At 45.6% G+C, this 373,400-nt stretch carries 377 protein-coding genes, 15 tRNA genes and 1 riboswitch (1 of these 393 only partly in view); of the genes, 188 read left to right on the top strand and 204 right to left on the bottom strand.

The annotated features are described in order from the left end of the window. Positions 1-2,415 (top strand): TonB family protein (locus tag VC182_RS04525; protein WP_323484628.1); only part of this gene is annotated, 2,415 nt, incomplete at its 5' end. A gap of 92 nt (positions 2,416-2,507) precedes the next feature. Here VC182_RS04525 and VC182_RS04520 read toward each other — a convergent pair. Next, positions 2,508-3,329, bottom strand: coding sequence for a M48 family metalloprotease (locus VC182_RS04520; RefSeq protein WP_323484627.1), 822 nt, complete (start codon positions 3,327-3,329; stop codon positions 2,508-2,510). Positions 3,330-3,664: 335 nt separating this feature from the next. Here VC182_RS04520 and VC182_RS04515 point away from each other — a divergent pair, with 335 nt between their 5' ends. The 4 genes from VC182_RS04515 (at position 3,665) to VC182_RS04500 (ending at position 5,813) form a co-directional block, all read left to right on the top strand. Beyond that, positions 3,665-3,970, top strand: a complete 306-nt coding sequence (locus VC182_RS04515) for a hypothetical protein (protein ID WP_323484626.1) — start codon at positions 3,665-3,667, stop codon at positions 3,968-3,970. A gap of 9 nt (positions 3,971-3,979) precedes the next feature. Beyond that, the gene (locus tag VC182_RS04510; protein WP_323484625.1) at positions 3,980-4,240 is read left to right on the top strand and encodes a hypothetical protein; all 261 of its coding nucleotides are present in this window, start codon (positions 3,980-3,982) and stop codon (positions 4,238-4,240) included. A 144-nt stretch (positions 4,241-4,384) separates the two neighbouring features. Then, positions 4,385-4,936, top strand: a complete 552-nt coding sequence (locus VC182_RS04505) for a hypothetical protein (protein ID WP_323484624.1) — start codon at positions 4,385-4,387, stop codon at positions 4,934-4,936. Positions 4,937-4,976: 40 nt separating this feature from the next. Beyond that, positions 4,977-5,813, top strand: a complete 837-nt coding sequence (locus VC182_RS04500; RefSeq protein ID WP_323484623.1) for a peptidylprolyl isomerase — start codon at positions 4,977-4,979, stop codon at positions 5,811-5,813. Positions 5,814-5,920: 107 nt separating this feature from the next. Here the strand turns inward: VC182_RS04500 and VC182_RS11560 are convergent, their stop codons facing one another. The 3 genes from VC182_RS11560 to pgi form a co-directional block, all read right to left on the bottom strand. Beyond that, positions 5,921-6,166 carry a type II toxin-antitoxin system CcdA family antitoxin gene (locus VC182_RS11560; protein ID WP_416350573.1) on the bottom strand — a complete coding sequence of 82 codons (246 nt, stop codon included), beginning with the start codon at positions 6,164-6,166 and terminating at the stop codon, positions 5,921-5,923. Between the two features lie 88 nt (positions 6,167-6,254). Continuing rightward, the gene (locus tag VC182_RS04495; protein ID WP_323484622.1) at positions 6,255-7,640 is read right to left on the bottom strand and encodes a phosphomannomutase/phosphoglucomutase; all 1,386 of its coding nucleotides are present in this window, start codon (positions 7,638-7,640) and stop codon (positions 6,255-6,257) included. Between the two features lie 64 nt (positions 7,641-7,704). After that, positions 7,705-9,195, bottom strand: a complete 1,491-nt coding sequence (gene pgi, locus VC182_RS04490; protein WP_323484621.1) for a glucose-6-phosphate isomerase — start codon at positions 9,193-9,195, stop codon at positions 7,705-7,707. A 100-nt stretch (positions 9,196-9,295) separates the two neighbouring features. On the opposite strand from pgi, the gene VC182_RS04485 reads away from it, so the two are divergent. Next, positions 9,296-10,429, top strand: a complete 1,134-nt coding sequence (locus VC182_RS04485) for an NAD(P)/FAD-dependent oxidoreductase (protein ID WP_323484620.1) — start codon at positions 9,296-9,298, stop codon at positions 10,427-10,429. Here VC182_RS04485 and VC182_RS04480 read toward each other — a convergent pair. After that, entirely contained in the window at positions 10,426-10,845 is a 420-nt protein-coding gene (locus VC182_RS04480; RefSeq protein WP_323484619.1) for a type II toxin-antitoxin system VapC family toxin, read from the bottom strand. The two genes, VC182_RS04485 and VC182_RS04480, sit on opposite strands and share 4 nt — an antisense overlap. Before the next feature lie 8 nt (positions 10,846-10,853). Then, a complete protein-coding gene (locus VC182_RS04475) occupies positions 10,854-11,111 on the bottom strand; it encodes a type II toxin-antitoxin system Phd/YefM family antitoxin (protein ID WP_072582527.1) in 258 nt (85 codons plus the stop codon). A 168-nt stretch (positions 11,112-11,279) separates the two neighbouring features. Between VC182_RS04475 and VC182_RS04470 the strand changes: the two genes are divergently transcribed. Further along, positions 11,280-11,369: transfer RNA gene (locus tag VC182_RS04470), tRNA-Ser, on the top strand. Between the two features lie 80 nt (positions 11,370-11,449). Here VC182_RS04470 and VC182_RS04465 read toward each other — a convergent pair. Continuing rightward, positions 11,450-12,028 carry a hypothetical protein gene (locus VC182_RS04465; RefSeq protein WP_323484618.1) on the bottom strand — a complete coding sequence of 193 codons (579 nt, stop codon included), beginning with the start codon at positions 12,026-12,028 and terminating at the stop codon, positions 11,450-11,452. Positions 12,029-12,134: 106 nt separating this feature from the next. Then, a complete protein-coding gene (locus VC182_RS04460; protein WP_323484617.1) occupies positions 12,135-13,088 on the bottom strand; it encodes a hypothetical protein in 954 nt (317 codons plus the stop codon). 46 nt (positions 13,089-13,134) lie between these two features. Here VC182_RS04460 and VC182_RS04455 point away from each other — a divergent pair, with 46 nt between their 5' ends. Together VC182_RS04455 and VC182_RS04450 are read left to right on the top strand one after the other, a co-directional pair. Continuing rightward, positions 13,135-14,583 carry a HAMP domain-containing sensor histidine kinase gene (locus VC182_RS04455; RefSeq protein ID WP_323484616.1) on the top strand — a complete coding sequence of 483 codons (1,449 nt, stop codon included), beginning with the start codon at positions 13,135-13,137 and terminating at the stop codon, positions 14,581-14,583. Between the two features lie 86 nt (positions 14,584-14,669). Continuing rightward, on the top strand, positions 14,670-16,775 hold the full coding sequence (locus VC182_RS04450; RefSeq protein WP_323484615.1) for an alkyl/aryl-sulfatase: 2,106 nt from the start codon (positions 14,670-14,672) through the stop codon (positions 16,773-16,775). Positions 16,776-16,879: 104 nt separating this feature from the next. Here VC182_RS04450 and VC182_RS04445 read toward each other — a convergent pair whose 3' ends face one another. Then, positions 16,880-18,127: a CoA transferase gene (locus tag VC182_RS04445; protein ID WP_323484614.1), complete on the bottom strand. Its 1,248-nt coding sequence runs from the start codon at positions 18,125-18,127 to the stop codon at positions 16,880-16,882. 76 nt (positions 18,128-18,203) lie between these two features. On the opposite strand from VC182_RS04445, the gene VC182_RS04440 reads away from it, so the two are divergent. After that, the gene (locus VC182_RS04440; RefSeq protein ID WP_323484613.1) at positions 18,204-19,193 is read left to right on the top strand and encodes a tripartite tricarboxylate transporter substrate binding protein; all 990 of its coding nucleotides are present in this window, start codon (positions 18,204-18,206) and stop codon (positions 19,191-19,193) included. Between the two features lie 7 nt (positions 19,194-19,200). Next, positions 19,201-19,998 carry an enoyl-CoA hydratase/isomerase family protein gene (locus VC182_RS04435; protein WP_323484612.1) on the top strand — a complete coding sequence of 266 codons (798 nt, stop codon included), beginning with the start codon at positions 19,201-19,203 and terminating at the stop codon, positions 19,996-19,998. Positions 19,999-20,025: 27 nt separating this feature from the next. Here VC182_RS04435 and hemW read toward each other — a convergent pair whose 3' ends face one another. From hemW to rph, 3 genes are read right to left on the bottom strand one after another with little or no spacing between them, the layout of a single operon-like run. Then, positions 20,026-21,207, bottom strand: coding sequence for a radical SAM family heme chaperone HemW (gene hemW / locus VC182_RS04430; protein ID WP_323484611.1), 1,182 nt, complete (start codon positions 21,205-21,207; stop codon positions 20,026-20,028). Beyond that, positions 21,200-21,790, bottom strand: coding sequence for an RdgB/HAM1 family non-canonical purine NTP pyrophosphatase (gene rdgB / locus VC182_RS04425; protein ID WP_323484610.1), 591 nt, complete (start codon positions 21,788-21,790; stop codon positions 21,200-21,202). Before rdgB ends, hemW begins: the two co-directional genes overlap by 8 nt. A gap of 8 nt (positions 21,791-21,798) precedes the next feature. After that, positions 21,799-22,539, bottom strand: coding sequence for a ribonuclease PH (gene rph / locus VC182_RS04420; RefSeq protein ID WP_323484609.1), 741 nt, complete (start codon positions 22,537-22,539; stop codon positions 21,799-21,801). Positions 22,540-22,607: 68 nt separating this feature from the next. On the opposite strand from rph, the gene VC182_RS04415 reads away from it, so the two are divergent. The 4 genes from VC182_RS04415 to VC182_RS04400 are packed head-to-tail and all read left to right on the top strand — an operon-like array spanning position 22,608 to position 26,849. Next, a complete protein-coding gene (locus VC182_RS04415; protein WP_323484608.1) occupies positions 22,608-23,537 on the top strand; it encodes a YicC/YloC family endoribonuclease in 930 nt (309 codons plus the stop codon). Positions 23,538-23,553: 16 nt separating this feature from the next. Then, positions 23,554-24,192, top strand: coding sequence for a guanylate kinase (gene gmk / locus VC182_RS04410; RefSeq protein ID WP_216121169.1), 639 nt, complete (start codon positions 23,554-23,556; stop codon positions 24,190-24,192). 44 nt (positions 24,193-24,236) lie between these two features. Next, on the top strand, positions 24,237-24,440 hold the full coding sequence (gene rpoZ, locus VC182_RS04405) for a DNA-directed RNA polymerase subunit omega (protein ID WP_011902918.1): 204 nt from the start codon (positions 24,237-24,239) through the stop codon (positions 24,438-24,440). 15 nt (positions 24,441-24,455) lie between these two features. Next, positions 24,456-26,849, top strand: a complete 2,394-nt coding sequence (locus VC182_RS04400) for a RelA/SpoT family protein (RefSeq protein ID WP_416350568.1) — start codon at positions 24,456-24,458, stop codon at positions 26,847-26,849. A 3-nt stretch (positions 26,850-26,852) separates the two neighbouring features. On the opposite strand, the gene greB is transcribed toward VC182_RS04400, so the two are convergent. Next, entirely contained in the window at positions 26,853-27,353 is a 501-nt protein-coding gene (gene greB / locus VC182_RS04395) for a transcription elongation factor GreB (RefSeq protein WP_072582514.1), read from the bottom strand. An 18-nt stretch (positions 27,354-27,371) separates the two neighbouring features. On the opposite strand from greB, the gene VC182_RS04390 reads away from it, so the two are divergent. The 8 genes from VC182_RS04390 to VC182_RS04355 all read left to right on the top strand — a co-directional run bounded on the left by VC182_RS04390 (position 27,372) and on the right by VC182_RS04355 (position 35,321). After that, positions 27,372-27,448 (top strand) — tRNA-Arg (locus tag VC182_RS04390). 89 nt (positions 27,449-27,537) lie between these two features. Further along, positions 27,538-28,710, top strand: coding sequence for an ABC transporter permease (locus tag VC182_RS04385; protein ID WP_323484607.1), 1,173 nt, complete (start codon positions 27,538-27,540; stop codon positions 28,708-28,710). Then, positions 28,710-29,486, top strand: a complete 777-nt coding sequence (locus VC182_RS04380; protein WP_216241864.1) for an ABC transporter ATP-binding protein — start codon at positions 28,710-28,712, stop codon at positions 29,484-29,486. The genes VC182_RS04385 and VC182_RS04380 overlap by 1 nt, the downstream gene beginning before the upstream one ends. Beyond that, the gene (locus tag VC182_RS04375) at positions 29,483-30,409 is read left to right on the top strand and encodes an MlaD family protein (RefSeq protein WP_323484606.1); all 927 of its coding nucleotides are present in this window, start codon (positions 29,483-29,485) and stop codon (positions 30,407-30,409) included. The genes VC182_RS04380 and VC182_RS04375 overlap by 4 nt, the downstream gene beginning before the upstream one ends. Positions 30,410-30,495: 86 nt before the next feature. Further along, complete coding sequence (locus VC182_RS04370) at positions 30,496-31,032, top strand: PqiC family protein (RefSeq protein ID WP_323484605.1); 537 nt, start codon at positions 30,496-30,498, stop codon at positions 31,030-31,032. 4 nt (positions 31,033-31,036) lie between these two features. Continuing rightward, entirely contained in the window at positions 31,037-32,023 is a 987-nt protein-coding gene (locus VC182_RS04365; protein ID WP_216121146.1) for a tripartite tricarboxylate transporter substrate binding protein BugE, read from the top strand. A 29-nt stretch (positions 32,024-32,052) separates the two neighbouring features. Further along, positions 32,053-32,838 (top strand): SDR family oxidoreductase, encoded by a 786-nt coding sequence (locus VC182_RS04360; RefSeq protein ID WP_323484604.1) that lies wholly within the window; start codon positions 32,053-32,055, stop codon positions 32,836-32,838. Beyond that, positions 32,835-35,321 (top strand): ABC transporter permease, encoded by a 2,487-nt coding sequence (locus VC182_RS04355; RefSeq protein ID WP_323484603.1) that lies wholly within the window; start codon positions 32,835-32,837, stop codon positions 35,319-35,321. The genes VC182_RS04360 and VC182_RS04355 overlap by 4 nt, the downstream gene beginning before the upstream one ends. 23 nt (positions 35,322-35,344) lie before the next feature. Here the strand turns inward: VC182_RS04355 and VC182_RS04350 are convergent, their stop codons facing one another. From VC182_RS04350 to VC182_RS04335, 4 genes are read right to left on the bottom strand one after another with little or no spacing between them, the layout of a single operon-like run. Further along, positions 35,345-35,881, bottom strand: a complete 537-nt coding sequence (locus tag VC182_RS04350; protein ID WP_216121141.1) for an RDD family protein — start codon at positions 35,879-35,881, stop codon at positions 35,345-35,347. Positions 35,882-35,889: 8 nt separating this feature from the next. Next, a complete protein-coding gene (locus VC182_RS04345; protein ID WP_072582503.1) occupies positions 35,890-36,504 on the bottom strand; it encodes a DUF3106 domain-containing protein in 615 nt (204 codons plus the stop codon). A 14-nt stretch (positions 36,505-36,518) separates the two neighbouring features. Further along, complete coding sequence (locus VC182_RS04340) at positions 36,519-36,977, bottom strand: DUF3619 family protein (RefSeq protein WP_072582502.1); 459 nt, start codon at positions 36,975-36,977, stop codon at positions 36,519-36,521. Then, a complete protein-coding gene (locus VC182_RS04335; protein ID WP_072582501.1) occupies positions 36,974-37,543 on the bottom strand; it encodes an RNA polymerase sigma factor in 570 nt (189 codons plus the stop codon). Before VC182_RS04335 ends, VC182_RS04340 begins: the two co-directional genes overlap by 4 nt. A 193-nt stretch (positions 37,544-37,736) precedes the next feature. Here VC182_RS04335 and VC182_RS04330 point away from each other — a divergent pair, with 193 nt between their 5' ends. The 6 genes from VC182_RS04330 to VC182_RS04305 all read left to right on the top strand — a co-directional run bounded on the left by VC182_RS04330 (position 37,737) and on the right by VC182_RS04305 (position 44,455). Next, positions 37,737-39,524 (top strand): acetolactate synthase 3 catalytic subunit, encoded by a 1,788-nt coding sequence (locus tag VC182_RS04330; RefSeq protein ID WP_072582500.1) that lies wholly within the window; start codon positions 37,737-37,739, stop codon positions 39,522-39,524. Continuing rightward, the gene (ilvN, locus tag VC182_RS04325) at positions 39,524-40,015 is read left to right on the top strand and encodes an acetolactate synthase small subunit (RefSeq protein WP_011902903.1); all 492 of its coding nucleotides are present in this window, start codon (positions 39,524-39,526) and stop codon (positions 40,013-40,015) included. Before VC182_RS04330 ends, ilvN begins: the two co-directional genes overlap by 1 nt. Positions 40,016-40,067: 52 nt before the next feature. Further along, positions 40,068-41,084, top strand: a complete 1,017-nt coding sequence (gene ilvC / locus VC182_RS04320) for a ketol-acid reductoisomerase (RefSeq protein ID WP_046329933.1) — start codon at positions 40,068-40,070, stop codon at positions 41,082-41,084. Between the two features lie 53 nt (positions 41,085-41,137). Continuing rightward, complete coding sequence (locus tag VC182_RS04315) at positions 41,138-41,785, top strand: phosphatidylserine decarboxylase (protein WP_215356902.1); 648 nt, start codon at positions 41,138-41,140, stop codon at positions 41,783-41,785. Positions 41,786-41,813: 28 nt separating this feature from the next. Further along, positions 41,814-42,677, top strand: coding sequence for a CDP-diacylglycerol--serine O-phosphatidyltransferase (gene pssA / locus VC182_RS04310; protein ID WP_216121133.1), 864 nt, complete (start codon positions 41,814-41,816; stop codon positions 42,675-42,677). A gap of 230 nt (positions 42,678-42,907) precedes the next feature. Beyond that, on the top strand, positions 42,908-44,455 hold the full coding sequence (locus VC182_RS04305; RefSeq protein ID WP_323484602.1) for a 2-isopropylmalate synthase: 1,548 nt from the start codon (positions 42,908-42,910) through the stop codon (positions 44,453-44,455). A 24-nt stretch (positions 44,456-44,479) separates the two neighbouring features. On the opposite strand, the gene VC182_RS04300 is transcribed toward VC182_RS04305, so the two are convergent. Continuing rightward, positions 44,480-45,076, bottom strand: coding sequence for a YSC84-related protein (locus VC182_RS04300; RefSeq protein WP_323484601.1), 597 nt, complete (start codon positions 45,074-45,076; stop codon positions 44,480-44,482). Positions 45,077-45,294: 218 nt separating this feature from the next. On the opposite strand from VC182_RS04300, the gene rpsO reads away from it, so the two are divergent. From rpsO to VC182_RS04190, 22 genes are all read left to right on the top strand, one after another. After that, complete coding sequence (rpsO, locus tag VC182_RS04295) at positions 45,295-45,564, top strand: 30S ribosomal protein S15 (RefSeq protein WP_011902897.1); 270 nt, start codon at positions 45,295-45,297, stop codon at positions 45,562-45,564. A 269-nt stretch (positions 45,565-45,833) separates the two neighbouring features. After that, positions 45,834-48,002: a polyribonucleotide nucleotidyltransferase gene (gene pnp, locus VC182_RS04290; protein WP_072582494.1), complete on the top strand. Its 2,169-nt coding sequence runs from the start codon at positions 45,834-45,836 to the stop codon at positions 48,000-48,002. 22 nt (positions 48,003-48,024) lie between these two features. Continuing rightward, positions 48,025-49,023 (top strand): NAD(P)H-quinone oxidoreductase, encoded by a 999-nt coding sequence (locus tag VC182_RS04285; protein ID WP_323484600.1) that lies wholly within the window; start codon positions 48,025-48,027, stop codon positions 49,021-49,023. Positions 49,024-49,040: 17 nt separating this feature from the next. Next, positions 49,041-49,799 carry a triose-phosphate isomerase gene (gene tpiA, locus VC182_RS04280; RefSeq protein ID WP_216121126.1) on the top strand — a complete coding sequence of 253 codons (759 nt, stop codon included), beginning with the start codon at positions 49,041-49,043 and terminating at the stop codon, positions 49,797-49,799. A gap of 22 nt (positions 49,800-49,821) precedes the next feature. Next, positions 49,822-50,166 (top strand): preprotein translocase subunit SecG, encoded by a 345-nt coding sequence (secG, locus tag VC182_RS04275; protein ID WP_072582491.1) that lies wholly within the window; start codon positions 49,822-49,824, stop codon positions 50,164-50,166. 86 nt (positions 50,167-50,252) lie between these two features. Beyond that, a tRNA-Leu gene (locus VC182_RS04270) sits at positions 50,253-50,337 on the top strand. Positions 50,338-50,445: 108 nt separating this feature from the next. Further along, the gene (locus VC182_RS04265; protein ID WP_012357790.1) at positions 50,446-50,805 is read left to right on the top strand and encodes an NADH-quinone oxidoreductase subunit A; all 360 of its coding nucleotides are present in this window, start codon (positions 50,446-50,448) and stop codon (positions 50,803-50,805) included. Between the two features lie 5 nt (positions 50,806-50,810). After that, positions 50,811-51,293 (top strand): NuoB/complex I 20 kDa subunit family protein, encoded by a 483-nt coding sequence (locus VC182_RS04260; protein WP_011902891.1) that lies wholly within the window; start codon positions 50,811-50,813, stop codon positions 51,291-51,293. 3 nt (positions 51,294-51,296) lie between these two features. After that, positions 51,297-51,896: an NADH-quinone oxidoreductase subunit C gene (locus VC182_RS04255; RefSeq protein WP_323484599.1), complete on the top strand. Its 600-nt coding sequence runs from the start codon at positions 51,297-51,299 to the stop codon at positions 51,894-51,896. Between the two features lie 3 nt (positions 51,897-51,899). Further along, positions 51,900-53,153, top strand: coding sequence for an NADH-quinone oxidoreductase subunit D (locus VC182_RS04250; protein ID WP_072582489.1), 1,254 nt, complete (start codon positions 51,900-51,902; stop codon positions 53,151-53,153). A gap of 22 nt (positions 53,154-53,175) precedes the next feature. Next, a complete protein-coding gene (gene nuoE / locus VC182_RS04245; protein WP_323484598.1) occupies positions 53,176-53,682 on the top strand; it encodes an NADH-quinone oxidoreductase subunit NuoE in 507 nt (168 codons plus the stop codon). Then, a complete protein-coding gene (nuoF, locus tag VC182_RS04240; protein WP_072582487.1) occupies positions 53,679-54,977 on the top strand; it encodes an NADH-quinone oxidoreductase subunit NuoF in 1,299 nt (432 codons plus the stop codon). Before nuoE ends, nuoF begins: the two co-directional genes overlap by 4 nt. A gap of 32 nt (positions 54,978-55,009) precedes the next feature. Continuing rightward, positions 55,010-57,325 (top strand): NADH-quinone oxidoreductase subunit NuoG, encoded by a 2,316-nt coding sequence (nuoG, locus tag VC182_RS04235; protein WP_323484597.1) that lies wholly within the window; start codon positions 55,010-55,012, stop codon positions 57,323-57,325. A gap of 8 nt (positions 57,326-57,333) precedes the next feature. Beyond that, the gene (gene nuoH, locus VC182_RS04230) at positions 57,334-58,407 is read left to right on the top strand and encodes an NADH-quinone oxidoreductase subunit NuoH (RefSeq protein WP_323484596.1); all 1,074 of its coding nucleotides are present in this window, start codon (positions 57,334-57,336) and stop codon (positions 58,405-58,407) included. A gap of 11 nt (positions 58,408-58,418) precedes the next feature. Next, positions 58,419-58,910: an NADH-quinone oxidoreductase subunit NuoI gene (gene nuoI, locus VC182_RS04225; RefSeq protein ID WP_072582484.1), complete on the top strand. Its 492-nt coding sequence runs from the start codon at positions 58,419-58,421 to the stop codon at positions 58,908-58,910. A 20-nt stretch (positions 58,911-58,930) separates the two neighbouring features. Then, positions 58,931-59,578, top strand: coding sequence for an NADH-quinone oxidoreductase subunit J (locus tag VC182_RS04220; protein ID WP_323484595.1), 648 nt, complete (start codon positions 58,931-58,933; stop codon positions 59,576-59,578). Then, entirely contained in the window at positions 59,575-59,883 is a 309-nt protein-coding gene (gene nuoK, locus VC182_RS04215) for an NADH-quinone oxidoreductase subunit NuoK (RefSeq protein ID WP_072582482.1), read from the top strand. The genes VC182_RS04220 and nuoK overlap by 4 nt, the downstream gene beginning before the upstream one ends. A gap of 2 nt (positions 59,884-59,885) precedes the next feature. Beyond that, the gene (gene nuoL, locus VC182_RS04210; protein WP_323483484.1) at positions 59,886-61,946 is read left to right on the top strand and encodes an NADH-quinone oxidoreductase subunit L; all 2,061 of its coding nucleotides are present in this window, start codon (positions 59,886-59,888) and stop codon (positions 61,944-61,946) included. Between the two features lie 24 nt (positions 61,947-61,970). After that, positions 61,971-63,437 carry an NADH-quinone oxidoreductase subunit M gene (locus VC182_RS04205; protein WP_323484594.1) on the top strand — a complete coding sequence of 489 codons (1,467 nt, stop codon included), beginning with the start codon at positions 61,971-61,973 and terminating at the stop codon, positions 63,435-63,437. Positions 63,438-63,447: 10 nt separating this feature from the next. Next, on the top strand, positions 63,448-64,947 hold the full coding sequence (gene nuoN, locus VC182_RS04200; RefSeq protein ID WP_216156001.1) for an NADH-quinone oxidoreductase subunit NuoN: 1,500 nt from the start codon (positions 63,448-63,450) through the stop codon (positions 64,945-64,947). A 123-nt stretch (positions 64,948-65,070) separates the two neighbouring features. After that, complete coding sequence (locus tag VC182_RS04195; RefSeq protein WP_323484593.1) at positions 65,071-65,670, top strand: NUDIX hydrolase; 600 nt, start codon at positions 65,071-65,073, stop codon at positions 65,668-65,670. 64 nt (positions 65,671-65,734) lie between these two features. Continuing rightward, the gene (locus VC182_RS04190) at positions 65,735-66,220 is read left to right on the top strand and encodes a DUF1178 family protein (RefSeq protein WP_072582477.1); all 486 of its coding nucleotides are present in this window, start codon (positions 65,735-65,737) and stop codon (positions 66,218-66,220) included. A 69-nt stretch (positions 66,221-66,289) separates the two neighbouring features. Here VC182_RS04190 and VC182_RS04185 read toward each other — a convergent pair whose 3' ends face one another. Beyond that, the gene (locus tag VC182_RS04185) at positions 66,290-67,810 is read right to left on the bottom strand and encodes a CoA-acylating methylmalonate-semialdehyde dehydrogenase (RefSeq protein ID WP_323484592.1); all 1,521 of its coding nucleotides are present in this window, start codon (positions 67,808-67,810) and stop codon (positions 66,290-66,292) included. Between the two features lie 162 nt (positions 67,811-67,972). Here VC182_RS04185 and VC182_RS04180 point away from each other — a divergent pair, with 162 nt between their 5' ends. Both VC182_RS04180 and VC182_RS04175 read left to right on the top strand, forming a co-directional pair. Further along, positions 67,973-69,094 (top strand): NADH:flavin oxidoreductase/NADH oxidase, encoded by a 1,122-nt coding sequence (locus VC182_RS04180; RefSeq protein WP_323484591.1) that lies wholly within the window; start codon positions 67,973-67,975, stop codon positions 69,092-69,094. 32 nt (positions 69,095-69,126) lie between these two features. Then, positions 69,127-70,101, top strand: coding sequence for a Bug family tripartite tricarboxylate transporter substrate binding protein (locus VC182_RS04175; RefSeq protein ID WP_072582475.1), 975 nt, complete (start codon positions 69,127-69,129; stop codon positions 70,099-70,101). An 8-nt stretch (positions 70,102-70,109) separates the two neighbouring features. Here VC182_RS04175 and VC182_RS04170 read toward each other — a convergent pair whose 3' ends face one another. Further along, positions 70,110-71,420 carry an amidase gene (locus tag VC182_RS04170; protein WP_323484590.1) on the bottom strand — a complete coding sequence of 437 codons (1,311 nt, stop codon included), beginning with the start codon at positions 71,418-71,420 and terminating at the stop codon, positions 70,110-70,112. A 76-nt stretch (positions 71,421-71,496) separates the two neighbouring features. Between VC182_RS04170 and VC182_RS04165 the strand changes: the two genes are divergently transcribed. Together VC182_RS04165 and VC182_RS04160 are read left to right on the top strand one after the other, a co-directional pair. After that, on the top strand, positions 71,497-72,159 hold the full coding sequence (locus tag VC182_RS04165) for a SprT family zinc-dependent metalloprotease (RefSeq protein ID WP_072582473.1): 663 nt from the start codon (positions 71,497-71,499) through the stop codon (positions 72,157-72,159). Between the two features lie 48 nt (positions 72,160-72,207). Beyond that, positions 72,208-73,299, top strand: a complete 1,092-nt coding sequence (locus tag VC182_RS04160) for a tartrate dehydrogenase (protein ID WP_216862533.1) — start codon at positions 72,208-72,210, stop codon at positions 73,297-73,299. A 15-nt stretch (positions 73,300-73,314) separates the two neighbouring features. On the opposite strand, the gene dnaQ is transcribed toward VC182_RS04160, so the two are convergent. The 5 genes from dnaQ to VC182_RS04135 all read right to left on the bottom strand — a co-directional run bounded on the left by dnaQ (position 73,315) and on the right by VC182_RS04135 (position 79,827). Then, positions 73,315-74,025: a DNA polymerase III subunit epsilon gene (gene dnaQ / locus VC182_RS04155; protein WP_072582471.1), complete on the bottom strand. Its 711-nt coding sequence runs from the start codon at positions 74,023-74,025 to the stop codon at positions 73,315-73,317. Then, complete coding sequence (locus tag VC182_RS04150; protein WP_323484589.1) at positions 74,025-77,123, bottom strand: efflux RND transporter permease subunit; 3,099 nt, start codon at positions 77,121-77,123, stop codon at positions 74,025-74,027. Before VC182_RS04150 ends, dnaQ begins: the two co-directional genes overlap by 1 nt. Continuing rightward, a complete protein-coding gene (locus VC182_RS04145; protein ID WP_323484588.1) occupies positions 77,120-78,421 on the bottom strand; it encodes an efflux RND transporter periplasmic adaptor subunit in 1,302 nt (433 codons plus the stop codon). Before VC182_RS04145 ends, VC182_RS04150 begins: the two co-directional genes overlap by 4 nt. Positions 78,422-78,534: 113 nt before the next feature. After that, the gene (gene rnhA, locus VC182_RS04140; protein WP_323484587.1) at positions 78,535-78,999 is read right to left on the bottom strand and encodes a ribonuclease HI; all 465 of its coding nucleotides are present in this window, start codon (positions 78,997-78,999) and stop codon (positions 78,535-78,537) included. A gap of 9 nt (positions 79,000-79,008) precedes the next feature. Continuing rightward, the gene (locus VC182_RS04135; RefSeq protein ID WP_323484586.1) at positions 79,009-79,827 is read right to left on the bottom strand and encodes a class I SAM-dependent methyltransferase; all 819 of its coding nucleotides are present in this window, start codon (positions 79,825-79,827) and stop codon (positions 79,009-79,011) included. Between the two features lie 6 nt (positions 79,828-79,833). On the opposite strand from VC182_RS04135, the gene gloB reads away from it, so the two are divergent. From gloB to VC182_RS04100, 7 genes are all read left to right on the top strand, one after another. Further along, positions 79,834-80,643: a hydroxyacylglutathione hydrolase gene (gene gloB, locus VC182_RS04130; RefSeq protein ID WP_323484585.1), complete on the top strand. Its 810-nt coding sequence runs from the start codon at positions 79,834-79,836 to the stop codon at positions 80,641-80,643. Positions 80,644-80,648: 5 nt separating this feature from the next. After that, positions 80,649-82,079 carry a transglycosylase SLT domain-containing protein gene (locus tag VC182_RS04125; RefSeq protein WP_323484584.1) on the top strand — a complete coding sequence of 477 codons (1,431 nt, stop codon included), beginning with the start codon at positions 80,649-80,651 and terminating at the stop codon, positions 82,077-82,079. A gap of 32 nt (positions 82,080-82,111) precedes the next feature. Further along, on the top strand, positions 82,112-83,995 hold the full coding sequence (locus VC182_RS04120) for a propionate--CoA ligase (protein WP_323484583.1): 1,884 nt from the start codon (positions 82,112-82,114) through the stop codon (positions 83,993-83,995). A gap of 244 nt (positions 83,996-84,239) precedes the next feature. Further along, complete coding sequence (carA, locus tag VC182_RS04115; protein ID WP_323484582.1) at positions 84,240-85,424, top strand: glutamine-hydrolyzing carbamoyl-phosphate synthase small subunit; 1,185 nt, start codon at positions 84,240-84,242, stop codon at positions 85,422-85,424. After that, entirely contained in the window at positions 85,424-88,687 is a 3,264-nt protein-coding gene (gene carB / locus VC182_RS04110; protein WP_323484581.1) for a carbamoyl-phosphate synthase large subunit, read from the top strand. Before carA ends, carB begins: the two co-directional genes overlap by 1 nt. Positions 88,688-88,745: 58 nt before the next feature. Next, complete coding sequence (gene greA / locus VC182_RS04105; protein WP_072582463.1) at positions 88,746-89,222, top strand: transcription elongation factor GreA; 477 nt, start codon at positions 88,746-88,748, stop codon at positions 89,220-89,222. Next, complete coding sequence (locus VC182_RS04100; protein WP_323484580.1) at positions 89,222-89,695, top strand: DUF4149 domain-containing protein; 474 nt, start codon at positions 89,222-89,224, stop codon at positions 89,693-89,695. Before greA ends, VC182_RS04100 begins: the two co-directional genes overlap by 1 nt. Positions 89,696-89,723: 28 nt before the next feature. Here VC182_RS04100 and VC182_RS04095 read toward each other — a convergent pair whose 3' ends face one another. Next, positions 89,724-90,350 (bottom strand): YhbY family RNA-binding protein, encoded by a 627-nt coding sequence (locus tag VC182_RS04095; protein WP_323484579.1) that lies wholly within the window; start codon positions 90,348-90,350, stop codon positions 89,724-89,726. A gap of 126 nt (positions 90,351-90,476) precedes the next feature. Between VC182_RS04095 and VC182_RS04090 the strand changes: the two genes are divergently transcribed. The 8 genes from VC182_RS04090 to VC182_RS04055 all read left to right on the top strand — a co-directional run bounded on the left by VC182_RS04090 (position 90,477) and on the right by VC182_RS04055 (position 97,373). Beyond that, the gene (locus VC182_RS04090) at positions 90,477-91,151 is read left to right on the top strand and encodes an RlmE family RNA methyltransferase (RefSeq protein ID WP_072582460.1); all 675 of its coding nucleotides are present in this window, start codon (positions 90,477-90,479) and stop codon (positions 91,149-91,151) included. A gap of 146 nt (positions 91,152-91,297) precedes the next feature. Further along, a complete protein-coding gene (gene ftsH, locus VC182_RS04085) occupies positions 91,298-93,175 on the top strand; it encodes an ATP-dependent zinc metalloprotease FtsH (RefSeq protein ID WP_323484578.1) in 1,878 nt (625 codons plus the stop codon). Between the two features lie 49 nt (positions 93,176-93,224). Further along, positions 93,225-94,064, top strand: coding sequence for a dihydropteroate synthase (gene folP, locus VC182_RS04080; RefSeq protein WP_072582565.1), 840 nt, complete (start codon positions 93,225-93,227; stop codon positions 94,062-94,064). A gap of 29 nt (positions 94,065-94,093) precedes the next feature. Continuing rightward, complete coding sequence (gene glmM / locus VC182_RS04075; protein WP_323484577.1) at positions 94,094-95,437, top strand: phosphoglucosamine mutase; 1,344 nt, start codon at positions 94,094-94,096, stop codon at positions 95,435-95,437. Positions 95,438-95,537: 100 nt separating this feature from the next. After that, entirely contained in the window at positions 95,538-95,882 is a 345-nt protein-coding gene (locus VC182_RS04070) for a hypothetical protein (protein ID WP_323484576.1), read from the top strand. 83 nt (positions 95,883-95,965) lie between these two features. Beyond that, positions 95,966-96,364 carry a hypothetical protein gene (locus VC182_RS04065; RefSeq protein ID WP_323484575.1) on the top strand — a complete coding sequence of 133 codons (399 nt, stop codon included), beginning with the start codon at positions 95,966-95,968 and terminating at the stop codon, positions 96,362-96,364. Beyond that, positions 96,361-96,927 carry a chromate transporter gene (locus VC182_RS04060; RefSeq protein WP_323484574.1) on the top strand — a complete coding sequence of 189 codons (567 nt, stop codon included), beginning with the start codon at positions 96,361-96,363 and terminating at the stop codon, positions 96,925-96,927. The genes VC182_RS04065 and VC182_RS04060 overlap by 4 nt, the downstream gene beginning before the upstream one ends. Continuing rightward, entirely contained in the window at positions 96,924-97,373 is a 450-nt protein-coding gene (locus VC182_RS04055) for a chromate transporter (RefSeq protein ID WP_323484573.1), read from the top strand. Before VC182_RS04060 ends, VC182_RS04055 begins: the two co-directional genes overlap by 4 nt. 70 nt (positions 97,374-97,443) lie before the next feature. On the opposite strand, the gene VC182_RS04050 is transcribed toward VC182_RS04055, so the two are convergent. Both VC182_RS04050 and VC182_RS04045 read right to left on the bottom strand, forming a co-directional pair. Further along, on the bottom strand, positions 97,444-99,507 hold the full coding sequence (locus VC182_RS04050; RefSeq protein ID WP_323484572.1) for a TonB-dependent receptor: 2,064 nt from the start codon (positions 99,505-99,507) through the stop codon (positions 97,444-97,446). 77 nt (positions 99,508-99,584) lie between these two features. Then, the gene (locus VC182_RS04045) at positions 99,585-99,953 is read right to left on the bottom strand and encodes a hypothetical protein (RefSeq protein WP_215271596.1); all 369 of its coding nucleotides are present in this window, start codon (positions 99,951-99,953) and stop codon (positions 99,585-99,587) included. Between the two features lie 61 nt (positions 99,954-100,014). Between VC182_RS04045 and VC182_RS04040 the strand changes: the two genes are divergently transcribed. The 6 genes from VC182_RS04040 (at position 100,015) to VC182_RS04015 (ending at position 102,664) form a co-directional block, all read left to right on the top strand. Further along, positions 100,015-100,091: transfer RNA gene (locus VC182_RS04040), tRNA-Pro, on the top strand. A 39-nt stretch (positions 100,092-100,130) separates the two neighbouring features. Beyond that, positions 100,131-100,207 (top strand) — tRNA-Arg (locus VC182_RS04035). Positions 100,208-100,289: 82 nt separating this feature from the next. Then, positions 100,290-100,691, top strand: coding sequence for a hypothetical protein (locus VC182_RS04030; RefSeq protein WP_323484571.1), 402 nt, complete (start codon positions 100,290-100,292; stop codon positions 100,689-100,691). 72 nt (positions 100,692-100,763) lie between these two features. Beyond that, entirely contained in the window at positions 100,764-101,447 is a 684-nt protein-coding gene (locus tag VC182_RS04025) for a DUF3313 domain-containing protein (protein WP_323484570.1), read from the top strand. 9 nt (positions 101,448-101,456) lie between these two features. Then, complete coding sequence (locus tag VC182_RS04020; RefSeq protein ID WP_255538501.1) at positions 101,457-101,720, top strand: EF-hand domain-containing protein; 264 nt, start codon at positions 101,457-101,459, stop codon at positions 101,718-101,720. A 50-nt stretch (positions 101,721-101,770) separates the two neighbouring features. Beyond that, positions 101,771-102,664 (top strand): alpha/beta hydrolase, encoded by an 894-nt coding sequence (locus tag VC182_RS04015; protein WP_323484638.1) that lies wholly within the window; start codon positions 101,771-101,773, stop codon positions 102,662-102,664. Positions 102,665-102,732: 68 nt separating this feature from the next. Here VC182_RS04015 and VC182_RS04010 read toward each other — a convergent pair whose 3' ends face one another. The 4 genes from VC182_RS04010 to wrbA form a co-directional block, all read right to left on the bottom strand. After that, on the bottom strand, positions 102,733-102,918 hold the full coding sequence (locus tag VC182_RS04010) for a hypothetical protein (protein WP_323483093.1): 186 nt from the start codon (positions 102,916-102,918) through the stop codon (positions 102,733-102,735). A 90-nt stretch (positions 102,919-103,008) separates the two neighbouring features. Next, the gene (locus tag VC182_RS04005) at positions 103,009-104,424 is read right to left on the bottom strand and encodes an FAD-binding oxidoreductase (RefSeq protein ID WP_323484569.1); all 1,416 of its coding nucleotides are present in this window, start codon (positions 104,422-104,424) and stop codon (positions 103,009-103,011) included. A 2-nt stretch (positions 104,425-104,426) separates the two neighbouring features. Beyond that, a complete protein-coding gene (locus VC182_RS04000) occupies positions 104,427-104,810 on the bottom strand; it encodes a DUF2069 domain-containing protein (RefSeq protein ID WP_323484568.1) in 384 nt (127 codons plus the stop codon). A 17-nt stretch (positions 104,811-104,827) separates the two neighbouring features. Next, positions 104,828-105,436 (bottom strand): NAD(P)H:quinone oxidoreductase, encoded by a 609-nt coding sequence (gene wrbA, locus VC182_RS03995; RefSeq protein ID WP_215322216.1) that lies wholly within the window; start codon positions 105,434-105,436, stop codon positions 104,828-104,830. 22 nt (positions 105,437-105,458) lie between these two features. Between wrbA and VC182_RS03990 the strand changes: the two genes are divergently transcribed. The 4 genes from VC182_RS03990 (at position 105,459) to VC182_RS03975 (ending at position 109,166) form a co-directional block, all read left to right on the top strand. After that, the gene (locus VC182_RS03990) at positions 105,459-106,307 is read left to right on the top strand and encodes a YihY family inner membrane protein (protein ID WP_323484567.1); all 849 of its coding nucleotides are present in this window, start codon (positions 105,459-105,461) and stop codon (positions 106,305-106,307) included. Positions 106,308-106,385: 78 nt separating this feature from the next. Next, complete coding sequence (locus VC182_RS03985; protein ID WP_323484566.1) at positions 106,386-106,841, top strand: CBS domain-containing protein; 456 nt, start codon at positions 106,386-106,388, stop codon at positions 106,839-106,841. A gap of 43 nt (positions 106,842-106,884) precedes the next feature. Then, positions 106,885-107,997: a chorismate synthase gene (gene aroC / locus VC182_RS03980; protein ID WP_323484565.1), complete on the top strand. Its 1,113-nt coding sequence runs from the start codon at positions 106,885-106,887 to the stop codon at positions 107,995-107,997. Positions 107,998-108,008: 11 nt separating this feature from the next. Further along, positions 108,009-109,166, top strand: a complete 1,158-nt coding sequence (locus VC182_RS03975; protein WP_323484564.1) for an MFS transporter — start codon at positions 108,009-108,011, stop codon at positions 109,164-109,166. A 14-nt stretch (positions 109,167-109,180) separates the two neighbouring features. On the opposite strand, the gene VC182_RS03970 is transcribed toward VC182_RS03975, so the two are convergent. The 5 genes from VC182_RS03970 to VC182_RS03950 are packed head-to-tail and all read right to left on the bottom strand — an operon-like array spanning position 109,181 to position 112,792. Then, a complete protein-coding gene (locus VC182_RS03970) occupies positions 109,181-109,975 on the bottom strand; it encodes a peptidylprolyl isomerase (protein WP_072582439.1) in 795 nt (264 codons plus the stop codon). 47 nt (positions 109,976-110,022) lie between these two features. Further along, on the bottom strand, positions 110,023-110,307 hold the full coding sequence (locus tag VC182_RS03965) for a BolA family protein (protein ID WP_323484563.1): 285 nt from the start codon (positions 110,305-110,307) through the stop codon (positions 110,023-110,025). Continuing rightward, a complete protein-coding gene (locus VC182_RS03960; protein WP_323484562.1) occupies positions 110,304-110,852 on the bottom strand; it encodes a septation protein A in 549 nt (182 codons plus the stop codon). The genes VC182_RS03965 and VC182_RS03960 overlap by 4 nt, the downstream gene beginning before the upstream one ends. 24 nt (positions 110,853-110,876) lie before the next feature. Next, positions 110,877-111,290 carry a peptide-methionine (R)-S-oxide reductase MsrB gene (gene msrB / locus VC182_RS03955; protein WP_215322204.1) on the bottom strand — a complete coding sequence of 138 codons (414 nt, stop codon included), beginning with the start codon at positions 111,288-111,290 and terminating at the stop codon, positions 110,877-110,879. A gap of 35 nt (positions 111,291-111,325) precedes the next feature. Then, positions 111,326-112,792 (bottom strand): protein adenylyltransferase SelO, encoded by a 1,467-nt coding sequence (locus VC182_RS03950; protein WP_323484561.1) that lies wholly within the window; start codon positions 112,790-112,792, stop codon positions 111,326-111,328. A 54-nt stretch (positions 112,793-112,846) separates the two neighbouring features. Between VC182_RS03950 and VC182_RS03945 the strand changes: the two genes are divergently transcribed. Next, the gene (locus VC182_RS03945; protein ID WP_216241738.1) at positions 112,847-113,329 is read left to right on the top strand and encodes a PaaI family thioesterase; all 483 of its coding nucleotides are present in this window, start codon (positions 112,847-112,849) and stop codon (positions 113,327-113,329) included. Between the two features lie 2 nt (positions 113,330-113,331). Here VC182_RS03945 and VC182_RS03940 read toward each other — a convergent pair whose 3' ends face one another. Beyond that, complete coding sequence (locus VC182_RS03940) at positions 113,332-114,189, bottom strand: NRDE family protein (RefSeq protein WP_323484560.1); 858 nt, start codon at positions 114,187-114,189, stop codon at positions 113,332-113,334. 8 nt (positions 114,190-114,197) lie between these two features. After that, on the bottom strand, positions 114,198-115,205 hold the full coding sequence (locus VC182_RS03935; protein WP_323484559.1) for a folate-binding protein: 1,008 nt from the start codon (positions 115,203-115,205) through the stop codon (positions 114,198-114,200). A gap of 20 nt (positions 115,206-115,225) precedes the next feature. Here VC182_RS03935 and mltG point away from each other — a divergent pair, with 20 nt between their 5' ends. From mltG to VC182_RS03905, 6 genes are all read left to right on the top strand, one after another. After that, on the top strand, positions 115,226-116,299 hold the full coding sequence (gene mltG, locus VC182_RS03930) for an endolytic transglycosylase MltG (protein WP_323484558.1): 1,074 nt from the start codon (positions 115,226-115,228) through the stop codon (positions 116,297-116,299). Between the two features lie 12 nt (positions 116,300-116,311). Beyond that, the gene (gene tmk, locus VC182_RS03925; RefSeq protein WP_072582432.1) at positions 116,312-116,950 is read left to right on the top strand and encodes a dTMP kinase; all 639 of its coding nucleotides are present in this window, start codon (positions 116,312-116,314) and stop codon (positions 116,948-116,950) included. Beyond that, complete coding sequence (locus VC182_RS03920; RefSeq protein WP_323484557.1) at positions 116,951-118,072, top strand: DNA polymerase III subunit delta'; 1,122 nt, start codon at positions 116,951-116,953, stop codon at positions 118,070-118,072. 31 nt (positions 118,073-118,103) lie between these two features. After that, positions 118,104-118,895 carry a TatD family hydrolase gene (locus tag VC182_RS03915; RefSeq protein ID WP_323484556.1) on the top strand — a complete coding sequence of 264 codons (792 nt, stop codon included), beginning with the start codon at positions 118,104-118,106 and terminating at the stop codon, positions 118,893-118,895. Further along, on the top strand, positions 118,892-119,599 hold the full coding sequence (locus VC182_RS03910) for an ankyrin repeat domain-containing protein (protein ID WP_323484555.1): 708 nt from the start codon (positions 118,892-118,894) through the stop codon (positions 119,597-119,599). The genes VC182_RS03915 and VC182_RS03910 overlap by 4 nt, the downstream gene beginning before the upstream one ends. 74 nt (positions 119,600-119,673) lie before the next feature. Then, a complete protein-coding gene (locus VC182_RS03905; protein WP_216121027.1) occupies positions 119,674-120,201 on the top strand; it encodes an ion channel in 528 nt (175 codons plus the stop codon). A 2-nt stretch (positions 120,202-120,203) separates the two neighbouring features. Here the strand turns inward: VC182_RS03905 and VC182_RS03900 are convergent, their stop codons facing one another. The 5 genes from VC182_RS03900 to hyi all read right to left on the bottom strand — a co-directional run bounded on the left by VC182_RS03900 (position 120,204) and on the right by hyi (position 124,145). Beyond that, positions 120,204-121,133, bottom strand: a complete 930-nt coding sequence (locus VC182_RS03900; RefSeq protein ID WP_255538572.1) for a DUF3108 domain-containing protein — start codon at positions 121,131-121,133, stop codon at positions 120,204-120,206. A gap of 71 nt (positions 121,134-121,204) precedes the next feature. After that, positions 121,205-121,774, bottom strand: a complete 570-nt coding sequence (locus tag VC182_RS03895; RefSeq protein WP_370623966.1) for an HNH endonuclease — start codon at positions 121,772-121,774, stop codon at positions 121,205-121,207. An 83-nt stretch (positions 121,775-121,857) separates the two neighbouring features. Further along, entirely contained in the window at positions 121,858-122,442 is a 585-nt protein-coding gene (locus tag VC182_RS03890; protein WP_323484554.1) for a YqiA/YcfP family alpha/beta fold hydrolase, read from the bottom strand. 8 nt (positions 122,443-122,450) lie between these two features. After that, complete coding sequence (gene glxR, locus VC182_RS03885; protein ID WP_416350567.1) at positions 122,451-123,350, bottom strand: 2-hydroxy-3-oxopropionate reductase; 900 nt, start codon at positions 123,348-123,350, stop codon at positions 122,451-122,453. Positions 123,351-123,365: 15 nt separating this feature from the next. Beyond that, a complete protein-coding gene (gene hyi, locus VC182_RS03880; protein ID WP_323484553.1) occupies positions 123,366-124,145 on the bottom strand; it encodes a hydroxypyruvate isomerase in 780 nt (259 codons plus the stop codon). A gap of 140 nt (positions 124,146-124,285) precedes the next feature. On the opposite strand from hyi, the gene VC182_RS03875 reads away from it, so the two are divergent. Both VC182_RS03875 and VC182_RS03870 read left to right on the top strand, forming a co-directional pair. Next, on the top strand, positions 124,286-124,894 hold the full coding sequence (locus VC182_RS03875; protein WP_072582424.1) for a hypothetical protein: 609 nt from the start codon (positions 124,286-124,288) through the stop codon (positions 124,892-124,894). 8 nt (positions 124,895-124,902) lie between these two features. Further along, positions 124,903-125,262 carry a hypothetical protein gene (locus tag VC182_RS03870; RefSeq protein ID WP_216121021.1) on the top strand — a complete coding sequence of 120 codons (360 nt, stop codon included), beginning with the start codon at positions 124,903-124,905 and terminating at the stop codon, positions 125,260-125,262. On the opposite strand, the gene VC182_RS03865 is transcribed toward VC182_RS03870, so the two are convergent. From VC182_RS03865 to VC182_RS03855, 3 genes are read right to left on the bottom strand one after another with little or no spacing between them, the layout of a single operon-like run. Then, positions 125,259-126,515: a beta-ketoacyl-[acyl-carrier-protein] synthase family protein gene (locus VC182_RS03865; protein ID WP_323484552.1), complete on the bottom strand. Its 1,257-nt coding sequence runs from the start codon at positions 126,513-126,515 to the stop codon at positions 125,259-125,261. The two genes, VC182_RS03870 and VC182_RS03865, sit on opposite strands and share 4 nt — an antisense overlap. Then, entirely contained in the window at positions 126,512-126,748 is a 237-nt protein-coding gene (locus tag VC182_RS03860; RefSeq protein ID WP_072582422.1) for an acyl carrier protein, read from the bottom strand. Before VC182_RS03860 ends, VC182_RS03865 begins: the two co-directional genes overlap by 4 nt. Next, on the bottom strand, positions 126,748-127,197 hold the full coding sequence (locus VC182_RS03855) for a hypothetical protein (protein ID WP_323484551.1): 450 nt from the start codon (positions 127,195-127,197) through the stop codon (positions 126,748-126,750). Before VC182_RS03855 ends, VC182_RS03860 begins: the two co-directional genes overlap by 1 nt. 38 nt (positions 127,198-127,235) lie before the next feature. Between VC182_RS03855 and VC182_RS03850 the strand changes: the two genes are divergently transcribed. Together VC182_RS03850 and VC182_RS03845 are read left to right on the top strand one after the other, a co-directional pair. Next, the gene (locus tag VC182_RS03850) at positions 127,236-128,105 is read left to right on the top strand and encodes an alpha/beta hydrolase (protein ID WP_323484550.1); all 870 of its coding nucleotides are present in this window, start codon (positions 127,236-127,238) and stop codon (positions 128,103-128,105) included. Between the two features lie 54 nt (positions 128,106-128,159). Further along, positions 128,160-128,894 carry a sterol desaturase family protein gene (locus tag VC182_RS03845; RefSeq protein ID WP_323484549.1) on the top strand — a complete coding sequence of 245 codons (735 nt, stop codon included), beginning with the start codon at positions 128,160-128,162 and terminating at the stop codon, positions 128,892-128,894. Positions 128,895-128,931: 37 nt separating this feature from the next. Here VC182_RS03845 and VC182_RS03840 read toward each other — a convergent pair. From VC182_RS03840 to gltX, 4 genes are all read right to left on the bottom strand, one after another. Continuing rightward, a tRNA-Asp gene (locus tag VC182_RS03840) sits at positions 128,932-129,008 on the bottom strand. Between the two features lie 53 nt (positions 129,009-129,061). Continuing rightward, positions 129,062-129,137: transfer RNA gene (locus VC182_RS03835), tRNA-Glu, on the bottom strand. A gap of 32 nt (positions 129,138-129,169) precedes the next feature. Continuing rightward, a tRNA-Ala gene (locus VC182_RS03830) sits at positions 129,170-129,245 on the bottom strand. 78 nt (positions 129,246-129,323) lie between these two features. Continuing rightward, positions 129,324-130,721, bottom strand: a complete 1,398-nt coding sequence (gene gltX / locus VC182_RS03825; RefSeq protein WP_323484548.1) for a glutamate--tRNA ligase — start codon at positions 130,719-130,721, stop codon at positions 129,324-129,326. Positions 130,722-130,786: 65 nt separating this feature from the next. Here gltX and VC182_RS03820 point away from each other — a divergent pair, with 65 nt between their 5' ends. Further along, positions 130,787-131,752, top strand: coding sequence for an Hsp33 family molecular chaperone HslO (locus VC182_RS03820; protein ID WP_323484547.1), 966 nt, complete (start codon positions 130,787-130,789; stop codon positions 131,750-131,752). Between the two features lie 4 nt (positions 131,753-131,756). On the opposite strand, the gene ftsB is transcribed toward VC182_RS03820, so the two are convergent. From ftsB to VC182_RS03800, 4 genes are read right to left on the bottom strand one after another with little or no spacing between them, the layout of a single operon-like run. Continuing rightward, a complete protein-coding gene (gene ftsB / locus VC182_RS03815) occupies positions 131,757-132,062 on the bottom strand; it encodes a cell division protein FtsB (protein WP_216241690.1) in 306 nt (101 codons plus the stop codon). Positions 132,063-132,082: 20 nt separating this feature from the next. After that, a complete protein-coding gene (gene eno / locus VC182_RS03810) occupies positions 132,083-133,369 on the bottom strand; it encodes a phosphopyruvate hydratase (RefSeq protein ID WP_072582415.1) in 1,287 nt (428 codons plus the stop codon). Between the two features lie 41 nt (positions 133,370-133,410). Then, positions 133,411-134,274, bottom strand: a complete 864-nt coding sequence (gene kdsA / locus VC182_RS03805; protein WP_323484546.1) for a 3-deoxy-8-phosphooctulonate synthase — start codon at positions 134,272-134,274, stop codon at positions 133,411-133,413. A gap of 9 nt (positions 134,275-134,283) precedes the next feature. Beyond that, a complete protein-coding gene (locus VC182_RS03800) occupies positions 134,284-135,945 on the bottom strand; it encodes a CTP synthase (RefSeq protein ID WP_323484545.1) in 1,662 nt (553 codons plus the stop codon). Between the two features lie 111 nt (positions 135,946-136,056). Here VC182_RS03800 and VC182_RS03795 point away from each other — a divergent pair, with 111 nt between their 5' ends. Next, positions 136,057-136,245 carry a superinfection immunity protein gene (locus VC182_RS03795; protein ID WP_072582412.1) on the top strand — a complete coding sequence of 63 codons (189 nt, stop codon included), beginning with the start codon at positions 136,057-136,059 and terminating at the stop codon, positions 136,243-136,245. A gap of 175 nt (positions 136,246-136,420) precedes the next feature. Beyond that, positions 136,421-139,006: a bifunctional aconitate hydratase 2/2-methylisocitrate dehydratase gene (locus VC182_RS03790; RefSeq protein ID WP_072582411.1), complete on the top strand. Its 2,586-nt coding sequence runs from the start codon at positions 136,421-136,423 to the stop codon at positions 139,004-139,006. An 82-nt stretch (positions 139,007-139,088) separates the two neighbouring features. Here the strand turns inward: VC182_RS03790 and VC182_RS03785 are convergent, their stop codons facing one another. The 3 genes from VC182_RS03785 to VC182_RS03775 are packed head-to-tail and all read right to left on the bottom strand — an operon-like array spanning position 139,089 to position 144,597. Then, positions 139,089-139,919, bottom strand: coding sequence for a spermidine synthase (locus VC182_RS03785; protein ID WP_323484544.1), 831 nt, complete (start codon positions 139,917-139,919; stop codon positions 139,089-139,091). Beyond that, entirely contained in the window at positions 139,864-143,901 is a 4,038-nt protein-coding gene (purL, locus tag VC182_RS03780) for a phosphoribosylformylglycinamidine synthase (RefSeq protein ID WP_323484543.1), read from the bottom strand. Before purL ends, VC182_RS03785 begins: the two co-directional genes overlap by 56 nt. 21 nt (positions 143,902-143,922) lie before the next feature. After that, positions 143,923-144,597, bottom strand: coding sequence for an ABC transporter ATP-binding protein (locus VC182_RS03775; protein ID WP_083564203.1), 675 nt, complete (start codon positions 144,595-144,597; stop codon positions 143,923-143,925). A gap of 2 nt (positions 144,598-144,599) precedes the next feature. On the opposite strand from VC182_RS03775, the gene VC182_RS03770 reads away from it, so the two are divergent. Then, the gene (locus VC182_RS03770) at positions 144,600-145,271 is read left to right on the top strand and encodes an arylesterase (RefSeq protein ID WP_323484542.1); all 672 of its coding nucleotides are present in this window, start codon (positions 144,600-144,602) and stop codon (positions 145,269-145,271) included. An 18-nt stretch (positions 145,272-145,289) separates the two neighbouring features. Here the strand turns inward: VC182_RS03770 and VC182_RS03765 are convergent, their stop codons facing one another. The 9 genes from VC182_RS03765 to ispD form a co-directional block, all read right to left on the bottom strand. Next, positions 145,290-146,753: a peptidylprolyl isomerase gene (locus VC182_RS03765; RefSeq protein WP_323484541.1), complete on the bottom strand. Its 1,464-nt coding sequence runs from the start codon at positions 146,751-146,753 to the stop codon at positions 145,290-145,292. 108 nt (positions 146,754-146,861) lie between these two features. Continuing rightward, positions 146,862-146,937, bottom strand: a tRNA-Val gene (locus VC182_RS03760). Positions 146,938-147,043: 106 nt separating this feature from the next. Continuing rightward, positions 147,044-149,476 carry an endopeptidase La gene (lon, locus tag VC182_RS03755; RefSeq protein ID WP_072582407.1) on the bottom strand — a complete coding sequence of 811 codons (2,433 nt, stop codon included), beginning with the start codon at positions 149,474-149,476 and terminating at the stop codon, positions 147,044-147,046. A 189-nt stretch (positions 149,477-149,665) separates the two neighbouring features. Beyond that, a complete protein-coding gene (clpX, locus tag VC182_RS03750) occupies positions 149,666-151,027 on the bottom strand; it encodes an ATP-dependent Clp protease ATP-binding subunit ClpX (protein ID WP_216120994.1) in 1,362 nt (453 codons plus the stop codon). Between the two features lie 28 nt (positions 151,028-151,055). After that, positions 151,056-151,685, bottom strand: coding sequence for an ATP-dependent Clp endopeptidase proteolytic subunit ClpP (gene clpP, locus VC182_RS03745; protein ID WP_216120992.1), 630 nt, complete (start codon positions 151,683-151,685; stop codon positions 151,056-151,058). A gap of 42 nt (positions 151,686-151,727) precedes the next feature. After that, positions 151,728-153,065: a trigger factor gene (tig, locus tag VC182_RS03740; RefSeq protein ID WP_323484540.1), complete on the bottom strand. Its 1,338-nt coding sequence runs from the start codon at positions 153,063-153,065 to the stop codon at positions 151,728-151,730. Positions 153,066-153,121: 56 nt separating this feature from the next. Continuing rightward, positions 153,122-153,208 (bottom strand) — tRNA-Leu (locus VC182_RS03735). 77 nt (positions 153,209-153,285) lie between these two features. After that, the gene (ispF, locus tag VC182_RS03730) at positions 153,286-153,789 is read right to left on the bottom strand and encodes a 2-C-methyl-D-erythritol 2,4-cyclodiphosphate synthase (RefSeq protein WP_323484539.1); all 504 of its coding nucleotides are present in this window, start codon (positions 153,787-153,789) and stop codon (positions 153,286-153,288) included. Positions 153,790-153,799: 10 nt separating this feature from the next. Further along, positions 153,800-154,552, bottom strand: a complete 753-nt coding sequence (gene ispD / locus VC182_RS03725; RefSeq protein ID WP_216156429.1) for a 2-C-methyl-D-erythritol 4-phosphate cytidylyltransferase — start codon at positions 154,550-154,552, stop codon at positions 153,800-153,802. A 23-nt stretch (positions 154,553-154,575) separates the two neighbouring features. Between ispD and mfd the strand changes: the two genes are divergently transcribed. Further along, a complete protein-coding gene (gene mfd, locus VC182_RS03720; protein ID WP_323484538.1) occupies positions 154,576-158,118 on the top strand; it encodes a transcription-repair coupling factor in 3,543 nt (1,180 codons plus the stop codon). Between the two features lie 20 nt (positions 158,119-158,138). Beyond that, positions 158,139-159,029, top strand: coding sequence for a phosphoserine phosphatase SerB (gene serB / locus VC182_RS03715; RefSeq protein WP_323484537.1), 891 nt, complete (start codon positions 158,139-158,141; stop codon positions 159,027-159,029). Between the two features lie 43 nt (positions 159,030-159,072). Here the strand turns inward: serB and VC182_RS03710 are convergent, their stop codons facing one another. From VC182_RS03710 to VC182_RS03680, 7 genes are all read right to left on the bottom strand, one after another. Further along, positions 159,073-160,257: an acetyl-CoA C-acyltransferase family protein gene (locus VC182_RS03710; RefSeq protein WP_215322138.1), complete on the bottom strand. Its 1,185-nt coding sequence runs from the start codon at positions 160,255-160,257 to the stop codon at positions 159,073-159,075. Between the two features lie 81 nt (positions 160,258-160,338). Then, complete coding sequence (gene rimO, locus VC182_RS03705; protein ID WP_323484536.1) at positions 160,339-161,697, bottom strand: 30S ribosomal protein S12 methylthiotransferase RimO; 1,359 nt, start codon at positions 161,695-161,697, stop codon at positions 160,339-160,341. Positions 161,698-161,699: 2 nt separating this feature from the next. Next, the gene (gene phaR, locus VC182_RS03700; protein WP_072582398.1) at positions 161,700-162,260 is read right to left on the bottom strand and encodes a polyhydroxyalkanoate synthesis repressor PhaR; all 561 of its coding nucleotides are present in this window, start codon (positions 162,258-162,260) and stop codon (positions 161,700-161,702) included. Positions 162,261-162,388: 128 nt separating this feature from the next. After that, on the bottom strand, positions 162,389-163,129 hold the full coding sequence (locus tag VC182_RS03695) for a 3-ketoacyl-ACP reductase (protein ID WP_072582397.1): 741 nt from the start codon (positions 163,127-163,129) through the stop codon (positions 162,389-162,391). Positions 163,130-163,161: 32 nt separating this feature from the next. After that, positions 163,162-164,796, bottom strand: a complete 1,635-nt coding sequence (phaC, locus tag VC182_RS03690; RefSeq protein ID WP_323484535.1) for a class I poly(R)-hydroxyalkanoic acid synthase — start codon at positions 164,794-164,796, stop codon at positions 163,162-163,164. Positions 164,797-164,912: 116 nt separating this feature from the next. Then, positions 164,913-165,674, bottom strand: coding sequence for a peptidoglycan editing factor PgeF (gene pgeF / locus VC182_RS03685; RefSeq protein ID WP_072582395.1), 762 nt, complete (start codon positions 165,672-165,674; stop codon positions 164,913-164,915). Continuing rightward, positions 165,674-166,711, bottom strand: coding sequence for an RluA family pseudouridine synthase (locus VC182_RS03680; protein ID WP_216120976.1), 1,038 nt, complete (start codon positions 166,709-166,711; stop codon positions 165,674-165,676). The genes pgeF and VC182_RS03680 overlap by 1 nt, the downstream gene beginning before the upstream one ends. A 20-nt stretch (positions 166,712-166,731) precedes the next feature. On the opposite strand from VC182_RS03680, the gene VC182_RS03675 reads away from it, so the two are divergent. Continuing rightward, positions 166,732-167,619 carry an outer membrane protein assembly factor BamD gene (locus VC182_RS03675; RefSeq protein WP_072582393.1) on the top strand — a complete coding sequence of 296 codons (888 nt, stop codon included), beginning with the start codon at positions 166,732-166,734 and terminating at the stop codon, positions 167,617-167,619. A 72-nt stretch (positions 167,620-167,691) separates the two neighbouring features. Here VC182_RS03675 and alr read toward each other — a convergent pair whose 3' ends face one another. Then, positions 167,692-168,807, bottom strand: a complete 1,116-nt coding sequence (alr, locus tag VC182_RS03670) for an alanine racemase (RefSeq protein ID WP_416350566.1) — start codon at positions 168,805-168,807, stop codon at positions 167,692-167,694. Between the two features lie 50 nt (positions 168,808-168,857). On the opposite strand from alr, the gene lplT reads away from it, so the two are divergent. Beyond that, positions 168,858-170,177 carry a lysophospholipid transporter LplT gene (lplT, locus tag VC182_RS03665; protein WP_323484534.1) on the top strand — a complete coding sequence of 440 codons (1,320 nt, stop codon included), beginning with the start codon at positions 168,858-168,860 and terminating at the stop codon, positions 170,175-170,177. 17 nt (positions 170,178-170,194) lie between these two features. On the opposite strand, the gene VC182_RS03660 is transcribed toward lplT, so the two are convergent. From VC182_RS03660 to scpA, 8 genes are read right to left on the bottom strand one after another with little or no spacing between them, the layout of a single operon-like run. Beyond that, on the bottom strand, positions 170,195-170,719 hold the full coding sequence (locus tag VC182_RS03660) for a hypothetical protein (RefSeq protein WP_323484533.1): 525 nt from the start codon (positions 170,717-170,719) through the stop codon (positions 170,195-170,197). Continuing rightward, on the bottom strand, positions 170,716-171,246 hold the full coding sequence (gene rimI / locus VC182_RS03655; protein ID WP_323484532.1) for a ribosomal protein S18-alanine N-acetyltransferase: 531 nt from the start codon (positions 171,244-171,246) through the stop codon (positions 170,716-170,718). The genes VC182_RS03660 and rimI overlap by 4 nt, the downstream gene beginning before the upstream one ends. Continuing rightward, the gene (tsaB, locus tag VC182_RS03650) at positions 171,246-171,950 is read right to left on the bottom strand and encodes a tRNA (adenosine(37)-N6)-threonylcarbamoyltransferase complex dimerization subunit type 1 TsaB (protein WP_323484531.1); all 705 of its coding nucleotides are present in this window, start codon (positions 171,948-171,950) and stop codon (positions 171,246-171,248) included. The genes rimI and tsaB overlap by 1 nt, the downstream gene beginning before the upstream one ends. A 32-nt stretch (positions 171,951-171,982) precedes the next feature. Then, entirely contained in the window at positions 171,983-172,450 is a 468-nt protein-coding gene (locus VC182_RS03645; RefSeq protein ID WP_323484530.1) for a VOC family protein, read from the bottom strand. A gap of 14 nt (positions 172,451-172,464) precedes the next feature. Next, the gene (accC, locus tag VC182_RS03640; protein WP_416350572.1) at positions 172,465-174,489 is read right to left on the bottom strand and encodes an acetyl-CoA carboxylase biotin carboxylase subunit; all 2,025 of its coding nucleotides are present in this window, start codon (positions 174,487-174,489) and stop codon (positions 172,465-172,467) included. Positions 174,490-174,516: 27 nt separating this feature from the next. Beyond that, positions 174,517-176,049, bottom strand: a complete 1,533-nt coding sequence (locus VC182_RS03635; protein ID WP_072582555.1) for an acyl-CoA carboxylase subunit beta — start codon at positions 176,047-176,049, stop codon at positions 174,517-174,519. Positions 176,050-176,059: 10 nt separating this feature from the next. Further along, positions 176,060-177,085 carry a methylmalonyl Co-A mutase-associated GTPase MeaB gene (gene meaB / locus VC182_RS03630; RefSeq protein WP_072582386.1) on the bottom strand — a complete coding sequence of 342 codons (1,026 nt, stop codon included), beginning with the start codon at positions 177,083-177,085 and terminating at the stop codon, positions 176,060-176,062. Positions 177,086-177,099: 14 nt separating this feature from the next. After that, a complete protein-coding gene (gene scpA, locus VC182_RS03625) occupies positions 177,100-179,274 on the bottom strand; it encodes a methylmalonyl-CoA mutase (RefSeq protein WP_215360213.1) in 2,175 nt (724 codons plus the stop codon). A 96-nt stretch (positions 179,275-179,370) separates the two neighbouring features. Between scpA and VC182_RS03620 the strand changes: the two genes are divergently transcribed. After that, positions 179,371-180,009, top strand: coding sequence for a GntR family transcriptional regulator (locus tag VC182_RS03620; protein ID WP_216191549.1), 639 nt, complete (start codon positions 179,371-179,373; stop codon positions 180,007-180,009). Positions 180,010-180,079: 70 nt separating this feature from the next. Here the strand turns inward: VC182_RS03620 and VC182_RS03615 are convergent, their stop codons facing one another. Then, positions 180,080-180,433: a c-type cytochrome gene (locus VC182_RS03615; protein WP_072582384.1), complete on the bottom strand. Its 354-nt coding sequence runs from the start codon at positions 180,431-180,433 to the stop codon at positions 180,080-180,082. A 31-nt stretch (positions 180,434-180,464) separates the two neighbouring features. Continuing rightward, positions 180,465-180,830, bottom strand: coding sequence for a c-type cytochrome (locus tag VC182_RS03610; RefSeq protein WP_072582553.1), 366 nt, complete (start codon positions 180,828-180,830; stop codon positions 180,465-180,467). A 163-nt stretch (positions 180,831-180,993) separates the two neighbouring features. On the opposite strand from VC182_RS03610, the gene VC182_RS03605 reads away from it, so the two are divergent. The 3 genes from VC182_RS03605 to VC182_RS03595 are packed head-to-tail and all read left to right on the top strand — an operon-like array spanning position 180,994 to position 183,556. Beyond that, positions 180,994-181,863 carry an AAA family ATPase gene (locus tag VC182_RS03605; protein ID WP_370623965.1) on the top strand — a complete coding sequence of 290 codons (870 nt, stop codon included), beginning with the start codon at positions 180,994-180,996 and terminating at the stop codon, positions 181,861-181,863. A 23-nt stretch (positions 181,864-181,886) separates the two neighbouring features. Then, on the top strand, positions 181,887-183,062 hold the full coding sequence (locus VC182_RS03600) for a vWA domain-containing protein (RefSeq protein WP_323484528.1): 1,176 nt from the start codon (positions 181,887-181,889) through the stop codon (positions 183,060-183,062). A gap of 35 nt (positions 183,063-183,097) precedes the next feature. Then, the gene (locus VC182_RS03595) at positions 183,098-183,556 is read left to right on the top strand and encodes a RidA family protein (RefSeq protein ID WP_323484527.1); all 459 of its coding nucleotides are present in this window, start codon (positions 183,098-183,100) and stop codon (positions 183,554-183,556) included. 11 nt (positions 183,557-183,567) lie between these two features. On the opposite strand, the gene VC182_RS03590 is transcribed toward VC182_RS03595, so the two are convergent. Further along, positions 183,568-184,227 carry a nucleotidyltransferase family protein gene (locus VC182_RS03590; protein WP_323484526.1) on the bottom strand — a complete coding sequence of 220 codons (660 nt, stop codon included), beginning with the start codon at positions 184,225-184,227 and terminating at the stop codon, positions 183,568-183,570. Between the two features lie 63 nt (positions 184,228-184,290). On the opposite strand from VC182_RS03590, the gene VC182_RS03585 reads away from it, so the two are divergent. Next, positions 184,291-185,250, top strand: coding sequence for an XdhC family protein (locus VC182_RS03585; protein WP_323484525.1), 960 nt, complete (start codon positions 184,291-184,293; stop codon positions 185,248-185,250). Between the two features lie 32 nt (positions 185,251-185,282). On the opposite strand, the gene parC is transcribed toward VC182_RS03585, so the two are convergent. Further along, entirely contained in the window at positions 185,283-187,658 is a 2,376-nt protein-coding gene (gene parC / locus VC182_RS03580) for a DNA topoisomerase IV subunit A (protein WP_323484635.1), read from the bottom strand. A 71-nt stretch (positions 187,659-187,729) separates the two neighbouring features. Beyond that, on the bottom strand, positions 187,730-189,718 hold the full coding sequence (locus VC182_RS03575; RefSeq protein WP_323484524.1) for a DNA topoisomerase IV subunit B: 1,989 nt from the start codon (positions 189,716-189,718) through the stop codon (positions 187,730-187,732). Between the two features lie 79 nt (positions 189,719-189,797). On the opposite strand from VC182_RS03575, the gene VC182_RS03570 reads away from it, so the two are divergent. The 9 genes from VC182_RS03570 (at position 189,798) to thiE (ending at position 198,907) form a co-directional block, all read left to right on the top strand. After that, a complete protein-coding gene (locus VC182_RS03570) occupies positions 189,798-191,018 on the top strand; it encodes a CaiB/BaiF CoA-transferase family protein (protein ID WP_323484523.1) in 1,221 nt (406 codons plus the stop codon). A gap of 5 nt (positions 191,019-191,023) precedes the next feature. Beyond that, entirely contained in the window at positions 191,024-192,256 is a 1,233-nt protein-coding gene (locus tag VC182_RS03565) for an MFS transporter (protein WP_323484522.1), read from the top strand. 192 nt (positions 192,257-192,448) lie between these two features. Continuing rightward, positions 192,449-192,523: transfer RNA gene (locus tag VC182_RS03560), tRNA-Arg, on the top strand. Positions 192,524-192,747: 224 nt separating this feature from the next. Next, positions 192,748-193,581 carry an NUDIX hydrolase gene (locus VC182_RS03555; RefSeq protein WP_323484521.1) on the top strand — a complete coding sequence of 278 codons (834 nt, stop codon included), beginning with the start codon at positions 192,748-192,750 and terminating at the stop codon, positions 193,579-193,581. 86 nt (positions 193,582-193,667) lie between these two features. Next, positions 193,668-193,775: riboswitch (TPP riboswitch) on the top strand. A gap of 37 nt (positions 193,776-193,812) precedes the next feature. After that, entirely contained in the window at positions 193,813-195,753 is a 1,941-nt protein-coding gene (thiC, locus tag VC182_RS03550; protein ID WP_216862529.1) for a phosphomethylpyrimidine synthase ThiC, read from the top strand. Between the two features lie 23 nt (positions 195,754-195,776). Then, positions 195,777-196,925, top strand: coding sequence for an FAD-dependent oxidoreductase (locus VC182_RS03545; RefSeq protein ID WP_216120956.1), 1,149 nt, complete (start codon positions 195,777-195,779; stop codon positions 196,923-196,925). After that, positions 196,916-197,113: a sulfur carrier protein ThiS gene (thiS, locus tag VC182_RS03540; protein ID WP_072582372.1), complete on the top strand. Its 198-nt coding sequence runs from the start codon at positions 196,916-196,918 to the stop codon at positions 197,111-197,113. Before VC182_RS03545 ends, thiS begins: the two co-directional genes overlap by 10 nt. Positions 197,114-197,134: 21 nt before the next feature. Further along, on the top strand, positions 197,135-197,953 hold the full coding sequence (locus tag VC182_RS03535) for a thiazole synthase (protein WP_323484520.1): 819 nt from the start codon (positions 197,135-197,137) through the stop codon (positions 197,951-197,953). Between the two features lie 27 nt (positions 197,954-197,980). Next, on the top strand, positions 197,981-198,907 hold the full coding sequence (thiE, locus tag VC182_RS03530; protein WP_323484519.1) for a thiamine phosphate synthase: 927 nt from the start codon (positions 197,981-197,983) through the stop codon (positions 198,905-198,907). Positions 198,908-198,913: 6 nt separating this feature from the next. Here the strand turns inward: thiE and VC182_RS03525 are convergent, their stop codons facing one another. From VC182_RS03525 to thiD, 3 genes are all read right to left on the bottom strand, one after another. Then, entirely contained in the window at positions 198,914-199,300 is a 387-nt protein-coding gene (locus VC182_RS03525; RefSeq protein ID WP_323484518.1) for a HEPN domain-containing protein, read from the bottom strand. Further along, positions 199,297-199,641 carry a nucleotidyltransferase domain-containing protein gene (locus VC182_RS03520; RefSeq protein WP_216120948.1) on the bottom strand — a complete coding sequence of 115 codons (345 nt, stop codon included), beginning with the start codon at positions 199,639-199,641 and terminating at the stop codon, positions 199,297-199,299. Before VC182_RS03520 ends, VC182_RS03525 begins: the two co-directional genes overlap by 4 nt. A 77-nt stretch (positions 199,642-199,718) precedes the next feature. Then, positions 199,719-200,603, bottom strand: a complete 885-nt coding sequence (gene thiD / locus VC182_RS03515; protein ID WP_072582367.1) for a bifunctional hydroxymethylpyrimidine kinase/phosphomethylpyrimidine kinase — start codon at positions 200,601-200,603, stop codon at positions 199,719-199,721. 21 nt (positions 200,604-200,624) lie between these two features. Here thiD and VC182_RS03510 point away from each other — a divergent pair. Further along, positions 200,625-200,700, top strand: a tRNA-Asn gene (locus tag VC182_RS03510). A gap of 65 nt (positions 200,701-200,765) precedes the next feature. Here the strand turns inward: VC182_RS03510 and VC182_RS03505 are convergent. Further along, entirely contained in the window at positions 200,766-201,350 is a 585-nt protein-coding gene (locus VC182_RS03505) for a hypothetical protein (RefSeq protein ID WP_216120944.1), read from the bottom strand. 234 nt (positions 201,351-201,584) lie between these two features. On the opposite strand from VC182_RS03505, the gene VC182_RS03500 reads away from it, so the two are divergent. From VC182_RS03500 to VC182_RS03480, 5 genes are all read left to right on the top strand, one after another. Next, positions 201,585-202,898, top strand: a complete 1,314-nt coding sequence (locus VC182_RS03500) for a U32 family peptidase (RefSeq protein WP_323484517.1) — start codon at positions 201,585-201,587, stop codon at positions 202,896-202,898. A 29-nt stretch (positions 202,899-202,927) separates the two neighbouring features. Further along, positions 202,928-203,455, top strand: coding sequence for a hypothetical protein (locus VC182_RS03495; RefSeq protein ID WP_323484516.1), 528 nt, complete (start codon positions 202,928-202,930; stop codon positions 203,453-203,455). A 39-nt stretch (positions 203,456-203,494) separates the two neighbouring features. Continuing rightward, positions 203,495-204,337 (top strand): transporter, encoded by an 843-nt coding sequence (locus VC182_RS03490; protein WP_255538502.1) that lies wholly within the window; start codon positions 203,495-203,497, stop codon positions 204,335-204,337. Between the two features lie 64 nt (positions 204,338-204,401). Then, positions 204,402-206,144 (top strand): IlvD/Edd family dehydratase, encoded by a 1,743-nt coding sequence (locus tag VC182_RS03485; RefSeq protein WP_323484515.1) that lies wholly within the window; start codon positions 204,402-204,404, stop codon positions 206,142-206,144. Between the two features lie 8 nt (positions 206,145-206,152). Then, complete coding sequence (locus VC182_RS03480; RefSeq protein ID WP_323484514.1) at positions 206,153-206,605, top strand: DUF4442 domain-containing protein; 453 nt, start codon at positions 206,153-206,155, stop codon at positions 206,603-206,605. 33 nt (positions 206,606-206,638) lie between these two features. On the opposite strand, the gene VC182_RS03475 is transcribed toward VC182_RS03480, so the two are convergent. The 3 genes from VC182_RS03475 to VC182_RS03465 form a co-directional block, all read right to left on the bottom strand. Further along, a complete protein-coding gene (locus tag VC182_RS03475) occupies positions 206,639-207,379 on the bottom strand; it encodes a lysophospholipid acyltransferase family protein (RefSeq protein WP_416350571.1) in 741 nt (246 codons plus the stop codon). A gap of 66 nt (positions 207,380-207,445) precedes the next feature. Continuing rightward, the gene (locus VC182_RS03470) at positions 207,446-209,122 is read right to left on the bottom strand and encodes a long-chain-fatty-acid--CoA ligase (RefSeq protein ID WP_323484512.1); all 1,677 of its coding nucleotides are present in this window, start codon (positions 209,120-209,122) and stop codon (positions 207,446-207,448) included. Between the two features lie 138 nt (positions 209,123-209,260). Next, positions 209,261-210,073, bottom strand: coding sequence for an outer membrane beta-barrel protein (locus VC182_RS03465; RefSeq protein WP_323484511.1), 813 nt, complete (start codon positions 210,071-210,073; stop codon positions 209,261-209,263). Positions 210,074-210,310: 237 nt separating this feature from the next. Between VC182_RS03465 and VC182_RS03460 the strand changes: the two genes are divergently transcribed. The 9 genes from VC182_RS03460 to VC182_RS03420 are packed head-to-tail and all read left to right on the top strand — an operon-like array spanning position 210,311 to position 221,485. Next, positions 210,311-210,946 carry a TetR/AcrR family transcriptional regulator gene (locus tag VC182_RS03460; RefSeq protein ID WP_076023263.1) on the top strand — a complete coding sequence of 212 codons (636 nt, stop codon included), beginning with the start codon at positions 210,311-210,313 and terminating at the stop codon, positions 210,944-210,946. A gap of 50 nt (positions 210,947-210,996) precedes the next feature. Further along, a complete protein-coding gene (locus VC182_RS03455; protein ID WP_323484510.1) occupies positions 210,997-212,784 on the top strand; it encodes an acyl-CoA dehydrogenase C-terminal domain-containing protein in 1,788 nt (595 codons plus the stop codon). A gap of 10 nt (positions 212,785-212,794) precedes the next feature. Then, positions 212,795-215,236, top strand: a complete 2,442-nt coding sequence (locus VC182_RS03450) for a 3-hydroxyacyl-CoA dehydrogenase/enoyl-CoA hydratase family protein (RefSeq protein WP_323484509.1) — start codon at positions 212,795-212,797, stop codon at positions 215,234-215,236. A gap of 17 nt (positions 215,237-215,253) precedes the next feature. Then, positions 215,254-216,450, top strand: coding sequence for an acetyl-CoA C-acyltransferase (locus VC182_RS03445; RefSeq protein ID WP_216241555.1), 1,197 nt, complete (start codon positions 215,254-215,256; stop codon positions 216,448-216,450). A gap of 41 nt (positions 216,451-216,491) precedes the next feature. After that, a complete protein-coding gene (locus VC182_RS03440) occupies positions 216,492-216,947 on the top strand; it encodes a DUF2147 domain-containing protein (protein ID WP_323484508.1) in 456 nt (151 codons plus the stop codon). Positions 216,948-216,967: 20 nt separating this feature from the next. Next, a complete protein-coding gene (locus tag VC182_RS03435; protein WP_216120918.1) occupies positions 216,968-217,948 on the top strand; it encodes an NAD(P)H-dependent flavin oxidoreductase in 981 nt (326 codons plus the stop codon). A gap of 5 nt (positions 217,949-217,953) precedes the next feature. Next, positions 217,954-218,718 (top strand): enoyl-CoA hydratase, encoded by a 765-nt coding sequence (locus tag VC182_RS03430; RefSeq protein WP_072582351.1) that lies wholly within the window; start codon positions 217,954-217,956, stop codon positions 218,716-218,718. Positions 218,719-218,777: 59 nt separating this feature from the next. Then, positions 218,778-219,230: a (2Fe-2S)-binding protein gene (locus tag VC182_RS03425; protein WP_072582350.1), complete on the top strand. Its 453-nt coding sequence runs from the start codon at positions 218,778-218,780 to the stop codon at positions 219,228-219,230. After that, entirely contained in the window at positions 219,227-221,485 is a 2,259-nt protein-coding gene (locus tag VC182_RS03420) for a xanthine dehydrogenase family protein molybdopterin-binding subunit (RefSeq protein WP_323484507.1), read from the top strand. Before VC182_RS03425 ends, VC182_RS03420 begins: the two co-directional genes overlap by 4 nt. A gap of 19 nt (positions 221,486-221,504) precedes the next feature. Here the strand turns inward: VC182_RS03420 and VC182_RS03415 are convergent, their stop codons facing one another. The 7 genes from VC182_RS03415 to VC182_RS03385 form a co-directional block, all read right to left on the bottom strand. Continuing rightward, positions 221,505-223,103 (bottom strand): choline dehydrogenase, encoded by a 1,599-nt coding sequence (locus VC182_RS03415; RefSeq protein ID WP_323484506.1) that lies wholly within the window; start codon positions 223,101-223,103, stop codon positions 221,505-221,507. A gap of 9 nt (positions 223,104-223,112) precedes the next feature. After that, positions 223,113-224,267, bottom strand: coding sequence for an alkane 1-monooxygenase (locus tag VC182_RS03410; RefSeq protein WP_323484505.1), 1,155 nt, complete (start codon positions 224,265-224,267; stop codon positions 223,113-223,115). Positions 224,268-224,381: 114 nt separating this feature from the next. Next, entirely contained in the window at positions 224,382-225,914 is a 1,533-nt protein-coding gene (locus tag VC182_RS03405; protein ID WP_323484504.1) for a DHA2 family efflux MFS transporter permease subunit, read from the bottom strand. 9 nt (positions 225,915-225,923) lie between these two features. After that, entirely contained in the window at positions 225,924-226,892 is a 969-nt protein-coding gene (locus VC182_RS03400) for an efflux RND transporter periplasmic adaptor subunit (protein ID WP_072582345.1), read from the bottom strand. 20 nt (positions 226,893-226,912) lie between these two features. Continuing rightward, complete coding sequence (locus tag VC182_RS03395) at positions 226,913-228,385, bottom strand: efflux transporter outer membrane subunit (protein WP_323484503.1); 1,473 nt, start codon at positions 228,383-228,385, stop codon at positions 226,913-226,915. Further along, the gene (locus VC182_RS03390) at positions 228,382-228,870 is read right to left on the bottom strand and encodes a MarR family winged helix-turn-helix transcriptional regulator (RefSeq protein WP_323484502.1); all 489 of its coding nucleotides are present in this window, start codon (positions 228,868-228,870) and stop codon (positions 228,382-228,384) included. The genes VC182_RS03395 and VC182_RS03390 overlap by 4 nt, the downstream gene beginning before the upstream one ends. A 148-nt stretch (positions 228,871-229,018) precedes the next feature. Next, the gene (locus VC182_RS03385) at positions 229,019-229,585 is read right to left on the bottom strand and encodes a 5'-methylthioadenosine/S-adenosylhomocysteine nucleosidase (RefSeq protein ID WP_323484501.1); all 567 of its coding nucleotides are present in this window, start codon (positions 229,583-229,585) and stop codon (positions 229,019-229,021) included. 11 nt (positions 229,586-229,596) lie between these two features. On the opposite strand from VC182_RS03385, the gene VC182_RS03380 reads away from it, so the two are divergent. After that, complete coding sequence (locus VC182_RS03380) at positions 229,597-230,115, top strand: adenine phosphoribosyltransferase (RefSeq protein WP_323484500.1); 519 nt, start codon at positions 229,597-229,599, stop codon at positions 230,113-230,115. Here VC182_RS03380 and VC182_RS03375 read toward each other — a convergent pair. The 5 genes from VC182_RS03375 to VC182_RS03355 are packed head-to-tail and all read right to left on the bottom strand — an operon-like array spanning position 230,112 to position 231,938. Continuing rightward, complete coding sequence (locus VC182_RS03375; RefSeq protein ID WP_323484499.1) at positions 230,112-230,393, bottom strand: YqjK-like family protein; 282 nt, start codon at positions 230,391-230,393, stop codon at positions 230,112-230,114. The two genes, VC182_RS03380 and VC182_RS03375, sit on opposite strands and share 4 nt — an antisense overlap. Beyond that, positions 230,390-230,758, bottom strand: a complete 369-nt coding sequence (locus VC182_RS03370) for a phage holin family protein (RefSeq protein ID WP_216120900.1) — start codon at positions 230,756-230,758, stop codon at positions 230,390-230,392. The genes VC182_RS03375 and VC182_RS03370 overlap by 4 nt, the downstream gene beginning before the upstream one ends. A gap of 6 nt (positions 230,759-230,764) precedes the next feature. Continuing rightward, the gene (locus VC182_RS03365) at positions 230,765-231,106 is read right to left on the bottom strand and encodes a DUF883 family protein (RefSeq protein ID WP_323484498.1); all 342 of its coding nucleotides are present in this window, start codon (positions 231,104-231,106) and stop codon (positions 230,765-230,767) included. Between the two features lie 47 nt (positions 231,107-231,153). Continuing rightward, the gene (locus tag VC182_RS03360; protein WP_323484497.1) at positions 231,154-231,579 is read right to left on the bottom strand and encodes a Smr/MutS family protein; all 426 of its coding nucleotides are present in this window, start codon (positions 231,577-231,579) and stop codon (positions 231,154-231,156) included. Between the two features lie 59 nt (positions 231,580-231,638). Continuing rightward, positions 231,639-231,938, bottom strand: a complete 300-nt coding sequence (locus tag VC182_RS03355) for a hypothetical protein (protein ID WP_323484496.1) — start codon at positions 231,936-231,938, stop codon at positions 231,639-231,641. 404 nt (positions 231,939-232,342) lie between these two features. On the opposite strand from VC182_RS03355, the gene VC182_RS03350 reads away from it, so the two are divergent. The 8 genes from VC182_RS03350 to VC182_RS03315 all read left to right on the top strand — a co-directional run bounded on the left by VC182_RS03350 (position 232,343) and on the right by VC182_RS03315 (position 239,726). Next, the gene (locus VC182_RS03350; RefSeq protein WP_323484495.1) at positions 232,343-233,335 is read left to right on the top strand and encodes a tripartite tricarboxylate transporter substrate binding protein; all 993 of its coding nucleotides are present in this window, start codon (positions 232,343-232,345) and stop codon (positions 233,333-233,335) included. Between the two features lie 6 nt (positions 233,336-233,341). Then, positions 233,342-234,850: a class I adenylate-forming enzyme family protein gene (locus VC182_RS03345; protein ID WP_323484494.1), complete on the top strand. Its 1,509-nt coding sequence runs from the start codon at positions 233,342-233,344 to the stop codon at positions 234,848-234,850. 23 nt (positions 234,851-234,873) lie between these two features. After that, a complete protein-coding gene (locus tag VC182_RS03340) occupies positions 234,874-235,653 on the top strand; it encodes a citryl-CoA lyase (RefSeq protein ID WP_323484493.1) in 780 nt (259 codons plus the stop codon). Continuing rightward, positions 235,653-236,381: an SDR family oxidoreductase gene (locus tag VC182_RS03335; protein ID WP_323484492.1), complete on the top strand. Its 729-nt coding sequence runs from the start codon at positions 235,653-235,655 to the stop codon at positions 236,379-236,381. Before VC182_RS03340 ends, VC182_RS03335 begins: the two co-directional genes overlap by 1 nt. Further along, a complete protein-coding gene (locus tag VC182_RS03330; protein WP_323484491.1) occupies positions 236,382-237,206 on the top strand; it encodes an SDR family NAD(P)-dependent oxidoreductase in 825 nt (274 codons plus the stop codon). 64 nt (positions 237,207-237,270) lie between these two features. Beyond that, positions 237,271-237,819 (top strand): hypothetical protein, encoded by a 549-nt coding sequence (locus VC182_RS03325; protein WP_215322021.1) that lies wholly within the window; start codon positions 237,271-237,273, stop codon positions 237,817-237,819. A 243-nt stretch (positions 237,820-238,062) separates the two neighbouring features. Further along, a complete protein-coding gene (locus VC182_RS03320) occupies positions 238,063-238,419 on the top strand; it encodes a helix-turn-helix domain-containing protein (protein ID WP_234397328.1) in 357 nt (118 codons plus the stop codon). Continuing rightward, a complete protein-coding gene (locus tag VC182_RS03315; protein ID WP_323484490.1) occupies positions 238,419-239,726 on the top strand; it encodes a type II toxin-antitoxin system HipA family toxin in 1,308 nt (435 codons plus the stop codon). The genes VC182_RS03320 and VC182_RS03315 overlap by 1 nt, the downstream gene beginning before the upstream one ends. 29 nt (positions 239,727-239,755) lie before the next feature. On the opposite strand, the gene VC182_RS03310 is transcribed toward VC182_RS03315, so the two are convergent. Further along, on the bottom strand, positions 239,756-240,523 hold the full coding sequence (locus tag VC182_RS03310; RefSeq protein ID WP_323484489.1) for a metallophosphoesterase: 768 nt from the start codon (positions 240,521-240,523) through the stop codon (positions 239,756-239,758). A 529-nt stretch (positions 240,524-241,052) separates the two neighbouring features. Beyond that, the gene (locus VC182_RS03305; RefSeq protein WP_216122720.1) at positions 241,053-242,522 is read right to left on the bottom strand and encodes a Fic family protein; all 1,470 of its coding nucleotides are present in this window, start codon (positions 242,520-242,522) and stop codon (positions 241,053-241,055) included. 435 nt (positions 242,523-242,957) lie between these two features. Between VC182_RS03305 and VC182_RS03300 the strand changes: the two genes are divergently transcribed. After that, complete coding sequence (locus tag VC182_RS03300; protein ID WP_323484488.1) at positions 242,958-243,101, top strand: hypothetical protein; 144 nt, start codon at positions 242,958-242,960, stop codon at positions 243,099-243,101. 134 nt (positions 243,102-243,235) lie between these two features. On the opposite strand, the gene VC182_RS03295 is transcribed toward VC182_RS03300, so the two are convergent. The 6 genes from VC182_RS03295 to cobA form a co-directional block, all read right to left on the bottom strand. Further along, complete coding sequence (locus VC182_RS03295; RefSeq protein WP_323484487.1) at positions 243,236-243,661, bottom strand: PAS domain S-box protein; 426 nt, start codon at positions 243,659-243,661, stop codon at positions 243,236-243,238. Positions 243,662-243,748: 87 nt separating this feature from the next. Continuing rightward, entirely contained in the window at positions 243,749-244,192 is a 444-nt protein-coding gene (gene cynS, locus VC182_RS03290; RefSeq protein ID WP_071467220.1) for a cyanase, read from the bottom strand. Positions 244,193-244,222: 30 nt separating this feature from the next. Next, a complete protein-coding gene (locus VC182_RS03285) occupies positions 244,223-245,086 on the bottom strand; it encodes an ABC transporter ATP-binding protein (RefSeq protein WP_071467219.1) in 864 nt (287 codons plus the stop codon). Beyond that, complete coding sequence (ntrB, locus tag VC182_RS03280) at positions 245,076-245,936, bottom strand: nitrate ABC transporter permease (RefSeq protein WP_323484486.1); 861 nt, start codon at positions 245,934-245,936, stop codon at positions 245,076-245,078. The genes VC182_RS03285 and ntrB overlap by 11 nt, the downstream gene beginning before the upstream one ends. 15 nt (positions 245,937-245,951) lie before the next feature. Continuing rightward, on the bottom strand, positions 245,952-247,325 hold the full coding sequence (locus tag VC182_RS03275; RefSeq protein ID WP_323484485.1) for a CmpA/NrtA family ABC transporter substrate-binding protein: 1,374 nt from the start codon (positions 247,323-247,325) through the stop codon (positions 245,952-245,954). Positions 247,326-247,345: 20 nt separating this feature from the next. Then, positions 247,346-248,149 (bottom strand): uroporphyrinogen-III C-methyltransferase, encoded by an 804-nt coding sequence (gene cobA, locus VC182_RS03270; protein ID WP_323484484.1) that lies wholly within the window; start codon positions 248,147-248,149, stop codon positions 247,346-247,348. Between the two features lie 151 nt (positions 248,150-248,300). Here cobA and VC182_RS03265 point away from each other — a divergent pair, with 151 nt between their 5' ends. The 6 genes from VC182_RS03265 to VC182_RS03240 are packed head-to-tail and all read left to right on the top strand — an operon-like array spanning position 248,301 to position 256,648. Then, complete coding sequence (locus VC182_RS03265) at positions 248,301-249,596, top strand: CmpA/NrtA family ABC transporter substrate-binding protein (RefSeq protein WP_323484483.1); 1,296 nt, start codon at positions 248,301-248,303, stop codon at positions 249,594-249,596. Then, on the top strand, positions 249,593-252,043 hold the full coding sequence (gene nirB / locus VC182_RS03260) for a nitrite reductase large subunit NirB (RefSeq protein WP_011902841.1): 2,451 nt from the start codon (positions 249,593-249,595) through the stop codon (positions 252,041-252,043). The genes VC182_RS03265 and nirB overlap by 4 nt, the downstream gene beginning before the upstream one ends. Continuing rightward, entirely contained in the window at positions 252,036-252,386 is a 351-nt protein-coding gene (gene nirD / locus VC182_RS03255) for a nitrite reductase small subunit NirD (RefSeq protein WP_011902842.1), read from the top strand. The genes nirB and nirD overlap by 8 nt, the downstream gene beginning before the upstream one ends. Continuing rightward, positions 252,379-255,219: a molybdopterin-dependent oxidoreductase gene (locus VC182_RS03250; protein ID WP_323484482.1), complete on the top strand. Its 2,841-nt coding sequence runs from the start codon at positions 252,379-252,381 to the stop codon at positions 255,217-255,219. Before nirD ends, VC182_RS03250 begins: the two co-directional genes overlap by 8 nt. A 7-nt stretch (positions 255,220-255,226) precedes the next feature. Further along, a complete protein-coding gene (gene ybiB, locus VC182_RS03245) occupies positions 255,227-256,135 on the top strand; it encodes a DNA-binding protein YbiB (RefSeq protein WP_323484481.1) in 909 nt (302 codons plus the stop codon). A 3-nt stretch (positions 256,136-256,138) separates the two neighbouring features. Further along, the gene (locus tag VC182_RS03240) at positions 256,139-256,648 is read left to right on the top strand and encodes an HPP family protein (protein WP_323484480.1); all 510 of its coding nucleotides are present in this window, start codon (positions 256,139-256,141) and stop codon (positions 256,646-256,648) included. 6 nt (positions 256,649-256,654) lie between these two features. Here the strand turns inward: VC182_RS03240 and VC182_RS03235 are convergent, their stop codons facing one another. From VC182_RS03235 to VC182_RS11555, 3 genes are read right to left on the bottom strand one after another with little or no spacing between them, the layout of a single operon-like run. Then, positions 256,655-257,179 (bottom strand): HPP family protein, encoded by a 525-nt coding sequence (locus tag VC182_RS03235; RefSeq protein ID WP_323484479.1) that lies wholly within the window; start codon positions 257,177-257,179, stop codon positions 256,655-256,657. Then, positions 257,176-257,784 (bottom strand): CBS domain-containing protein, encoded by a 609-nt coding sequence (locus VC182_RS03230; RefSeq protein WP_323484478.1) that lies wholly within the window; start codon positions 257,782-257,784, stop codon positions 257,176-257,178. Before VC182_RS03230 ends, VC182_RS03235 begins: the two co-directional genes overlap by 4 nt. 57 nt (positions 257,785-257,841) lie before the next feature. Next, positions 257,842-258,075, bottom strand: a complete 234-nt coding sequence (locus VC182_RS11555) for an HPP family protein (RefSeq protein ID WP_416350570.1) — start codon at positions 258,073-258,075, stop codon at positions 257,842-257,844. A 353-nt stretch (positions 258,076-258,428) separates the two neighbouring features. On the opposite strand from VC182_RS11555, the gene VC182_RS03225 reads away from it, so the two are divergent. The 8 genes from VC182_RS03225 (at position 258,429) to VC182_RS03195 (ending at position 265,234) form a co-directional block, all read left to right on the top strand. Continuing rightward, positions 258,429-258,896 carry a DUF1348 family protein gene (locus VC182_RS03225; RefSeq protein WP_011902848.1) on the top strand — a complete coding sequence of 156 codons (468 nt, stop codon included), beginning with the start codon at positions 258,429-258,431 and terminating at the stop codon, positions 258,894-258,896. Continuing rightward, a complete protein-coding gene (locus tag VC182_RS03220; protein ID WP_323484477.1) occupies positions 258,886-259,479 on the top strand; it encodes a nitroreductase in 594 nt (197 codons plus the stop codon). The genes VC182_RS03225 and VC182_RS03220 overlap by 11 nt, the downstream gene beginning before the upstream one ends. Before the next feature lie 384 nt (positions 259,480-259,863). Further along, the gene (locus tag VC182_RS03215) at positions 259,864-261,174 is read left to right on the top strand and encodes a tyrosine-type recombinase/integrase (RefSeq protein WP_323484476.1); all 1,311 of its coding nucleotides are present in this window, start codon (positions 259,864-259,866) and stop codon (positions 261,172-261,174) included. Beyond that, positions 261,174-261,551, top strand: coding sequence for a hypothetical protein (locus VC182_RS03210; RefSeq protein ID WP_323484475.1), 378 nt, complete (start codon positions 261,174-261,176; stop codon positions 261,549-261,551). The genes VC182_RS03215 and VC182_RS03210 overlap by 1 nt, the downstream gene beginning before the upstream one ends. Positions 261,552-261,652: 101 nt before the next feature. Next, entirely contained in the window at positions 261,653-261,892 is a 240-nt protein-coding gene (locus tag VC182_RS11550) for a helix-turn-helix transcriptional regulator (RefSeq protein ID WP_416350565.1), read from the top strand. Continuing rightward, positions 261,889-262,137: a hypothetical protein gene (locus VC182_RS03205; protein ID WP_323484474.1), complete on the top strand. Its 249-nt coding sequence runs from the start codon at positions 261,889-261,891 to the stop codon at positions 262,135-262,137. Before VC182_RS11550 ends, VC182_RS03205 begins: the two co-directional genes overlap by 4 nt. A 227-nt stretch (positions 262,138-262,364) precedes the next feature. Next, entirely contained in the window at positions 262,365-264,455 is a 2,091-nt protein-coding gene (locus VC182_RS03200; protein ID WP_323484473.1) for an AAA family ATPase, read from the top strand. Between the two features lie 350 nt (positions 264,456-264,805). After that, positions 264,806-265,234, top strand: coding sequence for an HGGxSTG domain-containing protein (locus VC182_RS03195; RefSeq protein WP_323484472.1), 429 nt, complete (start codon positions 264,806-264,808; stop codon positions 265,232-265,234). Positions 265,235-265,370: 136 nt separating this feature from the next. On the opposite strand, the gene VC182_RS03190 is transcribed toward VC182_RS03195, so the two are convergent. After that, on the bottom strand, positions 265,371-266,060 hold the full coding sequence (locus VC182_RS03190; RefSeq protein WP_323484471.1) for a hypothetical protein: 690 nt from the start codon (positions 266,058-266,060) through the stop codon (positions 265,371-265,373). Between the two features lie 37 nt (positions 266,061-266,097). Further along, positions 266,098-266,499 (bottom strand): hypothetical protein, encoded by a 402-nt coding sequence (locus VC182_RS03185; protein WP_323484470.1) that lies wholly within the window; start codon positions 266,497-266,499, stop codon positions 266,098-266,100. An 89-nt stretch (positions 266,500-266,588) separates the two neighbouring features. Here VC182_RS03185 and VC182_RS03180 point away from each other — a divergent pair, with 89 nt between their 5' ends. Then, complete coding sequence (locus VC182_RS03180) at positions 266,589-266,834, top strand: helix-turn-helix transcriptional regulator (RefSeq protein WP_323484469.1); 246 nt, start codon at positions 266,589-266,591, stop codon at positions 266,832-266,834. A 235-nt stretch (positions 266,835-267,069) separates the two neighbouring features. Then, positions 267,070-267,342 (top strand): hypothetical protein, encoded by a 273-nt coding sequence (locus tag VC182_RS03175; protein WP_323484468.1) that lies wholly within the window; start codon positions 267,070-267,072, stop codon positions 267,340-267,342. A gap of 78 nt (positions 267,343-267,420) precedes the next feature. On the opposite strand, the gene VC182_RS03170 is transcribed toward VC182_RS03175, so the two are convergent. Both VC182_RS03170 and VC182_RS03165 read right to left on the bottom strand, forming a co-directional pair. Further along, positions 267,421-267,515, bottom strand: a tRNA-Ser gene (locus tag VC182_RS03170). Positions 267,516-267,587: 72 nt separating this feature from the next. Further along, a complete protein-coding gene (locus VC182_RS03165) occupies positions 267,588-268,838 on the bottom strand; it encodes an aspartate kinase (RefSeq protein ID WP_072582309.1) in 1,251 nt (416 codons plus the stop codon). Positions 268,839-269,009: 171 nt separating this feature from the next. Between VC182_RS03165 and VC182_RS03160 the strand changes: the two genes are divergently transcribed. After that, a complete protein-coding gene (locus tag VC182_RS03160; RefSeq protein WP_072582308.1) occupies positions 269,010-269,294 on the top strand; it encodes a hypothetical protein in 285 nt (94 codons plus the stop codon). Further along, positions 269,288-269,581: a type II toxin-antitoxin system RelE/ParE family toxin gene (locus VC182_RS03155; RefSeq protein ID WP_323484467.1), complete on the top strand. Its 294-nt coding sequence runs from the start codon at positions 269,288-269,290 to the stop codon at positions 269,579-269,581. Before VC182_RS03160 ends, VC182_RS03155 begins: the two co-directional genes overlap by 7 nt. Here the strand turns inward: VC182_RS03155 and tilS are convergent. From tilS to cysS, 4 genes are read right to left on the bottom strand one after another with little or no spacing between them, the layout of a single operon-like run. Next, the gene (gene tilS, locus VC182_RS03150; RefSeq protein ID WP_323484466.1) at positions 269,571-270,872 is read right to left on the bottom strand and encodes a tRNA lysidine(34) synthetase TilS; all 1,302 of its coding nucleotides are present in this window, start codon (positions 270,870-270,872) and stop codon (positions 269,571-269,573) included. The genes VC182_RS03155 and tilS overlap by 11 nt on opposite strands. Beyond that, complete coding sequence (locus VC182_RS03145) at positions 270,838-271,809, bottom strand: acetyl-CoA carboxylase carboxyltransferase subunit alpha (RefSeq protein WP_323484465.1); 972 nt, start codon at positions 271,807-271,809, stop codon at positions 270,838-270,840. The genes tilS and VC182_RS03145 overlap by 35 nt, the downstream gene beginning before the upstream one ends. Positions 271,810-271,818: 9 nt before the next feature. After that, the gene (locus tag VC182_RS03140) at positions 271,819-272,493 is read right to left on the bottom strand and encodes a DNA-3-methyladenine glycosylase (RefSeq protein ID WP_323484464.1); all 675 of its coding nucleotides are present in this window, start codon (positions 272,491-272,493) and stop codon (positions 271,819-271,821) included. Further along, positions 272,493-273,914, bottom strand: a complete 1,422-nt coding sequence (gene cysS / locus VC182_RS03135; protein ID WP_323484463.1) for a cysteine--tRNA ligase — start codon at positions 273,912-273,914, stop codon at positions 272,493-272,495. The genes VC182_RS03140 and cysS overlap by 1 nt, the downstream gene beginning before the upstream one ends. Positions 273,915-273,974: 60 nt before the next feature. Between cysS and VC182_RS03130 the strand changes: the two genes are divergently transcribed. From VC182_RS03130 to VC182_RS03120, 3 genes are read left to right on the top strand one after another with little or no spacing between them, the layout of a single operon-like run. Continuing rightward, positions 273,975-274,889 (top strand): tetratricopeptide repeat protein, encoded by a 915-nt coding sequence (locus VC182_RS03130; protein ID WP_323484462.1) that lies wholly within the window; start codon positions 273,975-273,977, stop codon positions 274,887-274,889. Continuing rightward, the gene (locus tag VC182_RS03125) at positions 274,861-275,364 is read left to right on the top strand and encodes a peptidylprolyl isomerase (RefSeq protein WP_215360092.1); all 504 of its coding nucleotides are present in this window, start codon (positions 274,861-274,863) and stop codon (positions 275,362-275,364) included. The genes VC182_RS03130 and VC182_RS03125 overlap by 29 nt, the downstream gene beginning before the upstream one ends. Beyond that, positions 275,361-276,143, top strand: coding sequence for a UDP-2,3-diacylglucosamine diphosphatase (locus tag VC182_RS03120; RefSeq protein ID WP_323484461.1), 783 nt, complete (start codon positions 275,361-275,363; stop codon positions 276,141-276,143). Before VC182_RS03125 ends, VC182_RS03120 begins: the two co-directional genes overlap by 4 nt. Before the next feature lie 32 nt (positions 276,144-276,175). Here VC182_RS03120 and VC182_RS03115 read toward each other — a convergent pair whose 3' ends face one another. Beyond that, positions 276,176-276,964, bottom strand: a complete 789-nt coding sequence (locus VC182_RS03115) for an inositol monophosphatase family protein (protein WP_216241496.1) — start codon at positions 276,962-276,964, stop codon at positions 276,176-276,178. Between the two features lie 130 nt (positions 276,965-277,094). Between VC182_RS03115 and VC182_RS03110 the strand changes: the two genes are divergently transcribed. Both VC182_RS03110 and cysE read left to right on the top strand, forming a co-directional pair. Next, complete coding sequence (locus VC182_RS03110; protein ID WP_323484460.1) at positions 277,095-277,856, top strand: RNA methyltransferase; 762 nt, start codon at positions 277,095-277,097, stop codon at positions 277,854-277,856. A 23-nt stretch (positions 277,857-277,879) separates the two neighbouring features. Then, the gene (cysE, locus tag VC182_RS03105) at positions 277,880-278,644 is read left to right on the top strand and encodes a serine O-acetyltransferase (RefSeq protein WP_323484459.1); all 765 of its coding nucleotides are present in this window, start codon (positions 277,880-277,882) and stop codon (positions 278,642-278,644) included. Positions 278,645-278,740: 96 nt separating this feature from the next. On the opposite strand, the gene VC182_RS03100 is transcribed toward cysE, so the two are convergent. Then, positions 278,741-279,340 carry a peptidylprolyl isomerase gene (locus tag VC182_RS03100; RefSeq protein ID WP_323484634.1) on the bottom strand — a complete coding sequence of 200 codons (600 nt, stop codon included), beginning with the start codon at positions 279,338-279,340 and terminating at the stop codon, positions 278,741-278,743. A gap of 54 nt (positions 279,341-279,394) precedes the next feature. Between VC182_RS03100 and VC182_RS03095 the strand changes: the two genes are divergently transcribed. After that, positions 279,395-280,627, top strand: coding sequence for a cupin domain-containing protein (locus VC182_RS03095; RefSeq protein WP_323484458.1), 1,233 nt, complete (start codon positions 279,395-279,397; stop codon positions 280,625-280,627). Positions 280,628-280,738: 111 nt separating this feature from the next. After that, on the top strand, positions 280,739-280,906 hold the full coding sequence (locus VC182_RS03090; protein WP_215321994.1) for a hypothetical protein: 168 nt from the start codon (positions 280,739-280,741) through the stop codon (positions 280,904-280,906). A gap of 61 nt (positions 280,907-280,967) precedes the next feature. Here the strand turns inward: VC182_RS03090 and bamC are convergent, their stop codons facing one another. The 9 genes from bamC to VC182_RS03045 form a co-directional block, all read right to left on the bottom strand. Further along, positions 280,968-282,116 (bottom strand): outer membrane protein assembly factor BamC, encoded by a 1,149-nt coding sequence (bamC, locus tag VC182_RS03085; protein WP_323484457.1) that lies wholly within the window; start codon positions 282,114-282,116, stop codon positions 280,968-280,970. Further along, positions 282,113-282,985: a 4-hydroxy-tetrahydrodipicolinate synthase gene (dapA, locus tag VC182_RS03080; RefSeq protein WP_323484633.1), complete on the bottom strand. Its 873-nt coding sequence runs from the start codon at positions 282,983-282,985 to the stop codon at positions 282,113-282,115. Before dapA ends, bamC begins: the two co-directional genes overlap by 4 nt. Positions 282,986-283,062: 77 nt before the next feature. Continuing rightward, on the bottom strand, positions 283,063-283,626 hold the full coding sequence (locus tag VC182_RS03075; protein WP_323484456.1) for an SAM-dependent methyltransferase: 564 nt from the start codon (positions 283,624-283,626) through the stop codon (positions 283,063-283,065). A gap of 9 nt (positions 283,627-283,635) precedes the next feature. Beyond that, on the bottom strand, positions 283,636-284,838 hold the full coding sequence (locus tag VC182_RS03070) for a tryptophan--tRNA ligase (RefSeq protein WP_072582293.1): 1,203 nt from the start codon (positions 284,836-284,838) through the stop codon (positions 283,636-283,638). A 53-nt stretch (positions 284,839-284,891) separates the two neighbouring features. Further along, positions 284,892-285,743 carry a 3',5'-nucleoside bisphosphate phosphatase gene (locus tag VC182_RS03065; RefSeq protein WP_323484455.1) on the bottom strand — a complete coding sequence of 284 codons (852 nt, stop codon included), beginning with the start codon at positions 285,741-285,743 and terminating at the stop codon, positions 284,892-284,894. A gap of 9 nt (positions 285,744-285,752) precedes the next feature. Continuing rightward, a complete protein-coding gene (gene zapE / locus VC182_RS03060) occupies positions 285,753-286,856 on the bottom strand; it encodes a cell division protein ZapE (RefSeq protein WP_323484454.1) in 1,104 nt (367 codons plus the stop codon). Continuing rightward, entirely contained in the window at positions 286,857-288,293 is a 1,437-nt protein-coding gene (lpdA, locus tag VC182_RS03055) for a dihydrolipoyl dehydrogenase (protein ID WP_323484453.1), read from the bottom strand. A 12-nt stretch (positions 288,294-288,305) separates the two neighbouring features. Beyond that, the gene (gene odhB, locus VC182_RS03050) at positions 288,306-289,502 is read right to left on the bottom strand and encodes a 2-oxoglutarate dehydrogenase complex dihydrolipoyllysine-residue succinyltransferase (RefSeq protein WP_216122255.1); all 1,197 of its coding nucleotides are present in this window, start codon (positions 289,500-289,502) and stop codon (positions 288,306-288,308) included. Positions 289,503-289,550: 48 nt separating this feature from the next. Continuing rightward, positions 289,551-292,406: a 2-oxoglutarate dehydrogenase E1 component gene (locus VC182_RS03045; protein ID WP_323484452.1), complete on the bottom strand. Its 2,856-nt coding sequence runs from the start codon at positions 292,404-292,406 to the stop codon at positions 289,551-289,553. 299 nt (positions 292,407-292,705) lie between these two features. On the opposite strand from VC182_RS03045, the gene VC182_RS03040 reads away from it, so the two are divergent. Then, on the top strand, positions 292,706-293,404 hold the full coding sequence (locus VC182_RS03040; protein WP_072582287.1) for an excisionase family DNA-binding protein: 699 nt from the start codon (positions 292,706-292,708) through the stop codon (positions 293,402-293,404). An 83-nt stretch (positions 293,405-293,487) separates the two neighbouring features. Here the strand turns inward: VC182_RS03040 and VC182_RS03035 are convergent, their stop codons facing one another. The 16 genes from VC182_RS03035 to VC182_RS02960 all read right to left on the bottom strand — a co-directional run bounded on the left by VC182_RS03035 (position 293,488) and on the right by VC182_RS02960 (position 307,577). Next, positions 293,488-293,772: an H-NS family nucleoid-associated regulatory protein gene (locus tag VC182_RS03035; RefSeq protein ID WP_072582286.1), complete on the bottom strand. Its 285-nt coding sequence runs from the start codon at positions 293,770-293,772 to the stop codon at positions 293,488-293,490. A gap of 183 nt (positions 293,773-293,955) precedes the next feature. Then, positions 293,956-294,369, bottom strand: coding sequence for a PaaI family thioesterase (locus tag VC182_RS03030; RefSeq protein ID WP_215360061.1), 414 nt, complete (start codon positions 294,367-294,369; stop codon positions 293,956-293,958). Between the two features lie 36 nt (positions 294,370-294,405). Further along, a tRNA-Pro gene (locus VC182_RS03025) sits at positions 294,406-294,482 on the bottom strand. A 24-nt stretch (positions 294,483-294,506) separates the two neighbouring features. Continuing rightward, positions 294,507-294,857, bottom strand: a complete 351-nt coding sequence (locus VC182_RS03020) for a MerR family transcriptional regulator (protein WP_072582284.1) — start codon at positions 294,855-294,857, stop codon at positions 294,507-294,509. Next, the gene (locus VC182_RS03015; protein ID WP_072582283.1) at positions 294,835-295,158 is read right to left on the bottom strand and encodes an integration host factor subunit alpha; all 324 of its coding nucleotides are present in this window, start codon (positions 295,156-295,158) and stop codon (positions 294,835-294,837) included. The genes VC182_RS03020 and VC182_RS03015 overlap by 23 nt, the downstream gene beginning before the upstream one ends. A 53-nt stretch (positions 295,159-295,211) precedes the next feature. Beyond that, a complete protein-coding gene (gene pheT / locus VC182_RS03010) occupies positions 295,212-297,668 on the bottom strand; it encodes a phenylalanine--tRNA ligase subunit beta (RefSeq protein WP_323484451.1) in 2,457 nt (818 codons plus the stop codon). 33 nt (positions 297,669-297,701) lie between these two features. Further along, entirely contained in the window at positions 297,702-298,748 is a 1,047-nt protein-coding gene (pheS, locus tag VC182_RS03005) for a phenylalanine--tRNA ligase subunit alpha (RefSeq protein ID WP_323484450.1), read from the bottom strand. A gap of 25 nt (positions 298,749-298,773) precedes the next feature. Next, positions 298,774-299,139, bottom strand: a complete 366-nt coding sequence (gene rplT / locus VC182_RS03000) for a 50S ribosomal protein L20 (RefSeq protein ID WP_011902675.1) — start codon at positions 299,137-299,139, stop codon at positions 298,774-298,776. A gap of 25 nt (positions 299,140-299,164) precedes the next feature. Next, positions 299,165-299,362 carry a 50S ribosomal protein L35 gene (gene rpmI, locus VC182_RS02995; protein WP_046330084.1) on the bottom strand — a complete coding sequence of 66 codons (198 nt, stop codon included), beginning with the start codon at positions 299,360-299,362 and terminating at the stop codon, positions 299,165-299,167. 140 nt (positions 299,363-299,502) lie between these two features. Continuing rightward, positions 299,503-300,036, bottom strand: a complete 534-nt coding sequence (gene infC / locus VC182_RS02990) for a translation initiation factor IF-3 (protein ID WP_374222774.1) — start codon at positions 300,034-300,036, stop codon at positions 299,503-299,505. Between the two features lie 33 nt (positions 300,037-300,069). Further along, positions 300,070-301,992 carry a threonine--tRNA ligase gene (thrS, locus tag VC182_RS02985; protein WP_323484449.1) on the bottom strand — a complete coding sequence of 641 codons (1,923 nt, stop codon included), beginning with the start codon at positions 301,990-301,992 and terminating at the stop codon, positions 300,070-300,072. Between the two features lie 124 nt (positions 301,993-302,116). Continuing rightward, positions 302,117-302,193, bottom strand: a tRNA-Val gene (locus VC182_RS02980). Positions 302,194-302,211: 18 nt separating this feature from the next. Further along, positions 302,212-304,245: a RelA/SpoT family protein gene (locus tag VC182_RS02975; protein ID WP_323484448.1), complete on the bottom strand. Its 2,034-nt coding sequence runs from the start codon at positions 304,243-304,245 to the stop codon at positions 302,212-302,214. Between the two features lie 27 nt (positions 304,246-304,272). Continuing rightward, entirely contained in the window at positions 304,273-306,147 is a 1,875-nt protein-coding gene (locus tag VC182_RS02970; protein ID WP_323484447.1) for an alpha/beta fold hydrolase, read from the bottom strand. 35 nt (positions 306,148-306,182) lie between these two features. Further along, positions 306,183-306,833, bottom strand: a complete 651-nt coding sequence (locus VC182_RS02965) for a CoA transferase subunit B (protein WP_068321494.1) — start codon at positions 306,831-306,833, stop codon at positions 306,183-306,185. A 42-nt stretch (positions 306,834-306,875) separates the two neighbouring features. Further along, entirely contained in the window at positions 306,876-307,577 is a 702-nt protein-coding gene (locus VC182_RS02960; protein ID WP_216122271.1) for a CoA transferase subunit A, read from the bottom strand. A gap of 157 nt (positions 307,578-307,734) precedes the next feature. On the opposite strand from VC182_RS02960, the gene VC182_RS02955 reads away from it, so the two are divergent. The 4 genes from VC182_RS02955 to VC182_RS02940 all read left to right on the top strand — a co-directional run bounded on the left by VC182_RS02955 (position 307,735) and on the right by VC182_RS02940 (position 311,310). Further along, positions 307,735-309,405 (top strand): electron transfer flavoprotein-ubiquinone oxidoreductase, encoded by a 1,671-nt coding sequence (locus tag VC182_RS02955; RefSeq protein WP_323484446.1) that lies wholly within the window; start codon positions 307,735-307,737, stop codon positions 309,403-309,405. Between the two features lie 83 nt (positions 309,406-309,488). Beyond that, entirely contained in the window at positions 309,489-309,875 is a 387-nt protein-coding gene (gene gloA / locus VC182_RS02950; protein ID WP_323484445.1) for a lactoylglutathione lyase, read from the top strand. A gap of 2 nt (positions 309,876-309,877) precedes the next feature. Then, a complete protein-coding gene (locus tag VC182_RS02945) occupies positions 309,878-311,050 on the top strand; it encodes a GNAT family N-acetyltransferase (protein WP_323484444.1) in 1,173 nt (390 codons plus the stop codon). Continuing rightward, on the top strand, positions 311,047-311,310 hold the full coding sequence (locus VC182_RS02940; protein ID WP_323484443.1) for a DUF1289 domain-containing protein: 264 nt from the start codon (positions 311,047-311,049) through the stop codon (positions 311,308-311,310). The genes VC182_RS02945 and VC182_RS02940 overlap by 4 nt, the downstream gene beginning before the upstream one ends. Before the next feature lie 40 nt (positions 311,311-311,350). Here VC182_RS02940 and VC182_RS02935 read toward each other — a convergent pair whose 3' ends face one another. After that, a complete protein-coding gene (locus VC182_RS02935) occupies positions 311,351-312,958 on the bottom strand; it encodes an ABC-F family ATPase (RefSeq protein ID WP_216122281.1) in 1,608 nt (535 codons plus the stop codon). 114 nt (positions 312,959-313,072) lie between these two features. Further along, positions 313,073-313,783: a queuosine precursor transporter gene (locus VC182_RS02930; protein WP_323484442.1), complete on the bottom strand. Its 711-nt coding sequence runs from the start codon at positions 313,781-313,783 to the stop codon at positions 313,073-313,075. 104 nt (positions 313,784-313,887) lie between these two features. Here VC182_RS02930 and VC182_RS02925 point away from each other — a divergent pair, with 104 nt between their 5' ends. After that, a complete protein-coding gene (locus tag VC182_RS02925) occupies positions 313,888-315,072 on the top strand; it encodes an acyl-CoA dehydrogenase (protein WP_215363379.1) in 1,185 nt (394 codons plus the stop codon). On the opposite strand, the gene mnmH is transcribed toward VC182_RS02925, so the two are convergent. From mnmH to VC182_RS02840, 17 genes are all read right to left on the bottom strand, one after another. Then, positions 315,069-316,142, bottom strand: a complete 1,074-nt coding sequence (gene mnmH, locus VC182_RS02920) for a tRNA 2-selenouridine(34) synthase MnmH (RefSeq protein ID WP_323484441.1) — start codon at positions 316,140-316,142, stop codon at positions 315,069-315,071. The two genes, VC182_RS02925 and mnmH, sit on opposite strands and share 4 nt — an antisense overlap. Before the next feature lie 6 nt (positions 316,143-316,148). Further along, positions 316,149-316,568 carry a thioesterase family protein gene (locus VC182_RS02915; protein WP_323484440.1) on the bottom strand — a complete coding sequence of 140 codons (420 nt, stop codon included), beginning with the start codon at positions 316,566-316,568 and terminating at the stop codon, positions 316,149-316,151. 16 nt (positions 316,569-316,584) lie between these two features. Beyond that, positions 316,585-316,929 carry a TIGR01244 family sulfur transferase gene (locus VC182_RS02910; RefSeq protein ID WP_323484439.1) on the bottom strand — a complete coding sequence of 115 codons (345 nt, stop codon included), beginning with the start codon at positions 316,927-316,929 and terminating at the stop codon, positions 316,585-316,587. Positions 316,930-316,989: 60 nt separating this feature from the next. Continuing rightward, positions 316,990-317,430 (bottom strand): YeeE/YedE family protein, encoded by a 441-nt coding sequence (locus VC182_RS02905; protein ID WP_323484438.1) that lies wholly within the window; start codon positions 317,428-317,430, stop codon positions 316,990-316,992. Position 317,431: 1 nt separating this feature from the next. Then, entirely contained in the window at positions 317,432-317,869 is a 438-nt protein-coding gene (locus VC182_RS02900; protein ID WP_323484437.1) for a YeeE/YedE family protein, read from the bottom strand. Positions 317,870-317,893: 24 nt separating this feature from the next. Then, positions 317,894-319,015 carry a YeeE/YedE family protein gene (locus VC182_RS02895; RefSeq protein ID WP_323484436.1) on the bottom strand — a complete coding sequence of 374 codons (1,122 nt, stop codon included), beginning with the start codon at positions 319,013-319,015 and terminating at the stop codon, positions 317,894-317,896. 20 nt (positions 319,016-319,035) lie between these two features. Next, positions 319,036-319,353 (bottom strand): hypothetical protein, encoded by a 318-nt coding sequence (locus VC182_RS02890; RefSeq protein WP_215321951.1) that lies wholly within the window; start codon positions 319,351-319,353, stop codon positions 319,036-319,038. 58 nt (positions 319,354-319,411) lie between these two features. After that, on the bottom strand, positions 319,412-320,314 hold the full coding sequence (locus VC182_RS02885) for an MBL fold metallo-hydrolase (RefSeq protein WP_251368540.1): 903 nt from the start codon (positions 320,312-320,314) through the stop codon (positions 319,412-319,414). A gap of 61 nt (positions 320,315-320,375) precedes the next feature. Continuing rightward, positions 320,376-320,813 carry a DsrE family protein gene (locus tag VC182_RS02880; protein ID WP_215321950.1) on the bottom strand — a complete coding sequence of 146 codons (438 nt, stop codon included), beginning with the start codon at positions 320,811-320,813 and terminating at the stop codon, positions 320,376-320,378. 29 nt (positions 320,814-320,842) lie between these two features. Continuing rightward, positions 320,843-322,573, bottom strand: a complete 1,731-nt coding sequence (gene soxB / locus VC182_RS02875; protein WP_323484435.1) for a thiosulfohydrolase SoxB — start codon at positions 322,571-322,573, stop codon at positions 320,843-320,845. A gap of 45 nt (positions 322,574-322,618) precedes the next feature. Then, positions 322,619-323,224, bottom strand: coding sequence for a sulfur oxidation c-type cytochrome SoxX (gene soxX / locus VC182_RS02870; RefSeq protein ID WP_323484434.1), 606 nt, complete (start codon positions 323,222-323,224; stop codon positions 322,619-322,621). 18 nt (positions 323,225-323,242) lie between these two features. After that, positions 323,243-324,082, bottom strand: a complete 840-nt coding sequence (gene soxA, locus VC182_RS02865; RefSeq protein ID WP_215271986.1) for a sulfur oxidation c-type cytochrome SoxA — start codon at positions 324,080-324,082, stop codon at positions 323,243-323,245. 34 nt (positions 324,083-324,116) lie between these two features. Then, a complete protein-coding gene (gene soxZ / locus VC182_RS02860) occupies positions 324,117-324,425 on the bottom strand; it encodes a thiosulfate oxidation carrier complex protein SoxZ (RefSeq protein ID WP_215271985.1) in 309 nt (102 codons plus the stop codon). A 56-nt stretch (positions 324,426-324,481) separates the two neighbouring features. Continuing rightward, positions 324,482-324,934, bottom strand: a complete 453-nt coding sequence (gene soxY / locus VC182_RS02855) for a thiosulfate oxidation carrier protein SoxY (RefSeq protein ID WP_215271984.1) — start codon at positions 324,932-324,934, stop codon at positions 324,482-324,484. An 83-nt stretch (positions 324,935-325,017) separates the two neighbouring features. After that, positions 325,018-326,109, bottom strand: coding sequence for a c-type cytochrome (locus tag VC182_RS02850; RefSeq protein WP_215321944.1), 1,092 nt, complete (start codon positions 326,107-326,109; stop codon positions 325,018-325,020). After that, complete coding sequence (soxC, locus tag VC182_RS02845) at positions 326,093-327,493, bottom strand: sulfite dehydrogenase (protein WP_323484433.1); 1,401 nt, start codon at positions 327,491-327,493, stop codon at positions 326,093-326,095. The genes VC182_RS02850 and soxC overlap by 17 nt, the downstream gene beginning before the upstream one ends. Before the next feature lie 35 nt (positions 327,494-327,528). Further along, positions 327,529-327,864: a metalloregulator ArsR/SmtB family transcription factor gene (locus tag VC182_RS02840; protein ID WP_323484432.1), complete on the bottom strand. Its 336-nt coding sequence runs from the start codon at positions 327,862-327,864 to the stop codon at positions 327,529-327,531. A 107-nt stretch (positions 327,865-327,971) separates the two neighbouring features. Between VC182_RS02840 and modB the strand changes: the two genes are divergently transcribed. After that, positions 327,972-328,625 carry a molybdate ABC transporter permease subunit gene (gene modB, locus VC182_RS02835; protein ID WP_323484431.1) on the top strand — a complete coding sequence of 218 codons (654 nt, stop codon included), beginning with the start codon at positions 327,972-327,974 and terminating at the stop codon, positions 328,623-328,625. Then, positions 328,625-329,731, top strand: coding sequence for an ABC transporter ATP-binding protein (locus VC182_RS02830; protein WP_323484430.1), 1,107 nt, complete (start codon positions 328,625-328,627; stop codon positions 329,729-329,731). Before modB ends, VC182_RS02830 begins: the two co-directional genes overlap by 1 nt. Positions 329,732-329,739: 8 nt before the next feature. Here VC182_RS02830 and VC182_RS02825 read toward each other — a convergent pair whose 3' ends face one another. From VC182_RS02825 to VC182_RS02710, 24 genes are all read right to left on the bottom strand, one after another. Then, positions 329,740-330,357: a class I SAM-dependent methyltransferase gene (locus VC182_RS02825; protein ID WP_323484429.1), complete on the bottom strand. Its 618-nt coding sequence runs from the start codon at positions 330,355-330,357 to the stop codon at positions 329,740-329,742. A 22-nt stretch (positions 330,358-330,379) separates the two neighbouring features. Next, a complete protein-coding gene (locus tag VC182_RS02820) occupies positions 330,380-331,588 on the bottom strand; it encodes an O-succinylhomoserine sulfhydrylase (protein ID WP_323484428.1) in 1,209 nt (402 codons plus the stop codon). 60 nt (positions 331,589-331,648) lie between these two features. After that, positions 331,649-333,187 carry an amidophosphoribosyltransferase gene (purF, locus tag VC182_RS02815; RefSeq protein WP_216122321.1) on the bottom strand — a complete coding sequence of 513 codons (1,539 nt, stop codon included), beginning with the start codon at positions 333,185-333,187 and terminating at the stop codon, positions 331,649-331,651. 4 nt (positions 333,188-333,191) lie between these two features. Next, positions 333,192-333,758: a CvpA family protein gene (locus tag VC182_RS02810; RefSeq protein ID WP_216122322.1), complete on the bottom strand. Its 567-nt coding sequence runs from the start codon at positions 333,756-333,758 to the stop codon at positions 333,192-333,194. Next, positions 333,758-334,567 carry an SPOR domain-containing protein gene (locus VC182_RS02805; RefSeq protein WP_323484427.1) on the bottom strand — a complete coding sequence of 270 codons (810 nt, stop codon included), beginning with the start codon at positions 334,565-334,567 and terminating at the stop codon, positions 333,758-333,760. Before VC182_RS02805 ends, VC182_RS02810 begins: the two co-directional genes overlap by 1 nt. Positions 334,568-334,570: 3 nt before the next feature. Further along, on the bottom strand, positions 334,571-335,896 hold the full coding sequence (folC, locus tag VC182_RS02800) for a bifunctional tetrahydrofolate synthase/dihydrofolate synthase (protein WP_216122326.1): 1,326 nt from the start codon (positions 335,894-335,896) through the stop codon (positions 334,571-334,573). Between the two features lie 4 nt (positions 335,897-335,900). Next, positions 335,901-336,788 (bottom strand): acetyl-CoA carboxylase, carboxyltransferase subunit beta, encoded by an 888-nt coding sequence (accD, locus tag VC182_RS02795; protein ID WP_215359963.1) that lies wholly within the window; start codon positions 336,786-336,788, stop codon positions 335,901-335,903. 6 nt (positions 336,789-336,794) lie between these two features. After that, entirely contained in the window at positions 336,795-337,592 is a 798-nt protein-coding gene (gene trpA, locus VC182_RS02790) for a tryptophan synthase subunit alpha (RefSeq protein ID WP_216122328.1), read from the bottom strand. A 9-nt stretch (positions 337,593-337,601) separates the two neighbouring features. After that, on the bottom strand, positions 337,602-338,795 hold the full coding sequence (gene trpB, locus VC182_RS02785) for a tryptophan synthase subunit beta (RefSeq protein WP_323484426.1): 1,194 nt from the start codon (positions 338,793-338,795) through the stop codon (positions 337,602-337,604). Positions 338,796-338,825: 30 nt separating this feature from the next. Then, a complete protein-coding gene (locus tag VC182_RS02780; protein WP_323484425.1) occupies positions 338,826-339,503 on the bottom strand; it encodes a phosphoribosylanthranilate isomerase in 678 nt (225 codons plus the stop codon). 25 nt (positions 339,504-339,528) lie between these two features. Further along, positions 339,529-340,380: a tRNA pseudouridine(38-40) synthase TruA gene (gene truA / locus VC182_RS02775; protein ID WP_323484424.1), complete on the bottom strand. Its 852-nt coding sequence runs from the start codon at positions 340,378-340,380 to the stop codon at positions 339,529-339,531. A 3-nt stretch (positions 340,381-340,383) separates the two neighbouring features. Beyond that, positions 340,384-341,775 carry a FimV/HubP family polar landmark protein gene (locus tag VC182_RS02770; RefSeq protein WP_323484423.1) on the bottom strand — a complete coding sequence of 464 codons (1,392 nt, stop codon included), beginning with the start codon at positions 341,773-341,775 and terminating at the stop codon, positions 340,384-340,386. A 10-nt stretch (positions 341,776-341,785) separates the two neighbouring features. Then, complete coding sequence (gene asd / locus VC182_RS02765; protein ID WP_323484422.1) at positions 341,786-342,943, bottom strand: aspartate-semialdehyde dehydrogenase; 1,158 nt, start codon at positions 342,941-342,943, stop codon at positions 341,786-341,788. 46 nt (positions 342,944-342,989) lie between these two features. Then, the gene (gene leuB / locus VC182_RS02760) at positions 342,990-344,060 is read right to left on the bottom strand and encodes a 3-isopropylmalate dehydrogenase (RefSeq protein ID WP_323484421.1); all 1,071 of its coding nucleotides are present in this window, start codon (positions 344,058-344,060) and stop codon (positions 342,990-342,992) included. 23 nt (positions 344,061-344,083) lie between these two features. Beyond that, positions 344,084-344,731: a 3-isopropylmalate dehydratase small subunit gene (gene leuD / locus VC182_RS02755; RefSeq protein ID WP_215363275.1), complete on the bottom strand. Its 648-nt coding sequence runs from the start codon at positions 344,729-344,731 to the stop codon at positions 344,084-344,086. 23 nt (positions 344,732-344,754) lie between these two features. Further along, positions 344,755-344,961: a hypothetical protein gene (locus tag VC182_RS02750; protein ID WP_323484420.1), complete on the bottom strand. Its 207-nt coding sequence runs from the start codon at positions 344,959-344,961 to the stop codon at positions 344,755-344,757. A 12-nt stretch (positions 344,962-344,973) separates the two neighbouring features. After that, positions 344,974-346,383: a 3-isopropylmalate dehydratase large subunit gene (gene leuC / locus VC182_RS02745; protein WP_323484419.1), complete on the bottom strand. Its 1,410-nt coding sequence runs from the start codon at positions 346,381-346,383 to the stop codon at positions 344,974-344,976. A 17-nt stretch (positions 346,384-346,400) separates the two neighbouring features. Further along, positions 346,401-347,714 (bottom strand): citrate synthase, encoded by a 1,314-nt coding sequence (gltA, locus tag VC182_RS02740; protein WP_216122349.1) that lies wholly within the window; start codon positions 347,712-347,714, stop codon positions 346,401-346,403. 82 nt (positions 347,715-347,796) lie between these two features. Further along, entirely contained in the window at positions 347,797-348,066 is a 270-nt protein-coding gene (locus VC182_RS02735; protein ID WP_072582240.1) for a succinate dehydrogenase assembly factor 2, read from the bottom strand. Beyond that, the gene (locus tag VC182_RS02730; RefSeq protein ID WP_072582239.1) at positions 348,063-348,767 is read right to left on the bottom strand and encodes a succinate dehydrogenase iron-sulfur subunit; all 705 of its coding nucleotides are present in this window, start codon (positions 348,765-348,767) and stop codon (positions 348,063-348,065) included. Before VC182_RS02730 ends, VC182_RS02735 begins: the two co-directional genes overlap by 4 nt. A gap of 16 nt (positions 348,768-348,783) precedes the next feature. Further along, entirely contained in the window at positions 348,784-350,562 is a 1,779-nt protein-coding gene (gene sdhA, locus VC182_RS02725; RefSeq protein ID WP_323484418.1) for a succinate dehydrogenase flavoprotein subunit, read from the bottom strand. Positions 350,563-350,566: 4 nt separating this feature from the next. Continuing rightward, the gene (gene sdhD / locus VC182_RS02720) at positions 350,567-350,932 is read right to left on the bottom strand and encodes a succinate dehydrogenase, hydrophobic membrane anchor protein (protein ID WP_072582237.1); all 366 of its coding nucleotides are present in this window, start codon (positions 350,930-350,932) and stop codon (positions 350,567-350,569) included. Between the two features lie 24 nt (positions 350,933-350,956). Further along, entirely contained in the window at positions 350,957-351,376 is a 420-nt protein-coding gene (gene sdhC, locus VC182_RS02715) for a succinate dehydrogenase, cytochrome b556 subunit (protein ID WP_072582236.1), read from the bottom strand. A gap of 144 nt (positions 351,377-351,520) precedes the next feature. Next, positions 351,521-352,258 (bottom strand): GntR family transcriptional regulator, encoded by a 738-nt coding sequence (locus VC182_RS02710; protein ID WP_215321899.1) that lies wholly within the window; start codon positions 352,256-352,258, stop codon positions 351,521-351,523. Between the two features lie 158 nt (positions 352,259-352,416). Here VC182_RS02710 and VC182_RS02705 point away from each other — a divergent pair, with 158 nt between their 5' ends. Both VC182_RS02705 and VC182_RS02700 read left to right on the top strand, forming a co-directional pair. Next, positions 352,417-353,406, top strand: a complete 990-nt coding sequence (locus VC182_RS02705; protein WP_072582234.1) for a malate dehydrogenase — start codon at positions 352,417-352,419, stop codon at positions 353,404-353,406. Between the two features lie 10 nt (positions 353,407-353,416). After that, the gene (locus VC182_RS02700; RefSeq protein WP_323484417.1) at positions 353,417-353,791 is read left to right on the top strand and encodes a hypothetical protein; all 375 of its coding nucleotides are present in this window, start codon (positions 353,417-353,419) and stop codon (positions 353,789-353,791) included. A gap of 119 nt (positions 353,792-353,910) precedes the next feature. Here VC182_RS02700 and VC182_RS02695 read toward each other — a convergent pair whose 3' ends face one another. Continuing rightward, positions 353,911-355,122, bottom strand: a complete 1,212-nt coding sequence (locus tag VC182_RS02695) for a DUF2863 family protein (RefSeq protein ID WP_323484416.1) — start codon at positions 355,120-355,122, stop codon at positions 353,911-353,913. Next, on the bottom strand, positions 355,122-355,898 hold the full coding sequence (yaaA, locus tag VC182_RS02690; RefSeq protein WP_323484415.1) for a peroxide stress protein YaaA: 777 nt from the start codon (positions 355,896-355,898) through the stop codon (positions 355,122-355,124). Before yaaA ends, VC182_RS02695 begins: the two co-directional genes overlap by 1 nt. Before the next feature lie 84 nt (positions 355,899-355,982). Here yaaA and VC182_RS02685 point away from each other — a divergent pair, with 84 nt between their 5' ends. From VC182_RS02685 to VC182_RS02660, 6 genes are read left to right on the top strand one after another with little or no spacing between them, the layout of a single operon-like run. Next, positions 355,983-357,179, top strand: coding sequence for a pyridoxal phosphate-dependent aminotransferase (locus VC182_RS02685; protein WP_323484414.1), 1,197 nt, complete (start codon positions 355,983-355,985; stop codon positions 357,177-357,179). 32 nt (positions 357,180-357,211) lie between these two features. Continuing rightward, positions 357,212-357,919 (top strand): glutathione binding-like protein, encoded by a 708-nt coding sequence (locus VC182_RS02680; protein ID WP_323484632.1) that lies wholly within the window; start codon positions 357,212-357,214, stop codon positions 357,917-357,919. Between the two features lies 1 nt (position 357,920). Continuing rightward, the gene (locus VC182_RS02675) at positions 357,921-358,775 is read left to right on the top strand and encodes a 3-hydroxybutyryl-CoA dehydrogenase (protein ID WP_215321892.1); all 855 of its coding nucleotides are present in this window, start codon (positions 357,921-357,923) and stop codon (positions 358,773-358,775) included. Between the two features lie 36 nt (positions 358,776-358,811). After that, positions 358,812-359,291: a DUF3429 domain-containing protein gene (locus VC182_RS02670; RefSeq protein ID WP_323484413.1), complete on the top strand. Its 480-nt coding sequence runs from the start codon at positions 358,812-358,814 to the stop codon at positions 359,289-359,291. Positions 359,292-359,294: 3 nt separating this feature from the next. Next, positions 359,295-360,608: a replication-associated recombination protein A gene (locus VC182_RS02665; protein ID WP_323484412.1), complete on the top strand. Its 1,314-nt coding sequence runs from the start codon at positions 359,295-359,297 to the stop codon at positions 360,606-360,608. Positions 360,609-360,614: 6 nt separating this feature from the next. Further along, a complete protein-coding gene (locus VC182_RS02660; RefSeq protein ID WP_323484411.1) occupies positions 360,615-361,241 on the top strand; it encodes a 2-hydroxychromene-2-carboxylate isomerase in 627 nt (208 codons plus the stop codon). A gap of 386 nt (positions 361,242-361,627) precedes the next feature. Here the strand turns inward: VC182_RS02660 and VC182_RS02655 are convergent, their stop codons facing one another. Beyond that, positions 361,628-361,891, bottom strand: coding sequence for a hypothetical protein (locus VC182_RS02655; protein ID WP_323484410.1), 264 nt, complete (start codon positions 361,889-361,891; stop codon positions 361,628-361,630). Positions 361,892-361,952: 61 nt separating this feature from the next. On the opposite strand from VC182_RS02655, the gene VC182_RS02650 reads away from it, so the two are divergent. The 8 genes from VC182_RS02650 (at position 361,953) to VC182_RS02615 (ending at position 369,046) form a co-directional block, all read left to right on the top strand. Next, positions 361,953-362,549: a hypothetical protein gene (locus tag VC182_RS02650; RefSeq protein ID WP_323484409.1), complete on the top strand. Its 597-nt coding sequence runs from the start codon at positions 361,953-361,955 to the stop codon at positions 362,547-362,549. Between the two features lie 30 nt (positions 362,550-362,579). Then, on the top strand, positions 362,580-363,155 hold the full coding sequence (locus VC182_RS02645) for a peptidylprolyl isomerase (protein ID WP_216122368.1): 576 nt from the start codon (positions 362,580-362,582) through the stop codon (positions 363,153-363,155). A gap of 24 nt (positions 363,156-363,179) precedes the next feature. Then, a complete protein-coding gene (locus VC182_RS02640; protein ID WP_323484408.1) occupies positions 363,180-365,006 on the top strand; it encodes a bifunctional anthranilate synthase component I family protein/class IV aminotransferase in 1,827 nt (608 codons plus the stop codon). 9 nt (positions 365,007-365,015) lie between these two features. Further along, entirely contained in the window at positions 365,016-365,576 is a 561-nt protein-coding gene (locus VC182_RS02635) for an NUDIX hydrolase (RefSeq protein WP_323484407.1), read from the top strand. Positions 365,577-365,585: 9 nt separating this feature from the next. Then, complete coding sequence (gene aat / locus VC182_RS02630) at positions 365,586-366,323, top strand: leucyl/phenylalanyl-tRNA--protein transferase (protein ID WP_323484406.1); 738 nt, start codon at positions 365,586-365,588, stop codon at positions 366,321-366,323. Next, positions 366,320-367,066: an arginyltransferase gene (locus tag VC182_RS02625; RefSeq protein ID WP_323484405.1), complete on the top strand. Its 747-nt coding sequence runs from the start codon at positions 366,320-366,322 to the stop codon at positions 367,064-367,066. Before aat ends, VC182_RS02625 begins: the two co-directional genes overlap by 4 nt. A 9-nt stretch (positions 367,067-367,075) precedes the next feature. Further along, on the top strand, positions 367,076-368,110 hold the full coding sequence (locus tag VC182_RS02620) for a quinone-dependent dihydroorotate dehydrogenase (RefSeq protein WP_323484404.1): 1,035 nt from the start codon (positions 367,076-367,078) through the stop codon (positions 368,108-368,110). Between the two features lie 102 nt (positions 368,111-368,212). Next, positions 368,213-369,046, top strand: a complete 834-nt coding sequence (locus VC182_RS02615) for an IclR family transcriptional regulator (protein ID WP_323484403.1) — start codon at positions 368,213-368,215, stop codon at positions 369,044-369,046. 8 nt (positions 369,047-369,054) lie between these two features. Here VC182_RS02615 and VC182_RS02610 read toward each other — a convergent pair whose 3' ends face one another. Together VC182_RS02610 and VC182_RS02605 are read right to left on the bottom strand one after the other, a co-directional pair. Then, complete coding sequence (locus VC182_RS02610; RefSeq protein WP_323484402.1) at positions 369,055-370,059, bottom strand: serine hydrolase; 1,005 nt, start codon at positions 370,057-370,059, stop codon at positions 369,055-369,057. A 109-nt stretch (positions 370,060-370,168) separates the two neighbouring features. Then, a complete protein-coding gene (locus VC182_RS02605; protein WP_323484401.1) occupies positions 370,169-371,056 on the bottom strand; it encodes a DMT family transporter in 888 nt (295 codons plus the stop codon). A gap of 199 nt (positions 371,057-371,255) precedes the next feature. On the opposite strand from VC182_RS02605, the gene VC182_RS02600 reads away from it, so the two are divergent. Beyond that, complete coding sequence (locus tag VC182_RS02600; protein ID WP_216156881.1) at positions 371,256-371,819, top strand: phasin family protein; 564 nt, start codon at positions 371,256-371,258, stop codon at positions 371,817-371,819. An 82-nt stretch (positions 371,820-371,901) separates the two neighbouring features. Here VC182_RS02600 and VC182_RS02595 read toward each other — a convergent pair whose 3' ends face one another. The 3 genes in view from VC182_RS02595 to VC182_RS02585 are tightly spaced (at most 12 nt apart) and all read right to left on the bottom strand, a layout consistent with a single transcriptional unit that may run on beyond the window. Further along, positions 371,902-372,183, bottom strand: coding sequence for a DUF4936 family protein (locus tag VC182_RS02595; RefSeq protein ID WP_216263009.1), 282 nt, complete (start codon positions 372,181-372,183; stop codon positions 371,902-371,904). Next, a complete protein-coding gene (locus VC182_RS02590) occupies positions 372,180-372,758 on the bottom strand; it encodes a UbiX family flavin prenyltransferase (protein ID WP_216157678.1) in 579 nt (192 codons plus the stop codon). Before VC182_RS02590 ends, VC182_RS02595 begins: the two co-directional genes overlap by 4 nt. 12 nt (positions 372,759-372,770) lie before the next feature. Beyond that, on the bottom strand, positions 372,771-373,400 hold the end of the coding sequence (locus tag VC182_RS02585) for a UbiD family decarboxylase (RefSeq protein WP_323484400.1). The gene runs 795 nt beyond the window's last position; only the last 630 of its 1,425 coding nucleotides appear in the window; the start codon falls outside the window, past its right edge; the stop codon is at positions 372,771-372,773.

The raw sequence follows: 373,400 nt of genomic DNA, 5'->3' as shown, positions 1-373,400 counted from the left end.
CCAGGTAATACTTTAAATACCGTGACCTTAAGCAAGGCTGCTTTAGGTATTGCCGTAGCAGGTACCTATAACGGCACGAATAGCTACACCAATGGCACTGGTAATGAAACCATCACCTTAACGGGCTTAGTAGCTAGTGATGCCACTAAAGTGACCAACAATAGCAATAACAATGGTGTGACCGCTACCATCAATAGCCAAGACGTGAGCGCTAATGCGACTAACTTCACTTCAAGCATTGCTACAAGCATCTTTACTGTTGGTAACTACGCGCTCTATAACACTGCTAGTGCAAGCGCAACATACAACACCACACCAGGTAATACTTTAAATACCGTGACCTTAAGCAAGGCTGCTTTAGGTATTGCCGTAGCAGGTACCTATAACGGCACGAATAGCTACACCAATGGCACTGGTAATGAAACCATCACCTTAACGGGCTTAGTTGGTAGTGATATTGGTAAGAACGGGGTAGTTGCAACGATTAATAGCGCGAACGTAGCCGATAACAGCACGAACTATGTCAGCTCTTACACTGCTAGCGGCTTTACGATCGGTAACTACCTGATTAATACTGGTGTGAACACGAGCGGTAACGCTGGCTCAGTAGTCGGTAGCGCTAATAGCACTGGTAACAATAGCGTGAACTTAAGTAAAGCGGCTTTAGGTCTTGCTATCACCAGCACCTATAATAGCAGTAATACCTTTACAAACACCATTACATCTACTGGACTAGTGGGTGGCGATGTTATTACTAGTGCTACTACTACTGCGCTCAACGTTGCCGACAATGCCACGAACTACGTGACTGGTATTAGTGGTACAGCGGCCAACGGCGGGGCAGTGAACCTATCGAACTACACAATTTCTGGTGGTCGCGTCACGACCCCTGGATATACCCAAAACTTGGTTACTTTAAGTGGTGCACCGCTTGCGATTACCGTCAGTGGCACCTATAACGGTACTACTAGCTTTACCAATAGCAATGCCACGATTAATGTCGCTGGTTTAGTAGGCGGTGAAACCCTGGTCGTTACAGGCGTCAATGTCAACAGTAAAGATGTTGCAGCTAATGGTAGCAACTATGTGACAGGCATTACCTCAAGCACCGGTAGTGCAACGTTAAATAACTATGCAATTAATTCAGGCTATACGGCTGCTAATTCACCATTGGCTGCTAGAGCTACTGCAAGCACTACACCGAATGCCGTAACGATCTCTTCATTAGGATTAAATAGCATCAATATCAATGCTGACAAAACCTATGATGGTACCAATAGCTTCTATGTCACATCAGGTAGCTTAGCTAGCAACTTTACTTATACCTTGACTGGTATGGTTAATGGTGATGCAGCGCCAACGATTACCGGTGGTAATGCTACGGTAAGCTCAGCCAATGCTGCTACCTATAACAGTTTTGTCACCAATACGTTTACCTTGTCTAACACCAACTACACGTTTGGTGGCGGGGCAGTCAATGCTACGATTAACAAAGCACCGATTACCATTAGTACATCTAATGTAGTGAAAACCTACGATGCTAGCTTGAGCGCTCTTGGAACAGCGATTGTCACTAGCGGCACTTTATATACCAACGCAAGCAATAGCAGTACGACAGACTCGTTGAGCGGTGGCGCCTTTGCTTATACCAATGCTAATGTAGGATCTGGTAATAAAACGGTTACGGTTGCTGGTGTCACAGTCAATGATGGCAATAATGGAAATAACTACACTGTTACCTATGCGAATAACACCACCAGTACGATCAATAAAGCAAACTTAAGTATTACTGGTGCGGTTGCTAGCAAAGCCTACACTGGTAGCGTTCAAACCAATACCTATAGCACTTCTGGATTATTGGGTAGCGATAACGTGACGGGCGTCGCGGGCTTAGCTTCACGTACTCAACCAGGCACAACTGGTGATAATTTAAGTAGTGCAACTGGAACAGGAATTTCTAACTATCAAATTAACTTTGTGAATGGCAGCTTAACTATTCTTGCTGCAAGTGAACCACCACTCCCCCTACCTATATTGTTGCCACCACCTCCATCTCCGCCAGCTCCGCCGCCAGCAGTCACTACTATTCAGGTGAGTGGTGGCGCCCTTGGGCTTGCCCCAGTCGTGAGTTCTCCATCAGTGAACGTTAGCGCATCACCAGTCCCTGTTTCTGGGTCTGCCCCAGCCTATCCAGCAGCTGCTCAAGCCTCTGGTACCAGTGGAAAGGTAATCTTAGATATTGTGGTTGATGCATCCGGTAAGGTTACTAAAGTCACGGTAGTTAGTTCTAGTGGCTCAGGTGATCTAGATGCCGCGGCGGTTACCGCAGCGCAATCTTGGGTTTATGAACCAGCTGCTGGTAGCGCACCCCGCATAGCGACCTCAGAGATAAATTTCGCTGTGGCTAGAAATTAATTTTGGTAGCGGTAGTTAATAAATCAGTTATGGGCTTTCATCTGTCTGCTTACTTCAATCTTATAAGCAACATTGGATTCAATAATCGTCATTCAATAGCTCTCAACAAACCCCTCAAACTCTTCAGAATCTGATTGAGCAAGCTCTACTATAGGAGTAGGAGTAGCTTGGATTATGGGCGCTGTTTCAAACTTAAAAGAAGCTGTGCATTCAGTGCTATTGCTAGAGTACTGTTCAAAAGTTTGAGCAACTTGCATGCGCTCTGCATTACTAGGGTGGGTAGGCAAATAAACATCATTTCCTTGTAATTCTTTTAAACCTTGTGCCAATTTATACACACCATTGGCAGAGTAGCCTGCCTGGGTAGCCCAATACATACCCAATAGATCGGCAGCCCGTTCTTGATTGCGACTGTCATCATAAGAAGACAATTTGGCGCTATCTACAGGAATAGAGCGATCGGCAATGTTGTTATTTGCCAACCCATAAAGGGGTTTAGTAGTTGGTATAAGGGAATTTCCAGCAAAAATGTTGTGATTTTCCTCATGCTCTGTATGCCCTAAATAATGGTGCGCCAATTCATGGCCAAGGGTAGTGGCTAGAACATCGGGATTGTTGCCAAAGCGCAACAAAAAGCCACTTGTCAGAATAATGAGGTCATAGCCTTGTTGTTTTTTGGCAAAAGCGTTGACCTCATTAGAGGCTGTCAGACCAATAGTGAAGTTCTTATTAGTCTGCGCCTGAATGCGTTTATGGACGATGGCCAATTGCATCAAAACCTCTGCAGAAAGCCCTAAATTGAGCTGTCTAGGTAGATTTTGATCGCCTTTTTCAATAGCTTTCCACCACTGTGCATTCGGAATCTGCACAGCAAATGAGTTATTTTGGGCTGCCTGAGCAGTAGTGTGAAGCATACAAATTGCCCAGAACACAGCGATTATTTTGTTGATCTTCATTGCCTACATCCTCTTAAGTTATTGATTTTTTTGAAAAATTCCTAACTAAGCCCTAGGGCGTAATAAGCAACTTTAAAGAAAAGTACTATCAAAAGTGCTATTAATAGTACTTTTATAAGAATCTTCTAAAGCATTGAAAAGACTTGATAAATAGCTTTATAGAAGCTTCTATTAAATGTACTGTTAATAGAGAAATGAATAATACTACTTAGAGAGTAAAAAGCAAATATTTATTTATACGCTAAAGTGTGTAATAATTAGTACTGTTAATCAGGCCCTGAATAAGGTGACGTATGAACGCAATCTCTGCCAATGATTTAAAGGTCAAAGGAATTAAAGCTTTGGAGGAAGAGCTGACTTCACAGTCAGAAGTGGCAGTGCGTGTGCGTGGCCAGCTGAAATATGTCGTGATGACCCATGAACATTACCAATACATGCGTGAATGCGAACTAGAGGCGGCGTTATCAGAGTCCCGTGCAGACATAGAAGCAGGGCGTTATGAGGCGGTATCGCCTGGCGAACACTTGAAAAAAATTAAAAGTGGGCCCCAGAAAAACGACCACTCGAGTTCACGAACTACATCCCATACGTCCAAGTGAGGGATTGAGGTGAAAGAGCTTGTTTTTACGGACCGTTATGCAAAGCGCGCTACCCAATTTCTGAAAGCGCATCCAGAAGTCGAGACTCAGTATGCAAAAGCGCTTCAATTGCTTCAAATGAACCCGATTCACCCGTCGTTACGTCCTCACTCCTTTGAGGGCAGGTTAGCTGGGGTGCAGACTGTTACCTTAAGCTCCATTACATTAGAAATGTTATTAAGCGGTGAGCAGGTAGTACTTCTCAATATTGCCTCAAATCAATTAGATTAAATTTCTTTGATTGTATAAATTGATGGCCCTGTGACTTCATGATTCATTGGAAGTTTGCCCTTAAGCGAGCTATTGTCAGGTAATATGATGTAGTGAGCTAAGGCTATATCTGGTGTCTTGTAGTCATTTAGATAAAGAGGCGATATGGGCATTAAACAATTAAATGCAACGTATCTTATCCATGAAGATCGAATTCTATTTCGCTTTAATACGGATGAGGCTGCAGAGTTTCGTTTCTGGTTTACGCGGCGCGTTAGCCTATTCATCCTGGGAGCCACCGCTCATTTATATGAAAAACAACTCGAAAAAAACCATGCCCCCGAGACTGCAAAAGCAATTGCTCAATTTGAGCAAGCAAGCCTGGAAGATCAGATAAGTCATTCCGATGGATCTGGAAAGGCTGAGGAGTATCAGGGCGGCACTCAATACCCTTTAGGTGCTGATGCACTATTAGTGATGGATGTTAAATGTCAACTCACTAACGAGAGTGGGGCTGATGTCCTTTCTCTTGATTTTATTTTGCCAGGTAATGCTAATTTAAATTTAAAACTGGATGGGCGGATGCTCCAAGCTTTGTGTGTTTTACTCAATCACCTGGTAGTCAATGCTCAGTGGCAAACTCCTTCCCAACTGCCAGCTGGCGAACCTGAACAAGTCTCCTTAGAAAAATCTGCTACCAAAATTCCGTTGCATTAAGTCACCAATTGAATAGTTATCAGTCAAAAAATTTATTTCGATGAAAAAAATCTTATCCATCACCTGCCTTTTGGCTCTAGTTAGCCTCGGAACATTTGCAAGCGCTGCTGAGCCCGCTTCGAAAAAAGAAACTCATGAGGACCTTAGTTTTTTTGCCTTAGTCAATGGAGTACATCTACCAGAGGACCTTCTTGAAATAAATGTGAAGAATGCAGTTGCTGCCGGGCAAGCGGATACTCCAACATTGAGAAATAACCTTAAGCAAGAATTAATCAACCGTGAGCTCTTGGCTCAAGAGGCTATAAGAATAGGCTTAGATCAAAAAATAGATCTTAATGCTCAATATTTGCAGTTAAAACAAACTTTATTAATTCAGGCAATGGTGCAAGAGTATCTGAGCAGCCATCCAATGACCGATGCCGTTTTGCAGGCAGAATATGATCGTCAAACCAAAGAGTTAGGCGGCTCAGGTCCCGCTAGTACGCAATATCGACTGAGCCAAATAGTGGTGGGAAGCCAATCTAGTGCCATAGGATTAATTGCCAGAATTAGCCAAGGCGACTCTTTTGAAAAATTGGCTAAGGAATATTCTATTGATGCAGCTTCTAAGAAAGAGGGTGGTCAGATAGGCTGGGTTTCTTTAGGGCAGTTACCTAAAGAGATCAGTAGTGTTGTTAGCACTCTTGCAAAAGGCGCTTCTAGTAGCACGCCAATTTCTTTTCGTGGGTCATGGTTTATTGTCAAGTTGGACGATACGCGGGAAGTCAAAACCAAAAGTTTTAGCCAATCGAAGCCACAATTAGAGCAGGCAATCATCCAAAACTATCTAGTTGAAAATGTCAAAATGCTTCGCCAGCGTGCTCGAATTTCTCAATAATCGAGCAGGGATTCACTACCCATCAAGTAGGTCAGTTTGAACATCAAGAATATAAGGCCTTTTTTTGGTGGGGTGATCGACATTCTGTTAAACGCTAAATCTGACGATTAGAAAGTTCTCCACTTGTCGAGCGGAAGTCCGTCTTGATCAGTAATTTGATTGTATTCGCTGATAAATTTTGCATACTCCAGTTTCCAGAGCCGCCCCTTTTCTTGCCTTACAAGTGACTCTAAAAAGGCATCACATACTTTCGATATATTGATTCCTAACTTTTTTGCCTCAGCCAATACTTGAGTATTGAGCGTGAGATTAGTAGCCTTTTTTAAGCCTCTTACTTTGTTATAGGTGCGGATGGAGCCATGGATGATGATGTCTTAATCATAGGCAGAATTTGTACGCAGTCAATATGCGTATAAATTATGTGGGTATAGATCAATATTGTTAGAAGGGCAGCCTAGCATCTGGCTTAGCTGCCAACAATACTGCCTTAAACTCCGCCTGAATACGCTTAATCGCCGCTTCACTGTCTGCTTCAAAGCGCATCACTACTACAGGCGTAGTATTCGATGGTCTGGCTAGACCAAAGCCATCAGCGTATTCCACGCGTACACCATCAATCGTATTAATCGATTGCGAAGTAGGGAACTTGGCATTTGCTTTAATGGTCTCCAGTAATGCAAAAGGCTCGCCTTCAGCGCAAGCCAGTTGCAGTTCTGGCGTGCAAATCGCATTCGGTAAATCATTGAGTGTTTTATTTGGATATTGTTCTTTAGAGAGAATCTCCAGTAAGCGCGCGCCAGTATATAAACCATCATCAAAACCAAACCAACGGTCTTTAAAGAAAATATGACCGCTCATTTCTCCGGCAAGAGGGGCGCCAGTTTCTTTCAGTTTGGCTTTGACTAGAGAGTGGCCTGTTTTCCACATCAAGGGCTCGCCACCATGCTGCTTTACCCAAGTTGCAAGATTGCGAGTGCACTTTACGTCGTAAATAATCTGTCCGCCAGGATTGCGTGAGAGTACATCTTTAGCAAACAGCATCATTTGACGGTCTGGGAAAATTACTTGACCATCTTTAGTAACTACGCCCAAACGATCGGCGTCACCATCAAAAGCGAGGCCTAATTCATTATCGGTAGTTTGCAGGTTTTTGATGAGATCTTGTAGATTTTCAATATGCGCAGGATCTGGATGGTGATTCGGAAAATGACCATCAACCTCACAGAAGAGCTCTTGTACTTCGCAGCCTAAGGCCCTGAAAAGTTTTCCAGCAAAAGCACCACCAACACCATTGCCGCAATCCACCACAATCTTCATAGGACGAGCTAACTTAACGTCGCTCACAATACGCTCTAAGTACATTGGAAATATGTCAAAGGTAGATCTAGTTCCTTGGCCCGTAGCGAATTTCTTATCTTCAATACGCTTACGCAATGCCTGAATTTGATCGCCATAGATTGCAGCGCCACCCAGAACCATCTTGAAGCCGTTGTAATTCGGTGGGTTATGGCTGCCAGTAATCATGATCCCGGATTTTGGTTTCTTGCCATTGAGTAACTGGTTGGCGCCAAAGTACACCATGGGTGTAGCAACCATTCCCAAATCAATCACATTAATGCCGGTAGATAACAAGCCTTCAGTCAGGGCTTCAATCAGGCTAGGACCCGATAAACGACCGTCACGACCGATCACAATTTCAGTTTCACCAAGTTCACGCATCTCCGTGCCAAAAGCTTGACCAATCAGTTTAGCTATCGATGGATCTACAGTCTCGTCAATAATGCCGCGAATGTCATAAGCTTTAAAAATGGATGGAGAGAGTTGCATGAGTCTTCTTTCGATGTCTAGGCTAATGCTAGATCTATATAGCTAGTAATAAGCTATTGATCAGCTATTGATTAAATAAGTTAATACGAGCGGCTGTCACTTCATCAATACCAGCTTCAGCTTGTACCGTGCCACCATTCTTTAAGGCAGCTTCAATTGGTTTAGCAAGCACTTTGCCAAGCTCTACACCGGGTTGGTCAAAGCTATTGATATTCCACAGGGCGCCTAATGCAGCTGTACGATTCTCATACAGAGCCAACAAGGCGCCTAGATAGAAGGCATTGAGCTTAGGCAGAATCAGAAGGTTGCTAGGGCGCTTACCTGGATAGGTGTTGTTCGGGTTTTCAGTCTTTTTGCCGTTAGCCAAAGCTTGCGCTTGAGCCAGGCAGTTAGACAGCAGAATGCGGTGATGCGCCTTTGCCTCAGGCAAATTGCTCATCGGTTCACGTACTGCGATGAAATCAATCGGAATGATTTCAGTGCCTTGGTGTAATAACTGGAAGTAGGAGTGTTGTGCATTGCTACCAGAGCTTCCAAAGACTACTGGGCAAGAGAACTTGACTGGCTTGCCATCGCGGTCGACGCTCTTGCCATTACTTTCCATATCAAGCTGTTGCAACCACTTCGGAAACCAATCCAATGCGTCTGCATATGGAATAACAGCGTATGACTTGATGTTGTGCTTCTCTTGCTGGTAGAGCAGGCTTAGTGCCATGATGACTGGCAGGTTTTCTTCAAGAGGAGCAGACTTAAAGTGCTGATCCATTGCTTGAGCGCCAGCTAAGAACTGCTTGAAGGTATCAAAGCCATACTGCAGGGCAATTGGTAAACCTACGGCAGACCATACAGAGTAACGGCCGCCGACCCAATCCCAAAACGGATAGATATGGTCTTGATTAATGCCAAATTCTTCAGCTGCAGGCACGTTTGCTGTAACCGCAAAGAGTGATTTGCTTACTTGACTATCGGTAAGGCCATTATTTTTAAGCCATTTCACTACCGCTTTGGCGTTCATGCCGGTCTCAAGCGTCGTAAATGACTTCGAAACAATAATGACTTTAGTGCTATGCGGTAAAGCGCGTTGCAATATGCGAGCCAAATCAGCGGTATCGATATTCGCCAAGAAATGCATCCGCATGCCACGACTTTCAATATCGGGAACATGAGCCAAGGCTTCGATGGCGAGGCGCGGACCAAAGTCGGATCCACCAATACCAATGTGAATGACATCGGTGACGCCGACCCACTTATTGCATAGAGCTTCAATGCGGTGCCAAACTTGAGCAACGTCTGGCATGACATCTTTGCCATTTACCAATACGGGAGATTGGTCAAGGTTGCGCAGAGCAGAGTGCAGGGCAGGACGATTTTCGGAGTTATTCACTGACTTGCCAGCGAAAAGATCGGCAATAAATTGTTCTAAATGAGCAGCTTTTGCCTGCTTAAAGAGGGATTTCCAGCTGGTAGCATCAATGCCTTGATAAGCGTTATCTAAAACGATATCTTGGGCGCTAAATAGGGTTTTCAGGTTATCTGCAGCTGGTTTTGAAGACATGTATAGATTTTATCAAGAAGTACCCAAAAACCCACTAAAACACTGAAAATGTTACGATTTCGAGATGCAAATAACAATAATTCAGGACTCGGGCGGATAAATGGATCAAGTCGACTGTGTCGTCATCGGTGCCGGGGTCGTTGGCCTGGCCGTTGCGAGGGAAATGGCCCTGCAGGGTCGCGAGACGATTTTGCTAGAGCGGGAAAGTGCTTTTGGCACGATTAGCAGTGCGCGTAATAGCGAAGTAATCCACGCTGGTATCTACTATCCAAAAGATTCACTCAAAGCCAAACTTTGCGTTGAAGGCAATCGCATGCTCTACGAGTATTGCCGCACTCACCATGTTGCCACTCAACCTTATGGAAAACTGATCGTAGCCAGTGATGACGCTCAATTAGATGATCTCCAGGCAATTCTGTATAAAGCACAGCAAAACCAAGTGCCAGAAATCAAAATGATTACTGGCGATCAGGCAAAAGCAATGGAACCTGAGCTTAATTGTTCAGCGGCGGTTCTTTCCGCCTCAACTGGCATTGTGGATAGCCATGGATTCATGTTGTCCTTACTCGGTGGGTTTGAAGATGCTGGCGGCATGATTGCCTATCAATCGCCGCTCACTAGCGCAAAGCCTCTGGGTGAAAATGCTAAAGATGGATTTGAATTAGAAATCGGCGGCGCTGACGGGATGAAGATTCAGACAAAGCTTCTGATTAACTGTGCTGGTATGAGTGCACCAGCGATTGCGAGAAAAATTCAATCCTTAAGCGAAGCGCAAATTCCGAAAGCGTATTTTGCTAAAGGCAATTACTTTTCACTCTCCGGAAAATCACCATTCAAGCATTTAATTTATCCCATTCCAGAGCCTGGTGGCTTAGGTGTCCACCTAACCTTGGATATGGGTGGGCAAGCCAAGTTTGGCCCTGACGTTGAATGGCTAGAAATCGATGAAGAAAGCCAAATCGATTACACGGTAAATCCAAAGCGGGGCGAAGGCTTTTATGAGGCCGTGAGACGTTATTGGCCAGGCCTTAAGGACAACGCACTGCAGCCTGATTACTCTGGAGTAAGGGCAAAGATAGTCCCGCCTAATAGCCCTGCAGGTGACTTTTGCTTCAATACTCCTAAGGATCACGGCCTAGAAGGACTCTTTAATCTATATGGCTTCGAGTCCCCAGGATTAACCTCCAGCCTAGCTATTGCCAAGCATTTAGAAGATTTAATTAAGAGGTCTTAATCTGCTTGGGCTCGATATTCGAATGGGTTCAGTAAATTAATTTTAAATCGTTTGAAGTCTTTTATATTTCTACTGACCACGATGAGTTTCTGATCAATAGCTGTCGCTGCGATCATGGCATCTTCCCAAACGGTATTACTTTCTTTATGCATGAGCTTTGCCCACAATCTAAAGGTTGATCCCGCCATCGGCAAGACATGATGTGCATTTGAAACTTGTTGCAACCAACTCTCTAAAGACTCTGCTTTATTTTTATCTTGCTCACGAGTCAACTCAATCCCTGCTTGAATTTCACCGATCGAGACCGCGGAAATATAAAGATCATTATCTGAAATGTTGTCATACCACTCTAATACTGCTCCATGCGGTTTTGGTTTACGTAGTTCTGAAATAATATTGGTGTCTAGTAAGTACATGAGCAGTCTTACAGTTTGATGGATTTTCGAAATGCACCTTGGCCACGCTTTGGCAGCACTAGGTCACCCTTGGCTTGCTCTGAAAGCAAAAGCGATTTAAGAGAAGGTTTGGCTAACTTTTTCAATGTATTCCACTCCTGGATGGTGATTAATACGGCTGCTTCATGCCCCCGCTTAGTAACCACTTGAGGGCCTTCTTCAAGGCAGGCGTTTAGTAACTCGCTAAATTTTGCTTTGGCATCTTGAACTGCCCAGTGCTTATTCATCACCCTTGCTCCTGACTAGTTATCTGACTAGTTTATCAGAGAAAAGGCCATATCGGTTGGTGCACATAGAGTATTTAAGCCAATGGAAGCAATCTTTAGAAGGGTGCTTATTGCATTTTTACGTAGGGGTTCACCGAATTCCTTATAATCTAGGACTCAATTCGCAAAGGAAGAGTGGCAGAGCGGTTGAATGCACCAGTCTTGAAAACTGGCGAGGATGAAAGTCCTCCGTGAGTTCGAATCTCACCTCTTCCGCCAAGTTAAATGTAAAAAGCCCAGCAATTACTTGCTGGGCTTTTGTCTTTTCAGCAGCTGAAAAGAATGGCTACATATCTTAATTACTTCTTAGCTGGTGCGCTTACTACTGCAGCAATAGCTTCTGTGTAAACCACTTTTACTTGATCGTTTACAGCAATATCTTTCAACAAGTCAGGATTCTGAACCTTAACCTTGAAAATATTTCCTTGTGGGCCCTTTAAAGATACGATATTTTTAGCTGCATCAATCGCTTCGACATTAGCAGTTGCAGTAATAGTTTTGGTGGTAATCATGCCCGGCTTATCGCCTTGTGGGGCTGTTGTAGTGCTAGTGCTAACTTGTTCGCTAGTTGTACCTGGATTTTTTACCTTAACCAACTCAATAGCTACAGCAAGTTCATAGACAACGTCAAAATGGTCGCCCACTTTAATTTCTGCAAAGTTCTTTACTTCAGGACCAGCAACGATAGAGGTTTCACCATCTTTGTTCTTGAGGGTAACTGTGCGTGTTGCAGCATCAATTTTAGTCACTTCGCCATCATAGATAAGCGCGGATTCTTGAGCAGCTACGCCAGCAATCGGAGCTTTTGGTTTTGTGAGGTAAAAGTAGCCGCCAACTGCGATTGCAGCAATGACGATAGCAATGATAATTTTTTTCATAATAATTTGATCCTTAAGGATGTTGAAAGAGCATCACCATTAAGTGGCGATGCGGAAATGAATAAATACCAGTAAGTTAGCATTTGTAACTATTGTATTACCCATATTAGAAGCTGGCAGCCAAGCCAATGGAGGTTCCGTGCACATTTTGACCAAATTGGTAGCGAAACACCACTCTGATGCGAGTAAAAATAGGATCAGATGCGCTACGATCTAGTTCAATGCCAGTACCTACAGAAGATAGGGAGTTAAATCCCAGAGCCCCTCGTAAGTCGCCCAGGAATTCGGTATGCGCCACTTCAAATACCGCTCGTAATGGTCTATCTAACAATGTAATTGGGGTTGGGATACGACTGCGAGCCCAAAGCGCCAGACTTTGCGAATCAGCTGAACCTTGAACTGCAGTAGAGGTGTCAAATGTTTGCACCGGAATATTGGTGTAACGCAGCTCTACATCAATTTCTTGATCGGGTTGGTAGTTCTCATAGTCCAGCATGACCGACCCGCCCAGACCATACGAGTTCATACGGCCGCCATTGAGGAACTGTAAGTCAACGCCTTTCTGATTTTGAATGACTCTAGATGCAATCGAAAGGTCGCTTTCTAAATGACCAAGCATGACATTGGCAATAGGGCGGAAGCGCAATTCATTGGTAATTGGAAAATCCCAACCAATACCGCCGGTGCCTGTGATGCTGTTCCAATGAAGTGGTACCGTAACGGATGTATTGGCGATGCCATCGCTAAAAGTTGGGTTGTAACGATTAACCGCTAAGGTCCCCTCTAAGTAAAGGGGAAAGTTTGCGCTAATTCGATCACCACCTCCTAGAGAAATCATTTGCAAGTCAGAATTATCGCCACCATTGTTACGGATCGACAACGATCCTGTTGTCACATCCGGTGTGAGTGAATAACCCGTAATCGTCATAAAAGCATCAGCGCGCTTTTTGAGGTAGTTGTTAGCGGCGCTATAAAAAGCCGATTGGGCATGAGCAAAGCCAATCCCAGCGACTAATAGGGTGACAAAGAAAAGAAGCTGGGATCTACTAAAAAGCTGCATGACACGCATTTTAGCGAATCAATTCAGTAGATGTACCATAGCAATTATGAAGCTGCTCATTTCTATTTACTTCTTTATTCTGGCCGTTATTCAGATGGGCCTATTTTTTGGAATCTATCACTATTACCGCTCTCAGAACCTCCTGAGACCCAGTTTATATTGGATGTCCTCCCTGCTAGTGAATGTGGTGGGGTTGTTTATTTTTGGGACGGGAATTATTACCATCCAAAATATTGCTAATCCAGAATTTAATTTCACTGTAGCAAATACCTTTTTCTATATAGCAACGATGCTGCAAGCATTATTTTGTCAGTCACTCAATCATGAGGTTTCTAAACGAGTAAAGATAGCTGCCTCAGTTTCAGTCCTCATTTTTATTGCCGTATTTGATTCCATGCGTCTATATGGATCTTTTGAAAGTCGCACTGCGGTAATGGCGGGGCTTGCTAGTATTTTTTATTGCTGGCAAATATATGAGCTAGGCAAGAAGAGAAAATCTTCTCCATCCAAGCAATTGGTTTATATGCAATATGCCAATTTTGCTGAAATGTTTTTTGCTATGGGGCGATTCTTCATTATGGTTGCCTCCGCCTTCACGATCCGTCAAGTTGATCAAATTCCTCAGCTTCTGATTCTGTTTACCATTGCTCAGCTGGTGATGAATACCCTATCCTACATTGCAATTGGGGGTTATTGGGCCGAACAAATCACCATTGCCAATATCAATGCAACCAATGAGAGTCAATCTACGAAAGCGCTATTACAGGAGCGAGAAATCTTAATTGCTTCACTGCTAAAGGCTAATAAAACCGCTAGTACTGGTGCTTTGTCGGCCTCTATTGCACATGAGCTCAATCAGCCATTAGGTGCCTCCGGTCTGAATATTCAGTTTTTACAAAAGAAGCTATCGGAAGGAGAATTGAATCCTAACTTACAGGGAGAAGTTTTGGATTCTTTGTTGGCAGACAATCAGCGTGCAGCAAGTATTATTCGCTCCCTTAGATCGGTATTCGCCGATGAAAAGATGGCATCTACCAAAATTAACCTTGCTGAATTAATTGATTTAGTGCTCACCATTGCTCGCCCAGAAATTGTTAAGCAGAATATTCAGATGGTTCTCAAGTTAGAGGAAAACTTGTTTATCACCGCTAATAAGGGAGAGCTTCAACAAGTGCTATTGAATTTAGTGATCAACGCAATTGATGCATTGAACTTGACAGAGAATTCAAATAAATTAATCACGATTCGAGGTCAGCACAGCGGCGCTGGTGTTCAAATTTCGATCTCAGACACAGGTTCAGGTATTGATGAAAATGTTCAGGCCCACATGTTTGAGCTGCTTTCAACTACCAAGGGTTCCGGTATGGGAATTGGTCTTTGGTTGTGTAAGCATATTGTGATGAGGCATGGTGGATCTATCTGGTTTGAGTCATTCCCTGACAAAGGAACTACGTTTTTTGTAAACCTACCTCTCGTGGCGGCTTACTCAATCTAGCTATCTATTAGCTATAGGGCTAATTGCCATGGTTTACCTCAAACATATTATTGATGTAATCAAAAAAACTTTTACTTAAGGCTTTTATGAAAATCAAACTCACACAATTTTCTATTGCAGCTGTATTAATAAGCTCAGGTTTTGCTATGGCGGCGGGGGGTGGTGGTGTGGTTGCTGATCCTGGCGCTATGCAGGGGAAGCATTTTGATCCAAAGGGTAAGGCGCCAACAAGCTATACAGTTGAGCTGCAAAGTGAATTGCGCAAGACGCTGCCTTTCGAAGATCAGCGTGATTTTGAGGAATCTAAAAAAGGATTCATAGCAGCACCTGCTTATAAAACCATCATGGCAGATGCAGGCAATGTGGCATGGGACATGGGTAGTTATGAGTTCCTTCTACAAGGCAAAGACTTTGATAGTGTGCATCCTTCACTGCAACGTCAAGCCATCCTCAATATGGGCTATGGCTTATATGAAGTTGTGCCTGGAAAAATTTATCAGGTTCGTGGCTTTGACTTAGCCAATATTAGCTTTATCAAAACAGATACTGGTTGGATAGTTTTTGATCCACTAACCGCTAAAGAAACTGCACGCGCAGCCCTAGAGCTCGTCAATGAGAAGTTGGGCAAACGTCCAGTGGTAGCTGTCGTGTATTCGCATTCGCATGCTGATCACTTTGGTGGTGTGCGTGGCGTAGTTGATGAGGCAGACGTGAAGAGCGGCAAAGTCAAGGTCATTGCGCCAGCTGGTTTTATGGATCATGCGATTGCTGAAAACGTCTACGCAGGCAATGCTATGACCCGCAGAATGTATTTCCAGTACGGTGTGTTATTGCCTCGCAGCCCATTTGGTCATGTCGACCAATCCATTGGTAAAAATACTGCTGCTGGTAATTTAGGGTTGATCGAGCCTAACGTCTATATCAACCAACCGTATGAAAAAATGACGGTTGATGGCGTGGAAATGGAGTTCCAAAATACTCCAGGCACTGAAGCTCCTGCGGAGATGAATACCTACTTCCCACAATTTAAAGCCTTCTGGGCAGCAGAAAATATCACTGGCACCATTCATAACATATACACCTTACGCGGCGCCTTAGTTCGCGACTCACTGGCATGGTCCAAGAACATTAACAACGCTTTATATCGTTATGGCACTGAGAGTGAGGTCATGTTTGCATCGCATACCTGGCCACGCTGGGGTAATGAGCGTATTCAAGAGGTGATGCGTACCCAACGAGATAGTTATGCTCACCTGCATAACGAAGTGCTCCATTTAGCAAATAATGGCGTCACTATTAATGAAATCCAAAATGTATATAAACAGCCTGATAGTCTAAAGAGGCAGTGGGCAGCCCATAGCTATCATGGTTCCGAAGAGCACAATAGTCGTGCCGTGATAAATCGTTATCTAGGTTATTGGGACGCAAATCCAGCAACATTAGCGCCACTATCGCCAAAAGATTCGGCACCACTTTATGTAGAGATGATGGGTGGCTCAGCCAAGATCATGGCCAAGGGTAAAGAGCTTTATAAGCAGGGTAAATACCGTGAAGCGATGGAAATCGTTAACAAGTTAGTTTATGCGCAACCGAACAATACGGCCGCCAAGGACTTACTGGCAGATATTTTTGAGCAGATTGGCTACCAAAAAGAAAGCCCAAGTATGCGCAATAGCTTCTTGGGGGCTGCTTACGAGCTACGTCATGGTATGCCTACAGGAGCCTCGCCAAAGTCTAATGGCCCAGACATGATTAAGGGTATGACAACCGAACTCTGGCTCAATGCTTTGGCTATCAGTATGGACAGCAAGAAAGCAGCAGACATGAACTTTGTAATTAATCTTTCTACACCAGACAATGGTGAAAAATTTGTAATTGAGATGAGTAATTCTGCTTTGACCAACATTAAAGGTCAGCAGGCCAAGAACCCAAATCTCACTATCACCTTAAATCGCAGTGATCTCGAGCAGGTGATGGGTGGACAAACAACTTTTGAAAAGTTGCTGGCTGAAGGTAAGGTGAGGTTTGATGGTGATCGCAAATCATTCGATCAACTCAGAAGCACCTTGACGGTCTTTGTCCCTGATTTTGAACTCATGCCAGGCACTAAAGGTAAGGCCGCTCCTAAGCCAGCTGCTCCAGCCAAAGATCCATTTGCGGCACAGGAGATGGCTATTACTGGTGGCGAGTAACCAGAGCAACCATGGTGATTAGGCTTCTCTAAAATTAAATAGGACTCTGCGGAGTCCTATTTAATTATCTTTTTACTTAATCATTATTTTTATTAAGCTGCAAACTAGGGCGCAAAAGCGCCACCCGCTTCAAGAGACTTCAGTTCATCACCCGCAATACCAAGCTCGGCAAGAAGCTCGCTCGTATGTTCACCCAATAGAGGAGGGTGGCGATACACCTGTTGTGGCGTGCCATTCATTTTGACGGCAAAACCAATATTGGGTACCTTGCCTTCAATAGGATGATCAATTTCCATCCGCATCTTACGATGACGGCCATGCTCACTATCGAATGCTTCTGGATAGGTATTGATGGGGCCTGCAGGGATGCCTGCGGTCAATAAGGTGTCCACCCATTCATCCGCAGTTTTGGAGACAAACGTTTTCTCAAGCTCAGAAGCCAGCTCCAAGCGATTGGCTAAGCGCAGTGGATTTGTTTTGAAGCGGGCATCTTCAAATAATTCAGGACGCTCAATCTTGTCGCATAGCAACTTCCACAGTTTTTGATTGGTTGCACCCATCACAAAATACCCATCAGCAGCTTTCATGGCTTGGTAGGGGGCGCTCATATGATTGGCCGTGCCAAGCTTATAAGGTTCAACTCCGGTACCCCAGTATTGAGCGGTATCCCAAATGGAGAATGCCAAGGCAGAATCAAAGAGTGACGCATCAATAAACTGACCTTCACCCGTTTTAGTTTTGCCGATGTATGCCGACAATATTCCGTATACCGCAAAAAGTGCGCAGCCAATATCAGCTACCGGAACGCCAGCTTTAACTGGAGGACCATCTGGATAGCCTGTAACGCTCATGACGCCAGACATTGCCTGAGCCATGAGATCAAAACCAGGGCGATCTGCCCACGGACCAGTTTGGCCAAACCCAGAAATACTGGCATAGACCAAACTAGGATTGATATCTTTTAAAGAGGCGTAATCGATTCCTAGTTTTTTCATAACGCCAGGTCGGTAGTTCTCCACCAAAATATCTGCAGTCTTGACCAGCTCGAAAAACACTTTCTTACCAGCCTCAGTTTTGAGATTTAGGGTGAGACTGCGTTTATTGCGGTTCATGTTCAGAAAGCCCATGCTGTCTGAGCCCTTCATCTTGAATCCCATTGCGCCGCGCGTCTGATCCCCTATTCCAGGAGGCTCGATTTTGATGACATCCGCACCTAAGTCCGCCAACAGCATGCAGCAGTAAGGACCAGCCATAACCTGGCTGACGTCAAGCACACGGACTCCTGAGAGCGGTAATGGCCTTGATCCATCTCGCACGCTATTTAAAGCATCATTTCTAGGTGTTTTCGTCATTGTCTCGTTGCTTCTTATATGTTTAGAATTAGCCTCTAATAGTATCAAACACAATAAAAACAATTTTGGAGACTTTATGTTGCTTAAATCGCCTCAGTGGGCTGTTCGTAGTTTGCTCGCAATTACGCTAGCCACGAGTTCTTTCTTTGCTTTAGGTCAGCAGTCTTACCCAACAAAACCAATCCGACTGATTGTGGGTTTTGCACCTGGTGGCGGCACCGATATTGTTGCTCGAGCCCTTGCTCCAAAAATGGGTGAAATTCTCGGTCAAAGCGTGATTGTGGAAAATAAATCAGGTGCAGCGGGCACTATTGCGGCCGATCAAGTTTCCAAGTCGAATCCAGATGGCTACACCTTGCTGGTAGGGCACTCCAATTCCAATGCGATTGCACCATTTGTTCTTACTAACGTTCAATACAATCCCGCAACGGATTTCACGCCCATTACTTATTTAGGGTATGTTCCTAACGTTTTAGTGGTGAAGGCCTCATTGCCTGTGAACTCAGTTTCACAATTAATCGCTCTTGCAAAAGCTAATCCCGGTCAAATGACTTATGGTTCGTCTGGTATTGGCAGTACTCAACACTTAGCAGGCGCATTGTTTGCCAAGATTGCCGGCATTCAGTTAAACCATGTGCCCTATAAGGGTAGCGGTCAGGCCATCATTGATTTGCTAGGCGGTCAAATTACGATGAACTTTGATACCTTGCCACCGAACTTGCAGCAAATTAAAGACGGCAGCCTAAAGGCCTTGGCGATCTCTACTCCAAAGCGTTTATCCATACTTCCAAACGTACCCACGTTTAACGAAGTAGGTATTACAGGATTTGACGTCACCAACTGGTACTCCATCATGGGTCCAAAGGGCATGGATCCAGCAGTAGTGAACAAGATTGACCAGGCTGTTAAAGCCGCCATGGTCGATCCACAAATTAAAAAGACTCTAGATTCTCAGGGCTTACAGCCTGAGGGGCCAGCAACACCTGCTGCATTTAGTTTGTTCTTGGCTGGCGAACTGGCTAAATACCAGCGTTTAGTAAAGAGTCTGAATATTAAGGCTGAATAAACTCCCTATGAGTGATTCCGGAAAAGGAGGTAATGTTGCTCAAGTCGTTTTAGAGACGCAGGGTAACATTGCCTACATAAATTTTGATCATGTAGCAGCTCGCAATGCAATGACAGTAGGGATGTATCAAAGCCTGAAGTCAATCTGTGAAGATATTGCCAAGAATCCCAAGATACGTGTAGCCATCTTGCGCGGTGCTGGCGGCAAGTCTTTTATATCCGGTAGCGATATAGCGCAATTTGCTAGCTTTAAAGATGGTCAAGATGGGATTCGCTATGAAGAGGGTATTGATGATTATCTAGGTCCGCTTGCCACCTTGCCCATCCCAACAATTGCCGTGATCGATGCTATGGCTGTTGGGGGCGGATTAGCAATAGCCAGTTGCTGTGATTTCCGAATCTCAACTCCTGATGCAAAGTTTGGCGTACCTATAGCCAAAACACTTGGTAACTGTTTATCTGCTGCAAATGTTGCTTGGTTAGTTGCTCATTTAGGAATCAACATTGTTAAACGTATGCTGCTTCTTGCGGAAATGATTACTGCAAAAGAGTTGCTCCAACAAGGATATCTTTTAGCAACATACGAACAAGAGCAGCTAGGTCAAGAGGCCGTCAATCTCGCAGAGCGACTGAGTAAGTTAGCTCCCATTACGCAAAAATCTAGCAAGCTAGTATTGGCAAGATTAATTAAAAATAATCTGCCCGACTGTAGTGACCTCATTAGTGAAACCTATGGCAGCAATGATTTCCAAAACGGAGTTGCTTCATTCCTAAAGGGTGAGCCACCTATTTGGACAGGTAGCTAGCGCTCAACGCACAGCAGCCAAAACGGTTTAATCCAAAAACAGCTCTTGAAGATTGTTGAGGTAGCGCATGCCTAGTGGTGTAGCTTTAAGCTGACTGGGATTCTCATCCAGCAATTGCTTATTACTTGCCTCAGCTAAGCCTTTGCTAATCACGTTTAAAGGCAGACCAGTTCTCTCGCTGAAAGTATTGGTAGCAACCCCATCTGTCAGTCTTAGGGTATTGAGCATGAATTCGAAAGGCAGATCCTTGGCTTCAAGAACCCTGGATTCAATTAACGCATTACCTTTAGCTTCTATTGCTTGCATATAACTTTCTGGATGACGTTCCCTTACTTGGCGAGTAATTTTGTCTGGAAAAGAGATCTTTCCATGAGCGCCTGCGCCAATGCCAATGTAATCACCAAAGCGCCAGTAGTTCAGATTGTGTTTGCACTCTTGGTTTTTCTGCGCGTAGGCAGAGACTTCATAACGTACGTAGCCTGCCTTGGTGAGTAAATCTAAATTCTGTTCAAAAATGGCATCCACTTCATCATCGCTAGGCAATTGAGGGGGAAAGTTTGCAAAGTAGGTATTAGGTTCTAAGGTGAGATTGTAAAAAGACAGATGAGGCGTTTTAAAAGAAAGGGCGGTCTCAATATCCGCCTTGGCCAACTCCAGAGTTTGTTTAGGGAGGCCATACATTAAATCTAGGTTGACAGATTTGAAGTGTTTCAGGGCAATTGCTATTGCACGCTTGGCTTCCTCGCCATTGTGTATGCGACCCAAGGCTTTGAGCTGCTCATCCTGAAAGCTCTGAATTCCGATCGACACTCGATTAATGCCTGCCTTTGCAAATCCTGCAAATTTATCGGCCTCAATGGATCCTGGATTTGCCTCCATCGTAATTTCAGCATCGGGCTCAAGGTTCACTCGAGCGCGAACGGCGCAAAGCAGTTGATCCATGCCTTGGGCAGAAAGTAGGCTTGGAGTTCCGCCGCCGATAAAAATACTGTGAACCTGGCGACCCCAAATATTGGGCAATTCAGTTTCCAGATCAGCAATCAGCGCATTGATATAGCGTTGCTCGTCAAAACCTGTTTTACCTTCTTTAATTTGATGTGAATTGAAATCGCAATAGGGGCATTTCTTTTCACACCAAGGAAAGTGAATATACAAAGCCAATGGAGGCAATGCAGTCAGCATTACTTTGTTGGGGCTCGAATTAAGCATGGCTTTTAAGTTGTGCAATCAATTCACGTAGCGCTTGACCTCGATGACTGATTGAATTCTTTTTATCTGGCCCTAACTCAGCAGCGGTGCAATTTTGATCCGGCAAAAAGAAATGGGGGTCATACCCAAAACCATTGCTACCGGCAGCTTCATCAACAATCTGCCCATACCAACGTGTTTGCACAATGATGGGTTCAGGATCATTTGCACTATTCACGAAAACCAATGCGCACACATAATGCGCACCTCGATCTGCCTGAGCTTTTAATTCTTGAATGAGTTTTCGATTGTTTGCAGCATCATCACCTTGCTCACCAGCAAAGCGCGCCGACAAAACGCCGGGCTTGCCGTTTAAAGCATGTGCACATATACCGGAGTCATCGGCTAATGCAGGTAGGCCAGATGCTGCGCTAGCGTGTCGTGCCTTAGCAAGAGCATTCTCCACAAAGGTGAAGTGAGGCTCTTCTGCAGAAGGAATGCCTAATTCACCCTGGGGGATTACCTTAAAGTTCAGGGGTGCTAATAGCGCCTGAAACTCTTTTACCTTGCCGGCATTGTTAGATGCGAGAACGAGCTTTTGCATGTCGATCTTTATTTCAATGCATCGCTTTGCATTTGGGTGAGCTCTTCAATACCTTGCTCGGCCAGATCTAGGAGTGCATTGAGCTCCGCCCTTGAGAAAGCGGCACCTTCTGCTGTGCCTTGAACTTCAATCATTCCGCCTTTGCCGGTCATGACCACATTCATATCGGTATCGCAAGAAGAGTCTTCTGGGTAATCCAAGTCCAACACTGGAACACCTTGATAAATGCCAACTGAAATTGCAGCAACGCTATCGATAATGGGGTCCTTGCTCAGGACGCCACTTTTAAGCAGTTGGTTTACTGCATCACGAGCCGCAACATAGGCGCCAGTAATAGATGCAGTACGTGTTCCGCCATCAGCCTGCAGCACGTCGCAATCGAGGTGAATAGTTCTCTCACCCAAGACTTTTAAATCAAAGACGCTACGCATGGCACGGCCAATGAGGCGCTGAATTTCTTGAGTGCGACCAGATTGTTTGCCGCGGGCAGCTTCACGATCGCTGCGGGTATGGGTGGAGCGGGGTAGCATGCCGTATTCAGCAGTAACCCAACCTTCGCCAGAGCCTTTCTTATGTGGAGGCACTTTTTCGAGGATGCTGGCCGTACACAGAACCTTGGTATCCCCAAAGGCGATCAATACTGATCCTTCAGCATGCTTAGTAAAGGCTCTAGAGATGGTTACTGGGCGCAAATCGGTGGGCTTACGGCCGCTAGGGCGGGCAATATTGGCTGGGTTTGCTGTGCTCATGGAAAGGGGGTCCTGTGGGGTTAGGGTCTGGATCGGGTCTAGTTCAATAATGAATCTACAATGTCCATATGATATCGAGCATGACTGGTTATGGCAGCGCTTCTCGCCAAGTCTCCCTAGGAGCGGGTGTAGTTGCTGATCTGCAGGTGGAATGTCGGGCTGTTAACAGCCGCTTTCTAGATCTAGGATTTCGTCTTCCGGACGAGTGTCGTGGGGCAGAGCCTGCCTTGCGAGAACTGGCTACCCAAAGCCTATCGCGCGGAAAAGTCGAGTTTAGAGCGGCATGGCGGGTCAATAGCGCCGCAGCAGGTGCTGCCAAAAGTAATCCCCACGCTCTAGGTGCAATTAGTCGCGATCGTCTTGATGCCCTATACACCCTTCAAGAGAAAGCCCAAGAAGCTTTTCCAAAAGCACAAGAATTGAGTATTGCTGAAGTGTTGCGTTGGCCAGGCATTGTTTCCGAGCCTCGCGGCGAAGAGGATAGTTGGATTACTGCCACTGTCGAGGCTGGGCGTGCAGCCCTAGCGGCCCTCATGGAGAGTCGTCACGCCGAAGGTAAGGCCTTGGTTGGTGTACTTACCAGTATCACTGGCAAGATGCGCGACATCGTTAAAGTAATTGAGCCCAAAGTTCCTGAATATGTAGCTCAGTACCAAGAAAAGCTTACAGAGCGTCTCGCTGAAGCGCTAGCTGCTCAAGAGCAAGCCAAGGCAGGTGCTGAACTGATGGAGCGCATTCGTCAAGAGGTTGTGCTCTATGCAGTGCGCATCGATATAGCCGAAGAGTTTGCGCGCTTAAAGACCCATCTTCAGGCAGTAGATAACGCACTTGCAGGCAAAGGTCCTGTTGGTAAGCGCTTGGATTTTTTGATGCAAGAGTTGAATCGCGAAGCTAATACCTTGAGTTCTAAATCGGTATCAGAAGAGTGCACACAAGCGGCTTTGGAGCTCAAGCTGTTCATCGAGCAAATGCGTGAGCAAGTTCAAAACCTCGAGTAATCCATACTATTGATTTATGACTACCTCTACACCGACACCATCTTATCAAGGCAGCATGTTGATGATTGTTGCGCCCTCAGGCGCCGGAAAATCCTCCTTAGTTAATGCCTTACTTAAGGACGAGGCCGGATTGAAGTTATCTTTATCAACCACTACGCGCACTCCACGACCTGGTGAAGTAGATGGCAAGGATTACCGCTTTCTGGCAAAAGAAGATTTTCTGCAAGAACGTGATCAGGGACATTTTTTAGAGTGGGCAGAAGTCCATGGTCATTTTTATGGGACTTCAAAGCCTTGGATTGAATCTCAAATGCAAGCGGGTAGTGACGTCATGCTGGAGATTGATTGGCAGGGCGCTCAACAAATTCGAAAGTTAATTCCCTCAGTGCAGTGGATCTTTATCTTCCCGCCATCCATAGAGGCTTTAGAAGAGCGCCTACGTAAGCGTGGTCAGGACGATGAAACAACGATTCAACGTCGCTTGGCAGCTGCCCATGTAGAGCTTTTGCATGCTCATGAGGCAGATTACATCGTGGTGAACGATTCTTTCGACCAGGCTTTGGTTGATTTAAAGCACATATTGGCTTCCAGCCGTCTGCGCTCTGGCCCCAGTATGGCCAGAAATCCAGCACTTTTGAAGCGCCTCGGGGTCTAATCAGTTATCCTATAGGTATTGAAGCTAAATTAAGTGAGTCCAGCATGGCACGTATTACTGTAGAAGATTGCCTTAAAACTATTCCAAACCGTTTTGAACTGGTTTTGGCTGCGACATATCGTGCTCGCCAATTAGTACAAGGTCACTCCCCACGCGTTGAGTCCAGAGATAAAGCTACCGTAGTTGCATTACGTGAAGTAGCTGCTGGTGTGACTGACCGTGACATGTTGACCAAAGTACCCCTCTAAGTAAGGAGTTCCGGTGTGGAGCTCCCTTTAGGACTAGCCAATACATCGGAAAAAGTAGGAAGCATCTCGCCTAAGGATGCTTCGCTTGATCTTAATCAAGCACAGTTGTTGGATAAGATTTCCGACACACCAATTCAAAGTGGTAAAAAATCCATCATTGCGAGTTTATTGGCGCAATCGAGTCGTCATTTGTTCGGCCCGACATCTGCGCCGATACTTCCGCTCAAACATCAAGTAGTTTCTATTGAGGGATTGCTGTCTAAGCTTTCCTATCTCAAGCCTGAAGAAATTGCACAGGTTAAAAAGGCATTTCAGTTTTCTGATGCTGCTCATCTAGGTCAATACCGTCATAGCGGCGAACCTTACATTACCCATCCAGTTGCTGTGGCTGAACTATGTGCAACGTGGCGCTTGGATGCGCCATCCATCATGGCCGCATTGATGCATGATGTGATTGAAGATACCGGCTGTACTAAAGCAGATTTGGTTGAAAAGTTTGGCAATAAGGTGGCAGAGTTAGTTGAGGGCTTAACCAAACTCGATAAATTAGAATTTCAAAGTCATGCAGAGGCGCAAGCAGAGAGCTTTCGCAAGATGTTCATGGCCATGGCGCGTGATGTGCGTGTCATTTTGGTCAAGCTTGCTGACCGCACCCACAATATGCGCACTCTGGACGCCGTACCCATGGAGAAGCGCCGTCGCGTAGCCGCTGAAACAATCGAAATTTACGCGCCCATTGCTCATCGTCTTGGGTTGAACATCATTTACCGTGATCTACAAGATCTCAGCTTCCGATACTCCATGCCCATGCGTTTCCGAGTCATTGAGGGGGCTGTTAAGCGTGCGCGCGGCAACCGCAAGGAAATGGTTGAGAAGATTTTGCAGGCATCACGCATGGCCTTTGCTAAAGCCAATTTAGAGGTTGACCTGCGCGGTCGTGAGAAGACGCTCTTTAGCATCTATACCAAGATGCGCTCAAAGCATTTAAGCTTTTCGCAGGTATTAGATGTGTATGCATTCCGGGTTACCGTACATTCCATTGATGAATGCTATCGCGCACTCGGTATCTTGCATTCTCTATACAAGCCTATGCCAGGGAAATTTAAGGATTACATTGCGATCCCTAAATTAAATGGCTATCAATCTTTACACACCACTTTATTGGGTCCTTCAGGCGTGCCGGTGGAGTTTCAGATTCGTACAACGGAAATGCATGCGGTAGCTGAAGCTGGAGTAGCTGCGCATTGGGCTTATAAAGACGGCTCCCCTGATATGAGTGAGGTGCAAAACAGGGCCCACCAATGGCTGCAGTCCTTGATTGATATTCAGGATAGCAGCGGTGACTCTCAAGAATTTTTAGAACATGTCAAAATTGACTTGTTCCCAGATGCGGTTTATGTGTTTACCCCCACTGGGCAGATTAGGGCCTTACCAAGAGGCGCAACTGCTCTAGATTTTGCTTACTCTATTCATAGTGATCTGGGTAATACCTGCGTAGCCGTCAAAATCAACGGCCTGCAATTGCCTTTGCGTAGTGAGCTTAAGAATAGTGACATTGTTGAAGTCATTACTTCAGCAAGCTCACAACCTAATCCAGGTTGGTTGGCATTTGTGCGTACCGGAAAAGCACGTGCCTCCATACGACATTCCCTTAAAACAAAACATTATTCTGAATCACTTCAACTAGGCGAGCGTCTTTTAGCAAATGCTTTACGTCAGCAGGGCGTTGACGCTGCCTTATTAAGCCCAGAAATTTGGGAAAAGCTAACGCATTGGACGGGCGATAAAACCCGTGAAGAGGCATGCGTCAATATTGCCTTAGGTAGACGCTCCCCTCAGGAGCTAGCTATTCGTCTTAAGATTTTGATTGATGATGAGGGCGGGGCTGAGCAAATGCGTTTAGGTGTTGCTGATTGGGTTGCGCCTAATCAAGAGGCAAGCCATCATCATCAACGCCAAGCTATCCTAGTTGATGGGCGTGAGGGTAATTCGATTCATTTCCAAACTTGCTGCCATCCTATTCCAGGTGACAACATCATTGGCTACCTTGGCAAGGGGGAAGGATTACAAGTTCATACCAATGACTGTACAGTGGCATTGCGCATGCTCTCTAAGGATAGTGATAAGTGGGTTGAGGTTGAATGGGGCAAAGAACTGAATCGTGAGTTTGAAGTGGACCTAGCGATCGACACGCGCCAAGGTAAGGGAGTTTTGGCTAGGGTGGCAAGCAGTGTTACTTCGGCAGACTCCAACATCATGAATGTATCAATGGAAGATCGTTTCAAAGAAGATTCGGTCACTATCCGCTTTACCATTCAGGTCTATGATCGACTGCACCTTTCTAAGGTGATGCGCAGTTTGCGCGCCAATCCTGATGTCATGCGCGTGACCCGAACTCGTGCTGTTTAAGTTTTACAAGTATTGAACGTCTAAGATTTCAATTTCAGCGGGGCCGGTGGGTGTTTGTATAAAAACACAGTCTCCGATCCGAGACTTGATTAAGGCCTTGGCTATAGGTGAGACCCAACTGACATGCCCTTTATCGAGGTCAACCTCATCAACGCCCACAATTGTGATGAAGGTCTTCTTGTTGGCTTCGGGTCCTTCCAGGGTTGCGTAGGTCACAGTAGCCCCAAAGAACACCTGCTCAGAGTCATTTTCTCCTGATTTTCGAGCAGAATTATCGACAACCACGGCAAATTCTAGGCGTTTATTAAGGAAGCGGATGCGTCTATCTATCTCCCTTAAACGCTTTTTCCCGTAGATATAGTCCCCATTTTCAGATCGATCGCCATTGCTGGCAGCCCAGTGCACAACCTTGACAACCTCCGGTCTATCAAGGTTTAAGAGCTGAAGGAGCTCGGTCTTAATGCGTTCGTGACCAGCGGGGGTGATGTAGTTCTTCTCTTCCATGGCATAATTATGGCTGTTGCGGCTGTAGCTCAGCTGGATAGAGTACTTGGCTACGAACCAAGGGGTCGTGGGTTCAATTCCTGCCAGCCGCACCAACCTACATAAGGGCCTAGTTGAAAAACTAGGCCCTTTCTCTTTTTAGGCTTTTCTCAGCCCTTTCACAGAGATACCTTATAGTCTGCTTATGAGCACTTCTGACACCATTTCTGCCGTTTCTGACACCCCAGTGGCTGTTTGGTCGCAGGTAGATGCTAATAATGCCAAAGTACTAATGAGTGGCAATGTGAACGTCTATTCCTTGGGCGGTGTTTGGACTCAAATCCGTGATTCTCAAGATGTGTGGCTCAAGCAGGGTGATGGCAAAAGTAAGTCCTTAACTTTTGATGCAAGCAAAGTCACTTTTCTGGATGGGGCTGGTATCGCATTTCTGATTGGGATTGAAGAGGCGCAAACAACAGCGGGTGCAAAGTTTGATGTCGTGGGCTTAAATCCTCGCTATGAACCTTTACTAACTGAATTCAATCCGATCGGTAATTTATTTCCAGTTCCAGTTGTAAAGCCCAAAAGAAGTTTTGTGGTCAGCACAGGAATGGCAACCCAAAATTTAATTGATGATGCTGTTGGATTAATTTCATTTACTGGACATCTTGCGGCTGATTTAGCTTGGTCTATTCGTTACCCCAAGCAAGTGCGCTGGGGTGATTTTGTAAATGCTGCAGTGCAGGCGGGTATTGCAGCATTGCCCATCGTTGGGTTGGTGGCGTTTTTGATTGGCGTCATTCTTTCTTTCCAGGCTGCTATTGGCATGCAGCAGTTTGGCGCAGTATCTTTTGTTGGTCCGCTGGCGGCCTTGGGTATTGTGCGAGAAATGGGCCCATTAATTACCGCCATTTTGTTAGCAGGGCGTTCCTCAGCAGCCTTTGCTGCCGAGATTGGCACGATGACTGTCAATAGCGAGGTAGATGCGCTGGTATCTGGCGGCTTAAGTCCAATTCGTTTTTTAGTTGTGCCACGTGTTCTGGCCGGTATTTTGGTTGCGCCTATTTTGACTTTGTTTGCTGACATCGTCAGTATTTTTTCCTCAATGTTGACGATGTTGATCTACGGCATTCCATTTATTAACTTCTACAACGGCATGCTCTCGGCTGTAGATATCGAAGATATTGGTTCAGGTTTAATTAAAGCAACTCTTTTTGGCGTAGTTGTCTCAGCGGTTGGTTGCCTGCGTGGCATGCAAACCGGAAATGGTGCGGCTGCAGTTGGTATTTCAGCAACGCGTGCAGTAGTTAGCAGCATTGTTTTGATTGTGTTGGTCGATGGTATTTTTGCCTTCATTTCCTATAAGACAGGTTTCTGATGGATACGCCAAGCAAATCTCAATGCGCGATTGATGTTCAAAACCTCACCGTAGGTTATGGCTCTAACATCCTGATGCAAAATCTGAATTTCACGGTGAATTACGGTGAAATTTTTGTGATTCTGGGTGGCTCGGGTTGTGGCAAATCCAGTTTATTAAAAAACTTGTTCGGCCTCTATCAGCCCCTGTCTGGCGATGTTCTGATTGAAGGACAAAACATCACTACCGCAGTTGGAGCAGAGCGCCAGAAGATCATGACAAGCTTTGGCGTCATGTATCAACAAGGCGCCTTATTTGGTTCCATGAATTTGCTCGATAACGTGACTTTGTTTATGCAGGAATACACACAGCTAACACAAGCGCAAATGGATTTACTGGCGCGCTGTAAGCTAGATTTAGTCGGTCTGTTGCCTTATGAGTCTTATATGCCCAGTGAAATTAGTGGTGGTATGCAAAAAAGGGCGGCGATCGCTCGTGCCATGGCGCTGGATCCCAAAATATTATTCTTAGATGAGCCATCTGCCGGCTTGGATCCTATTACGTCTGCCGATCTCGATAGCACGATTCAGGATTTATCAAAAAACCTAGGAATTACCTTTGTCATCGTATCCCATGAGCTTGCTAGCATTTATGCCATTGCTGACAAAGTGATCATGCTAGACAAAGGTGCTAAGGGAATCATCGCTGAGGGAGATCCAAAAGTATTGCGCGATACCAGTAAAGATCCACGGGTGCATCAATTCTTCAATCGTATTATGAGTAAGGACGCAGCATGAGTAATAACTCAAATCCCAATTATTTTCGCTTAGGCGCTTTTGTGCTCGCCGCAATTGGTGTACTGATTGCTGTGATCCTCATTTTCGGCGGAGGCAAATTCTTCCAAAAATCATTTATGGTCGAAACCTATATCAAGCAGTCTGTAACAGGCTTGGATGCAGGGGCGGCTGTACGGTTTCGTGGGGTTAAGATTGGTCAGGTCACATCGATTGGCCTATCTGGTGATATTTACGAAAGAGATTTGCCTTTTCATGATCGCCGTCAGTATGTTGTCGTCAGAATGCAAATTTTTGGTGACAAAGTAAATCAAGATCAAATTAGCGAGTTTGTAAAAAATAATTTGCGAGCTCGCATCAAATCTATGGGTATTACGGGGGTAAATTACGTTGAGTTTGATTTTATTGCTCATGCATCCGATACTCCCGCCCTCCCTTTTTCTTGGAAGCCCGAGTATCCAGTAATCCCATCTATGCCAAACCAAGCGGATGAAATTATTTCGGGCATTCAAAGGCTGATTGGCGCTCTCAACGATATGAATATTGATGGCACACAGAAAAAATTGGATGCCTTGCTAGGTAATCTTAATGTGCTGATGGCAGGAGATGGCAAAGGTAATGAAGGCGTTATTGAATCCGTTAAGCAGTTAAACGTCATCATGGCTCGCATTACTAAAGCAACCGATAAAGAAGAGCTTGGTGTTCTGATGCGTGAATTAGTGGCGGCCACCTCTTCTTTGCGCCAAACTATTACGAGTGTGCAGGGTGACACTGTTTTGACGATAGAAAATATTAAGCAGGCAAGCGAGAACTTGAACGAATTTAGCCGTATTGCCAGCCAATCGCCATCAAGCCTCATCTGGAGTGATCCGCCAAAGAAAATTACACCCACTAGTAGCGCAGGTCAGTCTGGAGCTCAGAAATGATGAAGCGTATTTTATTTACCTTTGCCATCTTAGGGTTGGCCTCATGTACCTTTCCCACGAGGCCACCAGTAGGGCCGACTACCTGGATGGTGTCCCCAGATAGAACTGCGGCACCGCGTCAAGCTCGCACAGATATTTGGTTGAAGATGGGTTCTGTATCGGTTACGCCACCCTTTGATGGCAGATCTTTGGTCTACCGTACTGGCGATCAACGTTATGAAAAGGATTTTTATAACGTCTACACAACTATTCCTGCTGAAATGATTGGCAATGCTGAGCGCCAGTGGATGAATAAGGCGAATATTTTCTCCTCAACAGTAGGTCAAAGTAATAGCCTCTTTCCTTACTATTATTTACAGGCAACTGTAGAGGAGTTTTATGGTGATTATCGTAAGCAACCAGAGGCGGTAGTGAGCGTGGAGTTTTTCTTGAGCGCTACTAGTGCTGGCAAAGTTAATCCCTTGATTGGTGCAAACCGCTACACTAAGCGAGTAGCCCTTAAGGACAATACTCCTGAAGCGCTGGTATTGGGCCTGCAAGAAGCACTGGCTCAGATTTTCCAGGAGTACGAGGCGCAACTTTATAAATACGCCGGCAATTTACCAAAACCTTTAGGTCAGTAACTTTATGAAATCCACTTCAGTAAGTATTATTAAATTCGTTGGCGCAACATTACTGATTGCCGTAAGTTCACTTACTGCGGTCCAAGCAGAAACTTTCCCTAATAAGCCTATTCGCTTAATCGTTCCATTTGCACCCGGTGGAAGTACAGACATCATTGCACGAGCCGTTGGTGATGCTTTGGGTCGTCAGTTAGGTCAACCGGTGATTGTCGAGAATAAAGCGGGCGGTGGTGGTTCTATTGGCGCGTTGGAAGTGATGCGCTCACCAAAAGATGGTTACACCATTGGTATGGCTACCGTTTCCACCACAGCAGCCAATCCAGCGATTAATCCAAAGATTGGCTACGATCCTGTTACGGACTTCACGGCCATCAGCAATATTGCTGCGACACCAAATATCGTTGCAGTAAATCCATCATTCCCGGCAAAGGATTTCAAAACTTTTATGCAGGTTTTGAAGGCTAACCCTGGAAAATATTCTTATTCTAGCTCTGGCACTGGTGGTATTGGCCACCTTCAAACTGAACTTTTTAAGAGTTTGACTGGGGTATTTATTGTGCACATTCCTTATCGTGGAGCTGGTCCCGCATTGGCCGATACAGTGGGCGGTCAGGTTTCGATGATCTTTGACAACTTGCCATCGTCCTTACCTTTCATTAAAGACGGTAAGCTAGTGCCGATTGTGGTGGCTGCACCTAAGCGCTTGGCTCAATTACCGAATGTACCTACTTTTGCTGAAGTGGGTTTAGCGCCAGTTAATCGGATGGCTTATTACGGTCTATTGGGACCCGCAGGAATGCCAAAAGATATCGTAGATAAATATACGGCTGCTTTACAAAAAGTAGTGACCGATCCTGCGGTTAAGAAGCGTATTGAAGATACTGGCTCAATCATCAATGTGAATGGTTCTGAGGCGTTTACAAAAGAAATTAAAGCCGAGTACACCGTTTACAAAGAGGTAGTTGCCAAGCAGAAATTGCAGTTAGATTAAAAATATAAAAATCAGTTTTTGGAGACGAGATGGACTTAGGATTAAAAGGTAAGGTTGCATTGGTCATGGCGTCTAGCCGTGGCTTGGGTCAGGCAATGGCTGTGTCATTGGCTAAAGAGGGCGTAAAGGTAGCCGTTACCGGTAGAAATGCTGAGGGTTTGAGTGAATCCGTAAGATTGATAGAGGCGGAAGGCGGACAGGCTTTGGCACTGAATTGGGATCTATCCGATTCTTCTGTGATTGATAGCTTGGTATCAAAAGTGGAGCAGGAGCTTGGCCCCATCGATATTCTGATTAATAACACTGGTGGACCACCGCCAACACCAGCAGCCGGTCAAGATCCCGCGCTCTGGCAAAAGAGTTTTAACGATATGGTTTTATCGCTCATTGCCATTACAGATCGTGTATTGCCCGGCATGCGCGAGCGCAAGTGGGGCCGCATTATTACCAGCACCACTTCAGGCGCAATTGCGCCGATTAAAAATCTAGCCATTTCCAATACCTTACGCGCGGCATTGCTGGCGTGGTCTAAAACATTGGCTGCAGAAGTAGCTGCTGAAGGTATTACTGTTAACGTCATCATGCCTGGAAGAATTGCAACAGCTCGTCTGCGTCAGTTAGATGAAGCGCGCGCAAAGCGGGAAGGCACCAGCTATGAAGATGTTGTTAAAGCTAGCTTAAGACAAATTCCAATGGGTAGATATGGCGATCCCAAGGAGTATGGCGATGCCGCTGCATTTTTAGCCAGCCAAAATGCATCATTCATTACTGGTACCGTCATGCGTATTGATGGCGGGCAAATACAGGCAATTTGATTAAATCATTACTTCGTTTCTTGGGTGGTTTGAGACGTGATTTACGTTCAAGCGAGTTAGCTTGGCTATTCGTTGCCTTAACTCTTTCGGTAACAGCGTTATCTAGTGTCACTTTTTTAGCAGATCGAATGCAAAGGGCTTTTGCATTCGATGCCCGCCAACTCTTAGCTTCGGACTTGCTGATCGTTTCTGACCAGCCTTTACCCAATCTCTTTTTAGATGAGGCAAAGAGCAGGGGCCTACAGCTAGCTCAGACGATCGTGTTTCCGAGCATGGCAACTGTGGGCTCACATAGCAAACTCGCTTCACTTAAGGCGGTAAGCCCTCAATATCCTTTGCGTGGCGCTTTGCAGGTTCAATCCAAGGCCCAAGACAAGGCATTCAGTACTGGGCCCGCCCAAGGATCTGTTTGGGTTGATCCTGCAATGTTGGCGAGCTTGCATGCAAAGGAAGGTGATTCGATTCAGCTTGGTCAAAAAGTCTTTGTGATCGGTGGAATTTTAGAGCGCGAACTCGATCGTGGGGCAGGGTTCATGAACTTTGCCCCTCGAGTCATGATGTCAATCGCTGATCTCAGTGAGACCGGTCTCATCGGCCTTGGTAGCAGGGTGACCTATCGATTGTTATTGGCAGGTTCTGATAAGCAAATCCATTCTTATAGTGAATGGGCAAGTCAATATATTGAATCCGAGAGCATTAAGGGTGTTCGCATTGAAACTTTAGAGAATGCACAACCCTTGATGCGCAAAACACTTGAACGCGCAGATCGTTTTCTCTCCTTGATTGCTTTATTAACTGCGATGGTATCTGCGGTTGCCATTGCTTTATCGGCTCATCGCTATACCCGCAAACAGGCAAATACCTGTGCTGTTCTGAAATGCCTTGGAGCCAGCTCCACCATGATCCTTAGGCAACAAGGGCAGACTCTTTTAGCGCTTGGCTTCATAGCCGCATTGATGGGCTCTATTTTGGGTTACCTTGGCCAATATGTATTAACTCTTCTTTTGGGTAATCTAGTCTTAACAGAATTGCCCCCCGTCTCTTTTGGGCCAGTTCTTTGGAGTGTGCTGGTGGCCTGGTTTTTATTGTTTGGTTTTGCTGGCCCGGCAATGTTCAGTTTGGTAAAGGTATCCCCAATCAGATTGATTAGAAAAGAATTTGATGGCCTCGGCATCCCTACTATTTGGACTGCTCTATGTGGATTAACTGCGGCGGTGATATTGATCATGCTTGCGGCACGCGATTGGAAGCTAGCGTTATGGACATGCCTAAGTTTTGGGCTTGCTATTCTGATTTTTGCCTCTGTATCTTGGGGTATCTTAAAGTTTCTTTGCAGGATACGCACCCAAGGTTTTTCTCTAGGATTTGTTATTCTTGCTCAAGGCAGAAGAACAGGTCTTGCAGTGGTGCAAATTACAGCGCTCGGTATTGCTTTGATGGCGCTCTTATTGGTACTGCTCTTGCGAGCTGATTTCTTAAGCGCCTGGCAAGGCAATATACCGAGTGATGCGCCTAATCGCTTCATGATTAATGTTCAAGGCGATCAGAAGCGGGGGCTTACAGAGTCTCTTCAGAATGCAGGCGTTTCGGCTCCGCAGTTTTATCCAATGGTACGTGGCCGCTTGATTGAGGTGAATGGCAAAGACATCACGCCTAACGACTACGTAGAAGAAAATGCAAAGCGTTTAATCGATCGAGAGTTCAATTTATCCTATACAGATCAATTGCCATCAGGTAATCAAATCCTAACGGGTAAGTGGATTGAGGGCGATGCGCCCCAGATTTCCATGGAAGCTGGCATCGCCAAAACCTTGAAATTGAAATTGGGCGATCAGTTAACCTTTGAGGTTGCCGGAGAAAAAATTGTTGCCCCAATTACTTCTTTGCGAAAGCTTGACTGGGGATCGATGCGCGTGAACTTTTTCGTGATCATGCCGCCTGCTCAGTTGCAATCATTTCCGCAATCTTGGATTACCTCTTACTACCAATCGCCCAAACAAGAATCTTTGGATTTTGATCTAAGCCAGGCCTATCCTAATTTAACTATTGTGGATGTTTCAGCCTCGCTGCAACAAATACAGGAAATATTGAATAAGCTTTCCTCAGTATTGGCTTTGCTATTGGCATTTACGATTGCAGCAGCGTTCTTGGTTTTAATGTCAGCGATCGCAGCTACTCAAGATGAGCGTTACAAAAATGCAGCCCTATTAAAGGCTTTGGGAGCCTCTCGAAATACCTTAGCTCAGATTGCGAATATTGAATTAGTCATGATTGGCTTGATAGCAGGGTTGCTAGCAGGCGTAGCCTCTGGTGCTGCAGCTTGGGCTTTAGGCTATTTCGTGATGGAGGTTCCATTTAATGCCTTTGGAGGGGCCTTATTCATGGGTGTCGCATTTGGAATTAGCGCTTGCCTTGCTTCTGGATATCGCTTTCAGAGAAGAATTCAGAAGGCAACTGCAGTGGAATGTTTACGAGAAGCTTGAGTTAGAAAATCAAGACGCAGCTCTTAATTCAAGGTAACGAGGTTTTTGGGGAGCTCAACCAATCGTGTGCCAGCGAAGCGGTCTGGAAGGCTTTGTCGATATAGAAAACTCTGACGATCTAAATAGATGCTGAGTGGCCAAATTAACAAGGCTACAGTGAATAGCATTTCAATAATTTGCCATCTCTCCAAATGAAATGCCCATTGCAATAGCATGCAAGGAATAAGCCAGAGCGAACCATAGACATAACGCCAAAAGGCTTGTTGTTTAGTGAGATTGAAACCGCCGCGCCCAACAAGGCGAACCCGCCATGTTTGCATGGCGAGAGTTTGACCAGATTTAGTCCAGTACCAAACAAAATAAATCCCCAGTACAGCATAGAGATATAAAAATGTTAGCCAGCTGGGTAATGAGATGCCAAATAGCATACCTAAGCCCAGATTAGGGACTAGAAAAGTAAAGGCAATGACGCCAAGCAATACAAGCTGTTCATAGAGGCAGCAAGACACTCGTCGCCAAAATTGAGGTGAGGGTAAGGCGTCTAATTCAGCAGGTGTCATGCGACCGCTTAATAAGGGGAGCCGGCTTCTGCATTAGAACCGGCACCATCTGCTGGCGCAGGTGCGCTCGGAGCAATGACGGCGGCGGGAAGAGCAGCCTTAGGTGAAATAGGATGTTGCTGAAGTGTTGGGGCATTGGCGGCAGTAGGCTTTTTCTTGAGCTCAGATTCAGCCAACTTTTTCTTTTGCTCATCACTCAGTTTTTGGTAGGCATACCATGCCTCCGCTTTTTTCTCTGCAGGGAATTTGAGGCTGGTGAGGTAGTTTTCCCGAGCAATGCGACGATCCTTCTGCGAAAGATTGGACCAGCTTGTCATGCGAGACTGAAGGCGCTCTTGATCTTGTGCGCTCATCTTAGGGTAAATGTTAGCTACCTGAATCCATTTTTTGCGACTATCAGGCAGCATGTAATCCCAGTCGCTTTCTAGGGGTGCAAGAATTTTCTGTTGCGCTGGCTTTAAACCATCCCAAGTGCCATCAGGTTTCTTTTCAGGAATGGCCGTAGCCTTTCCATGTGGAGCGCTAGGCGCTCCTTGTGCTAGTGCTGGACTCACCTGGGCGGCGCAGAAAAATGCCAACAGGGCAGCGCAAAAAACTTGACCTGTTCTAGTTCTCATAGACATCAAACGAGGCAAGATTATTTGCTGCGTAATAAGTCGGATTGGCTATCAGATTCGGAGAGAGGGCCGTTTTTGAGGAAGGCCATAAATCCACTGTCTGCATATGCATCAGGAGGCACATCATCAGACAAAAGAGCGGCATCCACTTCGGCGATGTCATTAATACGAGAATCATCTTGCCATTGGGCAATGCCAATCAGGCCAAATACAAGGACTACTAGCGGAGCAATCCAGCCAACGCTATCCCAAAGGCCATTAGATCCAGAGGTCAAATTACGCGACGAACCAGCTAATACTTGCTTCTGAATGCGGATTTTTTCAGGTTTTCTAACAGAAAGGGCCTTCATACGTGCTGCATATAGGCGATCTTTCAGATGCTTGGGAATGCTCTGAGTACCTTGACGAAGCAGGGCAGCGCTAGCCTGGCCAAATTGGTCGACTTGGGTCTGGGTAAATTGGTCATCAAAGTGTTTCACAGCGTAATTCCTTTTAATTTCAATGCTTTAGCTAATGTCTGGGTGGCTCTAGAACAGTGCGTTTTGACGCTTCCTTCGCTACAACTCATTGCTTTGGCCGTCTCAGTAATGCTTAGCTCATCCCAATAACGCATCAGGAAGGCTTCTCGTTGACGTACAGGCAATTTAGATATTTCTGACTCAAGGGCCTGTAAAAGCTGACTTTTTTCAAGCTTTTGAGCCCCATCTTGGTGAATTTCACTGTCATCAGGGGCTGAAAGGGACTCCAAAGGGTCAAAATCATCGCTTTCATCGGTCTTTTTGCCCATGTTGGAAAACAAGGTGACCCAGGTATTTCTAACCTTTTGCCTTCTAAACCAATCATGAATGCGATTTTGCAGAATTCTGGTGAATACCAGGGGAAGTTCTCCTGCTGGTCTATCACCGTATTTCTCGGCTAATTTGATCATGGCATCTTGCACGATATCCATCGCAGCATCGTCATCACGCACGGCGTAGACCGCCTGCTTAAAAGCACGCTGCTCAACACTACTGAGAAAGTCGGATAGTTCTTGGGCTGATGCCATGCAATGGATTAGACCTGAATCTGTAAGAATTGAGTCATTTTAGGGGATTGCTATAGAATATAGGGCTTACTACCTAGAATCTCATTCAAGAAGTGGTTTTTTCCGGTAGCAGCGCCGTTCGAACTCAGGCCAAAAGCAAGAGATAGAACAGACCAAACAATTTTTTGCCGAAAATTGCAAAGGACGAAAGAAAATGAATACAAGCAGCGCCGAATTTTTAGCTACTAAAGCTAACAAAGACACAACAAATACAAATCTCGTAGAAGCGCCTCCAGAAATGATTGGTGCTGAAATGCTCGTGCATGCCCTGCACAAAGAGGGTGTTGAATTTGTCTGGGGTTACCCAGGCGGGTCCGTTCTCTTTATCTATGATGAAATTTTTAAACAAGATAAGTTCGAACATATTTTGGTTCGCCATGAGCAAGCAGCAGTTCATGCTGCCGATGGTTATGCGCGTGCAACTGGTAAGGTTGGCGTTGCACTAGTTACCTCTGGTCCTGGTGTTACCAATGCGGTGACCGGAATAGCAACCGCCTATACGGATTCGATCCCAATGGTGATCATCAGCGGTAACGTGCCAACGTACGCGATTGGTGAAGATGCTTTCCAAGAGGCTGATACCGTTGGTATTACTCGCCCAGTAGTGAAGCACAACTTCCTTGTGAAAGATGTTAAAGATCTTCCATTGGTTCTGAAGAAGGCTTTCCACATTGCACAGACAGGTCGCCCTGGTCCTGTATTGATTGATATTCCGAAGGACGTATCTGCAGCTAAAGGACCATTTGTCTATCCAGAGACTCTGGAAATGCGCTCCTACAACCCTGTTGTAAAGGGTCACAGCGGTCAGATTCGTAAAGCGGTGGCGTTACTGCAAGAGGCAGAGCGTCCATACATCTATACCGGTGGTGGCGTAATCCTTTCTGATGCTGCTCCAGAGCTCAAAGAGTTTGCCGACTTACTCGGTTATCCAGTTACCAATACCTTGATGGGCTTGGGTGGTTTCCCTGGCACAAGTCCTCAGTTCTTGGGTATGCTCGGCATGCACGGCACTTATGAAGCCAATATGGCGATGCAACACAGTGATGTGTTGATTGCCATTGGCGCTCGTTTTGATGACCGCGTGATCGGTAATACACAACACTTTGCAAGTCATCCGCGCAAGATTATTCATATTGATATTGATCCTTCCGTTATCTCGAAGCGTGTCAAAGTGGATGTTCCTATTGTTGGCAATCTCAAAGAAGTATTGGTAGAGATGACTGCGCAATTGAAAGCTGCTGGCCCACGCAAGAATGGTGACAAAGTTGCTGCTTGGTGGGATCAGATTAATGAGTGGCGTAAAAAAGATTGTTTAAAGTACGACGAAGCCTCACAAATTGTGAAGCCGCAGTATGTGGTTCAAAAGCTGTGGGAGCTCACTGGTGGTGATGCATTTATTACCTCAGACGTAGGTCAACATCAAATGTGGGCAGCACAGTTCTATAAGTTTGATCAGCCGCGTCGTTGGATTAACTCAGGTGGTCTGGGTACCATGGGCGTAGGATTGCCTTATGCCATGGGTATCAAGAAAGCATTTCCGGATAAGGATGTATTCGCCATTACTGGTGAAGGCTCTATTCAGATGTGTATTCAAGAGCTCTCTACCTGCAAGCAATACAACACTCCTGTCAAGATCGTATCCTTGAACAACCGTTACTTAGGTATGGTTCGCCAGTGGCAAGAGCTCACCTATAACAAACGTTATTCCAGCTCATACATGGATTCTTTGCCTGACTTTGTGAAGTTGGCAGAGGCCTATGGTCACGTTGGTATGCGTATCGAGAAAAAATCCGATGTTGAGGGTGCGCTTAAAGAGGCAATTCGCTTAAAAGATCGTACGGTGTTTATGGATTTCCAGACTGACCCAGAAGAAAACGTTTGGCCTATGGTTCAAGCAGGCAAGGGTATTACTGAAATGCTTTTGGGTAGCGAGGATCTCTAATGCGACATATTATTTCTGTACTCATTGAGAACGAGCCGGGTGCCTTATCGCGTGTAGTGGGTTTATTTTCTGCGCGCGGTTACAACATTGACACTTTGAGTGTTGCGCCTACTGAAGACCCATCTTTATCTCGCATGACGATCGTCACATTTGGTTCTGATGACGTCATTGAGCAAATTACTAAGCACTTAAACCGTTTGGTTGAAGTGGTGAAGGTATTTGATTTAAGTGAAGGTCCACATATTGAGCGTGAGCTCATGATGATTAAAGTGCGCGCTGTTGGTAAAGAGCGCGAGGAGCTCAAACGTACTACCGATATCTTCCGCGGTCGCATCATTGATGTGACTGACAAGAGTTACACCATTGAGTTAACGGGTGATGGTGCCAAGTTGGATGCCTTTATTGATTCGATTGATCGCGCTTCGATTCTCGAAACTGTCCGTTCGGGCGGTTCTGGAATTGGTCGCGGTGAACGCATCCTCAAGGTTTAATTTTTTTTAACTGATTACTGCATTAATTACATTTTCAATACAAGGAAAGAGCATGAAAGTTTTTTACGATAAAGACGCTGATTTGTCCCTCATTAAGGGCAAGAAAGTCACCATCATTGGTTATGGTTCACAGGGTCACGCACACGCATTGAATCTGAAGGATTCCGGCTGTAACGTTACTGTTGGTTTGCGTAAAGATGGCGCTTCCTGGAGTAAGGCTGCGAATGCTGGCTTGACAGTAAAAGAAGTTGGTGAAGCAGTTAAAGACGCAGACGTAGTCATGATGCTCTTGCCCGATGAGCAAATTGCTGATGTTTACAGCAAAGAAGTTCACGGCAACATCAAGCAGGGAGCTGCATTGGCGTTTGCTCATGGATTTAACGTTCACTACGGTCAAGTGCAGCCACGTGCTGACTTAGATGTGATCATGATTGCCCCTAAGGCTCCTGGTCATACAGTTCGCGGCACATACGCTCAAGGTGGCGGTGTTCCTCATTTGATCGCTGTTTATCAAGATAAGTCTGGCTCCGCTCGTGATGTTGCTTTGTCATACGCAACTGCAAACGGCGGCGGTCGTGCTGGCATCATTGAGACTAACTTCCGCGAAGAAACTGAAACTGACTTGTTCGGTGAGCAGGCTGTTCTTTGTGGCGGTGCGGTTGAATTGATCAAAGCCGGTTTTGAAACTTTGGTTGAGGCTGGTTATGCTCCTGAAATGGCTTACTTCGAGTGCTTGCATGAGCTCAAGTTGATTGTTGACTTGATCTACGAAGGTGGTATTGCCAATATGAACTATTCCATCTCTAACAATGCTGAGTACGGTGAGTACGTTACTGGCCCACGTGTTGTGACTGAAGACACTAAGAATGCAATGCGTCAGTGCTTGAAAGATATTCAGACCGGTGAGTACGCTAAGAGCTTTATCTTGGAAAACAAAGCAGGTGCGCCTACTTTGATTTCACGTCGTCGTTTGAACGCAGAACATGACATCGAAGTTGTTGGTGCTAAATTGCGCGCCATGATGCCTTGGATTGCTAAGAATAAGTTGGTTGACCAGACTAAGAACTAAGCTAAAAGCTAAGCATCTACTAATAGCAGTTCAATAAAAGGCTCAGAACAAAGATGATGTATCCGCACCCCATTATTGCGAAAGAAGGTTGGCCGTATTTAGCGTTAGTGGGGGCATTAACTTTGCTAGTTCACTATTTAGGTGGGATAGCTTGGTCATGGCCTCTTTGGATCATTTTTTTCTTTGTTCTGCAGTTCTTTCGTGACCCACAGCGTATTCCTGCTTTAGGTCGCGATCTTGTTTTATCTCCGGCGGATGGACGGATTGTTGTCGTTGAAAAAACTAATGATCCGTATGCTGGTCGTGAAGCGCTCAAAATCAGCGTATTCATGAACGTATTTAACGTGCACTCTAATCGTAGCGCGGTAAATGGCTTGGTGAAAGAGATTCAATACTTCCCCGGTAAATTTGTGAATGCAGATTTGGATAAAGCATCTACCGAGAACGAGCGAAATGCCGTTGTTATCGATGCCAATGGTCAAGTAGTTACTTTGGTCCAGGTTGCTGGCTTAATTGCCCGCCGTATTCTTTGCTACATTCATGTTGGCGATCGCCTCAAAGCAGGTGAGCGCTACGGATTTATTCGCTTTGGTTCACGAGTAGACATTTATTTGCCACTGACTGCAGAGCCGCTAGTGAGCGTTGGTGATAAAGTATTTGCAACAAATACAGCCTTGGCTCGTTTGCCTGGTTTGGATTGATTCGAAATATTATTCACTGGGATATTCTTTGACTACATTTCGCCGTCGTGGCCGTATTGACCGTAGCCGCCTCTCTCAGAAACGTCTTACTTCTTCACAAGATCAATGGGCTGAAGACTTAGGTGATGGTATTGATTACGAAGTAGAGGAGTTGCATCCTCAAAAGCCCCGCTTACGCAGCAAAGGCATCTATCTTCTTCCAAATGCTTTTACAACCGCAGCTTTGTTTTGTGGCTTTTATGCCATTGTGAACGCAATGAATCACCAGTTTGAGATTGCGGCAATTGCCATCTTCGCTTCAATGGTATTGGACGGCATGGATGGGCGTGTGGCCCGTATGACCAACACTCAAAGCGCTTTCGGTGAGCAGTACGATTCTCTTGCTGATATGGTCTCGTTTGGGGTTGCGCCTGCATTGGTCGCTTATGAATGGGCATTAAAAGATTTGGGTAAATGGGGGTGGTTAGCAGCATTCACATACTGTGCTGGTGCTGCCTTGCGTTTAGCCCGCTTTAATGTGAATACGGGCGTAGTGGATAAGAAGTTTTTTCAAGGACTGCCTAGTCCGGCTGCAGGTGCATTAATGGCCGGCTTTATTTGGTTGGCTGATGATAATAAGATTCCAGTTCGCGATACAGCAATCCCTTGGATTACCTTCTTTATCGCCGTCTATGCCGGACTGACTATGGTTTCTAATGCTCGCTTTTATAGTGGTAAGGCCTTGGATGTCCGTTACCGCGTGCCATTTGGTGTGATGGTTTTAATGATCTTGACTTTTGTCTTAATATCCTCAAACCCGCCATTAACGCTGTTTGGTTTATTCGTGATTTATTCCATCTCTGGCTATGTAATTTGGGCTTGGGAGCGTCTCAGCGGTAAACGTTTTGGCTAATTCCCTATTTTTGGGGTATATTAATTCCATGTTGATGAATTTCTCACCTTTATCTAGCCTCCTTCCGCTAGCACTAAGCCTAAAGCTTGGGGCGGGTAAGGCCTGAGTTAATGAGATAAACCAGATTCATTAACCACCACATACCAGCCCCAGCTAATTGCTGGGGTTTTTGTTTTATGAGATTAAGTTATCTGAAGAAGTAAAAAAGTGTTTAAAACCGGAGAGTAGTGATGATCGACAAAGTAATCGTATTTGATACCACCTTGCGTGATGGTGAGCAATCGCCGGGTGCATCCATGACTAAAGATGAAAAAGTACGCATTGCGCGTCAATTAGAGCGTCTTAAAGTAGATGTGATCGAGGCAGGTTTTGCTGCTAGCTCGGAGGGTGACTTCCAAGCTATATCAGCGGTTGCGGCCGCTGTTAAGGATTCTATTGTTTGTTCGTTGGCTAGAGCTAACGACAAGGACATCACACGAGCTGCCGATGCATTGCAAGCGGCAAATGCAAAACGTATACATGCATTCTTGGCAACAAGTCCATTGCATATGGCCGTTAAATTACGCATGTCTCCAGAAGAAGTTTTAGAACAGGCTAAACGCTCCATTCGTTTTGCACGTAACTTGGCCTCAGATATTGAGTTTTCAGCTGAAGATGGTTATCGCTCTGAAATGGATTTCTTGTGCAGAGTAGTTGAGGCGGTTATTAACGAAGGTGCATCTACTATCAATATTCCTGATACCGTAGGTTATGCCACTCCTGAGTTGTATGGAGAATTTATTAAGACTTTGCGAACCCGCGTGCCCAACTCCGATAAAGCGGTCTGGTCAGTGCATTGCCATAACGACTTGGGAATGGCAGTTGCCAATTCCTTGGCGGGTGTAAAGATTGGCGGAGCGCGTCAAATTGAGTGTACGATTAACGGCTTAGGCGAGCGTGCAGGTAATACCGCTTTAGAAGAAATTGTGATGGCTTTGCGCACACGTAAAGACTACTTTGATATGGTGTGCGGCATTGATGCAACACAAATTGTTCCAGCATCTAAATTGGTATCTCAGATCACCGGCTTTGTGGTCCAACCTAACAAGGCGGTCGTTGGTGCCAACGCCTTTGCGCATACTTCAGGCATTCATCAAGACGGTATTTTGAAGAACCGCGACACCTATGAAATCATGCGCGCAGAAGATGTGGGTTGGTCTGCTAATAAGATTGTTTTGGGTAAGTTATCTGGCCGGAATGCCTTTAAGCAGCGCTTGCAAGAATTGGGAATCACCGTTGAAGCCGAGGCTGAATTGAATGAAGCCTTCGCCAGATTTAAATCATTGGCTGACCAAAAGTCTGAGATATTTGATGAAGATATTATTGCAATCATGTCTGATTCTGCTGCTGCAGAAGAGGGTGAGCACTATAAATTTATTTCCTTAAGCCAGCACTCTGAAACTGGCGAGCGCCCTAAATCTCGCGTGACTTTTCGCATGGGTGATAAAGAGATGTGCTCTGAAGCAGTAGGTAATGGTCCAGTAGATGCGAGTTTGAATGCAATTGAAGAAATTGCGAAGAGTGGGGCAGAGCAGTTGCTCTATTCTGTCAATGCCATTACATCAGGTACGCAGTCTCAAGGTGAGGTGACAGTACGCTTGGCAAAAGGCGGTCGTATTGTGAATGGCGTAGGCACAGACCCAGACATCATTGCTGCTTCTGCAAAAGCCTATTTATCTGCTTTGAACAAATTGCATGATCCGAGTCAGGCCAAGCTCAATGCACAGATGACTCCTTAATCATTGAGTCATCTGCAAAGAGATTTACTTATTTAAGTCAGTGTTTTTATAGTACTTGGTGCCTTTGCCGGTGATTTCAGCGGCAATGCCAGAGTCTGTCAATTGGTACATTAAAACTCCCGGGGCAACTACGGTTGCATCCTGGTATGCGCCGCCATCTTTTTCGTATTTCGCAGCAGCGGTTACCTGGCCACCGAAAGTCCAGCCTGAGTTAATAAAGTCATTCATAGCCGTTTCAGTTTCAAATACAAAAATATTTTGGAATGATTTAATGCCCAGGCCCAAGCCAGCCTGAACTTCAGCCATATTCATGTAGACGGGCTTCTTGTTTGCTTTGTTAATCACAACGCCGCTACCAGTTCCGCCTCCTGCAATTAGAATTTTCATGCCGAAGTTACTAAAGGTCGCATAACCTACTGACTTTTCAATGAGATCCTTCGCTTTTGGCTGCGCCTCATAAAGTTGCTTCAGAATTGCTTGGTTTTTAATCAAAATGTCCTGGCGTTGCTCTGCAACCGTTTTATCTTGCCCAAAAAAGGATCCAAACTGGGCATGGGCGGGCTGAAAAAGTCCGAATCCGAGGCAGAGAAATCCAATAAGTGAGCGATGTAGTAAGGGCATATTTTATAAGTTATTGATTAATATGGGAAAAGTGTATTTATTTGCCTAAATATAAGCCTACAGCATAACAACTTCCACGGGGGAATCCGGTAAATACGTGCCGGCTCTGCTACAATTCGATGGCTTTGATTTTTAAAGCTTTTTTGTTTTATTTTGTTAATCACGCACGACACAGACTGGGTGAAAGCTCGAGTGTTCGCAAGTAAGGAGTATTAAAAATGGCAGTTGCTGATATTAAAACGGCGGAAATCGTCAAAGATAACGCGCGCAGCGCAAACGATACGGGTAGCCCTGAAGTTCAAGTTTCATTGCTCACAGCCCGCATCAATGAATTAACCCCCCATTTCAAGGCTAACGCTAAGGATCATCACAGCCGTCGTGGTTTGTTGAAGATGGTTTCACGTCGCCGTCGCCTCTTGGATTACCTCAAGGGCAAAGATTTGGACCGCTATCGCGCATTGATTGAGAAATTAGGTCTCCGTAAGTAATTCTTATCGGTATGCAATGCCATCTATCTTAGGGTTGTTTCTTCGCGGATTCAGTCTTAAGCAGATGGCATGTTTTTTTGGGCGCTTCAAGATTATTTGTGTAGGGGATTGTGTCATTCCAATGAGCTTCTGAAAGTTGATTCAGAGTCTCCCTGGAATGGCATCCCTTGTGATCTTAAATCGCTCCAGTGTTGTCGTGACACTGCTTTATCCCACGACAAGCGCAACTCTCATGTGAGTTTTGCGTGAACAATTTGGAGAAGATCAGAATGACAATGTTTAAAAAAGCAGTAAAAAGTTTTCAATGGGGCAACCATCAAGTAACAATGGAAACAGGCGAGATCGCCCGTCAATCCGGTGGCGCTGTTATTGTTAACGTCGATGACACAGTAGTTATGGGTACAGTAGTAGCCTCTAAGTCTGCAAAGCCAGGCCAGTCTTTTTTCCCGTTGACTGTTGACTACCTAGAAAAAACATACGCAGCAGGTAAGATTCCCGGCGGCTTCTTCCGTCGCGAAGGTCGTCCATCAGAAGGTGAGACATTGATCTCCCGCTTGATCGACCGTCCATTGCGTCCTTTGTTTCCAGAGGGCTTCTTGAATGAAGTTCAAGTAGTGGTTCATGTGTTGTCTATCAACCCTGATGTTCCTTCTGATATTCCTGCTTTGATCGCGGCTTCTGCAGCTTTGGCTATTTCAGGCATCCCATTTGCTGGCCCAGTTGGCGCAGCACGCGTTGGTTACGCTAATGGTCAATACCTCTTGAACCCAACTCGTACAGAGCAAGCCACTAGCGAACTCGATTTGATCGTAGCTGGTACACAGGCTGCTGTATTGATGGTTGAGTCTGAAGCAAACCAATTATCTGAAGAAGTGATGTTGGGTGCTGTTGTATATGGTCATGACCAAATGCAAACAGCCATCAACGCAATCAATGATTTGGTACGTGAAGCTGGTAAACCAGAGTGGGATTGGACTGCAGCACCTAAAGATGAGCCATTCATCGCTAAGGTAACTGCATTGGCTGAAGCGCCATTGCGCGAGGCTTATCAGATTCGTCAAAAAGGGGCTCGTTCAGACAAGCTCAAAGAAATTACTAAAGAAGTGGTTGCTAAGTTACAAGAAGAGGGTGATGTTGACGCAGTAGCTGTTAACGATATCTTGTTTGAAATCGAAGCGAAGATTGTTCGTAGCCAGATTTTGAACGGTGAGCCACGTATCGATGGTCGCGATACACGTACTGTGCGTCCGATTGAAATTCGTAACGGCGTATTGCCACGTACACACGGTTCTGCATTGTTTACTCGTGGTGAAACACAAGCTCTTGTTGTAGCTACTTTAGGTACTGCACGTGACGAGCAAATCATTGATGCGCTTGAAGGTGAGTACCGTGATCGTTTCATGTTCCACTACAACATGCCTCCGTTCGCTACTGGCGAAACAGGTCGTGTAGGTAGCCCAAAGCGTCGTGAAATTGGTCACGGCCGTTTAGCTAAGCGCGCATTGATTCCAGTATTGCCAAGTGCTGAAGATTTTGCATACAGCATCCGTGTTGTTTCAGAGATTACTGAGTCCAATGGTTCATCTTCAATGGCTTCTGTTTGCGGCGGCTGTTTAGCAATGATGGATGCTGGTGTTCCAGTTAAAGCACACGTTGCTGGTGTAGCAATGGGCTTGATTCTCGACGGCAACCGTTTTGCTGTGTTGACTGACATCTTGGGTGATGAAGATCACTTGGGCGATATGGACTTCAAAGTAGCGGGTACTGCTAACGGTATTACTGCACTCCAGATGGACATTAAAGTTCAAGGTATTACTAAAGAAATTATGCAAGTGGCTTTAGCGCAAGCTAAAGAAGGCCGTTTGCACATCTTGAGCAAAATGCAAGAAGCAATGGGTTCAGTTCGTACAGAATTGTCAGCTCATGCTCCACGTATGGTTTCTTTCAAAATCCATCCAGACAAGATTCGTGAAGTAATCGGTAAAGGCGGCGCAACAATTCAAGCCTTGACCAAAGAAACTGGCTGCAGCATCGACATCAAAGATGATGGCACTGTAACAATTGCTTCTACTTCCGCTGAAGGTATGGCTGAAGCTAAAGCTCGTATCGAAGGCATTACCGCTGAAGCTGAAGTAGGTAAGATCTACGAAGGCCCAGTTGTGAAGTTGCTCGAATTCGGCGCTTTGGTAAACATTCTTCCTGGTAAAGATGGTCTCTTGCATATCTCTGAGATTTCTAATGAGCGTGTAAAAGAAGTTAAAGACTATTTGGCAGAAGGCCAAGTGGTTCGCGTGAAATTGCTTGCTGCTGATGAGCGTGGCCGTTTACGTTTGTCATTGAAAGCTGCGATGGCTGATGAAGGAGGCACGATTGCTCCTTTAGCTGGCGCTGCCGAGGTTGCTGTTGAAGCAGCTCCTGCTTCTGACGAAACTGCCTAAGCAAGAAGTCTCGGGAGTATTTATGCGTGTTATTGAAATCAAAGAATTTGGCGCCCCAGAAATGCTGGTGCCAACTACTCGCCCTGATCCAGTAGCTCCTGCTGCTGGGACTGGTGAAATTTTGATCAAAGTTCTGGCAGCTGGAATTAATCGACCTGACGTTTTACAGCGTAAGGGGCATTACCCGGTTCCAGCTGGCGCATCTGATATTCCCGGTCTTGAAGTTGCCGGTGAAATCGTCGGCGGTGATTTAGCTCATCCTGACAACATATTTGGCTTAAAGCTGGGTGATAAGGTTTGCGCACTCGTTCAAGGTGGTGGTTACGCTGACTTGTGTACTGCGCCTGTAGCCCAGTGCTTACCTTACCCTAAGGGGTTTACTGACCAAGAAGCTGCAGCTTTGCCTGAAACGTTTTATACCGTATGGAGCAACGTCTTCATGCGGGGTCAATTGGCCGAAGGCGAAACATTATTGGTTCAAGGTGGCTCTAGTGGTATCGGCGTGACTGCAATCCTGATTGCTAAAGCCTTAGGCCATATAGTATTTGTGACTGCTGGTACGGATGAAAAATGTGCCGCATGTGTAGCATTGGGCGCTGATCTCGCCATCAATTACAAGACACAAGATTTTGTAGAAGAAGTGAAGAAGGCCACTGATGGCAAAGGTGTTAACGTCATTCTTGATATGGTTACTGGCGCTTATGTGCAAAAAGAAATTGACTGTCTCGCTGATGATGGTCGCATTGTGATTATTGCTATCCAAGGTGGATCAAAAGCAGAAGTGAGTACCAATCAGATTTTGCGTCGTCGCCTAAACATTACCGGTTCAACCTTACGTCCACGCCCAGTTTCATTTAAGAAGCAAATTACCAAGCAGCTTTTTGAAAATGTTTGGCCTTTGCTCAATGCTGGCAAACTGAAGCCAGTCATTTATAAAACGTTTACGCTAGATCAAGCGGCAGATGCTCATGCATTGATGGAGTCATCCGAGCACGTTGGCAAAATTGTTTTAACTGTTTAGAAATATTCATTACCCCTATGCGACCACTCATCGTTATCGGCAATTGGAAAATGAATGGCAGTCTTGCGAGCAATCAAGATTGGATCAAGACCGTTGCTCGTGGCATGGAGAGTGGAATGCCATCTGGACGTAAATATGCGGTCTGCCCGCCATTTCCGTATTTATCCCAATGTGCACAGTTGATTAAAGAGCATTCATTGGCTTTTTTGAATCTAGGCGCACAAGACGCATCAGCCCATAGTTCGGGCGCTTATACCGGTGAGGTTGCGGCCTCAATGCTCAAAGAACTTGGTTGTACTTATGTCATCGTTGGGCACTCTGAGCGCCGTCAAATGCACCAAGAGGTTGATGAGGTCGTTGCTGCTAAAGCCCTCGAGGTATTGGACAATGGTATGACTCCAGTGATTTGTGTGGGTGAGACTGCTGATGAAAGAAATTCGGGTAGGGCGGAAGAGATTGTTTGTGCTCAAGTTGCAAAGCAGGCGGGTGTTTTACAAGATCGTCTTGCTGACTGCTTAATCGCTTATGAGCCAGTGTGGGCGATCGGTACAGGCAAAGTTGCCAGCGCTCAAGTTGCACAAGATATGCATCGTGCTATTCGTCTGCAATTGGCTGAATTTAATGAGGATGTTGCATCTCACGTTGGAATTTTGTACGGCGGCAGTGTCAAGCCTGACAATGCTGTTGAATTATTTGCCATGCCAGATATAGATGGTGGATTGGTTGGGGGAGCATCCTTGAATCCCCAGGACTTTCTAGCTATTTGTCAGGCATAGATTTTTTATTTGGAGATAAGCTGTGGAATGGTTTAAGACTTTATTGATCGTATTGCAGGTAATTTCAGCTTTGGCTGTCATTCTATTGGTGCTATTACAGCAAGGTAAGGGTGCCGATATGGGTGCAGCCTTTGGCTCAGGCTCTTCTGGCAGCCTCTTTGGTGCTAGCGGATCCGCTAATTTCTTGTCCCATACAACGGCTGTTTTTGCAGCAGTTTTCTTCCTTTGTACTTTAGGAATTACTTGGATTGGTAACAAGAAGGAAATAAGTCCTGGTGTTCTCTCCGGAACCGTAGCCCCGGCAGCAATGCCAGCCGCTCCAGTAGCCCCAACACAGGACCCAAGTAAACCAGCAGTTCCTAAGTAAAACAGTAGGCTTTTACAGATTTTCTAGCCCAGAATTTGGGGTAGTGCACTTGTGCAATGCAGTAGAATTGATGAGTTTTGCAAGATGCCGACGTGGTGAAATTGGTAGACACGCTATCTTGAGGGGGTAGTGGCTTAGGCTGTGCGAGTTCGAGTCTCGCCGTCGGCACCAAAAAGGGTATTGATGAGCGTTTTTTGCTCCAAATCAATGTCTTATGTAGTGGAATAAGTAATAATTTGTTGTTTTTAGGAATTACCAGACAAACGAATCAGGGCTATTTTGAATCTCGCTAATTACTTTCCTGTTCTGCTTTTTATCCTCGTAGGTATTGGGGTGGGATTAGTCCCCATGTTCCTCGGAAAAATCTTGGCTCCTTCGAAGCCTGACGCTGAAAAACTCTCTCCGTATGAGTGCGGTTTTGAAGCATTCGAAGATGCGCGTATGAAGTTTGACGTGCGTTACTACTTAATCGCCATTCTCTTCATCCTGTTTGACTTAGAAACTGCATTCCTATTTCCATGGGGTGTAGCGCTACGTGACATTGGATGGCTTGGCTACGCCTCTATGGTGATTTTCCTCTTGGAATTCATTGTGGGATTTGTATATATCTGGAAAAAGGGCGCTCTCGACTGGGAGTGATAGATATGGCATTAGAAGGCGTACTTAAAGAAGGTTTTGTAACTACCACTGCGGACCAGTTGATTAACTGGACGCGTAACGGCTCCTTATGGCCTATGACCTTTGGTCTGGCTTGTTGTGCGGTAGAGATGATGCATGCGGGTGCCTCCCGTTATGACTTGGATCGATTTGGCGTCGTATTTCGTCCATCTCCACGTCAATCTGATTTGATGATTGTTGCCGGCACTTTGTGCAACAAGATGGCTCCAGCACTCCGCAAGGTTTATGACCAAATGCCAGAACCACGCTGGGTAATCTCTATGGGTTCCTGCGCCAATGGCGGCGGTTATTACCATAACTCTTATTCAGTAGTTCGCGGTTGCGACCGCATTGTTCCGGTGGATATTTATGTACCTGGTTGCCCTCCAACAGCAGAGGCGCTGATCTACGGAATTATTCAGCTGCAATCTAAGATTGCTCGTACGAGCACGATTGCGCGGAAGGCTTAAGTTATGTCAGATCGTTTAATTCAATTAGCAGCAAACTTAGAAAAAGTTTTAGGTAAGCGCGCTAAATCTATTGAGATTGCATTAGGTGAGGTGACTGTAGTTGTTAATTCGGACACTTATTTTGAATCTGCCATGTTGTTGCGTGATGATCCTTCGCTTGCTTTTGAGCAATTGATTGATCTATGTGGTGTTGACTATCAAGATTTCCGTGATGGAGCATGGAGCGGTCTGCGCTTTGGTGTTGTAAGCCATCTACTTTCTTTGCAACACAACTGGCGTTTACGTGTTCGTGTTTTTGCGCCCGATGATAGCTACCCATTAGTAGCCTCAATTACACCAGTTTGGGCTGCGGCCAATTGGTTTGAGCGTGAAGCCTTCGATCTCTACGGTATCCTATTTGACGGTCACGAAGACTTGCGCCGCATTCTGACTGACTATGGCTTCATTGGTCATCCATTTAGAAAAGATTTCCCAATCAGCGGTAATGTGGAAATGCGTTATGACCCAGAGTTAAAACGTGTTGTCTATCAACCGGTCACGATTGAGGCACGAGAAATTACTCCACGCATTGTTCGTGAAGAGCAGTACGGAGGCCCGGTTTAAGTTATGGCACAAATTAAGAACTACACCCTCAATTTCGGTCCTCAGCATCCTGCTGCGCATGGCGTATTACGTCTAGTGCTTGAGCTCGATGGTGAAGTGATCCAGCGTGCTGACCCGCATATCGGTTTATTACATCGCGCGACAGAAAAATTAGCTGAAACACGTACTTGGATTCAAAACGTCCCCTACATGGATCGTTTAGATTATGTTTCCATGATGTCCAATGAGCATGCCTATGTCATGGCCATTGAAAAATTACTGCAAGTTGATGTTCCGTTGCGTGCTCAATATATCCGCGTGATGTATGACGAGCTCACTCGTTTGCTGAATCACTTGCTTTGGATTGGCTGTCATGGTCTGGACGTTGGTGCAATGGCTGTCTTCTTGTACGCTTTCCGGGATCGCGAAGATATCTTTGATATGTATGAGGCGGTATCTGGTGCACGTATGCATGCCGCTTACTATCGTCCAGGTGGCGTTTATCGTGACTTGCCTGATCAAATGGCTCAGTACACCAAGAACAAGATTCGCAGTGCATCTGCTATCAAGCGTTTGAATGAAAATCGTAGTGGCACATTACTTGATTTCATCGAGCAATTTACCAATGGGTTTGATGCCAATGTTGACGAGTATTGCAACCTCTTAACTGATAACCGTATTTGGAAGCAACGTTTAGTGAATATCGGTATAGTGACTCCTGAGCGCGCATTGCAGCTCGGCTTCACAGGTCCAATGCTTCGTGGTTCAGGTATCGAGTGGGATTTGCGTAAGAAGCAGCCATATGAAGTCTATGACCGTTTAGATTTTGATATTCCAGTGGGCGTGAATGGCGATTCTTATGATCGTTATTTAGTGCGCATGGAAGAAATGCGTCAATCTAATCGCATCATCAAACAGTGCGTAGCTTGGTTAAAGGCTAATCCAGGTCCTGTGATGAGCGACAACCATAAGGTTTCCCCACCAAAGCGTGTGGATATGAAAACCAATATGGAAGAGCTCATTCACCATTTCAAACTATTCACCGAGGGTATTCACGTTCCTGATGGCGAGGCTTACTCAGCTGTTGAGCATCCTAAAGGTGAATTTGGTATTTACTTAATTTCTGATGGTGCAAATAAACCCTATCGCATGAAGATTCGTGCGCCAGGATTTGTGCACTTGTCGGCAATGGACGAGATGTCACGTGGTCACATGTTGGCTGATGCAGTAACCATTATTGGTACCCAAGATATTGTGTTCGGGGAGATTGACCGCTAATAGGCGTGCCAAGGAATATTTAATGACTACGACTCTGCAACTATCCGATAAAACACTAGCTGATATTCATCGCAATATCGCTAAGTATCCTGCTGAGCATAAGCAATCCGCTGTGATGGCTTGTTTGATTGCTGCTCAAACTGAGGTGGGCTGGGTTTCTCCTGAAGTTATTGAAACGGTTGCCCAGATTTTAGAAATGCCAAGCATTGCTGTTGATGAAGTCGCAACTTTCTACAACATGTACAACACCAAAAAAATTGGTAAGTACAAATTGGTGATTTGCACTAATTTGCCATGCCAATTAACCCATGGTGAAACTGCAGCAACATACCTTAAGGAGACTTTAGGTATTGGCTACAACGAAACTACCCCATGCGGAACTTTTACCTTGAAAGAGGGTGAGTGCATGGGTGCCTGTGGTGATTCACCAGTGATGTTGGTGAATGACAAGCGCATGTGCAGTTTTATGAGCAAAGAAAAGATTGATGCTTTATTGAGTGAGTTACGTGCAGAAGGGAAAGCAGTATGACCAGCTTGCACGATCGCCATATCAAGCCTTTAATCCTCGCTGGATTAAATGGTGATAACTGGCGTTTAAAAGATTACGAAAGTCGTGGTGGCTATCAACAATTACGTCGTTTAATTAATGACAAAGTTTCTCCTGATGCCATCATCGCTGAATTAAAAGCTTCTTCATTACGTGGTCGTGGAGGCGCAGGCTTTCCAACGGGTTTGAAGTGGAGCTTTATGCCCCGTCAATTCCCGGGACAAAAATATTTAGTTTGTAATAGTGATGAAGGTGAACCCGGTACTTTTAAAGACCGTGACATCATGCGCTATAACCCACACGCTTTGATTGAAGGCATGATCATCGGCGCTTACACAATGGGTATCACAGTTGGCTACAACTACATCCACGGTGAAATCTGGGATGTGTATTCTCGCTTTGAAGAGGCGCTTGAAGAAGCACGAGCAGCAGGATATCTGGGTGACAAAATTTTAGGAAGCGATTTTTCCTTCCAGTTACACGCATCCCCAGGTTGGGGTGCTTATATTTGTGGTGAAGAAACGGCCCTGCTTGAATCTTTAGAAGGTAAGAAAGGGCAGCCACGCTTTAAGCCACCATTCCCGGCAAGTTTTGGTTTGTATGGCAAGCCAACAACCATTAATAACACTGAGACATTTGCTGCTGTGCCATTTATTTTGGCCATTGGCGGTCCAGCCTATTTAGAGCTTGGAAAACCCAATAATGGTGGAACCAAAATATTCTCGGTATCGGGTGACGTGGTTCATCCAGGCAACTATGAAATTCCGTTGGGTACTCCATTTTCAGAGCTCTTAAAGCTTGCTGGCGGTATGCGTGATGGCAAAGCTTTGAAGGCTGTGATTCCTGGAGGATCTTCTGCGCCAGTTGTTCCTGGTGCGCAGATGATGGATCTGACTATGGACTACGACAGTATTGCAAAAGCAGGATCAATGTTGGGATCTGGCGCTGTGATCGTGATGAACGAAACCCGTTGTATGGTCCGTGCCTTGGAGCGTTTGTCTTACTTCTACCACGAAGAATCATGCGGTCAATGCACCCCATGTCGTGAAGGTACTGGTTGGTTATGGCGCATTGTTCATCGCATTGAACATGGTGAAGGACGTCCAGAGGACTTGGATTTGCTGAATGACGTAGCTGCCAATATTCAAGGTCGTACGATTTGCGCTTTAGGTGATGCAGCAGCAATGCCGGTACGTGGCATGTTGAAACATTATATGGATGAATTTGCGTATCACGTAGAACATAAGCGCTGCTTAGATTCTGCACAACCTTTATAAAGATTTAGAGCACGGGATATCTAAAAGTGAGCATGGTAGAAATCGAATTAGATGGTAAGACTGTAGAAGTTCCGCAAGGTTCGATGGTGATGCACGCCGCGAACAAGCTCGGCACCTACGTTCCTCACTTCTGCTATCACAAGAAGTTATCGATTGCTGCTAACTGCCGCATGTGTCTAGTAGAAGTGGAGAAGGCGCCTAAGCCATTACCTGCGTGTGCGACTCCAGTGACTCAAGGCATGAAGGTGTTTACGCATTCTGCAAAAGCGGTTGAGGCTCAGCGTTCTGTCATGGAATTCTTGCTCATTAACCATCCATTAGATTGCCCAATTTGCGATCAGGGTGGCGAGTGTCAATTACAAGACTTAGCGGTTGGTTACGGAAAATCAAACTCACGCTACGATGAAGAGAAGCGTGTTGTCTTCCATAAAAATGTTGGCCCATTGATCTCCATGCAAGAGATGACACGTTGCATCCATTGCACTCGTTGTGTACGCTTCGGCCAAGAAGTTGCCGGCGTTATGGAGTTAGGTATGGTCAACCGCGGTGAGCATTCTGAGATTACCACCTTCGTTGGTCAGACGGTAGATTCAGAGCTGTCTGGAAACATGATTGATTTGTGTCCAGTTGGCGCTTTAACCAGCAAGCCATTCCGTTATGCAGCGCGTACATGGGAACTCGGACGTAAGCGTTCAGTTAGTCCGCACGATAGCTTAGGTGCCAACACTACAGTTCAGACTAAAGCTAATAAAGTCATGCGTGTAGTTGCTCTAGAAAACGAAGCTATTAATGAATGCTGGATTAGCGATCGTGATCGCTTCTCTTACGAAGGTTTAAATAGTTCTGACCGTGTAACCACACCAATGGTGAAGCAGGGCGGCCAGTGGTTAGAAACAGATTGGCAGTCAGCTTTAGATTATGTTGCTCATTCTCTGAAAACAATTTCAGCAGAAAGTGGTCCTGAGTCGATTGGTGCTTTAGCCCACCCAATATCTTCTACTGAGGAATTGCACCTCTTGCAAAAGTTAGTGCGTGGCCTTGGCTCCAATCAAATGGAAACTCGATTGCGCCAAACTGATGTAAAAAATGCTGCAGCAGCGCCATGGTTGGGTATGCCAATCGCCAAGATCAATGAATTGGATCGTGTATTAGTTATTGGTAGTTTCTTGCGCAAAGACCAGCCTGTATTGGCTGCTCGTATTCGTACTGCCAGCAAACGCGCCTTACAAGTATTACGTATCGATGCGGGTGGTGATGACTGGTTTATTCCAAGTAGCGGTATTTCAGTGGCTCCAAGCGCATGGTTGAATGCATTGAGTGAAGTTGCACTTGCTGTTGCAAAAGCAAAATCAGTAACAGCGCCAGTTGGCACATTTAATCTAACCATTTCTCCTGCGGCGCAGAAGATTGCCGATAGCTTGCTCTCCGGTGAGTCAAAGGCTATATTGCTTGGTTCTGCTGCTATTGCGCATCACCACGCTTCTGACTTGCACGTCATGGCGCAATTTATTGCTGATCAGACTAGTGCTACCTTAGGCTTCTTGCCAGTTGGTGGCAATGCCGTTGGCGCATCTTTAGTGAATGCTAACGGCGTGGGTGTTGAGTCAGTCTTATCTGGCGAACGTCGCGCAGTGATCTTGATGAATATCGAGCCAGATTCAGATTTGCCAAATCCAGCAACTGCTCGTGCGGCTTTGGCAAAGGCTAATACCGTTATTGCTTTGAGCGCTTATAAGAGTGCTGACTTGATGGAGGTAGCCGATGTCATTCTGCCTACTTCAGTGTTTTCAGAAACAGTCTCTACCTTTGTGAATTTAGAGGGAAGGGTTCAAACAGTCCAGCCTTCAGTAAAACCTTTAGGTGATTCACGTCCAGCATGGAAAGTATTGCGTGTATTGGGTGGGCTCTTAGGTTTAGACGGTTTCTTGTTTAATGCTCCTGAGGAAGCGCTAGGAGAAGCATTGGACGATGGTTATTGCAATCGCTTAAATAACAAAGCTACAAGCTCTTCGATTGCCAATGGAAATCTAGCTCCTTTCAATGGTCTCGAGCGTTTGGCTGATGTCAACATTTATGCTGGCGACCAAATCGTACGGCGTTCTTCAGCTTTGCAGTTAACGCGTGATGCTAAGCGTGGCAATCAGGTAGGCTTAAATAAAATCACTTTCGTTGAATTGGGCCTCAAAGAGGGTGATGCAGTGCGTGTTAGCCAAGATTCTCATTCGGTTGATATGCCGGCAACATTAGAGGTTAATTTAGCGCCTGGAGCTGTCAGAATTTCTGCTGGCACCATGGCAAGTGCCAAATTGGGATCGATGTTTGGTCCAGTAACTATTAGTAAGGCATAAGGGACGAGATGGATAATTTCTTGAACCTCATAACTACTCAAGGCGAGGCTATTTTTGGCTCATTGTGGCCCTTGGTTTGGACATTGATTCGTATTGTGATCATCGTATTGCCGATGTTTGGTTGCGTTGCCTATCTAACCCTTTGGGAAAGAAAGTTGATTGGCTGGATGCATATTCGTCTTGGCCCAAATCGCGTAGGTCCACTGGGTTTATTGCAGCCAATTGCTGACGCATTAAAGCTCTTGATGAAAGAGATCATTGCACCTGCTCAAGCTAGTAAGGTTTTGTACTTCATTGCACCAATCATGGTGATCATGCCTGCATTTGCTGCTTGGGCTGTGATTCCATTTCAGGCAAAGATGGTTTTAGCTGATGTAAACGCAGGCTTGCTGTACATCATGGCTATTTCTTCTATTGGTGTTTATGGGGTTATCTTGGCTGGTTGGTCTTCTAACTCTAAATATCCATTCCTCGGTGCAATGCGCGCTTCAGCCCAAATGATCTCCTATGAGATTGCAATGGGTTTTGCATTGGTTACCGTCTTGCTTACCTCGGGTTCATTAAATTTAAGTGCCATTGTTACTTCACAAGAGCAGGGTTACTTTGCCAGCATGGGCCTTAATTTCCTCTCGTGGAATTGGTTACCTTTATTACCAATGTTCTTGATTTACTTTATCTCTGGCGTTGCTGAAACAAACCGCCATCCATTTGACGTGGTTGAGGGTGAATCTGAAATCGTAGCTGGACACATGGTTGAGTATTCAGGTATGTCTTTTGCCATGTTCTTCTTGGCTGAATATGCCAACATGATTTTGATTGCAGCTGTTGCATCCATCATGTTCTTAGGAGGTTGGTTGCCGATTGTTGACTTGCCAATCTTGCGTGATATTCCAGGGTTCTTCTGGTTATTTGGTAAAACATTCTTCCTCCTATCCTGCGTTATTTGGTTGCGCGCTACATTACCGCGCTATCGCTATGACCAAATTATGCGTTTGGGTTGGAAAATATTTATCCCCATATCAGTATTTTGGGTGGTTGTTATCGGCGCGTGGGTTGTCTCTCCATGGAATATTTGGAAATAAGTTGATAAATCATGTTTAAGAAAATTTCCCAATTCCTCGATAGCTTGCTGCTAAGAGATATCTTGGTCGGCATGTCTATTACCGGTCGCTATCTCTTTAAGCCAAAAATTACCGTTCAATACCCCGAAGAGAAGACGCCGTTATCTAGTCGCTTCCGTGGTTTGCACGCACTTCGTCGCTATGAAAATGGTGAAGAGCGCTGTATTGGCTGCAAGTTATGTGAAGCAGTTTGTCCGGCTTATGCCATCACCATTGAAACTGCTGAGCGTGATGATGGCACTCGTCGTACCAGCCGTTATGACATTGACCTGACTAAATGTATCTTTTGTGGTTTCTGTGAAGAGGCTTGCCCAGTAGACGCCATTGTTGAAACAAATATTTTTGAGTATTTCGGCGATAAGCGCGGTGACTTGTATTTCACTAAAGACATGCTTTTAGCTGTGGGCGATAAATACGAAAAAGATATCGCCGCTAACCGTGCAGCTGATGCACCTTACCGTTAATCGAATCGAGCTTAACTAATATGACATTCGATCCATCTACTTTATTTGCCATGTTCTTTTATGGGTTTGCAGGCTTATTGGTGATTTCTGGGCTTCGTGTGATCACGGCTCGTAACCCAGTGCATGCAGCACTATTCTTGGTATTGGCTTTCTTTTGCGCGTCAGGTCTTTGGATGTTGCTCAAGGCAGAGTTCTTAAGCTTGGCTCTCATTTTGGTCTATGTTGGCGCAGTGATGGTCTTGTTCCTCTTCGTGGTGATGATGCTGGACTTAGATATTGAGCATTTACGTCGCGATTTTAAAAAGTTTCTACCGTTTGCCTTCTTGATGGGTGCCGTCATTGTTCTTGAGTTATCAATTGTGATCATTCGTAGCTTTATTGGAACTGATGTGCCAGTGCAGCTCATGCCAGAAGAGTTGATGGCAAACAATACCCAAGCTTTGGGTATGTTGATCTTTGTCGATTATGTATACGCCTTTGAAGTTGCTGGTGTGATCTTACTAGTGGCGATTATTGCCGCAGTTGCATTGACATTGCGTAATCGCAAAGACTCTAAATCGCAGAATATTCACGAGCAAGTCAATGTCGTTGCAGCAGATCGCATGCGCATTGTGAAAATGGGTTCAGACATGGCTGCAAAGCAAGATACAAGAGGGGGGAAGAAATGAATATCACTCTCGCTCATTATTTAGTGTTGGGTGCGATCTTATTTGCAACTAGCGTTATCGGAATTTTCTTAAACCGCAAGAATGTCATCGTTTTGCTGATGGCAATTGAGTTGATGCTTCTCTCGGTGAACATGAACTTTGTGGCTTTCTCCCATTATTTGGGTGATATGGCTGGTCAAGTATTCGTATTCTTTATTTTGACTGTGGCAGCTGCTGAGGCAGCTATCGGCCTGGCAATTTTGGTTGTGCTCTTCCGTAAGGTTGACACGATTAATGCCGATGATCTTGACCACCTAAAAGGCTAGTCATGCAATTGACCTTAAACATACCTGTACTTTGCGCTATTCCTTTGGCGCCATTAGTCGGATCTATCATCGCTGGTTTCTTTGGCACCAAATTAGGCGGCAATCGCATTGGTCATGGGGCCAGTCAGTTTGTGACTATTTTGGGCGTAACCATTGCATTCGTTCTTTCCTGCAATGTATTAGTTCAAGTGATGGATGGCTTCTATTTCAATGGAACTGTTTACCATTGGATGCAATTGGGCGAACTCAATTTAGATATTGGCTTCCTGATTGACCCTTTAACGGCAACTATGATGTGCGTCGTGACCTTTGTGTCATTGATGGTCCACATCTACACCATTGGCTATATGCACGGTGAAGAAGGTTACAACCGCTTCTTCTCCTATATTTCTTTATTCACCTTTGCTATGTTGATGTTGGTGATGAGTAATAACTTATTGCAACTCTTCTTTGGATGGGAAGCTGTGGGTGTGGTTTCTTATTTATTGATTGGTTTCTACTTTGAACGCCAGTCTGCAGTGTTTGCCAATATGAAGGCTTTCTTAGTTAACCGAGTCGGTGACTTTGGCTTCATCTTGGGCATCGGCATTCTGTTGGCCAGTACTGGCTCGATGCAATATGACGTGATCTTCTCTCAGAATTCCGCTCTAGCAGCCCAGACATTACCTGGTACTAGCTGGAATTTGATGACCGTTACCTGCATCTGTTTATTTATTGGTGCAATGGGTAAGTCAGCTCAATTCCCATTACACGTTTGGCTACCAGATTCGATGGAGGGTCCAACACCAATCTCTGCATTGATTCATGCTGCAACCATGGTTACTGCTGGTATTTTCATGGTGTCACGCATGTCACCACTGTTTGAGCTTTCAGATGTCGCGCTGAGCTTTATCTTGGTGATTGGTTCAATCACAGCGCTCTTTATGGGCTTCCTCGGTATTGTGCAAAACGATATCAAGCGCGTTGTTGCGTATTCAACTTTGTCTCAGTTGGGTTACATGACAGTCGCATTGGGTGTTTCTGCATATCCGGTAGCCATCTTCCATTTGATGACTCACGCTTTCTTTAAGGCATTGTTATTTCTTGCAGCAGGTAGCGTGATTCTTGGTATGCATCACGAACAAGATATGCGCAAGATGGGCGGTCTCTGGAAATATATGCCAATTACTTGCTTGATGATGTTGTTAGGCAATCTGGCTCTGGTGGGAACTCCATTCTTCTCAGGCTTCTATTCAAAAGACTCCATTATTGAGGCGGTAGCTGCAAGTCATATCCCTGGTTCAGGCTTTGCCTACTTTGCAGTCATGGCTAGCGTATTCGTGACTGCCCTGTACTCATTCCGTTTGTATTTCTATGTATTCCACGGTAAAGCACGCTGGGGTCATGAGGATTCACATGCCCACAACCATCATCATGATCATGCGGAGCAGGGTGACGATCATGCGCATCATGGTTTAGCTCCAGGTCAAAAGCCCCATGAATCCCCGTTCGTTGTCACTTTGCCATTGATCCTTCTGGCAATTCCATCCGTGATCATTGGCTTCTACACAATCTCACCGCTGTTATTCGGAACTTACTTTGGCGACTCCATCTTTATTGACTTAGCACGCCATCCGGTGATGAAAGAATTGGAAGATGAGTTCCATGGTCCAGTTGCAATGGCAATTCATGCATTCACTTCACCAGTTTTATTGCTGGTAGTGCTTGGTGTGTTGACTGCTGCGATTGGTTATCTCTGGGCCCCTAAGCTACCAGCCAAAGTTGCCGAAACATTTGCACCAATTAAGAAATTATTTGATAACAAGTATTACCTCGATGAAATTAACCAAGCCGTGTTTGCTAAAGGCCTTATTTGGATAGGCAGTTTCTTATGGCATCGTGGCGATCAAAAGATCATCGATGGTTTCTTTGTTAATGGTAGTGCCCATGCAGTAGGGCGCTTTGCCGGAGTAATTCGTCATTTGCAATCCGGCTATCTCTACCACTATGCCTTCGCAATGATTGCGGGCCTAGCTGTATTGTTAGCTTGGGTTTTGTATGCTTACCTGCCTTTTGTTCGCTAGGCCTTTGTTACTTAAGTAGCCACTATGATTCTTTCTTACGCCATTTGGACCCCGATTGTCTTTGGACTCATTATTTTGTTTTATGGGTCTGAAAGATCAACTGCCGGTGTACGCTGGTTGACCCTGATCGGAGCTGTGCTTAGCTTTATTGAAACGCTTCCATTGTTGATTAATTTTGATATCGCTAATTCTGGAATGCAGTTCGTTGAAAAGATCAGCTGGATTCCACGTTACGATATTAACTATTACCTAGGCATTGACGGCATTTCTGTTTGGTTCATCGTACTTACTGCATTCATCAACGTCATTGTGGTGATTGCAGCATGGGAAGTGATTCAAACTAAGGTTTCGCAATACATGGCCTCGTTCATGATCCTGTCTGGACTAATGATCGGCGTATTTTGCGCTCTTGACGCATTGCTTTTCTATATGTTCTTTGAGGCGACATTAATTCCGATGTACATCATCATTGGTGTATGGGGCGGCCACAACCGTATTTATGCGGCATTTAAGTTCTTCTTGTATACCTTGCTTGGCTCTTTGCTTACTTTGATTGCCATGCTGTATTTGTACAACGTGACTAATACATTCGATATTTTGGCTTGGCAAAATGCCCGATTAGATATTGTCGAGCAGATCCTATTGTTTGCAGCATTCTTTATGGCGTTTGCTGTCAAGGTTCCAATGTGGCCATTACATACTTGGCTACCAGATGTCCACGTTGAAGCGCCAACAGGTGGCTCAGTGGTTTTGGCTGCAATTATGTTGAAGCTTGGTGCCTATGGATTTCTGCGCTTCTCTTTGCCAATCGCGCCAGATGCGAGCCAATACTTAGGCCCTTTTGTAATCTTCTTATCTTTGGTTGCGGTGATCTATGTAGGTGCAATTGCTCTTGTTCAAAAAGACATGAAAAAACTGGTTGCCTATTCTTCAGTTGCTCACATGGGCTTTGTAACCTTAGGCTTCTTCCTCTTTAGTCCGCTGGGTATTGAGGGCGGTATTGTGCAGATGATTTCACACGGCTTTGTTGCCGGTGCGATGTTCTTGTCCATTGGCGTACTTTACGACCGTATGCATACCCGACAGATCGCTGATTACGGTGGCGTAGTGCATCGCATGCCTGCATTTACTGCGTTTGCCGTATTAATGGCGATGGCCAACTGCGGTTTACCTGCTACCTCTGGGTTTGTTGGTGAATTCATGGTGATCTTAGCTGCTGTTGACTATGACTTTGTCATCGGTATCCTAGCTGCTACAGCATTGATCTTAGGCGCCGCTTATTCCTTGTGGATGGTGAAACGTGTATTTTTCGGTACCGTTAACAATGCCCACGTTGAAGAGTTAAAGGATTTGAACGGTCGTGAATATTTCTTGATGGCAGTTTTATCTATCTGTGTAATTGGTATGGGTGTCTATCCAAAACCATTTACCGACATCATTCATCCAGCTGTAATTAATCTGTTGCAGCATGTTGCTGTCAGCAAACTCTGAGTAAGTACAAATGCAAGCATTCGACCTTTACGCCATCCTGCCGGAACTTGTTTTACTCGTAGCAACCTGTTTGTTATTGGTTGCTAGCGTTTATGTTCGCGAAAGAGTGGCATCTACCCCTGGTGTTGAGCAAGACATCTTTCATACTCCGCGTGGAGTTGGCTTCGTGTACTTTTTCTCGCTGATCTTATTGGCGTATCTCATTTTTGCTTTCATTGGACGCATGGGCGATCCAGCGCTTGTAGCAATGAATGGGCTATTTCAGTCTGACCCATTTTCTAACTTACTCAAGGCATGTTCTTGCATCGCTGTTTTGGTGAGCTTGATTTATTCTAAGCAATATTTGATGGATCGCGCCTTGTTCCGTCCGGATTTCATTGTCTTAGCTCTGCTTGCTTTGCTTGGCCAGTTTGTATTGATCTCTGGTGCAAATCTGTTAACTCTATACCTAGGCTTGGAGTTGATGGCTTTGCCTACATACGCATTGGTTGCAATGCGTCACAGCAGCGAAAAGAGTGTGGAAGCCGGTATTAAGTACTTTATCTTGGGTGCATTAGCATCCGGTTTCTTACTTTATGGCATGTCGATGCTCTACGGTGTCACCGGATCACTTGACCTTATTGAAATCTTTAAAACCGTTGCTGACCCTCGTGTAAACCATTTGGTGATGGCGTTTGGCTTGGTATTTATTGTTGCCGGTTTAGCCTTCAAGTTGGGTGTGGTGCCATTTCATATGTGGGTACCGGACGTCTATCAAGGTGCGCCAACTGCTGTGACCTTAATGATTGCTGCAGCTCCAAAATTAGCTGCATTTGCATTGTTATTTCGCTTATTGGTAAATACCTTATTGCCTTTATTGGGCGATTGGCAGCCAATGCTGGTTTTGCTCGCAGTTCTATCACTAGTTGTAGGTAACGTGACTGCAATTGCGCAAACCAACATCAAGCGCATGCTGGCTTATTCTGCCATTGCGCAAATGGGCTTTGTTCTCTTGGGCATGTTGTCTGTTTTTGATGATCACGCATTTAGTGCAGCAATGTTCTACGCCATTACCTATGTGTTGACAACCCTTGGCACTTTCGGCTTATTGATGGCTTTGTCGCGCAAAGGTTATGACTGCGAAACCTTGGATGGATTAAAGGGGCTCAATAAGAAGCATCCGTGGTTTGCCTTTATTGGTCTGGTTATGATGTTCTCTTTAGCAGGGATTCCGCCTACAGTTGGTTTTGCAGCTAAATTGGGCGTTCTAGAAGCGCTAGTGGATGCTGAGCATACCTTCTTGGCAGTCATCGCTGTAATGGCTTCTTTAGTGGGTGCCTTCTATTACTTGCGCGTAGTCAAGGTGATGTATTTTGATGAACCTGAGCACGAGATCACAGTTTCTGGTTCAGGCTTTGCTAAAGGGCTCTTGAGTCTTAATAGCATTTTGGTTTTGGTTATCGGCATTGTTCCTGCGGGTCTAATGAGTCTTTGTTTAGATGCAATGCGCCGTACCTTGCTGGGGTCTTAGAAGGAATTAACATCTATCTAAAGGCTCCGTAAGGGGCCTTTATCATTTCAGGTGCCATCAAAATGACATTCAATTTAGCTAAGCTGGTTTAATCAATAACAGACGGAATACGTGCTAAGACCTATGACTGAAAAATCATTTGAAGATCTACCGACTGGTGATAATCATTTACGTGAAGAGCGTTTATCTGGCGAAGATATTTACGGCGGCATCTTTTTAAAGATGAAGCGAGATACAGTCTCATTGCCTGATGGTGAAGAGGCGATACGCGAATATTTAACCCATCCGGGTGCGGTAGCCATTGTTGCGATCCTAGATGATGGTCGTGTGTTGCTCGAGCGTCAGTATCGCTATCCGATTGCAAAAGCCTGTATTGAAATTCCTGCAGGAAAACTAGACCCTAAAGAGGATCATTTAGTATGCGCGAAACGTGAGCTCGAAGAAGAAACGGGATATACAGCAAAAAAATGGAGTTTCATTCGCCGTATTCATCCCGTGATTTCGTATTCAACAGAGTTCATTGATATCTATCTGGCAGAGGAGCTGATCCCCGGTAAAAGCCATCTTGATGATGAAGAGTTTTTGGATGTATTTGCTGCTCCATTGGAGCTATTGATTTCTTGGGTTGAGGATGGCGAGATTACGGACGTCAAAACCACGATAGCCACCTATTGGCTTGATCGCTATCGTAGGGGCTTAGTAAAACCGCATCCAATCGAATAGGGCGCATTCAAACCCGATTAAAATAGGGTATTGAATTTATCGTTTTTGCCCTTATATACGTTTTATGAAAGTTTATAACTTAGCCTGCCCCCTAGACCATCGCTTTGAAGGATGGTTTGCTTCAGAAGAAGATTGCCTTGCTCAGCAGGACAAGGGGATGCTTGCTTGTCCAGTATGCGACAGCACAGAAATCACCCGCATGCCTTCAGCCCCCCATATTGGTAAATCAAGCTCTACTGAGTTAGCTTTATCTAAAGCTGAACCTGAAAGTATGAGTGGGGGCGTTGTTGCTTTGACTGGAAGCGACCATTCTCATCTCGAGGCTCAAGTACAGGCCGCCTTTTTGAAAGGTATGCGTGAGCTAATGGGCCGATCTGAGGATGTTGGCAATTCTTTTGCTGATGAGGCCAGAAAGATTCACTACAAAGAAACTCCTGAGAGAAGTATTCGTGGCCAAACTACTTTCGATGAGGCTGAAGCCTTACGAGAAGAGGGCATCGATGTCCTCTCGATGCCAATGATTCCCGCTCTTAAAAATACGCTACAGTAATTTTTTACTTCATCCTGGCAAATAAAAAAGCGATCCGAAGATCGCTTTTTTGCTAATCACTTCCTGGTATTACTTAGAGGTAGGCATTACAAACTCTGCACCTTTAGCAATACTCTCGGGCCAGCGTTGCATCACACTCTTTTGCTTGGTGTAGAAACGTACGCCTTCTTTGCCGTATGCATGCATATCGCCAAAGATCGACTTTTTCCAACCACCAAAGCCATGCCATGCCATAGGTACTGGAATTGGTACGTTAATACCAACCATGCCTACTTGTACACGACGAGCAAATTCACGGGCAATATTGCCATCGCTTGTGAAGCAGGCAACACCATTGCCAAATTCGCAAGAGTTAACTAAGTTAAGCGCATCTGTAAAGTTGGCAACACGCAAGCAGGACAAAACTGGTCCAAAGATTTCTTCTAAGTAAATCTTCATGTCTGGGGTGACATTGTCAAACAATGTACCGCCGATAAAGAATCCGCTCTCGTTGCCAGGAACTTTGAGTCCGCGGCCATCAACAAGGAGTTTTGCTCCCGAAGCTACGCCAGCCTCAATATAGCCGGTAATGCGCTCTAGAGCTGCTTTAGTAACGATTGGTCCCATTTCAGCATCAAGTTCCATGCCGTTTTTAACTTTTAGAGTCTTGGTGCGCTCAATCAGCTTTGGCATGATCTTCTCTGCCACATCACCAACCAATACCGCTACAGAAATGGCCATACAGCGTTCGCCAGCGGAGCCGTAAGCAGCACCAACCAGGGCATCAATTGCTTTATCAATATCAGCGTCAGGCATGATCACCATGTGGTTCTTCGCGCCGCCTAAAGCTTGGGAGCGCTTGCCAAAGTGCGAGCAGCGCTCATAGATGTAATTGGCAATTGGAGTGGAGCCCACAAAACTGACCGCTTTAACATCTGGATTTTCTATTAAGGCATCAACCGCTTCTTTATCGCCTTGAACAACGTTGAATACGCCGTCAGGTAGGCCAGCTTCCTTGAGGAGCTTAGCCATGAACAGTGAAGCAGAAGGATCAGTAGGGCTAGGCTTGAGAATGAAAGTATTCCCACAAGCTATTGCCACTGGGAACATCCACATTGGCACCATGACTGGGAAGTTAAATGGGGTGATGCCAGCAACTACACCTAAAGGCTGACGCATAACCCAGTTATCGATCCCGGTAGATACTTGCTCCGTGTAGTCGCCTTTGAGTAGCTCAGGAATGCCTGTAGCAAATTCCACAATCTCAATACCGCGTGTTACTTCTCCCTGGGCATCGGTAAATACCTTGCCATGTTCTGCTGTAATGATGGCAGCCAATTCATCGCGATGAGCGTTTAACAATTCAAGATATTTGAACATGATGCGTGCACGGCGTAATGGGGAGGTTTGACTCCATGACGTAAATGCTGTTTGGGCATTGGCTACAACTTCATCAACCTCTTTGCGGCTAGCAAGCGCAACACGGCGCGCTACTATTCCCTTGGTTGGGTTGTAAACATCGGCAAAGCGACCATCTTTAGGGTTAACTACCTTGCCGCCAACAAAGTGGCCAATATCTTCTTTTGATTCAAAGGCTTGAGGTGCGTTCATAATCTCTTGTGGTGAGTATTTTTCAGGTTTTGGGTAAAAAAGCCGCTTGGCTAAAGAGCCTGCACGACTTCGCTGTCTCGTTTATTCTGCTTTTTAAGTATTCTAGCGCTTAACAGCAATTTTCGTATTTTTGACCTATTTTTGGATTTTTCAAGGCATTTTATGAGTCTTTTATTTTCGAGCTATACCCTCAATTCCCCGCGGGGACCTCTAGAGCTGGCAAATCGCATTGTGGTTGCCCCGATGTGCCAGTATTCGGCCAATAACGGCGAGGCAACTGACTGGCACCTCATGCACTGGGGTAATTTGCTGAATAGTGGCGCAGCACTCTTCATTATTGAGGCTACAGGGGTAAGTCCGGAGGCCAGAATTACGCCTGCTTGTCTTGGGCTCTGGGATGATCGCACTGAAGCAGCTTTGAAAGACAAATTAAGTCGAGCGCGCGGGTTGGCTCCTGCCGTACCTGTTTTTATTCAGTTAGCGCATGCAGGTCGCAAAGCATCCAGTGCAACCCCCTGGAACGGCGGACAATTGCTCCCAACGGATCAGGGTGGATGGGAAACTCTAGCGCCCTCAGCAATCCCCCAGTTAGATGGAGAGCGTTTACCCCATGAATTGAGTAAGGTTGAATTAAAAAAGTTGATTGATGATTTTGTAGCATCAGCAAAACGTGCAGATCGTATTGGAATTGATGGGATTGAACTCCATGGTGCCCATGGATACTTGTTGCATCAATTTTTATCTCCTATCGCCAATCAACGCACGGATGAATACGGCGGCTCATTTGAAAACCGCATTCGCTTTCCATTAGAGTTATTTGCTGCCGTAAGAGCCGCATATCAAGGAGTTCTTGGCATACGCATTTCAGCTAGCGACTGGATAGAGGGTGGCTGGACTCCGGAAGAAACAGCGAATTTTGCAAGACAACTCAAACCTTTGGGTTGTGATTTCGTACACATTTCTTCTGGTGGCATTTCGCCAAAACAAAAGATTGCAATTGGTCCAAATTACCAAGTGCCTTTTGCAAAGATAGTTAAAGATCAATCTGGTTTGCCAACTATGACTGTTGGACTCATTACCGAGCCACAGCAAGCCGAAGACATTTTGCAGGCGGGTGATGCGGATCTCATCGCTTTGGCTAGAGCATTCCTATACAAGCCTCGCTGGGGTTGGGAAGCTGCAGCAGCTCTAGGTGGCACAGTTACTGCAAATGAGCGTTATTGGCGTTGTTTACCTCGAGAAGCCCAGGCTGTATTTGGTGATGTAAAAGTAGGGCAGCGATAAACATTAAAAAATCATATGTTGGGGGAGCGCTAATGAAAAAATATTCGGTGATACGCAGTGCGCTTGTAATTTTGGGGTTTGGGATTTCATGCCTAGTTATGGCCCAATCCTTTCCGGATCGTCCAATTACTTTAGTAGTCCCCAATCCACCTGGTGGGCTGGTTGATACTTCGGCACGTCTATTAAGTGAGCCGTTGACGCGTGTGATCGGTCAACCGGTGATTGTTGACAACAAGCCGGGAGCAAGTGGCAATACCGCCTATCAGTATGTTGCCAAAGCAAAACCCGATGGCTACACCTTATTGATTTCCTATTCTGGTTATCACGTTGGTAATCCCGCTTTATTCGATAAGCTTCCGTGGGATCCCATTAAAGATTTTTCTCCAATTGCCTTACTGACTGTTTCAACCAATGTCATTGCAGTGCACCCTTCAGTTCCGGTAAATAATTTGAAGGAATTTATTGCGTACGCAAAAGCTAATCCAGGTAAATTAAATTACGCCTCACAAGGCAATGGTTCTGTGTCGCATATTGGTACTGAGATCTTCAAGCAAACTACTGGTGTGGATATGGTGCATGTTCCATACAAGGGATCTGGTCCAGCCATTCAGGACGTTTTGGCGGGGCAGGTACAGGTATTTATTAGTACGCCACCCTCAGTCATGCAACACGTCCAAAGTGGAAAACTCAAGGGGCTTGCTGTGACCGGCAAAAATCGTCACCCTGGTATGCCAAACGTACCAACTACCGCTGAAGCTGGTCTACCATCATTTCAGTTGGAATCATGGGTGGCCCTTTATGCGCCTGCAGGAACACCTGCAGCAGTGGTTACCAAGCTTACTAATTCTGTAAAGCAGAGCTTGGCATTGCCTGAAATTAAAGAGCGTGCCGATGCCGCTGGTGTTGAACTTCGTTACTTGGGACCAAACCAAACTGATGCGCTAGTTAAGAAAGAACTTCCTTTCTGGGCTAAAGCAATTAAAGCGGCAAACATTACTCTTGATTAAGGGCTTGGCTAAGCCTGATCTCGCAGGGTGGGGTCAGGTAATGCCAATGTAAATGCCCGGGCAGCACTCAATAAGAAATGATCTTTACCTGGGCCTGCAATGAGCTGAACTCCTACTGGCAATCCATTGGGGCCACTGCTTACATTGATATTGATGCAGGGCAAACCTAGAAGAGTCCAAGCTCTAGAAAAAAGAGGATCTCCAGTACCATCTTTAATGTTGGGCGCTTCGCCATTTGCACTTGGGGCTATCAAGATATCCACTTCATTATTAAATAAGTCTTCCATGGCCGCCCTTGATCTATCCGCAAGGCTCAAATCTTTTACATATTGCTCGTAGCTAATTTCAGCGCCTTCACTAAGTTGCTTCAGAAGTTGTGGGCTAAGCTTTTTAGCGTAATGCACTCGTTCAAAAGTAAGGCTGCGTGACATTTCAGAGATCATGATACGAGTTTGGGCTTGGGTGAGGCCATCACACGTTTTTGGTAATTTCTGATCAATTACGACGCCTTTAGCAATCATCTCGGCAGCATGCCGGGCAACTGCAAGCGCTGTAGCAGTTTCCTTTTGTGCAAACGGCCAGCTAGATGTTTTGCAAATGGCGATGCGGGGTTTGTTATGCAGGACTTCAATTTTTGCTAGTTGATGATCGCCACTCATGGCTGCTACACCAAGCCCCACATCTTCTACTGTTCTACCAAAGCAACCCATAGTATCCAGGGTTACAGAAAGACTTTTAATTCCCGCAATACTCACTTTGCCGTGACTAGGTTTAAAACCCACTACACCACAAAAAGAAGCAGGGCGAATGATTGACCCAGCAGTTTGACTACCCGTTGCCAGTGGGATCATAAAATCGGCTACTGCAGCAGCAGAGCCACTAGAGGAACCACCGGGAGTGTGCTTTGGGTTATGCGGATTTGTTGTTAATCCACTCTTAAATGTTGCAAATTCTGTTGTAACGGTTTTGCCTAAAATAATGGCGCCAGACTGTCGCATTAGGGCAACCGCCACAGCGTCAGCGACTGGATAGTGGTTGGCGTAAATGGGTGAGCCATAGGAGGTCGGTAAATCATAGGTGTCATAAAGATCTTTAACCCCAATTGGGAGACCATGTAATAGACCCTGAAAGGCGCCTTTATCAAGTTGTTTGGCGCGAGATAAGGCATTTTCCTTACCCAGGCTTGCCCAAGCCTTAACAACGCTCTCTTTTTGCCCTATGCGGTCTAGGCAGGATAGGAGTAAATCAGTGGCTTTAATTTCCCTCTTGGAGAGGGCTTTGATGGCTTGGGTAGCGCTAAGGCTTTCTAGATCTTTCATGGACTCATTCTACTTATGGTGGCGTATGATCGCAATTGATGGTTTTTGTCCTAGATTTCGATAGAAGAGAAGTTAAATGAAGCAACATACAGTCCGTGAGGCTTGGCTAGAAGACGCCGTAAGGCATCTTGAGCCGGTCTTTTCAAAAGCAGGTTATGCCATCCCTCCCGTCAGGGTCTCATGCGGATTCCCGGCCTCTAGTAGTCCTAGAACAACACTAGGCCAATGCTGGCCACGTGAGCGCTCAGGTGGTGGGGTAAATGAGATATTCATTTCCCCTAAGTTGGATGAGCCTGTTCAGCTTTTAGATACCTTAGTTCATGAACTCTGCCATGCAGTGGATGACTGTTTTAGTGGCCATGGCGAAGATTTCAAGGGAATCGCTCAAACGGTGGGTCTGGAAGGCCCTGCCAGAATGGCTCATGCCACTGAGGAGCTCACTGTAAGACTGATGATGATTAGTCAGGAGCTTGGCCCTTACCCGCATCAAGCGATTGTTTTCCCGCCCCCAAGGCCTAGCAATGCTAGTCGAAGTAAGGCTAAATGTGGGCAATGTGGCTACGAGGTAACTTTGCTCAAGAAGTGGGCCAGTTATGGAGCGCCAATCTGCCCCAAGGACAACATTCGGATGCTAGAAGCTGTTCCAGAGACCATTGAAAATACCACTGATTACGATAGTGAATCAGTTGAAAAGGGTAGCAAGAAGGCGCCAGATGAAATCCGTCGCGCTATTAGCTAGTTATTTGTAAAATTCATCTTCAACAAAATAAAACGAGACACATCATTTATGAACGCAAAGAAAATATTTAAGAATCCAAAGATTGCCGTTATTCCTGGAGATGGTATTGGTAAAGAAGTGATGCCAGAGGGCGTACGTGCTCTAGAAGCAGCTAATCGTAAATTTAATCTCGGTATGCAGTTTGATCATTTTGATTTTGCAAGCTGTGATTATTACCTCAAGCATGGCAAGATGATGCCGGATGATTGGTTCGATATCCTCATGAAGTACGATGCGATCTTTTTTGGCGCTGTAGGTATGCCGGATATTCTGCCTGACCATGTTTCACTCTGGGGAAGCTTAATTCAATTTCGCCGCGGCTTTGATCAGTATGTCAATTTGCGTCCAGTACGTTTATTGCCAGGAGTTCCCTGTCCGCTAGCCAATCGTAAGCCTGGTGATATCGATTTCTTTGTGGTGCGTGAGAACACCGAGGGCGAATACTCCAGCGTTGGTGGCAAGATGTTCCCTGATACCGATCGTGAGATTGTGATTCAAGAATCTGTCTTCACTAGACAGGGTGTTGACCGAATTTTGCAATACGCTTTTGACTTAGCCCAAAGTCGCCCTAAGAAGCATTTAACTTCTGCAACCAAATCAAATGGTATTGCCATCACTATGCCTTATTGGGATGAGCGTGTAGAGGCAATGTCTAAGAAATTTGCCGATGTAAGAGCCGACAAATACCACATTGATATTTTGGCGGCTCACTTCGTTATGAATCCAGATCGCTTTGACGTTGTCGTTGCAAGTAATTTATTTGGCGACATTCTCTCGGATTTGGGTCCTGCATGTACCGGCACCATTGCGGTAGCACCATCTGGCAGTATCAATCCTGAAGGTAAATTCCCTTCCTTGTTTGAGCCGGTTCACGGTTCAGCGCCTGATATCTTTGGCAAAATGATCGCCAACCCAATTGGTCAGATCTGGAGTGGGGCGATGATGTTAGATCACCTTGGTTATCCAGAGGCTGGTAAAGCAATATTTAGTGCCATTGAAAAGGTATTGGCATCTGGTCCAGGACATGCGCCTTTGACACCAGATCTAGGTGGCACCGCTAAGACAGATGATTTGGGTAAGGCGATTGCCGCAGCAATCTAACTAGTAATCTACTAATTAGGCAGTAGCATTTAAAGGACTCCAAACGGGGTCCTTTTTACTTGCCTTGGCAATTTCTGCCAAGATTTTTTCATGGCTTTCAAGGTCATCATCTGATGCAGACAGCACCATGAGATTAGTTGGTAAAGCTTTGGTATGACCAGTAGAGTCTGCTCCCACTGTGTAGTCAATCAGATCAATCGAAAGGTCTTCTTGACCCCTTGTCATCGATACGTAAACTTCAGCTAGTAACTGGGCGTCTAATAACGCGCCGTGCAAAGTACGGTGTTTATTACTAATTGAAAAGCGTTCACACAGCGCATCTAATGAATTGCGCTTTCCAGGGAACATTTGACGCGCGTCGAGCAGTGTGTCGGTAATCTTGGAGGCTAAATTTCTGAAGGGAGGGCGCTTTAGAAGGGCAAACTCGTTATCTAAGAATCCCAAATCGAAGGCTGCGTTATGAATCACAATTTCAGCGCCATCTACAAACTCAATTAACTGCTCAACGATGTTTGCAAAGATTGGCTTATCAGATAAAAACTCTCTAGAAAGTCCGTGGACCGCAAAGGCGCCAGCATCAATATCACGCTCAGGATTAATGTAGTAATGGAAGGTTCTATCGGTAAGTCGACGACCAACCATCTCAACACAGCCAATTTCAATAATGCGGTCGCCGGTGGCTGGATTAAGGCCAGTAGTTTCGGTATCGAGAATCACTTGACGCATCAGGTTCTCTCTAGAACAGCTGGTGGAATATCCATCGGTCCATTGCCTGCATATTTATCCAAATAGAGATAAATCACGGGTGTAATGATCAACGTTACGAACTGAGAAAAAATCAGGCCACCAGCAACGCTGATGCCTAAAGGTTGACGTAACTCTGCGCCAGCCCCTAAACCAAAGGCAATTGGCAACGCCCCCATCAAGGCGGCAAATGTGGTCATCATAATTGGGCGGAACCGTAAAATGCATGCCTCACGAATAGCTTTTTCAGGTGACATACCTTGATTGCGCTGAACGTCCAAAGCAAAGTCGATCATCAAAATTGCATTTTTCTTCACAATACCAATTAAGAGCAGAATGCCGATAGAAGCAATGATAGTCAATTCAAAGCCAAAAATACGTAATGTAAGAATTGCTCCGATAGCAGCAGATGGAAGGCCCGCCAAAATCGTCAGTGGATGTATGTAACTTTCATACAGCACACCAAGCAAGATATAAATGACGCCTAGAGCAGATAGGATTAAGATAATTTGGCCTGATTGATTGCTCTTAAATACTGCAGCATCGCCACCATAGCTGGTAATGATGGAAGGTGGCAGGCTAATTTCTTTGGCGTAGTCTTCAATCTTTTTAGTGGCATCACCCAAAAATACGTCAGGCGCAAGATTGAATGAGAGCGTGACCGCAGGAATCTGACCTTGGTGATTCACGGCAGTGGGACCCACTGTTCTGACAAAAGTGGCAATGCTAGAGAGGGGTATCAGTTTATCGGTAGCACGCCCACGTACAAACACTTTATTTAAATCGGTGTCGTACTGTCGATCCTCTTCGGCGGTCTCCAGGATGGCGTAATAAGTATTGACCGGTGTATAGATCGTTGAAACCTGACGCTCACCATAGGAGTCGTAGAGAGCAGTTCTAATATCGGCAATAGTCACACCTGCATTGGCAGCCTTTTCTCGATTAATATCGATACGAACATTCAGACCTTTAAGTTGTGAGTCCGAGGTGACGTCGCGGAACATGGGGTCAGCACGCATTTTCTGCATCAACTTATCAGCCCACTCATTAACACCCTCAAATCCAACGCTTTGCAACGTAAACTGATAGCGACTCTTACTGTTTTTACCCCCAAGCTGTAAGTTTTGTATGGGCCGCATATAAACGTTTAATCCCGGAAGTTCCTTAAATTTTGCGCGAAGCCCCTCCATTACCTTAGACATTTTTTCACGATCAGATTTTTCTTTGAGAATGATAAAAATACGACCCGTATTAGTTCCAGAGCTTGAGCCCCCACCCACAACAGAAATGGAGCTATCCACATTGGGGTCTGAGTTAACTAGCGCTGCGGCACGATCCTGCAGTTCTAGCATTGCTTTAAAGGAAATATCCTCGGATGCCTCAGTGGTTGCTTGAATCTGTCCAATATCTTCTTCTGGAAAAAACCCTTTGGGGCTGTTCACAAATAGAACAACAGTAAGTACAAATGTAGAGAAGGCTCCAATTAATACGATGCGACGATGCTTTAGTGCTAGATCGAGGTAGTGAATATAGGTTTTGAGCATCCAACCAAAGAAGCGATCAAATTGCTTGTTAATGGCATATTCCTTGGCATGTTGGCCTGGCTGGGGCAGAAAACGACTGCACAGCATCGGCACGACCGTTAATGAGGTGATCGCCGACACCAGAATAGATAGGGATACTACAACCGCGAACTCTCTAAACAACAGACCGATTGGTCCCGCCATAAAGAAAATGGGAATAAAAACCGCCACAAGTGAAATCGAGATAGAAATAATCGTAAAGCCGACCTCTTTACTGCCTTTAAGAGATGCCTTGAGAGGTTCCATGCCTTCTTCGACATAGCGCATGATGTTTTCGAGAACGACAATCGCATCATCCACTACAAGGCCTACTGCCAGGGTGATACCCAGCAAGGAGATGTTGTCTAGGCTATAGCCTAAAAAGTACAGCAGAAAAAAAGCACCAATCAAGGAGATTGGCAAGCTAATTGATGGAATAACCGTAGCTGAAATATGCTTGAGAAATAAGAAAATCACCAAAACCACTAAAAGGACAGTTAATGCAAGTGTGAAGTTCACATCGTGAATGGCTTCAATAATCGAAAGCGAGCGGTCATTAAGTAATTGCAATTTAATTGATGAGGGCATCTGCTTTTGCAGTTGCGGGATCAAAGCCTTCACAGCATTAACGACCTCGACAGTGTTGGCGCTTGGTTGGCGAAGAACGGCAATGGCGATTGAGCGTTCGCCGCCAGCGGTGGCCCAAGTTTTAACATCCTCATAGCTTTGAGAGACCTCCGCAACATCTTTGAGGTAGATAGGCAAACCATTTTTTTGCGCAATGATCAGATTAGCAAATTCTTCTGGTTTAACCAGTTGAGGATTGGCATAAATCGTGATCGATTGACGCGGGCCATCAAGTACGCCAACAGGACTGTTAGCGTTGGCCTTGTTAACGGCGGTAGCAACATCATCCATGGTGAGGTTGCGATTACCCAACGCATCAGGATGCACCCGTATGCGAACAGCATAGCGTTTAGCGCCGTATACCAACACCTGAGCAACGCCGGTAATTGTTGAAAGGTTTGGCGAGAGCAGATTTTCTGCAAAGTCATTTAGGTCGGACAGATTTACCGAAGGAGAGCTCATCCGCACTACCAATACCGGAGTATCAGCTGGATTAATTTTTCGATATGACGGGGGAATCGTCATTTCAATTGGGAGACGCTTTTGGGCTCGAAGCAGGGCTGCCTGAACGTCTACGGAAGCTTTATCGATATCACGATCATTATTGAATTCAAGTGTGATGTTGGTGGTACCCAAAAAGTTACTTGAACTAATGACGGTAATACCATCAATTGTGGAAAACTCTTTTTCTAAAGGCAGCGCAACAGATGCCGCCATGTTTTCTGGTGAGGCGCCGGGAAGTGAAGCGCTCACTGAAATAACGGGGGAGTTAAAGCTAGGTAGTGCCGCTACCGGAATCTTTAGATAGGCAACAGTGCCGGCAATGACGGTTGCTACTGAAAGCAACACTGTCATTACGGGGCGCCGAATACATAATTCGGAGAGTGTCATTTTTTCTCTGGGGTGCTAGGGGTTGCAGTTTGGCTGCCAGGTGCAGGGTTTGCTTCACGAATTTTGCCGCCAGGTCGAAGGTTTTGTTTTCCCTCCACTACAACGCGATCACCTGCGGATATGCCTTCAACAACAGAAGTTCCTTGATAGTCATAGACAACCTTGACAGGCTTGGCGGTAACTTTATCGCCTTCGCCAACTACATACACAGTCTTACCCCTTGGACTCATGATGACCGCTTGCGAAGGAACGGTAATTACATCTTTAAGGGTATTGGCAATGAGCGATACACGAGCAAACTGGCCTGGTAATAGACTCATGGAGTCATTCGGAATTTGTGCTTTGACTCGCACTGCAGCAATCTGCGGGTCAACTTGGTTATCAACGACGATAACTTTGCCTCTATAAGTATTTTTGCCTGAATCGCCAACTGTTACCTGCACAGACATCGCCTCACCATCGAGTTGATTTTCAAGAATAGTTGGAATGTCCTTTTCAGGGATTACAAACTGCACATTTATTGGGTTTAATTGCGTAATCGTGACCATAGCACCAACGCTAGAGGTGGCGGTGGAGCTAGTAGATGTTGAAACCACATTACTTGCTTGAACTAATGAGCCTGGGAACACGTTCACAATCCCTGCGCGCCCATCAATGGGAGAGTGAATGTAATCGAAAGAGAGTTGCACTTCAGCGGCCTTGGCGGCAGCAATTGCTGATTTAGCATTGGCTGAAGAGGTATCTAAGCCAGCCTTGGAGATAAAGTTCTTAGCAACTAATTCTTTGGCACGAAGATATTGTGCCTGCGCGTCATCCGCTAAGGCCTTGAGCTTCTCGTAGTTAGCTTTATCGTTGCGATCATCGAGCTGGAAGAGGAGATCGCCCACTTTTACTTCTTGCCCATCTTTCACCAAGATTTTGGCCACAGTATTCGTAATCATGGGGCGGATATCAACGATGTTATTCGAAACAATAGTTCCAGCTGCCTCAATGATCAGAGGAACATCCATTTTTTCTACAACAACAGTGCTCACAGTGATGGGTCCGCCAGCCTTATCTGCTGCGGGAAAAAAATAATCAAATGTTTTAGAGGCTGCGTACAGCAGAATCATCGCTAGCAGAATGCGCCATTTAAATTTCACTAAGAACACTTTTGCCGTGGTGTGATCTATTTTCTTGAATTTAGCAGCCTGCGGAGAGAGCTTTTGCCAAAGCGCGCACAAGCGACTTTTAACAGCGTTTTTCAGTTGAATCAATTTCACAACCAGCTGATCTAGTGAAGTTTCTATTTTTGACACAATCTCGCTTTTCTCTGTTTTTTATCGTTTAAATGCGGTTTATCCCCCCTCTTGGAGCCTGTCAATTCTCTCATAAGAGCGCTATTTGGTTCAGAGGTTCAGGCTTATCAGCCCTAATACAAAAACTCTTCCACACCCTTGTTGGCCAGTTGGTCAGCTAACTCATTTCCGGGGTGCCCATTGTGTCCCCTGACCCAGTGCCAGGAGATCTCATGACCAGGAAGTAGGGTATCGAGTTCCTGCCAGAGATCCGCATTTTTAACCGGATCCTTGCTGGCAGTCTTCCAGCCCCGTTTTTTCCAACCCTCTAGCCATTCTGTGACGCCCTTTTGTACGTATTGAGAGTCCGTCCATAGCTCGACAGTGCTGCGTTGTTTCAGTGCTTTTAAGGCAAAAATAACGGCACAAATTTCCATGCGGTTGTTGGTGGTGAGCTTTTCACCCCCATGAATATGCTTTTCATGACCGCCTGATCGCAAAACAGCCCCCCAGCCGCCAGGCCCAGGATTGCCTTTACAGGCGCCATCTGTGTAGATCACGATATGAGGATGGTGGGGGTGGAATTTCGATTGCGGCATGGCAATAATTTACTTGGTATTGCTGTTTTTGAGGCGTTTTTGCAGATTGCTTCTCTCGGCAGCAGGACTTAACTGCTTAATGGCTGGTATGCGTACAAGTGATGCCGGGCCAATGAGACGTATTCCTTGTTGGCGCTTAATGGCTGAAACTAAAAAAACAGCGCCAAATATAGGCCACCAGCGATTCCCCATTTTTTCAAGAAAATTCATCTTGCCCATTGCAGATTCACCCTGCAGGGGAAATTTATAGCAACCAAAGTGACCGCGGTCTAAGGAAAAGTTAAGCAACTCTAGCCAATCTTTTATGCGGATGAGGCTAATAAATTGACCATCCCTTGGTAGATAAGGGGTTCCAACCAATCTACTGAGGTATTGTCTGGCACCCCACAGGCTTGCTGGGTTAAAGCCTGAAATAATTAAACGGCCTTCGGGTCGAAGCACTCGATCGACCTCCCGCAATATTTGATGGGGATCTGTAGCAAATTCTAAAACATGCGGCAGCACAATCAGATCTAGGCTATCGCTGGCAAAAGGGAGGTCTGTCGAGTCACCTTCAATCAAATGCCAGTTGTAATTGCCAGCTTGAGAGCGGCTGTCGTTAGAGTGAATGAGGATGGCATGCAAAGGCATGCGATTTTCACTTAACGCGTTTATCTGAGGTAGGCCTATTTGCAACGCATGAAAGCCAAAGACATCGGCAACAATTTGGTCAAAACACCTTTGCTCCCACGCTAGGACATAGCGTCCCGGAGGGGATTGGAGCCATTTTTCCCATGAGCTCCAGGGAGGTGCAGGTGTCTGAGAGGGTATGGGTGGGGTTGGTATCATCGGTCTATGGATAAGAATACTTTATTGCAGGTTTGGCCCATTCCGGCTTTTGATGATAACTATATCTGGTGCATTCACGATGGCAGCTCTGCTTTAGTGGTGGATCCAGGTGATTCAGCACCAGTTTTGGAGTACCTGAGCTCAAATCATTTGACCCTCAAGGGCATTCTCATTACCCACCACCATGCAGACCATACGGGTGGCATTCTGAATTTATTGCAAAGCTTAGGTGCAGATCTGCCTGTTTATGGACCGGTTGGGGATAACATTCCAGGACGCAATAATGTCGTAATGCAGGACGATAAGTTTGATATTGCATCCCCGCGCATTAGCTTTAAGGTTATCGAAGTTCCTGGACATACTTTAAGTCACATCGCTTATTTTGCAAACATGCAGGCAAATGTTGTTGAGCCAATGCTTTTTTGTGGTGACACGTTATTTGCCTCTGGCTGTGGAAGATTGTTCGAAGGTACGCCTACGCAAATGTCCGAGTCGTTAGATAAGTTCGCTTTACTTCCAAAAAATACTTTGGTGTATTGCACTCATGAGTACACCTTATCGAATATTCGTTTTGCTTTAGCAGTAGAGCCTAACAACCTCAATCTACTCTCATGGGCCGACCAGGCTAAAGCTCTGCGAGAGCAGGGTTTGCCAACTCTTCCAACGACTATTGGACAAGAGCTGCAAGTTAATCCATTCATGCGCTGTGATCAAGCTGAAGTCATTGCAATGGCTAAGGAGGTTTCAGGTCAGACATCATTGCCAACGCCTGCACATGTATTGGCAGTCATTCGTGGCTGGAAAGATCGCTTCTAATGCGAATGATGTATGCAGTAGTAGTGATTACTGCTTTGTTAAGTGGTTGTGCTAGCACTGGCGATTGGTCTTCTGATACGCCAACTAGAGGGAATTCAAAAGCTTCTAGGGCTGCAAGGGTTAACCTCAAAAATCAATCCGTCAGCAAGGTTTATGCGCCTTCAGACAACCTGTGGATACGCATTCGGGATGGCTTTCAAATGGAGCCCATGAATAGCCCGTTAGAGATCGAACAGGTTCGCTGGTTGGCTGCAAGACCAGACTATGTAAATCGCTCGATGACGCGTTCTTCACGCTATTTGTTTTACATCGTTCAAGAAGTAAATGCGCGCAATATGCCCACCGAGATTGCATTACTACCATTTGTTGAAAGTGCGTTTGTAACCAATGCAAAGTCAAATGCAAAGGCTGTGGGTCTATGGCAATTTATGCCTGCCACCGGCAAAGACTTTCGTCTCACACAAAACGTATTTAGAGATGAGCGACGAGATATTGTGCAGTCAACGGATGCGGCCTTGGATTACCTACAACGTTTGAATAATCAATTCGGTAGCTGGGAGCTCGCCTTAGCAGCTTACAACTGGGGTGCCGGCAATATTACTAAAGCGCAAAAGCGTAATGCCGCTGCAGGCTTGCCTATAGATTATGAGAGCTTGACCTTACCGCGCGAAACTAGAAATTACGTTCCTAAATTAATGGCGTATCGTCAAATTGTGTTGGATCCACAGGCATATGGCATTGTGCTTCCTGAGTTAGAAAATCACCCATATTTTGTTGCAGTTGATGTGGGTAGCGATATTGATGTTGCCCTAGTTATTAAGTTGGCCGATATACCAGCGGATGAATTTTATAGCCTTAATCCATCATTCAATAAGCCGGTTATTTTAAGTAATGCTAACCAGCAAATTCTGTTGCCGTTTGCGCATGCTGAGATCTTTCAAGATAACCTCAAGCAATACCCTAAACCTCTTTCGTCGTGGACTGCTGTTCAAGTATCCAAAACAGAAAGTGTTGATCAGGCAGCTAAAACGTTAGGGGTTGATGTAGATACTCTGCGCGAGGTCAACGGCATTCCAAGGGGAATGCGTATACGGTCGGGCTCTACCGTGCTGATCCCTAAAACCAGTCGCAGGCCGGGTGATGTTTCAAGTGCCATGGCAGAAAATGCTAGCCTCAGCTTAGAAAAGCCAGCTCCACCTGCACCCAAATGCCCCAAACCGGCAAAGGGTGCAAAAGGGGCTAAATCAAGTAAATGTGTAGCACCCAGAAACACCAAAACAGTAGATAAGGTCGCCTCTAAGGGTAATTCTTCTGGAAAAAATGCTGCATCTCAGCATAAATCCGCATCGACAGGGCTTGCAAAATCTGCGAAAAATGGTAGTTCACCTGCCTCAACCAGCAGCAACGCTAGTAAAGGGGTGAGCAAGAGCCAATAATTTGAGTAACTTTTTAAGAGATCAGGTTGACCATGTCCTACAAAGCACACCACGAACGTTCAATTAAAGACCCGGATGGATTTTGGGGTGAGCAAGCGCAGTTAATACATTGGGAAAAACCTTTTAACAAAGTTCTTAATTACGACAACCCACCATTTGCTAAATGGTTTGAGGGTGGCTCAACGAATCTTTGCTACAACGCAGTTGATCGTCACTTAAAAGATCGTCCAGATCAAATTGCCTTGGTTGCGGTTTCTACAGAAACCAATCAAGAGAAGGTATATACCTTTAAAGAGTTATACGAAGAAGTGAATCGTATGGCAGCAATTTACAAAGCAGCGGGCGTTAAAAAGGGTGATCGTGTACTCATTTACATGCCAATGATTGCTGAAGCTTGTTTTGCTATGCTTGCCTGCGCCCGCATTGGCGCCATTCACTCTGTTGTATTTGGTGGCTTTGCATCCCACAGCTTGGCATCTCGCATTGATGATGCAAAACCAAAGCTGATTGTTACTGCAGAAGCAGGTGCACGTGGTGGCAAAGCAGTTCCTTATAAGCCATTGCTTGATGAAGCAATTACGCTGGCTGAATACAAGCCTGAGACGGTCTTGATCGTGAATCGTGGTTTAACAGAGTTTACAACTGTTGCTGGGCGTGATTTGGACTATGCAGCAGAGCGTCAAAAACACCTTAATGATGTCGTCCCAGTGGAGTGGGTTGATGCGACACATCCCTCATACATTCTGTACACATCTGGTACAACTGGAAAGCCTAAAGGTGTTCAGCGTGATACAGGCGGCTATGCAGTGGCTCTCGCCGCCTCGATGAAACATATCTTTACCGGCAATGCTGGTGAGACCATGTTCTGTACGTCTGATATTGGTTGGGTTGTTGGCCACAGCTACATTATTTATGCGCCATTGCTATCTGGTATGGCCACGATCATGTACGAGGGCACTCCCTTGCGTCCTGATGCAGGCATTTGGTGGGAGCTAGTAAATAAGTACAAAGTGTCAGTCATGTTTTCTGCTCCAACAGCAGTTCGCGTTCTGAAGAAACAAGATCCCGCTTTCTTAACCAAGTATGACCTTTCTAAATTGCGCGCTCTGTTCTTGGCGGGTGAGCCCTTGGATGAACCGACTGCCAGCTGGATTCATGGCGCAATTAATAAGCCAATTGTCGATAACTACTGGCAGACAGAAACAGGTTGGCCAATGCTTGCTATTCAACGTGGCGTTGAAGTCATGCCACATAAATTTGGTTCACCAGGTGTGCCATCATTTGGTTACAACATGAAGTTGCTTGATGACGCTACTTCCGAAGAGCTGGGTCCAGATCAGAAGGGTGTCATTGCTATTGAAGGTCCATTACCTCCAGGTTGCATGCAAACTATTTGGGGCGATGACAAGCGCTTTGTCAGCACCTACTGGGAAACAATTCCGGGCAAATTAGTCTACTCCACCTTTGACTGGGGCATTAAAGATAAAGATGGCTATTTCTTCATCTTGGGCCGAACAGATGACGTGATCAACGTAGCTGGACATCGTCTTGGTACTCGCGAAATCGAAGAAAGTATTTCCAGTCATCCGAATGTTTCAGAAGTTGCCGTGGTTGGCATTGAAGATAAATTAAAGGGACAAGCCGCGATTGCCTTTGTGATTCCTAAAGATGCATCCAATACTGCTACTTTGGAAGCTGAGTGCATGAAGACTGTCGATACCACCTTAGGGGCGATTGCACGACCTGGCCGGGTTTATATAGTTACTGCGTTGCCAAAGACACGTTCAGGCAAGATTGTTCGTCGTGCACTTCAGGCCGTAGCCGAAGGTCGTGATCCTGGTGATATCAGCACGATGGATGACCAGTCTGTACTAGCTCAAATTAAGACCATTATTGAGCAGAGCGCCAAGGCTTAAAACGCCCAGCTTTGAACAAATTGCTCTCCCAGCCATTAGGCTAGGGGAGCTTTTTACCTTCCAGCCCCCATTTGGCTGTATATCCAAGGGTTTACGAGCAAAAATGTTATGATTGCAAGGTTCGAAACTTAATAAATACCCTAGCGCTTAAAGACACTCACCACCCGCAAAAATATCCCCGGGCTAGTCTTTTGTGGGGTTTTGAGCGTCGGATGGAGCAGGGACTGGAGATGGTTTGTCACCCTTGCTTCCTTCTTTTCCCCCAGCCGTGTTGGCCCTAGCCGACGGCACATTATTTCCCGGTTTTAGCATTGGCGCCCCTGGCGAAACTACTGGCGAAGTCGTATTCAATACCGCATTGACTGGATATCAAGAGATCATTACTGATCCCAGCTACTCACGTCAAATTGTTACCTTAACTTATCCGCACATCGGCAATGTTGGTGTAAATGCTCAAGATGCGGAATCAGATCAGATTCATGCGGCAGGCTTGGTAGTGAAGGATCTTCCAAAACGCGTATCCAATTTCCGCTCAGAAGGTTCCTTGGATGACTACCTTACCAAAGCTAGTGTTTTAGGAATTGCTGGCATAGATACACGTATGCTCACCAGAATTCTGCGTGACAAAGGCGCGCAATCCGGCGCTATTGTTGCTGGCAAATTAGGCGATAGCTACGAAACTTTAGGCGCGAAGGCTCTTGAGCTTGCTAAAGCTTTCCCTGGCATGTCAGGCCTAGATCTTGCAAAGGTAGTGACTACCAAGAAAGCCTATCAGTGGCGCGAGGCAGAATGGGATCTTCATGGGCCAAATGGCAAGCCTGCTTACAGAACATTAGATACTAGCAAGCCAATTAAAAAGGTAGTTGCTTATGACTTTGGTGTGAAACGCAATATCTTGCGCATGCTGACTGAGCGAGGCTGCGAATTAACAGTTGTGCCTGCGCAAACTAGCGCAGCAGAAGTGCTAGCCATGAATCCGGATGGCGTGTTCTTCTCAAATGGCCCTGGCGATCCTGGTCCATGCGATTACGCTATTGCTGCCGCAAAAGAAATTATCGAAAAAGGTGTGCCAACCTTTGGCATCTGTTTAGGCCATCAAATCATGGGTCTTGCAGCAGGCGCAAAAACACTAAAGATGAAATTTGGCCACCATGGCGCTAATCATCCTGTGAAAGATTTAGATACAGGTCGTGTTGCCATCACTTCTCAAAACCATGGATTTGCTGTTGATGCCAATACATTACCAAGCAATATTCGCGTAACCCATGTGTCTTTATTTGATGGATCTTTACAAGGTTTGGCATGGAATGACAAGCCAGCACTGTGTTTCCAAGGACATCCTGAGGCCTCACCAGGTCCTCATGACATTGCCTATTTATTTGATCGTTTTGTGGAGCTAATGAATGCTGCCAAGAAGGAGGGCAAATAATGCCTAAGCGTAGCGACATTAAGAGCATCCTGATTATTGGAGCTGGTCCGATTGTCATTGGACAGGCCTGTGAGTTTGACTACTCTGGAGCGCAAGCTTGTAAGGCATTGCGTGATGAGGGCTACAAAGTTATTTTGGTCAACAGTAATCCTGCAACCATCATGACTGATCCAGAGATGGCTGATGTTACATACATCGAGCCGATTACTTGGGAAGTAGTTGAGCGCATAATTGCTACTGAAAAGCCTGATGCCATTTTGCCAACCATGGGTGGTCAGACTGCACTTAACTGCGCGTTAGATCTGCACCGTCATGGTGTTTTAGAGAAATACGGCTGCGAATTGATTGGCGCTTCACCAGAAGCCATTGACAAAGCAGAAGATCGTCAAAAGTTTAAAGAGGCCATGACCAAAATTGGCTTAGGCTCTGCAAAGTCCGGCATTGCGCACTCAATGGATGAGGCTCACGAGGTTCAGCAGCAAATTCAGAAGCAAACTGGCAGCTCAGGTTTCCCAGTGGTTATTCGTCCATCATTCACCATGGGTGGCTCGGGTGGTGGTATTGCCTATAACCGTGAAGAGTTTGAAGAAATTTGTAAACGTGGTCTCGATTTATCGCCAACACGTGAGCTCTTGATCGAAGAGTCTCTCTTGGGCTGGAAAGAATTCGAGATGGAAGTCGTGCGTGATCACAATGACAACTGCATCATCGTTTGTTCGATTGAAAACTTGGATCCAATGGGTGTGCATACCGGTGACTCAATTACCGTAGCGCCTGCGCAAACGTTGACGGATAAAGAATATCAAATCATGCGTAATGCATCGATTGCGGTTCTGAGAGAAATTGGCGTTGATACCGGTGGGTCTAACGTTCAGTTCTCAATTAATCCAGTAGATGGTCGCATGATCGTCATTGAGATGAATCCAAGGGTATCCCGTTCCTCGGCTTTAGCATCAAAGGCTACAGGCTTCCCAATTGCAAAGATTGCGGCTAAATTGGCCGTGGGTTATACCCTTGATGAACTCAAGAATGATATTACTGGCGGCGCTACACCAGCATCATTTGAGCCTTCAATCGATTACGTTGTTACCAAGATTCCACGTTTTGCATTTGAAAAGTTCCCGCAGGCTGATTCCCGCCTAACAACGCAGATGAAGTCAGTTGGCGAAGTCATGGCCATTGGCCGGACTTTCCAGGAGTCTTTCCAAAAAGCGCTCCGCGGTCTTGAGGTTGGTGTTGACGGCTTGGATGAAGTATCCACAGACCTTGATGACATCATTAATGAAATTAATGAGCCGGGTCCAGATCGCATTTGGTATTTGGCAGACGCATTCCGCATGGGTATGGGTCTTGATGAGATCTATAGTGAAACTAAAGTTGATCCTTGGTTCCTGGAGCAAATTGAAGAACTGATCACCATTGAGACTGAGCTTAAGCAGCGCAAGATCGATAGCCTAACAGCTCCTGAGTTACGCTTTGTAAAGCAAAAAGGTTTCTCCGATCGCCGCTTAGCAAAGTTACTCAAAGTTGACGCTGCATCCGTTCGTGCAGCGCGCCATCGATTGAAAGTGGTTCCAGTCTATAAGCGTGTTGATACATGTGCGGCTGAATTCTCGACTAACACTGCTTATTTGTATTCAACCTATGAAGCAGAGCATGGTGAGTGCGAGTCACAGCCGACCAATAAAGAAAAGATCATGGTTTTGGGCGGCGGTCCTAATCGAATCGGTCAAGGAATTGAGTTTGACTATTGCTGTGTGCATGCTGCTTTAGCAATGCGTGATGATGGCTACGAAACTATCATGGTTAACTGCAACCCTGAAACCGTATCGACTGACTACGACACCTCAGATCGCCTGTACTTTGAGCCTCTAACTCTTGAAGATGTATTGGAGATTGTTGCTAAAGAAAAACCAAAGGGCGTCATTGTTCAATACGGCGGTCAAACTCCTTTGAAATTGGCTTTAGATCTTGAGCGCAATGGTGTTCCAATTATCGGCACTTCACCAGATATGATTGATGCAGCAGAAGATCGCGAACGCTTCCAGAAGCTACTACAGGATCTCGGATTGCGTCAGCCACCTAACCGTACAGCGCGTACTGAAGAAGAGGCTCTCAAGCTTGCCGAGGAAATTGGTTATCCATTAGTGGTTCGTCCTTCCTATGTCTTGGGTGGTCGTGCAATGGAAATCGTTCATGATGGTCGCGACCTTGAGCGTTACATGCGTGAAGCCGTTAAGGTATCCCATGACTCTCCTGTGCTGCTAGATCGCTTCTTGAATGATGCTATCGAATGTGACGTCGATTGCATCAGTGATGGTACAGCTGTATTTATTGGTGGCGTCATGGAACATATCGAGCAAGCCGGTGTTCACTCGGGTGATTCTGCCTGCTCGTTGCCTCCATATTCGTTATCCGATGCAACGGTAGAAGAGATTAAGCGTCAGACTGCGGCGATGGCTAAAGGTCTGAATGTAGTTGGCTTAATGAACGTCCAGTTTGCGATTCAGAATGTAGATGGCAAAGACGTCATTTATGTCTTGGAAGTAAATCCGCGCGCCTCACGCACCGTACCGTTTGTATCAAAAGCCACTGGTTTGCAGCTGGCGAAGATTGCTGCACGTTGTATGGTTGGTCAGACTCTAGAGCAGCAGGGTATTAAGGCTGAAGTGAAGCCGCCATACTTCTCAGTTAAGGAGGCTGTATTTCCATTTAATAAATTCCCAGGCATTGATCCAATTCTCGGACCAGAAATGCGTTCCACTGGCGAAGTGATGGGTGTTGGCAAGACCTTTGGCGAGGCTTTATTTAAGTCACAGTTGGGCGCTGGCATCAAATTACCGAAGAGCGGAACAGTTCTTTTGACCGTCAAAGATAGCGACAAGCCAAAAGCAATTGAAGTCGCTAAGTTGTTACATCAACTGGGCTTCCCGATGGTTGCCACTAAAGGTACTGCGGCAGCAATTGAAGCGGCTGGCTTACCCGTAAAAGTAGTCAACAAAGTAAAGGATGGACGCCCCCATATTGTGGATTTCATTAAGAATGGTGAGATTTCGCTTGTCTTTACTACTGTGGATGAAACCCGGACGGCGATTGCTGACTCTAGATCGATTCGAACCAGCGCTCAGGCTAATGGTGTTACGTATTACACAACCATCAGTGCCGCACGAGCGGTGATGGATGGTTTGTTGGCCTCTGAAAATGGCCGACTCGACTCCCTCGAGGTTTATTCCTTGCAAAACTTACATCGGGAGCTCATTTAATCTAAAATTAACTTTTATACGCGCGATTTTGCGCAAGAATTTAAGTTAGGTTAGTTTCATGAGCACAATTCCGATTACTAAGCGCGGTGCAGAACTTCTCAAAGAGGAGCTGCACCGTCTTAAACATGTTGAACGTCCTTCTGTTATTAATGCCATCTCCGAGGCTCGCGCTCAAGGTGATCTCTCTGAGAATGCTGAATACGATGCTGCTAAAGAGAAGCAGGGCTTCATTGAAGGCCGCATTCAAGAATTAGAAGGCAAGTTATCGGCAGCTCAAATTATTGACCCTGCTACTTTGGATGTTGCTGGCCGCATAGTATTTGGTGCTACTGTTGATCTTGAGGATTTAGAAGATGGCACTAAGCTCACCTATCAAATCGTTGGAGATGATGAGGCGGATATTGCCGTTAAGAAAATCTCCATCAGCTCACCGATAGCTCGTGCATTAATAGGTAAAGAAGAGGGTGACGTTGTTGCTGTACAAGCCCCAGGTGGCAATCGCGAAGTTGAAATCTTGGCTGTGCGTTACGTCTAATGCCCCACATCCGCACCCAAAGAATATTTAGCCTGATATCAGGTCTTTGGGTTGGTAGTTTCATCGCCATTGGATTTCTAGTGGCGCCTGTTTTGTTCTCTAGTTTGGGAGACAGACAGGTTGCCGGCATGATTGCAGCAAATCTCTTCAAAACCACTGCCTATATCGGTGTCGCCTTAAGCGCATTTCTAATGGTGATGGCAAATCACCTAGTAAGACGGGGTGGCGACCGTTACCGCATCGTTCGTTGGATCTTATTGGGAATGCTCGCATGCACTGTTGCTGCAGCATTCATCATTATTCCTTGGATGGATTCGTTGAGAGATCAAGCGCTCTATTCAGGCTTGTCGGTTCGCGAGTCCACTAATGCCACATTATTTTCACGCCTCCATGGTGTTTCTAGTGCAATCTTTATGATTCAAGCGGCACTTGGCCTAGCCTTGGTTTGGCGGGCAACAAAAAACGCCGACTAGCGGCGTTTTTGTATTTCACTTGCTTGAATTAAGAGCCAAGTGACTTTTTCTTAGTGCTGCTCATTCTGACTTTACGCTTCTTAATCGGTGCTGGCGCAGCAACCGCTTTTCTGTAGCCGGGAGAAGACCAGCCAATTTTTGACTCAGCCGCTTCAGAGCGTAAAACCCGCTTCTTAGGTGTTGCCGATTTCACTGCCGCAGCACGTGCAAATGGTGCCGCATTTGAAGCAGAGCGACGATCCGATCTTTCAGAGGTACTCGTGCGGACACCGGCTTTTGCTGGAGCACGATTTGACTGGCGTTTCGTACGAGGAGCCTGCAAAGATTTTTTAGTTTGCTTACTTGATCTACCTAGATTACTAAAAGCCTCATCCACCATATCTTTTGGTTTCCACAACACAAGTAACTTGCCGATATGTTGAACTGGAGCAGCATCAAGTTTGTCGCAAAGCTCTTCATACATAGCAATACGTGCCTCACGCTCATCACCAAAAACACGGATCTTGATTAATCCGTGATGATTGATGGCTAATTTAGCTTCTTTGATTACAGCAGGTGTTAAGCCATCGCCACCAATCATGACAACAGGACTTAGGTCGTGAGCGTCAGCTTTGAGGGATTTACGTTGTACAGGGGTAATAGTGAGTGCAGTCATGGTGTTGATGATAGAGCATTGAGGGTCTAAATTGCCCTTTTAGCTTGAATTTGCCTGTATTTTGATCGATTCCTTTTGCTTTAGAGCTCAGAAACTAGGAAAATAGACGGCGAAAGTAGGTAAGTTTTGGCAAAGAATAAATTTAATAAAAGTTGGTTGCAGGATCATCTATCCGATCCCTATGTGAAGATGGCTCAAAAAGAGGGCTACCGCGCTAGAGCGGTTTATAAGCTCAGTGAAATTGACGAGCAAGATCATCTTATCAAGGCAGGTATGACTATTGTGGACTTAGGGAGCGCTCCCGGGAGTTGGTCTCAGTACGTCCGCAATCGCCTCACTGAGCTTGGTAAAAGCAATCCCAAAATTGAGTCAGGCAAGCCAGATGGTCAGATTATTGCCATCGATATTTTGCCAATGGAAGATATAGCTGACGTAAGCTTTATTCAGGGTGATTTTAGGGAGGAAGAGGGGCTGGCTGCTTTAGAGGCGCTTTTACCGAAGAGTGCCGAAGGCAAAGTCGATTTAGTTCTATCGGACATGGCGCCAAATCTTTCTGGGGTTGGTGTTGCTGATGCAGCCAGAATGGCTTTTTTAGCAGAGATAGCCCTAGACTTCGCTACCGCTCATCTGAAGCCTGAAGGTGCGCTTTTAATTAAATGTTTTAACGGTAGTGGCTATAGCCAAATAGTGGAATCCTTTAAAAAGGTCTTCAAAACAGTTGCCTCCCGCAAACCTAAAGCATCTAGAGCAAAGTCTTCTGAGATCTTCCTTTTGGGTAGAAACCTTAAACCTCCTAAATAGGCTCTAAACACTGGCTAATACCCCCGTTTTTATAGGGTTTTATCAAATATATATGCCATTAGCTCTTGAAAAAGGGTGGTAGTAGAATCAAATACTTAGGAAGCAAATCGCTTTAACTCCTGGTTCACTCCAGAAAAGGACTCATTTTGAACGGCAATATGTTCCAAAAAATCGGCGTGTGGCTCATTGTGGGCTTGGTGCTTTTCACTGTTTTTAAACAGTTTGATAAGCCTAAGGACCAAACTCAGGTGACGTATTCCCAATTCATGGATGACGCTAAGGCCGGCAAAGTAAAGCGCGTAGATGTACAAGGTCGCACATTACAAGTGACGCCTGCTGACGGCACTAAATACTCCATCATCTCTCCAGGTGATATCTGGATGGTTGGTGACCTCATGAAATATGGAGTTCAAGTTACGGGCAAAGCTGATGACGAACCGAATATGTTGGTTTCTGCTTTGTACTATCTTGGCCCTACCTTATTAATTATTGGCTTTTGGTTTTTCATGATGCGCCAAATGCAAGGTGGCGGTAAGGGCGGTGCATTCTCCTTTGGCAAATCTAAAGCGCGCTTGATTGATGAGAATAGCAATACGGTTACCTTTGCCGACGTTGCAGGTTGCGATGAAGCCAAAGAGGAGGTCTTTGAGATTGTTGATTTCTTAAAAGATCCCCAAAAATTTCAAAAGCTCGGCGGTCGTATTCCGCATGGTGTGTTGCTTGTAGGGCCTCCAGGTACTGGTAAGACTCTTTTGGCTCGCGCCATCGCGGGTGAGGCTAAGGTGCCATTCTTCTCGATCTCAGGCTCTGACTTCGTGGAGATGTTTGTTGGTGTTGGTGCATCACGTGTTCGTGACATGTTTGAAAACGCCAAGAAAAATTCTCCTTGCATCATCTTTATTGATGAGATTGACGCTGTTGGTCGTCATCGCGGTGCCGGCATGGGTGGCGGCAATGATGAACGCGAACAAACACTAAACCAAATGCTGGTTGAGATGGATGGTTTCGAAAGTAATAGTGGCGTGATCGTAGTCGCTGCAACAAACCGCTCTGATGTGCTTGATAAAGCTTTGTTGCGTCCAGGACGTTTCGATCGACAAGTGCACGTAGGTTTGCCAGACATCCGTGGTCGTGAGCAAATTTTGCAAGTGCATATGCGTAAGGTTCCAATCGATCCTGACGTTAATGCTGCTGTTTTGGCTCGCGGCACTCCTGGTTTCTCAGGAGCAGATTTGGCGAACTTGGTAAATGAATCTGCATTGTTTGCGGCACGTCGAAATAAGCGTGCAGTAGATATGAAAGACTTTGAAGACGCTAAAGATAAAATTTATATGGGGCCTGAGCGCAAGTCAGCTGTTATGCGCGAAGAAGAGCGTCGCAACACCGCATATCACGAGTCTGGCCATGCTGTTGTAGCTAAGGTTTTACCTAAGGCTGACCCTGTTCATAAAGTTACCATCATGCCGCGAGGTATGGCGTTGGGTGTGACTTGGCAGCTACCTGAGTTTGATCGTGTGAACTTGTATAAAGATCGCATGATGGAAGAGCTGGCTATTTTGTTTGGTGGTCGTGCTGCAGAAGAGTTGTTCTTGCATTCTTCAAGTACTGGCGCTTCCAATGATTTTGAACGCGCTACGAAAATGGCTCGTGATATGGTGACTCGTTATGGCATGAGTGATAGCTTGGGCACCATGGTTTATGTTGATACCGAATCAGAAAGTATTTTTGGTCGCAACAGCACCAAAACAGTTTCTGAACTAACCCAACAAAAGGTAGATGCTGAAATACGTACGTTGATTGATAGTCAGTATGCTTTAGCTAGATCGATCTTGGAACAAAACCGAGATAAGGTTGAAGCGATGGTTGCAGCTTTACTGGAATGGGAAACTATTGATGCAGAGCAAATCAATGACATCATGGAAGGTCGCCCACCACGTGCACCTAAGCCACCTCCAGCAACTCAGTTTGGTAATTCCGCTGGTACTCCTGGCCCTGCTACTGGCAGCGCTCCAGCTACCGCTTAATTACACTATTTAGCTGTAGTCTTTGATGCATTATCAAAGCCTTCAAGAGATGCCCACAACTTGGCGTTGTGGGCGTTTTCTTTTTGATTTCTCCAAACGCAAGCGCCCGATTGTGATGGGCATTCTGAATGCAACGCCGGATTCTTTTTTTGATGGTGGTAAATTCAGAAGCGCTAAAGATGCTATTGCACAAGCGGAGTTAATGATCGAAAACGGGGTTGATCTCATTGATATTGGCGGGGAATCAACCCGTCCTGGTGCTGAACCAGTTGAGTTGCAAGAAGAGTTGGATAGAGTGCTTCCGGTTATTGAGGCACTGAAGGATTGCGGTGTGCCTTTATCAATAGATACCTACAAAGCAGACACAATGCGCCAAGCGTTGCATGCTGGTGTAGATTGTGTAAATGATATTTGGGCCCTCAGGCAAGCGGGGGCTTTAGAGGCTGTGATGGGCAGTCATCACTGCGGCATTGTATTAATGCACATGCAACGCGACCCCCTAACAATGCAATTTAACCCTGAATATCAGGACGTCATTGCCGAGGTCAAGCAGTTTCTAAATCATAGAGCGAAGCTTTTAATTTCGAAAGGCATCAGCAGTGACCGTATTGCTATTGATCCAGGATTTGGTTTTGGTAAGAGCTTGGAACATAACCTCAATATGCTGGCACACTTTGCTGACTTCTCGACATTAGGCTTTCCCGTATTGGCAGGAATTTCACGTAAATCGATGATTGGCAAAATTACCGGTAAAGATACCAACAAGCGACTTGCCCCAAGCATTGCCGCAGCAATTATGGCCGCCGATCGTGGCGCTCAAATTGTCCGGGTTCATGATGTTCCCGAGACTGTTGATGCCCTAAAGCTTTGGAGTGCTATAAATACTTAGTAACGCATCTAAGTTTTATAATGAAACCCATGAAAAAACAATACTTTGGCACTGATGGCATTCGAGGGGAAGTAGGCCAATTTCCTATAGTCCCTGAATTTATGACACGCCTTGGATATGCTGCCGGCAAAGTATTAACACGTGAAGCCAAGCCGGGTGAACGCTGCAAAATTCTCATAGGTAAAGACACGCGCGTATCAGGATATTTGTTGGAAGCTGCATTAGAGGCTGGGTTTGCTGCTGCAGGGGTGGATGTCATGCTTTGTGGCCCCATTCCAACCCCTGGCGTTGCATACCTCACCAAGGCATTACGTTTGTCTGCTGGCTTAGTGATTTCTGCTTCTCATAACCCTTATCAAGATAACGGCATCAAGTTCTTCTCTGCTAAAGGCGATAAGTTGTCTGATGAGTTTGAGCTTGCCATTGAAGCTGAATTAGAAAAACCTATGGGTTGTGTAAATTCAAAAGAGCTTGGTAAAGCCTTTCGCCTAGATGATGCTGCAGGACGCTATATTGAGTTTTGTAAATCAACATTTCCAGGCGAGCTAAATCTGAAGGGGTTAAAGCTTGTGGTAGATTGCGCCAATGGAGCTGCCTATCACACAGCTCCACATGTTTTTCATGAGCTAGGTGCTGAAGTCATTTCCATCGGCGTGAGCCCGGATGGTCGCAATATCAATGATGGTTGCGGAGCAACGGCACCAGCAGCCTTAATTGCTAAAGTTAAAGAAGTAAAAGCGGATCTAGGTATTGCTCTAGATGGAGATGCTGATCGCCTGCAAATGGTTGATGCTTCTGGTCGTTTATTTAATGGCGATGAGCTTTTGTATGTGCTGGCAAAAGATCGTTTGGATCGTGGCCAGCAGATTGGTGGTGCTGTGGGCACATTAATGACTAATCTTGCAGTTGAAAACGCTATTAAAGACCTGGGCATCGGTTTTGAGCGCGCCAATGTGGGCGATCGCTATGTTTTGGAATTACTCAAACAAAATGGTTGGATTATTGGTGGCGAAGGTTCGGGTCACTTGCTTTGCTTGGACCAGCACTCTACAGGTGACGGCACAATTGCGGCACTTCAAGTGTTAGCGGCAATGAGTCAAAACAAAAAGAGCCTTGCGCAATTATTGGATGCTGTCAAAATATTCCCGCAGGTACTTTTGAATGTGAAGTTTAAACCCGGTTACGACTGGAAGAGCGACGAAAGACTAAAAAACCAAATCACCAAGGTTGAGACTGATCTCCAAAACATTGGTAGGGTTCTGATTCGTGCATCCGGTACGGAGCCTTTATTGCGCGTTATGGTTGAGACTAAAGATGCTGATATTGCAATGAGTGCAGCCAAAAGTATTGCTGATTTGGTTCGCACTGCCTAACCCACTCAATTCGCTAAGAGCTTGGTTTACCCACTTACAACCTCATGAACTGATTTAATTTCACGAGTTGGTGATAAGCTCAAGAAAAAAGGATTATTTTATGAAGCTGCATCCATCCATTACCAATAGAGAATTTAAATTACTCATCAAGCCAAAGGGTCTTGATCGTCACGGCAGAATTTTGCTTCTTAGCGAACAAATTGTGAAGTTTTGCAAGAAAAGTAAGGTGGATTTTTTTCACCTTGATAATGCAAATACCGGGCTACGAAATATTTATTTTTACGATACTCCCGGTGAAGATTTCCGTTTAAATAATATTATTTTGCGAGTTCGAGAGTCACGACAAAACGTGTGGGTTGATGACTATGCAGAGTCACACTCAAGTATCGAACCCATGACATGGAGCATGCGTCCAAATTTAATCCAGCCCCACAAAAGAAAATAAAATCCAGGGCTCGCTTTAAAGAGGAAATCTTACGTGGCGATGCCTTGGGTTCTAAACGTCAAATCTTCTCAAACAATGCAATTTTGGATGCCGTTCCAATTGATAGTTTATTTGACAGATCAATTAGTGGGATTTGTGAGTATTTTCCAGGCATGGCAAATCTTTCGATAGATAAAAAAACTCCCGTACATATAGTTGGTGGTCCTACCAATAAGATTCTTGAAGCCTGCTTGCCATTAGGAAACCTGGTTTTTGGAGATGGTGTGCAAGCGCATTGTGAAATTGCCATTTGGATGAGGGCTGCTGGCGACCCTATTGTAGGCGAGCTTGCCTTTTCATATCGCGTAAACGATGAAAATCGCTCACAAGCCAAGGCTCATAAGAGGGCGGATAAGTTTTTTAAAAAGCTTCAAACTGAATTGGCTGATTGGTTAGAAATTGGTAGTACAAAAACGGCATTAATCTATGGAAAGCCTGAATGAGCTCCGCAAAATTAACTGATGAAGATTTGTCAGTAAGTTTACATGACCTCTTTTTCCAGTTTTTACTCATCGGCGCAGTAAGTTTTGGTGGAGGAATCATTGCTTATGAACGCATTCTTTTAATTGAAAAAAGACGCTGGCTTACTGCCGATGAATTCATGGGCTATCTTGCAATTAGCCAAACTATGCTAGGCTTAAATTCAGTGAACTTAGCGGTGTTAGCCGGAGATCATTTGCGCGGCATGTTAGGCGCTTTCGTGTCAACCATCGGCCTAATACTTCCTGGATCTCTATTTGTACTAATTATTGGTGTTGCATACACCACGAATACAGATCACCCACTAGCAAATATCATTTTGTCTGGAGTTGCAGCAGCTGCATGTGGTTTACTGGCGGCAATTACTTATCGGATCGGTGACGAGCACTGGAAGCATCTCAAGTCACTTTTCATTATTGTGCCAACCTTTATTTTGATGAGTCTGGTAAAGCTAAGTCTACCCATCGTCCTATTAATAATGGCTCCGATAGCAATTTATATTTATCGCCCAAGAGTTAGATCATGAACCATTTAGTTTCATTAGCACTCAGCTTTGGCTTACTGTCACTCCTGGCGGTAGGTGGCGGGACCGCTATATTACCGGAGATGCAATCCTTACTAGCTCATCAATTTGGCATTGATCACCTGCGTTTTGTACATATTTATAGTATCGGACAAATTGCACCAGGCCCTAATATGTTGATGGTCTTGGTGATCGGATTTCAGGTTGCTGGCCTAGTAGGAGCGGGAGTTGTTCTGCTCTCATTTTTCTTGCCATCGAGTATTTTGTGCTTTTATGCTGGTCGTATTTGGAATCGCTTTGGTGAAAGCCCTTGGCGCAGAACCATCCAAAATGCTTTGGAGCCCATTTCGATTGGACTAATGATATCCGGCGTCTATGCTGTTGCCAAATCTTCTATCATTAGTCCTATCACTCTGGGATTGGCTTTAACTTCCCTGTTTTCATTTTGAGAACAAAAATCAATCCTGTATTTGTTATTCTGGGCTCGGGTTTGGTGGCAACCCTCATCACCAAGTTCCTTTAAAAAGCAGCTCGAACCCCAATCATGGCGCTGCGACCCGGTTGGGGTGCGTATAAGCGTACCGTCTCTGGCGTTGTGGCATAACGAATATCTTGATTCAATAAGTTTGTCAGACGCAGATAGCCTGTCCAAGAGATGCTGTTAATTCTTTCAGTGTATGACACGCCTGCATTGAGTAGGTTGTAGCTCGGCGTGGGGCCAATCTCAAAGCTAGCTAAGCGCGTCTGCTCAAAAGCATGGATGTAAGTAGCATTCATTTTCCATTGATTTACTTGTTGGGCAATTTCAGCCCCTAAGCGTGGGGCTGGTTGCAGGGGTAAATTACCGCCACTATTAAAAGTCCCTTGAGAGGCGTCACCAAATAGGCGAGTGCCAACGCCATTTTGCTGCCAGTTGTAGGTTAATTCTCCTTCAACCCCTTTAATGGTGGCATTTGCTTGTTGGGAGGCTACTACTGGATAGTTGGTATATCCATCACCAGAGACTGTATTTCCAGTGTAGAAGCCATAAATGTAGTTACTGAACTGATTTTGATAGATGTTGGCTTTACCTTGGATGAGTCCAATCGTTTTTTGTATACCCAATTCAATGTTGTGCGAAGTCTCTATTTGTAAATTGGAATTACCCACTATGTATGTGGCGGTAGCATCGTGTGGACCGAAAGCGTAAAGCTCGGGTGCACTTGGTGCCCTTTGTGAAACGGTGTAGGCTGCAGCTAGTCCATAGCCTTTAGTCACTTCGTAAATAGTTCCCAAAGAGTAGGAGCCCAAATTAAACTGACGGTTAATTAATGAAGGTGGGCTATAAGTAGAAATCGAGTCGGCGTAAACGCTGGCCTGATTGGGGTTCTGGGTAACATAGTTGTAGCGCAAACCAAGACTATTTTTAAAGTCACCAAAATTACCTTGCTCCACCCAAAATAGCGCATTGGAATTGGTGACTGTTTGCGGAACGATATCTGCATTGCCACTAGCGATATCGGTTGCCGTTAGTTTGGCGGTAGAGGATTGCAAGCCAACACTACCTTTCCAGCCCATCCAGGATTGATGATCTAGTACCGCGCGTAATTCTGTTGCATCATTTACCCAATTAGTTTGCGGCACGCCGTTGTTATCAAATTCATTGTGCATGTAATGGCTATTAGAGATGCTGAATTTGAAAGCGCTAAAACCATCCATAGGATCGCGGGTTTCATGCTGCAAATCATAGCGATTTTGCGATTGGTTAATAAATCCGCCATCAGCAGTAGGAACGCCATAGTCATGATTAAGGCGCAATAGTGAGACCCCGGTATAACCATGATCACCAATATAAGAAGCGCCCAGCCCTAAGTTATTCTCATTATTAAAGGAGAAGGGTAGCTTGCTAGAGTAGGGCACATTTTGCGGAACGCCGGGGCTGATTGCCCAGTTAGCATTCGGCCCACCTTGCTCTGCGTAGCCAGGGATTTGATAGTTATTGGCATTGCTAATGGCGGTATCAATATGAAAGGCAATTGGTCCGGTGGATGTATCGAATACTGCGCTGGCGGTCTTGTCTTGATTGACGGTTTCATAGCTCGTATTTACTGACCCCGTTGGCTCCCCTGGGAGGGAGGTGGCAATGCGATCATTAATCACATTGACCAAGCCGCCGCTCGAGCCAGACCCATACATCAATGCAGATGCGCCGCGTAGGATTTCAATTTGACGCGTACTTTCTAAGGGGTTGGCGGTAGCATGATCTGCCGAAATACTCGATACGTCACTCACCGATAGGCCATTTTCTAAAATCTGTACCCGCGCACCTTCGAGCCCACGAATGACTGGTCTGGAAGCGCCCGCTCCAAATCCGGTTGCAGAAACCCCCAGTTCATTGGAGAGGGTGGCGCCCAGGTTGTTACCCAGCTTATTTTGCAACTCATCGCCTGACAAAACTTTGCTCGGGCTCATAAGATTATTTTCGGAGATGGCGTTCGATTCAATCACTAAGCCGCCATTCGGATCTTCCGCTCTTGCGGAGTAAGGAAGGCTTACGCCCAAAGCGCTTAATAAAGCCAATTGATAGGGGATTCTAAATTTCATACTTCACTCTTAAAACTATTGAACTATTTCAACAGGTAAATGCACATAAATTCTCTAATAAGGCGAGGGCAATGTAATTAAAGAGTGATGCTGGGGGGAGCTCGAGATTGATAGGGTGAGGCAAGAGCCTGGAAAACCGTTACCACTAAGAGCGGGGTAAAAGTGCCTGAATAAGAAAGCACCCCGATAGAAGATTGAACATCTGGCGCAATAAAACTGGCGAGGGTTAAGGCATCAAATAAATGGCAATCGGCTGCAGCATGAGATATGCCAAAGGAAGTGCGATCGCCAGTGTTGAACTCTAAATTAACGCCCTGGAAGCCGGCATGCGAAACGCTATGTGCAAAGCCTAAATACTGGGTGCCCAAGAGGCTAAATAGCAAAAAGCCAAGAGCGATTAACGCTCGCGTTTGCTTGCTAACTTTGCCGTTAAAAAGGGTGCTCATGGGCCTGAATATTACAGGATTTGGCCCTCAGCAACATGTCGGTGTACAATATGGATTCCGTCGGAGTGTAGCGCAGCCTGGTAGCGCACCTGCTTTGGGAGCAGGGGGTCCAAGGTTCGAATCCTTGTACTCCGACCACTTTCTCAAGTTTCACCATTTAGTCCCAGTACACACAGACTGCCTATAGCTCAGCTGGATAGAGCAACGCCCTTCTAAGGCGTAGGTCGCACGTTCGAATCGTGCTGGGCAGGCCAGATATCCACCATTCGCACCATAGCTTTCAAAGCTCCAATCATTTATGGTCACCTTTAGGCTGCATTGTCATAGAATGCTTCGATGAATATTCATTTGATCAAGATTAGTACATGTCTAATTGGCTCGGTCTTAATTCTTTGTTCGTGCTCTACCGCTAAGTTAGAGGCACGCCTTGAGGCCAATCCCCAGTGCAAAGATGTTGTGAACCCCAAAACAGGTGCTTTAATGCCTTGCCCTGGTTCAGATAAGGCGTTTTATAGAGAGGTCGGTTTAGCTCCAGCAAAGCCGGCTCCGACAGTGAGTAATCCAATCGCTTCGTCGCCAACGGCAGCAACTACAGCAACTTCAGTGCAGGCACCATTGAATAATATTCAAACGTCAGCACCTGCGGGATTACCTCAGACGACTCCCGCTCAAGTTGCATGCAAACCCCAGATACATAAAAAGACAGGTGGCACCTTGCCATGTCCAGCCTCGGACTAAATTGATATAGGTATGATCATCTTTATTAATAACGGTCTTACAAATTAACTTAACCCATCACTCGGAATCGCCATGAATAAAATGAAAGTACTGTTAGCATCCTTTGCTACAGCAATTACTTTGGCTGCATGTAGCAATGCACCTAAATTGGCTACGCAGCCAATGCCTAGATCTGGATTCTTGCCTGATTACAATATTTTGGTTCCAATGGCTAGCAGCGATAAAGATACTCGTATTTGGAGATATCGTATTTCAGGCGTGAACCCTGGTTCATATACTGCGGTTATCTTGGACCCGATTTACCTGAATCAAAATGCCACTAAGTCAGTCAACATCGATGACATTAATAAGGCAAAAGCCGCACTACAGGCCTCTATGGTTGAGGCTGTTAATTCTCGCGGCACCATCAAGATAGTTAATAAACCAGGACCTGGTGTTGCGCGCATCTCTGTTGGCATCACTGGCGCGGAAAGTTCAGCCGATAGTTTGCAACCCTGGAATTTCACCCCAATTGGTTTGGCAATGAATGCAGCTGCTTATGCTGGTGGGGTAAATTCCAAAACACCAGCGCTGTTGGTTGAGAGCAAAATAACTGATAGTCAATCAAAACAATTATTAGGAGAAGGCTTGATTACCATTCAAGGGGAATCCTTTAGGACTAACGCCGGATCTGCAGATTCATTTGTTGCAATGGCGAAGAAAGTGGTCCGCTCAGCAATGGAAACATCCGCCAACCCAGTGCCAACTGGTCAATAAGTCTTCATCATGAAATCCCTCATTAAAAAAATAATCGCCATTGCCTTGTCATCTCTGGTGGCAATCCCATTATTAGCCTTGGCTGATGATGCATCTCGCGATAAAGAAATTGCTGAGCGATTTGCTAAATGCGATGTCAATCATGATGGCAAGTTAACTAGAGAAGAAGCTAATGGTTGCATGCCTCGTATCTATGACCACTTTAGTTACATCGACTCAAGCAACAGAGGTTATGTAACTGTGGCTGAAATTCAGGCTATGGCTAATCGTTGATATTTAAAATATAAGAGCCTCCTGTGAGGCTCTTTTTTATTGGGTTAATGATGTCTGTATCTTTTCCAGGTTTTGAAGCTAAAACATTTTCCACTGACTCTGAAGATGGTTCAATTGATATCTCATATCTCATTGGTGGTAACGGTCCTCCATTGTTGCTACTCCATGGGTTTCCCCAAACGAAGGCCATCTGGAGCCAAGTAGCTCCTGAGTTAGCCAGAAACTTTACGGTAGTTGCTGCTGACTTGAGGGGATATGGTGCGTCATCAAAGCCCCACGGCAAAATTGATCACTCAACATATTCAAAAAGATCAATGGCCGCAGATCAACATGCATTGATGAAAAGTTTAGGCTTTAATCAATTCTTCTTGCTTGGACATGACAGAGGTGGAAGGGTTTCTCATCGCCTGGCAATGGATTTTCCTGAAAGTGTTTTGCGCTTAATGGTCCTAGACGTATCTCCAACATTAACCATGTATGAGAACACCACCATGGAATTTGCTAAGGGATATTGGCATTGGTTCTTCCTGATACAGCCAGAGCCAGTTCCAGAAACCTTAATCGGCGCTAATCCTGAGTTTTGGTTAAAAAATCATATGGGTCGCCATGCGGGTACGGGAATATTTTCCCCAGATCGATGGTCGGAATATTTGGCTGGGGCCTGCAATCCAGAAGGCATGCATGCGATGTGTGAAGATTACCGCGCTGCCGCTTCGATCGACCTTATTCACGATCGCTCGGATCGTGCTGCAGGCAAGATGTTGAAGATGCCACTGAAGGTGTTGTGGGGTGAACATGGCTTAGTAAACCAGTGCTTTAAACCCTTAGAGGACTGGGGGGCTGTGGCAAGGGATGTTTCTGGAAAAGCTGTTCCCAGCGGTCACTACATACCAGAAGAGATTCCTGACGTATTGCTGGCGGAGGTCAGGAACTTTTTTGGCTAAAAACTCAACAAGTCAGCTTTAAAACAAAAAAACCCTAAATAAATCAAATATTTAGGGTTTTTTAACAATCACTCAGGGTGAAAGTTATTGCTTGCCATGAAGCTAATAGTACGTTCGAAGCCAAGGATCCGGATATAACGCCAAGCAATATCTCGGTATTTAGTGTCCAGGTAGCCAATAGCTACTTCAGGCGTCCTTGTGGACAAGTCGATCTCTTGAATTGCGCGGGCCCAACGTTTGAGTCTTGTTGACATATTTGTCACCTCCATGCCTATACAACGCATGAAAAAGCGGTCGAGATGACACGAATTACAAAATATTTATCAAAAAAACAGCTGTTTTTCTTAAATGGAGACAACTTTATGGGGATTAAGGATATTTTGGGGGTCTAAAGCTCTTTTGAGGGTCTTCATGAGCTCGTGGGCAACTTCACCCTTATGAGCCCTTAAGCCCTCCAATTTGAGCTGTCCTACCCCGTGTTCTGCAGAAATGGAGCCATTACAGCGCTCGACCTGGGCATATACGAGCTCATGAATGGGTTTTTCATTGATTTCGTTGAAAGTCTTGGGGTCTATGCCCAAGGGTGGGGCAATGTTGTAGTGCAAGTTTCCATCCCCTAAATGGCCAAAATTGATGATTCTGACACCCGGAAACTTTGTCCTCATCAAGGCATCGGTTTGTTTGATAAAGCAATCAAGCGATGAAAGGGGGATGGTGATGTCATGTTTGAGGTTTGCGCCTTCTTCGGCTTGCGCTAGCGTAATGTGTTCCCGCATATGCCAAAAAGCATTGGCTTGACTTAAGTTGCTAGCAATAACGGCGTCGCTGATAAGGCCGGATTCGAAGGCTTCCTCCAAAATGGTTTCCAGAAGTTGTCTGACATGGTCCTCGCTCTCATGATCTGACAATTCAATCAGCACGGTAAATGGTGGCTTACCTTGCAGTGGATTTGCCATTTGAGGAAAGTGCTTCTCATTTAACTCCAAAGACTCCTGCGTCATCATTTCAAAACCGGTGAGCAATGAGGTTGCCCGTTTCTGAAAAAGATTTAAAAGTGCAATTGAAGAGGCGATGGTTTCACATGCGACAAGGGTGGTCCATTGAGAGATCGGTAGCGGGTATAACTTCATGACTGCAGCAGTAATGATTCCCAAAGTACCTTCAGATCCAATAAACAAGTCACGCAAATCGTAACCCGTATTGTCCTTGCGCAAACCTTTAACGCCATTCCAAATCTCACCTTTAGCAGTAACAACTTCAAGACCTAGACATAAATCACGTGCATTACCGTAGCGCAACACATTAGTTCCACCGGCATTGGTTGCTAAGTTACCGCCGATCATGCAACTACCCTCAGCACCCAGACTTAAGGGAAATAAAAATCCCTGCTCAGCAGCTTTTTCTTGCACGGCTTGCAAAATGCATCCCGCCTCAAGTGTGATGGTTTGATTGGCACTATCGATCTCACGAATCTGATTCATGCGCTTGAGATTGAGGATGACTTGCTTACCGCTGTTATCGGGCGTAGCGCCGCCACAAAAGCCGGTATGACCGCCTTGAGGGACTATAGCAACCTGGCTTGCGGCGCAGAGTTTGACGATATTTGCTACTTCAGCAGCATTACCAGGCAAAAGAACTGCCAGTGCTTTTCCCGTAAAGCGTTTACGCCAATCAGTTAAGTAGGGCGCTTTATCCTCATCTTGAGTCAGAATATATTTTGTCTCAAGGACTGTGGATAGCTGATTGATGAAGTTTTGCATTCTTACTCCGCAGCAGCCTTCTTGAGAGCCTTAGCTTCTTTTTTGATGGGCTTTAGATACATGAGTAAACAAACAAAGCCGATTGTTGAGAGAATAGTTTCTAGCAACGCAAGCCAAAAGTTGGTCCCTGTTTCAACAATGCGAACTAAGCCTTCGGTTGTATATAGCAATATCAACATTGAGGCCCACTGCATTGTGTAAACCCTTCCTTTCCATATCCCAGGAATAGCGAATAGCAAAGGGATGCCTTTCAGGATTAACCAGGATCCACCAGGTCGGAGAGGGGAGACGAACCACTCCCAACAGACACACAAGATAAATAAATCAATAAAAGCAGCTGTTGCTATAAGTTGGTATGGATTTTTGTCGAGACTCTTTTTTATCATGATGACTGCTGAATGCATTACCTTTTGTTTTGAAAAAGCATTAAGGCAGCTTCAGCTAAACGCTTACCCTGTGCCTTTGCTAGGCGCTGCTCTTCAGGGCTGATGGGCGCACGTCCATCGGCATGGGCGAGATGAGTTACTCCATAGGGACTGCCGCCTGTATTTGAAGACATGAGGTCAGGCTCGCTGTAAGGAATGCCCATCAGCATCATGCCGTGATGCAACAGTGGAATCATCATTGTTAAGAGGGTGCTTTCTTGACCGCCATGCATGCTGCCGGTACTCGTAAAGACGCAGGCCGGCTTACCAATTAAGGCGCCATTCAACCACTCTGAAGAACTACCGTCCCAAAAGTATTTCATCGGCGCTGCCATATTGCCAAAACGAGTCGGAGACCCTAAAGCAAGACCAATGCACTCCTTTAGGTCTGAATATTCAGCGTAAGGCGCTCCATCCTGGGGAACGGCTGCCTCAGTAGCTTCACAAACCGCAGAAATGGGGGGCACGGTTCTCAAGCGGGCATTTGCCCCTGGTACGCTCTCGATACCCTCGGCAATCAGGCGCGCCAGATCCTTGGTTGCACCATAACGGGAGTAGTACAAAACTAAAATATCGTGTTGGCTCATATTGATCTCTTATGATACGGCGATGCGCCTTATTCGTAACCCCCAATTATGGCTCTCTCTGGCTAAAGAGATCTGGGAGCGTAATCGCGGTCAAAATTTGAAGCAAATTGCAGCCAGCCTAGCATTTACAACAACTTTATCCATGGTGCCGATGGTCACGATCGCCACCATACTGATCGGCCACCTCCCACGCGTAATTCAAGTAAAAAATACCTTTAGATCCTGGCTTTTGGATACCTATATGCCTGGCGGCATTAATCAGCAGGCATTTATTTATTTAGAGCAATTCTCATCCCAAGCAAAAGGCTTAACCTATGTGGGCTTGGCCGGACTGATCATCACGACAATCATGACTTTAGCGGTGATTGAGGGTGCCTTTAACCAAATATTCAAGGTCACTGCAAGACGCCCTTTGTATAAAAAAATTGTGATCTATAGTGCGGCAACTATCCTAGGTCCAATCATGCTTGGCGTTGGCATTTACTTGAGTGGCGTTTTATTTAGTGCTTCAGAAGGCTGGATCAGCGCGGTATCTTTTGGCTTTCAACTGGTGGCCGCGATTGCCCCAATCTTTTTGGCCATTCTGGTCTATGCAGTGGTCTACAAAATTCTTCCTTACGCCAAGATTTTGTGGCAAGACGCCTTTACGGGAGCTTTTGTTGCAGCGCTTGCCTTTGAGCTAATGAAGTTTGGATTTGCCATTTTCTTGGGCGATACAGCCTTCTATAAAACGGTATATGGCGCTTTTGCGATCTTGCCTCTCGGTTTAACGTGGATCTATATGACCTGGTGGATTACCTTAACTGGCGCGGTATTGGTGGCTAATTTGCCGGATATTCGAAGCGGTGTCATTAGGGTTATTCGTTACTAAAAGTTGCGCCTAAGCTCTTGATTCGCGGAGTTCTTGAGTCTATATTGGATCTATAAATACATTGTTTTCGGAGACCAAATGAAAGTTCGTGACATATTACGCGTCAAGGGAAGCACCCTTTTTACAGTAGCCCCTGATACGGCGCTGCAAACTGCAGTGCTAGTAATGAGTGAGCACGACATTGGTTCATTAGTGGTGATGGAGTATGACAAACTGGTTGGTATTCTGACCTTCCGTGAAGTCATTGCCGCTTTAGCTAAGCATCACGGCAAGCTTGAAGGTCTTCAAGTGAATACTGTGATGAATCAAACACCTTTGACCTGCAATATGGAAACCGAGATTGATGAGGTTCGGCGCATGATGCTGGTAGACCATGCGCGCTATTTGCCAGTAGTCGATCAAAAGATGTTGATGGGCGTTATCTCTTTCTACGACGTAGCAAAATCGGTAGTGGAAGCCCAGGACTTCGAAAATACGATGCTTAAGGCCTATATTCGTGATTGGCCAGAAGATGCTGAAAAAGCAGCTTCCTAAGTCGTTCTAGCCATCATTTTCCGACAAATGACATAATGTCGATATGTCAGGAAATACTTTAGGCCTCCTTTTTACTGTTACCACTTTTGGTGAATCCCACGGTCCCGCAATCGGGGCGGTGGTTGATGGTTGCCCACCAGGCATGAATCTTTCCGAAGCTGATATTCAGCTAGATTTAGATCGGCGCAAACCAGGCACATCCCGTCACGTGACGCAGCGCAAAGAAGAGGACAAAGTTGAGATCCTCTCTGGCGTGTTTGAGGGCAAAACAACAGGCACCCCAATTGCGCTATTAATCCGTAATACAGACCAACGCAGCCAGGATTATGGTGATATCTTGCAGACCTTTAGACCTGGTCACGCAGATTATGCGTATCAAAATAAATATGGCATTCGTGATCCCCGTGGTGGCGGTCGCTCATCGGCTCGCTTAACAGCGCCCGTTGTTGCTGCGGCAGCGATTGCAAAAAAATGGCTTCATGAAAAATATGGCACTGAGTTTTATGGCTACATGAGTCAATTGGGCGAACTTGAAATTCCATTTAAAGATATTGCTCAGATTGATCAGAATCCATTTTTTGCTGCAAATGCAGAAATCATCCCTCAGCTTGAAGGCTATATGGATGACTTGCGTAAAGCAGGGGACTCTTGTGGCGCACGTATCGAGGTACGAGCTCGTAATGTTCCTGCGGGTCTGGGTGAGCCTTTGTTCGATAAATTGGATGCCGATATTGCGCATGCCATGATGGGTATCAATGCAGTGAAAGGTGTTGAGATTGGTGCCGGCTTCAAGTCAGTGTCTCAACGTGGCAGCGAGCATGGAGATGAGCTTCATCCCGATGGCTTTGCAACGAATAATTCTGGCGGTACCCTGGGCGGCATTAGTAGCGGACAAGATCTCCGTGTTTCTATAGCAATCAAACCAACTTCTAGCATCATGAGCCCAAAGCAATCCATTGATTTAGATGGAAAGCCCATAACAGTCCAAACCAAAGGTAGACATGATCCTTGCGTTGGCATTCGTGCAACACCAATTGCTGAAGCAATGTTGGCGCTTGTTTTAATGGATCACGCTCTACGTCATCGCGCCCAATGCGCTGATGTTCCGGATGCCGCGTCTATTCCAGCCTCTCAACCAGGCGCATTCCGCGATTAATGGGCTCATAGATGACGCCTTCGCTACGCTGGGCCTTCGGGTCCTTTTTCTTTTTATATTTTACATATGTTGGACTGGTCTCTCCATATGCCAGCCTGTTCTTTTTAGATCGGGGCTTTAGCGTGATAGAAATTGCAGCATTGATGTCTATGTTGCAGATCACCCGCATTGTTGGTCCATTCTCTTGGGGTTGGTTATCAGACTACCTTTCTAATAGGATTAGCATTATTCGATTCTGCGCATGTCTTGCGGCGGTTGTTTTCTTATGCATTTATTTCTTGCATAGCTACATCGGGTTTTTTATTTGGATGTTTGTGTTGCACACCATTTTGAGTAGTTTGATGCCACTTGGTGAGTCAGCCACTATTCATGCTCTATATAAAGATAATTCCTTCGATAAGCGTTACGGACGCTTGCGTCTGTGGGGATCTATCGGCTTTATTGCCATGGTTCTTGCCGCAGGGGAGCTATTCCAGCGCAAGAGCATTGGGCTTTATCCCATTGTGGGCACCGTTGTTTTACTAGCCTTAGCTCTTATTACCTTTTGTTTACACGAGCCCAAAATGGAGCGTCGCAAAATGGTTAAAGGGGAGTTATTGGTTGTGCTTTTTAATCCAGATGTTCGATGGTTTTTAGTGTCTGGATTTTTTATGATCTTTGCCCACGCTGCTTTATATGTTTTTTACTCTCTTTATCTCTCTAACCTTGGCTACAACAAATTTCAGATTGGTCTGTTTTGGGCTCTAGGTGTTTTTGCCGAAGTCATTTTCTTTTACTTTCAAAGTAAAGTATTGAGCAGGTTAGACGCCGAGGTGATATTGCAAGCCGCCTTTGGAATTGGCGTTGTCAGATTTGCCTTAATGGCTTTCCTGCCAATTACTTCCGTTTTGATAGTGGCGCAATTAATGCATGCTGGCACTTTTGCTGCACACCATAGTGCTGCTACAAAACTTTTGCAACGTTGGTTCACAGGCCCGGTACAGGCTAGAGGTCAAGCTTTGATGGCCACCATCTCATACGGCCTTGGTGGAACGCTTGGAGGCTTATGTGCTGGCTGGATATGGGAAGCATCTCAACCAAGAGATGTATTCGTAATGTCCGCATTTGCGTGCGGACTGGCGGGTATGGCGATCCAAAAACTCAGACCGCGACGTTACTCCGCCAGATAGAGCTACTTAGCTTTTTATTGAATTTTTGCTTTAGCGCGTAGTTTTTGCATCATTTCTGAGAACTTCGCCTTTTGCCAATTCTTATCAGACATGATCATCTGCTTCAACTGAGCCTTCATTTCTTCAAAGCTTGGGGCTTGAATATCACGAGAGTCAATTACCTTAATGACGTGCCAACCAAACTGTGATTTCACAGGCTTGTCAGTAATTTGCCCATTTTTGAGTTGAACCATTGCTTTAGAAAACTCTGGCACTAATGCTTTATCGCTAACCCAGCCTAGATCGCCGCCATTTTTAGCGGAGCCAGTGTCGAGCGACTTTGCCTTAGCGATTTCTTCGAAATTAGCGCCTCCCTTAAGTTGCGCAGTAATTGCCTTGGCATCCGCTTCTTTTTCTACCAAGATATGTTCTACGTGATATTCCTTACCACTGTATTGAGCCTTTGCAGAGTCATAAGCAGCTTTCAGATCAGCTTCTGCAACACCTTCTTTTTCAACATAATCCTCAAATACGGCACCCACCAAAACTCCCATACGCGCTTGTTCTAATTGCTCGCGTACCATTTCATTCTGAATGACGCCGCGCTTGTCAGCTTCCTGCAATACCAATTCACGGGTTACCAACATCTCACGAGCTTGATCGCGTACCTGCGGGTTATCGGGCTGTCCTGAACGTTGAACTAGCTTATCTAATTGCGCTTTAGGAATCGCTTTGCCGTTCACGATGACGGCATTTTGTGCGATTGCATTTGCAGATAAAAGAGCGGCTCCAAGAAGGCTGATTGAGAGTATTTGACGTTTATTGATCATGTTTTTGATAATTAAATTAAAGGAAATAGAGCCATTCTAAAGTAGCCCTAGACAGCAACTTCGTCTGGAGCTAGGGCGGCAATGGTTAGAGCATGAATTTCCTTGGGAATATGGCGATTCAAGGCAGCATAAACAGCCCTATGACGAGCCACTAGGTTCAAACCCTTAAACTCTGGGGCGATGATCTCAAGTCGAAAGTGGCCGCCGCCACTAGCCGCGCCTGCATGACCAGCATGAAGATGACTTTCATCTTCAATCTTTAAGGCTTGCACCTGAAAAGCTTTGTGTAGATCCTCATCGAAAGCGGCAATCCGTTGTTGATTGATGCTCATTCGCTTGGGTGCTCCATGTGCTTGGAGAGCCAAACTCCTTGAAGAATCACAAAAAACAATAGGAGACCAGTACTTCCAAACAACTTAAAGTTAACCCATGTTTCTTCTGAGTACTCAAAAGCAACATACAGATTGAGTGCGCCCATGAAGAAAAAGAATATAGCCCAAGCCACATTGAGGCTACGCCAAACTGAATGCGCTGATGCTGCTTTGAGCGTTACCTGCTTTCCCATTAATACTTGTATCCAGTTCTTTTGAAAAAACTGAGCGCTGATAAATAGAGCGCCTGAAAAGAGCCAGTAAAGAGCTGTTGGCTTTAGTTGAATAAACGTTTTGTCATGCAAGAAGATCGTAAGGCTACCAAAAACAACAATCATGACAAGACTTATCCATTGCATGGCATCGATCTTGCGATGGCGGTAATAGACCCAAAGAATCTGTCCGATAGTGGCAACCATAGCTACGATAGTCGCTGTGTATATATCACCCAGCTTAAATGCGACAAAGAAGAGAATGATAGGGAATAGGTCGAATAAAAATTTCATAAAGTGATTATCCAGCTATTTAATTTATTCATCTGTTTTTGCAGGTATAGCGTTAGTGCCTGGCTCAAAACTCAAGGATGCAGAGTTAATACAGTAGCGCAAACCGGTTGGCATAGGGCCATCCTCAAATACATGGCCTAAATGCGCATCGCAATTTGCGCAACGGACTTCGGTACGAATCATGCCATGAGTAGTATCTCGAATTTCCTTAATAGAGGATGCAACTTCTGGTGCGTTATAGCTTGGCCAACCACAACCAGCGTCGAACTTGGTCTCTGATAAAAAGAGTGGCGTACCGCAGCAAACGCACTGATAGCGACCTTTGTCCCAGTGATCCCAGTATTTGCCAGTAAAAGGCCGCTCGGTTGCCGCTTCTCGAGTGACGCGGTACTCTATATCACTTAATGATTGCTTATATTCTTTATCTGTTTTTGTCATTTTGACTCCAATAATATGATTTTCTTATTAAACACCTATGAGGAGCAGCTTACTTCGACCATATCCATATCTGGTGGCGGAGCTAGCGAGTAAGAAGCAAATTCTGGCTGATCATCAAACGGGTTGCTTAAAATCTTAAGAAGCTTTGATACCTCAGAAAAGTCTTTTTTCTGCGCCTGTTCAATGGCGAACTGGGCAAGATGATTTCGCAGGATGTATTTTGGGTTTACTCGATTCATTGCTAGGTGTCGCTCTGAATCATTGCTAGATTCACTCTGTAAGCGAGCTAAATAATCAACGAACCAAAGATCAATTGCATCACGGTCAATAAAATCATCTCTTAAGGAAATCTGCGAAATAGGCAGTTTTGACTTGAGCTTTCCAAGGTTGCGAAAGAAGTTCGTGAAATCCACCTTCGAATCATGCATTGCCTGCAATAACCGTTCAATCAGGGCAACGTCCCCATCTTGCTCCGTACTAAATCCCAATTTATTACGAAACAACGATTGCCAAGCTCTCGCATAAGTATTTGGGAACTCTTCAAGGGCTGAACGCAGTAGATCTTGGGCTTCTTTTTCACCGTGGCGGAGCTCAAGTAGTGGAATCATGGCGCTGGCCAAGCATGCCATATTCCAATGCATGATTTGTGGTTGACGATGGTAGGCATAACGACCACCTTGATCGCTATGGTTGCAAATATGATCGATCTGAAACTGGTCTAAAAATCCAAAAGGGCCATAGTCAATAGTCAATCCAAGTACGCTGATATTATCGCTATTGAGAACCCCATGACAAAAGCCCACAGCCTGCCATTGAGCGACTAATTTGGCATTGCGCGCACTAATTCTTTTGAATAGATCTAAATAGGGCTCGTTAGCCTGTAGGGATTCTGGGTAATGTATTTCTATGAGGTAATCTGCGAGCTCTTTTAACCTTGCATGGTTTTGTAGTGAAGCGTAATGCTCAAAGTGACCAACTCGAATAAAGCTTGGTGCTAAGCGAGCACAAACGGCTGCAGTCTCTAAAGTTTCCCTTCTGACAGGCATGTCTGAGCCAACAATTGATAGCGCCCTTGTAGTTGGAATTCCCAAAGCATGCATTGACTCGCTGCATAAGAATTCCCTAATAGATGAACGCAATACAGCACGACCATCACCCATGCGGGAGAATCGCGTCATCCCAGCCCCTTTGAGCTGTAATTCTTGTCCAGCAATATCACCTAACAATATTGCCCGTCCATCACCTAGTTGACCAGCCCATACCCCAAATTGATGTCCGCTATAGGCTGTTGCTATAGGATTTGGAAATTGATGGTTGGTTGTGTTTAAACCGTTCCCAGACAATACCTCTAGCCATGTTTTATCTACGGGCAGATTATTTTCGCCCAGGTCGATACCCACCAAATTGGCGGATGAGGGTGAAAATGCGACCCAGTAGGGATTGGGTATCGGGGTGGGGAGGGTTGCTTGGCAGGCATCATCGCCGCCTAAAGTAAAGGCCATAGAGGTATTCTAGGTGGAATTACTAAATCACGTGCATGGCTCTAAAATTAATCTATGAACAAACAAGTCCAAATGAATCCACAGACCCAGTTAGCTAATTTAGGCGAGGAATTGAATGTGCCTTTTTTAAAGCTTTTGGGTGTTCGTTGTTTAAGCGCTGAAATGGGCAAGGGGGAGATTTTGCTGGCTCTCAAACCTGAGCACAACAACACTTGGGAAGTAGCGCATGGAGGTGTTTTGTTGACGCTGATGGATGTGGCTATGGCTGTTGCAGCACGTTCCGGCGATCCCGGTGATCGCAGTGTGGTGACAATTGAGATGAAAAATAATTTCATGCAAGCTGCAACCGGTGTGCTGAGAGTGAAGGCCGATACGGTTCGCAGAACAGCAACAATGGCTTTTTGTGAAGCCAAGCTTTATAACGATCAAGGTGAAATTTGCTGCATGTCTACCGGCACCTTTAAGTATCTGAAGCGCTTAGTAGCTCGTAATGCGGATGGTGATCGAGTTATAAACGATGATGGTCGCTTTGAGTAATGCTAGACCGATAAATTTGAATCTGATGCAGAGCTAAGGGCGCCTGTAACAACGTCATGGCCTACAGTTCCTGAAGCATCAAAGCGACGCTCCACCATCTCAAACTGACCGTCTTTCCGCACCCGTAAAACTGTACTTGAGCGCGTCCCATAAGCGGGGGTTTTAATAAATGCGGGGGAAAGTGCCTTCTCCCATTCACGACTAACCCCCGTGTTAGGAAGCTCGTTATCACTGGCGTGATGGGTGTCCGCTAATAGCTTTAAATACGGATCTGCATTTTTAAGTTGTCCTTGATCCATAGCCAAAGCCTGAGCAAATGCGGCTACACGATGATTTACTTTGGGCCACGGGGTATCAAGCATGGCATTGGACAAACCATAAACTCCTGGCTCTAACGTCTGTTGTGGAAAAACTTTGCGTGGGCGAATACTTTGCCCCATCATCATGCGGTTGCTTACCCAATGCATTTCGGCATTGGCTGGATCACTTAAATCCGCCATCAAAAGATTAAAACCGTTGTATTGCTGAAAACGTTTTGCATTGCCTTGGATAAATTCAGAGGGGCGTTCATTGCCGGTGAGATAGATCAAAGACAGTTCACCACGCGTTCTAGAATCAGGATTTTTTTCGCTAGGCGCCCGAACATTCGTTAAGGCTGCAAATTTTCCGGTCTTGGTAAACCCAAGCCAGGTGCCAGGACTACCCAATACATCAGCGCGATCTCTACCTGCTAAAACATGGGGATGTTCAGACCACCATGAAACGCCATCGGTAGTGCGCTCATAAAACTCATCACGGTTCGCTGCTACCACCAGCGAATATTCTGGGTGAGAATTCCAAGCGAAGAGAATAAGGCACATAAAGGTTATTAAATTTCGAGCAAAGGGTAGGGCAATAAATCTATTTTTAACACAGGTCCTTCAGCGCTACCAAGATGAATTTCCCCATTTTCAAGCGCCTCTAACTTGCACTCGATCTGAAGGTCAATGCGCTCCTTATCCTCTGGAGAACACGCAGATAAAACTACCATTCCTGCTGGCTGGGAGGGGTCATTGGAGTGGAAAAGTTCAACGCCCGGCATTGCCAAATTGTCATCTGAACTACTTTTATCCATGTGGGCAATTTGTAGTCGACGCTTGATGGCGCCGCGATATTGACTGCGAGCAACGATTTCTTGGCCTGGATAACACCCTTTTTTAAAATCAACTCCGGCCACAGATTCAAAATTAATCATTTGGGGCACAAATTGCTCCTGTGTTGCTTGAACAATTCTAGGGATGGCACTTAAGACCTCAAGCTCATTCCATGCTTGAAGCATTTCATTGGAGTCGCGTGCAATTGATTGCTTATCAACGGGCATTGCAAACAAAAGACGTGCAACAGATTGATTGTTTGCCAAAACATTGGGCATACGTAAAGCTATAGCGCTAGGATCAAGCTTAAATTCGACAATCTGCTCCTCAGAACCATGCAGTCCAGAAATAATCCAATCCTCGGATACATCGGTAACTTTGACCTTTGAGCGCAGTACAAACATGGATAAACGTTTTGCTGTACTTGCGGCAATATCTTTTGAAATAAATAAAGCAAACCGATCTTCGGCATTCTCGCCAGATGGAAATAATCCAAGCCATGCACTTGCAAGCAACCTTCCTTTAGGACTGCAATAGCCTACTAGGCGGACACCCGAAAAATTTTGGGCCATTTGACCGGGAAGGGTGCGGCTAAGCCCCAACACTGAATTTGTTAATTGATTTTGTAAAAAACTTGCAGCATCTGAGCCCTCAACCAGGATTAATCCCCACTGCTGCAAATTGCAGGGCAGGGAAGTGAGGTTATTTAGCCAGTTTTGCTCAATTTTGGGGGTATTTATCATGACCCTTTTATCATAGCCTGATGAGCAGAAAAATTCAGAGCAGATCTCTATTTATTAAGAAAAAGTCAAAAGATCGAGGTCTCAAGTATTGGTTTGCCCTTCTGTCAATCTTCCTAGGTCTCATTTATGGCGGTATTTTTTTACTGCCAGTGGTGCCCAACACCCCCAATGTCGATAGCGCACCTGTTTATAAAGTGAAGATTAATCCGAATTCCAGCCTTTCTAGCATTGCCGATCAGTTGGGTGAACAAGGCTTATCGATCAATAAATTCACTATCCAGGTAGGAGCTAGAAGTCTTTTCGTAGGATCAAAACTAAAGCCAGGCACTTATATGCTCCCAGTGGGAGGAAGTCTCGGTAAAGTGTTGCTGCAAATTGCACGCGGCGATCGAATGAGGGAAAGTATTGCGATTATTCCGGGTATGACTATTTGGCAACTGCGAAGCATCATCGATATGCACGCAGCTCTAATTCACCAAACTAAGGGAATGAGCAATAAGGACTTGTTGCAATCCCTCAATCTTAGCTATCCCAGCGACGAAGGACTTTTTCTTCCTGATACCTATATATTTGACCCAGATGAACCGGATTTAAATATTTATCGCAGAGCCGCACAAGCCATGCAAAAACAGCTAAACCAGGCTTGGGAGCAAAAGGAGCCTGGGCTTCCCTTAAAAACACCCTATGAACTCTTAATTCTGTCTTCTATCATCGAAAAAGAAACTGGCCGCTCCAGCGATCGGGATAAGATTTCGGCTGTATTTATAAATCGTCTCAATAAAGGAATGCCTCTCCAAACGGATCCCGCGGTTATCTACGGAATAGGCCCTAAATTTGATGGAAATTTGCGGAAAGCGGATTTACGCAAAGACACTGCCTACAATACCTATATGCATAAAGGTTTACCTCCTAGCCCCATCGCAATGCCTAGTAAAGAGTCTATTTTGGCAGCTGCGCATCCTGCTAAAAGTGAGGCCTTATTTTTCGTGGCAAAGGGCGATGGCAGTAGTCACTTTTCTCAAAGCTTAAAAGAGCATGAGTCAGCAGTAGATCGGTACCAACGCAAAATTGCGCCTGGAAAGGGCGCCAACTAAATTCATTTAACTATGACATCAGCACAAAACGGATATTTCATTAGTTTCGAAGGTATTGACGGCGCAGGAAAGAGTACGCACGTTGACGCCTTTAGAAGTTTGATGCAAGAGCGCTACCCAAATAAAGAGGTGGTGATGACACGTGAACCTGGTGGAACTAGTTTGGGTGAGCAATTGCGCAATCTACTTTTAGATGCTCCCATGAATTTGGAGACTGAGGCCTTATTAATGTTTGCTGCACGTCGCGAACATATTGCACAGCTCATTGAACCAGCGCTGTCGGCAGGAAAGATTGTTATTTCAGATCGCTTTACAGATGCTAGCTTCGCCTACCAAGGTGGTGGTCGCGGCTTGAGCTTGTCAAAGTTAAATGAATTAGAGCGTTGGGTTCAGGGTCGCCCCGATGGTTCACTTTTGCAACCCAACTTAACAATCCTTTTTGACTTACCTGGAGAGGTTGCAGAGGCCCGTCGCTCCAAGGTTCGTGCCCCAGATAAATTTGAAAAGATGGATCTAGATTTTTTTGAAAGAGTTCGTCAGGAATACTTGAGAAGAGCCAAGGATGATTTATCACGCTTTCATATAGTTGATGCTACGAAAACCCCTGAAGCTATTTGGGATGGTCTGAAGCTTATTCAGATTGCGATTTAAGTGAAGCAAGATAATCTGATGGCGCCTTGGCTTAAGCCTTTATGGGAAAGTTTGGATTTTGCCAACTTCCCCAATGCGATTTTGTTGCACGGCCAGTCAGGCATCGGTAAGTTTTCGTTTTCTGTTGAACTTGCTAAGGCACTTCTTTGCGAGAATTCAAATGCAGCAATAAAACCCTGCAATCAATGCGAGGCCTGCCACTGGTTTGATACGGGCAACCATCCGGACTTTATTGCTTTAGTTCCTGAAACGCATCGAAAGCTCCTACCTCACGCTGATTATGAGGGTGACGACGCACCTAAAAGAGGTAAAGCGGCACGTGATGATGACAGTGATTCAAGCGAAAAAAAGGAGAAGAAAAATATCTCCATTGAAGAAACACGTCATGCCATAGAAAATCTTTCGATTGGCTCACATCGTGGTGGTAATCGAGTGATATTGATTTATTCCTTAGAAATGTTGCGCACGGACTCCGCTAACACTTTATTAAAATCTCTAGAAGAGCCTCCAGCCAACACCATCTTTATATTGTTAGCCGATCGTGTTGATCGCGTCTTACCTACAATTAGATCTCGCTGCCGACTTCTGACTGCACCGCGCCCTGATCGTGAGCAAGGATTGGCTTGGCTAAAAACACAACTGAATACTATTGACGGCCTAAAAGTAAATGATGGGGATGTCGAAAGCATTTACGATGAGCAGGGCGGGGCGCCATTCTCAGTGTTAAGCTCTTTGATCGCAAGACACAATAAAGATGAGAAGGATGAGCTTACGATATCAATTCAGGCATCACGCTACTTATTGCAATCGATGGCTCAGGGTGCGGGAATGAATTGGCTAGATGCGGCTGAGAAGACATACAAGGCTCAATATGGCTTTCTTTTGGCAAGCATGCAACGCTGGGTTTCAGATTTGCAGTCAGTTGCCCAAGGCGGTGCACCACGGTATTACCCAAAGCACATATCTACCCTTCAGGGCCTTTCAAAAGGAGTAAACGTTCAAAAAATGCTCCAGCTATGGAAGTCTCTGGTACAGGCTCGTCGCCATGAAAATCATCCACTAGCCAACCGCATCCAGTTAGAAGCATTGCTTTCCCAATACCATCAGATTTTTGGCTCATAGAATCAACCCAGGCAGTCTAAAATAACGAGTCATGTTCATAGACTCCCATTGCCACCTCGATTTCCCGGAATTTCAATCCCGTTTGCCGGAAGTATTGGGCAATATGCAGTCGGCCAAAGTAAGTCACGCTTTGTGTGTATCGGTTGATTTGCCGGACTTTCCTAACGTACTCAAATTGGCGCAAGATCATTACAACCTCTTTGCGTCTGTTGGCGTTCACCCTGATTACGAAGACACCCCTGAACCTACCTTTGATTTTCTGGTTGAGACGGCTTTAAAGCACCCTAAAATCGTTGCAATTGGCGAAACAGGACTTGATTACTACCGCATGGGAGATCGTAGCTATGAGTCCATGGAATGGCAACGAGCGCGGTTTAGAACCCATATCAGAGCTTCCATCGCATCTAAGAAGCCTCTCATCATCCATACAAGGGCCGCCTCTGAGGACACCATCAAAATCCTCAAAGAGGAGGGCGCTCAACAAATTGGCGGGGTGATGCATTGCTTTACTGAATCCTACGATGTTGCAAAGGCGGCCATGGATATGGGGTTTTTTATCTCTTTTTCGGGTATTGTGACCTTCAAAAGCGCTAAAGAACTCCAAGAAACCTGTAAACAGGTGCCCCTGGATAGAATGCTCATTGAGACAGATTCACCTTATTTGGCACCCATCCCATATCGCGGCAAGACAAATGAGCCTGCGTGGGTATCTAAAGTCGGTGAATATATTGCCAATCTCAAAGGTGTATCCATTGAAGACCTGGCTAATCAAACTTCAAGTAATTTTTATGAATGTTTTCAAATAGATAGGAAATTTTCATGAGAATTAAATTTAAGATAATTATCTGCATGCTTGGTGTTTTATTTAGCCTAAACAACTTCGCTTTAGCCCAATCAGATGCTGATATTGCTGATTTCGCTAAAGCAGCTAAATTTAACGATGTTTCTACCGTTAGATCTCTGGTTTCTAAAGGTGTTAGCCCGAATTCAATCGATGCCAAAGGTGAATTAATGCTGAATCTAGCAATTAAGGACAAGTCTGAGGATGTCATCACGTTTCTAGTGACTAATAAGGCTACTGATGTGGATATTTCCAATAAATTCGGTGAAACGCCACTCATGATTGCATCAATTGAAGGCAATTTACCCCTTGTAAAGAGCCTCATACAGGTACAAAAGGCTCAAATTAATCACATAGGCTGGACTCCTTTACATTACGCCTGTTCAAGGGGTCATCTAGAGATTGCCCAGTATTTGCTCGCAAACGGAGCATTTGTTGATGCTCCTAGCCCTGGCAATACTACGCCGCTAATGATGGCTGTTCAGTCTGGCAACGAAGCATTGGTTAAGTTATTGCTAGATAAAGGGGCCGATCTGCAGGCGCGTAACTCGCAAGGATTTACGGCTATTGATATCGCACTGATTTATGAAAAACCATGGATTGCTGAGGGTCTGAGTTCACGCTGGCAGAAGCTTTATAAGCAGCCTTATGTAGTTCCAAAGGTCCTTGCTCAACCCAAATCCTGATATACGTATTTGCGTATAATCATTATTATGTCAAATAAGATATCTTTGTAATCTAACACATAAACGACGGAACCATGTTTAGCTTATTTAAGAATACTGACCTTCCAAGCTTTGCAACGCTATTTAATGAAATAAATGCGGATATGGGAAATGGTCAGATATGGGTCATCGTTGTCTTTGCCTGCCTGATGCTTGCAGTTCATGCGGTAGCCGTTTTGGGTATCGCGGGCACCTTCCATGCAATAGACCAAGTGATGACCAGGCGACGAATTCTAGGCGCCAGCTTCCTGTCGTACTTCATTGCCATCCTTTTGGTCATCGCCATCCACTTATCAGAAATTGTGATCTGGACATATATCTGCGTTGCGTTAAAAGTCTTTCCAACCAATCCTCAGACCTTCTACTTTGCCGGTGAAATGTACACCACTGTTGGATATGGCGATTACAAGTTATCGGAGCAGTGGCGCATTCTGCCCATCATCATCTCATTTTCAGGTATTTTTGCAGTTTCAATGTCAGGCGCTGCCTTGTATACAATGATGGGTGCTCTACTGGGTCACAACAATCAAAATCAAAACCCAAGATCTGGATCTGGTTTTTAGGATTAAGGTTTAACTACAGTTGCAATAGGGTTCTTTTGCTTGAAAATAAGCTCAACCACCCTGCCACTCGATTCTTGAGAGCGAATGCGCCCTGGTAGCCACTCAAGGTCTTTTGCAAGCCAGATGTCTACCTGGCGCTTGTAAGGGTCATTTTCTCGTTGCATTAAGGCGTAATGACGATTTACTGCCTTGCCTAGACTGGGAATATCCTCTGAAGTCACCTCACCATAGCTCTTAAAGCTCCACATCTCTAGTGTGTTGTAGTCGACAACCGGTATTTGTCGAATAGACCCTGCCTCATCCAATTTGCTATCCCCATTTAATAATGAGGCTAGCTGGAACATTAAGCTGAAACGATCTTGGGTTCCAGGCAATATTTCCGGAGTGAACTCAGGTTTCTCGGAGAAGAACATCTGCCCTCGCCCACTTTCATTTCGATCGAAGCGTGAATAACGAGGGGGTTTTGTGCCCCGTTGTGACCAATAGAGAATTGGAGCGATTCCATAAGAATCAACCGAGCCACGAGATTCAAAAACAAATGGGCCAACAAATGCATACGGGATGTTGATATAGAGGCGATAGTTATTGCCATCAACCCACCAATCGATCTCACCGGTTTGATACTTTTGACCATCCACGTAAGAGTCGTAATAAATGATGCCTGACTCGGGTAATTTAAAAGCTACACCCGCTTGATTGGAATCGCCACCCTGCTGACCGTTTGCGGTTGAATTCAAGTCTTCAACCACGTTGGTAGAGTCCGTTTTCTTTGGAATCTTCTTGGAGGCTTTTGAAATTTGAATCTTCTTTGGGGGATCTAGTTTTAGTTCGGCCCTAATAATTAAGTCATCTGCGATTGGCGCAGGTTCAGAAAAAGAGATGAAGGGGAGCCCAAAAAAAAGAATGAGATGTCCTAATACCGATAGCAGCAAAGCTGCAAGAATAATTCTGAAGGAATATATCTTGGGAAGATGAAAAAAATTACACCGCCCTATTCTCAAGCTCAGATCAGACCTTCTAGAAGGCGACTATTCTTAGGCAAATTAGCTGCGAGGAAGTCCATTTGGTCCGCCAAAATGTTGCGCCCTTTTAGAATCATGTCTTCATAGAGACTGGGTAAATATGGCGTATACAACAGGGACATGCCGGCCTGCTCTGGAGTGCGATTGCCTTTGCGTTGATTGCAAGGCCTGCAGGAGATTACCAAGTTCATCCAACTGTATTTACCGCCGCGACTATTGGGAATGATGTGCTCAGCTTCTGCTTGGTTTTCGTGTATGGGGTCACCGCAATAAGCGCATAGTCCACGATCACGCTTAAACAGTTTGTGTTTTGTAATTACGGGAACCACATCAAAGAGATTGATCTTGGCACTTCCCTTTACGGCAATGATGGAGTGCAACTCGATGATGGATTGTTTACCAGTGGATCTTGAAATGCCACCGCGCATTTGAAAAATGGGGTCACCTAAAGTCCACAAAACGCTACTATCAGCATATTGTTTGGTGGCTTCTTCTGCATTAACCCAGCCCTGGGGAATTCCACCTGCGTCTAATTTCAAGATGCTCAGCACAAACTCTCCTTTCTAGACAGCGCAAATAATCGGCAGTCGTTTAGATCATCTTACAGAAGAAGCAAGTAGCAATCAATCCACCATCAAGAGATGAAATTTATGACTTTAGGCAAGTGGTTGGGGTAATCTGAAATTCCATGATCACCCCCCTCAAGCACCAACTGCTCTGCACCCTTATAAAAATCAACCATTTCTTGCCAATCTAAGAGCTCATCGCCTTTTGCGGCGATTAGAAAGTAACGCGACGGGTTGCTAATAGATTCAACCTGTAGCGCCTTTAGTTCATCAATGTATTCTGGACGAAAATCGTAGGGCTCATTGGTGTCGTATGAGGTCAGCATTCCAACATGCGGCGCCAACTCTTTCGGTGCTCTAACTGCTGGGTTAAGAGCTACGGCTTTGCAGCCAAACTTTTCGGCCAAGTAGTTAGTGTAGTAGCCACCCAAAGAAGAGCCGATAACTACTAAGCGATCATGTGTTGATGCTTCAATATGCCGTATCACCATATCCATGCTGTCCTTTGGTGAAGCTAACAATTGAGGGCAATACCACTCCATTGGATTATTCGCAGTGGATAAGGCTTTTATTGCATCCCCCGTCAAGACCGCTTTACTCGATCTTGGGGAGGAGCGAAAACCATGTAAATAGACTACTAAAGTTGAAGGCATGTGGGTGCTTATGCCTTTTGCCCAATTTCAAAGTTTGCAAGCCTCTCTAGAGCGCGAACCATTGCCGAATGATCCCAGGCTTTACCACCATGAGCTGCGCATGAATTAAATAATTCCTGTGCAGTTGCCGTATTTGGCAATGAGACACCCAAAGCTCTGGCGCTATTGAGAGCGAGGTTCAAATCTTTTTGATGCAATTCAATTCTGAAACCGGGATCAAAAGTGCGCTTAACCATTCTTTCGCCATGCACCTCTAGTATCCTGGAGCTAGCAAAACCACCCATTAAAGCCTGACGTACCTTTGCAGGATCTGCACCAGCTTTAGAAGCAAACAAGAGCGCTTCTGCTACAGCCTCAATATTCAGGGCAACAATGATTTGGTTGGCCACCTTAGCGGTTTGACCATCTCCATTTCCACCCACGAGATTAATATTTTTGCCCATCAACTCAAATACGGGCTTCACTTTCTCAAAGACACCCTCATCTCCGCCAACCATGATTGAAAGGGTAGCATTTTTTGCACCAAGTTCACCGCCAGAAACTGGAGCATCCAAGTAATCGCAGCCCAATGCATTTATTTTCTTAGCAAACTCTTTAGTAGAAATTGGTGATATGGAGCTCATATCAACAACAACCTTCCCTTTGGTAAGGCCAGATGCTATTCCGTTGTCACCAAATAGCACCTTCTCAACATCAGGAGTGTCTGGGACCATAGTAAAAATAATGTCGGCTTTGCTAGCAACTTCTTGAGGCGAGGAGCATTGCACTGCCGATGAAGATGCCAGCCCTTCTGGTACCTTGCTACGCGTATTAATAAACACTTCGTGGCCTGCATCGATTAAATGGCCCGCCATAGGTGTACCCATTATTCCTAAACCAACAAATCCCAACTTTAATTGCTTACTCATAATGTCTCCATATCGTTATTTAGTTAGATTTTTAATCCAGCCCAATCCCGCTTCAGTATTAGTTGCTGGTTTGTATTCGCAGCCAATCCAACCTTCATAGCCAATGCCATCAATGAACTGAAATAGATGCGGGTAATTAATTTCTCCAGTACCTGGCTCATTTCTGCCAGGGTTATCCGCCAGTTGTATATGAGCAATTTTAGAGAGATTGGCTTCTATAGTCTTGCAGAGCTCACCTTCCATACGTTGGGCATGGTAGATGTCATACTGAATAAATAAATTATCTGAACCCACTTCGTTCAGAATATCTAAGGCCTGCTGGGTTCTGGATAAATAAAAGCCAGGAATATCGAATGTGTTTATTGGCTCAATTAGAAGTTTGATGTTGACCTTCTTTAAAGCAGCAGCTGCATAAGCCAAATTTGAAACAAATGTTTGATGTAGTAAGCCTTTATCAACACCAGCTGGAATTTTTCCAGCTAAACAATTTAATTGCTTAACGCCAAGGGCTTTTGCATATTCAATAGCCTTGACGACCCCTCCCTGGAACTCTGCAACACGATCTGGCAAGCAAGCTATGCCGCGCTCCCCGGCATCCCAATCGCCGGCAGGCAAATTATGTAGAACTAGTTCAAGCTTATATTGCTCTAGTTTTTGCTTAATCTCCTCCGCAGGAAATGGATAAGGAAAAAGAAATTCAACCGCCTGAAACCCAGACTTAGCTGCCTTTTCAAAACGATCTAAAAAAGGCAACTCATTAAACAGCATGGTGAGGTTTGCAGCAAATTGGGGCATTCAAATTCCTTTGGAGTAAATCAAGTTAATGGATGATCTTAACAAAAGATGTCTATTTAAGCCTCGGCAAGGAATATCGATTTTTATTATAAAAATAGGCTAAGATTCAATTTAGCAGCTTTTTATATATAAGGAAAATAATGAACATCAAATATGCGCAAATCGCACTAATCCTTGCAGCCTTTTTTACCAGCATATCCCCAGTGAATGCACAACCAGCAACCGCAGCATCCGGCCAGGCGAAACCAGCCGTGATTGATGCCGCAGTGACCGACAATCGCTATCAGCTATACGAGGGCGAAGTGGTAAAGATTGATAAAAAGACTCGCACTATTACCTTCAAAAACAAAGAGGGTGAATCAAAGTTTGTTGCTGGACCGGATATTACCAATTTTGACCAGATCAAAAAAGGTGATCGCGTCAATGTAAATTATGAATTAGCCGTAGCGATTGAGCTCATTAAGACTAAGAGTGATGGTATCCGCTCTAAAGTTGAGACCAACACAGTGACATCGTCCCATGCAAACGAAAAGCCTTCCGAAAAAATTGCTAATAAAACAACCATCATTGCCGATATAGTAGAAGTCAATCGCGAGAAAAAGCTTGTTTCCGTAAAAGGTCCTAGCGGTAAGATCACCACCGTTACCGTAAAGAACCCTGCTTTGTTGGCTGATGTTAATGTAGGCGAGCAAGTTAAGGTTATTTACTATGATGCGATGGCAGCATCCATCGCTACACCTAAGAAGTAAACCTTAAATTGATTCAACTATTACTGGCCACTCAGGCAGCCGTTTCGGCGCTGTACTACCTAACCGCCCCCTTCCACCTGAGTGTGCTGGTCATTTTTTTTTGGCTCACCAATACCGCCAGCATTCTTTTGCTCCTAAAAAATCATGCTGGCTTAATTGGTGAATTTTCACCGAATATAAAGCGCTATCGATTTGTTTTTACGGTAACCTTAATCATTTCCGAAGTCCTAATTAATATCGCATCCGACTCTTACCAAGCGGATAACTTACATGGCTTAATTAGCGATACTGAGGTGCTGTTTACAGGAATGACGCTTGGTGTTTTGTGGCATTACGAAATAGCCAACAAATTCAAAAAACTGTTTTAAGCTTTTCTGAGCTTAGATATCAGAATGGAGGCGTTAGATCCTCCGAATGCAAATGAATTGCTCATTGCGTATGAAATATCTAAATCAATAGACTGGAGTGGCAAATAGTTTAGATCGCACTCCGGGTCTGCTATCTTTAAAAATGCAGTACCAGGGGCAATATTGTTCTGTAACGCCTGTATTGTAATCACCAACTCTAAAGCGCCTGCTGCTCCCAGTGTGTGACCATGGATCGCTTTCGTAGAACTAATAGCAGTTTTTTGCGCAGCCTCTATTCCAAATGCAGATTTAATTGAATTCGTTTCAGCTAAATCACCCACACCAGTGGCAGTTCCATGCGCATTAATATATCCAATATCCATTGAGTTAACGCCTGCTTCTGCCATGCAGGCCTTCATGGCTTTAGCCTGACCCAGTGAGTCAGGTCTTGTAATGTGCATCGCATCGGTTGTTGCACCATAACCAACGACTTCGCCCAGAATATTAGCGCCTCTCTTAAGAGCGCTTTCAAGAGATTCTAGAATTAAGGCAGCCGCACCCTCCCCCAAAACAAAGCCACTTCTGTTCTTTGAAAAGGGCTTACATGAACTAGCAATGTTATCTGGATCTGGGGTTGCAAGCGTTCTCAAAGCCTCCCATGCCTTTATTGGGCCAGCATTAAATAAGCTTTCAGCGCCACCTGCAATCGCTCTTTCGCAAACTCCATACTGAATACTTCGGAAAGCTTCCCCCACAGCATGACTTGAAGATGCGCATGCGGTTGAGTAAGTTAATGAGGGACCTCTAAAGCCAGTTCGCATTGACAGTAATCCAGCCGCTCCATTGGCCATTACGCCAATAATAGTGAATGGTCGAGCACGTTGTTTAGTGTTAAGGTAAATATCTTGATAGGTGTTATCGAGGGTGTTGGAGCCACCAAATCCAGTTCCCCAGAAAATTCCGCTTTTATCAAGCTCTGCCTCACTTAAATCGCCCAAGCCAGACTGTTGCAACGCTTCCTTGGCTACCAGCCAGGAAAGGTGAGCAGTTCTGTCAAACATCCCAAGTGAATTCGCATCCAAATCAAAAAAGAGATCATCTTGAATGATGGAAGCGCAAGGAAGATCAACGGGTATTGCAGTTAACCCTGAAAAGGCGCCAATTCCGGATTGACATTGAACAGCCTTCTGAAATTGAATTCCGGCACCTACCCCAAGGCCAGAAACAGCACCTAGGCCAGTTACAACAACTCTTCTTGCGCCTTCTCTAATCAATTAATTGGCTTTGCAGTATCAAGCAAGGCAGCAACTTCTGCCAAGGTATCCACTTTTGCATCCTCATTAGGAATGCGCACTTTGAAGTGATCTTCAAGATCAAAAATGAGCTCTATCTTTCCCAAGGAATCCACGCCAAGGCTCTCGAGAGTGGTGTTGGGGCCTAACTCATCTATTTTTTTATCAAACTTTTGGGATACTAGTTCGATCAATGTGCTTAGGGTATTAGACATTATTCTTTTCTTTTTAATTCCTGCAAAAGCTGGTTATCTCTGTGCAGGATTATAAGGTAACGTGATTCAGAGACAAGTAGCAATAATTTTGACTTAAAACGCTGGCGTTGCAAAACCTCGATAAAGAAAATGGCCACACTACCAAATAGAAGATTGATTAAGAATCTTTCAAATTCATCCAATGTCAGAGTAAAGATTCCAAAAGGCGGCACAAAATATAGATTAGCGTAAATACTGGCTATCAAAATATAAATGCTTGCCGTAATGTAACCAAAAAAATAAGCAAGTACGGTCGCGGCAAAGAAATAGAATTTGTAGGGGTGGACGCTGTAAAAATTAGGGCCCATATATAGCATCCATCCGCTAATAATTACAAAAGACAGGGCAGACCAAAACAAAGCATCAGATACACTATGAGATGACCAATTATTGGCGTTTTTGATAATCATGCCTAGTTTTGTCTCTAATGGGTCTAAAATTAATAGTTATGAATGACTATGCACATAATGACGATAATAGCCCTCTAATTGTACTATTTCACGGCCTTTCGTCATCGCCTCTTGAATTCAATTTCCTAAGCTCACAGCTTACTGCTGCTGGCTATAGGGTGAATGCCCCAACCATTGCGGGATATTCCTTTGGAGGCAAGGCTAGTAGTTGGAAGTTCTGGCTTAAGGAAGCGATCAAGCATGTTCAAGACCTGCAGAAGACTGAATCTAAGCCTATCAGCCTGGGGGGTATTTCACTTGGCTCTACATTAGCCTTGGCTGTTGCCTCTGAGCTCAACGATATCTTAGGCGTGGTGGCTCTATCAACTACCCTTAAATACAACGGTTGGGCCATCCCCTGGTATCGCTCGCTGATACCATTTGGAATGATGCTTGGACTGGGTGATCACTTCAAATACAGGGAGCGCGATCCCTTTGGCATTAAGAATCCTCAAATTCGCGCCTATATCAAGAGAGTACTTTCGAGCCAAGATATATCCGCCGTCGGTGGTTTATACATGTCGCTGAGGCACATGCATGAAGGAAACAAGCTTTGTAAGTATGTAACAGAAAATCTTTCACGAGTAAGTTCCTCTGTTTTAACCATTCATGCTATTGATGATGAAATAGCCAATACCTTTAATGCAGAATTGGTTGGTGAAAAATCTAATGCTTCCTTACTAAGACAGATTTATTTGGGAAATAGCTATCATATGATCACTGTAGATAACGAACGGGAAACAGTAGCCTATGAAACCCAAAACTTCCTCGATTTAATTTATGGAAAAATTGAACCTATACCATCAGAAGAAAAAATTCTTGCGCCAGAATTGCAGCGTTTTTTGAGAAACCTCAACAGAATTGACTAATGCGTCAAACTTGTGCCCCTTGCATGAGGGATTCATGAATTCAGGAAAGCCAAAATGGATTCCTTACTCCCCTATTTAATTTCACCTTTAATCTTGCTTGTGCTCTGCCTTTGGGAGCGCAGATGCCCCCTGTATCCATACAATGCAGATAAGGCTTGGCGTAAAAGACTTCTGATTTGTGCGGTTCTTGGCATTGCCTCTACCGGTCTTATTGGTGCTGTTATCAGTCCATATACGAGTGCCATGCATGCTTCGGGGCCAATCGTAGAATTGTTAAATTCAAGCCCCAATTGGTTAAGCGGGCTTGGCGCATATCTGGTGATTACTTTTTTTGTATATTGGTGGCATCGTTATCGTCACCACAACAATTTTGCATGGAAAGTCTTCCATCAAATCCATCACAGCACTTATCGCCTCCAGGCCTTTACTGCTTTTTATGCTCACCCATCGGATTTTGTTGCCAATGTATTCATCATCAACTTAGTTTGTTATGGCTTATTGGGAATGAGTATTGAATCTGCTTCTTGGGCTACCCTGTGGGTTGCAATATTCGAGTACTGGGAGCATACCAACATTCGTACACCACGTTGGCTTGGGTATTTCATTGTTCGCCCAGAAATGCATCGCATTCACCATGAGCGCGATCGTCACCGCAATAACTATGGCCTACCAATCTGGGATATGATTTTTGGAACATACGAGAACTCGAGCCGCCAAGTGGAATGCGGTTTTGATATTAAGCAGGAGAAAAGAATTTCAGAAATGTTAGCTTGCAAACAAGTTGAATAAGAAAAAGCCCCCTGTTAAGGGGGCTTTTTAATTGTCTTGGCGGAACGGACGGGACTCGAACCCGCGACCCTCGGCGTGACAGGCCGATATTCTAACCAACTGAACTACCGCTCCAAAATACATCGAGTAACACAACATCATACATCTTTACATCTACCAGAAGAATCTGGCGTCCCCAGGGGGATTCGAACCCCCGTACTCACCGTGAAAGGGTGATGTCCTAGGCCTCTAGACGATGGGGACCTGGACTACAACATACAACTATTTTAAATGCTTGGTGGAGATAAGCGGGATCGAACCGCTGACCTCTTGCATGCCATGCAAGCGCTCTCCCAGCTGAGCTATACCCCCAAAATCCCGCGATAAAACTACAAGACACTCAAAACAATCCAAGATTTTATCCTATTTTTGTGCAGATGCGCAAATTCTCTATTGGATAACCTTGGAGAGCCTTTTGACGGCTTCTTCCTTGCCCAACACAACCAATACAGAATCAATGGCTGGGGTCTGAGTGGTGGCAAATAATGCATATCTAACAGGCATTGCTAGTGCCGGCATTTTGATTTGGTGCTTTGCCAATATTTGCTTAAAAGCAGCTGCATAAGCCTCTTTAGTCGGCTCAGCAGTTGAAATGGCCTCAATCAAATCTTTTAAGGCAGGAATAACGGCTTCACCAATATTTTCCTTAATTTGATCAACACTTAAATTAGGTGCCGGCAAATAGAATAGCTTTGCCCCCTCGGCAATTTCAATTAGGGTATTGGCGCGATCTTTTAATAAACCAACTACCTGAACAAAGTCTGGGCCGGATTCTGTATCTATACCCATCTCATGAGCAAATGGCTTAGTTGCAGCTGCTAGTTTGAGTGGTTCCGAATTCTGAATATATTGATGGTTTAGCCAAAGTAATTTTTCTGGATTATGTTGCGCTGGTGAGCGGCCCAAACTTTCCAAATCAAACCAATCGACAAATTGTTCTTTTGTAAATACCTCGGCATCTCCATGAGACCAGCCAAGTCTTGCAAGGTAATTCAGGATTGCATCAGGCAGGTAACCTGCTTTTTGGTAATCTCTCACACTCATTGCGCCATTACGCTTACTCATTTTTTCACCGGCATCATTGAGGACGGTTGGCAGATGGGCATAGACAGGCGGGGTTCCACCAAGCGCCTTCATGATGTTGATTTGTCTTGGTGTGTTATTGACATGGTCATCACCCCGAATAACGTGGGTAATGTTCATATCCACGTCATCAATCACTACGCAAAAGTTATAGGTAGGTGTTCCGTCTGGTCTCGCAATAACCAAATCATCCAACTCATCATTACTAATTTCTATTTGACCTTTGACAGCGTCATTCCAAATGACTGATCCACCAATTGGATTCTTAAAGCGGATTACTGGACTTACACCCTCAGGAACGGGCGGCAATGTTTTGCCAGGCTCAGGTCTCCAAAGTCCGTTATAGCGAGGCTTTTCTTTATTTGCCATTTGCTGATCACGGAGTTTATTGAGCTCTTCTTCGCTCATGTAGCACGGATAGGCCAATCCAGAATCCAGCATTTGTTTTACTACTTCACGATATCGATCAATACGCTGCATCTGATAGATCGGACCTTCATCCAAATCGAGGCCGAGCCACGCCATTCCTTCGATGATGACGTCTACCGCTTCCTGTGATGAACGCTCAAGGTCAGTATCCTCAATCCGAAGAATGAACTCGCCTTTGTTGTGGCGTGCAAAGGCCCATGGATACAGAGCGCTGCGAAGATTTCCCAGATGAATAAAGCCCGTGGGACTTGGGGCGAAACGTGTACGAATATGCATAAATCGTATTATCTCAGGTCGGGCTTACTGAGACTAAAACCGAAAAAAAGTGGATACTTTGCCCTATGAATGAATTACTAGTCTTTATGTGTGATGGCGCCCCAGTTCGCGGGGAAATTGTGTCCATTGGGAGCGCCTGGCAGGCCGTTTTAGAGCGTCGTAATGACCCCCCTGCCGTCCGTCGGATTCTGGGCGACTTTGTTGGTGCCGCCACCCTTTTAAGTGCCAGCCTTAAATTTGATGGAACCCTCATTATTCAAGCGCAAAGCAAGGGTCCTATTCAGCTGCTGGTTGTGGAATGTAAGTCTGATTTGTCCATGAGGGCTACAGTCAAGCTTTCAGTAGACCCCTCTGAAATAATGCCCTACGCAACCTTGGCCGATCTACTGGATGTTAGTGGCAGCGGAAGATTGGTGATCACCTTAGATCCAGCAGATCGTGAGCCAGGACAGGCACCCTACCAAGGCATCGTAGCGCTACAAGATCATCAAGGCGCAGTCATTAAGCCGGTTACCAGCGCTGCAGAGGCTATAGCCCTGTATATGCAAAACTCCGAGCAATTAGACACACGTATTTGGCTTACTTCCAGCGATACTCATGTTGGCGGCTTATTGCTACAGCGTTTACCAAATTCTGGGGGTCATGCACATCTAGATCCGCAGGTTGCTGCTGAAGGCTGGTCACGTATTCAAACGCTTGGTGAAACAATTACTGATGAAGAGCTGTTAACGCTTCCACCAGAGACTATTTTGAGGCGTTTATTTTTAGAAGAGTCCGCCGAAAACGGTGTACGCAGCTTCCCTGCTCGCCCCATTCGTTTTGCTTGCAGATGTTCTCGTACTAAGGTTGCGGATATCTTGCGAATGCTTGGTGAAGAAGAGGTTCAAAGCATTCTTGCAGAGCAAGGAGCCGTGGAAACCGTCTGCGATTTTTGTGCAAAACCATATCGCTTTGATGCGGTTGATTGCCTTCAGGTGTTTAAAACTGATTTATTGAGTGATGCTATAAGGCCGCCATCTAGCGGTCATTAAACAGCTACTGTTTTGTGGCTTGGGAAGTTGATGTCTTATCCGCTGGCAAGATTTGCACGAAAAACTCACCCTCTTTAATTAGGCCATGCTCAACACGCGCCCGCTCTTCAATAGCTCGAGTGCCGTCTTTCAGATCTTTAACATCGCCAGATAGCTTGGCATTGCGAAGAGCCAAGAGACTATTTTTAGCCTCTTGAAGCTCTACTTGTCGCTCCATCTCGTAAACCTTTAGCCATCCACCCTTACCCAGCCAAAGTGGGTACTGGATTGCTATAAGCAATACCAGCATAGAGTAGATGACGATCCGCATAAGCTATTAAGAACTCTGAGTTAGCGTTTGAGGTTATAGAAAACAGATTTACCTGGATAAGTTGCCACATCACCCAGATCTTCTTCAATACGCAACAGCTGGTTATATTTAGCAATGCGATCGGAGCGAGATAAAGAACCGGTTTTAATTTGACCTGCGTTGGTGCCAACAGCAATATCTGCAATGGTGCTGTCTTCGGTCTCGCCAGAGCGATGGGAAATTACCGCAGTGTAGTTTGCGCGCTTAGCCATCTCAATAGCAGCAAACGTTTCTGTCAAAGTGCCAATCTGATTAATCTTAATCAGAATAGAGTTGGCAATGCCTTTGTCTATTCCCTCTTGGAGGATGCGGGTGTTTGTAACAAACAAATCATCACCAACCAATTGAATTTTCTTACCAAGCTTTTTGGTAATGTCAGCCCAACCATCCCAATCACCTTCATGCATACCATCCTCAATCGAAACGATTGGGAACTGGTCTGTCAAGTTACCAAGGTAATCAGAGAACTCGCTTGAGCTTAATTGGAGACCTTCGCCTGACAAGTGATATTTGCCATCTTTGTAGAACTCACTAGCAGCGCAATCTAGGGCCAATAGAACATCTTCGCCTGCCGTATAGCCTGCACCCTCAATTGCCTTCATAATGGTCTGCAAACATTCGTGATTACTCTTGAAGTTTGGTGCAAAACCACCCTCATCACCAACAGTAGTTGGCATACCTTGAGCGCCTAAGATCTTTTTTAGCTCATGGAAAATCTCTGCACCACAACGAAGTGCGTCACGGAAGTTTTCGGCGCCAACTGGCATCACCATGAATTCTTGAATATCCAAACTATTATTGGCGTGAGCACCACCGTTCACGATGTTCATCATAGGCACTGGTAACTGCATACCGCCAGAGCCTCCAAAATAACGATATAAAGGCAGACCCGCTTCTTCAGCTGCTGCTCTGGCAACGGCCATAGAAACTGCAAGCGTTGCATTTGCACCTAAGCGTGCTTTGTTATGAGTGCCATCTAATTCAATCAGAGTGCGATCAAGAAAGGCTTGTTCACTAGCATCAAGCCCAAGAATAGATTCTGCAATCTCAATATTGATGTTTTGAACAGCCTTGAGAACACCTTTACCCAAGTAACGTGACTTGTCTCCATCGCGCAACTCAATTGCCTCACGAGATCCTGTGGAAGCTCCAGAAGGTACTGCCGCGCGACCCATAACGCCTGACTCAAGCAAAACATCGCACTCAACTGTTGGGTTGCCGCGCGAATCCAGAACTTCTCTACCGATGATGTCAACAATGGCGCTCATGCACCTTCTCCTTAAAACAATATGAAATGGGTTTTAATAACTTACTTAAAGCTGTCTTCTAAAAAACTTCCAGATGATTTAACGACTCCATCGATCGCTACCAAGGACTCAAGTAGCTCTTTCATGCGATCCAAAGGAACAGCATTCGGTCCATCGGACAATGCTTTTGCTGGATCAGGATGGGTTTCCATAAATAGGCCGCTAATGCCGACTGCTACAGCAGCACGCGCCAAAACGGGTACGAATTCACGTTGACCGCCGCTAGAATTGCCTTGACCTCCAGGCAATTGAACTGAATGAGTAGCATCAAATACTACTGGTGCATTGGATTCACGCAAAATTGCCAAGCTACGCATATCTGAAACCAGGTTGTTGTAGCCAAAGGAGGCGCCACGTTCGCAAACCATAAATTGATCTGGAAGATTTTTTTCAGCAGCAGCTACTCGAGCCTTCTCAATAACATTCAGCATCTCGTGCGGCGAAAGAAACTGACCCTTCTTAAAATTAACCGGCTTGCCACTTTGAGCGCAGGCGCGAATGAAGTCGGTTTGTCTGCATAAAAAAGCTGGGGTCTGCAATACATCTACAACGCTAGCTACGGCAGTAATTTCGCTGATGTCATGAACATCTGTAAGCACCGGAACGTTAACTTGCTTTTTAACCTTAGCCAAAATCTCTAAGCCCTTATCCATACCCAAACCACGGAAAGACGTTCCTGATGAACGATTGGCCTTATCAAACGATGACTTGTAGATAAAGGGGATCTTTAGAGCAGAAGTAATTTCTTTCAATTGACCCGCAATATCAATAGCTGATTGCTCGGACTCAATGACACAGGGGCCAGCAATTAAAAAGAAGCGATGATCTAGACCAACGTCAAAGCCACACAACTTAAATGCGCTCATATTCTTCCTTTATGCAGCCTGCTTTTCAGCGGCTGTTTGGTGCTCAAGTGCAGCGCTAATAAAGGCTGAGAACAAAGGGTGTCCATCCCGTGGTGTTGAAGTAAATTCAGGGTGAAACTGCACACCGAAGAACCAAGGATGCATAGATGTTGGTAATTCCATCATCTCTGGCAACTCTTCATTAGGGGTTCTAGCTGAAATAATCAAACCAGATTTCTCCAGCTGAGGTACGTAGGTATTGTTTACTTCATAACGATGACGATGACGCTCATTTACCTCAGGACCGTAAATGCGATGGGCTAAGGTTCCAGCTTTAACTGGACAGCGTTGCGACCCAAGACGCATAGTGCCGCCCAAATCAGAGTCGTTAGTGCGTTTCTCTACTCGCCCTTCTCTGTCCAACCATTCGGTTATCAGGGCAACAACAGGCTGTTCAGACTGAGGATCAAATTCGGTGCTATTTGCTTTCGTGAGGTTCGCTACATGTCTTGCAAATTCTATTACGGCCAATTGCATACCCAAGCAAATACCTAAATAAGGAACGTTATTTTCACGTGCATAACGAATGGCAGCAATTTTTCCTTCAGTGCCACGCTTACCAAAGCCACCGGGAACCAGGATAGCGTCGAGATTTTGTAGACATCCAATGCCATCTTTTTCAATGACTTCGGAATCAATGTAATTAATATTGACGCGAGTATGCGTATGAATACCGGCATGACGCAAAGCTTCAATCAGTGATTTGTATGACTCCGTTAGCTCCACATACTTGCCAACCATACCAATGGTCACTTCGTGTTGTGGGTTTGCCATTTCATAAACTAGATTAGCCCAAACAGAAAGATCTGCTGGCTTGGCTTTGAGATCTAGTTGACGGCAAATTAAATCATCCATGCCTTGGGCTTGGAGCATTTCAGGAATCTTATAAATTGTGTCTACATCCCAAACTGAAATCACCGCTTCTTCACGAACATTTGAGAACAAAGATATCTTTGCACGCTCATCTTCAGGAATTGGTCGGTCAGCACGACAGAGCAATACTGTCGGCATGATGCCAATTTCACGAAGCTTCTGAACAGAGTGTTGCGTTGGTTTAGTTTTTAACTCACCGGCGCTATGGATATAAGGGACGAGAGTCAAATGAACAAAAGCGCAATCATGCAAAGGTAGTCGCAAGCTCATCTGTCTTGCAGCCTCTAAGAACGGTAGTGATTCGATATCACCAACGGTACCGCCGATTTCGCAAATAGCAACATCTACTTTGCCATCATGACTAGCTTTAGCGCCGCGCTCTACAAAAGCTTGGATTTCATTTGTAATGTGCGGAATAACTTGGACTGTTTTTCCAAGATATTCACCGCGACGCTCTTTGCTGATAACTGACTCATAAATCTGGCCAGTGGTGAAGTTATTACTTTTGCGCATCTTTGCAGAAACAAAGCGCTCATAGTGACCCAAGTCTAAATCGGTCTCAGCACCATCTTCGGTTACAAAAACCTCTCCGTGCTGCAGTGGGCTCATAGTGCCCGGGTCAACGTTGATATAAGGGTCTAATTTTAGGAGGGTGACTTTCAGGCCGCGGGATTCAAGAATCGCGGCAAGCGAGGCAGCTGCGATTCCTTTCCCTAAAGAAGAAACCACACCACCAGTGACAAAAACGTATTTGGTCATCGCTTAAGCTCTGTTGGAAAAAGTAATTATAACGATAGCCATCAGGGGCGGGAGAATTTCAAAATCGTTAATATAGGATCTTATCTACCCAAATCTAATGATTTATTACCTATGCGCCTTTTATTTGCGACATTAATCACCATTCTTTCCCTCTTCTATTTCCTCCCTTTTGCTATTGCATTTCACAAAAAAAGGGCAAATACAGGGGCTATTTTTGCCTTAAACCTGTTTTTAGGATGGTCTCTGATTGGCTGGGTAGTTGCACTGGTTTGGGCCCTCAAAGAAGAGCAAGTTGTGTAATTGACCCATTTTTCAAGTCATGGGTCCAAATAAAGCCCTGATTTTGGCTAATTTGCCTATTTTTTAGGGTTTAAACTCTTATATAAGACTTGATTTAGCAACTATAATTTGTCAAAACGGGAGAGAATTCCCTTTTGGCCTTTCTATTGATCACCTTTACCTCATAGGAAACATAATGTTAGAAGCCTATAACGCCCTCGCCGCTGAACGCGCAGCCCTCGGTATTCCAGCCCTGCCCTTAACCAAGGATCAAACCTCTGAACTGGTGAAGTTGCTGAAAAGCCCACCTGCCGGTAAGGAAACTGAGCTAGTTGAATTAATCACCAACCGCGTTCCTGCTGGTGTTGACGATGCAGCTAAAGTTAAAGCTGAGTTCTTAGATGCTGTTGCCAAAGGTACAGAAAAATCCCCATTAATTTCCCGCGTACGTGCTACTGAACTTTTGGGCACGATGCTAGGTGGTTACAACATCAAACCTTTAGTAGAGCTTTTATCTGACTCTGAGTGTGGTGTTGCTGCTGCCGAAGCGCTCAAGAAAACACTCTTGATGTTTGATTATTTCAACGACGTTCAAGAACTTGCTGAAAAAGGCAATGCGAATGCTAAAGCAGTAATGCAAAGCTGGGCCGATGCAGACTGGTTTACTAGCCGCCCTGCAGTTCCAGAAAGCATGAAGTTAACTGTTTTCAAGGTAACAGGTGAAACCAATACCGACGACCTTTCTCCTGCGCCTGACGCATGGAGCCGCCCTGATATTCCGCTGCATGCAACCATCATGCTCAAGAACCCCCGTCCTGGCATTGAGCCAGATGAGAGTGGTGTTCGTGGTCCGATGAAGCAAATCGCTGCTCTCCAGAAAAAAGGCAATCAAATTGCCTACGTTGGAGACGTAGTTGGTACAGGCTCATCACGTAAATCTGCAACAAACTCTGTTCTCTGGTGGACAGGTCAAGATATTCCGTTCGTACCCAACAAGCGTTTTGGTGGTGTGTGCTTAGGCACCAATATTGCCCCGATCTTCTTCAACACAATGGAGGATTCCGGAGCATTGCCAATTGAATTAGATGTTTCTCAAATGAATATGGGTGATGAGATTGAACTGCGCCCATACGAAGGAAAAGTATTTAAAAACGGTAAGGAAATTACCACTTTTACATTGAAGTCGCCCGTCATTCTGGATGAAGTACGCGCTGGCGGACGTATCCCTTTAATAGTAGGTCGTGGCTTAACCGCAAAAGCTCGCGCTGCCCTGGGCTTACCTGCTTCTACTGAATTCCGCCTTCCAGTTAATCCTGTTGATAACAAGAAGGGTTTCAGCTTGGCTCAAAAGATGGTTGGTAGAGCATGTGGCTTACCAGAAGGCCAAGGTGTTCGTCCCGGCACTTACTGCGAGCCACATATGACTACTGTTGGCTCACAAGACACCACAGGCCCAATGACGCGCGATGAATTGAAAGACTTGGCTTGCCTAGGCTTCTCTTCTGATCTCGTAATGCAGTCGTTCTGTCATACCTCAGCTTATCCAAAACCTGTAGATATTCGCACTCAGCATGAGTTGCCGCCATTCATGACAAATCGTGGTGGTGTTGCCTTGCGACCAGGTGATGGTGTGATCCATAGCTGGTTGAACCGCTTACTCCTCCCAGATACCTGTGGAACAGGTGGCGATAGCCATACTCGTTTCCCAATCGGCATTTCTTTCCCGGCTGGTTCAGGTTTAGTTGCCTTTGCCGCAGCTACAGGTGTGATGCCATTGGATATGCCCGAGTCTGTATTGGTGCGCTTTAAAGGCAAGATGCAGCCTGGCATCACTTTACGTGATCTAGTAAATGCCATCCCTTTATATGCAATCAAAAAAGGTTTATTGACCGTCGAGAAACAAGGCAAGAAGAATATTTTCTCTGGCCGCATTCTTGAAATTGAAGGTCTACCTGACCTGAAAGTTGAGCAAGCATTTGAATTGTCTGACGCTTCTGCTGAGCGCTCTGCTGGCGGTTGTACAGTTCACTTGAACAAAGAGCCAATCATTGAATACATGACATCAAATATCACTTTGATGAAGTGGATGATTGCTAATGGTTATGAAGATAAACGTACTCTCGGTCGCCGTATCAAAGCCATGGAAGCTTGGATTGCTAATCCACAACTTCTCAAAGCTGATGCGGATGCTGACTATGCAGAGATCATTGAAATTAATATCGATGAAATCAAAGAGCCTATCCTTGCATGCCCTAACGATCCGGATGATGTGAAAGTATTGTCTGAAGTAGCTGGCGATAAGATTGATGAAGTGTTTATTGGTTCATGCATGACCAATATTGGCCACTTCCGCGCAGCTGGTCAGGTGCTACAAGGCAAGAAGGATATGCCAACCCGTTTATGGGTAGCACCTCCAACCAAGATGGATGCCATGGTCTTGATGGAAGAAGGCTACTACGGCATGTTAGGCGCAGCTGGTGCCCGTATGGAAAGCCCGGGCTGCTCACTTTGTATGGGCAACCAAGCACAGATCCGCAAGGGCTCAACAGCTGTATCGACCTCTACTCGTAACTTCCCTAACCGCCTTGGTATCGACACTCGCGTGTATTTGGCTTCTGCTGAATTGGCTTCTGTTGCCGCCCTCTTGGGTCGCCTACCTACTCCTGCTGAGTATTTGGAGCAAGTGAAGGCACTTGATGCTAAAGCTGGTGATGTTTATAAATATATGAGTTTTGATAAGCTCAAGTCATTTAGCGATGTTGCAGATACTGTGACTGTGTAATACGCAATACGCTCAACCTAGCAATAGGTTGAACAGCAAAAAAGGCGATCAAACGATCGCCTTTTTCTTTTGCTTCGAAGTATTAGATCGAGAGCTTATTTTCTTGTCGGACATTCTCCCGACTAATGCCTGAGACCCATTTATTGGTAGGAAGCCCGGTTTTTTCAAGAATCAGTTTTGCTCGTTTTGAGACATCCTTCCATTCCGCCTCGAGCTTAGGCCCTTTGAATCCAATCGCCACGACGTTGCAATCATGAGACTCTGGAAATAAGAGCACTCTATTATTAAAGGCTTCGCAGATATTCTTAAGGTTTATATCAAAGCTTTTGTGTCGCGAGAATAAATTCACCGTCATGACGCCGGGTCCTTTGAGAATATCGTAGCAACCTTTATAAAAATCCAAAGAGCTTGCCGCAGGGCCATCGCATATCGCATCATACAAATCAACCTGAACAGCATCAAAGCAGTCTTGATACTTTTTATTCTTGACGAATAGTTTTGCATCAGCCTGTAGAGTTTCTAAGCGGCGATCATCGTCAGGTGTAAAAAACATAGATCTTGCAGAAACAATTACAGCGGGATTGAACTCTACTACGGTAGTTTTCACAGCTGGGCAATATCGATGTTGAAATTTAGTTAATGCGCCAGTGCCTAAACCTAGCTGGGCTATTCGCATGCCGGGCTTAGTTTCCAAAAATAATAGCCAGGCCATCATCTGCTGGTTGTACTCTAAATAAATCTCATCAGGATCACGAATACGCATCGCACCCTGAATAGAATCCGTTCCAAAGTGAAGATAACGAACACCGCCACTTTCAGAAAAAGTGACTGGCTCCATTAATCCGTCAGCAGACAACTTAATTCGCCCAGCGACGGGCATTGCGGAATAAGCGTAGCCAAGGGCTAGCGCCATCCGGGGTATCCAACCATTCAGGCGGACACCAGCTCATCTGTACAGCTCTAAATACACGCTCAGGATGGGGCATCATGACCATAAAGCGACCATCGGGTGTCGTCACTCCAGTTAAACCATTGGGAGATCCGTTCGGATTCATTGGATAAATTTCTGTTGGGTTGCCTTGATGATCCACAAATCGGAATGAGGCCAAGCCTTGCTTTTGAATCTGTTCTAAATTGCCCTGTTGACTAAAGTTGGCAAACCCTTCACCGTGAGCAATGGCGATGGGTATCTGACTACCTTCCATGCCTTGGGTGAATATGGAAGGCGAAGCCATTACTTCAGCCATCACTAAGCGCGCTTCATATTGCTCCGATTGATTGCGTGTAAATTTGGGCCAAGCTTCTGCACCCGGAATAATTCCTGAGAGATTGCTCATCATTTGGCAGCCGTTACAAACACCTAACGCAAAGCTGTCTTGACGCTCAAAGAACTTAGAAAACTGATCACGAAGCTGTTGATTAAACAGAATTGTTTTTGCCCAGCCTTCTCCAGCTCCCAATACATCTCCGTAACTAAAGCCACCACAAGCAATAAGCCCTCTAAAGTCTTCTAATTTAGCCTTGCCACTGAGCAAATCTGACATATGAACGTCATAGCTCTCAAATCCAGCCCAATTAACGGAATAAGCCATTTCCACATGAGAATTAACACCCTGCTCTCGCAAAATGGCCACTTTGGGGCGCGCATTCTTAGCGATAAAGGGCGCTGCAATATCTTCAGAAGGATTGAATGTGAGTTTAGGATTCATGCCCGCATCGGCAACATTGTCCAAGAGCAAGAATTCACTATCAGCACAGGTGGGATTGTCACGTAAACGCGCTATTTGATAGCTAGTGTTAGTCCAGATCTTTTGTAGTACTTCGCGGGGTTCGGAAAAGATATTTTTTGCATCACGCCAAATTTCAATACGGCCGTTGGTATTGGGTTTGCCGATCACATGGCTGTGAGCGCTTAAGCCTAACCTTCTCAATACAGCAAACACTGCATCACGATCTTCTTTGCGAACTTGAATTACCGCGCCTAACTCTTCATTAAATAACGCGCGCATGGTTTGCTCATGGCGACGACCAGATACCTGTTGAGCCCAATTCTTGGCGTCACCATAATCAGGCTCTTGTCCAGCGTCCATAGCGATCATATCTACGTTAAGCGAGATGCCGCAGTGGGAGGCAAAAGCCATTTCAGCAACAGAGGCAAATAACCCACCATCAGAACGGTCGTGATAGGCCAAAAGCTTATTCTCTTTACGCAGCTCAATAATGGCGGCAGCCAAAGACTTCAAATCTTCTGGGTGATCAATATCAGGAGCTGATTTTCCAGACTGATCAAGTACTTGAGCCAAGATACTTCCCGCCATACGATTCTTACCACGCCCTAAATCGATCAAGATCAGCTCAGTCTCTTGTGGAGATCCGTCTTTACCCTTCAACTGCAGAAGAGGTGTCAATGTTTTACGGGCATCTAGCACAGATGCAAAAGCAGAGATAATTAAAGATACGGGTGCGACTACTTTCTTGACCTCATCACCATCTTGCCATGCGGTAGACATAGATAGAGAATCCTTGCCAACTGGAATTGATATTCCAAGCGCAGGACACAGTTCCATGCCAATCGCTTTAACGGAGTCATAGAGCTTGGCATCCTCGCCAGGAGAACCGCATGCCGCCATCCAGTTTGCAGAAAGTTTTACGCTTTCGAGGCTGGCAATATCTGCAGCCAAGAGATTGGTAATCGCCTCACCCACTGCCATGCGTGCAGCAGCTGGTGCGTCTATAACCGCCAATGGGGTTCTTTCACCCATAGACATTGCTTCACCACGATAACCCTTGTAATCCATCAGAGTAACGGCGCAATCAGCTACAGGAACTTGCCATGGACCAACAAACTGGTCTCTAGCATTAAGACCGCCAACAGTTCGGTCGCCAATCGTAATTAAGAATGATTTGCTAGCTACGGTAGGTTGCTGCAAGACCCAGGCTATTGATTGCGCAAGATCAGCATCAGTTACATCCAATTCTTTGAACTCTTGGGCAACTCTTGCAACGTTGCGATGCATCTTTGGAGGCTTACCAAGCAAAACTTCCATCGGCATATCAATTGGCAGCGCCGCATCATCAGATGATGGTTGCTTTGAGTCGCTTAATTTCAGCTGACGTTCTGCGGTTGCTTCGCCAACTACCGCAAAAGGACAACGCTCACGTTCGCAAAATGATTTAAACAGGTCCAAATCATTTGCATCAATAGCCAAAACATAACGTTCCTGAGATTCATTGCACCAAATCTCCGCAGGACTCATGCCACTTTCTTCGAGTGGAACGCTCCGAAGTTTAAATGAAGCCCCCAAACCAGCTCCATCTGCAAGCTCCGGGAATGCATTGGATATACCGCCCGCACCCACATCATGTATAGACACGATTGGATTGTGCTCACCAAGAGCGCGGCAGGCATTAATCACCTCTTGTGCGCGACGCTCCATTTCTGGATTGCCACGTTGTACAGAATCAAAATCAAGATCAGCAGTATTTGTCCCGGTTGCAACCGAGCTTCCTGTAGCACCGCCCATACCAATTCGCATGCCTGGACCACCCAATTGAATCAATAAGTGCCCTGCTTGAATTGCTTTTTTTGCAGTGTGGATTGAATCAATGCTTCCAATACCGCCGGCAATCATTATTGGCTTGTGATAACCACGACGTGTGCCATCTAATGTTTGCTCAAAGACTCTAAAGTAACCACCCAAAATTGGGCGGCCAAATTCATTATTAAATGCAGCGCCGCCTAGTGGCCCTTCAATCATGATTTGTAAAGGTGTAGCGATGCGCTCAGGCTTGCCGTATTTCAGATTCTCCCAAGGAAGATCTGTGCCGGGAATATTCAAATTAGATACTGAGAAACCGGTAAGGCCAGCTTTGGGGCGTCCGCCTATACCAGTGGCACCCTCATCACGAATTTCACCGCCCGCACCTGTAGATGCGCCAGGAAAAGGAGCGATCGCAGTCGGGTGATTATGAGTCTCCACCTTCATAAGGGTATGGACCAAGCGCGTATCTTTTTCATAGCGTTGATCTTTGCCTTGGGGAACCCAGGTTTCCGCTTCGCAGCCAACCATGACTGCAGAGTTATCGGAATACGCAACAATCGTTCCCTCTGGTTTCAATTGGTGAGTATTGCGGATCATGGCAAATAAAGATCGCTCTTGATCATCCCCATCAATTGTCCAACTGGAATTAAAAATCTTATGGCGACAGTGTTCACTGTTTGCTTGAGCGAACATTATTAGCTCAACGTCTGATGGGTTGCGCTTGAGTCTAGTAAAGTTTTCAACTAGGTATGTCACCTCATCATCGGATAAGGCAAGACCTAATTCTTGATTTGCTTTATCGAGAGCAGCCCGACCTTCAGTCATTACCGGTATACGTGTTAACGGCTTGTCTTCCAGTGATTGGTATAAAGCATTAGCGGCGTCAGTTGAATCAATCACTGCTTCAGTCATTCTGTCGTGGACCGCAGCAAGTACCAATTGCTTTTGCTCTGGTGTCAGGGCTTTTTTGCTCTTCCATGAAAATTGAGCACCACGCTCAATACGCAATACGTCCAAGCCACATTGACGGGCGATGTCTGTAGCCTTACTGGCCCAAGGAGAAAGTGTTCCAAACCTCGGAATAACAATGGCACCTTGATTCTCGGTCTTACTACTTCCGAACCAAGATTTTCCTGGATGTATTTTGGAATGAAATGGCTCGCCATAGGTCAATAAACTGGCCATGACTTCTTGATCTTCGGCGTTTAGCTCAGCCTCTGACCATATGAAATGAAGGTATTGAGCTTCAATGGACTCAAGATCAACCCCTTGAGCGGCCAAAGCAGCCAAAAGTCGCTGCTGGCGAAAGGGGGAAAGCGCATCAGCGCCGGGCAAAAAGTGGAAAAAAGACATCCCTAGATTATAAGGTTTTGACTACAGCAATCGACCACCTTGAAGGTGCAATTGCCGCTGGCACCGATCAGCTAGGGCTTGGTCATGGGTGACTAAAATCAGGGTGGAATGATTGGCTCGATTTAGCTCAAAAAGCAGCTCAATAACCCGATTTCCGCTAACCTCATCCAAACTTCCCGTGGGCTCGTCGGCAAATAAAATCTCTGGCTTCATGATGAAGGCCCTAGCTAGCGCTACCCGTTGCTGCTCTCCGCCTGACAAGGTCCTTGGGAAATGGTTGGCTCGTTCGCTTAAACCCACCTGTTCTAGGCAGGCTAATGCATTTTCCTTAGCCATCCCCATCCCATTTAGATCGGCCGGCAGCATGACGTTTTCAAGGGCTGTCAAATGAGGTAGCAATTGAAAGGATTGAAATACAAAGCCTACCTTTTGCCCTCGTAATTTCGCCCGCCCATCTTCATCAAGCTGATTGAGGTTTTGGGCAACCAATTCAACATGCCCACTAGAGGGGGTATCTAAGCCGGCTAGAAGACCAAGCAAAGTACTCTTCCCAGACCCCGACGCGCCAGTAATAGCAACACTTTCACCATCAAAGACATCAAAGCTAATGTCGTGCAAAATAGTTAATGATCCATCGCTAGATAAAACTTCTTTACCTAGATGTATTGCGCTAAGGACCTTGACTGGAATACTCATAAATGAATCAATATATTTGGTTGAAGTTCTTGAGTAAAAAATTGCAAGCCATATTGATGGCAAGCTCCCTATTTTGCCTGTTTATTCCCTTTGGCACAAAGGCTCAGACCAATCCCGTTATTTTGGTTATGGGAGATAGTCTCTCGGCAGAATATGGATTGACACGCGGTACCGGGTGGGTAAAGCTCCTGGAGGACCAACTTCATAAAGAGGCTAGTCTTTGGACTGTTTTTAACGCTAGCATTAGTGGGGAAACCAGTTCCGGTGGCATATCTAGATTACCAAAACTATTGGAACAAAAGAAACCGGGAATTGTCCTTTTAGAGCTTGGGGCAAATGATGCATTACGCGGACTATCAATCCAAGAGTCAGATAGAAATTTACGCAAGATGATTCAATTAAGTAAAAGCTCAGGAGCAAAAGTTCTATTGTTTGGAATGCAAATTCCGCCCAGTTATGGACAAGAGTACACCAAGCAATTTCAGGATCTGTATCCTAAACTTGCTCGCCAGGAACAAGTTGAACTTGTGCCGTTTTTTTTGAAGAACGTTTCCTCTGACATCAATTTATTTCAGGCAGATCGCATGCATCCAAACGAAAAGGCGCAAGCAATACTCTTTAAAAACGTATGGGGCGCTATGGCCCCATATCAAGCACTGCTTAAGAGTAAATAAGTAATTTAGCGATAAAGCTTAGCTACCCGAACCAGATGATGGCGGCTTAAGAGGATTAATTACCTTAACGCCAGCAACACCACGCCAATAAGCCATAAAGCCAGCAAATTCAGACTGAGCTGCCAACGCTTGGATTTGTTGCGCTTGTGCCTTGTGGACCTTGGCATCAACACCTGCGGGTTGCCTTAGCTGATCAACACGATACAGAATGGTGCCAACCCCTGGATTTTGAACAGAAACCAGCGCAGGGAATTTATCGGGATTGACGGACATCACATCATCCAATGCGCTACCTACTAAATTTGCAGGCTTATTCCGAGAAACCCAAACCGGGCTAGCAAAGCCAGCGTTATTCTTTGGGTCTTTTTCTAATGCCGCATAGCGATCTGCGGCAGCGCTTACGGCAAGTTTTTCAGCCATGCGTTGACTTACTTGACGCTTCACTTCAGCGGCAACATCTTTGTAAGGCAAAGTTTGAGCAGGATGGAAAACAAGTACTCTTGCCGAAACAAAAACGCCTGGAGAGATTTGTACGGCTTCAATATTGCGTTTGTTCTTAACGGCATCATCACCAAACAGGGATTGAACTACTTTAGGATTGGCCAGCGGATGATCTTTTGCAACGCCAGATGCACCGGAACGCGTTACGCCCTTCTGTGTTTGAACGCTCAGCTTTAATTTATCTGCAGCTGGCTTAAGGCTATCTGACTGGTCATAAGTCATATTGGCAAATTGATCCGCTTTCTCGCTAAATACTTTCGCATCTTCTTTTGGATCAGCCTTGAGAACGATGTACTCGACATCCACATACTCCGGACTCTCAAATAACTTCGTGTTGGCGGTATAGAAGGCCTGAAGGTCTTCTTGGGAGGGATTTACCTTGCTTAAATAATCTTTTGCATCAAAGGATAGCGCCTGAACTTGACGCTCAGTCTCATACAGGGTTGAAACAATTTCAGATAATTTTGGACTGGCGATTTCCGTACGGGCTACAGAGTTCACCAATTGGCTAATTTTTAAGTCAAAAGCCTGGCTCGCATAAAACTGCTCTTCATTTAAGCCATTGCTAGCCAAGAGCTGTTTAAAGCGCGCATCATCGAAACTACCATCTTGTTTGTATAGTGCGCGAATCTGCGGAATATTTTGCAAGCTCTTCACGAGGGCTTCTTTCCCGACTTGTAAACGCAAATTGCTAACTGCAAACCCAAGGATGCGTTGTTGCAGTAACTCATTCAAAATTGCTTGTCTAAATTGGAGGCTTTGAGCAATCTGCGCATTTCCACCAACGCGCTCAGCTTGACGTTTCGCAGCTGAATCCACTTCTTGAGCAGTAATAGGTTTGCCGTTAACTTTGATAATGTCAGTCTCTTTGTCCAGGAAGCTGGAATAGCTAGAAATTCCAAAGAACGCAAAGGATGGAACAATCAAAAGCATTAAAACAAACTGAAGAATTCGCTGGTGCTTACGGACGGTATCAAACATGTAAAAGTTCGCTAGTAAAAAAGATGAATACCACGAGTGTACTAGGCGCTGGGCTGATGGGTATTGAAATGCCTGAGTAGGCTAAGAAAAAGAAAAGAGGTAATAGTTTGGTGGGCGCTGAGAGGCTCGAACTCCCGACATTCTGCGTGTAAGGCAGACGCTCTACCAACTGAGCTAAGCGCCCCAAATTATTACAGCTGAGATTGTAACCTAAGCGTGGGTTTTGGGTGGATTTTTCGCTAAACCGACCTCTAACCACGAGGAGAATTTAACGAAAAATCGCCCTATTTTCAGTGCTTAAGAACGTCTGAGGCCGCACCCTTTTCATTTGCTTTACTAGCCTCTGAAGCCTTTTTAGCCAACTCTTCGGGCGTAGGATCTGGCAGTGCTTCAGGCATACGTTCTAAAGCCAGCTCCAACACTTTATCGATCCAGCGAACCGGAATAATCTCGATTGCATTTTTGACGTTGTCGGGAATATCAATCAGGTCCTTGACGTTCTCTTCGGGAATTAAGGCTAATTTAATGCCACCGCGATGAGCAGCCAAAAGTTTCTCTTTTAATCCGCCAATAGGCAATACTTCACCACGAAGCGTAATTTCACCTGTCATCGCAACATCTGAACGAATCGGAATCCCAGTAAAGACTGATACCAAGGCTGTCGTAATCGCAATACCGGCAGATGGGCCATCCTTTGGTGTTGCGCCATCAGGGAAGTGAATATGAATATCCTTCTTCTCAAAAGCCTCGTCCGTGATACCAAGTCGTTTAGATCTAGAGCGAACTACTGTTCTAGCAGCTTCAACAGATTCTTTCATGACATCGCCTATGGAACCAGTTCGGGTAATAACGCCCTTACCTGGCATCACAGCAGCTTCGATGGTAAGCAAATCGCCACCCACTTCAGTCCAAGCCAAGCCGGTCACCTGCCCAACTTGATTTTCTTTACCAGCCAAACCAAAGTCATACATGCGGACAGATAAGAACTTCTCTAAGTTGTCCGCATTCACAACGACTGGAGCTGCTTCTTTTTTCAAGAGCAATAGTTTTACAACCTTACGACAAATCTTACTAATTTCACGCTCTAAAGAACGTACGCCAGCCTCACGCGTGTAATAACGAATCATGTTACGAACCGCGCTATCTTCAATCTTGAGCTCGTCCTTCTTTAGGCCATTATTTTTGATTTGTTTAGGAATCAAATAATTCACAGCAATGCTGGTTTTCTCATCCTCGGTATAACCAGCTAGACGAATAATCTCAAGACGGTCTAACAATGGGCCAGGAATATTTAAGGAGTTCGAGGTAGCCACGAACATCACATCTGATAGATCAAAATCAACTTCTACATAGTGATCTTGGAAGGTGTGATTTTGTTCTGGATCTAAAACCTCCAACAAAGCACTGGCTGGATCTCCGCGGAAATCCATACCCATCTTGTCTACTTCATCAAGAAGGAATAAAGGATTACGAACGCCCACCTTAGTGAGGCTACTCAAAATCTTACCTGGCATCGAACCAATATAGGTACGACGGTGACCACGGATCTCAGATTCATCACGCACACCACCTAAGGCCATGCGGACAAATTTTCGATTGGTCGCACGCGCAATAGATTGACCTAAAGAAGTTTTACCAACCCCAGGAGGGCCGACTAAACAAAGAATCGGAGCCTTGACACGATCAACGCGCTGTTGAACTGCGAGGTACTCCAAAATACGCTCTTTGACCTTATCCAAACCATAGTGATCTTCGTCCAATACTTTCTCAGCATTAGTAAGGTCGTTATTGATCTTGGTTTTTTTCTTCCAAGGCAGATTTACCAGCGTATCAATAAAGTTGCGGATGACCGTTGCCTCTGCAGACATGGGCGACATCAACTTGAGCTTCTTAAGTTCTGATTCCGCCTTTTTCAATGCTTCTTTAGGCATGCGTGCAGCCTTGATGCGCTTCTCGAGCTCTTCGAGATCAGCACCCTCCTCGCCTTCGCCTAACTCTTTCTGAATCGCTTTTACCTGTTCATTGAGGTAGTACTCGCGCTGACTCTTTTCCATCTGACGCTTAACACGTCCACGAATACGCTTCTCAACCTGCAGAATATCAATCTCACTCTCCAGATCAGCCAACAAGCTTTCTAGACGTTGTACAACATCCATCATTTCAAGCAAGCGTTGTTTTTGCTCTAGCTTTACAGGTAGATGCGCACAGATGGTGTCAGCCAAGCGGCTTGGGTCATCTATACCACCCAGAGAAGAGAGTATCTCTTGAGGTACTTTTTTATTGAGTTTTACGTATTGATCGAACTGCGCCATGATTGCGCGGCGCAAGGCTTCGGTTTCATGCGCATCAATTGAATTGATAGCGGTTGGCGTTGCTTCGCAATTAAAGTAACCAAGACTATCTTCAATTTGACTAACTTCTGCGCGCTGTACACCTTCAACAAGCACCTTCACAGTGCCATCAGGCAACTTGAGCATTTGTAAAATATTGGCAATACAGCCGACCTCATAGAGATCCTCAATAACGGGCTCGTCCTTAGCGGCCGTTTTTTGGGCTACCAAAAGGACATTTTTGCCAGTTTCCATGGCAGCCTCGAGGGCTTTAATCGATTTTGGGCGACCCACAAACAACGGGATCACCATGTGAGGAAATACAACTACGTCCCGCAATGGGAGCAAAGGTAGTTGAATTGGTTCAGAGGGTAACAATAAGTGGCCAGGCATGGGGCAAATCCTCCAAAGTAATCAAACCTCAAAAGTCACCATTAGTAGCAATTTAATCAACAACCACTAAATAGAGACATTATTCATGAGTAGCATACTACCTATATGGGTAGGCTTTAGAGAAAAACAAGGGGTAAAAAGACAAAAAAGGGGCAAAAAAGCCCCAAAAATAGCAAAAACCCTAGGAATTTAAGCTTTTTTGCTTAAATCTGTCTGCTCGGCATCCTGTTTGTAGACCAAAAGCGGTTTTCCGCCCTCAGCGATACTGCTTTCGTCGATAACCACTTTTTGGACATTCTTCAGGGATGGCAGGTCATACATGACATCCATCAATGAGCCTTCAAGGATAGATCTCAGGCCACGAGCACCAGTTTTGCGGGCGATTGCCTTCTTGGCAATAGCTGATAGAGCCTCGCGACGTACTTCGAGCTCAGAGCCCTCCATAGACAAAAGTGCCTGATATTGTTTAACTAAGGCATTTTTAGGTTCGGTCAGAATCTGAATTAAAGCCTCTTCATCCAATTGAGCCAAAGTCGCAACAACGGGCAAGCGACCAATTAACTCTGGAATCAAGCCAAACTTAATCAGATCTTCTGGCTCAACTTCAATCAAGAGGTCACTGACACCGCGGTCATCTTTACCAGGAACAGTCGCATTGAATCCAATACCTGTTTTAGCAGTACGCTGCTGAATAACTTTTTCAAGCCCATCAAATGCACCACCGCAAATAAACAAAATATTCGTTGTATCTACTTGCAAGAAATCTTGATTGGGATGCTTACGCCCACCTTGCGGCGGTACAGAAGCCATCGTGCCCTCAACCAGCTTTAACAGAGCTTGCTGAACACCTTCTCCCGATACATCGCGGGTAATAGACGGGTTGTCTGACTTGCGTGAAATCTTATCGATCTCATCAATATAGACAATGCCGCGCTGCGCTTTTTCTACGTTGTAGTCGCACGCTTGTAATAATTTTTGGATGATGTTTTCAACGTCTTCACCAACATATCCTGCTTCAGTTAGGGTTGTTGCATCAGCCATTACGAATGGCACATCGAGCATGCGAGCCAATGTCTGCGCTAGCAATGTTTTACCTGAACCAGTTGGCCCAATCAATAGGATATTGCTCTTTGCAAGCTCTACACCATCAACCATTGCTTTAGCAGGGAGCTTAGATTCTTTTTTTTCTGAGCCCTCTACTGGCTTGCCATCCTTATCCAACTTCTCTTTTTTAGGCTTAGGCAAATACTGTAGGCGCTTGTAGTGGTTGTATACGGCAACTGCCAATGTTTTTTTGGCATGATCTTGACCAATAACGTATTGGTCTAAGTTTTCACGAATTTGATGTGGTGTTGGCAAAGAATCATCACCCTCTTCCTTGGGAAGCTTGGCAATTTCTTCTTGAATAATGTCTGTGCAAAGATCAATGCACTCATCGCAAATAAAAACAGATGGGCCAGCAATGAGTTTTTTAACTTCATGCTGGCTCTTGCCGCAAAAGGAGCAATACAGAACTTTGTCTGCTGAATTCGTAGTGTTGGTATCGCTCAAAATAGGCTCTGTATATATCTATGAAGGGTTAAGGACGCTTCTCGATAACTTTGTCGATCAAGCCATAATCACGAGCTTGCTCTGCAGACATAAAGTTGTCGCGATCAGTATCCTTGGCAATCGTATCGATTGATTGACCAGTACGGTCGGCCAAAATCTTGTTCAAGCGCTCACGCAAATACAAAATCTCACGAGCTTGAATCTCAATGTCAGAGGCTTGGCCACGTGCACCACCTAAGGGCTGATGAATCATGACGCGTGAGTTTGGCAAAGCATAGCGCTTACCTTTTTCACCAGCACACAATAAGAATGCACCCATACTTGCAGCCATGCCCATGCACAATGTGCTGACATGCGGCTTGATGAATTGCATTGTGTCGTAGATAGCCAATCCTGCAGAAACTGAACCGCCTGGAGAGTTGATATATAGAGAAATTTCTTTATCTGGATTTTCACTCTCAAGGAACAGCAATTGCGCGATTACCAAATTAGCAGTTTGGTCGTTTACTTCACCAACCAAAAAGACTACGCGCTCACGCAATAATCTGGAGTAGATATCGTAAGCACGCTCACCCCTACCAGAGGTTTCAATCACCATTGGAACCAAGCCCAAGCCTTTTGGTTCTAGATTTTCAGACTGAGAATGGTTATGGATCATTTCGAAACCTCTTGTGGGTAAATGGATGACTTAGTAGTTAACTTAGTTTAGCTTGCTGAGTTCTTCGAAGGTAACTGCTTTATCAATTACCTTGGCTTGGGATGTGAAATACTTAATCACGTTATCTTCAAGCACGAGGTTTTCGATATCCTTCAAGCGACTTGGATTGCTGTAGAACCAACGCACCACTTCTTTTGGATCTTCGTATGTAGCAGCTTGCTCGTCAATTTCAGCTTTGATTTGGTCTGCGGTAGCAGCCAAGTTTTGCTTTTTAACTAACTCGCTGAGGATCAAACCAAGACGAACACGTTTGGTAGCTTGCTCTGCAAAAATTTCAGCAGGGATAGGGGCATCTTTAGCATTCGGCACACCGCGCTGCATTAAATCTTGACGAGCGCCTTCAACTAAGCGTTCTTGCTCGGAGGCAACCAAAGACTTGGGAACATCGAGTTCGCACAAGCTATTGAGCTTGTCCATCACTTCATTCTTGAGCAAAGAAGTAATACGACGTTTTACTTCGCGGTCTAAATTCTCTTTTACTTCAGCGCGCATTTTCGCAACACCGCCTTCAGTAACACCCAAAGACAATGCAAATGAATCATCAACAGCTGGTAGATGTGGCCAATTTACCGACTTCACAGTAATAGTGAACTCGGCAGTTTTGCCTGCAACGTCTTTACCGTGGTAATCAGCAGGAAAACTCAATGGGAAAGATTTGCTCTCGCCCGCTTTAAGCCCCAATGTTGCAGCTTCGAACTCAGGCAGCATGCGCCCTTCGCCCAGTACGTATTCAAAGTTTTCCGCTTTACCACCGGCAAATTCAACACCATCAATCTTGCCAACAAAATCGATCACTACTTGGTCACCGCTTTGAGCTGCAAGATTAGCGCCGCCATCACCATGAGCACCAGCTTCACCGCGTGGGTGGTAATGAACCTGCTGCTTACGCAGCACATCTAAGGCGCGGTCAATTTCTGCCTCGCCAATATCGGTTGTGTGTTTGGTAACTTCTGCCTTGCTAAAGTCGCCAATTTTTACTTCTGGCAACACTTCAAAGAAGGCATCAAAAACAATCTTGTCAGCATCAATTTCGCTCTTTGGCTCAAGACGTGGTTGACCAGCTAAAGCAACACCTTCTTTTTGAGCTTGGTCATAAAAGAGTTCAGCAGCTTTATCAAATTGGAGTTCGAAATCCACTTGCATGCCATGTTGTTTTTCAACGAGGTTCTTTGGTACCTTGCCTGGGCGGAAGCCAGCCATTTTCATGGTCTTACCAACTTTAGCCAAACGGGCTTCACGCGCTTTTGCCAAATCGGCACGAGCGAATTCCAAAGTCATTTTGCGGTCTAGTGAACCTAAATTTTCTATCTGCACAGCCATTCTCGTCTCTTAATTTAAATCTGGAAATGTGAAGTCCAAGCCAAGTAGCAATCTTGTGGTGCGAGGAGGGGGACTCGAACCCCCACACCATTTCTGGCGTCAGGACCTAAACCTGGTGCGTCTACCAATTTCGCCATCCTCGCGATATCCGCAAACTGCTAAGCCTAGACTTCACTCTAAAGACCGTAATTCTACAATGCCTAGGGTTTTAGAGGATCTTTTAGGCCCTGTAGAGCAAAGCAACGGCATGGACGGCAATGCCCTCGCCTCTGCCTAAATGGCCCAGGGATTCATTTGTCTTAGCCTTAAGATTGACGTGACTGGGGGTCACAGCCAAATCTGAAGCAATATTGCGGACCATTTCTGGCAAAAAATCCGCCAATTTCGGCTTTTGGCAAATAATAGTGGCATCAACGTTTCCAATCTGAAATCCTGCTGCCTGAATCTTTTGCAAAGCCGCTCTGAGCAAGATTCGACTGTCCATATCCTTATATTGAGGATCTGTATCCGGAAATAACTGCCCAATATCATTTAAACCTGCAGCGCCCAATAAGGCGTCTGTTAAGGCATGCAATAAGGCATCTGCATCCGAGTGACCCAATAATCCCTTTACAAAGGGCACATGAACTCCGCCCAGAATCAATTTTCGGTCCGCTACCAATGCATGTACGTCGTAACCTTGGCCAATACGAAATTGCGGAATATGGGGATTGCTTTGAGTCATATTGGATTTCTCATTGTTTGGCGCGGGAACTTAACAGCAATTGCATTAACTCCCAATCAGCTGGATGCGTGACTTTAAAGTTACGGGCGGCACCTTCAATCAATAAAGGCTTAGCTCCAGTTAACTCAATTGCGCTAGCCTCATCAGTAACGTCAGCCTCAAGGCGGATAGCATCCTGAAGGGCATCATGCAATTGTTTTAATCCAAACATCTGTGGCGTTTGCGCTTGCCAGAGATGCTCGCGTGGAATAGTTCTCTCTGAGTGCGGTATGTTTCCAGCAATCACCGAATCTAGATCAGCCTGTTTTAAAGTATCAGCCAAGGGAACAGCTAGGATGCCACCACTATTAGATGTCTGTACTGAGTGAATGAGTTTCTCAATTAATGCCGGGGTGATACCTGGTCTAGCTGCATCATGAACCAGTATCCAGTCATCCTCAGCAATGCCTGCCTTTAGCATTGCAGCTAGAGTATTTCGGACTGTTTCTTGTCGAGTTGGTCCACCGGTTGCTACAACATGTATATCGGCCCCAGCGTTAGCGATAGTTCCTAAGATGGGGTTCTCGATAAAGCCAGGGCTGACACCAATCCAAATAGACTGGATCAGCGGAGATCCCTTAAAGGCTTCTAGAGCATAAGAGACCATGGGCTTGCCGGCTAGCTGCTGAAACTGCTTAGGTAACTCACCACCTAGGCGCGAGCCAGTACCTGCTGTTGGCAAAAGGGCATGGCATTTCTTAATGGAATGATTTCCAGGGTGCATACCTGATTCTATAATGAGCGCAGATGTCTGATGCATTAAATCTAGCACCCCCTATACCTGCTCCGCGGGCTGGGCAGCGCTTTACCTTTTCAGGGCTGGTGGGCTCGGCAGATGCCGCTTTAATCGCTCAAACTGCCCTGCGCTACCGTGATCAGTTTTCAGTGATGGTCATTTTTTGCGCTCAAGCCCAGGAAGCCCAGAGGCTTCTGGAAGAAATCCCCGCTTTTGCTCCGCAGCTAAAAACCCGGCTTTTGCCTGATTGGGAAATTCTTCCTTATGACCATTTTTCACCACATCAAGATTTGGTTTCTGAACGACTCGCCACTCTGTATGAATTACTGAATGGTAGTTGCGATATTGTTTTAGTTCCAGTGACAACTGCTTTGCAAAGATTGGGGCCGCCGAACTTTTTATCTGGCCATACTTTTTTCTTTCGGCAAGGTGACAAACTGAATGAAGCTGCACTAAAGCTGCAACTGCAACAAGCTGGCTATGATCCTGTGAGCGCTGTAATGCGTCCCGGTGAATATAGTATTCGGGGTGGTTTATTTGATTTATTTCCAATGGGATCGAATCTGCCATATCGATTGGATCTCTTTGGTGATGAAATTGAACAGATTCGGGCATTTGATCCGGATACGCAACGAAGCCTTTACCCCGTCAAGGAAGTCCGTCTACTTCCTGGCCATGAATTTCCATTTGATGATGCTTCACGAACCGCTTTTAGAGGTCGCTGGAGAGAAGTATTTGAGGGTGATCCGAGTCGCTGCTCTATTTACAAAGATGCCAACCTAGGCATACCTAGTGCAGGTATTGAATCCTACCTACCCCTCTTCTTTGAAGAGAAATCCACCCTTTTTGATTACTTTCCACGCTCAGGTGATCCTGTATGGCTTGTCAGCATTGGTGATGTTGAAGAAACCATCAAAGGGTTTTGGAAGGACACGCTTTCTCGTTATGAGTTCCTCAAACACGATCTTGATCGCCCCATTCTCCCTCCAAAAGAATTATTTCTTGATGTCGACGAATTTTTCACTACCTCTAAATCGTATGCACGACTAACGCTTGAGAAGGACGGCGCTGAGAAAAGTCAATTCCTAGCGGTACCGGATATTGCCGTGCATCGTCGCGATACTGATCCGATCAACCTTCTACGCAAAGTAGTGTCATCTGAAAAGGTTCGTGTATTAGTTTGTAGCGACAGTGCAGGACGTAAAGAATCAATTCGACAACTCTTTGATGAGAGTAATTCGATTGCCGGATTCGACGGCAAACCGCTCTATCCGCTAAAGCCAGAGAGCTTTGAAAGTATTGCCGAGTTTATTAAAAGCGAATCATTATTTGGATTGGTCACTGCACCGCTCTTTAATGGATTTTCATGGCCAGCTGAAAATCTCCTGGTTATTACCGAGGCAGAGTTATTTACTACAACAGCACGACAGAGGCGTAAAGGTAAAAGCAATGAGAATGCTGATCCTGACATGCTCTTTAAGGATCTGTCTGAACTAAAGATCGGCGATCCCGTAGTTCATGCTGAACATGGCATTGGTCGCTATCAGGGTTTAGTACTTCTGAATTTAGCTCCGCCGAAAGAGGCGCCAATTTTTGAAGAGTTCTTGCATTTGCAATATTCAGGACAGGCAACTTTGTATGTTCCTGTTCAGCAATTACAGATGGTCACACGTTATGCAGGTTCTGACCCTGATTCAGCACCACTGCATCAATTAGGTTCGGGCCAATGGGATAAGGCCAAACGCAAGGCCGCCCAACAAATTCGAGATACCGCAGCAGAGCTATTAGGTCTATATGCGGCTAGAGCGATACGCAAGGGTCATGCTTTTGAATTCTCAGCCCATGACTATGCTGCTTTTGCAGAAAGCTTTGGCTTTGAGGAAACTCCAGACCAAGCCAATGCTATTGCAGCCGTTATTGGTGATATGACGAGCGGCACGCCAATGGACCGCTTAGTCTGCGGAGATGTTGGCTTTGGGAAGACCGAAGTAGCGCTCCGAGCAAGCTTTGTTGCAGTCATGGGCGGCAAACAAGTCGCCATTTTGGCGCCAACCACCCTACTAGCTGAGCAACATGTGGCTACCTGGAAAGATCGATTTGCCGATTGGCCGGTCCGCATTGTTGAATTGTCACGCTTTAAAACAACCAAGGAAATTAATGCAGCCCTAGAGGCCATTGCCAAAGGTGATGCAGACATCATTATTGGCACACATAAGTTACTTTCCAAGGAGACGCAATTTGCCAATCTTGGCCTAGTGATTGTGGACGAGGAGCATCGCTTTGGAGTACGGCAAAAAGATGCTCTTAAGGCATTGCGTGCTGAAGTCGATATTCTGACGCTAACTGCTACGCCCATCCCAAGAACCTTGGGCATGGCTATGGAAGGATTACGTGAGTTCTCTATTATTGCCACTGCCCCTCAGAAACGTTTGGCAATTAAGACCTTTGTTCGTCGAGAGGGAGATGGCGTTATTCGTGAGGCCGTGCTTCGTGAAATTAAACGTGGCGGCCAGGTCTACTTCCTGCATAACGAAGTTGAAACGATTCAGAATCGCAAGCATGCTTTACAAGAGCTGATTCCGGAGGCACGTATTAGTGTTGCGCACGGACAGATGCATGAACGCGAGCTGGAATCTGTCATGCGTGAATTTGTTACCCAGCGTACCAATATTTTGCTGTGTACCACGATTATTGAGACTGGCATTGACGTACCCACAGCTAACACCATCATCATGCACCGCGCCGATAAGTTTGGTTTAGCTCAATTACACCAACTGCGTGGCCGTGTAGGTCGCTCACATCACCAAGCCTATGCTTATTTACTAGTGCCAGATCCTGAGGCACTCAGTAAGCAAGCGCAGTTGCGTCTTAATGCCATTCAAGCCATGGAAGAGCTGGGCTCTGGCTTCTATTTAGCTATGCATGATCTAGAAATTCGGGGTGCTGGTGAGGTCCTAGGCGACAAACAATCCGGTGAAATTCATGAGATTGGCTTCCAGCTGTATACCGAGATGCTTAATCGTGCTGTTAAGTCCCTGCGCAGTGGGAAGGAGCCTGATTTACTTTCACCATTGCAAGCAACCACCGATGTCAATCTTGGCGTTCCCGCCCTATTTCCAGAGGACTACTGCCCTGACGTTCACGAGCGCCTATCCTTATACAAGCGGTTTGCTGGTACAAATGATTTTTCTGAGCTCATGGGGTTGCGTGAAGAATTGGTTGATCGTTTCGGCGACCTTCCCGATCAAGCTAAATCGTTTTATGAGACCCATCGTCTACGTTTAGAGATGACCGGCTTTGGAATTAAAAAGATTGATGCCACACCTGCATCTATTCAGATTCAATTTATCCCAAATCCACCGATTGACCCAATGAAGATTATTCAGCTTATCCAGTCCTCTAAGCATATTCAACTTAATGGCCAAGATAAGCTTAAGGTGCTTCCTCAAAAAGACCGTGAATTCGAGAAGTTAGAACAACGTCTTGACGCTATACGCAATATCTTGCGACGCCTCAACGATTCTGCAGTATTGAGCTCTGCAAAAGTAAACTAACAATCCGATATTATTAAGACATGCCCAATTACCAAGTTCTTGTTGCCCTGTCTAGAGAGCCTATTGCTGATAAGCTCGTATTTTCATTAAAAGATCAGGCCTTAAAGTTTGGCATTTCACTGCACTCTAGCGGCGGCCAAACCAGCAACGGGAGCTATTACTCCGAGCGTTTTGAATCAAGTGCCCATCTGGATACAACTCAACGTGAGCAACTGCGAACTATTGCAGCAAGCTTTAATGCCGATCTGTGCTTTCTAAAGCCAAATCTATTGCCACAAGACATTCGTGTACTAGCAATGGATATGGATTCAACGTTGATTAATATTGAATGCATTGATGAGATTGCTGATTTCACAGGCAAGAAGTCCGCTGTAGCTGAAATTACCGAAGCTACTATGCGTGGTGAAATCAAAGACTTTAAAGAAAGTTTAAGAAGGCGAGTTGCTCTTTTAGAAGGCGTACATGCTGATGCACTTGAATCTGTTTATCGAGAGCGCTTACGACCCAACCCAGGAGCAGTAGAACTTTTAGCCGGGGCTCATGAACGTGGTTTGTACACCCTGCTTGTCTCAGGCGGCTTTACTTTCTTTACTGAAAAATTACGTCAAGAGCTTGGCTTCAAGCAATCTCAGGCGAATACGCTAGAAATCATCGATGGCAAGCTTACCGGCAAGGTTCTTGGCGACATTGTCGATGGCGCAGCGAAGGCCGCCCATCTAGACGAAGCTTGTGCTCGCCTTGGCTGCACAAAAGCGAATGCCATCACCATGGGTGATGGTGCCAATGATCTGATAATGATGAATGGCTCAGGCATCAGCGTTGCTTACCAAGCAAAGCCTGTTGTCAAAGAAAAAGCCGACGCGGCTTTTGACCGAGTCGGCTTAGATGCTGCTTTACTACTGATCTCTTAAGCTTTTACCCAAGAGATCAGGGTAATTGTTGCGCGCGTTGCTCTTACAGGCGTTCAAAAATAGTAGCAATACCTTGTCCACCACCAATACACATTGTTACCAAAGCATATTTACCTTGAACGCGGTGTAACTCATGGATTGCCTTAGTAGCAATCGCAGCGCCAGAACAGCCAATTGGGTGACCCAAAGCGATTGCACCACCGTTGACGTTAGTCTTGGCTGGATCTAAACCCAAACCTTTAGTAACAGCCAACGCTTGTGCAGCAAAAGCCTCGTTAGACTCAATTACGTCCATTTGATCCAATTTCAGACCGGCGCGCTCAAGAGCTAATTTGGTTGCAGGAATTGGGCCTTCACCCATGATGTGGTTTGGAACACCAGCAACTGCATAAGACACCAAGCGAGCGATAGGCTTATGACCGGCTTTCTTTGCAGTTTCAGCATCAGCCAATACAAAGAATGCGGCACCATCATTAATACCCGATGCATTACCAGCCGTTACGGAACCACCCTCTTTTTTGAACACTGCCTTCATCTTGGCAAGCGTTTCCATCGTAGTTTCAGGCTTCACATGCTCATCGGTATCAAACACTACATCACCCTTACGAGTTTTAATAGTGATTGGCACGATCTGAGATTTAAAGCGACCTTCTTTAATTGCATTGGCAGCACGACGATGAGATTCCATGGCTAGAGCATCTTGCTCATCACGTGTTAACTTCCATTTTTCAACGAGATTTTCTGCTGTAACGCCCATATGACCAACACCAAATGGGTCAGTCAAAATACCAACCATCAAGTCGATCATTTTGGTATCGCCCATGCGTGCACCACTTCGCATCGCTGGAGAGCCATACATGCCGCGGGACATAACTTCAACGCCACCGCCAACACCATAGTCACAATCACCCAACATAATTTGCTGTGCAGTTGTAACGATTGCTTGCAAGCCAGAGCTACACAAACGATTTAATGCCATTGCCACTGATTCCATTGGCAGGCCAGCCTGGATAGATGCAACCCGTGCTACATAACCATAGCGGCTATCTGTAGGAATGGTGTTGCCCACAGTAATGTAATTAATCAAAGCAGGATCTACGCCTGAACGTGCTACCGCCTCTTTCATCACGATACCGCCGAGCTCGGAAGGCTCAAAACTACTGAGAGCGCCATTAAAGGTGCCAATTGCGGAACGAACTGCACTTAAGACAACGACATCACGACTCATATCAATCCCCTTTGCTAAGCCCAATTATTAGGCTGACTTTGTACTAAATAAGTAATCCAGCTATCAGTTTTATTGCATTCGTCAAGTTTCGGCTATTAGGTCATGCCCTTGGGAGCTAATCACAGTAGCCTTGATGATTTCACCGGCACGATAGCGCTTAGAGGGCTTGCTAGGAGGCAAAACCCTAACTAGACCATCAATTTCTGGGGCATCGCCAATCGTTCTGCCAATTCCGCCAGACTCATCTACCCGATCAATGATGACCTGAACACGCTTGCCTATTTTTTTAGCAAGTCGTTTTATGGAAATATCTTCGGCTTTAGCCATAAACCTGGCGCGCCGCTCTTCTCTAATTTCAGAAGGAATTGGGTTATCCAATTGGTTTGCTGTAGCACCCTCAACGGGTGAGTATGCAAAACAGCCAGCGCGATCAATTTGCGCCTCATCCAAGAAATTAAGAAGGTGTTCAAACTCCTCTTCGGTCTCTCCAGGGAAGCCTGCAATAAAGGTACTGCGAATAACCAAATCAGGACAAGCATCGCGCCACGCCAAGATACGCTCCAAGTTCTTCTCACCACTCGCAGGGCGCTTCATGCGCTTAAGGACATCTGGGTGGGAATGCTGCAATGGAATGTCCAGGTACGGTAGAACACCATAACCATTTTCCGAAAACTCGGCCATCAAAGGCAACACATCATCCACATGCGGGTAGGGATAAACATAATGCAATCGCACCCAAGCCTGATGCTCGCGAGCAATTTGATTTAAAGCATTTACCAAATCAAACATTTTCGTTTTGATAGGTTTGCCATCCCAAAAGCCAGTGCGATATTGAATATCAACACCATAGGCGCTGGTGTCTTGTGAAACAACTAGTAACTCTTTTACGCCAGACTCAAACAATCTTTTAGCCTCAAGCAACACTTCACCAATCGGCCGTGAAACTAAATCACCACGCATATTGGGAATGATGCAGAAAGTACAACGATGGTTGCAGCCTTCACTAATTTTGAGGTAGGCGTAATGCTTTGGTGTCAGTTTGACGCCAGCCGGGGGAACTAAATCAGTGAATGGATCATGCGGTTTAGGTAGATGCAAATGAATGGCTTGCATTACCTCGTCGGTAGCATGAGGCCCTGTAACGGCGAGGACTTTGGGGTGAATGCTCGAGATAAGATCATTGCCGTCGGCATTTTTTCTGGCGCCTAGACAACCAGTCACAATGACTTTGCCATTTTCAGCGAGAGCCTCGCCAATAGCCGAAAGACTCTCCTCTACGGCTGAGTCAATGAAGCCACAGGTATTCACAACTACAAGATCGGCTCCAGAGTAATCCTTGGCGGTCTCATATCCCTCAGCGCTCAATTGCGTCAGGATAAGTTCAGAGTCTACAAGTGCCTTAGGGCACCCTAAGGATACAAATCCAATTTTCCCGGCCACAACTATTCTTTTTCAGGTTTATTGGACTGAGGGGTAAATGGAAAATTTCCAAAGATATTCTGTGAGCCTTGTACCTGCTCTTGCATTTTGATAAAGAGATCTTTGCTTTGCTCCATGTAGTTACCCATCAAGCCTTGCATCAGCGGGTTTTGGAGATTCATCATTTGTGACCAAGCCTCTGGCGTACTACCAGCACCAAGACCCTTCGTTTGATCACCAAGCTTATTGTGGATATCTACAAACGATTGCATGGTCTTTTCAAGATAATTTCCCATCAAACCTTGCATGGAGTTTCCATAAAAGCGAATGATTTGAGAGAGCATTTGTGAAGAGAACACTGGTGCGCCACCAGCCTCTTCCTCAAGAATGATTTGCAGCAAGATGTTGCGCGTTAAATCTTCTTCAGTTTTAGCATCGACCACTTTGAATACTTCATTGGCCATAACTAAGTTTTTGATGTCAGATAGGGTGACATATGTACTTGTCTGGGTATCGTAGAGACGACGATTCGGATACTTCTTGATGAGCCGATCTTCGCCAGCTCGTTTAGCGCGGGTAACCATGTATTTTCCTTACTATTTACTGCATCGCAACATCAGCGTAGTTTAGCCTTAAGTTGACCAAAAGGTAAATACGCTGTGTTGCGTACTGCATGTACTTCAAATACTGAATTAATTGTTGCAGTGCAATATTAACCAGTGTGGATACCGCCGTTTAAGGAAAAGTCTGCACCAGTTGCATAGCCACCATCTTCAGAAGCAATCCAGCAGCAGATAGAGGCTATCTCTTCGGGAGTGCCTAAGCGTTTTACTGGAATGCCAGAAACAATCTTTTCGAGTACGTCTTCGCGGATGGCTTTAACCATATCAGTGCCGATATAGCCAGGGGATACCGTATTTACAGTAACGCCCTTAGTCGCAACTTCTTGAGCTAGGGCCATAGTAAAGCCGTGCAGACCTGCCTTTGCAGTCGAATAGTTCGCCTGACCAAACTGGCCTTTTTGACCGTTTACAGAAGAAATATTAATAATCCGACCCCAGTTGTTTTCAACCATGCCATCAATCACTTGTTTGGTAACGTTAAACAAGGAGTTCAGGTTGGTATCAATAACCGCTTTCCAGGCATCTGGAGTCATTTTGCGGAAAACGCTGTCGCGGGTAATGCCGGCGTTATTAACCAATACATCTACACGACCTACTTCCGCCTTAACCTTCTCAAAGGCTGCAACCGTACTGTCCCAATCGGAAACATTACCCTCAGAGGCGATAAAGTCATAACCCAAGGCTTTTTGCTCGCCAATCCAGCGATCTTTACGCGGAGAATTTGGACCGCAGCCTGCAATCACTTTAAAGCCATCTTTAGCCAGACGTTGACAGATAGCGGTACCAATACCACCCATACCACCAGTTACATATGCGACTTTTTGAGACATTACTTTCCCCTTTTTAAAACCTTCGTTAATTGTTATTTGAGTCCTGGCGTTGCTTTTTCTTTTACATACACGCCAGGTGCTGCTTCCATTTTTTTGTATTTAGTATTTCCAAAAGTAGTACTTGCTGGTTTCTTTTCGCCACCAAATTGCGCAAGCCATTTGGTGTAATCAGGCCACCAACTTCCTGGAATTTGTTTTGCGCCTTCTAGCCATTCCTGAGCTGCTGGAGCAATCTTGTTATTTTCAAAGTAATAACGCTTATTTTTTGCCGGAGGATTGATCACCCCGGCAATATGTCCAGAAGCGCCTAATACGAAACGATTTTTACCTTTCAGAAGATGAGTCGATTCGTAAGCAGACCTCCAAGGAACAATGTGATCTTCTTGGGATGCATATAAATATGCGGGGCAATTGATTTTTCCGAGATCTACTTTTTCACCGCAAATTTTTACTTTGCCAGGCTTGACTAAATCATTTTGCAAATAAGTGTGGCGCAGATACCAGCAGTACATTGCACCAGGAAGATTGGTGGAGTCGCCGTTCCAATACAGTAAATCAAATGGGGGTGGCGAGTTGCCTTTGAGATAGTTCTCCACTACGTAGTTCCATACCAAATCATTGGGTCGCAAGAATGAAAAGGTGTTGCCTAAATCGAGGCCTGACATCATGCCGTACTTACCGCCTTTACCGCCAATAGAGTTCTCGCGCATCTCCACCATACCTTCATCGATAAAGACATCGAGAATTCCGGTATCCGTGAAATCCAATAAGGTGGTTAGGAGTGTCAAGCTTGCTGCTGGATGCTCGTCTCGGGCTGCCAGCACGGCCAATGCAGAGCTGGTTAAGGTTCCGCCAACGCAGAACCCTAAGATATTAATTTGCTTGGTATCGCCAATTTCTTTTACGACTTCAATTGCTTTGATAACACCCTTACCTACGTAATCATCCCAGCTCACTTGAGCCATGGAAGCATCTGGGTTCTTCCAGGAAACCAAGAACACGGTATGCCCTTGACTCACCATATGACGAACTACGGAGTTGTCAGGTTGTAAATCGAGAATGTAATACTTATTGATGCATGGTGGCACCATTAAATAAGGGCGTTCAAATACTTGCTCTGTTAATGGCGTGTATTGAATTAGCTCGAATAACTCATTACGAAATACCACATGACCTTCTGTAGTGGCAATATTTTTGCCCACTTCAAAAGCAGATTCATCTGTTTGAGAGACCTTACCTTTTTTCATATCTCCCAACAAATTCACAATCCCTTTTTGAATAGATTGCCCTTGGGAGCTAATAATGCTTTCCAATACTTCTGGATTAGTCGCTATAAAGTTTGATGGCGAAAGCGCATCAATCATTTGCTCAGTAGTAAACAGAATTTTTTGCTTTTGCTTCTCATCTGCATCTACTGCGTTGGCCAATGCCATCAGATGTTTAGAGTTAAGCAAATAGGTTGCAGCAATCACTTTGCTCCAGGATGAGTGCCAAGCCTTCCCCGCAAAACGGCGATCTTTAACTTCAATGGCCTCAGGGTTAGTGGCAATGTGTGCCAACTCCGTGAAATATTCTTTCTGGATTTCAGATAAACGCTCTGGCGGAATGAGCGCCATATGATGCGGTGCCAAAGATGGTGTTGCACCGGTATTCATGCCTGCAAACATAGTAGTCTCTTCAATTAATTAGAGACATTCTCCGCCCTTTAGCACTATAGAGTTATACGCAATAACCCTAGCTTGGTGCACGGGCTAGTACTAACCCGCATGCTTTTGTGCACAAGCTATTTTTCAATCCAGATAGCTGAGGCAAATCTTCCAGTCTTGCCATCACGACGGTAAGAAAAAAACTGGTGCTGATCTCGAACAGTGCAGTATTCGCCACCGAAAATCATTTTTACGTCACAAGCCTCTAAACGTGCTCGTGCCAACAGGTAGATATCTGCAAGAAACTTTCCAGGTTTATGAGGTATTTCTGTGAATGCATTTTTTGGAACAGGAAAGCCGGAATCTTGAAATGACTTCACAACATCCTCTCCAACCTCAAATGATTCAGGTCCAATTGCTGGTCCTAGCCAAGCCATGAAGTCTGCCGCAGTGGATCCATCAGAAATTTTGAGCAACTCAGTAATCGTATTTTCCAGAATTCCAGCACAAAGACCCCTCCAGCCAGCATGTGCAGCACCAACGGCAGTCCCTTTGGAGTTAGTAAATAACACTGGCAAGCAGTCTGCCGTCATGATGACCAAGACCTCTTCAAGAGCATTAGTAACCGAGGCATCAGCCTCAATTGCCAGCCCCCGGTTTAAGTCTCGACTTTTCGGAGTGCTTACTGTTGTTTGGTGAGTCTGCTTTAACCAGATAGGCTCACCCGGCATGTCTTTAGTAAAAATAGCTCTATTGGCCAAAACATCTTCAACGCGGTCGCCCACATGATCGCCCAGATTTAGAGAATCATATGGAGCTTGACTTACCCCGCCTAACCTTGTGCTGACTGCTGTGCGCACCGACTTTGGGGCGGGCCATTGAGGAGCAACCAATCTCATCAGCGTGCCTCATTTTCAATAGAGGCCAACACAACAGATTCTTTCGGAAGAACTTCGTCACTCATTCCAACTTGCGGTAATAAGTCCAATAAATCCTGTGGTGGCAAGCGGAACCAAGTCATCAACTCATGTTTCACCGGATGTTGAAGACTTAAAGCAAAGGCATGTAAGGCCTGGCGATTAAATGACAGATTTTTAGCTACACCCGGAACCTTTTTGCGGTAGACCGGATCGCCCACCAATGGAAAACCGAGTGATTCAAGATGAACACGAATCTGATGCGTGCGCCCTGTTTCCAGGCGACACTCTAACAATGTGACAGCAGCCTCTCCAACCAAACCCTTGGCTAAGCGTCGAAATAAAGTAGCTGCTGGTTTTCCTTGGGGACTGCCTGCGGACATCTTTAGGCGATCTCGCTGATCACGCCCAACCGAAGCCAGGACTTTGCCTTGACTGGGGGCATCACCCCACACCCAAGCCAAATAGCGACGTCCCACCGTTCTTTCTTGAAGTTGACGTACTAGGGAGGTTTGGGCTTGAGATGTTCTCGCCACGACCATGAGGCCTGAAGTGTCCTTATCCAGGCGATGCACTATTCCCGCCCTGGGGAGAGATTTGAGCTCAGGATAATAAAATAAGAGGCCATTTAACAGGGTTCCGGACCAATTTCCCGCTGCTGGGTGTACCACGAGGCCAGGCGGCTTATTGACCACAATGATGTCCTCATCCTCGTAGACCACATCCAGGGGAATATCTTCAGGGTTGAAGGCAAACTGCTCGGGCATTTCCTGTGGGAAAACCTTAACACTCTCGCCGCCATGGAGCAAATAACGGGCTTTAGTAACCTTTCCATCGACCATAACGGCGCCAGCTTCAACCCAAGCCTTAAGGCGATTACGTGAATAATCAGGCAAAGACCCTGCTAGCACCTTGTCCAAGCGCTCGCCAGCCATCTCCAAAGGGATATCTAGGGAGATGAAATCCTCATCATCGATATAATCAATGGGATTCGATTCAGGAGTTTCCGGCAATGCCACGCTTAGAGAGCCTTTCAGTTATGTCCGACGTAATATCAGACGCCAGTTTAAGGCTTGCTGGGAATTCTTCCTCACAAAAAAAGAGCTTCCATATAAGTGGCACTCCTTTTGCCCTGCTTTTAGCCTTCGTGTTCGCATTAATGCTTTTGGGTGGATGCGCAGGTAGCGATGGCAGCAAAGATGACACAGACATCTGGTCAGAGGCAAAACTCTATTCTGAAGCCACTGACAAACTCAATGATGCTGACTTTGCTAAGTGCGGCAAGTACTTTGAAAAATTAGAGGCACGCTTTCCTTTCGGTCCCTATTCACAACAAGCACAAATTAACTCTGCTTATTGCTACTGGAAAGCGCAAGAACAAACTCAAGCACTGGTTGCGATTGATCGCTTTATTAAATTACATCAAGGTAGCGAAAGTCTAGATTACGCTTATTACTTAAAAGGACTCATTACCTTTAATGATGACTTGGGATGGCTTGGCAATTTTACTGGCCAGGACCTCAGTGAGCGAGACCCTAAAGCTGCTAAAGAAGCTTTTGAGTCGTTCAAAGTAGTAGTGGATCGTTTCCCAGACAGCAAGTACGCTCCAGATGCATTAGATCGCATGCGCTATATAGTGAATTCTCTTGCTGAGGCGGATGTGATTGTTGCGCGCTTTTATTATCAACGTGGTGCCTATCTGGCCGCAGCCAATCGCGCTCAGCTAGTTATACGTGATTACGATCGCGCACCTGCAGTTGAAGAGGCGCTCTACATTCTCACCAAGTCTTATGAGAAGCTCGGCATGGTTGAACTAAGCAATGATTCAGCCCGCGTCTTCAAATTAAACTTCCCAGACAGTCAAATGATGATCACCGGTCAACGTGTTCAAAAAGAACGCAGATGGTGGCAGTTCTGGAATAAGTAAGATTGTTTCAATATCAACAAAAATCCTCCGCTGTGGAGGATTTTTTATTTACTGGCTTGGCATTTTCTTTATCTACTGGATCTCAACAGGAACCCTAGGCGCCACAGCACAAAGCAACTCATAACCAATGGTTCCACTCATTTGCGCCACATCATCGACTGGAACTTTGTCACCCCAGAGTTGAACTACGCTACCGATGCCTGCATTTGGCGCATTGCTTAAATCAATCGCCAGCATATCCATAGAGACTCTTCCAACCAGAGGGCAAATGATCCCATGATTACGATTGCCAACCCAAACTGGCGTGCCATCTTTAGCATGACGTGGATACCCATCAGCATAGCCACAAGCCACAATGCCGATACGCATGGCATTAGGTGCCTCATAACGACCGCCGTAACCAATGCGATCCCCTTTTTGAAGTTCTTGAATATCAATAATTTCACTATGAAGTTGCATGACCGCCCTGAGATTGGCATGCTCAATATCAGCATGCAGTCCTGTTGGTGATGCGCCATAGAGCATGATGCCTGGGCGCACCCAATCGCCTAAGGCGTTGCGATGCCACAAAATAGCTGCAGAGTTTGCTAGTGATGTTGCACCTTCTAGACCAGCAATCGTTTCATTAAATAATTCTTGTTGACCGCCAACTGAAGGTAACTGATCTACTTGATCGGCATTGGCAAAATGGGTCATGTGGTTCATGTGATAACCAGTTGCATGCAAGCGATGAAAAACAGTTCGATATATTTCGGGCTTAAATCCCAAGCGATTCATACCGGTATTCATCTTTAGAAAGACACTTAAAGGCTTATGGTTTTTACCTTTAAATCGCTCCAGCCAATCTACTTGAGCATCACAGTGGACCACGAGGTCGCATGCTAAATCTTCCGCTCGGCTTAGCTCATTTTCATGAAATAAACCCTCTAAAAGGAGGATGCGCCCTTGCCAGCCGTGCTCCCTTAACCAGGCAGCATCCTGTATATCTAACAAGGCAAAGCCATCCGTAGAGGACAGCCCCTTTAATGCAGCCTCAAAACAATGACCATAGGCTCGAGCTTTGATGACAGACCAGATTTTGGATTCTGGCGCCAATTCCCGAACTCGGTTTAAATTATGCCGAAAGGCGGCAGTATCAATAGATGCCAAAATTGGTCTATTAATCAGGCCGTTAGCTGAATCACCCATTTTCACCCCTCCTTTCATGCTTTAATTGCAGTAATGACTAGATTGTACGAATGAACCGTAGCTTTTACATCATTATGGCGGCGCAATTTTTTTCGTCGCTTGCCGATAATGCTCTCCTAATTGCCGCTATTGCGCTCTTGGCCCAGCTTCAAGCTCCGGCCTGGATGACGCCGTTGCTCAAATTGTTCTTTGTATTGTCCTACGTTCTTCTAGCAGCCTTTGTTGGAGCCTTTGCAGACTCCCGACCCAAGGGTAATGTCATGTTTATTACCAATACCATTAAGTTTGTTGGCTGCGTGACCATGTTGTTCGGTAGCCATCCTTTAATGGCCTATGCCATCGTCGGCCTAGGTGCCGCTGCTTACTCGCCAGCTAAATACGGGATTCTGACCGAACTTCTACCTCCTGAAAAATTAGTTGCAGCCAATGGTTGGATCGAGGGATTAACGGTAAGCTCAATCATTTTAGGCACCGTTTTAGGTGGCGTACTGATTAGTAGCACGGTATCTCAAAGCCTCTTGGCCCTAGACATGCCTACATTTGATACTGGCATTGATACGCCAGCCGAGTCGGCAATTCTGATCATCATGATGATTTATGTTGTTGCCGCACTCATCAACCTAAAGATTCCAGATACTGGCGCACGTTACGTTTCCCAGAAAACCAATCCAATTGAATTGGTCAAAGACTTTGCCATTTGCTTTAAGACGCTCTGGAATGATCGCTTAGGTCAAATCTCCCTAGCGGTAACAACCTTGTTTTGGGGTGCTGGTGCAACTCTTCAATTCATTGTCATTAAGTGGGCGCAAGTGGCTTTGCATATGAACCTATCCCAGGGGGCTATTTTGCAGGCCATTTCCGCTGTAGGTGTTGCCGGTGGCGCTGTTTATGCGGCTTGGCGCATTCCGCTTCGTAAATCCTTAACGGTATTGCCCTATGGCATTGCTATGGGCCTGGTGGTCTGCGTCATGGCAGCCTATAACTCAGACATGCTTCCCGATACAAGTATCCTTACAGTGGGTAAGTTTCAGATATCCCTGAACTTATTGCCTGCTTATTTTTTATTAGTTCTAGTAGGTTGGTTGGCGGGTTACTTTGTAGTGCCAATGAATGCCTTGTTGCAACATCGTGGCCACGTTTTGATGTCTGCAGGTCACTCCATTGCAGTACAGAACTTTAACGAGAACATTTCTGTTTTAGTGATGTTGTTAGTTTATTCTCTGCTGATCTGGCTGGATATACCAGTTCAATTTGTAATCATCGGATTTGGTTTGATTGTTAGCCTAATTATGTGGCTAGTCATCAAACGCCACGCCAGGAATCAAGCGGAGTATGACTCCATGCACCTGATCGGCGAACATAAGCAATAGGCTTGCTTATGCTTACATCAACTGTTTTGCAGAACAGATCTCGCTAACAACAGATCCTGCCAGAGCAACGCTTTATCGTTTGGTTTTGCAAGTACTTGATTGAGTTCAAAAGTAGCAATCACTGGAATCTCTTCCTCATTGCCAGTATTTAAAGCTAAAACCGTTTCGCGCAACTGCGGCAATGGATCCCTTTCTCCAGTGATTTTTTGAGCAGTAGGTCCACCGAAGGCAATTGCTACAACAGGCATTTCAGGGGCGCTCAACTGACTCAGACTCTGACTTGGATTTTTCCAAGCCCACTCATTTTTAGCCAGCCCCAATACACGAATCATATTTTGGAACAAGATTTGCGCATCGCCCTGTGGTTCGTTACCAAAAAACCACCACATTCCATAGCTAATTCTTGGGGTTGAATGTGCAACTTCAGTAGAGGCTTGAGCGTTAGTCTGTTCGGATACTAAGGCTGTCGCTTGTACAACATCCCGGGAAGTCCATTCGGTGATGCCCATTTCTTTTAAGAAGGCTGAATGTGTATTGGTCATGGCTCTAGCTTAATCGATTTGGCCATAACGAGCGCATCCTCACGAGATCCAGTCTCCAGATTTGCTGGGTAGTAGTTTTTACGAACACCGATTTGTTCGTACCCCAATTTTTGATAGAGCGATACCGCAGCTAAATTGGTTGGCCTTACCTCCAAAATAATGCGGGGCATTTTTTGTTGGGCTGCCACACCCTCAATCGCAGCCATCATTCTTTGGCCCAAACCAAGTTTACGCAAATGGGGCGACACCGTAATATTGAGCAGGTGTAACTCATCTACCGCAGGAAAGAGAATGCAGTACGCCCAAAGCACTGCTGGATCCAAATAACTACCCTTTACCATTTGGTCTACTTGCGGGCGAATGCAATAGGCCCAATGTCCAGCAGCCAAAGAATCAGAAAAATTACCCTTTGTCCAAGGGTGAATGTGCGAGACGGACTCTATCTTGAGAACTTCATCCAAGTCGGCAGCTTGCATTGGCATGAACGAGAGCTCTGCAGCCCCTTTCCCAGGGGAACTATCGGACATTACCTCATCCTCCCTTCGCGCTCTGCAGTAGTAAATGCCACTTTATTCCGCACATACATTGGCTCAAGCAGTCGAACACCTTCCTGCAAACCTTCTTTAAACGATTGTTTAGCACACTCTAAAACACCCAATGCAGAGATTGAAATCTCGACATCCTTTAGGCCATCAAATATCGGCATACGACTGCTGTAAGCATTTAAAGCGCTGCCAGCTATGAGTTGCACGCCATCTAAGTTAAGCTCTTCAGGCTTTGTAAGGTGGATATCACCCACGCGTTTTGATAATTGAGTGGCCTGAGACTCATAGTTCGCCCAATAAATCTCTTCCATGCGTGCATCAATGGCAATCATGAAGCGTTGGGGCTTTGTTTTTTTGTATGTGTCAGTACTTGTGATTTGCGCAGCTATTGCATCTAAGCTACAAACTGATATGACTGGCAGATTGTTTGAAATAGCGAGGCCCTGCACTACCGCTACACCCAATCTAACTCCCGTGAATGCGCCTGGTCCAATACCAACGGCAATAGCATCAAGATCTTTTAAAGACAGTTTTGCATTAGCTAGTAGTGACTCAACCCAGGGCAATAGCAGTTGGCTGGCGCCCGCTGAAACAGCTTCATGCCTGAACTCTGGTGCTTTATCACCTAAAGATAAAGCCACCGAACACCACGCTGAAGAGGTGTCGATGGCCAATATATTTGCCAATTTGAACCCTATTTGCTAATTACAAAACCAAATTATGAACTCAATCCAGCAATCACCTCGGGTGGCGCTTGTACCAACTCAATGAGCACCCCTTCACCGCTTATTGGGAACTCGTCATTCCCCTTGGGATGGACAAAGGTGATGTCGTAGCCAGCAGCACCCTTGCGGATACCACCTGGAGCGAATCGCAAGCCATTAGCTGAGAGCCACTCGACCGCTTTAGGCAAGTCATCCACCCATAAACCAATATGATTTAAAGGTGTTTGATGTACAGCTGGTTTCTTTTCAATATCAAATGGCTGCATCAGATCGACTTCAATCTCATGGGCACCAGAACCAATCGCACAAATATCTTCATCCACGTTTTCACGCTCAGAGACAAAAGTACTTTTGTATTCAAATCCGAGCATATCAACCCACAACTTCTTAAGTCGATCTTTATTTTCAGCGCCTATAGCGATTTGCTGAATACCTAAAATCTTAAATGGCTTTGTGCTCATAGTCATTTACCTATTTATTCAAAGCGAATAATCAATTGATCCACCGCCAAGCTATCGCCCTCTTTAGCGCAGATTTCAGCAACTACACCATCTTGCATAGCGGATAGCGTATTTTCCATCTTCATCGCTTCAATTGAGGCTAGTTTCTGACCTGCTGTAACCGCTTCACCAGCCTTGACAGCAATTTTTGTGAGCAGCCCTGGCATTGGAGACATCACTAATTTAGAAGTATCTGGCGGCAACTTGACAGGCATACGACGTTGTAACTCTGCACCCAAGGGGCTCAGAACCATACATTCGTAATGAGCGCCATCAAGAATTAACAGATACTTAACGCCACGACGCTCTACTTGTGCAGTAATCTTGTGCGTACCGTTAATGGTCGCATGCAGACAGATCTGCCCGGGACGCCAGTCACTCACAATGTCATAAAGACTCACACCATCAGTCTCATCGATGTAGACGGAATAGATGCCGTCTTTCAGCTCAACCCGAATAGGCACTTCATAAGGATCATTCATGGAGCCGGTTTTTTTGCCAGTAACCACTACAAATTTCTTTGCAATGATCATTTCATGGCCAGCTAATTGACCATCAATCATCTTGATATGCTCAAGATAGCGATAGCGCATAAACGCGGCTAATGCTGCCAAACGCTTCGGATCAGCGGGCTGTACAGAATCCTTTTTAAAGCCCTCTGGATACTCTTCAGCGATAAAGCCAGTTGTAAAGTCGCCATTTACAAAGCGAGGGTGTTGCAATAGGGCCGCTTGAAATGGAATATTGGAGTGAATGCCGCGAATCACAAAATCATTCAATGCTGCGCGCATCTTTTCAATTGCTTCCGTACGATCCTTGCCGTGAACAATCAATTTAGCAATCATTGAGTCGTAGTACATCGGAATTTCACCGCCCTCATACACGCCAGTATCTACACGCACTCCGTTAATAGCCTCTGGTGGACGGTACTTCACTAGACGGCCAGTTGAAGGTAGGAAGTTGCGGAATGGATCATCAGCGTTGATACGGCACTCCATCGACCAACCATCCAACTTCACATCTTCTTGCTTGAATGCCAACTTCTCGCCTGCAGCTACCCGAATCATCTGCTCGACCAAGTCAAGGCCAGTAATACTTTCGGTCACTGGATGCTCAACCTGCAAACGGGTATTCATTTCTAGGAAATAGAAAGACTTATCTTTACCAACCACAAACTCCACTGTGCCGGCGGATTGGTAGTTCACAGCTTTTGCCAATGCAACCGCTTGTTCGCCCATCGCTTTACGAGTCGCCGGATCGATAAAAGGTGAAGGCGCTTCTTCAATGACTTTTTGATGACGGCGCTGAATGGAGCAATCGCGCTCATTGAGATAAACTACATTGCCAAATGAGTCGCCTAAAACCTGAATCTCAATATGACGCGGGCCTTCAACAAACTTCTCAATAAAAATACGATCGTCACCGAAGCTGTTCATCGCTTCCGTTTTGCAGGCTGCAAAACCTTCGGCAGCTTCTTTGTCGTTAAATGCAACGCGCAAGCCCTTACCACCACCGCCTGCCGAAGCTTTAATCATGACAGGATAGCCAATGCCTTGAGCAATTTTGACCGCTTCTTCAGTGGTATCAATGGCCTCGTTATAACCAGGAATCGTATTCACCTTAGCTTCTAACGCAAGCTTCTTGGAGGCAATCTTGTCACCCATAGCAGCGATCGATTGATGCTTAGGGCCAATAAAGACAATGCCTTCTTCTTCGCAACGCTTAGCAAACTGCTCGTTCTCCGATAAGAAGCCGTAGCCAGGATGAACCGCTTCAGCGCCGGTATCTTTGCAGGCCTGAATAATTCGGTCCATTACTAAGTAGGATTCACGCGAAGGTGCCGGTCCGATGCAAACAGCCTCATCTGCCAGTTGAACGTGACGCGCTTCTTTATCGGCCTCTGAGTAAACGGCTACAGTCTTGATGCCCATTTTTTTAGCGGTCATCATCACACGGCAAGCAATCTCACCGCGGTTAGCAATTAAAATTTTCTTAAACATTTTCGTAGTCATAATTTATCAGCGCCTTTACAGAGGAATATTGCCGTGTTTACGCGCAGGATTCTTCAAGTCTTTGTCTTTGAGCATCGCTAGTGAACGAGCAATCCGTTTACGGGTCTCATGCGGGAGAATGACGTCATCGATGTAACCGCGACGACCTGCCACAAAAGGGTTGGCAAACTTCGACTTGTACTCAGCTTCACGTGCAGTGATTTTTTCTGGATCCGATTTCTCTTCACGGAAAATAATCTCAACAGCCCCCTTAGGACCCATTACTGCAATTTCTGCTGAAGGCCAGGCAAAGTTGACGTCACCACGTAAATGCTTAGAAGCCATCACATCATAGGCGCCACCATAAGCTTTACGAGTAATTAAAGTCACCTTGGGCACGGTGCAATCAGCGTACGCATAGAGCAATTTCGCACCATGTTTAATAATGCCGCCGTATTCTTGTGCAGTGCCAGGCATAAAGCCAGGAACGTCAACCAAAGTCACTACCGGAATATTGAAGGCATCGCAGAAGCGCACGAAACGCGCAGCCTTGATGGATGCCTTGATATCCAAACAACCAGCCAGAATCAGTGGTTGATTGGCAACAATCCCAATGGATCGACCTTCGATACGAGCAAAGCCAATCACGATATTTTTTGCGTAGTCAGGCTGTAATTCAAAGAATTCACCGTCGTCCACGATCTTCTCAATCAACTCTTTCATATCGTAAGGTTGATTGGGGTTGGATGGCACCAAGGTATCTAATGAAAAATCAGGCTCTTCAGTTCGGTTTGCACCTTTGATCAAAGGTGGTTTCTCACGGTTTGAGAGCGGTAAGTAGTTAAAGAAACGACGCAACATCATGATCGCATCAACATCGTTATCGAAAGCCAAATCGCAAACACCTGATACTGTTGAGTGAGTTACAGCACCACCTAATTCTTCAGCAGTAACATCTTCATGAGTAACGGTCTTCACTACTTCAGGGCCCGTCACAAACATGTAAGAACTATCTTTGACCATGAAAATGAAGTCGGTCAAGGCCGGGGAATATACGGCGCCACCAGCTGAAGGCCCCATGATCAGGGATATTTGCGGGATTACGCCGGATGCGGTTACATTGCGCTGAAAAATCTCTGCATAGCCGCCAAGCGAGGCAACACCCTCTTGAATACGCGCACCGCCAGAGTCATTGAGGCCAATTACAGGAGCGCCTACCTTGAGGGCTTGATCCATGATTTTGCAAATTTTTTCTGCATGGGCCTCTGATAAGGAGCCACCTAAAACGGTGAAGTCTTGAGAGAAAACAAACACAAGGCGGCCATTAATCATTCCATAACCAGTGACAACCCCATCGCCAGGAACAGTTTGATCGGCCATGCCAAAATCATGACAACGGTGCTCAACAAACATATCCCACTCTTCAAATGTGCCTGCATCAAGCAAAAGCTCAATACGCTCACGAGCAGTTAATTTGCCCTTCGCATGTTGAGCCTGGATGCGCTTTTGACCGCCACCCAATCGAGCAAGCTCACGCTTAGCTTCGAGTTGTTGAATGATTTCCTTCATTTCCTGCTCCTTAGAAAAATTCATGCCCCATGGCTTCCAGTAGTCGTCTTGCCGCTACTGAAGCTGCCATAGTTCCTTGGTTTACCTGTGCTGCCAAGCTTGGTAGAAGCGCTTGAACGGCTTCATTACTACGAAATGCATTTTTTAATCCTGCATCGATGCGATCCCACATCCATGCACCTGATTGCTCTTTACGACGAGAGTCAAATTTCCCATTGGCCTTTTGGAGAGATTCAAAATGAGATACCTTTTCCCATAACTCCGGAACGCCGTTACCCTCTAAGGCACTTAAGGTCATGACTTGTGGGTGCCAAAATTCTTTGTCATGGGATGCATGATCTGGATTGCCTTGGAAACCAAGCAGTCGTAATGAGCTGGTAATAAATAACTGAGCGCGCATTGCAGCATCAGGATCAATGTCTACTTTATTGATGACGATCAGATCGGCAATTTCCATCACACCTTTTTTAATCGCCTGTAGATCATCGCCAGCATTGGGGAGTTGCATTAACAGGAACATGTCAGTCATACCTGCAACTGCAATCTCACTCTGCCCTACGCCAACGGTTTCAACAATAATCACATCAAAACCTGCGGCTTCAGCAACCAACATGGCTTCACGCGTCTTCTCTGCAACACCACCCAGCGTACAAGACGATGGACTGGGGCGAATAAAGGCATGTTCAAGAACGGATAGACGCTCCATACGGGTCTTATCGCCCAAAATTGAGCCACCAGAGATGCTGGAAGAAGGATCAATCGCTAACACAGCGACTCGATGACCTTTATCGATGAGGTAAAGGCCCAAAGACTCAATCAAGGTCGACTTGCCAACACCTGGAACGCCTGAAATTCCGAGACGAAATGATTTACCTGTTTTTGGCAATAGAGAATTCAGCACCTCATCAGCGCGATGACGGTGATCTAAGCGAGTTGATTCAAGCAGCGTAATGATCTTCGCTAATGCACGTCGCTGCTTAAGCGATGGCGCACCAGTGAGATCATTCACTAGAGCTTGATCAGCGGCTTCGAGCATGCCTATGGCCCGTACTAAGCTGGTTTAACAGACTTGCGGATTTGCTCGAGCACATCCTTAGCCGAAGCCGGAATTGGAGTGCCTGGACCATAAATACCTTTTACACCTGCCTCATAGAGGAACTCGTAATCTTGCCTTGGAATCACACCACCAACGAATACGATGATGTCGTCTGAACCCTGCCTCTTCAATTCAGCAATGATGGCTGGCACCAATGTCTTATGGCCAGCAGCCAATGTAGAAACTCCCAAGGCATGTACGTCATTCTCGATCGCTTGACGCGCACATTCTTCTGGGGTTTGAAATAGGGGGCCGATATCCACGTCAAAACCCAAGTCAGCATAGGCTGTAGCAACCACCTTTGCACCACGGTCATGGCCATCTTGCCCCAACTTAGCAATCATCACACGTGGACGACGACCAAAGTCTTTTGCAAAGTCAGCAATTTCAGTTTGAAGTTTTGCCCAGCCCTCGGCTGAGTCATAAGCAGCTGCATACACACCGGTCACCTTTTGAGTATCGGCGCGATGGCGCCCGTAAACTTTTTCTAATGCATCAGATACTTCACCAACGGTTGCTCGTAATCGAATTGCATTGACAGATAACTCCAACAAGTTTCCAGAGTTATCTTCAGCAGCCTTAGTTAATGCCTCTAACGCAGCTTCTACTTTCTTAGAGTCACGCTTAGCCTTAATTTCCTTAAGACGTGCAACCTGACCTTCACGGACTTTATCGTTGTCGATCATTAATACATCAACCAGATCTTCTTTGCCAAGCTTGTATTTATTTACACCAACGATCACGTCGGAGCCAGAGTCAATCTTGGCTTGTTTCTCAGCAGCAGCAGCTTCAATTTTGAGCTTGGCCCAACCACTTTCAACCGCCTTGGTCATACCGCCCATGGCTTCTACTTCTTGAATAATTTCCCAGGCTTTGTCAGCCATTTCTTGAGTTAGGTTTTCCATCATGTAGGAACCCGCCCATGGATCGATGACGCTAGGAATATGTGTCTCTTCTTGAAGGATCAATTGAGTGTTACGCGCAATACGGCTGGAGAACTCGGAAGGCAAGGCAATCGCCTCATCCAAAGAGTTGGTATGCAATGACTGTGTGCCACCAAAGACTGCGGCCATCGCCTCTACCGTAGTTCTTACTACGTTGTTGTATGGATCTTGCTCAGTTAAGGACCAGCCCGATGTTTGACAGTGCGTACGCAACATTAAGGACTTCGGATTCTTTGGCTCGAAGGACTTCATAATGCGCCACCACAACAAGCGGGCGGCACGCAACTTGGCCACTTCAAGGTAGAAATTCATACCAATCGCAAAGAAGAAAGAGAGGCGACCTGCAAAGCCATCAACATCCAAACCTTTAGCGAGCGCTGTTTTTACATACTCTTTACCATCGGCCAAGGTGAATGCCAACTCCAACACTTGATTGGCTCCAGCCTCTTGCATGTGGTAACCCGAAATAGAAATCGAGTTGAACTTCGGCATGTGCTTAGCGGTGTACTCAATAATGTCGCCAATAATACGAATCGAAGGTTCTGGTGGGTAAATGTAGGTATTGCGAACCATGAACTCTTTCAGAATGTCATTCTGAATCGTTCCGGATAATTGCTCCTGCTTCACGCCTTGCTCTTCACCAGCCACAATGTAACCAGCCAGAACCGGCAATACAGCGCCGTTCATCGTCATCGAAACAGATACCTTATCCAATGGAATGCCATCGAACAAGATTTTCATATCTTCTACAGAGTCAATGGCAACACCGGCCTTACCAACGTCACCGGTAACACGTGGATGATCGGAGTCGTAACCGCGATGAGTAGCTAAGTCAAAAGCAACGGATACACCTTGACCACCTGCATCAAGTGCCTTGCGATAAAACGCATTGGATTCTTCTGCAGTTGAAAAACCAGCGTACTGGCGAATGGTCCAAGGACGAACCGAGTACATTGTTGCTTGTGGACCACGTACAAATGGTTCAAATCCAGGCAATGTATCGGTGTAGTTAAGACCTTCAACATCCGATGATGTGTACAAAGCTTTTAAATGAATTCCATCCGGAGTTTTCCAACCCAAGGAATCCACATCACCATTAGGTGCAGATTTTTGTGCTGACTTTTTCCAGGCCTCTAGATTGGCGTCTGGAAATGATGGCCATGAATTGTTTTCTTTAGAACTCACAAAAACTCCCGGTTAATTTTTGCTGCATTGCATCGAAATATCCTTACATTCTGCTTGACTATTTCGCATTTGTCTAGCTATCATGTATTCATAATTATGAATACAAAACTGAATAATAGGCCCTTATACGAAGACGTTGCTGACCGCCTGCGGGAGCAGATATTTAGCAAACAATTGGCCCCAGGAAGCTGGCTGGATGAGCAATCTCTTGCAGATCAGTTTGGGATAAGTCGCACCCCTATGCGCGAAGCAATTAAAGTTTTAGCCTCTGAGGGTCTTGTAACCATCAAGATGCGTCGTGGCGCCTATGTAACTGAGGTAGCTAGAAAAGATCTAGAGCAAATCTTCACGATTCTCTCTCTTTTAGAGGGTCAAGCCGCTAAGGAAACAGCGATTAAAGCGACTGAAGCTGAATTGAATATGCTGGATCACCTGCACCACCGCTTAGAAAAAGCAGCTGCCGACCGGGATATTGAGCAGTTTTTTGAGATAAATGGCAAATTTCATGAGCTAATTCAAGAAATTGCAGGCAATAAATGGATGAATGGTGTCATAGCTGATCTACGTAAAGTTCTCAAATTACATCGTAGAGACTCATTAACCAGCACCGGTAGACTGCAAAACTCTTTAGTTGAGCACCGAGAAATCCTTCGAGCACTTCTCAAGCGAGATGAGCAAGCTGCTGAAGCGGTGATGCGTAAACATCTTGCCCAAGGGCTAGAGGCGTTAAGATAAAACCTATAAAAAATAAAGGCTTAGAAGATTATTCTAAGCCTTTAATCTAAGTAGCCTGAACTAGCAGGATTTACTTTTTAATAACAAAATTTCCTGGCAAGCTGGAAACATAAGCGGCAATATCTTGCATATCAGCATCACTAAAGGCTTGCACTTGTGAGCCCATGATGGCGTTGTTACGACCATACTGAGGATTGCCGTTACCAACTTTGTACGCTTTCAAGGCGTAATACAAGTAATCAGAATACTGGCCAGCTAACTTTGGATACGCCGGCAAGATTGGGGCATTGAGTCCAGCACCATGGCAAGAGGCGCAATTAGCCTTCTCTACCAATGCCTGACCTTTATCTACGTTAGCAGCATTTGCTACGTTTACCAAACCAATGCTGGAAAGCAAAACTGCTGTAATTAGTGCAAATTTCATAAAAGTATCTCTATGTATCTTTATCAATGAATCACTTCAATGGGTTGTTCGGTGTGCTGGCAGTTTGCGCAGCATAGTATTCGCCAATATCGGCCATATCTTGGTCAGACAAGCTGGCAGCGATAGCGCGCATCGTTGGATGCTTGCGCTCGCCCTTTTTGTACTCTGACAAAGCGGTAGCAATATAGGCACCATTTTGACCGCCCAACATAGGCACTTTGTATACCAATGGGTAATCAGCGCGGTAATCAGGAATGGAGTGGCAACCAACACAAAGCCAAACCTTAGCATTACCAGCAGCGGCATTACCTTTAACTTCATCAGCCTGAGCAACAGAACCTGCAAAAGCTAAAGTTGCAGCAACGGCCAAATGAGGAAGAAATGTGAGTTTTTTCATAGAAATCATTATTAATGAGTTTGATTTGGATCAATTTGGGAAGAGTATAGCGGACAGATGCCTTTCCCGTCATTTCAGAGGCCAAAATCAGTAGAAACACTGAAAAATTCCCCTCATTTACCTATACTTGAATGCTTAATCCAGTCCTTATTTAGGTATGTCTATGAGCAAATCCACCCCACCCTCTCAAAATCGCTTTGCAGGCAGCCAAAGCTATGTCGCTACCGATGATCTGAAATTGGCAGTAAATGCGGCCATTGCTCTGCAGCGCCCTCTTCTGATTAAAGGTGAGCCCGGCACTGGAAAAACCATGCTTGCTGAAGAAGTCGCTGCTGCCCTCAACATGCCGCTGTTGCAATGGCATATCAAATCAACCACTAAGGCTCAGCAGGGTCTATATGAATACGATGCCGTAAGCCGTTTGCGCGACTCCCAATTGGGTGATGAAAAAGTAAACGATATTCGCAACTACATTGTGAAAGGTGTTCTTTGGCAAGCTTTTGAGGCAGACGAACCTACCGTATTGCTCATTGATGAAATCGATAAAGCAGATATTGAGTTTCCGAATGACTTATTACGTGAAATTGATCGCATGGAGTTTTACGTCTATGAAACTCGTGAATTGATTAAGGCTAAACATCGTCCGCTCGTCATCATTACTTCAAACAATGAAAAGGAATTGCCCGACGCCTTCTTGCGTCGTTGCTTCTTTCATTACATCACCTTCCCGGACGCCAATACGATGCAAAGCATCGTGGATGTGCACCACCCCAATATCAAACAGGATCTTTTGGACGCTGCCCTCAAGGCCTTCTACCAGATACGCTCGTTACCGGGCTTAAAAAAGAAGCCCTCTACATCTGAATTAATCGACTGGCTCAAGCTCTTACTGGCTGAAGACATTCCGCCTGAAGCGCTGCACAGCAGCGATGAAAAGATTGTCGTACCGCCCTTGCATGGGGCTTTACTTAAGAATGAACAAGATATTCATCTATTTGAACGCTTGGTCATGATGAATCGCAATCATCGCTAACTTTTAGCCAGAAGACTTCTGACATGTTGATTCAATTCTTCCTAAATCTGAAAGAGGCCAAGGTGCCTGTTTCGGTGCGAGAGTTTTTAACTCTTTTGGAAGGTTTGAAATCGGGTGTTATTAACCCATCGATTGATGAGTTTTATCAGTTCTCGCGCTTAATATTGGTTAAGGATGAGCAACACTTTGATCGCTTTGATCAAGTGTTTGGTAGCTACTTCAACGGGATTGAACAAATCATTGCTCTATCGCCAGATATTCCACTGGAATGGTTAGAGAAAAAACTTCAACGCGTACTAACGGATGAAGAAAAAGCTGCGCTGCAGAAGTTAGGCGGTCCGGATGCCTTAAAGAAGCGGCTTGAGGAGCTTTTAAAAGAGCAAAAAGAATGGCATGGCGGTGGCAATAAATGGATTGGCGCAGGTGGTTCTTCACCATTTGGTCACAGCGGCTATCACCCCGAAGGCATCCGTATTGGTGGCGAGAGTGCCGGCAACAGAACGGCCATCAAAGCCTGGGAAGCTAGAGAATTTAAGGATTACGACAGTGATCTAGCATTAGGTACACGCAATATTAAAGTCGCTTTACGGCGCCTACGTCGCTTTGCCCGAGAAGGATCTACTCTAGAGCTCGATTTAGATAAGACTATTCATTCAACAGCTGCCAATGCCGGCATGCTCGATATTCAAATGCGACCCGAGCGACACAACCAGGTAAAAGTTCTACTGCTCATGGATGTCGGCGGCTCGATGGATGATCATATCCAACGCATTGCTGAGTTATTTTCTGCTGCCAAAGCTGAATTTAAGCACTTAGAACATTACTATTTCCATAACTGTGTTTATGAAAACTTATGGCAAAGCAATCGCCGCAGACGTGATCAAGTGACTGCAACGCAAGACATCATTAATAAATATGGGCCCGACTACAAGCTCATCTTTGTTGGAGATGCGACGATGTCTCCTTATGAAATATTGAGCCCTAACGGTTCTGTCGAGTACAACAACAAAGAAGCTGGGGCGGTTTGGATCAATCGACTCATTGACCACTTCCCGCATTTTGCGTGGCTTAATCCTGAGCCTGAATCCATCTGGCAATACCGTCAATCGATCGACATCATGCAAAACCTCATGAAAGATCGTATGTACCCAGTCACTCTGAATGGTCTTGAAAGCGCCATGCGTCAACTTTCCAAGTAAGATTCTTTTATTCAATTCAATTACAGAAACCTCATATGAGCACAAATATTAGCGAACGCCTTAAGACACTCGGAATTGATTTACCGCCACCAGGGCCCCCTGCTGCTGCCTATGTCATGGCTGCCACCACTGGTAATACCGTATTTCTTTCTGGTCACATTGCTAAGCAAGATGGCAAACCTTGGGTCGGTAAGCTCGGTAAAGATATGGATACAGAAACTGGTAAAGCCGCTGCCCGCGCTATTGCAATTGACCTGATATCTACGTTGCAGAACCATATTGGCTCTTTGGACAAGGTAAAGCGCATTGTCAAAGTCATGGGTTTGGTGAACTCCACCGACAGTTATACCGAGCAACACTTAGTGGTGAATGGCTGCTCAGAATTGTTGTTTGAAGTCTTCGGTGATAGCGGCAAACATGCGCGTAGCGCCTTTGGTGTCGCTCAAATCCCGCTTGGTGCTTGTGTAGAAATTGAATTGATTGCTGAAATTTAACTCAATGCAACCTAATGGGGCTGGATTCTATCCAGCCCTAGTTTCTCGATATCCTTCTGCGTATCGACATCCATTACAAAGGCTTGATTATCAGCAATAAAAGTTTTCACTAGCTCGGGATGTAGATCTATGTAGGGCCTGCAGACCATCCCGGGTATTGCTAAGATTTTCTCAATGATTGGTTTTGAAAATAACACGGGGTTACCTCGTTGACCGTTCACCATCGGCAATATGATCTCTTGGTTTACGTCTCGTTGATTAAATTGCCACAGTAATGCGTCAATCTCATTGCTAGCTATGCCAGGCTGATCGCATAAAGCAATCAACAAAACATCGTAGTCACTTTTTAGAGATTCAAGACCAAGACGTACTGAAGAGGCTTGACCCAACTCTGGCTGGAGATTTTTTATCCAAGTTATTGGGTTTGCTACGGCTTGCTTTAGTAATTTAATTTCTGCCTCAATTTGATCCGAGTAAAAGCCTGTAACGACTAAGGTTTCAATGGGGTCAAAACTCTGCGTGGATTGAATAAAGCGCTTTAACAAACTATCTCCGCCTTTTTTTAATAAGGCTTTGGGATATCCACCCAAACGACTTCCCTCACCTGCTGCCAATATCAAGAAGGCTAGACGCAAATTGGGGCTTTTGGAGGATTCACCGGAGACTGTCATTAGAGTGATAATAAATAGTTATTAATAAAAGCTTTCACAAAAGAACGAAAAAGAAGAAAACGCATGAACAGCACCGATTTAAGCGTACTCAAATCTGCCGTCGAATGGCTACAAGCAGGCCAATCTGTCGCGATTGCGACCGTGGTTCAGACTTGGGGCTCAGCACCCCGTCCAGTCGGCTCATGGCTTGCTATACGAGCTGACGGGCAAGTTGCTGGGTCTGTTTCAGGGGGCTGCGTTGAAGATGACCTTATTCGTCGAGTCCAAACTGAAATCCTCACTCGCGATACCCCAGAAATGGTGGTTTACGGAGTAACCCAGCAAGAAGCTGCTCGTTTTGGTCTGCCTTGTGGTGGCACCTTACGTTTATTGGTAGAGCCTAGGCCAGAATTAGCTATTTTAGAAAAGTTGCTTGCGAATATTTCATCTCATCAAATTACACGTCGCTCCGTAAATCTGGCTACTGGTAAATCCACCCTTAGCTTAGGTGAGCGCAGTGATGAATTTGCTTGCACTGAACAGGAAATGAAAACCACTTACGGCCCTCGTTGGCGTATGGTGATTATTGGTGCTGGTCAGCTATCCCTATACACGGCCGATTATGCGCTAGCTTCAGATTTTGAAGTCGTCGTGATTGATCCTCGTGAAGAATATGCCGAGGGTCTAAATCGTTCTGATATTACTTTCTCAAAGGGGATGCCAGATGATGTCTTGCTGGAGATTGGTGTTGACTCTCACACCGCCGTTGTTGCTCTGACACATGACCCCAAGTTAGATGACATGGCTTTGATGGAGGCCCTGAAGTCTCCCGCCTTTTATGTGGGGGCGTTAGGCAGCAGAAAAAATACTCAAAAACGCAAAGAGCGCTTGCTCGAGTTTGATGTCAGCCAAGAGCAGGTTGAAAAATTACACGGTCCTGTTGGTCTATATATTGGCGCTCTCACCCCACCAGAGATCGCAGTTTCGATTCTGGCAGAAGTGATTGCTGTTAAATATGGCGTGAGTATTCCAAAGAAAACTTAGCTGACTTAACTGACTTAACTGGCTTAACTGGCTTAGTTCGCTGTTAATTTGCCGTCTTTTAAGCGCGGCTCAACAAAGTGGCCTTTGCGTGCGCGGTTACCTGCAAATGACTTTAAGGTTTTGGCATCAAGGCCGAGTTCAGTTGGTTTACCAGCACGTCCAGCGCCTGAATAGGTAGCCCCGTCAGGACCAACTGCGATAGCCGAAGCCAAGTGTTCTTTATCGTCCAAGCCCATAAGGATTACCCCTTTGCCGCCGGTTGGCAGACGCTTGAGTTCATCTAATGGGAAAACTAATAACTTAGAAGCTTCTGATAAGCAGGCAACTTGCTTCATGCCCACCTTCACCTTAGCAGCACCTAAAGGAGCATCGCCAGGAACTTTAGCATCCATACTCAAGAATGATTTACCCGCTTTGTTACGAGTAGTCATATCAGATACATTGGCCAAGAATCCATAACCCGCTTTAGTAGAAAGCAATACCAAATCATCGGATTGACCAGCGTAATAGGCAACCATTTGTGAGCCAGCAGCCAAATTAACGAAGCTCGTTAATGGCGAGCCATCACCACGAGCGCCTGGCAATTCGCTGACAGGAACGGTGTATACCCGTCCGTCACTACCAAAGCCCTGAATAACGTCTACTGTTCTCACCTCAAAGGTGGCATACAAAGCATCACCTGCTTTAAAGCCAAATTGGGTTGCATCATGCTCATGACCTTGGCGCACACGTACCCAGCCCTTTTGAGAAACAATGACTGTGACCGGCTCATCAATGACCTTGGTCTCAGCAACAGCACGTTTATCTTCCTGAATGAGGGTGCGACGATCATCGCCGAAGTCTTTCATATCAGACTCAATTTCTTTGATGATGCGCTTGCGTAAGACGGTGTCGTTCTGCAACAAACCTTCTAGATCATCACGCTCAGACTTGAGCTCTTTAAGCTCTTGCTCAATCTTGATGCCTTCTAAGCGAGCCAACTGGCGCAAGCGAATGTCCAGAATATCTTCTGCTTGGCGATCGCTAAGCTTGAACTCTTTAATCAGGTCCGCTTTAGGTTCATCGCTATTGCGAATGATCTTAATGACTTTATCAATATTGAGAAGAACGGTTAAGCGTCCTTCCAAAATATGCATACGGTCTTTGACTTTGCCTAAGCGGTGCTGCGTTCTGCGAGTAACTGTGGCTACCCTAAATGCAACCCACTCAGACAGAATTTCTTTTAGGCCTTTTTGACGTGGACGGCCATCATTACCAATCATCACCAAGTTCATTGGGGCATTGGATTCCAATGAAGTATGAGCAAGCAATAAATTGACAAACTCATTCACGTCAATATTTTTACTCTTTGGCTCAAATACCAAACGTACTGCGGCATCCTTGCTGGATTCATCACGCACGCCATCGAGCACATTCAATATGGTCGATTTAAGATTATTTTGCTCAGGCGTTAAGGTCTTTTTGCCGACCTTTACCTTCGGATTGGTAATTTCTTCTATCTCTTGCAGTACGCGCTGCGAAGAAGTTGCCGGAGGTAGTTCATTAACCACAATCTGCCATTGACCACGAGCCAATTCTTCGACAGACCAACGTGCACGCACTTTAATACTACCGCGCCCTGCTTCATAGATCTGTGCAATTTCTGCAGAAGAAGAAATGATTTGACCGCCGCCTGGATAGTCAGGACCAGGCATGATTTCCAATAACTCTGAAGTGCTCATCTTCGGAGACTTCATTAATGCAACGGCAGCTGTAGCCACTTCACGCAAATTATGGGAAGGAATCTCGGTCGCCATACCAACGGCAATACCGGATGCGCCATTGAGCAATACAAACGGTAGGCGCGCTGGTAATAATTTAGGCTCTTGGAATGAGCCGTCATAGTTCGGCGCGAAATCTACCGTACCTTCATCGATTTCACTCAGAAGCAAACTAGCGATCTTAGTAAGACGAGCCTCGGTGTAACGCATCGCTGCCGCACCGTCGCCATCGCGTGAGCCGAAGTTACCTTGACCATCGATTAATGGGTAGCGCAATGAGAAGCTTTGTGCCAAGCGCACTAAGGCATCGTATGCAGATTGGTCACCATGCGGATGAAACTTACCCAGCACATCGCCAACTACACGCGCACTCTTCACCGGTTTAGCATCAGCACGCAAACCCATTTCGCTCATTGAGAACAAGATGCGGCGCTGTACGGGTTTCTGTCCATCAGATACATCAGGTAATGCACGGCCTTTAACTACGCTAATTGCATAATCTAAATAGGCACGCTCTGCATATACCGCTAGAGTTAAGCTGTCTTTACCATCTTCATTTAAGTCAACCGTTTTGGGGTCATGATTGCCCGTTCCACCACCAGAAGAAGCAGCAACTGCAGGGGTCTCTTCCACTTCAACGATATCCATTTCAATGGGACTGGCAAACAAATCCGCCTGATCGGCTGGAGTATTTTTTCCAGGAGTCTTTTTAGTTGTCATTAGATATCCGCCTCCACTTCATTACCGCGCTCTTCTAGCCAATCACGGCGTGCACCGGACTCTGATTTACCCATCAACATATCCATTGTTTTAAACGTTTCGTCTTCAGTCCATGTGCCCAAAGTGACTGGTAGTAAACGACGAGTATCTGGATTCAAAGTCGTATCCCAAAGTTGCTCAGCACTCATCTCTCCCAGACCCTTAAAGCGGGAGATCTGCCATGCAGTTTCTTTAACGCCGTCTTTGCGTAATTTATCTTCAATCGCTTGAAGCTCATTAGCATCTAAGGCATAAATCTTTTGCGCTGGTTTCTTGCCACGCGCTGGAGCATCGACTCTAAATAGTGGTGGTCTAGAAATATGCACATGCCCTAACTCAATGAGTTTGGGGAAATGCTTGTAGAACAAGGTTAAGAGCAATACCTGGATGTGTGCACCATCGACGTCCGCATCAGACAAAATGCAAACCTTGCCATAGCGCAGATTAGATAGATCAGGACTGTCATTTGCTCCGTGAGGATCAACACCAATTGCTACAGCAATGTCATGCACTTCATTATTGGCAAATAAGCGATCGCGCTCAGCTTCCCAAGTATTTAATACCTTGCCCCGCAATGGAAGAATCGCCTGATATTCCTTATTTCGCCCCATTTTGGCTGAACCGCCAGCAGAATCGCCCTCTACTAGGAAGATTTCATTCATACCAATATCTTCGCTCTCGCAATCTGTAAGCTTGCCCGGGAGTACAGCTACGCCAGAGGATTTTTTCTTCTCAACTTTTTGGCCGGCACGGGTTCTCGCTTGTGCTTGCTTGATTACCAGGTCAGCTAACTTGCGACCGTAGTCAACATGTTGGTTGAGCCAAAGCTCTAAAGCAGACTTCACATAGCCAGAAACTAAACGTACGGCATCACGAGAATTCAGCCGCTCTTTAATCTGCCCTTGGAACTGAGGATCCAATACTTTGGCCGACAGAATGAAAGATGCGCGAGCAAATACGTCTTCAGGCATGAGTTTCACACCTTTCGGTTGCAATGCATGCATCTCAATAAAGCCTTTAACGGCATTAAATAAACCTTCACGCAAACCGCTTTCGTGAGTACCGCCTGCAGGTGTTGGAATCAAGTTCACATAACTCTCGCGCACTGGCGCACCATCTTCAGTCCAGCAAACAACCCAAGCCGCGCCCTCGCCTTCAGCAAAAGAATCTTCCTCTCCAGTACCGGTAGCGTATTGCTCACCCTCGAACGGAGGAATGACTTCAGCACCATGGCCAGCTTGCGCAATTGCTTCATTTAAATAACCGCGCAAGCCTTGCGCATATTGCCAAGTCTGGGTATCGCCTGATTTTTCTTGAATCAGGGTTACCTTCACACCTGGCAATAAAACAGCCTTGGAACGTAATAGACGAATGAGCTCAGGCATTGGAATCACTGAGCTATCAAAATACTTTCCATCTGGCCATGCACGTACGCGCGTACCATGCGACTTATCTTCTTTTGGAGAAGAAATCGTTTTGAGCTTTTCAATCACTTTGCCATCAGCAAAGGTCAATGTCGACATTTGGCCATCACGCCAAACGGTGACTTCTAATCTTTTAGATAAAGCATTGGTTACGGAAACACCAACACCATGTAGGCCGCCTGAGAATGCATAGGCACCACCAGTGCCTTTTTCAAACTTACCGCCAGCATGAAGCTGGGTAAAGACAATCTCCACTACCGGCAATTTTTCGGTGGGATGCATGCCCACTGGAATCCCGCGTCCATCATCCTCCACGCTCACGCTGCCATCGGTATGCATCGTAACGATGATTTGCTTACCAAAACCTCCTAAAGCCTCATCGGATGCGTTATCCAGCACCTCTTGAATGATATGGAGTGGATTGTCGGTGCGGGTGTACATTCCAGGCCGTTGACGGACTGGTTCTAGTCCCTTTAGGACCTGAATCGACGATTCGCTGTATTCGGAAGTTTTACGGGTAGCCATGCGCGCAAATTGTAGTCATGTCTGAGCTCCAGGCCGAATTTTTCGGGAATTCCCCTGTCATCCATGCCAAAATTGGGGGATGGGAGCCTTAAGTCATATTCGCGTTTTAGACCTTAGCCGAGTCTTGGCAGGGCCTTGGTGCGCTCAAAACCTAGCGGATTTGGGTGCAGATGTCATCAAAGTCGAAAGACCGGTCGTTGGCGACGATACCCGCCATTGGGGGCCTCCTTTTGTCAAAGACGCCAATGGCAAGGAAACTGAAGAGTCTGCCTATTTTATTTGCATTAACCGCAATAAGCGCTCGATTACAGTTGACATTGCAAAGCCCGAAGGTCAAGAGTTGATCCGTCAGCTGGCTGCCGAATCGGATGTGGTGATTGAAAACTACAAAGTTGGCGACCTCGCTAAATATGGCCTTGATTATGAAAGCCTCAAAAAAGTAAAGCCAGATTTGATCTACTGCTCAATTACAGGTTTTGGTCAGACCGGCCCCTTTGCTAATCGTCCTGGCTATGACTTCATCGTTCAGGGTATGGGCGGATTTATGAGTGTGACCGGTGAAGCGGATGGTGTTAAAGGAGCTAGCCCACAAAAAGCAGGGGTTGCAATCGCAGACATCTTTACCGGCATGTATGCCTCTACAGCCATATTGGCAGCAGTCATTCACCGTGACCATACAGGTGAAGGCCAATACATCGATATGGCTTTATTGGATACCCAAATTGCAGTGATGGCTAATGTTTCAAGCGCCTACCTTACATCTGAAAAAGTGCCCCGTCGAATTGGCAATGCCTCCGTAACCATTGTTCCGTATCAAACATTCCCAACATCGGATGGCTGGATGATTGTTGCTGCTGGCAATGACGGTCAATATAGACACTTTGTTATGGCTGGTGAAGAAGCTCACCTTGCTGATAATCCACGTTACGCCACTAACCCACTCCGTGTTCAACACCGAGATGAGCTAGTGCCGCTACTGGAAGCCATGACCCGTAAAAAAACAAAGAAGGAATGGATGTCACTTCTAGAAAAAGTGAATGTTCCTTGTGGACCGATTAATAATTTCAAAGAAGTCTTTGAAAACGAGCAAGTCATAGCTCGTGGGGTAGAGATCAATGTTCCACACCCTACTGTTGGCAATATGAAATTGGTTGCTAGTCCTATGCGTCTTTCTAAAACACCAACAGAGGTGCGAATGGCGCCGCCTACGCTTGGTCAACATACACAAGAGATTTTGCATGAACGTCTCAAACTAGATGATCAAGCGATTGAAGCCTTACGCACTAAGGGAATCATCTAGGAACCATGACAACACAGACATCCAAAGCAGGGCTTTCGATGAAGGAAGTCCTCATCTATGGTGGACTTATGGTCACCCTATCGATGGGTATTCGTCATGGCTTTGGCCTCTTTAATTTACCCATTACTTCAGCCAATGGCTGGGGTCGCGAAACGTTTGCTCTGACTATTGCTTTGCAAAATCTGATTTGGGGAGCTGTACAACCAGTTACTGGGGCTTTGGCGGATCGTTACGGGGCATTCAAAATTATGGTTGCCGGTGGGATTTTGTATGCCCTAGGTTTGGCAGGAATGGCCATATCTACTGATGTCATGAATTTCACATTAGCTGGTGGCTTGCTCATTGGTTTGGCACAAACTGCCACGACCTACAGCGTGGTCTATGGAATCTTGGGTCGCAATGTGTCTGCGGAGAAACGAGTTTGGGCAATGGGCATTACTGCAGCTGCCGGTTCATTTGGTCAGTTCCTCATGATTCCAGCCGAGCAAGGCTTGCTGAGTATGTTTGGCACACAAGATGCGCTTCTCATGTTGGCATTGATGTCCAGTCTAATGATTCCAACTGCATTTATGTTGCGTGAAAAGAATTTCACCTATAACCATAATCTGGGTGATCAGACGATTAAGCAGGCCTTAAAGGAAGCAATGGGTAATCCAAGCTTTCGTTATCTGACCTTAGGTTATTTTGTTTGCGGTTTTCAGGTGGTGTTTATTGCGGTTCATTTGGCGCCTTACCTTAAGGACCTGTCTTCTACCTATCCAGCTGTCGGGGCTCCGGTTGTCGCCACGACCGCCCTAGCCTTAATCGGCCTGTTTAATATCTTCGGCACCTATAGCTCTGGCATCCTAGGTCAGCGCTTCCCTAAACGCTATTTACTATCTGCAATCTATATTGGGCGTTCCATTGCCATTACAGCGTTCTTGTTATTGCCGCCCACACCAATGAGTACTTACATCTTTGCAGCCATCATGGGCTTCTTGTGGCTCTCAACTATTCCACTGACTAACGGTATCGTTGCGCAAATTTTTGGTGTGAAGTATTTGACGATGCTCTCTGGTCTCATCTTTTTCTCACATCAATTGGGTAGTTTCTGCGGAGCCTTCTTAGGTGGTTATTTGTTTGACCAAACTGGCTCCTATTTAATTGTTTGGGAAATTGCAATTGGATTGGGCGTCTTTGCTTTCTTAGTTAATCTTCCTGTAAAGGAACGGGCAATTCATAGAGTGGCCAATGCTTAAGAGAAAGCCAAGTAGTGGGAAAATCATTTTTTACGGGTTTGCTCTATTCGCTTTGTTGTTTGTTTTCTCGATGTACTTCGCACCCGATATGATGGTGGCAGTAACAAATCAAGTATGGGCGCTGTGTGGATGGTAGTTCGTGGTTTGTAATTCATTAGAATTGACTTAGCACACTTTTTATTTTCCTAGCATCTCGCCGTAGCACAATGGATAGTGCACATGCCTCCTAAGCGTGGGATACAGGTTCGATTCCTGTCGGCGGGACCAAAAATTCCCAATACTTATCCACAGGCATTGTGGATAAATCCTCAAAAGTTTTCGTAAGTCACAGATTTGTATAGGTAGACCTAGCTTGCCTAATTTGTGTGCAAAATATCTTTCCCTACTTTGCGTGTTTGTTTATAAATATTTAATCTAGTTCCTATAAGATTTTGTGTTATGGAACTTTTTTAATCAGGGCGTAGAACGCGAAGTTCCCTTACACTTAGGGCATGACCAGCCTTTCAACCAGCACCTTAGCCGCCCTCGAGGAGATGCTCCAAAACACGGCGCGCTCTGCTCCTGCAGAATACCTACCGATTTATTTATCCCGCGGTGCAACAGGTGAGCAACTCATTGGCCACCTCAATCCAGAATTTATTCCTTATCTGCAAGAGTCTTTACAAAAAGAATCCATTGCACTCATTGCCATGGGTCATGACAAGCTCACCATTCAATTGGGTAAGCCTAGAGAATTATCCAATAGTCTTTATCAGTTAGCCAATCGCATGAGACTGGGTGGATTTATTCCAGGCTGGCGTAACGAAGACTTTGCTTGGGTTGATCTAAATGGTCACAAATACTTTCGCATGGAGCGCGCTGCGTTTCGTACCTTTGGTTTTCGGAGTATGGCAACGCATATCAATGGTTACACCCGCGGCAACACCATTTGGCTGGGTAGACGCAGTGAAACCAAACCTACTGATCCAGGCAAGTTAGACAACTTGGCTGCCGGCGGAATTACTGCTGATGAAACACCCTGGGTCAGCGCACGACGCGAACTTTGGGAAGAGGCTGGTGTACCTGAGCAAATCTCTGATCAAATAGAACCTGTGGGACGGATTCATATGCGCCGCCCATCTGTAGGACGAGGCTTTCATGATGAGCAGCTATACATCTACGATTTAGAGCTGGCTGATAACTTTGTCCCCACAAATCATGATGGCGAAGTGAGTGGCTTTATTGAAATATCACTGCCAGAGGCTGCTGCCAGAATCTTGGCCGATGAATTTACCTCTGATGCCGCCTTTGTTACGGCTGATTTCATATTGCGCCGCAATAAATAGGCTATTTCACCCCATTTGATTAATTCCACCTACCGCTTGACTGGTGTCATACAGTAATCAATCAATTCGTGGTTAAATTCATCTTAAGGATGAAACAGGGGTGCCCTTCATAGCAGTTTTGCTAGAAGGCGCTGAGAAAGACCCTAGAACCCGATCCAGGTAATGCTGGCGTGGGGAGTTACATCAGACCGACACCCGGTTTCGTCCATCTAAAACAGCTAGGAGATGGACATGAGTACAGGCAACACCTCAACTAAAAACGCTAAACATGAGATTCCAAGCCTTAAAAGCTTAGAGCGCGACTTCGGGCAAAAGTTTGCCTATCCTGCCTCAACCAAAACTTACCTTCAAGGGTCAAGACCTGATGTCAAGGCGCCAATCCGGATGATTGAGCAACTACCTACTCGCGTAGGTGAAGAAATGTTGGCAAATCCGCCAGTGCCTGTTTATGACACTTCAGGCCCATACAGCGATCCAGATGTTGTGATCAATCTTGAAAAAGGTTTGCCAAGACTACGTGATGCCTGGATTGCTGAACGCAATGACACCATCCAGTTGACAGGACCCAGCTCCGAATACGGCGTTGCGCGTTCTCAAGATGAAGCCACACAAAATTTACGCTTTTCTCATATCAGCGCACCGCGCGTTGCTAAATCCGGCCATAACGTCAGTCAGATGTATTACGCTCGCCAAGGAATCATCACCCCTGAAATGGAATACATCGCCCTGCGTGAATCCATGGGCCTTGAGCAACTGCGCAAAGATCCAGCCTACAAGCAGTTATTGAAGCAGCACCCAGGCAAAGGTTATGGCGCAAACCTGCCTGACATCGTCACCGGTGAATTTGTTCGCTCCGAGATTGCTGCAGGACGCGCAATTATTCCAGCAAATATCAATCACCCTGAATTAGAGCCAATGATTATTGGCCGTAACTTCCGCGTGAAGATTAACGGTAACTTAGGCAACTCTGCCGTTACTTCATCCATTAATGAAGAAGTTGAAAAGATGGTGTGGTCCATTCGTTGGGGTGCAGACACTATCATGGATCTCTCCACTGGTAAGCATATTCATGAGACTCGCGAATGGATTATTCGCAACTCTCCAGTACCTATTGGCACAGTTCCAATTTATCAAGCACTAGATAAAACCGGTGGTATTGCAGAAGATCTCACTTGGGAAATGTTCCGTGACACGCTCATTGAGCAAGCAGAGCAAGGCGTGGATTACTTCACCATTCATGCGGGTGTATTGCTACGCTATGTACCGTTAACAGCTGATCGTATTACGGGCATTGTTTCTCGTGGCGGCTCGATCATGGCTAAATGGTGCTTGGCTCATCACAAAGAAAACTTCCTGTACACAAAGTTTGATGAGATTTGCGAGATCATGAAAGCGTATGACGTGTCATTTAGCTTGGGTGATGGCTTGCGCCCTGGTTGTATTGCTGACTCTAATGATGCCGCACAGTTTGGTGAGCTCCATACACTTGGTGAATTGACTGCTAAAGCTTGGAAACATGATGTGCAAGTCATGATCGAGGGTCCTGGTCACGTTCCAATGCAGCGCATTGAAGAGAATATGACTGAAGAGCTCAAGCATTGCTTAGAAGCTCCTTTCTACACCCTCGGACCATTGATTACCGATATTGCCCCTGGCTATGACCACATCACCAGCGGTATTGGTGCCGCGCAAATCGGTTGGTATGGCACAGCGATGCTTTGCTATGTCACACCAAAAGAGCATCTGGGATTGCCAGATAAAGAAGATGTGCGTGAGGGCATCATCACTTACAAGATTGCTGCCCATGGTGCCGACTTAGCCAAAGGTTTGCCTGGCGCGCAAGTACGCGATAACGCCCTCTCCAAGGCTCGCTTTGAGTTCCGCTGGGAAGACCAATTTAATCTGGGCTTAGATCCTGAGCGCGCGCGTGAGTATCACGATGCGACCCTACCAGCTGAAGGTGCCAAAATTGCGCACTTCTGCTCCATGTGCGGTCCAAAGTTCTGCTCCATGAAGATCACTCAAGAAGTTCGTGACTACGCGGCAACCCTAGATGCCGATGGTAATCCGAAAGCTAAAGTCATTCCCATTACTGAGGTAGCTGATGCTTCTAAAGGTATGGAAGAGATGTCTGCGGAGTTCCGTAAGCGCGGTAGTGAGATTTATCAGTAAGCCAACCAGCTAAAAAGATAAAGATGACTAGCGCAAGCTTCTCCAATAGCAAATACGCAATTGTTGGCGGCGGCCTAATGGGTCGCTTGCTGGCTGTTGCGCTTGCTAAAGGAGGTGCTCAAGTCGATCTCTTTGATAAAGGCGGCCCTGATGGTTCTCATGCTGCTGCGCGCATTGCTGCAGCGATGTTGGCACCATTAGCTGAGTCTGCAATTACTGAAGATTCTGTTGTGCGCATGGGTTTGCATAGCCTGCCTCGCTGGAAGGAGCTTATTGCTAACTTATCTTCACCGGTTTACTTTCAGCAAGTTGGCACCTTGATTTTGTGGCACCGCCAAGATGCTAGTGAAGCTGAACGCTTTGCTGCTCATTTAGATAAGAACTGTCGCTCAAACGCTGATCTCAGCGAACCACAAAAGCTCAATAATGAAGCATTACGCGAACTCGAGCCTGGCGTTGCCGATCGCTTTACTCAGGGACTGTATTTACCCAATGAAGGGCAATTAGATAATCGCCAGCTATTGGATGCTCTCGCTAGCGAATTAACGCTATTGAAGGTCAATTGCCACTGGCATACCGAGATCGAACCTTCTGAATTGCGCAAACAGACTGGCTATAAAGCGGTAATTGATTGTCGCGGTACGGGCGCTAAAGAAGCTTGGTCAACTGGAGATAAGTCCAATAACTTGCGCGGTGTTCGCGGTGAAGTGATCAGACTCTATGCGCCAGAGGTGAAGTTGCGTCGCCCTACACGCCTAATCCATCCGCGCTATCCGATTTATATTGCTCCTAAAGAAAATGATGTCTATGTGGTGGGTGCCACTGAGATCGAATCCGATGACCTATCAGAAATGAGCGTACGCTCTGCTATGGAGTTACTCAGTGCCGTTTATACCGTTCATAGTGGGTTTGCAGAAGCGCGCATTTTGGAGATGGCGACGCATTGTCGCCCCACTTTAAAAAATAATCTCCCAGAAATTCGGTCGATAAGAAATAAAGGGCTTGCAGATTTGATCATGATCAATGGCTTATATCGCCATGGTTTTATGATTTCTCCTGCAGTACTCGATTGCGCATTAGAGCTTCTGGAGTTCGGCACAAGTAAGACTGCATTGGATTTAGGGTTGAGTGTGACTCAAGATTGCAACCAGATTGAGGCGGTATGCGCGTAATCGTGAATCAAGTAGCTTATGAGTTGCCTAGCAAGAGTATGGTGAGTGATGCTCTAGCCTTGATCAATGCGAAGCCACCCTATGCCGTTGCCGTAAATCTCAACTTTGTGCCCAAGACTAAGCATGCAGACTTTGCATTAAATGAGAATGACCAAATTGAAGTGATTGCTCCAGTTACTGGCGGCTGATTAAGAACCAATTATTTTGCTATGAACGCTCCTTTACCTAATAACCTCAATAGCGCCGATACACTTGTCCTTTATGGCGAGAGCTTTGCGAGTCGCTTGCTGCTAGGGACCTCACGCTACCCCTCTCCACAGGTGCTGGAGAACGCTGTACAAGTATCGAATCCCGGCATGATTACTGTAAGCTTGCGTCGCCAAGGAACATCAACTGCAGAAGCGCATAGCGGCTTTTGGGATTTACTTAAGAAGATGGCAGTTCCTGTTCTACCGAATACCGCTGGTTGCCATAGCCCACAAGAAGTGATTACCACCGCGCAAATGGCGCGTGAAGTGTTTGAAACCGATTGGATCAAGTTAGAGCTGATTGGCGATGATTACACTTTGCAACCGGATGTCTTGCGCTTAGTGCTGACAGCAGAGACTCTGATTAAAGATGGCTTTAAGGTTCTGCCGTATTGCACGGAGGATCTCATTTTGTGCCAACGTTTGGTTGATGTCGGCTGCCAAGCGGTGATGCCTTGGGCCGCTCCAATTGGTACCGGACAAGGCCCTTTAAATCCATATGCCATGAAACTCTTGCGTGATCGTCTGAAGGTTCCGCTCTTGGTGGATGCCGGCCTAGGGCTGCCTTCACATGCATGCACCGTCATGGAATGGGGATTTGATGGTGTACTTCTGAATACCGCAGTTGCCTTGGCGGATGATCCTGTGGTGATGGCCAAAGCCTTTGCTATGGCGGTTGATGCGGGTCGTGCGGCCTATTTATCGGGCGCCATGAAGCCCCAAGAGTCTGCCCAAGCAAGCACACCTTTGGTGGGAACTCCGTTTTGGCACCAATCGTAGTGACGCTAAGTTAAGTACACTGAACACATGAGCCTGATTCGTGACCTTGCAGACCAAATTGTTGCCACACATCGCAATGAAGATTTATGTATTCCGATTCCGACCTTTAGTCTGAACTCTCCGCCTCCACTGATTGATAACGAAGCAGCCGTCGATCACTACGAATTGGCAGGCGCACTAGCTGCCATTGAAATGGGATTTATCGAGTCTGATGCCAGAATTCTGGGTAAGGCATGGTCACGCATGACATTGCAAGATGGTGGCTTTAATCCCTTTAAATGGCCCAGCAGGCCAGAGCATTTTGATTTATTGCCCTGGACTCGCAATATGAATCCCAATGCCTTTAAAGAGTGTCCAAAACGCCTGGGCTTGTATGGAGTCATGCCGGATGCTGATTGGGTAAAGCGCATGGTCGATGCAGAGTTGCCGACGGTACAACTTAGATTTAAGTCAGACGAAAAGTCTAAGATCAGAAAACAAATTAAAGAATCTGTTGCAGCAGTCAAAGATAGCAAGACCTTGCTATTCATTAATGACTATTGGCAAGAAGCAATTGATGCTGGCGCCTATGGCGTGCATTTAGGTCAAGAGGATTTAGTAGATGCCAACCTAGAAGAAATTCGGGGTGCGGGCTTAAGACTGGGACTAAGCACTCATGGCTATGCAGAGCTGGCTTATGCAGATCGCTTTTGCCCAAGCTACATTGCGATGGGCGCAGTCTTTCCAACAAATTTAAAGAAGATGCCTACAGCACCGCAAGGACTAGGTCGTTTATATCGATATGCTCAGCTCATGAGCAACTACCCACTGGTAGCGATTGGCGGCATTGATCAAGACAGCATTCATGCAGTGGCAAAAAGTGGTGTTGGTTCAGTGGCTGTTGTGAGGGCCATCATACAAGCTAAAGATCCTAAGGCAGCAGTTAAACACTTGCAAGAATTAATGCAGGCTTAAATCGATTTAGGGTTTATCAAATAACCCCAAAAGGTGCTCAACGAATTCACTTGCTTTAGCAACCGCCCATTGAGCATCCTCCTTGGCCACCAAATCACCTTTGTAATCACCCATTAAACGAAGATCTTCGACCCTGTTTAATGCTTTGCCAAATTCAATTGAGACTTGACCTGTTTTCACCAATTTCAAACTAAAAACAGATATGAGGCCACTGTGGGTTTTTGTATGCTCGACCGAATCTACCTCACCGGAAACAAGTAAAGCACCTCGAGCAGCGTCAAACATAGCGTAATAGGCTCGATTACATGCTCCATCGAAATCATCAGCATTTAATAGTATTTTTGCCGAGGCAGCTGCTGTTGTCGCTTTAATAAAAAGTTCTTTTGCCTTCAAAGCACAATACCTTCGTTTCGCACATTATTGATAAGGCTTGGATTTGAATAAGTTTCTGGATGATCCCATTCTTCCTGCCATATTGGTAGCGGCTGAATACGTATACCGGTCTCTAAAAGAACTTCATAAGCAAGGTCATCCATAGCAAATTTTGTCGCCATAAATGGAGTTGCTAGGCCTTTCAAAAGAATAGCAACATCGGCGTCACTTTCTACGTGATGAGTACCCCTAGCTCGACTTCCAAACAACAATGCTTTTGCTATTGGAAAGTATTGAGCAACCTTATCCATAAAAGCTGATGTAGCAGCTTTTGTTTGATAGTCAATGAAGAAATTGCTCATAGCCTACATTATCCAAAGAAAGACATCTTATGGCAATTAAGGTCTTTAACCATAGTAGATTGAGGTCAAAAACACTGCTAAAGCTTCGTTTTTTCATCAAGCAGCGCAGTTGGATAAAAATCGTGCATGTGCCATAGAGGCCCTGGACCTTCGCCAACACTTAAGAAACGCCCCGCCTCTAAGCCTGCCTCGACATAGGCTATTGCCTTAGCAACTGCATGAGCTAGATCATGACCATCAGCTAGATAGGTAGCAATGGCAGACGCTAAAGAACATCCGGTGCCGTGCGTGTTTGCTGTGTTAACACGGTAGTGCTTGAATTCTTTTGACTGAACCACTTCAAGGCCGTCTTCAAGCGTACGCCACATTAAATAATCGGTAATTTGGGTATGCGTACTGTCTAAATGCCCGCCTTTGATGAGCACTGCTTGTGGGCCCATCTCGAGTAATTCTTCGGCGGCTAATTTGAAATCATTGGGACCACTTATTTCGCGACCTAGCAGCAATGAAGCTTCATCTAAGTTAGGAGTAACGAGCAATGCCATCGGAAATAATTCAGTAATCATTGCTTGAGCGGTATCGTCACCACCTAAGCTAGCGCCGGAGGTTGCGCGCAAAACAGGGTCTAAAACAATACGTTTAACACCATGTTTGCGTAAAGATTTAGCAACTGTTCGGACTATTTCTGGGTTAGCCAGCATGCCGATTTTGACAATATCAGCACCAATATCCATTAAAACTGCGTCAATCTGGGCTTCAACCACGTCAAGATCAACATCCTGAATACGTGTGACGCCCAAGGTATTTTGGGCGGTAATTGCAGTTATGACTGACATGCCGTAGCCACCAAGGGCGGTGATGACCTTCAGGTCAGCCTGGAGCCCTGCCCCACCGCCGCTATCGGACCCAGCAATGGTCAGTACTTTGGGGATCTGCACAGAAGTGGGAAGAAGTGATTTCATCTTGCTATAATATCGGCTTATTCCTCGATAGCTCAGTCGGTAGAGCGCCGGACTGTTAATCCGTAGGTCCCTGGTTCGAGCCCAGGTCGAGGAGCCAAATAAGTAAAGCCCCTAGAGAAATCTAGGGGCTTTTTCTTTATGAGGACTGATTAAGTCGATCTCTTAGATCAAGCCCTTCTTGCGCAAGTTGGACAGGCGATTATGGAGAGACTTCAATGTCAGAAGATTGTATTTATCCCCCTCCTTCCAAACACTACCTTTCCATTCGATGCCTTCTGGTGTGACATTAGCGAACGGCTCTTTACCTTCCTTTGCATAGCCTTCTAAGATGGCGATCAGTGCTGCTCGGTCATTGGATCCACCAGCATCTTTCACTGCATCCAAAATAGGTTTGGTGATGGTATCGCTATAGGTAATCTTAGCATCCATATGATTGGGCGCTGCTGTTTCTTCGAAGATGTACTCATGTGGCCACTCAAAGACATTTCTTGCTGAATTTTTTACTGCTTCTGGACTCACTGCACCGCCCTCAGGATTCTTTAGATCGGTTGGTAGGCTTAGACCCAAAATCCAAGCTTCAAATTCAGCAATGCGGCTATAACGCTTTTCTTCGCTATCGCGCTTTTGCTCTTCTTGTGACAGCAACAAGGTAACCCATGCCCAGGCAATATCTTTAGGTGTTGCAAACTCTTGAGCCAAAATTCCACTGGCTTTTTTTAGGATGGGTTTGGATGTGAGTTTTGACATTGCATTCTTTCTGGATTCGTTCTGCTTTTTTAGTAAGCGCCTTCAATTTAGGGTGAAAAGTCAAAGGGAAGGCTCCCCGCTCATCTTGACAATGCTCTCCACATCCCCCGTAGGATACTCTTCATTAGCTAGCTGCCTACTTGTCAGGCCTACGTAAACCCAGTTCTAGCAGGCCTCAGGACTGAGTCATGGAGCAAATCAAACAAGTTCGGCCGTATTCACTAAAATAGCCGGATGACTAAGATTCCTGAACTCCTCGCTCCAGCCGGCAGCCTTTCTATGCTGCGTACTGCCTTTGATTTTGGCGCAGACGCCATTTATGCCGGACAGCCTCGTTATTCACTCCGGGTTCGCAATAACGACTTTGGCAAGATTGAGGTTCTCAAGCAAGGTATCGATACAGCCCATGAATTGGGCAAGAAGTTTTATTTAGTTTCTAACTTATTACCTCACGGTGGTAAGACGCGTACCTACATTAAGGATATGGATCCAGTAATTGCATTAAAGCCGGATGCTTTAATCATGTCTGATCCTGGACTAATCATGATGGCACGCGAAGCTTGGCCAGATATGCCAATTCATTTATCGGTACAGGCCAATACCGTGAATGGTGCTTCTGCTAAGTTTTGGCGATCTGTTGGCATTAGTCGTGTGATTTTGTCGCGCGAACTCTCTTTTGATGAAATTGAGGAAGTGCGTCAAGACTGCCCTGAGATGGAGCTTGAGGTATTTGTTCATGGCGCTCTCTGTATTGCCTACTCAGGTCGCTGCTTGTTATCGGGCTATATGTCTCACCGCGACTCTAATCAAGGCGCCTGCACGAATGCTTGCCGCTGGGATTACAAGGTGAAGCCTGGGCAACAAAATACGAGCGGTGATGTTGTACTGCTTCAGGAAGCACGTCGCCCTGATGACTTGATGCCAATGGAAGAAGATGAGCATGGTACCTACATCATGAACTCAAAAGATCTGCGAGCCGTTGAGCATATTGAGCGCCTAACTAAGATGGGTGTTGACTCTTTCAAAATTGAAGGGCGTACTAAATCACCTTATTACGTTTCACGTACTGTTCAAGCCTATAGAGCAGCAATTAATGATGCTGTTGCTGGTAAGCCGTTTAATACCGCCCTGTTAGGTCAATTAGAAGGTTTAGCCAACCGCGGTTATACCGATGGATTTTATGAGCGTCACCATGACAAAGAGTACCAACTCTATATGCGCGGCCATTCTTTATCGGGACGTAGCTTGTATGTTGGTGAGACGCTGGAGATTGACTCTGCTAACGGCCGAGTCAAGGTAGATGTGAAGAATCGTTTTTCTGTTGGTGACAAAATTGAAATCATTGAACCAAATGGAAACACGGATATTGTATTGACTGAGATGTGGAATATGAAGGGCGAGTCAATTGATATAGCCCCTGGATCGGGTCACTTTGTTTGGCTAAAAATACCAATGGCCACAACACATGCCTTTATTGCGCGCTATACACAAGAACCTGCACCAGCTGAAGTGGCTACTTCTAGCTCTTGCTCCACTTGCGGCGATTAACATCCCTATTTATCTTATTAAAGATTTTCATGACTAACAGCGCCAAAAACCTTACAAATAAAACAGGCTTGAAAATCAAGTTTGAGGAGGAAATGAAAAAAGCGTTTGCTTTATCAATTTACTTTGGCACTTGGTTCTGCGCGATTACCTTTATGGCTGCAACCGCTTTAGAAGAGCGCCCTATCCCCCTGACCCTCTTTGGCTTTGCATTAATCAAAGCAGGCTTATCGGCAAAATTTATGCTGATTGCTCAGGCTGCCTATCCAATCAAGGTTGATAAGGCACATGGAATTGTTGGCCCTCTATTTATTGAGTCTATCGTTTACATTATTGTCATTATTGCCTTGAACTATATTGAGGCCGGAGTCGATGGCCTGATACATGGAAAAGAATTTATTACCTCCATGGCAGCTTTTGGAAGCGGTGATCCATTAAGAGTATTGGCCATGTCGATTGTGTATTGGTTAATTGTTTGGCCTTACTTAATTTTTGTAGGGTTCAATAAGGTTGTTGGAAATACTGAAACTCTTGCCGTTCTATTTGGCTCCAAAAAATAATTGCCTCACTTGTATTGCGTGAGAATTTTTTGGCTCTGCTTGTTAGCATTCATTAGCCAAGAAGCATCCGCTCAAGAGATTGAAGCTCGCGCGTATTCGAATGCGCCTATTGGCATTAACTTTGTTTCAGGTGGAATAGCCCAGGCCAAGAGTGGTTCGTACACCCTCACTACTGAAGCAACAAGTCTGACCCGCATTATTAATGTGTTTGGACAGTCTGGCCGGATTAGCCTGCTGCTACCGTATGCCCAGCTTTCTGGAACTGGCAGTCTTGGCCCTCAAAATGTCAATGCATCTGCCGAAGGCTTATCCGATCCGGTTGTAAAGATCTCCGCCAATCTTTATGGTGCGCCAGCACTCTCGCTAGAGGAATTTAATAACTATAAACAAGATCTCATTATTGGCACTAGTCTTGCGGCATCCATCCCATGGGGTAAGTACAACAGCGAGCAAATGCTCAACGTAGGCGCCAATCGCTCTCTTATTCAGCCAGCCATCGGAGCATCCCAAGCAGTTGGTCCATGGCGTTTGGAACTGGCAGGTATGGCGACGATCTACACCAGCAATACCAGTTTTCTGGGAAGTAATACGCTCTCTCAAAATCCCATCTACTCTTCGGAAGCCCATGCGATCTATTACTTTCAGAATACGGCCTACATCTCTGCCGATGCCACCTACTTCATGGGTGGTCAGAAATACGTTAACGGGACTGCAATTAGTGGCTCACAAGAAAATTGGCGTTTTGGCAGCACTTTTTCTTACCCCATTAATAAGCGCAATTCAATCCGCCTAACTGGCAGCAAAGGTGTTTATTCCAATACCAACACTGATTACACCGCGCTGGGGATCTCTTGGCAGTACCGCTGGGGTGGCGGACTGTAGGTAAATAGGCTATTCCATCGCTACAATAAAGCCAAAGAACATTAAAAAGAGATACGAGACAATCATGAGTAATAAACCAAAAGATCCAGCAGAGAGCGGTTTACGTAAAGGCTTGACTAGCTATGGAGATAAAGGTTTCTCTTTATTTTTACGCAAAGCGTTTATTAAAGGCGCTGGGTATACCAATAGCGCATTAGATCGCCCTGTCATCGGTATTATCAATACCGGTAGCGCTTACAACCCCTGCCATGGCAATATGCCTCAGCTTTTGGAAGCGGTAAAACGCGGTGTGATGTTAGCTGGTGGTCTGCCAATGGAATTTCCGACGATTTCGATACATGAGAGTTTTGCTGCACCTACCAGCATGTACTTGCGTAATTTGATGTCTATGGACACCGAAGAAATGTTACGCGCACAACCAATGGATGCAGTCGTCATGATTGGTGGTTGCGATAAAACTGTTCCTGCACAAATGATGGGTGCCGCTTCAGCAGGCTTACCCGCCATTCAACTGATTACCGGCTCAATGCTCACCGGATCCCATCGCAGCGAACGTGTAGGCGCTTGCACTGACTGCCGTCGTTACTGGGGTAAATTCCGTGCCGGTGAAATTGATGAAGTTGAAAAAGATGAAGTCAATGATCAACTGGTAGCCAGCGTTGGCACTTGTTCAGTAATGGGAACAGCAAGCACGATGGCCTGCATCTCGGAAGCGCTGGGCATGACAGTTCCCGGTGGCGCAACCCCTCCGGCAGTGACTGCAGATCGTATCCGCGTAGCTGAAGAAACTGGTACTTGTGCTGTGAAGATGGCAAAAGAAGGTTTGACGATAGACAAGATACTCACTGCAGACGCCTTTGAAAATGCCATGCGTGTTTTGCTAGCAATTGGTGGATCAACCAATGGCATTGTTCACTTAGCTGCCATTGCTGGCCGTATGGGTCTCGAGATTGATTTAGATGCGCTTGATAAGATGGGTGATGAGACCCCTGTTTTGGTAGACTTAAAACCATCTGGTGACCACTATATGGAAAACTTCCATGATGCTGGCGGCATGACCACCTTGCTTCGTGAACTGAAGCCTCTCTTGAAGCTTGATGCAATGACTGTTTCCGGCAGAACTCTTGGTGAAGAGATTGATGCTGCTGCACCAAGCTTTAAACAAGATGTAGTACGTCCATTTGATAAACCCATTTACCCACGCGGCAGTATTGCTGTCTTGCACGGCAATCTAGCGCCTGGTGGCGCCATCATCAAGCAGTCGGCTGCGAATGAAAAACTCATGGAACATGAAGGTCGTGCAGTGGTGTTTGAAGATGCTGCTGATTTAGCTAACCGTATCGATAGCTCAGACTTAGATGTCACTGCTGATGACATTTTGGTACTCAAAAATATTGGGCCTAAAGGTGCTCCTGGTATGCCAGAAGCTGGTTATATTCCCATTCCGATGAAGCTGGCGCGTGCTGGTGTGAAAGACATAGTACGCATCTCCGATGGACGTATGAGTGGAACTGCCTTTGGCACAATCGTATTACACGTCACTCCTGAATCGGCCATTGGTGGCCCGTTAGCACAAGTGCGCAATGGCGATCGCATTCGACTCAGCGTGAAGAATCGTGAAATCAGCCTTCTTATATCCGCGGAAGAATTGGCTCAGCGCATGAAAGATAATCCGATTACTTCTCCAACTGCTGAACGTGGTTATAAAAAGCTCTTCTTGGATACCGTGACTCAAGCAGACCAAGGCGTGGACTTTGACTTCTTGAGAGCGGTAAAGATGATTGGCAAAACCCCACAATCAAAATAATGCACCTAATGAATGCCACTTTTTTAAAGTACGCAATGAATGTTTGGCCACCCTTCCTGGGTGCCGGCATTAGAGTGGATAACATCTCAAAGGATTTCAGAACTGCAAAGGTTTCCCTAAAAAGTGGAATTGCCAATCGCAATATTGTTGGGGTTCACTTTGGCGGCAGTTTATTTGCGATGACAGACCCCTTCTTTATGATGATGGTGTCGCAGAACATAGGTAAAAAATATATTGTTTGGGACCAGGCGGCCAAGATTGAATTTCTGAAGCCGGGCAAGGGGAAAGTTCATGCTAGTTTTGAAATTACTCAAGACCAATTAGATGAAATTGTTACTGCCGCAGAGCCTGGAGATAAAGTCTTAAAGGATTTTGTTGTAGATGTTAAAGATCGAGAAAATGATGTAGTTGCACGCATCACTAAGACTCTATATATTCGTAAGAAGCCAAAGAAAAACTGAAGGCTATAGTGGGTTACTTATATTTTTATTCTTCTATGAATGAATATAAGCAACCGAATCTATTCGTCTCATCTCACCCTCAATCCAGGCCTCGACCTCTAACTGCAATTGATCTTCTGATTTTCCTTGAACCGAAATGACCGGGCCAATAGAAAGCGTAATTACACCTGGACGCTTTAAGAAGGAATTTCTAGGCCATAGGACGCCGGAGTTCTGCGCCACCGGAAGAATATCAGTTTTTGTACTAATAGCTAAGCGCACACCGCCTTTTCTATAAGGCTTAAAGGATCCGCGTGGGGTTCGAGTTCCTTCGGGATAAATTGCGATCCATTTTCCTTCAGCCAATAATTCCTTCCCCTGCTTATTGACAGCCTCTCGGGCATTCTCACGATCGCCTCGGTTAATGTGGATCATTTTGAGCGAGGCTAATGCCCAACCAAAAAAAGGCACAAATAGCAGTTCTCTTTTAAAGACAAAACAAAGTTGCCGAGGGAAAAAAGCTGGATATATGAACGTTTCCCATGCCGATTGATGTTTCCCCAGAATGATCACAGATTTTTTGGGGTCTTGAGGTACGTTCTCAAAGCCCACTATTTTTATCTTGATTCCACAAATGATAGAGAGGGCTTTTTGAGTTAATTGACACCATAGAACCCCCATTTTGTAGCGCGTACTTGCGCTGGTAAGCGGCATTACCAAAATAATAGCGCTCGCAAAAATGGTGACCGTGGTGAAACCGAAAAAATAAAAGATGAATGAACGAAGCCAGAGAATCACGATCTATTTTTACTTAAAGTTAAAAACCTATTTTAAATCATCGGCCTTTTCATGGATCACGTCTCATAAATCTCTTAATTCACGTCTGAGTATTTTTCCAACATTGGTTTTTGGCAAGTCTGAGCGGAAAACAATATGCTTAGGACGCTTATAGTTTGTAAGGTTTTCTTTGCAGAAGGCCATGACCATCTCCTCTGTTAGGGACTGATCCCGTTTTACGATAAAAGCCTTTACAGCCTCACTAGAATCAGCATCGGGAACACCAATCACTGCGCACTCCAAAACGCCGGGAATAAGTGACAGGACCTCTTCTACCTCATTAGGATAGACATTAAATCCGGAGACTAAAATCATGTCTTTCTTTCGATCAACAATCTTAGTAAGGCCATCCGCATTCATAATGCCGATATCACCAGACTTAAAGAAGCCATCTGGAGTCATAACATTTTTGGTTTCTTCAGGCTTATTCCAGTAACCCGCCATCACCTGCGGACCCCGAATGCAAATCTCTCCAGGAGCGCCAAAGGGAACTTCAATACCATCATCACCCAAAATAATGACATCTGTACTTGGGACGGGTAAGCCGATATAACCCGTGAAGCTTTCTATCAACGCAGAATTCACGCAAGCTACAGGCGAAGTTTCAGATAGACCATAACCCTCAGCAATCGGAGCCCCTGTCATTTCTTGCCATTGGTCTGCAACCACCTTTTGCATGGCCATGCCACCACCTATAGTTGCCAAAATATTAGGGAACTTGACGGAGGCAAATTCAGGCTTATGAAGCAATGCATTAAATAAAGTATTCACACCAGGGAAAATATTAATGTCAGGATGCTTCTTGAGTAGCTTAATAAAGCCATCGAAGTCACGAGGATTGGGAACTAAGACTAATAATCCACCCTTACGCATACCTAGTACGGCACAAGCGGTTAAAGCAAAGATGTGATACATCGGAAGTGCACACAAGAAAACCAATTGATCCACTTTTTTACGCTTCAATCCTGGCTCAAGCCACAATTCAGTTTGAATCACATTTGAAAGAATATTTCGATGGAGAAGAATGGCGCCCTTAGATAACCCAGTAGTACCACCGGTGTATTGCAAGAAAGCAATATCATTTAACGAAGTATTCGGCTTATTCCATAGATGTCGACTACCCTCGCTCAGAGCACCATTAAAAGTAATGTGTCCAGGTAAATCCCATTCAGGAACTAGCTTCTTCACATTGCGGACAACAAAGTTCACTACCGCACCTTTTAAACCAATCATCTCGCCGAGTGAAGTGACGATTGTCTTTTTCAGGGGAACATTCGCAGATATGTGCTGGTAAACATGTGCAAAGTTCTCCAAGATAATGAGAGCAGAAGCCCCGCTATCTTTAAGCTGATACTCCAATTCGCGTGCGGTGTAGAGTGGGTTGATATTGACCACCACAAACCCAGCACGGAGAATACCAATCATCGCAATCTGAAATTGCAATACGTTTGGCAACATAATGGCTACACGAGATCCCGGCTCTAAACCCAAAGTCTGTAGGTAAGCCGCAAAATGTTGGGAGTGCCGATCAAGATCTCGATAAGTTAAAAACTTATCTAAATACTCACATGCACGTCTATTTGGGTATCGCTCAAAGGATTCCTCAAACATATCTAGCAAAGAAGAGTAACCCGAAATATCCACTTCATGAGGAACGCCCTCAGGATAATGTTTTAACCAAGGTTTTGAGGGGTTGACCATGAAGTTATTTCCAGTCTCGATATATTTTTATTTATAGTTAGATTGCTAAATCTGTATGACTCATTCTAATCACGACAACAATAAATCCAAAGAAAAAGCCCTCTGCAATGAGAGGGCTTTTATTGAATATCTACAACATTAGAAGCGATAGCCTACACCAACCAAAATATCAGTACCATTGCCACTTACGGTCATGCCCTGTAGGGTTGTACCGGCAGAATTAGTAAGAGTGGCTGTAAGATTTTTTGTACCATAAGAGCCATAGTTCACCTCACCAAATGCATATAAATGCTCAGTAACCATTTGCTTATATCCAAGACCCAAAGTCCAGCCTGTAAGGTTGGTACTTTGATAGGCAAGTGTAGGTCCTGATAAGCCAATAGTTGCCCCTGTGTAACCGAGTTTTGCATAAGCTAAACGTTCTTTATCAATGGCATAACCAGGGGTAATGGTGATGCTATAAAGATTTTTAACGTTGTAAGTAGCAGTAGTGCTTCCACCGGGTACATTTGCAGGGGATCCAACCAATGCACCAGCTGGGCTTGAAATAGTTGTTGGGGCCAAGCTTAATTGCCCAGTTGCACCTGAACTTGCACCAGGATAGTAAGAGGCTCCTAACCCTAAGATCCAAGTTTCATTGATGCCAAAGTTGTAACCTGCTGATAGCGATGCAGTTGCAGTATTCACATTGTTCACGTTGCTAGCGGATGCTGACTGAGTAACTGTTGCAGGATAACCATATGCAGTCAAAGGTGCGCCAGTAAGAGGTGAGTTACCAGTTGAGCTTACCGCTGAACCACTACCGATTTTTGGCACAAACATTCCATAACCAACGCCCACTTGTCCATAGGCACCTTCCCATGCGTTTACTTTAACTGATTGTGCATTTGCACTAGCTGCAAATACGCCCATCATCGCTAATGCCAAGGCGCTAATTTTTACTGTTTTCATATGTCTTCCTGTGTTAATTTTTTTAATGATTCACAACAACTTCACAAATCTTAATTACCTTTAAGTAAATATGTATCTCGGGTTTTCCCTCTATTTATTTTGCAGTGCATCAATTTGGTTAGCTCTGTAGATAGGAATCTTTATTTAATGGGTCTAGAAACTGGTTTCGAGAATGAATTAATGATGTAATATAAACGAACGATCGTATTATTTTTACAACAAATTGCGTAAATTGAAATGACCATACAAGAATCTACAGATTTACAGCGAGAAATAATGGAGCCTAAAAAAGGGGCCCTGACAAAGAACTCCATTATTGAAGCGGCTCTTGCGATCGCCAGTAAATCGGGGCTTGAAGGCTTAACCATTGGCAATATTGCAGAAGCGGTCAATATGAGTAAAAGCGGTGTCTTTGCTCACTTTGGCTCCAGGGAAGAGCTACAAGTTGCTGTAGTGAGGGAGTATTACCAACGGTTTCAAGGTTTAGTCTTTATCCCCGCACTACTGAAGCCCAAAGGCTTGCCTCGCTTAAATCAAATGATCCAACTATGGCTCAAGATGAGTATTGGCGATGACAGTTCTAGCTGCTTCTTTATTGCTGGGGCTGTTGAGTTTGATGACCAACCTGGCATCGTCCGCGATGAGTTGGTACGTAGCGTAGAGGATTGGCGCTCTGCTATCCGCAGGGCAATTAAAGAATCTATCGCTGCTGGTCACCTGAAGAAATCTCTGAATGTAGAGGCCCTGCTCTTTCAACTTTACAGCATTGTTCTTGGGGTTCATCACGATTCTCGTTTCTTAGATAACCCCAAATGCTTGGTAACCGCAAACAAGTTAATTAAAGAAATTTTGAGTAGCAATAAATCAAATTAAAAAACCCAATCAACAAATCTCTTCAACACCTCAATAGATAGAAGAACATCATGCCCCAATATAACCCCCCTCTTCGTGATATTCAATTTGTGATTCATGAACTCCTCAGCGCTGATAAAGAATTTGCTGCCTTACCCGCTTACCAGGAGGTTGATAAAGACACTATCAATCAAATTATTGAAGAAGCCGGTAAGTTTGCTAGCGAGATCGCCTTTCCATTGAATCAAATTGGTGACAAGGAGGGCTGCACTCGCCACGAAGACGGCTCTGTTACTACGCCTAGTGGCTTCAAACAAGCCTATCAACAATATGTCGCTGGCGGTTGGCCTGCATTGTCATGTGATCCTGAATATGGCGGTCAAGGATTGCCGCAGTTACTTAATACCGTTCTATATGAAACGCTCAACTCCGCAAATCAATCTTGGACGATGTATCCGGGCCTATCGCATGGAGCCTATGAATGCCTTCATGCCCATGGTACTGATGAGCAGAAGAAACTGTATCTTGAAAAACTCGTTTCTGGCCAATGGACAGGAACGATGTGTTTAACGGAACCGCATTGCGGCACGGATCTTGGTTTACTCAAAACCAAAGCTGAGCCTCAAGCAGATGGCACTTATGCCATCAATGGAACCAAGATCTTTATTTCTAGCGGAGATCATGATCTCGCAGAAAATATTGTTCATTTAGTGTTGGCGCGCTTACCGGACTCTCCAATTGGAAGCAAGGGCATCTCTTTATTTGCAGTACCTAAATTTCATGTGGGAGCTGATGGTGCTATTGGCAAAGCAAATGCAGTGTCTTGCGGCTCCTTAGAGCACAAGATGGGTATTCATGGGAATGCCACCTGCGTTATGAACTTTGATGGCGCTATTGGTACATTGGTTGGAGAGCCGCATAAAGGTCTAAACGCCATGTTCGTCATGATGAATGCCGCTCGACTTGGTGTAGGCATGCAAAGTCTGGGTTTAACTGAGGTAGCCTATCAAAACTCTGCAGCTTATGCCAAAGAACGCTTACAAATGCGCAGCCTTACCGGAGCCAAAGCTCCTGAAAAAGCAGCCGACCCTATTATTGTTCATCCAGATGTCCGCAGAATGCTACTAACGCAAAGAGCCTATGCAGAAGGTGCGAGAGCATTTGCATACTGGGTTGCACTGATGATCGATACTGAACTGAATCATCCCGATGAAAAGGTTCGCAAAGAAACAGGTGAAATGGTTGCCCTACTCACCCCAATTATTAAAGCCTTCTTAACCGATAACGCATTTACTGCTACCAATGAAGGTATGCAGGTATTTGGTGGTCATGGCTATATTGCTGAATGGGGTATGGAGCAATATGTTCGTGATGCTCGTATCAATATGATTTATGAGGGTACCAACACCATTCAATCCCTTGATCTCTTAGGTAGAAAAGTTCTTGGAGATATGGGCAAGAAGCTCACCAAGTTTGGCAAGATCATTGAACAGTTCATTGAGGATGAAGGTGTTCGTAAGGAAATGCAGGAGTTTATCGATCCGCTTTCTGATATCGCTGTCAAGGTTGAAAAGCTCACCAAAGAAATTGGTATGAAAGCCATGATGAATCACGAAGAAGTGGGTGCTGCTGCAGTGCCCTACTTGCGCGTTGTTGGTCACTTAGTTTACTCATACCTCTTTGCGCGGATGGCAAAAATTGCTTTAGCCAATAAGGCTAGCAAAGATCCTTTTTATGAAGCGAAATTGGCTACTGCCCGCTTCTACTTTGACAAACTCCTTCCTGAGACAGCCATGCTGATCCGTCAAGCACGTGCTGGCTCTAAATCGTTAATGGCTATGCCTGCTGATTTTTTCTGAGAGACTAAATATGAGTGATAACAAGATTATTAAGAAAGTAGCCATCCTAGGCGCTGGCGTGATGGGCGCTCAGATTGCTGCGCAATGTATTAATGTAGGGTTGCCTGTAGTGTTGTTTGATTTGCCGACGAATTCTGAAGATGGCAAACCTTCTAATAAGAATGCAATTGCCATTAAAGCGATTGAGAATCTTAAAAAGTTAAAGCCGGCACCTTTGGGTTTATCTTCAGAAGCCAATCTAATTACTCCAGCAAATTATGAGGACGACTTAGGTCTTTTAGCGGGTTGCGACCTCATCATTGAAGCCATTGCAGAGCGTCTCGATTGGAAGCATGCTCTCTATGAAAAAGTAGCGCCACATATTCCGGCGCATGCTCTGTTTGCTACCAATACCTCAGGCCTTCCTATCGGCGAACTTGCCAAAGGTTTTTCTGGTGATCTGAAGAAGCGCTTCTGTGGCGTGCACTTCTTTAACCCACCTCGGTATATGCATTTACTAGAGCTCATTCCAGCGGCAGACACTGATCCCGCCGTATTGGATGCACTTGAAACCTTTATGACTTCCACGATGGGCAAAGGGGTTGTGCGCGCTAAAGATACCCCGAACTTTATCGGCAACCGTGTAGGTGTTTTCTCGATCCTGGCCGTTTTTGCAGAGGCGCAAAAGTTTGGTCTGGGCTTTGATGAAGTTGATGCCATTACCGGTAGCAAACTTGGACGTGCTAAGTCAGCAACCTTCAGAACCAGCGATGTCGTTGGCTTAGATACCATGGCTCATGTTATTAAGACTATGGAAAATGCATTACAAGGCGATTCCTTCTCTGCTCTGTTTAAAACTCCTGAGGTTGTAAGTCAGCTCATTGCAAAAGGTGCGCTGGGACAGAAAACCAAAGCAGGCTTTTATCGCAAGGACGGGAAGAATGTTCTTGTATTGGATGCTGCCACCGGTGAATACAAACCATCTACTGCAACGATTGAACCACTAATTGAACGCATTCTGAAAAAACCGATTGCAGAACGACTTGAATTGCTACGCGAGACCGATGAACCGCAAGCTCAGTTCTTATGGGCTATCTATCGGGATATCTTCCACTACTGTGCTATTCATCTTGGTGAGATTGCGCAATCTGCTCGAGAAATCGACTTCGCGATGCGCTGGGGTTATGGTTGGAATTTAGGCCCCTTTGAGGACTGGCAAGCAGCTGGCGTTACGCAAGTGGCTAATTGGATTAAAGAGGATATTGATGCAGGCAAAACACTAAGCAAAGAGCCTTTGCCCGCATGGATCTTTAATGGACCAGTTGCTGATAAGCAAGCTTTCCATACGCCTGAAGGTTCATGGTCTGCATCTGAGAATAAATACATTCCCCGCTCTGCTTTGCCGGTATACCAAAAGCAAGTATTTAGGGCGCCACTGTTAGGGGATGGCTCTCCTGATCCTAAAACAGCGGGCACCACTGTTTTTGAGAACACGGACTTCCGAGCTTGGGTTGATGCCAACCAACCTGAGGTATTAATTGCCTCATTCCGCTCGAAGATGAATACCTTCAGCCCAGACGTATTAAGTGGCCTACAAAAAGCCGTTGAGATCGCAGAAGCGAACTATGCAGGATTGGTGATCTGGCAACCTACTTCATTGAAGCTAGGCACGCCTGGTGGGCCCTTTTCTGCAGGTGCTAATCTAGAAGCTGCAATGCCTATGGTCATGAAAGGCGGCCCTGCTGGAGTTGAGCCGTTCGTCAAAGAGTTTCAAGATACGATGATGAAAATCAAATACTCCCAAGTGCCTGTAGTTGCCGCAGTCTCTGGTATTGCCCTAGGGGGTGGTTGTGAATTAGTTCTCCAATCTGCGCGCAGAGTTGCTGCTATGGAAAGCTATATTGGCCTGGTGGAAGTTGGTGTTGGCTTATTACCTGCTGGTGGCGGACTTAAAGAAGCAGCCATTCGTGCGGCTCAAGGCGTTGCGCTTGCTGGGAACACCAATTATTTGGATTTCACCAAAGCCGCTTTTGAAAATGCTGCAATGGCTAAGGTTTCTTCATCAGCTCAAGAAGCAATGAGGATGGCTTACCTCCAAAAGGGTGACATTATCGTTGCAAACGTTTATGAGTTGCTAGCTCAAGCACAAAATCAAGTCAAGGCAATGCGCTACTCCGGATACAGACCTCCTATACCAACCTTAATACCGGTTGGTGGCCGTTCTGTTGCCGCCACCGTGATGGGTCAAGTAGTCAATATGCGTGACGGTGGCTTTATCTCTGAACACGATGCGCACATTGCTCAGAAGATCATTCAGATCATTACTGGTGGCGATGTCGATGCAGGAACGCTAGTTACTGAAGAGTGGCTGCTCAAACTGGAGCGTCAGGCTTTTGTGGAGCTCATTGGCCACCCTAAATCCATGGAACGGATTATGGGTATTCTCCAAACTGGCAAGCCTGTTAGAAACTAATTTACCGAGATATCACTATGAAAAATATTCAAGACGCATATATCGTTGCTGCCACTCGCAGTGCCGTTGGTAGATCTGGACGAGGTGCATTAAAAAATACTCGTCCGGATGACTTACTTGGCAATGCCTTGCAGCACGTACTGACACAAGTCCCCACCTTAGATCCCAAAGCAATTGAAGATGCCATTATTGGCTGCGCCATGCCAGAAGGCCAGCAAGGATTAAATGTGGCCCGCATTGGACTTCTTTTAGGCGGCCTTCCCAATACTGTCGGCGGCATTACCGTTAACCGCTTCTGTTCATCAGGCTTAAATGCGATTGCTATGGCCGCTGACCGCATAAGGGTTGGTGAAGCAGATGTCATGATTGCTGGTGGTGTTGAGTCAATGAGCATGGTGCCTATGGGCGGCAATTCTCCATCAATGTCGCCAGAAATCTTTATGGGCGATGAAAACATTGGTATCGCTTACGGGATGGGCTTAACCGCTGAGAAAGTTGCGCAGCAATGGAAAATCAGTCGTGAAGATCAAGATGCTTTTGCATTCCATTCGCATCAAAAGGCCATGGCCGCACAAGCCGCCGGTGAATTTAATTCTGAAATCTTTCCAGTCAAGGTGGCTTATCGCTCCATGAATCTAGACAAGGGTCAAGTAGATGTGCAATGGCGCGATTTTTTGAAGGATGAAGGTCCGCGCGTTGACACTTCACTTGAAGGTCTAGCTAAACTCAAATCTCCATTTGCAGCTAGAGGTAGCGTTACCGCTGGCAACAGCTCACAAACCTCTGATGGTGTTGGCGCACTCATCTTAGCCAGTGAAAAAGCGATCAAGACCTTTGGCCTTACCCCTTTGGCACGCTTTGTCAGTTTTGCCGTTAAGGGTGTTCCACCTGAAATTATGGGTATCGGCCCTAAAGAGGCGATTCCAGCCGCATTAAAACTAGCTGGACTCAATTTGCAGGATTTGGACTGGATCGAGTTGAATGAAGCGTTTGCAGCCCAGTCTTTAGCAGTCATTCGAGATCTTGGCTTGGATCAAAGTAAAGTTAATCCTTTGGGTAGCGCTATTGCCCTTGGACATCCATTGGGGGCAACCGGCGCCATCCGAGCTGCGACAGCGATTCATGCCCTACAGAGACGTAATCTTAAGCACGCCATGGTGACAATGTGCGTTGGTACTGGTATGGGCGCTGCTGGAATCTTTGAGCGTTGTTAATCAGAATTTATCAACATCAACCAATATTAGGGGGCAAGAGAATGCTAAAAAAACAATTGATCTTATCGGCATGTTGTCTTAGTCTGATCGCGGGAAATGTGTACGCTCAAGCAACCGACCCAGCTATTGGGGTTTGGAAAACGATTGATGATAAAACCAATCAACCAGCTTCCTTAATTAAGATTGAAGAAGCCAATGGCCTTTTACAGGGCACCATCATCAAGACATTCCCATCTCCTGGCGAAACGCCGCTAGTCTATTGCAATCTCTGCAAAGATGAGCGCAAAGATAAACCACTTGTTGGCATGAAAATTATGAGTGATCTTAAAAGAGATGGGTCAGGCGCTTGGTCAGATGGAAAAATCTTAGACCCCAAGAATGGTGAAACCTACAAAGTTAGGCTAACAACCGAAGATGGCAAGAAAATGGATGTCCGCGGCTATATTGGGGTTCCATTATTAGGTCGTACCCAAGTTTGGTACAAAGCTGAGCAGTAATCCACAGATCATTTAAAAATATGAGCAATAAACCTCTTCCAGAAGTTCTTCGTAAACATTTGGCGGATGGTAATTTACCCGTCATTGCAGCGCCTCTATTCATTATCAGCAATCCTAAATTGGTAATTGCCCAATGCAAAGCGGGAGTGATTGGCTCTATGCCCGCACTTAATGCGAGGCCGGCTGAGCAGTTTGAAGAATGGTTGATTGAAATTACAACTGCATTGGATCTATACAACAAAGAACATCCTGAAAAGCCTGCCGCACCCTTTGCCATCAATCAAATTGTGCACAAGAGCAATGATCGCCTTGAACATGATATGGCTCTGTGCGTCAAATACAAAGTACCCATCATCATTACCTCGTTAGGTGCTCGTGAAGAAATTAATACTGCCGCACATAGTTATGGCGGAATCGTATTGCATGACATTATCAATAATGCCTTTGCTAAAAAGGCGATAGAAAAAGGTGCTGATGGCTTAATTGCTGTTGCAGCTGGCGCTGGTGGACATGCTGGCATTAAAAGCCCATTTGCATTGATTCAGGAGATTCGGGAGTGGTTTAAAGGCCCGCTAGTTTTAAGTGGATCCATTGCTACTGGTGGCGCTGTTTTAGCTGCTCAGGCAATGGGCGCTGACTATGCTTATATTGGTTCAGCATTCATCGCTACCGAGGAAGCTCGTGCCAGTGATGCGTATAAGCAAGCGGTGGTTGATTGCAATTCAGACGATATTGTCTTGAGCAACCTATTTACTGGCGTATCTGGCAACTATTTAGCGCCATCTATACGCAATGCCGGCTTGGACCCAGACAATCTCCCCGAAAGCGATCCAAGCAAGATGAACTTTGGTGGCGCAGCTCAGAAAGCCTGGAAGGATATTTGGGGTTGCGGTCAAGGTATTGGCGCCGTGAAAGCGGTTACACCTACAGCGCAATTTGTAGGTCGCTTAAAGGCTGAATATGATCAAACTAAAGCGAATTTGCTTAAAGGTACAGCATAGACGACATGATTAATCATCATCTATCGGATGGCATCCTCAAGATACTACTGAATCGTCCTGAGAAAAAAAATGCATTCACCAATGCCATGTATAGTGAGCTTACGCAGATATTGTCTGATGGCGACCAAAATCCCGAAGTAAAAGTGATGTTGATATCTGGGGCTGGCAATGCCTTTTCTGCCGGAAATGATATTGCTGATTTCATGCAATCCCCCATTACTCATAAAGATGCCCCGCCCATTAACCTATTGAAAGTGCTGGCAGGATTAACTAAGCCGTTAATCGCTGCGGTTGATGGTGTTGCCGTTGGTATAGGGGCGACATTACTGTTTCATTGTGATTTGGTATACGCTCAAAAGGATGCACGCTTTATTTTTCCATTTGTTTCGCTAGGATTGGTTCCAGAAGGCGCCATCTCTTTATTACTTCCACGCCTCGTTGGTCATCAAAGAGCGTCAGAAATATTGCTTTTTGGCGAACCCATGAGCGCTGACGATGCACAGCAAATTGGATTTGCAAACAAGGTAATTACAGAGCCATCCGCTTTGCCTTATGCAGAGCTGCAAGCTCAAAAACTTACCTCCCTCTCCTTCGGGTCTGTTTTACGCACTAAGTCACTATTGAAAGATGGCGCTCTGAAGACTGCAGTACTCAATCAAATTGATATTGAGGGCAAACTCTTCATTGATAGGCTTCATAGTCCTGCAGCGAAAGAGGCTCTGACCGCCTTTTTAGAAAAGCGCGCTCCTAATTTTGATGGGCTGGATTAGTAATGGTTTTTAGTTTTTGAGAATGTAGCATTCCTAGATCTATCAATTCGGGAGAAAATATGCAATTAACCATTAACGATAAATCAGTTGAGCTGACGGTAGATCCTAGCATGCCCCTACTGTGGGTTATTCGCGATGTTTTGAATATGACTGGAACGAAATATGGCTGCGGCATAGCCGCTTGCGGAGCTTGTACTGTTCTCGTTAATGGTCGAGCTACGCGTTCCTGCGTAACCCCGGTGGAAAGTGTCTCTGGCGCAAAAATTACCACTATTGAATATTTAGGCACCCCAGAAAAGCCCCACCCTCTTCAAGCTGCTTGGATTCAAGAACAAGTTCCACAATGTGGCTATTGTCAAAGTGGCATGCTATTAGCCGCTGTAGATTTATTGGCACGCAAACCTAAGCCAACCGATGCTGATATCGATGAAGCGATGTCCAATATTTGCCGTTGCGGTACGTATCAAAGAGTCAAGGCTGCCATACATACCGCAGCAAAGGAGCGAGCATGAAGCGCCGGACGATGATCCTCAGCACACTTGGTGTTGCAGGTGCGCTCATTGTGGGATGGGGCGTCCTCCCAGCCAGATCACGACTTGGAAGTCCTGATAATTTCTTGACTGGAGATGGGGCTATTTCTCTGAATGGCTGGATTCAGATTGCACCCGATGGTAGCGTGGGTCTGGCTATGAATAAAAGTGAAATGGGACAAGGTATTTTTAATGCCCTGATGATGCTTGTAGCAGAAGAGTTAAACGCCCCAATGGCCAGCATTTATCTTCACCAAGCTGCTTATGACGGCATTTATGGCAACGTAGCACTTTTTATGGGAGCCCTGCCGCTGCATCCCGTCGTCAATGACGGTGAAAAACCTTTCATTATGAAAAGTAGTGAGTGGCTTGTTGGCAAAGTTGCTCGTGAATTAGGTATCAATGCTACTGGCGGCTCTACTTCAGTAGCGGATTCGTGGCTCAATTTACGTTATGCTGCAGCTACAGCAAAAGCCAGCCTACTGATGGCTGCATCCAAGCAATGGAATGTACCCGCCAAAGATTTACAGGTAATAAATGGAAAAATTATTAGCCCTGGTGGCAAATCAGCTCACTTTGGAGACTTTGCTAAAGAGGCTGCAGCTCTCACGCCATATGAAGTGACGTTAAAAGATCGCAAAAACTGGGAGGTAATTGGCAGGAGTGCGAAACGTGTGGACATCCCATCAAAGACAGATGGTTCAGCAATATTTGGCATAGATATCAGACTGCCAAACATGCTTTATGCAACCATCGTTCAAGCGCCGATGATGGGTGGAAGTGTGAGGGAGCTAGACACAAACCAAAATGTACCAGGATTGATAAGTATCGTTCCACTCAAGAGCCATGCAGGATCAGCCAATGGTTTTGCCGTTGTTGGAAAAACAACCTGGGACGCGATGCAAGGATCTAAACAAGTCAAAGTACAGTGGGCCGAGAGAAAAAATGGCGCCATTAATACCGATCAAATATTACAAACACTCCACGAAAATATAAAAACGGATAGTGGTTTTACTTTCTATAAAACAGGCGACACAAATGAGGCTGAGAAAAAAGCCAACAACATTATCGAAGCTAGCTACTCTGCCCCCTACTTGGCACATGCAACTCTTGAGCCAATGAATTGCACTGTCCAGGTTAAAGATGGGCAAGTGGATGTATGGGTCCCGACTCAAATTCCAGGACTAGCGAGAGCAATGGCTGCAAAAATCGCCAATGTTCCTGTTGAGAAGGTAAATGTTCATGTGACTTTATTGGGCGGTGGATTTGGACGACGCCTAGAGCTTGATTTTGTCTCCCAAGCCGTACAAGTTGCCATGGTTACAGACGGTAAACCAGTTCAGCTAACTTGGTCACGAGAACAAGATATGGCTAACGACTTTTATCGACCAATGCAAGCCACGCAGCTCAAAGCGGCCCTCAATGAAAAAGGTCAAGTGCAAAGCTTGCGCATCATCTCTGCTGGTGACGCCATTACTCCTCGATGGATGGAACGTGTTTCCATTCCATTGGCTGGCCCAATTGATGCCCCAGATAAAACAGCATCAGAAGGACTGTTTGACTTTCCGTATGCCTTTACTAATCAACATATATCCCATATACCAACCCATATGGGTGTACCAATTGGTTATTGGCGTTCCGTTGGTCATTCTCAAAATGCCTTCTTCCTAGAAAGCTTCATTGATGAATTGGCTTATGCAACTCAACAAGACCCACTCGCTTTTAGAGAATCCCTGCTTACAGATGCGCCGCGCTATTTAGCGGTCTTACAACTTGCTGCCAAAAAAGCGAATTGGGGCGGCCCTCTTCCAAGTGGTCACGCTAGAGGAATTGCACTGCATGAATCCTTTGGCTCGATTGTGGCGGAAGTTGTTGAAGCATCAATTCAGAATGGAAAACCTCAGGTCCACAGGGTAGTTTGCGCAATTGACTGTGGCACAGTAATCAATCCCAATACGGTTGCCCAGCAAATACAAAGCTCAGTCAATTTTGGATTAACAGCAGCTTTGTACGGCAAGATAGATATCAAAGATGGCGTGGTTCAGCAAACAAATTTTAATAACTATCCAATATTGAGCATGTCAGAGTCACCCCAGGTAGAGACTTGGATCGTGCCCAGCACGAGGGCGCCAGCAGGTGTGGGTGAGCCAGGTGTGCCTCCTATTGCCCCAGCCCTCAGTAATGCATTATTTGCATTAACTGGCAACCGCATCCGAAAGCTACCTTTATTAGCTTAGCTTTTGGAATGAAACTTATTTAAGCTTCGGCTCGAATAAGATCAACTGCTTTTTCAGCGATAGCGATGATGGGCGCATTGGTATTGCCCCCAATAAGGGTTGGCATGATCGATCCATCAACCACCCTTAGACCCTCAATTCCATGAACTTTTAATTGAGAGTCGACGACTGCCATTGGGTCATTACCCATTTTGCAGGTACCCACTGGGTGATACACGGTATCTGATCTTTGCCTGATAACGTGACGAATATCATCATCTGTTTTTACATAAGGCGTAAAAATATCCTTCTTACGAATCTTAGTAAACGTTGGGGCATCCATTAATTTTTTAGTTAATTTATAGCCTTTAACTAAAGTCTCTAGATCCTCATCTTCTTTTAAAAAGCCAGGATCAATTAAGGGTGATTCATTCATACTTGCGCTAGCTAATGTTACTTGACCGCGGCTCTTTGGCCTAAGAACGCATACGTGACATGAGTATCCATGAGCCATATGGAGTCTTCTCGCATGATCGTCTACTAGACTAACCACAAAATGCAACTGCACATCTGGAGCCTCTAAGCTGGAATCTGTTTTCAAGAATCCGCCTCCTTCGGCAAAGTTAGTCGCCAACAGGCCTTCGCGAGAGCGCACATACTTCATAATCTCACCCGTGATTTTGACGGTGCCACCAAGTGAAATGCCAATTAAATCAAGACTATCCGCAGAATAACCAAAGATAAAGTCGGGATGATCTTGCAAGTTTTGACCAACGCCCGGTAAATCATGTACCAGTGGAATATCAAACTTTTGCAGTTCTTTTTTAGGTCCCACTCCAGACACCATTAACAATTGAGGGGAATTAAAGGCTCCAGCACACAGGATGACTTCTTTGTTTGCGCGAATGATATGGTGCTTGCCGCCTTGGTTGTAACTCACACCCATTGCACGCTTACCTTCGAATAATATGCGCTCGACTTGAACGCCAGTTTGAACATTTAAATTAGAGCGCTTGCCCATATATGGATGAATATAGCCGCGCGCAGCACTCCAACGCTCCCCATTTTTATGGGTTACTTGATAGATACCCAGACCCTCTTGTTCCTCACCATTGAAGTCATCATTAATCTTAAAGCCAGCTTCTTTAGCGGCCTCCAAATAATATTGTTGAAAGGGATTATGGGATTGAAGATTGGAAACATGTAAAGGGCCATCATTTCCATGGAACTCATCAGCTATAGCGGCGTTATTTTCGCTTTTTTTGAAATAAGGTAGTAGATCTTGATATGACCAACCGTCATTTCCTAATTCCGCCCAGTGGTCATAGTCTGATTTATGGCCGCGGATATAAATCATTGCATTAATTGCTGAGGAGCCTCCAAGACACTTTCCTCTGGGTTGATATCCACGACGTCCATTTAAGCCCGATTGCGGTACAGTCCTATAAGCGTAGTTGTTTAATGGGGTTGGCAGCATAGCAACAGCGCCTGCCGGAGTCTTCACAACCCAACTATCGCCCTTGCCGCCCGCCTCTAGTAGCACCACTGAGGTGCTGGCATCTTCGCTTAAGCGCCCTGCCACAACTGAGCCACCAGATCCTCCGCCAATCACAACATAGTCATAGCTATGTGAAGTCATGCTGTCTCCTTAATTGCACCAGCGCTGATATAGTTTTCGGCTGGCCGATGGCTGAATATTTATTTTACTTAGATCACCAGTGTAGTGTTTCACTACACGATGATCCATCAAGGCAAACCATAATGGTGGAAAGTAAGCCAAGGTAATCATGGATGCATACCCACCCGGTAATTGCGGTGCTTTATCAAAATGTCGCAGCGCTTGATATCGTCTAGTTGGATGAGCATGATGATCAGAATGGCGCTGTAGGTGATACAACAAAATATTTCCGACTATATGGTTACTGTTCCAAGAGTGCTCTGGTGCACAGCGCACGTACTCACCACCTTGATCTTTTTGACGCAATAGTCCGTAGTGCTCTACATAGTTCACAACCTCCAACATGGAGGCAGCGTAGATGCCCTGAAGGGCAAGAAAGATCAGGGCTGCCCATCCCAACCAAAGCATGAGAGCACCATACAAGAGAATGGTGAGAGACCAAGCTTGGAGATTTTCATTCTGGATACTCCAAACGCCCTTACCTTTTCTTTTTAAGCGTTCTCGCTCTAATTCCCATGCGGAAATTAGGCTGCCCAATACAGTACGCGGCAGAAATGCCCAAAAACTTTCCCCCATACGGGCGCTAGCAGGATCCTCTGGTGTTGCCACCCGCTTATGATGGCCGCGGTTATGTTCCACAAAGAAGTGGCCATACATACTGGAGGCTAATGCCAATTTAGAAAGCCAGCGATCTACGGACTCTTGTTTATGCCCTAACTCATGAGCAGTTCCAATGCCAATACCATTGGTAGATCCCACAGTAAATACTAAGGCGATGTAGGCATACCAATCTAAAGACTGAGTCGCTGCCAACCAAGTTCCATAGACTGTGCCAATGAGCTGAAAGGGAACATAGAGCCAAACCAACGCACGATAAAAGAAATCTTTATTCAAGTTCTCAACAGCGGATTCCGGAGGATTGCTAAAGTCTTCACCAAAAGTCAGATCCAAGATTGGTATGGCGATATGAATGATGGCGGGGGCAAAAAGCAAATAAAGCCACTGACCCGTCAATACGAATGCCAGAATAGAAGCGGTAAAAGCAAATGGAATAGTTGGGCTCAATAACCAAAGCCAGCGCTTATCATTCCACTCTGGATTTTGGGTTGTTGTTATGCTATTCATAACTACATCTTAGCCTCCACTCACAAAAATTGCTTGATTGGATGGCCCGCCTTTTGTGATGCAGTGTTCGGAGCATCTCAGTAGAATCCCTAATGACGCAGCATTAAAGCCTCATTAGTGACCGATAAGGCCCGATCCGAATGGAGGTTTAGATAACCAGATTAGGGGCATCAGCGCCACCAAAATGAGTCCTGCCAATAGCATTAGCTGATTGGTTGAAAGCATGTAGGCCTGAGAGGTAACCAAGTTATCAACTAAGGCATATCGCTGCATTTCTGTCATGCCGAGTTTGGCAGTTGTTTCCATCAATTGTTGGTATGCAAGATTCCCCGTCTGAATATTGCTCATGAGGTTCTCATGCTGTCTAATCGCATTGTCCTGCCAGAGCGTAGTGGCAACCGCTGTTCCTACACTGGCACCCACGTTTCTTAAAAAGTTAGAGATACCCGTACCAGAAGCAATTTGACTCCCCCTGAGCTGTGACATAGAAATTGCAGACATTGGCATGAAGAATCCTGCAATACCCACACCCATAATGAGGCGAGCAAACATCAGTGTTTTTTCATCGACGCCAGTTGTAAAGCCGGCAGCCATCCAGCACCCAATTGCCATGGCGGCAAATCCAATAGTGGCAATGATTCTCGCGTCAATACGATGGATATTGGCCCCAAATAAAGGGCCACAAAATAAAGCCAATACTCCAGTGATTGCCATGACCTTGCCAGAGTTAAATGCGGTATAGCCCAATTGGGTTTGCAGCCATAAAGGGCCGATCACAATGTAGATGTAAAAGGCAAAAGATCCTATCCCCAAGCAGATGGCAGAGGTACGAAAGTTCACCAGCCTAAATAAGCGCAAATCCACAATGGGGTGCTCTGCCCCCAACTCCCAGAGAACAAAGGCGACCCAAGAGATAAAGGAGATCGTTGCTAAAGTTGCAATGAATGATGATGACAACCAATCTAATTCACTACCCTTATCAAGTGCAATTTGCATCGAGGCGACAGCAGCAACTAGTAGCGCTATGCCAATAAGATCAATTTTCTCTTTAGAGGACTCAGGCTTTGGAGCCCCATACAACCAGTAAACCATCACAGCAACCAAAATGCCAAATGGCAAATTGATATAGAAAGCCCAACGCCACACCAAATTATCGGTAAGCCAGCCACCAATTAAGGGTCCTAATACAGGCGCCACTATGGTAGTTGTCGCCCAAATACCCAATGCCATACCCCGCTTTGCTGGCGGATAACATTTCATGATCAAGGTTTGGGAAAGCGGAATCATTGAAGCGCCAACAATGCCTTGCAAGATGCGCGAGATGACCAGCACCTCGAAGGATGGCGCCAACCCACACAGCATTGAAGCTATCGTAAAAAGTATTGTGGCAAAGATAAACTGACGTACCTCGCCAATTCTCTTGGCTAGAAAGCCGGTTAATGGCAAAAAGATAGCTTCGCTAACTGCGTAGGAAGTAATGACCCAGGTCCCTTGAGTTGGGCTAATAGCAAAATCTCCTGCAATCGTTGGTAAAGCAACGTTTGCAATGGACATATCAAGAACGTTCATAAAGGATCCCAAGGCAAAAGCCAAGGTTCCAAGTACCAGCTTATATCCCTTAAGAGGCTCTAGCTCAGGCGCACTCATAAGGGCTAATTATGGCTTCTTAGAGTTCGTCAATAGAGACTGAATATGGCGCTCAGCTTTATCAAATTGCTTTTGATAAATAGTAGTGTCACTAATGGGACCTTTATCCATCGCCTGTAGTGAACTACCATCGCGATCACTAGTATCGACTTTAACATTCATTGATAAGCCAATATTTAAGGGGTACTTACTTAACTCATTACTATCCAGCGCGATTCTCACGGGTAAACGCTGCACTACCTTTACCCAATTTCCCGTGGCATTCTGAGGTGGCAAGAGAGCCAAAGTGGAGCCTGTTCCAGGGGCGAAGCCAACGACTTTCCCATGAAATTCCATCTTTCCGCCATAGATATCAGACTCCAATTTGACTGACTGTCCAATGCGAATATTTTTAAGCTGGTCTTCTTTAAAATTGGCATCAACCCAAATCTGATCGCCAGCAACCATCATTGCCAGTTGAGTGCCTGGAGCTACACGCTGGCCAACTTGAGCATACCGTTTTGCTATTGTGGCTTTAGCTGGACTTTGGACATCAACTCGAAGTAGATTAATGTAGGCTTGGCGTGCATTAGCCATCGCTTTTAGCAAGGCCAACTGGGAATGCTCCAGCTCCTCTTTAGACACACTGGCATCGCCTTGTAAGGCCTTACGTTTTTGGTAATCAGCCTCCGCATTACGCAAATCAATATCTGCTTTTTCTGAAGCAATCATTACTTCTGTAGGATCAATCCTAAAGAGTGTTTGGCCCTCCTCGACAGATTGGGTTTCAGAAACATTGACAGTAGCAATGGCCCCCTCTATTTGAGATACAACCTGAATCTGCGATCCTGATACATATGCATCATCAGTAGATTCTGAATTACGGCTAAAAATAAGCCAGTAAAGCAGCCCTAAAAGAAAGATGCCTATCAAGATTGCAAAAAGGATCTTGAAAGCTTTTGGTCGATTAAACCTGCCATTGTTTGTAGTAGTGTCCATGAATATTCTGAGTGAAATACTTATTGAGTTTGTCCGCTTAATTTCGCTTGAGTTTTAGATTTAGACTGAAGATAAGAACCACCTAAGGCCTGAACCAGTACCACATTGGCAGTTAACAGTTTGGATTTAGCATCTGCATAGTTTTGCCCCTGCAACAGATAAGCCTGCTCCGCAGTTAAAGACGCTTCTTTGGAGGCGATTCCAACCTCGCTTCTACTGCGCGTAATTTCAAAATTTCTTTTAGCGTTTATCTCGGCATTAGTGAAGCCCTCATAATTGGCCTGTGCATTCTTCACAGATCCAATGCTATCGGCAACCTCACGCAAAGCTTGTACTAGTTGCTCCTGATATGAGGCAATCGCTTGGTTTCGATTCGCTTCTTTGCCGGTTACGTTGGCATCAATTACGCCGCCATCAAAGATTGGCAGATTTATCGCAGGGCCGATACTAAATTGCTGACTTCTGCTAGAAAAGAGTTGAGATAAGCCAAATGATTGAACTCCGATGAAACCTGCAAGATTCACGTCCGGTAAGTACTCTAACTTTGCACCTTCTAATTGCAGCTTTGCTACATCAATCTGACTTAAGAGCGCCTGTAAATCAGCCCTGCGCTCCAATAGATCGGATGGGATAACTTCGGGAAGACTAAGATTAGTTACCTGAATAGAGGGGGCCTTGAGCGATTCACCCCAGGATGGGCCCTCCTGAACCAACGCAGCAAGTTGATGCTGCATCATCCTCACACTCAAGTTAGACTGATTGACATTAGCCTGAGCGGACTCTAATTCTACCTTGCGTTGATTTACTGTCAACGCATCAACTAGGCCAGCGTGTTGGCGGTCAATGGCAATGCGCAGTAAATTCTTTTTGACCTCAAGCTCTCTCGCATAAAGTTCTCGAGCCAGAACCATATGATCATAGTCAAAATAAACACGCACAATAGTGGTCGACAGAAGGAGTTCTGATGCTTTGTAATTTGCTTGAGCAACAAGCACCTGGTTCTTGGCGGCATCAAAATACTTCTTTTGCTTTCCCCAAATATCCAGAGACCAGTTAAGTGATGCATTGGCTAGTCCGTATCCAGTGTAAATAGGCATGCCAGGCACAAAAATATAATTTTGTGAAAGTTGTTGTCGATCAACCTGACCTCCAACACTTACCTGAGGAATAAATGCCGCCCTTTCGCTCTCTAACATCGCTTGGGCTGCTACTAACCTTGCGCCTGATGTATCCAGGCTAGGAGACTGCTTAAGCCCCAGTTGAATCAATTGATTTAACTGCGGATCACCAAATGCCGTCCACCAAGAATCTTCAATAGGATTGGTGCTGCTGTTATTAATATTGTCCTGTGTACCCAGCTTTGGCTCAAGCACGCCAATAGGTTTCGCTGTTTGCTCAGGTAACGCCTGTCTAGGAAAAAAGGCACAAGCCGATAGGAGCAAGCCTATAGAAGTTATTAGGACTAAACTACAAATCCAACTTAAGCATCTCATGAGAGCACCTCTAGTTGCTGTAAATTATTTTTTTCAATTCGCAATAAGAAATCGCGCAATTGCTCAAATTCTTTTTGCGTGAAACCATTTAATGACTGATTCAATAGATTGCACCACAGTGGTGGAATCGATATTGCAGCCTTCTTTCCGGCAGCAGTGAGTGACAGGCCAATTACCCGTCCGTCCTTTTTGGAGGGTACTTTTTGTATGAGTTTCATCTTTTCCAGTTTTTGAACCACGCGCACACTTGCTGCGGCATTAACTCCCAACGCTTGCGATAAGGAAGAAATCGTAGCTGCTTCAGAATGTGAAACAAGGAGCAACACGCTCATCTGCGCTGCGGTAATACCAAGATTAGCCAGCTTCAAATCACCTAGGCGTTGATAGCTTGATTTGTTACGCAACATCAAATAAGCAACACTGCCCTGGGGGGTGTAATTGTCTGGGGTATAGAAGGATGATGGTGCAGGGCTGGTGTTTTTCATAAAACTAATTGACTAGTCAACGAATCTTATAACATAAGAACTTATTTTGCCGGCGCGGGACAGCCGCAATCATCAAGAGCCTGATGAGGTTTAAACCCTCATTTAGGGTTAATTAAGGTGATTTTGCAAAAATAACGGAAACGGCTAACTAGGAATAGTCTGCAAGAGCCTGACTCAAAGCCACTAAAAAGAGCTCTTGGCCGTGACGAACCTTTGCCTGCCAGTCTTCCCCAGAGTCTTCATTGGCCTCATCTGTGATGTATTTAAATGACTGCCAAGGTATTTGATGTTCATGTGCGATTGCAGCAATGGCAAACAACTCCATATCTACTACATCTACACCTTGGCTATGCAACCAAGAATCATAAGAAGTCACAAAGCTATCTCCAGAGCCGCACAGAAAATTCCCCGTAGAAAGATATTCTTGTGGACGGGTGCAAAAAGGAGTGTTGCCGCGCGGCGCCAATGGCTCAGCATCCATATCGCGTTGAATGACCTTACCGATTTCTAGTAGCCCCTGTAATTCTGTTTTGATTTTCCCTGCGGTACCAAAGTTCAATATTCTCTTTGGTGAGTATTGCTGTATTGCTTTGATGCAAGTCATGGCAGCATTAATTTTGCCAACACCCGAATACACAATCTCTACGCCTCTTGGGAGGGACTCACGCTTGAGCTCGGACTCTAATGCGGTAATAATAAGGAGTTCTGTTTTCATATTGGATTGTGATGAATTTATTGGATTATCTACCCGGAGTTCCTGATTTTCCAAAACCAGGCGTTCTCTTTAGAGATATATCCCCTTTATTAGCTAATCCAGCCGCCTTTAAGGAAGCCATTCGTCAGCTAAATGAGATTGCACAGCAATTTAATTACACCCACATTTTGGGCATCGAATCCCGCGGCTTTATTTTTGGCTCTGCTTTAGCCCACTATGCCCATAAAGGTTTAGTGTTGGCCAGAAAGCCAAACAAACTTCCCTTGGCAAGCCATCGTGAAGCATACGGCCTGGAGTATGGCAATGACGCCTTAGAGATTCAGCAATCCACTCTACCTAAAGATGCCAGAGTATTGCTGCTTGACGATGTTCTGGCCACCGGCGGAACATTAGTTGCTGCTGGCAAATTAATTCGCAATGCCGGCTTTGAAGTCAGTGGCGCAATTACTTTGCTAGAAATTACCTTCTTAAATGGTAATGACCTATTAAATCAATCTGACATTCAACATCAGTCTGCATTAAAAATCTAAATGAGATTTTTAGTACTCTTGATGACCTTCATGGCGCCCCAACCTACTGCAAGAGCCTTATTTGCAAGCTTAGGTTTGTAATGCGCTAACGCTGCAAATGCACTGGTCCATAGAATCGGATTACTCCTCAAGAAGTTGACGGCATCAACCCCTTTATCAACCCATGAGAGTGGCTTTTCCCAAGCCTCAAAATGTTCAGCGAACTCTTTGCGCTCACGACTTGCCTGAAGCATTCGCTCACGTTGGCGCAACTCTAGAACCTCTAGTTTGTCGTTCATTTTGAAAGGGCTGCGCGATCTTTGGCCAACTCAGTAATTGAAGCCTCAAACAATCTTGGCATCTTGCGTAATGACTGGGTAATTAAGAGGGTCAAAATTAACCCAATGGATAGGAATGCTCCAGCTAGTAAACCGAGTGCCATCATTCGATCCGTCTCCCAACTATAAATCACTATTAGCAGTGCCAGCATGACTAAGCCAAAGAACAAGAAGAATAAGGCGCCAATAATCATCACCAGCAAACTGATGAATTTGCTTCTAGCGATTTGAACGTCAAGCGATAATAGTTCTAAGCGGGTTTGGGCTATTGATACCCCGGTAGAAGCAAGACCTTTGATGGAGGAAAGTAAGTTTTCTTGAGACATAAGGGTCTAACGGCGTCCAATAAATAAGCCAATCAGCAAACCTAAGCCAGCCGCAACACCAACAGCCTCCCAAGGATTGCGATGCACGAAATCATCCGCACCTTCAGCGGCTACCTTCGCTTTTTCAATCATCTTGCCCTCGACACCTGAAAGGCTTTCTTTGGCACCTGCGAGAGTTTCAAGGGCTTTATTACGAATGGAGCTAATGGCCGCACCTGGATGATCTTCGGTTGCCTTGATTAAAGCTTCAGCATCAGCCATCAGGGATTTGAATTCGCCGATGAGACTTTCTGCGCCAACTTGCTTTTCATCATGTAAATCTGAATGTTCGAGTTTCTTAGTGGTCATGGAAATGGATCCCTAATAGATGAGGCATAAATACCAATAACCCTATTCTAAGCACTTCTAACCTGAGATCCCAGCAATAAAACTGTCATACCAGCGTTACCTTCTTTAAAGCGCTTGAGATATCGCTTTAGGCCAGGACGGCGTTTCAGCAAGGCATAATAGGACTCACTACCAAAGGCTACATCTTCGCCAAAATGGTATTCGTCAACTCGGTCAGAGTAACGGTTATTTTCAAGCGCTTCATGGATAGCCCACTTAATTCGACCACCTTCACCGCTTGATCCATATCCATGAATCAATATGATGGCCTTGATTCCGATCTCTAATGATTTTCGTAGGATGTCCGTTAGGCGATCTAGGGCCTCTTCAACATATGGGCCGTCTTGCTTGATATTGAACTCAATCGTATCCGAACCCAATATGGGCAAATTGACAGAACCGCAATGCGGACACTGATTAAACAATGCCCGCATATTTCCACAATCAGGGCATTCAGCGTTATGTGCCACCTTACAAAATCAGACTGATCTCCTTAAGAGCAGTACTTACCCTCTAAACCCCTTGTATCGGTTGCCTTATCGTCAACCATGAGGTTCAGGGTCTTTTGCGCTAGCTCGCGATTCTCTGGAGTCTTAAGGCTGGCGTTAATTAATGTGGCTACATCCTTGCGAATTGAAGTGTTGCCGTAACGCAGACCCTTCAAGGTAGATACCGCTTCAGCAGATATCTTGCACTGCTGATTGACTAACTCAGAAGAATCTGACGGCGATGTATTTGCATAAGCGAATGCAGCAACAGAGATTGTTACGGCTGCTAATAGAGTCTTTTTCATCTTAGTTCCTTATTTTGTGACCACACGTTGGACAACAACCCACTTCTCTCGCCTTTGTCTTTCTAAGGGCGGCATACACACTGGATTCTGAAATCTGCATCTTTCTGGCCGCTTGAGCAGCGGTCATACCCTTACCCACCCACTCCAAGGCTTGATGTGTTTTCGGTACCTGTCTCTTCATTTCATCTCCCAGTACCAACACTATATCACAACTTTTGAAGTTGTGAAGTTGTGAAGTGTAATAATTTAGTAATGAGATGCCTTAATAAAGGGATTTGGGATCACTGCTTTGGCTGTGGCTGTATTGGGGCGTTTAAGCCGCTTTGGTGTTATAAATACTGGATAAATAAAAAATGGGGCCTCTTAAGACTGTCTTAAAGCACCCTAATAATTGAAGGAGATATATGTCTTTACATTTCACGCCTAAAAAAGGCTTGCTGACTGTTTTTGCTGCGCTCATCACGGTTACTTCGATTCCGGCCCTAGCACAATCTACAGCTGCTTGGCCTACCAAACCCATCAAAATTATTGTTGGCTATTCGGCCGGTGGTGCAACTGATGTATTGACCCGCCTGGTATCAGTCGGCATGGGCAATACCTTAGGTCAATCCATCGTAGTAGAAAACCATCCTGGTGCTAACAGCAACGTGGGCGCTGAAATTGTGGCTCGCTCACCGGCTGATGGTTACACGCTTTACGCCTTCTCGATTGCTAATACGATTAACGCTACGCTCTATCCAAATTTAAGCTATGATCCGATCAAAGATTTTGAGCCGATCGGCATGATTGCTAAGATTCCGAATATTTTGGTAGTGAATCCAAATCTTCCAGTAAAAACGCTTGCAGAATACGTGCGCTATGCTAAAGATGCGAAAGATGGCGTAACCTTTGCCTCCTCTGGTAGCGGATCATCTATTCACCTCTCTGGTGAAATGTTTAAGATGCAAGCAAAAATTCAAATGCTCCATATTCCATACAAAGGCAGCGCACCTGCAGTGACCGATTTGCTTGGTGGTCAAGTGGAATCCATGTTTGACAACGCGCCCTCTGCATTGCCTCATATTAAGGCCGGAAAACTTCGTGCGATTGCAGTTACTAGCGCTCAACGCTCCCCGTTTTTACCGGATGTCCCGACTATTGCTGAGTCAGGCTATCCTGGCTTTGATGTGCAGTCTTGGTTTGCATTGGTGGCGCCAGCTGGAACGCCGAAGCCGATCATCATGCAATTAAATGCCGCCTTAAATAAAGCACTCAACTCCCCTGAAGTTAAACAGCGACTTCAAGAATTGGCAGCAACACCAGAGCCTGGTTCACCAGAAAAAATGGCTGCATTTGAAGCAACCGAAGTTAAACGCTGGCGAGAAGTTGTAAAGGCTTCGGGCGCTAAAGCCGAATAACTCATTATGTTTCCGATTGATTTTTTTTGGAGGGCCGCACAACGTTGGCCCGATCGCATTGCCATTGATACACCGAGTGGCCCGATTCATTACGCCACCCTAGCGAAGCGCGTTAAAGCCTTATCCGCAGGACTCACAGCTTTAGACCCCAGCCTTCAGAGTCGTGTTGCTATATGTGCTGGTAATAGCGCTGATCACATTACTGCCTTATTAGCTATTTTGGCTTGTGGCAAGGTCTGGGTACCACTGAACCCTAAGAGCACCCACCCTGAGATTCAGCGTATTGTTAATGTCACCGAGCCTTCTATTGTGATTTTGGATGCCACTAATCAAGCATTACTTAAAGGCGCTGCAGGGGCATGGGTTTATACAGGCACTGCCTCTGATGCTTCTGCGCGGAGTATGAACGAATTAATTCAATTGCATGAAGATGCGCCGCAGCCTTCTTTTGAATTACCCCTAGATGCAATTCAGGCGATCAAATTTACTGGGGGGACAACTGGCGCTCCTAAAGGAGTTATGCAGCCCTATCGCGCTTGGTTGGCAAACATCACCAATCAGATTCAGGTATGGGGATTTGATGAGCACGAGCGCTATGTTGTTGCAGCACCAATTACCCATGGCACATCTACTTATATCGTTCCGATCTTGGCGCAAGGTGGCTGTCATGTGATTTTGGATGGTGCTGGCGCAGAGGTAGTCAGAACTGCTTTTCGTGAAAGACGCGGTACTGTTTGCTTCATGCCGCCAACCCTTGTTTATATGTTGATGGCATTACCTAATGCATCCAGAGATGATTATCCAAAGTTACGAAGACTGATTTATGGCGGTGCACCAATGCCTCCAGAACAGGTTCGTAAGGTACGTGATTTCTTTGGTCCGGTATTGGGCACGACCTATGGTCAAACCGAAGCACCGCAAATTTTGACGGTCATGCGACCTGAGGATTTTGAAGATCCCAACAACTGGGCAGCCGTTGGCAGACCTACTTGGTTTAGTGATGTGGCCATCATGTCTCCCGAAGGAAAGCTATTACCTACCGGTGAAATCGGTGAAGTGGTTGCCCGAGGTGATCTGCTGATGAGTGGCTATTGGCGCATGCCTGAAAAGACTGCTGAAACCATTATCAATGGCTGGCTTCATACTGGTGACCGTGGCTTGATTGATGAACGTGGGTTTTTGTATCTCAAGGATCGCCTCAAGGACATCGTGATTACTGGCGGCTTCAACGTCTATCCAGTGGATGTTGAGAACGCCTTAAGTCAGCACCCTGCTGTTCACGAATGCCTTGTCTTTGGTCTCCCTGACGAAAAGTGGGGAGAAACTGTACAGGCTGCAGTGCAATTACATCCCGGACAAAAAACCGATGAAGCAGAACTGATTGCATTTGTTCGCAATTTACTGGGTCCGGTTCAAACCCCCAAACGCGTTCACTTCTATAAAAGCTTGCCTCGCTCTAATGTGGGTAAGTTGCTTAAGAGTGCTGTGATTCAAAAACTTCAAACTCCTTCCTAGCCAATAGTTAATACCGATAGATTATGACTTCCAAAAAAACCCCCGTTACAGGCTTGTGTACTCACACTCTTACTAGCTTGCATTATCGCGATGCAGATTTAGTGGAAGATTTGATGGGCAAGAAAACATTTACCGAAGTGATGTTGATGCAGATTTTAGGTAGAGAGCCTCGTGGTGTTGATATTCGCATTACAGACGTAGTGCTGATTGTGTTGATGGAGCATGGTTTAACGCCGAGTGCGATTGCCACACGCTTGATCTATATGAGTGCCCCAGAGAACCTTCAAGGCGCAGTTTCTGCAGGCTTACTTGCTGTTGGCAGCTCCTTTATTGGCACAATGGAAAATTGTTCCGCCTTGCTTGATCGCATCATTGCCGCCAAAGACCAATACGCTGAAGCTCTTTCCATTGCGCATCATTACAAGGGCATTAAAGGTGCTGTTCCTGGCTTTGGACATCACCTGCATAAGCCGGTAGATCCACGAGCATACAAACTATTAGACATGGGCCGTGCCGAGAAAGAACTCAAAGGTGATCACATTAGAGCTCTTGAGACCCTATCTAAAGCAGTGGATGAAGTGGCTGGTCGCCCCATTACGATTAATGCCACTGGTGCGGTTGCCGCCCTATTGGGTGAGATTGGCATACCTACTGCTGTGATGCGTGGCTTTGCCGTTATCTCCCGTTCTGCTGGCTTAGTGGCCCATATTGTTGAGGAACAACAAAGTCCATCAGGTCGCTTCATTTGGGACACCATTGAACATGCCATTCCGTTTGTGGATGGCGCCAACAAGATTGGCTAATGATGGGCTCTAGAGAATGCATACTAGTTACTGGTGCTAGCCGTGGTATCGGTCGCGCCATATTGGAGCGCCTAATTGCGGATGGCATGCATGTCATTAATTTTGATAAAGAGTCTCCTGTAAAAATTGCTGAGCATGAAACTTTTATCAAAGTAGACATGTCCGATGAGAAAGCTTTGCGCACTGCACTGGCTGATGCGACTTCTAATCACTCGATTACTCGCTTAGTGAATAACGCAGGCATTGTTCGCCCTGCTAGTATCGAGAAGACTACGATTGCAGATCTTCAAGCGGTTATGAGCGTTAATGTTGCAGCAGCCATTATTTGTGCACAAGCCGTACTCCCCGCGATGAAAGCAGCTCATTTTGGTCGTATTGTGAATATTGCCAGTCGTGCTGCTTTGGGTAAAGAAGAGCGAATTTCATATGCGACTTCTAAGGCGGGATTACTGGGATTGACTCGCACTTTGGCTTTAGAGCTCGCAAGTGATGACATCACAGTAAATGCTATTGGGCCCGGACCGATTGCAACCGAACTCTTTCAGAGTGCGAACCCTCCTGGTGCCCCTGCTACACAACGCATCTTAGATAGCGTGCCTCTGGGTCGAATTGGCAAACCAGAGGAAGTGGCCCATATCGTCGCCTCTCTACTTGATCAACGCGCGGGTTATACAACTGGTCAGGTTGTATATGTTTGTGGTGGCATGACTGTAGGTCTGAGTCAGTAAATGAATTCAAAACACCCTCCTGGTTTACCAACGGATCTCACTAATCGAGTAATCTTCGTTTCTGGCGGTGGATCTGCTGGGCCCGGCTGGAGTATTGGTAGAGCCTCATGTGTTACCTATGCTCGTTTAGGCGCAAAGGTCTGCGTAGTCGATCGAGATCAAGTATCTGCAGAAGAAACTACCAAGATTATTCTGAATGAAGGCGGTATAGCGGAAACTTTTGTTGGGGATGTTTCTGAAGAACTTGATGTAACAAGACTCTTTGACGAAGCTCGTAAACAATTTGGTCCTATTGATGTGCTGCATCACAACGTGGGCATTGGCAAAGTTGGCGGACCAATGGAAACCAGCGCTGAAGATTTTGATCGCATTCACAAGGTAAATGTGCGCAGCCTCCTACTTGCAGCCCAAGAGGTCTTGCCTGAAATGGTGGCGCGCGGTACCGGCAATATTATTGCCATCTCTTCAGTGGCGGGCATGCGCTATTTGGGCTACCCACATTTAGCCTATAGCGTAACCAAGGCTGCTAATACCCAATTTATTCGGATGATTGCTCAGCAATACGCCGATAAAGGCATTCGAGCCAATACAGTAGTGCCTGGCCTTATAGATACTCCACGCATTGCCAATACTGTAGCGAGGATGTTTTCTGAAAATGGTCTAGATGAGGCTCGTGCCGCACGTGATAAGCAGGTACCCATGGGACGCTCTGGAACAGCCTGGGATGTGGCACACGCTTGCGCCTTTCTGGTCTCAGATGCCGCAGCCTACATTACAGGCACTGAGCTGGTGGTTGATGGCGGCCTCACCGGGAAATACGTCTAAGTCCCAGATTTCCAGCCCCGAGCTTAAGGGATAGTATGATTTGATGATTCTTTAGGAGCTTTATATGCATCGAATCATCTACCGAGTTGTTTTATTGCTAGCAATTAGCGCTGTTCTGGTTGCTTGCAATATGAATGATAAAAAAATTAGTGGCTGGGAAGTGAATGATGTCTATCACTCGACCATCATCACGCCTAATTCAGCAACTGGTGGGAAAACCTATCAAGGCCCACCTATCAATACGATGGATGCAGCCAATACTTATGAGATGTTTAGCCTCAAAACTGAACAGCCTAAACAAGGGGCAAAGACTTATGAGCTCAATGCGCAACTAACGTATTTCTCACAATGGCGTTATTACGATTCCGCAATGCTAGAAAACACACCTGCTACGACATTTAAAGTGGTTGGTAGAGAAGCTGGCGCTTGTGGTGACAGAGGTTGCATCTTTAGAGAAGTCGTCTCCATCCAATTGCCCGAGGCATTCCTAAAGGATAAGATGAAGAAGGGTTTCATCATCACCCTATCCGCTAAGAATGGAATGAAGACTGAGCTTTTTGTGTCGCCACAATATATCCAAGGTTATATGCAGGCAGTGAATGGATTTAATTGATAGCTCGATCAGTGTGATTGAAATAAATAAAGGGGCATAGAGCCCCTTTATTTTTAAGTACTGGCGGAGAATCTGTCCGGTAAAGAGGTGTCCCTTTGACGGAATTACAAGCCTAAATTTTCTACTGTAAACCATTAAATGACTTATAAATGAGTCATTAAAACACTTAAAGACTCATTTATGAGTCATATTTATTGACCTATGGCGTATAAACAGGTATATTAACGCCTCATACTTAACAAAATGCATGAGGCAACTATGCGCGTAGATCAAGAACTGACCCTAGCATCAAAGCAACTTGGCCAATCCGCTGAAATAGCGCAATGCCTTGTTTCTTTGCGTCTTGCGCGTCGTGTTCGCCAAGGTGAGGCAGCAGTCCGTGCCGGCCTATCTCGCGCTACTGCACAGCGCATTGAAAAGGGTGATCCTGGTGTAGCCATTGGCGCGCTCCTGCGTTACTTAGATGCAATCGCTCCAGGCATGAACTTATTGCAACTATTAAGCGGAGATGATCCTGCGATCATTGCTTTAGAGCGTCGCTCACGCCCACAACGCGTGCGTGATTTAAGTGCAGCGGAAATGAAAGCGCTCGATTTCTGATGGCCAATACCACTAAGGATCTTTTTGTCTTTGCCAATCTTGATGGGCAATTTGTACCAGCAGGTCAACTGCAAGTAGATGAAGAAGGCTCAAGACTCATTGCCTCTTCATTTGCTTATGGCTTGCGTTACTTAGATAGGAGCAACGCACAAGAAGTGGATCCAGTCGCACTTAGCCTTAGGAGTAAAAGTGAGATCAAAGGTAAACGCCTCATTCCACCTAACGGCTTAGAGGCTTTTGGTGGAATTCGGGATGCTGCTCCTGATTCTTGGGGAAGAAGAGTGATTGAAGCTAGGCTGAAGGTTCCAGCCAATAGCCTTCCAGAATCAACCTATCTACTCGAAGCAGGCAGTGATCGTGTTGGGGCTTTAGACATTCGATCTTCTTTAGATCAAGAGGAGCGCCCTGCTCACGAAAGTATTCACAATCTGTCATACGTACTCGAGGGTGCACAGAAGATTGAGGCGGGCTTGCCAGTATCAGAAGCACTATCCAAAATTTTGATTGTGGGTAGCGGTCTTGGGGGCATGCGTCCTAAGGCAAGCGTGCGCGATGATGAAAACATTTTATGGATGGCTAAGTTCCCAGGTAATACAGATGGCGCTTTAGATGTACCAAGCATTGAATACGCCACACTCAAACTTGCGCAGTTAGCCGGTCTTAATGTAGCGCAAACGCAATTAGAACAAGTTGGCAAGAAAAAAGTGTTGATGGTCAAACGCTTTGATCGCTCTTGGACTGCTTTTGCTCGGTCACTAGAAATTCGTCATCATGTCGTTAGCGCCCTCACCTTAGTTGCCTGTCACGAATCAGAATCCAACACAAAAAGCTATATGGATATTGCGGATACCATCCGCAGATATTGCGTGGTTCAAACAGTCAAAGCTGATATTGAAGAACTATATGCACGCATGATCTTTAATATTTTTGTTAGTAACGATGATGATCATCTACGCAATCATGCATTCTTATGGAGCCATGCGCTTAAAGGTTGGAGCCTGAGCCCATTCTATGACGTGATGCCTCATGCAGTCATTGCAAGCGAGCGTTATCAACATCTAGGTGTTGGACCACAAGGTAAATTGGCCACTCTAGATAATGCCTATGGTGCCAAAGAGCGCTTTGGCCTTTCCGCGCAGCAAGCAAGCGACATTATCGATCGTGTATGGCGAGTAACTAGGCAATGGAAAACTCACTTTGAGAGCCTTGGAATTGCTGCAGATCAAATCGAAGTAATCTCTCTAGCCTTTAGGCGTATCGATGATATTTGCAGCCCTGAATTAATCAAGACCCTAGCCAAAAACTAAGCTCTCATTATGAAGCGTATGGTGGGTAACTAGATTTCAATTATTAAAGATGGATTAAATGCTGGGTTCTCAGCATGATTAGATCGCACATAACCGCGAGGATTACAAACCACCCTAGTGCCATGCATTTGATAATCACAGGAGTCATGCGTATGCCCATGAATCCATAAAGACATCTTTCCAAAGAGATGGGCTAACTCGGAAGCAAAACAGGCGGATAGTAGATCCGGTTTATATCGCTCCGCTACTGAACTCATTGAGGGTAGATGATGAGTAACCACTACCGTCTTGCCACTAAAGGGACTCTCTAACTCTTTTTGCAGCCAAGCCAGTGACTTTTCATGCAATTGGATAGACTTTTTCGGGGAAAAATTTCTACCTCCGTCACGGATTCTTCTGAAGTCATTTAAGTAAAGCTCGCCATACGATAAGCATTTAGATTTTAGATCTTCACCAAATAATAAAAAGTCCGTCCATAAAGTAGCCCCTAAAAAACGGACGGGGGTATTTAACTGCGAATCATGTAGCTCAATCCCATAGTCTTCTAGGAAATGAATGTCGTTTTCTGCGCATGTATTTTGGATGTCCTCAATGACATGAGAGTGCTGAGAACCATAGAACTCATGGTTGCCAGCCACATAAATAATTTCTTGATCCGGAAAAGATTTCCTGGCCCAAGTTACACCTTCCGCGTGAAGGCCGATATCACCCGCCAGAACGATAACATCTGCCGTATTTGATGCAGGGGTAAAGTCAGCAAACTCTAGATGTAAATCACTCAGTACATGAAGTTTCATAAATTGGATAAGACACGATCTTGGTTTTTATATTGAAATCTAGTGTATTCAATAAATTAACCATGCCACCAGGATGTAATAAGCGATTGTTAGCTTAAATCGCATTAGCCACACATATGAAATGCAATACTGTTTGAGTGGTAAGCGTACTGGTAAGCGGGAGTGATAAAGAAAAAGCCCCGGTTAGGGGGCTAAGTCTATGTTGCGTATAGCAAAAAGAGGAAAAAATGCCAAAAGTGCTGGCGGAGACGAGATCTAGGTTTTGACCCTCCTGTCATGTGCACCAATGTCCATTAAATCTTTTATATATATGGCTTAGAAGGTAGACCCTACTCCCGAGCAATCCATTCAAACTTACTAAAATCCATGTTTTGCTGATAAGCGGGATGGTAAGCAAATGATGGCCTTACATAGTTAGGATGCAAGCCAAAAGGTCTGGGAAGATTAAACTTCAGGCAACTGAATTACCCAATTTATCATTGCGCCAGCCCTTGGGTTGACCTTGATAGAATTAGCGAGGCTTTTTGAATCAGTCCGCTATCTTCATATATTCAGCTTCAATTGCATTAAATATTTCTTCCGGCACCGTTGCAGAAAATTTCTTACGACGGTTAGCTGATAGCTTTCCATTTTGTTCCATGCAGGTCAAAATTAAGGCGTTGAGATCCTTGCCGCGTATATCAAACTGACTATCAATAGCACGGTAAATAAGGTCATACTTTGCCAAGAACTCGGTCTCTTCTCTTAAGTCCTTTTCCAATGCTTGCTTGGCCATCTCCAATCCAAAATCAACACAGGCAGTGGCATTCCAATAGCGATATAAGGAATCATTTGATTTGAATGTCATTTGATATTCATCACCATCAATCCAAATAACTTCCCAGCGCTTGCGAGCAGGTTCAGAAAAGCTCTTTAGAGCGGTTAGATATAAATCTTCATTCCGCTTCATCGCAATGGATACTGGCAATAGCAGGCCATTCTTTAAAGCGCCAGACTGGCATATTGCATGATGAAATAAAAATCTGGACAAACGTCCATTTCCATCCATAAATGGGTGAATGAAAACAAACCCGAATGAAATAATCGCAGCTGCAACCAAGGGGTCTATCTGCTTTGGCGAGGCATTAGCAAAATCTACCAAACCCTTCATCAAGTCATTAACAATTTCAGGTGGTGGTGGAATATACGTTACGCCAGCAGCACCACGTAACGGACTACTTAACCAATTCTGCTCATGCCGATAATGAACGGCCCTATCTAATGGGTTTGTAATGGCAGTGTTTTGCAATCCAACCAAGTATTCTTCATTCAATTGAGGAGTCAGATGTGCTTTTTTAAGCAGCTCTACAAATGCTTCTGCTTTAGTTGCGCTTGGTGTTTCATGCTCAATCTCAAAAGAACTTTTGGTCTCGCTTAAATAAGCCCATGACATTGCCCTATCGGACGCGGCTCCACCAAGCTGCGATAGAAATTCATTTGCCTTCTGGAGGATGTTGGATTCAAGCAAGCTATTAATACGTGCGGTTCGCTCAACAGTTACGCAGTAATCCAAAGAACCCAATCCATTGAAATGAACCCGCCATTTAGCATTGCGTATGCTTGGACCGGTAATGTATTTTTTTGGGTCAAATAAATTGGCCATTGGCCCTGTAATTACTGGCGCGCCCTTTAACTCTTGCTTATTAAAGGCTTCCCACAAAAAACATGCTGTGCGTATATAAACGCCTGTTGGCGATTCACTAATGGCAGCCAGCATCTCTTGGGCCGGGATTTTTCTTAAGGCCTGCGATAGCAGCTGAAGATTAACCCCCTCATGCTTTAGTGCAAACAAAAGGTGGCTTAGTGGGCGATCATCTTTAGGGGCTACCTTTGCCGGTATCAACAATGCGCCCTGAGTGGGCGTTACACTGGTTACCGAGGCAAGGCGTGCGGGTACCAGAGGATCAAAAGCACTGAGATCTAACTGACTTTTTACTCGTGAGTAGCCTATTTCACTCATATTTCCCTCAAGCTCCGCTTTTTCGTTCGAATGGTTATTTTCCCATACTTTTTCTTACATATACACACTTTTTATTACGATTAGACATATTTACATACTTTTTATTACATTTTTTAATAGATTCCTACATTTTTAAACATATCCTCACTTTTTCCTACTAAATAGCTATTTAAATGATTTTTTACTAGTGGCATCGAGGGCCTGAATTCACCTTGAAAATGCAGTTTTCTTAATATGCCACCTACCAGGCGCAACATGTCGAAAGCACCTGAGATATCCATATTGCCTAAATTTTGAGCAATTTAAAGTATTAGGTTTTAGAGCTAGATTTGGCAACTAAGCTCTAGAGCATCCCAAAACAAGCATTGCTTGGGTGGTAAGCGTACTGGTAAGCGGGAGTGATAAAGAAAAAGCCCCGGTTAGGGGGCTAAGTCTATGTTGCGTATAGCAAAAAGAGGAAAAAATGCCAAAAGTGCTGGTGGAGACGAGATCAAGATTTTGCCCCTCCCGCTAAGTCTACCAATGTCCATTAAACCCTTTACCTATATGCCTCTGAAGGCAGACCCTACTCCCGAGTAACCCATTCAAACTTACTAAAATCCATGTTTCGCTGGTAAGCGGGATGGTAAGCCCAATATGAGCATAAGCAATGGCTGAGGAGAAACAAAAGGGCTAAAACTAAGCAGATTTATAGCAATTTTGGTGTTGGAGCCTTACTCATTTTTCTCATATGCCGCTAGTTTGGACTTCAAATTACGCTCTTCTTGAAAACGTTCAGTCTCATCTCGGACAATCGCGGCTATGGCAATGGGTTGTTTTTTATCATCAAAAAGCATGCTTACTGAAAAAGCAATGGAGATAGAACGCCCATTCTTATGCATCGCAGGAACTCTTAACAAAGTATTTCCATACTTTGTTACACCAGTCTGAATAGTGTGAAAGTACCCTTTAGAGTGCCGCTCTCTAAAACGCTCAGGCGTAATGATGCTGAGTGTTTTTCCCAGGGCCTCCTCTGGGGTATACCCAAATATACGCTCAGCAGACGGATTCCAAAACAGGATATTTTCATCCCGATCAGAAATGATCACAGCCTCGCCAATATGACTAACGAGCGCCTTAAAATCTATGATGTCCGACATATTTAATCTCTATTTTTAAGTAAGCTGTCGCTAAGAATACTCCAATAAAAAACCACCCGAAGGTGGTTCTCAGGGGCGCTTCTATTTTTAGTAAGTCTTGTAAGAAAGGTACTTGCCTGACAGTACGACTTGAACACGATCGCCCTTAGGGTCTGGCTCACGCTGAATATCCATTGAGAAATCGATAGCACTCATGATGCCATCACCAAACTCTTCATGGATTAACTCTTTAATAGTGGTTCCATAAACGTTGACAATCTCATACCAACGATAAATCAATGGATCCGTTGGCACAGCGGTCGGCAAGGATCCTTTGTAAGGAACGATTTGCAACCAAGCCATCTCTTCATCAGTCAAATCAAATAACTTACCAGCAGCTTCAGCTTGCACCTTAGTAAAGGTCATTTGACCTAAACAGCCTGCAGTAACCCACTCCTTTGATTCGCCTATTGCTTTTGCGATATCACTCCACTTCATGCCATTGCGAACTTTGGCTTCGATAATTTTTTGTGTAACTACTGAACGATCCATCTTTTTCTCCTAGTTTAAAGTTTTAGTTTGTTAAGCAACGGCCGCATCAACACCTGGAAGCACTATTACAGGCTTGTAACCATCCAACTCACCCTTAGCTCCTTTTACCTGCAGATCCTTTGATCGATTGACCAGAAAATCTACCAAATGGTTGCGCATTGGGTAATACATAGCATCATGATGTAAATTAACCCGCTTTCTTCCTTTAGGCAAAGTATTAACAACGATTTCAGCGATACGTGCATTAGGGCCGTTGCTCATCAGCATAATTTTGTCAGAAAGCAAGATTGCCTCATCAACATCATGGGTGATCATAAATACAGTTTGGTTTGTTTCTTTGCAAATTTTGAGAAGCTCATCCTGAATAACACCACGAGTTAACGCATCCAATGCGCCAAATGGCTCATCAAGTAGTAGCATTTTGGGCTCAATTGCAAAGGCTCTTGCAATACCAACCCTTTGCTTCATACCGCCAGATAATTCAGATGGTTTTTTATTTTCAGCATTTACCAAGCCGACCATTGCTAGATACTTTTTGGAATGCTCAGTAATCTGCTCTTTTGACCAATCAGGATACTTTGACTTCACTGCAAAAGCCACATTCTGCAGAACTGTCATCCACGGCATTAATGCATGCCCTTGAAATACAACGCCACGCTCCAAGCCGGGCCCCTGAATACGCTTACCAAGAATGATGGCATCGCCACCAGTAGCCTCTTCAAGACCAGCAAGCACATTCAAAATAGTGGTTTTGCCACATCCGGAGTGACCGATGATGCAAACGAACTCTCCTTTTTCGATTTCAAAATCGATACCCTCAAATACTGGAGGTGCGTCAGCTTTATATGACTTGCTGAGGTTTGAAACTTTGAGGAATGTATTTTCAATCTGCATATGAAACCGCCTTTTGTAACTTGCCAAATGCTGTATCTAGCAACATTCCAACAATACCAATTAAAAGAATTGCAAAAATAACGCTGGATAGCGATAGGTTATTCCACTCATTCCATAAGAAGTAACCAATTCCAGTGCCACCAACAAGCATCTCAGCAGCAACGATCACTAACCAGGCAATGCCCATAGAGATGCGCATACCAGTCAAAATAGTTGGTGCAGCCGCAGGAAGAATGACTAAGAATGCTTTACGTAAAGGAGAAACCTCTAATGTCTTGGCAACGTTTAATAATTCCTTACGCACATTGGCAACTCCAAATGCTGTATTTAGGAGCATTGGCCATATGGAACAAATAAAGATCACAAAAATTCCAGAAATCGCAGAGTCTTTGATGGTGTAAAGCGCAATAGGCATCCAAGCCAATGGTGAAATCGGCTTTAGGATTTGAATGAATGGATTAAATGCCTCATAAGCTAATGGTGACATGCCAATCCAGAATCCAAACGGAATAGCGACAATCATCGCCAACAAGAATCCTAAGGCAACACGCGCCAAAGAATAAGCAAGTTGAATACCTATTCCCTTATCGTTTGGGCCATTGTCATAAAAAGGGTGTGATAACTGCTTATAGATAGTCTCCCCCATTTGCGTTAAGGTTGGGAATCCAGTTTTTTGAACAGGATCACTACCACCCTGACCCATGAGACTGCTGTACTCACTAGAACTAGTTGATACTCCTGGCGGCGGTGTAACTTTTTGTGTTGTCGCCATATGCCAGATAAATAAGCACATGAGCAAAATCACAACCGATAGAATTGCGCCTTTAACCTTAATTGGTACTGTTTTCATTCATTCACCTTAAGATCATGCTTTACTAATTTGAAAAGATTTTAGATATGCTGCTGGCTGACCAGGATCAAACTCTTTGCCCATAATCTTGTCCTTTTTGTATCCCACCTTCGCTAATGTTGGAACTGCAATACCAGTCTCGCCCATATACTTTTTAGCGTCGGTCAGCAAGAATACTTTTTCAGAGATGTCCTTATAATTCACATCGCCTTTGACATAGCCCCAGCGCTGCATTTGAGTCAACATCCAAGTTGCCATGGAGTACCAAGGAATTGGGTTGAAGTCGATGCGATCTGGTACGTTTTGCACATTGCCTAGACCATCTGCAAACTTACCAGTGAGAACTTGCATTACAACTGTCTCGGGCTGGTTAAGGTATTTTGGCGTAGAAATTACTTTAGCAATTAAAGGTCTATTCGCAGGATCACGCGCCATCGTCGAAGCATTTAAGACTGCACGATAGAGGGCTGCAAAGGTGTTTGGATTCTTACGGATAAATTCTTCTGAGGTTCCAAAGGCACAGCAAGGGTGACCATCCCAAATCTGCTTAGTCAGGATGTGTATAAATCCGACCTCGTCATACACTGCGCGCTGGTTAAATGGATCAGGCCCTAAAAAACCATCAATATTGCCGGCACGTAAGTTGGCAACCATCTCTGGTGGAGGTGTAACGCGAATCTGAATATCTTTATCTGGATCTAAGCCAGCTTGAGCAACGTAATAACGCAGCAAGAAGTTATGCATTGAGTATTCGAATGGAACAGCAAACTTCATGCCTTTCCAGTTTTTCGGATCACGATTATCTTTATGCTTGTTAGCCAACGTAATAGCCTGACCATTCACGTTCTGAATTGTGGCCACACGCATCTGAGAAGGATCAGAACCCAAGCCCATTGACATTGAGATCGGCATTGGTGATAAAAAGTGTGAGGCATCATGCTCTTTATTGAGCATCTTGTCACGAATTAAAGCCCAACCTGCGGTCTTATTAAGCGTAACGTTCAGGCCTTGTTTTTTATAAAAACCAAGTGGGTCAGCCATGATGAGTGGAGTCGCACAAGTAATTGAGATAAAGCCAATTTTTAGGTCTGGTTTTTCTAATGGCGCTTTTTCTTGTGCCATTGCCTGCAAGGACCCTACTGGCAAGAAGCCCGAGAGAGCGCTCATTGCTCCACCAACTCCAACAGCCTTTAAAAATGCGCGTCTACGATCTTCTTGAGGAAAAAGAGCCTTAACTAAGCTGGCCTCAACAAAATCTGCGCTTTGCTGCTCGGCATCCACCATTGCTGAAAGCGAGTTTGCATGATCAAGCTCGGATGCATGCTGTCCACAGCTACAGCGGTTGGTAAACAGAGGTCTATCTGGATCAAATGGACGATATGAATTCATTTATAGCTCCTAGAAAGTAATTAAGATGCCGCTTGAAATACGTTGAAATGATTTTGTGACTCAATTAATGGAATAAGCGTATGCAGTTTTTTTCTATAAACCTCTCCAACCATCACCACAACAGGTTGCTTATCTAAAAAATGATGATGAACATCACCAAAGCGCAATTCATCTAATGTGCAGGCGAAACTGCGTTGCGTTGGCAAGCTGACCGATTCCATTAAGCAAACAGGGGTATCTACCGTGTAGCCCTGAGCAATCAATGTTGTCGCAACCTCAGATAGCTGATCACGCGCCATATAGTAAATAGCGGTTTTATGATCTTGATGTGCGCAACGGCCAGGAAGAGTGGTCAGCGTCAGAGTTCTGCTTAACTCTCTAGTAGTTGGGGGCTGCTTTAACTCTGCCGACGCTGCTAAGGCAGTAGTGATGCCTGGAACAATCTCATAGTGTACGTTTGCTTTCTCAAGAGCGTCAATTTCTTCCTGCGCACGACCAAAGATCATCGGATCCCCGCCTTTTAGGCGCACAACTACTGAGTACTTGCCTGCAGCATCCACCAATTGCTTGTTAATGAAGTGCTGAGAGCTTGAATGCGATCCGCATCTTTTCCCTACCTGCACCATCCTAGTGCCAGGACACCACTCCAACATAGAAATATCAATGAGTGCGTCATAAAAAACAATGTCTGCCTGAGCCAAAATTCTTGAACCCCGAACAGTGATGAGATCAGAGGCTCCAGGCCCAGCACCAATGAGGTAGACGCCAGGCAACGCCCCATTAAATTTGGGTGCTTTGGCTGTTCTTGGTGCAATTTGTTCCATGCATCATTTGTAACAGTCGGCAATAGCCCTAAATTCTCTACGTGAACCAAAAATGCTCATGCTTTGATTTGGTGCACCAATACTGAGCCACCACTCTAATGTCGGGACTTACTACTTCTTTATCGTTAGTTATCGACTAAAGGAGCTCAGCATGAAAGAGAAAACAAGCATTAGCGGTTTATTACCAGAAGCTACTACCCCCACTGTTGCTGATGCGAATCCTACGCGTCGCAAACTTATCCAAAGTATTGGCTCTGCAAGCATTCTGTCCTTAATAGATCCAATGGTTAAAGCGGGTGCATGGGCAGCAGGCTCCGATGCCCCTGAGAAAACGGATGTAAAGGTCAGTTTCATTGCCCTTACAGACTGCTCTTCTGTTGTCATGGCCAACCATCTTGGTCTAGATAAGAAGTACGGCGTCAAGATCATCCCCACCAAAGAAGCATCATGGGCCGCAATCCGTGACAAGCTAGTGAATGGTGAAAATGACATGTCGCACATTCTGTATGGATTGGTATACGGATTGCAGATGGGTATTGGCGGTCAACAAAAAGATATGTCTGTATTAATGAGTATTAATAATAATGGACAAGCAATAAGTCTTTCTAAGGCGCTTTACAAAAAAGGTGTTACTGATGGTGCTAGCCTAAAAATCCTGATGGATAAAGAGAAGCGTGATTACACTTTTGCCCAAACCTTCCCGACAGGTACGCACGCGATGTGGCTTTATTACTGGCTAGCAAATTATGGAATTAATCCATTTAAGGATGCGAAAATCACAACCGTTCCGCCTCCACAAATGGTTGCGAATATGCGCAGCGGTAATATGGATGGATTTTGTGTAGGAGAACCTTGGAACGCTCGTGCAATTATCGATGATGTTGGCTTCACGGCTATTACCACTCAAGCTATCTGGCAAGATCACCCCGAGAAAGTTCTTGGATCAACCGGAGATTTTGCAAAGCGATATCCAAATACATGCCGAGCCGTTGTATCAGCAATGCTCGAGGCTAGCAAATATATTGATGCATCAACAAGCAATAAACATACGACGGCTGAAGTGGTTTCAGCGCCCTCATTCATCAATACCGACATCAATGTCATTCAGGACCGTATGATGGGTCGCTATAACAACGGTATCGGCAAAACTTGGGATGATCCCCATGCGATGAAATTCTATAACGATGGTATGGCTAATTACCCCTACCTATCTGATGGCATGTGGTTCATGACTCAGCATAAGCGCTGGGGTTTACTCAAAGAGCACCCAGATTACTTGGCTGTTGCTAAAAAGGTTAATAACATTGCTCTGTATAAAGAGGCGGCTACAGCCACCAAAACACCCTTACCTAAGGGTGATATGCGCTCGAGCAAATTGTTTGATGGCATTGTATGGAATGGCTCCAACCCTGCTGCTTATGCAGATAGCTTCAAGATCAAAGCATGAAAAAACAAAAACTCGTCATGATTGGCAATGGGATGGCCGGCGTTCGGACCATCGAGGAACTATTAAAGCTCGACCCAGAGCTTTATGACATCACCATCTTTGGTGCTGAGCCCCATCCCAACTATAACCGTATTTTGCTGTCCCCAGTATTGGCCGGCGAACAGACTCTTGAGCAAATTGTTCTAAATGACCTCGATTGGTACAAGAGCAATGGCATCCATCTTCATCTTAGCAAAACCATAACTAAGATTGATCGCAAAGAGCGTACTGTTATTGCCGATGATGGCACCATTGAAAGCTACGATCGCTTATTACTGGCTACCGGCTCTTTACCATTCATCTTGCCTGTTCCAGGAAATGACTTACCTGGCGTGATTGCGTATCGTGATATTAAAGATACCAACGAGATGATTGATGTGGCGACGCGTTACAAAAATGCCGTAGTCATTGGTGGTGGCCTGCTTGGTCTCGAAGCTGCAAACGGTCTAGCTCTCAGAGGTATGAGTGTGACTGTGGTCCATCTTGCCGAATGGTTGATGGAAAGACAGCTAGATAAAACAGCAGCTGATTTACTACAAAAATCCTTGGAAGAAAAAGGTCTTAAGTTTTTACTAAAGACTTCTACCGAGGCAATTACCCCTAATGCAGCCGGAGATCGTGTTGGCCATATCCGCTTTAAAGGTGGGTTAGAAATACCGGCTGACTTAGTTGTTATGGCGGCGGGTATTAAACCAAATACAGCTTTAGCCGAATCTGCAGGTTTACATTGCCAAAGAGGTATCGTTGTTAATGACACTCTACAAACGTTTGATCCAAGAGTCTATGCAGTTGGTGAGTGCGCAAGCCATCGAGGAACTGCCTATGGTTTAGTTGCGCCTTTATTTGAGCAGGCTAAGGTTTGTGCAAATCACCTTGCCGAACACGGCATCGGTCGCTATGAGGGCTCCGTAACATCAACAAAACTGAAAGTAACAGGTGTTGATCTCTTCTCCGCTGGAAACTTTATGGGAGGCGAAGGTACTGAAGAAATTACTCTAGCCGATCCTATTGGTGGCGTGTATAAAAAATTAGTTCTTAAAGATGATCGTTTAATTGGTGCCTGCATGTTTGGCGATACAGCAGATAGCACTTGGTATTTCAAGCTCATGCGTGACGAACAAAGCATTGCAGAAATTCGTGACACATTGATGTTTGGTGAATCCAATATTGGCGATGTTGGCCATCAAGGCCACAATAAAGCTGCCGGAATGACTGATGCAGATGAAATCTGCGGATGCAATGGGGTTACCAAAGGCACCATTGTCAAGGCTATTCGGGAACAGGGTCTATTCACACTAGATGAAGTGAAGAAATGTACCAAAGCCAGCAGCTCCTGTGGTTCATGTACAGGCCTAGTTGAGCAAGTGCTGATGAATGTTCTTGGTACAGATTATTCAGCAACCCCTAGAAAGAAATCGATTTGCGGATGCTCCGATCTTTCTCATGATGAAATTCGTCAAGCCATACGCTCGGGTCACTTAATTTCTCAAGAGCAAGTTCGCACCGAACTGAACTGGAGAACACCTAACGGATGTGCGACTTGTCGCCCTGCCTTAAATTATTATTTGATCTCCACATGGCCACATGAAGCAAAAGATGATCCACAATCCCGCTTCATTAATGAACGTGCTCATGCCAATATTCAGAAAGATGGCACCTACTCAGTTATTCCGCGGATGTTTGGTGGTCTAACTACTCCTTCTGAACTACGCAGAATTGCTGACGTTGCTGAGAAATACCAAGTGCCCACAGTCAAGGTAACTGGCGGCCAACGAATTGACTTACTTGGCATCAAGAAGGATGATCTTCCAGCGGTTTGGAAAGAGTTGGATATGCCATCAGGTCATGCCTATGGCAAATCAATTCGCACAGTGAAAACATGTGTTGGTGATGAGCACTGTCGTTTTGGCACCCAGTCCTCCATGAAAATGGGCGTAGATCTAGAGAGAATGCTCTTCGGTATGTACGCACCTCACAAAGTGAAGCTTGCAGTGTCTGGCTGCCCACGAAACTGCGCAGAAGCTGGCATCAAAGATGTTGGCATTATTGGTGTTGAATCTGGCTGGGAACTTTATATTGGTGGTAACGGCGGCATTAAAACAGAAGTGGCGGAATTTCTCTGTAAAGTTAAAACTGATGAGGAAGTTCGTGAATATTCTGGTGCCTTCTTACAGCTGTACCGCGAAGAAGCTTGGTATTTGGATCGAACTGTCCATTACTTGGCAAGAGTTGGCATGGAATACATTAAGCAAAAAGTGGTCGACGATGCTGAAAGTCGTAAAGCTCTCTACGAAAGACTGCTGTTTGATCTAAAAGATGCTCCAGATCCCTGGAAAGACTTTGAACGTGCTGGTGTAGATGTTCGTCAATTTAAAACCATCCCTATTGTCGAGGTTGGAAATGTCTAATACCGCCCAACTTGATCAGTGGCAAAAAATCACAACAGTTGATGAGATTCCTGTTCTGGGATCTCGGGTTATTGAAGCGCCAGCTGGTCAAATAGCTATTTTCAGAAATTCAGAAGACGAAGTATTTGCCGTATTGGATAAGTGCCCGCATAAGGGTGGCCCCCTGTCTCAGGGCATTGTCCATGGAAAATCCGTAACCTGTCCACTGCATTCCTGGAATATAGATCTCTCCACTGGCTGTGCAGTTGCCCCAGATGAAGGCTGTGCTAAATCCTTTGCAGTCAAAGTAGAGTCTGGTGTGGTTTGGCTAAGCCGTGAGGAATTGCAAGCTACTCATGGCTGAAGTTAAGAGCACCTGTTGCTATTGCGGTGTTGGCTGTGGCGTCATTATTGAAACCGCAGAAAGTAACGGAAAGATCGAGGTAACCGGGGTTCGCGGCGACCCCGATCATCCTGCAAACTTTGGCAGACTCTGCAGTAAAGGCTCCACCCTTCATCTCACTGCAAACCCAAGCCTTCAGATGCAGGCTCGGCTGGGTTCACCAGCAATCCGCAAGGCAAGAGGCGAAGATCCGGTAGATATTTCTTGGCCCGAGGCAATTCAAACTGTTGCCCAAAAATTTGCCGACATCATTCAAGAGCATGGTTCAGAATCTGTTGGCATTTATGTGTCTGGTCAATTACTGACCGAAGACTATTACATCTTTAATAAGTTAATGAAGGGCCTAATTGGCTCTAACAATATTGATACCAACTCACGCCTATGTATGTCTAGTGCGGTAGCTGGCTACAAGCAAACCTTGGGGATGGATGCCCCACCCTGTTGCTATGAAGATATTGATTTGGCATCTACGATCTTTATTACTGGATCTAATACTGCTTTTGCTCACCCAATTTTGTATAGACGTCTTGAGGATGCACGCAAAAATAATCCAGATCTCAAAGTTATTGTTGTTGATCCCAGAAAAACCGATACCGCCAAAGAGGCTGATCTCTACCTACAGATACAACCTGGTACTGATGTTGCCCTCTATCACGGGATGCTTTACATCATGCTCTGGGAGAAATGGATTAATGAGTCTTATATCAACTCATATACGGCAGATTTTGATGCGCTGCGTGATTTGGTTAGAGATTTCACGCCTAAGGCAGTAAGTCAGATCTGCGGTATTAATGAAAAAGACTTGTTCCAAGCGGCGCAATGGTTTGCTACTTCACCTGCAACCCTATCGATGTACTGCCAGGGATTAAATCAATCAGCATCAGGTACAGCCAAGAATGCTGCCTTAGTTAACTTACATTTAGCCACCGGTCAAATAGGGAAAGCTGGTGCTGGTCCATTCTCTTTGACTGGACAACCCAATGCCATGGGTGGTCGGGAGGTTGGAGGTTTAGCCAATCTACTATCCGCACACCGTGATCTTGCCAACCCAGAACATCGTGCAGAAGTTGCAAACCTGTGGGGGGTGGATTCAGTTCCCGAAAAGCCAGGTCTTAGTGCCATTCCCATGTTTGAGGCATTGCGTACTGAAAAACTAAAAGCCATATGGATCGTCTGTACAAACCCAGCACAATCGATGCCCGATCTCAATGCAGTTCACGAGGGATTAAGCAAAGCAGAATTTGTTGTAGTGCAGGAAGCTTATGCGCACACAGCCACCACCCTATATGCAGATGTGTTGTTGCCCGCTACTACCTGGGCAGAAAAAGTGGGGACAGTTACAAATTCAGAGCGAAGAATTTCCAAAGTAAATCCCGCAATTGATCCTTATGCGTCTGCTAAACATGATTGGCAGATCGCTCTTGAAATTGGAATAGCTCTTGAAGCGCTATTACCAGGCAATAGAAAAGAAGGAACATCCACTCTATTTCCTTACGCCGGACCTGAGGATATTTGGAATGAGCATCGTGAGAGTACAGCCGGTCGCGATCTCGATATTACTGGTTTAAGCTACAAAATCCTTGAGGAGCGTGGGCCTCAACAGTGGCCAATGCCAGTAGGTTCAGATTCGGGAAAGAAACGTCTCTATGAAGATGGAATATTCCCAACTAAAGATAAGAAAGCACACTTTATCGCTGCGCCTTATAAGGCAACTGCAGAATCAGTGGATGCACGATATCCATTTGCCTTAAATACTGGGCGCCTCAGAGATCAATGGCACGGTATGAGTAGAACCGGAACCATTGGAACGCTTTATGGGCACTCACCTGAGCCTTGTGTAGAACTATCACCTAAAGATGCCGGCAGGATGAATCTAGAAAATGGTGATTTAGTTCATGTCACCAGTCGCAGAGGTAGTGAGATCTTCCCAATCAAAGTCTCAGACGATATCGCCTCCTCGCAAGCCTTTATTGCCATGCACTGGGGTTCTGAATTTATTTCAGGCGCTGCTGGTAAAACACCGGGCCGCGGAGTCAACGGCCTTACTTGCAACATGATCGACCCTGTATCCGGTCAGCCCGAACTGAAACATTCAGCCGTCAAGATTTTGCCAGCAAACCTTCCCTGGCATTTAGTGGCTTTCGGCTTATTTTCCAAAGAAGAAGTATTTTTTGTTCAAAATAGTTTGCGCAGCATCTTGCCTCATTTCGATTCCGCCCAATGCGTTCTATTTGGTAGAGAGCAGGATGGTGACCTCATTGGGATTTCATTCAAGGCCGCCCACCACGATGACCCGCTAGAAGAATCAGACTCTCTTGCCGCGCAAGCTTTAAAGCAAATAATACGTAAATTTAAGTTGGATGAGGAATCTGGAGAGCCCGTGATGCGCTATATCGATAAGCGCAGAGGCGTAGTACGACTTGTTCGCGCTCAAGAGAAGGTTCTATCTGCAATGCTGACTGGCTCCATTGAAAGCCTAGCAAGTACTACCTGGTTAAGAGAGTACCTAGAAAGCGGCTTAGATGCAAAAACCCTTGGTCGGTCTTTGTTGATGCCTGTTAGCAAACCCCCTATAGAAATTAAACCCAAAGGTAAGGCAATTTGTAATTGCTTTAATGTATCTGCAGACACAATGAAGCAATGCTTAAGCAAGATGCCAGCAGGAACCTCCCCCGAAGACGCCATGACCTCTCTTCAATCTGAAACGCAATGTGGAACCAATTGCGGTTCCTGCAAACCCGAAGTCAAGCAAATTATTGTCAGCTTTCTCAAGAATGTGGAAGTAGCGGCATAATCCTTCAATGAGCATCAAATCATTCTTAAAAGTCATTGGCCGAGGCAGCAAAGGCGCCGGCGACCTTGATCGCAATCAGGCAAAAGAAGTCTTCACACAAATTCTAGATGGCAATGTCAGCGATCTAGAGCTGGGTGCATTTTGTATTGCTATGCGCATCAAGGGTGAGTCTGTCTCTGAGCTCATGGGCTTTATGGACGCCCTACAACCGCATCTGAATTTACTGAATCTTGGCACACGCCCCACCATAGTCTTACCAAGTTATAACGGGGCTAGAAAGCAAGCAAACTTAACGCCACTTTTTGCTGGCATGCTGTCTAGTTATGGTTTTACAGTGCTTGTTCAGGGGGTCGAAAAAGATCTAACCAGGGTAACGAGCCATGAAATTTTTAAGTCTCTTGGCTGGCCAATTCTCAAGTCCAAAGATGAATTTGGCGCCCTCCTGGCATTGAATCAACCGATCTTTTGCCCTCTTAATGTGATTTCCCCAGCCCTTCAAAAATTATTAGATATCAGAGAAAGAATTGGTCTGCGGAATACTGGTCATGTGCTGGCAAAACTGATTAATCCAACGCTTCAGAGCTCTTGGCAAGTTTCTAACTACACCCACCCAGAATATCCAGAAAAACTACGAGAATTTTTTCAACTTCGTTCAGCAAATGCAATTTTGATGAGGGGAAGCGAGGGTGAGCCAACCGCTTCTCTGCAGCGATTGCCAGAAATGCATTTTTTGCTTCCAAATGCGAATGAAATGACAACCCCCGAAGAGCGCTTTGAAGATCTCAGACCGTTTTTAGAGATTGACGCCATTTCAACGGCATCCGTTACCGAGAAAATTCTATCTGGGCAAGTCAAATGTCCGAGCTCAATTCTCAGGCAAGCCATTCAAATATCTACGATGGCTGGATTACACTAAGTCATGCTCAAAATAGTTAAACGTTTGGCATGGGTTTCGCTAGGCGCAATGGTTGCACTTGGATTGGCTTTAATTGTTACAAAACCACCGGCATCACCATTACTGCTTGCATCACTGTGTGGCTCTACGATATTTCTGTTTGGCTTGACTGGCGCTCCTGCAGCAAAGCCAAGAGCTTTATTTGGCGGGCACCTCATTAGCGCACTCATTGGTATTGTCTGTTACCAGCTCTTTGATGATGCTTTATGGGTTTACTTGCTAGCGGAGGTAATTACTTTGGTAGTCTTATTGCTTACGCAAACTGTTCATCCGCCAGCTGGTGCAAATCCACTTATCATGATCCAGGCGCACGCTGGCTTTGGCCATCTCGTAGCAGTAGTTTTGGTAGGGGTGACAATTCTTGCGGTTGTAGCAGCCATCTGGAGTCGCCTCACTCCCGGGAAAGCCCTGCATTACCCAGTGAAGTGGAATGAACCTTCACCACAATCCAAGGATTGGAGTGTTTGGGGGTAGCACAACTTAGCCTAACGAACGCTTTATTAAAGCCTTGTTTAAAAAACTCGCCAAGGTCAACACAAGAGAGTCAGCCAAAACAGGATGCAAGTCAAAGTTATAGCTATTAGTTCCAGCCATTACTATAAAAATACTTAAGAAAACCGCTGGCGGATGCATACACCCCAGTAAATACATTCCAACTATCGTGCCAATGACGGCGAATGGAATGCCCACAGAAATCGATGAAATTAGATAAACACAAATGAAGGCTACGCAGGAAGCCAATAGATTTGCCTCTATTAAAGTTAAGGGCGAAAAGAATTTACTATTGGGAAATAGGAAAATGTATAGAGCGCTGACTCCAAATACAGCCGTCACCATATTCTCATCTTGCGTCATATCACCCCATAGGTGATTAAAGAAGGCTATCACAAGGATGGTTAGGCCCACACCAATGGATACTCTGAGTCTATCAAACCAAGAATATTGTCCCTGGGGTGGTGCAATTTCATTAAAGAAATTAATCAGTTTATTGAAAATATTTTTCATCTAATATCAATAGACTGGTCAATAGCTTTTACAAAGTCAGATTGGGTGATCATTCCTACCAACTGCCTATCATCATTAATTACGGGGATATGGTGATGACCATCACCACAAAATATCTCAGCTAAGTCAAGCATATTTCGATCTTCACTAATTACCCTTACCGGCTTACTCATTACCTGTCCAACTGCATTTGGTAAGCTATTTAAGCCAGGAACAGCGGCTCGCATAAACCCCCTGATGCGTTGCCCAAATCTTTGATGAAAATCAACCGCCGCACTTTTAATAAAGTCCTCTAAAGTAATGATCCCAAGCACCCTACGTGCGCCATCTATCACCGGTAACGCTTTAACATGACGATTGCGTAAAAGATTCCATGCCTGATCCAAAGGTGAATCCATGCCAACATATAAGACTTCAGTGGTCATAATATTTTTACACAGCATACCTTGCAACTTCTTTTGATATGCCCCATGCTCAACTTGAGAAATCAGATTGGCTAAATCATCCTTACTGATATCTAGTACTTGGTTATAGCTCTCCAAGACAGCGTTAATTTCCTGATCCTCGATCTTACGATTTCGTTTCTGCAGTGGAGATGAATCCAAGACGGCCTTAGGGCGTTGCGGATATGGCCTGCCCGTTAGGGAGTTATAAATAACTGCTCACAAAACCAATAAAACAGCATTACTCAAGACCGGGAAAAGCACAAAATGAAAGTCTACCATTCCGCCCAAAGGAATCAAAAGGGCCAAAGCTGCAGCAGGCGCGTGTAAGCAACGCAAAGTAAACATTGCCAAAATTGCGAGCCCAACGGACAGGGGGATTAATAATGGCAATTCGTGAACAAACTGCGTACAAGCAACACCTATCAAAGCAGAAACGCAACTACCCCCTATAACCGCCTATGGTTGCGCCATTGGGCTTGAGGGCAAGACAAATAATAAAAATGCAGTGGCACCCATCGAGGCGACAATCCATGGTGATGCGTTTCCGTAACTTGCAAGCAATAAACCAAGACCCATTATTGCGAGCAAGCCCAGCACAACTCCTAAAGCCGATCTAAGCCTCTCTAACCAAGAAACTGAGGTAGTTTCCGGAAGAAAAATGGTAATTAACTTTTTAAAAAAATGTCTCAAAAGCGATCTCATTAAAGGCTTATTTTGAATGCACCAAAAGTGGTACTAATTTTGCTATTGTATGCAAATCCCTGTTTATTCTTATTATTCCGAAAGATTAACCGCAAAATACTATGGAACAAAAACTACCCCTACCCCCTTTTACTAAAGAAACAGCAATTCAAAAAATTCGAATGGCTGAAGATGCTTGGAATACCCGCGATCCTGAGAAAGTCTCCTTGGTATATACGGAAGATACCATTTGGAGAAACCGAGCGGAATTTCCAAAAGGCAGAGAGCAAGTAAAAGAGTTTCTCCAGCGTAAATGGGCCAAGGAGCTTGACTACCGCTTAATTAAAGAACTATGGGCTTTTACAGCTAATCGCATTGCAGTTCGTTTTGCTTACGAATGTCATGATGACTCTGGTAACTGGTCGCGAAGCTTTGGTAATGAGAATTGGGAGTTCAATGAGAATGGTTTCATGATGAGACGTTTCGCTAGCATTAATGATTTACCCATCAAAGAATCTGATCGAAAGTTTTTTTGGCCCCTAGGAAGAAGACCGGATGACCACCCAGGACTAAGTGATTTTGGCTTCTGATAATTTAGATTCACTCGGAGGCTTTGCTCATGCACTGATCCATAGTCGTCAGCATGTTTCTCCTAAAAGACTGATTGCACCAGGCCCCAACCTATCTCAGAAATTAGAAATTTTGAATGCGGCTGGAGCCGCCCCCGATCATGGAAAGGTAACGCCTTGGCACTTTTATGAAGTCAGCCCCGAAAGTCGTAATTTATTAGGTGACTTATTTGCAGACGCACTCATAGCAAGAGACCCAAGCGCAACGCCAACTCAAATTGATGAAGCAAAGCAGAAAGCTTTTCGAGGCCCCTTGCTTTTATTGGCAACCGCTAAGCTGAACAATGAACTTGACAATATTCCCGAGCAAGAAAAACTCATCTCCGCAGGATGTGCAATTCAAAATATTTTGCTAATGGCTAATGCTCTAGGATTTGGCTCAGGACTATCAAGCGGTAAGGCTCTTTACAGCCAAAAGATGAGGGAATTATTTTTATTTAAAGATAAAGAGGAGCCTCTGTGCTTCATCACTATCGGCACTATCTCGGCTCATAAGCCTAATAAGCAAAGGCCTGATGCAAATTCTTACAGTTCTGTTTTCTAGCTGAATCTATTGGACGTTTTTAGCTTCTCAACAATTAATTAACCATGCCATTAGGATGTGCTGAGTAATCGTTAGCTTAAATTGCATTAGCCACATATCTGCAATCACATATTGTTTGGGTGGTAAGCGTACTGGTAAGCGGGAGTGATAAAGAAAAAGCCCCGGTTAGGGGGCTAAGTCTATGTTGCGTATAGCAAAAAGAGGAAAAAATGCCAAAAGTGCTGGCGGAGACGAGAACCGCCATTATTGATATAACTTGGTACAACATAAGATAACTTGATATAAGCTAAGTATATGTTTTATATCTATAAAATGATATTTTCAAGCATCTTTTAGTCTTACTCGATATAATTTAATCTTATTATTTTGGGTGGGTATTTGGATATGCCAAAGATTGCTAAAGAATTGTCTGCTATTGAAGTTAAGCGCTTAAATACTGATGGAATGCACTTTGTTGGGGGTGTTGCTGGCCTGATACTTCAGATAAGCAATGATGGAAAGGCTAAGAGCTGGCTACTCAGAGTGAGGGCTAAACCCAAGAGATTAAATATTGGTCTGGGACCATATCCACAAACAAGTCTCGCAGAAGCTAGAGCAGAGGCAAAACTTAAGTTATCTGAAGTGAAGTCTGGAGTCAATCCAATCAGCACAAAGAAAAGGGCTAAGAGTGAGCTGGCTATACAGGCGGGCAGAGCTAAATCCTTTATAGATTGCGCCGAGGCTTATATGAAAGCTAAAGCAGCCGAATATAAGAATGAGAAACATGCCAAGCAATGGCGTACAACATTAAATACTTACGTCTACCCTATTATTGGACGCCTTCTAGTTGCAGATATTTCCAGACGCAACATACTGGATGTGCTGGAGCAAGAGATTAAAGACCCAAAGACAAAAAAGTCACTTGGTAGCTTCTGGGAAGTTCGAACCGAAACGGCTACAAGGGTTCAGCAGCGGATGAAAGCTGTATTTGACTATGCACTTGTAAATGAATACAGAACAACAGTTAACCCAGCAACATGGGAAGGCTATTTAGATACCCTACTCCCTTCACCTAAAAAAATTAAAACCGTCCAACATCACCCTGCAGTCCCTTACACCCAGATTGGGGGTTTTATGGTCGAGTTACGGAAAAAGCCGAGTATTGGTGCAAAGGCGTTGGAATTCTTGATTCATACAGTAGTTCGCTCTGGTTCAGTGCGAGAGGCACGTTGGGCGGATATTGATTTTGAAGATAAGGTTTGGACAATTCCAGCTGAGCACACAAAAACAAAACAAGAGCATCGAGTGCCACTATCACCGCAAGCAGTAAAACTTCTCAAAGAGTTACAGAAGACCCAAAAGGAAAAAGGTACTGAGTCTTTCTACATATTTCCAAGCCCAACCAAAAAGACGCTAAGCGACATGGCGTTATCAGAAATTATGAGGGGCATGCTAGAGCGTGGCGAGCTTAAAAATAAAGCCGTGCCACATGGATTCAGGAGCACTTTTAAAGATTGGGCAGCCGATAAAACTAACCACCAAAATTTCGTATCAGAGATGGCTTTGGGTCATGCGGTGGGTGGTACAGAAGGCCACTATCGCCGGGGGGATTTGTTTGAAAAGCGCCGCAAACTAATGAATGACTGGTCAAAGCTACTAGATTCACCTTGGGTTAACAAAACTGCTGATGTTATCCCTCTAAAAAGGAAAGCTTGATGACAAAACCCAAGAAGACACCCGAACCAGAAGTAATCGCCATCTATAAAGATGACCAGCAAATGACTGAGGTGGTAGAAATAAATGAGCATACAGAAAATAAAGGTAAAGGCGCAGCTCTAAAAGTTTGGCGCTTCAAGAATTTTAATAAAGCATTCGGGTTGATTGCGGCAAAATACTTCTTTGGTCACCCCAGCCTGAAAGAAACTAAAACGATTAGACAGTGCATTAGAGAGCCAAGAAAAATTTCAATGCTAACGAAGCACTTCGAGCGAATGGGCGTTTATCTATCAGACCGAGCTGCCCGAAACCTAGCAATTGAAATACAAAAACACATCAAGCTTCTTGAAAGTGCGCACGAGGAAGCAAAGAACTAAATTAACGCCCTTTATGGTGCCAATCTAATAACTACTATCAATCCAAAATTACTCATATGAACTCGTATCGTCCTTGATGCGATAAATATGGAGAAATTAAGATGGATAAAGTAAGAAAGGGTAGCAATGAAGCGCCACCCCAGTTTGACCCAAACGGTTATAGCCGAATTAAGGCTATTTGTAGCAGGTATGAAATATCACCAGCTACGATTTGGCGAAAAGTAAAAGAAGATACATTCCCCAAGCCAATCAAGCTATCAGCAGGCATTACTTGCTGGAAAAATTGCGACCTGCTGAAATGGGAAGAAAGCTCCTTGCAAAAAAGAGGTGCCAATCAATGACGTCCGAACTAGAACGTGCATTAGAAAAGCTGGCGTGGCAAATATTAGCTGAGAGTAAACGATTTGATAGCACTATCTGTGAAATTGAATACTCTTTTGCCATCTCCAAGGAAATGCGTCACAAAATACGATTGGGTGACTTCACTGCAGACGATATACCAGCCTTGATAAAAGAAATTTTTAGATATGAGAATCCATCTAACAAGCCTAATCTTCTTAAGAATGGCTCAAAGGGACAACTATGATTAAATTTTCATTCGGCAATGGAGAAACTGATAACAGCCCCGAACAGCTAGAGGCCGATGACTTCAAAGATTTAGTCCAGTGGATGGTTGATAACCACTCCAAAGAAAAAGGCGGGAACTATTTTTGCGCTGCAATGAGTTATGGGCACCATGACAGAATTAAAGACTACCCAGAGCAAAACTACTGGCGCCTAAAAACCCATACGCTACCAAGACGAATCCTCTCTATGGATTTGGATGGCTTTGAAAAGCCAGAGGTTTGGACTTGGTTACGCCAGTGGATTAAAGACCTAGGAGCCAACGTCTTTTGGTATGAAACTTCTAGCTCCACTCTATTGCTGCCTCGAGCAAGGCTTGTCTTTGAGCTTGAGCGTGAGGTTGACTATGAAGAAGGAAAACTATTGGGGTCTGCTCTGCAGGCGCATATAGAAGAAGCTGCAATTGCGGCTGGCTATGGCGAGCAATCAATTAACTTCGACATTTCAGTTTATAGGGGTAGTCAGCCAGTCTTTTTGCCGGTATTTAAAAATAAGGATGCATTCAATCAAATGCTTCTTGATGACCGGATTTACAGAGTCGTCTCAAAGTCTCCTTTGGGTGTAGATGAGGCTCTACAGGCAGCACCCGAACGTATCACCCGCAAGCAAAAGCGAGCTGTTAACAAGGCATGGGGCTCTTATTCGATTGACGAGCAACAGCAAATTCTAAATAAATTTAAGGCAGCAAAACAAAAATGGGGCAAAGCTCTGGCCGATACCAATGGAAAGCCTAGCAATCTAGCTCAAGAAGCTTATGAGGAAATGCTTAGCCTAGGCAATGAATGGTCATGGTGCTGGCAATTTGATGATGATAGTTATAGGACGGTAATTAATGAACTTACTAAAGGTGATTTAACAATTGAGGATGAGGGTCCAGAGAAAGTAAGCAGAGAATCTTGGTATAAGAGCGTAATGCTTGCAGCTCGATTTGCGCCGCATAACAATGATTTCTCAGATAGTTTTCACAAAGATATCTTAGATTGGTCACAAGCTCATTGGTGCTGGGAAGTAGATGAAGTTAAAGCAGAGAGCGAATTTGAGTCCATCTGGGATACCGGTCTATATACCCTGAATGAATCAAACTTTCCTCTAAAGACCCTACTCTTCCTTCGGGGACAAAAAGATAGAGACGGAAACTATCACCCCATGCCAAAACTTGTTCTGGCAGACGGCTCTCTGGCTGATGTTTTGGGAAGAAACATATTAGCCAGTACAAACGAAGTGCCGAAAGCTCTGCCTCCTGAAGTTAAAGCAGTCAATGAAACCGAATCTAAAAAAATCGCCAAGACCCTAGAGAGTCTTTTTACCTGCCTAACTCTTGACACCGAGGATGTGAAATCTATGGAAGAAGCTGCTTTTATTATTCCTAATCTTATTGTTCGTGGGCATCTCCATGCCCTTATAGCGGAGGCTAATGGAGGGAAAACAGCCCTAATGGTTCATCAAGCAGCAAAGATAGCTGAGCAAGGGTTTGATGTTTGGTATGTAAATGCGGATGCGGGTCCTGGAGACCTGAAATCACACTTCGCACATGCACAAAAATACGGTTACAAGGTTATAGCGCCAGATGCAAAGCAAGGCGGAAGCCCTGAGCAGGTGGTGGCCTTATTTAAGGAAGCTGCTAATAATGAGGTAGATATGTCTAATGCAGTATTCATTATGGATACTCTTAAAAAGTTCACTGAAGTCATTCAAAAATCAGATGCAAAGGAATTCTATAAATTACTAAGGAAGCTAACAGTGAAAGGCGCTACAGTCATTCTGCTTGGGCACTCGAATAAGTACCGGGGTGAAGACGGTAAACAAGTATATGAAGGCACAGCCGATTTACGTAATGACGTAGATAACTTGATATACCTAAATTCAGTTAAAAATGAAGGCACCAATCGCCTAGAGATAACTACACAGCCCGATAAAATTCGCGCAGATTACAAGCCACGGTCCTTTTTTATTAATCTTTCAGATAGAAGCGTGGAAGAGCCGAACGAAGTAGTCCAAATTCTCGATAAGGAACGCCAGCAAGCGTTGAAATACGCTAAAGAAGCTATTGAGACCGGCATCAACACGAAAGTGGCTATCGCTGAGTTCGTCAAGGAAAAGACAAGTCTTGGGAAGAATCGCCTACTTAGATTCTTGGATGAATTTTCGAGGGGACCACACCCTTCTATATATGCACAAATTGGAGGGGGTGAAAAGAACGCAACTATTTATTCACTTCAAGCCCCAAGCATCCAAGAAATTAAAGCTGTGCTAGAGGAAGCCTTTGGAGGTGAGAAATGAGCGGTACTGGCACCCCCATAAAACAGGAAACGAGGGAAACTAAAATCCCGAGGACTCCTAAAGTACTAGGCAAACTCGGGAAACCCGTAACACACGTAACACTAGGTAAACAGAAAACTAGAGCTTACGCTACCCCATTTCTCGGGGTCAATATAGAAATGGCAAGGTCCCTACGACCTATATATCTATTGAGTTTCCCTAGTGTTCTGATTATTACTAGTATTTTAAGATTATTAAGTATCCAGCATTCTGGGGGTATGGAATCTTTGCAATCTATCCCAGTACTGGCTATGACTCATGCCCAATGAAAATTTCCACTACTCGTTTGACGGTCTATACATGGTGCAACAGTGAATAAGATACAAAACCCAGAACTCTTCATGACCACAGCGGGCGGTCGCATTACTTGTCGTAGGTGCGTTGGATATAGCCGAAGAACTCAGAAACAATGCAACCACCCCGCTCTTCGTTCATCCTCAAAATCCCGATGCAAATGGCACTCTGGGGCTTCAACAGGACCTCAGAGCAAAGAAGGTATCGAAGCTATCAAAAAGGCAAATACCAAGCACGGAAAATTTACCAAAGAAGCTACTGAGAGAACCTCCAAACAAGATGCAATGTTTAGGTATCTTGCCGATATAGGCAACTATCTCAATATGTTTACCTACAAGGTGAAAACCAGAGGACGAGCTAGCAAGCACTATCACCCCTTAGATTTATCAGACCCAGAGCAACTTGCTCAAGCCATTAAGGAAACTTTAGTTGAGGACATTAAATAATCACCAATCTTAAAAGGCTCCTTTGACTCTTTTGAATATCAATTTTTAAATACTAAATATATCGATACCGTTTAATATTTTTTGTTTGTAAATACATTAATGCAGCTCTGACAGAGTTATTGCGCTAACAAAGTATTTACCTACTTGGGATAACGCTAAAAACACCCGGCGTGCCTGATGGAACTATCGTGTAGAAAGGTGCTGCCTGAGGCGCTGTAGTCATTGTCGCTGACCGAGCCGCTAGCCCAGAAGCCGCCCTGGCTCCAAGCAAGAATCCCATTCCAGCTAGCAAAACCGCACCCAAAGCCTCTCCCCGCTCATTTGCTATTCGCAATCTTTCGCTAACTTTATCTCGAGCAGCCACATTAGCCTCACTAATTGCTCTCTCAAAGCTTTGACTTAGCTTATCTCGTTGAGGCTGACCAAATGTATCAATGTAACTTCGACCATATTCCATTGATTTTCGCGCAAGCGCTCCGTAGTCCTTGCTATCTACGTAAGAAGAGTAAATACCCAGCAATAGTCCAAGTACTTCTTCAGGATTTGATGATTTATCAATCGCCTGTATATAAGCTAGATTGAACATGGCAGGCGGATAACCCTGATTACTTAAATCAATGAATATCCTCTTAGCATTGCTATCATTTTTGGGGAAATACTGACCCTCATACTCCAGTCGACCAAATAAATTTTTGGCACACATATCATTCTGATTGATTAATCCCTCTAATTCATTCACTTTTAGAGAAATTTCAGCGTTATCCACCTTTGGCTGTTGAAAAAATATCCTCAAGTCATCACAGGATACGGCTGATGCAGTGGGCATGCTCAGGCTTAAGTAAACAGCTAGGGTGCTTCTGAATTTATTCCATTCCATGGGTTTTCTTCTCATCCCAAACTATGTCAAACCCACGTGCAAATACTTTACAAGTAGTATTCATACCAGCCGCTTTTCTTGCATCCTCACATCTTCCTAAGGCGAGAACTTCCAAAGTGTTCCAATCACGTATGCCCTCTCTTGTGGTGGAATAAGCGCACACCTGATATCCATTAGCCATTGCTAGAGCGAATACCCCTCTACCAGCGGGATGCTGGGAAATATATTGATATCCATTTATTCCAGGAGCCGTCATCATTTCTAAGCATTGCGCTCCCAAATACTGCTTAAGTTTTGGCATTGCTGCCTCAGGAGTGCTGCACGAAGTAAAAAGTAATGCACCAATACAAGCGCAAGCTCCAATGGCCACAACCCGAAGGTAGTTCAAATATTCACCTATTTTGTTTATGGTTTTTAGTATTTAGTGGGTATCATCTCCCGTGGTATTAAATACGTCAATAGGGAAATATTGTCCCTATGGCCAAACCATCACCAAGCTATAGCGGAACAAAAGAATTAATCGCTTTAGGGCGGGCAATAAAGAAATTGCGCCTTGAATTGGGGTTCTCACAAGAAACATTGGCTTTTGAGGCTGGGATTGATAGAAGCTATATAGGCGGCATTGAACGGGGCGAACATAACCTGGCCCTTGTCAACTTAATGAAAATTTCACAAACCCTAGGCATTACCTCCTCAGAGCTGCTTAATAGGGCAAAGCTTTAGATAGCTGTAGATTCCTTTAGAAAACTCCAGTGAATTTTTTATATACCCCCCGTGGGCATTGAATTTAAAAACATAAGGGGGCATTTGCTAGAAAAATGCTCATCCAATGCCCAAAATCGAGTGTTAGTAGAGAGTAAGAATGCTTTCCTATGGATTTGTGGGGTGGGGTCGCTAAATTGGGCCTATTTAAAAGTCTTATGGGGTACCCCCCCTGCCTATGATGTAAATTGTCAGGATGAGCAAAGATAAACATGGTCTGGGTGATATTGAATACGCCGGAACTATAAAGACACAGACCTTCAAACAATTCCAGCTTGAACGCCTCATTAAGAACGGCACAGTCATCCCAGCATCTAAGCTAGCCGAAGCTAAAGAACTAGAACTTCAGAGGGTGCGAGACTTTGAGGCAGCTTCAGTCGATGAGGGGCGTCACAGAAGAACCGCCACAGTTGCGCCAGACGATAAGCTTGAGAACCTACCCCTAACTAGGGAGAGATTTGAGGAATAAGGCCTATTTTCTTTTGGGTATTTAATTGGGTAGGTAGAAAAGAAAAAAGCCCCGAAGGGCTTTATCTATATAGTACAGTGGCGGAGACGAGAGGATTCGAACCTCCGATCAGAGTTTTAGCCCCGATGCTCCCTTAGCAGGGGAGTGCCTTCGACCAGCTCGGCCACGTCTCCGTACTTCTTACTATTACAACGCCCCACAGTTTAACGGATAACCGCTCCTGAGGGGTTTATTGTGCTTTTTACTTACTTCTGGTCCAGCTCAAATGCCTTATGCAAGGCGCGTACAGCCAATTCCATGTATTTCTCATCAATCACTACTGAGATCTTGATTTCGCTGGTGGAGATCATCAAGATGTTGATGCCCTCTTCCGACAAAGTTCGGAACATCTTGCTGGCGATGCCAACGTGAGAACGCATGCCAACACCAACTACTGAAACCTTAGAAACCTTTGGATCGCCAGAAATTTCTTTTGCTTCGATGTGCGCTTGCACAGTGTTCTTGAGCAAGTCCAATGCTTTTTGATAATCAGCGCGCGGCACTGTGAAAGTAAAGTCTGTTTTACCTTCAACTGATTGGTTCTGAATAATCATATCTACATCAATATTGGCATCCGCAATCGGGCCAAGAATTTGATACGCAATACCTGGACGATCAGGAACTCCAAGAACGGTAATCTTCGCTTCATCACGCGCAAAGGCGATGCCGGAAATAACTGCGGCTTCCATAGTGCTGTCCTCTTCAAATGTAATCAAGGTGCCCGACTTCATCTCGACGTCTAAAGGCATCAATGGGTCTGTCAAAGAAGACAGAACCCGGGTTTTAACTTTGTACTTACCTGCAAACTCCACTGAACGAATCTGCAATACCTTTGAACCTAAGCTTGCCATTTCTAGCATCTCTTCAAAGGTAATCTTGTCTAGGCGACGTGCGTCTTCGCAAACACGGGGGTCAGTTGTATAAACACCATCAACGTCTGTGTAGATTAAGCACTCATCAGCCTTTAAAGCTGCTGCCATGGCAACTGCTGAGGTATCTGAGCCACCACGACCTAAGGTTGTGATATTGCCATTAGGATCAACGCCCTGGAAACCAGTAACAACGACTGCTCGACCAGCATTAAGGTCTTTGAGAATCTTTTCGCTATCAATGCTCTTAATGCGCGCTTTGGTAAATGCAGAATCCGTGTGGACTGTTACTTGCCAACCAGCGTAACTCACTGCATCGATACCCTCACGGATTAATGCCAGTGCTAATAAGCCAGAACTAACCTGCTCACCAGTTGATGCAATTTGATCTAACTCGCGTGGGTTTGCATCTGGATTGATTTCTTTTGCAAGGCCGAGCAAGCGATTGGTTTCGCCGGACATGGCTGAGGGCACAACCACCACTTGGTGGCCTGCACGCATCCATTTGGCAACGCGCTTGGCAACATTGGCGATGCGCTCAGTTGAGCCCATTGAGGTGCCGCCGTACTTATGAACGATAAGAGCCATAAAAACCGTCTATTTAACTATCTGTAACAAGGAATTGAATCCTTGAAGGTCTAAAAAGGGCTTATTTTACAGGGTTTTGTAGGTCTTTAAGACCAAGCTGTTGACTTTGTCCTATGGGGCTGTTTATGATGGTGTTACTTTAGTGTTACCTTTTTGATCCTAGGACCCTCCATGAGCCCTGTCAGCACAACCTCCCTCAAACTCACTGATGAAATCAAGCTCCAAGCAGCCAATGCGGCCAAAGATCTTGGCATGACTACTCACGCCTTTATGGTGGGAGCAATTAAACAAGCAAGCATCAATGCGGAATTGCGGAGATCTTTTATTGAGGACGCTAACAATGCTCGCAAGGAGGTTTTACAAGAAGGTAAAGTGCATGATGCAGAAAAAGTCTTCAAACATTTAAAAGCACGCATTGCCGGTAAGAAGTCAACCTTGAAAGCAACGAATTGGTAAGAATTGTTTTCTCCCCAAGAGCCCTATTAGATCTCGAGAGACTTACTGACTTTTTAGTTGAAATTGACAAAAATGCTGCTCTAGCTACATTAGAGATTATTGAGGGCGCAATTCAGATATTGTCGGAACACCCTTTTATCGGTCGCACCTGTGATGCCCACATCAGAGAGTTAATTATCTCCCGTGGAAAGTCTGGCTATGTAGCGCTATATAGCTTTGATGAAGCTAAAAATGCTGTGCTCATTTGCACCATACGTCATCAAAAAGAATCGGGGATTACGCCTTAGTCCAAATTGGCAGGACACGCTTGCCAGCTGAAGTCAGATGTGGGTAACTGAGCCCAATACCCGCCACCGCGATCAATTCATCGTTGATATAGAGCAAGGGGGCCTGACGCTCCCAGGGTGGGATATCAGCCTCCTGGTAGAGGTTTTTAAGGGTTTTACGGGGCGTCTTAGGCTTAACCTGGATCTTCTCCGAGCCTAGGCGCTCTCTAAGGGTGATTTGATTATTCTCTTGGGCAGCTTTTACCCAATCTGCAGGCAGACCTAATTGCTTGGAATTCGCTGGAAGTAATTTGAGAACCCAGCGCCCTTCTTCTGGATTGGATACTTGCAGTGTCCCACGCCATAGATAGATTTTTCTCTCATCATGCAACCACTCTAATTTGCCATCTGCTTTGACTTTAGCAAGATCACGCCACCAAGCTTGTAGGCGCTCCTGAGATGGCATCGCCAACTGCTGCGTTTGCAACCAATAGCGCAAGACATTGTTTGCTGCCGGTAAATCATCTTTAGCAAGAGCTAGTAATGAGCTTACTTTCAATTGATCTTTATTGAGAATACTTTTGCCATCTTGTGTTGCTAGTCGGTTAAGTAGTGTTTGTGCTTCGCCAAGAAGCTCTGCACTGCGGGCCATATTAGCTAATGCTTCTGGTTGAATCTTTTCTAGTGCTGGAATGATTCTTTTGCGAACGGCATTACGGCGATATTTTGTATCTTGATTGCTGGGATCTTCAATCCATTGGAGCTTATGTTCTTTTGCGTACGCCTCAAGCTCTTTTCTACTTTGATTTAAGAGTGGGCGCCATAGGGTGAGACTTTGATTGCTTGAAACTCCCCTACTTGTTGGCATACCAGACAAGCCAGCTACTCCCGAGCCGCGCAGGAGTTGCAGGAGAACGGTTTCTGCTTGATCGTTTTGGTGATGAGCCAAGAGTAAATCTTCAATGCCATATTCTTCACAGAGATCGGCAAGCGCTTCGTAACGCCCTGCTCTTGCTCGAGCCTCGATATTGCCTTGCTCGTGTGGATTGTCTAGATGCAAGAGTCGAAAATCAAAATGGATCTTGTATTTTTTTGCCAGCTTCTCACAAAAGATTAACCACTCATCTGCTGGTTTTTGTAAGCCATGATGAATATGAAAAGCGTAAATCTGGTCTTTGTTTTGTCTTGTTGCTTTAGCTTGTGCTTTGCAAACCGTGTCGAGCAACACAACCGAATCGAGGCCGCCACTTAAGGCAACCGCAATTCGTTTTCCCGGCTTAGGACTTTGCTGTGATTTCCTTGAACTTGCCATAGCTCATCAAACGCTCATGACGACGTTCAAGTAATGCATCTACCTTCATGCCATCAAAAGTTTTTAAGGATTCAGAAAGTGCTTTGCGCATATTGCTCATCATATTATCGTAATCACGATGTGCGCCACCAATAGGCTCAGCAACGATCTTATCGATTAGACCCAAAGCCTTTAAGCGTTGCGCTGTGAGGCCCAGCTGCTCAGCTGCCTCAGGAGCCTTATCGGCGGTCTTCCAGAGGATAGATGCACAGCCCTCGGGAGAGATTACTGAGTAAGTGGAGTTCTGCAACATTAAGACAACATCGCCCATCGCAATTGCTAACGCACCACCGGAACCACCTTCACCAATAATGGTAGCGATGATTGGAACCTCAAGCTCTGCTTGCACAAACAAATTGCGACCAATCGCTTGAGACTGATTGCGCTCTTCCGCATCAATGCCAGGGAATGCCCCAGGAGTGTCTACAAAAGTAAATACCGGAATGCCAAACTTTTCTGCAAGGCGCATGAGGCGCATTGCTTTGCGGTAACCCTCTGGACGGCTCATGCCGAAGTTTCTGAGAGCACGCTCTTTAGTATCGCGGCCCTTCTGATGACCAATCACCATACAAGGCTGATTTTCAAAACGGGCTAATCCAGCAATGATTGACTGATCATCTGCAAAAGTGCGATCACCATGTAGCTCATGGAAGTCGGTAAATAAAGCGCCAACATAATCCAGGGTATAAGGACGCTGAGGATGACGCGCTACTTGAGAGACCTGCCAAGGGGTCAAATTGGCATAAACATCTTTTGTTAACTGCTGACTTTTTTCGGCAAGCGTTTTGATCTCATCGGAGATGTCTACCGATGACTCGTCTTGTACAAAACGCAGCTCTTCAATCTTTGACTCTAATTCGGCGATTTGCTGCTCAAAATCCAGGAAAGTCGTTTTCATAGTCTGATTTTAATGTTCAACTGGGACGGGGTCGAGACTTCTCCACATATACCAGGTAGCTACCGTACGCCACGGGGCCCAATTGGCAGCCACCTCCCTCGCCTCATGGCGGCTAACAGGCTCACCGCTGAAGTAATTGAGGGAAATAGCCTTAATTAGACCAACATCGTCTAAGGGGAGGATATTAGGGCGAACCATATTAAAAATGAGGAACATTTCAGCAGTCCAGCGGCCAATTCCCCGAATAGAGCTTAATTCTTTGATCACGCTCTCATCATCCATACCTTTCCACTGATTAGCATGCAGACGTCCAGAATCAAAGTGATCTGCTAAATCGCGGATGTACTCCACCTTGCGCCCAGACAATCCGGCGGCGCGCAATTCTTCTACGGAGAGCGCTAGGATATTTTTAGGGGTGACTTTCTTTTTACTGGCGGCAACCACTCTATTCCAAACGGATTGGGCTGCTGCCACTGAAATCTGCTGCCCCACAATTGATCTCGCCAAAGTATTAAATGAATCGCCGCGTGTCACTAGAAATCCGGATCCAATTTTAGGAATCAGTTTTTTCAGAATACGATCGTGCTTCATCAATTCTCTGCAAGCCTGCTCCCAATAGTCTGGAGCAATTTCTTGCAAGATTGATTCTGCTTTTTCCACTTTTATTTCTTTTACTACAGTCATTAAGCCCTACGCCATTCTGTTAAGCCGCCGGGTTTATCTTCCAGAACAATTCCTTGCTCTAGTAATGTCTTACGAATTAAGTCTGCCTGGGCAAAATCTTTTGCCTGTTTAGCGGCTACACGTGCAGCAATACGCTCTTCAATTTGTGCAGGACTTAAGCCATCCCGATCTTTAGAGCCTGATTGCAAAAATGCGGTTGGATCACGCTGCAAGAAGTTCAGGGAAGCGCCGAGAGCCTTCATTGTATTGGCGAGTAATTGCTTTTCATCACCTTGCGCGCGATTGACTTCGCTGGCTAGGTCAAACAAAACTGCAATCGCTTCAGGCGTATTGAAATCATCATTCATGGCATCCGCAAAACGCTTAGCCCATGGATTATGTGGATCTAGATTAATTGCTTGCGCTTTTGGGGCTTGAGCCAAGGCAGTGTATAGACGACCAAGCCCTGAGCGCGCTTCTTCTAGTTGGGCATCACTGTAATTAATCGGGCTGCGGTAATGCGCCTTCAGCATGAAGAAACGCAATACTTCTGGATCAAAGCTTTTGAGTACATCCCGTATTAAAAAGAAGTTGCCTAATGACTTGGACATCTTCTCTTCATTCACCCGAATGTGGCCGTTATGCATCCAGTACTTAACAAAGGGAACATCATCTTCTTTGCGATCTTTGCCATACAAAGCGCCTTCGCTTTGCGCAATTTCATTTTCGTGGTGCGGGAATTGCAGATCGGCACCGCCACCATGAATATCAAAATGCTCGCCCAGTAAGTCACAAGACATGGCTGAGCACTCAATATGCCAGCCTGGACGGCCTTCGCCCCAGGGCGATTTCCAGCGAGTATCAGCCGGCTCTTCTGCTTTAGCACTTTTCCATAAAACGAAATCCAGTGGGTCACGTTTGCCATCACCCACTGCCACCCTCTCACCAGCATTTAATTCATCAAGCGTCTTACCGGATAACTGACCATAGCGCGGCAATAAACGCACCGCAAAATTCACATCCCCATCATTGGCTTGATAAGCCAATTCTTTTTCAATAAGCTTGCCAATCATGCCCTGCATTTGGGCGATGTAATCGGTAGCGCGCGGCTCTTGATCGGGATGTATTAAACCCAACTCATCCGAGTCGGCATGCATCGCATCGATAAAGCGATTGGTTAATGCAGAAATGGGCTCACCATTCTCAATGGCACGGTTGATGATCTTGTCATCAATATCAGTGATATTGCGCACATAAAGCACTTCATAGCCGCTAGCCCTAAGCCAACGCACCACCATATCAAAGACGATCATGACCCTGGCATGGCCAATATGACAAAAGTCATAAACCGTCATGCCGCAGACGTACATCTTGACCTTGCCCGGCACTATGGGCTTAAAGACCTGTTTAGAACGGCTAAGGGTGTTATAGATTTGCAGCATAGGGCTATAAAGGTGGGGCAAGTAGCGCCAATTTGTTAGACTGAGCGCTGAGTATATCGAATGAGCCCGTTTCACACCCCTTCCTCTATGCCCCACAACGCCCCAGCGCCACACCTTGCCCTGAATAAGGTCTTAGTCCCAGCTTTTGCCGCTTTGGTATCACTGGTACTGATGACAGGCTGCAGCACGCCTGCCCAGCAACGTGCCGATGCTGAAATTCAGGCATTACATGCCCAGGAAATGAAGTCAGGCCAATTGGCTCCACAACCCTATTTGGGCGGTTACAGTCCAACTGACCCCCCTAGGTTATCTGCGGATATGGGCTATGACCCATTAAACCCAGAGTTATCAGAGACCGTTGGCGTCCCATTTTTATCCTTCTTGATTATTGAGCCGGACCCCATCACCAAAAATGCGGTGCCATCCGATGTAGAAAAACTGATCAAGGCACGCAAATACCAAGATGCGGTTACCCAAATCAATGCGGACCTCAAGAAGACGCCACGCAATGTGCAATTGCGTTTTGTAAAAGCGCGCTTACAAATTGAGATGCGCCAATTCGATCAAGCCAAAAAAACGTTGATTGAAATTACCCAGCAGTTCCCTGAATTGCCAGAGCCATATAACAATCTTGCAGCGATAGCTGCCAACCAAGGTCAATGGATTGAGGCGCGAGATTATTTAGAACTTGCATTAAAGCTACGCCCTAGCTATGCCATTGCCTCAGCCAATCTGGGTGAGATCTATATTCGCCTTGGCGCTCAAGCGTATGAAGATGCCGCGAAAAATACAACGCTGAATCAGCGTCAATACTCCAACCGCGCTAAAGCACTCTTAGATGTGCTCAAGCCCCCTGCAAAGCGCCCTGTTAATCGCGCCCTCAATTCTGCAGATTCTCTGCCTAGCAACACTTCATCCACTAACCCTCTAGAAAGTAGACCTAATAATGGCGAAAGTACTCTTAAAAACCAATAAGGGTGAGATTACCCTCACTCTTGATGCGGCTAAGGCACCGAAAAGTGTTGCTAACTTTTTGCAATACGTAAAAAGCGGTCATTACGATGGCACGATTTTCCACCGCGTCATTGATAACTTTATGGTTCAAGGCGGCGGCATGACTGCTGGCATGAAGCAAAAGCCAACAGGTGCAGAAATTGAAAACGAAGCCAATAATGGCCTCAAGAATGATCGCTACACGGTAGCCATGGCGCGTACCAGCGACCCACATTCTGCAACTGCTCAATTCTTTATCAATGTGAATGACAACGATTTCTTAAACCACACCGCTCCGAATGCCCAAGGCTGGGGTTATGCGGTATTCGGCAAAGTTACTGGCGGCATGGATGTCGTTGACACCATTCGCAAAGTCAAGACTGGTAGCTCCGGCTTTCACCAAGATGTGCCTGCTGAAGATGTTGTGATTGAGAAGGCTACTGTTCTCGAGGAATGATTCCGCAACACGCGAGCGCGCTGCTCATATCAGACTTACACCTCACGCCGTCAATGCCCTTGACGGCGCAACGCTTTTTTGACTTCTGTGAAAAAGATGCTCCTAAAGTTGAGGCTGTATTTATTCTAGGTGACTTATTTGAGTATTGGGTTGGTGACGATGCATCCGCATCTTCACCTTTTCAACAAGAAGTTCAGCGCGCCATCGCTAACCTTTCTACCAAAGTAAAAACGTATTACATCCATGGCAATCGAGATTTTTTAATTGGTAAAATTTTTATTAAAAAGACTGGCATGACACTCTTGCCAGATCCTAGCGTAGTTGAATTAGCTTCACACAAATGGGTCTTAGCCCATGGTGATGCTTTATGTACCGCAGACTTAGGCTATCAGGTATTTCGTAGTTGGGTTAGAAAACCTTGGGTGCAAAAACTCTTTTTAACCTTACCCCTCAATTGGCGCAAAGGTGTTGCCCAGCATCTACGTAGCAATAGCCATAGCCAATATCAAACACAGCATCGCTCTGCTGCAAGTCAACTCAAAATGGATGTCACGCGAGAAGCTTGTGCAGCTGTGATGAAAGATCAATCTGGAGACAGATTAATTCATGGGCATACTCACTTGCCGGCCCATCATAAAGAATCTATGGATACCCAGGCTTGGCAGCGCTGGGTTTTATCTGACTGGGATCTCGATCACCCTGAGAGCCTTCATCCTCGGGCAAGCGCCCTACTGATCGATAGTGCTGGAGCGCGCTATCTCGACCTTATTAAGCACTAAGCACTACTGACTTCTCGGGTCGAGAATTTGAATTAAGAAACTGAGTATTTAGAGAGTGACTGCACCATCTGTGCAAAGATACGTGGATTGGCAGCCATGACTTCACCGCTTTTCAGAAAGCCCTCTTCTCCACGATAGTTACCAATCAGTCCGCCCGCTTCAGTGATCAGCAAAGCACCAGCAGCCATGTCCCATGGCTTGAGATCGCTCTCAAAAAATCCATCGTAACGACCAGCTGCTACATAAGCCAAATCCAATGATGCAGCGCCTGGGCGACGTAAGCCCGCGCATTGACGTGACATTTCAGCAAAGATCTTTAAATACTTTTCTAAGTCCTGGTCTTCACGATACGGAAAGCCAGTACCGAGCAAAGAATTTGCCAAGCGATCTTGCGTGGCTACACGCAAACGCCGACGATCCAAATATGCGCCCGCACCACGGGTAGCGGTGAATAATTCATCACGTGTTGGGTCGTAAACGACGGCTTGTTGAATCACACCATTCACTGCCAGAGCAATCGAAACCGCATACTGCGGAAAGCCGTGAATGAAATTGGTTGTGCCATCTAGCGGATCAATGATCCAAACGTTTTCTGCATCCGCATTGTGTTCGCCTGTTTCTTCAGCTAAAAATCCATGGGTTGGATAGGCCTCGCTCAGCGTTTCAATGATGGCCGCTTCTGCGGCTTTGTCCACCTCAGTGACGAAATCGTTGTGTTGCTTACGGTCAACTTGCAAGCGCTCCAAGTTCAAAGAAGCACGATTAATGACTGTTCCAGCGCGACGGGCGGCCTTGACGGCCACATTTAACATGGGATGCATAGTATTGATGGACAAATTAAATAAGAACAAGCTCCTTGTAATGCCTGCAAAAAGAAAATTGCATGACAATACGAAGCTAACAGTCTGATTCTAAACGATTAGCATCCATTACCCCCTATAAACACCCCCAATGGCATTGATGAATATCGACAAATCTGAACTACTACGCTGGGTTTTAGTCGAAACCAGTCACCCAGGAAACGTGGGTTCTGCTGCTCGCGCCCTTAAAACTATGGGCTTTAGCGACCTGCGCCTTATTAATCCCAAGATCAAAGACGTATCAGTCAATGCGGATGCCATTGCTTTAGCCAGCGGTGCGGTAGATATCCTTGAGCGCTCCTCAGAAAGCAGTTCATTAGCCTCCGCCGTAGAGGGTTGCTCACTAGTTTTAGGCTTAACCAGCCGTGATCGAGAGTTTGGCCCACCAGCCTTAGACTGGGAGACCGCTCGGACCTTAATAGCCGATACGACATCAAGTGGAGGACGGGTTGCCTTGCTCTTTGGTCCAGAAAGAACTGGCTTGGATAACGATCATTTGGCCTTATGCACCCATAGAGTCTGGTTAGATGCCAATCCAGACTACCCGTCTCTTAACTTGGCCCAGGCAATCATGGTCTGCGCCTACACCCTTAGGGAAACACTCTCTCGGCATTTGGGGGGACGAAATGCCTTATCTAGCCGGGAAGAAATGGCTGATTTTGCCGATCCTGCGGCCGTTGCAGCGATGCTGGAACATTGGCGCGAAGGTCTGGAGGCCATTGGGTATTTAGATCCAGCCAACCCCAAGAAACTGATGCCCCGTATCCAAGCGCTGTTTGCTCGTAGCCGCCTTCATAAAGAAGAGATTGATCTGCTGCGCGGTATTGCAAAACAGATGCTCCTGAGAAAATAAGCGCATCCCGTTAAAATCAAGCTATGTCAAATCCCCTATTCGACCAAGTCGACTCCATTATTGCCAGAGACCCAGCAGCCCGGAATCGTCTCGAGGTCATCACTTGCTATCAAGGCTTGCATGCAGTTTGGCTGCATCGCATCTCCCATTTTCTATGGAATCTTGGTCTGAAATGGCTTGCCCGTGTGTTGTCCATGTTTGCGCGTTTTTTCACTGGGATAGAAATTCATCCTGGTGCAAAGATTGGTCGCCGAGTATTTTTGGATCATGGACTCGGTATTGTGATTGGTGAGACCACTGAAATTGGTGATGACTGCACGATTTATCAAGGCGTTACCTTGGGCGGCACTTCGCTTTATAAAGGCGTTAAGCGCCACCCCACCCTTGGTAAAGGTGTTGTGGTCAGTGCGGGCGCAAAAGTTCTCGGCGGATTTACTGTGGGTGATGGCGCACGCGTTGGATCCAATGCCGTGGTTCTAAAAGAAATTCCTGCAGGTGCGACTGCGGTTGGTATTCCTGCGCGCATCCTGCATCCAGATTTACCGCAAAGTCCTGATAGCAAAACAAAGGAATATTTTTCTGCTTATGGAGTGACGCCGAATGTAGATGATCCTGTATCAATGGCGCTCAAAGGTTTAATCGATGCCACGATCGAACAGGAAGCCAAGATTGCAGCGCTAGAGCAGGCTTTAGCCAAGTTGAGTAACACGCCTACTGGCCCTGATGCTGAAGGCTCTAGCGATACCAAACGCGACCTTGATGCTATTAAACAGTGGCTAAGGGAGTAGTGATTTGCGGTTACCCATTGGGGGTCATGCAGAAGAAATGATGCAAAGAAAAAGGAATAGCATGCTATTCCTTTCTTTATTCAAACTTGGTTTTAATTAATGTAGCGTACGTGGGCCCGTGCTATCACCACCTAATGCGCCGCCTGGAAATTCTTCATCTTCATCATCGCCCTCATCATTAGGCATCCCAAATGAAAAACTTTCGCCGCCCTCTGGATGACGATTTTCAATTTCATCATCAGTAGCTGCGCGAACATCTTCCACTTGAACCCAAAAACGTAATGCCATGCCTGCTAACGGATGATTGCCATCTAATACCACTTGACTGTCTGCAACATCCGTAACGGTATAGATTAAAGGTTCACCATCTTCAGAATCATCTACAGTCGCGTCCTCATCTGCATCAGGAACGCCTTCAAACTGCATCCCCACTTCTAACGGCTCAGGGAAACGGGTACGTGGCTCGATCTTTAACAACTCAGGATCATATTCACCAAAGGCTTCACTAGGCTCTAGCTGAATCGTTGCCTCATAACCAATATCTTGGCCATCAAGCAGAGTCTCGATTTTAGGAAAAGTGCCTTCATAACCACCGTGCAGGTATACCATCGGAGCATCGGGTTCCTCGATGACATTATTTTGCGCATCGGTTAACTTATAGCGAAGGGATACGATGGTATTTTTTTCAATCTTCATGCGGAATTTGTCGAACATTCGTTTTTAATCAGTTTCTAAACAGCTTTTTACTTTATGACCTCATTTTACTTGAGCAAACCCTATGAGCCACCTCAGGCTCCCTCAAAGCTCCCTTTAGGCGAGCCCTGGGCCTTATTTGGGGGTATTAGCCCAGACCAGTTCATGGCGCGGTATTGGCATAAAAAGCCCCTTCTCATACGCAGGGCGATTCCGGCATTTGCCCTTTCGGCCAACAAAGGTGGGTCATTGGATAGCCCAATTCCCACCAAAGAGTTACTCAAATTTGCCCTGCAAGATGAGGTAGAGGCGCGCTTGGTTAAATCCAATCCATGGAGCTTTGATAGCGGACCGTTTTCTAAAAGGGCAATTCCATCGATCAACAAGCCCGACTGGACTTTATTGCTTCAAGGAATGGAGGCACATCATCCAGCAGCTGCAAACATTCTGTCCTGGTTCCGCTTTATTCCTGATGCGCGCTTAGATGACTTAATGATTAGCATTGCTGGTATTGGAGGCGGTGTTGGCCCCCACTTTGATTCTTACGACGTCTTCCTGATTCAAATGTCTGGTAGAAGGCAGTGGAAAATTTCAGAACAAAAAGATCTGAGCCTCAACCCTAATCTACCGCTAAAAATTCTGCGTAACTTTAAGCCTGAGCGGGAGTGGACGCTAGAGCCTGGCGATATGTTGTATCTACCGCCACATGTTGCTCATGATGGTATTGCGCTAGATGCGGGTTGCCAAACATGGTCTGTTGGATTTCGCTCCCCCAGCTTTAAAGAATTACTGCAAGAAGGTTTGTGGCGCCTAGCAGAATCTTTGGAGAATATTCCCGCCCTAGAGAGCAAGTTTGCAGATCCTAAACAAGGTGCAACCCATAGTGCAGATCAATTGCCGGAAGAGCTCATCAAACAGCTAGACTCAAAACTCAAAGAGCTGAAACTAGACAAAATTGATGGATTTCTGCCCGGTATTACCGCCTACCTTTCGGAACCTAAACAACAGGCTCTGTTTGATGCCCCCGATAAGCCCCTGAAGCCCCAAGAATTTCTTAGAAAGCTTCGATCCAGCAAACTTCTACCTCACCCGCAAACCCGTATTCTGAGCCTTGGGGAACAGGTATATTGCAATGGAGAATCCATGACCCAGGGACAAGCTCCAGATATTCTTGCGGCCTGGCAAACCCTCTCTGCCCATAAAGAGCTGAGGGCAGGCAGGCTAAAACAGCTTGATCAATCTAGCCTTTATGAGGCTTATTTAGCCGGCTGGTTGGTTTTTGAGCACTGAAGGCGGAGATGGATATAATTATTGCTGGAAACTACTTAGGGGCAATCCCTCGGTATATCCAGAGAACAATTACCGGTAATTGTTATTAATTTTTTTTAAAGGAATTTACAAATGAAGAAGTCACTCGTTATCGCTGCAATGTTTGCAATCGCCTTGGCCGCTTGCGGTAAAAAAGAAGAAGCAAAACCTGCTGAAGCTCCTGCTGCTGCTCCAGCTGCTCCTGCTGCTGAAGCTCCTGCTGCTGCTCCAGCTGCTCCTGCTGCTGATGCTAAGAAGTAATCTTCTTCATGAAGAAAAAAAGCCGCTGAAAAGCGGCTTTTTTATTTCCTTTAAAAATCTACTACTTTGTTAGTTGCTCCGTTAACAAAGTCAGCAACTGATAACCAGCGGGCGTATTTTCTGGTTTGCCATCCGCGCCCTGTACATAGACATTCGCAGAATTCTCACCAGTACTCTTCACTAGCACCTGATATTTTTTGGCCTTCATACCAGACTCATCTTTACTGCTAAAGAGGTTGGAGAAGAAGCCCTTGGTATCGCCCAAGTCTTTAGGATTCACGTAACGAACATAGTAAACACCACTTGAGCGATTCCGATCCTCAACCGTGAAGTTAGAGCGATCCAGAGCCAATCCAACATCACGCCAAGAGCGATCAAAGCCAGCACTGAGCTCGATATAGGCTTGGTTAGTGCCCTCCTGAACAAACTTCGCTTTAGGCGTTTTAGGGCCAAGAGGCACTGCAACCATTGCTTTAGCCTGCTCTTGCGTCATGCCTAAGCGCTCCATCAAACGAGCCAAAAATACAGCTTCCAATTCTGGGTCGTTAGGGCGAGGAGTCCAAATAGTAGATAAACAAGCGCCTGTAGTGTCGGTTGTACATTTCTCAATCGCGCCGCGCTGAGTAATATAAATTTCTGTCTCGCCTGGCTTAGAAACTTCTAAACGGGTTTTATATTTATCACGCTCGCCAGTGTCATAAATCGTATCCAATGCACCGCCAATCGTCGAACGAATCCAATCTTGTGCAATCTTTGCGCGATTTTCTGCCCAGTCGGTTTCCATAATGCCGGTTGATGGCGAATCTATTACCAACAAGAAGCCATTCTCTTGCCAAAAATCTTTTACTTGTGGGTAGAGCTCCGGGGCTGGTTTTTCAACTACCAACCAACGACGTTCACCATCACGCGCAATTCGCATGCCAGGAATACCCGTCATGACGTTGCTACGCATCTGCGTCGATTTCTTAACGGCAGAATTGTATTCAGACATCGTCGCTGTACCGTCCTGAACGATGTAGCGGCGATCCGCCTGCGCCGTGATTAAGTCTGGCGGGTATGACAAATTAGGACCGCGCACTGCACCTGCACTCTTGTAGTCAACGGTATCGCTACTCGTAACTGACTTACAAGCAGTCAATGCAGTAGAAGCAATAACAATTAAAGAGAGAATCGATAAATATCGACGGGATAGTTTGAGCAAATTCATCATAATAGGTTCGCCTGTTTTAACGCTGCCTTCAAAGGCTCGCGCAAGGAATTGCTTAAAGGTGTTAATGGCAAACGAATGCCAGCAGTAATCTTGCCCATCTCATGCAATGCCCACTTCACGGGGATTGGGTTAGCCTCTGTGAACATAGCTTTATGGACTGCAATCAGTTGATATTGAATTTCACGGGTTCTTTTCACATCATCTGACATGGCGGCTACGCAGAGCTCATGCATCAAACGCGGAGCAATATTAGCCGTGACAGAAATATTGCCCTTGCCACCCATCAACATCAACATGGCCGCAGTCAGATCGTCGCCCGAAAATACAGAGAAGTCTTGATGGCCAGCACGCTTGAGATCATTAATCAATAAGGTGCCACGCTCTAGGCTACCTGTTGCTTCTTTAATACCAATAATGCCTGGCACACCCGCTAAACGGACCACCGTGTCGCCAGCCAAATCAGCAACCGTTCTGCCGGGGACGTTATACAAAATCACTGGCAAATCCACCGACTCTGCAATCTTTTTAAAGTGAGCAAACATGCCATCTTGCGTTGGCTTGTTGTAATACGGTACCACCTGCAAGCTGGCATCTGCGCCAACCTGCTTAGCAAATTTAGTTAATTCAATCGCTTCAATCGTAGAGTTACCGCCGGTACCAGCAATCACTGGAATGCGTCCAGCAATCTGCTCCACTGTCACACGAATGAGCTCACAGTGCTCTTCAACAGAAACTGTTGGAGACTCACCGCTAGTGCCAACAATCACAATGCCGTCAGTGCCTTCAGACACATGCCAATCCAACAAGGAACGCAAGCTAGCGTAATCCAAGCTGCCATCTTCGTACATGGGAGTCACGATGGCCGGCATACTGCCAGCGATGGGCTTTTTGCTACCTTTGGAATGAGCTGTATTTGTCACCGAATATGCACCGATTTTTAGCTATCTTAACCCTGAAATTGTAACGGAATGCGCTGTTTTAGCTCACCTTTTACTGCGCATAGGCGCTGAACCATAGCTGGTTTGGGTTGATCTAAGTAAATATCCTCATAAGCCACTACCTTAAGACCATGACGAGAGGCAAAAGCGAGCAATTCCCCTGGATTTAGCAGGAAATTGGGGTTGGATGGCTTACCAAATTCCCCATTTCCCAGGGCGAAGGTTTCGTAGATCAAAACACCACCCTTTTGCAGCATTTTGGGTAATTGGTCTAAGTGCGGTCGATAGAGGTAGTTTGTCACTACGATCGCACTGAACTCTGAACCTATCAGAGGCCAATCAGCCTGCTCAAGATTGAGATGCTTTGGAGTGATTAAAGGGTTACCAACAGAACCTACTGCTGCGACATCTTGATCAACCGCCAAGACATCATGACCCATGCTTGCCAATAACTCAGAGTGTCGCCCTGATCCGCAAGCTAAATCCAGTACCACCCCTCCCTTTGGAATGAGGGATACAAATCTCCCTACCCAAGGAGAGGCATTCAAAATGGCATCGTGCGGGCTAGGCAAGATCAAGACTCAATCGTACGCAAGGCCCATTGCTTCGCGAACCTCACGCATGGTTTCCTGGGCAACCTTGCGTGCTTTGTCGCAACCATCGGCAATGATGGAACGCAGCAAACTAGGATCATCCAAATACTTCTGCGCACGTTCAAACATCGGTTGCTGCTCAGCCAAAATTGAATCAATTACCGGTTGCTTGCACTCGAGGCATCCAATACCAGCGGATTTACAACCCTTATCAACCCATTGTTTTGTTTCCTCATTGGAGTAAACAGTATGCAGTTGCCATACCGGGCAACGTGCTGGATCTCCGGCGTCGGTTCTTCGGACGCGGGCTGGATCGGTTGGCATCGTACGAATCTTCTTAATAACATCTTCGGGATTTTCACGAATGCTGATGGTATTGCCGTAAGACTTAGACATCTTCTGACCATCGATACCAGGCATACGTGATGCCGTTGTGAGAAGTGCTTGTGGCTCAGGCAGAATAATTTTGCGGGCACCTTCTAAAAAGCCAAAGAGTCTTTCGCGATCAGCCATCGATAAACTCTGCGCTTCTTGCAGCAATGCTTTAGCTTGCTCCAACGCCTCATCATCACCACGCTCTTGAAATGCCACTCGTAATTCCGCATACATCTTGGCGCGTTTGCTGCCTAATTTTTTAACTGCCTCTAAGGCTTTTTCTTCAAAGCCGGGCTCGCGTCCGTATAAATAATTAAAGCGGCGCGCTACTTCACGAGTCATCTCTACGTGTGGCACCTGATCTTCACCAACCGGAACCAACTGTGCGCGATACATCAATATATCGGCCGCCTGTAGCAATGGATAACCCAAGAAACCATAAGTTTGGAGATCCTTTTCCTTGAGTTTCTCAATTTGATCTTTATAGGTGGGTACCCGCTCAAGCCAGCCCAGCGGGGTTCCCATGGAGAGTAATAGAAAAAGTTCGGCGTGCTCAGGTACTTTACTTTGAATGAACAAGGTCGCCTGATTTGGATCAACGCCCGTTGCCAACCAATCAATCACCATCTCCCATACTGACTGCTCAATGACATCCGGAGTCTCGTAGTGCGTAGTTAATGCATGCCAATCTGCCACAAAAAAGAAGCATGGATACTCGGACTGCAAGCGCACCCAGTTCTTTAATACACCATGGTAGTGACCCAAGTGCAAGCTACCGGTTGGTCGCATGCCAGAGAGAACGCGTTCAGCAAACATCTGTATTCTTTTTCTAAGTGGTTAAGTAATGATGGAGTTAATGAATTAATCGTTTAATGAAATGCAGACCATACTGGCGTGAGGTGATCCGGTAAGTGCGGCAAATTGCCTAAATCTATATGACTCTCGCTTGGGTCATGAAAATCGGAGCCACGCGAGGCTAAAAAGCCATATTGCTGCGCAATCTTTGCAAAGGTTTTGTATTGGTCAGGGCTATGGCTACCCGTAATCACCTCAATTGCTAGGCCACCAATATCCTTGAAGTGTTTATAGAGCTCGTCCATTTGCATGGCATTGAGTCTACTGTAGCGGCCAGGATGGGCAATCACCGCTACACCACCTGCTGATTTAATCCAGCTAACAGCGTCATCTAGGGTAGCCCACTGATGAGGTACATATCCTGGTTTACCTTCAATTAAATAATTTTTAAATACGTGCTCGGTATTGCGACATACGCCCTGCTCTACTAAGAAACGCGCAAAGTGTGTTCTTGAAATCAAATCATGATTGCCTGCAAAATGAAGTGCGCCCTCATAAGCGCCAGGTATACCTGCTTTGAGTAACTGTTCTGCCATCAGTTTGGCGCGATTACCTCGGCCATCACGAGTGCAACGAAGTCCTTCGATGATGCCAGCATGCTCAGCATCAATTCCAAGGCCAACAATATGAATCGTCTCACCCATCCAAGTGACGGAAATTTCTACACCAGCAAGGTAGTCGATCTTTAGTGCACTAGCAGCCTCTCGCGCACGTTTCTGACCGCCCAATTCATCATGATCGGTTAGTGCCCACAAATGCACTCCATTGGCTTTTGCACGCTCTGCTAACTGTTCAGGCATCAATGTGCCATCAGAAATCACTGAATGGCAATGCAAGTCGGCGTTTATTGGTGAAAAGCTGCTCATAAGCCTATTTTAGGTCAAGCTGGTATCAATTACCCGGCGCGGTGCATCTAGGTAGTCACGAGACTGCATTTCAATCAAACGGGACACGGTTCGAGAGAATTCAGCCGTAATTTGGCCCTCAGTGTATAAATCTGGGGCCGGGACCTCAGCAGACATGATTAACTTAATCTTGTGGTCATACAAGACGTCGATTAGCCAAATAAAGCGGCGGGCTTCATTTGTCATTCTTGGGGGCATATAGGGCACCCCAGACAAAATCACAGTATGAAACTGGTTAGCAATCTCTAGATAATCGTTTTGTGAGCGTGGGCCACAGCACAAAGTTTTAAAGTCGAACCAAACTACACCGTCCGCCATGTGAAGCGGTCGTAACTCACGGTTCTCAATATTGAGAACTGGATTACGCGCTTCTTTTTGATTGCCAATTAAGGTTTGAAACATTTGACCGAGCGTTGCTTGCGTCTCCGCATTGGCCGGAGTGAGATAGGCCTCGACTTGCGCCATTTGAACCCGGCGGTAATCATTGCCTGCATCTACATTCAAGACATCAAGCTTTTCTTCCAACAACTTAATTGCAGGAATCAATCGATCTCGATGTAAACCATTCGGATAAAGCTGATCTGGACGATAGTTTGATGTCATCACAAACTGCACGCGATCGACAAAGAGTGCGCTTAGTAAGCGATAGAGAATCATCGCATCAGCGATGTCGTTGATGTGAAACTCATCAAAGCAAATAAGACGATAGCGATTTGAAATACGCTTAGCCAGCTCGTCCAGCGGATCTGATAAACCCGATAACTCATGGAGTTCGCGATGGACTTCACGCATGAACTCATGAAAATGAATGCGGATTTTCTTTTCTAATGGTGAGGCCGCATAAAAGCAATCCATTAAGAAAGATTTGCCACGACCTACCCCGCCCCATAAGTAAATGCCACGAGGGAGCGTTGGTTTAAATATCTTTTTCTTTAAGGTATTGCTACGGATTTCTTTATAAGCAATCCATTGATCTTCGCATTCCTGAAGACGCTCTACAGCGCGAAGCTGCGCGGGATCACTCTGATACCCGCGCGTCTTTAACTCTTGTTGGTAAAACTCAATGGTTTTCAATTACATATTTAATGCACGTGAATCTGTCGCCAACGCTGCTTCGCGCATCACTTCAGACAAACTTGGATGTGCATGACAGATACGAGCAATATCTTCTGCTGCTGCTTTGAATTCCATTGCAACCGCTGCTTCAGCAATCAAGTCTGAAGCATTGGCGCCAATAATATGTACGCCAAGAATTTCATCAGTCTTGGCATCAGCTAAGACCTTAATGAAACCATCAGCGCGACCCATGCCTAATGCACGGCCATTAGCAGCAAAAGGGAACTGACCTACTTTATAAGCAATGCCTGCGTCTTTGAGTGCTTGTTCAGTTTTACCAACCCAAGCAATTTCAGGATCGGTATAGATCACCCAAGGAATGCAGTTGTAATCGATATGGGGTTTTTGGCCAGCAATCACTTCAGCAACCAAGACACCTTCATCTTCTGCTTTGTGTGCCAACATAGGGCCGCGTACTACATCACCAACCGCGTAAACGCCAGGCGCTGCAGTAGCACAAGTGTGATCATCAATTGGAATGAAGCCACGCTCATCCACTTTAAGGCCAATCTTATCTAAACCCAATTTGTCCGTGTTAGGTACACGACCAACTGAAACAATTAAGCGCTCACATTCCAACTTAGCAGCCTTACCAGCGCTATCGGTGTAATTAACCACTACACCCTTCTTGTCGGCTTTAACATCACCAATCTTCACGCCAGTATGAATATCTAAGCCTTGCTTAGCAAAAAGCTTTTGAGCTTCTTTAGCAATACCGATATCACAAGCGCCTAAGAATGAAGGCATAGCTTCGAGCACAGTCACTTCAGCACCGAGACGGCGCCATACGGAGCCCAACTCTAAGCCGATCACACCTGCACCAATAACGCCTAATTTCTTAGGGGCGGAGTCAAACTTGAGCGCACCTTCGTTATCGCAAATCAAGACGTTATCTACAGCGATACTAGGGAGGTGACGCGCTTTAGAGCCGGTAGCAATGATTACATTCTTTGCAGTAACCGTTTCTTTGTCTTTGCCGTCAATCTTTACTTGATAACCATCGGCATTCTTACCTTCGAATGAAGCATGGCCTTTTAACAAAGTGATTTTGTTTTTCCGGAACAGGTACTGAATGCCACCAGTCATTTTCGTAACGATGTCATCCTTACGAGCGATCATCTTTTTAGAGTCGATGCTTACAGCACCCACTTTAATGCCATGATCTGCAGCATGATGGCTGATCTTTTCGAATTCTTCGGAAGATGCCAATAATGCCTTAGACGGAATACAACCCACGTTTAAGCAGGTACCGCCCAAACGTGTCTCACCTTTTGGATCATCATAGGAACTCGATTCAGCACAGGCAACCTTAAAACCCAGTTGCGCTGCACGAATTGCGGCGATGTAGCCACCAGGGCCAGCACCAATTACTACTACGTCAAAAGCTTGGCTCATGATCTTCCCTTCTTACAAATCAAGGAGAAGACGTGAAGGATCTTCTAAAGCATCCTTCATGGCAACTAAACCAAGCACAGCCTCACGACCGTCAATAATGCGGTGGTCGTATGACAAAGCAAGATAGTTGATTGGACGAACAACTACTTGGCCGTTTTCAACAACAGCACGATCTTTAGTTGCATGAATACCCAAAATAGCGGATTGCGGTGGGTTGATAATCGGAGTAGACAACATCGATCCGAATACGCCGCCGTTAGAAATGGAGAAAGTACCGCCAGTCAACTCTTCAATCGACAATTTTCCATCGCGAGCCTTGGCACCGAATTCAGCAATTTTCTTCTCAATGTCAGCCAAATTCATTTGGTCAACGTCACGCAAAATCGGAACCACCAAGCCACGTGGTGAGCTTACTGCAATACCGATATCAAAGTAACCGTGGTAAACGATGTCATTGCCATCAACCGAAGCATTCAAGAGTGGGAATTTCTTCAAAGCATGTGTAGCTGCTTTAACGAAGAAAGACATGAAGCCCAACTTCACGCCATGGACTTTTTCAAATTGATCTTTGTACTTATTACGCATAGCGATTACTGGAGCCATGTTGACTTCATTGAATGTAGTCAAGATGGCGTTGTTAGCTTGGGACTCAAGTAAACGCTCAGCAATACGAGCACGCAAACGGCTCATTGGTACACGCTCTTCTGGGCGATCACCCATTGGAACTGGCGCGCTTGGCAATGCAGCAGATTTAGTGCCGACTGCAGAAGCATTCAATGCATCACCCTTGGTAATACGGCCATCACGTCCTGAACCAGCAACTTGACCAGCGTCGACACCCTTCTCTGCAAGAATTTTCGCGGCTGAAGGAGCTGCTGCTGCGCCAGCTTTAGCGGCAGGAGCGGCGGCTGCTTTTGCTGGGGCTGCTGCAGGAGCAGCAGCTGGTGCGGGCGCGGCAGCGGCAACAGCAGTGCTATCAATCTTTGCAATCAATTGCTCAGCAATAACGGTACCACCGTCAGCAACAACGATTTCTGTCAAAACACCAGCGGAAGGCGCTGGAACTTCGAGAACAACTTTGTCTGTTTCGATTTCGATCAAGATCTCGTCTTGACCAACAGCGTCACCAACCTTCTTTTTCCATTGCAACAAAGTTGCTTCAGCAACTGACTCTGAGAGTTGTGGAACTTTAACTTCGAAAATAGCCATGATTAATCCTGTTTATATGTATGTGTGTATATTGAATTATGAAGACGATTATTTCGTGATCACGTAACCTTTGAGTTTGGCAAATGCCACATTCAGTAGAGACTTCTGCTGTTCTTGGTGGAGATGGGCATAACCACAAGCTGGTGATGCTGATGCAGGACGGCCTGCATATCCCAACTTCATACCATCAGACATATTTTCCAAGATGTTGTGCTGGACAAAGAACCAAGCGCCTTGATTTTGTGGCTCGTCCTGACACCATACAACCTCTTCTAGCTTTGGATACTTCTTCAACTCAGCAGTCAATGCTTTGTGCGGGAATGGATATAACTGCTCTAAGCGAATGATCGCTACATCAGCAATCTTCTTCTCAGCGCGCTGCTTAACCAAGTCGTAATAGACCTTGCCAGAACACATGACTAATCGAGTAACCTGCTTCGCATCAATAGAATCATCACGTTCACCAATGATGGTCTGGAAGCCGCCTTTAGTAAATTCAGATAAAGGGGATGCGGCTTCTTTGTTACGCAACAATGATTTAGGAGTCATCAAGATCAGCGGCTTGCGGAACTGACGAATCATTTGACGACGCAACACGTGGAAGATCTGCGCCGCAGTAGTCGGCTGAATCACTTGCATATTAGTATCTGCACATAACTGCATAAAACGTTCAAGACGTGCAGAAGAATGCTCTGGACCTTGACCTTCGTAACCATGCGGCAACATCATGACCAAACCGTTCGCACGACCCCACTTCACCTCACCAGAGGCGATGAACTGGTCAATCACCACTTGAGCGCCGTTAGCGAAGTCGCCGAACTGGGCCTCCCAAATCGTTAAGGTGTTTGGTTCTGCAGCGGCATAGCCGTATTCAAAACCCAGCACAGCCTCTTCAGAAAGAATCGAGTCAATTACCACAAACGGTGCTTGATCTTTAGTGACATGCTGAAGAGCGACATAAGTACCGGTATCCCATTTCTCACGGTTTTGCTCATGCAACACCGCATGACGGTGGGTAAAGGTTCCACGTCCGCTATCTTCGCCAGATAAACGCACTGGGTAGCCGCTAGCAACTAGGGATGCGAAAGCCATATGCTCGCCCATACCCCAATCCACATTCACCTCACCACGACCCATGGCAGCACGGTCGTTATAGACCTTAGCAACCAATGGATGAGCCTTGAAACCTTCGGGAATAGTAGAAATCTTCTCAGCCAAGCGCTTCCACTCTGTTAATGGAATCGCTGTATCGGCTTCATCGGTCCACTTCTTATTCAAGAACGGAGACCAATCAACTGCAAACTTGCCTTTGAAGTTGCTTAACACTGGATCGGAGGTTTGCTTACCTTCGTCCATTGCGGCGCGGTACTCTTTGACCATGAGGTCACCAGTACCGGCAGGCAATGCGCCTTGAGTTTCTAATTTATCAGCATACAGCTTGCGTGTGCCAGGATGTGCGGCAATGATTTTGTACATCAAGGGCTGTGTCATTGCAGGCGTATCTTGCTCGTTGTGACCTAATTTACGGAAGCAGATGATGTCAACCGCAACGTCCTTATGGAACTTCATGCGGAACTCAACAGCTAACTTAGTCGCCAACACTACAGCTTCAGGATCGTCGCCATTCACGTGCAATACCGGAGCATCCACAATCTTCATGATGTCCGTGCAATACAAGCTTGAACGCAAGTCACGTGGATCTGAGGTCGTGAAACCAATTTGGTTATTAATCACAATGTGCATTGTGCCGCCAGTGGAATAACCGCGAACTTCTGACATTGCTAATGTTTCTTGCATCACGCCCTGACCTGCAATCGCAGCATCACCGTGAACCAACACTGGCATCACTTGCATACCCAACATATCGCCGCGACGCTCCATACGAGCACGTGCAGAACCCTCAACTACTGGGTTAACGATCTCTAAATGGGATGGGTTAAATGCCAATGACAAGTGAACCGGACCGCCAGGAGTAGAAATATCGCTTGAGAAACCTTGGTGATATTTAACGTCACCCGCAGGCAATGTTTCCGGTCCCTTGTGCTCAAACTCAGCAAACAAGTCCTTAGGCATTTTGCCCAAGGTGTTGACCAATACATTGAGACGACCACGGTGAGCCATACCAATCACGATTTCCTGAATACCTTTATTACCTGAGTCACGGACCAACTCATCCATACAGGCAATAAAGCTTTCGCCACCCTCAAGGGAGAAGCGCTTTTGACCAACATATTTAGCTTGGAGGTAACGCTCTAAGCCTTCAGCAGCAGTTACGCGATCCAAGATTTGACGCTTCTCATCCACATTAAATTGTGGGGTTGAGCGAATAGACTCTAATTTTTCTTGCCACCACTTCTTAATCTTCTGGTCGGCAATAAACATAAACTCGACACCGATCGTGCCGCAATATGTCTCGCGCAATGCTTGGAGCAAATCGCGCAAGGACATTTCGTTTCTACCGAAGAATGTATTACTTGTATTGAAGACGATATCCATATCGCCATCAGTAAAGCCATAGAAAGCGGGATCTAACTCAGGAATATCCTGGCGCTCTGTCCGCTTTAATGGATCTAAGTTTGCCCAGCGATTGCCGACGTTACGATACGCGGCAATTAACTGCTGAACAGCAACGCGTTTGCGGCCCATCTCTGAGTCAGCCGAATCAGAAATCGTTCTGATTGGACCTTGCTTAGCGCGCTCAGCAAATGAAGCAACAATAGGTGCATGGGCAATGTCAGTTCGAGATGAACCGTCAACCGCAGGAACCTGTTTCACGTTATCAAAATAATCTCGCCAATGATCAGCTACCGAAGCTGGATCGTGCAAGTAGGATTCGTAGAGTTCCTCTACGTAGGGTGCGTTTCCGCCGAAGAGATAGGAGTTATCTCTTTGATCCTGCATCATGATGCTCACCTTTCATCGGGTTTCCCGAATAAAAACTGTGGTTAAAACCATTCGTTACACGGCTCTACCGTTTAGCGAATTGATCTGTGCGAATACTGGTGCTACAGGTGTAATTTAACACGAATGACCATTGATACATAAAGGGCTTTCCCTGATTTCAAGGAATTTTGGGGTATCTCCCTATAAATGAGAATTAATAAGAACTTTCCTACCCCGCTTTAAAGGTTTACCGACAGATTCAAATGAATTTGATTTTTATTCTCTAAATCTTCAAACAATTAAATGAAATTAAGGGAAATATGAAATTAATTACCCCAGAAACGGAATATCTCAGTACTCGCCAAAGCGCCAAGGTTTTACAGGTTTCCCTAGGCACCGTTCAGAAAATGGTGGAATTAGGCGAACTCATTGCTTGGAAAACCCGTGGCGGCCATAGACGAATATTGGCCAGCTCTTTAGAACAGCAATTACAACGGAGAAAAAGGGCTATGCGTCAAAAGACCACGCAAAACTGCGTAGCCATGGGGATATTTAGAAGGTCTGAGAATGGCCAAGAATTATTAGAGTCCATTGCTGACTGGCAGCTAAAAGTAGACATGGAAATGGCAGTAGACAGCCTAGAGGGTTTAATGAAGGCTGTTTCCATTGCCCCCGATTTGATCTTTTTAGATGCTCTTATTCCACCTGTAGAGCAAGTCCATTTAATCCATTATTTGAGCAAAAACAAGGACACACAGCGTATACCTATTCTAGTAGATGAAGGTTTTATCAAACTGCACCCTGGTGTGGTTGCACTGGCAGACGAGAACTCTGGCGGTAAGCATCCTTTGAGCGAAAGCATCAAACAGGAGCTTGAAAACGGCTTAATTGACCTCAATCCACTCATTATTGGCTACCCCGCAACCAATCCAGAGGCTGAGGCAAACTGGCCTCATGGTAGTCGGCATGAGTTACTAGAACCCCTATTTGTAGAAGCTTTGGCTAGGAAGTGCGCTTAGAGGGCAATTCAGATTAAGAAAGGAGCACAAGAAAAGGCCGCTATCAGCGGCCTTTAGTGATAAAAATTAATAAAAACAAGCACCTAGATCAAATAGCTACTACGATCTCTGCCTTCAATCCACTTTGGCGCCTTACCTCTACCAGTCCAGGTTTCGCCTGTTGAAGGATTACGGTATTTAGGAGCCACTTTACCGCCAGCGCTCTTTACGCCGGCTTTACGGCTAAATAGATCGGATGCAGTTAAGCCATATTGCTCAATAATGACTTTGGCCTTGGCAATGCCATCAGCCTTTTCAAGGGCAATTGCTTCTTTAATCTGTTTATCCAACTGCTCGCGTTGGGCTAAAAGCTCTTTATAAGAAGACATATTCTTTTCACTCTCCGAATAATAGGTTGTTTTATAGGGCTTATATAAGCCATATTAGATGATGATTATATATACATTAATCAATCAGGCAATATATATTATTCGGAATAATTAACTATACTTATTAGGGCTATATCAGCTCAGGTTAATAAAAGACATAATCTTTATAAATATTATATTTAACTAAACTGTTTTTGATTCTCTGAGCATAAATGTACCGCTGGATTTGGCGGTTATCTCCCCCGCTTCATTCAAAACCACGGCTTCGCAGTAGTTAATTGTCTTTCCTGGCTTGAGGATAGTGCCCTCCACTACTATCTTGCCGGTGCTGGGACGCAGGAAGCTGACAGACATATCAATTGTCATAGCCCCCAAGGGAACCTCGGAAATGCTCCTAGCTGCTGCCCCCATTGCAAAATCCAGGAGTGTCATGATGACGCCGCCATGGGCAATACCAAAGCTGTTCTCATACTCAGGCTTAAGGTCAAGACTAATACGGGACTTACCCTCTTTCGCATACTCAGGAACTACGCCCAAATGCGCCAAAAAAGGAATTTTGAGACCAAAGTATTCAACGGGTTTTGTATCGCTTGTCATGGAGATGGTACTTTGAGATAGTGGGATTAGTTTGAATGGTCGGGGCGAGAGGATTTGAACCTCCGACCACATGCACCCCATGCATGTACGCTACCAGGCTGCGCTACGCCCCGACGAAAGCAAAATTGTAGCAGTAACTATTTAGAGAGAATCTGCAGAACCGCTTGCAATTCTTCACGCAGACGGAGATCGCCACGAGCCTCTTCAAGGCGATTACGAGCACCGCTAATCGTGAAGCCCTCTTCATAGAGGAGAGAGCGAATCTTTCTGATCAAGACCACTTCATGATGCTGGTAGTAGCGACGGTTACCGCGGCGCTTTTGTGGGCTGAGTTGAGCAAACTCCTGCTCCCAATAACGCAGTACGTGTGAGCGCACACCACAAAGATCAGCAACTTCACCAATGGTGAAATAGCGCTTTGCTGGTATCGGGGGAAGTTGAGAGCTCAGCAGCGCTGAGCTTGCATCAAACTCGGTTTTCTCGAGCATGTGACTCCACTACATCTTTAAGCTTTTGACTTGCGTGAAATGTAACTACGCGTCTAGCTGCAATCGGAATCATTTGACCTGTCTTTGGATTTCGGCCAGGACGAGCCGACTTATTGCGCAACTGGAAATTACCAAAACCGGAAATCTTAACTTCTACGCCCGCTTCAAGGGATTGGCCAACACGATCAAAAAAGGCATCGATCATATCTTTTGCTTCGCGCTTATTTAGTCCAACTTGATCAAAAAGGGCTTCGGATAGCTCATTCTTGGTAACGGTGTCGTTAGAAATCAATTCAGTCATTGCTTGTCTCTTTGGTAACTAATTAATTATTTGATTTATGCCTAATATTAAACCTAGCGCAAACGGGCCGCGCACTTTTTCTCTACTGCGCCCAATAAAGTAGCCATTACTGCATCAATTTGGGGATCCTGCAATGTCTCATTAGGGTTTAAGAGGGTTACTCGAAAAGCCAAGCTCTTCTCATCATCTGCCATGCTGCTTGATCCAGCCTTAGGCTTGAATTCATCAAAGAGTTCAATATTGCGCACAAAATTTTGCTTGCTAGCAGCCATAACATCTAACAGGGACTGCGCAGAAACGCTTTGCTTCACAACCAAGGCCAAATCACGTTGCACTGCAGGGAATTTACTCAACTCTTCAGGCACTGGTAAGCCAAGCTCACGAATAGGATCTAAGTCTAATTCAAATAACACCGGCGCTTGTGGCAACTCATACGCTTGTTGCAAACCAGGATGAAGCTCTCCGATGAATCCTACTTCAATGCGATTCTTGGCTGTAGTCAAGAATATCTTCGCACTGCGACCCGGATGTAATGCTGGGTGCTGTGCAGCTTCAGTGACAAAATGCAGGGGATCTAAAACACGTTCCAGGTCACCCTTCACATCAAAGAAATCAACCGCACGGGTTGCATTAGCCCATTGCTCTGGAACAAAAGATCCATAAGCTAGGCCACCAATTTTCTGGGGCTGATGAAACCCGGCCACTTTGCCAGCTTCTTCTTGAGCATTCGCGTCACGCTTAAATACACGGCCAGTCTCAAACAGGCGTACACGCCCTGCTCCACGGTTCAAATTCGCCTTGAGGTTATTTAACAAACCACCCCAAAGCGTGCTGCGCATCACACCGTATTGACTAGCAATAGGATTTAGCACTTCAATGATGTCCTTTTCAGTGGCGCCAGTTAAACGCTTTTCACTTTCGAGATCTGTGAAACCAAAATTTACCGCCTCTTGATAACCTTGGAGAGCCAAACGCTGGCGCAATAAATGCACACCGCGTTTTGCTTCTGCTTTAGCACTCATCTTCAATGAGGCTACTGGCGGTTGATCCGGAATATTTTCAAAGCCGTACATACGTGCGACTTCTTCAATTAAATCTTCTTCGATCTCAATATCGAAACGATAGCTTGGGGGTGTGACGACAAAAGTATCACCCTCTTGCTTAAACTCAAAACCAAGGCGCTGAAATACATCAGCAACCACCTCATTTGTTAGTGGAATACCAATGACTTTTTCTGCTCTAGCCAAACGCATTTTGACTGGATTACGTTCAGGCACATTTAAAACTTGATCATCCACTGGACCAGCTTGGCCACCGCAGACCTCAATAATTAAGGCGCTGAGATACTCTAGACATTTAACCGTATTTTGTGGATCTACACCACGCTCAAAGCGATGAGCTGCATCAGTGCTGAAGTTAAAACGACGGGCACGTCCCTGAATGGCTGATGGCAACCAATAAGCAGCCTCAACATAAATATTCTTGGTTTCATCGGATACGGCGCAATGATTGCCGCCCATGATGCCAGCCAACGCTACTGGACCGGATTGATCAGCAACTACACCAGCATCTTGTAATTTGCCTGCTGAGTCAGGACCCTGCAAAGTCACATTCTGACCATTTAGTAATTCGAGAGTTTCACCTGCTTTAGCCCAACGAACAGTAATATCGCCATTCAATTTATCAATGTCAAATACGTGGGTAGGTTGACCCATCTCTAGCATGACGTAGTTAGAGAGATCCACTAATGCGGAAATACTTCTTTGACCTGCGCGAGATAAACGCTGCACAATCCACTCGGGCGTTTTAGCCTGCGGATTAACACCACGAATCACGCGACCAGCAAAACGTCCGCAGAGTTCTCCATCTTCCACAGTAACTTTGCGCTTGTCGTCAATCGATACTACTGGTGGCGTCCACTTCGGCGCGCAGAGCGCAGCGCCAGTAATCGCGGAAACTTCTCTTGCCATACCCATCAAAGAGAGGCAATCGGCTTTATTTGGAGTTAATTTAATAACAAAGATTTGATCATCAAGATCCAGATATTCACGAATATCTTTTCCAACTGGCGCATCGGCTGGCAACTCTAAGATGCCTTCGTGATCATCGCCGAGACCAATCTCACGGCCAGAGCACAACATGCCTTGGCTTTCAACACCGCGTAGCTTACCTACTTTGATCATGAATGGCTTGCCACCGGCTTCAGCGGGAGGCAATTCCGCGCCAACCATAGCGCACGGAATTTTGATCCCGGCACGCGCATTAGGCGCACCACAAACAATTTGTAACTCTTGGCCAGTACCGGCGTCTACTTTACAAACACGTAAACGGTCTGCATCAGGATGTTGCTCAGCAGACAATATCTGCGCAATCACGATCTTAGTAAATGCAGGCGCTACTGAATGTTGCTCTTCAACTTCTAAACCAGCCATTGTCATTGCATGACCAAGCGCATCACTATCAAGCGATGGGTTTACATACTGACGAAGCCAAGATTCAGAAAATTGCATAGCGCGATCTAAGGTTAAGTAGTAATAATATTTTTATGCAGGGAACTGCGCTAAGAAACGCAGATCGTTTTCAAAGAAGAGGCGCAAGTCATCTACGCCGTAACGCAGCATTGTTAAGCGTTCTAGACCAGATCCAAATGCGAAGCCGGTATAGCGCTCTGGGTCGATACCCATATTACGTAAGACGTTTGGATGAACCTGCCCTGCTCCAGAGATCTCTAACCAACGGCCGGCAAGTTTGCCGCTACCGAAGGCCATATCAATCTCAGCCGATGGCTCAGTGAATGGGAAATATGAAGGTCGGAAACGAACCTTAAGCTCGTTTGTTTCAAAGAAGGTTCTTAAGAAATCTGTATATACGCCTTTGAGGTCTGCAAACGAAACACTCTCAGCAATCCACAAGCCTTCAACTTGATGGAACATTGGTGAATGGGTTGCGTCGCTATCAACACGATAGGTTCTGCCTGGCGCAATCACTTTGATTGGCGGCATTACATCTGCATTAGCGTACTTCTTAAGATGCTCGCTCGCATAACGAACCTGAATGGGGCTGGTATGCGTACGCAATAGCAAGGGCTTCTCGTTAGAATCTTTGCCATCGATATAAAAGGTATCCTGCATTGAACGTGCAGGATGATTCTCAGGACTATTTAAGGCTGTGAAATTAAACCAATCGGTTTCAATCTCAGGACCATCTGCTACATCAAAACCTATTGAGCGGAAGATCTCTTCAACACGTTCCCAGGTGCGCATCACCGGATGCAAGCTACCTACTGCTTGACCACGGCCAGGCAAGGACACATCAATAGACTCCGCTGCAAGACGTTGCAACAAGACGGCATCAGCTAAAGCTTGGCGACGCTCCTGTAATGCAGCTTCTACTTGGGTTTTGATTTGATTAATTTGGGCGCCAGCACTCTTACGTTCATCAGGCGACATTCCACCAAGCGCTTTTAAACGCTCAGTGAGAACACCTGACTTACCGAGATACTTGGCTTTCGCGTCCTCTAGAGCTGCCGCATCGGCAGCCCCGAGGAAATCACGTTTAGCATCCTCGACAATGTGGTCGAGAGAAACCATTGCAGCTTAGTTTAGAAAACTAAGATTAAGCTGCAGCGTTTACTACGGATTTGATCCGAGTAACCAAAGCAGCAAAAGCCGCTTTGTCAGCAATGGCCATATCAGAAAGTACTTTGCGGTCGAGTTCGATCGCAGCTTTCTTCATACCATTCATGAATACGCTATAGGTCATGTCATGCTGACGTACTGCCGCATTGATACGAGCAATCCACAATGCGCGGAATACACGTTTCTTATTGCGACGGTCACGATATGCATATTGACCAGCACGCATAACCGCTTGCTTAGCAATACGGAATACGTTCTTACGACGGCCACGGTAACCTGTAGCGGCATCGGTAATTTTCTTATGACGGGCTCTTGCTGTAACCCCACGTTTGACTCTTGGCATTTATTTCTCCTAATCTAGTCTGAGGTTAAGCGTATGGAAGCATGGAGCGAATTGACTTAACGTCAGCTTTCGCAACTTCGGTAGTACCACGTAGGTGACGCTTATTCTTTGTGGTCTTCTTGGTGAGGATGTGGCGTTTGAAAGCCTGTCCTCGTTTAATCGTTCCGCCTGCGCGAACCGTGAAGCGCTTTTTAGCGCTACTCTTGCTCTTCATCTTGGGCATAAAGCACCCCTTCAATTACTTGTGCAACATAGGTGGTAACCGACGGTTACTCTTCCTGTACCCAGAAGCACTTCAAACTACCGGCATCCTCAGTTATTCACCTCAGATACCTCCCTACATAAGAACCAGGTAGAACCTAGTTACTTAGCCTTACGGATGGGGGCCAATACCATCACCATCTGGCGACCTTCCATCTTTGGAAACTGTTCGACTTGGCCGTATTCAACGAGATCCAACTTCAAACGTTCCAACATTCTGACTCCGATTTCTTGGTGGGCCATTTCACGACCCCGAAACCGCAGCGTAATCTTTGTCTTATCGCCATCTTCCAAAAAGCGGATTAGATTGCGTAGCTTCACACCGTAATCACCATCATCAGTACCAGGGCGGAACTTCACTTCCTTCACCTGAATGACTTTTTGCTTCAGCTTAGCTTCATGCATCCGCTTGGCTTCTTGGTATTTGAATTTGCCGAAGTCCATGATGCGGACTACAGGTGGCACAGCCGTCGGAGCAATTTCAACCAAATCGGTCTCTTTCTCTTCCGCCAAAGCCAAGGCTTCACTCAACTTAACTACACCGATGGGCTCTCCATCAATTCCAATCAAACGCACTTCAGGAGCAGTAATTTCCCGGTTAATGCGCTGCAATTTTTCAGTAGCGATCTTCTTAATTCCTTTAAAAAAACAATAAAAACCGTTCTAACCCTAGCTAGGCTCGGGTCCGACTTTCTGGGATATATCCTGCTGGAGTCGGGCAACGAAGGCATCAAGAGGCATTACACCTAAATCTACTCCGCCACGGGCACGAACGGCCACCGTATTGCTTTCAGACTCTTTATCACCTACAACTAGCAAAAATGGAGTCTTCTGTAATGCGTGCTCGCGTATTTTATACGTAATTTTCTCGTTCCGCAAATCGGATTCGACTCTAAACCCTTGTTTTTTCAGCATTTGCTGCACTTGTTGTGCATATGCAGCAGAATTTCCGGAGATATTAAGGACTACAGCCTGGGTTGGAGCCAGCCAAACAGGCATGTTTCCAGCGTGGTTTTCGATCAAAATACCGATAAAACGCTCTAAAGAGCCCACAATTGCCCTATGGAGCATGACTGGGGTCTTGCGTGTATTGTCTTCAGCAACATATTCAGCACCTAAACGGGCCGGCATTGAGAAATCAACCTGAATCGTGCCGCACTGCCAAGTACGGCCAATCGAGTCTTTAAGGTGATATTCGATCTTAGGGCCATAAAAAGCACCCTCGCCTGGCAATTCTTCCCATTCCTGGCCTGAGGCCTTGAGGGCACCACGGAGAGCCTCTTCTGCCTTATCCCAAATAGCATCATCGCCTACACGCTTAGCAGGACGTAAGGCTAGCTTTACAGCAACCTCGGTAAACCCAAAATCTTGATACACAGCGCGCACTGCTTTATCAAAAGCAGCAACCTCTGATTGAATTTGATCTTCGGTACAGAAAATATGACCGTCGTCTTGAGTAAAGCCGCGTACACGCATCAAACCATGCAATGCACCTGATGGTTCGTTACGGTGGCACTGACCAAACTCACCAAAACGTAATGGCAACTCACGATAACTATGCAAGCCAGAGTTATAAATTTGCACGTGACCAGGACAGTTCATGGGCTTTAATGCATAAGCACGATTCTCCGACTCCGTCGTGAACATATTTTCTTTATAGTTTTCCCAGTGGCCTGATTTTTCCCAAAGACCGCGATCCAAAATCTGCGGAGCTTTTACCTCTTGATAGCCTTCTTGCTGATACACGCGACGCATGTATTGCTCAACTTCTTGCCAAATGGACCAACCTTTTGGATGCCAGAAAATTAAACCAGGCGCTTCTTCTTGAAAATGAAATAAATCAAGTTGCTTACCGAGGCGGCGGTGATCACGCTTCTCAGATTCTTCAAGCATATGTAAGTAAGCATCTTGATCTTCTTTACGCAACCATGCAGTGCCGTAAATACGCTGCAGCATCTCATTCTTGCTATCGCCACGCCAGTAAGCGCCAGCCAGCTTCATAAGCTTAAATACCTTGAGCTTGCCGGTAGAAGGCACGTGCGGGCCGCGACAAAGGTCAGTGAACTTACCTTCGGCATACAAAGAAACATCTTCGCCCTGCGGAATGCTGGCAATCAATTCTGCTTTGTAGTTTTCGCCTTGCTTCTTAAAAAACTCGACAGCGTCATCACGCGGCATTACGGTGCGAGTCACTGGCTCATCTTTTTTAGCGAGCTCAGTCATTTTCTTTTCTAAAGCAACTAAGTCATCCGGAGTAAATGGGCGGTGATAAGAGAAGTCATAGTAAAAACCATTCTCGATTACTGGACCAATAGTGACTTGTGCTTCTGGAAATAATTCTTTTACAGCATAAGCTAATAAGTGCGCTGTAGAGTGACGCACAATTTCAAGCGCCTCAGGACTTTTGTCAGTGATGATGGCTAATTGACTGTCTTTATCAATCACAAAACTGGTATCAACCATCTTGCCATCGACGATGCCGCCTAATGCAGCTTTTGCAAGACCACTACCGATGCTTTGAGCAACATCCGCTACGCGAACTGGTGCCTCAAACTCACGTTTTGATCCATCGGGCAGAGTAACTACAAGCATGATGACCCCATCTTATTTACTGAACTTCATTACTGACATCTTTCCCAAAAAGAAAGCGCGGTAGCTTTTGGGCATCCGCGCCTCTTTGAAGCCATGATTAGCACTTCTTTTGGGTCTTATTCGTTGGTAGGCTCGATTGGACTCGAACCAACGACCCCCACCATGTCAAGGTGGTGCTCTAACCAGCTGAGCTACGAGCCTATACAGCCATAGAGTTTATCACCGGCGGCGCACTTGGGTGACCCCTTTGACCTCTTCTAGGCTGTTTTGCACGACTCGCAGCACTTCAGAATCCTTCACCTCAATCGTTAAAAGGATCTGGGCAAGACCTTTTTTGGCTGATTTTCGCAAATCGATCACATGCACCCCCTGCCTAGTCAGAATTTCAAAGAGCTCCCGCATTAACTCAGGGCGATCTAAGCCAGTCACCACCAAATCAGCTGGAAAGACGCGTTTTTGCTCTTGATTGACCACAGGATCAGCAGCAGAAGCAGTCCAAGCCGTTTGAATGACCCGCTCAGGCGCCCTCTCCAGCAAACCTCTAAAGGTTTTGCAGGAGCGACGATGAATCGAAATGCCTCTACCTTGTGTCACAAATCCCGCAATCGAGTCCGGTGGAACAGGTCGGCAGCAGCGCGCTAACTGGGTCAATAATGAATCCACGCCAACGACCAAAACATCGCCACCTCGCCCTGCTTTATGAGTGCTGTTGCGTAAAACGATTTCAGGTGTTGTGGATGGGGTCTTTAATTCAGGGATTGCTTCAGCTTTACCCTCTACAGCTTTTCCAGATTGCCCAGCCTCTTCATCATCAAGTGCATTAAACCAAGCACGTACTCGTTGGCGCGCTCTTTGTGAGCGTACATAGTGCTTATCAGGGCTAATCCAATCGCGTGATGGGCCACCGTGTTTGACAGCAATAATCTCGATCGTTTGGCCATTCTTCAATGCAGTCTCGAGCGGAACCATTGCACCATCGACTCGTGCACCTCTGCAGCGATGCCCAAGATTGGTGTGAACCGCATAAGCAAAATCAATTGGCGTTGAGCCCTTCTCCAAAGAAATCACTTTCCCTAAAGGCGTAAGAACATAAATATGGTCGTCAATCTCATGGTGCTTAAGCTGCTCCCAAGCATCCTCTTTCCAAGAGATAAGCTGGCGAGCCCAAGCGATTTGCCTTTCATAAGCAACCTCTGCGCTATGCGTGCCTTGCTGGTGAGTAACACTTGGCTTGTTTGTTTTGGCGGGATTAGGGGGTGTGGCCATACCCGCATAAGCACCCTCTTTGTAGCGCCAATGCGCAGCTAAACCATACTCCGCCTGCTGATGCATTTCTTGTGTACGCACCTGAATCTCAAATGCGGTACCGTCTTCGTTCATCACTACTGTATGCAGTGATTGATAACCGTTAGGCTTCGGGCGCGCGATGTAATCATCAAACTCTCTTGGTACCGGCTGCCAGACGTTGTGCACGATGCCTAATACAGCGTAGCAAGATTTGACATCGGCGACCAATACCCGAAATGCTCTGACATCATAAAGATTGGCAAAGTCTAATGATTTACCTTCCATCTTTTTCCAGATGCTGTATATATGTTTTGGTCTTCCAAGTACCTCGCCCTCAATCTGAGCAGCCTTTAATTCTTGCTGTAGTTGCAAGACGATTTGGTCGATGAATGATTGGCGCTCAATGCGTTTAGCATCCAGCATCTTGGCAATATCACGATAAGTCTGTGGTGAGAGCGCTCGAAATGCTAAGTCCTCCATCTCCCACTTCATTTGCCAAATACCTAATCGATTAGCCAATGAGGCATCAATACTCAGGATCTCTTGAGCCCAAGCTGCAGGCATCTCGATCTTCTCTTGTGTAATCCAGCGCAATGTCTGCAGACGGGAGGCGAGATAAATCAGAACCACACGCAAATCATCACCAAATGCCAAAAGCATTTTGCGCAACATTTCTTCTTGGCCAGTAACACTTAAGCCACCATCATCACGGACTAACTTTGCTTGGGCTTGTCGTAAGCCGCGATATCCAATGAGCAGTTTCGCGGACTCTTCACCAATGAGTTTGATGAGGGCTTCTTTGCCATGGGTGCGGGCAATATTGCTGGCAGCAGTTAATGTCGCCTCATCCAGATTAAGAGACTGCAATACTTGTAATACGCCGGCTGCGTGCAATTCTGCCGGCTCACCATACCAGGCATCTACGAATACTGACTCTTTTAATGAATTGCTAGGGACATTTGCCATTGGCAATAAGGGGTGATTAAGAACTAATTAACTGAAGAATTCTTTTGCTAAAGCAATCTGCTCGGGTTTCACAAACGCGGGTGCATGTCCCACATTGGGAATCTCAATACTGCGCGCATAAGGATTGACTTTACACATCTGGGCAACCGTAGCAGCGGAAAGCAAGTCAGAGTTACCGCCTCGCACGATCAACATCGGAATATGAATTTGCTTAAAGGCATGCCACATCGCCATCTCACCTGCTTTAGCCATGATGGGGTTTACTGATGCAAACGGCACTGAGATATCTGGGTCGTAATGCATGATCCATTTACCATCTTTCTGAACCAACATAGGGCCGTTATAAATCTCCCACTCTTCAGGAGTGTGCTCACCAAAAGTGGCGCAGATTTCATTCAAACGTTGCAGTGCTTCCGTGCGATCCGCAAAAGTAAATGACTGGCCTACGTATGAGCCCAGGCGTTTAATTGCCTCTGGCTCAATCTTGGGGCCCACATCATTGATAATCATTCTCCGTATGGGTGAGTTTGGCATTGCGGCATACACCATGCCAATCAAGCCGCCCATAGAAGTTCCCAGCCAATCCACTTGCGCAACGCCTAACTTCTTAACCAGCGTAGCAATATCCGCAACGTACTGAGGCACGGCATAGAGCATTGGATTTGCTAAGCGATCAGAATCACCTCTACCCACCACGTCTGGGCAAACCACGTAATAGTCTTTGCTCATCGCCTGTGCAAGCGTCTTAAAGTCACTACCCCGTCTTGTAAGGCCGTGAACACACATTAATACTTTATTGCCAGGATTTCCCCAAGCGTGATAAGCCATGAGGTGTGTTGAATCACCGCTAGCGCACTCTACATAAAAAGTGTCGCCATCATGAAACACATTTGCTGCCTGAGCCTCATTATGAATTTCATGCTTTAGATGATCATGCTCATGATCGTGATCGCCCCCCACCTCTTCAGGTTGCAAGGTCACATGATCAATGCCATGTTTATCTAAAAGCATCGCGTTGATACGGGCCATGATTTGTGGCCATTCTTGCATATTGGCTATTTCAATATGGCCAATCAAAGCTGGAAAGCTAGGGGTCATCTCCCACACATGCAAATCATGAACCGCGAGTACGCCCGGAATATTTTTTAAATCAGTGCCGACTTGTAAGTAGTCAATATGAAGAGGCACACCCTCCATCAGGAAGTGATAAGACTCATGCAGAATCGAGATGGTGGACTTCAGAATGAGCAGTGATACCAGAATAGAGAGAATGGCATCGATAGGCATCCAGCCGGTAAGCTGAATCACGACACCGGCAATTAATGCTGCAACCGAACCCAATAGATCACCCATGACATGGACTAGTGCTGCACGGGTATTGACGCTTTGCTTATCGCGAGACAAAACCCATGCCACAACGATATTCATCAGCAGTCCAATTGCAGCTACAACCGTAACAGTCAAGCCATCTACTTTATGGGGATTAGCAAAACGACTGACCGCCTCAATCACGATCCATAAAACCAAAGCCAGCATCGCAATACTATTGACAAAGGCTGCTAGCGCTTCAGCACGCCCAAAACCAAACGAATGCTTTGGGGATGGTGGGCGACGAGAAATAATCTGCGCAAGTAGCGCTAAACCCAAAGCAGCAGCATCAGTCACCATGTGACCCGCATCTGAAATCAGGGCTAATGAATTAGCGAAATAGGCAGCAGCACCCTCAACCCCTGAAAAACCCAAGGTCAGTACTAAGGCGATTAATAGTAAGTTTTGATTAGAGGCTTGCTTGCTATGGGTATGCCGTGCATCACCCTTCTTATGGGCATGTAGAGAAGGATCTGCCCCAGATTGATTCTGGGGTTTAGATGGCCTCGAATGGAAATGATGGGAGCCCGACATGGTGAACCCATTATTCCATCAATTGATGACGCTGATTAGAAACCTGTTGTATCAACAGGGGCTCCTGTTTTAGCAATAACTTCTTCCTTAGTCACGCCTGGAGCCAACTCAGTTAACTTCAAACCCTTAGGGGTGATGTCAAGAACACATAGATCGGTAATGATCTGGCTAATGACGCCCACACCTGTCAAAGGCAATGTGCACTTCGGCAAAATTTTGAGCTCTTCAGTGCCATCTTTTTTCTTGGCAACGTGCTCCATCAATACAACCACATGCTTAACGCCGGCAACCAAATCCATTGCGCCGCCCATGCCTTTAACCATTTTTCCTGGAATCATCCAGTTAGCTAAGTCACCATGTTCGCTCACTTGCATTGCACCCAGGATCGCGATATTAATTTTTCCACCACGAATCATTCCGAATGAATCGGCGGAAGAAAAAATCGATGAGCCAGGCAATGTCGTAATGGTTTGCTTACCAGCATTGATTAAGTCTGCATCAATTGTTTCTTCTGTTGGAAACGGTCCGATACCCAATAAACCATTTTCAGACTGAAGCCATACTTCCATATCTTTAGGCACATGGTTCGCTACCAAAGTAGGCATACCAATACCCAAGTTCACGTAGTAACCGTCTTTTAATTCTTTAGCAGCACGTGCTGCCATTTCATCTCTAGTCCAAGGCATTTCGATCTTCCTAAGTATTCTGTTCTTTTGCTGTTCTGGGAATTACGCTGTTGCAGTCATAGTGCGCTGCTCAATGCGCTTTTCTGGTGTTTTATGTAGCACCAAACGGTGAACATAGATACCAGGCGTATGAATCTCATCGGGATGGAGTTTGCCGTTCTCAACAATCTCCTCCACTTCCGCAACGGTAATCTTGCCAGCCATAGCAACGACTGGATTGAAGTTACGCGCGGTGTAGCGATAGACTAAGTTGCCGGACTTATCTGCCTTCCATGCTTTTACTAAAGAGATATCTGAAACGATTGAACGCTCCATGATGTATTTCTCGCCATCGAATTCTTTTTCTTCTTTACCTTCGGCAACCAAAGTGCCAACACCAGTTTTGGTATAAAAAGCAGGGATACCGCAACCACCGGCACGCAATTTTTCAGCCAACGTTCCTTGCGGTGTAAATTCCAACTCCAATTCGCCTGCTAAATATTGACGTTCGAATTCTTTGTTCTCACCCACATATGAGGCAACCATTTTTTTCACTTGCCGTGAATTGAGCAATAAACCCAAACCAAAGCCGTCAACTCCAGCGTTATTAGCAATTGCGGTGAGATTCTGAACACCCAGGTCCTTAACCGCCTGAATCAAGGCCTCAGGAATACCACACAGACCAAAACCGCCAACGGCTAATTTTTGTCCGTCCTTTAAGATATCCCGCAAGGCATCTACTGCCGATGGGTAAGTTTTATTCATAACTTTTGTCCTAATATTGCTAAAAAGGGTAAAAAAGCAATCATAACGCTTAAGACCCCTGAGCTAGGCGGTCTTGGCACTAAATCGGTTTTTGTCACTTAGAACTAAACTAACAGGGCTTAAATGCGCCATTTTTAAGAAAATTCGGAGAAATTGAATGAATTCTGCAGAGTTGGTAGAGCAATTTGGTCCCAGAGACTCGATGGACTATGACCTTGTCATTGTCGGGGGTGGTCCAGCAGGATTATCGGCCGCTATTAAGGCCAAACAATTAGCCAACTCCTCAGGAAAAGAAATCAGCGTTTGCGTTCTGGAAAAGGGTTCTGAAATCGGCGCTCACATACTTTCTGGTGCCGTGATGGACCCCAAAGCACTTACTGAATTATTCCCAGGCTGGAAAGAATTGGGTGCCCCACTTGATACCCCAGTCACACAAGATCAATTTCTATTCTTAACCAGCGATAACTCATACCAGGTTCCTAACTGGATGTTGCCGCACTGCTTTAAAAATGAGGGCAACTATATCGTCAGCCTTGCTAACGTAACCCGTTGGTTAGGGCAACAAGCCGAGAATCTTGGTGTTGAAATTTTCCCCGGCTTTCCAGCAGCAGAAATTCTCTACAACGAGCAAGGCGCAGTCCATGGTGTCATCACCGGCTCAATGGGTTTAGACAAAGAAGGCAATCCAACGGATCAGTTTCAGCTTGGCATGGAATTACGCGGCAAGTACACCCTCTTTGCTGAAGGTGCGCGCGGTCATCTTGGTAAACAACTGATTGCTAAGTTTGCTTTGGATAAAGATGCAGACCCACAGAGCTATGGCATTGGTATTAAAGAGCTTTGGGAGGTTGAACCCTCCAAGAGTAAGCCTGGACTTGTAGTGCACACCGCTGGTTGGCCTTTAGAGAGCGATACCTATGGTGGCTCATTCCTCTATCACTTAGGTGATAACAAGGTTGCTGTTGGATTAGTGGTTGGCTTGTCTTATAAGAATCCCTACCTCTCTCCTTTTGAAGAATTCCAACGCTACAAATTACATCCAAAGATTCGTGAAACTTTTGAAGGCGGTAAGCGCATTTCTTATGGCGCACGCGCACTCACCGCTGGTGGTTTGAACAGCCTTCCTAAGACTGTATTTCCCGGTGGTGCGCTCATTGGTTGTGATGCCGGCTTCCTTAATGCATCTCGCATCAAGGGAAGTCATGCAGCAATTAAGACTGGAATGCTTGCTGCTGAAGCAGCAGTTGCTGCTATCAATGAGAACCGCTCTGAGGATGTTTTGTCTGCGTACCCAACTGCATTTCAAAATAGTTGGCTGCATACAGAACTCAATCAGGCGCGCAACTTCAAGCCCTGGATGTCAAAAGGACTTTATGTTGGCACGCTGATGGTGGGATTAGAACAAAAGCTTTTGGGTGGCAATATGCCATGGACAGTGCATTTAAAACATGCAGACCATGAATGTTTGGAGCCTGCAGCACAACACAAGCCGATTGACTACCCTAAGCCAGATGGCAAGCTTACGTTTGACCGCCTCTCTTCAGTATTTATCTCCAATACCAATCATGCTGAAAATCAACCAGTTCATTTAACGCTGAAGAATGAATCTATTCCTGTAGGCGTGAACCTGGAAACCTATGCAGGACCCGAGCAACGCTACTGCCCTGCTGGCGTATATGAGTTTGTAGAAACCGATGGTAAAGCGCGCTTGCAAATCAATTCGCAAAACTGCGTACATTGCAAAACCTGTGATATCAAAGACCCAACGCAAAATATCGTCTGGGTTACACCAGAAGGCGGTGGCGGTCCAAACTATGCATCCATGTAAATAAATGCAATACAACAAACCCCGGTTTCATGCCGGGGTTTTTCATCTCAACACGATTAAATAAATAGCGTTATATTTAACCCATGATGATCCTACACACTATGCTTCGCGTCGGCGACCTAAATCGCTCGATTGATTTCTACACCAAAGTTTTGGGCATGAATTTACTGCGCACAACTGAGCGTCCTGAGCAAAAATACTCCCTTGCTTTTGTCGGATACGGCAAAGGTAATGGTGATGGCCAATCGGAGATTGAGCTTACCTACAACCATGGCGTTCAATCCTATGACCTAGGCACAGCCTATGGACACATTGCAATTGAGGTTCCGGATGCCTATGCTGCTTGTGCTGCCATCAAGGCGGCCGGTGGCAATGTGACCCGTGAGGCTGGTCCAGTAGCTGGCGGTGACACCATCATCGCGTTTGTTACCGACCCTGATGGCTACAAAATAGAGCTCATTCAGCGTTAATCGTGGCAGAGCCCGATTCATTTCAATTAGAAATAGTTGATCGCCTTAGCGATATCACCTCAGAGGAGTGGAATACTCTTCTTGCCTCAGATGCAGGACCCTTTCTTCGCCATGAGTTTCTCAGCGCGCTAGAGGAAACTGGCTGCGTTGGAGCTAATACTGGGTGGCAAGTGTCTCACCTACTCCTAAAGGGTGGCAACCAGCTCATTGGCGCAATGCCCCTATATTTGAAGCAACACTCCTATGGAGAATTTGTCTTCGATTGGTCTTGGGCTCAGGCCTATGAGCAACAAGGTATGCAGTATTTTCCGAAAGCGCTTTGCGCCATTCCGTTTACACCAGTTCAAGGCTCAAGGATTTTGAGTGCGGGCAATGTAGCCGCTGATTTAGTAAAGCAACAATTAATCAAAGGCTTGAAGACTTTAGTTCTGCAAAATAATCTATCTTCAGCACATGTTTTATTTCCCCATGCTTCAGAAGCAAAGGGACTCAAGGACCAAGGCTTCATGTTGCGAGACTCAGTTCAATTTCATTGGCATAACCAAGGCTTTGAAAATTTCGAACAATTTTTAGAAGTCCTCACTATGAAGCGCCGTAAGAATATTCGACGTGAACGAGAGCAGGTATCTAGAGAGCTAATTACTTTTAGACATGTCCCAGGAATATCTTCAACCAATGCTGATTGGGAATTCTTTTATCGCTGTTACGAAAACACTTACTTAGAGCATGGATCCAGCCCCTATCTTAATGAGACATTCTTGAAATTATGGGCGCATCGCCTGCCTGAAAACTTACATCTCATCATTGCTGAGCGCAATGGCAACCCAATCGCTGCGTCGCTACTAGTTGTTGACCCCACAAGCTCTAAGGCTTATGGAAGGTATTGGGGTGCCATCGAACATATACCCTGCTTGCACTTTGAAACCGCCTACTATCAAGCAATTGAATATTGCATCTCTAATCAGATTCAAACCTTTGAAGGTGGCGCTCAAGGCGAACACAAGATGGCGCGCGGCTTCTTGCCAACAACCATTCAATCCGCCCATTTCATTGCGGATCCTCAGTTTTCTAAAGCTGTGCAACACTTCCTAGATCGTGAACACCAAGGAATCGGAGCTTATGTGGATGAGCTCGCCGAGCACAGTCCTTTGAAATCGTCTAAAGTACAGCCATGAATTCTGAAGACACCAAATCTATTGTGCAAGATGGCTCCCATTCCCTATCCACTGGGGATGCAGACTCTGACTCGCCTTGCATTGGTGTTTGCACCACGCTATACGATGAGATCTGCCAAGGTTGTGGTCGCACTTTAGGTGAAGTGAGTAATTGGGTATTCTTTTCTCAAGAAGAAAAAGATTCAGTGTGGAAGCGTATTCGTGCAGAAGGAACTGCGACGCGATTCCAGAGACAAGCCAAAGAAAATAAGCCCACTTAAGGGCTTATTTTTTATTACCAGTCTTATGGCCGGGCTTTAATTAACCAGCTAACTCTTGGCTACGTAGGTACTCTTCGTAAGTACCAGAGTAATCCACCACCGTACCATCCATCTTCACTTCTAAGATGCGGTTGGCTAATGCGGATACGAACTCGCGGTCATGGGATACGAAAATCAAGGTCCCATCGAATTTCTCAAGAGCAATTTGCAAGCTCTCAATTGATTCCATATCCATGTGGTTGGTTGGCTCATCCATTGCCAGGACGTTGTATTTTTGGAGCATAAGCTTACCCCAAATCATTCTGCCCTTTTCACCACCAGAAAGGACTTTGACAGACTTGCCAATATCGTCACCAGAGAATAAAAGGCGACCCAATGTGCCACGAATGACTTGGTCATCGTCACCAGTATTGCGCCACCAATTCATCCAGTCCATGAGCAACTCATCTTTAGCAAACATTTCGGTGTTGTCTTGAGGCATTACACCGACGTTAGCATTCTCAGCCCACTTCACATCACCACTATCCGCAGCAATGCCGTCAAAGCGCTTGCTAAGAATGGTTTTTAGTAATGTTGTCTTACCAGCACCGTTTTGACCGATGATCGCAATCTTTTCACCGGCACGAACACCTAATTTGAAGTTCTTGAAGATAACTCGGTCATAAGCTTTAGTAAGTGCGTTGCACTCTACTGCCATATTGTGTAATTTTTTCTCAGCATCAAAACGAATAAATGGGTTCTGACGTGATGAAGGTTTTACTTCAACAATTTCAATCTTCTCCAGCTGCCTCTGACGTGAAGTCGCTTGACGAGCTTTAGAAGCATTTGCAGAGAAGCGAGCCACGAAAGCTGCTAATTCAGCAATTTTTTCTTTGGCTTTCACGTTATTACTGAGCTGCTGTGTTCTTGCCTGAACAGAAGCCAGCATGTAAGAGTCGTAATTACCTGGATAGACTTTTAAAGTGCCATAGTCCATATCGGCCATATGCGTACAGACTTCATTCAGGAAGTGACGATCATGCGAAATGATGACGATGGTGCTCTTAATTTGATTGAGAATGTCTTCAAGCCAATGAATGGAGTGAATATCCAAGTTATTCGTTGGCTCATCGAGCAGTAATACATCTGGATCGGAGAACAATGCTTGCGCTAGCAATACACGCAGCTTCCAACCTGGTGCAACGTTGCTCATCGGACCATTGTGTTGGTCAATAGGAATGCCAATACCTAACAACAACTCACCCGCTTTTGCTTCTGCGGTGTAGCCACCGTATTCGGCGTACTTACCCTCAAGCTCAGCAGCCTTCATGTAATCTTCATCAGTAGCATCTGGATTGGCGTAGATAGCATCGCGCTCAGCTGCAGCCTTCCACATCTCTTCGTGACCCATCATCACGACGTCGAGTACGCGCACATCCTCGTAAGCAAACTGATCTTGACGCAACTTACCCAAACGAATCCCAGGATCCAAGCTCACATTACCGCTCGTTGGCTCTAGCTCGCCACCTAAAATTTTCATGAAGGTGGATTTACCGCAACCGTTTGCGCCAATCAGGCCATAGCGATTGCCGCCGCCAAACTTCACGGAAATGTTTTCAAATAGAGGCTTTGCCCCAAACTGCATGGTGATATTAGATGCTGACAGCACGGATGTTTTCTAGCTTTCTGAAATTCAATTGGATAGTTACCCCCGAATTTGGGGGCAAAGACCGTTATTTTAACGGCTTAGAGGTCTTTGTTGGCAGGAAGCCTGTGGTCTTGCTTAGACTTTGACCCTAAATGGGGTGAAATTCGTATGAATATCGTAAAAATCCTCGTTTTCCTTGCGCTTGAGGAAGTTCACAACCCAATAGGTCATGGGGGTTGCTAGAACCTCCCAAGTAGTCTTGAGGACATATTGGGCCAGCGCTACCTGAATGACTTCATGAGTAGGCCAGATGCCATAGAACGCCAACATATAGAAGAAAGAAGAGTCGACCAACTCCCCTACTGCTGTCGAGCCAATAGTACGCATCCAGAGAAAGCGTCCTTGGGTGATGATTTTCATCTTCGCCAGAACATAGCTATTCACCAGACTGCCGCACCAAAAGGAGAACATGGAAGCTAAGGCGATACGCCATGAGTTTCCAAAGACAGTCTCTAGCCCCTGCTGATAATTAGACATATAAGCGCCTGGCGCCACCGGCAAAGCAATCACTATCTGCGCCATGATTGCCGCAAATGCAAGCGCAGCAAATCCAGTCCAAACCGCTCTACGGTCATAGGCATAGCCATAGACCTCAGTCAAAATATCGCCGAAGAAATAGGAAATAGGGAAGAACAAAATACCAGCGCCAAATGGTACCGACCCGAAGTAAGGCAAATCAACCATAGCTGCCTTACCGGCCCCAATAAAGTTCGAGCAGAGTAAGACCACCACAAAGGCAGCCAAAATCAGGTCGTAATAGCGATGGCGAGGTCTAGGCGAGTCCATAAGTCCAGAAAAATGGATAATAGAAACAAGAATATCTGTATTCCTGAAAATTCGCAGGAAGCAGTTAAAAATCAAGACAAAATGAAATATAGGATGACAAAGCGATGAGCAAAAGTAAGGCCAGCTTTAACTGGGCGGACCCCCTTCTTCTCGATACCCAGCTAACCGAAGAGGAGCGCATGATTCGTGATGCAGCTGCTGAATACGCTCAAGGGCGCCTGATGCCTCGCATTCACGATGCTTATCGCAATGAAACAACCGACCCAGCCATCTTCCGCGAAATGGGCGAGCTTGGCCTCTTAGGCATCACGATTCCTGAGCAGTATGGTGGAGCCAACTTGAACTATGTCTCTTACGGCTTAATTGCACGCGAGATTGAACGCGTGGATTCTGGCTATCGCTCCATGATGAGCGTGCAGTCCTCTTTAGTCATGGTTCCTATAAATGAATTTGGTAGCGAAGCACAAAAACAAAAGTACCTCCCCAAATTAGCCAGCGGCGAATGGATTGGTTGCTTTGGTTTAACGGAGCCAAACTATGGCTCTGATGCAGGCGGCATGATTACTCGTGCTAAGAAAGTGCCTGGCGGATTTTCATTAACAGGTTCGAAGATGTGGATCTCCAACTCTCCGATTGCCGATGTATTTGTAGTGTGGGCGAAAAATGATGAAGGCATCATTCGCGGTTACATCCTAGAAAAAGGCATGAAGGGCTTAAGCGCTCCTAAAATTAGCGGCAAGATGGGTTTGCGCGCCTCCATCACTGGTGAAATCGTCATGGACGAAGTATTCGTACCAGCAGAAAATGAATTCCCTGAAGTTGAGGGCCTGAAAGGTCCCTTCACTTGCTTAAACTCTGCTCGTTACGGTATTGCTTGGGGTGCACTAGGCGCTGCTGAATGGTGTTGGTATGCTGCTCGCCAGTACACCATGGACCGCAAACAATTTGGTAAGCCGCTGGCCGCCAATCAGTTAATTCAGAAAAAATTGGCGGATATGCAAACCGAAATTACTCTGGGGCTCCAGGGCTGTCTACGTTTAGGTCGTATGAAAGACGAAGGTATTGCAGCTCCAGAAATCACCTCCATCATGAAACGCAACTCTTGCGGCAAGTCATTAGACATCGCGCGCATGGCGCGCGATATGCATGGTGGTAACGGCATCTCTGATGAGTATGGTGTTGTGCGTCATATGCTGAATTTAGAGGTTGTGAACACTTATGAAGGTACTCACGATATTCACGCCTTGATTCTAGGTCGTGCCCAAACGGGTATTCAAGCTTTTAGCTAAAAACCCGACTTACTGATGATGGCCTTTGCTGCTTTGGCAAAGGCCTCGTCACTATCATTTTCCAGTTGTACAAAATTTTCAATCTTGTATTGAGGAAAATTGCGTACGATCGAAGATTGATATGAAGGGTCGTAGTGCTTTACCAATAACTCTTCCACTAACTCCGGAAAATTACCTGCATCAATGGCTTCATTCCATTTGGCAATCTGTACTTTCCCATAATGAGCAGTAAGCAAAGCCAGTTTCTGTTTGAAATTATCAGTATCGGTTAAGAAGTGGTGATATTCACGAATCAACCAAGAGACACGAGTCTGCGTACTGGATCGAAGCTCAATACAACTACCATTGCGAATTTTTTCCATCAAAGCATCAGGTACATGCAAGCCGCCAACCTTTTTGCTTTCCGACTCCACAAATACGGGTTTAACAGGATCAAGCGAGCGCAAGGCATTCCAAAGTGAAGTCTCAAACCCTTTTTGGGATGGCTGCTCGATATTAGGCTCATTGCCCAATACGGATCCACGGTGCACGGCTAAGCCTTCTAGATCCAGAATCTGAGCACCTAAAGCACCGATCTCTTGCAACACTTTTGTTTTGCCGCTACCCGTCATTCCACAGATCACCTGGAATGTAAATTGTGTTGCAGCGTGACCAAGACCATCAATCACAGTTCTTCTGAAACCCTGATACCCGCCCTCGAGCTGCTTGGCTTTCCAGCCAATGCGGTTGAGAATATGGGTAAACGCCCCACTACGTTCGCCACCGCGCCAGCAATAAATTAATGGGCGCCACTCACGTGGGAGTTCCAGAAAATGATTTTCTAAGTGCGCAGCAATATTCTTAGAGACTAAAGCTGCGCCCAATTTTTTCGCTGCAAAAGGAGATTCTTGTTTATAGAGCGTACCAATTGTGGAGCGCTCCTCATTATTCAGAACGGGATAATTTACCGCACCCGGAATATGATCAAGGGCAAATTCAGCTGGTGACCTAACATCAATCACAAGATCAAACTGATCTAGCTCAGATAAAAATTGATCAGACTTTAAGATATGAGGATTAATCGGCTGCACGAGGGACTAGCGCAACTGTTGCAAAACATGCTCAGGCCAAGGCGCTGACTTATTCGTGGTGAGATCTACCCAAACCATGGTTGCACCACCTATAGCAGCCTCTACTTCGGGATCGGTAGTTAAAGCCATACTGGTGTATAGATCCAGGCTTGTTCTACCAATAGCGCCAATAGAAGTCTTGAGGATTAATTCACCTGGATAAGAGAGCTGTTGAAAGAAATTACAAAAGCCATTAATCATCAACATAGACTCACGACCAGGAGCGACGTCATAACCCAAAGATGTAATCCATTCACAGCGAGCTTGCTCCATATACCGAAAGTACACGGTATTGTTGACATGTCCATACGCATCCATATCACCCCAACGAATGGGCATGATCATTTCATGCACTAGCTTTCTGTCTTCGGGAATGGTGATGCGCATGCGGGTCAGTACCTTACTATTTCACTTGCAATGCAAGTTGATACAGATTCGTAGAGCGCGCGCCAGAGCGACAAAATGCTAATACTGGTCCAGGCATGGTCTTCAATAAACGGGCCATCTCTCTTACTTGATCAACATTGATTGCACTAGGCACAACTGGTAGGTAGGCGTAATTCAAACCTAACTTTTCTGCTTCAGCTTGAATGCTGGCATTAGTTGGCTGATCTGGGCCGCCCTCACCGTCAGGACGGTTATTAATCACGCTCTTATAACCTTGTGCTGCAATTTCAGCCAAATGACTTGGCTCAATTTGACCAATAGTGCCGAACTGATCGTTATGACAAGAAATAGGAAGACTCATGAAACCCTCTACATTGAATAATGAAGTAATAGGGTTGATTTTAAATCAGGCCTATCGATCTTAGCTGGAAGCCTTTTTATGGGCCGAGAAGAAACGCTCGCATATTTCCATACCCACAAGCATGGCAACAACAAATACCAAGGCCTTCAGGTGCCCGGCACCCAAGGCAACCAAGGCTGGACCCGGGCAAAAACCAGCAATTCCCCAGCCGGCACCGAAAATGAGGCTGCCAATAATGAGGGGTTTCGTGATATCTCTACGGGTTGGGATATGCAAGGCGCCGCCAAAAAATGCTTTGGTCCTCTTGCTGACCACATAAAACCCGCCAAGCCCGACCATTACTGCACCCAACATCACAAACATTAAGGATGGATCCCAAAGACCCGTTAGATCCAAAAAGCCCAATACCTTCTGGGGATTACTCATGCCTGAGATGATTAAACCCCAACCAAAAAGTACACCAATTGCATACTGACTGAAAAGGCCAAAATGTTTTTTCATCTTAGACTCCGATCAAATGACGAAGAATAAAAACGGTCACGAAGCCGGCAAACATAAAGGCGCAAGTGGCAACAAGTGAGCGCGGCGATAAGCGAGAAAGCCCACAAATGCCATGACCGCTAGTACAGCCAGATCCATAGTGCGCACCAAAGCCAACTAGAAGGCCTGCAATTACAATCGCAATCCAATCAGACTCAATCTCTACAACGGGGAATATTCCGAAAAACAGTGCTGCCATAAATGGAGCTGATACCAAGCCCAAAACCAAACTCAGACGCCATGCGGTGTCAGTTAATTTGGGATGCAATAAGCCAGAAACAATGCCACTGATTCCTAGAATACGCCCATGAAGCAATACGTAAAGAGCTGCAGCAACCCCAAGAATCATTCCCCCCAATAAAGAAGGAATGGGTGTAAAGGAGAACCAGTCAATTTGCATTATTTAATCTATCAATTTATAAACTTAGCTGCAAGGGTTTGGGGCAAGACGTACCTGCAAGTAACGTAGGCCTAAATAAGCCCCAAAAATAAATCCTGGTAAAGCCAGTATTGAACCAAGGGCAAGCGTAGAAATGCCACTCAAACCCTGCCCTACAGTGCAACCCAAAGCAGTTACGCCACCAAAGCCCATCAATGCACCGCCAACTAAATGATTGGCTGTATCTTCTGAATTGCGAAAGGATTCCCAACGGAATGATTTTGTTGCAATAGAAACTGCCGCAGAACCTAGAATCATTCCTAGAACAGCCATAATGCCAACGGTCAACACTTTAGACGTATCGCTATACATCATTAGCCAGTCAAGTGAATACGCATAAGGAGCTACAAAAGACAAGCTCTCCATACGGCCAGAGTTCGTTACTAAAAACACTTCTTCCAAAGTATTTGGGTCTTCAGCAACAAAACCAAGATTGCCAGATACAAACCATACTGCACAGATCGCCAATCCGACAGCTATACCCGCAAAGATATTTTCAGCAGTCCAAAATGCCTTTCTTGCCAAAGCATATGCAATAAACGCAGAACCAATGATTAAGCCCAAGACCAAATGAAGAGTTGGGCGTGCAATACCGAGAGGCCCACTTAACAAACTGGGTAAGTCTTGCGGGGTATTAAAGGCTATGAAAAAAGTATCTAGGGTATTAATGCGAATTACACCCAAGAACCCACGCAATGTCATATAGGCGGTTAAACCCAGCACCATAAAGACAATCATCGACTTTAAATTACCACCACCAATACGAATTAATGTTTTGCTGCCACAGCCTGAGGCCAACACCATCCCGAAGCCAAACATAACGCTGCCCACAATAGTGGAGAGCCATAAGAATTTATTACCGGTATACATACTCTTCAGGGGGTCAATCAACCCGAAATAAGACATCAGGGTAAAACCAATGATGGCAACACCAATAGCCAAGAACCACTGCTTTAAACGATCCCAACTGGACATGATGAAAACATCAGACACTGCGCCCATGCTACAAAATCCAGTCTTTTGCATGACCGCACCTAAGAAAAAGGTAATGGCAAAAGTTGCCCAAAGGACTAACTTACTTAAAGAATTAATATCTACAACATCCATGGTGACCGTGTCTTGAAAAATTAAGGTTTAAATTTATAAAATTGTTGATTAAGAAAAGTAGCAACGTCAGCTTCATCTTCGGGAAATAAGTCAAGGCGAAGCTCTGCGTTGCAGAGTGAAACCATCTTCTTTAAATCGGCCAGAGATTTCACCTTGCCATCCGAGCGGGTGTAAATCATGTCGCCATTTCCAAAGCCCGTTTTCTTGGCGTGGCAGGCGTAGCACTTTTGCTGATCAATAGTTTTGCCATTTACTAAATCCGGAGTAGCCAGCACAGGCGCACTCATGAGCGCACTGGATGCGGCTAGCACAAAGGATCGAAGGAAAATCATTTTCATTACAAATCAAGGATTTAGCATTAATCCTTTATTTTAAGGCCCAATGGCTGAATTTGCCCTACTCCGCCTGGATAGACAGGTAGACGTTGTAGGCATTCATGCGGTTTGCAGCTCTAAAGAGCGGCATCCCTTCGTATTCCGACCAATCAGCTTGCTTATAGGCGTCCTCAAAAGGATCCAGGTTTATTGCTGCTTTAGACATCGACTCACGCAAATACTTCAAATAGCCCCTAGTAAAGGCAATATCTTCGGCCGGATGAACTGAATAACCCCCATGACCAGGTATGACGATATTGGGATTTAATTTTTCGATCTCATCCAAGGCCGCCAGCCACCCCTTGCTATCTGCATTTCCAACAAATGGAATGCGGCCCCTAAACACCAGATCACCCGCAAAAAGCACTTTTTCGGATGGAACGTACACCATCAAATCTTCAGGAGCATGAGCAGGCCCCACTCTGCTGATAAAGAAATCAATGCCGCCAATCGTCAATTTCAATTTTTGATCGATCCATACATCAGCAGAAATGAGTTTGGTATTTGCATTTACCCAGGGCGCAAAATCAGTTCTTGAAGCAATTAAGCGTTGCTTCGCTGTTTCTGAAGAAAGATAATTTCGCCCCTCACCTTGGGCATAAATCTTCGCACCGATTTTTTTAAATTCTTGCAAACCGTAGACATGATCTGCGTGATAGTGACTCACAATAATGGCGACAACTTTCTGCGGAGTAATCTTTTTAATTTCCGCAATTAATTTTTGCGCAAGAATAGGCGATCCCAAAGCATCTACCACCACCACACCATCTGGAGTTATAACAAACCCAGTATTGGAGATGAAGTTTTGGTTAGCACTACTCCCCATCTCTGGAAAACCTTGTACAAAGTAAGTATGAGGTGCGACTTGGGTAGGTTTGAGCTGAATATGATCAGCAGGATTACTTTGGCCAAAAGCAAAACTCAAAAAGATAAGGAACCCCAAAAGGATCCCCGCAAGACTCTTAATGCAATTCATACTAAATTACTTAAGGCTTGATGTAGGCAAAACCATCTTTGTATTGCAAGTCGGCAACTCGCACCACGCCTGATGGTGTGAAATCTGCATCCAGCGTGAATTGATCTTTTTTCAAATTCCGATTCTTTAAAGTGATCTCACACACTTCAAACTTCACACCACGAGATTTAAGGGCTCCAACTAATGGCGCATACTCCACATTATTTTTCTTATCCTTGGCGCCTTCCATCAACATATCCACTCCATTGGCATGAGTCACTACGATGATGATGGTATTTGGGGCTGTATCCAAATGATTACGAATATTGCGCAGACCTTTTAGACCTTGAGTTTCTGCATCATCAATGTGATAAACCACTTTGGTAGGGCCAGATGATTGAGCTGAAACGACAGAGCAAAATCCCAATGTCAGGGCTAAAGCAGTAATAATAGAAAGTAGTTTTTTCATGCTTAGATCTCGTGTAGTTATATGGCTAATTAAATTGGGGCCATGCCAGGATTATTTGACACACCTTTAATGATTGGCTCATTGAGCTTAACCGCTTTAACAACTTTGACATCGCGCAAGTGGCGCTCCATGACATCCCAAATTGCTTCGCCTCCTGCATTTTTCGCCTCTTCACTGACTGGCGCCCAACCAGCTACTTTGTAGGTTTTGTTTGCATCAATAGCCTTACCATTTAAGCGCATATCAGAAATACGTTTACCAGCGGTTTGTGCTGGATCAATGGTGTATTGCATTCCACCGACGCGGACCATGTCACCACCTTGCTGATAATACGGATCAGGATTAAACAAGTTATCAGCGACGTCCTCAAGAATAGTTTTAATTGTTTCACCACTCATATTGGTAACAGTAGTGTATGGGTAGGTGATCGCGGTTTGATCTAAAAGATTCTCACGCGTGATCGCTTGACCTGGCAATAGACTGGTACCCCAACGGAAGCCTGGAGAGAAGGCAATCTCTGCATTCTTCTGTGCCATCAATCCATCCAAGATGAGTTGATCAAAGCTACCGTTAAAGTTACCCCGGCGATACAAGAGGCCCTCTGTAGTTGCTAACTTCTCGTTGAGCTTAGCTTCATACGGAGCCCTGACTTTAGCGATCAACCTATTCATCGCTGGATCCGCTGGAATCATATTAGAGAAAATTGGGAATAGCTTATAGCGGAAATCTACTGGCTTGCCACCTTTCACATCAAAATCCAGCACTCCTAAGAACTTACTATTAGACCCAGCATTGGTAACTAGAGTTACTCCACCAGCATTCTTTACCTTCACCGGAATAGGCACACCATCATGGGTGTGCCCACCCAAAATAGCATCTAGTCCACGTACGCGGGAGGCCATTTTCAAATCTACATCCATGCCATTGTGAGATAGAAGCACCACTACCTTTGCGCCTTTTGATCTAACCTCATCAATAGTCTTTTGAATATTCTCTTCCTGAATACCAAAGGTCCAATCAGGAGTGAAGTAGCGGGGATTTGCAATGGGCGTATACGGGAATGCTTGTCCAATAATGGCAACCTGAATACCGTTCTGCACTTTCATGACATAGGGATTAAATACTGAGTCGCCGAAATCCGCTGTTTTAATGTTTTGCGCTACAAATGAAACTTTGCCCTTGAAGTCGCCATTTACGATTTCCATGACGCGCTTTTCGCCAAGAGTCATTTCCCAATGCGGAGTCATCACATCAACACCTAAAGCAAGAGCGGCATCAACCATATCCTGACCATTAGTCCAAAGTGCAGTACCTGAGCCCTGCCAAGTATCCCCACCATCTAGCAATAAAGCACCAGGACGATTGGCTTTCATTTGCTTAATTAAAGTGGCCATATGAGCAAATCCACCCATCTTGCCGTAGTTTTGAGCAGCAGCCACATAGTCTAAATAGGTAAAGACATGAGCATCACGAGTGCCTGGTGCAATGCCATTTGCCTTCAAGAAATATTCGCCAACCAAGTGCGGGGTCTTACCTTCCTGCGCACCGATACCAAGGTTTACATTAGGCTCACGGAAATAAATTGGCAATAGTTGAGCATGGCAATCTGTAAAGTGCAAAAAGTGAACATTACCAAATTTAGGTAAGTCATAAAATTTTTGCGCAGTGCTTTGTGCGTTAACAAAGTTTGATTGCAAACTCATTCCACCTGCAGATGCAATAGCTAAGGCCTGCAGAAAATCGCGACGACTTAAAGACATAACATTCCCTTTGTGAAAACAGGCCTGTCGGCCTGTTTTTATACTTTATTGATTAACTGGTGAGGCCGGATCAAGCAGCAAGGCCATGACATCCTGAATCTGCTGCTCATTTAAAAGTTTGGCATGAGCGAAACGCGGCATATTACTGCATACGTTATAGGCCTTGGAGTTATTAATACGATTCCATGTATAGACCACAACCTCTTTAGAGTAGCCGCGCATTTTTCCATAACCCGTTAAAGAGGGCCCAATATTTCCATAGGAGATTTCCTTGGGATCAATTTGATGGCAGTTATAGCAGCCGCCACCAATTTCTGAACCCGCTTTATCTGACCAAGTAGCTCCCCGACCACTTTGAGCAATCTTTTCCCCATTCTTCCAGTTACCAATGTACTTGCCATCAGATGGCTGCTTAATGGAAGCCATATTTTCGCTCTGAATCTTCTCCCTCACCTTTAGATCGCCACCGCCATCCAAGTTGGCTGGGTTAGAACAAAACTTCTGCGCAGGATCCTGCACCAAACGATCGAGACCAGCCTGACCTTTTGACTCAAAACTAGAGGACATCATATTTTCAAAAGGCGTTGCAGCATGAGCAAAACCGGCGGATATAAATAGCGCTAACGCCAATAAGGATAATTTATTTTTCATATTATTTATCTCCAGCGATTAACGCTTCAGTCCTGGTGCAGTCATAGCGCCACCTTTGGCTGTCACAGCCATATACATTGAAACCGCAATGGTATCTTCAGAGGTATATATTGGCTCAGGGAAACGCTGCTGACGATAGCAGTCATTTAAACGCTGCTGCATCGTCCAAAAAGTTCCGCTTGAAACCCTGTAAGCCGGCCATGAACCCCAACCTGCTGCTGCACCTTTTTGTGTCGTGATGTTAGGCAGATCCTGCAAGCGAATACGCTTACCGTCAGAGCCATGACATGAGGCGCATGAGAAATCCATTGGGCCGCCTTGATAGAAGAAGGATTGTTTACCCATCTCAAAGGCTTGCTTTTCTTTAGGGTGCTTAACAACAACATTAATTGGCATACCTTTTGATTCAGCAACAACGTAAGCAACTACAGCCTCAATATCTTTACGCTTACCTTTGCCAAAACCAGCCTTAATGATTTCGTTAGCGTCATAACCTTGCATTTTGCTCATACAAGTAATTAAGCGTGACTCAAGGTCTTGAACTTTGTTTGTGTCTTTAAAGTATTTTGGTAATTGAGTATAGGCACCCTTAACAACACCAGGCCCCATACCCAAATCACACTTTTCAAGTGAGACATTTTTGGGGCCCATCGGCTTTTTCCAAATATCCTCACCAGCTGCCTCATATAAATCAGAAGGGTTACCATCAGCAAGCATCGCACGATATTTTTCAATCTCTTGAGTTGCTGCGCTACCGCCAACGACAGGTTTATCTTCATTTTTTCCAGGACTGGTACAGCCCTGTAGGAGGACAAAAAAACCCGCCGCCAAGAGTCCGCAATAGATGCGTGTCTTCATAGGTAACCTTTTTAGTTATATTTTCGTATTGATATTAAGAAGCAGTGGCTTCATCAGTACGTTTGTCGCCTTTATTATCGATCCAGCTCACAACAATCTTGTCGCCTTTGGCGCCCTTGTATTTGAAGTTCAAGAATGGGTCCTTAGAGACCGCAGGGCCAAACTGACCATTCAAAACATCTTTACCATTTGCTTTGACATTGATAGTAGTGATGTGCCATGCAGGAATCACTTTGCCAGCAGCATCTTTACGCTGACCAGATTCCATATCGTGCTTCATCAAAATTTTTACATCCACAATTCCGCCGTTTTCGGCTGCTCTTACGCGCATTGGATCAGACATATGTTCCTCTTTTAATCTAGTAATTTATTAATGGTATTTAATTGGATTGAGAGTGCTTAACCGCCGCAACCACCCAAAGTTACTTTCACTTCTTTAACAGCCATACTCCATTTGCCATCAGCCTTTACCAAGGCATACACATTAGAGGTTTGACCCATCTTGATACGAGTAGTAACAAAAGGCTCAGTGCCTGTAGGAATATAGAACTGCGCAGCCAAGGCGCTTGGGTTTTTCTCAACCAAGATTGCCATTTGCTCTGCTTTAAGGGTAGTGACAATTCCAACCGGAACTACCGCACCATTTTCTGCAATATCTGGGGCGTTCAAAGTAACAGCGCTAGACTTATCTGGACTGCCTGCACCTAGAATCTTAAATACATCATCAAGACTCTTGCCTTCAAATGCGGCTTTATTCCATTCTTGAGCTTGGGCCACACTAATGAGACCCGCAGAAGCCATTAAACCGAAAACCGCTGAATATTTCAATAAACTGCGTCGCTGCTGATTCATAAAAACTCCTTTAATAATTATTTACCGTGAATATATTACCTGCTAACCAATAAAGCATGCTGGTTAGTACTGATACATCTTATTTATTTACCACCAGAAAGCACCCAGGTAACCAAAGCCTTGCGATCCTCATCCGATAACTGCGACTGTGGCGGCATTGGAATTGAACCCCATACGCCTGAGCCACCATTTTTAACTTTAGCCATCAATTTATCCAAAGCACCGCTCTGCCCCTGGTATTTGACTGCAATATCAGCAATGGATGGGCCAACCAATTTGGCGTTCGGTGCGTGACATGCTGAACAGTTCTCATTCTTAAATAGCGCAGCTGGACCCTTGTTGGAGGAAGCATGAGTATCGGACGCATGGGCCAATCCCTCACCCGTCGTTCCAGGCAACTTAGCAAGAGGCGGTTTGGTGGAGTCTGAACCACGATATGGGCCATACAAGCGATTTTGCTCAGCAATATTGCCATGAGCATTTCTGGCGAAGTCTGGAAGAGTGGATCCAATTTGCACAAACTTCACGCAATTGTTCATGCAAGAAGAGCCATTAACATCCGGCTTGCCGTTAACACTCCAAAAACCATGATTACGAGTCATGCCGTTACGATTAGGCATTTTTTTCTGGACTTCGGCAATGTTGGCATCACTCAATACAAAATCATCCGGGACTATTTCACCCAAGCTGAGAATATATGCCACCAGCGCATAAGTATTGTCCGGGGTAAGTGATCTCGGCGCATTCCAAGGCATGGCACGATAAATATAGTCCCACAATGTTGATACAGTTGGCACCTTCATCAAAGTAGTTCGCTGAGGCTGCTTACGATCTAACAAAGAGGCGACCCTACCAGTCTTCACGTCATCAGCAGTTGTTCCACCAGCAATCGGAGTAAAGATCTCATTTGACTCACCAAAAACACCGTGACAACTAGCGCACTTAGATTCCCAAATTACCTGACCTTGCTCAACAGAGCCAGATCCCTTTGGTAAGCCTTTAAAGTCTGGGCGCACATCAATATCCCAAGCCATGACTTCTGCAGGAGTTGCATTTCTTCCAATACCCGGAAACTTAGCGGAGCCCTGTGTACTTTGTGCAAACGAAATCTGGGCAGCTAATACTGCAATACTTAGCAGACTCAAACGAGCAATAAAATTAACCGACTTGTACATTGCTTACCTCACCGTTTGAATCTAACTTCCATGACTGAATAGCATTATTGTGATAAATAGATCGATTACCTCGTGCATCACGCAAGACCTTTATCGATGGCTGGATGTAACCAGTGTCATCCACTGCTCTAGATTGCAATATTGCCGGTGATCCATCCCATACCCAATCAATATTGAAGCGAGTTATAGACTTGGTTTGAATTGGCGTCTCTAAACGAGCAGTACGCCAGTTATTGCCGCCATCGAAAGAAACATCAACACGCTTAATCTTGCCGCGACCAGACCAAGCCATACCGCTCACGTTATAAAAACCTTTATCCAGCAATTGCTGGCCACCAGAAGGTGTAGTAATTACCGATTTGCATTCTTGAATGGATGCGTATTGACGATGCATGCCATCTGGCATGAGCTCAATATAGTGAACGGCTTCATCTTTCGCATTCCAAGGCATATCGCCAACCTCTAGGCGACGCAACCACTTCACCCAGCTGACACCCTGCACGCCAGGAACTACTAGGCGCAATGGGAAGCCGTTTTCCGGGCGTAACATTTCGCCATTCATACTCCAGGCAACGATTGCGTCTTCTAAGCAGCTTTCAAGATTGATCGTACGCGTCATGCCTGAACCATCACCACCTTCGGCAAGCATGAACTTGCCTTTTTTCAAATCTGCGCCACATTCTTCAAGCAATACCTTAAGAGGTACACCTGTGAATTCGCAGCAAGATAGCATGCCGTGGGTATATTGCACGGTTGGCACCGCAACGTTACCCCACTCCAATCCAGTATTAGCACCGCACTCAATGAAGTGGGTACGAGAAACTGAAGGCAATCTCATTAAATCATTCATCGTAAAGACGCGAGCGTTCTTCACCAAACCGTTCACCATGAGGCGATGGGTTTCAGGGTTGATGTTGTACCAACCTTGGTGATGACGCTCAAAGTGCAAACCATTCGGGGTAATAGTGCCGAATAATCCTTGCAGCGGAGTAAATGCAACAGATGCTGCAGATACACGCGTTAATCCAGGTGATTCACGACGAATGAGGTTAGATTCGTAAATTGATGGCACGCCATATGGCATGGTGGCAACGTTTTTACCTAAAGTGGTTTGCCACTCTTGCTTTTCAAGAATTGCGGGATCGCCTTCTCCAGCAGCAAAAGCCATTGGGGCAGCCAGGCCAGCAGCTGCAACACCAATGGCTGATAAAAAGCCCTTACGTAAGAAGCCGCGACGGGTCTCATCTAGTCCATTTGAATTGATATCGGCAATTAACTTCTGAGAGATAAAGTGCTCGGGCGCTTTCACCAAGCGAGCTCTATTAGCCGGCTTCTCAACCGCCGAGATATCCTCGGCACTTAATTCAATCTGCTTCTTAGTCATTTGACCTCTACTTGAAAAGTGATTTACTGCAAAACTTAATGAATGCTTTCAGCAATCTTTGCGCAGACTGTCTGACACATCTCTACGGTTGCGTTATCCGCAATCGAGTAATAAACCGTTACACCCTCTTTGCGGCGCATTAGAATTCCGGCTTTATGAAGCGCCAATAAATGTCTCGAAACATTGGCCTGGCTTGTGCCACACATCTCTACAACCTCAGAGACGGATTTTTCACCGCTACAGACTGCATACATGATGCGTAAACGTGCGGGCTCAGATAGAACATTGAAATAAGCAGCCACATGCGAAAATACCTTCTCCATCTGTTTTGGAGATAAGTTTTTTGTCGCCTTTTGAACTTTTACCTTCATAGAACCTATTTATATGAATATATGCGTATAAAAGCATATTTAACGCGTATGCAGACCAAGTTCATATAGTGAGTTACCCTGACAGGTTCTAAAGATACAATCAATTGATGGATATTGAAGCACTCCTTCTCTCGTTAAAGCTGGCTATATGGACTTTAGTCCTGATCCTCCCTTTTGGAGTCTGGGTAGCCCATTCTGTCCAAAATATGGGCAAAAGCAGATCATGGATCGAGGCATCTCTTGCCCTGCCTTTAGTGCTTCCTCCTACGGTATTGGGTTATTACCTCCTCGTAGGTCTCGGCGGAAAAAGCATCTTTGGTATCCCATTAGTGTTTTCGTTCACGGGCATCCTGATTGCATCCCTGATTGTGAATTTGCCATTTGCCATTCAGCCAATACAGCGTGCGTTTGAAGCGATTAATCCCGAGATTCGGGAGGCAGCTCAGGTAAGCGGACTATCCAAATGGCAGATCTTTCGTTTAGTTGAATTACCTCTTGCTTGGCCCGGCATTACTAGTGCAGCCGTATTGACTTTTGCGCATACCCTTGGAGAGTTTGGTGTCATCCTCATGGTTGGGGGCGCAATCCCAGGAGAAACAAAAACCGTATCGATTGCGATTTATGACAAAGTGCAAAGCTTTGATACCTCAGGTGCCGGCGTACTGTCATTGATATTACTTTGCACCTCGCTTGTAGCGATAGCACTTTCCTACGGTCTCTTTGGTCGCAGCCCATCGCATGCCAATCGATGGAGTCGCTAATGCTTAAAGTAAGACTCTCCCAAGTAAACCCAAATCCCTTACAGCTTAATATTGAATGTATTCCTGGAGAATTACATGCCCTAGTGGGTCCCTCTGGCAGCGGTAAGACAACAGCTCTGCGCACAATTGCCGGCCTAAATGATGCTGATAGCGGGAAAATTGTGTGCGATGGCAAGCTATGGTTTGAAGCAAATGAAGTGAATGGTATTTCTACCTCGCTAAGCCCCGCCAATCGGTCATGTGGGTTCTTATTTCAACAGTACGCCCTATTTCCACATCTCACTGCGCTAGAGAATGTATGCATCCCCCTTTACAACTCAGTAACGGGTCTCTCAGAGCGTAAGGTACAAGCACAACAATGGCTTGATCGAATGGGCATCGGCGAGTTAGCCAAACGTATGCCCAACCAACTCTCAGGCGGTCAGCAGCAACGGGTTGCGCTCGCTAGGGCATTAGCGCGATCTCCAAAAATACTATTGCTTGATGAACCCTTCTCTGCGATTGATGCACCTACCCGTCAAGGTCTTTACAAGACGCTAGCTGAACTTCGCAAAGATTTAAATATTCCTATTCTGCTGGTTACTCACGATTTAAGAGAGGCTGATTTATTAGCGGATCGCATTACTGTGATTGACCAAGGTGTGGGGCTGCAGACAGCACCACCGCAAGTACTATTTGAAAGACCCAGAAACTCGCGCGTTGCAGAGCTGGTAGGCATTAGCAATAAGTTTGAGGGGGTCTTTACTTCTGGAAAACTGAGTTGGAATGGTTGCCAGCGCATCTTTAACGTAGTCGACAAAGGCAAGATCCCACCAAATACACCCGTCGCTTGGGTGATCCCAGCAGACGGAATTAGTCTTCATGCATCTTCTAGCTCGACATCGATTGCAGCTAAGGTTGAACAGCTTAGCGCATTAGGGCAGATTGCTGTTATCCAACTTCGTACAACTGAAGGCAATCATGTGATTACTTGGGAGGCCTCTGCCGCAGAGGTTAGGCGCCTTGCCTTGGATATCGGCAAAGAGGCTTATCTCGAAATGGATAGTAGCAAAATTCACATCATGCCATTGCGACCGATTAATGATCCTCGTCGCTTTGCTAACTAAGAAGTTAATTACTTTTTAGCAACAAGTCCCAGAAGAGCAGACATCCCAGTATGTCTCGGACCTTCAGAAAGTTCTTTCTCGTAACTCACAAGCTCGAGTATTTGAAAGTCTTTAGTGAGATCTCGAATCATTTCTTCTGTATAGAGATGCTCTATTAATGATGGGCCGCCGGTTTTGTAATCTAGTTGCTTAGGGGTGTAGCCCTGCAAGATAAAGAGTCCACCAGGTTTTGTCGCTTTGTAAGCTTGCTCAAAGATTCTAGCGCGCATTGCTGGATCGGCAAACTGAATGAAGATCCCAATCACTGCGTCATAAGTATTTTCTTGCCACGCATAGCTATCGGTATCAGAGAAGGAATACTCAACTTGCACTTGATTATCTTTGGAAAACTGCTTTGCTTTAGCAAGTGCGATATCAGACGCATCAAATCCAATAACCTGCATACCTTGCTTGGCAAGCCAGACACCATTGCGCCCTTCACCATCAGCGATGCAGAGAACCTTGTCTTTGGACTTTAGGTATTGCTTTGTTTTCTCAACAAGATACTCGTTAGGCTCTTTGCCAAAAATGAACTCTTCTTTATCGAAGCGTTCGTTCCAGAACTGGGTGGCATCCGCGAAACTCATAGACCTATCCTGATGAACTTGATTATTTTTTGAGTCCGCCAACGAGGTCGCTCTTTAAGTCGTTAATATTTTCAAGGCCAACTGCAATGCGTACCAAGCCATCAGAAATACCAGCTGCTTTACGAGCCTCAGGCGTTACACGGCAATGCGTTGTTGTGGCTGGGTGAGTAATAGTCGTGCGGGTATCACCCAAGTTTGCAGTAATCGAGCAAAGCTTAGTTTGGTTGATAAGTATGAACGCTGCCTTCTTGCCACCCTTCAAGGTGAAAGACACAATCGCCCCACCCTCTTTTTGCTGACGCATTGCCAATGCATGTTGGGGATGTGATTTCAGGCCGGGATGGTAAACCCGCTCTACTCCAGATTGCTTCTCAAGCCATTGGGCCAAGGCGAGTGCATTCTGACTCTGCTGCTTCATGCGAAGCTCTAAAGTCTCGAGGCCTTTGAGGAATACCCAGGCATTGAATGCGGATAGCGTTGGGCCTGCAGTTCGTACATAAGGGAAGACTTTACCCATGATGAAATCTTTGCTGCCTACAATTGCTCCACCCACTACTCGGCCTTGTCCATCTAAGTACTTAGTGGCCGAATGAATCACAACATCAGCACCAAGCGCCAATGGTTTTTGCAAAGCAGGCGTACAGAAGCAGTTATCCACCGCGAATAAAGCGCCTGCTTTTTTAGCAATCTTTGAAATCGCTCTGATATCAGCAATCTCAGTTAAAGGATTGGAAGGCGTCTCTAGATAAAAGAGTTTGGTATTGGGTTGCACAGCAGCCTGCCATGACTTGGTATCAGCCAAATCAGCATAAGTGGTTGTGATGCCAAAGCGACCTAAGATATTGGTGAACAACTGAATGGTTGCACCAAATACTGAGCGCGAGCAAACCACGTGATCACCTGCTTGTAAATGCGCCATTGCCATTGTCAGAATGGCAGACATTCCGGAAGCGGTAGCAATACAAGCCTCACCACCCTCTAAAGCAGCCAAGCGATCCTGGAACATACTTACGGTTGGATTAGTAAAGCGAGAATAGATAAAGCCTTGGTCAGCATGTGCAAAACCATCAGCCGCTAGCTCTGCGCTATCAAAACAGAAGCTGGATGTCAGAAACATTGCCTCTGAATGCTCTTGGTATTCAGCAGTGCGACGAGTACCGGCGCGAACCGCTAAGGTCTCGAGCGCTAGCTTAGAAAAATCGGGTTTTTTACGGATAGTTTTGCTCTTCATACTGCTATTTTGACACCGAATTACGAATTTGCCTCGAGTAAGGCAAATTCCTGTCGCTTTTTAGTCTTCGGTAGCCAAATGCAGGTGGAGCTGTGAACGGGCGAAGTCACTCGAATCCTTCTGACGATCAGCCTTCGCATCAGAGGTATTTCTAGCGGCTTCTAAGGCATCAAGATAGGACTCGGTAATGTCACCCGTAATATAGAAGCCATCAAAGCAAGATGCTTCAAAGTTCTTGATATCTGGATTAACGTCCCTCACTGCCTGCTTCATATCTTCAATGCTTTGATAGATCAACTGATCTGCACCAATCATCTTATTGATCTCTTCATCAGTCCGGCCATAGGCAACCAATTCGCTGCGAGTTGGCATATCAATACCGTAAACGTTCGGGAAACGCACTGGTGGTGCAGCAGATGCAAAAATCACCTTCTTCGCACCAGATTCACGTGCCATCTGCACAATCTCAAATGAGGTTGTGCCACGAACGATGGAGTCATCCACAATCAATACCGTCTTGTCTTTAAATTCAATACGCATGGCATTGAGTTTTTGACGAACAGACTTCTTACGAACAGCTTGGCCAGGCATGATAAATGTACGGCCGATGTAACGGTTCTTAAAGAAGCCTTCACGGTAATCCACGCCCAATTTCTTTGCTACCTGCATAGCTGCTGGACGGCTGGAATCCGGAATCGGCATCACCACATCGATTTCATCGACATTGGTTTCTTTACGGATCTTCTCAGCTAAGTAATCGCCCATACGCATACGCACGTTGTAGACAGTCACACCATCAATGGTTGAGTCCGGACGGGCCATATAGACGTACTCAAAAATGCAAGGCGTTAACACTGCATTTGGTACACATTGACGTGAATAGAAATTACCATCCAAGTCGATATAAATTGCTTCACCTGGATGAACGTCGCGAACAAAGGTAAATCCTAAGCCTTCTAGAGCAACAGACTCAGATGCAATCATCCACTCAGGACCTTGAGGAGTATCGATGCGGCCGATACATAAAGGACGGATACCGTACTGATCGCGAAAGGCCAATAAGCCATAACCCGCTATTAAAGAAACTACTGCATACGAACCTTTAACGCGATTAGTTACACCAGTCACGGCGTTAAACATCGCGCCCTCATCTAGGGCTGCACTATTGGTTTCTTTTTGCAGTTCATCAGCCAATACGTTAAGCAATACTTCAGTATCAGAACTGGTATTAATGTGACGACGGTCACGATAAGCCATCTCCACACGCAGACTTGGTGCGTTAGTCAGGTTGCCGTTATGCGCCAAGATAATGCCGTAAGGAGCGCTTACATAAAAAGGCTGCGCTTCTTCTTCGCTACTTGCAGAACCTGCAGTTGGGTAACGCACTTGGCCAATGCCAGCGTTACCAACCAAGCTACGCATATTGCGAGTTCTAAACACATCTCGTACCAAGCCATTGGCTTTATGCATCGTGAATGAATTACCGTTCATCGTTGCAATACCTGCAGCATCCTGTCCGCGATGCTGCAAAAGCAGCAGCGCATCATAGAGAAGTTGATTTACTGGTGAGTGGGAAACAGTTCCGACGACGCCGCACATATCTCTAGATTCCTATTGTTAATTTAGGAGTAATGGTAGGGCTAACTTTAGGCATTGCATCACCTAATTGTTTAGCCCAGTCGGCAGGAAGCCAACTTTTAATTAAACCGGCTGCCATATCAATTGCTGGTCTGGTAATGGCATTCTTCCAAGCCATACTTTGCGGGATGGGTGTGAGTGCAGCGAGAGTCGCAAGTACCACCACGATCAAGCCTCCACGAATCACGCCAAATATCAAACCCAAGAAACGGTCAGTCAAACTAAGGCCGACCGACAAAATAATTTTTTGCACTACCCCGCCAAACATACCGCAAACAATCAGGGTCAGGATAAAGAGGATGAGGAAGCTGATGCCCAGGCTAAGTAGCTCATCTAGATGAAATGTAGACAGCCATTCCGTGGAGAGGTAGTTGCTATAGTGATAAGCAACCCAAGCAGCTGCGAACCAAGAGGCTAAAGCAAGCACCTCTTTAAACAAACCGCGCGAGATGCCTACCAAGGCAGAAACCAAGAGTACGACTAGGGTGAAGTAATCCACCGATGTTAGCTTGAGGGTGGACAAGTATTCCATTACTGTTTACCGGACTCGACAAGTCTTGGCGAAAGACCCATCGCCTTAATTTTCTTTTCCGCTACTTCTGCGACATCTTTATCAGTAAAGGGTCCTGCTCGAACAAGGAAAATCTTGCCACCATCAGCACCCACCTTACTCAAGGTATAACTCGGAATGTTTTGATTTTTGAGTCTTGCGGACAAGGCCTTTACATTAGCCTCGGATGCAAAAGCACCAATCTGAATAACGCACTTACCTGAACCGGAAGTGCTTGACTTGGGTGCGTCAGCTGTTTTAGGTTTTGCGTCGGCCTTAGGACTTGCCGCAGCCACAACCTCTTCACCCGCCGCTAAACCTAACGTGCCAGATTTATTTACTGCAGGCGCTGCTGGTTTAGTGTCTGCCTTAGTTTCTACTTTTGCTTCTGGCTTTACTTCTGTCGCAGGTGCAGCGGCGACCTTAGGAGCTTCTTTAGCGGGCTCAACAGGAACTTCGGCCTTAGGTTTTTCTTCAGCCCTAGGCTCCGTACCAGGAATAGGTAAGCTGGTAACAATGTTTACTGCGATGTCGTTAGATGATGCCTTTGGTTTGTTATCCAAAATACGAGGCAAGCCAATTACAGCAATCAATACAAGGACAGCAGCACCAATCAGGCGATGGCGCGCTCTTTGTTGTTCTGGATCTTCTGTGAGGGCAAGTTCTTCAGCTTCTGCTGCGCGCTGAAAACTGCGTGGGGCTGCTCGTTTGGTGGTGCGACTACCCCTTGAACCTATTTCAAGGTCATCAGACTGGGTTTTTCGCTTAAAAAAGCTTGGTAAACGAATCATGGATCAGTGGGCCTGGTTGTTTCGGTAAGTCATTACGCCTGCAACGGTAAAGAAGGATCCGAAGATGACAATTCTATCACCCTCACCCGCTAAAGATAGCGCTTTTTGATACGCTAAAGCGGGTTCTGAGAAGCATTCAATACCCCCATCCGTTCCATTTTTAGGCTTTACGCCCATAGCTTCAAGCTTCTCGGCCAAGACCTTAGCGCTGGCAGCTCTGGGAGTCGGTAAATCTGTGCAAAACCAGAAATCTACGATGTTTAAGAGGGGTTTAATCACCCCCTCAATATCCTTGTCAGCCATAGCCCCAAAAATGGCATAGGTGTAGGGGTGGTAACCCATCTTATCGAGCCCCTGAGCCAAGGTAGCAGCAGCATGGGGATTATGGGCAACATCCAATACCACGGTAGGCTGACCCGGAAGAACCTGGAATCGACCTGGTAGCTCAACCAATGCAAAACCATTGCGAATATCCTGGGCGCTCACTGGTAAGCGCTGATGCAATGCCATTAAGGCAGCAATAACAGCAGAGGCATTCAGAATCTGATTAGCACCCCGCAGTGCTGGGTACCCAAGCCCACTAAAGCGCTTCTTGCGTCCAGCCCAACCCCATTGCTGTTTATCGCCCTGGAAGTTGTAGTCACGTCCCTGTAACCAGAGGTCGCAGCCCAACTTTTCAGCATGATCAATCAGCGATTGTGGCGGCACAGGATCACCACACACCGCGATATGTCCTGGACGGAAAATACCCGCCTTTTCCAGGCCAATGGCTTCGCGTGTGCCCCCCAAAAAATCCGCATGATCGATATCGATACTAGTCACAATTGCGCAATCAGCATCAACGATGTTGACAGCATCTAAGCGACCACCCATACCCACTTCCAAGACAACTGCATCCAAATTGGACTTAGCAAACAGATGCATGATGGCTAAAGTGGTGAACTCAAAATACGTTAAGGTCGGCGCATCGACTAGGCTCACCCGAGCTTCTTCGACAGCAGCAAAATGTTCAAGCAAGAGATTGTCTTTGACATCTTCACCATTGATGCGCGCACGCTCATTGAATTTGAGTAAATGTGGGGAGGTATGGCAACCGACTCTATAACCAGAAGCCAACAGAATGCTCTCGAGAAACGCACAGGTCGAGCCTTTGCCATTTGTACCGGCAACCGTAATTACTGGGCAATCAAAATGGAGATCTAATGCAGCCTTCACGCGATTGATGCGCTCAAGCCCCATGTCTATGCCAACGGGGTGAGCAGTCTCGAGGTGGCTAAGCCAAGCCTCTAGGCTAGGAAATAATATGGGGGCTTGGTGTGCTGAGCTCAAGCGCTTAAACGACTGCGCTACCCGCGATAGCAGGCTCAGGAAGCTTTTGTAACAAAGCAAGTAAACGCGCGATTTCACCGCGCATCTGACGACGATCAACAATCATGTCAATCCCGCCCTTTTGCATCAGGAACTCAGATCTCTGAAATCCCTCTGGTAATTTCTCGCGAACAGTTTGCTCAATCACGCGAGGACCTGCAAAACCAATTAAGGCTTTTGGCTCAGCCATCACTACATCACCCATAAATGCAAAGCTAGCAGAAATACCGCCCATCGTTGGGTCAGTGAGCACGCTGATATAAGGCAAGCCTTTTTTAGCCAACAAGGTCAACATCGAGTTAGTCTTCGCCATTTGGAAAAGGGATAACAAGCTTTCTTGCATACGCGCACCGCCAGTAGCAGTGACACAAATGAAGGCGCACTTCTTATTAATTGCCTCTTGTACTCCGCGGGCAAAACGCTCACCCACTACAGAGCCCATAGAGCCACCCATATATTGGAATTCGAAACAAGCAGCTACTACAGGAATGGCTTCAATCTTGCCGCCCATCACAATCAAGGCTTCAGATTCACCAGAAGCATCATTCGCTTCTTTAATGCGATCTGGATATTTTTTAGAGTCTTTAAATTTCAGCGGGTCAGTTGGATAGATATCAGCACCGATTTCGTAGCGGCCTTTTTCATCTAGCAAGCTGTCTAAGCGCAGACGTGCTCCGATACGCATGTGATGACTACATTTTGGGCATACCGATAAATTGGCTTCAATGTCAGTGCTGTACAGAACAGTTTCACAACTGGGGCACTTGACCCACAATCCCTCAGGTACTGACTTGCGATTTGCAGGATCAGTATGTTGAATTTGGGGTGGGAGTAATTTATCTATCCAGCTCATTAGTTTTTAGCTATCCAATGCGTCGCGTATCTCACGAATGAAGGTTTCCAGTGATTGTACCGCCTGCCCAGGGGGCGCATCCTCTAAAAGGCGAATAATGCGGCTACCAATTACCACTGCATCAGCGCTAGCGGATACCGCCTTAGCGCTGGCAGCATCGCTAATTCCAAAGCCTACAGCAATCGGAATATCTGTCTCTTCACGAATTTTCGGGATGATGCTGGCCACATCCTGTGTATTGAGGTTAGATGCACCAGTAACCCCTCTCATAGAAACGTAATAGATATAACCAGAAGCTATTTTGGCCGCCTCTTTAATGCGCTCATGTGATGAAGTAGGCGCTAATAAGAAGATCGGGTCAATACCGGCAACACGCATACGAGCGGCAAAATCCACGCACTCTTCTGGTGGGTAATCCACTACGAGAACACCGTCGACACCAGCAGCCTTCGCTTCGGTTGCAAAACGCTCTGCTCCCATTTGCTCAACTGGGTTTGCATAACCCATCAAAACAACTGGTGTATTGGCATCCAGCTTGCGGAATTCTTTCACCATCTCTAAGCAGCTATACAAAGTGACGCCTTGAGTCAGCGCGCGTTCCGATGATCTCTGAATGACAGGACCATCAGCCATTGGATCTGAAAATGGCACACCTAATTCAATCACACTTGAACCGCCACGAACTAATGCATGCATGAGTTCAACGGTTTGTTTAGGATCTGGATCACCAGCAGTAATAAAAGGAATCAATCCTTTTTTGCCTGTTGCTTTTAGCTCCTTGAAGAGCGCAGTAATTTTTGACATAACTCTTTCTTAACCTTCTGAACCTGTTGCCTGGGCAACGGTATGCATATCCTTGTCACCGCGGCCAGAGAGGTTGACCAAAATAGTCTTGTCTTTAGGCAGAGTCTTAGCAAGTTTGCAGGCATAAGCAATAGCGTGTGAAGACTCAAGCGCAGGAATAATGCCTTCAATCTGGCAGCAATCATGGAATGCTTGGAGCGCCTCTTCATCTGTAATTGCCACATATTCTGCTCGACCAGAATCTTTTAACCATGCATGCTCAGGACCAACGCCTGGGTAATCCATGCCAGCAGAAACAGAGTGCGTTTCAGAGATCTGGCCATTCTTATCTTGCAATAAATAAGTACGGTTGCCGTGCAACACACCAGGCGTGCCAACGCACAAGGCCGCTGAATGCAAACCACTTCCCAGACCATGTCCTGCTGCCTCAACACCAATGAGTTTCACTTCCGGGAAATCGATGTAAGGATAAAAAATGCCCATCGCATTAGAGCCGCCGCCAACACAAGCTAAAACATAGTCAGGTTGACGACCAGTCATCTCTGGCATCTGTACTTTGCACTCTTCACCAATCACACTCTGAAAATCTCTCACCATCATTGGATAAGGATGTGGTCCTGCGACGGTTCCGATGATGTAGAAAGTATTGTCCACGTTGGTAACCCAATCGCGCATCGCTTCATTGAGCGCATCTTTCAAAGTCTTGGTACCAGATTCCACTGGAACCACCTTAGCGCCAAGTAACTTCATACGAAATACGTTTTGCGCCTGACGGGCTACGTCCACAGAGCCTTGATAGACTGTGCAGTCCAAACCAAAGCGAGCGCAGATCGTTGCTGTAGCAACGCCGTGCTGCCCTGCCCCTGTCTCAGCAATAATGCGAGGCTTACCCATACGTTTGGCCAACATTGCTTGGCCAATCACGTTATTAATCTTGTGTGCGCCTGTGTGATTTAAATCTTCACGCTTCAGGTAGATTTGTGCGCCACCCAGCATTTCGCTCCAACGCTTAGCGTGATAAACCGGTGAAGGTCTACCAACAAAGTGTTTGAGCTCATAATTAAACTCTTCAATGAATTCTGGATCGTGTTGATACTTTGCATAAGCTTCTTTAAGCTCATCCAAAGCAAACATCAATGTCTCAGACACAAACACGCCGCCATAGGGACCGAAGTGTCCTCGTGCATCTGGCTTGTCGTACATAGCTACCTCTTTTGATTTATCTACAGCAAATTATTGGGACGATGCTTTGGCATCCGCTGCGCGCACTGCTTGAACAAATTGGGCCATGAGCGCAGGATCCTTAACACCCCTGCTGCTTTCTACGCCACTACTGACGTCAACCGCGCAAGGATGCAGGCGTGCAATGGCCTCGCCCACGTTGTGCGTGTTCAATCCACCACTCAAAACGACCCGAGGCGCGTTTTCGCTTACCCATGTCTGTGGAATCCCTTGCCAATCAAAAGGAACGCCTCCGCCACCATATCCCTCAACCAGGGCATCCAGCAGAAAAGCGTTTGCATCCCCATATTGTAGGGAAAAATCATCAAAAGCGAAGCTAGTTCCTACACGAGCAGCCTTCATCCAAGGCTCGCCTGCAGCAAGCTGGGCACAGCGCTCTGGGGTCTCATCCCCATGAAACTGCCATAAGGTGATCGAGGCAGCAGCCCGAATAGCGGCAAATTCTTCATCTGTAGCATTTACAACCAATCCAACGGCATCTACCCCCGCAGGAAGTCTAGAAATGAGCTGAGCGGCGATATTAGGGCTCACAGCCCGAACGCTAGGGGGATAAAAGACGAAGCCAACAGCATCCACCCCCGCAGAAACAGCGGAATCGATGTCAGCAGCCGTCTGTAAGCCGCAGATTTTGACCCTAGTTCGGCCCGGAGAATATGTCAGTAAGCCCATAAATGAATGATAAGGCCAAGGGCCTTTATTTCCCTTGCGCTTTCTTTTGCTTCCCGATGACCTGAGCTGGCAGCCAAGAGTTTTCCAACCAAGGCTGGGGGATGGCAAATTCGTCCGGATAAGTGATTTTGGCCAAATACAGGCCATCGGCCATAAAAGTAGGAGCGGCGATTTGCCTATTCTTAGCAGCCAAGACTTCGGCCATCCACTCCGGCTTTTGTCTGCCCTGACCAATTTGCAAAAAACAGCCGACCACATTGCGGATCATGTGATGCAAAAAAGCATTTCCCCGTATCCGGAAATACAGCCATGGTTGATCAGAAATAATCTCAATGGAGTAAATCGTTTTTACCGGTGTTTTACTTTGGCACTCAGATGAGCGAAAAGAACTAAAGTCGTGTTCGCCAATCAAGCACTCAGCTGATTTTTTCATAGCCTCGACATCAAGCCATTGATTTGGGGGCACCAGTAAGTAACCTGCGCGTGAGTGCGACATCGGCGCACGACAAGGCCCCGCTTGCAAGGCATAAATATATTCACGCTCATAAGCAGAGAAGCGCGCACTGAACTCATCAGAAACTGGCTTTGCCCAGTTAATAACAATCGATGGCGGCAAGAATGAGTTCACACCCCTTACCCATGAAAAGTCTTCACGCTCAACATTGGTATCAAAATGTACGACCTGCCCTAAGGCATGAACTCCGGTATCGGTTCTGCCTGCGGTGATCGTTTGTATAGGCTGTACCGCACAGGATTGCTCGCCTACAAAAGCGGAGATGGCTTTTTCTAATTCGTCTTGTACTGTGTTGTGATTGACCTGCGTTTGCCAGCCAGAATATGGGCTGCCGTCATACTGAAGGCCGAGGGCTATACGCATGGTTCAGGTATTGCGATGCGAGATTTCTGCCAACAAGCCCTGCGCTTCAATGGTGATGACTGGATCAACAGAATTACTGATGCGAAGCACTTCATCCAAAGACTTTTTAGCTGCAGAGAAATCTTCGATCGTGATGTAAGCACGCGCCAGATTCAATTTGACGCGCAAAGTATCTGCAAGTGGATTTGACACTGGAGCAGTTATTGTTGCAGGAACCTCTTTAGCGGGCTTTGAAAGATCAAGATCTATACCATCAAACAATGCCTTTGCACGAGCCGGCATTTCAAAATGAGAGCTGGCTGCAGGCTTCTCATTTTTAGCAACATGATGTGTGTCGGCATGAAAGCTTGGCGCTTCTGAGCGACGCGCATTGCGGGCTAAGCCCCAGAGCAATAAACCGGTTAAACCTATCAAACCAATAGCCAGAATAGCTGGGCCTAATCCACCTAAGCCACCTAAGCCAAAATTGCTGTCGACTGCTTTCTTCTCCTTAGATTTATCTAGAAGTCTCTGTAAGTCAGCGATATTATTTTCTAACTCAGCAACCCGAACTTTAGTCTGCTCCAACATCTTCTCTTGAGCGACTAACTCTTCAGTGTAGCGACGCTCTTGATCGTTGCCATCAGCGCTTGAACCAATCTTCAGTCGATCCTTAGGAACAACTTCCTCTGTTTTAGCATTACCTGATTTTCCATTAGCAGTGCCTGCTTCTTTTTCGCCATGTTCCGCGCGCCACTGTTCGTTAGCATCTGCTACAAACTGATTTGCCTCTACCGGACTAATGGAGCGCAGCAGCGCCTGACCGGGTTTGGACAACTCAGCTCCGGCGGCCAAGCGATTGATGCTACCGCTAGCAAACGCATCGGGATTGGCCTTATATAGGGCCATCATGGTTTGATCTAAGGTAGCACCATCTAATTGGGGTGCCATGATGGCAGCTATTTCAGATAAGGACTGCCCCGACTTTACAGTGATCTTCTGTACATCACCAAGTAACAATGTGAATGTCTTAGTAAGACTGCCGCTAGACCAATTGAGATTAACCAATACATCTAAGAATGGATCATCGGTCATCGGTACAGAATTGACTGTCTCTACCAAAACCATCAGCTGCTCTTGACGATTGCGATACACGATTGCCTGCGGATTGAGCTCAAGAATCTTTTGTGAAATACCTAAGCGCTCATAAGATGCCTTATTAGGCATTGTCACGTTCAGGGTTGATAAAGCACCTTGCTCATCTGCACCAACTCGAATTGGGATCTCTACGCGGAGTGGCTCACCACGGCGTGACTGGAGTTGAGGGGCGCCTAAGCTAATCGCACCAGCAATAGATGACCAACTAAGCAGAACAATACAAAGTAGCTTTAAGCCCAGCCGGCTAATACGAAACATAAAGGCTAAATTACTTCTCAAGCAGAATGCGAAGCATGCGGCGCAATGGCTCAGCAGCACCCCATAAGAGCTGGTCGCCAACAGTAAAGGCGCCCAAATACTCTGGGCCGATTGCCATCTTATGTAAACGGCCAATAGGTACAGTCAAGGTACCACTGACAGCAGCAGGCGATAAATCACGCTCAGTAGTTTCGCGATCATTCGGCACTACTTTGACCCACTGATTATCTGCAGCCAGAATCGCCTCGATCTCTTTGAGTGGAATATCTTTTTTGAGCTTCACAGTCAAACCTTGTGAATGGCAACGCATCGCACCTACACGCACACACAAACCATCAATTGGAATGCTGCCAGGTGTACGGAATGCAGGACGACCTAAGATCTTGTTGAACTCAGCGCCACCCTTCCACTCTTCTTTAGTTTGTCCATTCTCAACAGGTACGTCGATCCAAGGAATTAGGCTCCCCGCTAAGGCGGTGTTACGGAAATTCTTTTTCGGGAAATCAGAAGAGCGCAACGTTTCAGTAACCTTGCGATCAATGTCCAAAATCCAAGAAGATGGGTCAGCCAATTCCGTAGCAACGCTGTCGCGTAATGCGCCCATTTGCAGCAAAAGCTCGCGCATATTCTGCGCACCAGCACCAGAAGCTGCTTGATAAGTCATCGCGCTAATCCACTCAACCATGTCAGCCTTAACCAAGCCACCCATAGCCATCATCATCAAACTCACAGTGCAATTAGCGCCGATCCAATTCTTCCCACCAGCGGCTAAAGCTTTATCAATCACCGGGCGATTAACCGGATCTAAAACCAATACTGCGTCATCCTTCATACGCAATGCACTAGCAGCATCAATCCAGTGACCATTCCACCCTGCTGCACGCAGCTTAGGGAATATGTCATTGGTGTAATCGCCGCCTTGGCAAGTCAAGATGATGTCGCAACGTGACAATGCTTTGATGTCATTCGCATCTTGCAAAGTGCTTTCGCTCTTAGTCACTTTTTGACCATTGAGCAAAGGCACCTCTCCACCTGCTTGGCTGGTGCTAAAAAATACAGGCTCGATTAGATCGAAATCCTTTTCAGCCAACATTCTCTCCATGAGAACGCTACCAACCATACCGCGCCAGCCAACTAAACCAACTAAAGGTGTTTTTGAATTTGCCATGATGAACTATCTAGTGAATGTATTTGATTTGCTTCTAGTTAATTTCTTACGCAAGCGCTGCAACTACAGCATCGCCCATTTCAACCGTTGATACTTTTTTCGTGCCTTCGGTATAAATGTCTGCCGTTCTTAAACCTTGCGCTAAGACTTTCTGCACTGCTTTTTCAATGCGATCCGCTTCTGCAGGCATACCTAATGAATAACGCAACATCATTGCCGCAGACAAAATGGTGGCCAATGGATTGGCGATACCCTTACCAGCGATATCCGGCGCAGAACCATGGCTAGGCTCATACAAGCCCTTATTGTTCTTATCTAAAGAGGCAGATGGCAACATACCGATAGAGCCGGTCAACATTGCAGCTTCATCAGACAAGATGTCACCAAACAGATTGCCAGTTACCACTACATCAAATGCTTTAGGCGCTTTAACCAACTGCATCGCAGCGTTATCCACATACATATGAGATAACTCAACATCTGGATAGTCTTTAGAAACCCTAATCATGACTTCACGCCAAAGCTGAGAAGTCTCTAATACGTTTGCCTTGTCTACGCTGCACACTTTTTTACCGCGCTTGCGTGCTGCCTCAAAAGCAACACGTCCAATACGCTCTACTTCAGGCTCGCTGTAATGCATGGTGTCGAAACCTTCACGCGCACCTTTGAACAGCGGCAACTCAGAAGCACGAATACCGCGTGGCTGACCAAAGTAAATATCACCATTGAGCTCACGCACAATCAAAATATCCAAGCCACCAATGATTTCTGGCTTAAGACTTGATGCAGCTGTAAGTTCTGGATAGCAAATTGCTGGTCTGAAATTAGCAAACAACTCGAGGTGTTTACGCAAACCCAAGATGGCTTGTTCGGGACGCAGTTCGCGTGCAAGCGTGTCGTACTTCCAGTCACCTACTGCACCAAACAAAATAGCATCCGCTTTTTTAGCGAGCTCTAGGGTGGCTGGTGGCAAAGGATGTCCAGCGACGTCATAAGCTGCTCCGCCTACGGGAGCTTCTTCTAAATCAAACTTTGGGCCAAGGGCTTGGAGCACTCGAACAGCTTGAGCAACGATTTCCGGGCCGATACCATCGCCCGGTAGAACTGCAATTTTCATGAAAGGCCTTTAAATCAACGAAATTACGGCAATTGTGTCGCAAGCCAAGGCATTTTTAGAATGCGCTCGGCTTCATAAGCCTTGATTTTATCTGCATGTTGCAGGGTTAGGCCAATATCGTCTAAGCCGTTAAGAAGGCAATACTTTCTAAATGGGGCCACTTCAAAGCTATAAGCAGTGCCATCGGGGGCAATAACCTGCTGTGCTGCTAGATCGATCGTTAATTGATAGCCGTTAAACGCTTGGGTTTCGTTAAAAAGATGGTCAACCTGCATTTCAGTCAAAACAATCGGCAAAACACCGTTTTTGAAGCAGTTGTTGTAGAAAATATCTGCAAAACTAGGTGCAATCACCGCTCTAAAGCCAAATTGATCCAAGGCCCAGGGTGCATGCTCACGGGAACTGCCGCAGCCAAAGTTCTTTCGAGCCAGCAGAATGCCAGCACCTTTGTAGCGTGGTTGATTGAGCACAAAGTCAGGGTTGATGGGACGCGTACTGCAATCTTGACCAGGTTCACCATGATCGAGGTAGCGCCATTCATCAAACAGATTTTGACCAAAGCCAGTCTTCTTGATTGATTTTAGAAACTGCTTCGGAATAATGGCATCGGTATCCACGTTCTCGCGATTAAGCGGAGCAACTAAACCTTTGTATACCGTAAATTTTTCCATGATTCGATTTTTACTCTAAATGTTTACTTCACAGGGGTAACAACAACATCCTTACCCTTGGTTTGAGATTGATTGTTTTGCTGTGTATTACTTGATCCGCCCATGGATGTTCCCATGTTCTGCAAGTCTTTACCAACACCTTCCATGGTGCTGCTACAGGCAGAAATAATAATTCCAGCGACGCCAATAATTGCTAGTCTAGAAATTAAAGAGGGTGAAGAAAATTTCATTAATCAGCTTCCTTATGAAATCTTACGCACGTCAACAAAGTGACCTTCGATCGCTGCAGCAGCTGCCATTGCAGGGCTAACCAAATGTGTGCGACCACCATTGCCTTGACGACCTTCGAAGTTGCGATTCGATGTTGAGGCGCAACGCTCTCCCGGCTCCAAGCGATCAGCATTCATGGCCAAGCACATAGAACATCCAGGTTCACGCCACTCGAAGCCGGCAGCCTTGAATATGCGATCCAAACCTTCGCGCTCTGCTTGGGCTTTTACCAAACCAGAACCAGGAACGACCAATGCTAACTTCACATTGGCAGCCACTTTTTTACCTAGACGATCGACCACCTTAGCAGCTGCACGCATATCTTCAATGCGACTGTTAGTGCATGAGCCGATAAATACTTTATCTATAGAGATGCTACTCAATGGTGTATTTGGTACGAGGTTCATGTACACCAAAGCACGCTCCATTGCTGAACGCTTGTTTGGATCACGCTCTTTTTCTGGATCAGGAACACGCTCACTAATCGCCAGCACCATTTCTGGTGAAGTTCCCCAGGTAACCTGTGGAGCGATTTCTTCTGCACGCAATTCGACTACGGCATCAAACTTTGCATCAGGATCTGAATGCAAGGTTCTCCAATATTGCAATGCCTGCAACATCGCTGGGCCCTTAGGCGCATATGGACGACCCTGAATATATTCAATCGTAGTTTCATCTACAGCAACTAAACCAGCGCGCGCGCCAGCTTCAATCGCCATATTGCAGATAGTCATACGACCTTCCATTGAAAGGTTGCGAATGGCTTCGCCAGCAAACTCTATGGTGTAACCCGTACCACCTGCAGTACCAATCTTGCCAATCACTGCAAGAACGATATCCTTAGCAGTGGAGCCTGGCTGCAGACGACCATCAACACGCACCAGCATGTTTTTGCTCTTCTTCATGAGCAACGTTTGGGTTGCCAATACATGCTCGACTTCCGAAGTGCCAATACCGAACGCCAGAGCACCAAAAGCACCATGCGTACTAGTGTGAGAATCACCACAAACCACGGTCATGCCAGGTAAGGTTGCACCCTGCTCTGGCCCGATGACGTGAACAATCCCTTGTCGGGTGTCATTCATCTTGTATTGGGTAATCCCAAAGGCATCGCAGTTTTGATCCAAAGTATCTACTTGCAACTTAGATATCGGATCAGTAATTCCTTCGGAGCGATCCGTCGTTGGTACGTTGTGATCAGAAACTGCCAAATTAGCGGAGATACGCCAAACTGGACGGCCAGCCAAATTCAAACCCTCAAATGCCTGGGGACTGGTTACCTCATGAAGCAACTGACGATCGATATAAATCGTGGCTGTGCCATCTTCTTCAGAGTAAACAACGTGGTCATCCCACAATTTGTCATAAAGCGTACGAGACATGAGAGACCTTAAATACCTTATTTACGAACCGAGATGTTCGGAACCTTGCGCGCTGTTTCACCCACGTACAACTGACGTGGACGTCCAATTTTGTACTCAGGATCAGTGATCATTTCTTCCCACTGAGCAATCCAACCTACTGTTCTTGCCAGTGCAAAAATACAGGTGAACATTTCTGTTGGGATACCTAAAGCACGTTGCACGATACCAGAGTAGAAGTCTACGTTTGGATAGAGCTTACGGCTTACAAAATAGTCATCCTCCAAAGCAATCTTCTCAAGAGTCATGGCCAACTTGAACAATGGATCATCTTGGAGACCCAGTTCATTCAATACTTCGTAGCAGGTTTCACGCATCAACTTTGCACGCGGGTCAAAGTTTTTATAAACGCGGTGTCCAAAGCCCATCAAGCGAACGCTTGAGTTCTTATCTTTTACTTGAGCGATAAATTCATGAATCTTATCTACGCCGCCATTCGCTTGAATCTCATTCAACATCTGCAAGCAGGCTTCATTTGCACCACCGTGAGCTGGGCCCCAGAGGCAAGCAATGCCAGCAGAGATCGCTGCAAAAGGATTGGTGCCTGATGAACCACACAGACGCACAGTTGAAGTGGAGGCATTTTGCTCATGATCTGCATGCAATGTAAAGATGCGATCCAAAGCACGAACCAATACTGGATTTACTTTGTACTCTTCACATGGTGTTGCAAACATCATGCGCATAAAGTTAGCGGTGTATGACAAAGAGTTATCAGGATAGATAAATGGTTGACCTACAGAATATTTATAAGCCATCGCAACCAAAGTTGGCATCTTCGCAATCAAACGAATTTGCGCTACTTCGCGGGCTTTAGGTTGGCTGTAGTCAATCGCATCATGGTAGAAGGCAGCCATTGCACCAACCAAGCCGGTCAATACTGACATTGGATGCGCATCGCGACGGAAACCACGCAGGAAGAATTGCATTTGCTCATGAACCATCGTGTGGTGCATGACCATTTCTTCAAAGTCTTTTTTCTCTGTGGCATTTGGCAAGTCGCCATTGATCAAGAGGTAGCAAACTTCCAAGAAGTCACAGTTATTAGCTAAATCTTCAATTGGGTAGCCGCGATAGAGCAACTCACCCTTATCGCCATCGATGTAGGTAATTTTGCTATTGCATGATGCTGTAGATAAGAAGCCTGAGTCGTAAGTGAACTTACCAGTCTGACCATAGAGCTTACGAATGTCGATTACATCAGGACCCACTGTCCCTTTATAAATTGGCAGATCAATATCTGGTGTTCCATCCGAAAACGAGAGTTTTGCTTTGATGTCCGATTCAATCATTTCTAATCCTTAGTCATTCAAAAATATGATTAATACACTATTCGCTCATGCACCTATACAACTACTGCACCAAAATACTGAATTACTTCTCTCTCAGCCTTTGTAAAACCATCTTGAAAGAGTCTGTTTGCATCTCTTTCTCCAGGCTGGCTACAGAATCTTTACGACCAATCAATAAATCCATCAAGTCGTTGTCATCTAAAGCTAATAACTGGCTTAAAACCTTTCCATCTTCTACGCTTAATTGAGTGCCGTAACGCTCAAAGAAACGCTGCAGAATTAAATCGTTCTCTAGCAAGCCCCTACGAGCATCACTCTTTAAACGATATAACTCTGCATTGCCGAGGGTCATACTGCCCTACGAACCATCAACTCCTTGATCTTGCCAATTGCCTTCGTTGGGTTCAAGTGCTTAGGACATACGTCCACGCAATTCATGATGGTGTGGCAACGGAACAAGCGGTATGGGTCTTCCAAATTATCCAAGCGCTGATTGGTATCTTCATCACGGCTATCCGCAATAAAGCGATAAGCCTGCAATAAACCAGCTGGGCCAACGAACTTGTCTGGATTCCACCAGAAAGATGGGCATGAAGTTGAGCATGATGCGCACAAGATGCACTCATACAAGCCATTCAACTCTTCACGCTCTTCAGGACTCTGGAGACGCTCTTTTTCAGGAGGAGGATTGTCATTTACCAAGTAAGGCTTGATTGACAAATACTGCTTGAAGAACAAAGTCATGTCGACAATCAAATCACGCACTACTGGCAAGCCAGGCAATGGGCGCAATGTGATGACCTTAGGCAAAGTCAACATATTGGTCAAACAAGCCAAACCATTTTTACCGTTGATGTTCATTGCATCTGAACCGCACACGCCTTCACGGCATGAGCGACGATAAGAAATCGACTCATCTTGCTTCTTCAAAGAAATCAAAGCGTCCAACAACATACGCTCACCAGTGAGTTCTAACTCATAACGTTGCATGCGTGGGGCAGCATCGACATCTGGATCGTAGCGGTAAATTTCGAATATACGGATATCACTCATCTTCTATCTCTTTTGCTTAGAAAGTACGTTCTTTAGGAGGGAAGGACTCAACAGTGAGAGGCTTCAAGACAACTGGCTTGTAAGAAAGCTTATTTCCCTCGCTGTACCAAAGGGTGTGCTTCATCCAATTCTCGTCATCGCGCTCTTGGTGGTCATCATGCGAATGTGCACCACGACTCTCTTTACGAGCTGCAGCAGAAATCATGGTTGCATTTGCAGTCTCGACTAAGTTAGCCACTTCCAAAGCCTCAATACGAGCCGTATTGAAAATCTCGGATTTATCTTTAACCCATAAGTGCTTAGCGCGCTCTGTCAATTTAGCCATTTGACGAACGCCTTCATCCATCAACTCTTGATTACGGAACACACCAGCATATTTCTGCATGCACTTGCGAATGTCGTTTGCAACGTCTTGCGCGTACTCGCCTGAAGTGGAATTATCCAACTTCGCAATACGCTCCAATGTTTGCTCACCAGCATTCGCAGGTAACGGCTTGAATTCGCGATTTTTCAGATCTAGGCCAACAATATGGTTACCAGCTGCACGACCGAATACCAAGAGGTCGAGCAATGAGTTAGTGCCTAAGCGGTTCGCACCGTGAACGGATACACATGAACACTCACCAATCGCATACAAACCATTCACGATTTCATTGTGAATACCATTCGCAGGCACAACAACTTGACCATTGATGTTGGTAGGAATACCACCCATCTGATAGTGAATCGTTGGGACTACTGGAATCGGTTCTTTAGTGACATCAACGTTTGCAAAGTTAATGCCAATCTCATAAACAGAAGGCAAACGTTTCATGATGGTCTCAGCACCAATGTGTGTCAAATCGAGCACAACATAGTCACCATTAGGGCCGCAACCGCGCCCTTCTTTAATTTCCTGGTCCATACAGCGGGATACGAAATCGCGTGGGGCCAAATCTTTATAGGTTGGCGCATAACGTTCCATGAAACGCTCGCCATCTTTATTACGCAAGATACCACCTTCACCGCGGCAACCTTCTGTCAACAACACACCCGCACCAGCAACGCCAGTTGGGTGAAATTGCCAGAACTCCATATCTTCCAATGGAATACCTGCGCGAGCTGCTAGGCCCATACCGTCGCCGGTATTAATAAACGCGTTTGTTGATGCATCCCAAATACGGCCCGCACCACCAGTTGCCAACATCACAATCTTGGCTTCCAAGATATAAACCTGGCCTGTTTCCATTTCGAGAGCAGTAACACCAACAACATCACCTGCATCATCACGAATCAAATCGAGCGCTAACCACTCAACGAAGAAGTTTGTTTTAGCGCGCACGTTACGTTGATACAAGGTATGCAACATGGCATGGCCAGTACGGTCAGCAGCAGCACAAGCACGTTGCACAGGCTTCTCGCCATAGTTTGCTGTGTGGCCACCGAATGGACGCTGATAAATCGTGCCATCTGGATTACGGTCAAATGGCATGCCGTAGTGCTCTAACTCATAAACGACTTTTGGAGCTTCGCGACACATGAACTCGATCACGTCTTGGTCACCCAACCAGTCAGATCCCTTGATGGTGTCATAGAAGTGATAGTGCCAATTGTCTTCACTCATATTGCCTAATGAAGCACCGATACCACCTTGGGCGGCAACTGTATGTGAACGTGTTGGGAATACCTTAGTTAGTACAGCAACATTCAAGCCGGCTTCAGCCAACTGCAATGATGCGCGCATACCGGAACCACCTGCCCCAATAATCACCGCATCAAAACGGCGGCGTGGCAATGATTTTTTAATTGCAGTCATCGAATTACACTTTCCACAAAATTTGCACGGCATAGGCCGCACAGGCTACGAGATACAAAACAGTTAACACTTGGAGTGTTAAGCGAATGCTGACGGGCTTGATGTAATCCATCCAGATATCACGGATACCAATCCAGGCGTGATAGAACAGACTGATAAACGCCAAGAGCGTCAACAACTTCATGAATTGGTTGCTGAACAAAGCAGACCAGCCTTCATAAGTAGCGCTGCCAGTAATGCAATAGTCCACTAACAAAACAATCGTAAATACCACCATCACTATCGCGGTAACGCGCTGGATGATCCATTCTTTAAGGCCGTAGTGCGCGCCTACAACTAAGCGCTTTGGTCCAATTTGATAAATAGGCATGAAATTTCCTTAAATGATGTGCGCTTAGTACACGCCGAATAATTTGAGACCCACTACAGCAGTCAAAGCCAAGCCGAGGAACAAAACAAAAATGGCTGAACGATTTGCTTCAGACTTCTCAACGCCGATTTCTAAATCGAGCAAGAGGTAACGGATACCAGCACAGAAGTGGTGCAAGAAACACCAAATCAAACCGAGACAAATAATCTTGACCAAAATATTGCCAGTGAAAGCTTGGAATTTTTGGTAGCTCAGCTCAGATGCAAGACTCTGATCGAAGAGATACAAAATAAATGGCAGCAAGAGGAACATCGCTGCCCCGCTAATGCGGTGAAGAATTGACACTTTACCGGCCCAAGGAAGGCGGTATTTAATCAACTGGGCAAGACCAATATTTCGGTAAACCGGTCTATCTTTTTTTACATTTTGCTGTGAATCAACCATGGGCAATCTCTATCTTTAGGTGGAGGTTCATTGTGGTTTTGTTGTATCGCAACATATTCTATTGGAAACCTTAGGGCTGGTGGGGATTTTTACGGGTTTATAGGGGTTTAATAGGGGTTTTAACGGATATGTTCATCAACGCACTTAGTTCAATTTGTTTTCGTAATGCTGCTTTGAAGTGTCGTATCTAGCGTGACGAATTTCTACTGGTTTATTCCCGTAGGTGAAAGCCACCCGTTCTACAGAAAGGAGTGGCGCACCCTCTTCCAGATGAAGGTGTTTTGCCAGCATTTCATCAGCAGCTACAGCCTTAATTTTTTCTTCTGCACGCACCATATGGGTGGCGTAATGCCCCTCATAAAATGCGTAGACGGGACCATGCCAAGCATTAAGCACTTCAAGGTCCAGACCCTTAAAACGGGCTCCAGGCAGAAAAATCTCTTCAAAAACAATAGGTTTGCCTGCAAAGCTCTGAACCCGATCAATATGAATAATGGGGTCCCCTGCCTTTAATTTGAGCAAATTAGCCACATAAGTCGTAGCCTCGACCTTTTCACAGGTCAAAAACTGGTTGGTCAGGTGAAATTTCTCACCAGAATCCGGGGCTAAACGTAAAAAACGGTACTGCCAATCATCCTCTTGATGGGTCGCGACAAAGGTGCCCTTCCCTTGGCGGCGAACCAGTAAATTTTGGGCGGCCAGCTCATCAATAGCCTTGCGAACGGTACCCTGACTGACGGCATAACGGGCTGCAAGCTCCATCTCACTGGGAATGGCCATTCCTGGCAGCCATTCCGAGGCTTGCAAACTAGCCAAAATCATCGCCTTGATCTGTTCGTACAGAGGGCTAAATGAGGCAACAGGCAAATTTACATCAGACAAATTAACTCCAGGCCGTGTCAATTGGATAAAATTCAAAGTAATTCTAGTCTTATATAAGACATCATTGACAGTGTAAAGCTAAAGTCCCTACACTTGAATGGATAATAGAAAAGTTTTCATTAATTAACCCTCTTAACCAACTTCTGGAGTTCTCAGTAATGGCAAAAGCCCCAATGCGTGTCGCTGTAACCGGTGCAGCCGGTCAAATCGGATATTCCCTTCTATTCCGCATCGCCAATGGCGACCTGCTGGGCAAAGATCAGCCCGTCATCCTGCAATTGCTTGAGATTCCTGATGAAAAAGCTCAAAAAGCCTTAACTGGCGTCATGATGGAGTTGGAAGACTGCGCATTCCCGCTATTGGCAGGTATGTCAGCACACTCTGACCCAATGACCGCTTTTAAAGATATCGACGTTGCCCTTTTAGTTGGCGCACGTCCACGCGGTCCTGGCATGGAGCGTAAAGACTTGCTCTCCGCTAACGCACAAATTTTCACAGCTCAAGGCAAGGCATTAAATGCAGTTGCTAAGAAGACTGTAAAAGTATTGGTTGTTGGTAACCCAGCAAATACCAATGCTTACATCGCCATGAAATCTGCTCCAGATATTCCTGCGAAGAATTTCACAGCAATGCTGCGCCTGGATCACAACCGCGCCCTCTCACAATTGGCTAGCAAGTTGAACAAGCCGGTAGCTGATATTGAGAAATTGGTTGTATGGGGCAACCATAGCCCAACAATGTACCCAGACTATCGCTTTGCAACGATCGACGGCAAGTCAGTCAAAGACTCTATCAACGATGCAGCTTGGAACAAAGATGTATTTATTCCAACTGTTGGTAAGCGTGGCGCAGCCATCATTGAAGCGCGTGGCCTGTCTTCTGCAGCTTCTGCAGCGAATGCGGCAATTGACCACATTCACGATTGGGTTCTCGGCACTAACGGTAAGTGGGTAACGATGGGCATTCCTTCTAAAGGCGAATACGACATTCCTGCTGAAGTGATTTATGGCTTCCCAGTTGTTTGCGAAAACGGTGAATACAAAATGATCGAAGGTTTAGAGATCGATGCATTCTCCCGCGAGCGCATGACCCACACCCTGAATGAGTTACTCGAAGAGCAAGCTGGCGTTAAGCACTTGCTCTCATAAGGAAAACTAGATGAAGAAAAACCTTCTCGCCATTAGCCTTGTGCTTGCTAGCGCTTTAGGCGCTGCAAATGCATTTGCTGATGAGGAAGCATTTACTTGGACCTGTCAAGAAAGCAAGCAGTTCAAAACTACTGGCTCAACTGAAAAGATCCGCTTAACTTGGGAATCCAAAACGTATGATTTGGATCGCCAAACTTCATTGCCGGGCAGCCTGCGTTACAAAAATACCAATTCAGGTTACGACCTAGTGGTATTGGGGAACAAAGCAATGCTATTTAACATTAAAGCGGGTGTACGTCTTGCCGATTTCTGCCAAACAGCAGATATGAGATCTGGTAAGTTGCCACACTTGTTTGCTGGCGCAGAACCTTTTGTGCAGAATTAATTTCTCGCACTGCATCAAATAAAAAAGCCGAGATTTCTCGGCTTTTTTATTGCTTAGTGTTTCTATTATTTTATTGATATATTTTTCTTTTGCTTCTTTGTTTTGCCTCTTTGTTTAATCTAGTGAAACAAAGGTTGCTGTGATGGTGCATCGTCTGGCATTTCAGCATGCACTGCCTCGCCTGAGCGATCTGGGAATAAAGGTGCACCACAGTCATCACAAAGCTCTGGATCAAACAGCATTGCATGTCGGAATATATCCTCTACTCCTGCGTCATGCAAGGCATCACAAATCTTCTTAATTGGACTCTCATCATCTGACAGGTCGTTTAAAGCGTCGTTTGCCACGCTTTCCCTGTCGTACAGCGGCCAAATCACTCCATACATTACTTCGGATGAACCTTTTACACTGAACGATATTCGATACTCATCCGCCTGCTCTTCTCCAAATGCACCGACCACACAAGATAAGCCAGCCGGCAATATCCCGAGAGTGCTCTCTAAGAAATTGACTGCTGCGCGAATACTCAAAGGTCGCACATGCTTATCAGCCAAACGGCAGTTTGTGAAATACGCCTCTGGTAAGAGCAACTCAAACTCACAACCAGGGAGTAGGGATGCAATCGGCTCCTGCATAGCAGTTTGCCAACCAATCAAACTCACGCCCCGCTCTTGGCGGGCTGGTGGCTCAGCCTGCCATCGGAAAATGGGAGAGCCGCTCGGCGCACTTAAGGCGGCAATAATAAAGCGTGGATCCGCTAATACGGCAATCGTTTCCGACATGTTACGCAACTCAAGCTTGACATCTTTTCCAGAGATTGCCGCGGTTGCCAATGCTTCTGTCAGCACGCGCGTTTGACAATGGGAATGCGGCATTTGATCAATGCTGTAAAGCCAAGGAACAATAGCAATGCGCGTGTCAGTTGAGGCAATAGCGCTATGTAGGGCCTGAGCAGTTGACTCAATAATATTGACAGGTAATGGCCCGGATGGAATCTGATAACGAGTATGCGCAACGATAGGCATTGCTAGTAACAATACATCCCACTCCTGCCCTTCATGCTCAACCCTCAATGACTCAGCCAAGGTTTCTGCAATGTCGGCAAGTACTTCAAAGGCTACTGTATTGATACGGAAGGTTTGATCTAGGGCGGCATCAATCACATTTTGATTTTGACTTTTGAGCAAGCGCATTAAGCGTACGTTCAGGCGCTCTTCCCAGAAGCGATCCTCGATCTGACTGCCAGATGCGGCCAAAGAAATAGCGTCAGCCACCATCTTCTCCACTTCTGGAGAATTCCGTTGCGATGCTTTAGTGCGATGCACGGCCATTATTTTCTTTCTGCCCTTCTAAATACAGGCTTATCTACTTTTGATTCAGCGGCATAGTACTTGTAGCCATCCAAATTAAAGCCCTTTAAATCAGCGGGATCAGTAATGCGATTCTCAACCACATAGCGAGCCATCAAGCCGCGGGCTCGCTTGGCATAAAAAGAAATAATCTTGTACTTACCATCCTTAGCATCCTGAAACACCGGGGAAATGACCTGGCAATCTAATTCTTTAGGTTGAAGTACCTTGAAATACTCCTCTGAAGCCAGGTTCAGTAGTACTGGCTTCTTTTGCTTTTCTAAAACCTTTTTGATGGAATCGGTTACGCGACTCCCCCAGAATGCATAAAGATCCTTACCTCTGGCGTTTTTGAATGAGGTGCCCATTTCTAAGCGATAAGGCTGCATCAAATCCAGAGGCTTTAGCGCGCCATAAAGGCCGGACAAAATTCGAATGTGATCTTGGGCAAACTCTACCGCTTTGGCATTCAGTGTTTTAACGTCAAAACCATCATAGACATCCCCACCAAAGGCATAGATCGCCGGCTTACTGTTTTCTTCTGTGAATTTCTTGGACCAATCCCGGTAGCGACCGACATTCAGAATAGCCAACTGATCGGATAAACCCATCAATTTGGCAATGTCTTGCGGTGCTAGCTTCTTGAGATCAGCAATAAGCTTGGCTGATTCCGAGACAAACTCGGGCAAAGTAGGCGCCTTGACCTTGGCGGGGGTCTTGTAATCCAAGGATTTAGCAGGTGAAAGAACGATCAGCATGGCACAATTTGTTTATGTATTTTTACCATTCTAGCGACTACCGAATATATCCGCTGTAAAAGGCCGATCATTACCCCTGCCCTCATGAACCCGCTAGAGACACCCTCTTTTCCAAGTCGCCTACCAAAAGTTGGAACCACCATCTTTACGGTGATGTCCTCCCTGGCCGCAGAGCATCAGGCGATTAATCTTGGGCAAGGCTTTCCGGACTTTCCATGCGACAGAAAACTGATTGCTGATGTGAATGCCGCCATGTTGGCAGATCACAATCAATACCCCCCTATGGCTGGAGTTGCAGAGCTTCGTCATAGCATTAGTCAGAAGATCAGCCGTTTATATAGTCACCACTACGACGCTGATACTGAAATCACAATTACTGCAGGTGGTACACAGGCCATATTTACAGCCATACTCTCTTGCATTGGCCCTGGTGATGAAGTCATCATCATCGAACCCGCCTTTGACTGCTACCGACCTGCAATAGATTTAGCTGTAGGAAAAACGATTGCCGTTTCATTACAGGTCGTACGTGATGAATCAGGACAAGTAGCTTCGTATCAAATTCCGTGGGATGTATTAGCAAATGCTATCAACCCTAAAACGCGACTCATTTTGATTAACACTCCGCATAATCCGACTGGTATGGTGTGGGATAAATCAGATCTTGATCACCTAGCAGCCTTAGTTCGCGATACTTCCGCCTTGATTCTGAGTGACGAAGTCTATGAGCATATGGTCTATGACGGTGCCAAGCACCATAGCATCGCCTCTCATCCAGAGTTAGCAGCCAGGAGCTTTCTAGTTTCTAGCTTTGGCAAGACCTATCACGTCACTGGTTGGAAAGTGGGTTATGTGGCTGCGCCATCTGCGCTAACAAAAGAGTTTCGCAAGGTACATCAGTTCAATGTATTTGCTGTCAATACCCCTATGCAATATGGCTTAGCTACTTATCTTGCAGATGAAAACCATTATTTAAATCTTCCCGCCTTTTATCAAGCTAAGCGAGATTTTTTTAGGGCTGGCTTAAGTAAAACCAAATTTAGATTGCTTCCCAGTCCCGGAAGTTATTTTCAATGCGCTGATTACTCCGCGCTGGGAATCCCTCAGGCTAAATTGAATGAGGCTGATTTTTGCAAATGGCTTACTAGTGAAGTTGGGGTAGCCGCTATTCCAGTTTCTGCTTTTTATGATCAACCTACCGAGTCTGGCGTCATTCGTTTTTGTTTTGCAAAGCAAGAGCAAACTCTCGCCAATGCTTTACAGCGCTTACAAAATTTATAGAGGAAAAAATGGCAACCCCAAAATCAAAAGAAGTGATTGATGTTTACAGTTGGCCAACCCCAAATGGCCATAAGGTGCACATCATGCTCGAAGAATGCGGCTACCGCCTAGGTCGCGACTGGATTGCTCATCCGATTGATATTGGTGCCGGCGATCAATTTGCGCCTGAATTCCTCAAGATTAGCCCTAACAATAAGATTCCAGCAATCGTTGATCCTAATGGGCCGGACGGAAAACCAATCAATATATTTGAGTCTGGCGCCATCCTTCTCTATTTAGCCGGCAAGACTGGCAAATTCTTGCCCCAAAGCACCCGCGGTAAGTACGAGGTGCTGCAATGGCTGATGTTCCAAATGGGTGGCCTTGGCCCCATGCTTGGGCAAAACCACCACTTCAGACTCTACGCACCTGAGAAAATTGAATACGCCATTAATCGTTACACCAATGAAGCCAAACGCATCTATGGAGTATTGGATGGTCAACTGAAAGATAATCCTTATATTGCAGGCAAAACTTATTCCATTGCTGATATTGCGATTTATCCATGGACTCGTAATTGGAAAAATCAAGGCATTGAAATCAATGATTACCCGCATTTCAAAAAATGGTTTGAAAAGATTGGGGCACGACCAGGAGTGATGCGTGGCTGCCAAGTATTAACTGCATTGCGGAAACCCTTGCATGACGACAAGGCTAGAGAGACGTTATTTGGTTCTACCCAATATCAAAAGAGGAAATAAGATGAGCATTCAATCAGTAGGCGTCATTGGTGCGGGCACTATGGGCAATGGGATTGCACAAGTGTGTGCGGTTGCAGGCCTTGATGTCGTGATGGTTGATATTAATGAGGCAGCAGTGCAACGTGGACTTGAGCAAATTAGCAAGAGCTTGGATCGACTCGTTAAAAAAGAAACGCTTACCGTTGACGCAAAAGCAGCTGCACTCAAGCGCATCAAAGGCAGTACTTCGTATACTGACCTCAAAGGTTTGGGTTTAGTTATTGAAGCTGCAACCGAGAACCAAGCAATTAAAGAAAAGATTCTCAAGCAAGTAGACGAGATCGTGAGCAAAGACACCATCATTGCCACCAACACCTCCTCCCTATCGATTACCAAACTAGCGGCACTTGACTCCAACCCTGCGCGCTTTATTGGCATGCACTTCTTCAACCCCCCGCCCCTGATGGCCCTGGTGGAAGTGATTCGCGGCTTGCAAACTAGTGATGCTACTCATGCCGCCATTATTGACATGGCTCAGCGCGTTGGCAAAGAGCCTATTACTGTTAAAAACTCCCCTGGCTTTGTAGTGAATCGCATTTTGCTACCAATGATCAATGAAGCCTTCTTTGTTTTATCGGAAGGTCTTGCTAGCCCAGAAGATATTGATGCAGGAATGAAGTTGGGTTGCAATCAACCGATTGGACCGCTAGCCTTAGCAGACCTCATTGGTCTTGATACTTGCTTGGCAGTGATGGAAGTCTATTTTGAAAACTTCAGCGACTCTAAATACCGCCCTTGCCCACTGCTTCGTGAAATGGTTGCTGCTGGATACCTCGGTCGCAAAACAGGTCGCGGTGTATACACCTACGATAAATAATTTCACTTACAACTCCTTAACCTAGATACCTCCATCGTGAACCCCATCCCACCCTTAGTTCGAAAACTTGGCTATGCCGGTCTTATTCCATTTATTGGGCTAGCTCTCATGGTGCAATTAGCGCCAACACCCGTGAATTATTTAAGCGCCGAGTCTTTAGCGGGTTATGGGGCTGTGATTACTTCGTTTATGGGAGCTTTGCATTGGGGTGCCAATTTACATCTTCTGGGAAAAGCACCTGCCGGTGACCGCTGGGAAGACCGAAATGCTTGGATCTGGGGCGTTATCCCCGCTTTGGTTGCTTGGTTAGCGCTTCATATTTATATTCCAGTAGGCCTACTTATTTTGGCTTCTACTCTGATCATTCAGCGCAATATTGATCAAAATACCTATCAATATTATTTTGCCGATGAAGCTACCCGCTCTGCATTTATGACAATGCGCAATCGCTTGACCTATGTTGCAGCAGCCTGTCTAACCTGGGCATCCTTAGTTATTCTCTTTATTCAAGCATGATCAATGAGCAGTCTTTTTGATAGCGCACCGCCTCCACCTCTAGCAGAAGCACTGCGTCCAAAAACGATTGAAGAAGTCATTGGACAAGGCCATTTATTAGCAAGTGGTAAACCACTCAATCTAGCATTTGCCTCCGGCAAACCTCACTCGATGATTTTGTGGGGACCTCCAGGCGTTGGTAAGACTACGCTGGCACGTCTCTCCGCTAAGGCATTTGATCGCGAATTCATTGCAATCTCAGCAGTCTTAGCTGGCGTTAAAGAAATCCGGGAATCCATTGAGCAAGCCCAACAAAATATGGCTCAGTACGGCAAGCAAACGATTTTATTTGTTGACGAGATTCATCGCTTCAATAAAAGCCAGCAAGATGCGCTGCTACCCCATGTAGAGTCAGGCTTATTCACCTTTATTGGCGCCACTACTGAGAACCCATCATTTGAAGTGAACTCAGCGCTCCTATCGCGTGCTCAGGTTTATGTCTTGAAATCGCTTACTCCCGAGGAGCTGAAATTACTCTTTGATCGAGCCCATCAGCACGCGATGCCCGATGTGCAATTTGAATCAATAGCAATCGATACCCTTATCTCCAATGCTGATGGTGATGCGCGACGCCTTCTCAATTTAGTTGAACAAGTGCGCAATGCTGTCCTCACACCAAATGCGGAAGTAACAATCGTTGATCAGAAATTTATAGAGAACGCACTGAGTGCTCAAGCGCGGCGTTTTGATAAAGGTGGTGATCACTTTTACGATCAAATCTCCGCTCTACACAAATCCGTTCGCGGATCCAACCCCGATGCAGCCTTATATTGGTTTTGCCGCATGCTAGATGGCGGCGCCGATCCCCGTTACTTAGCCAGACGTATTATTCGGATGGCTTGGGAAGATATTGGTCTGGCAGATCCAAGAGCAATGCAATTAGCTAACGATGCGGCCCAGACCTATGAAAGACTGGGATCCCCTGAGGGTGAGTTGGCTCTTGGGCAAGCCGTGGTTTATCTGGCTGTAGCCTCAAAGAGCAATGCAAGCTACAACGCTTTTAATGCTGCTCGCGCTTATGTAGCAAACGATCAATCCAAACCCGTTCCGAATCATCTGCGCAATGCACCTACCAAATTGATGAAAGAGCTTGGTCATGGCAAAGAGTATCGCTACGCCCATGATGAGCCTCATGGCTATGCCGCCGGTGAAACGTATCTCCCGGATGGCATGAAGGAGCCGCATTGGTATGAGCCAGTTGAGCGTGGCCTAGAGTCGCAGATCAAAGAAAAGTTGGCGTACTTGAAAAAGCTCGATGAAGAGCACAAGAAGAAATAAGGCGATATGAGTACAAAGATTGCAGCCACCTTTTATTACGATATTGTTTCGCCGTTTGCTTATCTTTATATCAAGCAACGACAGCGTCTTGAAGTCAAGCTGGATATCAAACCTGTTCCGATTTTGTTGGGCGGCCTACTCAGAGCTACTGAAAATAAGGGGCCGGGAGAAGTTGCAGCAAAACGTCCGCATACCTATCAGCTCTGTGTATGGCAGGCAGAGAAGTTAGGTATTCCTTTTCGCTTCCCAGAACATCACCCCTTTATGACGGTTGCTGCACAACGCCTTCTAGTTGAACAGAATGCCGATTGGGTGATGGTTGAGCGTGCTTTTGATTATGTTTGGGTGGAAGGGAAGGACCCCAATCTATCTTGGCCAGACTTTTGTAGCTACTTAGGGCTCTCCGCAGACACACCTAAACCTGAAAATCCAGAAGTGAAGGCAAAGCTGATCGCTAATACCAATCAAGCAAAAGCCGATGGTGCCTTTGGAGTGCCCGCCCTGATAGTGAATCAGCATTGCTTTTGGGGTGTTGACACCATAGACTGGACCTTGGATTACCTCGCAAGGCCTGGGATGTTTGCAGAGGCTTCTTATAGCTACGCTAGCAATATTCCGAATGGGCTCGTATAGCTAAAAAGTCGCATACTGCAATTAAGGTATTCTTTAGTCATTAAAAAGCATTGGGCGGAGACCGCATAAGTGAGAAAGATATTTTTAGTAGCCCTAATTTACTGCCTCGGGGTACTAGTTACGGCCTGTGGTGGAGGAAGCTCAAATACCGAAAACGTACCAGCTGCCGCTCCCACCTCTGCCACAACCCCCAGCAACACCTCCTTTACCGTCGGCGGAACTGTATCTGGGTTAAACGGATCTCTGAGTATTAAAAATAATGGAACAGATCAATTGACTGTGAATACATCAGGACAATTCATATTTGCAACACCCACAGCTCAGGGTGGACAATACAACGTCACTATTACTTCACAGCCAAGCACTCAAATCTGCACCCTCACAAATTATTTTGGAACTAACGTTACCGCAAATATCACAACCATCGTCATTAGTTGCGTCGACAATCCTCCGGCAACCACAACATTATCAATAAGCACAACTTCACTTGCTCTTGCGGCTAGTGGAAATCCACGCATATTAATTCTTACCAATACGGGTACAGAGACTGCTTCATCCATAAACATGACATCCACCCCAGCCCTTCCCACAGGAACAAGCAAAAGCACCACATGTAGCGCATCACTTGCGCCAGGCTCGTCTTGCGCCATTACCATTACACCCGGCTTCACACCGAATTCAGCCGTTGGTTCAACATCAGTAGCAAGTGCAATGGCTATTAGCGGCTCAAATACCAATAATGTGAGTGCCGATATTTATGTTCTTACTTATGGAAATATCTATCAGTCTGGGTATATTTTTTCAATTGATGACTTAACCGCCACTACAAGCAGCATAGGCGGAAAAGTTTTTTCCTTAAGCAATCAATCCCCGGCCGCACACTGGAGTCCCGATAATTTCGGCATTGGAGTAACTGAGCTCTCTACTGCCCCACCTTGCAATGGAGCCAGTGACGGACAATGCAATACTTCTCTCATTGTTGGTTATTACTCCTCCACTCCATCAAATAGCTACGCCGCTGGTTTATGCAAATCTACAATTAATGGCTATGCTGATTGGTACTTACCTGCTATCTGCGAAATGAACTCCTCATCAACAGTAACTTGCAGCGCACAAAACGATATTCAGTCAAAACTTATTACAACCAATATCATCCCGTTAAATGCAAATTATTGGAGCTCTACAGAATACGCCGCTAGTGGTTTTGCATGGTTTAGTAATCTTTCAACCTCGGGCGGAGGTTCTGATTTCTTTTCAAATAAGAACGCTCAACTGGTAACCCGTTGCGCAAGAAAACTAACTAATTAACTAACTTTATTTATTCTTTAAGGAGCTCTTATGCGTAAGCTATTCGCCACCCTCGTTGTTGCTGTTTCTTGCTTTACCGCTCAAGCTGCATTTGCAGGTCCTAAGGTTGAATTCAAAACTACGATGGGTAACTTCGTCGTTGAATTAGATGATGTAAAAGCACCTAAGAGCACTGCTAACTTTTTGAACTACGTCAAGAGCGGTTTCTATAACGGCACTATTTTTCATCGTGTGATTGATGGCTTCATGATTCAAGGTGGCGGCTTTACGCCGGATTTGGTTCAAAAGCCAACTGATTCCCCAGTGGTTTCTGAAGCGCAAAATGGCTTGAAGAATAATGTTTACACGATTGCGATGGCTCGCACATCTGATCCAGATTCTGCAACTTCGCAGTTCTTTATTAACGTGAAAGACAATGCGGCGCTCGACTATCCTAATGCGATGGGTAATGGCTATACCGTGTTTGGCAAAGTAATCTCTGGCACACAAACCATAGATGCCATTCGCAAAGTACCAACCATGGTTGCGCCAGCCCCACGTATGGGCAGAATGTCTGATGTTCCTACCAAGACTGTCATCATCGAATCCGCCACGATTCTGAAGTAAGTAGAAATTGCCAGGTAAGCCGCGATGATTTTGCTCGATGATGCGCAAAGCACCGCGGCCTTACCCACTAGTCGCCAATATGAAAATGCACTGCAGTACTGGCGTGTTCTTCCAAGCGGCGATCATGCGGTAGATTTAACCGCCACCCAGCAGTGTCTTACTGAAATTTCTGCCGCGCTTGCAAAGGGCGAATTTATTGTTGCTGCCTTTGCTTACGAGTTAGGCAGACAAATTCATAATCTACCTGAGCGAATCAATCACTCAGATCATCACCATCCGCTCATTGAAGCCTGGTCTTTTGCAGAATTCAAAAAACTGTCTAAGCAGGATGTCGATAGTTTCATTGCTCAGAGGTTGGCTTCGCTAGATTTAGCTCAAGCAAGCGCCGGAGTAATGGATGTTCAACAATCCTTGAGCGAGGAGCAATTTACTGCCGATATTGCAGTGATACAGGAATACATCCGCAGCGGTGATAGCTACCAGATTAACCACACCTATCGAATCACAGGCAAGACTTATGGTGCTCCACTCGCCTTATATAGCCGCCTAAGGGACCGCCAGCCTGGGCGTTTTGGTGCTTTTATCGAGCATGATGGCAACTTTTTACTGTCGCAATCCCCTGAACTGTTTATTGCGCGAGATGGCGACACGATAAAAGCTATGCCAATGAAGGGTACCGCAAGTGCCCTATCTACTATTGCGAGCACCTTATCGGATGACCCAAAGAATCAAGCTGAGAATGTCATGATTGTTGACTTGCTACGCAATGATCTCAGTCGCATCTCTCTTCCAGGTACGGTACTAGTACCCAATCTATTTGAAGTGGCAAGACATGGTGATGTGTTGCAAATGACTTCCACAGTGCAGGGTCAGATCAAACCTGAGATTTCTTTATTCGATATTTTCAAAGCGGTATTTCCATGTGGCTCTGTTACAGGGGCCCCTAAAAAGCGCAGTATGGAAATTATTCAAGAACTAGAACCCGAGGATCGTGGCTATTATTGTGGTGCTTTAGGCTGGCTTGACCCCAATGGTAATTTTGCCTTTAGTGTGCCGATCCGTACGGTGGAAATCAGTCAAGATCCCGACTCTCATGAATCAAGCTTCACCCTAGGGGTTGGCGCCGGAATCACCAATGACTCAGATGCAGGCCAAGAATGGCAAGAGTGTCGCATTAAATCAGCGTTTCTGATGGATCTGCCAAGCGCTACCGGTTTATTTGAAACCATTGCAGTTCGGAATGGCGAACCCCAGAGATTGCATGCTCATTTAAATCGTCTGTCTCTATCCGCAATAGCGTTAAGAATGCCTTTTCAACTTGAGACTGCCCAGTATTTGATTTCGAACACCTGTGCATCACTTGATAAAAAATTGTTATACCGATTAAGGCTTGATCTCTCAACTACTGGTGAGCTATTGGTTACAACTGCTGCGATAGATTTGATCAATGAACCCGTCAAAATATTCTGGGCAAAAGATATTCTGCCGGGTGATACAACGATGTTTTCTGGAGACGCTTTACTGCGTCATAAAATCAGCAATCGATCTCTCTATGACCAAGCTTGGCAAGAAGCCGTTAAGTTAGGTGGATTTGATGCCTTATTTATCAATGAGCAAGGCTTCCTTACTGAGGGCGGGAGGACTAGCATTTTTGTCAAACCTCACGGTAGCTCTGAATGGCTTACACCGCCAGTGTCAGCTGGCCTCTTGCCCGGGGTAATGCGCGCCGCCCTGCTTGCCGATCCATCCATGAATGCCCGCGAAGCTAACCTGACTATTAATGATGTTTCAATGGCAGATGAGATTATGCTTAGCAATGCACTACGCGGCGCCATCAAGGCCCATTTTTAGAAAGTCAGTATGAAGTATTGCTCTAACTGCGCATCTGTATTAACCATCAAGATTCCAGCGGATGACTCTCGTGAGCGTCATGTCTGTGAAGCGTGTGGCAGTATTCATTATCAAAATCCTCGCAACGTGGTTGGAAGTATTCCGGTATACGGCAAACAAGTTCTCTTATGTCGTCGCGCTATTGAACCTCGTCATGGCTTTTGGACATTACCTGCGGGCTTTATGGAGTTAGGCGAAAGCACAAGTCACGGAGCTGCGCGCGAGACTCTTGAAGAAGCTGGCGCTTCTGTAGAAATTGGGCCACTCTATTCTTTACTGAATGTGCCCCACGCAGAACAGGTGCACCTATTCTATTTAGCCACGATGACTAATCCAGAATTTTCTGCCGGCGAAGAAAGTCTTGAAGTAGCCCTTTTTCATGAGCATGAGATTCCATGGGAAGAATTGGCCTTTCCAACTGTCAAGCAAACCCTTGAATGGTTTTTTGCAGACCGCGCTGCTGGCAACTTAGAGGCTGGTAAGGAATTTCATGTGCGCAGTCGTGACGTCTTACCTTCTGAGAGGATCTAAAGAGTTAATATGGGTCAGATTGCCTGGCTAGGGCCCAACGACCCTTTCCCAAGTCCGTTGCTTGAGGCAGATCCTGATCCCAGCGTCCCCGGACTCATTGCAGTCAGTGAACAAATATACCCAGGGCAACTAGCTCGCGCCTATCAACAAGGTATTTTTCCCTGGTACTCGGATAACCAACCTATTCTGTGGTGGTCGCCAGATCCCAGAATGGTATTGAAGCCTTGCGCGTTTAAATGCAGTGAATCTTTGCAAAAGAATATTCGACTCTTTTGTCAAAATACGCAATCACAGATATTGGTTGATGCTGATTTTGGCGCAGTCATACGCTCATGCGCTACAAGTGCTCGCAAAAATCAAGATGGCACTTGGATTACCCATGAAATTATTGATGCCTACACCGCACTTTATGAACAAGGAAATGCTCATAGCATTGCCGTTATAGAGGATGGCCAACTTACTGGCGGACTCTATTGCGTTGCCTTTGGGGGAATGGTGTTTGGTGAGTCTATGTTTAGTCGCAAGACAAATGCATCAAAAATCGCCTTAGCAGCCCTGAGTGCATGGTGCCTGATGAATGAAGTCCAGATGATCGACTGCCAGCAAGAAACAGCCCATCTTCTGTCTTTAGGTGCCGCCCCAATAGCTAGGCAAGTCTTTTTAGAGCAACTGCAAACATCCTTAAATCAAACTAAGATTGAGAAATCCTGGGCATTTGACAAAGCAATCTTGCATCACTGGTTATGACTCAACTTAAAGAACTCCCCTTAACCGCTCTGCAGTTCTATGCAACTGCTCCCTATGCTTGTAGCTACCTGCCCAATAAAACAGCTCGCTCACAAGTAGCTACACCATCGCATCTGATTCATGCGGATGTGTATAACGATTTACTCAACGCAGGCTTTCGGCGTAGTGGTTTGTATACCTATCGACCTTATTGTGATGAATGCAAAGCCTGCATTGCTACACGTATTTTGGTAAATCAATTTACTCCCTCTCGCAGCCAGCGCCGCGCCCAGAAAAAACATTCCGATCTTCAAGCCTCTGTCCTCAATCTCGGTTACCAAGAGGAACATTACCAACTCTATCAACGCTATCAAACTGAGCGGCACGCGGGTGGCGACATGGATAGCGATGATCAAGATCAATACATGCAGTTCTTATTACAAAGCCGAGTGAACTCCCGCATTGTGGAGTTTCGGGATGGTCCTCATGACCCACATCCGGGTCGATTGCGGATGGTCAGCATGATCGATATTCTGGAACAGGGAATCTCCTCTGTTTATACCTTTTACGACACCACAAGCCCTACTGCAAGTTATGGTAGCTATAGCATTCTGTGGCAGATCGAACAAGCTCGCATCTTAGGTTTACCTTACCTTTATCTGGGCTACTACATCAAGGAAAGTGAAAAGATGTCCTATAAAGTGAAATACCAGCCGATGGAAGGCTTGATTGACGATCATTGGCAAGCACTCTCTGAGTCATAATATCTACCCATGATCGATCGATACTCACTCATTCGCCCCTGGCTGTTTTGCATAGACCCTGAAAAGGCGCACAACCTCACCTTAAGTAATATGGACCGCGCCCAGCGTTGGGGTTTATTGGAAAAATTGGTTAGCAAACCAATGAATGATCCACAAACACTTTGTGGGATTGATTTTTCTAATCCAGTTGGATTGGCTGCAGGCTTAGATAAAGATGGCAAGCATATAGATGCACTGGCTGCATTAGGATTTGGATTTTTAGAGATCGGCACAGTCACACCACGACCACAACCTGGCAATCCTAGGCCGCGCATGTTTCGTTTGCCTGAAGCTCAGGCCATCATTAATCGCATGGGCTTTAATAATGATGGTGTTGATGCCTGTGTAGCTAGAGTGCGTCGCTCTCAGTTTTGGCAAAGTGGTGGTGTACTTGGTTTAAATATTGGCAAGAATGCCAGCACCCCGATTGAAGAGGCTTCTCGAGATTACATCCTGGCGATGGAAGCCGTTTATGAAATCTCTACCTATATCACCGTCAACATTTCTTCTCCGAATACCAAAAATCTACGCGCCTTACAAGGCGAAGAAATGCTCCGCGAATTATTGGGAAGTCTTGATGAAGCCAGAAAGCGCTTAAGCGATCGTTACTGTGTACGCAAACCACTCTTTTTGAAAATTGCACCCGATCTAGACCATAGCGACATTAATCTCATCGCCGATCTCCTGCTCGAGTTTGGCATTGATGCTGTGATCGCTACCAATACAACCATCTCTCGCGATGCAGTCAAGGGAATGGAGTTTGGTGAAGAGGCTGGCGGCTTATCTGGCGCGCCCGTGCGAAATGCCTCTAATATTGTCATCAAAGCTTTAAAAGCCAGATTGGGTAATCAACTACCCATCATCGGCGTGGGCGGCATCATGAGTGGCGCAGATGCCCGTGAAAAGATCATGGCAGGTGCAAGCTTAGTACAACTCTATAGCGGCTTGATTTATCGAGGCCCTGACTTAGTAAAAGAGTGCGCCACCGCTTTAAGGCAAGCCTAAAAGAGCCTTAATCCCCTGTTTCCCCATAAAACGGGATATTTTCAGCAGATGCCTTTGTAAAATAGGATTTCATAATATGCAATTTCGTCTGAAATCGCTACAATGAGGCCTATGACCACCAGCAAGACCATCAAAACTCCTAAATCTACCGGCGAGGCTGGCAAGACAGCCATCCAGGTAGTGGAGCGCATGATGAATTTGCTAGACGCTCTTGCTGAGCAAGAAGAATCCAGCAGCCTGAAGAATCTCGCAGAGACAACTGGTCTGCACCCTTCTACTGCCCACCGAATTTTGAATGACCTCGTTGCTTGCCGATTGGTTGAGCGTGGCGATGGTGGCACCTATCGCCTTGGCTTAAAACTTTTAGAGCTGGGTAATTTAGTGAAGGCACGCTTATCCGTGCGTGAGGCCGCTCAGCTACCGATGCGTACTCTGCATAAGCTCACTGGTGAAACCGTTAACCTATCCGTACGTCAAGGCGATGAAATTGTCTACGTTGATCGTGCTTATAGCGAACGCTCAGGCATGCAGGTAGTTCGTGCCATTGGTGGTCGCGCCCCTTTGCATCTCACCTCGGTTGGCAAACTCTTCCTCGCGAGCGACGATCCCGGACAAGTACGCGCCTATGTCACTCGCACCGGTTTGTCTGGACATACTCGTAACAGTATTACCGAATTGGGCAAACTCGAAACCGAACTCAATCACGTGCGTAAGGTGGGTAATGCTCGCGATGACGAAGAACTAGAGTTAGGCGTGAGCTGTTTAGCTGCAGCCATTCTGGATGACACTGGGAAATTGGTTGCTGGCCTCTCTTTGAGCGCCCCAACGGATCGCATTCAGGCCGATTGGCTCCGCGCCCTTCAAGAGACTGCCCTACAGATATCCAAAGGCATGGGTTTTAAACCCAAATCTGCCGAGCCAGGCTCAGCAGCTTAATTAAGCAGTTACATCAAGCGACGAATGGGTTGCGCGCCGGATGGCATGCGCTCGTACCAATCGCGCACCCGCACTGCATCGGCAAAACGGGATTGCGTTCCTACAGAATCCAAAAAAACCAATAGCAATGGTGTGTTGTTTACTCTTGCCTGCATGACTAAACATCGACCTGCAGCGTTAATGAAGCCCGTCTTCTGCAATCCAATATCCATATCCCCGGAACGTACCAAACGGTTTGTGTTCAAAAACTTTTGCGGGCGATTGGCGATGACCATAGTTAAATCTGGCCAGGTTGAGAACTCACGAATGGTTTTGTACTGATAAGCAGCATTTAGCATCCGCGTGAGATCTTCTGCCGAAGCAACGTTCTCACTAGTCAGTCCGGTAGGATCTTCAAAGTGGGAGTGCTCCATACCGAGATCTTTTGCCTTGCGGTTCATAGCAGAAACAAATGCTGGTAGGCCACCAGGATAGTTTCTGGCCAAGGTATATGCAGCGCGGTTCTCAGAGGACATCAAAGCTAAGTGCAGCGCATCTTCACGAGTCAGTGCAGTACCTTCAGCCAAACGAGAGTGTCTATAGATATGAGCATCTTCAGCATTAATTACGACGACCTCATCCATCGGCAATTTTGCGTCTAATGTCACCATGGCTGTCATAAGCTTGGTGATGGAGGCAATGGGCAAGCTGACGGATGGATTCTTCTCGTAATAGACTTCCTTTGTATCCTGATTAACTACCATCACTACAGTGGATTTAAGATTTAACTCATCGCGCTGTCCACGTAAACCTAATGCAGTAGCCAATGATGGAGGTCCTGCAACTACGGGTGCAGATGATCTAGTAACAGTGACACGGACGGTTTTGGCTCTTTTGGGTGACTTAGTCACCACTTTTGTTGACTTTGCTTGCTTCTGCTTATCTTTTGTTGCGGCCTGAACAGGTGCGTTACCCAGCACTCCCATTGAAAAGAGCAATGCAATAACTAGGGGCCAAAATCGATTCAAACGCATCCCAAAATACCTTCCAAAACTTTCAACATACGGAATGATAATTAATTTCCGAAGACAAAGCGGTTTTATTCGCCCCAATCCAGATAATTTATCCCACCAAATGACTACCCTACTCGGCAATCGTCGCTACTGTATTAGTCTGACGGGCATTCACCAGCACCACGCCAGTCATCGTCAAACACAAACCTACCGCCATCAGCAATGTAAATGGCTCATCAAATAAGAGCCAAGCCATCGCAGCAGTAGTCGGAGGGGTTAGATAGAGCAAACTAGTCACCTTAGTGGCTGCCCCTTTGCGAATCATCATAAATAGCAAACTGATGGATCCGATTGATATGGGGAATATCGCCCATAGCAGCGCACCAATGACCGACGCATTCCAAACCATCACTCCAGTTTCAAAGAAATACATACAAAAGAAAGAAAGGATGGCGGACACGCCAAATTGAATTGTAGATCCGGCACGCAGGTCAAATATGGGGCAGAATTTCTTCTGATATATCGTCCCAAAAGTAATTGAGAGCAAAGCAGCAAATGCCAGAAAATAACTTATAAGCGGAATACTCAATAACCCCACTTTTGCAGCGACAACTAAAGCAACCCCCATAAATCCAAACACCAAACCGATCCATTGCCTGGTTGTAACTTTCTCGGAAACCCATGCGGCGAACCAAGCAGTCAAAATAGGCTGCAGACCAACTATCAGAGCCACTAATCCAGCGGTCATACCCAATCTAACCGCAACCCAAACACCCATCAAATAACCAAACTGCAGCAAGATCCCGGCAATAGCAATGTGCTTGAATTGAGACCGACTGGGCCAGGTGATTCTCCAGACGAGGCTGAGCGCTGCCATAGCCGCTAGAACCCCTGCAAAACGCCAAAATAGGAAGGTGGCTGGCTCTACATATGGCATTGCCATACGCGCAATCACAAAGCCGGTACTCCAAATGAGGACAAAGATCGGTGCAATGGCGTTATCAAGCGAAAGCTTCATGGGTAACTTACTGAAAATATTGAGATTTTTTTACTGAGACTCTAATTTTAGGCTCTTTTCTCATTTGAACCCTTCATCTCCATGGCAAGCCATTTATGCTGCAACGCAACATCTATGCCATACAATGGTGCAAAGAGAGTACATTAGGTAAAAGCCGAAGATCAAAATATTCAAAACAGTTAAACGGAAAGAGATGCAGATGAACTTAACTCCAGAACAAATTGCAGCCGCACAAAAAGCAAACTTAGAGACCTTGAGTGGATTGACCAATCAAGCTTTGCAAAGCATTGAAAAGTTGGTTGAGCTCAATATGCATATTGCGAAACAAAGTTTGAGCGATAGCATGAATAGCGCCAAGAAAGCATTGGAAGTGAAAGACATTCAGCAGTTGCTAGCCCATCAAGCCGAAGCAGTGCAACCAATGGCAGAAAAAATTATGGCCTATAGCCGTCATTTATATGAGTTAGCTCACGAAACACAAAACAGCTTTACCCAATCTGCTGAAAAAGAATTTCAAGCCGGCCAAAAGAAAATTAACTCTTTAGTAGAAGAGTGGACTAGAAATGCACCGGCTGGATCAGATGCAGCTATGCAAGCAATGAAGCAAGCAATTGCTTCTGCAAATAACGTATTCGAAACTAGCCAAAAGGCTGTGAAGCATGCGGTCGAAGTTGCGCAAACCAACCTCAGCACCGCCACTGAAACAGTGTTGAAGACTGCCGATACAGCTAGCAAAGCTCCGAAGAAGAAGCAATCTAGGTAGGCCTCCCTCGAGGGCCCAATCAAGAAAACTCTTTCGAACGCAAAAGCCCCGAGCAGTCGGGGCCTTTTCTTTTCAGAGCGCCCTACTCGATCGGAATAAAGACTTCATTTCTTCTAGGCTGAGGCAATTGATTCTTTAAAGCCAATTCTGAAAGTCGCTCATTGAACTCAGACTCCTGAGCTGCTGCTCCACGGTACACCTCCATCCAAGTCTCCTTGCCATCTTGATCTGGCAATGGTCTTTTGAGTAACTCACAAACTAAACCCGGGAACTCATGCGATAACTGAGCATGCATTTTTCTAAGATTACTTAAGACCAGAGGATATTCTGAAACAACAAGTTTAAAGTAAACATATAAGTTCATTTACTGCCATCCATTCCATTCCAGCGAGTTACCAGCGTATTATCCAGGTCGAAAAGATCTAGGCATCTTCCAACAGTGTGATTTACCATATCCCCAATAGACTCTGGCTTGGCATAAAAGGCAGGTACTGGAGGCATCACAATTGCACCACATTCGGTAACCTGAGACATAGAGCGTAAATGACCCGCATGTAGGGGGGTCTCTCTGACCAACAGGACCAAACGACGACGCTCTTTTAACGCTACATCAGCAGCCCTAGAAACCAGACTACTAGTCACCCCACTAGCAATCTCTGACAACGTTCTAATTGAGCATGGGGCAATAACCATGCCAAGACTCTTAAAGGAGCCCGAAGAGATGGAGGCGCCAACATTTTTCGCAGAATGAACAACATCAGCCATAGCTTCAATTTGGGCTGGCTTGTAATCTGTTTCCGCTGCCATAGTCAACTTCGCTGAGTCACTCATTACCAGATGAGATTCAATGCCAAGATTCTTCAGAGCCTCCAGAATACGAATTCCATAAATCGTTCCTGATGCACCTGTAATGGCAACAATTAAGCGTTTGTTCAAAATAAGTCCCAGTAATTAATTTGATTTCAGATGTGAGGCTATTGGAAACTGAGGATCAAGCACGGCATCTAAATTTACTGCTTCCTCCCCGGGAATCTTGACCTTGGTAAATACGTGCCCTTCATATGTGAGCGGCTTAGTTGCATCTAGGCCCATCTTTGAACTCATACCTTGAAATTGAGCGGGGATAACTCCATCCTCATCGATAGGCAATCCAACAGTCGTAGAGGGATCCAAAACAGATCCTTGTGCATCATGGATAACAATCAAGCCACGTTTAGCTTGAAATCTTGTAGCTATAGCCCATTCAACCTGAGCAGGGTCATGGACATCGACATCCTCATCCACCACCACAACATGCTTCACATCATAGTGAGAACTAAAAGCGCCTGATATTACATTCTTAGGCAAGCCCTCATGCGTCTTTTTAATCTGAACATAAAGGTGATATCTTCCGACGCCACCGAGCGATAAATGCACATCTAAAACGCCAGGGAAGCTTCTCCGCAGATGGGACAAAATTGTTGCCTCTCTAGGAATGGATCCAAGTAATAGATGCTCTAGCTCTGCAGGAACAATGGTGTGAAATATTGGATCTTTTCTATGAGTCACTGTATCCACCACAATTACTTGGCGCTTCTCTTG

It is taken from the genome of Polynucleobacter sp. AP-Nickl1-40-C4 (assembly GCF_035012665.1).
In the GTDB taxonomy this organism is placed as follows: Bacteria; Pseudomonadota; Gammaproteobacteria; order Burkholderiales; family Burkholderiaceae; genus Polynucleobacter.
The sequence above is the reverse complement of the archived record's forward strand: the minus strand, read 5'-3'. Positions and strand labels throughout refer to the sequence as shown.

Excerpts from the sequence above, each read along its gene's own strand:
- meaB (WP_072582386.1), bottom strand. The coding sequence starts at position 177,085 with ATGCTCGAAGCCGCTGATCAAGCTCTAGTGAATGATCTCACTGGTGCG.
- VC182_RS03115 (WP_216241496.1), bottom strand. The coding sequence starts at position 276,964 with ATGCATCCCATGTTAAATGTGGCCGTCAAGGCCGCCCGTCGCGCTGGA.
- VC182_RS04125 (WP_323484584.1), top strand. The coding sequence starts at position 80,649 with ATGATGTATGCAGTAGTAGTGATTACTGCTTTGTTAAGTGGTTGTGCT.
- thiC (WP_216862529.1), top strand. The coding sequence starts at position 193,813 with ATGAGTACAGGCAACACCTCAACTAAAAACGCTAAACATGAGATTCCA.
- VC182_RS02780 (WP_323484425.1), bottom strand. The coding sequence starts at position 339,503 with ATGGGCTTACTGACATATTCTCCGGGCCGAACTAGGGTCAAAATCTGC.
- VC182_RS04415 (WP_323484608.1), top strand. The coding sequence starts at position 22,608 with ATGATATCGAGCATGACTGGTTATGGCAGCGCTTCTCGCCAAGTCTCC.
- gltA (WP_216122349.1), bottom strand. The coding sequence starts at position 347,714 with ATGATTGAATCGGACATCAAAGCAAAACTCTCGTTTTCGGATGGAACA.
- VC182_RS04175 (WP_072582475.1), top strand. The coding sequence starts at position 69,127 with ATGAAAAAATATTCGGTGATACGCAGTGCGCTTGTAATTTTGGGGTTT.
- ilvC (WP_046329933.1), top strand. The coding sequence starts at position 40,068 with ATGAAAGTTTTTTACGATAAAGACGCTGATTTGTCCCTCATTAAGGGC.
- ntrB (WP_323484486.1), bottom strand. The coding sequence starts at position 245,936 with ATGAAAACAGTACCAATTAAGGTTAAAGGCGCAATTCTATCGGTTGTG.
- VC182_RS03590 (WP_323484526.1), bottom strand. The coding sequence starts at position 184,227 with ATGACAGTCTCCGGTGAATCCTCCAAAAGCCCCAATTTGCGTCTAGCC.
- pnp (WP_072582494.1), top strand. The coding sequence starts at position 45,834 with ATGACAATGTTTAAAAAAGCAGTAAAAAGTTTTCAATGGGGCAACCAT.
- VC182_RS04465 (WP_323484618.1), bottom strand. The coding sequence starts at position 12,028 with ATGAAAAAAATTATCATTGCTATCGTCATTGCTGCAATCGCAGTTGGC.
- VC182_RS03175 (WP_323484468.1), top strand. The coding sequence starts at position 267,070 with ATGAGCAAAGATAAACATGGTCTGGGTGATATTGAATACGCCGGAACT.
- VC182_RS03465 (WP_323484511.1), bottom strand. The coding sequence starts at position 210,073 with ATGAAAACAGTAAAAATTAGCGCCTTGGCATTAGCGATGATGGGCGTA.
- VC182_RS04055 (WP_323484573.1), top strand. The coding sequence starts at position 96,924 with ATGAACCATTTAGTTTCATTAGCACTCAGCTTTGGCTTACTGTCACTC.
- VC182_RS04450 (WP_323484615.1), top strand. The coding sequence starts at position 14,670 with ATGAAAATCAAACTCACACAATTTTCTATTGCAGCTGTATTAATAAGC.
- VC182_RS02960 (WP_216122271.1), bottom strand. The coding sequence starts at position 307,577 with ATGAATAAAACTTACCCATCGGCAGTAGATGCCTTGCGGGATATCTTA.
- VC182_RS03430 (WP_072582351.1), top strand. The coding sequence starts at position 217,954 with ATGATTAATCATCATCTATCGGATGGCATCCTCAAGATACTACTGAAT.
- VC182_RS02955 (WP_323484446.1), top strand. The coding sequence starts at position 307,735 with ATGAATTCTGCAGAGTTGGTAGAGCAATTTGGTCCCAGAGACTCGATG.
- VC182_RS02635 (WP_323484407.1), top strand. The coding sequence starts at position 365,016 with ATGAAGTATTGCTCTAACTGCGCATCTGTATTAACCATCAAGATTCCA.
- VC182_RS03960 (WP_323484562.1), bottom strand. The coding sequence starts at position 110,852 with ATGAAATTTTTATTCGACCTATTCCCTATCATTCTCTTCTTTGTCGCA.
- cobA (WP_323484484.1), bottom strand. The coding sequence starts at position 248,149 with ATGGAACAAATTGCACCAAGAACAGCCAAAGCACCCAAATTTAATGGG.
- VC182_RS04500 (WP_323484623.1), top strand. The coding sequence starts at position 4,977 with ATGAAAAAAATCTTATCCATCACCTGCCTTTTGGCTCTAGTTAGCCTC.
- purF (WP_216122321.1), bottom strand. The coding sequence starts at position 333,187 with ATGTGCGGCGTCGTCGGAACTGTTTCCCACTCACCAGTAAATCAACTT.
- VC182_RS03120 (WP_323484461.1), top strand. The coding sequence starts at position 275,361 with ATGATTCCGCAACACGCGAGCGCGCTGCTCATATCAGACTTACACCTC.
- VC182_RS03495 (WP_323484516.1), top strand. The coding sequence starts at position 202,928 with ATGACTAACAGCGCCAAAAACCTTACAAATAAAACAGGCTTGAAAATC.
- VC182_RS03985 (WP_323484566.1), top strand. The coding sequence starts at position 106,386 with ATGAAAGTTCGTGACATATTACGCGTCAAGGGAAGCACCCTTTTTACA.
- VC182_RS04025 (WP_323484570.1), top strand. The coding sequence starts at position 100,764 with ATGAATAAAATGAAAGTACTGTTAGCATCCTTTGCTACAGCAATTACT.
- yaaA (WP_323484415.1), bottom strand. The coding sequence starts at position 355,898 with ATGCTGATCGTTCTTTCACCTGCTAAATCCTTGGATTACAAGACCCCC.
- sdhA (WP_323484418.1), bottom strand. The coding sequence starts at position 350,562 with ATGACTGCAATTAAAAAATCATTGCCACGCCGCCGTTTTGATGCGGTG.
- VC182_RS03785 (WP_323484544.1), bottom strand. The coding sequence starts at position 139,919 with ATGGCGCTAGCCCTTGGCTACGCTTATTCCGCAATGCCCGTCGCTGGG.
- carB (WP_323484581.1), top strand. The coding sequence starts at position 85,424 with ATGCCTAAGCGTAGCGACATTAAGAGCATCCTGATTATTGGAGCTGGT.
- VC182_RS03425 (WP_072582350.1), top strand. The coding sequence starts at position 218,778 with ATGCAATTAACCATTAACGATAAATCAGTTGAGCTGACGGTAGATCCT.
- VC182_RS03600 (WP_323484528.1), top strand. The coding sequence starts at position 181,887 with ATGTTGATTCAATTCTTCCTAAATCTGAAAGAGGCCAAGGTGCCTGTT.
- VC182_RS02620 (WP_323484404.1), top strand. The coding sequence starts at position 367,076 with ATGATCGATCGATACTCACTCATTCGCCCCTGGCTGTTTTGCATAGAC.
- ispF (WP_323484539.1), bottom strand. The coding sequence starts at position 153,789 with ATGACTCAAAGCAATCCCCATATTCCGCAATTTCGTATTGGCCAAGGT.
- VC182_RS02930 (WP_323484442.1), bottom strand. The coding sequence starts at position 313,783 with ATGGACTCGCCTAGACCTCGCCATCGCTATTACGACCTGATTTTGGCT.
- VC182_RS03265 (WP_323484483.1), top strand. The coding sequence starts at position 248,301 with ATGAAAGAGAAAACAAGCATTAGCGGTTTATTACCAGAAGCTACTACC.
- VC182_RS04485 (WP_323484620.1), top strand. The coding sequence starts at position 9,296 with ATGGATCAAGTCGACTGTGTCGTCATCGGTGCCGGGGTCGTTGGCCTG.
- VC182_RS02685 (WP_323484414.1), top strand. The coding sequence starts at position 355,983 with ATGAACCCGCTAGAGACACCCTCTTTTCCAAGTCGCCTACCAAAAGTT.
- VC182_RS02700 (WP_323484417.1), top strand. The coding sequence starts at position 353,417 with ATGAAGAAAAACCTTCTCGCCATTAGCCTTGTGCTTGCTAGCGCTTTA.
- hemW (WP_323484611.1), bottom strand. The coding sequence starts at position 21,207 with ATGCTTAATTCGAGCCCCAACAAAGTAATGCTGACTGCATTGCCTCCA.
- VC182_RS03370 (WP_216120900.1), bottom strand. The coding sequence starts at position 230,758 with ATGTCTCAAGAAAACTTACTTTCCTCCATCAAAGGTCTTGCTTCTACC.
- VC182_RS03410 (WP_323484505.1), bottom strand. The coding sequence starts at position 224,267 with ATGAATAGCATAACAACAACCCAAAATCCAGAGTGGAATGATAAGCGC.
- VC182_RS03950 (WP_323484561.1), bottom strand. The coding sequence starts at position 112,792 with ATGGCCTTTACTTTAGGCGGCGATGATGCCTGCCAAGCAACCCTCCCC.
- VC182_RS04100 (WP_323484580.1), top strand. The coding sequence starts at position 89,222 with ATGCCCCACATCCGCACCCAAAGAATATTTAGCCTGATATCAGGTCTT.
- modB (WP_323484431.1), top strand. The coding sequence starts at position 327,972 with ATGGATATTGAAGCACTCCTTCTCTCGTTAAAGCTGGCTATATGGACT.
- VC182_RS03200 (WP_323484473.1), top strand. The coding sequence starts at position 262,365 with ATGGATTTGGATGGCTTTGAAAAGCCAGAGGTTTGGACTTGGTTACGC.
- VC182_RS02705 (WP_072582234.1), top strand. The coding sequence starts at position 352,417 with ATGGCAAAAGCCCCAATGCGTGTCGCTGTAACCGGTGCAGCCGGTCAA.
- cysE (WP_323484459.1), top strand. The coding sequence starts at position 277,880 with ATGTCAAATCCCCTATTCGACCAAGTCGACTCCATTATTGCCAGAGAC.
- VC182_RS03340 (WP_323484493.1), top strand. The coding sequence starts at position 234,874 with ATGACTTCCAAAAAAACCCCCGTTACAGGCTTGTGTACTCACACTCTT.
- VC182_RS04165 (WP_072582473.1), top strand. The coding sequence starts at position 71,497 with ATGAAGCAACATACAGTCCGTGAGGCTTGGCTAGAAGACGCCGTAAGG.
- VC182_RS03545 (WP_216120956.1), top strand. The coding sequence starts at position 195,777 with ATGACTAGCGCAAGCTTCTCCAATAGCAAATACGCAATTGTTGGCGGC.
- nuoE (WP_323484598.1), top strand. The coding sequence starts at position 53,176 with ATGACTACGACTCTGCAACTATCCGATAAAACACTAGCTGATATTCAT.
- glmM (WP_323484577.1), top strand. The coding sequence starts at position 94,094 with ATGAAAAAACAATACTTTGGCACTGATGGCATTCGAGGGGAAGTAGGC.
- VC182_RS03250 (WP_323484482.1), top strand. The coding sequence starts at position 252,379 with ATGGCTGAAGTTAAGAGCACCTGTTGCTATTGCGGTGTTGGCTGTGGC.
- VC182_RS02850 (WP_215321944.1), bottom strand. The coding sequence starts at position 326,109 with ATGTACAAGTCGGTTAATTTTATTGCTCGTTTGAGTCTGCTAAGTATT.
- ybiB (WP_323484481.1), top strand. The coding sequence starts at position 255,227 with ATGAGCATCAAATCATTCTTAAAAGTCATTGGCCGAGGCAGCAAAGGC.
- VC182_RS03090 (WP_215321994.1), top strand. The coding sequence starts at position 280,739 with ATGAAGAAGTCACTCGTTATCGCTGCAATGTTTGCAATCGCCTTGGCC.
- VC182_RS02730 (WP_072582239.1), bottom strand. The coding sequence starts at position 348,767 with ATGAGTGATATCCGTATATTCGAAATTTACCGCTACGATCCAGATGTC.
- lon (WP_072582407.1), bottom strand. The coding sequence starts at position 149,476 with ATGCCTGGCCACTTATTGTTACCCTCTGAACCAATTCAACTACCTTTG.
- VC182_RS02640 (WP_323484408.1), top strand. The coding sequence starts at position 363,180 with ATGATTTTGCTCGATGATGCGCAAAGCACCGCGGCCTTACCCACTAGT.
- VC182_RS04505 (WP_323484624.1), top strand. The coding sequence starts at position 4,385 with ATGGGCATTAAACAATTAAATGCAACGTATCTTATCCATGAAGATCGA.
- VC182_RS04305 (WP_323484602.1), top strand. The coding sequence starts at position 42,908 with ATGATCGACAAAGTAATCGTATTTGATACCACCTTGCGTGATGGTGAG.
- VC182_RS03775 (WP_083564203.1), bottom strand. The coding sequence starts at position 144,597 with ATGAGTATTCCAGTCAAGGTCCTTAGCGCAATACATCTAGGTAAAGAA.
- VC182_RS04000 (WP_323484568.1), bottom strand. The coding sequence starts at position 104,810 with ATGATAAAAAAGAGTCTCGACAAAAATCCATACCAACTTATAGCAACA.
- VC182_RS03965 (WP_323484563.1), bottom strand. The coding sequence starts at position 110,307 with ATGAGCATCAATCAACAACGGATTGCCGCTTTCGATGAGGATCTACAC.
- VC182_RS02820 (WP_323484428.1), bottom strand. The coding sequence starts at position 331,588 with ATGAAGAGCAAAACTATCCGTAAAAAACCCGATTTTTCTAAGCTAGCG.
- VC182_RS03945 (WP_216241738.1), top strand. The coding sequence starts at position 112,847 with ATGAACAAACAAGTCCAAATGAATCCACAGACCCAGTTAGCTAATTTA.
- VC182_RS04170 (WP_323484590.1), bottom strand. The coding sequence starts at position 71,420 with ATGAAAGATCTAGAAAGCCTTAGCGCTACCCAAGCCATCAAAGCCCTC.
- VC182_RS03045 (WP_323484452.1), bottom strand. The coding sequence starts at position 292,406 with ATGATGCAGGATCAAAGAGATAACTCCTATCTCTTCGGCGGAAACGCA.
- VC182_RS03855 (WP_323484551.1), bottom strand. The coding sequence starts at position 127,197 with ATGATTATCAAAAACGCCAATAATTGGTCATCTCATAGTGTATCTGAT.
- VC182_RS03500 (WP_323484517.1), top strand. The coding sequence starts at position 201,585 with ATGACTAAGATTCCTGAACTCCTCGCTCCAGCCGGCAGCCTTTCTATG.
- VC182_RS04315 (WP_215356902.1), top strand. The coding sequence starts at position 41,138 with ATGATGTATCCGCACCCCATTATTGCGAAAGAAGGTTGGCCGTATTTA.
- VC182_RS04365 (WP_216121146.1), top strand. The coding sequence starts at position 31,037 with ATGAAATCCACTTCAGTAAGTATTATTAAATTCGTTGGCGCAACATTA.
- VC182_RS02900 (WP_323484437.1), bottom strand. The coding sequence starts at position 317,869 with ATGCAAATTGACTGGTTCTCCTTTACACCCATTCCTTCTTTATTGGGG.
- VC182_RS02895 (WP_323484436.1), bottom strand. The coding sequence starts at position 319,015 with ATGGATGTTGTAGATATTAATTCTTTAAGTAAGTTAGTCCTTTGGGCA.
- VC182_RS03345 (WP_323484494.1), top strand. The coding sequence starts at position 233,342 with ATGTTTCCGATTGATTTTTTTTGGAGGGCCGCACAACGTTGGCCCGAT.
- VC182_RS04515 (WP_323484626.1), top strand. The coding sequence starts at position 3,665 with ATGAACGCAATCTCTGCCAATGATTTAAAGGTCAAAGGAATTAAAGCT.
- mfd (WP_323484538.1), top strand. The coding sequence starts at position 154,576 with ATGTCTGATGCATTAAATCTAGCACCCCCTATACCTGCTCCGCGGGCT.
- tig (WP_323484540.1), bottom strand. The coding sequence starts at position 153,065 with ATGGCTGTGCAGATAGAAAATTTAGGTTCACTAGACCGCAAAATGACT.
- gloB (WP_323484585.1), top strand. The coding sequence starts at position 79,834 with ATGGATAAGAATACTTTATTGCAGGTTTGGCCCATTCCGGCTTTTGAT.
- VC182_RS03285 (WP_071467219.1), bottom strand. The coding sequence starts at position 245,086 with ATGCAGATTGAAAATACATTCCTCAAAGTTTCAAACCTCAGCAAGTCA.
- VC182_RS04020 (WP_255538501.1), top strand. The coding sequence starts at position 101,457 with ATGAAATCCCTCATTAAAAAAATAATCGCCATTGCCTTGTCATCTCTG.
- VC182_RS03435 (WP_216120918.1), top strand. The coding sequence starts at position 216,968 with ATGAGCAATAAACCTCTTCCAGAAGTTCTTCGTAAACATTTGGCGGAT.
- VC182_RS04160 (WP_216862533.1), top strand. The coding sequence starts at position 72,208 with ATGAACGCAAAGAAAATATTTAAGAATCCAAAGATTGCCGTTATTCCT.
- mltG (WP_323484558.1), top strand. The coding sequence starts at position 115,226 with ATGAGCAGAAAAATTCAGAGCAGATCTCTATTTATTAAGAAAAAGTCA.
- VC182_RS04460 (WP_323484617.1), bottom strand. The coding sequence starts at position 13,088 with ATGCAGCTTTTTAGTAGATCCCAGCTTCTTTTCTTTGTCACCCTATTA.
- VC182_RS04345 (WP_072582503.1), bottom strand. The coding sequence starts at position 36,504 with ATGTCTATGAGAACTAGAACAGGTCAAGTTTTTTGCGCTGCCCTGTTG.
- VC182_RS03675 (WP_072582393.1), top strand. The coding sequence starts at position 166,732 with ATGTCCGACGTAATATCAGACGCCAGTTTAAGGCTTGCTGGGAATTCT.
- VC182_RS03795 (WP_072582412.1), top strand. The coding sequence starts at position 136,057 with ATGCGCCTTTTATTTGCGACATTAATCACCATTCTTTCCCTCTTCTAT.
- VC182_RS04195 (WP_323484593.1), top strand. The coding sequence starts at position 65,071 with ATGACTGAAAAATCATTTGAAGATCTACCGACTGGTGATAATCATTTA.
- VC182_RS03890 (WP_323484554.1), bottom strand. The coding sequence starts at position 122,442 with ATGCCTTCAACTTTAGTAGTCTATTTACATGGTTTTCGCTCCTCCCCA.
- VC182_RS03030 (WP_215360061.1), bottom strand. The coding sequence starts at position 294,369 with ATGACAAGCGATACAAAACCCGTTGAATACTTTGGTCTCAAAATTCCT.
- gmk (WP_216121169.1), top strand. The coding sequence starts at position 23,554 with ATGACTACCTCTACACCGACACCATCTTATCAAGGCAGCATGTTGATG.
- VC182_RS03470 (WP_323484512.1), bottom strand. The coding sequence starts at position 209,122 with ATGGTCAACCCCTCAAAACCTTGGTTAAAACATTATCCTGAGGGCGTT.
- greA (WP_072582463.1), top strand. The coding sequence starts at position 88,746 with ATGAGCACAATTCCGATTACTAAGCGCGGTGCAGAACTTCTCAAAGAG.
- VC182_RS02595 (WP_216263009.1), bottom strand. The coding sequence starts at position 372,183 with ATGAACTTATATGTTTACTTTAAACTTGTTGTTTCAGAATATCCTCTG.
- VC182_RS02890 (WP_215321951.1), bottom strand. The coding sequence starts at position 319,353 with ATGAAAATGATTTTCCTTCGATCCTTTGTGCTAGCCGCATCCAGTGCG.
- VC182_RS03905 (WP_216121027.1), top strand. The coding sequence starts at position 119,674 with ATGTTTAGCTTATTTAAGAATACTGACCTTCCAAGCTTTGCAACGCTA.
- VC182_RS04360 (WP_323484604.1), top strand. The coding sequence starts at position 32,053 with ATGGACTTAGGATTAAAAGGTAAGGTTGCATTGGTCATGGCGTCTAGC.
- VC182_RS04205 (WP_323484594.1), top strand. The coding sequence starts at position 61,971 with ATGATTCTTTCTTACGCCATTTGGACCCCGATTGTCTTTGGACTCATT.
- VC182_RS04495 (WP_323484622.1), bottom strand. The coding sequence starts at position 7,640 with ATGCAACTCTCTCCATCCATTTTTAAAGCTTATGACATTCGCGGCATT.
- sdhD (WP_072582237.1), bottom strand. The coding sequence starts at position 350,932 with ATGCCTATTTATCAAATTGGACCAAAGCGCTTAGTTGTAGGCGCGCAC.
- VC182_RS03615 (WP_072582384.1), bottom strand. The coding sequence starts at position 180,433 with ATGAAATTTGCACTAATTACAGCAGTTTTGCTTTCCAGCATTGGTTTG.
- odhB (WP_216122255.1), bottom strand. The coding sequence starts at position 289,502 with ATGGCTATTTTCGAAGTTAAAGTTCCACAACTCTCAGAGTCAGTTGCT.
- VC182_RS04285 (WP_323484600.1), top strand. The coding sequence starts at position 48,025 with ATGCGTGTTATTGAAATCAAAGAATTTGGCGCCCCAGAAATGCTGGTG.
- VC182_RS03070 (WP_072582293.1), bottom strand. The coding sequence starts at position 284,838 with ATGTTTGCTGAACGCGTTCTCTCTGGCATGCGACCAACCGGTAGCTTG.
- leuC (WP_323484419.1), bottom strand. The coding sequence starts at position 346,383 with ATGTCTCGTACGCTTTATGACAAATTGTGGGATGACCACGTTGTTTAC.
- lplT (WP_323484534.1), top strand. The coding sequence starts at position 168,858 with ATGAACCGTAGCTTTTACATCATTATGGCGGCGCAATTTTTTTCGTCG.
- VC182_RS02825 (WP_323484429.1), bottom strand. The coding sequence starts at position 330,357 with ATGAGTTTCGCGGATGCCACCCAGTTCTGGAACGAACGCTTCGATAAA.
- VC182_RS04050 (WP_323484572.1), bottom strand. The coding sequence starts at position 99,507 with ATGAAATTTAGAATCCCCTATCAATTGGCTTTATTAAGCGCTTTGGGC.
- VC182_RS03335 (WP_323484492.1), top strand. The coding sequence starts at position 235,653 with ATGATGGGCTCTAGAGAATGCATACTAGTTACTGGTGCTAGCCGTGGT.
- soxB (WP_323484435.1), bottom strand. The coding sequence starts at position 322,573 with ATGTCTTTAAGTCGTCGCGATTTTCTGCAGGCCTTAGCTATTGCATCT.
- VC182_RS04190 (WP_072582477.1), top strand. The coding sequence starts at position 65,735 with ATGAAAGTTTATAACTTAGCCTGCCCCCTAGACCATCGCTTTGAAGGA.
- VC182_RS03385 (WP_323484501.1), bottom strand. The coding sequence starts at position 229,585 with ATGAAAACAGAACTCCTTATTATTACCGCATTAGAGTCCGAGCTCAAG.
- VC182_RS03390 (WP_323484502.1), bottom strand. The coding sequence starts at position 228,870 with ATGAAAAACACCAGCCCTGCACCATCATCCTTCTATACCCCAGACAAT.
- VC182_RS03215 (WP_323484476.1), top strand. The coding sequence starts at position 259,864 with ATGCCAAAGATTGCTAAAGAATTGTCTGCTATTGAAGTTAAGCGCTTA.
- VC182_RS03620 (WP_216191549.1), top strand. The coding sequence starts at position 179,371 with ATGAATACAAAACTGAATAATAGGCCCTTATACGAAGACGTTGCTGAC.
- VC182_RS03125 (WP_215360092.1), top strand. The coding sequence starts at position 274,861 with ATGGCGAAAGTACTCTTAAAAACCAATAAGGGTGAGATTACCCTCACT.
- VC182_RS04455 (WP_323484616.1), top strand. The coding sequence starts at position 13,135 with ATGAAGCTGCTCATTTCTATTTACTTCTTTATTCTGGCCGTTATTCAG.
- VC182_RS03235 (WP_323484479.1), bottom strand. The coding sequence starts at position 257,179 with ATGAAAAATATTTTCAATAAACTGATTAATTTCTTTAATGAAATTGCA.
- soxC (WP_323484433.1), bottom strand. The coding sequence starts at position 327,493 with ATGACTAAGAAGCAGATTGAATTAAGTGCCGAGGATATCTCGGCGGTT.
- nuoL (WP_323483484.1), top strand. The coding sequence starts at position 59,886 with ATGCAATTGACCTTAAACATACCTGTACTTTGCGCTATTCCTTTGGCG.
- cysS (WP_323484463.1), bottom strand. The coding sequence starts at position 273,914 with ATGCTGCAAATCTATAACACCCTTAGCCGTTCTAAACAGGTCTTTAAG.
- bamC (WP_323484457.1), bottom strand. The coding sequence starts at position 282,116 with ATGATGAATTTGCTCAAACTATCCCGTCGATATTTATCGATTCTCTCT.
- VC182_RS02735 (WP_072582240.1), bottom strand. The coding sequence starts at position 348,066 with ATGACCCTCGGCAATGCAGAGTTATATCGTTTAAAGAGTGATGCTCGT.
- VC182_RS02770 (WP_323484423.1), bottom strand. The coding sequence starts at position 341,775 with ATGTTTCGTATTAGCCGGCTGGGCTTAAAGCTACTTTGTATTGTTCTG.
- soxA (WP_215271986.1), bottom strand. The coding sequence starts at position 324,082 with ATGAAGACACGCATCTATTGCGGACTCTTGGCGGCGGGTTTTTTTGTC.
- aroC (WP_323484565.1), top strand. The coding sequence starts at position 106,885 with ATGTCAGGAAATACTTTAGGCCTCCTTTTTACTGTTACCACTTTTGGT.
- VC182_RS03485 (WP_323484515.1), top strand. The coding sequence starts at position 204,402 with ATGAGTAATAAACCAAAAGATCCAGCAGAGAGCGGTTTACGTAAAGGC.
- VC182_RS04375 (WP_323484606.1), top strand. The coding sequence starts at position 29,483 with ATGAGTAATAACTCAAATCCCAATTATTTTCGCTTAGGCGCTTTTGTG.
- VC182_RS03330 (WP_323484491.1), top strand. The coding sequence starts at position 236,382 with ATGAATTCAAAACACCCTCCTGGTTTACCAACGGATCTCACTAATCGA.
- VC182_RS04335 (WP_072582501.1), bottom strand. The coding sequence starts at position 37,543 with ATGGCATCAGCCCAAGAACTATCCGACTTTCTCAGTAGTGTTGAGCAG.
- pgeF (WP_072582395.1), bottom strand. The coding sequence starts at position 165,674 with ATGAGATTGGTTGCTCCTCAATGGCCCGCCCCAAAGTCGGTGCGCACA.
- kdsA (WP_323484546.1), bottom strand. The coding sequence starts at position 134,274 with ATGAGCGCATTTAAGTTGTGTGGCTTTGACGTTGGTCTAGATCATCGC.
- VC182_RS03145 (WP_323484465.1), bottom strand. The coding sequence starts at position 271,809 with ATGAAAACGACTTTCCTGGATTTTGAGCAGCAAATCGCCGAATTAGAG.
- VC182_RS02975 (WP_323484448.1), bottom strand. The coding sequence starts at position 304,245 with ATGGCAAATGTCCCTAGCAATTCATTAAAAGAGTCAGTATTCGTAGAT.
- VC182_RS02750 (WP_323484420.1), bottom strand. The coding sequence starts at position 344,961 with ATGAAATTTTCTTCACCCTCTTTAATTTCTAGACTAGCAATTATTGGC.
- leuB (WP_323484421.1), bottom strand. The coding sequence starts at position 344,060 with ATGAAAATTGCAGTTCTACCGGGCGATGGTATCGGCCCGGAAATCGTT.
- thrS (WP_323484449.1), bottom strand. The coding sequence starts at position 301,992 with ATGCTTGTAGTTACTCTGCCCGATGGATCAAAACGTGAGTTTGAGGCA.
- VC182_RS03875 (WP_072582424.1), top strand. The coding sequence starts at position 124,286 with ATGAACATCAAATATGCGCAAATCGCACTAATCCTTGCAGCCTTTTTT.
- VC182_RS02625 (WP_323484405.1), top strand. The coding sequence starts at position 366,320 with ATGACTCAACTTAAAGAACTCCCCTTAACCGCTCTGCAGTTCTATGCA.
- VC182_RS02905 (WP_323484438.1), bottom strand. The coding sequence starts at position 317,430 with ATGAAAAAACATTTTGGCCTTTTCAGTCAGTATGCAATTGGTGTACTT.
- VC182_RS03395 (WP_323484503.1), bottom strand. The coding sequence starts at position 228,385 with ATGAGATGCTTAAGTTGGATTTGTAGTTTAGTCCTAATAACTTCTATA.
- VC182_RS03130 (WP_323484462.1), top strand. The coding sequence starts at position 273,975 with ATGAGCCCGTTTCACACCCCTTCCTCTATGCCCCACAACGCCCCAGCG.
- accD (WP_215359963.1), bottom strand. The coding sequence starts at position 336,788 with ATGAGCTGGATAGATAAATTACTCCCACCCCAAATTCAACATACTGAT.
- trpA (WP_216122328.1), bottom strand. The coding sequence starts at position 337,592 with ATGTCAAAAATTACTGCGCTCTTCAAGGAGCTAAAAGCAACAGGCAAA.
- VC182_RS03180 (WP_323484469.1), top strand. The coding sequence starts at position 266,589 with ATGGCCAAACCATCACCAAGCTATAGCGGAACAAAAGAATTAATCGCT.
- VC182_RS11550 (WP_416350565.1), top strand. The coding sequence starts at position 261,653 with ATGGATAAAGTAAGAAAGGGTAGCAATGAAGCGCCACCCCAGTTTGAC.
- VC182_RS02830 (WP_323484430.1), top strand. The coding sequence starts at position 328,625 with ATGCTTAAAGTAAGACTCTCCCAAGTAAACCCAAATCCCTTACAGCTT.
- VC182_RS03445 (WP_216241555.1), top strand. The coding sequence starts at position 215,254 with ATGAAAAATATTCAAGACGCATATATCGTTGCTGCCACTCGCAGTGCC.
- pheS (WP_323484450.1), bottom strand. The coding sequence starts at position 298,748 with ATGGTTTCTCTCGACCACATTGTCGAGGATGCTAAACGTGATTTCCTC.
- VC182_RS03275 (WP_323484485.1), bottom strand. The coding sequence starts at position 247,325 with ATGAATTCATATCGTCCATTTGATCCAGATAGACCTCTGTTTACCAAC.
- VC182_RS04015 (WP_323484638.1), top strand. The coding sequence starts at position 101,771 with ATGTCTGTATCTTTTCCAGGTTTTGAAGCTAAAACATTTTCCACTGAC.
- VC182_RS03975 (WP_323484564.1), top strand. The coding sequence starts at position 108,009 with ATGACGCCTTCGCTACGCTGGGCCTTCGGGTCCTTTTTCTTTTTATAT.
- asd (WP_323484422.1), bottom strand. The coding sequence starts at position 342,943 with ATGGCAAATTCAAAAACACCTTTAGTTGGTTTAGTTGGCTGGCGCGGT.
- VC182_RS03480 (WP_323484514.1), top strand. The coding sequence starts at position 206,153 with ATGAATGCCACTTTTTTAAAGTACGCAATGAATGTTTGGCCACCCTTC.
- VC182_RS04435 (WP_323484612.1), top strand. The coding sequence starts at position 19,201 with ATGAGTGATTCCGGAAAAGGAGGTAATGTTGCTCAAGTCGTTTTAGAG.
- VC182_RS03040 (WP_072582287.1), top strand. The coding sequence starts at position 292,706 with ATGAAATTAATTACCCCAGAAACGGAATATCTCAGTACTCGCCAAAGC.
- VC182_RS03710 (WP_215322138.1), bottom strand. The coding sequence starts at position 160,257 with ATGAGTCGTGATGTCGTTGTCTTAAGTGCAGTTCGTTCCGCAATTGGC.
- VC182_RS03915 (WP_323484556.1), top strand. The coding sequence starts at position 118,104 with ATGTTCATAGACTCCCATTGCCACCTCGATTTCCCGGAATTTCAATCC.
- VC182_RS03210 (WP_323484475.1), top strand. The coding sequence starts at position 261,174 with ATGACAAAACCCAAGAAGACACCCGAACCAGAAGTAATCGCCATCTAT.
- VC182_RS03450 (WP_323484509.1), top strand. The coding sequence starts at position 212,795 with ATGAGTGATAACAAGATTATTAAGAAAGTAGCCATCCTAGGCGCTGGC.
- VC182_RS03605 (WP_370623965.1), top strand. The coding sequence starts at position 180,994 with ATGAGCAAATCCACCCCACCCTCTCAAAATCGCTTTGCAGGCAGCCAA.
- VC182_RS02610 (WP_323484402.1), bottom strand. The coding sequence starts at position 370,059 with ATGCGTTTGAATCGATTTTGGCCCCTAGTTATTGCATTGCTCTTTTCA.
- VC182_RS04330 (WP_072582500.1), top strand. The coding sequence starts at position 37,737 with ATGAATACAAGCAGCGCCGAATTTTTAGCTACTAAAGCTAACAAAGAC.
- VC182_RS03415 (WP_323484506.1), bottom strand. The coding sequence starts at position 223,103 with ATGACTTCACATAGCTATGACTATGTTGTGATTGGCGGAGGATCTGGT.
- VC182_RS04250 (WP_072582489.1), top strand. The coding sequence starts at position 51,900 with ATGGCACAAATTAAGAACTACACCCTCAATTTCGGTCCTCAGCATCCT.
- VC182_RS04380 (WP_216241864.1), top strand. The coding sequence starts at position 28,710 with ATGGATACGCCAAGCAAATCTCAATGCGCGATTGATGTTCAAAACCTC.
- dapA (WP_323484633.1), bottom strand. The coding sequence starts at position 282,985 with ATGCCGGCCATCGTGACTCCCATGTACGAAGATGGCAGCTTGGATTAC.
- VC182_RS02605 (WP_323484401.1), bottom strand. The coding sequence starts at position 371,056 with ATGAAGCTTTCGCTTGATAACGCCATTGCACCGATCTTTGTCCTCATT.
- VC182_RS03570 (WP_323484523.1), top strand. The coding sequence starts at position 189,798 with ATGGGAGCCTTAAGTCATATTCGCGTTTTAGACCTTAGCCGAGTCTTG.
- wrbA (WP_215322216.1), bottom strand. The coding sequence starts at position 105,436 with ATGAGCCAACACGATATTTTAGTTTTGTACTACTCCCGTTATGGTGCA.
- soxX (WP_323484434.1), bottom strand. The coding sequence starts at position 323,224 with ATGAAAAATAAATTATCCTTATTGGCGTTAGCGCTATTTATATCCGCC.
- VC182_RS03035 (WP_072582286.1), bottom strand. The coding sequence starts at position 293,772 with ATGTCTTCTTATAAAGAGCTTTTAGCCCAACGCGAGCAGTTGGATAAA.
- tmk (WP_072582432.1), top strand. The coding sequence starts at position 116,312 with ATGACATCAGCACAAAACGGATATTTCATTAGTTTCGAAGGTATTGAC.
- rpsO (WP_011902897.1), top strand. The coding sequence starts at position 45,295 with ATGGCAGTTGCTGATATTAAAACGGCGGAAATCGTCAAAGATAACGCG.
- VC182_RS02665 (WP_323484412.1), top strand. The coding sequence starts at position 359,295 with ATGAGCAGTCTTTTTGATAGCGCACCGCCTCCACCTCTAGCAGAAGCA.
- VC182_RS03585 (WP_323484525.1), top strand. The coding sequence starts at position 184,291 with ATGAACAGCACCGATTTAAGCGTACTCAAATCTGCCGTCGAATGGCTA.
- VC182_RS02650 (WP_323484409.1), top strand. The coding sequence starts at position 361,953 with ATGGCTATTAGCGGCTCAAATACCAATAATGTGAGTGCCGATATTTAT.
- leuD (WP_215363275.1), bottom strand. The coding sequence starts at position 344,731 with ATGGAAAAATTTACGGTATACAAAGGTTTAGTTGCTCCGCTTAATCGC.
- VC182_RS04060 (WP_323484574.1), top strand. The coding sequence starts at position 96,361 with ATGAGCTCCGCAAAATTAACTGATGAAGATTTGTCAGTAAGTTTACAT.
- ispD (WP_216156429.1), bottom strand. The coding sequence starts at position 154,552 with ATGCACCCTGGAAATCATTCCATTAAGAAATGCCATGCCCTTTTGCCA.
- VC182_RS03595 (WP_323484527.1), top strand. The coding sequence starts at position 183,098 with ATGAGCACAAATATTAGCGAACGCCTTAAGACACTCGGAATTGATTTA.
- VC182_RS02940 (WP_323484443.1), top strand. The coding sequence starts at position 311,047 with ATGAATTCTGAAGACACCAAATCTATTGTGCAAGATGGCTCCCATTCC.
- eno (WP_072582415.1), bottom strand. The coding sequence starts at position 133,369 with ATGAGCGCCATTGTTGACATCATCGGTAGAGAAGTTCTGGATTCGCGC.
- VC182_RS02915 (WP_323484440.1), bottom strand. The coding sequence starts at position 316,568 with ATGCGCATCACCATTCCCGAAGACAGAAAGCTAGTGCATGAAATGATC.
- VC182_RS04095 (WP_323484579.1), bottom strand. The coding sequence starts at position 90,350 with ATGACTGCACTCACTATTACCCCTGTACAACGTAAATCCCTCAAAGCT.
- VC182_RS03300 (WP_323484488.1), top strand. The coding sequence starts at position 242,958 with ATGTTGCGTATAGCAAAAAGAGGAAAAAATGCCAAAAGTGCTGGTGGA.
- nuoN (WP_216156001.1), top strand. The coding sequence starts at position 63,448 with ATGCAAGCATTCGACCTTTACGCCATCCTGCCGGAACTTGTTTTACTC.
- VC182_RS03555 (WP_323484521.1), top strand. The coding sequence starts at position 192,748 with ATGACCAGCCTTTCAACCAGCACCTTAGCCGCCCTCGAGGAGATGCTC.
- hyi (WP_323484553.1), bottom strand. The coding sequence starts at position 124,145 with ATGCCCCAATTTGCTGCAAACCTCACCATGCTGTTTAATGAGTTGCCT.
- accC (WP_416350572.1), bottom strand. The coding sequence starts at position 174,489 with ATGTTTAAGAAAATTTTAATTGCTAACCGCGGTGAGATTGCTTGCCGT.
- VC182_RS03990 (WP_323484567.1), top strand. The coding sequence starts at position 105,459 with ATGCGCCTTATTCGTAACCCCCAATTATGGCTCTCTCTGGCTAAAGAG.
- VC182_RS03140 (WP_323484464.1), bottom strand. The coding sequence starts at position 272,493 with ATGACTGTAGTAAAAGAAATAAAAGTGGAAAAAGCAGAATCAATCTTG.
- VC182_RS04070 (WP_323484576.1), top strand. The coding sequence starts at position 95,538 with ATGAAGCTGCATCCATCCATTACCAATAGAGAATTTAAATTACTCATC.
- VC182_RS04030 (WP_323484571.1), top strand. The coding sequence starts at position 100,290 with ATGAATATTCATTTGATCAAGATTAGTACATGTCTAATTGGCTCGGTC.
- VC182_RS02645 (WP_216122368.1), top strand. The coding sequence starts at position 362,580 with ATGCGTAAGCTATTCGCCACCCTCGTTGTTGCTGTTTCTTGCTTTACC.
- VC182_RS02675 (WP_215321892.1), top strand. The coding sequence starts at position 357,921 with ATGAGCATTCAATCAGTAGGCGTCATTGGTGCGGGCACTATGGGCAAT.
- VC182_RS03440 (WP_323484508.1), top strand. The coding sequence starts at position 216,492 with ATGCTAAAAAAACAATTGATCTTATCGGCATGTTGTCTTAGTCTGATC.
- VC182_RS02910 (WP_323484439.1), bottom strand. The coding sequence starts at position 316,929 with ATGAGTCTTCCTATTTCTTGTCATAACGATCAGTTCGGCACTATTGGT.
- VC182_RS03505 (WP_216120944.1), bottom strand. The coding sequence starts at position 201,350 with ATGTCAAAACTCACATCCAAACCCATCCTAAAAAAAGCCAGTGGAATT.
- VC182_RS04520 (WP_323484627.1), bottom strand. The coding sequence starts at position 3,329 with ATGCTTCACACTACTGCTCAGGCAGCCCAAAATAACTCATTTGCTGTG.
- VC182_RS03520 (WP_216120948.1), bottom strand. The coding sequence starts at position 199,641 with ATGAGCAATTTCTTCATTGACTATCAAACAAAAGCTGCTACATCAGCT.
- VC182_RS02615 (WP_323484403.1), top strand. The coding sequence starts at position 368,213 with ATGAGGCCTATGACCACCAGCAAGACCATCAAAACTCCTAAATCTACC.
- rplT (WP_011902675.1), bottom strand. The coding sequence starts at position 299,139 with ATGCCAAGAGTCAAACGTGGGGTTACAGCAAGAGCCCGTCATAAGAAA.
- VC182_RS02695 (WP_323484416.1), bottom strand. The coding sequence starts at position 355,122 with ATGGCCGTGCATCGCACTAAAGCATCGCAACGGAATTCTCCAGAAGTG.
- VC182_RS03165 (WP_072582309.1), bottom strand. The coding sequence starts at position 268,838 with ATGGCTCTTATCGTTCATAAGTACGGCGGCACCTCAATGGGCTCAACT.
- VC182_RS03360 (WP_323484497.1), bottom strand. The coding sequence starts at position 231,579 with ATGCGGGCATTGTTTAATCAGTGTCCGCATTGCGGTTCTGTCAATTTG.
- nuoI (WP_072582484.1), top strand. The coding sequence starts at position 58,419 with ATGTTTAAGAAAATTTCCCAATTCCTCGATAGCTTGCTGCTAAGAGAT.
- VC182_RS03820 (WP_323484547.1), top strand. The coding sequence starts at position 130,787 with ATGAATGAATTACTAGTCTTTATGTGTGATGGCGCCCCAGTTCGCGGG.
- VC182_RS03790 (WP_072582411.1), top strand. The coding sequence starts at position 136,421 with ATGTTAGAAGCCTATAACGCCCTCGCCGCTGAACGCGCAGCCCTCGGT.
- clpP (WP_216120992.1), bottom strand. The coding sequence starts at position 151,685 with ATGATCCATAACCATTCTCAGTCTGAAAATCTAGAACCAAAAGGCTTG.
- VC182_RS03380 (WP_323484500.1), top strand. The coding sequence starts at position 229,597 with ATGAATTTATTGGATTATCTACCCGGAGTTCCTGATTTTCCAAAACCA.
- cynS (WP_071467220.1), bottom strand. The coding sequence starts at position 244,192 with ATGGATCGTTCAGTAGTTACACAAAAAATTATCGAAGCCAAAGTTCGC.
- tpiA (WP_216121126.1), top strand. The coding sequence starts at position 49,041 with ATGCGACCACTCATCGTTATCGGCAATTGGAAAATGAATGGCAGTCTT.
- rnhA (WP_323484587.1), bottom strand. The coding sequence starts at position 78,999 with ATGCCGCAATCGAAATTCCACCCCCACCATCCTCATATCGTGATCTAC.
- alr (WP_416350566.1), bottom strand. The coding sequence starts at position 168,807 with ATGGGTGATTCAGCTAACGGCCTGATTAATAGACCAATTTTGGCATCT.
- VC182_RS03860 (WP_072582422.1), bottom strand. The coding sequence starts at position 126,748 with ATGTCTAATACCCTAAGCACATTGATCGAACTAGTATCCCAAAAGTTT.
- VC182_RS04440 (WP_323484613.1), top strand. The coding sequence starts at position 18,204 with ATGTTGCTTAAATCGCCTCAGTGGGCTGTTCGTAGTTTGCTCGCAATT.
- dnaQ (WP_072582471.1), bottom strand. The coding sequence starts at position 74,025 with ATGCGTCAAGTGATTCTCGATACCGAAACTACTGGCCTTAATCCAGCC.
- tilS (WP_323484466.1), bottom strand. The coding sequence starts at position 270,872 with ATGGCAAGTTCAAGGAAATCACAGCAAAGTCCTAAGCCGGGAAAACGA.
- soxZ (WP_215271985.1), bottom strand. The coding sequence starts at position 324,425 with ATGTCTGATCCAATGCGCGTAAGAGCAGCCGAAAACGGCGGAATTGTG.
- VC182_RS03660 (WP_323484533.1), bottom strand. The coding sequence starts at position 170,719 with ATGACCAATACACATTCAGCCTTCTTAAAAGAAATGGGCATCACCGAA.
- VC182_RS04385 (WP_323484607.1), top strand. The coding sequence starts at position 27,538 with ATGAGCACTTCTGACACCATTTCTGCCGTTTCTGACACCCCAGTGGCT.
- VC182_RS04180 (WP_323484591.1), top strand. The coding sequence starts at position 67,973 with ATGAGTCTTTTATTTTCGAGCTATACCCTCAATTCCCCGCGGGGACCT.
- nirD (WP_011902842.1), top strand. The coding sequence starts at position 252,036 with ATGTCTAATACCGCCCAACTTGATCAGTGGCAAAAAATCACAACAGTT.
- rpmI (WP_046330084.1), bottom strand. The coding sequence starts at position 299,362 with ATGCCCAAGATGAAGAGCAAGAGTAGCGCTAAAAAGCGCTTCACGGTT.
- VC182_RS04370 (WP_323484605.1), top strand. The coding sequence starts at position 30,496 with ATGGTGTCCCCAGATAGAACTGCGGCACCGCGTCAAGCTCGCACAGAT.
- rph (WP_323484609.1), bottom strand. The coding sequence starts at position 22,539 with ATGAGCACAGCAAACCCAGCCAATATTGCCCGCCCTAGCGGCCGTAAG.
- VC182_RS04300 (WP_323484601.1), bottom strand. The coding sequence starts at position 45,076 with ATGCCCTTACTACATCGCTCACTTATTGGATTTCTCTGCCTCGGATTC.
- VC182_RS02840 (WP_323484432.1), bottom strand. The coding sequence starts at position 327,864 with ATGAAGGTAAAAGTTCAAAAGGCGACAAAAAACTTATCTCCAAAACAG.
- VC182_RS04350 (WP_216121141.1), bottom strand. The coding sequence starts at position 35,881 with ATGACACCTGCTGAATTAGACGCCTTACCCTCACCTCAATTTTGGCGA.
- VC182_RS02810 (WP_216122322.1), bottom strand. The coding sequence starts at position 333,758 with ATGGAATACTTGTCCACCCTCAAGCTAACATCGGTGGATTACTTCACC.
- VC182_RS03535 (WP_323484520.1), top strand. The coding sequence starts at position 197,135 with ATGAACGCTCCTTTACCTAATAACCTCAATAGCGCCGATACACTTGTC.
- nuoH (WP_323484596.1), top strand. The coding sequence starts at position 57,334 with ATGGATAATTTCTTGAACCTCATAACTACTCAAGGCGAGGCTATTTTT.
- VC182_RS03315 (WP_323484490.1), top strand. The coding sequence starts at position 238,419 with ATGGCCAATACCACTAAGGATCTTTTTGTCTTTGCCAATCTTGATGGG.
- ilvN (WP_011902903.1), top strand. The coding sequence starts at position 39,524 with ATGCGACATATTATTTCTGTACTCATTGAGAACGAGCCGGGTGCCTTA.
- VC182_RS03770 (WP_323484542.1), top strand. The coding sequence starts at position 144,600 with ATGAATCAATATATTTGGTTGAAGTTCTTGAGTAAAAAATTGCAAGCC.
- nuoK (WP_072582482.1), top strand. The coding sequence starts at position 59,575 with ATGAATATCACTCTCGCTCATTATTTAGTGTTGGGTGCGATCTTATTT.
- VC182_RS02805 (WP_323484427.1), bottom strand. The coding sequence starts at position 334,567 with ATGATTCGTTTACCAAGCTTTTTTAAGCGAAAAACCCAGTCTGATGAC.
- VC182_RS03400 (WP_072582345.1), bottom strand. The coding sequence starts at position 226,892 with ATGGACACTACTACAAACAATGGCAGGTTTAATCGACCAAAAGCTTTC.
- folP (WP_072582565.1), top strand. The coding sequence starts at position 93,225 with ATGCCCACAACTTGGCGTTGTGGGCGTTTTCTTTTTGATTTCTCCAAA.
- VC182_RS03610 (WP_072582553.1), bottom strand. The coding sequence starts at position 180,830 with ATGAAAAAACTCACATTTCTTCCTCATTTGGCCGTTGCTGCAACTTTA.
- VC182_RS02880 (WP_215321950.1), bottom strand. The coding sequence starts at position 320,813 with ATGAAAAAACTACTTTCTATTATTACTGCTTTAGCCCTGACATTGGGA.
- VC182_RS04120 (WP_323484583.1), top strand. The coding sequence starts at position 82,112 with ATGTCCTACAAAGCACACCACGAACGTTCAATTAAAGACCCGGATGGA.
- VC182_RS02655 (WP_323484410.1), bottom strand. The coding sequence starts at position 361,891 with ATGGCGCAAGACGAGCCTGGCGCAAGTGATGCGCTACATGTGGTGCTT.
- VC182_RS03935 (WP_323484559.1), bottom strand. The coding sequence starts at position 115,205 with ATGATAAATACCCCCAAAATTGAGCAAAACTGGCTAAATAACCTCACT.
- gltX (WP_323484548.1), bottom strand. The coding sequence starts at position 130,721 with ATGCATATTCGTACACGTTTCGCCCCAAGTCCCACGGGCTTTATTCAT.
- VC182_RS03240 (WP_323484480.1), top strand. The coding sequence starts at position 256,139 with ATGCTCAAAATAGTTAAACGTTTGGCATGGGTTTCGCTAGGCGCAATG.
- VC182_RS03575 (WP_323484524.1), bottom strand. The coding sequence starts at position 189,718 with ATGGCTACCCGTAAAACTTCCGAATACAGCGAATCGTCGATTCAGGTC.
- nuoF (WP_072582487.1), top strand. The coding sequence starts at position 53,679 with ATGACCAGCTTGCACGATCGCCATATCAAGCCTTTAATCCTCGCTGGA.
- VC182_RS03635 (WP_072582555.1), bottom strand. The coding sequence starts at position 176,049 with ATGAAGGAAATCATTCAACAACTCGAAGCTAAGCGTGAGCTTGCTCGA.
- VC182_RS03460 (WP_076023263.1), top strand. The coding sequence starts at position 210,311 with ATGACCATACAAGAATCTACAGATTTACAGCGAGAAATAATGGAGCCT.
- VC182_RS04185 (WP_323484592.1), bottom strand. The coding sequence starts at position 67,810 with ATGAACGCACCTCAAGCCTTTGAATCAAAAGAAGATATTGGCCACTTT.
- sdhC (WP_072582236.1), bottom strand. The coding sequence starts at position 351,376 with ATGGTTGATTCACAGCAAAATGTAAAAAAAGATAGACCGGTTTACCGA.
- VC182_RS02970 (WP_323484447.1), bottom strand. The coding sequence starts at position 306,147 with ATGTCGGGCTCCCATCATTTCCATTCGAGGCCATCTAAACCCCAGAAT.
- thiS (WP_072582372.1), top strand. The coding sequence starts at position 196,916 with ATGCGCGTAATCGTGAATCAAGTAGCTTATGAGTTGCCTAGCAAGAGT.
- VC182_RS03305 (WP_216122720.1), bottom strand. The coding sequence starts at position 242,522 with ATGAGTGAAATAGGCTACTCACGAGTAAAAAGTCAGTTAGATCTCAGT.
- truA (WP_323484424.1), bottom strand. The coding sequence starts at position 340,380 with ATGCGTATAGCCCTCGGCCTTCAGTATGACGGCAGCCCATATTCTGGC.
- VC182_RS03310 (WP_323484489.1), bottom strand. The coding sequence starts at position 240,523 with ATGAAACTTCATGTACTGAGTGATTTACATCTAGAGTTTGCTGACTTT.
- VC182_RS03350 (WP_323484495.1), top strand. The coding sequence starts at position 232,343 with ATGTCTTTACATTTCACGCCTAAAAAAGGCTTGCTGACTGTTTTTGCT.
- VC182_RS04010 (WP_323483093.1), bottom strand. The coding sequence starts at position 102,918 with ATGTCAACAAGACTCAAACGTTGGGCCCGCGCAATTCAAGAGATCGAC.
- parC (WP_323484635.1), bottom strand. The coding sequence starts at position 187,658 with ATGGATATCGTTGAAGTGGAAGAGACCCCTGCAGTTGCTGCTTCTTCT.
- serB (WP_323484537.1), top strand. The coding sequence starts at position 158,139 with ATGCCCAATTACCAAGTTCTTGTTGCCCTGTCTAGAGAGCCTATTGCT.
- lpdA (WP_323484453.1), bottom strand. The coding sequence starts at position 288,293 with ATGAGCCAAGCTTTTGACGTAGTAGTAATTGGTGCTGGCCCTGGTGGC.
- greB (WP_072582514.1), bottom strand. The coding sequence starts at position 27,353 with ATGGAAGAGAAGAACTACATCACCCCCGCTGGTCACGAACGCATTAAG.
- VC182_RS02925 (WP_215363379.1), top strand. The coding sequence starts at position 313,888 with ATGAGCAAAAGTAAGGCCAGCTTTAACTGGGCGGACCCCCTTCTTCTC.
- VC182_RS03940 (WP_323484560.1), bottom strand. The coding sequence starts at position 114,189 with ATGTGCCTTATTCTCTTCGCTTGGAATTCTCACCCAGAATATTCGCTG.
- thiE (WP_323484519.1), top strand. The coding sequence starts at position 197,981 with ATGAGCCTGATTCGTGACCTTGCAGACCAAATTGTTGCCACACATCGC.
- rimI (WP_323484532.1), bottom strand. The coding sequence starts at position 171,246 with ATGTCCGATAGTTCCCCTGGGAAAGGGGCTGCAGAGCTCTCGTTCATG.
- VC182_RS03910 (WP_323484555.1), top strand. The coding sequence starts at position 118,892 with ATGAGAATTAAATTTAAGATAATTATCTGCATGCTTGGTGTTTTATTT.
- msrB (WP_215322204.1), bottom strand. The coding sequence starts at position 111,290 with ATGACAAAAACAGATAAAGAATATAAGCAATCATTAAGTGATATAGAG.
- aat (WP_323484406.1), top strand. The coding sequence starts at position 365,586 with ATGGGTCAGATTGCCTGGCTAGGGCCCAACGACCCTTTCCCAAGTCCG.
- VC182_RS04480 (WP_323484619.1), bottom strand. The coding sequence starts at position 10,845 with ATGTACTTACTAGACACCAATATTATTTCAGAACTACGTAAACCAAAA.
- VC182_RS03765 (WP_323484541.1), bottom strand. The coding sequence starts at position 146,753 with ATGTTTGATACCGTCCGTAAGCACCAGCGAATTCTTCAGTTTGTTTTA.
- rdgB (WP_323484610.1), bottom strand. The coding sequence starts at position 21,790 with ATGCAAAAGCTCGTTCTCGCATCTAACAATGCCGGCAAGGTAAAAGAG.
- VC182_RS03100 (WP_323484634.1), bottom strand. The coding sequence starts at position 279,340 with ATGAAGATTGAAAAAAATACCATCGTATCCCTTCGCTATAAGTTAACC.
- VC182_RS03455 (WP_323484510.1), top strand. The coding sequence starts at position 210,997 with ATGCCCCAATATAACCCCCCTCTTCGTGATATTCAATTTGTGATTCAT.
- VC182_RS03800 (WP_323484545.1), bottom strand. The coding sequence starts at position 135,945 with ATGACCAAATACGTTTTTGTCACTGGTGGTGTGGTTTCTTCTTTAGGG.
- VC182_RS03970 (WP_072582439.1), bottom strand. The coding sequence starts at position 109,975 with ATGATCAATAAACGTCAAATACTCTCAATCAGCCTTCTTGGAGCCGCT.
- VC182_RS03065 (WP_323484455.1), bottom strand. The coding sequence starts at position 285,743 with ATGAGCAGCTTTTCACCAATAAACGCCGACTTGCATTGCCATTCAGTG.
- VC182_RS03695 (WP_072582397.1), bottom strand. The coding sequence starts at position 163,129 with ATGTCTCAAAAAGTCGCATATGTAACTGGTGGTATGGGTGGTATTGGT.
- VC182_RS03405 (WP_323484504.1), bottom strand. The coding sequence starts at position 225,914 with ATGAGTGCGCCTGAGCTAGAGCCTCTTAAGGGATATAAGCTGGTACTT.
- VC182_RS03355 (WP_323484496.1), bottom strand. The coding sequence starts at position 231,938 with ATGAAAAAGACTCTATTAGCAGCCGTAACAATCTCTGTTGCTGCATTC.
- VC182_RS03850 (WP_323484550.1), top strand. The coding sequence starts at position 127,236 with ATGAATGACTATGCACATAATGACGATAATAGCCCTCTAATTGTACTA.
- soxY (WP_215271984.1), bottom strand. The coding sequence starts at position 324,934 with ATGAATCAGCAGCGACGCAGTTTATTGAAATATTCAGCGGTTTTCGGT.
- VC182_RS04255 (WP_323484599.1), top strand. The coding sequence starts at position 51,297 with ATGTCAGATCGTTTAATTCAATTAGCAGCAAACTTAGAAAAAGTTTTA.
- VC182_RS04445 (WP_323484614.1), bottom strand. The coding sequence starts at position 18,127 with ATGACGAAAACACCTAGAAATGATGCTTTAAATAGCGTGCGAGATGGA.
- VC182_RS04005 (WP_323484569.1), bottom strand. The coding sequence starts at position 104,424 with ATGCAAAACTTCATCAATCAGCTATCCACAGTCCTTGAGACAAAATAT.
- VC182_RS04475 (WP_072582527.1), bottom strand. The coding sequence starts at position 11,111 with ATGAATAAGCACTGGGCAGTTCAAGATGCCAAAGCAAAATTTAGCGAG.
- VC182_RS03225 (WP_011902848.1), top strand. The coding sequence starts at position 258,429 with ATGGAACAAAAACTACCCCTACCCCCTTTTACTAAAGAAACAGCAATT.
- VC182_RS03845 (WP_323484549.1), top strand. The coding sequence starts at position 128,160 with ATGGATTCCTTACTCCCCTATTTAATTTCACCTTTAATCTTGCTTGTG.
- VC182_RS03420 (WP_323484507.1), top strand. The coding sequence starts at position 219,227 with ATGAAGCGCCGGACGATGATCCTCAGCACACTTGGTGTTGCAGGTGCG.
- VC182_RS03160 (WP_072582308.1), top strand. The coding sequence starts at position 269,010 with ATGAGCCCTGTCAGCACAACCTCCCTCAAACTCACTGATGAAATCAAG.
- glxR (WP_416350567.1), bottom strand. The coding sequence starts at position 123,350 with ATGAGTAAGCAATTAAAGTTGGGATTTGTTGGTTTAGGAATAATGGGT.
- pheT (WP_323484451.1), bottom strand. The coding sequence starts at position 297,668 with ATGCAATTTTCTGAATCTTGGCTTCGTCAGTATGTAAACCCATCGCTT.
- VC182_RS03565 (WP_323484522.1), top strand. The coding sequence starts at position 191,024 with ATGACAACACAGACATCCAAAGCAGGGCTTTCGATGAAGGAAGTCCTC.
- VC182_RS03015 (WP_072582283.1), bottom strand. The coding sequence starts at position 295,158 with ATGACTGAATTGATTTCTAACGACACCGTTACCAAGAATGAGCTATCC.
- phaR (WP_072582398.1), bottom strand. The coding sequence starts at position 162,260 with ATGGTTACCCGCGCTAAACGAGCTGGCGAAGATCGGCTCATCAAGAAG.
- VC182_RS03295 (WP_323484487.1), bottom strand. The coding sequence starts at position 243,661 with ATGTCGGACATCATAGATTTTAAGGCGCTCGTTAGTCATATTGGCGAG.
- thiD (WP_072582367.1), bottom strand. The coding sequence starts at position 200,603 with ATGAAATCACTTCTTCCCACTTCTGTGCAGATCCCCAAAGTACTGACC.
- VC182_RS02600 (WP_216156881.1), top strand. The coding sequence starts at position 371,256 with ATGAACTTAACTCCAGAACAAATTGCAGCCGCACAAAAAGCAAACTTA.
- VC182_RS03205 (WP_323484474.1), top strand. The coding sequence starts at position 261,889 with ATGACGTCCGAACTAGAACGTGCATTAGAAAAGCTGGCGTGGCAAATA.
- VC182_RS04260 (WP_011902891.1), top strand. The coding sequence starts at position 50,811 with ATGGCATTAGAAGGCGTACTTAAAGAAGGTTTTGTAACTACCACTGCG.
- VC182_RS03110 (WP_323484460.1), top strand. The coding sequence starts at position 277,095 with ATGGCATTGATGAATATCGACAAATCTGAACTACTACGCTGGGTTTTA.
- VC182_RS03325 (WP_215322021.1), top strand. The coding sequence starts at position 237,271 with ATGCATCGAATCATCTACCGAGTTGTTTTATTGCTAGCAATTAGCGCT.
- gloA (WP_323484445.1), top strand. The coding sequence starts at position 309,489 with ATGATGATCCTACACACTATGCTTCGCGTCGGCGACCTAAATCGCTCG.
- VC182_RS03020 (WP_072582284.1), bottom strand. The coding sequence starts at position 294,857 with ATGCTCGAGAAAACCGAGTTTGATGCAAGCTCAGCGCTGCTGAGCTCT.
- VC182_RS03645 (WP_323484530.1), bottom strand. The coding sequence starts at position 172,450 with ATGAGCACAAAGCCATTTAAGATTTTAGGTATTCAGCAAATCGCTATA.
- VC182_RS04220 (WP_323484595.1), top strand. The coding sequence starts at position 58,931 with ATGACATTCGATCCATCTACTTTATTTGCCATGTTCTTTTATGGGTTT.
- rpoZ (WP_011902918.1), top strand. The coding sequence starts at position 24,237 with ATGGCACGTATTACTGTAGAAGATTGCCTTAAAACTATTCCAAACCGT.
- nuoG (WP_323484597.1), top strand. The coding sequence starts at position 55,010 with ATGGTAGAAATCGAATTAGATGGTAAGACTGTAGAAGTTCCGCAAGGT.
- VC182_RS02965 (WP_068321494.1), bottom strand. The coding sequence starts at position 306,833 with ATGCCTTGGACTAGAGATGAAATGGCAGCACGTGCTGCTAAAGAATTA.
- phaC (WP_323484535.1), bottom strand. The coding sequence starts at position 164,796 with ATGTTTGCAGGCATGAATACCGGTGCAACACCATCTTTGGCACCGCAT.
- VC182_RS04045 (WP_215271596.1), bottom strand. The coding sequence starts at position 99,953 with ATGAGCACCCTTTTTAACGGCAAAGTTAGCAAGCAAACGCGAGCGTTA.
- VC182_RS03095 (WP_323484458.1), top strand. The coding sequence starts at position 279,395 with ATGACCTCATTTTACTTGAGCAAACCCTATGAGCCACCTCAGGCTCCC.
- pgi (WP_323484621.1), bottom strand. The coding sequence starts at position 9,195 with ATGTCTTCAAAACCAGCTGCAGATAACCTGAAAACCCTATTTAGCGCC.
- VC182_RS03375 (WP_323484499.1), bottom strand. The coding sequence starts at position 230,393 with ATGAACGACAAACTAGAGGTTCTAGAGTTGCGCCAACGTGAGCGAATG.
- VC182_RS04150 (WP_323484589.1), bottom strand. The coding sequence starts at position 77,123 with ATGACACTCTCCGAATTATGTATTCGGCGCCCCGTAATGACAGTGTTG.
- ftsB (WP_216241690.1), bottom strand. The coding sequence starts at position 132,062 with ATGCGGATCGTCATCTACTCTATGCTGGTATTGCTTATAGCAATCCAG.
- purL (WP_323484543.1), bottom strand. The coding sequence starts at position 143,901 with ATGTCTTTTTTCCACTTTTTGCCCGGCGCTGATGCGCTTTCCCCCTTT.
- VC182_RS03320 (WP_234397328.1), top strand. The coding sequence starts at position 238,063 with ATGCATGAGGCAACTATGCGCGTAGATCAAGAACTGACCCTAGCATCA.
- VC182_RS03365 (WP_323484498.1), bottom strand. The coding sequence starts at position 231,106 with ATGACCACTAAGAAACTCGAACATTCAGATTTACATGATGAAAAGCAA.
- nirB (WP_011902841.1), top strand. The coding sequence starts at position 249,593 with ATGAAAAAACAAAAACTCGTCATGATTGGCAATGGGATGGCCGGCGTT.
- VC182_RS02660 (WP_323484411.1), top strand. The coding sequence starts at position 360,615 with ATGAGTACAAAGATTGCAGCCACCTTTTATTACGATATTGTTTCGCCG.
- trpB (WP_323484426.1), bottom strand. The coding sequence starts at position 338,795 with ATGTACGACAAGCCAGATGCACGAGGACACTTCGGTCCCTATGGCGGC.
- VC182_RS03190 (WP_323484471.1), bottom strand. The coding sequence starts at position 266,060 with ATGCCCACTGCATCAGCCGTATCCTGTGATGACTTGAGGATATTTTTT.
- VC182_RS04135 (WP_323484586.1), bottom strand. The coding sequence starts at position 79,827 with ATGATACCAACCCCACCCATACCCTCTCAGACACCTGCACCTCCCTGG.